Consider the following 461373-nt stretch of genomic DNA (forward strand, 5'->3'; position numbering starts at 1 on the left):
GCCACGGAGATCGCGAAGGTGTTCTGCCACTGGTCACCGCAGGCGTCCACGCACTTGTAGCAGAGGATGCACTTGTCGTAGTCGCGGACGTACAGGTCGTTGTCGATCCTCGGTTCCTCGTCCAGACGGGCGGCGTCCGGCCCGAAGCGGTCCGGCTTCGCCTCGTACTCCTTGATCCACTCGGCCGCCCGCGGTGTCGTCGACAGGTCGGCCGAGGACGCGAGCAGTTCCAGGACGACCTTGCGGCTGTGGCGGGCCCGTTCGGTGCCGGTCCGCACCTCCATGCCCGGCTCGGCCCTGCGCGAGCAGGCCGGCACGAGGGTGCGCGAGCCCTCGACCTCCACCACGCACACCCGGCAGGCGTTCTTCGGGGTGAGCGTGTCGCCCTGGCAGAGCGTCGGGACGTCCTTGCCCGCCGCCCGGCAGGCGTCGAGGATCGTCGATCCCTCGGGGACCCGGGCCTCCTCGCCGTCGATGGTGAACTCGACCGGCCGGCGGGGCACTCCGAGCGGTATGGCGGTCATTCGTACGCCCCCAGACGGTCGATGGCGGATTCCACGGCGTTCCAGGCGGTCTGCCCCAGACCGCAGATCGAGGCGTCCCGCATCGCACGGCCGACGTCCCTGAGCAGGGCGATGTCGTCGGCGGCCGCCGCGCCGGTACGCTCCGCGATGCGGCGCAGCGCCTCCTCCTGGCGCACGGTCCCGACCCGGCAGGGCACGCACTGGCCGCAGGACTCGTCGCGGAAGAACTCCGCGATCCGCAGCAGCAGCCGCGGCAGCGGGACGGTGTCGTCGAAGGCCATGACGACGCCCGAGCCGAGCGTGGTGCCCGCCTCGCGGGTGCCTTCGAAGGTGAGCGGGACGTCCAGCTCGTCGGGGCGTACGAAGCCGCCGGCCGCGCCGCCCAGCAGGACGGCGCGCAGCCGCTCGCGCACGCCGGCCAGGGCGAGCAGCTCGCCGAGCGTGGCGCCGAACGGCAGTTCGTAGACGCCCGGCCGGTCCACGCTCCCCGAGACGCAGAACAGCTTGGGCCCGGTGGACCCGCCCGTGCCGATCGCCGCGTAGGCCGGGGCGCCCATCGTCAGGATCGGCAGGACGTTGACCAGCGTCTCCACGTTGTTCGCGACGGTGGGCCTGCCGAACAGTCCCCTCTCGACGGGGAACGGGGGCTTCGAGCGAGGCTCCCCCCGGTACCCCTCGATGGAGTTGAACAGGGCCGTCTCCTCGCCGCAGATGTAGGCGCCCGCGCCGCGCCGGATCTCCAGGTCGAAGGCGTACCCCTGGCCGAGGATGTCGTCGCCGAGCAGTCCCCGGGCGCGCGCCTGGCCGATGGCGTGCCCCAGGCGCCGCAGCGCGCGCGGGTACTCACCGCGGAGGTAGAGGTACCCCTTGTGGGCGCCCGTCGCGTACGCCGCGATCGTCATCGCCTCGACGAGCGCGTACGGGTCGCCCTCCATGATCACCCGGTCCTTGAAGGTGCCCGGCTCGGACTCGTCCGCATTGCACACCAGGTAGTGCGGGTGGTCGGGCCTGGACGCCGTGGCCTGCCACTTGCGGCCCGTGGGGAAGGCGGCGCCGCCGCGCCCGAGCAGGCCGGAGTCGGTGACCTCGCGGATGACGCCGGCGGGCCCGAGCTCGAAGGCCCGGCGCAGGGCCGTGTAGCCGCCGTGGGCGCGGTAGTCGTCCAGCGAGGAGGGGTCGACCACGCCGACGCGGCGCAGCAGCGTCAGTGACGGATCGCCTGCCTGGGGCACCGCCGTCGCCGCCGGGGGTTCCTCGGGCGCCGAGTCGGGCGCGCTCGCCGCGAGGACGGCCGACGTCACGGTCGCCGGCGCCGGCACGGCCGTACGGACCGGGTCCCCGGCCCTGATCGCGAGCGCCGCCGGGGCGCGCTCGCACAGGCCGAGGCAGGGGCTGCGTTCCACCGCGACACCGCTGCCGGGGCCCAGCCGGGACTCGATCCCGGCGCACAGGTCCGGGGCTCCGGCGGCCGTGCACGCGAGGTCCGTGCAGACGTGGAGCACGGTCGAGGGCCGGGGCCCGACCGAGAACATGGCGTAGAAGGTGGCGACGCCGTACGCCTCGGCCGGCGGCACGGTCAGCCGCCGGCACAGGTAGTCGAGGGCGCCCTCGCTGATCCAGCCGACCCGGTCGTTGACGGCGTGCAGCCCCGGCAGCAGCAGGTCGCGGCGGTCCCGGGCCTCCCGCCCGCCGCGCGCCCATCTCAGATCGGCGTCGGAGCGGTCCGCGCCCTCCCACGAGGACTCCGGAGGGCCCAGCAGGGCGTCCACGGCCGCGCGTTCCTCGTCCGTGGGCTTGCTGTCGCCGAAGTGCAGATCCACCACATCACCTCCCAGAGGAAGCGGCCGGAAGCTTCTCGATCCGGATCGCCGACGCCTTGAACTCCGCGGTGCCCGCGATCGGGCAGTTGGCCTCGATGGTCAGCCGGTTGGTGTCCACCTCGTCGGGAAAGTGGAAGGTCATGAACGCGAGCCCGGGCCGCAGGCCGGTGTCGACCCACACCGGCGCCACCACGGACCCGCGCCGCGACGCCACCAGGACCTCCTCGCCCACCGCGACCCCGTAGCGTTCGGCGTCCTCCGGGCACAGCTCGACGTACTCGCCCCGCCGCAGCGGTGAGGCGAAACCGCCGCTCTGCACACCGGTGTTGTACGAGTCGAGCCGCCGCCCGGTCGTCAGCCGGATCGGGTACGCCTCGTCGGTGAGGTCCACGGGCGGGTCGTGCCGGACGATCCCGAAGGGCGCGGGCATCCCGCGCCCGGCCGGGTCCGTCTCCCACAACCGGCCGTGCAGGAAGGTCGGTTCGAGCCGGTCGGTGCTCGGGCACGGCCACTGGATGCCCTGGTGCTCCTCCAGCCGCTCGTACGTCATCCCGTAGTGGTCGGGCGACACCGACCTGAGCTCGTTCCAGACGGCCTCGGCGCCGGCGTACTTCCACTCGTGCCCGAGCCGGGCGGCCAGGTCGCAGATGATGTCGATGTCCTCGCGCGCCTCACCGGGCGGCGCCAGGGCGCGGCGCACCCGCTGAACCCGCCGCTCGCTGTTCGTCGTCGTACCCTCGGTCTCCGCCCACCCGGCGGTCGCGGGCAGGACCACGTCCGCCAGTTCGGCCGTCCTGGTGAGGAAGATGTCCTGCACGACGAGGAAGTCGAGCGCCCGGAGCCGGCGTACCGCCTGCTCGCTGTCCGCCTCCGACTGCGCCGGGTTCTCGCCGATGCAGTAGACGGCCCGCAGCGTGCCCTCCTCCATCGCCTCGAACATCTCCGTCAGGTTCAGCCCGTAGTGCGGCTGGATGACGGTGTCCCAGGCCGATTCGAACCTGTGGCGCGTCGCGGGGTCGAGGATGTCCTGGAAGCCGGGCAGGCGGTTGGGGATCGCGCCCATGTCGCCGCCGCCCTGCACGTTGTTCTGGCCGCGCAGCGGCTGCAGCCCCGAGGCGTAGCGGCCGACATGGCCGGTCAGCAGGGAGAGGTTGATCAGCGCCCGGACGTTGTCGGTGCCGTTGTGGTGCTCGGTGATGCCGAGGGTCCAGCACAACTGGGCGCGCTCGGCGCGGGCGTAGGCGTGCGCAAGTTCCCTGATGGCGCGGGCCGGCACGCCCGTCACCTTCTCGGCGAGCGACAGCGTCCACGGCTCGACCAGCGCGCGGTACTCCTCGAAGCCGGTCGTCGCCCGCTCGATGAACGCCTCGTTCGCCAGGCCCGCGTGGATGATCTCGCGGCCGATCGCGTGCGCCATCGGGATGTCGGTTCCGACGTTCAGCCCGAGCCAGCTCTCCGCCCATTCCGCGGTCGAGGTGCGGCGCGGATCCACCGCGTACATCCGGGCGCCGTTCCTGATGCCCTTGAGCACGTGCTGGAAGAAGATCGGGTGGGCGAAGCGGGCGTTGGAGCCCCACATCACGATGACGTCGGTGTGCTCGATCTCCTCGTACGACGACGTCCCGCCGCCCGATCCGAAGGCGGCCGACAGACCCGCGACGCTCGGTGCGTGGCAGGTCCGGTTGCAGGAGTCGACGTTGTTGGTGCCCATGACGACCCGGGCGAACTTCTGCGCCACGTAGTTCATCTCGTTGGTGGCGCGGGCGCAGGAGAACATGCCGAACGCGCCGCGTGCCGCCTCCAGGCCGCGGGCGGCGCGGTCCAGCGCCTCGTCCCAGCCGGCCTGCCGGAACGGCTCGTCGCGGGAGTCCCGCACGAGCGGGTGCGTGAGCCGGGTGTAGGTCCTGGGGTCTCGTTTCCTCATGCGGCGCTCCTCAGCGCGAGCAGATCCGAGATGGCGTGGACGGTGCGCAGGGTGGGCACCTCCACGCCGGTGATCTCCGCCAGCTCGACGACCGCCGCGAGCAGCACGTCGAGTTCGAGCGGCTTGCCGCGCTCCAGGTCCTGGAGCGTGGAGGTGCGGTGGTCGCCGACGCGCTCCGCGCCCGCGAGGCGCCGTTCGACGGAGACGCCGACCGTGCAGCCGAGGGCCTCGGCGACCGCGAGCGTCTCGCTCATCATGATCTCGATGACCCGGCGGGTGCCGTCGTGCAGGCACATCTGCCGCATGGTCGCGCGGGCCAGGGCGCTGATGGGGTTGAACGAGATGTTGCCGAGCAGCTTGAGCCAGATGTCGTTGCGCAGGTCGGTTTCGACCGGGCACTTCAGGCCGCCCGCCTGCATGGTCTCGCTGAACGCCAGACAGCGCGCGGAGACGCTGCGGTCGGGCTCGCCGATGGAGAACCGGGTGCCTTCCAGATGGCGTACGACCCCCGGGGCCTCCAGTTCGGTCGCCGCGTAGACCACACAGCCGATGGCCCGTTCGGGCGCGAGCACCGCACTGACCGCGCCGTCCGGGTCCACGCTCTCGACGCGGTGGCCGTCGTGAAGGCCACCGTGCCGGTGGAAGTACCACCAGGGGATGCCGTTCTGGGCGGCCACGACCGCCGTGGCGTCGTGCAGCAGCGGCTCGATCAGCGGCCCGCACGCCGCGTACGAGTTGGCCTTGAGTCCCAGGAACACATAGTCCACCGGGCCGATGTCGCCCGGGTCGTCGGTGGCGTGGGCCCGTGCGGTGAAGTCACCGCGCGGGCTGTGCACGCGCACCCCGTGCCGCCTCATGGCCGCCAGATGCGGTCCACGGGCGACGAGGTGCACATCGGCGCCCGCGCGGTGGAGTGCGGCGCCGACGTAGGCGCCGATCGCACCGGCGCCGAGAACTGCGACTTTCACGTGAACACTCCGTTCGGTCGAGGGAGTACCGCGGAGATGGGAGGACACCGAACACGTCGGCGAAATATTGTCTACAGTATGGAGATTGGGTCGGCAAGGGTTCGCGCAGGGCGGGAATCGAGGCCGGTCTCCTTCGTGTGCCGCCTACCGTGGGGGCGCGGCCCTTCCGCCCTTCGCGTCCGGGACCGCAGGAGCGGGATCCGACGCACCCACATCGGACAGGCTGTGGCGGACGGACGGGGTGACGATGTCCGTGACCGGCTTGGGGTAGACGCCGAGACCGATCAGCAGCGCGATCAGCGGGACGGCGACCACGAGTTCGCGGACCTTCAGGTCGGGCATCCCGGACACCTCCGCCTTCACCGGCCCGGTCATGGTGCGCTGGTAGAGCAGCAGCACATACAGGGCCGCCGGCACGATGGCGAAGGCGGCGACGGCACCCAGCACCGGGTGGCGGCCGAAGGTGCCCACCAGGACCAGGAACTCACTGACGAAGGTGCCGAGGCCGGGCAGGGCCAGGGTGGCCAGACCGCCGATGAGGAAGGTGCCCGCCAGCAGTGGCGCCACCTTTTGCACCCCGCCGTAGTCGGCGATGAGCCGTGAACCGCGCCGGGAGATGAGGAAGCCGGCGACCAGCATCAGAACGGCCGTCGATACGCCGTGGTTGACCATGTAGAGCGCCGCCCCGACCTGGCCTTGGCTGGTCATCGCGAAGATGCCCAGGACGATGAAGCCGAAGTGGGAGATCGAGGCGTACGCGATCAGCCGCTTGATGTCGTGCTGCCCGGCGGCCAGCAGGGCACCGTAGACGATGCCGACCACGGCGAGGACCAGGATCACCGGAGCGGCCCACTTCGACGCCTCCGGGAAGAGCTGCAGGCAGAACCGGAGCATCGCGAAGGTGCCCACCTTGTCGACCACCGCCGTGATCAGCACGGCCACCGGCGCGGCGGACTCTCCCATCACGTTCGGCAGCCAGGTGTGCACCGGCACCATCGGTGCCTTGACCGCGAAGGCGAGGAAGAACCCGAGGAACAGGACGCGTTCGGTGACCGTGTCCATGGCCAGCGCTCCGTCGGCCCGCGCCCGCACGATCTCCTGGACCGAGAAGGTCCCCGCGCCCAGCTGATCAGCCGTCACGACGAACAGACCGACCATCGCGGCCAGCATGACCAGACCACCGGCCAGGTTGTAGAGCAGGAACTTCACCGCCGCATACGAGCGTTGCGCTCCTGCCCCGGCCTCGCCCTGCTCTCCGGCCCGGTCCCCGAAGCCGCCGATCAGGAAGTACGCCGGCACCAGCATGGCCTCGAAGAAGACATAGAACAAGAAGACGTCGAGGGCCTCGAAGGACAGCACCACCATCGCCTCGACCGCCAGGATCGATGCGAAGAAGCCCTGAGTCGGCCGCCACCAGCGATGCGCGTTCCGCTCCACCGGCCCGGCATCGTGCCAGCCGGCCAGGATGACGAACGGGACCAGCAGCGCGGTCAGCACGGTCAACGCCACCGCCATGCCGTCCACACCCAGCTCGTAGCGCACCCCGAAGTCACTGATCCAGGTGTGGGACTCGGTCAGCTGGTACCGCGGGCCGGCCGGGTCGAAGCGCACCAGCACCGCCACCGCCGACACCAGCGTGCCCAAGGAGAAAGCCAGCGCCGTCCACTTGGCCGCGGCTCGCCCGGCGGCCGGCACGGCCGCGGTGGCGACGGCGCCCAGTGCCGGCACCGCAGCCGTGGCCGTCAGCAAGGGAAATGACATGGATCAGACCGCCCCATCAACAAGATCGCAGTTTCGCACTTTTCCGGTTCCGGTGGTCAGGCCGCCGAGTGGGTACCGCCGCCCGCCTCGTCGGAGAACACACTGCTGCCCAGGAAGTCCTCGGGCTCGAAGCGCATCAGATCGTCCTTCCCCCAGCCACGGCCGGTCGCGGACACCAGCCGGTGGGCCTGCCGCAGCCGGGCCCGCTCCAACGCGTTGCGGACACTGCGCGCGTTGGAGAACCGAGGCCGTTCCATCCGCAGCCTCAGATACTCGCGGAACGTCTTCTCGGCCGTTTCGGAGAAGCGGTAGTTCTCCCCTTCGAGCATGAGACGGGCGATGGCCATGAGCGCCTCGACGTCATAGTCGGGGAAGTCGAGGTGGTGGGCGATGCGCGAGCTCAAGCCGGGATTCGAGGCGAAGAACGCGTCCATCCTGTCCTGGTAGCCGGCCATGATGACAACGAGGTGTTCCCGCTCGCTCTCCATGACCTGCAGGAGGATCTCGACGGCCTCCTGGCCGTAGTCACGCTCGTTGTCCGGCCGGTGCAGGTGGTACGCCTCGTCGATGAACAGCACACCGCCCATCGCCTGCTTGAGCACCTCCTTGGTCTTTGGCGCGGTGTGCCCGACGTACTGCCCGACGAGGTCGTCGCGGGTCACGGCCACCAGGTGCCCGCGCTCGATGTAGCCGAGCCGCTGCAGCAGGCCGGCCATGCGCAGCGCCACCGTCGTCTTCCCGGTGCCGGGGTTGCCGGTGAAGGACATGTGCAGGCTGGGACGGGTCGAGGTCAACCCGAACTGCCTGCGGGCCCGGTCGACGAGCAGCAGGGCGGCGATGTCCCGCACCTTGGCCTTGATCGAGTCCAGCCCGATCAGCTCCCGGTCCAGGGCCGTGAGCACCGAGTCGACGTCGGAGCGCCGGCGCTCCGCGGCGAGGTCGACGGTGGCGTCCGCGGCGAGCGGAGGCGGATCGCCGGCCTCCGGCCCGGCCGGGCGTTGGGGCCCGGCCGGCATCCCGAAACCCGGGCGGCGCGGTTCGGGTCCGTGGCCGGTCATGATCCCTCGGCCCGGTAGCGGTCGCCCGCGGGACGGCCGAGGGCATAGGGATGGGTCGAGTAGGCGATCCGCCGGTCCGAGCCCTCCTGCCGGTCGAGCCGGAACCCGGGCTCGTCCGCGGGACGGTTGACGATGAACGACATGGCGGTGGTCTGCCGGCCGTACGAGGCGTCGAAGGCGTTCACCCGGATGTAGCGGTTCGGGTATGCCTTGCGGCACTCGTTCACCTCGTAGAGGACGCCGGCGGCCGACGTCTCGTCGAACATCGGCAGCCCCCACATCTCCCAGTAGTTGTTGCGGGGGTGCGGGTCGTCGGTGAACTCGACCGAGAGCGCCCAGCCGCGGTCCAGCGCGTACTGGGCCTGCGCGGTGATCTCCTCGTCGGTCAGCTCGGGGAGAAACGAGAACATTCCTTGGGTGATGCGCATGGGTCAGTTCCCCTTCCTCACACCGCATCCGGCGTCGCGACGACATCGGGGGTGTCGGTGGACGCGTAGTCGAAGGTGATGTCACCCCAGGTGGCCAGGGCCATGTCGAGCTCCCGGCTGTTCTTGGCGGCGGCCTTCAGCACGCTCTCGCCCTCCCTGAGGAGGTCCTTGCCCTCGTTGCGGGCCTTGACCATCGCCTCCAGCGCCACGCGGTTGGCGGTCGCGCCCGCCGCGATGCCCATCGGATGGCCGATGGTGCCGCCGCCGAACTGCAGGATGACGTCGTCGTCGAACAGGTCCAGCAGCTGGTGCATCTGGCCGGCGTGGATACCGCCGGAGGCCACCGGCATGACCGCCGGCATGGAGACCCAGTCCTGCTCGAAGTACAGGCCCTTGGCCGGGTCCGGCTCCACCTTGTCCTTGCGCAGCGTGTCGTAGTAGCCCAGGACGGTGCCCCGGTCGCCCTCCAGCTTCCCGATGACCGTACCGGCGTGGATGTGGTCGACACCGGCCAGGCGCATCCACTTGGACACGACGCGGAAGCTCACACCGTGGGACTTCTGGCGGGTGTAGGTCGAGTGACCGGCACGGTGCAGATGGAGGACGACGCCGTTCCTCCGGGCCCACTTGGCCATCGACTGGATCGCGGTGTAGCCGACCGTCAGGTCGATCATGACGATGACGCTGCCGAGTTCCCTGGCGAACTCCGCACGCTCGTACATGTCCTCCATGGTCGCCGCGGTGACGTTGAGATAGTGCCCCTTGATCTCACCCGTCTCGGCCTGCGCCCGGTTGACCGCCTCCATGCCGAACAGGAAGCGGTCCCGCCAGCGCATGAACGGCTGGGAGTTGATGTTCTCGTCGTCCTTGGTGAAGTCCAGGCCGCCGCGCAGCCCCTCGTAGACCACCCGACCGTAGTTGCGGGCGGACAGACCGAGCTTGGGCTTGATGGTGGCACCGAGCAGCGGGCGCCCGTACTTGTTGAGCATCTCGCGCTCCAGCACGACGCCGTGCGCGGGACCCTGGAAGGTCTTGACGTAGTGCGGGGGGATCCGCATGTCCTCCAGGCGGAGGGACTTGACCGCCTTGAACCCGAACACGTTGCCGATGATCGAGGAGGTGAGGTTGGCGATCGACCCCTCCTCGAACAGGTCCAGGTCGTAGGCGATGTAGGCGATGAACTCGCCCGGCCGGCCCGGGACGGCCTCCACCTTGTAGCACTTGCCCCGGTAGTGGTCGTGGGCGGTGAGCCGGTCGGTCCACACCACGGTCCACGTGGCGGTCGAGGACTCACCGGCGACGGCGGCCCCGGCCTCCTCCGGCGGGACGCCCTCCTGCGGAACCATCCGGAAGGCGGCGAGCACATCGGTGTCCTTGGGCTCGTAGTCGGGCCGCCAGTAGCCCATCTCGGTGTAGGGGATCACCCCCGCACTCCAGCGTCCGCCCGTTTCCGTACCTGCTGTCATGTCCTGCTCCCGATGAGGCATGGTGTCCCGCGACGCTCGAATGAGTGGTTGATGCTCGTGGCCGACGGGCCGGCCGGATGCCGGCCGTCCCGTACCGGCCGGCATCGGGGAAACGACAGCCGATCATGCAGACCGCGAGGGCCTGTCACCGGGCTGCGGCCTGATGCGAACTCGACCGCTCGGCATCCAGCAGGTGGTACAGGAGCAGCAGCTGGGTGATCCCCAAAGGCTCGCTGCGCTGCCCCGTGCCGAGATCGCCCAGCGTGTCGGGCAGTTCCGCGTCGACGCCGAGCCTCGACCAGATCGCCTTCTGGACGACCTGGCTCTCCTCGATGGGGCCATAGCCGTGGACGTGCAGGGCATCGCACGGGCGACCGTCCTCGTCCCTGCTCATCTTGAGGTGGATCGACCGCCGCTCGCTGCTGTCGAGGATCGTCGAGAGGCCGGGGTGCCCGATGGTCGGGCGCAGCAGAAGCTCGGCCGACAGCGGCGTGTTCGGCGGGTCGTCGCGGCCGGCGATCGGCGCGAACCGGACCACCAGGTCGGCGAAGGCACGCTGCGGCCGGATGTACGCCGCCGACTCCGGCTCCCGGAGCTCCAGCTCCGCGGCCACCTGCTCCGGCTGGTAGCCGCGCTTCTGCGTGTCCCTGGCGATCTTCCACTTCCGCCGGATCTCCTCGGGCGGGCCGAGGTAGACGGCGATGTCGAAGCAGGCCCTGCTGATCCTCGTGTGGAGCGGCAGCAGCCCCTCGACGATCACGAAGTCCCGCGGCTCGACCAGCTCGGGGCGGGCCAGCAGCCCCGTGTCGTGGTCGTAGACCGGCTTGAGGACGGGCTCACCCATCGCGAGGAGCTGCAGATGCTGCTCCATGATCTTCACGTAGTTGCAGTCCGGGTGCAGCGCCGTGAACGGCAGGTTCTTGCGCTCCTGCCGGTCGTAGCGGTGGTAGTCGTCGACGCAGATCGCCGTGACCCGCTCCGGGCCGAGCGCGTTGACCAGTCCCTTGGTCAGCGTCGTCTTGCCCGCGGCGCTGTCTCCCGCGATGGCCATCATGACCGGGCGCTTCTGCTTGTCCCGGGCGCGTTCCATTCTGATCAGCTTGGGCATGACGTGCCGTCCTCCTCGCCCCCCGGCCCGGTCAGGGAGAGCGCGGCCTGCACGACCGAGGAAACGGTGAAGCCCAGTTCCGCGTAGACGGTCGGGCCGGGAGCGCTGGCTCCGAACCGGCGCAGCCCGATGACCTTGTCGCCGGGACGGGACAGAGCCGCCCAGCCGTGCGGAACACCGGCTTCGATCCACACCGCCGGACAGTCGGGCAGGAGGTCGCAGCCCTCGGCCGACCGCTGTTCGAACCGTTCGCGCCACGGCACGGACAGGACCCGGGCCACGACACCTCGATCGGCCAGTTCGGCGGCCGCGGCCACCGCGAGCTCCACCTCGGAACCGGTGGCGGCGAGGACCACGTCCGGCGTCCGGGTGCCGTCGCGGACGATACGTGCACCGTCGCGCGCGATCGCGCCCCGGGGAACCGGATCCAGCACCGTCAGCTTCTGCCGGCTGAGCACCAGCACGGACGGGCCGTCCTGATGCTGCAGCGCCGTCTGCCAGCAGGCGGCCGTCTCGTTGGCGTCGGCCGGGCGCAGCACCATCACGTCCGGGATCAGCCGCAGGGCCTCGATGTGCTCGATCGGCTGGTGGGTCGGCCCGTCCTCCCCGACCATGATCGAATCATGGGTGAGGACGAACACCGACGGAACCTTCATCAGGGCGGCCAGCCGCACCGCGGGCCGCAGGTAGTCGGAGAAGACCAGGAAGGTGCTGCCGTAGGCGCGCAGACCTCCGTGGAGCGTCATCCCGTTGAGCATCGCCGCCATCGCGTGCTCGCGGATACCGAAGTGCACCGTGCGGCCCGCGAAGGAGCCGGGGCGGACATCCCCGGCTCCGGGGATGGTGGTGTTGGTGGACGCGGCGAGGTCGGCCGACCCGCCGACGAGTCCGGCGTAGGCGGGTCCGATCGCGGCGAGTGTGGCACCCGACGCCTCACGGGTCGCCAGCGCGGTGCCGGCCTCGAAGACCGGCAGCAGCTTCTCCAGGTCGGCGGGCGGCTGAGCGGCGGTGTCCCAGGATGCCGCCAGCTCCGGGTCGGCCTGCTGCCAGCTCTGACGGGTCTTCTCCCAGCTCAGCCGCGCGGCCTTGCCGCGCTCGCCCAGTTCCTTGCAGCGCTGTGCGACTTCCTCGGGAACGTGGAAGCTCTCGGCGGGCCAGCCGGCCGCCTCCTTCGCCGCGGCCAGCTCGCTCTCGCCCAGCGGAGATCCGTGGACCTTGCTGGTCCCGGCCATGGTGGGCGCTCCGTCGCCGATCACGGTCCGGACCGCTATCAGCGTGGGCCGTGTCTCGTCCGCCACCGCCTCCGCGTACGCGGCCGTCAGCGCCTCCATGTCGTTGCCGTCGGCCACGCGAAGGGTCTGCCAGCCGTACGCGGTGAACCGGCCGTGCACGTCGTCGGAGCAGCTCTGGACCGCCGGCCCGTCGATCGTCACGTCGTTGTCGTCGTAGATGACGATCAGACGGCCCAGGCCGAGGTGACCGGCGAGGGAGGCCGCCTCATGGCTGATGCCCTCCATCAGGTCGCCGTCACCGGCGATCACCCAGGTGCGGTGGTCGACCACGGTGTGCTCGTCGGTGTTGCCGCGCTCGGCCCGCATGCGCTCGGCCAGTGCCAGGCCCACGGCCGTGGCGATGCCCTGGCCGAGGGGCCCGGTGGTCACCTCCACGCCGGGGGTGTGGCCGTACTCCGGGTGTCCGGGTGTCTTCGAGCCCCACTGGCGGAACCGGCGCAGCTCGTCGAGGGGAAGGTCATAGCCGAACAGGTGGAGCAACGAGTACAGCAGCATGGACCCGTGGCCCGCGGAGAGCACGAAACGGTCCCTGTCCTCCCACTGCGGCTCGCCGGGGTCGTGCCGCAGGAAGCGCGACCACAGCGTCCATGCCGCGGCGGCGGCACCCATCGGCATGCCGGGGTGCCCGCTCTTGGCGGCCTGGACGCCGTCGGCGGCGAGGAACCTGATGGTCTTGACGGCCAGCGCGTCCACCTCGTCGGGTGTGCCGTGGCCGTGCTGCGCCCCGGCGACGGTCCCGGCGGGCCGCGTACCGCTTCCCGGCCCCGGCGCCATCAGGCCGCGTCCTTGCCGTGAGCGGAGTCCGCCAGCGCCGACTCCGCGAGCCCGCGCAGATGGGCGACCTCGTCGGCGAGCCTGTCCCGGTGCCGGAACAGCGCGCTGCCGGCACAGAACGTCGTCGCGCCCGCCCGTGCGGCGCCGCCGATGGTGTCCCGTCCGATCCCGCCGTCGACCTCGAGCTCGATCTCGTGCGGCTGGTCCTGGATCAGCGAGCGGACCTCGGCGATCTTCTGCTCCATCGACGCCAGGTACTCCTGGCCGCCGAAGCCCGGGTTCACGGTCATCACCAGCACCAGATCGACCAGGTCGAGCACGTGCGCCACGGCGCTGGCCGGCGTCGCCGGGTTGAGCGCCACACCGGCACGCGCGCCCAGCTCGTGCACCGCTGCCAGCGTCCGGTGCAGGTGGGTGCACGCCTCGGCGTGCACGATGACGAGCGAGCAGCCCGCCGACACCCAGTGGGGCAGCATCCGGTCCGGGTCCTGGACCATCAGGTGCGCCTCGAACTCGAGGCCGACCTGCGGGCGGACCGAGGCGATGACATCGGGACCCATGGTCATGTTGGGGACGAACGATCCGTCCATGACGTCCCACTGGATCCGGTCGACACCGGCCTGCTCCAGGGACCGGCACTCTTCCCCGAGACGGGAGAAGTCCGCGGGCAGGACTGAGGGAACGATGCGTGGTCGTACCACGGTAGGTTGCATGGAGCGACCTCCTGATCAACGGCGTGGGCCGAAGGTAGGCCACCGGAGGTCGCGCAGGTCCCCCCCGCTTGGGGGATCCACCAGGGGGATTTCCGCTGTCGGCAGGTTCAGGGCCGCCCGGCCCCTCGATTTACGTGCATCTTTTCGTAGGCTCATCGCATGAAGAAGCAGCCGCTGCGCCTTGTCCTCGTGGATGATCACGAGATGGTCCTTGAAGGTCTCAAGGCTGTCCTCGCCCGTTTCTGGGGCAGGGTCCGCGTCGTCGGGCAGGCGATCACCGCGGTCGACGCCGAGCGACTGGTCGCGGGGCTCGACCCTGACGTCGTCGTGCTGGACGTACGGCTGCGCGGCCCGCTGAGCGGCCTGGACCTGTGCCGCCGACTGGTCGAGAAAGACCCCAAGAGGCGGGTGGTGCTGCTCAGCGCCTACGACGACGAGCAGTACCTGTTCCAGGCCCTGCGCGCCGGTGCGGCCGGCTATCTGCTCAAGTGGATCGACGGCGAGGGCCTGGTCCGGCATCTGGAGATGGCCGCCGCGGGCGAGACGGTCATCGATCCCACCATGGCCGGACGCGTGGTCGCCTCCGCTGCCCGTCTGCAGGCCGGTGAGTTCTGGCCGGGCGCCCGGCTGGGCCTCACCCAGCGGGAGAGCGAGGTCCTGGGCCTGCTGGTGGCCGGGCTGTCCAACAAGGCGATCGCCGGAAGGCTCGTGCTGGGCGACGAGACGGTGAAGAGCCACGTACGGGCGATCTTCCGCAAGCTCGAAGTGAACGACCGGGCCAATGCCGTGGCGGTGGCCCTGAGGGAAGGAATCTTCCGATGACCGCGGCAGAAGGCCTCGGACTCCCCGACGCCTGCCAGGAGAACACCTTGCTGGTGGGCATCATCGAGGCGATCTCGGCAGGGCCGGAACTGGGACTCCTCGCGGCGAAGGTGGCTGACCTCATCGTCACCGCCACCGCCACCGACGTCTGCTTCGTCCACGTCCTCGACGACGGCGAAAGATCGCTCACCCTGGCGGGAGCCACGCCTCCGTTCGACGAGCACGTGGGCCGCATCCGGTTGCCCCTGGGGGACGGGGTGGCGGGCTGGGTGGCCAGCCACCAGGAGCCCGTCGTCATCACGGAGCACAAGGAGAGCGACCTGCGCTACCGCTACTTTCCCGAGCTGCGCGGCCGCGACTTCACCTCGATGGTCTCGGTACCGATGGCCACGCGCCCCGGCGGGCTGGTCGGGGTGCTGAACGTGCACACCCGGCTCCGCCGCGAATTCACGGAGCGGGACATCAGGGTGCTCACCTCGATCGGCGCCCTGGTCGCCGGCGTGATCCACCAGGCCAGGCTGCACCGCCGGCTGGCCCTGCGCGAGCGCATCCACGAGCGGTTCACCGAACAGGTCGTGGCCGCACAGGAAGCGGAGCGCCGACGCCTGGCGGCCGACATCCACGACGGGATCACCCAACGCCTGTGCAGCCTGCGCTTCCACCTCGACGCGGCGGCCGGCGCGCTCCACGAGTCCGTGGACTTCGCCGCCGCACAACTGGTGCGGGCGCAGCAACTGGCCGATCTCACGTCCGAGGAAGCCCGCGCGGCGATCAACGACCTGCGTCCGCCCGTCCTCGACGACCTCGGCCTCGCCGACAGCCTGGCCAGTCTGGCCCGCTCCGTCGCGGGCCTGGAGGTGGTCGTGGACGCCGAGGAGTGCGAGCTGCCCGACCATGTCGCGATCGCCCTGTACCGCATCGCGCAGGAGGCCCTGCAGAACGTCGTCAAGCACGCCGGGTGCACGAGGACCTATCTGAGCGTTGCGACGACGCCCGGCGAAGTGATCCTTCGGGTCAGGGACGACGGGCGCGGTTTCGACCGCGGCTCCACGGCGTTCGGGGAGGCGCCGGCCACCGACGGGTACGGCATGACGAGCATGGAGGAACGTGCCGAACTCATCGGCGGCCGGCTCGAAGTGCGGTCACGGCCCGGTGAGGGCACGACGGTCACCGCTCGGGTGCCGCTCGGCTGACCGAGGACCATGCGTCGAACAGCGCCCCCAGGCTCGGGAAATTCCGCGCCACGGCCAGCGCCCCCCTGAAGTCCTGACCGCTGGTGTAGTCGTTGGTCACCACGACGCACCGCAGGCCGGCGCCGAGTGCCGCGCGCAGCCCGTTCTCGGAGTCCTCCACGGCCAGCGCGGCCCCGGGCCCGAGCCCGAGGCGCGCCAGCACATCGTGGTAGACGGCCGGATCCGGCTTCAGCAGGGGTACGTCGGTGCCGGTCACCACGGTCTCGAAGGTGCCCGGCTCGAACAGCCCGTCCAGGAGCGGTTCGACCCACTCCCGGGAACCCGTGGTCGCCACGGCGAGCGTCACACCGGCGCCGGCGAGACGGTCGATCAGGTCGTGGACCCCGGGGCGCGCCGGGATCTGTCCCTGTTCGACGAGCACGCGAAAGCGTTCGGTCTTGTCCTTGTGCAGGCCGGCGGCGAGCACCGCGGCCTCCTCGGCGCCAAGACCGGTCTCTTCGAGCCATGCCGCGATCCGCCTGCGCCCACCGGTGATACGGAGCAGCCGACCGTACTCCTCGGCCCCCCACCGGTGGGGCAGGCCCGCGGCGGCGAAGGCGGCGTTGAACGCCACCCGGTGGCCATGCCGTTCGCTGTCCACCAGGGTGCCGTCCACATCGAAGATGACCGCCCGCCGCGGCCGCGCCGACGCGGTCACGCAGCGGCGCTTTCCAGCGCCTCGCTGTAGTTCCCGGCCAGGGCGGCCGTGTTGCAGGCCACCCGGTGCGCCAGCACCTTCTGCCCGGTCTCCCACAGCTCGGCCTTCCCGACCCAGGCCTCCAGCGCCGGGGCCACCAGGGCCCGGCCGAAGGAGAAGGTGAGCGGCCACGGCGCGGGCAGCTTCTGCATCGCGTCCAGGTTCGCGCTGGCGGCGGAGGCGCTCTGGCCACCGGACAGGAACGCGATTCCGGCGACGCTGGACGGCACCGTGTCACGCAGCACACCCACCGTGGCGGCGGCGACCTCCTCGGGCCCGGGAGTCTCACCCGAGTCCTTGCCCGGCACCACCATGTTGGGCTTGAGGACCATGCCCTCCAGGCGGACCCCGGCGATCCGCAGCTCGGCGAAGACCTCGGCCAGCGTCTGAGCGGTCACCGCGGCGCAGTCGCTCATCGAGTGTGCGCCGGTCATCATCACCTCGGGCTCGACGATCGGCACGACGCCGGCCTCCTGGCACAGCGCCGCGTAGCGGGCCAGAGCGTGGGCGTTGGCATGCCGGGCCCGCGCGCTCGGCAGGTTCTCGCCGATCGTGATCACCGCGCGCCACTTGGCGAACCGCGCCCCCAGCGCGGCGAATTCGGAGAGCCGTCCGCGCAGACCGTCCAGCCCCTCGGTCACCGTCTCACCGGGCGCTCCCGCCAGCGGCCTGGCGCCGGTGTCCACCTTGATCCCCGGGAGCAGTCCCAGCGACTGCATGGCCTCCGGGAACGGCCTGCCGTCGGCCACCGACTGCCGCAGCGTCTCCTCGCACAGGATCACGCCGCTGACACCGTTCGCGAGATCCGGCGTGGTCACCAGCATCTCCCGGTACGCCCGGCGGTTCTCCTCGGTGGGCTCCACGCCGACCTGCTGGAGCCGGTCGGACATGGTGCCGATGCTCTCGTCCGCGGCGAGGATGCCCTTGCCGCGCTCCACCATCGCGGCGGCCGTGGCTGCCAGCTGATCGGTCACGTGTTCGTCTCCTTCTCGTCGGCCGAGCTGCCGCCCGGCCCATGGACTGTCATGCCTTGGTTGTGGTGCTGGTCGCCGTCGGCGCCGTGTGCCCGGCCGGGTCGAGCCGGTGTTCGCTGCGCACCAGCAGGACGGTCCTGCTGCGCGAGCTCATGACCAGCGACTCCGTGGTGGCCCGGTCCGGGCCGTGACGGACACCGCTCATCAGGTCCCCGTCGGTGATGCCGGTCGCCACGAAGATCGCGCCGTCGCCTGTGACGAGGTCGTCGGTGCAGAACACCCGGTCGGGATCATGGCCGGCGTCCAGGACCCCGCGTCGTTCGTTCTCGTCACGCGGCGCCCACCGGGCCTGGAGCACGCCGCCGAGGCACTTGACGGCGCAGGCCGCGATGATCCCCTCCGGAGTGCCGCCGATGCCGAGCAGCATGTCGATCCCGGTGCCCTCGCGCGCTGCCATGACCGCCCCCGCGACATCGCCGTCGGGGATGAACCTGACCCGTGCGCCGGCCGCACGCACCTGGTCGGCGAGGTCCTTGTGCCGTGGCCGGTCCAGCATGCACACGGTGACATGCCTGGGGTCCACGCCCTTGCCCCTGGCGACCGCGCGCACGTTGTCGGCGACCGGCGCGGTGATGTCGACGAGCGCCGCGGCCGCCGGACCGGTGACGAGCTTGTCGATGTAGAACAGGGCCGAAGGATCGAACATGGATCCCCGCGGGCTCGCCGCGAGCACCGAGAGCGCATTGCTCATTCCCTTGGCGGTCAGCGTGGTTCCGTCGATCGGATCGACCGCGACGTCGTAGGCAGGCCCACGCCCGTCGCCGACGGCCTCGCCGTTGTAGAGCATGGGCGCTTCGTCCTTCTCGCCCTCGCCGATCACCACGACGCCGTTGAACGGGAGCGTGCTCATCTTCGCGCGCATCGCGTCCACGGCCGCCTGGTCGGCGGAGTGCTTGTCGCCCCGGCCCGCCCAGTGCGTGGCTGCGATCGCCGCAGCCTCGGTCGACCGCACGAGATCAAGCGCCAGATGGTGTTCCGGCAGCGAGTGGTCGCTGGTCCGTACCGGGTCCATGGTCTGTGCATGCAAGGCACTACCTCCTGCCTCACGCGAAGTCGATCGCGTGGTGCTCGGACCGTAGGGCAGATTCCGCTGTCCATCTCCCCCGGACAGGTGGAACTCACGGGGGATATCCGGCCGTGGCTCGCCTCCACGGGCCACCGGCAGGCCACCGGCGGCCGAAGCGCCGGGCCGGCCGAAGCGCCGGGCCGACCGAAGGGATTCACCTCGGCCCATATCCACCCGAAGATCCGCAAACACCGGCATGAAGACCGGCCGCCGCGGTCATGGCACGGGCATGCCCTGCCCGACGCGGCGACCGTTCACCGCACGCGGGATACCGTTCATCGCATACCGTCTACGTGACGGGTTCTCAACTCCCGTTGAATTTTCTACGGTTCGGGACCCATGAGCCCTCCTGTCGCACCCACGGGATGGAGCCGTTGGCTGGTCCCGCCCGCCGCTCTGTCCGTCCACCTCTCCATCGGCCAGGCGTACGCCTGGAGCGTGTTCAAACCGCCCCTCGAATCCGCCCTGCACCTCAGCGGCACGCAGAGCGCGCTGCCCTTCCAGCTCGGCATCGTCATGCTCGGCCTGTCCGCCGCGTTCGGCGGCACGCTCGTGGAGCGCAACGGGCCCCGCTGGGCGATGACCGTGGCCCTCGTCTGCTTCTCGTCCGGCTTCCTGCTCTCGGCGCTCGGCGCGGCCACCGAGCAGTACTGGCTGATCGTCCTCGGCTACGGCTTCGTCGGCGGCATCGGGCTCGGCATCGGCTACATCTCGCCCGTCTCCACGCTCATCAAGTGGTTCCCCGACCGGCCCGGCATGGCCACCGGCATCGCCATCATGGGCTTCGGCGGCGGCGCGCTGATCGCCTCGCCCTGGTCGGCGCAGATGCTCCAGTCGTTCGGCACCGACCCCTCGGGGATCGCGCTCGCCTTTCTCGTGCACGGGCTGTCGTACGCCGTCTTCATGTCGCTCGGTGTGCTGCTGGTGCGGGTGCCGCGCACCGAGAGGCCCCTCGCGTCCGGGCCCAGCGCCGTCGAGGGCGTGCAGGTCTCCGCCCGCAGCGCCGTGCGTACCCCCCAGTTCTGGTGCCTGTGGATCGTGCTCTGCATGAACGTGACCGCCGGCATCGGCATCCTCGAGAAGGCCGCCCCGATGATCACGGACTTCTTCGCGGACACGTCCACGCCCGTGTCGCTCTCGGCGGCCGCCGGCTTCGTCGCGCTGCTGTCGGCGGCCAACATGGCGGGCCGCATCGGCTGGTCGTCGACCTCCGACCTGATCGGGCGGAAGAACATCTACCGCGTCTACCTGGGCGTCGGCGCGCTGATGTACCTGCTCATCGCCTCGTTCGGTGACTCCTCCAAGCCCCTGTTCATCCTCTGCGCGCTGGTGATCCTCTCCTTCTACGGGGGCGGCTTCGCCACCGTCCCGGCCTATCTGAAGGACCTCTTCGGGACGTACGAGGTCGGGGCGATCCACGGCCGGCTGCTGACCGCCTGGTCGACCGCCGGCGTGCTCGGGCCGCTCATCGTGAACTGGATCGCCGACCACCAGAAGGAGGCGGGCAAGCACGGGGCGTCCCTCTACGGCCTGTCCCTCATGATCATGATCGGACTGCTCGTCATCGGATTCGTCGCCAACGAGCTGATCCGGCCCGTCCACCCCCGCCACCACATCCCCGCACCGAAGGAGGCCGCCGATGGACGCCGAGAGCAGCCCGCCTGAACGGCGGTTCCTGATCGCCCTCTCCTGGCTGTGGGTGGGGGCTCCCCTGTGCTACGGCCTCTACGAACTCGTACTGAAGGCCAAGCAGCTCTTCACCGGGTGAGGCCGGGGCGGCCCCACCGGCATGCGGGGGCGTCCGGGCGTCTGCGGGAAGCCGACAACGCTGACGTGCCATTCCTGTCGCTTCACGTGCCGCCGTACCCATGAGTCACTGATCAGACTGGTGGATCCCGCTACCCAGGCACCGAGGGGGAACCACCCATGCACGGCTCACGCATCGCCGCCGTCGGCCATTACCAGCCCGCCAGGGTCCTCACCAACGAGGACCTGGCGGGCATGGTCGACACCAGCGACGAGTGGATCAGGACCCGGGTCGGGATCCGGTCGCGCCACATCGCCGGGCCGGACGAGCCCGTCGACGAACTGGCCGCGCACGCCGCCGCGAAGGCGCTCGCCGCAGCGGGCCTGATGCCCGGTGACATCGACCTGGTGCTGGTCGCCACGTCCACGGCCGTCGACCGCTCGCCGAACACGGCCGCCCGCGTGGCGGCCCGGCTCGGCATCCCCTCCCCGGCGGCCATGGACGTCAACGTCGTCTGCGCCGGCTTCACCCACGCGCTCGCCACCGCCGACCACGCCGTGCGCGCGGGCGCGGCCCGGCGGGCCCTTGTCGTCGGCGCCGACAAGATGTCCGACGTGACGGACTGGACCGACCGTACGACGTGCGTGCTGGTCGGGGACGGCGCCGGGGCCGCCGTGGTCGAGGCGTGCCCGCCCGGGGACGAGCCCGGGATCGGACCCGTGCTGTGGGGCTCGGTGCCCGAGATGGCGCATGCCGTGCGCATCGAGGGCACGCCGCCCCGGTTCGCGCAGGAGGGGCAGAGTGTGTACCGGTGGGCCACCACCCGGCTGCCACCGATCGCGCGCCGGGTCTGCGAGCGGGCCGGGCTCACGCCCGAGGACCTCGCCGGAGTCGTGCTGCACCAGGCGAACCTGCGCATCATCGAGCCGCTCGCCGAGAGGCTCGGGGCCGTGAACGCGGTCGTCGCCCGCGATGTCGCCGACTCCGGGAACACCTCGGCGGCGAGCATCCCGCTCGCGCTCTCCAAACTCGTCGAGCGCGGGGAGATCCCGTCCGGCGCCCCCGTGCTGCTCTTCGGGTTCGGCGGGAACCTCTCGTACGCGGGACAGGTCGTGCGCTGTCCGTAGCCGGTGTGCGCCCCGCTCCGGGGCGGGCCGGGTGCCGTCCGCAGGACCCGTGCCGGGATGATGTGACGAGGCCGACTCCCCGCGGCCCTGGCCTCTGGACGCCGTAGACTGTAGACGAAAGACAATCCATACTGGCTTTCCGGCTGCCGCGCTGCCGTTGCCCTGGAGGGGGACCGCGATGTTGTCGACAGGACTGCCGCAGGGAGCGGTGCCCAAGCTCGAACGGCCGGGCCCGCTGCGCGACCGTGTCTACGAGGCGCTCCTCGAACTCATCACCACGCGCGCCCTCCAGCCCGGCCAGCACCTCGTGGAGAGCGAACTGGCCGGGCATCTAGGGGTCTCCCGGCAGCCGGTGCGCGAGGCGCTGCAGCGGCTGAACACCGAGGGGTGGGTCGATCTGCGGCCCGCCCAGGGCGCGTTCGTGCACGAGCCGACCGAGGAGGAGGCCGACCAGCTCCTGACGGTCCGTACGCTGCTTGAGGCGGAGGCCGCCCGGCTCGCCGCCGCCAACGCGGGCAGCGCCGGGGTCGCGGCCCTCGAGGAACTGTGCGCGCAGGGCGAGCAGGCCGTGGCGGGCGACGACGTGGACGCCGCGGTCGCCTTGAACGCTCGCTTCCACACCAAGGTGATGGAACTGGCGGGCAACGCGGTGCTCGCGGAGCTGGCCGGGCAGGTCGACCGACGGGTGCGCTGGTACTACACACCGGTCGCGCGCCAGCGCGGACAGCAGTCCTGGAACGAGCACCGTGCCCTGATCGCCGCGATCGCGGACCGCGACGAGCAGCGTGCCACACGGCTCATGCGCGAGCACACGGAGCACACGCGGCGGTCGTACCACGCCCGGACGGCCTCCTGAACCCCGCTCACGCCGGGAACGCCCCGGCGGGGCGGGCCGTCGCCGCGGCCGCCGGCACCGCCGTCCACGCGGCCGGTCCGGCGACAGCCGGTCCCGCCGAACCCGGCTTTGTCCTGTGAGTGGAGAAAGTCGTACCCAATTCCTGCGCGACTTCTTCCCAGCCCCGGCAGCCGCTGCTACGTTCCCCTCGAAAGACCGGTTCCAGGTGCCGACATGAGGCGGGGAGGGGCTCGTGAGACGCATGACCGCACGTCCCGCGAACGCCCACCAGGCCCGGCTGCTCAAGCTGTTGCGCGACCAGGGGCCCAAGTCCCGGGCGCAACTGGGTGATCAGGTCGACCTGTCCCGCTCCAAGCTGGCCGTGGAGGTGGACCGGCTTCTGGAGACCGGGCTCGTCGTGGCCGACGGGCTCGCCGCCTCCCGTGGCGGCCGCCGCTCCCACAACGTCCGGCTCGCGCCGAACCTGCGCTTCCTCGGTGTGGACATCGGCGCGACCTCGGTCGACGTCGCGGTCACCAACGCCGAACTGGAGGTACTGGGGCACCTCAACCAGCCCATGGACGTGCGCGAGGGCCCCGTCGCGGTCTTCGAGCAGGTCCTCGCCATGGCCGCGAAGCTGAAGGTCTCCGGCCTGGCGGAGGGCTTCGACGGCGCGGGCATCGGCGTCCCCGGCCCGGTCCGCTTCCCGGACGGTGTGCCCGTCGCCCCGCCGATCATGCCGGGCTGGGACGGCTTCCCCGTGCGGGAGGCGCTCAGCCAGGAACTCGGCTGCCCGGTCATGGTCGACAACGACGTGAACCTGATGGCCATGGGGGAACAGCACGCGGGCGTCGCGCGCTCCGTGGGCGACTTCCTCTGTGTGAAGATCGGCACCGGAATCGGCTGCGGCATCGTCGTGGGCGGTGAGGTCCACCGCGGCACGACCGGCAGCGCCGGCGACATCGGGCACATCCAGGCCGTGCCCGACGGACGTCCGTGCGCCTGCGGCAACCGGGGCTGCCTGGAGGCCCATTTCAGCGGCGCGGCCCTCGCCCGGGACGCGCTGGAGGCGGCCCAGCAGGGACGCTCGGCGGAACTCGCCTCCCGGCTGGAGACCAACGGCGCCCTCACCGCCGTCGACGTCGCCGCCGCGGCCGCCGCGGGCGACGCCACCTCGCTCGACCTCATCCGGGACGGCGGCACCCGCACCGGCCAGGTCATCGCCGGACTGGTCAGCTTCTTCAACCCCGGACTCGTGGTGATCGGCGGCGGGGTGACCGGCCTCGGCCACACCTTGCTCGCCGCGATCCGCACCCAGGTCTACCGCCAGTCGCTGCCGCTGGCGACCGGCAACCTGCCCATCGTGCTGGGTGAGCTGGGCCAGAACGCCGGCGTCATCGGCGCGGCCCGCCTCATCAGCGACCACCTGTTCTCACCCGCGTAAGCGATCCGCACCGCAGCGACACCCGCACGGCCCGCAGGACGACCCGCACGGCCCGCAGGACCACACAAACCTCCTGCTCTGTTCTGCCCTGACGACGCGCGCCCCGGCACGCGCCGTGCCCTGGAACCGGCCCGCATGCCCGCCGAGGGGAACCCACATGGCACCAGAACCACCGCTGCTCAGCATGTCCGGCATCACCAAGTCGTTCCCCGGCGTCCGCGCCCTCGACGGCGTCGCCCTCGACGTCCAGGCCGGTGAAGTGCACTGCCTCCTCGGCCAGAACGGGGCCGGGAAGTCCACCCTCATCAAGGTCCTCGCCGGCGCGCACCAGCCCGACACCGGCACCATCCGCTGGCGCGGCGAGCCCGTCACGCTCCGCTCGCCCATCGCCGCGATGCGCCTCGGCATCGCCACCATCTACCAGGAACTCGACCTGGTGGAGCACCTGTCGGTCGCCGAGAACGTCCACCTCGGCCATGAACCCACGGCCGCCGGCTTCGTCGTACGGGCCAAGGCGGCGCGCGCCTCGGCCGCGCGGCTGCTGCGGCGGCTCGGCCACCCCGAGATCGATCCGGCCCGCCTCGTGGGCGAGTTGTCAGCGGCCCAGCGGCAGATCGTCTCCATGGCGCGGGCACTCTCCCACGACGTACGGCTCATCGTGATGGACGAGCCCTCCGCCGCCCTCGACCCGGACGAGGTCGACAACCTCTTCCGCATCGTCGGCGGCCTCACCGCCGACGGCGTCGCCGTCGTCCACATCTCGCACCGCCTGGAGGAGATCCGCCGCATCGGCGACCGGGTGACCGTCCTCAAGGACGGGCGCGCGGTGGCGGGCGGCCTGCCGGCGAGGACGACACCGACCCGCGAGGTCGTGGCGCTGATGACGGGACGGAACGTCGAGTACGTCTTCCCCGAGCGGCCCCCGTCGCCGCCGGGCGGCCGGCCGGTGCTGGAGGTGCGCGGGCTGTCCCGGGACGGCGAGTTCGAGCCCTTCGACCTGGAGGTGCGCCCGGGTGAGATCGTCGGCCTGGCCGGGCTCGTCGGCTCCGGCCGCTCCGAGATCCTGGAGACGGTCTACGGCGCCCGCAGACCCACCGCCGGCCAAGTCCTCGTCGACGGGCGCCCGTTGCGCCCCGGCAGCGTACGGGCCGCGGTGCGCGCCGGACTCGGGCTCGCCCCCGAGGAACGCAAGGCGCAGGCCCTGCTCATGCTGGAGTCCGTCACCCGCAACGTCTCGCTGTCCTCCCTCTCCCGCTTCTCGCGCGGCGGCTGGATCGACCGGGGTGCCGAACGGACCGCGGCGCGCGCGGCCACCCGCGACCTGTCCCTGCGCCCCGACATCCCCTCCGCGCCGGTCCGCACGCTCTCCGGCGGCAACCAGCAGAAGGCGGTCCTGGCCCGCTGGCTGCTGCGCGGCTGCCGGGTACTGCTGCTCGACGAACCGACCCGCGGCGTCGACGTGGGCGCCCGCGCCGAGCTGTACGCCGTGGTGCGACGGCTCGCCGACGAGGGGCTCGCGGTCCTGCTGGTCTCCAGCGAGGTGCCCGAGGTGCTCGGCCTCGCCGACCGCGTCCTGGTGCTGCGCGAGGGCCGCGTCGTCCACACGGCGCCCGCCCGCGCGCTCGACGAGCACCGCGTCCTCGACCTCGTCATGGAAGGAAGCCCGGCCTCATGACGCAGCCCGTCTCCCCGCCGCGGGGCGGCACCGGCAAGATGCCGCCGGCCGTCCGGCTCCCCGTCTGGCGCGCCCTCGCGACCCGCGCCGACCTCCGCACCCTCTCGCTCCTCGGCGTGCTCGCCGCCCTGGTCGTGATCGGCGGGATCACCAGACCCGACGAGTTCCTCGACACGCGCAACCTCCAACTCGTCCTCACCCAGGCATCGGTGATCGGGGTCGTCACCGTCGGCATGACCTTCGTCATCACCTCCGGGGGCATCGATCTGTCGGTCGGGGCGATCGTGGCGCTGGCCTCCGTATGGGCCACCACGGTCGCGACCCAGGAGTACGGCCTCGCGGGCATCCTCTTCACCGCCGTCGTCGTCGGTGTGGGGTGCGGCCTGGTCAACGGCCTGCTCATCGCGTACGGCGGGATGGTGCCGTTCATCGCGACGCTCGCCATGCTGGCCTCGGCGCGCGGACTCGCCCTGCAGATCACCGACGGCAGGACGCAGATCGTCACCGTCGACGGGATCCTGAGACTCGGCGAACGCGACTCCTACGTGCTGGGCGTCCCGCCGCTCGTCCTGGTCTTCGCCGTCGTCACCGCCGCCGGCTGGCTGGTGCTCAACCGGACCACCTTCGGACGGCGCACGGTCGCCGTCGGGGGCAACGCGGAGGCGGCCCGGCTCGCGGGCATCGACGTGCGCCGTCAGCGGCTGTACCTCTACCTGCTGTCCGGACTGTGCTGCGGCATCGCCGCCTTCCTGCTGATCGTCCTCTCCGGCTCGGGCCAGAACACCAACGGCAACCTCTACGAACTCGACGCCATCGCGGCCGCGATCATCGGCGGCACGCTGCTCAGCGGAGGCCGCGGCACGATCACCGGCTCCGTGCTCGGCGTCCTGATCTTCACCACCATCACCGACATCTTCGCCCTGAACAACCTGCAGAGCGACGTCCAGCAGATCGCCAAGGGCGCGATCATCGTCGCCGCCGTGCTGGTCCAGCGCCGTACCGCGAGCACGACCTGAGGAAGGGGTTCACCGCCATGTCACAGCCGACGCCGTCGACGCCTCCGACGCCAACCACGTCTCCGACGCCCTTCGCGAGCCGCAGAGGACTGCTCTTCGGGACCGCAGCCGTCTCCGCCGGCGCCTTCCTCGCGGGGTGCACGAGCAACGAACCCAAGAACGAGAAGCCCGCCGCGAACGACCGGCCCGCGAACGACAAGCCCGGCAGGCACGTCACCATCGGCTTCGCCGGCCCGCAGGCCGACCACGGCTGGCTCAACGCCATCAACGACAACGCCAAGAGCCGCGCGGGCACATACTCCGACGTCACGCTGGAGATCACCGAGGGCTCCAACGACACCGCCGCGCAGATCGGTCAGATCGAGACCCTCATCAACAAGAAGGTCGACGTCCTCGTGGTGCTGCCCGCCGACGGCAAGGCACTCACCCAGGTCGGGCTGAAGGCGATGCGCGCCGGCATCCCGGTCGTCAACCTCGACCGCGTCTTCAACAGCCCGCAGGCGTACCGGTGCTGGATCGGCGGCGACAACTACGGCATGGGCCTCAGCGCCGGCCACTACATCGGCGAGCGGCTCAAGGGGAAGCCCGGCGCGAAGGTCGTCGAACTGGCGGGCCTGGACAACCTGGAGCTGACCCGGCAGCGCACCCAGGGCTTCGACGACGCCCTGAAGAACTACCCGAACATCAAGAAGGTGGCACGCCAGGCCGCCGAGTTCACGGTGGAGTCCGGACAGGCCAAGACGGCCCAGCTCCTCCAGGCCCAGCCGGCCTTCGACGCGCTGTGGAACCACGACGACGACCAGGGCGTGGGCGCGCTGCGTGCCATCGCACAGGCCGGACGGCACGACTTCCTCATGGTCGGCGGCGCGGGCGCGCTGTCCGCGTTCCAGGCCATCAAGCAGGACAACGGTGTCCTGAAGGCGACCGTCCTGTACCCGCCGACCATGGCCGCCTCCGCGATCGACCTCGCCCGCGCCCTCGGCCAGGGCAAGGGCGTCGGCGGTCTCGCCGAGTACGAGATCCCGGCGTCCATCACGCTCTACTCGGCCGTCGTCGACAAGAACAACGTCGACCGCTACATGTCCACCGGCTTCAAGTGACCCGTTCCCGCCGCACCCCCACGGCGCCACCACGACGAGCACGAGGAGGAGCAACCGCATGGCACAGCCGCAGCAGTCAGCAGGGGCACAGGCCGAGCGGCCGACGGCGGGCGGGACCGGGCACCCGGACACGGCCGGGTCCGAACAGCCGGACGACGCCGGGGCGCAGAAGCCGCCGCTGCGCATCGGCATGGTCGGCTACGCGTTCATGGGCGCCGCCCACTCCCAGGGCTGGCGCACCGTGGGCCGCGTCTTCGACCTGCCCCGCCGCCCGGTCCTGGCCGCGATCTGCGGGCGGGACGGCGCGGCCGTGCGCGCGGCGGCCGACCGGCACGGCTGGGCGGCGGCCGAAACCGACTGGCGGGACCTGATCGCGCGGGACGACATCGACCTCGTCGACATCTGCACGCCCGGCGACAGCCATGCCGAGATCGCCCTCGCCGCGCTCGCCGCCGGCAAGCACGTGCTGTGCGAGAAACCCCTCGCGAACACCGTCGCGGAGGCGGAGGCGATGGCGGAGGCCGCCGACGCGGCCTGCGTGCGGGGCCAGTTGGCGATGGTCGGCTTCAACTACCGCAGGGTGCCCGCCACCGCGCTGGCGAGGCGGATGGTCGCCGAGGGCCGGCTCGGCACCCTGCGGCACGTGCGGGTGACGTACCTTCAGGACTGGCTCGTCGACCCGGCCTTCCCGCTGACGTGGCGGCTGCGCAAGGAGCGGGCCGGATCGGGCGCGCTCGGCGACCTGGGCGCGCACATCGTGGACCTCGCGCAGCACCTGGCGGGGGAACGTCTGGCCGGCGTGTCCGCGCTCACCGAGACCTTCGTCCGCGAACGCCCGCTGCCCGGCGGCACCACCGGCGGCCTGTCCGCCACCGCCACCGCCGTCGCCGGCACCGGCCGGGTGACCGTGGACGACGCCGCCCTGTTCACCGGCCGGTTCCCCTCCGGCGCCCTCGCCTCGTTCGAGGCCACCCGGTACGCCACCGGACGCAAGAACGCCCTGCGCATAGAACTCAACGGCGAGCGCGGCTCCCTCGCCTTCGACCTGGAACGGCTCAACGAGCTGTCCTACCACGACGGCACCGAACCGGGAGCGCACGCCGGCTTCCGCCGCATCCTCGTCACCGAACCCGACCACCCCTACCTGGACGCCTGGTGGCCGCCGGGCCACGGCCTCGGCTACGAGCACACCTTCGTCCACCAGGCCCGCGACCTCGTGCGCGCGATCGCCGAGGGCCGTGGCCCGGACCCCTCCTTCGCCGACGGACTGCAGGTCCAGCGCGTGCTCGCCGCGGTGGAGGAGAGCGCCGAGAAGAACTCCGTCTACACCCCGATAGCGGTCTGAGGAGGCCCCGCCAATGCCGCGCACCTTCACGCTCTTCACCGGCCAATGGGCGGACCTGCCCCTTGAGGAGGTCTGCCGCCTGGCCCGCGACTTCGGCTACGACGGGCTCGAACTCGCCTGCTGGGGAGACCACTTCGAGGTCGACAAGGCCCTCGCCGACCCCCGCTACATCGCCTCGCGCCACGAACTCCTCGACAAGTACGGGCTGAAGTGCTGGGCCGTCTCCAACCACCTGGTCGGCCAGGCCGTCTGCGACGCCGTCATCGACGAACGCCACCAGGCCATCCTGCCGGCCCGCATCTGGGGCGACGGCGACGCCGAGGGCGTACGCCGCCGGGCCGCCGCCGAGATCGCCGACACCGCGCGCGCCGCGGCCGCGTTCGGCGTCGACACCGTCATCGGCTTCACCGGCTCCGCCATCTGGCACCTGGTCGCCATGTTCCCGCCCGCCCCCGAGGCGATGATCGAGCGCGGCTACGAGGACTTCGCCGCGCGCTGGAACCCCGTCCTCGACGTCTTCGACGCCGAGGGCGTGCGGTTCGCGCACGAGGTCCACCCCGGCGAGATCGCCTACGACTACTGGACGACCCACCGCGCCATGGAGGCCGTGGGCCACCGGCCCGCCTTCGGCCTGAACTTCGACCCCTCCCATTTCGTGTGGCAGGACCTGGACCCGGTCGGCTTCCTGTGGGACTTCCGCGACCGGATTTACCACGTCGACTGCAAGGAGGCCCGCACGCGCCTCGACGGCCGAAACGGCCGCCTGGGCTCCCACCTGCCCTGGGGCGACCCGCGCCGCGGCTGGGACTTCGTGTCCGCAGGCCACGGCGACGTCCCCTGGGAGGACGTCTTCCGGATGCTGCGCTCCATCGGCTACCAGGGCCCCGTCTCCGTCGAGTGGGAGGACGCGGGCATGGACCGGCTGCAGGGCGCGCCCGAGGCCCTGACCCGCCTCAAGGCGTACGACTTCGAGCCGCCGTCGGCATCGTTCGACGCGGCGTTCGGCAACTGACCACCACGGCTCCCCAGCTCTCCGGGATGACGGCGCATCCCGGCGCACCGCACCCGCCCCGTACAACCGGCCCCTTTCTGGAGGCATTCGTGCACGGGAACGACCGCCCCACCACCACCGGCAGACCAGCGACCCACGGCCGGCGCCCCCGGCTGCGCACCGCACTCGCCCTGTTCGGCGCGGCCCTGCTCGCGGGCGCCGGCCTCACCCTCACCGCACCCCGGGCCGGCGCAGCCGTCACCGACCCGGGGACCACGGCCACGGCCGCCGAGGACTTCCAGCAGGTCACCCTCGCCAAGGGCGAGGCGGAGGTCGGCGAGCCCATGTCGCTCGCCGTCCTCCCCGACCGCTCGGTCCTGCACACCTCGCGCGACGGCGAACTGCGCCTCACCGACGCGGCGGGCACCACCCGGCTCGTCGGCAAGCTCGACGTCTACTCCCACGACGAGGAGGGCCTCCAAGGCGTCGGCGTCGACCCGGACTTCACCCACAACCGCTTCATCTACCTCTACTACGCACCGCCCCTGAACACCCCCGCGGGAGACGCCCCGGAGACCGGCACCGCCGCCGACTTCGCGCCCTTCGACGGCGTGAACCGCCTCTCCCGCTTCGTCCTGAACACCGACGGCACCCTCGACACCGCCGGTGAGAAGAAGATCCTGGAGGTCCCCACCTCGCGCGGCATCTGCTGCCACGTCGGCGGCGACATCGACTTCGACGCCGCCGGCAACCTCTACCTGTCGACCGGCGACGACACCAACCCCTTCCAGTCGGACGGCTACACGCCCATCGACGAACGCGCCGACCGCAACCCCGCCTTCGACGCCCAGCGTTCGGCCGGAAACACCGACGACCTGCGCGGCAAGATCCTGCGCATCAAGGTGAACGCCGACGGCTCGTACGCGATACCCGACGGCAACCTCTTCCCGCCCGGCACCGACAGGACACGCCCCGAGATCTACGCGATGGGCTTCCGCAACCCGTTCCGCTTCAGCGTGGACAAGCAGACGGGCATCCTCTACGTCGGCGACTACGGCCCCGACGCCGGCGCCGCCGACCCGGCACGCGGTCCCGGCGGCCAGGTCGAGTTCGCCCGCGTCACCGGCCCCGGCAACTTCGGCTGGCCCTACTGCACGGGCAGGAACGACGCCTACGTCGACTACGACTTCGGGACGAAGACGTCGGGCGCGTCGTTCGACTGCGACGCCCCGAGGAACACCTCGCCCCACAACACGGGCCTGACCGACCTGCCCCCCGCGCAGCCCGCCTGGATCCCCTACGACGGCCCGTCCGTGCCCGAGTTCGGCGATGGCTCCGAGTCCCCGATGGGCGGCCCGGTCTACCACTACGACCCCGCGCTCGACTCGCCGGTGAAGTTCCCGCAGGCGTACGACGGCGACTTCTTCGCCGGAGAGTTCGGCCGCCGCTGGATCAAGCGGATCACGAGCGACGCGGACGGCACCGTGCGGTCCATCAACCCCGTCCCCTGGACCGGCACCCAGGTGATGGACATGGCCTTCGGGCCCGACGGCGCACTGTACGTCCTGGACTACGGCACCGCGTGGTTCGGCGGTGACGAGAACTCGGCCCTGTACCGCATCGAGAACGCGACCGACGGTCACTCGCCGGTGGCGCAGGCGGCGGCCGACCGCACCTCGGGCCGGGCTCCGATGCGGGTGCGGTTCACCTCCGAGGGAACCAGCGACCAGGACGGCGACGCGCTCACCTACAGCTGGGACTTCGGCGACGGCGCCACCTCGACGGCGGCCGATCCGGCGCACCGGTACAAGAAGAACGGCACGTACACCGCGACCCTGACCGCCAAGGACCCCTCCGGGCGTACCGGCAGCGCGAGCGTGCAGATCGTCGTCGGCAACACCGCGCCCAAGGTGGTGCTCGAACTTCCCAAGGACGGGCAGCTGTTCGCCTTCGGTGACGCCGTCCCGTTCAAGGTGAGGGTCACCGACCCCGAGGACGGCGCGGCCGTCGACTGCGCGAAGGTCAAGGTCACCTTCATCCTCGGCCACGACAGCCACGGCCACCCGCTCACCTCGGCGAACGGCTGCTCCGGCACGATTCAGACCAGTGCCGACGGCGGCCATGACGAGGACGCCGACATCTTCGGGGTGTTCGACGCCGAGTACACCGACGGCGGGGGCGGCGGACAGGCCCCCCTCACCTCGCACGACCAGAACGTCACCCAGCCCCGGCACCGCCAGGCCGAGCACTTCGGCAACGCCTCCGGCGTCTCGCTGATCACCAAGGACACCGCGCACGGCGGCAGGACGGTCGGCGACATCGACGACGGCGACTGGATCTCGTTCACCCCCTACGTCCTGAGCGGCGCCGAGAAGATCACGGCGCGCATCTCCTCCGGCGGCGCGGGCGGCACCCTGGAGGTCCGTGCGGGCTCGGCCACGGGCACCCTGCTCGGCACGGCGACCGTGCCCGTCACCGGCGGCTGGGAGACCTTCCAGGACGTCGCCGCGGAGCTGTCCCACGCGCCGAGGGGCACCACCACGCTCTACCTGGTCTTCAAGGGGAGCAGCGGCTCCGGCGCCCTGTTCGACGTGGACGACTTCACCTTCACCACCGGCTGACAGGAGGCACACCATGGTCTCAACGGGCCGACTGACCACCGCGGTCGTGGGAGCCGCCCTGCTGCTCGGCTGCGTCTCGGGTCCCGCGGCCTCGCACGCCGCGGACGGCAGACGGGTGCTGGTCTTCTCCAAGACGGCCGGGTTCCGGCACGACTCGATCCCGGACGGCGTCGCGGCGCTCAGGGAACTCGGCGAGAGCGGCGGGTTCGCCGTCGACGCGACCGAGGACGCGGGCGCGTTCACCGCGGGGAACCTGCGCCGCTATGACGCGGTCGTGTTCCTGTCGACGACAGGGGACGTCCTCGACACCGCGCAGCAGCGGGCCTTCGAGGACTACATCCGCCACGGCGGCGGCTACGTGGGCATTCACGCCGCCGCCGACACCGAGTACGACTGGGCGTTCTACGGCGGTCTCGCCGGCGCCTACTTCCAGTCGCACCCGGCGATCCAGCCGGCGGAGCTGAACGTCGAGGACCGCGCCCACCCGGCGACCTCGCACCTCGCGCAGACCTGGGACCGCACCGACGAGTGGTACAACTACCGCTCCAACCCCCGGGAACGGGCCCATGTGCTGGCCTCGCTCAACGAGGCGTCGTACACCGGCGGCACCATGAACGGCGACCATCCCATCGCCTGGTGCCAGAACTACCGGGGCGGCCGCGCCTTCTACACCGGCGGCGGCCACACCAAGGAGTCCTACGCCGAACCCGCCTTCCGCAGCCACCTGCTGGGCGGCATCCGGTGGGCGATCGGTGACGCCCGCGCGGACTGCCGCCCGGAGAACGGCTACCGCCCGCTCTTCGACGGCACCGCCGGCTCGCTGTCCGGATGGAAGCAGGCGGGCCCGGGCTCCTTCACCCTGGACGACGACGGCACCCTCACCTCGTCCGGCGGCATGGGCCTGCTCTGGTACGCCGCCTCGGGCTTCTCCTCGTACTCGCTGAAGCTCGACTGGAAGACGGCCGGCGACGACAACTCCGGTGTCTTCGTGGGCTTCCCGCCCTCGGACGACCCGTGGTCGGCCGTCGACAACGGCTACGAGATCCAGATCGACGCCACCGACGTGCCCGAGAAGACGACCGGGGCCGTCTACGGCTTCCAGTCCGCCGACCTGGACCGGCGCGACCGTGCGCTGAACCCGCCGGGCCGGTGGAACACGTACGAGATCCGCGTGGAGGGCGAACGCCTCCGCGTCTGGCTCAACGGCGTGAAGATCAACGATTTCACCAGCACCGATCCGGCCCGGAGCCTGCGCGACGGACACATCGGCATCCAGAACCACAGCGCCGACGACCAGGTGTCCTTCCGCGACATCCGGATCAAGGAACTGCCCGCGAAGGGCGACTGAGCGGCGGCGGGCGGGGGACGCCGGACTCCCGCCCGCCGTCTTCGTCCCGCCGTCTTCGTACCGCCGTCTTCGTACCGCCGTCTTCGTACCGCCGCCTTCGGGCCCCGGCCCGTCGGCGGCAGGTCCCGACAAGGAGGCTGCCCATGTCCGCGTTCCCCTCCCGAGGCCCCGCCGGGGTGTGGCTGATCGGCGCCCGCGGCTCCGTCGCCACCACCGTCGTCGCGGGGTGCGCCGCGATGACCGCGGGCCTGCACCCGCCCACGGGCATGGTCACCGAGACACCCCCGTTCGCCGACTGCGGCCTGCCCGCCCTGTCGTCCCTCGTCTTCGGCGGCCACGACACCGTGGACTGCCCCCTGCCCAAGCGGGCGGAGGCGCTCGCGGCGGGCGGAGTGCTGCCGCCCGGTCTCCCGTCCGCCGTGACGGCGGAACTCGCCGCCGCCGACCGCGAGATCAGGCCGGGCGGCCCGGTGCCCGGCGACACACGGGACGAGGCGCAGCTGATCGCCGCCTTCGCCGCGGACATCGGGGACTTCGTACGGCGGTGCGCCCCGGCGGGGGCGGTGGTCGTCAACGTGGCGTCCACCGAGCCTTCCGCCACCGGCGACGCCCTCCCGCCCAGTTCGCTGTACGCGGCGGCCGCGCTGCGGGCGGGCTGCCCGTACGTGAACTTCACCCCGTCCACCGGCCTGCACCATCCCGCGCTGGCACCGGCGGTGGCGGCGAGCGGGCTGCCGTACGCGGGGCGCGACGGCAAGACCGGCCAGACGCTGCTGCGCTCGGTCCTGGGACCCATGTTCGCGCAGCGTGCCCTGGCGGTGCGGGCCTGGTCCGGGACCAATCTGCTGGGCGGCGGCGACGGCGCCGCACTGGCCGACCCTGGCGCGGCGGCCGCCAAGAACGCGGGCAAGGAGAGGGTCCTCGCCGACACCCTCGGCACCGCGGTCGAGGGGGAGGTCCACATCGACGACGTCCCCGCCCTCGGCGACTGGAAGACCGCCTGGGACCACGTCGCCTTCGAAGGGTTCCTCGGCACGCGCATGGTGCTGCAGACCATCTGGCAGGGCTGCGACTCGGCGCTGGCCGCACCGCTGGTCCTCGATCTGGCCCGGCTGGTGCTGCGCGCACACGAGGCGGGCCTGTCCGGCCCGATGGGCGAGCTGGGCTTCTACTTCAAGGACCCGGTGGGGGAGGGGCCCTCGGCGCTGGGGGAGCAGTACGCGGCGCTGGCGGGGCTCGCCGAGCGGCTGCGGCACGCACGGGCCGAGGGGCGCCCGGGGGAGCCGCGATGAGCCGGGGCGACAGGACCGCACCCCCGCCCGCCGCCGGCGCGACGACCGTACCCCGGCCCGCCGCCGGCGCGGCCACCGCACCGCTGGCCGCGCCCGGTCCGCACGGAGGGAGCGCACGGGACCGCGACGGCTGCCTGCGCGCCTGGACCGAACTGCTCCGCCTGCCCGCCCTCTTCACCGTCCCCGGTGACGCACTGGCCGGCGCGGCCACCGCCGCTGCCCACCCCGACCGCCGCACCCTGCTGGCCATCGGCTCCTCCCTGTGTCTCTACGAGGCGGGCATGGCCCTCAACGACTGGGCCGACCGCGACGAGGACGCCGCCGAACGCCCGCACCGCCCCCTCCCCTCCGGTCGCATCCGCCCCGGCGCGGCCCTCGCGGCGGCCTGCGCCCTCACCGCGGCGGGCCTGGTCCTCGCCTCCCGCGCCGGCCGCCCCGCCCTCGCCGTCGCCACCCCCCTGGCCGCCACGGTGTGGGCGTACGACCTGGCCCTGAAACGCAGCCCGGCGGGCCCGGCCGCCATGGCCGCCGCCCGCGGCCTTGACCTGCTCCTCGGCGCCGCGGCGAGCGCGGGCCGCATCCGCCCGGCGCTCCCCTCGGCCGCCCTGCTCGGCGCCCACACCCTCGCGGTCACCACCGTGTCCCGTCACGAAACCCGCGGCGGCTCACCCCTGGCCCCGCTGACCGCGCTGGCCACGACCGGAGCCCTGGCCCGGCTGCTGACCCGGCGGCGCGCCGAGGCCGCGGCCACCGGCACCCGCGTCACCCCGGTCCGCCCCCACACCCCCGGGCAGGCCCTGTGCGCCGCCCTCGCCGCCGCGTACGCCGCCACCGCCGCCCGCCCCTACGCCCACGCCGCCCTCAACCCCTCACCCCCGCTCACCCAGCGGGCCGTCGGCGGCGGCATCCGCGCCACGATCCCCCTCCAGGCCGCGCTGTCCGCCCGCTCCGGCGCCCCCGCCGCCGCGCTGCTCACCGTGGCCCTGGCCCCCGCCGCCGCGAGGTTCGCGAGAAAGGTGAGCGTGACATGACCTCAAGGACACGCCTCCCGCGGACCACACCGGCCAGGGGGCAGGCCGCCCGGCCCGACCCCCTGCGCTTCGGCTACGGCACCAACGGCCTCACCGACCTCCGCCTCGACGACGCCCTCGGCCTGCTCGCCGACCTCGGCTACGACGGCGTGGGACTCACCCTCGACCACATGCACCTCGACCCGCTGGCCCCGGACCTCGCCGCACGCACCCGCCGGGTCGCGCACCGGCTGGCGGCGCTCGGCCTGGAGGTCACCGTGGAGACGGGCGCCCGCTATGTGCTCGACCCGCGCCGCAAACACGGCCCCACCCTGCTGGATCCCGACCCGGACGACCGCGCCCGCCGCGTCGGCCTGCTCACCCGGGCCGTCCGGGTCGCGGCCGACCTCGGCGCGCACGCGCTGCACTGCTTCAGCGGCACCGCCCCCGGCGGAACGGATGAGGACACGGCCTGGCAGCGGCTGACCGGGGCGCTCACCCCCGTCCTGGAGGCCGCCACCGACGCCGGCGTCCCCCTCGCCGTGGAACCCGAACCCGGTCACCTCCTCGCCACCCTCGACGACTTCCACCGCCTGCGACGCGCCCTCGGCGACCCCGGACACCTCGGCCTCACCCTCGACATCGGCCACTGCCACTGCCTGGAACCCCTCCCCCCGGCCGACTGCGTCCGCGCGGCCGCCCCCTGGCTGCGCCACGTCCAGATCGAGGACATGCGCCGCGGCCGCCACGAACACCTGCCGTTCGGGGACGGCGACGTCGACGTCCCGGCCGCCCTCGCGGCCCTGTCCGCCACCGCCTACCGGGGCCTGACCGTCGTCGAACTGCCCCGCCACTCCCACGCCGGACCCCACCTCGCGGCAGTCTCCCTTCCCTTCCTCCACGAGGCGGCGGCCGCCGGCGCAGCGGCCGCCGCGCGGATGCCACCGCACACGGCGGCCGACGCACCCGCGGGCGCCACCGCCCCCACCGGTGAGCCCTCCGCCACCCCAGAAGGGAGCACCGCATGACCCACCCGCACGCCGCACCGGACACCCCGGCCGGCGGCAGCACCCCGGCCCTCACCCCCCTGGGCGAACTGCAGGCCCACCTCTCCGCCCGCCTCGGCGGGCCCGCCCGCGCCTGGCTCGACAAGGCCCTGGGCGAGGCCGCCGCCCACCCCGGCGCCCACGGACCCATCTCCGTGTGGGAGCTGCGCCTGGCCGAGGCCGGACGCAGGTGCGGCCCCGCGTACGCCGACGCCGCCCGCGTCCTCATCCTGCACGCGGCCCACCCCGGCCCGGACGCCCTCACCCGCGTCTACCACCAGGGCACCGCCGACGAGCGCCGCGCCCTCCTGCACGCCCTGCCCCACCTCCTGCCGGGCGCCGACGCCGTCCCGCTCGTCGAGGACGCGCTGCGCACCAACGACACCCGGCTGCTGGCCGCCGCCGTCGGCCCCTACGCCGCCCGGCACCTCGCCCCGCACCCCTGGCGGCACGCCGTGCTGAAGTGCCTGTTCACCGGGGTCCCGGTGGACGCCGTCGCCGAACTGCCCCGGCGCGCCCGCGGCGACACCGAACTCGCCCGCATGCTCGGCGACTACGCCGACGAACGCACCGCCGCGGGCCGTCCCGTGCCCGACGACCTGTACCGCGTCCTCGCCCTGACCGGGACCGCGACCCCACCGCACGCCATGGACGACCGCCACGGCAAGGAGTCCTGATGCGCATCTTCGACCCCCACATCCACATGACGTCACGCACCACCGACGACTACGAGGCCATGTACGCCGCCGGAGTCCGCGCCGTGGTCGAGCCCTCCTTCTGGCTCGGCCAGCCCCGCACCTCTCCCGCCTCCTTCCTCGACTACTTCGACTCCCTCCTGGGCTGGGAACCCTTCCGCGCCGCCCAGTACGGCATCGCGCACCACTGCACCCTCGCGCTCAACCCCAAGGAGGCCAACGACCCCCGCTGCGTCCCCGTCCTCGACGCGCTGCCCCGGTATCTCGTCAAGGACCACGTCGTGGCCGTCGGCGAGATCGGCTACGACTCCATGACCCCCGCGGAGGACACCGCGCTGTCCGCCCAGCTCCAGCTCGCCGCCGACCACGAACTGCCCGCGCTCGTCCACACCCCGCACCGCGACAAGCTCTCCGGACTGCGCCGCACCCTCGACGTGGTCCGCGAGTCCGCGCTGCCCATGGAACGCGTCCTGGTCGACCACCTCAACGAGACCACCGTCAAGGAGGCCAAGGACAGCGGCTGCTGGCTCGGCTTCTCCGTCTACCCCGACACCAAGATGGACGAGGAGCGGATGGTGGCGATCCTGCGCGCCTACGGGCCCGAGCGGGTCCTGGTGAACTCGGCCGCCGACTGGGGCAGGAGCGACCCGCTCAAGACCCGCAGGGTCGGTGACCTGATGCTCGCCGAGGGCTTCACCGAGGACGACGTCGACCTGGTCCTGTGGCGCAACCCCGTCGCCTTCTACGGGCTCAGCGGCCGCCTGAACCTCGACGTCGCCGCCACCGGTGTCACCCACGAGGGCAACTCCGTCCTGCGCGGCGGCGCCCCCGAAGCCGGCGCCCCGGAGGGCACGACTGCCGGTGCCCCCGCCACGGAGGCGTGACCCATGCGCTTCCGCCACCCCGACGGCTCGACCGTCCACCTCTCCTACTGCACCAACGTCCACCCGGCCGAGACCCTGGACGGCGTCCTCGCCCAGCTCCGCGACCACTGCGAGCCCGTCCGCCGCCGTCTCGGCCGCGACCGCCTCGGCATCGGGCTGTGGCTCGCCGCCGACGCCGCCCACGCCCTGGTGGGCGATCCTTCCGCCCTGCGCGCGCTGCGCACCGGACTCGACCGCCGGGGCCTGGAGGTCGTCACCCTCAACGGCTTCCCCTACCGCGGCTTCGGCGCCCAGCAGGTCAAGTACCGCGTCTACACCCCGGACTGGGCCGATCCCGAACGCCTCCGCCACACCACCGCCCTCGCCCGGGTCCTGGCCGCACTGCTCCCCGACGACATCACCGAGGGCAGCATCTCCACGCTGCCGATCGCCTGGCGCACCGCCGCGGACGAGCAGCGCACGACGACGGCCCGCACGGCGCTGCGCACCCTCGGTGAACGCCTCGACGCCCTGGCGGAACTGACCGGGCGCTCCCTGCGCGTCGGACTGGAGCCGGAACCCGGGTGCACCGTCGAGACCACGGGCGACGCCATCGCCCCCCTCACCGCGATCGGCCACCACCGTGTCGGCGTCTGCGTCGACACCTGCCATCTCGCCACCTCCTTCGAAGATCCGGACACCGCGCTGGACGCGCTCACACAAGCCCACGTCCCCATCGTCAAATCCCAGCTGTCGGCGGCCCTGCACGCCGAGCACCCCCGTCGCCCGGAGGTCCGCGAGGCCCTCGCCGCCTTCGCCGAACCCCGCTTCCTGCACCAGACCCGCACGCTCACCGCCACCGGCCTGCACGGCACCGACGACCTCGGCGAGGCCCTCGAAGGCGACGCCCTTCCCGGCACCGCGCCATGGCGCACCCATGTCCACGTCCCGCTGCACGCGGCACCCGCCGCGCCCCTCACCTCCACACTCCCCGTCCTCAGGACCGCCCTGACCCGGCTCGTCGGCGGCCCGCACCCGCTCACCCCGCACCTGGAGGTGGAGACCTACACCTGGCAGGCCCTCCCACCCGAGCTGCGCCCCCGCGGGCGCACCCAGCTCACCGACGGCATCGCCGCCGAACTCGCCCTCGCCCGCGACCTGTTGACGGACCTCGGCCTCAAGGAGCTGCCATGACCCGGCCACCGGCACCGGCACCTGCACCGGCGACCGCGCCGGGCGCCCCCACCCCGCTGCTGGTTCTGGACGTCGTCGGTCTCACCCCCCGCCTCCTCGACCACATGCCCCACCTCAAGACCCTCGGCCAACGCGGCTCCCGCGCCGCGCTCGGCACCGTCCTGCCGGCCGTCACCTGCGCCGCCCAGTCCACCTTCCTCACCGGCACCCTGCCGTCCGAGCACGGCATCGTCGGCAACGGCTGGTACTTCCGCGAACTCGGCGACGTACTGCTGTGGCGGCAGCACAACGGTCTCGTCGCCGGAGACAAGCTGTGGGACGCGGCCCGGCGCGCGCACCCCGGCTACACGGTCGCCAACATCTGCTGGTGGTACGCCATGGGCGCCGACACCGACATCACCGTCACCCCCCGTCCGGTCTACTACGCCGACGGCCGCAAGGAACCCGACTGCTACACCAGGCCCCCGGCCCTGCACGACGAACTCACCGAGCGCTTCGGCACGTTCCCCCTCTTCCACTTCTGGGGCCCCGGCGCCGACCTGGTCTCCAGCCGCTGGATCACCGACGCGACCCGGTATGTGATGCGCACCCGCCATCCCGATCTGACGCTGTGCTACCTCCCTCACCTCGACTACGACCTGCAGCGCTTCGGGCCCGACGACCCGCGCTCGCTGAGGGCGGCCACCGAACTCGACGCCACCCTGGCACCGCTGCTGGACGACGCCCTCGCCGAGGGCCGTACCGTCGTCGCGCTGTCCGAGTACGGCATCACCCGCGTGACCCGCCCGGTCGACATCAACCGGGCACTGCGCCGCGCAGGGCTGCTCGAGGTGCACACGCAGGACGGCATGGAGTACCTCGACCCGATGGCATCGCGCGCGTTCGCGGTCGCAGACCACCAGATCGCCCATGTCTATGTGCGCCGCCCCGAGGACCTCGACGCCACCAGGGCCGCACTCGCCGCTCTGCCCGGCATCGGGCAACTCCTCGACGACGAGGGCAAGAAGACCCACCATCTCGACCATCCGCGCTCCGGCGACATCGTCGCCGTAGCGGAGCCGGACGCCTGGTTCACGTACTACTACTGGCTCGACGACGCCCGCGCGCCCGACTTCGCGCGGCTCGTCGAGATCCACCGCAAACCCGGCTACGACCCGGTCGAGCTGTTCATGGACCCCCTCGACCCCTACGTCAAGGTCAAGGCGGCGACCGCCCTGGCCCGCAAGAAACTGGGCCTGCGCTACCGCATGGCGGTCGTGCCCCTCGACCCGTCACCTATTCGCGGCAGCCACGGCCGCCTTCCCCTGAGCGACGACGACGGTCCGCTCCTCATCTGCTCCACCCCCCGTGCCGTCGGCGACCGCGTCGCGGCCACCGACGTGAAGTCACTCCTGCTCCACCTCGCCGGTCTCGCCTGAGGGCCGGCCCACCGGCCCGTCGGATCCGACTGGTCACCAGTGAAGCACCCACCACCGACAACGCCCTCCGACACCGAGGAGTCGCAGGCAATGAGCCGCATCTCCCAGCCCGATCCCGAACTCACCCACCGCCTCAGCAGACGAGGCATGCTCGGCGTGGCCGCGGGCGCCACCGCGGCCGCGCTGCTGGGCGCCGCCGCGGCTCCCGCTGCCGCCGCCGCGGACACGGCGTCCGCCGCCGCGGGCCGCGGCCGTCCGGTGCTGCCGCCCGGACGGCTCGGCATCCAGCTCTACAGCCTGCGCGACAAGGTCTCCACGATCGGCTTCGCTCCCGTGTTCGCCGAACTGGAGAAGTACGGCTACGACGAGGTGGAGTTCGCCGGCTACACCCAGGGCTCGGCGGGCCCGATCACCCTCGACCAGCTGAAGCGGCTGGCCGGGGACCACGGCCTGACCCCGATCGGCAGCCATGTCGGCTACTACTCCGGCGACCCCGCCGCCTACACGTTCGCGCAGAACCTCACCCGGGTCCTGGACGACGCCGAGGCCCTCGGCCTCAAGCACATCGGCACCGCCTCGGGCCCGTTCCGCTACGGCTCGACCGTCGACGCCTGGAAACGCGCCGCCGAGGACTTCAACACGTACGGGGCGGCGGCCAGGGCACGCGGCATGAAGTTCTACCAGCACAACCACTCCGACGAGTTCTCCTTCGCCGAGGACGACCCGACGGTCCGGCTCTACGACGTGCTGCTCGCCGAGACCGATCCCGGCCTCGTCTACCTGGAGATGGACATCTTCTGGGCGTACGCCGGCCAGTTCCGCTTCTCCCGGCGGCCCGACGGCACACCCGCGCCCTTCGAACCCCTCGACTACGTGCTCGGGCAGCCCCACCGCTATCCGCTGTTCCACGTGAAGGACGGGGTGAGCGACCCGTCGGACGAGTTCGGCTACCGCATGGTGGACGTCGGCGACGGCGACATCGACTACCGGCGGTTCATCTCCGCCGTGACCCGGCTGCGCGGCGAGCGTCTGGCCCACCACTGGCAGGCCGAGCACGACAACCCGACGGAGTCGTTCACCTTCGCCCGCCGCTCCAGCGCGTATCTGCACGCCCTGCGCACGAGGTGCTGAGCACGCCCCGTGCCCGTGCCCGTGCCCGTGCCCGTGCCTGTGCCTGTGCCCGTGCCCGTGCTGGTGCTCGTGCCGGGCCACGGCCCCCGCAGCCGACAGGGCCCTCCCCGCGCCGGGGAGGGCCCTGTCGCACGCCGGGCGCGCCGTCAGCCCGCGGCCTGCGGCTGCGGAGCGGTCGCGGGGGTGCCGCTCCGCCCCGGCTGACGCAGCAGCAGGGCGATCGCCGCCGCGACCAGCGAGACACCGCCTGCCAGGGCGTAGGCGCCGTCGTAGCCCCAGGCCCCCACCACCATGGACCCCAGGCCGCCGCCGAACAGACCGCTGATCAGCTTGCCGCTGTAGACCAGGCCGTAGTTGGTGGCGTTGTAGTTCTCGCCGAAGTAGTCCGGGGTGAGGGCCGCGAACATCGGGTAGAACGCGCCGCCGCCGAAGCCGGAGAGGAAGGCGAAGAACAGGAACAGCCATTCACTCTTGATGTCACCGGCCAGGATCACGCCGAACTGGGCCAGGCCCAGGACGACGATGACGAACACCAGGGTCTGCTTGCGGCCCCACCTGTCCGACATCCAGCCGACGACACCGCGTCCGATGCCGTTGATGACGGCCATGACACCCATCGAGGACGCCGCCACCAGGGGGCCGAAGCCGACCTCCTTGGCGTAGTCGACCTGGAAGGAGATACCGAAGATTGACACGCCGGCCGTCATCACGATGGACACCCACATCAGCGGCAGCATGCCGGTCCGGATGGCCTCCTTGGGCGTGTACTGCCTGGCCGCCGGGGGATTCTTGGCGAGGCTCGCCGCGTTCTTCCGGTCGCCGGAGAAGGTGAGCGGATCGATGTCCTCGGGCCACCAGTTCTTCGGCGGGTCCTTGAAGAAGAACGCGCATCCGAACACCACGATCATGATGTAGCAGCCGATGAGGTCCAGCACCCGGTGGTAGTTCGCGGTGTCGAACGCGTAGTTGAAGATGAAGATGAACGGCAGCGATCCATAGGCGAATCCGCCGTTGACGAAGCCGGTCCGGGCACCGCGCCGCTCGGGGAACCACTTGCCGACCATGTTGATGCAGGTCGCGTAGACGAGGCCGGCGCCGATGCCCCCGATGACGCCGAAGCCCAGGATCGCGAGCCGGACATCGCTCAGGTGCGACAGGGCGAGGAAGCCGACGACGCACATCCCGGCCCCGGTGTACATGGCGGCGCGGGCGGTCAGTACGCCCTTCTCCCGCAGCCAGCCGGCCGGGAAGGCGACACCGGCCTGGAAGAAGACCCAGACGCTGAGGATCCAGAAGGTGTTGCTCTGCGTCCAGCCGTGCGCGTGGGACAGGGTGTCCTCCGCGGAGCCGTACGCGTACTCGAAGACGCTGATGGCCATCATGGCGATCCACGGGAGATACACCATGAGCTTGCGCGAGTGGCCGAGGATGTCACGGTCGCTCTCGCCGATGCGGTAGACGCGGCCATGGGCGTCGGTCACTTCACGGTAGGGACGGTTCGCGGCGTCGGCACCGGCGTCGGCACCGGCACCGGCACCGGCACCGGCACCGGCCGACGAGCTGTTCGCGGCTACGGGGTCTGCCGTCATGTCACGCCATCTCCTCGCCGAGCGGATGCGGGTTGGGGACGATGCGCCGGGCGTTCGGCCTGCCCGGTGCCTTCAGGAAGAGGGCCAGTACTGCGGAGGCCAGGCCGATGGAGCCCGCCAGGACGAACGCGCCGTCGTAGTCCCACTCGCCGACGACGACCGCGCCCAGACCGGAGCCGACCAGGCCCGAGACCAGCTTCGAGCTGTAGACCATTCCGTAGTTGGCGGCGTTGTTGTTCTCACCGAAGTAGTCCGCCGTCATGGCCGCGAACAGCGGGAAGATCGCCCCGCCGCCGAAGCCGGACACCATGGAGCAGGCAAGGAAGAACGGCATGCTGCCCATCTGCCCGGACACCAGCACGCCGAACTGGGCCGTGCCGAGCACGACACAGACGATGACCAGGGTGCTGCGGCGGCCGTAGCGGTCCGATATCCAGCCGATGACACCGCGCCCGGTGCCGTTGACGATGGCCTTCAGGGACATCGCCGTGGCGACGATGCCGCCCGCGAACCCCATGTCCTTGCCGAACGGCACCTGGAAGGCGATGCCGAAGATGTTGATGCCCGCCGTGCACAGCAGGCAGAACCACATCATCCACAGGACGGGGGTGCGGGCGGCCTCCTTCGGGGTGTACTGCCTGACCGCCGGCGGGTTCTTCGCCAGCGCCCTGCGTATCCTCGGGTCGTCGGTCGCTTTCAGCGGGTCGACGTGCGCGGGCCACCAGTTCTTCGGCGGGTCCTTGAAGAACCAGCCGGCCGCGGCCACCACCAGGCACAGCCCGATGCCGACGGCGCTGAGCACGATCGTGTAGTTGCTCAGGTCGAGCACCGAGGTGAACAGGAACACGAAGGGCACGGACCCGTAGGCGAAACCGCCGTTGACGAAGCCCGTCTTGCCGCCCTTGCGCTCCGGATACCACTTGCCGACCATGTTCACGCAGGTCGCGTAGACGAGGCCGGCCCCGATGCCGCTGCACATGCCGAAGCCGAGGTAGGCGACGAGCACGTGCGGTGCGAAGGCCAGCGACAGATAGCCCAGCAGGGTGCCGAGCGCGCCGATCAGCATCGCCGTGCGGGCGGGCAGCCGGCCGCTCTCCCGCAGCCGGCCGGCGGGGAAGGCCACGGCCGCCTGGAAGAACACCCAGACGCCCATCAGCCAGAAGATGTGTCCGCTGCTCCACAGGTGGGCCTCGTGGAGCGTGTCCTCCGCCGACGTGAACGCGTACTCGGCGGAGCTGATGCCCATCATGCCCACCCAGGGCAGGATGACCATCCACTTACGTGTCCGGCCCATGATGTCGGCGTCCGACTCGCCTATCCGGTACACGCGGCCGTTGCGGTCCGTCACCTCCCTGTAGGGGACGGATGTCGAGTAGTCGGTGGTTGCCATGGCTCATTACCCCTTGCGTCGAAAGTTCTGGCCAGCGCCCCCTGTCCAATGCCTTTCGTGCGCGCACGGGTCCGGGGAGCGGCCGACGCGCACCGTCGGCCGTCCCCGCGTTCACTCATCTCATGACCCGCCCCCCAACACACCTGCCGCACGCGCCCAGCGGTACTTCGCGCCGAGCACGGCCACCGGCTTCTCGGTCGTGTACGGGTACGCGACGACCCCACGCTCGTACAGGTACCGGCATGCCTCCTCGACCTCGACATCACCGGCGAGCGACGCCACCACCGGCTTCTCGACGCCGCGCTCCCGGAATTCGGCCACCACGCGTGCGGTGAGCTCGGCGAAGACCATCGGCGGGGTCACGATGGTGTGCCAGTAGCCCAGCACCAGCGCGTGGACGCGCGGGTCCTGAAGGCCCAGCCGGATGGTCGCCTCGTACGTCGACGGCGGCTCGCCGCCGGTGATGTCCACCGGGTTGCCCGCGGCGCCGAAGGGCGGGATGAACGCGCGGAAGGACGCGTCGAGGTCCGGCGGGATCTCCATCAGGGACAGCCCGTTGTCGGTGACCGCGTCGGACAGCAGGACACCGCTGCCGCCGGCGCCGGTGATGATCACGACGTTGTCGCCCTTGGGGGCGGGCAGCACCGGCAACGCGCGCGCGTACTCCAGCATGTCGTTCAGCCCGGGCGCCCTGATGACACCGGCCTGCCGCAGGATGTCGTCGTACACGGCGTCGTCGCCCGCCAGCGCCCCGGTGTGCGAGCCGGCGGCCTTCGCGCCCGCCGCGGTACGGCCGGCCTTCAGGACCACGACCGGCTTCCTCGGCACGGTCGCGCGGGCGGCCTCCACGAAGGCGCGCCCGTCCTTGAGGTCCTCCAGGTGCATGGCGATGCACTCGGTGTGCGGATCCTCGCCGAACCAGGTCAGCAGGTCGTCCTCGTCGAGGTCCGACTTGTTGCCGAGGCCCACGATCGCCGACACTCCCGTCTTGGTGGCGCGGGCGAAGCCCAGGATGGCCATCCCGATGCCGCCCGACTGGGAGGTCAGCGCGACACCGCCCTTGACGTCGTACGGTGTGCAGAACGTGGCGCACAGGTCCTGCCACGTCGAGTAGTAGCCGTAGATGTTCGGCCCGAGCAGCCGGACGCCGTACCGCTCGGCGATCGCCACGATCTCGGCCTGCAGCTCGTGCTCTCCGGTCTCCGCGAACCCGGAGGGGATCAGCACCGCGTTGGGGATCTTCTTGCGTCCCACCTCCTCCAGGGCGGGGGCCACGAACCGGGCGGGGATGGCGAAGACCGCCACATCCACCTCTCCGGGAACGTCCGTGACACTCTTGTACGCCTTGCGGCCCAGAATGTCATCGGCCTTGGGGTTCACCGGGTGGATCTCCCCGGGGAAACCGCCGTCGATGAGGTTGCGCATGACCGAATTGCCGATCTTCCCCTGCTCGTTGGAGGCACCGATCACGGCGACGGAGGACGGCTGCATCAGGCGCCGCATGGAGGCGAGGATCTCCTCGCGCGTGTAGGTGCGCCGGGGCGTCGGCTGTTCCTGTGCGAGGATCACGCGGATGTCCGCGGCGACGGCGCCCTGCGGGGTGGCGATCACCGGGTTGAGGTCGACCTCGGCGATCTCCGGGAAGTCCGCGACGAGATGGGAGACGCGGCGGATCTGCTCGGCGAGGGCCCAGCGGTCCACGCCCGGCCGGCCGCGCACCCCGCGCAGGACCTGTGCCGCACGGATCGAGTCCAGCATCGACAGCGCCTCGTCGGCGTCCACGGGCGCGAGCCGGAACGTGATGTCCTTGAGGACCTCCACGAGCACCCCGCCGAGCCCGAAGGCCACCACCTTCCCGAACGTCGGATCGGTGACCGCCCCGACGATGACCTCCTGCCCCTGGGGGAGCAGCTCCTGGATCTGCACGCCCTCGATGCGGGCGTCGGCGTCGTAGGCGCGCGCGTTGTCGATGATCCGGTGGAAGGCGGCGCGCACGTCCGCGGCGCCCTCCACGCCGACGACGACACCGCCGGCGTCGGTCTTGTGCAGGATGTCCGGGGAGACGATCTTCATGACGACCGGGCCGCCGAAGCGCGCCGCGTACGCGACGGCCTCGTCGACGTCCGTCGCCAGCTCCTCGCCCGGTACGGCGATCCCGTACGCGTCGGCGATCACCTTGCCCTCGGGTGCCGTCAGCGCGGTCCGCCCCTCGGCCCGCACGGTGTCGAGGAGCGACCGCACCCTCAGCACCCGGTCTTCGGCCATCACGTCAGATCACTCCGTTCGACTTGAGCAGGCGCAGCTCCTCGTCCCCGAGGCCCAGCTCACCGATGTAGACCTCTTCGTTGTGCTCCCCGAGCAGGGGTGAACTCGTCACCTCGACGGGGGAGTCGGAGAGCTTGAGGGGGCTGCCGACGGTGACGAACTCGCCGCGCTCGGGGTGCGGTACGCGTACCACCATCTCGTTGGCGGCCAGCGACTCGTCCTCGATGATCTCCTTGGTCGACAGGATCGGCCCGCACGGGATGTTGTGGGCGTTGAGCCGTTCCAGCACTTCCCACTTGGGCAGCGTCGAGGACCACTCCTCGATCAGCTGGAACATCTTGTTGAGCTTGGGCAGCCGGGCCTTCGGTGTCGCCCACTCCGGGTCGTCCGCGAGCTCGGGCCGGCCGATGAGATCGGTGATCGGCTTCCAGCCGACGGGCTGCACGATCACATACACGTAGTCGTTCGGGCCGCCCGGCGCGCACTTGACCGCCCAGCCGGGCTGGCCCCCGCCGGAGGCGTTTCCCGAGCGGGGAACCTCGTCGCCGAAGTCCTCGTTGGGGTATTCGGCGAGCGGGCCATGGGCCAGGCGCTGCTGATCGCGCAGCTTCACCCGGCAGAGGTTGAGCACGGCGTGCTGCATGGCCACGTTGACCCGCTGCCCGCGCCCGGTGCGCTCCCGCTGGTACAGCGCCGCGAGGATGCCCGCCACGGCGTGGACGCCGGTGCCCGAGTCCCCGATCTGGGCCCCCGTCGCCAGCGGCGGCCCGTCCTCGAAGCCGGTGGTCGACATCGATCCGCCCATGGCCTGCGCGACCACCTCGTACGCCTTGAAGCCGGTGTACGGGCCGTCGCCGAACCCCTTGATGGAGGCATAGACGATCCGTGGATTGATCTCCTGGATGCGGTCCCAGGTGAAACCCATGCGGTCGACCGCTCCGGGCCCGAAGTTCTCGACCATGACGTCGGAGCGCCGGATCAGCTCGGTGAGGATCTCCTTGCCCCGCTCGGTCTTGGTGTTGAGGGTGATGCTCCGCTTGTTGCAGTTGAGCATGGTGAAGTAGAGGGAGTCGACGTCCGGGAGGTCGCGCAACTGCCCGCGCGTGATGTCACCGGTCGGCGCCTCCAGCTTGACGACGTCCGCGCCGAGCCAGGCCAGCAGCTGGGTGGCGGAGGGCCCGGACTGCACGTGCGTCATGTCCAGTACGCGGATGCCGTCCAGTGCCCTGGCGGGCCGTGACATCGTGGTCCGCCCGGTCGTGGCGGTTCCGGCGGTCCCGGCGGTCCCGGCGGTCGTGGTGGTCTCGGTGGTCTCGGTGGTCACCCGGGTCACCTCACTTGTACATCGTCTGGTTCATGGTTCCGGGGGCGTACGCGTCCGGGTCGACCCAGACGTTGATCAGCGAGGGCTTCCCGGACTCACGGGCCCGCTGCAGCGCGGGTGCGATGTCGGCGGGGTCGCGCACCTCCTCGCCGTAGCCGCCCAGCATCTGCGCGAACTTGTCGTAGCGGACGTCGCCGAGCGTGTTGCCCACGCGTTGGCGCTCCGGGCCGTACTTCTGGGCCTGGCCGTAACGGATCTGGTTCATGGAGGAGTTGTTGCCGACGATGCCGACGAAGGGGAGGTCGTAGCGGACGAGGGTCTCGAAGTCCCAGCCGGTGAGGGAGAAGGCGCCGTCGCCGAAGAGGGCGACCACTTCCTTGTCGGGCCGCGCCTGCTTGGCCGCCAGGACGAAGGGGATACCGACGCCGAGCGTGCCCAGCGGGCCCGGGTCCATCCAGTGGCCCGGAGACTTGGGCTGGACGACCTGCCCGGAGAAGGTGACGATGTCGCCGCCGTCACCGATGTAGAGGGAGTCCTCGGTGAGGAAGTCGTTGATCTCGCTGACCAGGCGGTACGGGTGGATCGGCGAGGCGTCCGACCTCAGCTGGGGCAGCCGCTTCTCGGTCGCCGCCTGCTCGACCGCGCGCAGCTCGTCGAGCCACTCCTTGCGCCGGGAGGCGCCGCCGTCGACGCGTCCGGAGGCCGCCTCGGTCACCGACTTCAGGACCAGTCCGGCATCGCCCACGATCCCGAGATCGATGTCCCGGTTCTTGCCGACGGTCCGGTAGTCGAGGTCGATCTGCACGACGGTCGCGTCCGGCGACAGCCGCTTGCCGTAGCCCATGCGGAAGTCGAAGGGCGTGCCGACGACGACGATGAGGTCGGCGTGGGAGAACGCGTACCGGCGCGACAGCTGGAAGTGGTGCGGGTCCCCCGGAGGCAGCGTGCCGCGCCCCGCGCCGTTCATGTACGCGGGGATGTTCAGGGTCCGCACCAGCTCGACGGCCGCCTCGGTGCCGCGGGTCGTCCACACCTGGCTGCCCAGCAGGACGGCCGGCTTCTCCGCGTGCACGAGCAGGTCGGCCAGCTTCTCGACGGCTTCGGGGTCGCCGGCCGAACGGGTCGAGGCCCGGTAGCGACCGGCCTTCGGCAGGCGTGCCTTGTCCACCGGGACCTTGGCGTCGAGGACGTCGCGCGGGATCTCCAGGAAGGAGGGGCCGGGTGCGCCGTGGTAGCACTCGCGGAACGCCATCGACACCATGTCCGCGACGCGCGCCGTGTCCGGCACGGTCGCCGCGAACTTGGTGATCGGCGCCATCATGTCGACGTGCGGCAGGTCCTGCAGGGACCCCATCTTGTGCTGGGTCAGGGCCCCCTGGCCGCCGATCAGCAGCATCGGGGACTCGGCGCGGAAGGCGTTGGCGACACCGGTGACGGCGTCGGTCGTGCCCGGGCCCGCCGTGACGACCGCGCAGCCGGGCCTGCCGGTGATGCGTGCGTAGCCGTCGGCGGCGTGGGCGGCGACCTGCTCGTGGCGTACGTCGACGACCTCGATGCCTTCGTCCACGCAGCCGTCGTAGATGTCGATGATGTGGCCGCCGCACAAGGTGTAGATGACCTCGACACCCTCCGCTCTGAGTGCCTTGGCGACCAGATGCCCACCGGAGATGAGGGCCGTGCTCTTGTCGCTGCTGTCGTCGGGCATGGCGAAGTCCTGTCCCTTCGTAGGGGGGTTGGAACGCTCTCGCGGTACATTGCATACAGTCGACGAATACTGTATGAAGCTTGTTATCCCGCATCCGGTGGGTGGTGTCCAGGGGGTGTGCGGCACTTTTCAGTCATCGCGCGGCCGCCCGTCGATGACTTCGCGGCGCTCGGCCATCGGTTCGCATCGCTTCACGGTCGCCTCCGATCGCCTCCCGATCGCGTCGCGATCGCTCCGCATCACTGCTCGACGACTTGGCAGACGGGAGCCGAGATGGACCTGTACGAACACCAGGCAAGGGAACTCTTCGAGGAATACGGCATCGTGGTGCCGAGGGCCGAGGTCACGGACTCGCCGAAGGAGGCGCGTGAGATCGCCCGCAGGCTGGGTGGCCGGGTCGTCGTCAAGGCGCAGGTGAAGGCCGGGGGCCGCGGCAAGGCGGGCGGCGTCAAGCCGGCCGCGGATCCGGCCGCCGCCGAACTGACGGCACGCCAGATCCTCGGCATGGACATCAACGGGCACACGGTCGGCAGGGTGATGCTGGCCCAGCCCGTGGACATCGAGCACGAGTTCTACGTCGGCTACGTCCTCGACCGCGCGGCCGGCCGCTTCCTCGCGATCGCCTCCGCGCAGGGCGGCATGGAGATCGAGGAGGTCGCCGCCACCAGGCCCGAAGCGGTGGCGCGCATACCCGTCGACCCCGCCGACGGCGTCACCTCCGCGAAGGCGGGCGAGATCGCCGAAGCGGCCGGACTGCCCCCGCAGACCGTCGACGTACTCGTACGCCTGTGGGAGGTGCTCGTCCGCGAGGACGCCGTACTCGTCGAGGTCAACCCCCTCGTGCGCACCACGCGAGGACGGATCCTCGCGCTCGACGGCAAGATCACCCTCGACGACAACGCCCGGTTCCGGCAGGCCCGTTGGGGCACCGACGACGCCGAACGCGACGACCTCCTGGAGGCGCGGGCCGCCGCCAAGGGCCTCAACTACGTGAAACTGGACGGTGAAGTCGGCATCATCGGCAACGGCGCCGGCCTCGTCATGTCGACACTGGACGTGGTCGCGGGCTGCGGCGCCCGCCCCGCCAACTTCCTCGACATCGGTGGCGGAGCCTCCGCCCAGACCATGGCCGACGGGCTGTCCGTCATCCTCTCCGACCCGGCGGTGAAGTCGGTCCTCGTCAACGTCTTCGGTGGCATCACCGCCTGCGACGCGGTCGCCGACGGCATCGTGCGGGCCCTGGACTCCGTCCGGCTGACCAAACCGTTGGTGGTACGGCTCGACGGCAACAACGCCGCCCGGGGACGCGCGATCCTCGACGCCCGCCGGCATCCCCTGGTCCAGCAGGTCAGCGCCATGGACGGCGCCGCCCGCCGGGCCGCCCAACTCGCCAACGCCGCCTGAAGGAGCCCGCCATGGCCATCTACCTCACCAAGGAGAGCAAGGTCCTCGTCCAGGGCATGACCGGGGGCGAGGGCATGAAGCACACCCGCCGCATGCTCGCCGCCGGCACCGACGTCGTCGGCGGCGTCAACCCGCGCAAGGCCGGCCGCACCGTCGACTTCGGTGTCCCCCGGTGGCCTGAGGGCCCTGGAGGCACCCCCGGCGCCGTCCCCGTCTTCGGCTCGGTCCGTGAGGGCATGGCGGCGACCGGGGCCGACGTCACCGTCGTCTTCGTCCCGCCCGCGTTCGCCAAGGCGGCCGTCATCGAGGCCGCCGACGCCGGTATCGGCCTCGCCGTCGTCATCACCGAGGGCATCCCCGTGCACGACTCGGTCGCCTTCCACGCGTACGCGAAGTCCAAGGGCACCAGGATCATCGGCCCCAACTGTCCCGGCCTGATCACTCCCGGGCAGTCGAACGCGGGCATCATCCCCGCCGACATCACCAAGCCGGGACGCATCGGCCTGGTCTCCAAGTCCGGCACGCTCACCTACCAGCTGATGTACGAGCTGCGGGACATCGGCTTCTCGACGTGCGTCGGCATCGGCGGCGACCCGGTCGTCGGCACGACCCACATCGACTGCCTGGCCGCCTTCGAGGCCGACGCCGACACCGAACTGATCGTGATGATCGGCGAGATCGGCGGCGACGCGGAGGAACGTGCCGCCGCCTACATCCGCGAGCACGTCACCAAGCCGGTCGTCGGCTACATCGCCGGCTTCACCGCCCCCGAGGGAAAGACCATGGGTCACGCGGGCGCGATCGTCTCGGGCTCCTCCGGCACGGCACGCGCGAAGAAGGAGGCCCTGGAGGCGGTAGGGGTCAGCGTGGGGAGCACTCCTACCGAGACAGCGCGGCTGGCACTGGCGATACTGGAAGGAACGGCGTGACGTCACTCATAGTCGCCGCGAGGTGACTGTTCCGTTTCGTGCCAGGTCACCACCATCGTTTCGTAGGACGACCGTTCGTTCCACACCAGACGACAACGCGCCGCGTACGACTCGCCGCGTACGACGGCAGCATCCGCAGTACCGGCGGCCCGGCATCCGCAGCACGGCCGGCCTCCATCGCCTCGCCCCACGGCGGCCTCCGTCGTCGCCCTGAGCCGGCCCCCGGCACCACGGCTGCTTCCCGTCACCCCCGGCGGCTGCCGCCCCACGACATCCGCGCACGACATCCGCGCACGACATGTGCGTCCCGAGCGCCGCACCGGCCGTGCACCTCCCGCCCCCGACTGTGCACCGAGAGCGGAGCAACCGAATGGCACAGACCCTCACCCTCAAATCCGGTACCTCATGGTCCGACGCCTGGCAGCGCTGCCTCACCGTCGCCCCCGAGGCGTTCCGGGACGACCGTGTCCTCAACCTCTGGGACTCCGTCTGGCAGGCGGACGGCCGGGCGCTGCCCGCCACCAGCCCGGTCGACGGCAGCCCCGTCGCGGGCCCGCCCCGCCTCGACCGGGGCACCGCCCGGCGCGCGGTACGAGCCGCCCTGGACCGGCACCGGGCCTGGCGCCATGTGCCCCTGCCCGAACGCCGGGCCCGGGTCGCCGCGACCCTCGACGCCCTCACCGAGCACCGCGAACTGCTCGCCCTCCTGCTCGTGTGGGAGATCGGCAAGCCATGGCGGCTGGCCCAGGCCGACGTGGACCGGGCCGTCGACGGCGTGCGCTGGTACGTCGACGGAATAGAACAGATGATCGGCGACCGGGGTCCGCTGGACGGCCCGGTCTCGAACATCGCGAGCTGGAACTACCCGATGAGCGTGCTCGTGCACGCCATGCTGGTGCAGGCCCTGGCGGGCAACGCGGTCATCGCCAAGGCCCCGACCGACGGCGGTGTCGCCTGCCTCACCCTGGCCTGCGCACTCGCCGCCCGTGAGGGGATACCCGCCACCCTCGTCAGCGGCAGCGGAGGAGAGCTGTCGGACGCGCTGGTACGGGCCCCCGAGATCGGCTGTGTCTCCTTCGTCGGCGGCCGCGACACGGGCGCCGCCGTTGCCACCGCCGTCGCCGACCTGGGAAAACGGCACATTCTCGAGCAGGAGGGCCTGAACACCTGGGGCATCTGGAACTACACGGACTGGGAGTCCCTCACGGCGGTCGTCCCGAAGCTCTTCGACTACGGCAAACAGCGCTGCACGGCTTATCCGCGCTTCGTCGTCCAGCGCTCCCTGTTCGACGAGTTCCTGTCGGCGTACCTGCCCGCGGTCCGCACCCTCAGGGTCGGCCACCCGCTGGCGGTGGAGAAGCGCACCGACCCCTGCCCGGACCTGGACTTCGGCCCGGTGATCAACGCGGCCAAGGCCAAGGACCTGACCGACCAGGTCGCCGAGGCCGTCAACCGCGGCGCGATCCCGCTGCACCGCGGCAGGGCGGCCGACGCCCGCTTCCTGCCCGGCCAGGACACGTCGGCGTATGTCCACCCCGTGACCCTCTTGAACCCGCCCTCGTCCTCCCCGCTGCACCACGCGGAACCGTTCGGCCCGGTCGACACGATCGTCCTGGTCGACACGGAGGCGGAGCTGCTGGCGGCGATGAACGCGTCGAACGGGGCCCTGGTCGCCACGCTCTCCACGGACGACAGGGCGACGTACGACCGGCTCGCCCCGCAGATTCGCGCGTTCAAGGTCGGCCACGGCACGCCACGCTCCCGCGGCGACCGCGACGAGCTCTTCGGCGGCTTCGGCGCGTCCTGGCGCGGCGCGTTCGTGGGCGGCGAGCTCCTGGTCCGGGCGGTGACCCAGGGCCCGGCGGGGGAGCGGCTGCCGGGGAACTTCCCCGACTACCAGCTCATGCCGTGACGGGCGAGCCGCAGCAGACGGGTGCCCCGGCCACCGCCCGGCAGCGGGGCCCCGGACCCTGCACGGGCTGGGGGCTCGCACCGGGTGCCCGTGAGCCGGTGGTACCGCCCCGCGAAGTCGAAGAGGTCCCGGCTGGCTGGGTACCCCGAGCGGCAGCCCCCCGCTCTGCGCGGGGGGCGCGGCAAGCCCGTCCGGCTCTCTTGCGCCTGCCCCTCCTTCGGCCCGGCGACGGGCAGCAGGCGGTCCCAGAGTCGGGACGCCCTCGATCTCGGGCACGGCGTCCGCCTCCAGCCACACGCGACGGAGGGGGGCCGTAGGGGCGTGCATGGCGGCGGTCGTGACGCCGACCCGCCGCGAGGCGGAGCACCGATTCCTCGCCCCGCTGGACGCGGAGGAGGCGGCATCGCTCGTTCGGACCCTGCGCCTTCTGCTGGAGCCGCACGGCCCCCGGGAGTGACGGCCACCGCCGGATACGCAGGTGAAGGCCACTCCGAAACCTTGGTATCGTTATCCCTGTCGCCCCGGGGCAGCACCCCGGCCAGGCGGCGAACACCTGGTCCGGGTGGCGGAATGGCAGACGCGCTAGCTTGAGGTGCTAGTGCCCTTTATCGGGCGTGGGGGTTCAAGTCCCCCCTCGGACACAACCACTGACGATACGGTGACGAGGGCCTCGACCTTACGGTCGCGGTCCTCGTTGCGTGTTCGTAGCTGATCGTGATGCCGAGGGCTTCGTAGAGCGGGCCTTTCTCGTCGGCCGCGGCTGTCTGGATGCGCTGTGCGATGTTTCCAAGACTGTCAGTGATCTGTCGGATCTGTTGCGCGTCGGGTGGGGCTTCCTTTTTTCGAGTGGCAGCAGGGCGCGCGTCGAGCTTCTTCTGCGCCGCTTCCTTGTCGGTCTGCGCCTGGTTGATCCACTGGGTGACGACGGCTGGGTCGGCTCCGGCTTCGAGGGCTGCTTGGTAGCGGGCGAGTCGTCGCTCGCAGTCCTTGATCGCCTGGCGTGCTTGAGCCTGCTCGGGCGTATGAGTCTCTGCCGTGCTTGCCGCGGCGCTGGCGTGGGTGAGTGCTTCGATGGTGGCGGCGAGCCGGTCGGGGGCGAAGGCCCGGGCGATCCACCGGTCCAGGGCCCGGCACACGACGTCCTCGCGCAGGTTGACGGTGCGCGGGTGGGTGAGGTCGGGGTAGAGGGCGGCTTCCTGGTCCTTGAATTCGCAGCGGTAGTAGACGTGGTTGCGGATGGTGGCGGGCTGCATCTTGCGCCCGCAGAGGCTGCACCGGACCCGCCCGCGCAGGGCGTAGGGGCGCGCGCCTTGTTTTCCGGCTCGCTCCTGCCGGCCCTGGTTGCGGGCGCGCTGTCTGCGGAGGGTCTGGACGGTGTCGAACCGGTTCGGGGTGATGATCGCTTCGTGGGCGGGTTCGTTGGAGCGGATCCATTCATCGCGGGGGTTGTGGGTCATGGTGGTGCGGTGGCCGATCCTTGCGTTGTTTGTTCCAGACCTCGTGGCCGGTGTAGCGGGGGTTGATCAGGATGGCGCGCACGGCGCCCTGCTGCCATGCGGTTTCGGGCGGTGGGGGTTGCGGCCCGGATCGTGGGCAGAGGGGCAGGGGATGCCGTCCCGGGTGAGCCGGGCGGCGATGGCCTTGTCGCTCATGCCGTCGACGTACATGGTGAAGATGCGCTGCACGATGGGCGCGGCGACGGGGTCGGGCTCCAGTTTGTGGATGCGCTGGCCGGCGGCGGCCTTTGAAGGGTTGGGGTGGGGTCCGGCGTCGGCGATCCGGTACCCGTACGGGGCCGTCCGCCGAGGTAGCGGCCCTGGAGCTGGGCCTGGGAGCCCATGGCGGTCCGCACCCGGATCTTGATGCGGTTGCGTTCTCCCTTGCTCATGCCGCCGAAGACGGACATGACCAGGTCGTGGGCCTCGTTGTCGGGGTCGATCGGGCCGCCAACCTCGGGCACCCACAGTGGGATGCGGGTCTGTCCAGCCAACGGTGTAACTCGGGTGGTGTGAGTTACTGACATTGTTGCCGTGATGTCGTCAAGGTGAGGCCGGTTTCGGCGAGACATCCGTCGATGAGGTTGCTGCGGTACTGGATCTGGCGGAGACCGTGGCGAAGCGCGCTCATGAGGTGGTCCGGGTTGGTGAATGCGGTGTTGGCCTGGCTGCTGCGTCGCAGCAGTGACCAGATGCCCTCGACGGGGTTGAGGTCGGGTGCATAGGACGGCAGGAAGTAGCAGGTGATCCAATCGTGAGTGTCAATGAACTCCCGCAGCCGATGGTCTTTGTGGACGTTCAGGTTGTCCCACACCAGCACGATCGGTGCGCCAAGCTGCTGGTGGGCGGCGATGAGCAGGTCGCGGTAGTCGGTCCAGGTGAAACTGCGTCTGCCGCCCCGCTTGTGATCGACGTGGCGTTTGGGCCGGTAGACCAGGCGTGAGCGTTCACCCTGCTTGTAGCAGGCCAGGGCGGCGATGGAGAAGCGGCGCTGGGAACGTCCCCGCACCCGGATGACGGGTGTGTGGCCGCGCCGGGCCCAGGTGCGGGCGGTGGGCGGCGTCATCGAGAAGCCGGCCTCGTCTTCGAAGCACAGCCAGGCCCCGAGCGCCGCCACGGACCTTCCACCTGCGGCCAGGTTCCCTTCACCCAGCCGGTGACGGCGTCCTCGTCCCGCTCTACCGCGCGGCGGGCGGGGACCTGATGGCTGAAACCGTGGCGGTGCAGCATCTGCGCGATGGCCGACAGCGTCATGCTCTTGTGGAACCGGCGCCCGATCAGCGTCTTGATCCGCGCGAGCGTCCACGTCTGGTCCGGCCAGCCGTGCGCTACCGGCCCCCTGGCCAGCTCCTGCTCGAGCGCCGCAAACAGTGCCTCACTCAGCTTGGGCTGGGACGCCTGCCCCTTCGACTCCAGGGCCGGTGTTCCGCCGTGCTCCCATGCCTGGTGCCACCGCTGTATCGACCGCACGCTGACACGTAACTGCCTGGCGATAGCTGCATTGTCGTGTTCCAGGGCGAACAACTCGGCCGCCTGCATCCGGATGTGCTCGCGAAACGCCCGTCGCTCCGCGGTCAGCCCGCCCCCTTGCGGATACCTCATGTGACCGGCCTACTGCGACAAGCACAGCTTGTCGACCCCCACGACATCACGCCAGCAAGGTCAGTAGCGGCGGCCGACGGAGAGTCGGCCGTCGAAGGCGATGTCGAAGGCCTGCAGGGCGGGCTTCCAGCGCATGGTCCAGCGTTTGCGTCCCTGGCCGGTGGGGTCCAGGCTCATGACGGCCATGTAGACGCATTTGAGGGCTGCGGCCTCGTTCGGGAAGTGGCCGCGGGCCCGGACGGCTTTTCGTATGCGAGCGTTGACCGACTCGATCGCATTGGTGGTGCAGACGACACGGCGGATCTCGGTGTCGAACTGGAGGAACGGTACGAACTCGGCCCAGGCGTTCTCCCAAAGCCGCACGATCGCCGGATATTTGGCGCCCCACTCCTCCTGAAACTCCAGGAACCGGTCTTCCGCCGCACTCGCGGTCGGAGCGGTGTAGACCGGCTTGAGCGCGCGGGAGATCTTGTCCCAGTCCTGGCGGCCCGCGTAGCGGAACGAGGCCCGGATCAGGTGAACGACGCAGGTCTGGGTCACCGCCTGGGGCCAGACCGCCGAGATCGAGTCGGGCAGGCCCTTGAGCCCGTCGCAGACGACCATGCACACGTCCTCGACGCCGCGGTTCTTGATCTCGGTCAGGACCTGGAGCCAGTACTTGGCGCCTTCGCCGCCATCGCCGGCCCACAGACTGTCCGCGTACTTGTCTGAGTGCACCACCGAGTACGAAGTTGTGTGCACCACCCCTCAAGCGACGTCGGTGTCCCGCTCGATGGCTTGGAGGCGGTTCTTGAGCCGGTAGCTGTTGCCGTTGATCGAGACGACCTCGCAGTGGTGCAGGAGGCGGTCAAGGATCGCGGTGGCCAGGACCTCGTCGCCGAAGACTTGGCCCCACTCACCGAAGGTCTTGTTCGAGGTCAGGATGATCGAGCCCTTCTCGTAACGCTTGGAGATGACCTGGAAGACCAGATTCGCTTCGGCCCGCTCCAGTGGCTGATAGCCCACCTCGTCGACCACGAGAACAGCGGGGCGAAGGTAGCTGGTGAGCTTGCTCATCAGCCGGCCCTGGTCCTCGGCGGCCTTGAGGTGGCGGACCATGTCGTCGAGGCTGGTGAAGTAGATCGAGTAGCCAGCCCGGCAGGCCGCGACCGCGAGGGCGACGGCGATGTGTGTCTTGCCGACCCCGGGCGGTCCGAGCAGGGCGACGTTGGCCTTGTCGTCGACGAAGGAGAGGGTGGCCAGATCCTTGACCTTGCGCGGGTCGAGGTCAGGCTGGAAGGAGAAGTCGTAGTCTTCCAGCGTCTTGTGGTGCGGCAGCTTCGACAGCCGCAGGCCGTTGCGGAAGCGGCGGTCGTCACGGACCGCGAGTTCCTCGGCCAGCACCAGGTCGAGCAGGTCGAGGTAGCCCATCTTGGCCTCGTTGGCCCGCTGGACGTACTCGTTCAGGGCCTCGGCCAGGTGCGGCAAGCCGAGCTTGACGGCGGTGGTGCGGATGCGGGTGCTGGTCAGCTCGCTCAACGGGCTTCCTTGGTCGGGGCGGGTGAGGTGAAGGGACGGGTGCCGGTCAGCTGGTCATAGACCGACAGCGGACGGCGGCCGACCTCGACGTGGGCGGCGACGGACCGGTTCAGCAGAGCCTGCAGCGGTCCGGTCTCCGGCCGGCCCGGCTGGCTGCTGCGTCGAGGTGGAGACAGAGCGTCGTCGCCGGTGGTGACCCGGCGGCCGGCGCCGGTAGGAAGGCCGTCCCAGTGCCTCTCATCCACGATGCGGGCGCCGCGGCCAACCGCCCGAGGGTGGACGGCCAGCAGCGTCTGCCCGCTGGCGTCGGGGACGGTGGAGTGCAGCGTGACCTGGGACTTCGTGGCCCGGATCTCGACCAGTTGACGGGGGCGGACCCTGCGGGCGGGCACCGAGTAGAGGTTCGCATCGAAGGCAACCAGGCAGTCCTTGCCGACGTGCCGCAGATGCCGCTGGGCGACCACATAGGGGGCCGTAGGCAGCGGGCGGAGGGCCATATGATCGCGCACGGCCCGGTGTCCGATGACTTCGCCATGAGTGCCGTGGACCTTCGCGCGCCGCAACGGAACCCAGGCCATGAACGCGGCGTCCAGTTCCTCGACGGAGGAGAAGGCCCGGCCGGCCAGCACATGGTCGCGGACGATGTTCACCTGCCGCTCGACCCGCCCCTTGCCCTGCGGGCGGTAGGCGGCCAGCACGTCGATGTCGAAGTCGTAGTGCCCGGCGAAGGCGACCGCCTCCGGGTGCAGCGGAACCGCCTCACCTGGAGCGACGTGCCGGCGCACGACCGTCTTGGTCCGGTCGTAGACGATGCTCATCGGCACCCCGCCGAAGTGCGCGAATGCCTGACGGTGGCAGTCGAAGAACGTCGCCAGGTCCTGGCTGGTGGTGAAGCAGCAGAACGGATCGCGCGAGTACGACAGCGTCATGTGGAACGAGTAGACCTTCGGGATGCCGACATGGGCGAGGATCTTGCCCTCATCGCCCCAGTCCACCTGGGCCTGAGCACCCGGAACGACCTCGAACCGCCGGTGCAGACCCGCCAGCTCACCCGGGCCGATGCCCAGTTCCTCCGCGATCCGGGGCCGGGCCTCCTGCAGATAGAGCTTCACCCGCTGGTAGTTGATGCCGATCCCGTACTCCTGGACCAGGCGCTCGTGGATAACCCTTCCCTTGAGCAGGATCTCGGACCTGAGCATCGCGTCGATCAGCGGCGCGACCTCGTCCACCACGCGCCGTGGCCGCTGGCCTGCTGCTTCTCTCTGCGGCGGCGCGAGCGAAGCGGGGTCTTTGAGGTACTTGCTGACCGTCCGCCGGTTCAGCCCGGTCTCCTTCGCGATCTCCCGCAGGCTCATCGCACCGGACTCGTACAGCGGACGAAAGCGCCTCAACTCCAGCCACCGATGTGGATCCAAGACCACCGTCAGCCGCCTCCCTGCCACCCCGAACCGACAGCAGCAGACTCACGGCCAACACCCCATCACCGCACCGAAAACGGTGCACATTCCTCTGTACGAAGTGGTGCACGTTCACGGCCCTGGCAAGATTTCCGTGAAGTTGGGGTGTGCCCCCGTGCGCTGGTGACGCTCCGTCACGGGTGATGGCGTCGGAGCAAGGCCATGAGGATGACACGGTGGCGGAGCAACCGGACCCCCGCGCGGCCGGCCATGATCCGTTTCTGGAGCTTCAGGTCGGTAATGCGGCCTTCGTTGACGCCGGAGTTGAACGGGGTGGTGATGCCCTGCACTACTGCGGGCTGGTCTTCGCGGATGGCCTTGGCCAGGCTGGCCAAGGCTGGGAGGCGGGAAGTTGCGAGTTGCTCGAGCCAGTCCGGTAGCGGTGAGGCGTCGCGGGCTTCGAGCATGGCGGCGAACCGACGCACCAGGTCGTGGGTTCGGTCCAGCTCCGGGCAGTGTTCGAGCAGCCGTCTGAGTGCCTCGGCTGCGTGCAGGCTGCGCCGCGATGGCGCGGTGGTGATCCAACGGGCGACTTCGCGGGGCGAGGGCGGCCGCTCGCGTGGGGTGTCGATCGGCAGGCCGCGGCGGAGCGGCGCAATGGCCATCTTGACCCGCTGGTAGTGGCCGCGGTAGCCCTTGGCGACGATCTCCTGGTGCAGCACGGTCGCGGTGTGCTCGCCCTCCTCCCACCGCTGCCGCAAGTACTCCAGGTAGGGATCGAGGCTGGTGGGCCGGCGGGGCCGGGTGCGGCGTACGCACTCCTGCCAGGTGGCGGCTCGCGCGTATTTGCGCACGGTGCGCCGGTTCAGGCCCAGCTGATTGGCTGCGGCGTTGAGCGAGCGGCCGGTGTCGATCACCGCGTGCACCGCCTCGAAGAGGTTCTTCGCGTGGCGGCGGGCGGGGGTGTCGGCCTGGTCGGACGGTGCCGCTGGGCTCGGTGGCAGGGCCGGTTCGGGTTCGGGCACCGCGGCGGGCAGGCAGCCGCGGTGGGCGGCTGCAATATCCCCGACACGCTTCGACAGGCCCTGCCACAGATGGAAGCGGTCACTGACCTGCACCGCTTCCGGGGCGCCGTCGGTGATGCCCTGCCGATAGATGAGCGAGCCGTCCCGGCACACCACCTCAACGCCGGGGTGTGCCCGCAACCAGGCGGCCAGCTGCTCGGCGTCGCGCCCGGCCCACAGCTCGATCGGCAGCCGGGTGTCGGCATCCACCAGCAGGGTGCCGTAGACATCTGCGTACAGCGCGAAGTCGTCCACGCCCAGCACCCGCGGGGCGGCTGCTGGCGGAAGCGGCATGCGCATCAGGTGAAACAGCACGCTGGTCCGCGACAGGGGCACCTTCAGGATGCGCAGGAGCCGGGCTCCGCCTCGGCCGGCGAGCACCACCCCGGCCGTCTCCACCAGATGCTGCAGCAGAGGACTGCGGCGCTGATAGCGAACCGTGAGCCCATCAACTTGCTCGGCGAACGTCCGCCGTCGGCAGCGCGGGCTGTCACAGAACAACCGCCGTACCGACAGTCCGATCAGCACCGGTCGACCGCCGACGGCGACATCGGCCAGCGTACGCGTATAGCGGCTGTGCACCCGCACCGAACCGCGACCGCAGTCCGGACAGGACACCTGCAACTCATGGGTACGGGCAGCCACATGCACTGTGCCGGCCTCTGCCCACACCCGTTCCACCCGCACCGCATCAAGGTGCGGAGACACAATCCGTACGAGGTCGTCACACTCGCTGACAATGCCGCGTGCTGTGACGGAGCATCACCAGCGCACGGGGGCACACCCCAACTTCACGGAAATCTTGCCAGGGCCACGTTCACTTGTACGCCGACACACAGACCGAGAATGTCGCGCGTGCCGTCCACCGTTACCGCGAGTGCGACGTAGATCGGCCAGTTCGCCACCTGCCCGTCTCGCACCTTCACGTGCACGCAGTCGATGAAGATCACCGGATAGACCGGGTCCAGCGGCCGGTTCTGCCACTCGGCCATCCCGTCCATGACCTTGTCGGTGATGGTCGAGATGGTCTGCTTGGACACGCTCGCGCCATAGACCTCGGCCAGGTGGGCGGAGATGTCACCGTGCGTCAGACCACGCGCGGACAGCGACAGGACCATCTCGTCGACACCGGTCAGCCGCCGCTGCCGCTTCTTGACGATCTGCGGCTCGAAGCTGCCGTCGCGATCACGCGGCACCGTGATCTCCACCGGACCGACGTCGGTCAGCACGGTCTTGGACCGGGCCCCATTACGGCTGTTGCCGCTACCGGCACCGGCCGGGTCGTGCTTCTCATAGCCGAGGTGGTCGGTGATCTCGCCTTCGAGAGCGGACTCCAACACGCGCTTGGTCAGCTGCTGCAACAGCCCGCCCTCGCCGGTCAGCTGCAGGCCGCTCGCGCGGGCCCGGTCGACCAACTGCCCGATCAACTGCTCGTCTAGCACGTCCGCCTGCAACTCGGCCGGCCAGACCTCTTCAACCGCCTCGGCAGAGACAGTCACGTCGCTCATCAGGTGCTACTTCCATGATCGGGAGTTACACCGAAGACCGTACAGACCCCGCGAGTTCACGTTTTCTGAAGGGTTCGAGTGGTGAACTCGCGGGCGCTCGGGGGGGTGCCCCTATGTCTTTGGTCAAGGGAAACGAGGGTGCGTCGGGGTAGGGGAGCCGGGCAGCATGGCGGGGTGGCTGATCTGCTGTGGGATGACGTGAGTTCTTTCTTCGACCCGGACTCGATGGGGTCGCTGCCGGACGTGCGTGTCCCGGATGTCTCGGTGGAGGGCTGGCAGGCGGTCCTTGATCTTGTCGCGGAGAAGGGCTGGAAGTGCCAGTACTCGGAGGGAGAGACGGTGCTCCCGGTGCCCCGGGCGGAGGTCGTGCTGTCCCGCCCGGTGGATGCCGAGTGTCCGAGCCTGCGGGTCTGGCCGACTGCTGATGTGCTGGCGATCTTCCGCTTCCTTGACGACGAGGTCGTCGACTTCGACGTCGATCTGCGGGAGTTGCAGGGGCAGGAACGACTCGATGTGTTGTGCGGCTTTCTCCGGGAGATCGGGCGGCGGTTGGGCAGACCGGTGCTGATGGACGGGGAGGGTGCCTATGGCCATCCGATCCTCGGCTTCGATGTCGAGACTGATCGAGTCGTCCTTCTCATGGAGCCGTAGGTCAGGCGGCTGAGCCCGATTGCTGAGGTTCGTAGAAGGTGCCGTCGCGGAGCATGGCGAAGAGGACGTCGGCTCGGCGTCTGGCGAGGCAGAGCAGGGCCTGGGTGTGGTGTTTGCCCTGGGCGATCTTCTTGTCGTAGTAGGCCCGCGAGACCGGGTCGCCCAGGGCGGCGAACGCAGAGAGAAAGAAAGCTCGTTTGAGCTGCTTGTTTCCCCTTCGGGAAGGCTGTTCTCCGCGGATCGAGGACCCCGATCTCCGGGTTGCCGTGGCGAGACCCGCGTAGGCGGCGAGGTGGCCGGCCGTCGGGAAGGTGCTGCCGTCGCCGACCTCGATCAGGATGCGGGCTCCGGTCCTGACACCGACTCCTGGCATCGAGGTCAGGACCTTGGAAAGAGGGTGGGCCTCCAGTAGTTCCTCGATCCGCCCGGCCAAGAGCTTGCGCTGGTCGAGGACGGCCGTCAGGGATGTGGCGAGGCTCGGGACGATCAGCGCGGCCGCTTCAGTTCCTGGGACCGTCACGGTCTGCTCGTCCAAGGCGGCGAAGATCTCCTCGACCAGCCGCTCGGCCATCCTCGGCGCCTTCGGCCGCAGCAGCGTGACCAGCCGCCGTCGGCCGGCCTTGCGTATCTGGGCCGGTGACCCGAACTGTTCCAGCAGTGTGAGAACGGCTGGGTGCTGCAACCGCGGCCCCAGCACCCGTTCCAGCGAGGGATGGATCTGGGTCAGCAGGCCGTGCAGCCGGTTCGCGACCCGGGTGGCCTCGCCGGTCAGGTCGTCGTCGAACCCAACGATCATCTCCAGCTCGGCGATCGTCTCGTCCTCGCCGTCGATCGCCCGCAGCGTGTGCGGCATCGCGCGGGCCGTGTCCGCGATGATGAACGCGTCCTTCGCGTCCGTCTTCGCCTCACCCGGATAGAGGTCGGCGATCCGCCGCATCGTCAGTCCCGGGAGATAAGCGACCGGGCAGCCCATGTCCCTCGCGACCGCCAGCGGCAGGGCCCCGATTGAGGCCGGCTGGTCGACGACGACCAGCACCGTTCCGTGCTTGGCCTGGAGTTTCGCGAACAGTTCGCGGAGCTTGGGCTCGGTGTTGGGCAGGCGCTTGTCGAACGCCTTCTTTCCGCCCGGGGTGACGGCGGTGGCGTGGTGTTCGCCCTTGCCGACGTCCAGGCCGAGGAAGACGTCGATGTCGCCGGTGTCGATCACGCGCAGGCCCCTCCATCACGCTTTCGTCCGGCCTTGCCAGGGCACCGAGCTGCCACATCCACGTTACGGAGAGCTCTTCCAGCTCGGGTGAAGCTGGCGCTCAAGCCCCTCATCAGCGGTCCGTCGATGCCTCCGGACCCGGTGACACCACCCCCCGGATCATCAACAACAGGAGGGGGAAGTCATGCCGGACCCGAAGGCCGGAGGCCCCATTGCGGAGCCACGAAGAAGGTAACGGGGGGGTAAACCGGGAGGCCGAGACTGGGGTTCGTGTCTGTCAGCGGGATGTAGTTGCCGACGGGGCGGGGGACCCGGAAGGCTCGCTTCCCACTTCCGGCAACGACAGATCGCCACCTGCCCCCAGCAGGAACGCCAACAGCGTGACCACAACGAGCGCGGTCCCGATTGCCGCCACCGGGTCGCCTTTGGCTTCCGTCCCGGGCTGGCTGTTCTTGGAATGGCGGTAGATGGCGTAGCCGACGAGGCAGCCGATCACGAAGATCAAACCATTCACCGGAGAGATGTGCAGGTTCACCGAAGCCCTCAGATGTTCCCGGGGCGTGTTGGCAGGCCCCATAACGATTGGGAAGGGGCCCCTCAGGGAGCGGTGTGCAATCAAGCGAGGGTCGCTCGGCAAGTCGCGGTCTTTGCTCTGGCTTGACTAAAGCCTCACCAAAACCGCTCATATGAGCGGCACTCTGCACGGCTGAGGGGATTTTTTTATGGGCCCCGGCCCTGAAAGGGAGTTGGCGTGCGGATCGGTGAACCTGCGGTGTGTTCTGCGACCGCAGATGACGCACCCAGAGAACGGAGTATAAGGCGGCAGCCTCCAGGAGGGCGCCGGTTCCCGGGAGTTGAGTGGTCGAGGCAGATCGGGCCGGGGAGCCAGCCGACGGAAATGCTTCCCAGGGTCAGGTGCCGGACGTCGCCCGGACCGCGTCGGCGTATCGAACTGCCGCTGCGGTGCTCATGCCGAACACCGTGACCAAGTGCAGGGGGTCGCCGGCGGTGGCGGCGGCTTCGTCGAGGATCCGATCGGTCCGGAGCTGGGTGGTGGTCACGCCCATGCTCCTGAGCCGCGTGGTCATCCAGGTGTGCGTCGTGGGGCCGAGTTCGTGGGCGGTTCGCTTGCTGACCAACAGGTGCGGGTTGGCGGTGCGGGGCCAGGTGGATCGTCGAACTTGCAGGTAGTCGCTGATCGCTTGGCGCGTGTAAGGGTCCAGTGGTCGGTGGATCCCGCGTAGGTGGATGCGCTCGGCAAGCAGGTCGACGTCGTCGAGCCGGACGAGTCTGGTCTCCTCCGCCCCAGGGCATGGATGGCGGTCAGCGCGAGGACGACGCGGAGGGTGGGGTCATCTGCGGCCATGTCGGCGGCCTGGGCCAGCCGGTGGGGTGCCAGGGGCTGGGGGATGGTGCCGGCGGTCTTGCCGCCTCGGAGATAGCGGGTGGGATCAGCGAAGATCACCTTCTGGGCCTTGAGGGTCTTGAACAGCGCCCGGAGCCCCACGATCGCGCGATGGCGGTCCTTGGTCACCGTGTCGAGCCAGGCCTTGCAGCCCTCGCGGGTGACCTGCCGCAACGTGTGATAGTCGCGGCCGACATGCTGCAGAAAGGGCAGGACGGCCCACAGCTTGTTTCTCACGGTCTGGGTCGCCCGCGGGCGGGCCCGCTGTCTGCCATGGCGCATGCGCCCAATCCAGACGAGGGTCTCCTCCTCGATGCCAGCGGGCAGCCCTGCTCAGTTCCGGCCGAAGATCCCGTACCGCTGCCAGGCCCATGTGCCCCCCAGCTCACTCGATGACCCGACCTCTCGGGATTCACCGGGAGGCAATCAGGAATCGTGAAGCAGCCTCACTCCTTCGCCTGCGCTTCACTGGACGCGCTCTGCTACCTGGTCGCCGGCGGGATCTCGTGGCGGGCGATGCCCGCGGACTTCCCTGGCTTTCTGTGGAATGCTCCTCCGTCGCAGTCCATAGAATCTGTCCAGGCCGATCTCGGCGACCAGGACCTATCATCGTCGCCACGCGCCTCTAGGGGCAGTACACGTCGCCGACGGGTCGTCGACCGGTGGCCAGGAAGCGGGAGACGGTGCGGTCGCCGCAGGCGTTGCCGTTGGCGAGGTAGGCGTTGTGCCCGGTGGAGCCGACGGTGACCATGACGGCGCGTGCGCCGAGGGCCCGGCGGAGTCTCAGGGCACCGCTGAGCGGAGTGGCCACATCACGGGCGTTCTGCACGAGCAGGATGTCGGACGGGCCTTGGCCGGTGATACGTACCGGGGACCGCCGCGGCGGGTACGGCCAGGCGGCGCAGACCGTCGCGTTGCGGGGCATGCCCGCGGTGAGCGGATGCAGGCGGCGGCTGGCGGCGACGGCCTTGCGGTAGCCGGCCGTCGACGTCGGCCAGGCCACGTCGTTGCAGATCGTGCCGATGCTGACCGCGGCGAGGTTCTGCAGCGCCTGCTCCGGCGGTTGTGTCGGCGCGGGGGGCACCGTGCCGTGCCGGGCGGCCAGCATCAGCTCGGCCAGGGCGGGGAAGCGGCTGGGTGCGTAGAGGCTGTCCAGCATGGTCTGGCGCAGCACGTTGCCGTTCAGCTCCGGGGGGTTGGCGCCCGGCCAGGGGAGCGGTGCCCGGTCGAGGCGGGCAGCGAGGCGTAGGAACAGCGGCCGTATCTCGTCGGCGGTCGCCGCCAGCCGGTCCGGATTGCCGGCGGTCGCCGCCCACCGGGCGAACTCCGGGAAGGTGTCCTCCACCCCGCGCTCGTACGCGTGCAGCCAGCCGCGCTCGACCAGGACGGGATCCGGATCGTCGTTGCTGTCCAGCACGATGCGGTCGGTGTGCTGCGGGAACAGTTGGCTGTAGACGGCGCCCACGTACGTGCCGTACGAGACGCCCCAGGCCGCGAGCCGGTGTTCGCCGAGCGCGGCGCGGACGCGGTCGATGTCGTGGACCTCGTCGAGGGTGCTGATGTGCCGGATCAGCTCGCCCCCGTTGCGCGTACAGGCCTGCGACAGCCGGCGGGCGGTGGCCAGGTTCCCGGTGATCGAACCGTCCGGGGCCGGCCAGGGACGAAACGTCGACGGGGCGAGGTCGGCGGGCTGGAGGGCACAGTTGACGGTGGTGGACGGAGCGAGCCCACGCGGCGCGAAGCCGATCAGGTCGTACCGGTCCCGCACGGCCTGCGGCAGCTTCTGCCCCTTCTTGGAGGGGTCGGCGAGGCTTGTGTTGCCCGGCCCGCCCGGGATCAGCAGCAGTGCCCCGCGCCGGGTGGCCGGTTTCTCGGCGGGAATCCGGGAAACGGCGATGTCGATCGTGCGGCCGCCGGGGTCGGCGTAGGACATCGGCACCTTCAGCGAGGCGCACTGCTGACGTGCATCGAGCCCGTCGCCCGCGCACCGGGTCCAGTGGAGGGCGGGCGACGAGGGTGCCGCCGTCGCGGGAGGGGAGACGCTCAGCGGAGTGGCGAGGCCGAGGAGCGCCGCGGAGACGGTGAGCCAGGCGGCTCGTAAGCTTCTGCTCTGCTTCATGCGGACGAGCCTCGCGGATCCGGCGGGCCGTTCACATCCGGTGAACCCCCGCGTCGATAAGGGGGCTTACCCGTTTGCCGGGAGACCGTCATGAAGTCCGTCCGCCGCTCTCGGCAACGGGTGGAATGAGGGCCGGCCTCCGCCTGCGCGCCTCGGTGACCTGGATCAAGGGTCTCCGGACCGCCGGTTGATCATGACTCGACACGCGCCGTAGCAGCGGTCCTGGGCCGCGGAAACGTGACGTTGTCAGCGTGTCGACGTCCGTATCCTTCGGCGGGTGAGTCTGATCGAGATGGGGTCAGGGCAGGTTGAGCTCGTCGTGCGGGGGCCGGGGGCGCTGGCGACCTCTGTCCGGTTGTTCGACTGGTCGCGTGCGGATGAGTACGAGACGGTCTTCGCAGTGGAGGCCGTTGCTGATGGTGTGCGTGCACGGCTCGAGAACGTGACCGTCACCGTCTGGGATGACATGGGCGAGTTCTTCGATGGCCTCGCGCGCGCCTTTCGTGGTTGGGAGGGGGAGCGGGTTTGGATCAACAACCACCTGGTCGTGACGGCGACCTTCGGCTCGGGTGGTCATGTGTATCTGTGCTGGACTCTTCGGTCCGGCTTCTTTCCCGGTGACTGGAAGTGCACGGTGACGACCGTGATCGAAGCCGGTGAAGGGATGACGGCTGTAGCTGCGGACCTGCGGGAATTCCTGAGCCAGGGGTAAGAAGCTGTTGTCTTTCCGATCTTGAGCGGTGTCCGTCGAACGGGAGTCTCGATCGGTTGATCACGATCGGCTCCGGGCATGAGAGCAGGGCCTCTTGGTAGCTCAGAGGGTGTCTATGCCAACGAGCGGTCCAGGAGGCCCTGTTGTCGCAGTTGTACTCGACCGCCAACTCGGAGTCCACCTCGGTCACCCTCGCGTGTGATCGCCTGGCTCACCGGTTCGGGAATGCCGCCGACAACGGGGTGCGCGAGCGCTGCTACCCGACGGACATGACGGACGGGGAGTGGACTGACGTCCGGCCGTTGCTTCCGGTGCCGGGCTGGATGCGCGGTCGGGGTGGCCGGCCGGAGGCGTACTGCCACCGCGCGATGCTCGATGCGATCCGCTATCTCGTGGACAACGGCATCAAGTGGCGTGCGATGCCCGCCGACTTCCCGCCGTGGGACCGGGTGTATGCGTTCTTCCGCCGCTGGCGCGAGAACGCGCTGGTCAAGGAGTTCCACGACCGGCTGCGGGCCAAGGTCCGCGAGAAGCTGGGGCGGGACGCGGAGCCGACGGCCGGCGTGATCGACTCGCAGTCGGTCAAGGCGGACGCCGTCGTCGGGTCGGACAGCCGCGGCTTCGACGGCGGCAAGCTGGTCAACGGGCGCAAGCGGCACGTCGTGGTCGACACGCTCGGCCTGCTGCTGGGGGTGATGGTCACTGCCGCGGACACCGGCGACCGCACCGCCGCGCAGGTGCTGCTGGAGCAGGTGGCAGGCGCGCACCACCGGCTGGCTCTGGTCTGGGCTGATGGCGGCTACACAGGCAGCCTCCTCGAGTACTGCCTGGCCGCACTCACCCTGGTGCTGACGATCGTCAAGCGCAGCGACGACATGCGCGGCTTCGTGGTGCTACCCAAGCGGTGGATCGTCGAGCGTCTCTTCGCCCACCTGATGCGCACCCGCCGCCTGGCGCGCGACTTCGAGCGCCGCACCACCAGCGCCGAGGCGATGGTCTACTGGTCGATGATCCTGCTCATGACTCGCCGCCTGGCCCGGCCACATCCCCCGCGAGCGTGAACCGGCCCGGCGCCGGCTCGGCCAGCCAGCCGCGCGTGAGCATGCGTTTCGCCTTCGACCGCAGTGCTTCCACCCGCGCCGGCACCACGTCCATGCCGAACGCCGCGGCCAGCTCCTGGCAGGTCAGCGGCCCCTGGCCCAGCCGGAGGCGGTCCGCGAGCGTCTTGAGGATGCGCTGGTAGTCCACCGACAGCACCGACCAGTCCAGCCCCTCACGCCATACCGGCACTTGCGACTTCGGCTTGGCGGCCTCTCGGGGCGCGGACTGCGCGTCCGTCCCGCGGATCCTCGGTGACCTCCGTGTCGGCGGTGTTGCCGCCGTCCGGAGCCAGCACCGTGTCGACCCGCCTGCGGGCGATCGCCCACTCCTGCCATTCCTGCTCGGCCGCAGCCAGTTCGGCCTGGATGCGGTCGGCTTCCTCGCGCAGCCTGTCGACTCGACGGCGAGCGGCGAGCTCGTGCTGTTCCAGCAGTCCGACGACCGACGGCATGCGCGACCTCCCGGGGAGCGACGACCCGACAGGTCACCACTCCCACGGAATCGCCGCTCCTATCCCCGACCAGCGGAAACGCATCAATCACGCCCGGAAAGACAACAGCTTCTCAGCCCGCGTTCGCTCCGTGCAGGCACGCCCGCCAGGTTCAGCCGACGGCTTGCTGCTCAGCGACGCGGGTGGTGGCGAGGCGGTAGGAGTTGGTGCCGGTTTCGATGATGTTGCCGCCAAAGGTGAGGTGGTCGACGATGGCTGCGCAGAGACGGGGGGTCGGTGAAGGTCTCGGTCAAGCACCACCTTGGGCTCGCGGGCCGCAGTGACCAAGTGATGAACCGGCGTCGTGCCGACTCGTGTCGGTACGACGCCGGTCGCACGAAATGAGAATGCTCCGTGCGCTTTGCTGCCCTCCATGCGGTTTATGGCGCACTTCAGCCGATGCCTGGCGTGAGATGGGGTCACGCTGAGATGGTCCCCGGCGGACCGCTGCGCGACGTCAGTGATGGATTTGGGCACACGGTGTGCCGTCGGCCTTGTTGAACTCGATGCACAGCCAGGTGCCGTGAGGGAACTTCCGACCTTTCAGGTTCCAGTCCACGTCGGAGAACTTCGTCAGCCCCGCGGTGACGGGAGTCGCGTCCTTCCACCTGGTGATGTCGGTCCGCCCGCCCTTGTAGACCGTGTACAGGCGGCCCCGGACCCGGTGCCGTGGCCGTCCATCCAGCCGCCCGCCCGCTTCACCGACAAGCCCTTGCCCTTGACGTCCAATCCCGCTTTGCCGTCTGTGACGGCCGCGTCCGCGTGTGCGGGGGCAGTCGCGCAGACCAGGGAGAGGAATGCCGCTGCGGTGATCATCCTGTATCTCATGGCTCGTTCAAGAGGAAGTGCTGGGTGGGCGGGTAGGGAGTCCGGCATCGTGCTCCCGGTGAGCAGAGGCGTGCTCGACGGGTATTCGGCGCAACGGGCGACATGCGCGCGAAGGTACACATATCACTCGAATTAGCGGAATACGTATTTTGATCGGGTGAAATCGGGCAATGGGTGTGAGGCTTGCAGCGTCCTCAGCCCGCGGCTGAACTCCCAGGAAATGAGTGTCCGTTGTCTCGATGTTGCGTCTTGCTGTTTGCCTCGGTCCTGCTCACCGCGCCGCCGCTGGTGCTGTCGGCTCCCGCAGTGGCGTCCGGGCCGGCCCGTGTCCCTGCCGTGCCGGGGGCTGCCAGAGGAGTTCTGCCGGATCACCGGCTCCTCGGCGACGGTGCGTGCGCAGCCGAGGACGAGCGCGGCGGCACTCGGAACCGCGTACAAGGGAGACGCCTGCACCGCGCACGGCTGGGCCGAGGGCGATGGGGCGTGGGTGAAGGTCACGATCAAGCACACCAGCACCACCGGCTATGTGCACTCGTCTCTGGTGGCCTGGGGCAAGGAGGGATTGCAGCGTACGGGACTCTGACCCGTCCCCTGAGAAGCTGTTGTCTTTCCGGGCGTGATTGATGCGTTTCCGCTGGTCGGGGATAGGAGCGGCGATTCCGTGGGAGTGGTGACCTGTCGGGTCGTCGCTCCCCGGGAGGTCGCGCATGCCGTCGGTCGTCGGACTGCTGGAACAGCACGAGCTCGCCGCTCGCCGTCGAGTCGACAGGCTGCGCGAGGAAGCCGACCGCATCCAGGCCGAACTGGCTGCGGCCGAGCAGGAATGGCAGGAGTGGGCGATCGCCCGCAGGCGGGTCGACACGGTGCTGGCTCCGGACGGCGGCAACACCGCCGACACGGAGGTCACCGAGGATCCGCGGGACGGACGCGCAGTCCGCGCCCCGAGAGGCCGCCAAGCCGAAGTCGCAAGTGCCGGTATGGCGTGAGGGGCTGGACTGGTCGGTGCTGTCGGTGGACTACCAGCGCATCCTCAAGACGCTCGCGGACCGCCTCCGGCTGGGCCAGGGGCCGCTGACCTGCCAGGAGCTGGCCGCGGCGTTCGGCATGGACGTGGTGCCGGCGCGGGTGGAAGCACTGCGGTCGAAGGCGAAACGCATGCTCACGCGCGGCTGGCTGGCCGAGCCGGCGCCGGGCCGGTTCACGCTCGCGGGGGATGTGGCCGGGCCAGGCGGCGAGTCATGAGCAGGATCATCGACCAGTAGACCATCGCCTCGGCGCTGGTGGTGCGGCGCTCGAAGTCGCGCGCCAGGCGGCGGGTGCGCATCAGGTGGGCGAAGAGACGCTCGACGATCCACCGCTTGGGTAGCACCACGAAGCCGCGCATGTCGTCGCTGCGCTTGACGATCGTCAGCACCAGGGTGAGTGCGGCCAGGCAGTACTCGAGGAGGCTGCCTGTGTAGCCGCCATCAGCCCAGACCAGAGCCAGCCGGTGGTGCGCGCCTGCCACCTGCTCCAGCAGCACCTGCGCGGCGGTGCGGTCGCCGGTGTCCGCGGCAGTGACCATCACCCCCAGCAGCAGGCCGAGCGTGTCGACCACGACGTGCCGCTTGCGCCCGTTGACCAGCTTGCCGCCGTCGAAGCCGCGGCTGTCCGACCCGACGACGGCGTCCGCCTTGACCGACTGCGAGTCGATCACGCCGGCCGTCGGCTCCGCGTCCCGCCCCAGCTTCTCGCGGACCTTGGCCCGCAGCCGGTCGTGGAACTCCTTGACCAGCGCGTTCTCGCGCCAGCGGCGGAAGAACGCATACACCCGGTCCCACGGCGGGAAGTCGGCGGGCATCGCACGCCACTTGATGCCGTTGTCCACGAGATAGCGGATCGCATCGAGCATCGCGCGGTGGCAGTACGCCTCCGGCCGGCCACCCCGACCGCGCATCCAGCCCGGCACCGGAAGCAACGGCCGGACGTCAGTCCACTCCCCGTCCGTCATGTCCGTCGGGTAGCAGCGCTCGCGCACCCCGTTGTCGGCGGCATTCCCGAACCGGTGAGCCAGGCGATCACACGCGAGGGTGACCGAGGTGGACTCCGAGTTGGCGGTCGAGTACAACTGCGACAACAGGGCCTCCTGGACCGCTCGTTGGCATAGACACCCTCTGAGCTACCAAGAGGCCCTGCTCTCATGCCCGGAGCCGATCGTGATCAACCGATCGAGACTCCCGTTCGACGGACACCGCTCAAGATCGGAAAGACAACAGCTTCTACTGACCTTGCTGGCGTGATGTCGTGGGGGTCGACAAGCTGTGCTTGTCGCAGTAGGCCGGTCACATGAGGTATCCGCAAGGGGGCGGGCTGACCGCGGAGCGACGGGCGTTTCGCGAGCACATCCGGATGCAGGCGGCCGAGTTGTTCGCCCTGGAACACGACAATGCAGCTATCGCCAGGCAGTTACGTGTCAGCGTGCGGTCGATACAGCGGTGGCACCAGGCATGGGAGCACGGCGGAACACCGGCCCTGGAGTCGAAGGGGCAGGCGTCCCAGCCCAAGCTGAGTGAGGCACTGTTTGCGGCGCTCGAGCAGGAGCTGGCCAGGGGGCCGGTAGCGCACGGCTGGCCGGACCAGACGTGGACGCTCGCGCGGATCAAGACGCTGATCGGGCGCCGGTTCCACAAGAGCATGACGCTGTCGGCCATCGCGCAGATGCTGCACCGCCACGGTTTCAGCCATCAGGTCCCCGCCCGCCGCGCGGTAGAGCGGGACGAGGACGCCGTCACCGGCTGGGTGAAGGGAACCTGGCCGCAGGTGGAAGGTCCGTGGCGGCGCTCGGGGCCTGGCTGTGCTTCGAAGACGAGGCCGGCTTCTCGATGACGCCGCCCACCGCCCGCACCTGGGCCCGGCGCGGCCACACACCCGTCATCCGGGTGCGGGGACGTTCCCAGCGCCGCTTCTCCATCGCCGCCCTGGCCTGCTACAAGCAGGGTGAACGCTCACGCCTGGTCTACCGGCCCAAACGCCACGTCGATCACAAGCGGGGCGGCAGACGCAGTTTCACCTGGACCGACTACCGCGACCTGCTCATCGCCGCCCACCAGCAGCTTGGCGCACCGATCGTGCTGGTGTGGGACAACCTGAACGTCCACAAAGACCATCGGCTGCGGGAGTTCATTGACACTCACGATTGGATCACCTGCTACTTCCTGCCGTCCTATGCACCCGACCTCAACCCCGTCGAGGGCATCTGGTCACTGCTGCGACGCAGCAGCCAGGCCAACACCGCATTCACCAACCCGGACCACCTCATGAGCGCGCTTCGCCACGGTCTCCGCCAGATCCAGTACCGCAGCAACCTCATCGACGGATGTCTCGCCGAAACCGGCCTCACCTTGACGACATCACGGCAACAATGTCAGTAACTCCTTGGCCACGGCCTTGACTTGCCTGGTCAGGCGGACGGTTCGCCGCTGATATCGGTCCAGCACTCCGGGCACCTGCTCGCGGAAGGTGTGGCGGCAGCCGCGCGTGGGACACATCAGGCGCCGCACCCGCACACGGACCACCACCCGTCGTTCATCGACCGGCACGTCGGCCACCCTCCGCCCGTGATAGCCGTGCACGCGTTCCGACGAGGCCCCGCACACCGGGCAGACCGCAGTGTCCCGCGGAGTCCGTGTCCGCAACGTGATCCGCTCGCCTTCGTCGACCACGTCCTCGATGACCAGCGGGTACAGGCCCGAGAACACCGTCTGCACGAGCTCGTTGACATCCTTCACGCGAGGGTCAACGACGCTCACGACGCTCCGTCACCACCGAAAGGATGCTGTTGGTGATCTCTAGGTGCTCAAGTCTCGGCAGAGTTGCCGGAATCTGCTGACTGGCCTGGCTCGGGCCGGTGGTTCACTGCCAGGCAAGCTGGACTGGCTGAGCCTGATGATGTTGGCTCCGGCGGCGGTGAGGACGTGCTGGACGTGAGTCTTCGCAATCCCGCGGTAGCGGCAGTGGCGCAGTCCGTGGGCGTGGACGGTTTCGGAGACGGTGGCCTCGCATCCGGCGCGGATCGCGTAGCGATGCTGCCACTGCTCGGTGTCCTGTTCGCGCCGGACCCGGGTCTGGATCTCCTGCAGACGCCGGGGCAGGAGGGTGACGTGGCGAGCACGGCCGTCGGTGTTTCCGGTGCAGGCGAGCCGGTCTTCGCAGGCCCGGCATGCGGGTTTGGGAAACAGCACGGACAGCCGCTCATGTTGGTCGCCGAGGGTGGGCTTCCACGGGTGGCTGGTGATTCCGCGGGGACAGGTCAGCGTGCGGGCCTGCCAGTCGGGGATGAAGTCGGCCTTCGTGAAGCCGGGATGGTCCTGGGCCCGGGGGTCGGCGCGGACCGGCCCGGTCAGGGCGATTCCGTGGGCGCGGGCTGCCTGGTCGATGGACTCGGGCGTGACATATCCGGCGTCGACGAAGTGTTCCAGGTCCGTGAACTGCTGTCGGGCCAGGCTCTGATGGATGGCCTCGAGCGCATCGATGTCCTGCTCGGGAGCGGGCCTGGTCGTCACCTGCACAATGACGTTCGGCCCACTCTCGGTGCAGATCTCGCTCTGGTGATCGCGATAGCCGATCCAGTTCTTCGTCCCGGCTGCGGTGAGTTTCCGGCTGTATCGGGCCTGCGGATCGTAGGGGGAAACAATCTCGACGCTGGCCCACGGGACACAGGCCGTGGCCGGATCAGGCCGCCCGTCAGTCGTCGGCGGCAGGTCCGCACGACGGGGCATGTTGCGTCTGCTCAGCCGGTCTTTGGTGGACTTCGCACCCCGCCACCGCAGCCGGCCCTCGGCGTCGTGCCAGTACTGCTGCACCCACACCTGACGCAGGGTCTCGACCTGCGTCAGTGTCCGCAGCCGTGGCGGGGCATCGTCACCGAACACCGCCCGCAGCAGCCAGATGCCGTCCTCGCCGACCTGCAGCGCGTACTCCTCCAGCGCCCCCTTGCCCTTGGGAAGCCGGTGGTAGAAGGCCGGACGGCCGTAACGGTCTGCCCAGCCCGGCAGGACCAGCCGCGCCAGCCACTCCTCATCCGCGAGGGCGAGTTGCTCCAACGCGGCTCGCAGGGTCTCGGCGACGAGCTCGGTCCGGTTCAGCGTCCGCACCGCAGCCAGCACGTGGGTTGAGTCCGTCCGTACCCGGCCGCCACGTCGTTTGACCAGCCCGGCAGCCACGAGATGATCCACCATCACCGCCAGCAACCGGTCAGCCCGATCGCCCTCGGCCATCCGGTCTCGGAACTCGCTGAGAACGGAGTAATCGAAACCCGGATCGTCAAGATCCATCCCGAGACAGTACTTCCAGTCCAAGCGGCAGCGGACCGCCTCGGCTGCCTGCCGATCGGTCAGATTCTCCGCAAACTGCAGCACTGACACCATCGCCAACCGTGCCGGGGACAGACCTCGCCGCCCATCGGCCGGGAACCAGTCGGCGAAGTCATCGTCCACAAACAGCTCATCCAACCGGTCCCGTACCCACATCGCCGCCGTGCCCTGAGGATTACTCGCCCGCGCCATCCGGACCGTCAACACCGGAATCTTCCGCCCCGAACCCACACCCATCGACATCGCGGTCACCCCTCCGACCGCCGTATCCGCCCCGCTGATACGAGAAGAGCACCTGGCCGCGACAACCAGCCGAGAAACCAGACGACTTCACCCCACCGAGCGAAGATCACCAACAGTATCCCGAAAGTGAGACAGGGCCGTTAAGTTGACACACTCCGTCCCAGCGCGAAGAAGCCGTCTGAAGATCCGCCGACGAGATCGACTCGGCGGGATCCTCCACGAGTACGAACATGCTGCCTGACCTCGGCGGATGGTTTATCGGCATCCGCAGCACCCCTCGCGGGAGGGGCGGCCCTTGGCGTGTGGTGGCGGCAGCTCAGCTATGGCAACTCAGGTGCAGTAATTGAGTGACTATCAGGCGGCTTGCGGCATATTATCCCAACGCTTGACATGCGCTGCTCAACGTCTGTTAGAACTCGCAGTCGTCCACTGTCCAACCGCTCAGCGCGGGCCCAATGCCCGTTCTACGGAAGGGACGTTCATGTACCGACCACGAGCCAGACGGCTCCTGGCGACGAGCGTGGCGGTGGCCATCATGGCCACTCTCGCGCCGACGCCGGCCTTAGAGGTCCTAACAAAGGCGTTGGACGTGTCGGTGGGTGATGAGGCAGGTGGCGAGGCCGAGGAAGGCTTCGTGGATGTCGTCTCGCCGTTCCCAGCGGATGCGCAGGCGGCGGAAGCCGTGGAGCCAGGAGATCGTTCGCTCGACGACCCAGCGGAAGATGCCCAGGCCGGAGCCGTGGGGCTGGCCGCGTTCGGCGATCGCTGGTCGGATGCCTCGCTGCCGCAGCAGTCGCCGGTACTTGTCGTGGTCGTAGCCGCGGTCGGCGAAGAGCATGGCCGGTCGGCGCCGTGGCCGCCCGACCGTGCCGGCCACGGGTGGGACCTTGTCCAGCAGCGGGATCAGCTGGGTGACGTCGTTGCGGTTGCCGCCGGTCAGCGATACCGCGAGCGGGATGCCCTGCCCGTCGACAAGGACGTGGTGCTTGCTGCCCGGCCGCGCTCGGTCGACCGGGCTGGGACCGCTTTTGGGCCCCGCCGGGCCGCCCGCACGTGGGAGGAGTCGATCACCGCCCGCGACCAGTCCAGTTGCTTCGCCGACCGCAGCTTCTTCAGCAGTACCAGGTGCAGCTTCTCCCACACGCCGGCCTCGTTCCAGGCGGCCAGGCGCCGCCAGCAGGTCATGCCCGAACCGAACCCCAGCTCCTGCGGCAGGTACTCCCACTGGATGCCGGTATGCAGCACGAACAGGATCCCGCACAAGGCCTGCCGGTCCGGAACTCGCGGCCGACCCGCCACCAGCTTCGGACCCGGCTCGGGCAGCAACGGCTCGATCAGCGACCACAGTTCGTCCGACACGATCCACGGCCGAGACTGACGCTTCCCCACGACCCGACCAACGAGCAGACAAGCCGACGGTCACTTGATCAAAAACTTCTGTTAGGACCTCTTAGCCGCCTCGCGCGATGACGGCAACTCGATAGTCGACGGCATCAAGAGCTGGTTCTCCGACGACGACCGGGAAGAGGCGAAACCGCCGAAGCTGCCCGACACCGCCGTCCCCAGCAATGAGCAGCTGGCCAGAGGGAGAGCGGCGGCGAAGCCCAAGCGGGTGCGGGAGCTGGAGAACAGGCGCACACCATACTCCAGACACTGGCAACTGTCCGACGGCAGGGTGCAGTCCGAGGTCTCCACCGTGGCGACCGATTACTCCACCGGCAAGGGCAAGGCCAAGTCCTGGCATCCGATCGACACTTCGCTCACCCCGGCCGACCGGAGCGGCTTCCGCTACGCCAACACCACCAACCTCGCCCGCACCTACTTCGGCAGCTCTCCCGAGCAGCTGGTGCGGTTCGAGCTCGACAAGGGCCACTGGGTGGCCATCGGCATCAAGGGCGCCGAAGCCTCGAAGCTGACGCCGCAGGTAGCTGGCAACGCTGTCACTTACCGTGACGCCTTCGGCAAGGGCGCGGACCTGACGTACACCGTCGGCAACGGGACCGTGAAGGAGGGCATCGTCCTGCGCGGACGGCCCGCCGGCACTCCCCGTTACGACTTCACCCTCACCACCAAGGGGTTGAGCGCGAAGAGGCAGAAGAACGGCTCCATCGCGCTCTTCAGCGAAGGCTCCGGGCCCGGCCGACCCGAACTGCTCATCCCCGCGCCGTTCATGACGGACGCCAAGAAGGACGCGAGCGCGCCGTACGGGACCAAGAGCTCCGACGCCGTACAGCAGTCGCTCACCGGCAAGGACGGCTCGTACGCCGTGAGCCTGCGGCCGGATGCCGCCTGGCTCGCGGCGAAGGGGCGCCAGTACCCGGTGGTCGTCGACCCGACGATCTCCATCGCGCCGACGCCGTCGCAGTCCCAGGACGTGATGATCTCCTCGGACGACCCAGCGGCGAACTACGACGGCAGCTGGCGCCTCTCGGTCGGCAACACCACGACCGGCGCCTCGCGCGCCCTGGTGAAGTTCGGCCTGTCCGGCGTGCCCGCGGGCACCAAGCTGGACTCCGCCGACCTCAAGCTCTACTACGACCAGACGCACACCACCGGCGACAACGAGGTCCAGTTGGAGGCGCACCGCGCCACCAACGCCTGGCTGGAGAACAACGCGACCTGGAACAGCGCGAGCGGCTTCACCGGCGAGCTGTCCGGCACGTCGGTCCTGGTCGACGACCGGGACGCGGGCACCACGTCGGCGCAGGGCGCCTGGCCCGCCTCCACCAACACCACGTACACCCAGTACGCGGTCAACCAGGACTACCTGTACAACAAGGACGCGGTCGCCGGGGACAAGTACAGCTGGCAGCCGAACCTCCCCGAGGACGGCAACTACCAGGTCGAGACGCACTACGTCCCGGCCTCGGACCGCGCCACCAACGCCCCGTACACCGTCACCTACGACGGCGGCACCAAGGCATACACGGTCAACCAGCAGGCCGGCACGGGCGGCGTGTGGAAGACGCTCGGCACCCACCCGTTCAAGGCGGGCACGCTGGGCAAGGTCGTGCTCGGTGACGGGCCCGCGTCGACGACCACCGCGGTGCTCGCGGACGCCGTCCGGTTCACCAAGGGCGGTGTGGTCACCAAGCAGCCGAACGAGTCCAACACCTGGCACTCCTTCTCGGTGACCAAGACCGTCCAGCAGTGGATCGACGGCACGTACGCGAACAACGGCTTCGTGATCAAGGCCGGCGACGAGTCCGCCAACGGTCCGAAGGGCGGCCCGCGTTACGAGGCGGCCGAGTACGCCTACAAGGGCGAGAGCGCCAACTACCCGAAGCTGGTGCTCACCTGGGGCCGCCAGGGCGTCGCGGTCGACGCCCCGCAGGTCATCCACGCCACCGGCGCGGAGCTGAACTGGCCGGCGTACACCGACCCGTCGACCGCTACCGGCGACGACATCGTCGAGTACCAGGTCCACCGCAGCGTCTACCAGTCCTTCACGCCGTCGTCGCAGACCCTGGTCTCGCCGGTGTCCAAGGACGCCACCACGTTCACGGACTCGACGGCCACCCCGACCCCGGCGGACTCCGCCGACTCGTTCGGGAACGTCTTCTACTACATGGTCGCGGTCAAGACGAAGGACGGGCAGGTCATCCCGGCCCCGACCCAGATCGTCAAGCTGCCGAAGGCCGGCCGTACGACCCTGGTCCTCCAGTCGGGACAGACCGACACCACCCTGTCGTCCGCGCAGCCGACCACCGGCCACGACACCATCTCCGACTCGGGGCTCACCCGGAACTGGCTGTCGGTGGGCAACAACTCCACCACCTACGGCAAGACCCGCGCCCTACTGAAGTTCCCCGGCGTCAACGCGATTCCCGTCAACTCCCGGGTGCTGGAAGCCCAGCTCGACATGTGGGGCTGCACCACCACCACGGGCACCGCGGGCGCGATCTACGAAGCCCACGGTCTGACCCGTGACTTCGACGAGACCGCCGCCTCCTGGAACAACGCCACCTCCACCACCGCGTGGACGACGGCCGGCGCCGATATGGACGCCGCGGTCGCCGACACGGTCGGCACGGTCACCAACGACCCGGCCCGCCAGAGCTGGTACCTCACCTCGCTCGCCCAGGGCTGGGTGACCACCCCGTCGAGCAACAAGGGCGTGGCGATCCGGCTCAAAGACGAGTCGACGGCCGGTCCGCAGGAGCGCACGATCTTCCTCTCCTCGGAGGCGGAGGAGCCGCAGCTGCGTCCGCAGCTCGTCGTGACGTACATCGACAAGTCGACGGACTCGACCTACTTCGCGCCCTACACCCCGTCGCGGATGATCCCGGGCGACACCTACACCGTCGACGTCACCCTCACCAACACCACCACCTCGGTGTGGAAGGCTGCGGACTACGCGCTCTCCTACACCTGGTCCCTCCCCGACGGCACGGACGCCACCACAGGCGGCAACCAGCTGCAGACCGCGCTGCCGAAGGACCTGTACCCGGGTGACACGGTGACGGTGAAGGCGCAGCTGAAGGCCCCGATCAACTCCGATTCGGGCAACAAGCGGCTCGACTACATCCTCAAGTGGGATCTGCGCAACAACACCGCCGGCACCTGGCTCTCGGCCACCGAGTCCGTCCCGCCGCTCGCGCAGAACGTCCGCACCGAGAACCCGACGTCGAACCAGCTCGGCCTGGAGAAGTTCTACTCGTACGCGGGCAAGAACACCGGCGCCGGCTCGACGCTGATGACCAACCTGTACGCGGGCAACACGGTCTGGCAGTACAACGCCTTCAACAACCCCGGGCGCGGTGTGTCGACGTTCGTACGTTTCGCGTACAACTCCCAGGACACCTCCGACACGGTCCTCGGCCACGGCTGGTCGGCGCAGGCCGCGATGCCGCTGCGGCTGGGCACGGCGCTGGACTTCCACCCGAACCCGAACCCGACCGAGGTGACGCTGCCGGACGGCGACGGCACCGAGCACATCTTCCGCAAGCAGGCGGACGGCACGTGGAAGGCCCCTTCGGGCGTCCACTACCTCCTCCAGCAGGGCTCAGGTGTCGACTGCACCCCGGACAAGGACGGCGACCCGAAGGCGTGGTCGCTGACGCGTCCGGACCGCTCCCAGTTCTTCTTCGACTGCGACGGCTATCTGACGTCGATCGTCGACAAGAACGGGAACACGCAGTCGTACACGTACGAAGAGCGCAAGTCCAACAACAAGCCGACCAAGTTCCTCCGTTACATCACCGACCCGACGGGCCGTCAGACCCTCACGGTCGACTACTACGCCAAGGGCCAGTCGTACTCGTACATCAATGACGCGGGCACGAAGGTCACCGGCACCAACCTCACCAGCCCGAAGATCATCGACCACGTCAAGTCGATGACGGACATCTCCGGCCGCAAGCTGGAGTTCGTCTACAGCGACAAGGGCCTGCTCGGCGAGCTGACCGACGGCGTGGGCTCCACGCAGCCGAAGGTCTTCAAGTTCGTCTACGACGCCACCCAGGGCAACAAGAACGTCAAGCTGGTCAAGGTCACCGACCCGCGCGGCAACTCGACGTCCCTGGACTACTACTACCCGCAGGTGGGTGACGATCCGAAGTTCCACTGGAACACGAAGACGATCACCGACCGTCTCAACGGCACGACCGGGTACGCGTACACGGACCCGGACGGCACGGCGGGCTCGTTCATCAACACCACGGTGACGGACGCCGAGAACCACGCCACGACCCAGTCGCTCGACGGTTTCGGCCGCCCCAACCAGATCACCAACGCCAAGTCGGAGACGACCAAGCTGGCCTGGGACGCGGACAACAACGTCACGCGCCTGGAGGAGGCCAACCAGGCGGTCACGACCTGGGTCTACGACCCGAAGACCGGCTACCCGCTGGAGCAGAAGGACGCCGAGGCCAACAAGAACGGCACGGCCGCGGCCACCTACACCTACTCCACCGGCCTCAACGGCTACATCGCGGACCTCTTCCAGAAGAAGTCCCCGGAGGGCCGCACCTGGCAGTTCGGCTACGACTCCCTTGGCAACATGACCTCGGTCACGGACCCGAAGGGTGTGGCCACCGCCACGGCCGGTGACTACACCAAGACCTACGAGTACGACACCTACGGCCAGGCCACCAAGGAGACCGACGCCAACGGGCATTCGACCGTCAACAGTGGCTTCCAGCCTGTCGGTTATCCGGCCACGATCACGGACGCCGTCGGCAATCCGTCGACGTTCGATTACGACGTCCGCGGCAACGTACTGAAGGTCACCAATGCCAGGGGCGCGCAGGTCACCCAGACCTACGACGCCTTCGGACGACCGCTCGTGAAGAAGGAGCCGAAGGATCAGGCGGCGGGTGTGCTCATCACTACCCCTGCTCCCGAGTACGACGAGAACGACAACATCATCAAGGCCACCGCCCCCAACGGGAGCGTGACGACCTCGGTGTACGACAGGGCCGACCAGCTGACCCAGTCCGACATGCCGGGCGACCTGGCGACCGACCCCGTACGGCGGACCACGTCGACCTATGACAAGGTCGGCAACGTCCTCACCATCACGGAGCCCAAGGGCAACGCGACGCCGACGGCCGGCGACTACACCACCACGAACAAGTACGACGCGATCTACCAGCAGATCGAGGCGCTGGACGCCAACGGCGGCAAGGTCACGACGGCATTCGACAACGTCGGCAACATCACCAAGGTCGTCGACGCGCGGAAGAACGCCACAGCCGATCTGAGCGACTACACCACGGCATTCGACTACGACCTCAACCACCGGCTGGTGAAGACGACGGACGCCATCGGCGCCTTCACCTCGGTCCGCTACGACCGTGACGGACTGCGCGTGGGCCAGACGGACGCCGACAGCAACGAGGCGCTCGCCACCTATGACGAGCGCGGCGCCCTGACCCAGTCCAAGGTGCCCGTCAGCAAGGACGGCTCCGGAAACATCACCTACCGCACCACGAAGTACGAGTACGACCAGGTCGGCAACAAGACGAAGACGATCACCCCGCGAGGTGTCGCCACCACCGGCGACAACACCGACTTCACCGCGGAGACCGTCTACGACGAGCTGAACCGGGTCAAGGAGGAGAAGTCCCCCTTCAGCGCGGCCGACACCCGCTACAACACATCCGACTCGACGTTCTACTTCTACGACACGGTCGGCAACCTCAGCTCCGTCTCCGCGCCGCCCTCGGACGGCCAGACGGTCCGTAATGTCACCGAGTTCACCTACTACGACAACGGCTGGACGAAGAGTTCGAAGGACCCGTGGGACATCAGCACGTCCTACGACTACAACGAGCTCGGCCAGCAGACGAAGAACACGCTCACCTCGGCGGGCGGGTCCCAGTAGCGCACCACGACCTGGGACTTCTACCAGTCGGGCAACCAGCGGGCCCGCTCCGACGACGGTATCCCCGTCGGCAAGCAGGTCGTCCTGGTCGACAGCTCGGACTTCAACAACACCGCGATCCAGGGCAACTGGTCGCGTACGCAGGCCGAGCAGCAGTACGGCTTCGACACCTACTCGCATCCCGCAGGCACGGGCGCGGACAAGTTCGCCTGGCAGCTCAACATCCCGCAGAACGGCACGTACGAGGTCTTCGTACGCCACCCCAAGATGACGGGCGCGGCCAGCGACGCCAAGTTCACGGTCGACTACAACGGCGGAACCGTCACCAAGACCGTCGACCAGACCCAGAACACCGGCACCTGGATCTCCCTCGGCAGCTACTCCTTCGTCGAGGACGGTCCGCAGAAGGTCAGCCTCACGGACCAGGCCAACGGCACGGTCCTTGCCGACGGGGTGAAGCTGGTCCGGTCCAACGCCGGTGAGACCGACAACGAGAAGAAGGACTTCACCTACACCTATGACGCCAACGGCGGCATGGTCGAGGTCAAGGACAACTCGCCCGGTGCGAAGATCGACACGTACCGGATCGCGTACGACGGTCTCGACCGGATCTCCAAGGTCGAGGAGGTCGCGGCCGGCGCGGTGAAGAACACCACGGCGCTGACCTACGACGAAAACGGTCATCCGCTCACCTCGACCCACGACCTCACCTGGTCGAAGATCGAGTACGACGCGCGGGATCTGGTCTCCAAGGTCACCAACGCCGATTCGCCGACCGCGGGCAACCAGCAGATCTCGTCGATGACCTACACCGCCCGCGGGCAGCTGCTCAAGCAGACCAAGCCCAACGGCAACACGCTCGACATGACCTACTACCTCGACGGGTCGGTCAAGCAGTCCGTCGAGAAGAAGTCGAGCGGCACGGTCGTCGCCCAGCACGACCTGGAGTACTCGGCCAACGGCCACCGCTCCAAGGACGTCCTGAAGCTGATGAACGCCGACGACAACTCGGCCTACATCAACAACACGTACACCTACGACTACGACCCCCAGGACCGGGTCACCCAGGTCACCAAGTCCGGTGACAGCCCGGCCACCGAGAAATACTCCTACGACCGCAACAGCAACATCATCGAACAGACCGTCGACAACATCACCACGACACAGCGGTACGACCGCAACCGGCTGATGTCCGCCTCCGCGGACGGAGTCGCGTCGACGTACAACTACGACCCGCTCGGCCGTCTGGACACCGTGAGCATCGGCGGACAGACCTCGCAGAAGTACTACTACGACGGGTTCGACCGCACCTACAAGACGCGCTCGGGTTCGGGCGCGGCGGCGGCGACCACGACGTACGTCTTCGACCCGTTCGACCGGACCGTCTCGCAGACGACTTCGGGCACCGAGTCCAAGACGACTGCCTTCACCTACCTCGGCATCGACAACCAGGTGCTGCGTGAGGAGCTGAACGGCAAGGCCGACAAGTCGTACCAGTATCTGCCGTCCGGCCAGCGGGCCACCCAGATCAAGCACAAGGACGACGGCACCAAGGAGTACTCGCAGTACGTCACGAGCCCGCGCGGTGACGTCGAGGCCATCACGAAGGAGGACGGCAACACCCGGTCCACGTACGGCTACACGGCCTACGGTTCAGACGACACGTCCCAGATGACCGGTGCGGACAAGCCCGACTCGGCCAATCCCGACAAGGACTCGTACAACGCCTTCCGGTTCAACTCGTCCCGCTGGGACAAGTCTTCGGGCACGTACGACATGGGATTCCGGAACTACGATCCGGGGCTGAACCGGTTCCTGACCCGTGACCTGTACGGCGGCGCGCTCGGCGACATGGCACTGGCCACGGACCCGTTCACCGGCAACCGCTACGCCTTCGCGGGCGGCAACCCGATCAGCTTCGTCGAACTCGACGGACACCTCTTCGGGATGTCGCTGTCCGACATCGGACACGCGGCGCTGGACGTGGTCGGCCTGATCCCGGTCGTGGGTGAGGTCGCGGACGTGGCCAACGGCATCTGGTACGCGGCGGAAGGGAACTACGTCGACGCCGCGCTGTCACTGACCTCGGCCATTCCGCTGGTCGGATATGGCGCGTCGGCGGTGAAGGCGGGCAAGTACGCCAAGAAGGGCATCGACGCCATCGACACGGCCAACGATGTCCGCAAGGCGGAGAACAAGGCCGAGGCCGTCACGGATGCCGCCGGCGCGGGCAAGAAGGCCGAAACGGACGCACCGGGCGCCTCAGCCACCAAGAAGGAACCGGAAGCACCGAAGTGCACCAACAGCTTCGTGCCGGGTACGAAGGTGGTCCTGGCCGACGGTTCCACCAAGGCGATCGAGGAGCTGCACGAGGGCGACCAGGTGCTGGCGACCGACGTCGAGTCGGACGACAGCCGTGGCCGGGTCGTGCTCGACACCTTCAACAGCAAGGGTAAGAAGGACCTCGTCACTCTGACCGTCGACATCGACGGCCGGAAGGGCGGCCGCACCGCGAAGATCACTTCGACCGAGGCCCACTCCTACTGGCTGCCTGACGCGGGCCGCTGGGTGGATGCCGGGGATCTCAAGCCCGGCAATGTGCTGCGCAGTTCGAGCGGCACGTGGGTCCAGGTCACCGCGGTCGAGCACCAGCGGCGTACCGAGCGGGTCTACAACCTCACGGTCGACGGCGTCCACACGTACTACGTGGTGGCCGGCGGCCAGAGCCTGCTGGTCCACAACGCCAACTGTGAGCCGGTCGAGGTCACCGTCAAGTACGTCGACGGAATGTCGAAGACCGAGTTCGCCAAGAAGGCGGCGGCACTGCAGAAGCTGAGCGATGAGGGGAAGCTCTTCAAGGCCCCGAACCCGGTCACGCGGAACAAGTCCGTCACCAAGAACTACAAGGGCGATCTCATCCGCCGGGTGTACGACCAGTACGGCTCGACCAACCCGCAGTTCGCGGACAAGCTCAAGGACCGGATCCTGAACCGTATGGACCCCGATCACATCCATGAGCTGCAGCTGGGCGGTCCGGACACCGCTGGTAACCTCAAGATGCTGGACAGATTCACCAACTGGCACATAGGTACTCAGCAGATCTGGCAGCAGATCAAGAATCTGGACGACTACACCCCCATCAAGATCAAGGTCGAATGGTAGGCCCGTCGTGAATGTCGAGCTCCGGCGTGTGGTGGAGGAATTGCGCGCCACCCTGGCAACTCGCGATGAGTGGCGCATGATGAACTCACTGCCCGCCGGCGCTCGGCCGGACGAACTCGGCGACGACATCCCGGAGGAATACCGGGAGTTCCTCGCCGCGGCGAACGGCGCCACTTGCGGAGACGTCACCGTCTTCGCGGCGTCGGACGTGCTCAAGATGCAGTTCTACGCCGACCCTGTCCCGGGAGCACCCGTGACGCTGGGCCGGGAGAACTGGTTCTGCTGCGGCGTCATCTCCGACGAGCCGTTCTTCCTGAACAGGTCGACAGGAGAGGTCTGGTACTTCCCCGACACCGGGGAGGAATGGTCGATGTCATCCACGTTCGAGAAGGTCGCGGACGACTTCGCCTCGTTCTTCCTGGAGCACATGGCGGGACCGGGTTACGCGGATCTCTCGGCCACCGGCCGGGATGACCAGTGGGCGGACCTGCTCGGCCATGTGGGGCGCATGCCCGGAAACCAGAGCCGGTAGCACTTAGCAAAATCCGGGCCCCTGGGCGCAGCGTCATCCGCCCAGGGTCCCGGCCTCGCTCGATGATCCCAGTCGTGGGCCTTGGCGCTGCTTTTCGACTGTGTTCCTTCGACCCCTGAACGCGATTGGGCCAAGCTGTGACGTTCGAGTACAGGGAGTCGGAAGCCCCGCTGGAAACGGACTTCGAGGTCCGTATGTGGGACTACGACGCCGGGCACTCCAAGCTGCTGCTGCGGGGATTCCCCGACATCGAGGCGGAGTTCTCGGAGCAGCCGCCCGTGCTGGACATCGTGTTCAGCGGAGTGCTGCACCTCTCGATGCAGCCCTTCTACCCGAGACTGAGACTCACTCGGGCGGAAGGTCTCATCGGCGTCGACGACGCCTGGGCCGAGTACGTGACCTCACGTGAGGCGACGGTCTACCGGCTCGACGGCGGTGTCACGGTCGGCAGCGTCATCGCCGACCGGGTCGACTGGGGCTTCCTGTCGATCCCGGGCGGCGAAGTCAGGTGGTGACCCGAGTGTCGAAACTCACGGCCATCGTCGCCGACTACGAGGCCCCCGCGTCATTCGTTGCGCCAGACCTGCTGCTCAGCTTCTGGCGCCCCTTCGACGGCGACGATCAACCGGACGACGAGCAGGGCTACTACTTCAACTCCGTGTTGGTGGCCCGGCCCGGCTACTACGACGGCCCCAGACAGTGCTAGGGCTCGTCCGGCGGATCATGGGCCGAGCCAGGGCCGGACCGAGGCGAGGGCCGGCCAGTGCCCTAATCGTGTTGACCGCCCCCGGCAGGCAGTGCTGGAGTCGGCACGTGGACAGCATCCCCGCCAACCGGCGGCTCTGGAACCAGATCAGCAGCGCCTACCAGCACGAGCACGACCCGCAAATCGGCGCCGCGCCCCGGCTGTGGGGCATGTACTCCATCCCCGACGCGCACCTGCACGCCCTGGGCGACGTCACCGGCAAGCGCGTCCTCGAACTCGGCTGCGGCGCCGGCCAGTGGTCCAGGGAGCTCGCCGCCGAGGGCGCCACCGTGGTCGGGCTCGACCTGTCCGAAGCCCAACTCGCCGCAGCGGTTTGCGCGATGGGAGCGGCCCGCTACCCGCTGGTGCAAGGCGCCGCCGAACAACTCCCCTTCGCCGCCGACAGCTTCGACCTGGTGTTCTGCGACTTCGGTGGGCTCAGCTGGGCGCCCCCGCACCTGGCCGTCCCGCAGGCCGCACGCGTCTTGTGCCGAGGCGGGCGCCTGGTGTTCAACGTCGCCAGCCCATGGTTCGAAGCTTGCTACGACGAAGCCGCCAGCCGCGTGACCACGACGCTGCAGCAGGACTACTTCGGGCTGAACACCATCGCCGAAGACGACGGCGCGACCAGCTATCAGCTCACCTACGGCGACTGGGTCAAGGTCCTGCGCGGCGCGGGTCTCGTCATCGACGACCTCATCGAGCCGCGGCCCGAACTCGGAATACCCAACGGCTACAACGAAACCGACCCACCCGACTGGGCACACCGCTGGCCGGCGGAACTGCTCTGGGTAACCCACAAACCGTAAGTTCCGCCGCGCCGAGAAGCGAAGGCATCCCCTCGCCGAGCAGGCCTAGGGCCAACCATGTGATCTTGCATCGCCGAAACCCTTCACGACCCGTCCACCGTCCCGGTGGACGGGTTGCCCCATAAGAGGTCCTAACAGAAGTTGTTGATCAAGTGACCCTCGGCTTGTCCGCTCGGTGGTCAGGGCGTGGGGAAGCGTCAGTCGCGGCCGTGGATCGTGTCGGACGAACTGTGGTCGCTGGTAGAGCCGTTGCTGCCCGAGCCGGGGCCGAAGCTGGTGGCGGGCCGGCCGCGAGTGCCGGATCGCCAGGCGTTGTGCGGGATCCTGTTCGTGCTGCACACCGGAATCCAGTGGGAGTACCTGCCCCAGGAACTGGGCTTCGGTTCGGGCATGACCTGCTGGCGGCGCCTGGCGGAGTGGAACGAGGCCGGTGTGTGGGACCAGTTGCATGTGGTGCTGCTGAAAGAGCTGCGGTCGGCGAAGAAACTCGACTGGTCGAGGGCGGTGATCGATTCCTCCCACGTCAGGGCGGCCCGCCGGGGCCCAAAAGCGGTCCCAGCCCGGTCGACCGAGCACGTCCGGGCAGCAAGCACCACGTCCTCACCGATGGGCAGGGCATCCGGCTCGCGGTGTCGCTGACCGGCGGCAACCGCAACGACGTCACCCAGCTGCTACCGCTACTGGACAAGGTCCCGGCTGTCGGCGGCGTCGTCGGCCGACCGCGGCGACGGCCGGACATGCTGTTCGCGGACCGTGGCTACGACCACGACAAGTACCGGCGGGTGCTCCGGAAACGCGGCATCCGTCCGGCGATCGCCGAACGCGGCCAGCCACACGGTTCTGGCCTGGGCATCTTCCGTTGGGTGGTCGAGAGGACGATCGCCTGGCTGCACGGCTTCCGTCGCCTGCGCATCCGCTGGGAACGACGCGACGACATCCACGAAGCCTTCCTCGGCCTCGCCACCTGCCTCATCACCTACCGACATGTGCGGCGGCTTTGTTAGGACCTCTAACAGCAAGACCCCGAACTCCCCGTCACAGACATGCAGTCTATGAATCGTCGCAGTTCAGAGCAGGTATCTGAGCTCCTGCGGTCGGTAAAGTGGACGGACCGCTGAATCCATATGCTGCCAAGCCACACCGGCGGCCTGAGGGCTATGAGACGCACCGGTTGCTGACGCCTCGGTGGGAGGCCGCTGAGCGGCGTCGGCTGGCTGAGTGGGGGCTGCCGAACAAGCCCGTGAAGCCGCTGCGTGTGTGGCTCAACCCGGATCACGGCTGCGGCTGCCGAAAACCTCATCCGTCGAGGTCAGGCGGCATGTTGGTACTCGTGGAGGATGCCGCCGAGTCGTTCGCGTCGTCGTATGTCGAGGTGGGTGATCTGCTCCGGATCGGTGATCGGCTTTGGCAACGGGGGGTGCGGGCGGGCGTTGGCGATGCCCTGATGCGGCCGGTGGGAGTTGTAGTCTCTTCGAACTTCCGTAGTGCATGGAGAAGGTGCCGCTGGTTCCAGATCAAGGTGCGGTCCGGCAGTTCGCGTCGGCAGGTTTGTACCCGGCGTTCCGTGATCGAGTTCATGCGCGGCATCCGCACGCCGCTGAGCATCACCTCGATCCCCCCGCATCGTTGAAGATGGTGTCGAACAGGGCGGGGAACTTCCCGTCGCGGTCCCGGATCAGGAACCTGGCCCGGCAGCCGGCGTCTTCGAGGTCCATGACGAGGTTCTTCGCGGCCTGCGTCACCCACGTGGCGGTGGGGTGCGCGGTGGCACCGAGTATCCGAATCCGGCGGCTGGCGTGCTCGATCACCGCGAACACATGCATACGTGCCCCGGACAGGGTGACCGTTTCCAGGACGTCGCATGCCGGCAGGGCGTCGGCCTGGGAGTGCAGGAAGTCCGCCCAGGTGCTGGAGGCCCGCTCGGGCGCCGGGTCGATCTCGGCCTCCTTCAGGATCTCCCAGACAGTGGAGGCCGCGACCTGGATCCTGAGAACGAGGAGTTCGCCATGGATGCGGCGATAGCCCCAGCTGGGATTCTCCCGGGCGAATCGGAGGGCCAGGGCGCGGATGGAGTGCGCGGTCCGCGGTCTTCCCGGGCGCTTGGACTGTGAGGCGGCAGCGTGGCGGCGTGCGACCAGATCGCGGTGCTGGCGCAGCACCGTGTCCGGCCGCACCAACAGCCGCACCCGGCGCAGCACCTCCGCCGGAAGCCGGTTCAGCAACGCCGTCAGGAACGCCCGATCGCTCGTTGTGAACCGCACCTTTTCCTCGCCGAGTTGGCGCCGCAGGACCGTGATCTGGTGACGCAGGGCGAGGATCTCGGCGTCCTTGTCCTGGTCGCTCATCGGCAACAGACGCAGCAGGGCGAACGCGTTCGTCACGGTGAGGTAGGCCAGTCGCAGCAGCACGACGGACCATCATGCCGGGGCAGTCACCAGCCGTACGAGACGCCCCATTCCGAGCACCCGAGTCCCCGACCCCGCGCACCCCCCGCCAGGGCTACCACCAGGCCGGATGAGATTTTCGGCAGGGGCAGGGTTGGAGCACACGACCTTCACATGGCCGGCGGCGGGGTGCTCGGCAACGTACGCCTCGATGGCCACGTCGGTGCCGCGCAGCTCCCACACGGACCAGCCCGGGCCGTGGACCCGCAGGTCGTAGCCGTCGGCACCGTACTCCACTATGTGGTCGTCGTTGTCGGAGGCGGGGACCGTCCAGGCGTACGGAGCGGTGCCGTCGCCCGGGGACGCGGTGAACGTGGCCGCGGTGCCGCCCTTGTTGCCGAGCCGGAGGCGGATGCCGGAGCGGGTGACATCGTGCGCAGCGACAAACGGTACGGGGAGGGATGCGTCGGGCGCGTGCCGGCCTCCTGCTCCGGGAGCGACCGGTTCACCGGTGGCATGGATGCCAGCGGCCGACCGCCGGCGGCACCGGCCCGGGCTGCTCCGCCTCAGGCTGCCGGTAGGCGTGGTCGAAGGCCGAGGTCAGGTCGCCGAAGACGCCGCGGCGCCAGGCACTGGTGTTGGGCTCGTGGACGCCGGTCCACTTCTCCAGGAACCGGATGACGCTGCAGGACAGTCAGCTGATGCCGCAGCGTGAGTATCTCGATGTCCTTGTCGACACCGCTCATCGGCAGCAGCCGTATGAAGGCGAACACACTCGACACGGCGAGATAGGGCAGTCGCAGCAGCACGATCGATCAGCCTGACACGCCTGTCCAGCAGCCAACGACCGTTCGCGAGAATCTGCACGTCACAGGCCATGGATGGGGTTTTCGGCACCCGCAGGTCCTGAGCCTGTATCTGTGCCGCTCGTCGTTCTCGCGCCTCGAACACGAGACGAAGCGGAACTACACCCCGTGGGCATGCCGCCGAGCTCGGCGGTGCCGCGGCAACGGCACGCAGCTCATCCCTGGTGTCCCGGACCGACCTGCCCGTCTATTGCATCGACGGCGGTACGGCATCTCCGCAGCAGGGTCTCGTCTGCATCGATGTCGTGGCCGCCGTAAGAGCCGGCAGCACTGTTGTGCCGCCGCGCCGCGGCCAGTTCGGCGCGGAGCGCGGGCAGGGCGGGTGCGGCGGCAGGGCCGGCGTCCGCAAGGCAGGTGGCGATCACGGCGCGTGTGTACGGGTACCGCGTCCAGGCGCCGAGCAGCGTCGGCAGCACCGCCTCGGCGTCGCCCGTGATGTGCCAGAGCGCGACGGCGCACTCGACCCGCAGCCACAGGTCGTCGTCTGCGAGCATCCGGCGCAGATGTCCCGCGGTCCTCGCCGCCGCCGGGCCGAGGCGGCCGATCAGACGGACGGCGGGACGCCGCTCATGGGGGCTTCTGCGGCGCAGTTGCGAGCGCAGCACCGGTAGGACACCGTCCGCGCCGGGCTCGACGGACCACAGGGCAGCGGCCGCCGCCAGGGCGATTCCGGCGTCGCCGGACTGGAGGAGGGGACGCAGGTCCGAGGCGGCGTCGGAGGCTGCCGGGCCGAACCGCTCCAGAGTGCCCAGTACCTCGGGCACCACCCGCCACTGCTGGGCCCGCACCGAGCCGCGCAGCAGGCGCAGTATCTGCGGGAGGGCCTCGGTGCCACCGACCGCGCCGAGCCCGATCAGCAGCGGGGCCGCCTCTTCATACAGCGTGGCCGACTCAGGACGCACCTCCCCAAGCCGGTCGCGCAGGTGCGGCACCAGCGACGCGGCCGGCGGGCCCAGGTGTGCAAGGAGGTAGGGCACCTCCCGCGGGATCTCCGGCTGGTCCAGGGCGGCCGTGAGGCAGGGCAGGACCCGCGGATCGCCAAGCCGCGCGAGGGTCTTCGCCATGGAGCGAAGCGCGGACTGCTCGGGTGTGTGGTCACCGCTCCACAGGTCGGGTGCGGCCGCCACCTGATCGGCAAGGGCGTCGGCGGCGGGCGCGGCGAGCTCGAAGAGGTCCTCGAGCACCGCCGACGCGGCGTGCCGCAGCCCCCGTTCACTCTCGCCGAGTTGCTGCCCGAGCAGCGCGGCCAGTTCCTCGTACGATCCCCGCCAGCCCCGGACCAGGCTGTCGGTCTGCCATACCGCGTCGACGCGCCGGCCGCGGTCGGCGGAGCGCAACTGGTCGCTCAGCAGTGAGGTCCGCTCGTGGACCCGGTCGCCGAGTGCCGTGTGCAGGGTGCGCAGCAGGCCGTCCGTCCAGGCGTCGGCGCGGCCGTCCCGGTACGGGGCCCGGAGTTCCCGCAGCCGCCCGATCAGGGTGGGTGTGGCGGGACGGCGGATAGGAGCGGCCGTGTCGGCAGCGGCCGTGGTGCCGATGTCATCGAGCAGCGCGATTACGGTCGGGACGAGGGGGTCCGGCAGTTCCGCCGGGGCGCAGCGGGCGAGTTGGGCAAGTGCGGCCAGACGCAGCTCCGGGGCGGCGGCACCGGCGAACAGGCCGGCCAGCCAGCGGACGGCGTCGGGGCTGGTCCGCGCATGGCGGACGGCCAGGGTGCCGCCGGCCGCGACGAGAGCAAGGCGGGCCTCCGGGTCCGACTCGTCCGGCAGCCGCTCTCGCACCAGCGCGAGGACGCGGGCCGGGTCACGGCCCACACCGGCCAGTGTGCCCGGCACGGCTCGCCTGACCTCGGGATCGGGATCGGCCAGCAGTTCGACGAGCTCCTCCGCGCGGTCGCGGACCATGGTGTGCGCCTGGAGGTGGTCGGCCCGCCGAACGGTGTCCGCTTCGTCCTCGCCCTCGTACCCGGGTGCGTCGTCGGAACCGTGGTCCGCGCCCCCGATGCCGGCGAGCAGCTCGACGACCGGCCCGCGATCAGGCCGCGCTCGGTCGGTGAGGAACTCGAACAGGAACGGTATACAGGCGATCGTCGAGTCGTAGACATCCCCCTGGTGGTGCACAGCGCCGTAGAGCGCGTCCAGGGCGACCTCGCGCTCGGCAGCGTCCTGCGACGCGAGCCCGGTCAGCATGTCGGGCACATCCCGGGCCGACCCGTAGGCGTGCCGCAGTGCCGCCCAGTCGATGTCGTGCAGTCCGGTGAACATGGCACCCCTCCACGGTGAGTCGCGGCCCACAGTCTGCACCACACCACCGGCACCCCGACCCGTCCAGACCTCGCCAGCCAGATATATCCCACGGTCACTCGGGATGGCGTCCCTTGTCGTGCTCCAGAGGGGATGTGTCAGCACGTTGGGCCTTCGGCAGGGCACCGGCCGGACCGGCTCCTGCTACGACAACGCCGCGGCGGAAAGCTTCTGGGCTGTCCTGAAGGAGGAGATCGGCACCCGAATCTGGCCAGACCGGGCCACCGTCCGCGCCGAGGTCTTCACCTTCATCGAGACCTTCTACAACCGGCGCCGCCTGCGCAAACTCCCCGTCTTCGGGTATCTCACACCCCACGCGCGTCAGCGGTTCCGCAACGATCAGACACTCGCAGCGTAAGACGAGAGCGTCCAAGATCACGGGGAAACCTCAAGGACGACCGGCCCCTGGTATGAGGACGATCGGCAGTGGTTGCGGACCGCAACTGAACTCATCCTGAACAGGAGCGAGAGGAGGCCGTCACATGACTGGCGCACCGTCCGAACCTGATCTGCGCGATCAGCTCGCGCGCTGGGTGGCTGAAGGACTGATCAATTCCGAGCAGGCGTCTCGGATCGAAGCCACCGAGGCTGCGCGCGCCGAATCCGCACCCACACCGACCTCGGCGCATGGCGGCCGCCAAGCGGACGGTGGACGGCCTGCGGCACCGCCCCTTGCGGCTGCCGAAGCCGGCGATGCGGGCAGTCGCGTGCCTCTGATCGTTGAGGCGCTCGGCTATCTCGGCGGCGCCATGGCGATCATCGCCGGGTTCATCGCCGTGACCCAGCTCTGGCCGGACATCCCGGCCGGCGCAGAGGCGGCCTTCGCTGCTGTGGCGAGCGTGCTGCTCGGCATCGTTGGTGCTGTCGTGCGCACCGATGGCCATCCCGCGCTCGAGCGGCTGGAGAGCGTACTGTGGTTGATGTCCACCGCGTGCCTGGGGGCTTTCGCGGGTGTGCTCGGTACCCGCATCTGGCACTTCTCCGCCAGCAGCGCGGCCCTGTCGGTGGCGGCCGTGACAACGGTCTACGCCGTGGTGCTGTGGCTGCAGACGCGGGCGCTGCTTCAGCATCTGGCCATGTTCGCCGGGGCGGCGATGACGCTCGGCGCCGGCATCGCCCGTCTCGATCAAGACATGCCAATCTGGGGGTCTGGCCTCGGTGTCTGGGTCCTGTCGGCAGTGTGGGGTGGTGCGGTGTACCGCGGCCACATCCGGCCTCGCACCGCTGGGTATCTCGCCGCCGCGGTCGGATTGTTGGTCGGTGCCCAGATGATGATGGACATTGCGGCAGGACACGTGGTTGCCCTCACCACCGTCGCCACCCTGCTGGCAGGCGGGGTGGTACTACGCAGAGTGTGGCTGCTCGCCATCGGCGCGTACAGTGTCATCCAGGTGGTGCCCCAGACAGCTGAGCGGTACCTCCCGAACTCGCTCGCCGCTCCGCTCGCCATCTTCACCGCTGGCCTCGTCTTGCTCGGAGTTGCGCTCTTGCTTGCGCAATGGGGCAAGTTTCCAAAGTCAGGCTGATCCCTTGAAGTGGACACCCTGACAATGGATCGTGATGGTCCAGGGGGGATGTCCAGGTGGGACGCCGGTCTCCGTACCCGGAGGAGTTCCGGAGGGACGCCGTCGCGCTGTATCGCGCGGGCGGCGGCAAGCGCACGTATGCGGCCGTGGCCGCCGAGCTCGGGATCACCGGGGAGACACTGCGCACATGGGTCCGCGAGGACACTGGGGCGAACGTGTCGGCCGTCCGGGGCGGGAGCCCGGAGAGTCAGGCCGATGAGCTGGCAGGTGGATCCGGACGTGCTCTTCGTGGACCACGGAGACGTGGCGACCAGCGCCGGGACCGGCGCGGGCATCGACCTGTGCCACCTGGTGCGTACCGACCACGGCGCGGCGTACGCCGCCCAGATCGCCCGGCGCATGGTCCTGCCGCCGCACCGGGAGGGCAGCCAACTCCAGTACGCCGCACAGCCCGCACCGGCCAGGGCGGACGAGTCGTTGGCGCCACTGCTGGAGTGGGCCGCCTCCCACCTCGACACCCGGCTGACCCTCGACCGCCTCGCCGAACGTGCCGGGCTGTCCGGCCGAACCCTCGCCCGGCGGTTCACCGGACAGCTCGGCACCAGCCCGGGACAGTGGCTGCTCGGCCGGCGCCGTGATGCGGCCCGGATACTGCTGGAGCAGACTGACCTTCCGGTGGAAGCCATCGCCACCCGGGTCGGACTCTCCTCGGCGGTCAACCTGCGTCGCCGTTTCCGGGTGCATCTCGGCACCACACCCGGCGCTTACCGGCGGACCTTCAGCGAAACCTGCTGATGCGGCAGGGCGTTCCTGCACGCGCGTGCGGGCGAGCGTGGCGCGGGCGCAACGGGAGCAGTGGCCGGCGGCCGGATCTCATGACGTGTCATGCCGGCCATGCTGCTGCGCGGCTTCGTGTACGACCCCGACCGCTTCGGGGCCTCTCCGGGTTGATTCTGCGGACGCAAGGTGACCCAGCCCGAACCATGGCGGCCCTTCATGACTGGTCGCTCGTGAAACACCCACCCGCCCTGCAGTCCACCTGCGACGATCATGTCTCATGAGTCGTTGCAGACGACTGGACGCCTGAAACGCCCTCAGCGCGGGGCGCCGAGGGCGGCGAGGATGTCGGCCGGTTCGGCGCGGGTGGTGTAGTCGGTGGTGACGAAGGCCCAGCGGATGGTGCCAGCGCGGTCGATGACATAGGTGGCGGGCAGTGGGAGTGTGCGCGGGTGGCCGTCGTTCACGCGCTGGAGGTCGAAGCCGAGGCGGTCGTAGACGGCGGCGAGGTCGTCGGGCAGGTCGAAGGCGAGGCCGTACTGCTTGGCCGTGTCGGAGCCGATGTCGCTGAGGACGTCGAAGGCGAGTCCGTGCTTCTCGACGAGGGAGAGGGACTCGTCGGGGATTTGCGGGGAGACGGCCACGAGGCGGGCGCCCCGCGCGGCGATGTCGGTGTGGTGGCGCTGCAGGGCTCGCAGGGCGATGTTGCAGTACGGGCACCAGGCGCCGCGGTAGAAGGTCAGTACGACCGGGCCCAGGGTGAGCAGGTCGTCCAGGGCGAGGGTCTGTCCGGTCGCGGTCGGGAGGGCGAAGCGCGGGGCCTGGTCGCCGGCGGTCAGGGCGGTGTCGGCCTGGCCGGAGTCGGTGAGTTCCCGGGCGGCCCGCTGCATGACCGCCCGTACTTCGGAGGGGATCTGCTGCTGTCGGGACGCGTAGAAGGCGCGCAGTTCGGCGTTGAGGCTCATGGGTGGGAACTCCTTCGGTGCGGCAGGTCAAGACGTGGAGCAGAACTTGGAACGCTCGTTTCAAGATAGCGGGGCAATCGAGCCTCGGGTAGGGCGGTACGCGATATCTTGGAACCCGCATTCCAAGTTGGCGGGGTGAGGCATGCCGGACATCAAGCACTTCGATACCGAAGCGACGCTGGACACCGTGATGCGCCTGTTCTGGCAGCGGGGCGTGGCCTCGACCGGCATCCAGGACGTCGTCACCGCGACCGGACTCAACCGCTCCAGCCTGTATGCCACGTTCGGCGGGAAGCAGGAGCTCTACCTCGCCGCCCTGCGGCGCTACGTCGAGCAGCGCTCCCGGCCCCTGCTGCGCCGCCTGGCGGAGGACGAACGAGGGCTGCCCGCCGTCTCGGAATTCTTCGGCGGCCTGATCGAGGCGCGCTGCCACGGGGAGTACGCCGGGTGGGGCTGCATGGTCTCCAACGCGCACGCCGGGGCGGAGAACGGTGCCGACGAGGTGCGCGCGATCCTCGACGGTCATCACCGGGAACTGCGGCAGGCGATGCGCGCGGCCCTGACGGCCGCCGAGGCGCTGCGGCAACTCGCCCCTGGCGTCGACGTCGAGGCTGCCGCCGATCTGCTGGCCCTGCTCGCCTACGGCGTGAACCTGCGTTCGCGAGCCGGAGCCGATTCCGCGAGTCTGACAAGGACCATGGCTGCTGTTCTGGACTCCCTCGCCGCGCGGAACGCCGGCCGCGCGACCGGGAGCTGAAGGCAACGGCGAAAGCCCGAAGGCGGCTCGACCGTCGCGCGGATTCGACGGCGGGCCGTCCGGCCGAGGAATGGCGGCCCGTCCGCGCGGCTCGTACCGGTACTCGATCGACCGCAGCTCAACGGACTCCAGACGCAGACGTACGACACCTTCGGGCGACCGCTGGTCAAGACGCTGCCGAAGGACCAGGCAGCGGGCGTTCTCATCACCACGCCTGCCCCGGAGTACGACGCCAACGACAACATCACCACCTGGACGGCGCCCAACGGCGCGGTGTCGACTGCGGTGTACGACTCCGGGGACCAGATGGTCTCGTCGACGGACCCGAAGGACACGACGACCGGTCCGGAGCGCAGGCACCGGACCGTTTCGATCACCGACGCCCTGGGCAAGACCAGCTGGCGTACCTATGACAAGGACTCGCTCGTCGTTGCCGGCAAGGACGCCGAGAACAACGAGACCCTGATCACCTACGACGAGCGGGGCAAGCAGACCGAGGTCAGGGTTCCGCACCAGGGCACCAGCCCCGGCATCACCTACCGGATGACCAACCTTCGACCCGCTCGACCGCACCCTGTCCAAGACTGCCGACGGCAAGAGCACGAACTTCGAATACCTGGGACTGTCCAGCGAGGTCCTGGACGAGAAGGTCGCCGGCCAGCTGTCGAAGTCGTACCAGTACAGCCCGTGGGGCGAGCGTCTGTCCCAGGTCAAGCACAACACCGACGGCACGACCGAGGACAGCTACTACAGCTACAACGGTCACACCGACGTCGACGCGCTGACTGACAAGAACGGTGACACCAAGGCCACGTACGGCTACACCGCCTACGGAAGCGACGACACCTCCGAGTTCACCGGCATCGACAAGCCCGACGCCCAGAACCCCACCAAGGAGGACTACAACCCGTACCGCTACAACGGCAAGCGCTGGGACGCCCAGTCCGGTACCTACGATATGGGCTTCCGCGACTACGACCCGGGCCTCAACCGCTTCACCACCCGGGACATGTACGCCGGCGCGCTGTCCGACATGGGTCTCGGTGCCGACCCGTTCACCGGAAACCGCTACGCCTTCGGTGGCGGCAACCCGGTGAGCAACGTCGAACTGGACGGCCACTTCTTCCTCGTCGACGATCTGGCCGAAGCCACCGCCGTGGTCCTCGTGGTCGCCACGGTCGCGGCCTACGCGTACGCGACCGACCAGGACGTGCAGACCGCCGTCAACGACGCCTTCGACTCGATCACGTCGAGTCTCCAGGGCCTCTTCAGCAACGACGACCCGGAGCCGGAGCCGGCTGCCCGGCCGCGTCCCGGACCACTGCCCGGGGGCGACTCGGACACGGACAACAAGAAGCGGTGTGAGTCCGAGCCGAAGTCGTCCCGATTCCAGTACCAGCCGCTGGACGGGGCGGGCCGCGCCCAAGGGGCCACCGCGCTGATCTGCCCGAGCGATCTCAAGGCCCCGCTCGCGGACCGGGACACCGGCTCGGTGAACGTGTACGGGTTCCCGGACCCCGCGCAGAACACTCCCAGGTCGGGGAGGGGGAACACCTTCGACCACACGCACATCGTGGGCGACAAGGTGGGCGGCGACTGGGTGAACGAAAACCTGTTCACCGGGTTCTCGCGCATGAACAAGAGCGGCATGCGGCGTTGCGAGATCAAGATGGAGAAGCAGCTCGCGGCCCAGAAGTGGGTCATGTATACCGGCAAGGTCAACTACAGCCACACCACGGGATAAGCGGACAGCATCACCATGTCCGCTTACACCGAGGACGGAGTGTTGTTCAACAACGTCGTGGTTGAGTTCAGCCCGGATTGGCAGACGACATGCTGAGGGTCGAAGAGCTGGAGGCCGTGCTTCCGTCGATGACACGGTGGCGTGTTCCTGGGGGGCGCAGCGTGGACTGGGCCTCCCTCGAGGCGGGCCTGGGGACGGCGCTGCCCTCGGACTTCCGCTCTCTGGCGGAGGCGTACCCGGTGCTGGTCATCGACGACTTCCTGAGCGTGTCCGTTCCCGTGCCCGGCACCGAGGCGTCATGGGCGTCAGAGGCCAGGGAGGACGAGATCCTTCAGGATCTGTACGAGATGGGCGACACCGAGGACTACGTTCCCTACCCGCAGCCCGGTGGCCTGATCTCCTGGGCGCAGTCCAATTCGGGGGACGTCTTCTACTGGAAGACGAGCCCCGCGGACCCGGACGCATGGCCGGTGGTCGTCCGCGGAGACAACGGCGACTGGTCGGAGTTCCCGGTCGGTGCCGTCGAGTTCCTGGCCGGTGTGTACGGGCGCACCATCCACGTGGGGGGCATGCCTGGGGACTTCCCCAGCGACTACCCGCAGGTGCTGGGCCTGAGCGACCGCATCGACTGATCGGCAACTGATCCGCAGGCACTTGTGGACAGCGATCGCCCCCAGGGTGCCTGGGGGCGATCGTCATATTGAGCGGGAACGGTTGAGTTGTCTGCTCGTCGGGGCGTGATCGAGGTTGAGGACGCGCGTCGGCTGCACCCTGCCATGCGTGTGGGGCTCGGAAAGTCGTCGCTGCAGGTCAGGCCGAGTATCGGTACTCATTGATGACACCGCCGAGGATGCGGGTGCGTAGGAGCCTGCGGCCTTCGAGTTCCTGCACGGTGATGGGCTGCTGGTCGGCGCCCGGGGGTCGTTGGTTGCGGGCCCGGTGGGCCCGGTGGGGGCGGTGGTCGGGCAGGGCCGCCTCGACCCTGCGCGCTGGACGAGCGTGCTGGTCTGGCGACGGGCGCCGCACACGGCGGGCACGCCGGCCCGGCCGGGTACCTGGCTGATGCTGCCCGACGAGGCGGGGCTCGCCGCGAGTCTGGTGCCGTTGCTTGAGGCCTGCGGCCACACGACGGTCACCGTCGCGGCCCACGAGAGCGGCGTCGGCAGGGTGCGGCCCGATGATCACATCGTGGGCGCACGCGGCGTCGGCAGCGACGATCCCGACGGCGAGGGCGCCCTGTCCGCGCTGTACGACGCGGTGGGCCTGCGGCTGCCCAAAACCTCATCCGTCGAGGTCAGGCGGCATGTTGGTACTCGTGGAGGATGCCGCCGAGTCGTTCGCGTCGTCGTATGTCGAGGTGGGTGATCTGCTCCGGATCGGTGATCGGCTTTGGCGACGGGGGGTGCGGGCGGGCGTTGGCGATGCCCTGATGCGGCCGGTGGGAGTTGTAGTGCTCTTCGAACTTCCGTAGTGCATGGAGAAGGTGCCGCTGGTTCCAGATCAAGGTGCGGTCCGGCAGTTCGCGTCGGCAGGTTTGTACCCAGCGTTCCGTGACCGAGTTCATGCGCGGCATCCGCACGCCGCTGAGCATCACCTCGATCCCCGCATCGTTGAAGATGGTGTCGAACAGGGCGGAAAACTTCCCGTCGCGGTCCCGGATCAGGAACCTGGCCCGGCAGCCGGCGTCTTCGAGGTCCATGACGAGGTTCTTCGCGGCCTGTGTCACCCACGTGGCGGTGGGGTGCGCGGTGGCACCGAGTATCCGAATCCGGCGGCTGGCGTGCTCGATCACCGCGAACACATACATACGTGCCCCGGACAGGGTGACCGTTTCCAGGACGTCGCATGCCGGCAGGGCGTCGGCCTGGGAGTGCAGGAAGTCCGCCCAGGTGCTGGAGGCCCGCTCGGGCGCCGGGTCGATCTCGGCCTCCTTCAGGATCTCCCAGACAGTGGAGGCCGCGACCTGGATCCTGAGAACGAGGAGTTCGCCATGGATGCGGCGATAGCCCCAGCTGGGATTCTCCCGGGCGAATCGGAGGGCCAGGGCGCGGATGGAGTGCGCGGTCCGCGGTCTTCCAGGGCGCTTGGGCCGTGAGGCGGCAGCGTGGCGGCGTGCGACCAGATCGCGGTGCCGGCGCAGCACCGTGTCCGGCCGCACCAACAGCCGCACCCGGCGCAGCGCCTCCGCCGGAAGCCGGTTCAGCAACGCCGTCAGGAACGCCCGATCGCTCGTTGTGAACCGCACCTTTTCCTCGCCGAGTTGGCGCCGCAGGACCGTGATCTGGTGACGCAGGGCGAACGCGTTCGTCACGGTGAGGTAGGCCAGTCGCAGCAGCACGACGGACCATCATGCCGGGGCAGTCACCAGCCGTACGAGACGCCCCATTCCGAGCACCCGAGTCCCCGACCCCGCGCACCCCCGCCAGGGCTACCACCAGGCCGGATGAGATTTTCGGCAGGGGGCACGGTCAGCCGGCACGCGGCCGTAATGCCCAGCTCGCCCTCGACACCGGTGAAGGCGTCATCCACCACCGGGTCGGCGGCAGACTTCAGTCCGCGCCCTCGGAGATCATTTCCAAGAGCGCGGAGGCTCTTCCCATAACCTCCAACGCGGCCTTGTTCCGGGCCAGTTCCTTCTCCAGCCGTTCCACCTGGCGGCGCAGTTTCTCGTTCTCCGCCTCGGCGGCCGACTTCTTCGGCCTCGCCGGGCTGGTGCGCTTGTCGACCAGCTTCTCCAGGGCCCCGGCATCCTGCGCGGCCCGCCACTCCTTCACGTGCGAGTGGTACAGCCGCTCGCGGCGCAGGATCGCGCCCTTCTCGTTCTTCGGTGCGGCGTCGTACTCGGCCACGATCCGCAGCTTGTACTCGGGGCTGAAAGTGCGGCGCTTGGGCCGGGGAACCGGGTCGGATCCGACGGGCTTGGTCTGGTCATGAGGGGGTGGTTCTCCTGTCTGCCCTCTCAGACTATCGGGGTCTTCCGCCTCAGCGGGAACGTGCACTGGGTAACGGCGCATGCCAGCCGGTGAACGATGTCGGAAAGCCGTGTGCGGGAGAACCGCATGCACGGTTTGAAGCGGCGGGGGCTGGAAACGGAGCGTCAAGCGCCACCGCGCCAGTCCCCGACCCTACCTAAATTCGGGGGTCCGCATCACGGTCCTCGCCGCGAGGCGCTGGGCCTCCCCTCCCGCGCGCCGGGCACGCGCTGTGCCCTATGGACGTGCGCCCCCTGAATCACTAGCGTCGCTATCCCACCCCCCTCCAAGTGACGTGCATCGGCAAGGGATTGAGCCGATGCTTCATCCGTACGAGGAGAGCCATGTCGCGAAGATGGCCGAGCCGACTGACCATGTCGGCGGCCGCCGGTCTGCTGGTCCTACCCCTGGCAAGTCCGGCGGGGGCCGTGTCCGCCACCGATGTGCAGGCGAACAAGCCGCAGGTGGCCGGGGATCCGACGAGCGACACGACCGCGGTGTTCCCCACCAACAAGCAGAACGAAACCACCGTTGCAGTCAACCCGCTCGACAGCCGGTACCTCATCGCCGGTGCCAACGACGAGCAGCGGCAGCCCGCGTGCGGACCCGGCGAGGTCCGCGGCCCGGACGCCGCGCCCAGTGACTGTTCCTTCTTCCCGGGCGTGGGTACCTCCGGGATCTACACCTCAAGCGACGGTGGCCAGACCTGGACCAACCGGGGGCTGCTCGACGACCAGCCGTCCTGGATGGCCTCGGACCTGGTCTCCGACGGCGACCCGGTCATCAGTTTCGGACCGAAGCCGCAGCCCGACGGAACCTTCAGCTACCAGCACGGTGCCCGCGCCTACTACTCGACCCTGGCCTCGTACAAGCCGGGCCGCAGCCCCTACCCGCCCAACAAGGCACCGGAGCTGCTCGCGGTCTCGTACTCCGACGACAACGGACGCACCTGGAGCGCCCCGACCGTCGCCACGGTCAAGGACAATCCGAACGACTTCAACGACAAGGAATGGGTGACCGTCGACGCCTCGCCGACCAGCCCGTACTTCGGCAGGGTCTATCTGACCTGGACGGAGTTCCGGGCGCTGGGCACGTCGGAGCCTGTCATGGTGTCGGTTTCGCGTGACGGCGGCAACTCCTTCTCGCTGCCCAAGCAGCTCTCGCCAGCCGGGAACAACGGGACCGGCAACGGCCGCCAGGGCTCCATGCCCACCGTCGGCCCCGACGGCACGGTGTATGTCGGTTGGGAGCAGGGGGCCGAGCAGCTTGTCTCCGTCTCCCACGACGGGGGCGCCGGCTGGAGCCGTCCGGTGTCCGCCGGTGCGGTGGCCGATATCCCGGACCCGCTCCCGGGTTCCAACTTCCGTACCAACAGTTTCCTTTCGATCGCAGCCGACCCGCGGGAGGGGTCGACGACGGTCTGGGCGGCCTGGGTGAACAGGACGGCGGGCGGCGGCCGTACGGTCGTCGTGCACTCCGACGACCGCGGCAGGACCTGGTCGGCGCCGCAGACCGTGTCCACGGCGGCCGAGGGGTACGCCTTCTACCAGGGCATCGATGTGGCGCCCAACGGCCGGGTGGACGTGGCCTACCAGGCGCAGGTCGCGAAGAACCCGGCCACCTATGGAACCGGCAACGCGGCCATCGACGCCTGGTACACCGCCAAGCCGGACGGCGGCTCCTGGAGCAAGCCGGTCAAGGTCTCCACCGCCTCGACCGACCCGGCCGTCAGCGCCCAGAACAACCTCGTCCGCCAGTTCATGGGCGACTACAACACCCTGGTGTCCACCAGCGACAAGGCGTGGTTCATCACCACGGACGCCAGAAACGGCGCCGGCTGCCCCGCCGTCGACGCCTACCAGCACGCGATCGACGGCACCACGGTGGTGCGCGGTGACATGAAGGACCGCATCGCCACCCGCCTCGGACAGGACCCGTACGCGACCGACCCGGCGACCAAGCCGGCGCCGCCGCTGGTCTGCCCGAAGCAGTTCGGAAACACCGACGCCTATGTGAGTGTGATCACTCCGTAGCGTCGGACGCGCGGCGCGGCGACGGGGTGCGGCCTGGTCCGCGCCCCGTCGTGCCCCTGCAGCGGCTGCCGCGCCCCGTCCCGGGTGAGAGGCAGGAGGTCTCCACGACCTCCGCTCCCGCCTCCCGGCCGAACCCCGGTGACCATGCGCGGCCGTCACCGCTCAGCGGACCTCCGACAGCCGGGCGAAGACAACGACGTTTCCGGCATAGCCGCCGGCCTTGGAGAAGCTGCCGCCACACGTGATGACCCGGAGTTCCGGTCGCCCGGTGGCGTCGTACACCCGGTCGGCGGGGAAGCTCCGCTTCTCGAACACCTCGATACCGTAGATGCGGAACACCGCGGTGCGTGTGGGGCTCGTAAAGTCATCGCCGCAGGTCAGGACGATAGAGGAGGATCCACTGGGAGCATGTCCGCGTGATCGTCTCGATGCTTCACAAGGTGGCCCGCCGGCTGTTGTCCGTCCCCGGGGTGCTGCTGCGCCGCGACACCGCCAAGGATGCCGAGTTGCTTGTCCTCAGGCATGAGAATGCAGTGCTGCGCCGTCAGATCGGCGGACCGGTCCGATACGAGCCCGCAGACCGGCTCTGGCTGGCCGCCCCCTCAACCCTGATACCCCGTCGTCGCTGGCGCGAGGTCTTCCCCGTCACTCCCGGGACACTGCTTGCGGCTCGGCTCAGCCCTGCTCGTTGCCCTCGATGATGCCGAACATGAGGGTCCCTATGGCCAGGGCGGTGGCAACGGCCCCCTGCCGCGTCGGGCGGCGCGGGGCGGGGTCCTTGGTGTTCGGTGCCGGTCGCGCCGGCCCGTGGCTCTCAGAGAGTGCGTGATTCGGCGAAAGCCGCACGGTAGGTCTGCGGTGGGACGCCCACCTGTCGGCGGAAGTGCGGCCTCAGTGCGACGGCGTCGGTGAACCCGACCCGGCGGGCGACGGCGTCGACAGGCAGATCGGTGGACTCCAGGAGGTGCTGGGCGAGGAGCACTCGTTGGGTGAGGAGCCACCGCAGGGGCGGACTGCCGGTGCGGGCGGTGAACCGCCGGTCGAAGGTGCGGCGGCTCATGTTCGCTCGCCGGGCCAGGGCGCCGATGTCGATGCGCTGATCGAGGCCGTCCGACAGGTGCGCGATGACATCGTCCAGTTCGTCGCCATCGGCGACCGGGGGTATCGGCGCGGGAATGAACTGTGCCTGATCGCCGGTACGGTGCGGCGCCACCACCAGCGCCCGGGCCACGGCACCGGCGACCGTCGCCCCGTGTTCGCGCCGCAACAGGTGCAGACAGGCGTCGATCCCTGCCGCGCTGCCGGCACTGGTGAGCACGGTGCCCTCGTCGACGTACAGAGCCGCGCCGTCGACCGTGGTGGCGGGGTACATGTCGGCCATGACGTCGGTGTACGCCCAGTGGGTCGTCGCGCGTCTGCCGTCGAGCAGCCCGGCGGCGGCCACGACGAAAGCGCCCAGGCACAGTCCGACGACGACCGCCCCGTCGTGATGCGCCCGGCGCAACGCGGCCAGGAGCATTTCGGGTGGTGCGACGCCGTCGGGCTGGTGCCAGGTGGGCACGATCACCAGACCGGCGAGTTCGAGGGCATCGAGCCCGTGGGGCGGTACCAGCGTGATTCCGTCGGCGGTGGTGATCGGACCGCCGTCGACGGTGGCGGCCAGCACCGTGTGACGCGGCAGTTCCGGTCTGCCGAGGTCCAGTCCGAAGATCCTTCCGGGTACGGCCATTTCCAGCATCGGCAACCCATCGGCCATGACCACGGCAACAGTGGAGGGGCTGCGTGTGCCGGAGACGTTGTCGGGCATGGCCATATGCTATCGATGAGTGTCCTTTTAGCCACTGCCCTCTCCGCGCGATCTCCATGAAACTGGTCACTGCCCCTGGCAAATCGGAATGGAGTAGGACATATGTTGGCTCGGCAGGAGATCCGGACACGGCGCGACGACCCAAACGACGTGGCCACCACACTCGTGGAGTTGGAGACCGCCGCACTGCGGCGTTGGGGTGCGGGCGACCCCGACGGCTATCTGGAGATCTGCGACGAGGACGTCACCTACTTCGACCCGATGACCAAGAAGCGGATCAACGGACTCGACGCGCTGAGGAGTTACTACGCCGCCATCAGGGGGCGGATCCACATCGACCGCTTCGAGCTCATCGACCCGCGTGTGGTGGCCGGCGAGGACATGGCCGTCCTCAGCTTCAACTTCATCTCCCAGGGAGGCAATGACCTGTACCGCTGGAACTGCACGGAGGTGTACCGGCACGGCCCGGCCGGCTGGCGCATCGTGCAGACCCACTGGTCCTGGGTGCAGGAATCTCCTTGATGGGCGCCAGCTCGCCGTCCTCACGTCGGTGGTGATCACCAGTCGGCGGGCGCACGGGGAGTCGTGTCGGCCGTGGGCCTGCCACCAGCGCGGATCGAGGTGACGGCGAACGCCGCGGTGTCGTGATCGGTGCCGATGGCGACCCACCCGGTGTTCGCTGCCGTGTCGTAGATCCCGTGAAGAATCGCCTTCTTGGCCTGGCAGGGGAAGGCGTGGCCCTACCCGCTGCCGCTGTGTCCTCACACACTCACGCTCGGCGAGTCCCGCCAGGTACTCAAGCACCGGACCGTCCGCGTCGGCTCGGTCCGCTACCCGACCCGCCCGGCCCGGTCGGCCGGGAAGCCCGTCCTTCGAGAACCCGCTCAGCTACTCAGGGGCAGGTGACGACTTGGCCCGCCCAGGACAGGCCGCCGCCGAATGCGAAGAGCAGCACTGGCGCGCCGGAGGGCAGTTCGCCGCGTTCGAGCAGCTTGGACAGCGCAAGGGGTACGGATGCGGCGGATGTGTTGCCGGAGTCGACGACGTCTCGGGCGATCACGACATCGTCGCGAAGGTCGAGCTGCCGGGCCACTGACTCCACGATCCGGAGGTTGGCCTGGTGGGTGACCACGCCTGCGAGGTCCGTGGTGGCGATCCCGGCGCGGTGGCAGGCTTCCCGGGCGATGGCGGGCAGCTCGCTGGTGGCCCAGCGGAAGACGGCCTGGCCTTCCTGTGCGAACCGCGGCTGCCAGGAGTCCACCAGCCGCACCGCATCGCCTCGTGTGGGGTCGGAGCCCCAGACGACTGAGCCGATCCCGGCCCCGGCCTCTTCCGCCTGGCTGATCACAGCGGCGCCCGCGCCGTCGCCCAGCAGGACGCAGGTACTCCGGTCGGTCCAGTCCGCGAGGTCCGACATCTTTTCAGCACCGATGACGAGGGCGTGCCGGGCGGCTCCGGCCCGTACCGAGTGGTCGGCACAGGCGAGGGCGGTGCAGAAGCCCGCGCAGGCGTTGTTGAGGTCGAAGCAGACGGGGGACGGTATGCCGAGACGGGCGGCTACCTGGGCGGCGATGGACGGGCTGCGGTCGATGGCGGAGCAGGTGGCGACCGTGACCATGCCGATCTCGGCCGGGTCCAGGCCGGAGGCGGCGAGTGCCTTGGATGCTGCCGTGGCGGCCATGTCCGTGACGGACTCGTCCTTGTCCGCGATCCGGCGGGTGGCGATCCCGGTGCGCTGCCGGATCCAGGCATCGCTCGTCTCCACGAGGCCTTCCAGATCGGCGTTGGTCAGCACACGGGACGGCTGGTGGTGTCCCAGAGCGGCGATACGGGATCCGGGCAAGAGGCCCTCCCTCAGTCAGGCAGCACGGTAGGTCCGACGGTCCGGTGGAATATAGCAACCGATCGATCGGAAGTTAAATGGGGTGTGCGGCTACCATGGACCGTCATGAGCCCCCGCAAGTCCGTCGTCGAGACCCGCCACACCCGGCAGCGCATCGTCGATCGCAGCCTGGCGATCGCCTCAGTTGAGGGGCTGGAGGGCCTGACCATCGGCCGGCTCGCGAGTGAGCTGGGCATGAGCAAGGCAGGTGTCCTCGGCCACTTCGGCACGAAGGAGAGCCTCCAGCTCGCCGTCATCGACGCCGCCGCAGAGTCATTCGCCCAGGACGTGCCCCAGCGCGTACGGGACGTGCCACCCGGGCTGCCGCATCTGCGCGCCCTGTGCGAGGTGTGGGTGTCCTACCTGGAACGGCAACCGCTGCCTGGCGGCTGCTTCTTCGCCGCGGCAACAGCAGAGTTCGACGGGCGCAGCGGACCCGTACATGACGCCGTCGCTGGAATGAACGCGCTGTGGCAGCGCGAACTGCGTATCCACATCCGGCGCGCAGTCATCGCAGAAGACCTGCCCCCGGACACCGACCCCGACCAGCTGATCTACGAACTCATCGGCATCATGCTGGCCCTCAACTACTTCCTCCAGCTCCAACACGACCCCTCCGCCCCCACCCGCGCCCGTCGCGCGCTTCACCGGCTCCTCGGCACCTGACCACGGCAGCCGGCTTTGCGGCTCCCCGTACCAAGCGCTGGTAGGACTCCGTTAGACATCTCAGGGGGATAAGAAGTCAAGTGGGACCACGACTCTTGATCGCTACTGAGGCCGCTGATTGGCTGGCCGACATGAATGATCTCGGACTCGTCGCGTGGCCGCCTGCACCGATCAAGACCGAGAGGCTCGTGTTGCGTGAGCCCGAAGCTCGGGACCGTGCGGCGTTCATCGAGCTGCACGCCTCGTCGGAGGTACACACCTACCTTGGCGGCGCCCGTCCGCGTGACGAACTTGAGCGCGAGATGCCCGATGTCCCCGGGCGGCGGCCCGGGTGTTTCGTGGTCGATCTCGACGGGACGATGATCGGCCAGATCCTGCTCAGGAGAGCAGCGGAGCACCTTTGCCCCGCTGCCGTAGGGAAGGTCGATCTCGGCTATCTGTTCCTGCCGCAGGCGTGGGGATTCGGGTATGCCGCCGAGGCGTGCGCGGCGGCACTGGACTGGCTCGAAGACGTCCTTCCGGGTGAGCCGGTGGTGCTCGCTACCCAGACGGCCAACGTCCGTTCGATGCGCCTCGCGGCAAAGCTGGGGTTCGCCGAAGTGGAGCGGTTCCGGGCCTGGGACGCCGATCAGTGGCTTGGCCTGCGAGCCCCGGTCACGTCCTCTGATTGAGTTCGCGCTCGACAGCGTGGATCTGTCGAAGTGCCGTTGTTCTCGTTGACTCAGCCGGGCGGGTTCGCGGGTCATGCAGGCGCTGGAAGGAGTGGCGCGAAGGCGCGTTGCTCGTCGAACGGCTGCCGGGTCTGGAGGCAGTGGTGGAGCTGTCCGAGAAAGCGGTTGAGCAGGTGGCGCTGGGCGGCGTTGTGCCAGTCGCCGTGTTCGCGTCGACGTCGGTAGTGGGCGTTCGCTCCGGGTGAGGCTTGGAGGGCTGAGAAGGCCCAGAGGAAACCCGCGTGCATGAGCCGGTTGTTCTTGACGAAGCGGCGGCCGACGAAGCGTTTCTTGCCGGATGCGCGGGTGATGGGGGCGGAGCCGGCGTAGGACTTGAGTGCTCTGGCGTCGGCGAAGCGGGCCCGGTCGTCGCCGATCTCGGCGAGGACGCGGGCTGCGAGCTGGGGACCGAGGCCGGGGAAGCTGAGCAGGATCTCGCTGTCGGCGTGCTGATGGAAGGCGGCCTCGGTGGCCGTGGCGAGATCGTCCGCGGCCTGGCAGGCAGCGTCCAGCTGCTTGAGCAGCGCCAGCAGCTGCTGGCCGAAGGCGCCCTCGACGGCCGGGAGGTGGTGGGCGTACTCAGCGCGGAAGACGCTTCGCAGGCGCTCGGCTTCGGTGTCGAAGGACCGGGTGCGCCCGCTGCGTTTGAGGGCGGCCCGGATCTGGGCGACGGTGAGCTGGGCCGCCTTCGCCGGAGTCGGGGCCAGGGTCAGGATCACCCGGGCGTCTGCCCTGGTCAGGCCGCCTTCCTTGCCCTGGAAGGCGTGCAGGGCGGCGGGGTAGTACTCGCGCAGCAGCGAGCGGACCTGGTTGGCGACCTGCTGGCGGCTCCAGACAGCGTCCTGCTGGGCGCGGGCCAGCACCGCGATGGCCTGGGCGAGTTCGCTGTCTGCAGGCAGCGGCCGGTGGGCGTGCAGGTCGGTGCGCAGGATGTTCGCCAGGACCAGAGCGTCGCCGGGGTCGGACTTCTTGCGGCTGACGCCGTGCCGGTCGCGGTAGCGGGAGGCGGCGAGCGGGTTGATCGCGAAGACCTTGCGGCTGCCGGTGCGCAGGGCGGCAACGAGCAGGCCGTGGCTGGTCTCGATGGCGACGGGTATCGGGTTCTCCGGGCTGTCGCCGTGTTCGGCCAGGAGGTCCAGGAGCTTGTGATAGCCGGCCGCGTCGTCGGTGATGCGGGCTTTGGCGAGCTGGGTGCCGGTGTCGTCGATGACGGCGATGTCGTGGTGGCGCTCCGCCCAGTCGATGCCGCAGAACACGGTCAAGCTGTCCTCCTAGATCTGTTCGTTTGTGCAGGTCACGAGCACATGCGGGTCACGCGGCGCCCTAATCCCAGGACTCTTCGGTCCGCCATCTCAGTAGCCGTTCGCGACACCAGCGCACCCCAGGGGCTCGGTCTTTCTGCAGAGCTCGCGGGCTCGCGGAGTGGAACGAGAGGTCGGCCCTGGGGCGGGCTCGCGCCGTGACGATCAACGTCCGGCCGGCCGCCGCGAGTTTCGCGGCGTTCACCGAGACACCGGGCTGTGCCGCTCTTGACAGAGGCCTCGAAGGGCCCGGGGAAACGGAGGCATCAGCCCGGTGCCCGCGTCATCACCGCGAAGCACGGACGGCGGTGGGGTTCCGTGGCGGTGGTGAAGGCGCCGGACCTCGCCGCTCTAACGGGAGGCCTCTCGGGCCAGGCTGACTTCAGGCGTTGCCCGACGCCCACGTCACCGTCACGGAACCCACTGGGTGGACAGCGACGCCAGTCTCAGAGCGGGTCTCAGGGACCGTGGGGGCCGGAGGCGTTCCGCTGTCCGTCGCAAGCCGCCCGCTGGCCCCTTGCGGGGACCGGGCCGAGCTGCCTACGCCCTGGATTAGGTCTGTCTTGATCTTGGTGTGGTTCTGCTGGGCAGGGGGTGGTGGCAGGTGGTGCAGATGCCGGTCCAGCAGTTCAGCAGGTCTTGGAAGGCGTCGAGGATCTGGTAGACAGAAGCGGCCTTCGAAGTGGTCCAGGCCGAGGCCGTGCTTGAGCTCGCGGTAGTCGTGCTCGATACGCCAGCGGATCTTCACCAGGCGGACCAACTCCGGGATCGGGGTGTCGTCGGGCAGGTCGGACAGCCAGAACCGGGTCGGTTCGTCCTCGCCGTCGGGCCGTTCGGCCAGCAGTCGCGGCTGGGGCAGGACGCCGTCCCACCGGCCGTGCTCGGCCACCGCGGCTGCCTGGGCCAGCCGACGCGGGCGCACCCCGGCCGGCCGGACCCGCATCGCGAGGAAGCGGGAGACCATCGGGCCGCGGGAGCCTTCCCGCCAGGTCACCTTGCTGAAGGCTTCCCGTCCGGCGGCCGCGGCCAGTTCCGCCACCGTCATTGGCGGCTGCCGGTAGCGGGGAACCGGCGAGCGGCCGTTGCCGGAACAGGCCGGGGTATCAGGGACTGCGTCATGCGGCTGGACGGTCAGATCACCACAGATGCCGACCACGTACGCGTGTCCCCGCTCGGCCGGGTCGGCCCGGACGAAGTCCTGATCGTCGCCGGCACCGCGCAGGCGCTTGCCCTGCTGCGCCCCCTCCTGCGTGGGGACGGCATCCACGCTGTCGCTGTGGAGGATCCCGGCTCGCTCGGGACCCGCCAGCACCTGCAGAACGCAGGCTTGGCCACCCCGCCGGTGCCGGTCGACGACGACGGCGTGCGCACCGACGTATTGGACGCCACCGGCGCCCGCGCGGTGCTGCTCACGCCCGCCCACCAGTTCCCCACGGGAGTGGTGACAAGCGGTGAACGCCGCCGCGAGCTGCTGGTGCTCGCCCGGCTGATGGAGTCCGGCGGCCTCGAGCGGCATCTACGGCTGCTGCGCGGCCGCCACCGGCGACGCCGCGACGCGATGATCGACGCTCTCACCGAACACCTGCCGGGCGCGGTCGTGTACGGCGCTGCGGCCGGCCTGCACCTGACCGTCACGTATGCGCCAGAGGTGCCCGACACCGAACTCGCCGCCACTGCACTCGCCCGGGGTGTGAAGTGCCAGCCACTCTCGTGGCACCGGCAGCTGACCGGCCGCCCCGGCGGCAGACCACCAGGATTCGATCGGGGACCTACCTCCGGTGCACCATGATCGAGCGTTGCTTCAACCGGCGTAAACGCTTTCGCGGCAGCCATCTGGTGCGACAGGACCGCCACCTCCTACGAAGCGGCGGTCACAGGCGCAACTTTCCTGCTTTGGTCAAAATCCGTTCCAAACAGACACCGGCATGTCGCTCACGCCGACCCCCTTCTTCCCGCCGTCCCAGGCGAATGCCCCTTGGGGGACGTCTGCCGCCTGCACCGACGGCGAGTTCGCGATCGCCCGTATGGGGATCCCCTGGACGCCCCATGGGGAAGTGACCTCGCACCCCTCGGTTGGAGCCGAGGTGATTGAAGCCAATGAATCCACGTGCGTGGCGCAGTCTTGTGCATGTTTCGTTCGCATGTATGATCTCTGGCCAATGAAACTTTTGGGATTTGGGGCGACATTGAACGGATCGCAGAGCGGGGCGCCGGAGCTTGATGACGTTGACCTGGAGATCCTGCGGCTCCTGCAGGCCGATGGCCGCGTGACGCACGCCGCCATCGGTAAGGCCGTCGATCTGACCGGCCCCTCGGTGTACTCCCGGATCAAGCGCATGGAGCGCGACGGCGTCATTCGGGGCTACACCACGCTCATCGACCCCCGGGCACTTCGACAGGACCTCGTTGCGCTCATGCGTGTCGGGACGCAGGCCGACGACAGCGAGCAGCAGCCGTTCGAGACCTTCGTGCGCAATGAGCCGCAGGTGCTCGAATGTCACGACGTCGACGGCGAGGACAGCTACGTGCTGAAGATCCGCACGGAGTCCCCGCAGTCCCTGCGCCGGCTCCTGGCCCGCATCCGGGGCATCCCCGGCGTCAGCCGGACCGTCACCTCGATCGCGCTGGAGACCGTCAAGGAACCGACTGCCAGCGCGCACCTCAGCGACCCTGAACCACTCAGAAGCAAGGAAACACCGTCATGATCCAGGTGCTCTGGCTCGGCATCCTCCTCGGTGCCGGAGCCGCCCTGTCCGTCGGACCGGTCTTCGTCACCATCCTCCAGACGTCCGCCACCCGTGGGCTTGGCGCCGGATTCCGAGTGATCCTCGGTTCGGCCGTCGCCGACCTGATCCTGCTCATACCTGCGCTGGCCTTCGCCTGGATCATCAGCGCGATCGCACAGGCATCCTTCTGGGTCGCCCTTGCTGGGGTTGTGGTCTTCCTCTATCTCGCCGCCCTGGCCATTCGTGACGCCCACCGGCTGTGGCGCGGACAGACCGCCAGTCCGGAGGGCAGCTCGTGGGCCTTCTGGAAGGGGGTCACCGCCAACCTCGCGAACCCGTTGACGTGGACTTTCTGGCTCGCCACCGGCACTCCGACCATGCTGAGGGCCAAGGCCCTCGCCGGATGGCCGGGTGTTGCCGTGTTCACCATTACCTGGTTCGTCGTCGCGTCCGGGCTGGAAACAGTGTTCGCTCTCGCTGTCGCCCGTTCCGGCCGTGCCTTCGGCTCCCGGGGGCAGAGCATGGTCACAGCAGCATCCGCGGTGCTGTTCGTCGCCCTTGCCGGCACGATGATCGCCCGCGACGTCATCCCACACCTACCGGTAGTTCGTTAATTCCGGCCATGGTGTGGGTTGACGGCGGTTTGGGTTGGTCGTAGGCCGGTGGTAGGAGTCAACTGCTCTGCTGGGGGCTGGAGATGACCGCTCGCCGTCCGTGTCCGCCTGCGCCGGGGCCGTTGGAGGACTACGCGGCCCGGTTCGACGACCTCTTCTTCAGCTTGGCCCAGCGGCGAGGGTTTCGCGAGTACCTGACCGGGTTGCTGGCGCCGCGGGAGCGGAACAAGACGATCACCTGCCTGGCAGGGGCAACCAGTGGCGGGTGCGGGGATGCCGGGGGTGCAGCGACTGCAGTTCTTCTTGTCCGAGTCGCCCTGGGAGGCCGAGCTGGTCAACGACCGGCGGCTCGAACTGCTGCGTGAGGAGTCAGCGACGGCTCCGCATGACGGCGGGGTCATCGTGATCGATGATTCCGGGGACCGCAAGGACGGCACGGCGACCGCGCATGTCGGCCGGCAGTGGCTGGGCCGGTTGGGTAAGACCGACAACGGCATCGTCACGGTGACCACGGTGTGGACCGACGGCCACGTGTACTACCCGCTGCACGCGACTCCCTACACTCCCGCCCACCACTTCGCCCGCGGCCGCTCGGATCCGGCCTTCCGTACGAAACCGCAGCTGGCCGCAGCCCTCGCGGCACGGGGGAAGGAGGCGGGCTTCGGCTGCCGGGCGGTGGTCGCCGACTGCGCTTACTCCGTCAGCGACGACTGGTACCTCGCGCTACGCGAGGCCGGCCTGGCCTACGTCGTGGCTCTCAAGCCGCACCGCGGCACCTGGGCTCCGCCCGACCAGCCGCACACCCCCATCGAAGCCGCCCACGCCCTGACCTGGAAGGATGCCAAGCGTCCCGGCGACTGGACGCCCGTTCAGCGTCACTTCCGCGACGGGCACACCGAGACCTGGTGGGCCGCCGACGCCTACCTGGCCGGCTACGGCCCGGACTCCCCGTGCCGACTGGTCGTGGCCACCACCGACCCGGCCGGCCTGCCGGAGAAGGCAACCTGGTACCTGGCCACCAACCTGCGGACGAACTCGGCTGGGCCGACTTCCAAGTCCGCTCCGACCGCGCCATCCGCCGCCACCAGACCCTGGTCAACTGCGCCTTCTCCTTCTGCTGGGACCAGTGGTTCGCCCCATCCGGACCCCTGGATGCCACCGCGCCGGACCCGTGCCCCGACGAGGGGCCAGAGAGGGGGCCCAGCCGAACCCCACCAGCCCCAACGGCCCTGCTGGCCCAGGGCATTACGCGCCATCCGCTCCTGGCTCACCCCCGCCATCACCCTCAACCGATGGTGGCGAGCCTGGACGGACACGGACCCACCCTCCGAGCTCCAGGCCCTGATCGACGCGGTCACCACCGGACACGGCATTGACCTCTACCGCCGGATCTAACGAACTACCGGTATGTGACCTGTACGGGTGTCTCGGCCCCAGAGTGTCTCAGGTGGCGCACCTTCATAGACGAGACACGTTCGTCGCCGATGGGTCGGGGAGCCGAAAGAGGAAAGAGGGCCGTGCGGCCGTCGGCGCGGCACAGATAACCTGCGCGGATGGAGCGGATTCAGCGGGCGGCCGGCGCGGTCGTCGGCTCAGCGGTGGGTGACGCCTTGGGCGGTCCCTTCGAGTTCGGCCCCCAGGGAGCGTTCTCCGCACGGTTTCCCGCGCCTGGTGCCGGTGGCGAGATGTGCGGAGGCGGCGGCTGGGACCCCGGCGAGGCCACCGACGACACACAGATGGCCGTCCTGGTCGCGGAGTCGCTGCTGGAGCGGGGCGGACTGGATCTGCCGGACATCTTCGCCCGCTTCCAGCGGTGGGCAGCATCAGAACCGAAGGACATCGGCTTGCAGACCGAAGACGTCCTGACCAACGGCATGCCCTGGGACCTCGCCGCTGCGATTCATTTCCAGGTCAACCAACGAGCAGCGGGAAACGGCTCGTTGATGCGGGCATCGACCTCTGCGGTCTACTTCGCACCCGCCGGCTGCGAAGCCACCATGGACGCGGCCCGCCGCATCGCTGCCCTCACCCACGGTGACCGTGCGGCCTGGGAAGGCACCGCAGTCTTCCACGAACTTGTCCGTGTCATGTTCGAGGACGCCGACCCCCTCGCCGCGCTCCCGGACATCCTGGCTCTTGTCCACCCCGAGCACCGCGGCCGTTACGCCGCAGTCCTCGCACCCGACTGGCACCCTGATCAGGCGACCGAGTTCAACGGTGCCGTCTGGCCCTGCCTGGGCTCCGCCATCTGGGCCTTGCGCACCACCGCCAGCTTCGAAGAGGCGATACGCGCGGCGATCGACCTCGGCGGTGACACGGACACGGTCGCCGCGGTGACCGGAGGCCTCGCGGGGGCGTACTACGGGCTGGATGCAATCCCCGCCCACTGGACCCAGCCGCTCCATGTCCCTCTCCCAGGATTCGATGGGCGGGTGCTGCACCTGGCAGATCTGCTCCACCTTGCGCACCGCCTCGGAGGCTGAACCGAGCCGCCCCCAACGCGGAATGCCGCCGTTCTGAGGGGGTGAGAAGTGGGCCGCCACGATGGACGAGGCGGCCGAGCCAAACTGTGGCGTACGGCGACAGTAGTCTCAGCGGTAGAGCTTCCCCTGCGCCACCACGACCGTATCGTCAGTGGTCAACTCACCCCTCGGACACAACCACTGACGATACGGTGAGGAGGGCCTCGACCTTACGGTCGCGGTCCTCGTTGCGTGTTCGTAGCTGATCGTGATGCCCAAGGCCTCGTAAAGTGGGCCTTTCTTATCGGCGTCGGCCGTGTGGATGCGTTGCGCAATGTTCCCAAGACTCTCAGTGATCCCCTGGATCTGTTGCGCGTCGAGCTTCTTCCGTGCCGCCTCCTTGTCTCGCTGCGCCTGGTTGATCCACTGGGTGACGACGGCTGGGTCGGCTCCGGCTTCGAGGGCTGCTTGGTAGCGGGCGAGTCGTCGCTCGCAGTCCTTGATCGCCTGGCGTGCTTGAGCTTGCTCAGGTGTGTGGGTCTCTGCGGCGCTTGCTGCGGCGCTGGCGTGGGTGAGTGCGGTGATGGTGGCGGTGAGCCGGTCGGGGGTGAAGGCCCGGGCGATCCACTGGTCCAGGGCCCGGCACACGATGTCTTCGCGCAGGTTGACGGTGCGGGGGTGAGTGAGGTCGGGGTAGAGGGCGGCTTCCTGGTCCTTGAATTCGCAGCGGTAGTAGACGTGGTTGCGGATGGTGGCGGGCTGCATCTTGCGCCCGCACAGGGTGCATCGGACCTGTGCCGTTCGGAAACCCGTCGCTGCAGTTCACGCCGCATATCTGTACTCGTTGATCACGCCACTCAGCACTCGGGTGCGCAGGATCCGCTGAGTGGTCAGAGCGGTCATGGGCGCTGGGTGCTTGTGGGCGAGCGGAGGGAGTTGCCCTCGAGCTTGGTGCGGGCGATGACCGTTGTAGTGCCGGGCATAGGCGTCGAGGACCTGCCGAGCATGGGACTCGTTCCATATCAGCAGGTAGTCGAGGATTTCGCGCCGCAGAGTGCCAATGACCGCCCGCAGTGTGCGTTCATCCGTGGGGCCCGCGGAGCGGTCTTGAGGGTTTCGATGTCCTCGGCCGCGAAGACCGCGTCGGAGGATTCGGTGTACTTGCTGTCCCGGTCGCGGACCAGGAAGCGCAGCGACTCAAGACGCGCGCCCAGGTCGGCCGCGAGGTTGCGGGCTTGCTGCACCGTCCACTGCGCGGTGGGGTGAGCGGTCACGCCGGCGATGTGCAGGCGGCGTGTGCCATGCTCCAGGAAAACCAGCGCGCAGACCCGACGGAGATCCACCAGGTCGATGTGCAGGAAGTCGCAGGTGATGATGCCGTCGGCCTGCGCTGCCAGAACTGTCGCCATGTCGGCCCGCTCCTGCGGGAGCCGGGCCTACGCCTGCAGCGTTCAGGATCTGCCAGACCGTGGACGCTCCGACCTGATGCCCCAGCCGTGCGAGCTCGCCCTGAATCCTGCGACACCCCCAACGCGGATTCTCTTCAGCCAGCCGCAGCACCAGCTCTTTGATCAACGACGCAGTCGGTGGACGGCCAGGCCGCCTCTGGCGCTTGCTGTAGTCCCACCGACGCGCCACCAGTCGTCGATGCCATGCCAGCACCGTGCCGGGCGTCACCGGAAGCACCTCTGTCCAGCGCCGCCGCGGTATCAGCGAGGACAACGCCGCAAACCACAACCGGTCCGCCGGCTCGTACCGCACCGGGGCCGCGAGCTGTCGACGCAGCACGGCGTTCTCGTGGCGCAGGACGAGAAGTTCGGCATCCTTGGTCACTTGGCGGCGCAGGAACGGCCGGGATCGAGAGCAGCTTCCTCGTCAGCTGGTAGACCAGCGAGACAATCACCCACGGCATCGTCCCAGGCGACCCCGAGCACCACCAGACCCCCTACGACTTGCAGCGACGCATTTCTGAACGACACACGACGCGGTGGTGCCGTTCCGCCCAGTCGATTCCGCAGTAGATCAAGTTGTACCCTCCCCATGGATCGGGTATTTGCGCTGGTCACGAGCGCATACGGGCCACGCAGCGAACTAATTCCAGGACTCGGCACCGGGGCCGGTCCGACACCTCACTAGCCGTGTTCGTGGCACCAGCGCACCGCGCGGGCCTCGATCTCTCTTCTGGTCGCTGATCACCCGACGAGCAACACCGGGTCCGCCACAGCTACTTCACCCACAAGACCATGCAGCGTTTGAGTACATCACGCTCCATGGCCAGCCCCTTGTTGTCCTTCTTCAACTGCGCGTTCTCCCGCCGCAGCCGCGCGAGCTCCTCGCTCTCACCCGTCGCCGTGACCCCGCCGGCCCTGCGGGCCCGCGACACCCAACTCGCCAGCGTGGTCTCGTTGATCCCGAGATCCTGCGCGACCTGCGCCACCGGCTTGCCGGTCTCGGCGACAATCCGCACAGCCCCCTCACGGAACTCCGCTTCGAACTCCCGACTCTTGCCTGCCATGACCCTCAACTTCCACTGCAGTCGGTCTCTACGCTACGGAGGGAAGGTCACGTCCCTGATGCGGCCCAGGCAGGAAGGGGGCGTCGCCACCGCGCCGACCTCCGGCCCGACTCAGGCAACGGCCTCCGGCCCGGACTCCTGCGGCGCGCTGCCCAGCTCCTCCGACACGAAGTCGACGCCGCGGGACGGTGCGAGATAACGCAGGTGGGCGAGGCGTGCCTGCTCCTGGCGCATGTGCATGAAGGACTCGAGTATGTAGCCGACCAGCAGCACGAGCACCGCGATGATCATGATGGCGGCGGCCAGTACGGCGGTCGGAAGCCGCGGCACGAGGCCGGTCCGCACGAAGTCGATGACCACCGGCAGACCCAGGGCGAGCGAGATGATCGTCAACAGACCGGCGATCGCTGCGTGGAACTGCGAGGGGCGCTGACGCCGGGCCAGGCCCAGGATGAGCTTCAGGATGCGCCAACCGTCGCGGTACGTGCGCAGCTTGCTCACGCTTCCGGCGGGCCGGTCCTTGAAGTCGATCTCCATCTCGGTGGTGGGCAGCCGCAGACTGAGGGCGTGCACCGTCATCTCTGTCTCTGTCTCGAACTCGTGTGACAGTGCCGGGAAGGACTTTATGTAACGCCGCGAAAACACGCGATAACCGCTAAGCATGTCGCTCACGTCGTTGCCGAACAGCGTCCGGACGGCGCCCGTGAGTATCTTGTTGCCGACCGCGTGCCCGGGCCGGTAGGCCGTCTCCTCGACCTCTCGACGGGCGCCGACCACCTGGTCGTAGGGGCCTTCGAAGAGCAGGTCGACCATCTCACGGGCACGGGAGGCGTCATAGGTGTCGTCGCCGTCGATGATCAGCAGTGCGTCGGCCTCGACGTCGGCGAACGCCCGTCGAATCACGTTGCCCTTGCCCTTGCGCGGCTCTTGGCGCACGATCGCGCCGGCCGCCAGAGCCTCGGCGACGGTGTTGTCCGTCGAGGCGTTGTCGTAGACGTAGATGACCGCCTCGGGCAGCGACGCACGCAGATCGCGCACGACCTTGCCTACGGCAGCCTCCTCGTTGTAGCAGGGGACGACGCACGCGATTTTGGGGTTCATTCCGTGATCCTCTAGGGGGTGTTCTGAGTTGAGATCACGGGATCGGTCTCTCCCGCTACAGGGTGGTGCTGGGTGCGGTAGACCGGTCGCGTGACTCGTGGTGATCTGACAGATGTCGAGCGGAAGTTGATCGAGCCGCACCTGTCGCTGGGGGCGTTCGGGCCGATCCCTGATGTGCGCAGCCACTTCAACGCGGTGATGTGGCGGTTCCGTACCGGCAGCCCCTGGCGGGACGTGCCGGAGAGCTGCGGCAGCCACCCGGCACGGGCACGACCGGCGCCGAGATCAGCCGGTGGTGACGTTCAGGCGAGGACCGGAGCCGACCGAGTGCGGCACGGTCGGGTCCGCCGTGAACGGACCGCTCACGAGTGCCTCGACCGCCGCGATGGACCCGGCGTCCTGGGTGGCGTGGGCCGTGCGCCGCGCCACGATCGCTCCGCTCACCGCCAGCAGTATCCCGAGGGTGCCGGCGATCGCGGGCCAGTACACGTAGCGGTAGTTGGCCTGGGGGGCGGTGGGCAGGTAGGTGGCGATATAGAGGACACCACTCACCCCGAGCAGCCGCAGCTCCCGCGACCACGGGCCGGCCCAGCGGCGGCGCAGTGCCAGCACCAGCGAGACCACCAGCCAGAACCAGCCCTGGAACAGCCAGGGCAAGTCGCGGTCGAAGCCCATCACATAGGACTTCATGGCCGCGTCCAGTGTCTTGTTGACCCGGACGTCCTTCGGCATGACGGCGGAATCACCGCCGAGGTACTGGAGGTTGCCCTGGAACAGCAGCCGGGCGAAGGTACGGGAGCGGTACTCGACGTAGCCGGTCGCGTGGTGCGGCATCTGCTGCGTCCACATCTTCAGCAGGACGTCGGCCTGGTCGGCCTCGATGTGGGGGCCGACCGCAGCCCGATCACCCGGCTTGTGCGGGTAGCAGGCGAAGTAGGCGTCCCAGACGATGTCCTCGCGTTGGCAGGTCCGCGCGGTCGCCAACAGGTCGTCGGTGAACTCCGGGGTCGCCCCGGCCTTCGTCGCGGCGGAGCGCACCTGCTGCGGGGTGAGTACGTGGACCAGGTCGTCGAGGGGTATCTGCGCGTACTGGCGCACCGCGAGCGGATGGGCGGCCGAGGACACCCCGAGGCTGCCGACGGCGGCGATCGCCAGCAGTGACCCCGCGGCGACCAGCCAGCGGCGCCGCCCGGGACGCGGCCAGAGCGCGAACATCAGCAGCAGGAAGATCGGTACGACGGCCGGGAGCCCGTTCTTGCGCACCAGCATCGCGTAGGTGAGGAAGAGCATGCCGAGGACCAGCAATCCCCAACGGGCCCGCTCCCGTCCCTCCGGCAGCTCTCGCGCGACGAGCGCGATCGCGCACACGGCCAACAGCATGTATGCCATGTGCACGTCCTTCCACACCACCCCGGTGAAGGTGAGGACATGCGGGGCGAGGCCGAAGCCGAGCATCAGCAGCGACAAGGGGCGGCTGCCGGTCCGACGCCACAGCACGACCGCGAGCACCCAGAGGGTGCCCCACAGCACGGCGGTCTGGAGCGCGGCCATCGCCGACAGTGCGCCGGTGATGTCGATGAGCGTGCGCCAGAGCAGAGCCATGAGCGGCGGGTGCCAGTCGGTCACCGGCCGCTCCCCCCGTGCCTGCGCTAGCTGCTCAAGGCTGTCCTGGCTGAGGAAGCCGGGGTGGAACGCGATGGAGACGGCCCACCCGCAGATCGCGGCCACCATGGCCAGTAAGCATGGCCAGAGCAGGTCGTCCGGCCGGGTGCCACGGGAGATCGCACGCCGACGGTCGGTCGTCGCGGGCACGTCCAGGGAGTCCTCTCGGTATGCGGTGAAGACGAGGGCGCGGTACGCGGCGAACCGCATCAGCGTCGCCGCCGCCCAGCCCACCAGGCGGGCTGCGTTGTCGCTCAACGGGGAGGACAGTCCGAACACTTCGTGCGCGACGTAGACGGGGAAGGCGGTGACCGCCAGCCCGGCCAGGTTGACGGCGATGAACCAGGCGACCTCGCGTCGGTCGACCGCTCCCTTGCGGTCCCGATAGGTCCAGTAGCGATTGCCCAGCCAGCTGACCACCATGGCCAGGAGCGTGGCGATCGCGGAGGCGAGGACCGGTGTGGAACCCAGCGGCCCGCCATGGTCCGGCGAACCGAAGATCAGGAAGTTGAAGCTCGCGGTCTCCACCACGAACGCGACGGCGCCGACGAGACCGAAGGCCACGACCTCTCGCCAGATGTTCCGTACCCATGAGGGCATACGTCGGCCCCTGGCCGTCATGTGCAGCATGGCGGGAAGGTAAGCGCATTAGTTAAGAACATCGTTCAAATCGCATATGATTCGAACGTGACTACTCGCAGTCGAGCTTGTAGAGCATCCTAAGAGCTGTCCCATAAATGATCTACGGCATGCTCGATGACCTGCGCCTTCTTCGTTATCCGGCGAGGGCCAGGTTGTGCAGGCGGGCGATGCCGAGCATGGCGTGGTGGACGCCGTCGCCTTTCAGGCGGCAGTCGCGGAGGATCTTCCAGGTCTTCATGCGGGCGAAGGCGTGCTCGACTCGGGCGCGGACTTTGCGGTGGGAGGCGTTGTGCTCCTCTTTCCACTCGGGCAGTTCGGTTTGGCCGGGTGCGCGGCGGTGCGGGATGACCAGTCCGGTTCCTCGGTAGCCGCCGTCGGCGATGACGGTGGTCCTGCCGACGGCGTCCTTGGCGCCGGACAACTCCCACGCCTTGCAGTCGTTGCGGTTGCCGGGCAGCGGCCGGCCGACGGCGACGACAAGCCGGGTATCTGCGTCGATGACAACCTGATGATTGGTCGAGTAGCGGTAATTCTTCGACTGCTCGGCCACCTTGTGATCGCGGGTGGGGACCAGGGTGCCGTCCACAATGAGCACGGTGTCCTTGCGGAACCGCCTGCGCCGTTGGAGCGCGAGAGCCGGGCCGAGGTGGTCGACGATGCGGTCGGCAGCCGACTTCGACACCCCGAACAACGGGGCGAGTTGTCGCAGAGTGAGGTTCGTACGCCAGTAGGCGGCGACCAGCAGGACCCGGTCCTCTAACGGCAGACTCCATGGCCGGCCCCTACGGACCGGGTCGGCGCCCTCGCGACGCAAGGCAGTGACCAACTTGCCGAACTGCCGCGGGCTCAGCCCGGTGAACGGGGCCGGGAAGAAGCCCTGCAGCTCGCAGTGGAGTTCCTGGCGCGTAGCCAGCGCGGTGACGAGCCGCCCCTTGCCATCGACGCAGAGCAAGTCCGAGAGAGCAACGGACTCCTGATCGTGCCCTACAACTCCGCGCACTACCTCGCCTCGCGTGACCCGTGGCAGCAGCAGCTGCTGGACTGCTGGCCCATCCTCGTCGACCTTGCTCGCGGAGAGGTACGGTTCGGGACCCTCGACGAGCGGCACCTATGGAAGAACCTGAGCACCTGACACGGCTTGGCCTGTCCACGACGGCGCTTACGGGACATCGCTTAGCCTCGATCTTGCATGAAGGTCCGTCAGCTTGCTGACGGACCTTTTCTGCTCATTCAGAGCGGGGATTTCTGCTTGTGGGCAGGCTGAGGACCCGGGTGTCGCGCCGGGTGGGCGCCGGGTTCCACGTCTCCGGGGTGTGCTGCTCGTAGGCACGGGACGCTACTGGTCAGCCGGGGTTCGGGAGGGCATCGATGGCTCCGCCCCTTCGTCCGTTTCCCAGTAATTTCTGCTCAGGGAGGTTCAGCATGTGGATCGATAGACTGATGGAAGTCACTAATTGGGAGCCGCGTCAGGCGGACATGTCCTGGGGTGAGACCGAGGAGCGTCTCGGTCTGTCACTGCCCGAGGATTACAAGCGCCTTGCCGCGGTCTTCGGTAAGGGGCTCTTCTCCGACTTCCTGCAGATCCTTTCCGTCGCTCCTGGAGAAGCCTTCGATCTCGCCACCACCTGGCAGAGCTTCAGCGCTGATGCTCCTGCTGAAGGGGACGACCCGCTGTACGCGCCGTACCGGATCTATCGTCCTGGTCAAGTTGGGCTTATCCCGTGGGGCTTCAGCCAGACCGAGTGCGAGTATCACTGGCTGGCCAACGGGAAGCCGGCTGATGAGTGGCCCATCGTGACACGGGGGAGGGGGTATCAGGAATGGCGTCAGTTGGACATCTCCACACCCGAGTTCATTTACCGGGTGGTTGCGGACCCAGATTTCGAGCCCTTCTCCATCGCGACTTTGGTGCCTGAGCCATTCTTCACGCCGGCTCCGGACATCGCGTTCTGAGCCCGGATCCACCGGGTGCCGTCTGTGGATTCCCGTGCCGCCGTCCATGTCTCCGCACTCTTCGACGAGCCGAATCTGATCGCGGATGCGGGACTGCTTCCGCTGGCCGCGCTCGCGGAACGGGTCGGCCTATGGCCGCCCAGGTCCGCATCGAGGCAGCCGCCAACAGCGGCGGCGCGCATCCGGCGGCCAAGGTGATGTCGCTGCTGGGCGCGATGTGCTCGGGGGCCGACTCCATCGATGATGCCGACCGGCTGCGGCATGGCGCGATGGACCGGGCCTTCGCCGGGATACGCGCCCCGTCCACGCCGGGCACCTTCCTGCGCTCCTTCACCCACGGCCACAACCGGCAACTCCACCGGGTCCACCGGGAGTTCCTGGCCCTGTCCTTGCCGAATACCTCATCCGCCCTGCTCAGGCCGCATGTTGGTACTCGTGGAGGAGCCCGCGGAGGCGGTCGGTTCGTTGTATGTTGAGGCGTGCGATTTGCTCCGGGTCGTCGATTGGCTGGGGAAGGGCACGGAGGGGGCGGGTGTTCGCGATGCCCTGGTGCGGCCTGTGGGAGTTGTAGAACTTCTCAAACTCCCGCAGGGCATGGAGTAGATGCCGTTCGTTCCAGATCAGGGTCCGGTCCAGCAGCTCTCGGCGGCAGGTCTGCACCCATCGCTCCATGAGGGAGTTCATGCGGGGGATCCGGACGCCGCTGAGCACGATCTGGATCCCGCGTCCTTGAGGACGGCGTCGAACAGTTCCGGGAACTTTCCGTCCCGGTCCCGGATCATGTAGCGCGCCCGAGTGCCGGCGTCCTCGAGGTCCATGACGAGGTTCTTCGCCGCCTGCGTCGCCCAGGACGCGGTCGGATGTGCGGTGGCGCCGGGGATCCGGATCCGGCGGTTGGCGTGTTCGATGACTGCGAGCACGTACAGCCGGGCTCCGGACAGGGTGATCGTTTCGAAGAAGTCACAGGCGAGGAGTGCGTCCGCTTGGGAGTGCAGGAAGTCCGCCCAGGTGCTGGATGTCCGCTCGGGTGCCGGTGGGATCCCGGCCTCCCTCACAATCTCCCAGATGGTGGACGCGGCTACCTTGACGCCGAGGACGAGCAGCTCGCCGTGAAGGCGGCGGTGCCCCCAGCCCGGATCCTCTGCGGCCAGGCGCAGTACCAGGGCGCGGATGGAGCGGACGGTGCGCGGTCGGCCTCCGTGTTTCGGACGGGACCGCGAGGCGTGACGGTGGGCGACCAGGTCCCGGTGCCAGCGCAGAACGGTGCCCGGCCGCACAGCAACCGCATCCGACGCAGCACCTGCGTCGGCAGGCCCTGGAGCAGTGCCGCCAGGAACGCCCGGTCGCTTCCTTCGAACCGTACCCGCTGACCGCTCAGCTGCCTCTCCAGCACCGCGTTCTGATGGCGCGGGGCCAGGATCTCCACGTCATTCTCCCGGTCGCTGATCGGCAGGAGTCGCAACATCGCGAACGCGTTGGTCAAGCCCATGTAGGCCAGTCGTAGCAGCACGACCGGTCATCATTCCAGGATGATCGCAGGGGCGTCACAGCGCTGATTCGGGTGAGACGGTCCGACGTCTAGCCAGGCGCTGCCCACCGGCTCCCATCAGCGCGGATGAGGTTATCGGCAGGGGCACGGTCGAACATGCCTACTCCGGGCCGGACCCTGGACACTGCCCTCATGACCCAAAGTGACCGATCGGGGCGCTCTGAGCTGGAATACGCGACACCTCAACATGCGAGCCCACCAGTCTCAACCCCCTTGTCACGCCAGGCGGTTGTACGCGACGGAGGGGTTGTTGGGGTAGTAGGAGATCCGCGTCGCGAATGGCGCCGACGCGTTGCCGGTGCCGCGGTAGAGGTATGTCATGTTCTGGCTCTTGTTGTACGCGAGCAGGTCGGGGCGGCCGTCGTGGTTGGCGTCGCCGATGCCGACGAGGTCGCTGTAGACGTTCCAGCCGCTGCCGATCCTGACGCGTGAGGCGAAGGTGCCGTTGCCGTTTCCGCGGTAGAGCCACAGCACACCGTTGCCGTCGCGGGCGAGAAGGTCGCCCGCGGCGGTGCCGCCGACGTTGCCCACGGCGGTGATCCTGTTGTAGACGCCCCAGCCGCCTCCGACCTTCACCCGGGTCGCGAATGGAGCGGCGTAATTGCCGGTGCCCTTGTAGAGCCAGAGCACCCCGGAGGTGTCGGTGGCGAGAAGGTCGGCCCGGCCGTCCCCGGTGTAGTCGGTGCCGCCGGTAATCTTGTTGTAGATCTGCCAGCCGCCGCCGATCCTGAGGCGGCTTGCGAAGCCACTGGTGCCGTTGCCGAGGTAGAGCCACAACACACCGTTGCCGTCGCGGGCGATCAGGTCGGCGTGCTGGGAGCCGCCCACGTTGCCGACGGCCTCGATCCGGTTGTAGACACCCCAGCCCGAGCCGATGAGTCTGGTCTCGTGCTCCCACAACTGCCCAGGGTTGTAGGGGTCGTAATAGGTGTCGCTGCTCCACAGGCGCCCGGCGGTGTCCCGCGCGAGCACGTTCGGCGCGCCGTTGTCGTCGAAGTCGTGCGGCTTGGCGGTGCGCACGACCGTGAACGTGCCGGACGACGTGAGGTCCGGACCAATACCGTTGAGGGGCTTGGCGACGAGCGTCCAGGTGTAGCCGCCGTTGTACGCGTTGCCCTGCTCCGGCCGCGCCAGCTCGCCGTCCCAGTCGAAGGTGACGGAAGTATCCAGGGGATTCGGGAAGTACGCGGTCACGGTCTTGCCCGTGCGGACGTGCCGCAGCGTGACCGTCATGAAGACGTTGTCCCGGGACAGCTTCCACGCCATCGCCGCATTGCCGCCGCTTGGGTCGAGGTCGATCACGGCGGGGACGTTGGAGCCGGTCAGCGTGACCCGGGTGGGCTCGCCGGTACTGGCGACCAGGGTCGCGGCCGGGAGGCCGTCCTGACCGGGCGCGATCCGGTACACGCCCTCGTTCTCGGCGACCGTGCCGCCGCGCGCGAAGAGCGTGCCGTCGGGGGCGGTGGCGGCGGAGGTGAGGTGGTCGAGGAGCTTGCTGGTGGCGCCGCTCGTGAGGTCGTAGGCGGTCAGCGCGTCCGAGGAGTACGTGCCGCCGGCGTAAAGGGTGCTGTGGTCGCCGTACGTCACCCAGTCGCCCTGCAGGCCGATCTCCACGCCCTTGTACCGCACCTTGCCCACCGGGATGTCCTGCCGCGTACCCGTGGACCGGTCGGTGACGACCACCGTCGCGTCAAGCGTCGCGTCCGGCGCGGAGCTGTACTCGACCCACGCCACGCGTGTCGCCGAGACCGCGACGTCCGTGCCCACATCGGCGGCCGGCAGCTCGTAGGTCTCGGTCACGGCGCCGGCGGCAAGGTCGAGCAGGCCGAGGAAACGCCTGGTGTCCGTGCCGGTGCCGGTGGCGTAGGTCACCTGGGCGTGGCCGGCGGTGGCGGGCACGACCCTCACCTCGGTGGCCGTGTCCGGCAGGCCGGTCACCGTGCGCAGCTCCATGTCGTTGCTGTGCATCCGGAGCGTCTCGCCGCCCGCGGAGTTGCCCAGCGTGGTGAAGAGACTGACGCCGGCGGCGCCCGCGAAGGTGACTCCGGTGGTGGACGGGCCAGGGTAGTAGGAGTAGACGACCGATCCGGTCGCCACGTCCGTGATCGTGCCGGTGGTGTTGGAGGGGGCGGCGTACGTGGCGACGAGGTCGCCGGACCCGGTGCCCAGGACCGTGAATGTCGACGACCATTTCATCGGGGAGCCGCCCGCGGCGGGAAGCCAGCTCCGCCCGGTGGCCGGGTTGTGGGTCAGGTAGCCCGAGGCGGTGACCCCGGTGATGACGTCCCCCTTCGGGAAGGCGATGACCGACTGGTCCTCGGCCCCCGTGGCCGCGATGACGGCGGCGGGAGCGGCCGTCGCGGGGGCGGTCAGGGTGGTGCCGGCTGCGGTGAGGGCGAGGACGACGGTGATGGCCGCGGCAAGGCGCCGCCGGCCGGTGCGTACGGGAAGCAAGGAGTGAGTCTTCCTTCGGTTCAGGCGAAGAGGCCGTGGGTGCGTATTCCGGTGAAGCGGACGTTGGCCAGCCGCGGCTCGCGAATGGTGTTGCCGGCCGCCCGTGTTCTTGAGAGGTAGGGATCCTCGTTGCTGTACCGCGCCCCGGTTACAGCATATCGCCGGAGCGGGCGTCGTCGGATCGTTACGTCCGGGGCCACAGAGGTCCGTAGCGCAGGATCGCGGTGGCCCCGGAGAGATTGCGGGGTGCCTACAAGCTGGTGCCTATCTGTTGGCGGGTGCTGAAGGCGGTGGCGGTGCGGGGGTAGAGCCACAGGGCGCCGCTGGTGTCGCGGGCGATGACATCGGGGTTGGAGTCGGCGTTGAGAAGTTGTTGTCTTTCCGGACTTGAGGGCGGCATTTTCGCGCGTTTTCGCGGTCAGGAGTAGGGGCGGTGATTCCGTGGGAGTCGTGACCTGTCATGTCGTCGCTCCCCGGGAGGTTGCGGATGCCGTCGGTTGTCGGACTGCTGGAACAGCACGAACTCGCGGCTGGCTTTCGGGCCGACGGGCTGCGTGAGGAGGCCGATTGTATCCAGGCCGAGCCGGCGGTGGCCGAGCTGGAATGGCAGGAGTGGCTGATCGCCCGCAGGCGGGTCGATGCGGTGCTTGCTCCGGACCGCGGCGGCACCGCCGATACGGAGGACGTCACGGATCGCGGGCTGCGGGCGGACCGACGGTGGGTGCAGTGGTCGGGCGTTCGCGATGCCCTGGTGCGGCCTGTGGGAGTTGTAGAACCGCTCGAACTCCCGCAGGGCGTGGCACAGGTGGCGCTGGTTCCAGATCAACGTGCGGTCCAGCAGCTCACGCCGACAGGTCTGCACCTACCTCGCCATGATCGAGTTCATTCGCGGCATCTGGACTCCGCTGAGCGCAACGTCGATCCCCGGGTCTTTGAGGATGGCATCGAACAGCTTGAGTAACCTGCCATCTCTGTCGCGGATTAGCCTCGATCTTGCATGAGGGTCCGTCAGCAAGCTGACGGACCCTCATGCAAGATCGAGGCTAGTGACCCGTTGCGCGGAGCCACCGCATCGTTGTGACAAGCTCCTCTCCGAAGTCCTTGCACAGCGCGAGCAACTCGCGACCGGTGGACGAGTCGAGCAGCCCTGCGGAATCGGAGAGATCGCGGAGAGCCCCGTGGCAAGCGGATTCGACGGCGAAGTTGCGTGACGCAAAATACCCCTCGCCCGCCCGGTCCGCCAGGTTCGCGAGGTACTCGCGATGGGCTTCCTCCGAGGGGTGCGAGCAGAACGAGCCCTCGACGAGGTCGTCGAGGTAGTCCGCCAGGCCGGCCGAGCCTTCGACCACTCGCTCTGCTACGCCCACGCCAGGCTTGTCCAGCAACTCGCCGAAGGCCAGCAGGCTACTGATGGTCTCCAACTGGAAGAGCTGGACCGTGTCCGGGTCGACCTCAGACGTGAAGAGCGGGGCCGTGCACAGCTCGCCGATCGCTTGCCGGAATGCGCGATCCGACTGTTCACCAGAAGGTGACGCCGCCAGTTGGAACAGCGACTCCAGCACAGCCTGGTCGACGCCCCACTCGGCATCGAGCTCGAACGCGAGCACTGGCGCACGCCACCGCCACAGGGCCAGGGCGGCAGCCTGACGCTGGTGGACGGGCTTCAGGTCTATCAACCGCTCGATCTGCACACGTCCTTGAGCCAGCCCTTCTGATCTACCGATCCTCGCCCGCCCCCTTCAATAGGGACACTGTAGAAGCCGCCGAAGGACCACGCGATTGCCTCGACAGCGCCTCATCCCCGAGTCAACACCAAGATCGGGCACTCCGGTTCAGAATGTCCTCTGAGAATTCCCCACGTACGGCGACCTCCGCCGTCACTCTCCGTCGATGTCCTGGGGTCCGAGTTGTACGGTGCGAGTCAGGCCGCAGGTGAGTCTTGGGCGCGGACGGCATCGCCGTCGGTCGTGCTCTTGGGAATACGGATCCGCGCTTGATCTTTGAACGCGGTGGCACGGTCGGCGTCGGCCCTCTGGCGCGTGGCCGTCCAAGCCTTGTCCGGACGAGAGAGTGCGGTGATCACGCGATGCAGGCGGTGCGGTTTCACGAGTACGGCGGGATCGATGTGCTGCGGGTGGAGGAGGTGGAGCGGCCGGTGGCCGGTCCTGGGCAGGTGCTGGTCGAGGTCCGCGCGGCCGGGATCCAGCCCGGCGAGGCGCACATCCGCACGGGCGCGCTGCACGAACGCTGGCCGGCGGCGTTTCCCTCCGGGCAGGGGAGCGATCTGGCTGGCGTCGTGGTGGAGGCCGGCCCGCACGTCCGGGGCTTCGCGGTGGGCGATGAGGTTTTGGGCTTCACTCACAGGCGGGCCAGCCATGCGCAGTTCGTTGTGGTCGACGACGTGAATCTGGTCTTCCGTCCGGCGGGGTTGGCCTGGGAGGTGGCCGGTGGGCTGTACGTGGCCGGCACGACCGCGTACGCCACCGTGTTCGCGGTGGACCCTGGACCGGACGACACGGTCGTCGTCGCCGGTGCGGCGGGCGGAGTCGGGTCGCTTGCCGTGCAGCTTGCGCGGCGGCGCGGCGCCACGGTGATCGGGCTGGCGAGCGAGCGAAATCACGCCTGGTTGAAGGATCGCGGTGTCCTCCCGGTCGAGTACGGGCCGGGTGTGGCCGAGCGGATCCGTCAGGCGTCCGGCGGCAGGGTCGACGCGTTCATCGACGCCTTCGGCGACGGCTACGTGGCACTGGCAGTGGAACTGGGCGTGCGGCCCGAGCGAATCAACACGATCCGCGACTGGCAGGCCGCAGCCAAGGTCGGCGCGCGGACCTACGGAGAAGGTGCGGCGGCGTGTGCGGTCGTGCTCGGCGAGCTGGCCCGGCTTGCCGCGCGTGGGCAACTGGAGGTGCCGATCGCCCGCACCTACCCGCTGGAACAGGTGCGTGACGCCTTCCGTGAGCTGGAACAGCAGCACACCCACGGCAAGATCGTGCTCCGGCCCTAGTACTCCAGCAGTACTTTGACGTTTTCCCTGTTCAGGGGCGGTTTGGGTGAGCGTGGTGGGCTGGTTGCTAGCCCGTGTTCTCTTTCCAGGACCGCCCCTCGCTCGTGTGCAGCCGCCGCTGACAGCGGCAGCGGTGTGGGCAGCCTCCCGGCGTGATCGACGAGCGTGCAGTTGAGATCTGGAACGACGAGCTCGAGGAACTGTTCCTGCGTACCGGCCACCGCTTCAGGCGCGTCGAGCCGCGTCGCAGGATGCGTGACTACGTTCCTGGAAGCCTCCGGGTCTTGCAGGTCCTCGGTGGAGCAGCGGCCGGCGAAGGCGAAACGGAGGGCGGACGGCGCCGAACGACGTGGGGGATCGCGGTGGTCCGTGATTCTGCTCGGCGGGTCGGCCACGACCATGGACGCTCGGGGGCGGGCAGGAAGTCAAGCGCCGGTCAGCCGATCGGTGCCGGTCCACGCCAAAGCGGTCCGTGGGCGGCGCGTGGTCGGTGTGGAGCAGTGTTGAGGCTTGGGCGGGAGGGGGCTCCCGCGCGGGTTCGGGCCAGGGCTCGTAACTAGGATCGGGCACCATGACCAGTGATCTCGGATTCACCTGCAGGTGTTGTGGAGGGCGCCACCCTGAGCTGCCGATGAACCACACGGCCGAGGCCCCGGCCGTGTGGGATCAGGCCTTCGCCGACGCCGAGGACTGCCTGCTTTCATCGGACCAGTGCGTGATCCGCGCGCAGCACTACTTCATCAAGGGCCTGATCGAGATACCGGTCATCGGCCGTGACGAGGTGTTCTCCTGGGGCGTCTGGGTCTCGTTCAGCCGCGAGAACTTCTCCCGCGCGGCGGACTTGTGGGATACGCCCGGTCGTGAAGCCGAGGAGCCGTACTTCGGCTGGCTTACGACCGACCTGCCGGTCTACGCGCCCACGACCCTCAATCTCAAGACTCACGTCCACACGCGCCCGGTCGGTGAGCGCCCCTGTGTTGAGCTTGAGCCCACCGACCACCCTCTCGCTGTCGAACAGCGCACGGGGATCACTCCGGACCGTGTGCGGGAGATCGCGGCAGCCGTGATCCACGGCAACGAGAGCGGTCAGCGGTGATGGCCGGCAACTCCGTATCGCCGATCCCGGTCGCGCCTGCCGGTCTCACCCGGCGGGCCAAGGTCTTCATCGAGGTGCACGGCATCCGCGTGCCTCGGCAGGGCATCCGGCGCCACCGAGATGCGTGGATCGAGCACGGGATCCCCGCTGCGGAGGTCGACCGGGCCGTGGCATTCCAGGACCGCTGGGGTGGCCTCGCACTGCCGCCGGCCCCGTTCTACGAGGGCGGCCCGCGCACCCTGGACGCGGACTGCCCCGAGGGCTCGGCCACGGAGGGCTGGTGGATCCCGGCCGGGGACTGCCGGTATTCCATGGCGTACGGATTCATGATCGGCCCCGGCGGAGAGTTCGGAATCCATGGCTCCCGCTGGGCGCCGCTCCATGCCAGTACCGGCGGATGGGTGGAATCGCTGGCGCTGGCCGCCCACGCGGGACGCTGGGCAAGAACCATTACGAAGATCACCGGTAAGGCCGTCGACTCCCTGCACCTTGACGGGTACGAGCCGGTACCTGAAGTGCAGGGAGTGACCGACTCCTGGTGGCGGGGCAAGGATTCACTCATCGCCCTCTACCGGGGCGAAGCCGTCGGCCTGGACGCCCCGCAATGCCTTGAAGCTCACATCTACGGCGGCCTCGACAAGCGGGGCCTCCAGGTTGCGTCCTGGGAAGTGGTGTAGGGGTTCCCACCTGATCCGGGCGTTTGCCCTGGCATCGGGGTGGAGTCTGCATAGATGAACGGCCACCGGCTGATCTTCGAGGTGTCGAAGCTCGAAGGAGATCAGCGCGATGACCGCACCCGACAGTCTGCCCCTGCACGCCCTCACGGAAGACAACCTCGCCGCGGCGAGTCCCGATCTGCTGCGCGCGATGATCAAGACGTTCGCCGACGCACTCATGTCCGCCGAGGCCGATGCCCTCTGCAAAGCCACACTTCTTGCCACCAACCGTGAGTTGTCGGTGCCTCCGGGGACGGCTACTGGTCGATGTCGACGTGCACCCCGCGCAGCTGCAGCCGAGCCTTGAGGAACTCCATCTCCGACAAGGTCCCCACCAGGCCATCGTGGCTCAGTTCCCCAGACAGCTCACGAGCGCGCGACAACGAGGCCGCTGAGAGCTCCCGAAGGACCTTCATAGCCGGGACAAGGCTGGGGCCCGGACCGACCAGCAGCCGGAGCCTGACGGGTCCGTGCGCTGCGAGTAGGGCCTCCCGGACATCATCAGGCGCTGGTCCCCGACCAGCGTGTTCGCACATGAAGGCGCCGCAGGACCCGCAAGAGAACTCCGAGTCCCACCACAACTCATCATGAAGGATGAACTGGTTCACCTGTCGCACCGCTGTGCTGCCGCACCTCGCACCGTGATGCGATCTTCGCTGTCTGACCAGTCACCCGGGCCCCCTGTGCTCCACTTCCGCGGCAGATCCTCACCGCAGAAGACGCAGACGAAGTTCTCCTCCCGCACGATGTTGAGCTCCCGGCAGGAGCGGCATCGGCTCTCGCCGGCGCTCAGCACCTCTCCGCCGCCAGCACACACCACGTGCTCGCTGCGACGCGGAGCCAGTCGCAGTACCCCGCCGCCATCGACGACGAACGTGAAGGGCTCGGCCAACTCATTCAAGGTCAGCGCAGAGACCCACTCGCCGAAGTCCGCTGACGAGCGGATGCTCCGACCCTCACAACCCGCCTGGACGAGCGCCATCAGCTCCGCTGGACCCACATACCGACAACTCTGCCCCCGCGTCTCCACGCACACCAATCCAATAGCTCATGCAGCCAGAACCTGGGGGATTACGGGCTCTGGCGAAGACCGCGAGCGTTGACAGGGCGGAACTGCGGCCTCGGCGTTCGCCATCAACCTCAGTGCCGACAACCAGGTCCAGGCTCCAACCACCGTGTGCCGGCTCAGCGGCTGGACTCGCCTGTCGGCGACGGCTGAAAAGTGGACCAGTAGCGACGCTTGAAAGTTGACCCCCTCCAAGGGGTCTGGCTCGTTGAGTCAGGCCGGGAGGAGTGGTGATCAGCGTGGAGGACTGGGCGGAGATCCGCCGGCTTCACCGGGCCGAGCAGATGCCGGTGCGGGCGATCGCGAGGAAGCTGGGGATCTCGAGGAACACTGTCCGCAGGGCGATCGCGGACGACGCGCCGCCGAAGTACCAGCGGGCGCCGAAGGGCTCGATCGTGGACGCGGTCGAGCCGCAGCTCCGTGAACTGCTCGAGCAGTGGCCCGAGATGCCGGCGACGGTGATCGCCGAGCGGATCGGCTGGGACCGCGGCCTGACCGTGCTCAAGGACCGCATCCGGGACCTTCGGCCGGCCTATCGGCCCGCGGATCCGGCCTCGCGGACGGTCTATGAACCGGGCGAGATCGGCCAATGCGACCTGTGGTTTCCGCCCGCCGACATCCCACTCGGCTTCGGCCAGGTCGGACGGCCACCGGTGCTGGTCATGGTCACGGGCTACTCGCGGTGGATCACCGCCCGGATGCTGCCCTCCCGGTCGGCAGCCGACCTGATCGCCGGGCACTGGCGGCTGCTGACCGAGCTGGGAGCCGTCCCCAGGGTCTTGGTCTGGGACAACGAGGGGGCCGTCGGCTCCTGGCGGTCCGGCGGCCCCCAACTCACCGACGAATGCGCCGCGTTCGCCGGACTGCTGGGCATCAAGTTCCTGCTCTGCAAGCCGCGGGACCCGGAGGCCAAGGGCCTGGTCGAACGGGCCAACGGCTATCTGGAGACGTCGTTCCTGCCCGGCCGGGTATTCACCTCACCGGCCGACTTCAACATCCAGCTCGCCGACTGGCTGACCAGAGCCAACCGGCGCGTCCACCGCACTTTGCAGGCCCGCCCGTCGGACCGGCTGGAGGCCGACCGCTCCCGCATGCTGGCCCTGCCGCCGATCGCCCCACCGGGCTGGTGGAAGGCATCCCTGCGGCTGCCCCGGGACCACTATGTCCGCCTCGACACCTGTGACTACTCGGTGCATCCGCTGGCCGTCGGCCGCCGCATCGAGGTCGCCGCTGACCTGGACCAGGTCCTGGTGACCTGCAACGGCGTCGAAGTCGCCCGGCATGCCCGCAGCTGGGCCCGCCACCAGACCATCACCGACCCCGATCACGCGGCGGCTGCCGCGGCCGCCCGCAAGACGGCCGCGGAGAAGAAGCCAGCGCCAGCGGAGGTGACCGAGGTCGAGGAGCGGTCGCTGGACTCCTACGACCGGATCTTCGGAGTGATCGACGGCGGTCTGAGCACGGGTGAGGGGGCAGCCTGATGAGCACAAAGAACAGCACGAACCAGGCCAGGACCAACCGCGATGTGTCCTCTGAACTCGTTTATCTGACCAAGGCGTTGAAGGCCCCGGCCCTGCGGGACGCGGCCGCCCGGCTGGCCGAGCGGGCCCGCGACGAGGGCTGGAGCCACGAGGAGTATCTCGCCGCCTGCCTGCAGCGAGAGGTCGCCGCCCGCGACTCTCACGGCGCCGAGGGACGCATCCGGGCCGCCCGGTTCCCCTCCCGCAAGTCGCTGGAGGACTTCGACTTCGACCACCAGCGGTCCGTGAAACGGGAGGTCATCGCCCATCTGGGGACGCTGGACTTCGTCGTCGGCAAGGAGAACGTGATCTTCCTGGGGCCGCCCGGCACCGGCAAGACCCACCTCGCCACCGGGCTCGGCATCCGGGCCTGCCAGGCCGGCCACCGGGTCGCCTTCGCGACCGCCGCCCAGTGGGTCGCCCGCCTCGCCGAAGCCCATCAAGTGGGCAGGCTCAGCGACGAGTTGACCCGGCTGGGACGGATCCCGCTGATCATCGTGGACGAGGTCGGCTACATCCCCTTCGAACCCGAGGCCGCCAACCTGTTCTTCCAGTTCATCTCGGGCCGCTACGAACGCGCGAGCGTGATCGTGACCAGCAACAAGCCCTTCGGGCGCTGGGGCGAGGTCTTCGGTGACGACACCGTCGCCGCCGCGATGATCGACCGCCTCGTCCACCACGCCGAAGTGATCTCACTCAAGGGCGACAGCTACCGCATGCGCGGCCGCGACCTCGGACGGGTTCCCGCCGCCAACACCGGGGAATGACCAACATCAACTGACGCAGTGGGGGTCACTTTTCACCCGTCGGAACTGGGTCACGATTCACGCGTCGCCGACACTCGCCGACACCCGGGCGGGGCACGCCGCGGGGCGTGTCGGAGCCCCGCGAGGCGCGGAGCGTGCCGCACCACCGACCGGCACACACCACGGCACACCCAGGCCCGACGAATACCGATACCGCACTCCATCCCTGCACGCGCTCCATCCACTGACGGAGGTCGCCACCCCGGCGGTCGTTCATCAACCCGGTGAAGGCCCGGACGTGTTCGGCGGTTCGGTCGAGGGCGGGGCAGCGGGCGAGAATCTGCTTGAGCTGCTGGGCCTGGTCGTCGTCAAGGCGGTCGGGGCGGCGGGTGATCCAGCTGGTCACGTCACGTCACGCACGGACGGCGCTTTGCGGGGCGGATCGTCGCGCGGGAAGGCTTCGCGAAGCCGTTGGACGTACCTTTTCACCACGCTCTCGCCGCCGGGACAGAGCAGTACCTCTTCGGACACGTCATGACGCCCAGATCAACCAGCTGATCGACTGGGCCCCTGGACGTCCGGGTGCCGCGGTGCATGACACCACCGTGCCGCCGCCTTTGCTGCCGTCGGAGCGCCGCAGGTCCGGGTTTTCGGTGAGCTACTTCCCCGGCTGGGTGAACGTGAGGATTCTCGGTGTCAGCAGTTTGGAGGAGTCCGGTCCGCGTTCGGTTCCCGGCTTGATGTAGTCACGCAGCGAGGCCATGAACATGCCGTGCAGGGCGGGGTCGCCTTCCGCGGAGGTGTTCACGTGTGACGGCAGCATCTGAGTGGTGATCTCGGTGCAGTTCTTCGGCCAGCCGGGCAGGCCACGGAGCACCGCGCAGTTCCGGGTGAAGTAGTGCACGAAGAATTTGCCGCTGTTCTTGACCGTGTTCGTATAGCCGTCCGCGGAACCTTTGAGGGTGGTGTCCAGAACGTTCGCCACGCCCGCCAGCAACGAGGCGTCGTTGACGGACAGGGCGGTGTAAGTCGCGTTGCCGGTTTCGGTGGCGAGGGTGTCGACCACCGCGTAGACCTGTCCGGAATCAAGCGGGAGCGGTGGTGCGAAGAAGTAGGCCGCGTCCTGCTGGTCGCCCAGGCAGTTCATGTTGATCTCGCGGCAGTACGGCCCGATCCACCCGTAGTCCCGCACCAGGTCGGGGATCAGGGAGGATGCTGACGGCGGCTGGGTGCAGTCACTGGTCTGCAGGCGCGCCGTACTGCTGACACGGTCGCACACCGCGCTGACCAGATTCCCCAGGTCACCTGCCAGGTGGGCCTCGCTGTTCGCCGTTCGCTTCTCGAAGCGCAGCGATCCGTAGCGCTGTACGGGTCCCAGGGAGTCAGGGGCACGCACGCGCAGCACCGTCAGCGGAGGATTCTTCCGCCACTTGTCCGCAGCCTGCTCCTGGCCGGGGTCGGGGACGGCGTACCGGAACGCGGTGAAGAAGTCGATGGCGTCCTTGCCCATGCCCAGCGGCCCGATCGAGCCGTGGTTGTCGCGGGCGGGGATCTGCTCGGTGAAGATGTCCTCGCCGGGAACGCCTCGGGCCTGCAGGGCCCGGCGTACGGCGCGGTCGGTGGTGGCGCTGGGGGTGATGATGAAGTACCGGTTCTTCTCGAAGGAGTAGCCGGATTGCCGTTCCATGACGACGTTGTTGACGGTGTCCCCGAGTGCGGACACGCTCTGGACCCGCCCCGACCGCCGGTCGCCGGGTGGGATCGTGTCGAACAGGTACTGCATGGGGACAGGCCGATCGGCCGTGCGCTCCCACTTGAGGTAGTCACTGGTCTTCCACTGCCCGCGCCGGCTGGATTCCCATGTCTGGAGCCCCATGTAGCGGCCCGGGGGTGGCATCTTCCCGTAGAGCACGATCGCGTCTCGCGGATCGAGCCGGTAGGCCGTCGTGTAGCCGGGCCTCGTCCGGCCGAACGCGTTCACCACGGCGGGATCCACGTACTCGTTCGGCCAGGTTTTCACGACGGGCACCACGTATGGGGCCGCGGGGTTGTTCAGGAGGCAGTTCTTCAGCAGGGGGTAGGTGGCGTCCTTGCAGTCCTGCTGGGTATACAGCCTCGCGTATCCCGGATTGACCTGAAACCCGCTCTTTTGCAGGCCGGCGACCAGCCCCGTGGTGATCGCATCACCGGCCGTGCCTTCCCCCGCGCCGGCCTGGTGCTGGCCACACCCGGATATGGCGAGCAGCATCACGCACGTCAGCGAATACCAGACTCTCGGAGCGACGTGGCCCATGGTCATCCCTCCTGGCCAATTCGATGCCCTGGGGTGCTGCGCGGCCAGGTCGTGCCGTGGTTCCGCATACCCTGACCCCATATCGAGGACTCTCGGTAGAACGAGTGTCACCATGAGTACGTGCGCGGGGCCACCGGACTGAGGCAGCCGGGCGAGCTTCCGCCATCGGCGGCTGCCGTCACAGCGCCGTGCCACAGTGCCACTCATCCGGCTCGCCGACGCCCTGGTGAGCATCCGCGGCTGCGAGAGGCCACAGGGTTCGTCCCCCGATGGCTTCGCGGGGGACAATGAAGATCTTCCACCCTGAAGTCGCAGGTCACGGGTTGTCGGCGATGGCTGAAAAGTGATCCGGAACCACGATTGAGGCGACGCTGACAGCCAGACCCGCACCTGCGGCGCACCACCTCGGTAGTGCGGCTGGCCCCGGGCTCGCCGCACGGCCGTCGGCTGGCTGATCACCCCTGACACACTGCGGTCGGCGTGGCAGGGCCGGAAGGACGAAAAGCCTTCAGGGATGTCAGAATCCGATGGCCTCGCGCAGCAGCAGGACAGTGCCGCGCCCGGGCTGCGGCTCGGCGTTGAGGACGAGCAGACGGTTGACCGCGCTCGGCTGCTTGTAGACCGCCTGGGCGCGCGCGGTCTCCAGTGGAAGGGCATGTTCCTCGACCCGGCGCAGTGCGGTGCTCAGGTCGGGTACCACCTTCTGCGCGCCGACGACCCAGATCGCCTTTGCGGCGCCGCCGGCGGAGGCGGGCAGCTGGCTGCCGCTGCCCGAGGCGATGACGAGCGAGCCGGTCTCGGTCACGGCCGCGACGCTGGCGACGAAGACGTCCGGGGCGGCCGTCAGCCGACGGATCTGGTCGGACTCGGTGACGCGGTCCATCGTCAGCACGCGCGGCCGGATGGCCTGGTAGCGGTGGCCGGTCTCGATGTCCTGTGCGATGCCGGAGAGCCGAAGCGTCTCGCTGGCCCCGGTGAACACGCCCGCGCCCTCCGGTATCAGTTCCTTGACGCGGGCGCGGGCCGCCGCGGCGTCCTCGAGCAGTTCGGCGGTGAAGCCGTTCGCCCGCAGCGCCGCGACCGCCCGGTCCAGCCGCTCGACGGACGCCGGTGCGCCGAAGCCGTTGGCCGCACCCGTGGCCGACGCGTCCGCCTTACCGGCCTCCGAGGCCAGGCCGGCGTCCCGTGCCTCACCGGAGCCGTGCGCCCGAACGCCGGGGCCGGGCGCCGAACCTCGCAGCGGGGTCGTGTCGACGTACCTGACCTCGTAGACCCGCTCGGCGAACTTCCAACCCTCCGGCGTCCGCTGGTAGCTGTCGTGGTAGACGGCGAAGTTCAGGCCCGAGCGGCCGTCGAGCACCCGCGCGATCTCCTGCATGTAGGTGCGGCCCGTGGCCGTGTCGCCGTCGAGACGGATCGTGCCCGGGTGGCTGTTCTGCACGAAGAAGTCCCACTGGGCCTGCAGGCGTTCGCCTCCGGTCCGGATCTCCTCGCGGCCGGCGAACTCGACCGGGACGTTGGGCATGCGCAGCACGCCGTCGGGGGTGAACAGCGCGGCGAGGCGGGCGCGGTCGCGCATCATCGCCGCGTCGGTGAACTCGCCGCGCAGCGCCTCGATCTCGACGCGGTCGGCGATCTCCTGGAAGTCGTTCATGTCCGGCGTCCTGTCCTGTGGCTGGTGTGTTCCTCTTCACCCAGTCCGACAACGCAGCGCTGCCGAATGTGAGGCGAGCCGCCAACCTCACATTCCGCCGCTCTGATTTGTCGTAATGGAGAGGGACCGCGAATGAGGGAGCCGGAGAGCGTATGACCACCCCGTGGGAGCAGTCACAGCGGCAGGCGTACGAGCAACACGACCCGGGCCTGGGCACGATCACGAGCGAGCGGCGACAGCTGCTCAATCTCGCCTACCGGCTGCTCGGGTCCCTGGCCGACGCGGAGGACGTCGTCCAGGAGACCTACACGCGGTGGTACGCGATGTCCCGGGCGCAGCAGGAGGCCGTCGAGTCCCCGGGCGCCTGGCTGACGACGGTGGCCAGCCGTATCTGTCTGAACCTGCTCGGCTCGGCGCGCAGCCGGCGGGAGACCTACGTCGGGGAGTGGATCCCGGAGCCGCTGCCAGACCCGGCCGAGTGGATCGCCGGGGCGGCGGGCGGCGCCGGCGGGGACCCGGCCGACCGGATCACCCTTGACGAGTCGGTGACCATGGCCTTCCTGGTCGTGTTCGAGTCGTTGACCCCGGCCGAGCGTGTCGCGTTCGTGCTGCACGACATCTTCCGCTACCCGTTCGCCGAGGTGGCCGAGATCATCGGCCGCAGCCCGGCGGCGTGCCGTCAGCTGGCGTCCTCGGCCCGCCGTCGCATCGCCGCGCGGGCGGAAGCGAGCCCGGACGCGGCCCGGCAGGCGAGCGTCGTCCGGCGGTTCAAGGCGGCCTGGGAGGCGCAGGACATCGAGGCCCTGCTCGGCCTGCTCGACCCGGGCGCCACCGCGATCTCCGACGGGGGTGGCCGCGCCGTCGCCCACCTGCTGCCGATCGAGGGCGCGGAGCAGATCGCCCACCTCTATCTCACGATCGCCCGGCTCGCGCCGGCCCGAACGATCCTCGAGCGCACCGTCAACGGGCTGCCGGGCCTGGTGATCGAGTCGAAGGGCCGGATCGAGACGGTGTTCGCCTTCGAGGTCGCCGAGGACGACCGGATCACGCGCATCTGGGCGGTGCGCAACCCGGACAAGCTCCAACCGTGGCAGCTGTCCTGACCGTCCGAAGCCGCATGGGACCACCTACGCGGACCCATGAACATCTTCCTCAACGCGGCCCACGAGAAGCTGGGCCGACCCGGCCCCGGAAGCGGTCCCGGAGGCTCAACCGTCAGAGCACGGGCTACCCGATCCCTCATCAAACCGGACACACCACAAGAATGACGGAGCCCTGCGGCTGGCGCTGGCCGATCCGGGGTTCGATCCTTCGGTGCTCACCGGGTTCAGGGAACCGGCTGATCGCAGGAGACACCGGGATCGAGCTCCTGGACCGGGTCCTTGAGGCGACTGCGGAGCACGGCTTGCTGAAGGCGGGTGGGCCGCACCCGGCGTCACGAACTCCCGCAATATGACGACCCGTCAGCCGCAGACTCAAGGAAGGCACCCCTGAACAGGGAAACGCCAAAGTGTTACTGGAGCTAGCGGGTACCGCCTCAGAGATTCCCGTCCCTAAGACGGCGAACGCGTCTCGCGCGTCTCGAGTCGATTTCGTTGCGGATCATCACCGCCCTGTCTTCGCGCCCGCAGCGTCTGAGAACCCTCTCGTACGTTTCCAGCGCCTCCTCCAGCGCGGCATCGGCGGCTGAGTCCGTCTCGGGCCACTGCACGAGGAGAGAACGGTAGAAGTCCACCAGGCTCTCCATCGTGAACAGGATCTCCGGATCAAGAGGGCCTGACCTCTGCTCCCAACTCCTCACCATCTCAAGACGGCGAGCGGCCATCGAGAGTCTGACGCTCCGTTCAGTGGCAGCCTGTTGGACGATGCGGTCGGCGGCGCCCGTCGCGGGCGCTACGTGTCCCGAACGCCCCGTGTCTCCGGAACGCGTCTCGTCCGCGGGCGGCGAGGGGAGCAGCGCCCCAGGCACGGGGCCAAAGGGTGAGGGCTCTACGAGCACCGTCACGCCCATCACGTCCTCGAGCCGGTTCAGGAGCGTCGCCGACAACGCCCCGCGCGCCCCCGGCCGGCGGTTCACGCTCGCACGGGCGTGACGGTGCTTCACCAGGTTGCGGTGCCAGCGCAGGACGGTGTCCGGGGTGGCCAGGAGCTGCAGCCGGCGCGGTGTCGCGCCGGCAACGTCGACAACAGCGCGGCGAGGAGCGTCCGGTCCTCGGCTCGGAACCGGGGACGCCGTTCCCAAGCTGCGGATGCAGGACGCCAAGCTGGTGACGCAGGGCGAGGATCCCGGTGTCCTTCTCGTGGTCGGTCATCGGCAGCGGCCGCAGCGCTGCGAGGGCGTGGGAGACAGCGAGGTAGGCGAAGCTCACCAGCACAAGTAGCGATCACGCCGGACGGCGAGGGGTCATGAGCAGGTGAGGGCTGACCTGCGCGGATCAATTTCCGGCACGCACAGCCCCCGGTCCACACCGTCCCGCAGCGAAACGTCCTGATCAGGGGCCCGAACTCGGGTCTTCACCCGGGACACCCGGCCAACTCACCCTGCGGCGCCCGCCTGTTCCGGTGTCGCCGAGGCCGGCTCCGCCTGACAGGTGGCGCGGCCGAACTTCCCGTACGCGGACGCGGTCTGGACGTGCTTGCCGCGCACGGCGAGCGAGCAGCTGGCCTGACCGCCCTTCTCGCTGAGCGTGATGGAGACCAGTGGCGGCCTGCCGAGCGGTACGTGCACGGTCTTCTTCCACGGCAGCGCGACGGCATGGTCGACGATCGCGGACCCTGCCGTGCTGCGGGCCTGGTAGGTGATGTCGGCGGTGCCCTTGCCGGTGACCTCGTACGTCACTGCGGCGGTCGGGATGCTGCGTTTGGCCGGCCTGTCCCCACCGGTGGCGAGTACGCCGTAGAGAAGGAGGCCGGTGCAGGCGGCCAGCAGGGTGCCGCCGATGAGGAGGCCGGTGCGGTCCGGGCGGAGGGTGCGCGACCGGCCATAGGCCCCGGAATTCCCGCCGTTCCCCTCGGATTCGGCGGCCTCCGGCCCGTTTTCCCGCTCTTCATCGCCCATGACGAGTCCTTCTTAGGTCAGCCACTCGGAAATCGCTTGCCTGTGCCGGAATTTCCGGAACCAGGGCTCTTATACATGACGCCGGGCTCGGGTTGCCAGTGAGTGGACAAACCGGGCGCCGACTTCCTGCGATGGGCGAACTGTCCTGATTGGGAGTCTGGTTGACATGCCGTTACCTGAATGCTTAAAACCACCGCGCCGCTACGTGCGGCCTGCTCGTCATGAGGCCGGCCACGCGTTTCCGGTTGATGTTTATGACGATCGAACCTAGGAAAGGGTTGCGGTGAAACCGAGATTGGGCAGGCTCGTCGCGTGCCTTGTGGTCTCCGCGGTGGTGGGTACCGCGTTGCCCCAAGTCGCGTATGCGGCGTCCGAATCGGACGACGGTGGCGGTGGCGGAAAGGGGATAGTCGATACCGTCAAGGGATGGTTCGGCGACGATGACGACGGTCAACGGCTCGCCGAGCCGCCGTCCCACGACGAGTCGGACGTGGCGGACCGGCAGAAGCTGCCGAAGGGCAAGAACGCTCCGAATGCCTGGCGGGTCAAGGAGCTGACGGGCCGGCGCACGGCGAGTGCGCGGTTCTGGCAGATGTCGGACGGCCGGGTGCAGGCGGAGCTGTCGGCGGTGCCGACGTCGTACCGCTCGGGCTCCGGCAGGAAGGCGACCTGGAAGCCGATCGACACCGCTCTTCACCGGGTGGATGCCAAGGGCTTCGACTACGCCAACACCACCAATGAGGGTAGTAGCTGGTTCGGTTCGGACGCGGACCACCTGGTGCGCTTCCGCTCGCCGGACGGCCGTTCGGTCACCCTCGGCCTTCAGGGTTCGGACGGCAGGCTGAAGCCGTCGGTGAAGGGGGCGACGGTCACCTACAAGGACGCGGTCGGCGGCGCGGACCTGGAGTACGGGGTCGGCCGTGGCCGGGTGAAGGAGAACATCACCCTCGCCGAGCGCCCCACCGGTCCGCTGAAGTTCACGTTTACGCTGGACACGCAGGGGCTGACGCCGAGAGCGCGCAGGGACGGCTCGGTCGCGCTGTTCGGGGAGTTGCCGCACACGCCGGTGATGGTGATTCCGGCGCCGTTCATGACGGACGCGAAGAAGGCGGACAGGTCCGTCTTCGGCAGGACCTACAGCACCAGGGTGACGCAAAAGCTGACGCGGGACGGCAAGTCCTGGAAGCTGACGGTCACGCCGGATGCGAAGTGGCTGGCATCGAAGGACCGGCAGTATCCGGTGGTGATCGACCCGACGATCACGATCGCGCCGTCGCCGACGGACTCGCAGGACACGATGGTCCTGTCGGACCAGGCGTCGACGAACTTCAACACCACCTGGAAGCTGTCGGCGGGCAAGACGAGCACGGGTACCGCCCGTTCGCTGATCAAGTTTCCGCTGAGCGAGATCCCGTCGGGCACGAACATCGACTCGGCCCGGTTGGAGATGTACTTCGACCAGGCGCACACCACCAACGCCAACGACGTGACGATCGGCGCCTACCGGGCGACGGGGGCGTGGAACGAGTCGACGGCGACCTGGTCCAACACCAGTGGCCTGGTGGGTGAGCTGTCGGGCACCAGCGTGCAGGTGGACGACGGGGATGCGGGCACGACGGCGGCGGTCGGCTCGTGGAAGCCGGGGTCGACGACCTACGGCATCGACGGCGACTACCTGTACAACAAGGACGCCGTCCTCGGGGACACCTACACCTGGCAGCCGAGGCTGCCGGAGACGGCCTCGTACCGGGTGGACGCGCATTATGTGCAGTACACCGACCGGTCGACGGCCGCCCCGTACACGGTGACGAGCAGTGATCCGACCGCGACGTACACGGTGGACCAGACGGCCGGTACGAACGGGGTGTGGGCCTCCCTCAACGGTGGCTCGCAGATCAACTTCGCGAAGGGCACGGCCGGCAAGGTCGTCCTGAAGGACACCAGCAGTACGACGGCGGTGATCGCGGACGCGGTGCGCTGGGTGAACCCGGCGTCGATCGTGAAGAACACCGGTGAGTACAACCAGTGGCACAAGTTCCCGGTGACCGACACCGTGCAGCAGTGGCTGGACGGCACCTCGGTCAACAACGGGTTCGTGCTGAAGGCCACGGACGAGTCGTCGACCGCCCCGACGGGCGGCCCGCGCTACGAGTCCGGGGATGGTGACTACGGCGGCGAGACGGCCACGATCCCGCGGCTGACGGTCACCTACGGCAGGGTCGGCACCACGCTGAACTCGCCGACCGTGGTGCACGGCACGGGTCCGGAGCTGTCCTGGAAGGCGTACTCGAACACCACTGGTGACCCGAACCTGGACATCGTCGAGTACCAGCTGCACCGCTCCACGCAGCAGGCGTTCACCCCGTCCGCGGCCACCCTGGTCGCACCGGTCGACAAGAGCGCGACAACCTACACGGACACCACTGCGACCCCGACGCCGGACTCCTCGTCGGTGGAGATCGGCCGGTCGTACTACTACCAGCTGGCGGTGAAGACGAAGGACGGCCAGCTGCTGGGCTCGCCGACCCGGATCGTGGGTGTGCCGAAGGCGGGCCGCACGATGCGGCTGATCCAGGGCACCACGGCCGGGGTCACGGACACCACGTTGTCGTCGGCACAGCCGACCACGAACGAGGACACCATCCAGTCGTTCGGGGTGGGCCAGAAGTGGCTGGAGGTGGGCAACAACTCCACCACCTACGGCAAGGCCCGCGCGGTGATGAAGTTCCCGACCACCGCGATCCCGACGACGGCGACGGTGCTGGAGTCACGGCTGTTCATGTGGGGTGCGGAGACCACCACCGACACCAACGGTGCGATCTACGAACTCCACGGCCTGAGCAAGGACTTCACCGAGACCCAGGCCACCTGGAACAACGCCAACTCGACCACGGCGTGGACCACTGCCGGCGGCGACTACTCCGGCACCGTCTCCGACACGGTCGGTTCGGTCTCGGAGGTGGGCCGGCACTGGTGGGATGCCACCAGCCTCACGCAGGGCTGGATCAAAACGCCCACGACCAACCACGGTGCGCTGGTCAAGCTGAAGGACGAGACCTCGACCGGTCCGCAGGAACGCACCCTGTTCCTGGCCTCGGAGGCCTCGGACTACCAGCTGGGTCCGCTGCTGCGGGTGATCTACGTCGACTCCACGACGGACGACACCTACTACGCGCCGACCACCCCGGCCCGCATGACCCCCAACTCCACCTACACGGTGGACTTCACGGTCACCAACACCACGAACGCCGCCTGGGCGACGGGTGAGCGGGTCCTGTCGTACACCTGGCAGCTGCCCGACGGCACCGACGTGACGACCGGCGGCAACCAGCTCTCCACCGCCATCCCGGCGCTCTCGCCCGGCCAGTCGACGACGATCCAGGCGCAGGTCAAGACGCCGATCAACTCGGACTCGGGCAGCAAGCGCACCAAGTACGCCCTCGGCTGGGACGTCAAGAAGGTCTCCGACGGCAGCTGGCTGTCCGCCGGGACTGGGGGCATACCCCCCCTGAAGCAGAACGTGGCGGTGGAAGACCCGACGTCGAATGCGCTGGGCCTGGAGAAGTTCTACTCCTACACCGGCAAGAACACGGGCGCCGGGTCGACGGTGATGAACAACCTGGCCTCCGGCAACACGGTGTGGTCGTACAACGCGTTCTCCAACCCGGGGCGTGGTCTGACGACGTTCGCCAGGTTCGCGTACAACTCGCTGGACACCGACAACACCACCGGTGGTGCGGGTGCGGGCTGGTCGGCGCAGCTGGGCGGGCCGATCCGGCTCGGTGCACAGCTGGACTTCCACCCCAACCCGGTGCAGAACGCCACCGAGATCCGTCTGCCCGACGGGGACGGCACCACGCACGTCTTCACCAAGCAGCCCGACGGCAGCTGGAAGGCCCCCGCGGGCGTCCACTACCGCATCACGATGAAGGCGGGCCTGGACTGCACCCCGACGAAGGACCCGGTCCCAGACGCGTGGACGCTGCTGCGCCCGGACGGCACCCGCTTCTTCTTCGGCTGTGACGGCTACCTGACGTCTGTCGTGGACAAGAACGGCAACACGCAGACCTACACCTATGAGCAGCACAAGACGCAGGGCAAGGCGGCGAAGTTCCTCGCCTACGTCACCGACCCGGCGGGCCGGCAGTCCCTGACGGTCGACTACTACAAGAGGGGCGACGCGTCCTACGACTACATCGACGGGACGGGCGCCAAGGTCACCGGCACGAGCCTGACCGACCCGGACATCTACGACCACGTGAAGTCCATCACGGACATCTCGGGCCGCAGGATCTCCTTCTTCTACACGGTGCAGGGCCTGCTCGGTCAGTTCACCGACGGCGACGGCTCCGCCCAGCCGAAGAACTTCACGTTCACCTACGACGCCACCCAGGGCAACAAGAACGTCAAGCTGGTCACGGCCACCGACCCGCGCGGCCACGACACCAAGCTGGCGTACTACGCGCCCCAGACGGGTGACGACCCGAAGTACCACTGGTGGACGAAGACCATCACCGACCGCCTCGGCGGTGACACCGGCTTCGCCTACGCCGCCGACACCGCGAACACCAATTTCACCGACACCACCGTCACGGACGCCGAGACCCACGCCACGAAGTACGTCACCGACGACTTCTTCCGTCCCGTCCAGACGACCAACGCCAAGTCCCAGACGTCGAAGATGTCATGGGACGCGGACAACAACGTCACGTACCTGGAGGAGGACAACGGCGCGAAGACGGCATACTGCTACGACCAGAAGACGGGCTACCCGCTCTGGCAGCGCGACGCGGAGAACAACAAGGCGGGCGTTCCGCCCTCCTCCGACTGCGCGCCGGGCACCTACCCGGCCAACGCGACGACATACGAGTACCAGACCCGCGCGGACGGCTACTCGGCGGACCTGTTCCGCAAGACGTCGCCGGAGGGCCGCGCCTGGCAGTTCGGCTACGACACCTTCGGGAACCTGAAGACGGTCACGGACCCGATGGGTGTCGCAACGACGTCGGTGCCTGACGACTACACGACCAAGTACGACTACGACAGCTACGGGCAGTTGACCAGGGCCACCGACGCCAATGGCAACGCCACCGTCAACTCCGACTTCGACGTCGTCGGCTACCCCAAGGTGATCACCGACGCGGAGAGCCAGGCCACCTCGTTCGTCTACGACGAGCGCGGTCAGGTCACCTCGGTGACCGACGCGCTGGGTACCACCACCACCCAGACCTACGACGCCTTCAAGCGTCCGCTGGTCAACAAGCTGCCCAAGGAGCAGGCGCAGGGGGTGTTCATCACCACTCCGGCCCCGGTGTACGACGCCAACGACAACGTCACCACCAGCACCGCCGCGGACGGCGTGGTGTCCACCGCGGTCTACGACTCCGCGGACCAGGTCACCGAGACGACCGGGCCGGACAACAACCTGAGCGGTCGCACGACGCGCTACACCTACGACAAGGTCGGCAACCTCAAGACCACGACCGAGCCCAAGGGTGTGGCGACGACCTCCGTCCCGGACGACTACGTCACCACCAACACCTACAACGAGATCTACCAGCTCATGTCGGTGGTGAACGCTCAGGGCGACAAGGTCTCCTACGAGTACGACAACGCCGGCAACGCGGTCACGGTCATCGACCCGAAGAAGAACGCCACCGCCGACACCACCGACTACACCAGCAAGACCGCCTACGACCTCGACCACCGCGTCACCAAGGTCACCGACGCGGCGGGCAAGTACACCACGCGCGAGTACGACAAGGACTCGCTGATGGTCAGGAGCACCGACAAGGAGGGCAACACCAGCGAGGTCGTCTACGACCAGCGCGGCAAGACGATCGAGCAGCGGGTCCCCTACTCGGGCACCACCCTTCGCACCACGAAGTTCGAGTACGACCAGATGGGCAACACCACCAAGGTGATCAGCCCGCGCGGCACCGCCACCGCGGCCGTGGACGACTTCACCAGCCGCACCGAGTACGACAGGCTCAACCGTCCGGTCAAGCAGTTCCAGCCCTACGACCCGGCGGACGCGCGCTACAACGACCCAAACGTCTACACCCAGACGACCTACGACGCGGTCGGCCGCATCTCGCGGGTCTCCGCGCCGCCGTCGGCGGGTCAGACGGTCCGCAACGACACCGACTACACCTACTTCGACAACGGTTGGACCAAGACGTCCACCGACCCGTGGGACATCGTCACCTACTACGGCTACAACCAGACCGGCCAGCAGGTCTCGCGCACCCTCACCTCCGCTGGCGGCTCGAGTTCGCGGACCCAGGGCTGGGCGTACTACCCCGACGGCAGCCTCCAGGCCCGCTCCGATGACGGCGTGCCGGTCGGCGCCCACGTGGTGGTGGCCGACAACTCCGACACCCAGACCACTTCGGCGACCGGCACCTGGGCCACGGCTTCGGCCACCGGCCAGCAGGGCTACGACCACCGCACCCACGCGGCGGGGGCGTCGACGGACACGTTCACCTGGACTCTGAACGTTCCGCAGGACGGCAGTTACACCGCCTACGCGAAGTACCCGACGACCTCGGGTGCCTCCACGGCGGCGAAGTACACCGTCACCCACGACGCCGGCACCACCGACAAGACGGTCGACCAGACCACCGGCGGCGGCACCTGGGTCTCCCTGGGCTCGTTCACCTTCAAGCAGGGGAACACGTCCAAGATCACCCTGGCGGCCGACGCCTCCGGCAAGGTCGTCGCCGACGCGGTGAAGATCGTCCGCACTGTCACCGAGACGGACAACGAGAAGAAGGACTTCACCTACTCGTACGACCTCAACGGCAACCTCACCTCGATCGCGGACGCCTCCTCGGGTGCCAAGATCGACACATACACGATGACCTACACCGGGCTGAACCAGGTCCAGAAGGTCAGCGAGTCGCTGTCCGGCACCGAGAAGAAGGCCACGTCGTTCACCTATGACGCCAACGGCCAGAAGGAGACGACGAGCCACCCGGACCAGTACGCGCAGTACATCTACGACGTGCGTGAGCTGGTCAAGACGGTGAAGGTCGGCAAGTCCCCCTCGGACGCCTCGCCGAAGACCACCGAATACACCTACACCGACCGCGGCCTGCGGCTGAAGGAGACCAAGGCCAACGGCAACACGGTCGACTACACCTACTACATGAACGCGGCGCTGAAGACCCAGACCGAGAAGAAGCCCAACGGCACCCTGGTCTCCTCGCACACCTACGCCTACGACGCCAACGGCAACCAGGCGCAGGACGTCGCGTCCAAGATGAACGCTGACGACCACGGCGCGTACCTGACCTCCACCACGGACTACACCTACGACCCGGTCAACCGGCTCGCCCAGTCCGTGAAGACGGGATCCGGCGCGGGCACCGAGACCTACGTCCACGACGCCAACGCCAACGTCGTCACCCAGACGATCAAGAACGTCACGACCGACTACACCTACGACCGCAACCGGCTCCTCAGCTCGAGCATCGGCGCCGCCAGCAACAGCTACAACTACGACCCGTACGGCCGACTGGACACGGTCGTCGCGGACGGCAAAGTGGTCGAGGACAGGGACTACGACGGCTTCGACCACGTGGTCAAGAACACCAAACTGCAGACCGACGGGGTCACGTCGAAGACCACCACCTACGTCTTCGACCCCCTGGACCGCACGGCATCCAAGACGGAGGCCGGCAAGACCACCGACTTCAACTACCTCGGTACCTCCAGCGAGGTTCTCAACGAGGCCGTTGCCGGCGAGGTCACCAAGTCCTACCAGTACAGCCCGTGGGGCGAACGCCTGACGCAGCTGAAGCACAACACCGACGGCTCCGAGGAACTCGGCGTCTACGGCTACAACGGCCACACCGATGTCGAAACCCTCACCGACACCAGCGGTGACACCAAGTCCACCTACGGCTACACGGCCTACGGCACCAACAACGACGCCGAGTTCACCGGCATCGACAAGCCCGACACCGCCCAGCCCGACAAGGAGGCGTACAACCCCTACCGCTTCAACGCCAAGCGCTGGGACGCCGCCAGTGGCACCTATGACATGGGCTTCCGTGACTACAGCCCCGGCCTGAACCGCTTCACCAGCCGGGACATGTACAACGGCGCCCTGGCCGACATGCAGCTGGGATCGGATCCCTTCACAGGGAACCGCTACGCCTTCACCGGCGGCAACCCGATCAGCAGCGTCGAGATCGACGGGCACAACTGGTGCGAAGGGGGCTCCTTCTGCCCCTGGGACGACAACTTCGCCTCTGCCTGGGTCGGCACCGTCGAGACTGTCGCCGACACGCTTGCCAGCCCCGTGATCGCCGCAGAGCCGATTCTTCGGGAGAAGTGCCCTGGATGCTTCGGAACTCCCGGTAATCCCAATGGAGTGGATCTGGGATTCGAATGGGTCTCGGGCAGCGGCCCCAAGCATCGAGACTTCGGCGGAAACGACGCCTTCACGCAGTCGCTCATGGACCACTACCACGTCCAGCGGGTGCGGGAGATCGCGGCCGACAACATCAACGGCGGAAACTACAATCTGGGCGCCAAGGTCGCCCAGTACACGGACAAGGACACGGGTGTCACATACAATAACGGCTTGAATCACTCGCTGAACTCCAAGACCGTCTTCATGGATTTCACGTCGAACATGTCCGCGGCGTTCCTGGGTTCCTACACCATGGACTACACGGTCAAGTCGGTCGACAAGAAGGCGGGGACGGCGACCATTCAATTCCATGTGGCAAATGACAGCACCATGAATTCTGGGACGCATATCGCCCCGGAGCTCGGCGGGTACAGTGAGTGGTGGAGTGAACACATCGCCAAGCCCCTCAATTCGTATTACGATACGGGGCGTTTCAGTACGAAATCGCAGGATGTGACGTGGACGGAGACGGTCGACCTCGACGATCCCAAGGCTCCGTCGGCGTCATCCGGGTCATCGGGGTCATCGGAGTCGTCGACCGGCCTGCTGGACAGCATCACAAGTTGGGTCTCCAGCCTCTTCTGACGGCCGGCTGACGCACTCGCTCCCGCCGGTCGACCGGTCGGGACGTGCCTTGAAAACGGCGGGGCTGCCACCAGGGATCCCTGGTGGCAGCCCCGCCGCCCGTAACGACTGGAACGACTGGAAGTAGATGGCGTGAAATTCGACGTATTTCGCATCAGTGCAGGCCTTGCGACTGCCACCTTGACGGTACTCGCCTCGACCGCTTGCGGGACAGGCAAGCCCGCCCACGTCGTCCCGGAGTCCCTGCGTCATTCCGAACTGGTCGGTCGATGGGACGGAGAGCGAGAATGCGGATCGCCGCTTCCGGTCATTCGACTGCGTGACGATTACACCTTTTCCGTCAAGGACCTTCCGGTCGAGTGGGACGGCCCCGTGCCGGACGCGCAGGTGACGCGTCGTTCAGTCGGCGGGAAATGGCATGCGGTCAACGAAGACCCTGGCCTGCCCCCCTATGTGATGCTCAATTTCGAGGATCAGAAGGACAGCAAGCTTTTCACCTTCACTTTGGATCATGGGAAGCTGCGAATGAATGGGAGTGTCGAAGCGAACGGGGGGGATCCCTATACCTACCCATGTCACTACAGACGTACCTCTGCCGACCCCGACTTCGGCCGATAGCGGGTCCGTCAAACGAACGGCCCTGTCTGGGTGTGTCCCGCCAACGGCTCTGGGTGAGCGTTCACGAGGGCTGCCCGGCGGGGCGGGTTGACGGTGCGACAGGTGGTCTGGTGTCTGGCATGCTGCGCGATCATGTCTGCAAGACGTGTTCGGCCTTCCCAAGGAGGGCAGGCCCCAGGCGAAGCCCGAGGCCAGGGCCCGGAGTAAGCGCGAGGGCGCGCCCGGCACGACGCTGGGCATGGTGGAGAACCCGGACAAGATCAGGAATCACCGCCCGCGGGCTTGCGGCGCCTGCGGGGCGGGGTCGCGTGGCGTTCCCTCGGTCGGCGTCGCCCGGCGCCAGGTGACCGACATCCCGGTGGTGACGGCCCAGTCACCGAGCACCGGCTGCACAAGGTCCGGTGCGGCTGCGGCCACACCACCGGCGCGGAGGCGCCCGAAGGGCTCGCGGGATCTCCGGTTTCATACGGTCCGAACCTGCGTGCCCTGCCCGTGTACCTCGTGGTGTTCCACCATGTTCCCGTTGGGCGGGCGGCACTGTTGATCGCCGATCTGACCGGTGCTGCGGTGTCCACCGGCTGGGTGAACCCCATGGTCGCCGAGGCCGCCTGCCTGACGGGGGCCTCCCTGAGGCTGATCAAGGCTCTGCTGGTGCTGATGGACACGTCGACGCCCGACGGGTGGACAAGCACACGAGCCGGGACGTCCACCCCGGCTCCGGGCCCGCCCGGCGTTCCGGACGGATCGCCGTCGTGCAACGGCCCCTGTTATGAGACCGCTCCCTCCAGGACCGTGATGTCGGCGATCGGCGGCCGACCGTACAGGGCGAGGATCTCGTTGGCGAGGGCGATGGTCTGCAACGGGTTGTCCTGCTGCCGGTGGGCCTCGATGCCTGCGGCGAGAAGCCCGGTGGGCACAGCCCCCGCATCGAGGAGGACGCGCCACTCCGCGGGTGGGAGTTCCAGATACTCAAGGTGGGTGAGCCGGGCGATCTCACAGGGATCGGCGAGAGTACCGGGATAGGCGGAGAGGGTCCGCAGACGCGGCAGGCCGAAGACGGGGGCGAGGCTGAGAGGCTCCTTGTCCCAGACCCCGAGGCTGAGGACCTCCAGGCCAGGGTGCGCGGCAGCCTCGACGCTGGGGACGGAGGCGTGATTGACATAGGCGACGAGCGGCGGCCGTTCGGTCCTTCTGACCGGCCGGCCGTCGAAGTGACGGTGGACGACCATGTCGGTGAGGGAGTCGGCGACCAGCCCGGCACCGATGTTCTCCTCGTGACCGATGATGATCACCTGCCCGACGTGCCCGTCCGGACCCGGTGTGAGGTCGATGGCGATACGGTCTCCGCCGCCGTTGTCACCGAAGACGATCCAGCCCGGAGAGCCGACAAGCCCCTGCACGGCGTCCTCCGGCCCCGTCTCGACCGCCTCCATGGCGCCGAACTCCCACAGCACATGCCGGGAAGCCGCGTCGGCGACGTACACCTCGCCGAGAGGAAGGAGCTCGCAGCCGACGGTGTCGTACGGCTCCCGGTAGTCGTCCCAGTCCTCGTACTGGCCCCGGACGACCTGGTACAGGGCCCTCAACTCGGCAGGCAGCGGCAGGCCCAGACGCGCCTCGACCGCTGCGATCTCCTCATCGGAGGCGCCCACCGCGTCCGGGAGCCGTTCGCGAAGAGTGCGCTGCAGCAGTTCCACATCCGCGGACGGAGCCGGCACCACGCCGGGCACCGGCGCGGGCAGGCGACGCACCGGCTCGGGCAGTGCCCCGTCCGCGAGAAGAAGCGTGCCCGGGTGCGCGGTCGCGACACCCGGCTCCGCTGAAGAGCCCATTCTGATCAGATGCAGCCGGATACCGCTGGGGGCAGAAGAGGCCTCCACGACGAAGGAGACTCCGTCGTTCCCGTTCTCCTTGAGTGCTTCGACGATCCGGCCCACGGCGTCGAACTGCTCCTGGTTGTCGGAGACCTGTGAGGCACGCCCCGGCTGCGGCGGCCGGAACGGCAGCGGAACACTCCATGCTCCGGGACTGATCTGCCCCGCCACATGCCCGCCGGGTGCGGTGAGCGTTTGCGTGTGGGCGGCGTACAACAGGCGCAGCAGGGGTTGCCAGGTGGTGAAGTCATGAAGCGCGGGCACGAGCAGGCCTCCTGAATACGTGTTCGGTGACGCTGAATTATGGGTGGGGGCGCCGACATCACGAGGCGCGGACCGGGACGGCAGCGGCCGCGGGCGACGCGACGCGTCCTTCGGTCGAAGGGACGAATTCGGGTCAAGATGACCCATCACCGGTCACCGACTCAACGTCTCGCACCTTCGCTGAGACGGGACACTGCGGGTTTGTCCGCAAGGGACCACCATCTGCCATGTACTACAGCCTCAGATCTTCGTGGTGTCCGGTTGTGGCCGGGTGGTGGGGTGGCCGACGAGGGCGGTGGCGGCGAGCACGCCGGCGAGTACCGTGGACGGCGCCTGACGAGGAGGTCTTTCGCTTCGCGACCGACGAGGCGCGAGAGGTCGGCGTCCACCTGTTGGGGCGACGGCTGTACGAGACGATGCTGTACTGGGAGAGCGCCGACCAGGATCCGTCGCTCGACTTCTCCACGCTCGAGTTTGCCGCGATCTGGAAGCCGCTGCCCAAGGTGGTGTTCTCCACCACGCTCTCGGCGGTGCGGGGCAATGTCCGTCTGGCCTCCGCCGGCCTGGCGGAGGAGATCGAGCGGTTGCGGGCCGAACCGGGGAGGGCGACATCGCGGTCGGCGGCGCGATTCTCGCCGCCGAGGCGGCCTCGTTGGGTCTGATCGACGAGTACCGGGCCAGGGTCTACCCGGTGCTGGTCGGCGGCGGCATTCCCTTCTTTCCCCGGCACGAGCGCCGGGTGGATCTCGAACTCGTCGAGACCCGCACCTTCAGTTCGAGAGTCGCCACCCTCCGGCTACCGCGTGGCGCGCTGGCCGGAGGGTGGCGAGTTCGCCGTGCACCCTGCGGTGGCCCCATGATGGGTTTCCGCGTCCCCGGGCGTGGCGCGGCGGGGAGTGGTCACGGGACGGTCCTTCACGTTCGGCGATTGGAGTGTTGTTGCCCCGCCCGTGTGGTACGGGCGGGATCACGCAGTGGTGGGCGTGTGTGGGTCGCTGATGAGGGTGAAGCGGGCGGGTGCGTGGTCGATCGGGAGGTCGGGACGCCAGGCGGTGAGGATCTGGGCGCTGCACTCGAACAGGTCCGGGGGCAGGGCGTCCAGAGGCCACCAGCGCCAGTCGCCGACGCTTTCGTCGGGCTGGTCGGCCGGCTCCCCGCGCCAGCGGGTGACGAGTGCGCCGAAGGTGATGCGGACGACGTCGCCGACCCGGTCGAGGAGCATGCCCAGGAGACGGACGTCGGCGGGGTCGGCGTACAGGCCGGTCTCCTCGGCGAGTTCGCGTACGACTGCCTCCTGCAGTGACTCGCCCGGCTCAACGGTCCCGCCGGGCAGCTCTCGTGTGCCCAGCCGGTGCCGGCCCAGGAGCAGGCCCTGGGGCCCGAGCAGCACGGCGCCGACGCCTACTGCGGCGCCGGCGACGGGTGGCTTCGCGGTGCGGGGGCGTGCGGTGATCCGGGCTGGTCGGTGGGCCTGGAAGAGCCGGTAGGAGGCTTGGTCGTCCTCCTGCGGTGCGTCGAGGACAGTGACGCCCTGCACTCGGAGCCCGTACTGCACGAGCAGGTCTTCCCACACCTCGGGCGTGAGCACCCACATGTGCACGGTGAGGTCGTTTCCGCCGGCCGGGCGCAGGGTCTCCGGGCGTGGGGTGACGGTCGAGGTGGGGCCGTCGCCGTCGGAGTTGGTGTGCAGCACGGTGAAGTACAGTCGGCCCCCGGGCTTGAGGGCGGTCGCCAGGGCGGCCAGGAGCCGGTGGGGGTCGAGGAAGTGGAAGGTGTTCAGGGAGTAGATCACGTCGTATGGCGCTGCCGTGCCCAGGTGCTCGACGGCGTCGGCGTTGACCAGCCGCAATCCTGGCACGTCGGGGTAGCGGGTGCGGGCCCGTTCGATCTGGCTGGGGGAGGCATCGACGGCGTCCACGTGTGCGCCGTGGGTGCGGGCGAGGTGCGCGGCGTGCCGGGCGGGGCCGCAGCCGAGGTCCAGTACGCGCAGGCCCTTGAGGTCCCCGAGGATGCCGTCCCCCGGTCCGTCCGCCGCGGGGCCCCACGTGATCTGGTCCACTTCCGTCAGGGGTGTACCGCGCCGCAGGTGGTGTGTTCCGTAGGCGTCCCAGGCGAGGCATGTGTGTCGTTCCAGGTCCAACGTGTTGTCTCCCATGTGTCGGGTTCAGGGACGGAGTGCGTAGCAGCGCAGCACGTCGAGGTCGGCGGTGCGTACGACGGACCAGCCCGCGGTGAGCGTCTCGGCTTCGGCGGCGTTGATCCCGAGGTGCTTGCAGGGGTCGCTGTCCTCGCGGCGACCGGCGAGTTCGGTGACGACCCAGAAGGTCCCGCCGGGTGCCAGGACCTTCCGGACGCGGTCGAGGAAGGCCGGCTTGTCGTCCATCCACCGATAGACCAGGCGGCAGGTGACGACCGCGTACGCGCGGTCCGGCAGGGCGTTGACGTCGTCGGCGGCGAAGTCCATCAGATGCCAGGTCGGCCCTTCGCCGTGCTGGTGGCTGCGGGTCTTCCGGGCTGCTGCGGCGATGGCGCTCGGGGAGAAGCCGATGCCGGTGGTGCGGTAACCGAGCTCGTGGAGGTGATGGGCGAGGGCGCCGTCGCCGGTGCCGATGTCGAGGGCAGGGCGTCCACGGCCGGGTCCGACATGATCCGCCAGAAGCGTGGCCTCGGCGCTGCTGACCTCCCGGTACCGGCGTCCGCCGGCCCAGAGCGGCTCCCAGTGGTCGGCGGTTGCAGGGGTGGTCGTCATTCGGCTCCTTCGCGAGCGGGCGGGACAGCCGAGGTGGCTTGCCGCATCGGCAGTTCGGCCCAGTGCTGACGCTGACGGCCGTGGCCCGGTCCTACGCCGGTTCGGTGGGGTGGTACGTGTGGACGGTGAGCCCGGTGATCCGGCCGGATTGGATGAGGGGACCGTGCTGTACGCCTCCACTGATGGTGTTGTGCACGGTGCTTGGTCGAGTGTCCGCGTTGTTCGCGATGCCCTGCAAGCATGTGAGCAAGTCGCGGAGGTCGTCGCCGGTTGCCGAACCTGGCTGCAGGAGATGTCGCAGGTAGGCGTGCCACTCGTTGGTGATGTCACGGGTCGTTTGTGCGTCACCTCTGGCTTCGGCGGCGAGTAGCCGGGTTCGGGCGGTGTCCAAGTCGGTGATCGAGGTTTCATCCGCACCGGTGCGTGAGAAGTACCGCCCGACGAGTTCGCGGGCGTGCATCCAGGAGTCGGTGACCATGAGCGAGGCCAGGGTCGTCGCTCCAGACGCGGCGAGGGCGGCCAGCTCACTGTCCATCGGTCTTCCTTTCAGAGGGCGGGGCTTCGGGCGTTCCGTCGGGCGCGGAGTGTGCTGAGGCCGATGGCTCACCGACGTTCGGTGTGAAGCTCGCAGGCGGATCGAACCTGCGCAGTAGGTCCTCGGCGGTCTCGTGCCGGTCCTGTGTCTTGATGACGTCGGCGAATTGCTTGGCCAGCATTGCTCGTCGGACGTCTCCACCTGTGAAGCCCATGCTGTTGAGGAAGGCCTCGAAGTGGTCGGCGGTCGTCAGCTCTTGCTCGAAGGGAGGTGCCGGCTCCTGCAGCGGACCGGGTCGTTCGCCGTGCGGCTGAGCCATGAGATGAAGAAGCCGTTCGGGCACGTCCGTGTCGTTGGCGGCAGACGTGAGCTGCGCGAGCAGACCGAGATCAGCCACGGTCTTCTCCACATGGTCGTCGTTCTTGGCGAGCCACCAGACGACCGCGCTGCCGGTGGGACTCCATGCGCCTGCCGCAGACGCCGCAGCACAGCAGCCCGGCCGGGAGACAGGTGCGTCCGGGTGCCGTCTCGCGGCGGATGCGCAGGTTCTGGACGGTGATGAAGTCGAAATGACAGCACCCCGGGGCTTGGCCTTTCGGTCCGGGTGGGGCGAGGCCGGAGACGGCGATGGCGAAGGTGCAGGTGTCCGCGTGGGGCGACCGTGTCCGGCGCGACGCGGGCGGCTTGGGGACATCGCCACCCGTGCCCCGCTGTCGCAGGGCCGGCGTGGGAAGGCCGTTGCGGCAGTTCTCGCCGCCCTCGCCTGATTGCCGCTGTGTCGTCAGTCGAGCAGGACGCCGGGGTTGAGGATGTGGTGGGGGTCCAGGGCGTTCTTGGCGGCGCGCAGTGCCAGCGCGAAGGGGGCCGGGCGCTGGAGGTCGTAGGCGGGGCGGTGGTCGCGGCCGACGGCGTGGTGGTGGGTGATGGTGGCGCGGTGGCGGTGCAGGGCGTCGGTCGCGGCGGCTTTGATGTCGTCCCAGACCTCGACCTCGTCGCCGGGCCGGCCGGCGAGGGCCACGGTGAAGTAGGGGGCGGCGCCGTCGGGGTAGACGTGGGTGAGGCGGCAGTTGATGGTGGCCGGGTGTCCGGTGGCCTTCGAGGCGGCGGCGCCGACCTCGGTGCGGACGGCGTCGATCAGGCCGGGAATCCTCTCCCAGGTGGCGGCGGTCTCGAAGGTTTCGACGACGGCGCCCATGCGGGCCAGACCGTCGCGCAGGTAGGGCATGCGCAGGAACGCCGAGCGCCAGGCGCTCACGGCCGCGTCGGCCGGGGCGTCGCGGTCTGCCGCATGTGTCTCGCGGCGGCCGCCGTGGGCGCGGGCCAGGTCCACGGCGGCCGTGAGGCGGTTGTCGACGGGGGTGGTGGCGGACTCGAAGCCGAGGACCAGGACGGTGGAGCCGTCGTGGGAGGCGCCGGACAGCAGCGCCTCGCCGGGGTCGAGCAGGCGGCAGTTGGCCGGGGCGAGGTCGGACTGGGCGATGGCCCGTACGGCGTCCAGCGCGAGGTGGAAGTCGGCGAAGGCCACGGACGCGGAGGCTTTGTGGCGGGGGCGTTCTTGCAGGCGCATCCATGCCTCGGTGATGACGCCGAGCGTGCCCTCGGAGCCGAGGAAGAGCCGGTCGGGTGACGGCCCGGCGCCGGATGCGGGCAGCCGCCAGGAGGTGTTGGCGCCGGCGGGTGTGATCACGCGCAGGGACTGGACGAAGTCGTCGATGTGGGTGTGGACGGTGGCGTAGTGGCCGCCGGCCCGGGTGGCGAGCCAGCCGCCGAGGGTGGAGAACTCGAAGCTCTGCGGGAAGTGGCGCAGGGTCAGGCCGTGGGGCCGCAACTGGTCCTCCAGTACGGGACCGAGGGCTCCGGCCTGGATGCGGGCCGAGCGGCTGGTGGTGTCGATCTCCAGGACGCGGTCCATCGTGGTCAGGTCGAGCGAGAGCACTGCGTGGTGGGCGTCGCCGCGGTACTCCACGCCGCCGACCACCGAGGAGCCGCCGCCGAAGGGGATGACGGCCACGCCGTGCTCGCCGGCCCAGTCCAGCAGGTCGGCCACGTCCTGGTCGCCGGCCGGGTGGGCGACCAGGTCGGGGATCCGGCCGGGCCGGCCGCGCAGGGCCCGGATGACGTCGCGGTACGCCTTGCCCATGGCGTGGGCGGCGCGCGCCTGCGGGTCGGCGGTGACCAGGTGCGCCAGGGAGGGCGGGGGCGTCGCGGTGGGGCGGCCGATGGGCAGGTCGGCGATGCGGGGTATCGGCAGCGGGCGGGCCAGGGTGCCCGGCAGCAGGGCGCCCAGCGCGGCGCATTCGGCGTCGTCGGGGTGGGCGTCGGCGTAGCCCCAGCCCCACCAGGAGCGGGTGCGGGAGGTGCGGGGGTCGGTCGCGGTGGCAGGCATGGGTGCGCTCCAGCGGGGTCCAAGGAATTTACCCGTCGGTAAATTACCCTAGGGTAATATCTAGTTCCATGACAACGCCCCCCTCCAAGGCCGGCACCAAGGGCGTACCGAGGGCCGCGCGCGAACAACAGGTCCTGGCCGCGGCCACCCGGGAGTTCGGCCGCCACGGCTACGAGGCCACCACCGTGGCCGCCATCGCCACCCGCGTCGGCGTCACCAAACCACTCCTGCACCACTACTTCGGCAGCAAGCAGGAGCTCTACCTCGCCTGCCTCAACCCCGTCGGCGACCGGCTGCTGGCCGCCATCCGCACCGCCATGGCCGACCACGCCACCGGCGCACCGCCCACACCCCTGCGCGTGCTGCACGCCCTGTTCACCGCCCTCGACGGCCAGCGCGAGGCATGGTTCGTCCTCTACGACCCCACGCTTCCGCCCGACAGCGAAGCCGCCCACCGCGCGGCCCACTACCGCAACGCCATCGACGACCTCGCCGCGACCGGCAGCGCCGACCTCCTGCACACCGCCGGAACCAGCGACCCACTCGACGCCGACGCACTCAAACACGCATGGCGCGGCCTGTGCACCGCCCTGGTCCGCTGGTGGATCAACCACCCCGACCAGTCACCCGACGCCATGACCCGGCGCTGCGCACGTCTCGCCAGAGCCAGCCGGACCATCCTCGCCGTCGGCGACGACGACCCGTGAGGCGGACGACTCACGTGCTGCCTCGGCGCCCCGCAGAGCGTGGTTCGTCGCCCCCTGGCAACCGCTGCGTCCTCGGGAGCCGGCGCACGGCGGCTGACCTCGATGCACACCTTCCGGCCCTTGGAGTCCGGGACGGAGCACCTCCGGCCCGCGTCCTTGTCCCGCATCCCCGTGATCGGACCGGGACCGGACCGTGATCGGACCGGGATCGGTGCGCCCGAACTCTCTCGGAGTCTGCGCGATCGAGTCGATGTGGACGTGGCCCGGGGCACCGGGAAGGCTGATCTCCTCCGCCAGGTCCTGCCGACGCACATCCCGCGCGGTGGGCGGGCGATCGCGTCACTTGCGGTACCACGACTCCGACACCCCACAGCCCGGCAGGCGACCCGATGCCGTATGCCCTCATCGGCCTTGCAGCCGCTGATCGGCCCGACCGCCACGGCGGGTCCGCCTCGGCTGCTTCACCCCAAGGCCACGCATCGCTTGCAGACGTCACGCTCCATCTCCAGCTCGCGGATGCGCTTGTCCTTCTCCCCGGCCCCGGCCGGCAGCCGCTCCGGCTCCGCCCGCTCACTCTCCCGCAGCCGGCCACCGGACGGCTCGGCCACCTGCCGGTCCGACGACGGCACGGAACTCAGCGTCGTAGATGCGCTTCCTGGATGCCAGGAGGGGAGGTTCAGCCGCCGTGTCAGTGAACATCCAGCCGACCCACGGACGGTGAGGAGGGGCGGCCCCCGCGCCAGGGCCGTTCGGCCCCTGTGGAGTCGGGGTACGGCAGCGCACGTTGGGAGGCATGAGGGTGGGTGAGCGGATCGCCGTGGTCGGCGTCGGGAACGACTTCCGGCGCGACGACGGTGTGGGCTGGACTGTTGTCGCCCGGCTGCGGGAACGGGCTGAGACACGGCCGCTGCCGCCGGGAACGGTACTGGCCGCCTGTGACGGCGACCCCGGGCGGCTGATCGGCCTGTGGCAGGGTGCGGCGCTCGCCGTGGTCGTGGACGCCGCGCACGCGCATCCGGGGACTCCGGGGCGTGTGCACCGCCTTGAGATCGAGGCCGAGTGCCTCGCACAGCCGTCGGCCACCAGCTCGCACGGGCTGGGCCTCGGCGAGGCCGTGGAACTCGCCCGGCTCCTCGGACTGTTGCCCGAGCGTCTGGTCGTGTACGCCGTCGAGGGCGCCGAGACGGATTTCGGTGCCGGCCTTTCCCCCGCCGTCGCGGCGGTCGTCGAGCCGCTCGTCTTGGCCGTCGAGGACGAGATCACCCGCTTCCGGAACAGGGTGGCCGGGAGGCCGGCATGACCTTACGGGGCTTCCACGTGGACGGCATCGTCCAGGGAGTCGGCTTCCGGCCGTTCGTCTACCGCACCGCGGCCAAGCTCGGTCTGGACGGCTGGGTGGCCAATGTCAACGGCCATGTGGAGGGTGAGGTCGCGGGACCGATCGGCACGATCGAGGAGTTCGCCGCCCGGCTGCGGGCCGAAGCACCGGCGCTCGCCCGGGTGCGCCGTGTCCGGCTGACCGAGAGCACACGGGATTCGCCGGCGCACGGCCGGGGTTTCCACCTACGGCACAGCCCGCCCGCGCAAGTCGGCACCGCCCCGCGCGAGGTCCCCCCCGACGCGGCGATCTGCGAATCCTGCCTGCGTGAGCTGTTCGACCCCGGGGACCGGCGCTACCGCTACCCGTTCATCAACTGCACGGACTGCGGGCCGCGCGCCACGATCATCGAGGATCTGCCCTACGACCGGGTCCGCACGACGATGCGGCGCTTCCCGCTGTGTGCGGAGTGCGCGGCCGAGTACGCCGACCCGGCCGACCGGCGTTTCCATGCCGAACCCGTCGCCTGCCCGGTCTGCGGACCGCAGTTGGCGTGGGAAGACCTGCGCGGCGAGGAGGCGCTGCGGGCGGCGGTCAAGACCGTGGAGACGGGCGGGATCGTCGCGTTGAAGGGCCTCGGCGGCTATCAGCTCATCTGCGATGCAGGCGATCCGCGGGCCGTGGCGGAGCTGCGCAGCCGCAAGCACCGCCCGGCGAAACCATTCGCCGTGATGGTCCGTGACCTGGGCGCGGCGTCCCGGCTGGCGCAGATCGGTGCCACCGAAATGCAGGCCCTGACCTCCCCGGAGCGGCCTGTGGTGCTGCTCGCCCGTTGGTGCCGCGGCATGTCGCGGCTCGCCTACGAGGTGCACCCCGGGCTCACCCGCGTCGGCCTGTTCCTGCCCACCACCGGGCTGCACCATCTGCTCCTCGACGCGCTGGCCCGGCCGCTCGTGGTCACCAGCGGCAACCTGAGCGACGAGCCCATCGCCGTTCACGACGTGGAGGCGCGCCGTGCCCTGGCCGGCGTCGCGGACGGCTTCCTCACCCACGACCGGCAGATCCTCTCCCGCTACGACGACTCGGTGGTCCAGTTCGCCGGGCGGACCCGGATCACGATCCGCCGGGCCCGCGGCCTGGCCCCCGCGCCGCTGCCGCTTGCTGTACGGGAGCCGGTCGCCGGGGTCGGCGCCCATCTGAAGCACACGTTCACACTGGCCGCCGACGGCAGCGCCCACCTCGGGCCGCACACCGGCGACCTGGCCGACCTGGCCGCCTACGAGGCGTTCCAGGCGTCGTACGAGCACCTGAAGCACCTCACCGGCATCGAGCCGCGGATCCTCGCCCACGATCTGCACCCCGGCTACCTGTCCACGCAGTGGGCCGAGGCGCAGCCGCTGCGCCGCATCGCGGTGCAGCACCACCACGCGCACGTGGCCGCCTGCGCGGCCGAGCACGGGGTGCGCGGAGCGTTCCTCGGCATCGCCTACGACGGGCTGGGGCTCGGCGACGACGGCACCCTGTGGGGCGGCGAGATCCTGGTCGCCACGCTGAGCGGCTACCGCCGCGCCGGCAGGTTCGCGACCGCGCCCCTGCCCGGCGGCGAAGCGGCGGTACGCCATCCGTCCCGCACGGCTCTCGGGCATCTGCTCGGCGGCGAGCCGCTGGGGTCCCCGCGCCCGTACCCGTGGCTCACCCGTGCCTTCACCGACCGGCTCGATGCGGCCGGGGTCGCCGCCGTGCGCGCCATGATCGCCCAGGACGTCAACTGCCCACGGGCGTCCAGCGCCGGACGGCTCTTCGACACGGTCGCCTCCCTGCTCGGGCTCGCCGACACAGCCCGCTACGAGGGTGAGGCGGCCGTCCTGCTCGAAGCGGCGGCGGGCGACGAGCACGCGGTGCCCCTCTCCCACCGTGTCGTGCGGGTGGACGGCCTGTGGGTGTACGACCCCGCGTCGACCCTGACCGACCTGCTGCAGCGACGGCTGGGCGGGGAGCCGGTGGCCCGGCTGGCCGCGGCCTTCCACCTGACGCTGGCGATCGTCACCGCGGAGCTGGCCGCTCGGGCCGTGGCGGACGGCGCGCCGCGCACGGTGTGCCTGGGCGGCGGCTGCTTCGTCAATCGGCGGTTGACGACCGAGGTGAAGCGCCGACTGCGCGCTCAGGGGCTGCGGGTGCTGGTCGGCGGCCAGGTCCCGGTCGGGGACGGCGGCATCAGCTACGGCCAGGCGGCGGTCGCGGCCGCACGCCTGGCCGGGGAGGAGTGAGTTCACATGTGCCTGGGCATCCCGGGCCGGGTGGTGGAGATCCACGACGAATCCGGACTGCGCATGGCCACCGTCGACTTCGGCGGCGTACGGCGCGAGGTCTGCCTGAGCTGCACACCGGAGGCGGACGTCGGGTCGTACGTCATCGTGCACGTCGGCTTCGCGATCAGCCAGGTCGACGAGGAGGAGGCGCGCCGCACCCTGGAGGTGCTGCGGGCCATGGCGGACGCGGTCGAGGGAGAGCTGGGCGAACCGCTGCCGTGACGCTCCGCCGAGAGGGGCGCCCCTCGAACGCCGTCCTTCATGGTGCAGGCCGTCTGTGGCCGGGCGCGCCGACGCGGTGGAGCCGCATGGTGTCAGTCCCGCGCATCTGCGGGGCGCGGCCCCTGCCCGGGTAGGCCGGTCGGCCCCCTGGAACCGGTCGGCCCGGCGGGCAGGGCCGGTCAGTCCCTGTCGCAGACCCTTGCGGGGCTGAACGCTGGAGTGGAGGAACGCGGAGCACCCCCAACGCCTCAGACCCGCAGGGCACTTCGGACAGGGAGGACCGTCATGACCGCCACCGGAACCGCCGCCGTACTCGACCGGGACGGTCTGGACGCCCTGGTGTCCGCGCTTGTGGCGCAGGGCCGGACCGTCGTCGGGCCGACGGTCCGTGACGGGGCGGTCGTACTGGCCGAGTTGTCGTCGGCGGCCCAACTGCCCTACGGCTGGGGTGCCGAGGCCGACGCCGGACGCTACCGGCTCCTCCCGCGCGAGGACGGGGCCGCCTTCGCGCACAGCGCGGGCCCGCAGTCCTGGAAGTCCTTCCTGCATCCGGCTCGCGAACGGCTGTGGAGTGCCGACCGGTCGCCGGAGGGCGACATCTCCTTCACCGCGGACGAGCCCGAGGCGCGGTCGTATGCCTTCCTGGGCGTCCGGCCCTGCGACCTGCGGGCCATCGCGGTCCAGGACCACGTGCTGACCGGCGGGCGGTATGAGGACACCCGCTACGGCGCGCGCAGGAGCCGTGCCCTGCTGATCGCCGCGGAGTGCACCGAGCCCGGCGCGAGCTGCTTCTGCGTGTCGGCGGGCGGCGGGCCCGCGGTCGGCCCCGGCTACGACCTGGCGCTGACGGAGGTGGTGGACGGGGACGGTCACCGGTTCCTGGTGCGTGTCGGCAGCGAGGAGGGTGCCCGGCTGCTGGAGGACGTGCCGCACCGCGTCGCCGACACGGCGACACAGATCGCGGCCCGCGCCTCGGTGGATGCCGCCCGCGACCGCATGGGCAGGGCGTTGCCCGCGGTCGACCTGCGGCAGCTGATGGGGGCGAGCCTGGACGCCGAACGCTGGGACGATGTCGCCGCTCGCTGCCTGACCTGCGGCAACTGCACGATGGTCTGCCCCACCTGCTTCTGCGCGACCACCGAGGAGGTCACCGACCTCACCGGTGACCACACCGAACGGTGGCAGCGTTGGGACTCCTGCTTCGACCTGGACTTCTCGTATCTGCACGAGGGACCGGTCCGCTCCTCGGGGCGGGCCCGCTACCGGCAGTGGCTCACCCACAAGCTCTCCACCTGGCACGAGCAGTTCGGCAGCTCCGGTTGCGTCGGCTGCGGGCGGTGCATCGCCTGGTGCCCTGCCGGCATCGACATCACCGAGGAAGTCGCCGCGTTGCGCACCGAACTCGAGACGGAGACGGAGCGATGACCCCCTCGATCACGCCGCGCATGACTCACGCCCTGCCACCCGGGCACCGGAACCGGCTCATGTACATCGCCGACTGTCCCGCGCCGGTGATCGAGACCCTCGGCCCGGGCGATCTCGTGGGCCGGTCCCGGCTGTTCGAACCGTATGTGTGGCAGCTGGGCGCCGAGGCCACGGCCCCGGTGCGGGCGGACGAGTTCGACGCCGTCGCCGTCGCCGCGCGTGCGATGTGCGACGACGACGCCGAGTTCGGCCGGGCGACGGGCCGCTGGGTCGGCCGGGTGCCGTCCCACCGGCCGAGCGCGGCCCGCGCCCGGCCGGTCGACCTGTACGGGGCCCACCCCAGCGGCGGTGCGCGATGACCGCAGTGCCGGTTCCCCACCTCGTCGTCGACCGCCGGCGGGAGACCGAGGAGTCGGTCACGCTGCGGCTCGAACCGGTGGCTCAGGCGCTGGCGGACTTCGCGCCGGGGCAGTTCGCGATGGTGCACTGCTTCGGCCGCGGCGAGATCCCCCTCTCGGTGAGCTCCGTCCAGGCCACGGGCGGTCTGGCCCACACGGTCCGCAGCGTGGGCGCGGTGTCCGAGGGCCTGTGCGCGGCTCGGGCCGGCGATGTCGTCGGGCTGCGCGGCCCGTACGGCACGAGCTGGGAGCTGGAGCGGGCCAGAGGCCGGGACGTCGTGGTGGTGGCCGGCGGCATCGGACTGGCCCCGCTGCGGCCGCTGATCCTGCGCGTGCTCGCCGAGCCGGAGGCGTTCGGCCGGTTCAGTGTGCTCGCCGGAGCGCGCACTCCGGGCGGCCTGATCGCCCGCGACGAGATCGGGCTGTGGCGGACGGCGTACACCGGGCTGACCGTCGACCGGCCGGACGCCGGCTGGGACGGGGATGTCGGCGTGGTGACCCAGCTCCTCGACCAGGCACCCTTCGAGCCGGGCGACGCCTGTGCCTTCGTCTGCGGCCCCGAGCCGATGATCCGCGCCGCCGGCCGCGAGCTCGCCCGCAGGGGAGTGGCCCCGGAGCGGATCCGGGTCTCGCTGGAGCGGAACATGCGCTGCGCGACCGGGCACTGCGGTCACTGCCAGCTCGGTCCCCTGCTGGTGTGCCGGGACGGGCCGGTCGTCGGCTGGGACCGCGCCGAACCCCTGTTGTCCGTAAGGGAGTTGTGATGGCGCCGACACTCGCCGTGTTCAAGCTTGCCTCCTGCGACGGCTGCCAGCTCACCCTGCTGGACTGCGAGGACGAACTCCTGGCACTGGCGGGCGAGGTGGAGATCGCGCACTTCCTCGAGGCGTCCAGTGCGGTGGCGCCCGGACCGTACGACCTGTCCCTGGTGGAGGGCTCGGTCACCACGGCCGAGGACGCCGAGCGGATCCGCACGATCCGTGCCGCCTCCCGCCACCTGGTGACGATCGGCGCGTGCGCCACCGCCGGCGGCATCCAGGCCCTGCGGAACTTCGCGGACGTCGACGAGTACCGCCGTACGGTGTACGCCCGTCCCGAGTACGTCTCCACGCTCGCCACCTCCACCCCCGTGTCGGCGCATGTGGACGTCGACTTCGAGCTGCGCGGCTGCCCCGTCGACCGGCGGCAGCTGATCGAGGTGATCAGCGCGTTCCTGGCCGGCCGCAAACCGGACGTGCCGGACCACAGCGTGTGCTTCGAGTGCAAGCGGCGCGGCGCGGTCTGCGTCACCGTCGCCCACGGCACGCCCTGCCTGGGCCCGGTCACGCACGCCGGATGCGGGGCGCTGTGCCCGGCGTACGGGCGAGGCTGCTTCGGCTGCTTCGGACCGTCCGGGTCGACGAACCTGCCCGCACTGATCCCGCTGCTGCGCCGCGACGGACTCGACGAGGACGCCGTGGACCGGTTCCTGCACACCTTCAACGCCGCCGCCTTCGAGAAGGAGTTGGGCAAGTGACGCACCGCGGATCCCGTGTGTTGCACGTCGGCTCGCTCACCCGGGTCGAGGGCGAGGGCGCCCTGCGCCTGCACGTCCACGACGGCACGGTCACCGAGGCACAGCTGAACATCTACGAACCGCCGCGCTTCTTCGAGGCGTTCCTGCGTGGTCGTTCGTACACCGAGCCACCGGACATCACGGCCCGGGTGTGCGGGATCTGCCCGGTGGCGTACCAGATGAGTGCCTGCGCGGCGATCGAGGACGCCTGCGGGGTGCAGGTCGATCCGGTGATCCGGGACCTGCGCAGACTGCTGTACTGCGGCGAGTGGATCGAGAGCCATGCCCTGCACATCTATCTGCTGCACGCGCCGGACTTCCTCGGCCGGGCGAGCGCGATCGAGCTGGCACGCACGCACCGGGCCGAGGTGGAGCGGGGTCTCAGGCTGAAGAAGGCGGGCAACTCCCTGATGGAGCTGCTCGGCGGCCGGGCCGTCCACCCGGTGAACGTGCGGCTCGGCGGCTTCCACCGGGCGCCGGCCCGCGAGGAACTCCAGCCGCTGGCCGAAGAGCTGAAGCGGGCCTTGGACGACGCATGGGCGACCGTGCGCTGGGTGTCCGGCTTCGAGTTCCCCGACGCGCACACCGACGCCGCCCTGCTGGCGCTGGCCGCCTCCGGCACGTACGCCATCGAGAGCGGCACGCCCGGCGTTCTGTGGGCCGGCGGCTCCACCGGTTCCTTCCCGGTGCACGACTTCACCGACCACGTCGCCGAGACCCACGTGGCGCACTCCACTGCGCTGCACTCCCGGCTCGACGGGCGCCTGCACCTCACCGGCTCGCTGGCCCGGTTCGCGATCAGCGGCCGGCTGCTGTCGCCGGTGGCACTGCAGGCAGCGGTCGAGGCCGGGCTGGGCGATCCGCGCGACGGGCTCGTGTGCCGCAATCCGTACAGGTCCATCCTGGTGCGGGCGGTGGAAACCGTGTACGCCGTCGACGAGGCGCTGCGCATCATCGACGCGTACGAGCCGCCCGCGCGCCCGTACACCGAGGTGCCGCCGGTTGCCGGCGTCGGGCACGGTGCCACCGAGGCGCCGCGCGGGCTGCTCTACCACCGCTACGCGATCGACGCCGACGGCATCGTCACCGGCGCCCTGCTGGTGCCGCCCACCGCGCAGAACCAGGGCGCGATCGAGGACGACCTCAGGCGCCTGGCCCAGCGCGCCATCGGCGATCACAACCCGGACGACGACGAGTTGGCGTCCCTGTGCGAGCGGGCGATCCGCAACCACGACCCGTGCATCTCCTGTTCCACTCATTTCCTCGACCTGACGGTCGTCCGCACCTCGGGAGACACCTCGGCGGGGGACACCACGGGAGGCTGCGATGCCTGAACCTCCGTACACCGTGAGCGATGTGATGACGCACACCGGCGGCGCCGCCGGCCGCGAGGCCCCGGTCGAGGAGGCCGTCCGGCTCATCGACCGGTGGAAGGTCGGCGCCCTGGCGGTCCTCGACGGTGAGGGACGGGTCATCGGGGTGGTGTCCGAGGCAGATCTGCCGCCCGGGGAGGAGTTCCGGGACGCCGACCACGCCGACGACTCCGCGGGCGAGCCCGCGGAGCGCGGCAAGGCGAGCGCGCCGACGGCGGGCGAACCGACGAGCAGCCCGGCCATGACCGCGCACGCGGACGCCTCGCTCGCCGAGGCAGCCCGCATCACGGCGCGCCGACATGTCGAACGGCTGCCCCTCGCGGACGGGACCGGCCTGCCGCAGGGCGTGGTGACCCTCGGCGACATCCTGCCGGATCGCACACGCGTGCCCGACCTCGCGCGGGCCGTGCGGGCGATGGAGGGGCTCATCGACATCAGGCTCGATCTGAGGCACCGATGAAGTACCTGGACGAGTACCGCGATCAGGCGCTGGCCCGGCACCTCCTCGACGAGCTGCGCCGCACAGCCACGCGGCCCTGGCGGATCATGGAGGTGTGCGGCGGCCAGACCCACACCCTGGTGCGGCAGGGCATCGACGAACTGCTGCCCGCCGGCATCCGTATGATCCACGGCCCGGGCTGCCCGGTATGCGTCACCCCGCTGGAGACGCTGGACCGGGCCATGGCCATCGCCGCCCGGGCCGGGGTGATCTTCACGAGTTTCGGCGACATGCTGCGCGTGCCGGGCTCAAACACCGATCTGCTGTCGCTGCGGGCGCGCGGCGCGGACGTACGCGTCGTCTACACGCCGATGGACGCCGTCCGGCTGGCCGCCCGGCAACCGGACCACGAGGTGGTGTTCCTGGCGGTCGGGTTCGAGACCACCGCGCCCGCCAACGCCATGGCGGTGCTGCATGCCGCCCGCCTGGGGCTCACGAACTTCTCGATGCTGGTCAGCCACGTCCTCGTACCACCCGCGATGACAGCGCTGCTCGACGACCCCGACTGCGAGGTGCAGGCATTCCTCGCGGCCGGGCATGTCTGCGCGGTGATGGGGTGGCGCGAGTACGAGCCGATCGCCGCCCGGTACCGCGTGCCGATCGTGGTCACCGGCTTCGAGCCGCTCGACCTGCTGGAGGGCATCCTCATGGCGGTGAGCCAGCTGGAGCAGGGCCGGTACACGGTGGAGAACCAGTATGTGCGGGCGGTGCGCCGCCTGGGGAACCAGCGAGCGCAGGAGGCGGTGGACGAGGTCTTCCACGTCACCGACCGGGCCTGGCGCGGCATGGGCGCGCTGCCCGGCAGCGGGCTCGAACTCACCGGGCGCTACGCGAGGTTCGACGCCTCGCGCCGCTTCGCCGTCGGCGATCTGCGCCCCGCCGAGGACCCGGAGTGCATCGCCGGCGCCATCCTGACCGGGGCCCGGCTGCCCACCGACTGCGCGGCCTACGGCACGCGCTGCACTCCCCGTCATCCGCTCGGCGCCCCCATGGTGTCCACCGAGGGAACCTGCGCCGCATTCCACGCCGCCGGCCGCACGAAGGAAGTGGCACCGTCATGACCCCCACATGCCCGACTCCCCACCATGAGGGCGACGTCGTCCTGATCGGTCACGGCGCAGGCGGCCGGCTGACCGCCGAACTCCTCGACACCCTGGTGCTGCCCGCCTTCGACCGCGCCCCCGGCCCGCTGGAGGACGCGGCCCTGCTGCCGGGCTACCGGGAGCTGGTCGTCAGCACCGACAGCTTCGTGGTGAGCCCCCTGTTCTTCCCCGGCGGGGACATCGGCTCCCTCGCCGTGCACGGCACGGTCAACGACCTCGCCATGCGGGGCGCCCGGCCCCTCGCCCTGTCCGTCTCCCTCATCGTGGAGGAGGGGCTGCCGCTCGCCGAACTGCGCTCCGTTCTGGACTCGCTGGGCAAGGCCGCCCAGGCCGTCCGCGTTCCTGTGATCACCGGGGACACCAAAGTCGTGGGCCGGGGCGCCGCCGACAAGCTGTTCATCAACACCACCGGCATCGGGCAGCGGCACGGCTCGCTGCACCCTTCCGCAGCGCTGGCCCGTCCCGGCGACGCGGTGCTGCTGTCCGGCCCGATCGGGCTGCACGGCACCACCGTGCTCTCCACCCGCGAGGGCCTGGGCTTCGAGGCCGACATCGCCTCCGACACCCGCCCCCTGCACCGCCTGGTCGGCGCCCTGGCGCCGCTCGGCGAGCACGTCCACACGCTGCGCGACCCCACCCGCGGCGGACTCGCCGCCGCCCTGGGCGAGATCGCCCGCGACTCGTCCGTCGCCGTCGAGATCGACGAACACGCGCTGCCCGTACCGGAGGCCGTCGCCGCCGCCTGCGACCTGCTCGGCCTCGATCCCCTGGTCGTCGCCAACGAGGGCTGCCTGGTCGCCTTCATCGCCCCGTCGGCGGCCGACGAGGCGCTCGCCGCGATGCGCTCGGTCCCCGAGGGGCGGGACGCGGTCCGGATCGGTGACGTCCTGCCGGACGGGCCGGCCGGCCGGGTGACCCTGCGCACGCTGGTCGGGGCGCGGCGCGTGGTGGACATGCCGCTGGGCGAGCAACTGCCGCGCATCTGCTGACCGCCGGGGGAACCGATACGGCCTCATCGGCGCCCCTGCATGGGTCCCCAGGCTCTCCTCATGGGCCGTTCGGCCTCTGCGGAGGGCATCCGTCCGGGCGGTAGGACGGTACTGGGAGACACCCGGGAGGAGAGCACTGTGTTCCAGGTACGCATCCATGGCCGCGGAGGCCAGGGCGCCGTCACAGCAGCGGAGTTGTTGTCGGTGGCGGCGTTTCTGGAGGGTCGCCATGCGCAGGCCTTCCCCAGCTTCGGCTCGGAGCGCACCGGGGCTCCGGTCGTGGCGTTCTGCCGCATCGACGACCGGCCCATCCGAGTGCGTGAGCCCGTCACCGTGCCGGACGCCCTGGTGGTCCAGGACGCGACGCTGCTGCACCAGGTGAACGTCTTGGAAGGCCTGCGGCCCGGTGGAGCCGTGCTGATCAACTCACCGAGGTCCATAGAGGCGTTGGGGCTCGCAGCGATCGCGCCACGCGGCCGCGCCGTCACCGTGCCCGCCACCGCCCTCGCCCTGCGCCATGTCCGGCGGCCGGTGCCGAACGCCGTCCTGCTGGGCGGCCTCGCCGCGCTCACGGGGTGCGTGGCCCTCGACTCGCTCACCGCCGCGATCCGTGAGCGCTTCCCCGGCGGACTGGGGACCGCCAACGCCGCGGCAGCCCTGGAGGCGTACGACCACGTCGGCGCCCGGATAAAGGAGTTCGCCCGTGCTCAAGCAGACTGAGGGCTCGCGCGCGGTCGCCGAGACGGTGGCGTACTGCCGGCCCGAGGTGATCGCCGCCTACCCCATCTCGCCGCAGACACACATCGTCGAGGAGCTCAGCCGCCTGGTGAAGTCCGGCGCGCTGGAACCGTGCGAGTACGTCAACGTCGAGTCGGAGTTCGCCGCGATGTCGATGTGCATAGGAGCCTCGGCGGCGGGCGCCCGCGCCTACACGGCGACCGCCAGCCAGGGCCTGCTGTACATGGTGGAGGCCCTCTACAACGCCTCCGGACTCGGCCTGCCCATCGTCATGACGGTCGCCAACCGGGCCATCGGCGCACCCATCAACATCTGGAACGACCACAGCGACACCATGTCGCAGCGCGACTCGGGCTGGATCCAGCTGTACGCCCGCGACAACCAGGAGGCCGCAGACCTGCATCCTCAGGCGTTCCGGCTGGCCGAGGAAGTGTCGCTGCCGGTGATGGTGTGCATGGACGGCTTCGTCCTCACCCACGCCTGGGAGCGCGTCGAGGTGCCGGAGCAGGCGCAGGTCGACGCGTTCCTGCCGCCGTACGAGCCCCGCCAGGTCCTCGACCCCGGCGAGCCGGTGTCGATCGGCGCGATGGTCGGCCCGGAGGCCTTCACCGAGGTGCGCTATCTGGCGCACGCCAAGCAGACGCAGGCGCTGGAGGCGATCCCGCGCATCGCCAGGGAGTTCCAGCAGGTCTTCGGGCGTGACTCGGGCGGGCTGGTGCACCCGTACGCCTGCGAGGACGCCGAGACGGTCGTCGTGGCGCTGGGCTCGGTGCTGGGCACGGTGTGCGACGTCGTCGACGAGATGCGCGAAGGCGGGGTGCGGATCGGGGCCCTGGGGATCACGTCGTTCCGGCCGTTCCCGCTCGAAGAGGTACGGGCCGCTCTCGGGGGCGCGCGCCGGATCGTCGTCCTGGAGCGCGCCCTCGCGGTCGGCATCGGCGGGATCGTCTCGGCGAACGTACGCACCGCGCTGTCCGGCATCCACCTCGACGGGCACACCGTGGTAGCCGGGCTCGGCGGCCGGGCGATCACCAAGGCGTCGCTCCACCGGCTGTTCGGCGACGCGATCGCCGGGCGGCTCGGGCAGCTGACGTTCCTGGATCTGAACACCGACCTGGTGGAACGGGAGTTGGCGAGGATGGCGCAGAACCGGCGGTCCGGGCCGTCCGCGGAGAACATGCTGCGCGACATGGGGAGCAACCGATGAGTGCCGCGCAGCAGGTCAGGTTCTACCAGGTCGGCAGCTTCGCCGCCGGAAACCGGCTGCTGGGACCGGAGCTGCAGTCCGACCAGGCCGACCCGGGGCGGGCCAACGCGCTCACCTCCGGCCACCGCGCCTGCCAGGGCTGCGGCGAGGCGCTCGGCGCCCGCTACGTCCTGGACGCGGCGCAGCGGGCCGCGGGCGGCAGGGTGATAGCGGTCAACGCCACCGGCTGCCTTGAGGTGTTCTCCACCCCGTATCCGGAGACCTCCTGGCAACTTCCCTGGCTGCACTCGCTGTTCGGGAACGCGCCCGCCGTCGCAGCGGGAGTCGCGGCCGCACTGCGTGTCAAGGGCCGCACGGACGTCCGGGTGGTCGGGCAGGGGGGCGACGGCGGCACCGTCGACATCGGGCTCGGCTGTCTGTCCGGCATGTTCGAACGCAACGACGACGTGCTGTACGTCTGTTACGACAACGAGGCGTATATGAACACCGGTGTACAGCGTTCCGGGGCCACTCCTCCGACCGCCCGAACGGCCACCACGCATGCCGTCGGCGAGGAGCCGGGCGCCCCGTTCGGGCAGGGCAAGAGCCTGCCGCTGATCGCGATGGCGCACGAGATCCCGTACGTCGCCACGGCCACCGTCGCCGGGCTGCGCGACCTGGAAGCGAAGGTGCACCGGGCGATGGGGATGCGCGGCGCCCGCTACCTGCACGTGCTGGTGCCCTGCCCACTCGGCTGGGGCACGGCGTCCTGCGACACGGTGCGCGTCGCGCGGCTGGCCGAACAGAGCGGTCTCTTCCCGGTGTTCGAGGCCGTCGACGGTGAGGTGACCGACGTCACACCGATCCGGCGGCGGGTGCCGGTCGAGGAGTACCTGCGTCCGCAGAAGCGCTACGCGCACCTCTTCGAACCCGAGCCGCGCACCGATGCCATCGCCCGCATCCAGCGCGCCGCCGACCGCAACATCGCCCGCTTCGGGCTGCTGGGGAGTCCTCCCGGCCGGAGGCCGGGGGAGTACGAGGAGGCCCCGTCGTGAAGGACAAACCGTTCGCGATCACCCTGGATGTCGGCTCCAGCCTGGCCAACCGGACCGGCGCCTGGCGCACCGAGCGTCCCGTGTACGTCGACCGGATGCCGCCGTGCAATCAGGCGTGCCCGGCCGGCGAGAACATCCAGCAGTGGCTCTACCACGCGGAGAGCGGCGACTACGAGTCGGCCTGGCGGCAGTTGATGCGGGACAACCCGCTGCCGGCGGTGATGGGCAGGGTCTGCTACCACCCGTGCGAGACGGCCTGCAACCGCGTGCAGGTCGACGACGCCGTGGGCATCAACGCCGTCGAGCGGTTCCTCGGGGACGAGGCGATCAAGCGGGGCTGGACCGTGGCGGCACCGCCGGTGTCCTCGGGCAAGCGCGTCCTGGTCGTCGGCTCCGGTCCGGCCGGCCTGTCGGCGGCGTACCATCTGCGGCTGCTCGGCCACGAGGTCACGATCCGTGAGGCCCAGGAGCGGCCCGGCGGCATGATGCGCTACGGCATTCCGCGTTACCGGCTGCCGCGCGAGGTCCTGGACGCGGAGACCGACCGCATCCTCGCCCTGGGTGTCGTGCTGGAGACGGGCGCCCGGGTGGACGACGTGCTCGCCGCACAGCGGGACGGCGGCTTCGACGCGGTCTTCCTGGCGGTGGGTGCGGGCATCGGCCGACGTACCTCCATCCCGGCGGGGGACAGCGCCCGCATCCTCGACGCGGTCGCGCTGCTCGGCAGTATGGAGGGCGGAAGCCCACCGCTGCTAGGCCGCAGGGTCGCGGTCTACGGCGGCGGCAACACCGCCATGGACGCCGCCCGCACGGCCCGCAGGCTCGGCGCCACCGATGCCGTCGTGGTCTACCGGCGCACCCGGGACCGCATGCCCGCCCACGACGTCGAGGTGACGGAGGCGCTGGAGGAGGGCGTGCGGATGAAGTGGCTGTCCACGATCAAGCATGCCGACGGCGGCCGGATCACCATCGAGCGGATGCGGCTCGACGAATCCGGATTTCCGCAGCCGACGGGCGAGTTCGAGGAACTGGACGCCGACACGGTGGTGCTCGCGCTCGGCCAGGAGTCCGACCTGTCCCTTCTGGACCAGGTGCCGGACCTGACCGTCGACCACGGCATGGTCCGGGTCGCCGACGGTCTGATGACGGGGCATCAGGGCGTTTTCGCCGGGGGCGACATGGTGGCCGGGGAGCGCACCGTCACCGTGGCCGTCGGGCACGGCAAGAAGGCCGCACGGCACATCGACGCCTACCTGCGCGGCGCGGCGTACGAGCCCGGACCCAAGCACGATCCCGCCGGTTTCGACCGCCTCAACACCTGGTACTACTCCGACGCCCCGGCCGCCGTCCGGCCACAGCTCTCGGTGGCCCGGCGCGTATCGACGTTCGACGAGGTGGTGCAGGGACTGAACGAGTCCACCGCCCTCTTCGAAGCCAGGCGCTGCATGTCCTGCGGCAACTGCTTCGAGTGCGACAACTGCTACGGCGTCTGCCCCGACAACGCCATCACCAAGCTGGGCCCCGGCAAGGGCTTCGCGATCGACCTGGACTACTGCAAGGGGTGCGGGCTGTGTGCGGCCGAGTGCCCCTGCGGCGCCATCGACATGGTGCCCGAGCAGGACTCCGGCGGCTGAGGACCGGGGTCAGGCTCCCGCGTCGGCGCCCCCGCGCCGGTGGCGCGTGGCTCGTCTCGCCGGCCACGGGAGCGGCATGGGCGTGGCGGGTGCTCTCGTCCTCTTGGCGGAGGGACGCTTGTGAGGACGTGCCGCATGTGCGGCGTGCCGCATCGGCCCGACTGCCCATGATGCTGGCACGATGCTTCCCAGTGGCCGAGCAGGTGCGGGGCCACTGGTGGATGACGTCGCGGCGCGGAGCCCGAGTTGTCGATCTTGGTCGGCAGGTCCCGTGCGTCCCAGGTCCGGCTGGTGGTGCCGAGCGGCGTGGCGCTCACGCAAGGCGCCCGGCGGGGCTCCCCGGCGGGGGCGCGAGGTGATCACGAAGGTACGCGTTCGCGTGGGGGGTGGCGCCGCGCCCGAATCGGCCAATTTTTTCCTAGAATCTGCCCGCGAACCAAACCTTGCGGCCATTTTCGCATCCTACCTAAAATAGTTTCGCTGCTTGGCGTGGTAAGCGAAAGATCTTTTGTGAACGGCTATCGAGGGTAGGTGCCCCGTGACGATTGCTGCTGTGTCGACGGTCCACCCGGACGAGGTGCACGAGAGGCTCCGCCGCCATGTGCTGACCGACGGCTTCAAACTTGTGCTCGACCCCCTCGCCAGTCGCGGCTCGTGGATCGTCGATGCGCGCACCGGTGAGAAGTTCCTCGACCTCTACTCGTTCTTCGCGTCCGCTCCGCTGGGGCTCAACGCGCCGGGCATCGTGGACGATCCCGCGTTCATGACCCTGCTCGCGCAGGTGGCGGCGAACAAGCCCGCCAACCCCGACATCTACACCACGCACTACGCCGAGTTCGTCGAGACGTTCGCCCGCGTGCTGGGCGATCCCGACCTGCCGAGACTGTTCTTCGTCGAGGGAGGGGCGCTCGCCGTCGAGAACGCGCTCAAGACGGCGTTCGACTGGAAGAGCCGCCACAACGAGGCCGCGGGCCGCTCGCCCGAGCTCGGCACCCAGGTGCTCCACCTGCGGCGGGCGTTCCACGGCCGCAGCGGCTACACCCTCTCGCTGACCAACACCGAGCCCAACAAGACGGCCCGCTTCCCGAAGTTCGACTGGCCGCGCATCGACGTACCCGCCGTGCGGTTCCCCCTCGACCACCACCTTGCCGAGGTCGAGGAGGCCGAGCGGCGGGCTCTCGAACAGGCGCGGCGAGCGTTCGAGGACAACCCGCACGACATCGCCTGCTTCATCGCCGAGCCGATCCAGGGCGAGGGGGGCGACAACCACATGCGCCCGGAGTTCCTGCAGGCGATGCAGGCGCTCTGTCACGAGTACGACGCGCTGTTCGTGCTCGACGAGGTGCAGACCGGGGTGGGAATCACCGGCACCACCTGGGCCTACCAGCAACTCGGTCTCGAGCCGGATATCGTCGCCTTCGCCAAGAAGGTCCAGCTCGGCGGCATCATGGCCGGCCGCCGCGTCGACCAGGTTCCCGACAACGTCTTCCAGGTCTCCGGGCGCATCAACTCCACCTGGGGCGGCGGGCTGGTCGACATGGTCCGGGCACGCCGCATCCTGGAGATCATCGAAAGGGACGACCTGGTGGCCCATGCCGCTGCCGTGGGATCGTGGTTCCTGGCCGAACTACGTGATCTGGAAGTCCGGCACGCACCGGTGGCGTCCAACTCGCGGGGGCGCGGACTGATGAGCGCCGTCGATCTGCCCGACAGCGGCGTCCGCGACGAGGCGGTACGCCGGTTGCGCACCGAGGAGCAGGTGATCGCGTTGCCGTGCGGTGAGCGTTCGGTGCGCTTCCGCCCTGCCCTGTCCATCACGCAGGAAGAGCTCGGGATCGCCCTACGGGCCCTCGACCGGATCCTCGCCGGTCTGCACTGACCCCCGTACCAGCAGACAAGGAGCAAAGTCATGGCCCGTTCCGTCGCCTCGATCGTTGCCGGCCGCATGGTCGCCGGCGCTCCCGGCGGGACTCTTCAGCGCCCCAATCCCGGTCGTACCGCCGAGCTGGTCTCCGAGGTCTCGCTCGGCGACGCCTCGACGTTCGTCGAGGCCGCCAAGGCCGCGAAGGCGGCGCAGCGGTCCTGGGCTGACATCCCGGCACCGGTGCGCGGATCCGCGATCGGCAAGATCGGCCGGCTCGTCGAAGCCAACAAGGACCGGCTCGCCCGCATCGTGACCGAGGAGATCGGCAAACCGTTCGCAGAGGCACTCGGCGAGGTCCAGGAGATCATCGACACCTGCGACTTCTTCCTGGGCGAGGGCCGCCGGCTGTACGGGCAGACGGTGCCCTCGGAGATGCCCGACAAGCAGCTGTTCACCTTCCGCAACCCGGTCGGCGCGGTTGCGGTGATCACCGCGGGCAACTTCCCGGTGGCCGTGCCGGCCTGGTACCTCGTGCCCGCGCTCGTGACCGGCAACACCGTCGTATGGAAGCCCGCCGAGTACGCCGCCGCGAGCGCCAAGGCCCTCTTCGAGCTGTTCGTGCGCGGAGGCGGCCTGCCCGACGGCGTGCTCAACCTCGTACTCGCCGACGGAGAGCAGACCTACGCCGGTCTGGAGGCATCCCTCGAGGCCGGGCTGGTGGACAAGGTCGGTTTCACAGGGTCCACGCTGGTCGGTCAGAAGATCGGCGCCCTGTGCGGAAGCCATCTGCAGACCCCGTGCCTGGAGCTGGGCGGCAAGAACCCTCAGGTGGTCACCCCGAGCGCAGACCTCGACCTGGCGGTGGAGGGGGCGCTGTTCTCGGGATTCGGCACCGCGGGGCAGCGCTGTACCTCCCTCGGGACGCTCATCGTGCACGAGTCGGTGAAGGAGGACTTCCTCGCCCGCTTCGACGCCGCATGCCGCGCGGCCCGGATCGGCGACGCGTTCGAGGACGTTCTCTACGGTCCGATGCTCGACGAGCGGTTCGCGCAGCGCTACGAGACCTTCCTCCGCTGGATCAAGGACCACCACCGGACGTACGGCTCCGACGGCATCGGGCGGATCACGGCCGGCAACCCGCGCAAGGGCTTCGTCGGGAACCCTGACGCGGGCATCTTCTACCACCCGGTGATCGTCGACGGAGTGCGCCGCGACGACGACCTGTTCCTCACCGAGACCTTCGGCCCCATCGTCGGAGTCACTGCCTACCGGGACTTCGACGAGGCCCTCGAGCTCGCCAATGCCCACGGCTACGGCCTGTCCGCCGCGATCTACACCACGGATCCGCACGAGGTGTGGACGTTCCGGCGCGGCATTTCCGCGGGCATGGTCAGCGTCAACAACACCACCTCCGGGGCCGAGGCGCACCTTCCGTTCGGCGGCAACGGCAAGTCGGGCAACGGCAGCCGCCAGTCGGGGCAGTGGGTGCTCGACCAGTTCACCCGCTGGCAGTCCATGAACTGGGACTACTCCGGCCGTCTGCAGAAAGCGCAGATGGACGTGGCCACGCTCGAGCCCGACATGGCCTTCCGCCTGTGAACGGCGTCGAGGACCTGGACCGGCACTTCCGCGAGGCGGTGGCCGGCCTCCGGGCTGCCGCCCGCGCTGCCGGCCCCGGGCCGGCAGGCGGTGCTGCGGATTCCGGGCCGCTCGCCGGGAGCACGGACGCGGCGATCCAGCCGCACCCCTGCGCACTGGACACCCGTACCGCACTGGACCTGTTCGACGCCCAACTGGAGAGCCGGCACGCCGACGCCGCTGCGCGCTGGATGCAGCAGCAAGGCCGTGGCTACTACACCATCGGATCGAGCGGGCACGAAGGCAACGCCGCGGTCGCCCTCGCGTTGCGCCCCACCGACCCGGCGTTGCTGCACTACCGGTCCGGCGCCTTCTACTGCGCCCGCGCCCGGCAGGCCGGCGGCGTCGATGCGGTCAGGGACATGCTGCTGGGGGTGGCCGCCGCGGCCGACGAGCCGATCGCCGGTGGACGGCACAAGGTGTACGGGCGCCGCGAACTGGCCGTCATCCCGCAGACGTCGACCATCTCCTCCCACCTGCCACGGGCAGTCGGGGTGGCGTGGAGCATCGCCCGCGCCAAGCGGCTCGGGGCCGAGTGCGCCTGGCCCGCGGACGCCGTCGTCTGCTGTTCCTTCGGTGACGCCTCGGTCAACCACTCCACGGCGGCAGGCGCCGTCAACAGCGCCTGCCACACGGCCTACCAGGGCCTCCCGATGCCGGTGTTGTTCGTCTGCGAGGACAACGGCCTGGGAATCAGCGTGCCGACACCGCGTGACTGGGTGCGGCGCGCCTACGGCAACCGGCCGGCTCTCGCCTACTTCGCCGCGGACGGGTGTGATCCGTCAGCCGCCTTCGACGCCGCGTGCGAGGCGGTGGCCCATGTACGCAAGAGCCGGCAACCCGCGTTCCTGCATCTGTCGATGGTGCGATTCCTCGGCCATGCGGGCTCGGACGCCGAAGCCGCCTACCGGATGCCGTCCGAAGTCGCCGCGGATCTGCAACGCGACCCGCTGCTGGCCACGGCCCGGCTGCTCACGACGGCCGGCGTCCTCACCCGGCAGCAGGTTCTCGAGCGGTACGACGAGGTGGCCGGCCGGGTGTTCGCCGTTGCCAAGGAGGCCCTCGAAAGCAAGCCCCTGACCACCGCCGCGGAGATCGCCGCACCCATCGCCCCCCGCCGTCCCGACCTCGTGGCGGTTGCGGCACGCCGTACGAGCGAACCACCCGCCGTGCCCGTGGGCGAGCCCGTCACCGTCGCCCAGGCCATCACCCACACACTCGCCGACCTGCTCGGCGGCCACCCGGAGATGGTCGTCTTCGGCGAGGACGTCGGCCGCAAGGGCGGGGTCTACGGTCTGACCCGGGGATTGCAGCGCCGTTTCGGCAGCGCTCGGGTCTTCGACACCCTGCTCGACGAGCAGGCCATCCTCGGCCTCGCGCTGGGGGCGGGACTGTCCGGACTGCTGCCGGTGGCAGAGATCCAATACCTTGCGTACCTGCACAACGCCGAAGACCAACTGCGCGGCGAGGCCGCCACGCTTCAGTTCTTCTCCCAGGGCCGGTACCGCAACCCCCTCGTGGTCCGCGTCGCCGGCTACGGCTACCAGCGCGGGTTCGGCGGTCACTTCCACAACGACAACGCTCTCGGCGTCCTGCGTGACATTCCCGGTCTGGTCATCGCCTCCCCGTCCCGCCCCGACGACGCCGCCGCGATGCTGCGCACCTGCGTGGCGGCCGGCAAGGTGGACGGAACGGTCAGCGTTTTCCTCGAGCCGATCGCGCTCTACCACACGCGCGATCTCCACGCGGAGAAGGACAACGGCTGGCTCGCCCCGTACCCGTCACTCGCACACCACGTACCGATCGGCCGGGCACGCACCTACGGCACAGGCGCGGACCTGACCCTGGTGACATTCGGCAACGGCCTGCCCGTCTCGCTCCGGGCCGTACGCCGGCTGGAGCAGCAGGGCATCACGTGCCGGGTCGTCGACCTGCGCTGGCTGGCACCCCTGCCGGTCGACGACCTGCTGCGCGAAGCACGTGCGACGGGACGCGTCCTCGTGGTCGACGAGACCCGCCGCACGGGAGGAGTGTCCGAGGGAGTCGTCACCGCCCTGGTCGATGCCGGATTCACCGGCGCCGTCCGGCGGGTCGCCAGCGCGGACAGCTTCGTCCCGCTGGGAAACGCGGCGCAGTTGGTGCTCGTGTCCGAGTCCGACGTCGAGCGCGCCGCCGGCGAGCTGCTCTCGGCGGGCCCGCCCGCTCACCGGTGACGGTTGCGCCGGTTTCTTCACCGTTCCGCGCGCAACGCTGGCGCAGGAGCGCCAATATGCCTGGTCAGAGGGCATCGACGCCACTCACCTTCCAGCCGTCGGAGGTGCGCGTGAGCGTCAGTCGCACCCGGTTCAGGTCCAGCCGGGGCTCCGGGACCCGGGTGCTCTGGGTGACCTGGTTGACGAAGAGCAGGACGACGGCCTTGTCCGGTGCGGCCGACACGACGGACGCAGCCCGGGTGCCGCCGTCGGAGGGCGTGGCCACGGTCGCCTTCACCACGCCGTGGTACGTCGTCGCTGTCGGCGCGACCACCGTCTTCGTCGTCCTTCCGTACTGGTCGCGGAAGTGCCCGGTCAGCAGGGCGCGGGCCCGGGCGAAGTCCCGGTCCAGGTGCCGGTAGTCGTACGACAGCACGACCGGTGCCGCCTTCCGCGCGGCCGCGAGGGCCTCGCCCCGGGCCTGCTCCGCCTGTCGCCCCTGCCGGTACTGCCACCCGAGGACGGCGGCCACGACCAGGGCCGTCACGAGGACGAGGCCCAGCACCGCGGTGAGCACGCTCCGTCCGACGCTGCGCGAGGGCGCGCTCTCCTCCAGCTCATCCTCGAAGGGCTCGGGCTCGGGCTCGGGCGCGGGCTCGGGCTCCGGCGGGTCGTCCCAGCCGTTCGCCGGGGGCTCGACGAGCAGGGTGCGCCCGGCGATGGCTTCCCCTTCCCGGCGCGCGGCGCGCTTGGCCGCCGCGCGGGCGGCCGCGGTCATGGTGCGGCGGGCCGGGGAGCCGGTGCCGCGGGTGCGGGAGGTCGGGTTCGCCACGGTGTCTCTCCTCATTGACGGCCTCACGGTCAGGTCAGCCCACGAACGTGACATCGGAGGTCAGCCAGCGGCCGGCCACGCGCACGAGGTCGAGCTGGAGCCGGTAGGTGCGCGCCTGGCCCTCGGGCGCCGCGGTGTTGGTCACCTTGCTGTCGGCCACGACCAGGACCCGGGCCGAGCGCGCGTCGGACCGCACGATGCCCGCTTCCAGGACCTGCCCCTCGGACACCGACTTGTTCTGGGCGACGAGCTTCGTCAGCTGCGCGGTCTGCGCGGCGAACTGCTTCTTGAAGTCGCCGGTGGCGCCCTGCAGCACGGTGCGGCTGTCCCGGTCGTAGTGCCGGTAGTCCAGCGAGGTGAAGTTCAGCGCCGACTGGCGGGCCGCCGCCAGGATGTCCTGACGGCGCTGCTCCGCCGCGCGCTGGTCGGCCAGCTTCAGGCCCAGCCAGACACACAGCACGGTCGTCAGCACGGTCGCGGCGACGAGGCCTGCCGACAGCAGCCTCGCCCGGCGCCCTGTCACGCCATCGGTCCCACGAGCAGCCATTGCCACGACTCCTTTCCGAACACGGTCTGTTCGCCGCCCGTCGAGCCGATCTCGACGGGCGTTCCGTCCGGGCCGGTCACGGTGCCGGTCTCCGGGTCGTACGGGGCCACGAACGCGGCCCGGCCGGCGCCGTGCCGACCGGTGGCCGGGCCGGGCGCGTTATGGGCACCGCGCACCGAGGTCTTGCTGCCGCGCGGTGCCGTGCAGCGCGCGCCGGTGTTCGCCGGGCGCGTGCCGGTGTCGGCGGGGTCGCGCCGCCGGGTGCCGTAGCCCTGGGTGCACGCGGGCGGGTCGTCGGCGTTCACGGTCAGCCCGAAGTGGGCGGTGCCGTCGCCGGGGATGACCGTGTAGCTGCCCGCGACCGTGAGCGGGAGCGTGACCAGGGCCTGTTCGACGCCCGGCAGCCGGGCCAGGGTGATCTGGCCGCCGCTGATGAGGTTGGCCAGCAGGACCGGTACGTGCGGCCGGGTGGACTTCAGCAGGGAGTCCACCTGCCGGGCGGCGGGCGCGGTGTTGCCGATCAGCCCGCGCAGATCGCCGTCGCTCGACTTCAGCTGCTCGGTGAGCGTGGCCAGGTCGCGGGAGAACGACTTGACGGCCGAACCCTGGTCGGCCTGTGTCTTGAGCACCTTCCGCGAGTCCTCGATCAGCGAGACCGTCTGGGGAAGGGACCCGGATGCCGATTCCACCAGCGCGTTGCCGGAGTCCACCAGCCGGCTCAGGTTCGGTCCGGTGCCGGCGAAGGCCTTGCCCAACTCGTCCACGGTGACCCGCAGATCGTCCTTGCCGACCGAGTTGACCAGCCGGTCGAGGCTGAGGACCAGGTCGGTGACCGGCAGCGGGGTCCGGGTGCGGCTGCGCGGGATCGGGCTGCCGTCCATGAGGTACGGCCCGCCCGACCGCCGCGGCTGGAGGTCGACGTACTGCTCGCCCACCGCCGAGCGGTCGGCGACCACCGCGAGCGTGTCGGCCGGGATCCTCGGGGCGCCGTCCTCGATCTTCAGCGCCACCGAGACCCCGGACCCGGTCAGCCGCAGATCGCCTACGCGTCCCACCGGCACGCCTCGGTAGGTGACCTCGGCGCCGGGGAAGACGCCCCCGGACTCGGCGAAGTCGGCGCGCACCGTGTACCCGCGGTGCAGGACGTCGTCCACGAGGCCCGTGTACCGGGCGCCGACGTACGACACCCCGAGGGCGGTGACGGTCGCGAAGGCGAGCAGCTGGGCCCTGACCGTACGTGTGATCACGGCATCATCCCCTTCAGCATCAGCTCGGCGAGGCCGAGATCGATCCCGGGCGGGAGGCGACGCGAGCCGCTCCCGGTGCTGTGGGCCGCGGTGCACACAGGCGGGCACAGCAGGGTGCTGCCGCCGGAGGGCGTCGAGGGCACGGCGGGTGCGGAGGGCACGGGGCGCACGGACGGGGTGCCCGGCAGGGACGGGACGGACGGGAGCGGGGCGGGAGTGGGGAGGCCGGGAAGGTGCGGGGACCCGGGGGCCGGGGACTTCCCGCCCTTGCCCGGCTGGCCGGCCACGTTGCCGTACAGGTCCGCCAGGTCGAGGTCGGCGGTGATCTTCAGGTTGACGTAGTCGCCCTTGACGGCGTCCGCCGCGTTGCGCGGGAACGGGTAAGTGGTGAGGAGCTCAAGGGAGTTGGGCAGGTCGTCGCCCGCCTTGTCCAGCTCCTGCAGGATGGGCCGGAGCTTCTTCAGGTTGGCGACGGTGTCGTCGCGGGAGGCGTTCACCACCCTGGTGCCGGTCTTGCCCAGTGCTGACAGGGCGGTGAGCATCCTCGTCAGGTCCCTGCGCTGGTCGGCGAGTGCCTTCAGAGCGGGCGGCATGGTGTCGACGGCCAGGGCGATCGTCTTCTTCTCGTTCTTCAGCCGCTTCGCCAGCCGGTCGACGCCCTTGAGCGCGCGCACGATCTCCGCCCGCTGGCCGTCGAGGCCGCCGAGGAACGTGTCGAGCTGCTTCAGCAGGGACCTGACCCGGTCCTCGCGGCCGCCGAGGGCCTTGTTCAGCTCGACGGTGATCGTCTTCAGCTGGGCCACCCCGCCGCCGTTGAGCAGCGCGGACAGGGCCGACAGCACCTCCTCGACCTCCGGGTTGCGGCCGCTGCGGGACAGCGGGACGAGGTCGCCGTCGTGGAGCCGTCCGACGGGCGCGGTGCCGGCCGGCGCGGACAGGGCGACGTACTTCTCGCCGAGCATGCTCGTCTGCCTCAGGTCGGCGACCGCGTTGCCGGGCAGCTTCACCGAGTCGGCGATGCGCAGCCGTACCCGCGCGTGCCAGCCGTCCAGTTCGACCTTCTCGACCGTGCCCACGGTGACGTCGTCGACCTTGACCGCCGACTGCGGCACCAGGTCCAGGACGTCCCGGAACTCGACGGTGACGTGGTAGGCGTGGCCGTCCGAGGCGGCGCCACCGGGGAGCGGGACGTCGTACCAGCCGTTGAACTCGCAGCCGGTCAGCAGCAGCGAGCCGGTCGCCGTCCAGGCGGCCACCCGCCCCAAGCGCTTCGTGCTCATGCCGGTGCCCCCAGGATTCCGCCGAGGGTCTTGTCGACCGTCCCCGTCGGCGCGGTGGCCGACGGCACCTCGGGCAGGGAGTCGAAGAGCTTCTTCAGCCCGGCGCAGTCGTCGTGGTCGTCTCCGGTCGTCTTCAGGACCGAGCAGAGCAGCGACGACGGATCCTGGGGGGCTTGCGCGTTGTTGCGGGTGTCGAGGGTGCCGGCAGCGGGGTTGTAGGCGTTCTGCAGGTTCGACAGGCCCGTGGGGGCGACGGTCAACAGCTCCTCCAGTGCGGCCCGTTGGGTGACGAGGACCTTGGTGACCTTGGCCAGGCCCTGCACGTCCGAGGCCAGCGCCTTCTTGTTGCCCTTCACGAAGCCGGCCACGTCGCCGAGTGCGGCGGCCAGGTACTTCAGCGCGGCGGCGAGGTCCTTGCGCTCCCCGGCCAGCTGCCCGGCCACGTCGGCGAGGTCGGTGTTGAACGACCGCACGCTGGTGTCGTCCGCCGCCAGCGCGGCCGTGAACACCTGAAGGTTCCGTACGGTCCCGAACAGGTCGCCGCGCCCGTCGGACAGCGTGGTGACCGCCGAGGACAGGTCGTCCACCGTCTGGTTGAGGTTCCGGCCCTGCCCTCGGAGGTTGTCCGCGCTCACCCCGAGCAGCCGGGACAGCGAGCCCTGCTTGTTGGCGCCGTTCGGGCCGAGCGCCCCGGCGGTGGTGTGCAGGCTGTCGAAGATCCGGTCCAGCTCGACGGGGACGGCGGTACGGGACTCGGGGATGACGTCTCCGTCCCGCATGACCGCGCCCCCGCGGTACACCGGCAGCAGCTGCACGTAGCGGTCGCTGACCACCGAGGAGTTGACGATGGCGGCCTGTGCGCCGGCGGGGACCTTGCGCCCCCGGTCGTACTCCAGCTCCACCCGAACCCGGTCGCCCTCCGGCGTGATCTTCCCGACCTCGCCGATGCGGACGCCGAGGACGCGGACGTCGGAGCCGGGGTAGATGCCGACGGTGCGCGGGAAGTACGCCGTGACGCGGACGGGACCGGGGCCCGGCCAGAGGACGAAGGCGAGGCCGGCGACGACCGCGAGCGCGGTGAACAGGGCCAGGAGTCTGCGGGTCATCGGGTGCCTCCCGTCCGTGGCGTGACCGGGGCGGCGACCAGGTTCTGGACGTAGGAGTCGAACCACCGGCCGTTTCCGAGGGCGTTGGTGAAGAGCCGCACGTAGGGGGCGAGGAGCTGGACGCTGCGGTCGAGGCTCGCCTGGTTGCGTTCGAGCATCTTCAGGAAGGTGTTGAGGTTCTTCAGTGCGGGCCCGATCTCCTTGCCGTTGTCGTCGACCAGGCCGGACAGCTCGATGCCCAGCAGTGCGGAACTCTTGAGCAGGGTGTGGATCGCCGCGCGCCGGTTGCCGATCTCCTTGAACAGCGCGTCACCGTCCTTCACCAGCGCGGAGAAGTCCTCGGTGTGACGGGCCAGCACCTTGGTGACCCCGTTGGCATGGTCGAGGAGCCCGCGCAGCGCCCGGTCACGGGAGGCGACGGCCCGGGAGATCCGTGACAGTCCCTTGATCGACGCCCGCACCTCCCCGGGGGAGTCCTGGAAGGTGAGGGAGATGGTGTCCAGCGCCTTCGCGAGCCGGTCCGTGTCGACCGCCTCGGTGGTGGTCGTCAGGTCGCTGAATGCCTGGACGACGTCGTACGCCGACACGGTCCGGCCGAGCGGGATCTCGCTGCCCGGCTTCAACCGGCCGGGCCCCTTCGGGTACAGGGCCAGGTACTTCGCGCCGAGGATCGTCTTGACGCGGATCGCCGCGCCCGTGTCGGTGCCGAACCCGGGGTGGTCCTTCACCTTGAAGGTGACCTTGACGTGGCTGCCGTCCAGGTCGACGCCCTCGACCTTGCCGACCTTGACCCCGGCGATCCGTACCTCGTCGCCCGGTTTGAGCCCGCCGGCCTCGGAGAAGGCCGCGCTGTAGGTGTCGCCGCCGCCGATCAGCGGCAGGCTGTCGGCGTTGAAGGCCGCAACGGTGAGCAGCGCGAGGACGGTGAGGCCGGCGGCGCCCACGACGACCGGGTTGCTCCCCCACTGCCCGAAAGGCGTGGGAGGTGCCCCCACGCGGAAGGGCTTCAGGCGTGGGTGCTTGAGCCGGATCCTGGGCAGCTTCGGCGGCAGGACGCGCACCTTGACCAACGGCTGGGGGCGGGGCTTGCGCTTCGGCAGCAGCCGGGGGAGTCTCGGCAGCCTCGGCGGCAGGACCCGTACCTTCACCAGCGGTTCAGGACGGCGCTGCCGTAGGACACGCGGTCTCATCGGCCGCACCTCGCCCGTGCCACGTGCAGGTCCGGGGTGATCACCTGCTTGGTCTTCGGCAGCACGATCCGGCCGTCGAAGTCGCAGAGGTAGAAGTTGAACCAGGAGCCGTACGACGCCGTCCCGGTCAGCTCGTTGAGCTTGTTCGGCAGACGTTTCAGGACGCCCTCCACGGTGTGCTCGTTCTTGTTCAGCGTTCCGGTGAGATCGCCGAGCCCGGCGATGTCGTCCTTCAGCGGTGGACGCGCGTCCTCCAGCAGCCCCGACGTGACGTCGGTGAGGTCGCCGATGCTCTCCAGCGACTCCCCGATGGGCTTGCGGTCGGCGGCCAGCCCCGAGACCACCCGGCGCAGCTGTGTGAGCAGCCCGGAGAAGCGGGCGCCGCGCTTGTCGAGCGTGTCCAGGACGGTGTTGAGGTTGTCGACCACCGAGCCGATCAGCTTGTCGCGGTCGGCGAGGGTGGTGGTGAGGGAGGCCGTGTGCGCGAGGAGGCTGTTGACCGTGCCGCCCTCGCCCTGGAGGGTCTGGACGATCTCGGTGGCGAGCTGGTTGACGTCGCTCGGGCTGAGCGCGGCGAACAGCGGCTTGAAGCCGTTCAGCAGGGCGTTGAGGTCCAGCGCCGGCTGGGTCCGGGACAGCGGGATGGTGCCGCCCGGCCGCAGCCGGGCGGCGGCGTCGCCGGGGCCCTCGGTGAGCGCGATGTACCGCTGCCCGACCAGGTTGCGGTAGCGGACGACCGCGTGGGTCCCCGCGAGCAGCGGCCGGTCCGCGCTGACGGTGAACGTGACCTCCGCCAGGGTCCGGTCCTTGACCCGGATGCCCTCGACCTCTCCGACCCGCACTCCGGCCACGCGGATGTCGTCGCCGGTCTCCAGCCCGGTGACGTCGGTGAACACGGCGTGGTAGGTGTCCTTCGGGGTGAAGGAGATGTTGACGATGGTGGCGGCGAGCAGCGCCGTCGCCGCGATCGTGACCAGTGCGAAGAGGCCGAACTTGACCAGCGGGGCGGCGGTCTGCCGGGCTGCTGACCTGCTCATGCGACACTCACCGCCGTCCCGCGCACGAGCGGACCGAACAGCAGGGTCGCGGCGGGCGGCACCTGGTCGGCGGGGACGCCCATGACGGGGGCCACGAGCGAGCCGACGGCCCGCTGCTCGGCCCGGGTGGCGGACACGTTGACACCGCCGGGGAGTGCGCCGCCGGAACCTCCGGACGACGTGCCGTCACGGAGACGGGGTTTCGGGCCGGGCACCTGAGGATGCGGCAGGCCACGGCAGTTCGGGCCGGACCGCTCGCCGTACACCGGCTCCTCACCAGGCTGGTACGCCCCCTGCGGCCGGACGACCTCGAGGGTGATCCGCATCTCGCCGCCTCGGAACGCGTCCTCCGATGCCTTCTCCTGCCGGACCAGCCCCTGCAACAGGCACGGGTACTCGGGGGAGTAGCGGGCGAACAGCTCCAGCGTGGGGCGGGAGACCCGGCCCAGGGTGATCAGCCGGTCGCCGTTCTCGGACAGGAAGCCGTTCGCCGTGTCCGCCACGGAAGCGGTCGAGCGGAGGGCGGCGGCCAGCCGGTCCTTCTTGTCGACGATCGTGCGGCTGGTGGTGACCGTGTTGCGCAGGATCCGCATCAGGTCGGGCGCGGCGTCGCCGTACACCTCGGCGACGTCCGCGAACCGCGAGATGTCCTCCTTGAGGGAGGGCATGTGCGGGTTGAGACGGCGCAGATAGCCCTCGACCCGGGTGAGGTTGTCACCGATCCGGTCGCCGCGGCCCTCCAGCGCTGTGGCGAACGCCGAGAGCGTGGCGTTGAGCTCACCCGGCTGGACCGTGCGCAGCAGCGGCAGCAGATCGTTCATCAACTGCTGCACCTCGATGCCGACCTTCGTGCGGTCCTGGGTGATGACGTCTCCGGCGCGGATGGGCCGAGCCGAGGACCGCGCAGAGCGCGGGGGCGGGACCAGGTCGACGTACTTCTCGCCGAACAGCGTCTTGGGCAGCAGGCGGGCGTGCACGTCCGAGGGGATGTACGGGATGTACCGGGGATCGAGCGCGATGTCGAGCGTGGCCTTCGTGCCGTCCGCGTGCACCTCGCGCACCTCGCCGACCAGCAGCCCGCGCAGCTTGACGTCGGCGCGTGGATCGAGCTGGTTGCCGAGGGTGTCGGCCTCCAGGGTGATGGGCACGACGGACGTGAACGCCTGCTGGTAGACGGCCACCGCGAGCGACAGCAGCAGCGCGAGCACGGCGAGGAAGGCGATGCCGTACAGCCTGAGTCTCATTCTGTGCAAGCGCACCGCTCTCACCCCGCTATCCGTACGGTCGTGGTGGCGCCCCAGATCGCAAGGCTCAGGAAGAAGTCCAGGACGTTGATGGCGACGATCGAGGTCCGCACCGCACGGCCCACCGCGACGCCGACGCCCGCCGGGCCGCCGCTCGCGTGGTAGCCGTAGTAGCAGTGCACCAGGATGATCAGCACGGCGAAGACGATCACCTTGCCGAAGGACCAGAACACGTCGACGGGCGGCAGGTACTGGTGGAAGTAGTGGTCGTACGTGCCCGTCGACTGCCCGTAGTAGCCGGTGGTGATGGTGCGGGCGGCCAGGTACGAGGACAGCAGCCCGATCACGTACAGCGGGATCACCGCGACGAAGCCGGCGATCATCCTCGTCGTCACCAGGAACGGCAGCGACGGGACGCCCATCACCTCCAGCGCGTCGGTCTCCTCGCTGATCCGCATCGCGCCGAGCTGCGCGGTGAACCCTGCGCCGACCGTCGCGGACAGGGCGAGCCCGGCCACCAGCGGGGCGATCTCCCGGGTGTTGAAGTACGCCGACAGGAACGCCACGAAGTTGGAGGTGCCGAGCTGGTTGAGGGCCGCGTAGCCCTGAAGGCCGACCTCGGTGCCGGTGAAGAAGGACAGGAACGCGATCACGCCGACCGTGCCGCCGACGACGGCGAGCGCGCCGCGCCCGAAGCTCACCTCGGCGAGCAGCCGCAGGATCTCCTTCTTGTAGCGGCGCAGGGTGCGGCCCGTCCACCTGAGCGAGCGCCCGTAGAAGGACAGTTGGGCGCCCAGCTCTTCGAGTGAGCGCACGGGGCGATCGAGGACATTCCGGGGTCTCATCGGCTAACCCCTCTGCGGGACGGCCTGGAAGTACACCGCGGTCAACACGAAGTTGGTCACGAACAGCAACATGAAGGTGATCACCACGGACTGGTTGACGGCATCGCCCACGCCCTTCGGACCGCCCTGTGCCGTCAGCCCCTTGTACGAGGCGACGATCGCCGCGATGGCCCCGAACACGAGCGCCTTGATCTCCGCCGCCCACAGGTCGGACAGCTGGGCGAGGGTGGTGAAGGACGCCAGGTAGGCGCCGGGCGTCCCGTGCTGGAGGACCACGTTGAAGAAGTAGCCGCCCGCGACACCCACGACCGAGACGAGGCCGTTGAGCAGCACGGCCACGATCATCGACGCCAGCACGCGCGGTACGACGAGCCGGTGGATCGGGTCGATGCCGAGCACCTGCATCGCGTCGATCTCGTCCCGGATCTTGCGCGCCCCGAGGTCCGCACAGATCGCCGTGCCGCCTGCGCCCGCGATCAGCAGCGCGGTGACGATCGGCGAGGCCTCGCGCAGCACCGCGAGCACGGACGCGGCACCGGAGAAGGACTGCGCGCCCAACTGCCGGGTCAGGCTGCCGATCTGCAGCGCGATGACCGCCCCGAAGGGGATCGAGACCAGCGCCGTCGGCAGAATGGTGACGCTCGCGACGAACCACGCCTGCTGGATGAACTCCCGTGCCTGGAAGGGCCGTCGGGGCAGGGTCCGGACGACGTCCAGCGCCATTGCGAAGAGGTTGCCCGAGTGCCGGAGCACACCTGTCGGGGAGAGCAGGGAGAGCCTCATGCGCTGCTCACCCCCGTCCCGTGCAGCTCTGCCTCACGTCTCGCGATCGACTCCCAGCGGGGCGGGCGGGTGATGCCGGGGCCGGGCAGCAGGCGGGGAGTCAGGTCCCGGACTCGTGGACCCTCGTCGATCTGGGCCAGCTCCTGCTCGACCTGGGCCGCGTCCTTCTCCTCCGCCATGCCGATCGGCCCCTGCACCCGGCCGTTCAGGAACTGCCGTACGACGGGCTCGTCACTGGTCAGCAGCTTCTCGCGGGGCCCGAACACCACCAGCTCGCGCCGGAACAGCAGCCCGATGTTGTCCGGGACCTGGCGGGCCGAGGCGATGTCGTGGGTGACGATCAGGAAGGTCGCGTCGATCTGTGCGTTGAGGTCGACGATGAGCTGGTTGAGGTAGGCCACACGGACCGGGTCCAGGCCCGAGTCCGGCTCGTCGAACAGGATGATCTCCGGGTCGAGGACCAGGGCGCGGGCGAGCCCGGCGCGCTTGCGCATACCGCCGGAGATCTCGCCGGGCAGCTTCCCCTCGGCGCCGATCAGCCCGACCATGTCCATCTTCTCCAGCACGATGCGCCGGATCCCGCTCTCGGACTTGCGGGTGTGCTCGCGCAGCGGGAAGGCGATGTTGTCGTACAGGTTCATCGAGCCGAACAGCGCGCCGTCCTGGAACAGCACGCCGAAGAGCTTCCGCACCTCGTACAGGTCGTGCTCACGGAGCTTGGTGATGTCCCGGCCCTGGATCGTGATGGAGCCGCGCTCCGGCTTCAGCAGCCCCACGAGCGTCTTGAGGAACACCGACTTGCCCGTCCCCGAGGGGCCGAGCATCACCGAGACCTCCCCGGCGGGCAGCGTCAGCGAGACGTCCTGCCAGACGACCTGGTGGCCGAAGGACTTGGTCAGCCCTTCCACACAGATCTCGACACCCATCCGGTTCCACCCTTCGCCCGTGGAGCAGCTCAGACATCTGCTCTACGGGGAGGCACGGGGCGTCCGTCGCGGCGACCGGGAAATTTTTTTCGGACGCGTCTGCGGCGTGCTACGGCAGCTTCGGCGACGGTGTGCTCGAAGGCGTCATCGGGGCAGGGACGGGGGAGGAGAACGGATCGGCCGGTACCGCCGGGGCCGGGGGAGGCGACGGGACCGACGAGACGGCCGGCCCCGTCGTCAGATCCGGCGCCTTCGGCACGCCGGGCACCTGCGGGACCCGCGGCGCCGACAGCCCCGGGAGCGGGGACGAGGACACCTTCGGCAGGGACGGCACGGGCACCGGCAGCGGCAGGGACCCCAGGGTCGGTGAGGGCGTCCGACTCCGGGCCCCGGGCGCCGGGGGCGAGGAGGTGCGCGTCTTGGGGGCGTGCCCGTGGCCTGTGGCGTCGCCGCGCCGGACCTGCGCGTCGCTGGCCACGGCCGGCCGCGGCGCCGGACCGTTCCCGTTTCCGCCCGCATCGAGCGCGTACGGCAGCACGAGCCCCGCCACCGCCAGGGTCGCCGCCGTCGAGGCCACCGCGACCCCCTGGGCCTTGCCGCCCCCGCGCAGCCGCCCGCGCCCGACCAGGAACAGCACCAGCCCGAGCGTCCCGGCCAGCGAGGCGCGCAGCGTCCGCCGGGCCCGGGCGAGCAGCGACTCGACGGTCCGGTAGCTGAGCCCCATTCGCACCGCGACCTGGCTCACGTCCAGGTCCTCGGACTTCAGCCGGAGCGCCTCCGCCTGCCGGGCGGGCAGCTCACCGCTGCGCACGGCGAGCCACCTCGCCTCGGCCCGGTCGCACACCGCCTCCTCGACGGGTACCGGGCTCGGCGCGACGAGCATGGGGCGGCTGCCCACCTCGGCCTCGCGGCTGACCTGCCGGTACCGGTCGACGCACAGCCGTATCGTCACCGTCGTCAGCCAGGCGCCGAGCCGCTCGTCGTCGAGGTCCGGGCGCTCCGCGGCCCGCAGCATCGCCTCGTGCACGGCGTCCTCGGCGTCCTCCTGGCTCATGGAGCGTCGCCGCGCCACCTTGAGCAGCTGCTCGCGATGGCTCCACATGCGCTGCCAACGCTCCTCGGCGGCCGCTGTGTCCGCAGGCATGTCCGTCGCCATGAGGGCCCCTTCGCACTCACCCGCCGGTCCTGTGCTTCCGGCGGGTGGCGACATTACCGCTGAGTAGTCGTGGTTGTGGAGGGGGAGACGCCCATCGTCTTCAAAGGTGAGGCGGGCGGCGCCGACAGCGTGCGCGAGGGCCCAGGGCCCGGCTTCCGGTCGTCCGCGGGCTGCGACGGCGAGGGCTGCGACGGCGAGGGCTGCGACGGCGAGGACTTCGGCCTCTTCGGGCGGGACGGCTTCGGCCGGTCCGACCGGGATCCGGCGGATGCGTCCGGCACCAAGCGGTGTCCGGTCGGGTAGTAGAAGGCACCGAGGCAGTCCTTGCCGTCAGGGCAAGTCCGGGCACTCCTCGGCAAAGCCCTGTGAGACGGGCTGCCACACGCCGTGGTCCTCACGCATGCTCAGTCGATCCGCTTCCTCGGCGGTCTCGATCAGCTGAGCGGTGGTCAGGGGGACGGCCGCCGGGAAGACCCGCCCAAGGCGGTGGCAGTGCAGCACCGGGCGGAGTTCCTCCGAGTACGGCTCATCGGCGACCGCGAAGAGATCGGGCAGGGTCCAGCCCAGCGGACCTGCCGGGGCGGATAGCTGCTGCCGGCGGTGCGGACTCGGGTCCCAGCGCCACAGCATTCCGTGCAGCGTGCTGAGGGACGCGCTCCGGGGGAAGGAGTTCCGCCGGCACCGGCCGGCCTGCGACAACGAGGAGGTCGGCGGCCGGCATGTCGAGTTCGGCGGCAAGTCCGGTGAGTCGCTGCGGGACCGCATCAGTTCCGTTCGCGGCGAGGCTGCTTGGGATGGTGGCCCGTTCCATGTGAGGAAGGTAGCGGGTGGGCGCCGGAAGAGCCGACGTACCCAGAGGACGCCCTCCGGGTCCATGCCGTTGATCGGCTCGTCGAACATGAGCACAGGCGGGTCGCCCAGCAAGGCGGTGGCGATGCCCAGCCGCTGCTTCATACCGAGGGAGAATCCGCCGATGCGGTCGTTCGCCACCTCAGCCAGCCCCACTTCCCGGAGCACCTCGCCCACTCGGCGCCGCGGGATGCCGTTGCTGAGGGCCAGAGCGGACAGGTGGGCCGCAGCGCTGCGTCCGCCGTGAACCTGTCCGGCGTCGAGGAGGGCACCGACGTGCCGCAGCCCGCGCGGGCGGCGGTGGAGCACGGTGAAGGACAGTTGGTCGACGGCCGTCTTGCCGCCGTAGCGCTTGGTGAGTTCGCTGACTTCGATCACGGCACCCACACTGCCGAGAGGAGCCCCGCCCGGACATGCGGCCGAGGGCGGCAATCGTGCGGCCGGGTTGGCCCGGGGGGCGTACGTCCCCGGGCTGATGCCGCGCTGGTGGCGGCCCGGTTAGTCTCGCGTCGTGAACCCCATGACGACCATTCCGCTGCCTGCGCGCGTTGAGCACCCCGGTCTCGTTCCCGGCAGGGCACACCGCCGATGACGAGGACAAGGGCCGTGGCCTGGGCGGGGGGTTCCTCCTACCTCCTTGTGGTGGGTCTGCTGGTGGGGGGCGCGCCGCGGGCGTCGGGCACGGTCCACGGCGTCGGGGCGCTGCTGGCTGTGAGCCTGCTCGTCGGTGTGGTGCGACGGATGCCGCTGTTGGCTCTGGCCATGGCACTCTTCGGGTCCACCGCTGTCGTGGTGGGCCCTCCGAGTCACGCCCGTGAGGGCCTGGCAGCGTCGTACCAGGGCCAGTTCCTGTCGTATCTGTCGGTGGACCTCGTCTTGGGTTTCATCGTCGCCGCCTGCCCACGGCGCGCTTCGATCGTCGCCGTGGCCGTGTCTGCCGGCGTGCAACTCCTGGTGATCGGCGGCTTCGCGCACGGAGACAGCCTGGCCGTCAACGGGGTGATCGCCCTTCTGGCACTGGCCGCGTTCTGCATGGCCGGCCTGCTGAGTCGCGAGCGCCGCGAGCACGCGGTGGCGCTGCGCGCGCAGGAGGTGGCCGAGGCGGTGACCGCCGAACGGCTGCGGATCGCCCGGGAGTTGCACGACATGGTCGCGCACAGCATCGGCATCATCGCGATCCAGGCCGGTGTGGGCAGCCGGGTCATTCAGACCCAGCCGACGGAGGCGCGCGAGGCCCTGCGCGCCATAGAGGCCACCAGCAGAGAGGCCCTGTCGGGCCTTCGGCGCACGCTGGTGTCGCTCCGTCAGGCCGACCGGGGCGCCGCGACCGCCCCGGAGCAGTCACCGCTTTCACCCTCGCCGGGGCTGGCGGACATCGAACGGCTGGCGGCAGCGACCGCGGGTGCGGGGGTACGCGTCGACGTGCGCTGCAGCGGGGAGCAGCGTCCCGTGCCGGGCGACATCGACCTGTCCGCCTACCGCATCGTGCAGGAGGCGCTGACCAACGTGGTCAGGCACGCGGGCACCGGGCGTTGCCGGGTGGTCGTCGACTACGGAGACGAGGAACTGTTCGTGGAGGTCGTCGACGAGGGGCGTGGTGCCACCCACGACGGCTCGGCCCACGGCTTCGGCCTCATCGGCATGCGGGAGCGAGTCGGTCTGCTGGGCGGCCACCTCAGCACCGGGCCGCGCCCTGAGGGCGGCTTCCGGGTGGCGGCCCGGCTGCCGCTGCCCGCACCCTTCGGAGTTCCGGTGGAGGCCCGATGACCGTCCGCGTGGTGCTCGCCGACGACCAGCCGCTGGTTCGGTCCGGTCTACGTGTGATCATGGCCGATCACCCCGACCTGGAGGTCGTCGGTGAAGCCGCCACTGGCGCTGAGGCCGTCCAACTGGTCAGGGATGCCAACCCCGATGTCGTGGTCATGGACATCCGGATGCCCGGTATGGACGGGATCGAGGCCACCCGCCTGATCACGGCCGGTCCGGCAACGACACGCGTCCTCGTCCTGACCACCTTCGACGAGGACGACCATGTCTACGGCGCGCTCCGGGCCGGCGCGAGCGGCTTCGTGGTCAAGGACATGGCGCTGGACGATATCCTCGCGGCGATCCGCGTGGTCGCCGCCGGCGACGCACTGATCGCGCCGGGTGTGACGCGCCGTCTGATCGCGGACTTCGTCGGGGGCGCCGCGGTTGTCCCCGAGCGCGCCCCACGGCCGGTCGAGGGCATCACCGAGCGGGAACGGGAAGTGCTGACCCTGGTCGGACGCGGCCGGTCGAACACCGAGATCGCCGAGGACCTCTTCATCACGGTGGCCACCGCAAAGTCGCACGTTTCACGGCTGCTCACCAAACTGGGTGCCCGGGACCGGGTCCAGCTCGTCATCACCGCCTACGAGATGGGGCTCGTCACCCTGCCTCGCTGATGGTGTGCCCGGCCCTCTGGTGAAGCTGGACGTACGGCTGTCGCTCAGGTCTCGTGTACGAGCCGCCGAAGGAGGACGGGGCCTCGACGGACGGCTGCACCACGACACGGGGCACGATCCCGAGGGCCACGAGATCAGGGACGAGGACGTCGCGCGGCGGCAGCAGTGCTGCGACCTCGGTGTAGTGGTACTCCCGATCGGGGCGGAGTTCCTTCGCCCGGGTGGTGAAGTCCCGGCGGGCTCGGCCGATCCAGGGCTTCTTCTCCGCTGCGTCCTTGCCGTACGGGGGCTCGTTGATCCAGGACACCCGACGGGCCACGCAGCCTTGATCCGAGTCCGTTTCCCGGCGCCGGGTGTCTCAGGAAAAGGCCAACCGTGTGGGAGTCTCCCCTGGTCACGGGGCGGGACGTCCCGTGACCGCGTCATCTGCCTGCGAACCGTTGCCCGCACTGACGGCGGGCCACCACATTCGGGTTGTCCGACGGGGAGAGCAGGGACCTCTACGGCCTGCTCGGGGCAGCCGTGACCAACGCGGCGACCTCTTCGCTCTTCACCGTTCTGATCGACGACATCGGAGAACATCATGCAGCTACGCAAGCGCGGGCGGCTCTTGGCAGCCACGGGGGCCGGAGTCGTTCTGTCCAGCCTGGCAGTGGCTCCGGCCACCGCACAGACGCTGTCGTCCAGCAGCACCACGGTCCAAGCAGCGCAGCAGTGCCGGAACGCGTACGTCTCAACCACCGGTGCCTGGGGCAGCGCACGCATCTGCTGGACTTCCCTGGGCCACAACTTCTACAAGGCCAGTGCCACGGGCACGGTGAAGGACACCAAGGGCGACGGCAAGCGCGCGGCCTTGTATGTCCACACCTACAACTCCGCCGGGCATTCCTATACCCCACGTCTCGCTCTGGCCACGAAGCACGGCCAGGTCAAGTACGGCTCCTGGTCGAGCTCAAAAGTGAAGTGGGGCGTCTACATCTACGTCTGCCGGGTCGACCGCTTCAACACCACCTACAACTGCAGCAACGACGGCTGACGCCGGGTGATCCGGTGAGCCGGGTTCGGCCGGGGCGGGACGACTTCCGCACCCAGGGTTCATCGGATCGTGCAGTTGACGTGTGCTACACGGTCAGTCCTCTCCGTGCGCACGGCCCGGCTCCGCTTCAGCGTGAGCCGCACGCTGGGCATACAGCTCCATGGCAGCAAAACCGGAAGGTCTTCTCTTTGTGCCGCGCTCCAAGAGCATTGATCGCGGCGCGCAAGTTGAGCCAGATTGCCGGCGCGGCCATCACAGCCGTGACAACCTGCCCGGGCGCCATGCCGACTTGAACGAAGCACTGGACCACCTCGGCACCCATGTCCTGGACGACCTCTTTGGCCGCGCGCCGCGTCATACGCTGGCGTGATGGGTGTGGGGACAGAGGTGTTGATCGTGGACTGGCCGCGGGTGGAGGCGACAGCTCCCTGCGAGCAGGAGGAGCTGCTGATCGATGCCGCGTTCGGAGAGGTGTACAGCGACGACCTCTTCGAGCATGGCTGGTCGTGGCCCACGCAGCCGGGTGAGGACTGGTACGGCCGGTATGCCTTGCGGAACACGTTGGGTTCGTACAAGCCGCATTTTTGGGCCGGTCACCGCTGGGACCACATGCGCGACTTCGTCGAGCCCACGGTGCGCCAGGTACTTGATCGGTTCAACGACGCGCTGTTCTGGCACGGTCTGGAGGACACCACCGGGGTCGGTTCGGGGCTCCCGCAGCGGCCGTGCACCTGGGGCGCGGACCTGTTGCTGTGGTGTCCACCCGATCATGTGCCGGTGATCGCCGGTTGGTGGCGGCAGGTGGCACCGCAACTGGAGGTGCTGCGCGAACCGTTCGCGCAGCATGCCGCGGAGCCGGACGGGTGGATCACGACGTTCGAGTCGTTTGCCGGCTTTCTCGCCGATTGGGGAGAGGTGGTCACGGAGGCAGAGCGCCGCGGCTGGGGCATCGTCGGCCTGCGCTGCTGAACGCGATGCCGGTTCACCGTTCGCGGAACGGGAGTGCGTCTCGGGCAGGGTCCCGAGCCTCACAAGAGTCCTCGCCTCGGCCTCGGTACGGCGCAGCTGGTCGATGGCGCAGTTGATGCGGACCTTCGCGATGTAGGCGTCGGCGTCGTTGAGGGTGCGCAGATCGCGCTTCGCCACGTACCCAGTTTTTCGGACGCACACGTTCCCGAGGCGTCCTCGACGTACCGCTCCGGGTCCTGCCCTGTGTGGCCTCGGGCGGGGTCACCCGCGCCGACGCTTACGTCGACGTAGCGGGAGCACGAAGTGTGAAACCGTCGGCACCGCGATGTCGTACGGCAAGGGCGGAGAACAGGCCGGGAACGCTGCCGGTCGACGTAGCCGCCGCACGCCCGGCCTCGGTGGACACGTTGGTGTTTGTCGGGGGTGCCGGGCTGATGATCTCGGTGTCGCGATCGTGGGCGTGCTCGTGGAAGGACGGCCGGCGCGGGCACCGAGGAGGCGCTGCGGGGGGAGCCGGTGAACGCCGGCGCGTGCCTCTGCGCCGAAGGAGGACACGGAGCGAAGGCAGCGGTGGTCTCGTGGTCGGCATCGTCGAGTGCTGCCTTGCGCCGTCACCGCAGGGCATCACAGCGTCGCGGTCGTCCCTTCCCCGGACGCGCTGCCCGCGAGCCACTGGTCCCATCCCAGGTTGAAGTCGGCGTAGCCGTTGTCGGCCGGGGCCTTGGCACGGGGCGAGCCGGTGATGGTGACGGGGTCGCCCTGCTTGACCTGGCGGTAGAACCATTTGGCGTCCGACATGGACAGGTGGACGCAGCCGTGCGAGCCGCGGGCGCTGCCGCTGCCCGGATTGGGGTCGCCGGTCGAGTAGTGCACGTACGTGCCGGACTGGGTCAGGTGGACGTCCCAAGGCAGCGTCAGGTCGTAGTAATTGGGGCTGCCCTTGTCGCAGCTGATGCCGACGCTGCAGGAGGTCATGTGGACCTTCTCCTGCTTGTCGATGACTGCCATCGTGCCGTTCCACGTCGGATACTGGGCGCTGCCCGCATTGATCGACAGGGTGCGGATCCTTGCGCCGTTCCGGGTCACCTTCATGGTGTGGCCGCTCACGGAGACATCCGCGCGCACGTCGTCGCCGATCGTGAAGGTGTGCGTGTAGCTGCGCACGCCGTAGCGTCCGTTGCCGTTGGTGACACCCTTCATGTCAGCGTCGATCTTCACCTTCGTGCCGGAGGGCCAGTACGTCTTCGGCCGCCAGTCGGCGCGCTTGTCCCCGAACCAGTGCCAGGCGCCGACCACCGGTTGCGAGGCGCTCACTTTCATGTGCTTCTCGACCGCGGCCCGTGCCTTCTCCGCCACCGGGTTCGTGAAGACCACAGAGATCGGCATGGCGACGCCGACCGTGGTTCCGGTCTGCGGGGTGATCGTCTCCAGCAGCATCGGCGGGCCCGCGGGCTTCGTCGGTGACGGAGAGGCGCTCGCACCCGGCTTGCCCGGCGCCTTGGCGCCGTCCCCGCTTGCCTTGTCACCGCTGCCCCCACCGCAAGCACTCGCGCCCACCAGCACCGCACCCATGACGAGTGCGATCCCTATGCCGCCGTTGCGCCGTCCCACGAGGTGCCCCGCTCTCTCGCTCTTCGGCCCTGACGGGCCCCGCCTCCCTGTCAGACAAGGAGGACCGGGGCCGCAGTTGCGTGCGTCGCGTAAAACGTGTCTCAAAACTCGGTGCGCACGGCTGGGGCTGGCGGACGGTGGTACCCCCGGTGCGCAGAGCAACACCTCGCGCGGACCGGCGGAGAGGGCTGGGGCGGTCGTGCCGGGGCCGGCCTCCAGCCGGATTGCCCGCCAAGTGCCCGCCACACGGGACTGCCCGTCGCAGCTACCGGCAGGCCGGCGGTCATCCCGGTCGTCGTCAGGGGCGGAAACCCGTGATGCCGGTAGTGGCTGTCAGGATGACGTACATGGAGATCAAGGATGTTGCCCACCATGCCGTGAGTGAGCAGCGGATCGCGCAGGCGCTGGAGGGCATCGAGCGGCGGGCCCGTCGCCGCTGGCACACGATGCAGTACGACTGCTACTCCGATGGAGAGCTGCAGGCGATGCGCGACGAGCTACTCGACCACGTGGCCGCCCTCACCGTGACCGACCCCCAGCTCAGTACCCCCGCGTCGCGCATCGTCCTGCGCACCGCGGCGGAGTGCGCCCTCGGATTCTTGGACCTTGGCTGCTACCCCGCCGGCGACCAGGAGATCCCCTTTCCCCTCATCGGCGAGAGCATCAGCAGCGAGGACAAGGACTTCGAGGCCGTGGTGGAGCACGCATCCACCGCAAGGGACTGGCTGGATGCCTTCGCTCTGTGCGTGATCAGCGGCATGGTCTGGGAACAGGACCGCGTCATCGGGCTGCTGCTGCGTGAACAGGCGTCCACGATCCATGAGGGGGTGCCGTACTCGCAGCTGGACTCCAAGTCGGACCCGGCGGAAATGGCGGAGATGGATACCCTTTCCTGCTACCTGACCAAGGCCAGTGGGCACCGGCCCAGGGAATGGCCCTCGGCGGCCATGTGCATGCCGGAGGTCGACGAGCGTCTCGATGCCGCCCTCCAGCTGAACGCCCTCGGCGGCTTGACGCCGGACCAGCGGCTGTTGCGGGTACTCCTGGAGGACAACCAGCCAGCTTTCGAACAGGCCCTGGTACATCGGCTTGACCAGCACCGGCAGAACGTACCTTCCGATGCGGCGCCCCGCAGCCTGCTGCCGCACAGGACCATCGCCCTGGCCGCTCTGGCAGTCCAGGTACACGGCTGGGACTTGCACGTCCAGTCCGGCTACCTGCCGCAGGCATTGCTGAGGCCCCCCGGAGGCGCACCACCGGTCAGCAGCTGAGCGGCGCCACCCGAATCGAATCATGACCCTCTGACGGCGGATCAAATCTGACCCTCCGTGGTGGTAGATCCCCTCCGTGACGCACGGTCGGCGTCACCCACCCAGCCTTCAGGAGGCACCATGCGCGTACTGCCCCAGCTGACAGCCACTGTCACCGGGATCGGGGCCGTTCTGCTGTTCACCGCCGGGGTCGCTTCGGCTTCCGGCACGCCGTTGTCCCAGGCCCAGGCGGAGGCTCGGCTGATCCCCAACGGCATCACGGCCACATCCCCCGGCGGCTGCACCGACAAGAAGAACTCGAGCTGCGTCTCGTACGAGGGGATCCTCAGTGGCACGGTGGAGGGGGTGATCGACCTCAAGAAGGCCAGCGGCGTCGCGAGCCTCACCGTCGTCGGCGGCACCGAGGTCGGCCACGGGGAGGACGGCGGGTACAGTCACGCCAACGGCTACAAGATCGACCTCCAGCCCAGTCCCGCTCTCGACAACTACATCAAGAGCACCTTCCAGTACGTCGGCCTCCGCGACGATGGCTTCCCGATGTGGAAGTCCGCATCGGGCGACCTCTACTGCGACGAAGCCACCCACTCGGGTATCCCCGCCCACTGGGACATCGTGTACTACTAGGAGCTCGGGGTGACGGTGCAGGTGCCCGGGACCGGGACCGGCTGGGCACCTTCCGTCCCGCGCTGCTGCCGAGCACGACCGCCGCACCGGCGGCCTGGAGGAGGCCGTCCTCTCCCTGACCCGCTGCCGAGCGGACGATTCCCGGGGCCCGTCAGTCGTTCGACGGGCCCCGGGAATCGGGGTCTTCGGCGGCGCCGGGAGCCTCTGGCGGACACGGCACCCCGCTCGCCGTCATCTTGACCTGTGGCAAACGCAATGACGTCACCCGGCTGCCGACTCTTCTCGACGCCGTGCCGCCCGTCCGTGGCCGGGTCGGCCGGCACGCCGAAGAGCAGTCGCCCGCCGCGCGGACCGCGGCCCCGGGCACGGCTCCGGCCTGGGTGTCCACGAGTGAGTGGTCGGGCGGACCGTTGCCTGGCTGTCCGGCCGTGCGGCCCGGGATCCTCGGCCGGTGGTTGTGGGGCCGACACGTCTTACGCCTGATCAATTGGTTTGCAGCAAACGGATTTCTGGTGGGAGGCGCCTCCGGCCGTCCTTCCGCTGGAGTCCTCGCGCTTCCCGTGTCCCCGAGGCGTGAAACGTGATGTCTACGCGGGAAGAATTTTTGACATGGACACTTCCCTGAGGTGGCTGCCTGCTGTACCAAATGAGGGCCAGCCTTGCCGCTCAGGAGGTCTCGTGAGACGCGTCAAATTGCCATCGACCCTTGCCGCACTGGGTCTTGCGATCGTGTTCAGCCTGATGCTGACCGGTCCCGCACACGCCGCTGGAGTGGCGTACGTTGCGCTGGGGGACTCGTACTCGGCCGGTAACGGCGCCGGGAACTACGACAGTTCGAGTGGCAACTGCCACCGCAGCTTCAGTGCCTATCCCTACCTGTGGAAGAACGCCCACGCCCCGTCCTCGTTCGCCGACACCTCCTGCTCCGGTGCGGTCACGACGGATGTGACGAACAATCAGCTCGGCCCCCTGAATTCCTCCACAGGGCTTGTCTCCCTCACCATCGGCGGCAATGACGCCGGCTTCGCGGACGTCATGACCACCTGTGTGACCGGTTCGGACAGTGATTGCGTCAACCGGGTGAACCAGGCCGAGAGCTACGCTCAGAACACGCTCCCCGCCCGTCTGGACGCCACCTACAACGCGATCCGGGCAAAGGCGCCCAACGCCAAGGTGGTCGTGCTCGGTTACCCGCGCATGTACACCCTCAACGTCTTCTGCGTCGGTCTCAGCGACACCAAGCACGCCAAGATAGACGAGGCCGCGGACGTCATCGACAACGTCATCGCCAACCGCGCCGCCGCTCACGGTTTCGTCTTCGGTGACGTGCGCAACACCTTCAACGGCCACGAGTTGTGCTCCGGCGACGGCTATCTGCACTCCCTGGTGGTCTCTCCGAGCTGGGAGTCGTATCACCCGACCGCCACCGGTCACTCCAGCGGCTACTACCCCGTCCTCAACGCCAACAGCTGATCCCCTCCGGCGGACGAGCCGACCCGGCCTGATCCTCGGCCTCCGTCGTCGAACGGCGGGCCGGGCCCTGTCGCTCGGTTCGGCAGCCAGCACATCTGGAAGCGGCCTTCGTGCGGACGTGTGCTCCAGCCGTGGAAGACACACGTCCAGCGCGAAGGCCGTGGGGATGGGGCCGCCGCAGGACGGAGCGGGGGCGATGCCCCCTTGCTCGCGGAGGTTCCCGGACGGTCGCGGCGGCGATCTTGATGCCGAGGGTGGCGAGACCTTCACCGATGCCCGGCGGCGAGCCGAGACCGCAGCTCACCGTCCTTGCCGGCCGTCCTGTACGGTCACTGCCGCACGCATCGCAGAGACTCCCCAGCTTGCTCGACCCCTGGTGGTAAGAGATGACACGTTTTCACGACCGGGTGGCCATCGTCACCGGTGCCGGCGCCGCCGACGGGATCGGTGCCGCGGTGGCCCGCTCACTCGTCGAGGAGGGTGCCCGTGTCGTACTGGGGGCGACGTCCGAGCGGGTGCACCAGCGTGCGGCGGAACTGGGTCCGGCCGCCGTCGGCGTGGTCGCCGACCTCACCGTCGACGGGGCCGCGGACACCCTGGTGCGGGCGGCTCTGGAGCGCTGGGGCCGGGTCGACGTGCTCGTGAACAACGCCGGCATGACATCCGTGGCGTCGGGCTGGGACGCCGACGACGACGTGGCCCGCCTGTCCCTGACCGGCTGGGACGCGGCCCTGGCCCGCAACCTGACGACCGCCTTCCTGATGTGCCGGGCCGTTACACCGACGATGACGGCGGCCGGGTACGGACGCATCGTGTCGATCGGCTCCACCACCGGCACGATCAACGCGATGCCCGGCCAGGCCACGTACACGGCCGCGAAGGCGGGATTGGTGGGGTTGTGCCGGGCTCTCGCTCTCGAGGTCGTCAGGGACGGTATCACCGTGAACGTCGTGGCCCCCGGTTATGTGGCGACCGGCTCCCAGCTGGAGTTCGAGGCGGCGGCGGCCGCGGCGGGCCCCTTCGGGCGCAGTGGCACCCCGGAGGAGATCGCGGCGTGTGTGCTGTTCCTGGCGCACGAGTCGGCGTCGTTCGTCACCGGATCGGTGCTGGTGGCCGATGGCGGGCACGGTCTTCCCGAGACCTGGCCGCGTCCCTGACGACGGCCGGGTCGGTCCGCGCGGATCCGCATCGGCCATCGATGCCCGTGCGGCAGACGCCCACCTGGTGGGGGGCTGAGCAGGGTCCGCCTGACGCACGCGGCGATCTCGTCGTCCGCGCGCGCATACGGCCCCGGTGCCACCTCGCGGGCCCACCGGGACACGAGCCGCTGGAGGGCGGCATGGGACCGAGCCGATGGGGTGCTGGAGCCGAGCGCCCGATCAGCGGCGGATGAGGCCGAGGCCGGTTGCGGTGGCGACGGCGGCGGTTCGTGACTCGACGCCGAGTTTGGTGTAGATGCGGGCGAGGTGGGACTTGACGGTGCCTTCGGCGAGGTGGAGACGGTGGCCGATGGCCTGGTTGGACAGGCCGTCGGCGACCAGGGTGAGGACTTCGGTCTCGCGCCGGGTCAGGGCGGTGCCGGGAGCGCGCAGCCGGTTCATCAGCCGGTCCGCGACGGTGGGCGCCAGGGTGGTGCGGCCCGCCGCCGCAGTGCGTACGGCGGTGGCCAGGTCCTCGGGTGGGGCGTCCTTGAGGAGATAGCCGGTGGCGCCGGCCTCGATGGCGGGCAGGGTGTCGGCGTCGGAGTCGTAGGTGGTGACGATCAGCACGCGGGGGGCGCCGGGGCGGGCGGTGATCCGGGCGGTGGCTTCGGCGCCGCCCATGCCTTTGCCGAATTGCAGGTCCATGAGGACGACGTCGATGTCACCTCCGGCGGCGCGGGTGACGGCGTCCTCGGCGGTGGCGGCTTCGGCCACGACGACGAGGCCGGGTTCGGTTTCCAGCACGGCACGCAGTCCGGCGCGTACGACGGGGTGGTCGTCGGCCAGGAGGAGCCGGATGGGGAATTCGGTCACGGGCGGGCCTCGGGCTCGGGCTCGGTGGGCGGGGTGAGGGGGAGCCGGGCGGCCAGGACGGTGCCGTGGCCCGGGGCGGATTCGATGGTCAGGACGCCGCCGAGGGCGCGGGTGCGGGCGCGCATGGCGGCCAGCCCGAACCCGCCGCTTTCGGGGTCGGGCGCCGGCAGACGGCCGGGGGCGAAGCCGCGCCCGTTGTCGACGACGTCGAGGGCGATGCGGTCGCCGAGGTAGCTGAGGGCGACCTCGGCGGTGGTGGCGTCGGCGTGGCGGACGGTGTTGGCGAGGGCGGACTGGGCGATGCGCAGCAGAGCGACCTCGTGCGCGGTCGGCAGGGGTGCGGGGTCGCCGGTGAGACGGAAGCGCGCGGTGAGGCGGTGGCGGTCGCTGGTGGTGGTGCACAGGCGTGCCAGTGCGTCGGCCAGGGTGCTGCCTTCCAGGGCGGGCGGGGTGAGGGCGGCGACGAAGCGGCGGGCCTCGGCGAGGTCGTCCGCGGCGGCCTGGCGAGCCGCCTCCACATGACGGGCGGCGGCATCGGGCTGACCGGGAAGGCAGCGTTCGGCGGCCCGCAGCAGCAGTTGGACGCTGGAGAGCCCCTGGGCGAGAGTGTCGTGGATCTCGCGGGCCAGCCGCTCGCGTTCGGCCAGCACTCCCGCGGTGTGCTGCGCGGCGGCCAGGTCCGCGCGGGTGGCGGTGAGTTCTTCGATCAGCCGCCTGCGCTGTTCGCTCTCCCGGTACAGGGCCTGGTAGCCCCACACCACCGCGACCGCGACGGCTGCGCCGAGCGCGGGACCGATCGCCATGGCGGGGCTGAAGGAGCGCTGGTGGGCGGCGAAGCCGGCGATGGCCGCCGCCGCCGTGGCGGTCACGGCAGCCGGCCCGAGGCGGCGGGACAGCACGTGGAGCTGGAGGAAGTAGAGAGGGAAGGCGACCCAGACCGCGTCGGCGGACAGGGCCAGCAGCACCAGCCAGCAGGCGCCGACGGCAGCCAGCCACCCGCCCGCGGCCCGCCGGGAGCGGCGGATGCGGGGCAGGAGCGGTCCCGCCGCGGACACCCCGGCACAGGTCGCCGCCACGGCGACGGTCAGCGCGGCGTGCGGCCGGCCGTCGGCCACGGCGCGGCCGGCGGCCAGGGCGAGCAGGGCGACGATCAGCAGGTGAAGGCACCAGGCCAGGGCCCGGGTGGTCGGGGTCAGCGTGGGGGCGGCGGTGTTCACAGTGCGTCCCAGGTTACGAAACGCAGGCGCCCGGGGCCTCCGTCGAAAGTTACAACCCGTGTGCCGTCCTTCGGCCCGCGAAGTGCCGCCCTGCGCCGGACGCGCATACGAGGGGCCGGCGGCGACGGTGGAGTACCACCGCTTCCCGCTGAAAGGACAGGCAAGGGCCGTGTTCGTCGCCTGGAGAGACCTGAAGTTCGCCAAGGGGCGCTTCGCCCTGATGGGGACCGTCATCGTACTGATCACCCTGCTGGTCGGGTTGCTGTCCGGGCTCACGGCCGGACTGGGCCGGCAGAACGTCTCCGCGATCACAGGGCTGCCCGCCGACAAGGTCGCCTTCCAGGCGCCCGGCGGCGGAGGGGACCTGTCGTACTCCGGCTCCACCGTCACCGAGCGGCAGTGGCGGCGGTGGTCCAAGGCGCCTGGCGTCGAGAGCGCCGAGCCGCTGGGGATCGCCACGGCCAGGGCCACCGCCGCCGGCAAGAGCGCCGGGGTCTCCGTCTTCGGCGTCGAGCCCGGCTCCCGCCTCGCCCCCGACAGCAGCGAGATCGACAGCCGGTCGGTGGTGCTGTCCACCGCGGCGGCCGACGACCTCGGCGTGAGAACCGGCCACTTCCTCACCCTGGCCGGGCAACGGCTGAAGGTGGCCGCCGTCAAGGGCGACGCCTACTTCAGCCACACCCCGGTCGTCTGGACCAGCCTGGCCACCTGGCAGAAGACCGCGCCGCCCGCCGGCAGCGGTGACGGCCCGACCGCCACCGTCATCGCCCTGAACACCACCCCGGGGGCCGACGTGGCGGCCACCGACGAGCAGGCCGGCACCAAGACCGTCACCACCGGCGACTCGCTGTCCGCCATCGGCTCCTACGCCTCCGAGAACGGCTCCCTGCAGCTGATGCGGGGCTTCCTGTTCGCCATCTCCGCACTCGTCATCGGCGCCTTCTTCACCGTGTGGACCATCCAGCGCAGCGGTGACGTCGCCGTCCTCAAGGCCCTCGGCGCCTCCACCGCCGGTCTCCTCAAGGACGCCCTCGGCCAGGCCGTCGTCCTGCTCATCGGCGGCACCCTGACCGGCACCGGTGTCGCCACAGTCCTGGGAGCGATCGTGGCCGGCTCGGCCGTGCCGTTCCTCCTCACCCCCGCCACCGTCCTGCTCCCGGCCGCCGTGATGATCCTCCTCGGCGCCCTGGGAGCCGCCCTGTCCATCCGCCGCATCATCTCCGTCGACCCGCTGATCGCCCTGGGGAGCGTCCGATGAGCCTGACCCTGACCGACATCACCCTCACCTACCCCGACGGCGACACCCGGCTGACCGCACTCGACAAGGTCAGCCTGGGGGTCCCCGACGGCAGCGTGACCGCCGTCATCGGCCCCTCCGGCTCCGGCAAGTCCAGCCTCCTGGCCGTGGCCGCCACCCTCATCACCCCCGACTCCGGCACCGTCACGGTCGACGGCACCTCCACCACCGGCATGAGCCATGGCGAGCTGACCGAACTGCGCCGCCACAAGATCGGCATCGTCTTCCAGCAGCCCAACCTGCTGCCCTCCCTCACCGCCGCCGAACAGCTCCAGGTCATGGCCCGGATCGACGGCCGCAGCCCCGCCAGGGCCCGCGCCCGCTCCCTCGAACTCCTCGACGCCGTCGGCCTGGCTGACGGGGCTCGCCGCCGGCCCCACCAGCTCTCCGGCGGCCAGCGCCAGCGTGTCAACATCGCCCGCGCCCTGATGAACGAACCCACCGTCCTCCTGGTCGACGAACCGACCAGCGCCCTCGACCACGAACGCGGCGCCGCCGTCATCGACCTGATCACCCGCCTGACCCACCAGCGGGCCACCGCCACCGTCCTGGTCACCCACGACCGCACCCACCTCACCGCCGCCGACCAGATCGCCGAAGTCCACGACGGAAGGCTCGCCCTCCCGGCAGCGACCCACCGGCCCGTGGAGCAGGAGGCCCCCGTGCACCGGCTTCGCTGACCCTCGCTCCGCCGAGCCATGCCCGGGCGGCGGCGACGCCGGAGGAGGCGGCGGTGGACGACCGCCGGCGGCCCCGGGGCGCCGGCGGCCTGAGCCTCCGCGGGGTGGCTGAGGCTACCGACCAGCGGGCCGTTCCCGCTGATCGGAGCGGTTCTGGTCGGTTAGTAAGGGGGCCCTGAGCAGGCAAGTTGCGACGAATTCCAATCAATCATTTGATTGACGATGCGGATCGGGCGTGGATAGCATCCGCGCCATGGCCACTCGACGTGTGTTGACCGCCTGCCTGATGGTGTCGTCTGTGTTCCTTGCCGCGTGTGGCGGGAACGGAGGCGCAGCCAGTGGCGGCGCATCTGCGAAGAACGACGACATGACGATCCTGCGCTCCGCCGACATCGACGGATGGGATCCCGACGGCGCCAAACTGGTCGCCACCTACGTGACAATCCCCAACGTGCTGGAGGGCCTTGTCAGAGTCGGCAAGGACGGCGTGACGATCGAACCGGCGCTCGCCGAGTCGTGGAAGTTCGACGCCGCGACGTCCTCCTACACCTTCACCCTCCGCCAGGGGCTGACGTTCAGCGACGGAAAGCCGCTCACCGCGGAGGACGTCGCCTTCTCGGCCACCGAGTGGGCGGCGGGGAAGAGACTGGGGGTCTTCTTCTCCGACATCAAGGCCGCGACGGCGGTGGACCGGCGCACCGTCAAGATCACTCTGAACCGGCCGAGCACCTTCCTGCTCGACTGGCTCGCCAGCGGCATCGCGCCCGTGGTGCCCGAGAACTACGGGGGCAAGACCCGGGATGCGTTCTACAAGGCGCCTGTCGGCGCCGGGCCGTACGTGGTCGAGTCCTACACGCCCGGCCAGCAGACGGTTCTGGTCCGCAACGGCAGGTACCACGGCCCGACTCCCGCCACGGTCCGCAAGGTCACGTACAAGACCGTGGCCGACGCGTCCCAGGAACTCGCCCAGTTCAAGAGCGGCCAGGCGGACATCATCGAGAACATCGATCCGCTGCTCGCCGGACAACTCGACAAGAGCCAGCGGCAGACGGTGAATCCTGCGTCGAAGAACGTCGACATCGTCTTCAACTTCAACTCCGGGCTCGGGCGGGATCTTTCCTTCCGGCAGGCGGTGAACCACGCGATCGACCGAGACCAGTTGGTGAAGATCGCCTACGGCGGCCTGGCCACCCCGGCCAAGGGCATCGTGCCGCCCGGCACGATCGGCTCGGTCGGCTGCGGCTGTGACACCTACGGGTACGACCCCGCCGCGGCCAAGGCGTCCCTGGCGGCCTCGTCGTACAAGGGGAAGAAGCTCCGGCTCATCACCCAGGCGACCAGCGGCGAATCCCCGCAGGTCGAGCTCATCCGGGCCGGCCTCGAGGCCGTCGGCATCCACGTCACCGTGGAGCAGCTCGACATCCAGGTGCTGTTCGAGAAGGTCAGGAGCGGCCAGTACGACATCGGCATCGGCAACTACAGCAACGTGTCGCCGACCGCAGGTGACGTGATCAAGTACATGGGCGCCACCGGGTTCTTCAGCACCGGCGCACCCGCCGACGAGGTGCTGAAGGACTTCGCCGACTTCTCGGTCGCGCCCGACGCCGACGCCAAGGGCGCGGCGGTGCGCGCGCTGGAGAAGTGGGCGGCGGACACGCTGCCGATCGTCCCGGTGGTCTCCACGGCGCTCGTCGTCCCGGTGAGCAGCCGCGTGCACGGACTCCAGGTCCGACCCTACGGCCGGTACTACCTCTCCGAGTTGTCGGTCGGCTGAGCCGATGCGTGTCGCTCGAATCCTTCTCCGCCGCGTCGCCGGCGCCGTGCCGCTGCTGGTGGCCCTGCTGCTGCTCACCGTGGCGCTGCAAGCGATCACCCCGGGGGACCCCGCCCAAGCCATAGCGGGCCCCCGGGCCGGCGACGAGGTGCTCGCCGCGGTCCGTGCCGAGTACCACCTCGACGACGGGATCATGCGGCAGTTCGCTTCCGCGGTCGGCCGGATGACCTCCGGCGATCTCGGTACCTCGAACATCGTCCACGTTCCGGTGACCACACTGATCGCCGAACGGGCGCCCCAGACCCTCTGGCTGGCAGGCGCGGGACTGCTCGTGTCGGCACTGGCGGCGGTGCCGATCGGGCTGTGGGCCGGCACCAGCCGACGGCGCTGGGCCCGGGACCTGGTCGACCAGATGAGCCTCGTGTGGATGAACCTGCCCACCTACTGGCTCGCCCTGGTCGCCGTGCTCGTCCTCGCCCTGGGCCTCGGCTGGTTCCCGGTGGGCGGGGCCGGCGAGGGCCCGGCCGACCGGCTCTGGCACCTGGTTCTGCCGACCCTGGTGATCGGGGCCGCCGTCGTCCCCGTCCTCGCCCGCAGCCTGTCCGAGTCGGTGGCGCGGGTGATGCACGCGGACCACGTGGTCACCGCCCGGGCCGCCGGCCTGAGGCGGCGGACCGTGGTGCGCCGCCACGTCCTGCGCAACGCGCTGCCACCGATGGTCACCCTGCTCGGTCTGCAGGCGGGCTACATCGTATTCGGCCTGGTCATGGTCGAGTCGAGCTTCGGGATCAGCGGGCTGGGGACGCTGCTGTTCGAGTCGGTCCGCGAGCGCGACTTCCCCGTCGTGCAGGGACTCACCCTGGTGCTCGGCGTGTGCGTGGTGCTGGCGAATCTGCTTGCCGACCTGGTGGTCGCCGTGCTCGATCCGAGGTGGTCGCTGTGAAAACGCTGCGCAGGGCGCTTCTCTCACCATCCGGAGCGGTGACGGTGCTGCTGGCCGTCCTCGCCCTCACGGCCCCCTTGCTGTGGCCCCGCCCCAGAGCCGTCGGCACGGACGGCATGGTCGGCCCGCGGTGGGACCACCCCTTCGGCACCACGCTGCTCGGTCAGGACGTCCTCGCCCAGGTAGCGCACTCGCTGCGGGTCGACCTCCTGCTCGGCGTGCTCGCCGTTCTGGTCTCCGCCTCCGTCGGTGTGCTGCTCGGCGGCCTGGCCGGCTACCTGGGCGGCTGGGCCGACCGGATGTTCGTCGCCGTCGCCGACCTCACCCAGGCCCTGCCGGTCGCGCTCATCCTGATCGCCCTGGCGTTCGCGCTCGGCCCGGGGGCGTCGACCATCATCGTCGGGTTCGCCCTGCTGGGCTGGCTTCCGTACGCACGCCTGGCCCGGACCGAGGTTGCCCGGGTGCGCGGTCTCGAGTACGTGCACGCGGCGGAACTCATGGGTCTGCCGAAGCGGACCGTCGCGCTGCGGCACGTCGCGCCGAACAGTTTCGACCAGGTCCTGGTGTACGCGGCCGCACACGTCGGCGTCGCCGTGCAGACCATCGCCGCCCTCGCGTTCATCGGCGTGGCGCTGCCGGACGGCACCCTGGAGATCGGCCGCATGATCGCCACCGGTGCGCCCCGGCTGGGGACCGCGTGGTGGCTGACCGTCTTCCCGGGCTTCGCCCTCGTCGTGCTGGGCGTTGCGACGGGGCGGCTGGCCCGTCGCTTCGGCGCCCCGCTGAAGGAGTACCAGTGACGTCGGAGACCATCGTGGCCCGCGGCCTGAGCATCACCTCCGCTGCGGGGGAGCTGGTGCACGGGGCGGGCCTGAGGCTGCGCCGCGGCCGCTGCACCGGCATCATCGGGGAGTCGGGCAGCGGAAAGACCATGACCATGAGATCGCTCATGGGCCTGCTGCCGGAAGGAGTCCGGCTGTCCGCCGGGCGGATCGAGGTGGACCTGGACGGCAGCGGTTCGCGGGTCGTCGACGATCCCGGTGAACTGTGCGGCCGTGGCCTGTCGATGGTGTTCCAGGACCCGCTGGCCTCGCTCGACCCGACGATGCGGGTCGGGACGTTCGTCGCGGAGGTGGCGGCGAGCGCGGCCGGGGCCGGCCGCCGGCAGGCACGGGCGGCGGTCGCCGGACTGTTCTCGGAGGTCGGGTTCCACGATCCCGAGCGGATCGCCGCGTCCTTCCCCCACCAGCTGTCCAACGGGCAGCGCCAGCGGGTCGTGCTGGCCATCGCGCTGGCGTCCAACCCGTCGGTCCTGCTGTGCGACGAGGCCACGTCCGCGCTCGACGTCACGACCCAGGCCCAGATCGTCGACCTGCTCGGTGAGCTGCGCTCGCGGCGGGGGCTGTCGGTCGTCTTCGTCACCCACGACCTGGCGGTCGCCCGGCAGACCGTCGACGACGTCGTGGTGATGTTCGCCGGCCGTGTGGTCGAGGTCGGTGACATCGACACCGTGCTGCGGCGGCCACGCCACCCCTACACCCGTTCGCTCATCGAGGCGTACTCGACGGGCCGGGCCGATCCCGCGGCAGGCACCCCGGTGCGGCACGGACCCGGGGCCGACCGCGGCTGCCGCTACCGCCGGCGTTGCGCGCAGGCGGTGGAGGAGTGCGCGGCCTCCCTGCGGCCGCTGGACCCGGTGACCATCCGGGTCGGCAGCGCCTGCATCCGTGACGACCGGGACGAAGAGCCGTGGAGTGTGGAATGACCTTGTCGACCCGTCAGGTGCTGTCCGTCCGGGAACTGTCGGTACGGTACGGGACTCGAACGTGGTTCGGGCGCCAGCGGCTCACCGCCGTGCAGGACGTGTCCTTCGACGTCGCCCCCGGCAGGGTGGTGGCGCTGGTGGGGGAGTCGGGCTGCGGTAAGTCCTCCATCGCCCGGTCGATCGTCGGGCTCACCCCGGTGGCCGCCGGCGGCGTGTATGTCGGGGACACCCCGCTCGGGCGCCGCCGCAGGCCCGCCGACCGGCTCGCGGTACAGATGATCTTCCAGAACCCCCGGGCCTCGCTGAATCCCCGGCGGACGGTGCGGGACGCGCTGCTGGAGGCGCTGAGGGTGGCCGGCCGCACCCGCCGGGTCGATACCGGGCGGGAGCTGGGGGAGCTGCTCGGGTCGGTGTCGCTGGCCGAGAACCTCCTCGACCGCCGCCCCGCAGAGCTGTCCGGAGGCCAGTGCCAGCGTGTGGCGATCGCCCGTGCGCTGGCACTGCGGCCGCGGTTCCTGCTGGCCGACGAGGCGACCACCGCGCTGGACGCCACCGTCGCGGCCGGCACGGTCGCCCTGTTCCGGCAACTGGCGGACGAGCGGGGGCTCGGCGTTCTGCTCATCACCCATGACCTGCGGACCGTCGAGTGGATCGCCGACGAGGTCGCCGTGATGTACCTCGGCCGCATGGTCGAGTACGGCCCCGCCGCGGAGGTGCTCACCCGGCCGCGCCACCCGTACACCGCGTGCCTGATGGACGCGCGTCCCGCCCTGGACGCCGGGCCGCGACGGCGCCTCGCGCTGCGTGGGGAGGCCGACGCCGACGTGCGCGAGGGATGCGCGTTCGCGCCGCGCTGCCCGCGCCCCTTTGGACCGTGCCGGTCCGTCCGCCCCGAACTGTCGCCGGGACCGCACCGGCTGGCATGCCACCACCCGTTCGACCGCGACCACGCGATCGAGCCGGAAGACGAGGAGAGCGATGCACATCGCGTTGTTGGTCCCTGACGAGCTGCCGACCGCCCAGGACTTCGTGGGGCCCTGGGAGGTGCTGTCCCGGTGGCCCGGCAGGTCGTCACTGCGACTGGTCACGAGCCGGCCCGGACTGGTGCGCTGCGACAGCGGGATGGAGGTGAACATCCCCACCGGCCTCGACGAGGTGCCCCACCCGGACGTCGTGGTCGTGCCCGGCGGCTCGGACCCGTATGCGGCCATGGCGGACGAGGACGCGATCGCCTGGCTGAGGCAGGTGGCTCCCGGGGTGAAGTGGTTCGGCGGCGTCTGCACCGGCGCGGCGGTCCTCGCGCGCGCCGGGCTGCTCGACGGGCGCCCCGCCACCACCCACTGGGTGTTCCGCGACGAACTGCGCGCCCTGGGGGCCGATGTGCGCGAGGAACGCGTCGTCGTGTCGGGGAACGTGATCACCTCCGGCGGCGTCACCTCGGGGATCGACATGGCGCTCACCATGACCCTGCTGGAGCACGGCCGGGAGATCGCGGAGGCCGTCCAGCTCTCGCTCGAGTACGACCCGGCGCCTCCCACCGACTCCGGGAGCCCGGAGAAGGCGCGGCCGCAGGTGCGGTCGCTGGTCCAGGACACGCTCACCGCGAGCGTGCTGTCGAAGAACCCGGCCCGAAAGGCGGCACAGTGATGTGGGGTCCGTTCAGCACCGCGCTCGAGTGGGCAGCCGCCATCCGGGCCAAGCAGGTCAGCCCGCTGGAGGTGCTGGACCTGTACCTCGGCCGTATGGACCGGCTCGCGCCCCCGCTCAACGCCTTCCTCTTCCGGGCCGACGACGAGGCGCGGGTCACGGCGAAGGCGATGGGGGACCGGCTGGCCCGGGACACCGACGGCCTCCCCCCGTTCTTCGGCGTTCCGCTGCCCGTCAAGGGACTGAACGACGTGCGGGGTTGGACGAACCGCTACTGCTCGTTCGGCACGCCCGACGTTCCTGCGGCCGACGACGACCCGTACGTGGCCCGGCTGCGGGCCGCCGGGTTCGTGTTCACCGGCCTGACCACGTCACCCGAGTTCGGATCGGTCTCGGTCACCGAGTCCGCGCTGTACGGGGCGACCCGCAACCCGTGGGACCCGTCCCGGTCGCCCGGTGGTTCGAGTGGCGGTGCCGCCGCGGCGCTCGCCGCCGGTCTCGCACCGATCGCCCACGGCAGCGACGGCGGCGGCTCGATCCGTGAACCCGCCTCGTTCACCGGGCTGGTCGGGCTGAAGGCGAGCCGCGGCCGGGTCACCGACGTCCACACCCCCATGCCCGGCTTCGCGACGGACGGGGTGCTCAGCCGGACGGTCGCCGACACGGCGGCGGCCCTCGACGTGCTCGCCGTGGTGGACGAACGGCGCTGGTACGTCGTGCCCGCGCCGGAGCGGCCCTTCACCGAGGCGGTCGAGCGGGATCCGCAGCCGATGCGTATCGGCGTCTTCCGGCGGCCCGGATTCCCGGTGGACGTCGAGAACGAGGCGCTCGCCGCCGTTCAGGGCGCCGCGGACCTGCTGGCCGGCCTCGGCCACGACGTGGTCGAGATCGAACTGCCCGGTTTCGACCAGGAGCTCTTCCAGGACCTGTTCACCAGGATCTGGACCGCGTCGCACGGTGACTTCCCCGGCGTCGACTTCGCGAGGACCGAGCCGCTGACCCGCGAACTGCACCGGCGCGCCCAGCAGTTCACGGCCGCGGAGGTGCTCGGGGTGATCGCACGGATGCAGCGGCTGACCGCGCAGTGCCTGGAGCCGTGGACGAGCGGCGAGGTGGACGTCGTCATCACCCCGGGTACGCCGTCGGGACCGCCGCCGATCGGCTGGCTCTTCGAGGACGCCGAGCACGACCCGATGTCCGTGCTGCTCCGGGCTTACCACCATGCGGGCTTCACCGCGCCGTTCAACATGCTCGGCACGCCGGCGATCATGCTCCCTCTGCACATGAGGGCCGACGGGCTGCCCGGCGGGGTGCAGTTCGTCGGCGGCCCGCGGGCCGACTGGCAGCTGCTCCGGCTGGCCGCCCAGGTCGAACGGGCGGCGCCGTGGCGCGACCGGGTGCCGGCGATGGCGGCCGACTGACCTGGCCGGGGCACATCTGACGGGGGCCGGTGCGGGTGCGCTCCCCCCGGACCGGTCCCCGGGAGCGCCGTGCAGCGGTGGCCGGGGACAGGGGCGCGCCGACTGCTAGCGTGCAGTCCTGCCGGGATGCCCAACGCCCCACCGCCGTGCGCACCCGACGGTACAACCGACTCTCGACCCGGAGCGAACCATGGCTACCCAGGCCACCACTGACGAACGCATCTGGCAGGCGGCGTTGACGCTGTTCGCGAGACAGGGCTTCGCCGGTACGACCACGCGCGACATCGCGGACGCGTCGGGCCTCACTCCCGGATCGCTGTACCACTACATGGGCTCGAAGGACGACCTGCTGAAACAGGTGATGTTCGGCGCCATGTCGGGTCTGCTGGCCGCCTCCCGCACGTCCGCCGACGCCACCCGCGATCCGGTGTCCACGATCGCCGGGCTCGTCCGACTCCACGTCGCGGTGCACGCCCGGCACCGGTTCGAGGCCAAGGTGGTCGACCGCGAGATCGAGCAGCTGGGCCGGGCGAACCGCAGGAAGATCACGGCGATGCGCGACGAGTACGAGACGCTGTGGCGGTCCGCGATCGCCGCGGGGATCGAGAATTCGGACTTCCAGGTGCGCGACCCCCACCTTGCGACGCTCGCACTGCTCGGCATGTGCACCGAGGTCGCGACGTGGTACCGGCCGCGTGGCCCGAGGTCCCCGGAGGCCCTGGGCCTGGAGTTCGCGGACATGAGCCTGGCGCTGCTGCGGGCCACCGACGGGGCCGGCCGTCCGGTGTCCGCCGGCGACCTCCGTCTGCCCGAACTCGGCCCGCTGCTGGCCATCTACGAGGAGCGCGGCGGGCACGGCATGGTCGGAGCCAAGGCGGCTTCGCGGAGCGGCGTCTGACCGTCTGACCGTCTCAGTCGAGTGCGGCCCGTCCATGGGCCGCATCCGGCAGGGCGGGCGATCGCCCCGGCTCAGGCCACCGGTTCGCAGGCCAGCAGCCGGGGCCGCAGTTCAGGGTCGGCGGCATGGGCGGTGGGGGCGGTGCAGCGCACCAGGTTGAAGCTCAGCCGTACGAAGATCTCCTGGATGCGTTCCAGGTCGTAGGGGCCGCCGGGCACGTACCAGTGCGCGACGCCGTTGCACATCTCGACCAGCGCCAGGCGCGCGACCGACACGTCGTCGACGTCGAAGACGCCGTCGCGCACGCCGTCCTCCAGCGCCGCGGTCCAGAAGCGCTCGTAGCCGTCACGCTTCTCCACCATCGCCCGGCGGTGCTCCTCGGGCAGCAGGCGCAGCTCGCCGTCGACCACCTGGGCCGTGCGGGGGTTGGTCGCCTGCACCGCGACGTGGGCGCGGACCAGGGCTTCCAGCCGCTGCGCCGGGCCGCGGTCACCCGAGGTCGCCGCGGCGGCGATCCGCAACAGCTCGTCGAGCGCGCAGTGCATCACCGACTCGAGGAGTTCCATCTTGCTGGACACGTGCAGATAGAGCGCACCCGAGGTGACGCCTGCCGCCGCCGCGATGTCGCGGATGCTGGTGGCCGCGTACCCGCGGTCGGCGAACACGCCGACGGCGGCCTGCTGGATGCCCGCCAAGCTGGTCAATCCGCGATCCCGTCCCACGCGGCGATCCCCCTTTCGGGGCATCACTATAGCCACCGCTGAACCCCGGCCACGGGAGGCCGACCCATTGACCCGTCCACCGCACCGGGGTATGTTCCGGCTCACTAATCAAATGATTAGTTGAGAGTCGGTGGCGTGGTCCACCAAGAGCCCCGGAGTGGCCGTGAGCACGCTGCGCACCGTCCGAGGAGACATACCGGCCGAGCGGATCGGCCACATCCAGCCCCACGAGCACGTGCTGTGCGATCTCGCCGGCTCGGGCTTCCAGCAGGGCACGGTCATCTCCTCCGACGAGGAGATCCGGCTGGACAACCACTACGAGATCCGGCGCCACCACTCGGCCTACGACCTCGTCCTGGACGACGTCGAGGTCGCCGTCGCCGAATTCGCCGCCTACGCGGCGCAGGGCGGGAGCGCGGTGGTGGACGCCACCAGCATCGGCCTAGGCCGGCGCCCGGAGGGGCTGGTCGAGGTCTCCGAGCGGACCGGCGTGCACATCGTCATGGGATGCGGCTGGTACCACCAGGACTACTACCCTCCCGTGGACGACGCGGCGTCACCCGTCGGGCGCTCCCGCCAGGACCTGGCCGAGGAGATCCACCGCGACGTCGTCGAAGGCGTCGGCGAGCGCCGCATCAGGGCCGGAGTCATCGGCGAGATCGGGCTGAGCTGGCCGGTCGCGCCGACCGAGCGCAAGGTGCTGCAGGCCGCCGCCGACGCCCAGCGTTCCACCGGTGCCGCGCTGCTGGTGCACCCCGGCCGCAACGCCGAGGCCCCCCTGGACGCGATGCGCATCGTCCGAGACGCCGGCGGCGACTGCTCACGCGTGATCATGAGTCATATCGACCGGACGCTCTTCGACCACGAGTCGATGCTGCGCCTCGCGGAGACCGGCTGCTACCTCGAGTTCGACCTGTTCGGCCAGGAGTCGAGCTACTACCCCCTGGCCGAGATCGACATGCCCAACGACGCCACCCGCGTCGACCACCTGATCCGCCTCGCCGAGGCCGGCCACGGCCGCCGTCTGCTGGTCGCTCAGGACATCTGCAGCAAGACGCACCTGCAGACGTACGGCGGGGAGGGCTACGGCCACCTCATCCGCAACGTGCTCCCGCTGATGCGCCGCAAGGGGATCGACGAGGAGACCATCGCCGACCTCACCGTACGCAACCCCCGCACGGCATTGGAGATCCCCTCATGACCACTCTCGCCCCGCCGGTCCCCAGAACCGGGGGAAGACCCCTGATCGGCGCCGGAGTCGGCACCTTCATCGAGTTCTACGACTTCACCGTCTACGCGCTCACCGTTCCGGTCATCGCGGCCAGACTGTTCCCGGCCGGCGAACCGGGCGTCGCGGTGATCTCGGCGTTCGCCGTGTACGGCGTCGCGTTCGTGGTCCGGCCGCTCGGCGGCATCGTGTTCGGTCCGATCGGCGACCGCCACGGACGGCGCCGGGTGCTCGCCCTGGTCCTCACCCTGATCGGCGTGGCGACCGCGCTGATCGGCGTCCTGCCGACCTACGCCGAGATCGGCGTGATGGCACCGGTCCTGCTCGTCGCGCTGCGGCTGCTGCAGGGGCTGTCGGCCGGCGGCGAGGTCATCAGCGCCACGTCCTTCGCCATGGAACACGCACCGGCGAACCGGCGCTCGACGTGGATCTCCAGCGTGGTGGCCACCTCAGCGGTCTCCGCCGTCGCCGGACTGCTCGTCGTGCTCGGGCTGACCGGGGTGATGTCCTCCGCGGCGTTCTCCTCCTGGGGCTGGCGACTGCCGTTCCTGATCGCGCTGCCACTGAGTCTCATCGGCCTCTACATCCGGCTGCGCACCGACGAGAGCCCGGAGTACGAGCGGGCCAGGCAGGCGGACGCGCTGAGTCCGGCGCCGGTGCGGGAGGCCGTGCTCGGCAACGCGAAGTCCATCCTCATCGCCTTCGCCCTGGCCGCGATGAGCAACCTCGGCTTCTACTACATGACGGGCTACTTCCCGACCTACCTCCAGGTCAACGCCCACCTGTCCCGGACCGCGGCACTGACGGCGAACGGGGTGGGACTGGTCGTGTTCGCGCTGTCCATCCCACTGTTCGGCCTGCTGGCCGACCGGTACGGGCGCCGGCCGGTGGTCCGCGCGGGCGCCGCACTGCTCGCGGTCACCAGCGTCCCCGCCTTCCTGCTGGCGGGCAGCGGCTCGGTGGCCGGCGCGGTCGCCGGCCCGCTGCTGCTCGCCCTGAGCGTCGCCGTCTTCGGTGGCGGCAGCTTCGCCATGGTGCTCGAACTCTTCCCCACCCGCACGCGGGTGAGCGGCGCCGCCATCGGCTACAACCTCGGCACGCTGCTCGGCGGCACGGCACCGCTGGTGGCCAGCGTCCTGGTGCAGGCGAGCGGAAGCCCCACCGCTCCGGGCTACTACATCGCCGGCGTCGCCTGCCTCGTCCTCCTCACCGCACTCTTCATTCCCGAGACCCAGAAAGCCGACATTCATGCCTGATCTGCCCATCGTCCTGGACGCACGAGTCCGCCTGCCCATCGACCGCCGGTCGCCCACGGCAGCGCCGCCCGCGGCGCTGCGCCGGCAGCGGTACGACCAGGTGCTCGGAATGTCCGCCAAGCTCGGGGCCGGCACGGTGCCCGCGCTGCTGGCGGGGATGCGTGAACAGGGCGTCGGACAGGCCGTGGTGCACGCCGAGTACGAGGGCGGCGAGGATGCCGCCGCCCTCAACGCCGCGACGGCGGAACTGGTATCGGAGCACCCGGCCACCCTGTCCGGATTCGGTACGATCACGATGCCGCCTCCGGCCGGCGGTTCCGGTGCGCGCGAGGTGCAGGACTGCGCCGATCTCGGACTGGTCGGGGTGAACATCCAGCCGGCCTTCTCCGGCATGGACATCCACGATCGGCGGCTCTACCCCGCGTACGCCAGGGCCGAGGAACTCGGCCTGATCGTCGCGCTGCACACCGGGATCAACTACTCGCGGGTGTACCCGATGGGCCACGAGCGGCCGGAGTTCCTCGACCAGGTCGCCTGCGACTTCCCCGATCTGCGGATCATCGCCTGCCACGGGGGCTGGCCGTGGGTCACCGAGTACTGCGCGGTCGCCCGCCGCCATCCCACCGTCTACCTGGAACTGGGCGGTATGGCACCGAAGTACGTGATGAAGCCGGGCACCGGATGGGACACCCTCGCCGGTTACCTCAACAACGTGCTGCGGGAGCAGGTCCTGTTCGCCACCGACTGGCCCATCTTCTCCCACGAACGCGCGGTGTCCGAGTGGCGCGAGGCCGGCCTGCGGCCGGAGACACTGGAGTCCCTGCTGTCGGCCAACGCCCGGAAGCTGTTCGGCGAGCCGGGGCTTCGCCGTCCGTGAACGAGACCCGCACCACCGAGGTCCGCACGGCTGAGACCGAGACGACTGAGACCGAGACGACCGAGACCACCGAGACCGAGACCACCGAGACCGAAACCACTGAGACCCACATGACCAACACCCAGACGACTGTCCCCGAAGCGCTGGCCAGGGCCGCGCGCAAGTGGGGAACCCGGCCCGCGCTGCTGTGCGAGCGGCGCGGGCAGTCGGCCACCTTCGGCGAACTCGACGCACTGGTCGACCGGCTGGCCGCAGGGCTGCGCGCCCGGGGCGTGGGCCCGGGCGACCGCGTGGCGGTCATGTTCCGCAACGACCTGGAGTTCCCGGTGAGTTGGCTCGCCATCCTGCGCGCGGGAGCCGCCATGGTCCCGCTCAACGTGCGTCTCGCCGCAGCCGACCTGGCATCGATCGTCCAGGTGGCGCGGCCGGCCCTGGTGCTGGCGGACGAGGAGTTCGCCGACGTGCTCGACGAGGCGCTGGACGGCGCTGCCCCGTGCCGTCTGTTCCACACCGCCGCCGCCGGACTCGCCGACCTGAGGCAGCAGATCGACATCCTGCTGCCCGGCACCGGACAGCAGGAGGGGCCGGTCGAGCCGCCGCGCCCGGAGTCACTCGCGAATGTCCAGTTCACCTCCGGCAGCACCGGGCTGTCCAAGGGCTGCCTGCTGTCACACCGGTACTGGCTGACCCTGGCCGAGACGGTGCGCCGGCACGGACCGAGGCTGGGGCACGACGACGTCCTGCTGACCGCCCAGCCCTTCTACTACATGGACCCGCAGTGGAACCTGGCCGCCTGCCTGCTCACCGGGGCACGGCTGGTCGTGCTGGAGCGCTTCCGGTCCGGGACCTTCTGGCGGTCGGTGCAGCGGCACGGGGCCACCTTCTTCTACTGCCTCGGCGTGATGCCGTCGATGCTGCTGCGCACGCCCAGGGTGCCCGGTGAGAACGTCTCCAAGGTCCGCTACATCGCCTGTTCGGCCATCCCGGACGGCCGGCACGCCGAACTGGAGGAGCGGTACGGCGCGCCGTGGCACGAACTGTACGGCAGCACGGAGACCGGCCTGGACATCCTGGTCGAGGCCGAGGACCACGACCGTGCCCGCGCCTCCGGCGCTCTCGGCCGGCCGATGCCCAACCGCGAGATCCGGGTGGTGGACGAGGCCGGCCGGCCGGTACCGCGGGGCACGGTCGGGCGCCTGGTGATCCGGGGTGTCGGGACGAGCGATGGCTACCTCGACTCCTCGACGGCCGGCACGATCGGCAACGGCTGGTACGTCACCGGCGACCTCGCCTCGATGGACGCCGACGGATTCGTCTACTTCGCCGGCCGGGAGAAGGACATCATCCGGCGCAGCGGCGAGAACGTCTCGGCCGCGCAGGTCGAGCAGGCCGTGCAGAGCCATCCGCTGGTACGGCTGTGCGCATGCGTGCCGGTGGCCGACGACGTCCGCGGTGAGGAGATCAAGGCGTACGTGGTTCCGCTGGAGGACGCCTCGGTCGAGGCCGCCGAACTTGTCGGGCATGCGCGGACCCGGCTGGCCGAGTTCAAGGTGCCCCGTTACTGGGAGTTCCGGTCCGGTCTGCCGCTCACCCCCTCGGACAAGATCGCCAAGGCCGAGTTGCGCAACGAGCCGGAGGGCGCACTCGGCCGTTGCTACGACGCGGTCGAGCAGGTGTGGCTGGAGCGGGTTCCCCCGCTGCCGGTGCCGGGCTCCTCCGGTCCGTCGCAACCCCTTCCGTCCGCCGGCTGAGCCGGCCGCGCCCAGACAAGGAACTACCTTCATGACGCTGATCGACGTCAACGACACCCGACTGTGGGTCGAGCGGTTCGGCGACCCTTCGCTTCCGCCGGTGCTGCTGCTGCACGGCCTGTTCTTCAGCGGGGACATGTATGCGGCACAACTCCCCTTGCTGACCCCGCACTTCCACTGTGTCACGATCGACTCGCGCAGCATGGGCCGCAGCCCCCGGGCGCTGGGAGGCCACGATGTGGACGGCCTGTGTGCGGACGCGCTGGCCGTGCAGGACGCGCTGGGGCTCGGACCGGCCCACTGGGTCGGTTCGTCGGTGGGAGGTGTGATCGGCATCCGGGTCGCCTCCCGGTGGCCGCAGCGGGTGCGCTCGCTGGTGACCAGCGGCGCGTCCGCCCACGCGGAGCCGTTCGAGAAGGTCTCCCGCTACGACGCCATGATGGAGGACTACGTACGCGACGCCGCTGACGCCTGGCCGCGGGTGGCGCCGGTGCTGTACGCGCCCCGTTTCCTCACGGACCCGGCACGCGGTGCGCAGGTGGAGGCCCAGCGCCGCGCCTTCGTCGACAATGACGGGTCGGCCATTCAGCGTGCGGCGTCCCCGATCTTCCGGCGGGTCGACATCCGGCACATGCTGCCCCACGTGGCCTGCCCGACGCTCGCCCTGGTCGGCGAGCAGGACGCGGCCAACCCGCCGTCGGAGTCCGAGGCCATCGTCTCCGGCATCAAGGGCGCGCGCATGCATGTGTTCCCCGGCGTAGGGCACCAGCCCAACGCCGAGACGCCGGAGGAGTTCGGCACCGTGATCCGCGACTTCCTGCTGGAGTGCGAGGCGGCGGCCGCCTCCTGACCGAGAGACCACCGGTGCCGCTGCCGCTCCACCGGATGCCGGGCCTCTCGGTCGTTCCCGAGGCCGGCAGGCTGTCAATGTCTCTCACGCGAAGATCCACGCCCTCTCGGTGAGCGGGCCATAGCCGCACTGAGGACTTGGCGGCTGGGCCAGGAGGTCCTGCCGGTCTGCCGGGAGACGCCGCCACCGTGTGCCGGGCTCACGGCGTCGAGTCCTCAGCAGGCCGGACAGGAAGTGAAGGGCCGACTGGCGAAGGCGGTCAAGACGGAAAGCCCGGCGTTGGCAGGCACTCACCAGTCGGCCCGACGCCGACCACTGTCTGGCGGGCCGGCGCCCGGTTCTCTTCCTCGGCCCGGACTTTCAGCCCGACCTCCGCCAGAACAGGTGGTGCGCAACGCCGCTCGTGCTGGGTACGACCTCGAGATGGAACCGATCAAGCAACTCATCGGGTGACTGCCAAAGCCGGATCCCAGAACCGAGTTCCACCTGCGAGACCGCCACATGCATGGTGTCGACGAGGTCGGCATCGAGGAACTGCCGGATGGTGGTGACCCCGCCGCCGAGTCGGACGTCCTTGCCCTGCGCCGCCTCCCGCGCCTGTTCGAGGACCGTGATCGGGTCGCCGTCGACGAAGTGGAACGTGGTGTCGGAGAGCGTGATCGGGGGACGCTTGTGGTGGGTCATGACGAACACCGGGGTGTGAAACGGGGGCTCGTCACCCCACCAGCCGCGCCAGTCCTGGTCCTGCCAGGGCCCACGCTGGGGGCCGAACTTGTTGCGGCCCATGATCTCGGCGCCGATGTTGCGTGCGAAGTCCCGCGTGAAGTAGTCGTCGAGGCCGCGGCTCCCTCCGGGGTCGGTGCGCATGGGCCAGCTCGCCGTGGCGCCGGCCCAGGCGAACAGCCTCTCGGGATGGGCATAGCCGAAGGGACTTTCGAGGCTCTGGTGCTCACCGGCACCGATTCCGTCACGTGAGACGTTGAAGTTCATGACTCTCAGCAGCTGATCCACGTGTCTCCTCCACCAGGTCCTGTCGCATCCCGGGTATGGCGATGCGCTCCACAACAGGACGTCGAACGGGCCCTGGCCGGATCGACAGCGGTCCGTAGCCCTTTTTCCCAAGGCGTGCCCGGCACGACGGTCCAGTGCGTCGCGCCGCGCGCCTCCGTATCCTTCAGTCGTGGAGCTGTTCCGGTCTCGCGGCCGAAATGACGACAGGCAGATGCCGAGACGCACCTTGGAGCAGGTTCTGGCCCTGTACCAAGCCGGGTGCTATGCGGAGGCGGAAGCCGAGGCCCGCGCCGTGGCTTCGGCCCGGGCCTGGCCGCGCGAGCAGGCACCGCTGGCTCTGAGCATCGCCGCGATGGCGGCGTATGACCAAGGCCGCCACGCCGAGGCCCTCGCCATGTACGACGAACTGCTGCCGGTCTTCGGAAGGATCTTCGGCGCGGCACATCCGCAGACCCTGGCGCTGCGCTCGAACCGCGCCCGGACGCTGACCGCGCTCTCCCGGCACGCCGAATGCGAGGCGGAGTGCGCGGCCATCACCCGGGCCGTGGCCCGCCGTAGAGGGTCGGTGATGCGGGACATAGCGGCGGCCGCCCGGAACGGACTGATCCAGGCTCTCAACGGGCAGGGCCGCCACCCGGAGGCCGAGGCGCATGCCCGCGAGGTCCTCGCCGCCAAGCCCGCGGCGGGCCGGCACATCATGGTCCTGCGGCTCGGACTGGCCCGCAGCCTCGACGGCCAGGCCCGCCACGAGGAGGCTCTCGCCGAGGCGGAGCGCGCCGACGAGTTGCGACGCAGCCTGCCCGAGGAGGACCACCACCCCGAGACGGGCGCCGTGGAGCTGGCCGTGGCCACCGCCCTCCTGGGCCTGGGCCGCCGCAGCGAGGCCCGTATCCGCGCCGCTGCCGCCCACGGCGCCTGCCTGGCCGCCTTCGGCCCGGACCACCGCCGCACCGTCGAGGCCCGCGAACTGCTCGACCGAATCGATGGCGCATGACCGCTACGGGGTGAACACGTCCACGGCCGGCGGCCTGACATCCACGGCCGGCGGCCTGACATCCACGGCCGGCGTCGGCATCCTGGCCGCGTGACTGAAAGCCGGTCCGCGGCCGGACAGCGGCTTCCCGCGTCTACGGGTCATCGATGACGCGGGCGGGAAGGCGGCCGGATACACCGGATCCATAGGGGAACGCCCAGCGCCATGCGGGTCCGGCTGCCGCCACCTGCATGATCCTCCATGGGCGCGCCGCCCAGGCCGGACCGTAGGCACCGGCGAGGCCCAGCGCGGCGACGCCCGTGCTCGCCGCCTTCGCCAAGGACGCGCCCGGCACCGAAGCCGCCCTGAAGTACTGCCTGATGGGCGCCCTGCTCGGGGTCACCATGCTCGCCGGCACCGCCCTTCTCCACGGCGCCGGCCACGCCACCCTCTACCGGGAACGGCAGGCCTCCCTTCAGGCCGCGCCGTACGGGCTCGTGGCCGTCGGACTGGTGGCCGTCCTGACCGGGCTGCTGTTCAAAGCCGGTGAGGTACCCGCCCACTTCTGGGCAGTCGCCACCGCCTACACCGCCGGAACCGTGTCCCTCGCCCTCGGTCTCGCCGGCGGAACGGTGCTCCCCTTCGGAACGGGAAACCTGCTGCCGTGAGGGACCACGAATCGTCCAACGGCTCTCGGGTTCTTACGAGACTCTGACCCGGCGGGTGGATCCTGCCGTCGCTGCCGCCCGACGCGCGAGGATGGTTCTGTCCGACGCCCGGCATGAAGGGCGTCACGGCGGTACGGGAAGCGGCTGCCGCGTACCGGCGCCCCGGGCCGATCCCGGGGCGCTCCGCTGCGTCCGGCAGGGCACCGCCGCCGATCACGCGGAGCGGGAGAGCTGTTCGCGCACCCACCCAGGATCGGGGTTGGTGTGCGGCCGGCCCGCCACGACGACGGTCGGCACCGTCTCATTGCCGTCGTTGGCCGCCCTCACCGCCGCCGCCCCGGCCGGGTCACGCCGGATGTCGACCCAATGCGCCTGGCGGGCACTACGACCCAGCCGGATGCGAAGCCGGAGGCAATAGGTGCAGCCCGGCCGCCAGAAGACGACCGGCCGGCCGTCGGCCGCGCTGCGGCGTTGTGCCTCCAGCGCACCGATCGACCTCGGGAAGACCAGAGGCGAGTTCACGCCCGCGAGCAGCACGAACAGCAGCAGGACTGCCGCGGCTGCGACGGGGGTTCCGAGGAAGACCAGCCCAGCCGCGAGCACCGAGCCGTAGAGCACCAGCAGCATCGGCAGGATCCAAACGCGCATCACGAGGACGAAGGCTACCGACGAGCCGACATGCTCCTCGAACCGGGCCGCGCCGCTCCCGATCGTCAAGGGTCCCCGCACCTGTCCCGTTCGCCTGCCGGCGCGCCGTCACTGCCCGCGTGCAGTCCGTGGCAGGTGGCAAGGGGTCTCCCCGGAGAAAGGCGCTGAGGCAGGGGAGCGCCTGTGGCGGGTACCTGCGAGCCGCAGATCGTCAAGAAGCGCCAGCGGCGTCTTCTCTGGGGGCAACCGTGTGGCGCGAGGCGAGTGGAGACAACTTTGTGCAGCTCAGCGCCGGTGTGAACGACAGTATCGTGTGCAACATGTGTGGCGCTACTTGTCGTGAGAGTCGCTGAGTATCAGCAGCGCTCATCTCCGCCGGGCAAGGCTGGTTGATCGCCCCTGGGATTCACACGAATTCGACTACGGTCGGGCGCATGGATCGCCTGTCCGAGATCACGTTCCTTCTGCCCGGCGCACCCGAATCGCGTAGGTTCCTCGACGAGCTGCGCTCGCTGTTCGCCGAGGTGGCATACGCCGATTTCACCGGGGATGCGAGCACGGCCGACGGGGTGGGTGACCGCCTGACCCTCACCCCGCCGCAGCCCGCCGATGCCCGTCCCGTGACGATATTCGAGCTGGCCAGCGTGCGTGCGCCTGAGATCGTCCTCGACACAGGCCACTCCATCGGTGGGTGGGGTGGCACTGACTCGCACGAGACGCGGGTCCTGCCGGCCCGGATCGAGATGGCAGAACTGACCCGCCGCATTGCCGGGCACGTCAAGCGCGTCGATCACACGGGCGTGAACGTGCCCGCCTGTGCCACTTCACCCGAGCAATGGAGCGACCTCACCACTGTGCTCGCCTCGGCGTCCACCATGTACCGCTATCCCACCGGTGAGGACTGGCCGTTCGTCCTTCCGTCGGCATCGGATGAGCTCATTGACGACATCCGTGACTTCGTCGTCGGCCGCGAGCCTAGGTTCGAGCTGGTTTACGACCAGTGGCTGACGCAGACGCAGTGGCAGTTCGCCCTCTGGACCGACCTGACCCGCGCGGACCTGGAGCAGATGTTTCCTGAGCCCGAAGGGATGACGTTCCCGGAACTTGAGGAGATCTTCCGCGTCGTACCAGTCCTCAGTCCCTGGCCAGGCCTGGATATCCGATTCGACCTGTGCTACCGGATCGAAAACGGTCCGTCCGACTGGGAAACCGGCGAATGGCTCGTCACGAAAGGCGGCCGAATCCGCTGACACCGACGCGATCCGGCCGCCATGGGGACCGGATCGCCTCGTCTGCGAACTCAGCCGCGTTGGTTCGGAGCTCTGGTCAAGTTCCGGTTCGCCTCCCTCGCGGCATCGAGATCAGATCGGGCCTCCTCCAACGCGGAGGTCAGTTCCACACTTTGCTGCTCCAGCCTCGTGATCTTCCGCTGGGGCTCCGAGCCCGGACTCCTGCCATGCCTGAGCACCCAGCGCCTGCGACAGTCGCTTCTCCAACTGCTGAATGCGGGCGGCCAAGCGGGTGTTGCGAGCCTGGGCGTTGGCGAGGTCGGCCTGGAGCGAGGCCCGGCTCACCGGTGAGCCGCCGGCCAGGTCCTGGGCTGCCGGTTCGAGTTCTGCGGCGTGGACGATTTCGAGCAGGTCGCGGTGACGGTAGAGGAAGCTGCGGTCCACTGCGGCTTACCGGGCGATGGCCGAGACGCTGATCAGGTGCCATTCTTCGCGGCGTTTTTCACCGCTGTGGCAATCTGCTGGCGGCGGCGCTCAGTGCCCGCTTGACGGCCCTCACGCATGGCGGGGATCACGGCAGCCTCCAGGGCCTGACATCAGGAAGCGGCTGCCCCACACGGGGCATGCCCAGCATCACCACACGGCCGCGGCGGACCACGGCGACGGCTTCCTCGATCTGTGCACGTTCCTCTTCCGACAGGTCGCACGTGTTCGGAGTCCAGCATCCCCTGTGCTTTGCGCCAGACCCGGTTGCCGCGACGGTCGAACTGCAGGGCAGTGACCCGGTCGACGGCCTCGCGTCGTCGTTCCTGGCTGACGCGGTAGTACGCCTGAGTTGTGGAGAGTTCACGATGATCCATCAAATCCATGAGCACATCCGGGGCGATGTCGCTGTCCGCGTGACGCTGCGCGAAGGAATGCCGGTAGGCGTAGGGGAAGAACTGGACTTGTCGAACGGCAGCATCTTCGTCACGAGCTGCCCGTCGACCAGCACCACGACCGGCATCATGATGTCGGGCAAGTCATCGACCCGCGCTCGGTGAGCCTCGCCGATCGAGCCGATCGGCTTCGTCCCCGCGGGGTTGGCCACCGGACTCGGCAGCAGTTTGAGCTTGCTGGTCGGGGTGTCGGGGAACCGCTCACGTACCCGTTCCCGCTGCGCCGTGATCACGGAGGCAGTCGCCTGCGCGATCGGCAGACGACGGCCCAGCCGGTAGTTCTTGGAGTTGTCGTAGACCATGACGAGCGTGCCGTCCGGATCCTCCACAGACAGCGCGAAGTCGGCCGGCAGCCCCTCCAGCACTTCTCCCGGGCCGGTGAGGCCCATGACACGAATCCGGTTCACGATCTTGCGGACATAGCGGATCACGTTGACACGGTGGTGAGCTCCGAAGACGCCAGTCTCGGCGAGGAACGCGCCCCGGCCCCAGAAGCTGACCATGTCCGTACGACTCAGGAGCCTCAGCTGACGTCCTTCGTCCTCACGCTGCAGCCGCAGGCTCTCCGAGAGCTGTTCCATCCCGCGGATCATGTTCTGCATGGGGCCGGCGACGTTCCGGCCGCGTCGTCGCGGGAGTTCGTCATAGGCCCAGACCTTGACCGCTTCGCGGAGGGGCAGCTGATGGATCTTGGTGAAATCCGCTTCAATTTTCGAGATTGTGACCGCAAGGTCTGAGCCGGTTCGAGTCCGGTAACCCGCGACGGTGCGGCTCTGCTCCGGAGTAGCGGTGCCCCTGCCGAAAATCTCATCCGGCCTGGTGGTAGCCCTGGCGGGGGTGCGCGGGGTCGGGGACTCGGGTGCTCGGAATGGGGCGTCTCGTACGGCTGGTGACTGCCCCGGCATGATGGTCCGTCGTGCTGCTGCGACTGGCCTACCTCACCGTGACGAACGCGTTCGCCCTGCTGCGTCTGTTGCCGATGAGCGACCAGGACAAGGACGCCGAGATCCTCGCCCTGCGTCACCAGATCACGGTCCTGCGGCGCCAACTCGGCGAGGAAAAGGTGCGGTTCACAACGAGCGATCGGGCGTTCCTGGCGGCGTTGCTGAACCGGCTTCCGGTGGAGGCGCTGCGCCGGGTGCGGCTGTTGGTGCGGCCGGACACGGTGCTGCGCCGGCACCGCGATCTGGTCGCACGCCGCCACGCTGCCGCCTCACGGCCCAAGCGCCCGGGAAGACCGCGGACCGTGCACTCCATCCGCGCCCTGGCCCTCCGATTCGCCCGGGAGAATCCCAGCTGGGGCTATCGCCGCATCCATGGCGAACTCCTCGTTCTCAGGATCCAGGTCGCGGCCTCCACTGTCTGGGAGATCCTGAAGGAGGCCGAGATCGACCCGGCGCCCGAGCGGGCCTCCAGCACCTGGGCGGACTTCCTGCACTCCCAGGCCGACGCCCTGCCGGCATGCGACGTCCTGGAAACGGTCACCCTGTCCGGGGCACGTATGTATGTGTTCGCGGTGATCGAGCACGCCAGCCGCCGGATTCGGATACTCGGTGCCACCGCGCACCCCACCGCCACGTGGGTGACGCAGGCCGCGAAGAACCTCGTCATGGACCTCGAAGACGCCGGCTGCCGGGCCAGGTTCCTGATCCGGGACCGCGACGGGAAGTTCCCCGCCCTGTTCGACACCATCTTCAACGATGCGGGGGGATCGAGGTGATGCTCAGCGGCGTGCGGATGCCGCGCATGAACTCGATCACGGAACGCCGGGTACAAACCTGCCGACGCGAACTGCCGGACCGCACCTTGATCTGGAACCAGCGGCACCTTCTCCATGCACTACGGAAGTTCGAAGAGACTACAACTCCCACCGGCCGCATCAGGGCATCGCCAACGCCCGCCCGCACCCCCCGTTGCCAAAGCCGATCACCGATCCGGAGCAGATCACCCACCTCGACATACGACGACGCGAACGACTCGGCGGCATCCTCCACGAGTACCAACATGCCGCCTGACCTCGACGGATGAGGTTTCGGCAGGCGCATGCACAGGGGCACGGCCTCGGTACAGCGACCAGTGTCCGGAGCCTGCACGTCGTCGGCCAGAGCACCCGCTACGGCAGCGGCGTCGTCGGGGTCATGTGCGCGGCCCGGATCATGGGGCGGGCGCTGATGTCCGAGGTGTACGGCGGCGCCGTTCTCGGGGATCCGTTGCTGCTGCCGGACCGGGGGCTGACTGGGACCTGCTGGCCGTCTCCCGCGGCGCCGCCCGGGCCACCGCCCGCGGTCTGCCGCAATTGGACAGGCCGCGCACGGCGGGCCGGGACGCCACCACGGAGGACGGCGTCCGCCCGGTCAGCGCTTGACGGCGAAGGTCATTCCGTCGGCGTAGGGGATCATGCTGAGGTCCACCCGGTCGTCCGCGTACAGCTTGGAGTTGAAGGCGCGCAGCGCCCGGGTGCTCTCGTCCTGCACGGATGCGTCGGCCACGTCCCCGTCCCACAGGACGTTGTCCGCTACGAGCAGACCACCCTGCCGCAGCAGTGTCAGGGCGCACTCGTAGTACTGCTCATAGCCGGGCTTGTCGGCATCGATGAAAGCGAAGTCGTACGACCCGGCGGCGCCCTCCTCGGCCACGAGGGCGGCGAGGGTGGCCCGGGCGTCACCGACCCGGAGGTCCACCTTGCCGGCGACCCCGCCTCGCTCACAGTAGTCGAGCGCGATCTTCGTCCACTCCTCGTTGATGTCACAGGCTGTGACGGTGCCGTCGGCCGGCAGCGCGAGCGCCGTGCTCAGCAGGCTGTAGCCGGTGAAGACGCCGACCTCGAGGGTCTTTCGGGCACCCGTCGCGCGCAGCAGGGTCCGCAGGAACTGGCCCTGCTCCGGCGAGATCTGCATGTTGCGCTCCGGCATGGCCGCGGTGAACTCGCGCAGGTCTTGCAGGAGTTCCGGTTCCCGCAGGGAGTGGGCCGTGACGTAGTCCCGTACGGCCTCGGTCACATCCAGATGGATCCTCATGGTTGTACACCTCGTTCTCGAGAGTTGAAGCGGCGGGCCGATGCGGGCGGCCGACGGACGGGAACCGCCGGACGGTGTCCAGGAAGCCCCGGACATCACCCGTCAACTGCGCCACGGAGTCGGCGACGAAGAGCACCGGTTGGCACTGCTTGGCGCTGTACTCCTGGTTGATCACATCGGCCATGGAGAAGCCCCGGAGCTCGACATGGCGGAAGGATTCCAGCTCAGCCACAGAGGACAGGATCGCCGCGCCGTAGGCGCGCAGCTCGCCGTCCTCCCGTACCACCCCTGTCTCGATCGTGAACCAGAAGAGACTGCACACCGCCTTCACGGCTTCGTCGGTGCTCGCCCGCAGGGTGGCCTGGCCGAAGGCCCGGTACAGGTCCCGAAGACGGTCGGCGAGCATCACCGCGTGGCCGACGAGTTCGTGGATGAGGTCCGGCTCCGGCGAGTGGAACGGCGCCCTCGGCGACCGCAGGTACTGCATCGGGGAATCCGGGTCTGCAAAGCTGAGCGGTGCAGAGGTGTCCCCGGGCTCGGCGGGTGGTGACACAGCGTGTCCGTAGCCTCTGATTGTCGGTGGTGCGGAACCTGAACGCGTTGCGGGCGACGAGCTTGATCACGCGGTTGACTCCCTCGCTCCTGGCGTTGCTGTACCCGGTGTCGATGAACGCTTCGATTTCGGGCCACCAGCGGTCCTCTGCGTCCAGGAGCGTGTCCACCGCCCCTTCTCCCGCCGTCCGGACTGCGCGTACGCGCAGGCAAGGTCGGCGAGGTGGTGGGCGCGCCGCTCGCGGGGGAGGGCGGCGCGGGCGTCGTCGGTGATCTCCAGCGCGACGGCCACGGCGTCCGCGCCCTCCGACAGCTGCACGTGCGCGGCGACCCGGTACCGCTTGGCGTTGGTGCCCGAGAACGCGGTGAACAGGGCGTTCCCGTTGCCGGCGTCGCCGAGCTCGGCCGCGTGCTCGTCCGCCTGGTCCAAGAGCTCGGGGACCACGCGGGCGTCGTGGGCGGCCCGGCGGTCGTCGCGTTCGGCTGCCACGGCCCGCGCCATCGAGGCCTTGAGGTACAGCATGCCCAGCACGCTCAAACCGTCGGCGCCCCGCGCCTTGAGGGCGGGTTCGAGGCGGGCGGCGGCCGCCACGGAGAAGTCAGCGGTGGCGCGGGCCTGCCCGTCGGCGGTCATGGCGTCGGCCAGATGTCGGCAGGCCGACGCCATGATGACCGGGCAGCCCGACCGTTCGGCCGCGGTGAGGGCGCGGTGGCCGGCGATCGTGGCGAGTCCGCCGTCGCCGAACTTGATCGAGGCAGCTTCGCGGACCGGCAGGCGCTTCCTGGCCGAAGGGCACCTCGATACGGCACCGTGCGCCTGTGACAGGCTGGTCCCGTTCATCGTGCACGCGACCGCGCTGCTCCGGCAGGGTGGCGCCAGTGCCGGGGAGCTGCTGATTGCCCGGTAGCCGACGTGGCCGTGAGGTGTGGGGGGATACAGGGATGGACACGGAGCGGATGCGGCAGGCGCTTACGGGCGAGTCCGGCTCCGAGCGGGCAGAAACGGAGTGCGATGCCGACTCGGCGGAGTCGCGGTTGCCGTGGGAGCCAGGGGCGCCGGAGACCGAGGGCGAGACCGGTGTCGGGAGAGAGTCGGCCGGGCGACCCCGCGGTAAGGGTCGGTCCCGTCGCGCCTGGCTGAGCTGGGTCCGGCGGGTCGCCCTCGGTCTGCTCCTCGCCCTCCTCGTGTCCGTCCTCGCCGCCGCGGCCGCCTTCCGGCTGAACTACGCGGGTGACCCGGCGCCGGGGACGTACACCCGGAATCGGGACGCTCTGTGGCTCGGCCACGCCTGGGTCGACGGACGTAAGCGCAACACGGACCTCGATGCGCTCGCGCGCCGCCTGCGCGGCACCGGAATCCGCGACCTGTACGTGCACGCAGGCCCGCTGGAACACGACGGCAGGCTGCCCAAGTTGGCTTACAGGAATGCGCGTTGGCTGATCAACGCCGTACACCGCGAGCTACCCGGCGTACGCGTCCATGCCTGGCTCGGCGACAAGCTCGCGAGCGAGGGACCCGTCGGCCTGCGACTGGAACGGCAGGTGACACGGGCCGCGGTGGTCGGTTCCGCCCGCCAGGTCCTGGCGGCCGGGTTCGACGGCGCCCATTTCGACCTGGAGCCCCTGCACTCAGGCGACCGCGACTACCTCACCCTCCTCGACGCCTTGCGCCGCGTCACCAGGGCCCGCCACGTCCCCCTCTCGGTGGCCGCCCCGCAGATCGACCCTCTCCCCGCACTCCACTCCTTGGCGGGTCTCACCGGACACCCCAAGTGGTGGTCTCAGCGGTATTTCGGTCAGGTCGCGCGCCGGGTCGACCAGATCGCGGTGATGTCGTACGACACGGCAATGCCGCTCCAGAGCCTGTACGGAGGCTATGTCGCCCAGCAGACCTCCCTGGCTCTCGAAGTCACCCCGCCCTCGACGGACCTGCTGATCGGCCTGCCCTTCTACCACGAGGACGACATCGGCCATCACGCGTCCGCCGAGACGGTCACTGCCGCTGTCCGTGGTGCCCGACTGGGCCTCTCCCGCACGGACGCGGACCGCACCCACTTCGGCGTCGCCCTCTATGTGGACTTCGCCGCGACGCCGGCGGACTGGGCGGCGTACCGCGAGGGCTGGGTGCGTCCACGCAACGGCTGATCGTAGAGGGAATGTGATTGTCGATTGCCGCATCCATGATCAGGTGAGGTTCGACAAGTGGAGCGGCCCCTGCGCAACGACCGTATCGTTGGTCGTCAACTCGCCCCGGGGATTCGTCCCCCACCGGGATCCACCGAACCGGCGCCCTCAACAGCCGGAACCTGCCCGGCAATATCAATGTCAGTGCCGCTCCGTAAGGTGAAGCCATCATCTGGACGGGCCAGAGCCCATGCCGGGTTTCGCGATCCCGGACGGGCCCTGGCCGGGAAGCCGCGTCTCCGCAGGGCGCTGCCGCGGTCCCACGGGGAACGATCAGAAGGGGGTTGGCGCGATGGGCGCAACGGCGAAGGACCGGCTCAAGAAGCATTTTGTGAACCATGTCGCTCTCGTCATCGACAAGTCCGGCTCGATGAGGGGGCACTCGGAGCAACTCATCCGTGTGGTGGACGAGTTCGTGAAGGGGCTGGCGGAGGAGTCCGACAGGCTCGGCCATGAGACCCGGATCAGCCTCTATGCCTTCGACCATCTGGTCGAGAACCTGGTGTGGGACATGGACGTCAAGCACCTTCCGTCCATGCGCGGCCTGTACACGGTCGAGAACCGCGCGACCGCGTTGATCCAGGCATCGCTGAAGGCGCTCGACGACCTCGGCCACATATGGGAGGAGTACGGCGAGCACAGCTTCCTCCAGGTCGTCGTCACCGACGGCGAGGAGAATGCCTCAGGAGCCGACACGACGGGCGCGCGCCACGACACCCTTCCCGGTGGCCGCGCCGTCCTGGACGAGTGGCGAGGCAGGATCACCGACAAGATGAACAGCCTGCCGGATCACTGGACCTCGGCCATCATGGTGCCGAACTCCCTGGCCAAGCGCACCGCTCAGCAGTACGGCTTCCCGACGGGCAACATCTCCATCTGGGACGCGGACTCGGCACAGGGCGTCGAAGAGGCGATCGGCACCGTCAAGACGGCCGCCACCAGGTTTCTGCGGGACCGCGAGCAGGGGGTGCGCGGAACCAGGAACCTCTTCGCGATGGGGCAGGAGCTGAGCTCGGCCGAGGTGAAGTCCAGCCTCCAGGCCCTCGACATCGGCAAGTATGTGCTGATCCCTGTGGACCAGCAGACGTCCATCCGTGATTTCGTCACCAGCGCAGGGCACCAGTACAAGACCGGCTGCGCCTTCTACGAACTGTCCAAGCGCGAGAAGATCCAGGCCAACAAGAAGATCGCCGTGGCGGAGAAGGACCCCGCCACCGGCCGGATGACCGGAAAGGTGTTCACGGGCCCCGCTGCGCGGCAGCTCCTGGGCCTGCCGGAGACGGAGGTGACGGTGACGCCGGGGAGCAACGCGGCATACACCGTGTTCGTCCAGTCGACGTCGGTCAACAGGAAGCTGGTCCCGGGAACGAAGCTGCTGGTTCTGCTGTAGCCGGGAGTTCCCGTTCAGCACCCGCCGATCACGGCCGGGGGGCGGAGGCCGGCCGCGGACGCCGCTGCCCCGGCGGACCACTTCACTGCGAGGTCATCCGCAGCTCAGCGAGGAGTCGCCCAGTCGCCGTGGTCGTTGCCGTCGCCGTTGCCGTCGCCGCCGTCCCCCCGGACAGGTCGAGGACCTGCCCGCCGGTGACGGGCACGTCGATGGTGAGGGGCGTCGCGTGCCGTTGAGGACGGGGATGGCGGTGAACCTGCTGCACCGTCCGGCGCGTTAGACCATGACGTCGCCGGGCGAGTTGGTGCCCAGGCCCTTGGCGTAGGCGGTACCGCCGAGGTCGTGCGGAGTGCCGTCGTTCGGCGCGGTGCCGCCGATGCTCTGGTCGCGCTCGACCGGGTCCCATCCGTCGCCGGCTGACAGGAACGGCAGAACGAGGCGTGGCGAAGCATTGCCCTCCGGGGGGTATTGGCAGGCGTCGCCGACACCTTAGGATCCCTGCTGCTCGAAGTACCGATCGCTGTACGGAATGTCGAACAAGGTCGGTTGGCGGCTTCGGTGAGCTGCCCTGCTCCGGCCGTACGCAACGCAACAGTCCGTCACAAAGGAATGAGCCGCATGCCTTCAGAAGCCGGAGTGCCCCGCAGAACCGTCCTCTCCGTCCTCGGCGCCGCCTCCCTCGCGGGGACCTTCGCCGCCGCTCCCGCCGCGGCCGCCGGACCCACCGGCCCAAACGCAAGCACCGTTGCCGCGGACCTCCCCGCCGCAGCCGCCCACTGGACCTTCGACGAAGGCTCCGGCACCTTGGCCGCCGACTCCTCCGGCAACGGGCGCACCGCGACGCTCCAGGGCGCGGCCGGCTGGGACACCGGCAAGACCGGCACCCACAGCCTGAGCCTCACGGCAGGCGGCAACGCCGTGGCGTCCGGGCCGGCCCTCGACACCTCCGAGGGGTTCTCGGTGGGCGCCTGGGTCAACCTCGCTCAACTCGGCGGCTATCAGACCGCCGTCAGCATCGACGGCAAGGTCGTCAGCTCCTTCTACCTGGGGCTGCGCGACGACACCGGCACCTTGGCCTTCGCCCGGCTCGACTCGGACGCCACCCAGAGTGCCGCGGTGGCGGCCGCCGCTTCGGCGCCCACCACCAACACCTGGACCCATCTGGTCGGCGTCAGCGACCCGGCCGCCGGCGTCATTCGCCTCTACGTCAACGGCGTGCTGGAGGGGGAGACCGCCTACACCGCAGGCTGGGCCGGCAGCGGCGCCACCGCCATCGGCCGTGCGCTCTACGGCGGTGGGCACGTCGACCAGTGGCACGGCCTGATCGACGACATACGGATGTTCCCGTCCGTCCTCACCCCCGACCAGGTCGCGGCGCTGGCCGGGGTCCCCGTGGAGACAACGACGCCGCTGCTGAGCGTGGACGTCGGCAACCCGGCGCATGCCGTGTCCCCCGTCCTGCCCGGTTTGATGTTCGAGGACATCAACCACTCCGGCGAGGGCGGCATCTACGCCGAGCTGGTGCAGAACCGCTCCATGATGGCCGGTGACACCACGCCCGTCCACTGGTCCGCCGTCGGTGGAACGACGCTCGCACTCGACACCACCACTCCGCTCAACGCCGCGCTCGACCGTTCCCTCAAGGTCGTGCTGCCGAGCGGCGTGGGGGCCGGAAACCGGGCCGGCGTCGCCAACGACGGCTTCTGGGGCATACCGGTGCGGCCCGCAACCGCCTACACCGCCCGGCTGTTCACCAAGGCGTCGCGACGCATCGGCCCGCTGACGGTGGCCATCGAGTCGGCGGACGGCGCGACGGTGTACGCGTCGGCCCGTGTGCCCCACATCCGTACCGCCTTCCCCGGCCGCCCGTTCGAGCTGACCCTGCGCACCGGTTCGCGCACCCCCGTGGTCGGCGACGCACGGCTGACCGTCACCACGGCCGACCCCGCCGCCGCGGGGGAGACCCTGTGGCTCCAGCATGTGTCCCTCTTCCCGCCCACCTACAACAACCGGGCCAACGGTCTGCGCATCGACCTGATGGACAGACTGGTCGCCCTGAAGCCGAAGTTCCTGCGCTTCCCCGGCGGGAACTTCGTCGAGGGCAACACCATCGCGACACGTTTCGACTGGAAGAACACCATCGGTCCGGTCTGGGAGCGCCCCGGCCACATGGACGACGCCTGGGGCTACTGGTCCACGGACGGACTCGGACTCCTCGAATACCTGGAATGGGTCGAGGACATGCACGCGCAGCCGGTCCTCGCCGTCTACGCCGGCTACTCGCTCAAGGGTGAACACGTCACCGGTGACGCGCTCAAGCCGTTCGTCCAGGACGCACTCGACGAGATCGAGTACGTCACCGGTCCCGTCACCAGCATCTGGGGCGCACGACGTGCCGCCGACGGACATCCGGAGCCCTTCCCGCTGGAGTTCGTGGAGATCGGCAACGAGGACTGGTTCGACTCCTCGGGGTCGTACGACGAGCGGTTCACGGCCTTCCACGACGCGATCAAGGCGAAGTACCCGCATCTGAAGCTGATCGCCACGACGTCCGTGACGAGCCGTACGCCGGACCTGATCGACGAGCACTACTACCTCGCGCCGTCCGCCGCCCAGGCGTCCACCCACAAGTACGACAACCGGGACCGCAGTTCGACGAAGGTGTTCGTCGGAGAGTGGGCCGCGCAGGAGGGCCGGCCCACACCCGACCTCAACGCGGCGCTCGGCGACGCCGCTTGGCTGGCCGGGCTGATCCGCAACTCGGACCAGGTCCTCATGGAGTGCTACGCGCCGCTCTTCTCACACGTCAAGAACAACGTCTGGGCCACCAACCTGATCGCCTACGACAACCTCACCAGCTATGTGTCGCCCAGCTACTGGGCACAGCACATGCTGACGAGCAGGCTCGGCGACACGGTACTGCCGGCCACCGCCCGTGCGCTGCCCGGCCTCGCCGCCGTGGCCACCCGCTCCGGGGACCGCCTCTGTCTCGCGGTCGTCAACTGCGGGACGGAGAAGACGAGCGTGCCGGTCGAACTGAAGGGGCTGGCCAAGGGGGTCGGGAAGCAGGCCACCGCGACGGTCCTGACCGGCCCCTCACGCACCACCACCAACACGCTCGCGGAACCCGACACGTTGGTGCCCAGGACGAGCACCGTCACCGGCGTGGCGGCGTCCTTCACCAGCACCGTGCCGCCGCTCTCGGTCACCGTGCTGGAGCTCGTCCTGACCTGATCGCACCCTACTGGCTTCCGAACTGCTGGCTGAGCTTGTCCTTCACCTCCCCCGGCACGCCGTCGGGGTACTGCTGGTGGAGCGCGCCGAGGATCTGGTCGGGCAGGCCGTCGGGCAGGCCCTGTTCCTTTGCCCAGCCCTGGAGGTCCTCGCCGGCTCCTGCGGAACTCGGAGGGCCGAAGGGCGTGCCACCGGCTCCACCCGGCGGCTGGGTGCCGCCGGGGAAGCCGGCGGCGAGCTTGCCGATGTTGGACTTCAACTGCTGCGTGATCACCATCGCCGCGACTCCCACGCCGGCGAAGAAGAACAACGCCGCTGCAAGGCTCGCACCGAGGACGGTCAACGATTTCCGGTGGCGCCGTACGAATCCGTTGTCGAGCGGTTGTACGCGCCCGGCGGCGGGGCGCTTTGCGCGTGCGCGGGCAGGGGATCGTGTGGTGGCCATATGCCTTTCTTTCAGGACTGGTACGCGCTCGGACGGGTTGCCCGGACGATGGCCCGCTGCAAGCGGTGACGTGGACTGTGCGGACCGGGACGAGGCGGGAGGGACCCCTCGGGGGGTGGGGCCTTCTCGTGGCTCAGTCGAGCCGCACGGTGAGCATCACCACGGCTGGGGCGTCCGCGACGAGCCGGTGGCGCTCGGGGGGGATGGGGACGAGGGTGTGCCGTTGCAGGGACCATTCCCGTTCGGTGGTGGCCAGCCGTACCCGGCCCGCCAGGCAGGTGAGCAGAGCGGCGCCGGGTGCCTGGTGTTCCGCGAGTTCCTGTCCGGCGTTGAGGGCTATCAGGGTGGTCCGCAGACCGGGCAGGGCGGCCACCGTCCGGGCTGCCCGGCCCGCGGGCGACGCCGCGGCCTCGATCAGCAGCTGCTCTGCGAGGACGTCCAGTGCCACGACGTCCGCGGCCTCGTCCGCAGGGCTGTGGGCTGAGGTGGTCATGCGAGCTCCCTCTGATGTCGCAGCACTAGGCTGCCCCGGAATCTTGGGCGGTGTGCGGTGGTATGTGCTGGTGCTGGTGCCGGTGCCGGGCGGGCGGCCATCCCTCACGGCGTCCTCTCCCGCCCACTGTGCGTCATCGGATCGGCAGGGGCGCGTCGAGCCGTCCTGTCGGCGGGGGTGCGGCGACGGCCGAGCAGAACGGCCACCGCGACGGCCGTGACTCCGGCGGTGATCGCGCCGCCGAACAGGGCGGCGTGCAGCCCGGTGACGAACGCGTCCTGAGCCTGCCGCAGGACCGGGCCGCCCGCCGCGGCGGCGCCCGCCAGTGAGGAATGGGCCGCCTCGGCGACTCGGGACGGGACTCCGGTCATGTGCAGGTTGTCGCGGTAGACAGCGGTCAGGATGCTGCCGAGGACCGCGATGCCCAGCGCTCCGCCGAGTTCCCGCGCCAGGTCGTTGACGGCGGATCCCACGTTCTGCAGCTCCTTGGGCAGGGCGTCGGTGATGGCGGTGGTGGCCGGGGGCATCGCCAGGCCCAGCCCGGCGCCGAGCGGGATCAGGCCGGCGGCGATCTGCCCGTACGGGCTGGTGCCGTCCAGATGGGCCAGGACGGCCAGGCCGGCGGCGAGCATGAGCAGCCCGGCGACCCAGGGGCCGCGGACGCCCAGGCGTGTGGTCAGCAGCGGGCTGAGCCGAGAAGCGGGGATCATGCCGATGGGCATCGCGAGAAGGCTGAGGGCGGCGGTGAGCGCGCTGTCCCCGCGGACGAGCTGCAGGTACTGCATCACCACGAACATGAAGCCGAACAGGGCGAAGAACTGCAGCGTGATGGACAGCGAGCCGGCAGCGAAACGGCGGTTGCGGAAGATCCGCGGATCGAGCAGCGGATGCCGGCGGCGCAGCTCGTAAGCGACGAACCCGGCGAGGACGAGCAGGCCGAGCGCGATGCCGCCGAGGGTGACGGGGTCGCTCCAGCCGTTCACGGGGGCCTCGATCACCGCATAGACCAGCCCGGCGATGCCGGCCGCCGCCAGCAACGCTCCGGTCACATCCAGTGGTGCCGGGTGGGCTTCGGCCGACTCCGGCACGAAGACCGCCGTGCCGACGAGCGCGACCGAGGCGAGGACCACGTTGAACCAGAACACCGACGGCCAGGACCACCACTCCAGGAGCAGCCCGGAGGCCAGCAGGCCCAGTACCCCGCTGGCACCGGCGACCGCCGCCCAGATGCTGACCGCCCGGGCCCGCTGGGCGCGCGGGAAACTGCTGGTGATCGTCGACAGGGTGGCCGGCATGATCAGGGCGGCGCCCGCACCCAGCACCGCGCGCAGCGCGATCAGCATGTTCGGGTCGCTGGTCAGGGCGGCCAGGGCGGATCCGGCCCCGTAGACGACCAGGCCGACGACGAGCGCCCGGCGCCGGCCGAACCGGTCCCCGAGCGCCCCGGCCGGCAGGAGCAGGGAGGCGAACACCAGACTGTAGGCGTCGATGATCCAGGACTGCTGGGTCTGGTCCGCATGGGTATGGCGTGCGATGTCGGGCAGCGCCACATTGAGCGATGCCATCGCGGCGACCACGGTCGCCAGGGCGAGACAGGTGATCGCCAGAACGGCACCCTGGCGCACGGCTCGGCCAGGAGACTCAGCGACGGTCGGTCGCGGGTCGGCAAGCAAGGGAGTCGGCCCTTCGTTCGGGGGCGGGTACCGGCACAGCCTCGTGTGGCCGCCCATGAAATATCAACCATGATGAATTCCTGGGTGCGGGGGACGAGGGCCCGGAAGCGCGATACGCGCGCACAGATCCTCGATGTCGCCCGCCGCCGCTTCCTCCCCGGCGGACACCAGGCCGTCACCCTGCGTGCCGGCGCCGCCGAGGCGGTGTGGACGTCGCTCGGCCAGCTCATGCTCCGGCTCCAGGAAGGACCTGTCCGGCGCGGCCCCGGCCCCGGCCGTCAACCCCGCCGAGACCCTCGCCCGTACCGCGGAAGGCGACCCGGCCACCTTCCCCCAGCGGGCCCTGCGCGACCCGCCCGCTCTGTTGCCGAAGCCACGTACGACCAGGCCGTGACCGCCCTGGTGAGGGAGACGGTGGAGCGGGGGATCCCCGACGAGACAGCCGCCCGGACGGCGGGGACGCCCGCGAACGCGACGGCGGGGACGACCGCGAACGCGCCGGCGGGTCCTGCGCACACGTCGCCGGCCCCGTCGTCACCCGCTACGTCCTCCGCCGGGAACCGTTCGCCTCTACGGCGGCTGATGAAATAGCCCGGCTCCAAGGCCCCCCGTGGCCGGGTTGCCGGCCGGCCCGGCGGCCCGGCTGAAGGAATGCCGGGCCATCGCCGTCCAACAAGACGGGACCCCGGCCGGTCTCCTCGCCCGTCAGCCGGAGAGGGCCGCACACAGCAGCACCGGGGTCTGCGCCGCCGAGAGAACGGATGCCGGGGTCCGGCCGGTGGCCGCTATGTGGCGGTCGGGGCGGACGAGTACAACAGGGGCTGCCCCGGCCGGCCAGGGCAGGCCGACGAGGTCCTCGTCGGGGAGGAAGAGCACGGGGATTCCCGCCCACTGCGGGTCGCCGGAATCCGGATGCCCCTCGCCGGCGCGTCCCCGCGCGACCCACGAGAAACCGAGCGGAGCGAGCCGCTGATGGAGCCGTCCGCCGCTGCGCAGCCGGGGGTTGGGCATGCGGCGGCCGACTGCGAAGGGGGCGCCGTCCGTGCCTGCGGCCGGTGACCCGGGGTCGTAGGCGATGTCGAGCATGCCCACACCGCGCCCGAACCGCGCCTGCACGGGGCGACGGGACAGGACCGTGGGCGCGACGATGCCGAGCAGGGCGCGGGACAGGCCCTTGCGCGTGGTGAGTGCGCTGGTGGCACGGGCTGTACCGCGCACCATCGCGTGGGCGACCGGCCGCCGTTCGGCTTCGTAGCTGTCGAGCAGCCCGTCGGCCGTGTCGCTCTCCGCCCGCCCGGCGACAGCGAGCTTCCACATCAGGTTGTGGGCGTCCTGCACCCCGGTGTTGAGTCCCTGGCCGCCGACGGGGCTGTGGATGTGGGCGGCGTCGCCGGCGAGGAAGATCCGTCCCCGGCGATAGTGGTCGGCAAGGCCCTGGCTGAGCCGGAATTCCGATGTCCAGGTCACGTTGTGACTGCCGAATGCGATCCCCGACCGTCGCCGGATCAGGTCGTCGAGGAAGGCTTCGTCGATGATCAGGGGCGCATCCTTCCCCGCCCGGGGGACGTGCGCGATGATGCGCCACCGGCGGGGCTCCGGCATCGGCACGATGAGCAGCAGGCCCTCCGGCGCGAGATGGACATGCCCCTCGTCCTCGGTGAGCGCCGACGTGGTCTTGACGTCGGCCAGGACGAATGTCGCTCCGGTGTCCGAGCGGTCGAGGCGCAGGCCGACCGCCTCCCGGACCCGGCTGCGCCCTCCGTCGCAGCCGACCAGCCACCGTGCGCGCACCACCTCATGTCTGCCGGTCGCATGTTCCAGCGTGGCGTGGACACGGCTGCCGTCGTCGCGGACTTCCTTGAGGGCCACTCCCCACTCGATCCTGCCGCCCCTTTGGGTGAGGTGCGTTTCGAGGACGCGTTCGGTGGCGTACTGGGGGATCGACAGCCAGAAGGGATAGTCGGTGTCGCCCCAGGGCAGGCCGAGCAGATCGACGCGTACCGGGCCGCGGCGCGCAGTGTGCACGTTGAGTGCCCTGAAGCGGGTGCCTTCAGCCAGGATCCGGTCGGCCACGCCCATGGTCTCGAAGATCTCCATGGTGCGGGCATGGGCGACCAGCGCCTTGGAGAAGGTGGAGCGGCACGGCTTGCGGTCGACGATACGCACGGTCAGGCCGTGGCGTACGGCCTCGCAGGCGGCGGTCAAGCCCGTGGGGCCGGCGCCGATGACCAGGACGTCGAGGTCGGTGCGGTGCTCCCCGTCCGGCTCCGCCTCCGGAACACCCGGGATGTCGTACTCATGAGCGGGTTCCATGGACACGGTCGTCTCCTCGCATGGGTTGGTCTTGCAGGTATTCGCCGTAGATCATGAGACTTCTTGATGTCTGCGGTAAGTCGCGCCGGTTCGTGGGCATGTGAACGTCAGCCCCTACCGGTCGACGGTTTCGTCCAGGCGGCATCGGCGCCGCTGTGGCCGATCCGGGCGATCTGGACGCTGCTGCCGGCCACACCCGTCAGCGCGAGGAGGACGAGCACCACGGCGAAGGGGCGGGAGACGGCGGTCCGTTCCGCGCCCCGGGGACGGGCTTCCCGCCGGGCCAGCCAGAACAGAGCGGAAGCGCCTACCGTGAGGACGATCGTCCACGGGAGCAGATCGTGCCCGAGGTCGGTGTGCCGCCGTACCAGACCGGTCTGGTGTACGCGCCGCGCGAGTGACTCGCCGGACTTGACGGTGAGGGGAACCAGGACCAGGGCCGTGAGGCTCAGCAGGAGGGGCAGCGCCCCCACCCGCGCCCGGAAGCGCGGCCACAGCGCGGCCAGCGCGACGGTCAGGGCGGCGGCGGGCACAGCGACCACGGTGGCGTGGACGATCAGGGGGTGGGCCGGCAGACCGAAGAGCGTGTCGAGCAACGCGTCCTCCGTGGGTTCGGTGAGTCGTGGGAGAGAGCGGGATCCGGCCGGTGACCGGGGTGGCGTCCGGCCGTCGACGACGGCGGTGGTGCGACGACGAGGGCCCGCCAGCGGTGGATCGGGAACGGGGCATCTGCGGCGGAGTCCGGCGGCGTCCTGTGCCCGCGTTCGGCGCCGCCCGGTGACACGGGTGGGTGTCGCTGGGCACGACTCACTCCTCGGCACGGCACCGGTCGCCGGCGGAGCCACCGTCCGTCGACCCCGCGACGGGCCGTCCTCGCGTGCCGCCCGGGAGACGTCCGGGAGACGTCCGGGAGACGTCCGGGAGACGTCCGGGAGATGTCTGGGGAGGGCCGGCCTCCCGGGCGGCGCGACAACTTCAGTTGTCACAGGTGCGGTTGAGGACCTCCGTCAGCCCTGCGGCTGCGAAGCCTGCTCGCTTCGCCCCCGGTCTGCGGCCGGCGGCGATTCGTCGTCCGCGACGCACAGAGACAGATGCGGCTGTCCGCCCGCCGTCGCCTCGCCCGGCAGATGCGGCAGGAACCGCTGCAGCAGTCGCGGCATCCACCAGGCGCTCTTGCCGAGGATCGCCATGACGGAGGGGACCAGAACGAGCCGGACCAGGGTGGCATCGATGGCAATCGCGACGGCCAGGCCGAAGCCGAAGAGGTTGACGGTCCGCTGGTCGTTCAGCTGGAAGCTGCCGAACACCACGACCATCACCGACGCGGCGGCGGTGATGATGCGGGCGGTGGCCGCGATGCCGTTGCGCACGGAGGCGCCGGTTTCCCCCGTCCGCAGATACTCCTCCCGCACCCGGCTGAGCAGGAACACCTCGTAGTCCATGGACAGCCCGAACAGGACGGCGAAGAGCATGACCGGCGCGAACGACTCCACCGGCCCGGTCTCGGCGCCCAGCAGCCCCGCACCCCAGCCCCACTGGAAGACCGCGACCACCACGCCGTACGCCGCTCCCACAGAGAGCAGGTTCATCACCGCGGCCTTGAGAGGCACGACGAGCGAGCGGAACTCCACCGTGAGCAGCAGGAAGCTCAGCCCCACGACGAAGGCGATGAACCAGGCCATCTGGCTGCCGAGCCGGTCGGCAAGGTCGATGGCGGTGGCGGTGGAACCGCCGACGTGCGCCTCGGCGCGGGGCGCGGCCGCGGGGAGCACATCCTCCCGCAGACGGTGCACCAGCTGCTCGGTGGACCTGTCATCCGGCGAACCCTTGGGCACCACGGTGTAGACGGCAGTGGTCCCGGTCCCGTCGAGCCGCGGCGGCCGTACTTCCTGCACCCCTTCGGCGTTCTCCAACTCGGTGCGCAGCGTGGCTGCCTGCCGCTTCACCCCTGCCTTCGGCTCCTGGTCCCCGAACTGCGCGGTCACCACCAAAGGGCCGGTCCAGCCCGAGCCGAAGCCCTTCGCGACCAGCTCGTACGCCCGGCGCTCCGTGCTGTCCTTGGACGCCGACCCGCCGTCGGCCGTACCCAGGCGCAGCGAGAACAGCGGGAGGGCCATGGCGATCAGTACGGCGGCGGACGCCAGGAGATAGGGCCAGGGGCGTCGCTGGACGAGGCCGGTCCAGCGGTGCCAGCCGCTGACCCGGCCCGCGCCGTGATCGAACCGCAGCCGCCGTACGCGGAAGCGGTCCAGCCTGGAGCCGAAGACGGCCAGCACGGCCGGCAGCAGGGTGATCGCCGCCAGCAGGGTGGCAGCCACGGTGATGGCGCTCGCCAGACCGAGGGCGGAGACGAAGGGAATGCCGATGAGGTACAGGCTCAGGATCGCCGCGATCACCGTGGCGCCCGCCACCAGCACCGACCGGCCCGCAGTCGACAGCGCGATCGGGATCGACTCCTCGGGGGAGTGCCCTGCGTGCATGCTCTCCCGGTGCCGTGTGACCACCAGCAGCGCGTAGTCGATCCCCACACCGAGAGCGATCATGGCCGCCACCACCGGGCCGGAGGTGCCGATCGTGGTCACCCCGGCGACCACGTTGAGGACCGACATTCCCAGGGCAAGCGCGAACAGGGCGGTCAGCAGCGGCACCACCATGGCGAAGACCGACCCGAAGGCCACCAGCAGGACCAGAACCGCGGCAGCCAGGCCGATCGCCTCGCTCCCCGACGGTCCGTGCTCGCCCTGGAGCACCGCGCCGCCGTACTCGACCTGCGCGCCCGCCTTCCGCACCGGGTCGAACGCCTTCTGCGCGGCCTCCACCGACTCCTTCGCGACGTCCTTGGCCCGCTCGGTGAACTGGACGGTCGCGATGGCGGTGCGCGTGTCGTCGGACACCATGGCCGGCCCCGGCCCGTACGGCGACTGGACCATCGCCACGTCCTTCGAGTCACGCACCGCGGTGACGGCGTCCGTGACGGCCGCCCTCACCTTCGCCGAGGTCACGCCCGAGTCACTGTGGATCACCACCTGCATCCCGTCCCCGGACAGCTCGGGATACCGCTCGCGCAAGGTGTCGTAGGCGGCCTGGGAGTCGGTGTTCTCCAGCGTGAGATCGTTGTTGAACGAACCGCCGGCCGTACGCGCGGCGAGAGCCGATCCGATCACGGCCAGCAGCCAGACGGCGATCACCCACCATCGGTGCCGCACCGAAAAGCGAGCCAGGGCAGAGAGCACGCCAGCCTCCATCGTCAGGACCAGCGGGAGCCTGCCCTGTCGCCGTGACGCATCCCCGTCAGACGGCTTGGCCAGGAGCTTCGAGGACAGGCGGTTGCGGGTCGGAAGGCGCAGGGAACGGTCCCGCTGAGGGAGCAAGTACGAGGACAGACTCGTCTTGCCGCACCTACGATCTCAACCGTGATGAATTCCTGGATGTGCACAGCAGTGGGGCCGGGGAGCCCGGGACCCGCACCCGGCCCGGAACCGTTCGCCGTCCATGGCGGCTGATGAAGTAGCTGATGAAATAGTCGGCGACTGGGGTGCTGCCGCGGCTCCTCCGCTCGTGATCGTACGCGGGATGGGCCGACCCTCGGGAACACCGCACCGCGGGCCCCTGAAGGCTCCTCACGAATCGGGTGTGAGGGCGCCGACGGGGCCCTGCGGCAGTGCGACAAACGGGGGGAGCCCCCTCCGCCACCGTTCCACGGCGAGGCCCTGCCGGGCGGTGCGGCCGTGCGGGGCGGTGCGGCCGTGCGGGGCGGTGCGGCCGTGCGGGGCGGGGGCGCTCAGCGGTTGGCGGCGGCGAGGAGTTCGCGCACTTCGGCGGCGGCGGGGACGCGGCCGGAGACGAGGACCTTCTCGTCGACCACCAGGCCGGGAGTGCTCATGATGCCGTAGCCGACGATGGTGGGGTAGTCGGTGACCTTCTCGATCGTGGCGTCCAGACCGAGGGCGTCGAGGGCCTCGCGGGTGATGCGTTCGAGCGTGTGGCAGTTGGCGCAGCCCGGGCCGAGAACCTTGATGATCACGAGAGATTTCCTTTCGGGAGGGTGGTGGCGGATCTGTGAGCCGGATGGCCGGCGGTCAGGCGAGAACGGCGTTGAACAGGTAGCCCACGCCGATGATGCCGACGGCCACCACGACCGCGAAGGCGGCCAGCAGCTGTGGCTTCAGGACGCGGCGCAGCAGGATCATCTCGGGCAGCGAGAGGGCGACCACGCTCATCATGAAGGCGAGCAGGGTTCCCATGGGCAGGCCCTTTTCGTGCAGCACCTGGACCAGGGGCATGATGCCCGCGGCGTTGGAGTACAACGGAACGCCGATGACGACGGCGACCACCACGCCGAAGGCGCTGCCGGCTCCGGCGTAGCGGGTGAAGAAGTCCGCCGGTGCCCAGCCGTGGATGACGGCTCCCAACCCGATGCCGATGAGCAGGTAGGGCCAGATCTTGCGCAGGATGCCGACGACTTCCTCGCGGCCCATCTGCAGGCGCTGGGCGAAGCTGAGACCTGCGGTGGAGTCGATGACCTGCCCGCCCAGCCGGGTTTCGAACACGAACGGTTCGACCCATTTCTGTACGCCGAGGCGTCCGAGGGCGAAGCCGGCGGTGACGGCCACGGCCAGGCCGGAAAGGATGTAGAGGGCGGCGATCTGCCAGCCGAACATGGTGAAGAGTATGCCCACGGCGATCTCGTTGATCAGCGGGCTGGCGATCAGGAAGCTCAGGGTGACGCCGATCGGTACGCCGGCGGCGACGAATCCGATGAACGCCGGCACCGCGCTGCAGGAGCAGAACGGGGTGGCGATGCCCAGCACGGCGGCCATGACATTGCCGACGCCCTCGCGCTTGCCGCCGAGCAGCGCACGGGTGCGCTCGATGCTCATGTAGGAGCGCAGCACGGTGACGACGAAGATGATGCCCACCAGCAACAGGATGATCTTGACCGAGTCATAGCCGAAGAAATGGATGGTCTCGGTCAGCCGGGCGGTGGCCTTCATGCCGACGACGTCGTAGAGCAGACGGTCCCACACCCAGCCGTTGACGGAGTAGGCGAAGATCCACGCGGCCGCGGCGCCGACCAGGGCCAGGGCGCGGCTGCGGTTGGAGGCGGGCAGACGCTCGGTGATGCTCACGGCCGCACCTGTCCCGGGGCGGGCAGGCCGGGAAGGGCCGCGTGCAGGCGGGCCAGTGCGTCACCGGCCAGCGCGTAGTCGACCCAGCGACCCCGACGGCTGGTGGTCACCAGACCGGCCTCGCGGAGCACTTTGAGGTGGTAGCTGAGCAGGTTGCCCTGGACCGGTACATGCTCCTGGAGGTTGCAGACACATGCCGGCCCCTGGGCGAGCTGCTGGAGCACCGCCCAGCGGACGGGGTCGGCCACCGTCTGCAGCAGGGCAACGGAGGCGGCCACCGCCAGGGTCGTGTCGGCCTGCGCGTCCACCGCCATCGATTCAAGCGATTTTGAATCAGTCACATTTGAAATGTAGAGCGACCGTCGATGCACGTCAAACGGGGCTGTCGAACCTGGCCGCTGACCTGCGGCGGGACGAGGAGCTGGGCGGTGCGGCTCGACCGGACGTGGACCAGGAAGGCGTGGGATGAAGCGTCATATCGAATCGGGTTGAGCAATTGCTCTTCCGCGGGGTGGCTCGGCCACCGGCCGACCGCGTTCACCGCGACAAGGTCACGGCGCCGGCGTTCAATTCAAGGCTCTCGGCCGCACCGCCTCGGGGGTCCCCGGCCGGCGCCGGGTCCGTGACCCGGTGCGTACCCGGTTCGCGGGGCCGTCCGCCCCTGGGAGCAGGCCCGGCCGCCCCTGATGGCCGTGTCAGGGCCGCGCGGTGCGGGGCCCGGGGGCGCGCAGCGGGCTGCCGCGGAACTCGGCCCGGTCACACAGGCCGTGCACACCGCCGGGCTCTCCCCGGTGCAGGCTCCCGCCGCCGCGATCCTCCGGGTGGATCTGCTCGGCACCACGCTGGTCCTGGAGGAGTTCGGCAGGGTGATCGCTCCCCGGGGTGCGGGCGCGGTGATCGCCGGCATGGCCGGATACATGCTGCCGTCCGGTGCGCTGAGCGCCGAGCAGGAACAGGCCCTGGCGCACACTCCCGCCGACGGCCTGCCCGGCCCGCCCTTCATCGACGCCGGCACGCTGGGCCCTCAGGGCGCCTGTCCGCTCGCCATCCTGGGGCCGGACGCCACCTTCGTCACCGGCAACGACCTGCTGGTCGACGGCGGAGTGGTCGCGGCGCTGCGGTCCGGCCGCCTCGGACGGGAGGCAAGACGGCGAACCAGCCGCGTCAGGCATCCCGCCCGGGCGGCCGCAACCGCCCCTGACCGACCGGGTGGCCGCCGTCCGTCCCACGACCCGCAAGGTCCGGGTGGACGGCGGCCACCGCCGGCATCTCGTCGAACCCGCCGCCCGGCTCGGCGCCGACGGGGACGTCGTCCCATGGCACCCCCGATGCCAGAGGATTCATTCAGTGGCCGGCCGCCGTCGCCTGGCGTGCCGCCGGGGCCGCTTCGCGTCGGCTGTCGGTGCTGAGCGCGTGCAGGATCTCCTCCACGCTCTGCTTGGCGTCGCCGAAGAGCATGCTGCTGTTCTCACGGAAGAAGAGCGGGTTCTGCACGCCCGCGTAGCCGGAGGCCATGGAGCGCTTGAAGACGATGACCTGCTCGGCCTCCCAGACCCGCAGCACCGGCATGCCGGCGATCGGGCTGCCCGGGTCCTCGGTCGCGGCCGGGTTGACGGTGTCGTTCGCACCGATGACCAGCACGACCGAGGTGTCGGCGAAGTCGTCGTTGATCTCGTCCATCTCCAGGACGATGTCGTAGGGCACCTTCGCCTCGGCCAGCAGCACGTTCATGTGCCCGGGCAGGCGCCCGGCGACCGGGTGGACGCCGAAGCGGACCTCGACGCCCCGCTCGCGCAGTTGCCGCGTGAGCTCCGCGACCGGGTGCTGGGCCTGGGCCACGGCCATGCCGTAACCGGGGGTGATGATCACCGAGCGGGCCTGGGCGAGCATCTCGGCGGCCTCCGCGGCACGCACCTCACGGTGCTCGCCCTGCTCCTCCTCACGGCCGGTCGGCGCCTCGATGCCGAAACCGCCCGCGATGACGGAGATGAAGGAGCGGTTCATCGCCTTGCACATGATGTAGGACAGGTAGGCGCCGGAGGAGCCGACCAGTGCGCCCGTGACGATGAGCAGGTTGTTGTCGAGCAGGAAGCCGGCCGCGGCCGCCGCCCAGCCCGAGTAGCTGTTCAGCATGGAGACGACGACGGGCATGTCGCCGCCGCCGATCGAGGCGACCAGGTGCCAGCCCAGAGCCAGTGCGAGCACGGTCACCGCGATCATCAGCGCCAGGTTCGGGGTGATCGTGAACCAGGCCGTCAGTACGGCGAAGGCGCCGAGCGCGCCGAGGTTCAGCGCGTTCTTGCCCGGAAGGACCAGCGGACGGGAGTTGATCCTCGCCGAGAGCTTCAGGAACGCGACGATCGAGCCGGTGAAGGTGACCGCGCCGATGAAGATGCCGATGAACACCTCGGCGTGGTGGATGCCCAGCAGGTCGGCGCCGATCCGGGTCTGCGCCGTGCCGTGCGACTCCACCTCCAGGTAGCTGTTCCAGCCCACCAGCACCGCGGCGAGGCCGACGAAGCTGTGCAGCACCGCGATCAGTTCGGGCATCTGCGTCATCTCGACCCGGCGGGCCCGCCACAGGCCCGTCGCCGCGCCGAGCGCCATCGCCAGCACGATCAGCGCGACCACGCCGGCGGTGACGCTCTGCGCCGCCACCACGACCGTGGCGACCAGCGCCAGGGCCATGCCCGCGATGCCGTAGACGACGCCGGCGCGGGAGGTGCGGTGCTGGGACAGGCCGGCCAGGCTGAGGATGAACAACAGGGCGGCGACCAGGTCGGCCGCGTGGGAGGCCGTCATGGAGGTCATCTCGTTCAGCCTTTCGAGAACATGGACAGCATGCGGCGGGTGACGGCGAAACCTCCGAAGATGTTGACGCTCGTCAGCAGGATCGCCGCGAAGGACAGCGCGGTGACGATCCGGTTCTCGTGGCCGATCTGCAGCAGGGCGCCGATCACGACGATTCCGGAGATCGCGTTGGTCACCGACATCAGCGGCGTGTGCAGCGCGTGGTGCACCTTGCCGATGACGTAGTAGCCGATCACCACCGCCAGCGCGAACACCGTGAAGTTCTCCGCGAGCTGCGCGGGAGCGAAGGCCACCAGCAGGAACATGGCGAGCATCCCGAGCCCGATCAGTCCGAAGCGCCACGCAGGCGTCAGCTTCGACTGCTTCGGTTCGGGTGCCGCGGGCGCGGCCGCGGGCTGCGCGGCGGGCGCGGCGGAGACCGCGACGGGCGGCGGCGGCCAGGTGACCTCCCCGTCCCGCACGACGGTCACGGCCCGCTGTACGACGTCGTCGAAGTCGATCGTCGGCTGCCCGTCCTTGTGGGGTGTGAGCAGCTTGATCAGGTTGGCCAGGTTGGTGCCGAACAGCTGCGAGGCCTGGGCGGGCAGCCGGGAGGCGAGGTCGGTGTAGCCGATGATGGTGACGCCGTTGTCGGTCACCACCGCCCGCCCCGGCACGGTGCCCGCGACGTTGCCGCCCATCGCGGCGGCCATGTCGACGATCACGCTGCCCGGCTTCATGACGGCCACGTCCTCGGCCGTCAGCAGGCGCGGCGCCGGCCGGCCCGGGATCAGCGCGGTGGTGATCACGATGTCCACGTCCTCGGCCTGCTCGTGGTAGAGCGCGGCGGCGGCGCGGTCGTAGTCGGCGGAGGTCGCCTTGGCGTAGCCGTCGGTGCTCGCCTCCTGGGCGGCGTTCACCGGCAGGTACTCGCCGCCCAGCGACTTCACCTGGTCGGCGACCTCCGGCCGCGGGTCGGTGGCGCGCACGATCGCACCGAGGCTGGAGGCGGCGCCGATCGCCGCGAGACCGGCCACACCCGCGCCGGCCACCAGCACCTTCGCCGGCGGTACCTTGCCCGCCGCGGTGACCTGGCCGGTGAAGAACCGCCCGAAGACGTGCGCTGCCTCGATGACCGCGCGGTAGCCGGCGATGTTCGCCATCGACGACAGCACGTCCATCGACTGCGCCCGCGAGATGCGCGGCACCGCGTCCAGCGCGAGGGCGGTCACCCCGGCATCGGCGAGCGACTGAAGCAGCTCGGGCTTTTGCGCCGGGGCCAGCAGGGCGACCACGGTCGCGCCCTCTCGCAGCCGGGGGATCTCCGTGTCGGAGGGGGCGTTCACCTTCAGGACGACATCCGCGTCCCACGCCTCGCCGATCCCCGCCCCGGCATCGACGTACGCCTGGTCGGTGAAGCCGGAGGCCTCGCCGGCCCCGGACTCGACGACGACCTCGTAACCGAGGCCCAGCAGCACTCGTACCGTCGCCGGGGTCGCCGCGACCCGCGTCTCCCCGGAGACGGACTCGGCCACCACGCCGAGGCGCTGGGGGGGATCGTGTGAGGGTTCTTGAGCAGACATGTTGGTATCTCTCGTCAGAGGAGGGTGCGAAAAGGAGAATCCGCGACGGGGAAGTCACGATGTCCTCGCCCTTGATCGCTGGAACCTACCCGTCAGTCGGGTGTGGGCCAACGCGAGCAGACCGTGATGTGCTTCACCTTGTGGTACCGGCCGAGGACGATCGGACGGCGTGGGACCGGACCAGGAGCCCCGGCAGCCGGGCCACTCCACCCCCGCCGCGGCCCCGATCGCGGTCGGCGACGGCCCTCGTGGGCCGGGTTGCGGCGCCGCTCCACGGTCAGCCCGCCACCCTCCGCGTCTGCTGACCGCGTACCGCGTACCGCATACCGGGTTCCGCCGGCCTGCGGCGGGGATCACCGCGCGTCACCACCCCCGACAACCATCCGAACAGCTCAGTCGTCCTCGCCGGCGGCGCGCCCGCCGCGCCACGGCGGCGGGGTGGCCGACCTGCGGTCCTCATCCCCGCGGTGCAGGGCACGGTTCAGCTGACCGCGCAGCCGGTCCTGCAGCCGGTCGGCCAGTTCGTGTGCCGTCGCCTCCCGTGCATGCACCACGACGAGGGTGTTCCCCACGACGAGCTCGGCCTGGGCCGACCACGGCTGTTCGGCGTGGTGCGCCACCGCCCTGGTGATTTTCACCTCACCGCTGACGGCAGGAACCCCTGGCCGGTCGAGGATCGCATGGACCTTCTCCCGCACGTACGCGAGTGCGCCCTCGTCCACATCGCTCTTCGCCCGTACCCGCACGGCGATGGTGGGGTTCACATGGGTGCCGGGCTGCTTGACGTTCATGTGCTCCGCTCCTTCTGGTCGTTGTGAGCGGCTTCAGCCTGCTGGGATCACCGGAGCCGGTCCAGGGCTGTCAGGCCCCGGCACCTGGGCCGTGCGGCCTCGGTGTGACGGACGGACGGACGGAGGGCCGACCGGCCCCGCCGCTCGGCGCGGACGCGGGAAGGACTCGCGGACATCGGCGTGATCGGCGCGATCGGCGTGGAACGCGGAACAAGGGGTCCGATGCAGTTGATCCGGCAGGGACCGGGATCTGGGGCGGAGTGTCAGTGGGGGGTGGCAGCATCCGCCTCATGACGAGTACAGCTGGTGACCGCGGCCTGAACGTGTTCCGAGAGGGGGACATTCCCTTCTACACACTGACCTTCGTGCGGGATCTGCCCCCTGAGGAGCTGCTGACCCGCATGGGGGCGGACCGCACGACGGTGGCGCTCCGCGACGGCACGGACCTGTCGGACGACTTCGGCGACGACGTCTTCGACGATGACGAACCAGTCGTCACCACCGGTATCGACGGCGCCTGGACGTGGGCGTGGGAGCAGGGCGGCATGCACGGACTCGACGAGCGGATCTTGAGTGCTGTCTCCGCGGGGACCGAAGCCGTCGCGCTGCACTACAACGAGAAGCCGATGCACTGGTTCAAGTACGCGGTGGACGGCGAGATCATCGTCGACTTCCACACCCTCCAGGCGATCGAGCCGGCTGGGCAGGAGCCGGGAAGGCTCGACGAGGTCATGAGGCCCCTCGGGCTCGTCCCGGGCCAGGTTGCGCCGCTCCACAGCGTCCTGGGGCTGGTGGAGAACGCTTTCGGCATCCGCTTGACGATGCCTGGGGAGGCCGACGACGAGCGGTGGAGCGGCAGGCTGCGTCCGCTGCCGGACTGAACGTCTCAAGCGGGTGCACTCGGAGCAGGGGGTCGAGGCGGTGGGCGAGTGAGCGGGTGACGGCCGCTCACAGGCTTGCGGCGTGATCGGGGACGTAGGTCTGCAGATCGCGCGGCGGGCGCTGGTAGCCGGTCGACGGCGGCCGCTGCGGCAGCTCCAGCACCGGCGGCGGCACCTCGTGGTACGGCACGGAGCCGAGCAGGTGGGCGATCATGTTCAGCCGCGCACGCCGCTTGTCGTCGCTCTCCACGACGAACCACGGGGCCTCGGAGATGTCGGTGTGCACCATCATCTCGTCCTTGGCGCGGGAGTAGGACTCCCAGCGGGTGATCGACTCCAGGTCCATCGGGGACAGCTTCCAGCGCCGCACGGGGTCCTCCAGGCGGCGCCGGAACCGCTCCTGCTGCTCGGTGTCGCTCACCGAGAACCAGTACTTGCGCAGCAGGATCCCGTCCTCCACCAGCATCCGTTCGAAGATCGGGCACTGGCGCAGGAAGAGCCGGTGCTCCTCCTTGGTGCAGAAGCCCATCACATGCTCGACACCGGCCCGGTTGTACCAGGACCGGTCGAACAGCACGATCTCCCCTGCGGCCGGCAGATGCTCGACGTACCGCTGGAAGTACCACTGGGTGCGCTGGCGCTCGGTCGGTCTGGGCAGCGCCGCGATCCGCGCCACGCGCGGATTGAGGTACTCGGTGACCCGCTTGATGGTGCTGCCCTTGCCCGCGGCGTCGCGCCCCTCGAAGACCACGACCAGCCGGGCGCCCGCCGCACGCACCCACTCCTGCAGTTTCACCAACTCGGTCTGCAGGCGCAGCAGTTCCTTCTCGTACACCTCGCGCGGCAGCTTCGCCGCCTTCTTGCCGGCCATGCCGCCTCCACCTCGCGACGACTCACCGGGGGCACCCGGCCCGGAGCCGATCTGAACACCGGGACGCCACGCCGACCGTGCCGTCCGGCGACCACGGTACGCCCCGGCCCGCGCCTTCGGCGCCGCGCTCACCCAGGTCGACCCGCACCGCGGACGAGGTCTTCGGCCGGTACGGCACACCCACGCCCCGTGGGGCCCGCGGTCAAGGCCGACCGCCCCCCGCACAGCCTCCCGTGGCCCCACCGGCTCCGGCGTGGCGTCGCGGCCGGAGGTTCGAAACGCTGGTCCCTGCGGTGTCCCAGGTGGGCCGACTACCCGTCGGCCGGGCCGGGTAGCATCGGCCTGGCCGGATCAAGGGCACCGACCAGGGCGGGGGCCCGGCCTGGGATGAATGAGCGAAGGGCGGGGCAGGGCATGACGACGCCACTGGGCGGCGGCGGGGATCCGCAGGCGAGCCTGCGGGATCTCGAGGCGATGCTGGACGCGGTCACCGACCACGCCGCCGTCAAGCTGGGGCCGGGCGGGGAGGTCGTCCGCTGGAGCCGTAGCGCCGAGGCGATGACGGGCTACACGGCGGACGAGATGGTGGGGCGGTCGGTGTCGGTGCTGCACACCGAGGAGGACCGCGAGGCCGGCCTGGTGGAGCAGGAACTCGACAGCGCCCGGCACGACGAGCGGCGGGAGTTCCAGGGCTGGCGCGTCCGCAGGGGCGGCGAGCGGTTCCTGGCCCAGGTCACGCTGACACCGGTGCGCGGCGCGGACGGGACGGTGACCGGGTTCGTCAAGGTGCTGCGGGACGTGACGGAGAGCGCGCGGACCGAGTCGATGTTCCACGGTCTGCTGGAGTCGGCCCCGGACGCGATGGTGATCGTGGGTCAGGACGCGCGGATCGTACTGGTCAACCGGCAGGCGGAGGCGCTGTTCGGCTTCGAGCGGTCCGAGCTGGTGGGCCGGGAGATCGAGGTGCTGGTGCCGCCCAGGTACCGTGACCGGCACGTCGGACACCGCAACGGGTTCCTCGCCGATCCGCGGCTGCGGCCGATGGGGGCGGGGCTGGAGCTGTCCGGGATGCGCCGGGACGGGACCGAGTTCCCGGTCGAGATCAGTCTGAGCCCGATGGAGACCGCCGACGGACGGCTGGTGGTGGCGGCGATCCGGGACGTCACCGAGCGCCGGGAGACCGAACAGCGGCTGCTGCGGCAGCGCGACGAGATCCTGGAGCTGTCCACGCCGGTGATCCAGGTGTGGGACAAGGTGCTGGCACTGCCGATCATCGGCACGCTGGACACGCTGCGGGCCACCCGGCTGACCGAGGGCCTGCTGGAGAAGATCGCGCAGACCCAGGCCGAGGTGGCCATCCTGGACATCAGCGGGGTACCCACCATCGACACCCAGGTCGCCCAGCACCTGTTGAAGACGGTGCAGGCGGCGGCGCTGATGGGGACGGTGAGCATCATGAGCGGGGTACGGCCGGAGACCGCGCAGTCCATGGTGCACCTGGGCATCGACATGGGGCGCCTGCGCTCCCGCAGCACCCTGCAGGACGCGCTGCAACTGGCCCTGGCGGTGCTGGCCGAGCGGGCCGGGACCGCGGCGACGGCCACTCGGGCGCTGATTTCCGGGGAGGAGCGGTGACCGAGGACGTGGTGCCGGTCATGAAGATCGGCGACACGCTGCTGGTGGCGTTGCAGGGCGATCTGGACGACACCACGGTGGTCCAGATCGAGGAGCAGCTCACCCGGGAGGTGGCGCGCACCGGCGCGTCGGGCATGCTCATCGACGTGAGCCGGCTGAGCCTGGTCGACTCGTTCATCGCCCGGGTGCTGGCACGGATCGTGGCGATGGTACGGCTGCTGGGGGCGCAGGCGGCCGTGGTGGGGATCCAGCCGGCCGTGGCCATCACCCTGGTGGAACTCGGTGTTCAGATGGGGCATCTGGACACCGCGCTCAACGCCGAGCAGGGCTTGGCCCTGCTGGACCGGTTGCGCCGGGCCGACGCCGGTACGGACCGGCTGTGACCGCCGGTGCCGTGGCGGACCGGGAGCCGTCCGTTTTCGACATCGCCGACGAGACCGATCTGATCTGGGTGCGCAAGGTGCTCCGCAACGAGGCGGAGACGGTGGGGCTCAACCTGGTGGACGCGACGAAGCTGATCACGGCGGGCAGTGAACTGGCCCGGAACATCCTCTACTACGCCACAGGCGGCCGCGGCCGGATGAGCGTCGAACAGGTGTACCGGCAGGGCCGGCTCGGGGTACGGGCCACGTTCGCCGACGACGGGCCGGGCATCGCCGACATCGACGCCGCGCTGACCGACGGCTACAGCACCCGGGGCAGCCTCGGACTGGGCCTGCCGGGGGCGCGGAGGCTGGTCGACGACATGACCCTCACCTCCGTGGTGGGTTCGGGCACGACCGTGGTGATCGTGAAGTGGCAGCGGTGACGGTGAGGACGAGGAGGGCCGGGCGGCGGTGAGCGAGGCCGAACACCGCTGCCATGTGATCGGCGCCGAGGAGGACATCGGCGCCCTGCGCCGGGCCGTGGCCAGAATGGCCGCCGGACAGCACGCGCTGCGCGAGGGCGTGGCCGAACTGGTCGCCACCGAGCTGGGCACCAACCTGCTCCGCCATGCCCACCCGCGTGGCTATGTCCTCGCCCGCAAGGCGGGGGACGGCATCGAGCTGATCTCCGTCGACCACGGCCCGGGGATGACCGCCGCAGCGCTCGCCCCGCGGACGCACACGACCGCGTCCCCGACCCCGTACGGCAGCACCGGGCTGGGAGCGGGGCTGAACGTCGTGCGGCGCAACGCCGCCGAGTTCGACTGGTACTCCACACGCAGCGGCACCGTCGTCTACACCCGGCTCGGCGCCCCCGTGCCGGACATGCCCATGGGGTGGCGTTCCGGTGCCGTCAACGTCCCCCTCGGCGGAGACGGCGAGTCCGGGGACGCCTGGGCGGTCGCGCCCGGGCGCCGGGCGGCTGCCCTGGTGGTCGACGGCCTCGGGCACGGCCCCGCGGCCGCCGTGGCGGCCCGTGCCTCGATCGCCGCGTTCGAGCACACCCCCGTCACCGACCTCGGCCGGCTCATGGGCGACGCCCACGCCGCGATGCGCGGCACCCGGGGCGGCGTCGCGGGCGCCTGCCTGATCGATCCCGAACGCGGCGAACTCGCCTACGCTGCCGTGGGCAACATCACCGGCCGGGTCGTCACCGGCGGCCGGCCCGTCCACCTGCTGGACCGCCCCGGCAGCCTCGGCACCCATCTCCCCCTCCCCGCCCTCCGCCTCCAGCACGCCCCGTGGCAGCCCGGTTCGACCCTCGTCCTGGTCTCCGACGGGATCCGCTCGACCTGGAGCCTGGAGGGCCACCCTCGCCTGCTGGGCCACCATCCGGCGGTCATCGCCGCCGTACTCCACCGCGAGTACGCGCGCCCGACCGACGACGCCACCGTGCTCGTGGTCCGCCAGAACGACGCCGTGGCATCATGAACGCGGTTTCCGACACCAGGTGAAGGGGGGTCAGGCATGGAGGGCGTGCGCGGTCCGCGGATCGGTGACGGCACACACGACGCCGACGCCACGAGCGGCACGGCCGAGCGGCTGGCCGCGCTGGAGCGCCGCGCGCGGCTGGTGGACGAAGTGAGCCAGGAACTGGACGACACCAACCGGGGCCTGATCGCACTGCACACCGAACTGGAGGCCGCCCGCCGGGCCGAGGCCCGGCTCGCGGCCATCGTCTCCTCCTCCGACGACGCCATGATCTCGGTCGGTCCCTCCCTCCTCGTCCAGACCTGGAACCCGGGCGCCCAGCGGCTGTTCGGACACGCCGAGCGGGACGTCGTCGCCCAGACGATCGGCACCCTCATGCCCGAGGCGGCCTTCGACGCCTTCCGGGCCGTGGTGGAGCACATCCGGTCCCAGGAGCACGCCGACCCCTACCAGAGCCGCTGGTACCGCGCCGACGGCACCGGCGTGGACGTGGCCGTCACGGTGTCACCGATGCGTGACCGGGAAGGGGCGCTGATCGGGTTCACCACCGTCGTCCGGGACATCACCCACCAGCTCACGGCCCAGGCCGAGCTGGCGGCCGCACGTGCCGACCGCGAGGTGATGGCCGATCGCGAGCGCATCGCCCGGGACCTGCACGACATGGTTATCCAGCGGGTCTTCGGCGCAGGGCTTGCGCTGCAGAGCATCACCGCCCGCCTCACCCGGCCGGACACCGCCGACCGTATCCACAAGGTCATCGACGAACTCGACGCCACCATCCGGGAGTTGCGCGGCACCATCTTCAACCTCAACCAGCCCGTCCAGAAGGCGGCCAGCCTGCGCGCACAGGTCCTCGACGAGACGGCCGCCGCCCAGGACCGGCTCGGCTTCGCGCCCGCCGTCGAGTTCGACGGCCCGGTCGATGCCGCGCTGCCCGACGAGACGGCCGCCCACCTGCTCGCCGTGGTACGCGAGGCCCTGTCCAACATCGCCCGCCACGCCCACGCCTCCGCCGCATGGGTCACCGTCCGCGCCGGAGACGAACTGCTGCTGGACATCTGCGACAACGGCCGCGGTATCGACCCGGCCGTCACCCGCAGCAGCGGCCTGACCAATCTGCTCCGCCGTGCGGAGAGGCTCGGCGGCACCTTCGAGGTGACCGGTCGCCCCGACGGCGGCACGCGCCTGTGCTGGCGCATCCCCCTCAGCGCCGAGGGCTCGTTCCGCACTCCCTGCTGAACCGCGCCGTGCGCTGTCGGCGAGTGCCGGAGCACGCGTCGGTCCCGTGGGTGCCGAACCTCCCCGTCGGTGAACTTCGCGCTCAGAAAGTCTTGTTGACGTCGTTGACACGCCGTAAGCACACGCGTTTCACTCGACACTCGTGCATGGCAACGTTGTCAGGCCGTGGAGGCGACCGGAACCGTTGCCTGTCGCCGGCGTCCCGGCGTCTTCCGGCGCGCCGACACCTGATGTGCGAAGCACGAACCGCTGCGGAGGTAACCGATGGTGAGACCCCGACGTTCAGCTGCGCCACGTGATCGTAAGAGAATCCTCCAACGCCTGGCCGCGGTCTGCGTCCTGGGCATGGCCGCCCTTCCGCTTCCGGCGGCCGGGAGCGCCCATGCCGCGGGCACCGCGACGCCGGCCTTCGTGAAGGACCCCGCGTCCCTCGTCAACCCCCTCATCGGCACCTCCGGTGCGGTGGACGCCTTTCCCGGCCCCGACATGCCGGCCGGCATGGTGCAGTGGGGTCCCGACACGACGCCCGACCGCGCTGACGGCGGCGGCTACGAGTACGACGACGACCACATCTCCGGCTTCAGCCTCACCCACCTTTCGGGACCCGGCTGCCCCGTCGCGGGCGACCTGCCCGTCCTGCCGATGACCGGGGCGCTGCCGGGGGACCTCGGTACCGCATCGGTCGGCTTCGGCCACGACGACGAGCAGGCGGGCATCGGGTACTACAAGGTCACCGACGCGAACGGGGTCAGGACCGAGCTGACCGACACCACGCGTGCCGGCCTGGGGCGCTTCACGTTCCCCGCGGGCCGGCAGGCGAACCTGCTGTTCAAACTCAGCGGGGGCGCCACGCAGGTGGACGGGACCCGCGTCCAGGTGGTGAACGGCAAGGAGATCAGCGGCGCGATCGACAGCGGTCACTTCTGCGGCGCGGGCAACAGGTACACGCTGCACTTCGACATCATGTTCGACCGGCCGTTCACCGCGAGCGGTACCTGGGTCGGCAGCACCGTCCATCCCGGCGCGACGTCGCTGAAGGCGGGCAAGGTCCGCCGGCCCCCGCAGACGCCCGAGCCGGCCCCGTTGAAGGAAAAGCACTTCACCGTCCCGGCGCTGCCGTCCCCGACGATCCATGGCAGCGGTCACCGGGCCCCCGGCACACCTTCCCCGGCCCCGAGCGCCCGCACCGCGCCCCGCCCGTCCACCGCGGGCAAGGCCGCCCAGCCCCCCACGACGGGTGCGAACGGCATGTACCTGACTTTCGACACCTCCTCCAGCCCGACGGTGAGCGCGAAGGTCGGCATCTCGTACACGAATGACGCAGGCGCGGCGGACAACCTCGCCACCGAGATCAAGAAGTGGGACTTCGACGCCGTCGTGCAGGCCAACCACCGCGCCTGGAACGCGGTGTTGAACAAGATCCGGATCGGCGGCGGCTCACCGGACCAGCAGGTGCAGTTCTACACCGCGCTCTACCACGCGCTGCTGCACCCGAACGTCTTCTCGGACGCCAGTGGCCGGTACATGGGGATGGACAACCAGATCCACAAGCTGACCAGGGGGCAGAAGGCCCAGTACGCCAACTACTCGGGCTGGGACACCTATCGCTCCCAGACCCAGCTGATGGCGATGGTCGAGCCCAAGGTCGCCGGCGATGTCGTCACCTCGATGCTCAACGGCTACGACCAGACGGGGCTGCTGCCCAAGTGGGCCTCGAACAACGGCGAGAGCTACGTGATGGTCGGTGACCCGGCCGCCGGCATCATCGGCGGCGCGTACGCCTTCGGCGCGACGGGCTTCGACACGGACAAGGCGCTCGCCGCCCTGCAGCACGAGGCCACCGCCCCGAACAACGACCGCCCCGGCGAGTCGGTGCGGGACGCGAAGGGCTATCTCCCGCTGGACGAGAACGACTACGGCTGCTGCAACTTCTACGGCCCGGTCTCCACACAGCTGGAGTACGACTCCGCCGACTATGCCCTGGCCGCCTTCGCGAAGTCGCTGGGCAGGACCGCCGTCTACGAGAAGTTCGCCGCCCGCGCCCAGGACTGGATGAACGTCTTCAACCCGCAGACGGGCTACATGCAGGGGAAGAACAAGGACGGCCGGTTCGCGGGCGGTTTCACCCCCGGTACCTCCAACGGCTTCGTGGAGGGCACGTCGGCCCAGTACACGCCGATGGTCCCGTTCAACCTGCGGCAGCTGATCCAGGCACGCGGCGGTGACCAGGCGTACACGTCCTTCCTGGACAGCCTCCTCGACAACATCACCCACCCCGGCAACACCGACGCCGATCTGAGCAACGAGCCCAGCGTGGAGATCCCCTGGGAGTACGACTACACGGGCCGGCCGTGGAAGACCCAGGCAGCCGTGCGCGAGGCCCAGCAGGACCTGTACTTCAACGCTCCGGTCGGCTCGTTCGGCAACGACGACCTCGGCGCGATGAGTTCCTGGTACGTCTGGTCCGAGCTCGGCATGTACCCGCAGACCCCGGGTACGGACACGCTGGTGCTCGGCAGTCCGGTGTTCCCGGTGGCCCAGGTGACCTTCGGCGGCGGCAGGACGGTGCGGATCAACGCGCCGCAGGCCGCGCCCGACGCGCCGTACGTGCAGTCGCTCGACGTCAAGGGCAGGGAGTGGAAGACCTCCTGGCTGACGTACCGGCAGTTCAAGGGCGCGGGCTCGATGGACTTCACGCTCGGCACCGAGCCCAACACCTCCTGGGCGTCCGGCCCGTCGGCGGTGCCGCCGTCGGACACCACGGGCGGCGACCGGGTGCTGGCCGCGACCGGTCCCACCAGCGACGGCCTGGTGCTCCAGCCCGGCGCGTCCGGTGAGGCCACACTCGATCTGGCCAACCTCGGCAGCAAGGCCGTCACGGTCGACTGGAAGGCCACGGCGCCCTCCGGCGTCACGCTGGACACGGCGTCCGGCTCGCTGACGGTGGCCGCCTCGGGCAGCGCCGAGTCGAAGGTCCATGTGACGGCGGGCGCGAGCGAGGGGGCGTTCCCGGTCACCTTCGAACTGACCGGTCACAGCACCGGTGCGGCGCTGGGCGGGGCGACGCTCCGCGTGGCCGTGGCCAAGGCCGGTGCGCTGTGGCCGTACGACACCAACGAGGGCATCTACCCCGACGGCGCCGGCTTCTCGGGCGGCTTCGACAGCGGCGGTTGGGCGTTCTCGCAGAACGCGCTGTCGGCGGCGGGCGTGACGAGCGGCTCCACCCTCACGGTCGACGGCATCTCCTACACCTGGCCGACGGTGACGTCCGGCCAGCCGGACAACCTGGAGATGGCCGGCCAGACCATCCCCATGCCGGCCGGAACGTCGGGCGCGTCACTGGGTCTGCTGGGCACGGCGACCAATGCGCCGACCGACGGCAGCGGGGTCTCGGGCACGCTGACCGTCACCTACACCGACGGCAGCGTCTCGAAGGCGACGGTCGGCTTCTCGGACTGGACGCTCAACGCCGGGTCCAGCAAGCCGCTGGCCGGTGACACCACGGCCGTCACCACGGCCTACCGGAACACCGGGAGCGGGGGCCGGGACAACGTCAAGACCTACGTCTTCGCCACGAAGGTCCCGCTGGATCCGTCCAAGCAGGTGGCGTCGGTCACGCTGCCGGTGACGGGCTCGACGGGCACCGACCACCTGTTCTCCTACGGCTTCGGCCGGTAAAGGGCACTGCGGGCACGACCGGCGGTCGCGGGCCGGTTCCGGAACCCGGGCATGAGCCGGGAACCGGAACCGGAACCGGCCGGGTCCTTCCGGAACCCACACACCGGTGAGCGTTGCCGACCGGCTTGCGGTGCACGCAGCCATGTCACTCACCTCCTGCGCGGAGTCGCCCAGCCGGGCGTCCAGGTCCCTGCGGCGTCGTGGCGAGCCGCCGTGGTGGCGAGATGGGCGCGGAGGGCGGCCAGCGCCGGGTGGGGGTTGTCGCGGTGCCAGAGGAGCGAGTGGGGGTAGACGGGCGTCGGGTCGGTCACCGGGATGCGGCGCAGGCCGTGACCGGTGGGCCAGACAAGGCGGGTGTGCTCGCCCATGAAGGTGGCCAGCGCCGGGGTGTCGGCGATGGTGTCGAGGAGTGCGTCGGAGCCGAAGTTGGGGCCGGTCGCCTCGATGGTGAGGCCGAACTCGGCGACCAGGTCGTGGTAGTAGGCGGCCCACTCGGTACCGGGGACGATGCCGGGCATCCAGATCCGGTGCCCGGCGAGCTGGGTGAGGGGCACCGACCGGGCGCCCGCCAGCGCGTGGGCGGGGCCGGTGAGGAGCTGGAGCGGCTCGTCGACCACCCGGGCGGACTCGATGTCCTCGGGAAGGGGCAGTCCGGGCGCGGCGACGGCCCGGAAGGACGCGTCGATCGCACCGGACCGGATGGCGGCGACGGCCGTCTCGATGCCGAACAGCCACACCACGTCGAGGTCGATCTCGGGGTGCGCGCGGTGGAAGCCGCGCATCAGGCCCGACCCCGCGCCGCGCGAGCTGATCACGTCGACACGCAGCGGACGGCGGCCGGGGCGCACGGACGCGACCGATCGCTCGGCGACGCGCAGCAGTTCGCGCGCGTGGGGCAGGAACGCCTGCCCGTCGATGGTGAGCTCGGCGCCGCGCGGGGTGCGGGTGAACAGCCGCGCGCCGAGGTCGCGTTCCAGCGCGGCGATGCGCTTGGAGACCGCCTGCTGGGTGACCGCCAGCTCGGCGGCGGCCTCCTGGAACCGCCCCGCGTCGGCGGCGGCGACGAAGGTCCGGACGGCGTCGAGGTCCATGTCGACACCCTATGGGCACAACCGTTGGTTGTGACCGGTCGGCCCTGGGGTTGTTTGACCCCTGCATATGGTGCTCGCTTTGATGCTTCCGGTCGCGGATCGGTTGTGCGGATGAGTGGCGAGGGGCGTCAGACATGAGGAGCGGACACCGGCTGGGACATCTGCTCGGACCTCGGCCGGGGCGGCAGTTCGGGTGGCTCTGGGGCGCGTACGGCACCAGCGCGCTCGGCACGTGGCTGGCCTTCGGCGCGTTCCCGCTGATCGCCGTCCGCGTACTGCACGCCGGACCGGCCCAGGTCGCCGCGCTCTCCTCCGTGGGGGCTGCGGTGGGCGCGGCCGCGGCGGTGCCGCTCGGTCCATGGGTGGAGTTCCGCCGCAAGCGGCCGGTGCTGATCGCGATGGACCTGGTGCGGTTCGCGGCGCTGCTGACGATTCCCACCGCGTTCGCGCTCGGCGTGCTCACCTTCCTTCAGCTCCTGTTGGTCTCCGTCGTCGTCGCGGCGGCCGACATCACCTTCCGCGCCGCCTCCGGCGCGTACCTGAAGACGCTGCTGCCGGCCGAGGAACTGCTCGTCGCAGGCGCCCGGTTCGAGTCCACGGCCTGGACGACCACGATCATCGGACCGCCGCTGGGCGGCGCGGCGACCGGGCTCCTCGGCCCGGTGGCGACGGTGGTGGCCGACGCGGTCAGCTACCTGCTCTCGGCCCTGGGCATCCGCGCGATGGGCGGGCACGAGCCGCGGCCCGAACGCCGGGAGGCCACGCGCCTACGGGCCGGGGACCTGCTCGACGGCTGGCGGTACATCCTCGCCGACGCGGCGCTGCGTCCGCTGTTCTTCAACACCGCCCTGTTCAACGGCTTGGTGATGGCCGTCCAGCCGCTGCTCGCCGTTCTGATGCTCGGCCGGCTGGGGTTCGCACCGTGGCAGTACGGCCTGGCCTTCGCCGCACCCTCGGTCGGCGGGCTGCTCGGCTCGCGGCTGGCCCGACCGCTGGTCACCCGGTTCGGACAGCACGAGGTCCTGGTCGTGGCCGGGGCGCTGCGCGCGCTGTGGCCCGTCGGCCTGGTCTTCCTGGGGCCGGGCACCGGAGGGCTGCTGCTGGTGATGGGCGTCGAGCTCGGGCTCATCTTCTGCTGCGGGGTCTTCAACCCCGTCTACGCCACCTACCGCCTCGAACGCACCGCGACCGACCGGGCCGCCCGCACGCTGTCCGCCTGGGCGGTGACGACCAAGTCCTCGATCGCGCTCCTGACGGCCGTCTGGGGTGTGCTGGGGGGCCTGCTCGGCTCCCGTACGGCCATCGGCCTGGCCGGCGTGCTCCTGCTGGCGACCCCGCTGCTGCTCCCTCGCCGCGCCGCAGCGCATCTCTCGGAGCCGGAGCCGGAGCCGGAGCCGGAGCCGGAACCGGAGCCGGAGCCGGAGCCGGAACCGAGCCGCGCCTGACAGGCAGCCACGGCCGCCACGGCCGCCACGGCCGCCACGGCCGCCACGGCGGTGACGGCGGTGACGGCCGTCACCCCTTGCCGGGACGGACGAGTCCCACGATGTCAATGTGATGTTTTCCGTCTTCAGTGAGCCACCTGCCACCCCTAACGTTGCTGCGTGGCTGCCGGCACGTATGCGGCTGACATCATGGTGCGCGTTGCCGGCAGGCTGAAGGGATCCGGGATGTTCCGCAAGGTGCTGGTCGCCAACCGTGGCGAGATCGCGATTCGGGCTTTCCGCGCCGGCTATGAGCTGGGTGCGCGCACGGTTGCCGTCTTCCCGCACGAGGACCGTAACTCGCTGCACCGACTGAAGGCCGACGAAGCCTATGAAATCGGACAGCCGGGGCATCCGGTGCGGGCCTACCTCTCCGTCGAGGAGATCGTCCGTGCGGCGCGCCGGGCGGGAGCGGACGCGGTCTACCCGGGCTACGGGTTCCTGTCCGAGAATCCCGAACTCGCACGCGCGTGCGAGGAGGCGGGCATCACGTTCGTCGGGCCGAGCGCGGACACGCTCGAACTGACCGGGAACAAGGCCCGGGCCGTGGCCGCCGCCCGCGCGGCCGGCGTACCGGTGCTCGGCTCCTCCTCCCCTTCCACCGACGTCGACGAACTGGTCCGTGCCGCCGAGGACATCGGCTTCCCGGTGTTCGTCAAGGCGGTCGCCGGCGGTGGGGGACGCGGCATGCGCCGCGTCGAGGACCCCGCCCTGCTGCGCGAGTCCATCGAGGCGGCGGCCCGCGAAGCGGCGTCCGCGTTCGGCGATCCCACGGTCTTCCTGGAGAAGGCCGTCGTCGATCCGCGCCACATCGAGGTGCAGATCCTCGCCGACGGCCAGGGCGACGTCATCCACCTGTTCGAACGTGACTGCTCGCTGCAGCGCCGCCACCAGAAGGTCATCGAGCTGGCCCCCGCACCCAACCTCGACCCGGCGCTGCGGGACCGGATCTGTGCCGACGCGGTGCGGTTCGCCCGCGAGATCGGCTACCGCAACGCGGGCACCGTGGAGTTCCTGCTCGACCCCGACGGCAACCACGTCTTCATCGAGATGAACCCCCGCATCCAGGTCGAGCACACGGTGACCGAGGAGGTCACCGACGTCGACCTGGTGCAGGCCCAGCTGCGCATCGCGGCAGGCGAGACCCTCGCGGACCTTGGGCTGTCACAGGAGACGGTCACCCTGCGCGGTGCCGCTCTGCAGTGCCGTATCACCACCGAGGACCCGGCCAACGGCTTCCGCCCGGACACCGGCAGGATCAGCGCCTATCGCTCGCCGGGCGGCTCGGGTATCCGTCTGGACGGCGGCACCACCCACGCCGGTACCGAGGTCAGTGCGCACTTCGACTCGATGCTCGTCAAGCTCACCTGCCGGGGCCGGGACCTGAAGGCCGCGATCGGCCGGGCGCGGCGCGCCGTGGCAGAGTTCCGCATCCGCGGGGTGGCCACGAACATCCCCTTCCTGCAAGCCGTGCTGGACGATCCCGACTTCCAGGCCGGACGGGTCACGACATCCTTCATCGAGCAGCGGCCGCACCTGCTCACCGCACGGCACTCCGCCGACCGCGGCACCAAGCTGCTCACCTACCTCGCCGACGTCACGGTGAACAAACCGCACGGTGAACGGCCCGAGCTGATCGATCCGGCCACCAAGCTGCCGCCGCTGCCCGCCATCGAACCGCCCGCCGGCTCCCGGCAGCGGCTCGTCGAACTCGGGCCGGAGGGCTTCGCCCGCTGGCTGCGCCAGTCGCCGACCATCGGCGTCACCGACACCACCTTCCGCGACGCCCACCAGTCACTGCTCGCCACCCGGGTCCGCACCAAGGACATGCTCGCCGTCGCCCCCGTGGTGGCACGCACCCTGCCCGGACTGCTGTCCCTGGAGTGCTGGGGCGGCGCCACCTACGACGTCGCCCTGCGCTTCCTCGCCGAGGACCCCTGGGAACGCCTCGCCGCCCTGCGCGAGGCCGTCCCCAACATCTGTCTGCAGATGCTGCTGCGCGGCCGCAACACCGTCGGCTACACGCCCTACCCGACCGAAGTGACCGACGCCTTCGTGCACGAGGCCGCCGCCACCGGCATCGACATCTTCCGTGTCTTCGACGCCCTCAACGACGTCGACCAGATGCGTCCCGCCATCGACGCCGTGCGGGAGACCGGCACGGCGATCGCCGAGGTCGCCCTGTGCTACACCGCCGACCTCTCCGACCCCTCCGAGCGCCTGTACACCCTGGACTACTACCTCCGTCTGGCCGAGCGGATCGTGGCCGCCGGAGCCCACGTCCTGGCGGTCAAGGACATGGCAGGGCTGCTGCGCGCCCCGGCCGCCGCGACACTCGTGTCGGCGCTGCGCCGGGAGTTCGGCCTCCCGGTCCATCTGCACACCCACGACACCGCGGGCGGCCAGCTCGCCACCTACCTCGCCGCGATCCAGGCCGGCGCGGACGCGGTCGACGGCGCGGTCGCGTCGATGGCGGGTACCACCTCGCAGCCGTCGCTGTCGGCGATCGTGGCCGCGACCGATCACTCCGAGCGGCCCACGGACCTGGATCTGCAGGCTGTCGGGGACCTCGAACCGTACTGGGAGAGCGTCCGCCGGATCTACGCCCCCTTCGAGGCGGGCCTCGCAGCCCCGACCGGGCGCGTCTACCACCATGAGATCCCGGGCGGACAGCTGTCCAATCTGCGCACACAGGCGGTCGCGCTGGGACTCGGCGACCGTTTCGAGGAGATCGAGGCGATGTACGCCGCCGCCGACCGGATCCTGGGCCGTCTGGTCAAGGTCACCCCGTCGTCGAAGGTGGTCGGCGACCTCGCCCTGCACCTGGTCGGCGCCGGAGTGGCGCCGCAGGATTTCGAAGCGGCGCCGGAGACGTACGACATTCCCGACTCGGTCATCGGCTTCCTGCGCGGCGAGCTGGGTACCCCGCCGGGCGGCTGGCCCGAGCCGTTCCGGACCAGGGCACTTCAGGGCCGTGCCGAGGCCAGGCCCGCGCAGGAACTGACGGCGCAGGACCGCGCCGGGCTGGAGAAGGACCGTCGTGCGACGCTCAACCACCTGCTCTTCCCGGGACCGACGCGCGACTTCGAGGCGCAGCGGCAGGCCCATGGCGACACCAGCGTGCTGGACAGCAAGGACTTCTTCTACGGACTGCGTCCGGGCAGGGAGTACGCCGTCGACCTGGAGCCCGGCGTGCGGCTCCTGATCGAGCTGCAGGCGATCGGTGAGGCCGACGAACGCGGCATGCGCACCGTGATGTCCACCCTGAACGGCCAACTGCGGCCCATCCAGGTGCGCGACCGGGCGGCGGCCTCGGACGTACCCGTGAGGGAGAAGGCCGACCGGGCCAACCCCGGCCATGTGGCGGCGCCTTTCGCCGGTGTGGTGACCCTCGCGGTCGACGAAGGCGACGAGGTGGCGTCCGGTGCCACGGTGGCCACCATCGAGGCCATGAAGATGGAAGCCGCGATCACCGCCCCGAAGGCCGGAAGGGTGACCCGGCTGGCCATCAACAGGGTCCAGCAGGTGGAAGGCGGTGACCTGCTCGTCGAGATCGTGTGAGCCCTCTCGCGCGGCTTCACCGGCCTTCACCGGTCTCCCCGGGCCGCACACCGTCAGGCCGGCGGTTTCCCGGACGGACGGCAGCACGATACCGGGCGAGTACCTCATGGCTGTCCGGGGTGAACGTCCGGCGTTGCATGAATGCAGACAGTTCGCTCTCCGCCAGCCAGCCGTGCCACATGACCTCGTCGCGATCGGGGCTCACCTCGACCGGGACGACCGCCTCGTGGACGCCGAGCCAGTGAGGGCTGAGGCCACTTCGGTTCAGGAACCTGACCACCGAGCGGACGGGCACCCGGACGCCCAGCTCCTCCGCCAGCTCTCGCGCCGCCGCGTCTTCATAGGACTCACCCACAGCCACGGCCCCGCCGACCACGACCTCGTAGCGCCCTGGGAACCGTGGCACTCGCCGGGACCGTCGGTGGACGAGGATCCGCCCGCCCCGATCACGGCACATCGTCACGGCGACCCGGTGCAGCCAGCCCTGGCGGACGGCCTCGCCACGGCGCACCACGCCCGACACCCGGTCCCGCTCGTCGACCTGCTCCACCCACTCGTCCATCCACTCGTCCATGCCCCCACCGTCCCAGCCGCCACTGACATCGGACCGCCTCACGGCCGCCTGATCCCAGGCAGCGGGGTCACAACTGCTCGCCCTCCTGCAGATACACCCCTTCCACCGTGACCCGGTCCGTCCGCTCGGAGCCTCCGACGATGCGGATCCAGCTGTCCACGGTCAGCTCACGGCCCCCCAACCCGATCTTGAACCCCCCGTACATGCCCGGCACGGGGAACCAGCACACAGGGTGCTCCAGTTCGGTCAGCACCTCCACCTCCGGTAGCCGCAGCCCCTGCTGGGTGGCCAGGTCCGTGCCGTCCTCAAGGCCCGCTCTGTGCCGGATCAGACGGTGCAGGTGGTGCCGCAGCCCGGCGACCACATCGGGCGGCAACGGGTGTCTGGATTCCGGGCGCAGGAGGGAGGACAGGTGGTGGTGGCCGCGCCGCGCGGCGATGTCCACGGCGCGGGTCCCGTCACTCGCCCTCAGCGTCCGCCAGGCGCCGTACCCCAGGAGGCGCTCGACCGTCCCGGCCGGGGCGCCGTGCCACGCGGCCTGGTGCAGCGGCGTGTAGCCGCTTCGGCCGTCCAGACGCGCGGAGTTGACCCAGGCAGGGGTCTCGTCGAGGACCTGGAAGAGCGTCCGCCAGTCCCCGTCCCGGGCGGCGTCGGCAAGCCGGTCCCGTTGCTCCGCGAACTTCGCCTTGAGTGTCGCATGACGGGTGACCCCGTCCCAGTGCGCGACGCGTTCATCGACCACGCGGCCGAGTGTAGGGGGCGCGGTCGTCATGGCTGCGCGGGGAGAACCACCAGTCATACGGGAGCCGGCTCACCGGGCCGGCGCCGCCACGCAGGACCTCGGCCCGGAGAACATCCAGCGGTCAGCGGCGGTAGCAGTACGAATCCGAGGAGGCGTCGCCGCCCTGCAGGCGCGTCTGGTGCACCCGCAGGCCCAGGAAGTCCGGGCCGTGCGGGAAGAAGCGGCTGTCGAGGGAGAGTCCGCCGTGCGAGGTGTCGGCGTCAAGTTCGACCATCCACGGGTCGATGCCCTCGGGATAGAACTGCGCGTCCCAGGCGGCGTACAAGGAGTTCGTCAGGTACACGCGCCGCCCGTCGCGGCTGAGCTCGACCATCTGCGCCCCGCCGGTCAGCGGAAGGTCCGGCTCGGCGGGATGCGGCTGCCGGCCGACGATGCCGCCGAGACGCACGGACGCGGTCCGCCTCGGATGCAGAGGGTCGCTCACCTCGTACTGGAGCAGCTCGCCGGTCCCCCAGGCGGACACGTACAGCCACCGGTCGTCCACGGACAGGTCGATATCGGTGATCAGCGGGGGCACGGCGCCGAACGGCTGCAGCGCCGGGGGCAGACCCTCCCTCCGCGCGGGCTCGGCGGGGATGGTGATCACCTTGCGGACCACGAAGTCCTCGCCCTCCCGGTTCCACAGCCACACCGACGCCGACAGGTCCTCCACGTCGATCACGGTGTTCGCGAATCCCCACGCCGCCTCGGGGTCGTGCGCGGGGCGCAGCTCCAGCACCATCTGGTTCTCGTCTCCCAGGTCGACGCGCTGCAGATGCCGGCCGGAGTCCAGCTCCCAGAAGTGCAGCGAGTGGCCGTACCGGCGGCTCAGCAGCAGCTCGGGGACAAGACCGTTCTCGATCATCGAGGGGGTGCCCCACTCGCTGGTCACGGCGATGTTCTGACGCAGATGCCACCAGACGTCGTAGGCGAACCGCTGCGGGCCGCGGTCGCTCTCCCAGGCTCGCAGCACGTCGAAGGTCTCGTGGTCCAGCAGCGCGACGCCGCCAGGCCCGTCCGCACCGTCCGCGCCGCCCAGACAGGACAGGAACACCCCGTCGGGGCCGCAGTGGAGCGTGTGCGGACGCGAATACCCGGCCTTGGCCGCCAGCTCCCCGGGCTCGACCACCTTGACCAGGTGCGGGCGGGTGGGATCGGGGCTGGTGTCGAAGACGTGCAGCCGGGAGGAGCGCAGCCCCGGGAGGATGAGGTAGCGCCGGGCAGCGTGGTGATGACCGGCATGCGCCAGCGCGCTCGAGCAGGCGTTCCAGCCGAAGTGGTGCAGTTCGTCGCCGCGGCCGGGTAGGTCGGCGTGGGAGATCACGCGACCGTATGCGGGGGACTCGGGGTCGGTGCCGACGGTGAACAACGCGTCCGGGCGCTGGGCGGTGGGGTCGAAACCGACGACATAGGCGAGTTTCTCCGGGGGCGCGGCGACGGCGTCCGCCGGAGTGCGGTACAAGGTCGGGTCGGTGTGGTCATCGAGGTCGTGAGCGTGCTCGGTCGTCGTCATGGCTGTTCCTCACTCCCGAACGGGACCCTGGACCCGGGGGCTCCCGGCAGGCGGCCGGGCTCACCCGTTCGGGATCGATGTACTCGCGGGACGGATATGCCATGAAACGAGCGTTTCACACCCCCGAAGCCCTGCCAAGGCGGCCGCTACGGGGCCTGCGGACGTCACCTGTCGGCGTCGCCTGAATCGTGGTTCCGGATCACTTTCCGCGCCCTCGGCGGAACCGGGACCGGTCCGCGAGTGCCTGGGCCGGGCCACTGCCGGTCGCCGCCGCCGGCCCGCCCGGGGTCAGGGCCGGTGCCGTACGAAGCTCACGTATGCGAACCCCTCGCCTGCGCGTGGCGCGCGGGTCCAGGACCGGGTGGTGAAGGCGCGGAGCCTGCCTGGCCCTGTGGGGTGGGCTGCTCGACGAGGTCGGGGGCCACCGTGAAGGCGACGTGCTCGTCCTCGGGGGCGGACGGGTGCGGCTGCGCACGGTCGAGGACCACGGCTGGGACTGTCTGCACGGCGGAAACGTCCCGGCGCTTGTCCCGGGCGGTGGTCCCGTGCCGCTGGTCGTGGCCTTGGCGGACATCCCTGCGGGCGCGAACTCGTCGTGATCGACCGCTGGTTCCCCTCCAGCAAGCTGTGCGGGGCCTGCGGAACGGTTCGCGAGAAGCTGCCGCTGAACGTCCGCGAGTGGACGTGCGAGTGCGGTGCCGTGCATGACCGCGACGTGAACGCGGCGCGCAACATCCTGGCGGCCGGGCCGGCGGCGTCTGCCTGTGGAGACGGTGTAAGACCTCGACGGGAGTCCTCCCGGACGGGGCGGTCGTCGGTGAAGCAGGAACCCCAGCGGGTGACCGCTGGAATCCCCCGCCTTTGGGCGGGGGAGGAAGTCAAGACATCACCGTCCTCCCAGCGGCGACCCGGCGGTGTCGGGCGAGCCGCCGAGAGGACTCGGTGTCTTCGCGGGCGATGCGGTGGCCGGGGCCGTTACTTGAGCTCGATCACCAGACCGAAGTCGTTGCCCCGGTGCCAGCCCGTGCTGATCTTCGGGCTGTGGTGGGTGTCGTCGGCCCAGCTGTAGAAGTGCGACCAGGTCACGTCGTCGCCGTACCAGTGGTTGTAGTCCGTCTCCGCGTACGCCTGGACGGCCTTGCCGTCGTGCTTGGTGTCCCAGAGGTAGAAGGCGCCGGAGGCGTACGACTTGCCGTTGACCTTCTTCGTGCACTCCATGTACTTGGCGGCGCCACCGGTGATGTGGATCTCCTTCCAGCCGGAGCACTTGTTGGCCGAGGCCGCCACGTTCCCGGCGGATGCAGCGGACAGGGCGGACGGTGCGGCGGTCGCTGCGGGGGCGGTGGCGAGGCCACCCGCCAGGGCCAGTCCGGCGGCTGCGAGGGCGATGCGCTTGCGTGACGTCATGGTGGATCCTCTCCGTCGGCCGGCGGACGGTCCCCCGGTAGGTCCCTCGTGGTCCGTCGGCACAACACGACCGTGCCCGCCCGCACCGTCCCGCCCCAACGGTCTGCAGAGAAATGAGGCCCTTCCGGGACCCCACCCCCGTGACCTGCCCGGATGTTGCCGGAAGTGGGATACGGCGGGACGGCTCCGCGGGCTGCTCCCGAGGGATCCGCGGGCCGCTGTCGCCGGGTGAACTAGGATCCCGGCCATGGCGCAGACCACGAGCGACGTGGACCGGTTCGAGGCATCCAGGTCCCGCCTGGAAGCCATCGCCTACCGCGTCCTCGGCTCCGCGAGTGAGGCCGAGGATGCCGTGCAGGAGACGTTCCTGCGCTGGCAGGCGGCCGACGTCGACCACATCGAGGTCCCCGAGGCGTGGCTGACGAAGGTTCTCACCAACCTGTGCCTCAACCAGCTCGCCTCGGCCCGCGCGCGGCGCGAGACGTATGTGGGCCAATGGCTCCCGGAGCCGCTGCTGGCCGGGGACCCGATGCTCGGGCCGGCCGACACCGCCGAACAACGCGAGTCGGTCTCGTACGCGGTCCTCGCCCTGCTGGAGCGGCTCTCCCCCAACGAGCGGGCGGTGTACGTGCTGCGGGAGGCATTCGACTACCCGCACCGGGAGATCGCCGAGATCCTCGACATCAGTGAGGCCGCCAGCCAGCAGATCTTCCACCGTGCCAAGAAGCACGTCGCGGCCGGCAAGGCCCGCGCCGAGATCGACGGGGCCGCCGCCCGGCGGATCATCGACGAGTTCCTCGCGGCCGCCACCAGCGGCCGGACCGAGCCGCTCGTGCGGCTGCTGACCCAGGACGCCATCGCGATCGGCGACGGCGGCGGGAAGGTCCCGGCCCGCGCCAAGGCGTTCGAAGGCGCCCTCGCGGTCGCGACGTTCATGCGCGGCCTGTTCAAACCCGGCAAGGCCAAGCGCGCTCTGGTCGGCGGCTCACCCGAGGTCTACGCCACGACCGCCAACGGTGACCCCGCCGTCGTGGCGGTCCTCGGCGGCCGGGTCATCGGCGTGATGTGCCTGGAGGTCACCGACGAGGGCATCGCCGCGTTCCGCAACCAGGTCAACCCCGACAAGCTCGAACGCGCGAACCGGTGGTGGGCGGTCGCCGACCACGGAGAACCCCTGCTCATCGCGTTCTGACCCCGTTGTGAGGTGCTTCCGCCCCCGATGTGAGGTGCTTCACACCGTGTTCCTGTCAGGAAACGGCGGGCTGCCCGGTTCAAGTGGCGAATCCGCTCAAGACAGGAGCAGGGAAATGCCGCACCGTATCGTCGTCCTCGGAGCCGGATACACCGGAGCCATCGCCGCGGGGCGCCTCGCCAGGCGGCTGCGCCGCGAGGATGCCGCCATCACCCTCGTCAACGCCGAGCCGGACTTCGTCGAGCGCGTCCGCCTGCACCAGCTTGCGGTCGGCCAGGACCTCGAACCCCGGCCCTTCAGTGAGATGTTCGCGGGCACCGGCGTCGAACTGAGGCTCGCGAAGGTCACCGGCGTCGACGTCGACCGCAGGACCGTCGCCCTCGCCGATGCGAACGGCGACGGGGAGCTGGCATACGACACCCTCGTGTACGCCCTCGGCAGCGGCTGGCACGACCAGGGTGTCCCCGGCACCGCCGAACACGCTCACGAGATCGCAGCTCGCCCCGGAGCGCTGCGGCTGCGGGAGCGCCTGGCCCGCCTGGACGCCGGGCAGCCCGTGGTCGTGGTCGGCGGCGGCCTCACCGGCCTGGAGGCCGCGGCCGAGATCGCCGAGGCCCGCCCGGACCTCGATGTCGCCCTCGCCGCCCGCGGCGGTCTCGGCGACTGGCTCTCGCCCAAGGGCCGCCGGCACCTGAGGAAGGTCTTCGGCGAGCTCGGCATCACCGTGCACGAGCACGCCGCCGTCGTCGGCGTCGAGGCCGACCGCGTCGCGACCGCCGACGGCGGGTCGCTCCCGGCCGCGGTCACCGTGTGGACCACCGGTTTCGCGGTCCATCCCATCGCGAAGGCCACGACCCTGGAGGTCACGGACAGGGGCCAGATCGTGGTCGACGGGACCATGCGCTCGGTCTCGCACCCGGATGTGTACGCCATCGGCGACGCCGCCATGGCGATGGGCCCCGGCGGCAAGCCGCTGCGGATGTCGTGCGCCTCGGGCACCCCGACCGCCTGGCAGGCCGCTGACGCCATCGCGGCGCGCCTGGCCGGCGGGAAGCTCCCGAAGGTGCCGCTGCGCTACTTCAACCAGTGCATCTCGCTGGGCCGCAAGGAAGGTCTGATCCAGTACGTCACCGCCGACGACCGCGCGGTCCGGGCGGCTCTGACAGGACGGCTCGCCGCCGTCTACAAGGAACTGGTGTGCAAGGGCGCGGCCTGGGCCGTCGCCAACCCGACGCTCGGTATGCCGACCCGGCGCCGCCGCCTCTTGGAGCCGGCCGGGGCGGGCTCGCCGGTCAAGGAACCGGCCTGACCCGCACAACGGACGGGCGCCCTCGAAGCGGGGGCGCCCCCGCGCCGTCGGTCGTGCCGATGACGCGGCCGCGTCGATGGGCGCCGGCCTTCCCGGCCTCGTCCGCGACGGCCTTCGGCGCCGTGGGCTCCGTCGCGTCTTCGAGCCGCGGACGGCCGATCTATAGTGGGCCTCGTGAACCGTTGGAAGGAGTTGACCGGGGAGACGTCCGGAGAGGACTACGCTGCCCGGTTCGCGGCGCTGGCCCGTAGCGGGAAGGACGTGCACGGGGAGGCGCGGTTCTGCGCGGCGCTCGTGCCTGCCGGGGCCCGGGTGCTGGACGCCGGGTGCGGCACCGGACGGATCATGATCCGGCTCGCGGAGCTCGGGTACGACTGCGTCGGGGTGGATCTCGATGCGTCGATGCTCGCCGTGGCGCGGCAGCAGGCGCCGGGACTGCCCTGGTTCCAGGCCGACCTGTCGGGGTTCGAGCCGGGTCTGCTCGGTATCGAGGCGGACTTCGATCTCGTGGTCGCCGCGGGCAATGTGTTTCCGCTGCTCGCCGCCGGCACCGAGGGCGCGGTGGTCGGGCGCCTGGCCGCGTCCCTGCGTCCTGGCGGTCTGATGGTCGCGGGCTTCGGTCTGGACGAGGCCCATCTGCCCGTGCCGCCCGGGATCACGCTGCCCGAGTACGACGACCACTGTGCCGCGGCCGGCCTCACCCTCGTCGACCGCTTCGCCACCTGGGATGCCGACTCCTACGAGGGCGGCGGCTATGCCGTCAGCGTCCACCGCCGGTGAGGTTCCGCGGGGTGAGGTTCCGCGGGACACCTGATCAACTGCTGATGTCGCCGGAGCCCTTCGCCCGCCGATGCCCGGCGGCCGCGCCGCCGCCGGCCCGGTCCGGTACGCCGTCCGCTGCCACGCCTCGCGTCCAGGAATAGCCGCGGGCCCGCCCCGTGTTGCCGCGAGCATGACGACGAACGCGCCGCGGCCCGAGGTGCTGCGATACACCGCCTTCTCCAGCGCCCCCGACGGCGGAAACCCCGCCGGTGTCGTTCTGGACGCCACCGCCCTGGACGACGACGACATGCTGGCCATCGCCGCCGACCTCGGATACTCGGAGTCCGCGTTCCTGACCGCGCCCCCGGAGGGACTCGGCGGTCAGGAGGGACGGGCGTACGGCATCCGGTACTTCAGCCCCAAGGCCGAGGTGCCGTTCTGCGGCCACGCCACCGTTGCGACCGCCGTCGCTCTCGCCGAGCGGACGGGCCCCGGGAAGCTGGTCTTCGCGACGCGTGCCGGCACCGTGCCGGTGGAGGTGACCGAGGAGGGCGGGACCGTCAGGGCCACACTCACCAGTGTCGAGCCGCACATCGAGGAGATCGCCGGCACCGACCTCGCGGAGGCGCTCGCCGCACTCGGCTGGCCGGCCGCCGATCTCGACCCGGCCTTCCCGCCCCGTATCGCGTTCGCCGGCGCCCGCCATCTCGTTCTCGCCGCGGCGACGCGCACGCGCCTCGCGGATCTCGCGTACGACTTCGCGCGTCTGGAAGCCCTGATGCACCGCTTGGACCTGACCACGGTCCAGTTGGTGTGGCGGGAGTCGGCCACCGTCTTCCACGTCCGTGACCCGTTCCCCGTCGGCGGCGTCGTCGAGGACCCGGCAACCGGCGCCGCGGCCGCCGCGTTCGGCGCGTACGCCCGTGAGCTCGGCCTGGTTGCGGAGGACGCCGTCCTCACTCTGTACCAGGGTGAGGATCTCGGCCGCCCCGGCGAGCTCACGGTGACGCTGCGCGCGGGCGACTCCCGCGTCCGTGTCAGCGGCGCGGGAACGCGCATCGACTAGAGCGGGCGACTCGGCGACCGGGCGTCGGACCTGCTGTGCCTCACCGTCCGTGCGGAGGGGGATCCTCCGCCTGCCGGGTCCGGCGTCGTCGCGTGAACGGCGAACGAGCGCGAGATCAGGGCTTCCACCGGACCGGCAGCCGGCGCGGGCCGCGGATGAGCATGCCGTGGCGCCAGGTCAGGGCGGCCGGGTGGGCGTCGAGGGCGAGGTCGGGGCAGCGCTCCAGCAGGGCACGGATCGCGATCCGCGCTTCCAGGCGGGCGAGCGGCGCACCGAGGCAGTAGTGGATGCCGTGACCGAAGGCGACATGACCGGTGGCGGGTCGCCGGATGTCGAAGCGGCCCGGATCGGGGAAGCGCGCCGGGTCGTGGTTGGCGTCCGCCAGAGCCACGAGGACCAGTTCCCCGCCGCCGGGGATGACCGTGGTCCCGATCCGGACCGGGTCGGTGGTGAACCTGAACGTCGGCGTCTCCACCGGCCCCTCGTAGCGCAGCATCTCTTCCACCGCGTTGTCGATGAGGGTCATGTCCTCGCGCAGTGCGGCGACTTGGTCGGGATGGGTGAGCAGGGCCAGCACGCCGTTGGAGATCAGGTTGACCGTCGTCTCATGCCCGGCGACCAGCAGCAGCCAGGCGGTACCGCGCAGTTCGTCCGCGGAGAGCCGGTCGCCGTCCTCGTCGGTTGTCCGGATCAGGGCGCTCATCAGGTCCTGGCCCGGGGACAGGCGCTTGCGGTCCAGTAACTCCGAGAGGTACGTGGCCACTTCGCCCGTCGCCGCCAGCCGCGCCTCCGGGTCGGGATCGGTGAGGATCGTGCTGGTCCAGGCCCGGAACGCGGCCCGGTCCAGCATCGGGACGCCGAGCAGCTCGCAGATCACCGAGATGGGCAGCGGGAACGAGAGTGCCTCGACCAGATCGGCGCGCCCTTCCGGAAGGGCCGTCATCGCGTCGAGCAACTCGTCGGTGATCTGCCGCACGCGCGGCGCGAGCTGCTCGATCCGGCGCGGGGTGAACTCGCGGACCACCAGCTTGCGCAGCCGCTCATGGTCCGGTGGGTCGGAGTTGAGCATGTGCGGCCCCGCCGAGGGACTGGGGATCGCAAAGGAGGGCGAGGCGTTCTTCCACTGCTTGGACAACCGCGGATCCACGAGTGCGGCCCGTCCGGCCTCGTACCCGACGACAAGCCAGGCCTCCGCACCCTCCGGGATCCGTACCCTGTGCACCGGGCCGCGTTCCCGCAGCGCGGCGTAGACGGGATAGGGATCGCGGACGAAGTCCTCGCCCATCGCCACCAGATCGATCACCTCGGCCGCCGCCATGGCCCACCCCCGTCTCCGGTCCGCTTCGAAGCTAGCAGTGGGCGGCGCTGCGGGCGAAGGAGGCATTCAGCCGCGCCGGGTGAGAGCGCCGGGGCGGGTACCGGGTCGGGGCGACGGGCCCTAGCAGAGCACGGCGAGGGATCCGGGCAGTACCCGGGCCGTGACGGGAAGGGCGGTGTCGACCTCGCCGTCGGCGCCGCACGGCACCTCCCGGTCTGCCTCGATGCGCACCTCTCTCCCGCTGACGACCCGCACTTCGGGCCGGTGCACGTGGTCCCCGGACCTGAGCTCGTTCATCAGGGTGAAGAAGAGCCGGCGCGGTGCCTCGCGGATCATCACCACCTCGAGCAGCCCGTCGTCGACGCGGGCGCCGGGGGCGATGATGCGACCGGAGCCGTAGTAGGCGGAGTTGGCGGCGACGACGGTGTAGCCGCGGTGTGCGAGGTGCTCGCCGTCGACGGTGACCCGGTAGGCCGCCGGGCGCCAGGTGGCGACGGCCCGTAGTCCGCCCGCGTAGTAGGAGGCGGCGCCCTTGAGGAGGGTGGAGCGGTTGGCGTGGCGGTTGGCGAGGGCGTCCACCCCCGCGTACACGCTGCCGAGGACGACGCTGCGGCCGTGGAGGGACTCCACTTCTATGGTGTCCACGGCCCGGGGACCGCTGTGCAGCAGCACTCGGGCCAGTGCCTCGGGCTCGGTGGGCAGGCCGAGCGCCCGGGCGAAGTCGTTGCCCCGGCCGGCCGGGACCAGGCCGAAGAGCGTGCCGGTGCCGCTGAGGGCCCCGCCGATGCTGCCGGTGATGCCGTCGCCGCCCACTGCCACGACGATCCGGTCGCGCTCCCCGGCCTGCCGGGCGAGGTCCCGGGCGTGGGCCAGACTGCGGCTGTACTCGGTCTCCAGCCCGGCACCCGCCTCCCTCAGCAGCCGGGCCACGCGCAGCAGCGCCGCGACCCCGGCGGATCCGCCGGCGGTGGGGTTGACGATGGCGGTGAACTGTCGCATCGGTGTGCCTCCAGGGGCCTGACGGATCGTGAACCGGACGGTGGCGGGGCGGGGGCCGGGCTGGTCAGTCGACGGGCAGCAGGACGCCCGGATTGAGCAGCCCGGCGGGGTCCAGCCGTCGCTTGACGGCCTGGAGGGCGCCGATGCCGAGCGAACCGGCCTCCCGCACATACCAGTCCCGGTGGTCCGTGCCCACGCCGTGGTGGTGGCTGATGGTGCCCCTGGCCGCCAGGATCGCCTCGCCGGCGGCACGTTTGGCACGGCCCCAGTGCGCCACGGGGTCCTCGCCCTGAGCGGAGACCACGGTGAAGTACAGAGAGGCACCGTTCTCGTACACGTGAGAGATGTGGCACATCACCAGCGGCGGTGTACCCGACGCGGTGAGCGTGCCGGTCAGCGCTTCGCGGACGGCGGCGTACAGCCCGGGCAGGCGGGACCAGAAGGCGGCGGTCTCCAGGGTCTCGGCGAACGCCCCGGCGTCCAGCAGCGCGTCCCGCAGGTAGGGAGCCGAGTAGCGGCCGGCGGCCCAGCGCTCTCCCGGCTCCCGGCCCAGACAGGTGCCGCCGGCGTCGCGCAGCACGGCCGCGGCCCGTTCCCGGCGGTGTGCGGTGTCCTCCTCGGTGCCCTCGTAGCCGGTGACGGCCAGGCATCCGGCGTTCTGCGGCAGACCCGACGAGCCGATGGCGTCGGGCTGGGCCAGACCGATGAGCGTCTCGGTCTCGTCGGACAGCCGCAGCACGGTCGGCCGCGGCCCGTCCTGGGCGAGGTGCCGAAGGGCGGCGGCGCCCGCCTCGAAGGAGTCGAAGCGCCACCCCTCGTAGACGCGGGTCGGGGGGACGGGACGGACCCGGACGGTCACCGAGGTGATGACGCCGAACGCTCCCTCGGACCCGAGGATCAGCTGCCGCAGATCCGGACCGGCCGCCGAGCGCGGGGCGCGGCCCACGTCGAGGGTGCCGGACGGGGTGGCGAGGGTGAGGCCGAGGACCATGTCGTCGAAGCGGCCGTATCCGGCGGAGGCCTGACCGCTGGAGCGGGCCGCGGCGAATCCGCCGATCGTCGCCCACTCGTACGACTGCGGGTAATGGCCCAGCGTGAAGCCGTGCTCGGCAAGGAGCGCCTCGGCGTGCGGGGCGCGCAGGCCGGGTTGCAGGGTGGCCGTGCGGGAGACCGGATCGAGGTCGAGCAGAGCGTTCATCCGGCGCAGGTCCAGCGCGACGAACGGGCGTCGCCGCTCGGGGGCGAGCCCGCCGACGACGGAGGTGCCGCCACCGAACGGGACCAGCGCCAGGCCGTGCGCGGCGCATGCCGCCAGCACCGCGAGCACCTCCTCGTGGCTCGCCGGGAGGACCACGGCCGCCGGGAGGTCGTCCACGTCCCCCTCGCGGATGCGCAGCAGATCCGGGGTGGACTTGCCCCGGGTGTGCCGGATCCGGGACTCGGCGTCGGTGCGCACATGCTCTTCACCGCCGGCGGCGGCGAGCAGAGCGCGGTGTGCCGCCGGGTCGAGGAGCGGCTCGGGCACGGGGATCTCTCCCAGGGCGACAGGCCCGGCGGTGCGCGGTGTGACCCCGAGCAGGTCGCGCAGCAGACCGATCACCGAGTCGGGCAGCGGCGTCGCCCTGGCCGGGTCGCCCCAGCCGCTCCAGAGCATGTCCATGGCGCTTGTCCTCACTGGTCGTCGCGGCGGCGGCGTCGGCGTCGGCGTCGGTGTCTACGTCGGTCGTCGTGGCGTCGGCGTCGCGCGTGTCGGTCGTCGTGGCGTCGTCGCGCGTGTCGGTCGTCGCGGCCGTGCGGTCGCGGAAGAGCCCCCGGACGGCCGAGGGCGCGTTACACTGTGACACATGACGCCTATTCGTCACAACGCCTCGGACGGTGATCCGGTGCTCGACGCGGTCCGCGACTGCGTCCTCGCCGTGGGCGTCCGGCGCACCACCCTGACCGACGTGGCCCGCCGTGCGGGCGTCTCCCGGATGACGCTGTACCGCCGCTGGCCCGACGTCCGCTCGCTGGTCGGCGACCTGATGACCCGGGAGTGGATCAAGGTGGCCGCCGGCGCGATGCCGGAACCGAGGCCCGGGACGACCACCCGCACACGGATCGTGGAGGGGCTCGTGGGCGGCGTCGCCGCCTTCCGGAGCCATCCGCTCTTCCGCAAGATCGTCGACGTCGATCCCGAACTGCTCGTCCCGTACGTGCTCGACCGGCGCGGGGCGAGCCAGGAAGCCCTCCTGGAACTGCTCGGCGACGCCCTCCGCGAGGGCCACACGGACGGGTCCGTACGCCCCGGCCACCCCGAACGGCAGGCCAGGGCCCTGCTGCTGGTCGCCCAGTCCTTCACCCTGTCGCTGCGCACCATGACCGAGGAGGACGACGCCGAGCTGAGCACGGAGGCCTTCTCGGCGGAACTGCGGACCATCCTCGAGAGGACCCTCACACCATGAGCTCCAGCAGCAGTCCCGCCTCCTTGGCGGGATCGGTCCCCGGGTCCTCGCTCACCGCCGGCCGGCGCCTGCGCGAACTGGCCGAGACCGCCGGCGGCACGCCCGTGGACGTCCTGGTGGTCGGCCTCGGCGCGACCGGCGTCGGTGCCGCCCTGGACGCCGCCGCACGCGGACTGACGGTCGCCGCCGTCGACGCCCACGACCTGGCCTTCGGCACCTCCCGCTGGAGCTCCAAGCTCATCCACGGTGGGCTTCGCTACCTCGCCTCCGCCCAGCTCGACGTCGCTCACGAAAGCGCCCTGGAACGCGGCGTTCTGATGGAGCGCACGGCTCCGCACCTGGTGCGGGCCCAGCCGTTCGTGCTGCCCCTGACCCCGCTGGTCTCCCGCAGCCAGGCCGCGTTGGCCTGGGCCGGATTCCGCGCCGGCGACACGCTGCGCCTGGCGGCACGCACGGCCCGGGCGACCCTGCCCGCACCGCGCAGGCTCTCCGCGACGGAAACCCGTCACCTGGCCCCCGCGCTGCGCGGCGCCGGACTGCGCGGCGGGCTGCTGTCCTGGGACGGCCGGGTGACCGACGACGCCCGTCTGGTCACCGCGATCGCACGGACGGCGGCGGCACGGGGGGCACGGATCCTGACCCGGGTGCGCGCGCTGGAACTGACCGCCTCCGGTGCCCGGATACGCGACGAACTCACCGGCGAAGAAGGTGAGATCCGCGCCCGCGCGGTGATCAACGCATCCGGTGTGTGGGCGGGCGGCCTGGTGGACGGGGTCCGCATACGGCCCTCCCGCGGCACCCACCTCGTCCTGCGAGCGGACCACCTGGGCTCTGTGCCGGCCGGCCTGCACATCCCGATCCCCGGCGAGACCAACCGCTTCGTCCTCGTCCTGCCGCAGGGCGACGGCCGGGTCTACGTCGGACTCACCGACGAACCCGTGGACAGCGACGTGCCGGACGTCCCCGAGGTGCCGGAGACCGACATCGGGTTCCTGCTGGACGTCCTCGGCTCCGCACTGGACGTTCCCGTCCACCGCGACGACGTGGTGGGCGCGTTCGCCGGACTGCGGCCGCTGCTGGACAGCGCACCGGGCGAGGGCCCCTCAGCGGCGCCCCGCACCGCCGACATCTCCCGCAGGCACGCCGTGCTCACCTCGCGGGAGGGTGTGGTCACCGTCGTCGGCGGCAAGCTGACCACCTATCGGCGCATGGCCGAGGACGCGGTCGACGCCGCCGTCTCCACCCACGGCCTGTCCGCGGCGACCTCTCCCACCAGCGCTCTCCCACTGGTCGGCGCCGCACCGCCCCGGGTGCTCGGCGCCCTGCGCGCGCCGCGACGCCTGATCGACCGCTACGGCACCGAGGCTCCCGCCGTGCACGCGCTGGCCGTGGCCGACCCCCGGCTCGCCCGGCCCGTCCTGGAAGGGCACCCCGTGATCCGTGCGGAACTGCTGTGGGCCGTGTGCCACGAAGGGGCGCTCGACGCGGCCGACCTGCTCGACCGCCGCACCCGCATCGGGCTGGTCCCGGACGACCGGGCCGCCGCGCTCACGGCCGCACGGGAAGTGCTCGGCGAGTCCGGGGCCGGCGACTGACGAACCGCCGGAAGCGGCGGGACGCCCCGGGACCGGCGGGCCGCGCCCCGGCCCCGTGCACGGTGGTGCCCCTCAGCCGGCATCGGGCTTGCCCTTCTCGTGGAGCCACGTCCGGAACAGCCCCGCCAGGTCCTTCCCCGACTCCTTCTCGCACAGAGCGATGAACTGTGCGGTGTCCGCGTTCCCGTGGCGGTGCTGATCGGTCCACGTGCGAAGGATCCTGAAGAACGTGCTGTCGCCCACGGCTTCGCGCACCTTGTGCAGGGTCATGGCACCGCGCCCGTACACCGGGGAGTCGGAGACCCGGTCGCCGCCGGGAGGGTCCGCCGGGGGAAAGTCCCAGATGCCGTCGCTCTCGGGGTGAGTGCCCTCATAGAAGGCGTCGAACGTCTGCCGGGCCGTGTCGCCGCCGTGGTCCTCCTGCCAGAGCCACTCCGCGTAGGTGGCGAATCCCTCGTTGAGCCACATGTCCTTCCATGTGCGCGGTGTGACGGAATCGCCGAACCACTGGTGCGCCAACTCGTGCACCAGCAGAGCCTCTTCCGGTGCCGATCCGAAGTACGGTCTGTCCTGGGTTTCCAGGGCGTATCCGAGATCGGGGAAGTGATCGACGACAGCGCCCGCCGAGTCGAAGGGATACGGCCCGAAGCGGTCGCTCGCCCAGGCCACTATGTCCGGTATCGAGTCCGATACGTTCCCGGCGCGCTGAGCCTCATCCGGATCAATGGCGACATACAGGGGCAGACCGTCTGGGGTTCGTGCCGTGCGGATGTCGAAGTAGCCGATGGTGACGGTGGCCAGGTAGCTCGCCATGGGCTCTGTGCTGCGCCAGTGCGCGGTGACCTTGCCCCCCTTGACCTCCTCCTTCACCAACTCCCCGTTGCTGACCACGTCGTAGGGGTCCCCGTCGGCATCCTCGGGAACGGTCACGACGATGTCGTAGGTGGCCTTGTCCGACGGGTGGTGATTGCCCGGGAACCAGGTGCTGGAGCCGTTCGGCTCACCGAGTGCGGTGGCACCGTCGTCCGTTTCGAGCCAGCCTTCCAGGCCCCCGTCGGGGTCCTTGAGCGTTCTGGGCGTGCCGTCGTACTCGATGGTGGCCGTGAAGGTCGCCCCGTCCTCGATCACCTTCGCGGGTGTCAGTGTCAACTCGCTGTCGTGGCGCTCGAATCGGGCATCCATGCCGTTCACCGCGGCACCTCGCACCCGTAGTCCTGTGAAGTCGAGGTCGAAGCGGCTCAGATTCTGGGTGGCGCGCGCCGTGATCACCGCCGAGCCCTTCAGATGATTGGTCTCGGGGACGTAGGTGAGCGCAAGGCCGTAGTGGGAGACGTCGTAACCACCGTTCCCTGCCCACGGGAACAGAGCATCCTCGGCGCCGGGCGCCCCCGGCCGCCCCGTCGCCGTGTGCTCCGGGCCCGAACAGGCGACGCTCGTGGTGAGCAGAAGCGCCGCGAGCAGGGCGCGTCGCGGGGGATGGGACCGAAGCGCCCTTCGACGGGAAGGGCGACGCGAAGGGCGACGCGAAGGGCGACGGGCAGGACGTCGAGGCATGAATCCCCCTTTGTGGTTGCGCGTGCTCGATCGATCCAACACCGTCGTGGTCACCTGGCTGAAGTGGGCGCGGGTTCGCCTGGCCCGTCGCCGGGCGGGCCCGCAGCATCGTCAGGGCCTGCGGCCGTGGAAGGTGCGGCGCAGGTCGCTCACCCAGGCGTCCGGGTTCTCCCAGGGGATGAAGTGGCCGCCGCGGTCGTGGGCGTTGACGTTGACGTGGTTGAACCAGGCGGACTGCGGGCCGGTCTTGAATGCCCGGACGCGCTCGTCGGCGGTGTGGATGCCGGGCGGATTCTCGTATGTGACGAAGGTGAGGCCGACCGGGGCCTGCACGACCGGGGTGAGGTCGTGGGCGGGGGCCCAGGGGTAGCGGTTGGCGTTGGCGTAGTAACGCATCGACGTGGCGATGGAGTTGTTCACCCAGTAGATCGTGGCGTGGGTGAGCAGGTCGTCCTTGGTGAAGACGGACTCGACGTCGCCGCCGTTGTCGCTCCAGGCGCTCCAGCGCTCCAGCAGCCAGGCGAGCAGTCCGGCGGGTGAGTCGCTCAGCCCGTGGGCCAGGGTGGCGCCGTCGAGCATGTGCACGGTGAGGTGGGACGCCGAGCGGTGGTCCAGCTCGATGATGCGGGCGCGGACGTCGGCGGGCTGGTCGTCGGTGAGGGGCCGGTTCCGGGCGAAGTCCCAGGCGCGGGGGCCGGTGAAGAAGTCGAGCGGCAGCCCGGAGCCGATGTGGATGCCGTACAGCTCGTCGGCGTACTTGTGGCCGAGCTGGCTGGAGACGATCCCGCCGATGTCGCAGCCCCCGGCGGCGTATTTCTCGTATCCCAGGGTCTCGGTCATCAGGGTGTGCCAGAGGTCGGAGACCTTCCAGAAGTTGACGTCCGAAAAGCCGGTGAGCGGGCCGGGGAAACCGAAGCCGGGCAGGGACGGCACGATGACGTCGAACGCGTCGGCGGGGTCACCGCCGAACGCGGCCGGGTCGGCGAGCGGGTCGATCACCTTCGACCAGTGCCAGAACGTCCACGGCCAGCCGTGGGTGAGGATCAACGGGATCGGGCGGGGGCCGCGGCCCGCCTTGCGCATGAAGTGCACCGGGACACCGGCGACGCTCACCCGGTAGTGCTCGTAGGCGTTGATGGCGGCCTCGGCCTTGCGCCAGTCGTAGCCGTCCCGCCAGTGGGCGACCAGCTCACGCAGATAGCTGTCCGGGACGCCGTAGGACCAGTCCGAGTTCCCCTCGTCCAGCGGCGGACGGGTCAGTGTGAGACGGGCCCGCAGGTCGTCGAGGACCTCGTCGGAGACGTGGACAGGGGTGGGCTCCAGGGGGAAGGCGTGCGGTGTGGTCATGGTGTGGTTCCTTGCTCGACGGCTCTGACGATAGGACGTTTCCACATCCGCCCCGGGGCGGCGTCGCACAGCTGGCGGAGAGTGAGGACAACAGAGCCCGCAGGGCAGAGCCCGCAGGGCAGAGCACGGACACCGCTAGCCTGCTCCGCATGCCCGACGACACCACGCAGACACGACGTGACGACAGGTCCGAGGAGTCCCGGCGGGTGCGGCTGGGCCGGATATTCGACGAGGACGCGGAGCTGTACGACCGGGCCAGGCCCGGCTATCCGCCGGAGCTGTTCGACGACCTCGTGGAACTCGCCGGTACCCGCCCCGGCAGCCGCGTACTGGAGGTGGGCTGCGGAACCGGACAGGCGACGGTGCCCCTGGCCGGGCGGGGTTGCCGGATCACGGCCGTCGAGGCGGGATCGCACATGGCCGCGGTCGCCCGCCGCAATCTGGCCGAGGCCGCGGCGGCCGAGGTGGTGACGGCGGAGTTCGAGAGCTGGCCGCTGCCCCGGGAGCCGTTCGACGCGGTCGTCTCCGCAACGGCGTTCCACTGGATCGACCCGGCGGTGCGGATGACCAAGACCGCCGACGCGCTGCGTCCGGGCGGGGCGCTCGTGGTGGTGCGCGGACAGCATGTGAGGGGCGGCACCGAGGAGTTCTTCGTCGACGTCCAGCGCTGCTACGAGCGCTACGACCCGGACACGACGCCGGGGCTGCGGCCTCCCGCGGCCGCCGACCTCGACGGCTCGGACCATGCCGAGGAAGTGGCGCGAAGCGGCCGGTTCGGGCCCACCGTCTTCCGCCGCTACGAGCAGGACCTCACCTACACCACGTCGCAGTATCTGGACCTGCTGCTGACCTACTCCGGCCACCGAGCCCTTCCGGAAGCCGCCAGGAACGGGCTGTTGGGGTGCATCGGGGGCCTGATCGAGGGGCGCTACGGGGGCAGGGTCACCAAGCGCTACCTCATCGAGATGGGAGTGTCGTACCGGCGGTGAGCCCGGTCGGCACACCACGGCGCTTTCCGGCGCCGCCCGGCCCGGCCCGGCCCGTTCCAGCCGCCGTTGTCAGACAGCCTCGGTACGGTCGGTACATGAGAGCTGAGGGAACATTCACCGTCAAGACGTTCGTCCCGACGGAGCTGAAGCCCGAGCCGGCCGTGTCCACAGGGCTGCCGGTGGGCGTCGCGACGATGGAGAAGCACTTCGAGGGGGAGATCTCGGGGCGCTCGGCGACCCTGTTCACCGCCGCGTTCGACCAGACGGCCGGCGTCGGCACCTATGTGGCCATGGAATCGTTCGAAGGCTCGCTGAGCGGCAGGGAAGGCTGCTTCAACTTCGTCCATTCGGCGACCACGACCGGCGAGGACCGCACCGCGGAGTTCTTCACCATCGTGCCCACGAGCGGCACCGGCGAGCTGGCCGGGATCTCCGGGACCGGAGGGCTGGCCGTGGACGCCGACGGCACGCACCGCATCTGGTTCGACTACCGGCTCGGCTGAACGGCACGCTCCTCACGTCCTCGGGCTGTCGGACGCCCGCCGGCGAGGCAACCGGCCGCGCCGCTCACGCGGACGCCCGGAGCTGCACCCGCGACGGCCGGCCCGCCAAGTCGTTCGTCCTCGACGATGACCGGCTCGCCCCGGCCGAAACCATCATCGGCCGTCATCCGGGCGATCACTGCGGAGTCCGGCGGCCGCCGGGCCGCGCGGGGTCGGGTCGGCGGCGTGGATCAACTGGCGGAGCGCGCCGTGGTAGACCTCGTGGTCGACGGTGGCGGGCAGAAGCGCGGCGAGGTGCCCGGTCAGCACCGGGAATTCCCCGGGGTCGAGCGCGGCCAGGGCCTGGCGGGTGGCCGCTTGGGCGGCCTCGGGGTCGCGGTGGTCGACGAAGCCGGCGCAGCCGAGGGTGAGCAGGTACATCCGCCGGTAGGCGGCGATGGCGTCCTCGGGGGTCATGCCGGCCGTGATCGAGTCGGCGAGCTGCGGCTCCACCAGACGCCCCAGGAGCTGCGGGCCGAGCCAGGGCCGGCTGCCGCGCAGGACCACCAGACCGGGATGGGCCGTCAGCAGTTCGTACAGCGCGGTGAACCGGGCCGCGGTGGCGGTGGCCCAGTCGGTGCCGGGCGGGATGCCGGGCAGGCGGGCGGCGAGGTGGTCGGTGACCAGGTCCAGCAGTCCGGCCAGGTCGGTGCAGCGGCGCTGGAGGGAGGCGAGGGAGATGTCCAGCGCGGCGGCGAGGGTGCGGAAGCTGAGCGCGGCGGGCCCGTCCCGGTCCAGGATCAGCAGGGCCGTGTCGGCGATGCGTTCCGGTGTCGCGCGGGTGAGGGAAGCGGATTGCCTGGGCATGCGGGTCAGTGTACGATACAGCGTATCGTTCTATTGACGGCTCGTCACCACGTCGTGAACCACCCACCTTGCGGAGCAACCCCGTGCACCAGCTCGCGTACGGCGACATCAAGGCCGCCACCGACCGCATCGCCGGGCGGGTCCGCCCCGTCACCCTCGCACCCCTCGACACGGGTGCGATCCCCACCGGCCACGGCGACCGGCCGGGGGATCGCCCCGAACGGTCCTGCGAGGTATGGCTGGCCATGGAGTTCATGCAGCACACGGGATCGTTCAAGGCCCGCGGCGCGCAGAACTTCATCCAGGCCCACCGTGATGCCGGCACGCTCCCCGGGGCCGGGGTGACGATCGCCTCCGGTGGCAACGCGGGCCTGGCCTGCGCCTGGGCCGCCCGGCAGCAGGGCATCCCCGCCACCGTCTTCCTGCCCGCCACCGCGCCCACGGTGAAGGTCGCCAAGCTCCGCTCCTACGGCGCCGAGGTGCGACTGACCGGGGCGGAGTACGCCGACGCCCTGACGGCGTGCGAGGACTTCGCCGCGGCCACCGGCGCGCTCGCCTCCCACGCCTACGACCACCCGCTGATCGCGGCCGGCGCCGGCACGCTGCTGGAGGAGATCCACCGGCAGATGCCCGGCCTGGACACCGTGGTGGTCGCGGTCGGCGGCGGCGGACTGTTCGCCGGCGTGGCCACCGCCGCCCGGCAGCACGGCATCCGCACCGTGGCCGTCGAACCGGACACGTGCCGGGCGCTGAACGCCGCCCTGCGGGCCGGCCGCCCCGTCGACGTCACGGTCGACTCCGTCGCCGCCGACTCCCTCGGCGCCCGCCGCGCCTCCGCCATGGCCCTGCACGCCGCACAGCACGACGGCGTGCGCTCCGTCCTCGTACCGGACGCCGAGATCGTCCGAGCCCGCAAGGCCCTGTGGGACCACCACAAGGTGGCCGTCGAACACGGCGCCGCCACCGCGCTGGCCGCGCTCACCCTCCCCGGCCCGCAGCTGCCCGACCGGGATCCGCCGGCCCGGTCCGACGTCCCGGACCGCGGCTACCGGCCGGGCGGCGGGGAGAAGGTCTGCGTCATCCTGTGCGGGGCCAACACCAACCCCGCCGACCTGGCGGAGCAGGGCCCTGTCCTGGGCCGGACCGTGGGGCATCCCGCGTGGTGACGGACTGGTCCGCAAACCGGGCCGGGGTGCCCGGCATGGGCGGGCGGTTCCGGGGGCCGGGCCGCCGCTGTCTGTCTGACGGTCGGCGTCGTTCCTGGTCCGGTGCCGCCGGGCGGCGCGCGGCCGGGAAGGTCCCGGGCGGGGACCGTGGGCGCTACTCGGCCGCGGGCCGCAGGTGATGTGTCAACGACGTGAGTGCGCCCAGGGCCGAGCCCAGGGCATCCCGTTCGTCCTCGGTGAGGAACTGCAGGGCGCGGGCGATGTGTTCGCCTTCGAGGCGCCGGACCTCGGCGAACTCCCGGCGGGCCCGATCGGTCGGGTACAGGTGCGCGATCCACTTGTCGACGGCGTCCTGCCGGCGTCCGATCAGTCCCTGCTCGGTGAGTTGGGAGACAAGGGCGCTGACGTGTTCGGCCGCATCAGCAGCGCGACGGCGGACTCGCGCACCGTGGCGCCTTCCTGCTGCGATACGAAGCGCAGGGTGCGAGCTGACCCTCCGGAGGCTTGGGCCGCGCGAAGTCGCGGGCCACCCGGCGATCGACAGCGCCGTTCAGCGCAGGCAGACAGTCCGCGAGCGCAAGCGCGACACGGACGGTGTCCTGAGCGGACGCGTGGGAGCCGGGCATGTACGCCATGGAACGTCTGACACCATGCGTATGCTACGAGAGGCTTTTTCCCGGGTGCCGCAGGTACCGCTCTCCCCGGCCGCCGGCTGCTCCGGCCGATCCGATGACCACAATGGTCGCCATGACTGAGGAGACGGGCGAGCCCGAGAGTCGCCTGGCGAGGATCGAGCGGCTGCTGGAGGCCGGCGAGCGCGATGTGGTGCCCGCGTGGCGCCGGGCGACGCGCGGTGAGCCGCGCTGGGCGGTGACCGCGGTGATCCTGGTGGCGGTCGCCCTCCAGCTGATGCTGCCGCACCGGCTCACGCTCCAGCCGTACTGGGCGCTGCCGGTCCTGGAGGTGGTGCTGCTGGCCGGCCTGATCGCCGCGAACCCCCGGCGGGTCGAGCCTCGGACCCGGTGGCTGCGCTGGCTGGGCCTGGCCCTGATCTGCGTGATCAGCCTGGCCAACGGCTGGGCCGCGGTCCGGCTGGTGGCGGGCCTGGTGAACGGCAGTGAGGGGGCGGACGCCGTGCCGCTGCTGCTGACCGGCGGCGGCATCTGGCTGACGAACGTCATCGTGTTCGCCCTGTGGTACTGGGAGTGGGACCGCGGCGGACCGCTGGCGCGGGCCCGCGGTCACGGGCAGTTCCCCGACTTCCTCTTCGTGCAGATGCAGAGCCCGGAGGTCGCGCCGCCCGAGTGGGAGCCGGCGTTCCTGGACTACCTGTACCTGTCGTTCACCAACTCCACCGCGTTCAGCCCGACCGACGTGATGCCGCTGTCACGGTGGGCCAAGATGCTGATGATGCTGCAGTCCTCGGTCTCCCTGGTGACCTTGGTCCTGGTGGTCGCCCGCGCCGTCAACATCCTGAGATGACCGTGCGTCCAGGCGGCCCAGGCGATCCAGGCGGCCCAGGTGGGGTCAGGCGGCCTGGGGGACACGCTCACTCCCCGTTCCGCGGCCCGCCGTCGTAGACGAGCAGCCCGTCGTCGCGCAGGCGTGCTCCCTCGCTGAGCCGATGGGGGACGAGCCGGCCGTCGTGCATCAGGTGCAGGACGGGCGTTGCGCGGGCGAGCACCACGAAGTCGGCTATCAGGCGCCGATGGCAACGCCACCAGACGGCCTCTCCGCACATGACGGCCGTCCGCCGGCGCCCGGCTTCTTCAAGGAGCAGTGCGATCGCGTCGACGAACTCCGCCGTGCGGGTGTGCGCGGCGTATCCGCGGAACGAGTCGTTGCGCCAGACGGTGTCCGGCGAGTCCGGCGGCGGTGTGCGGAACCCGCCCAGCCGCGGCTCCCATCGGTAGGCGATTCCGTGTTCGGGCAGCCACCGCCGCAGCCGCTCCCTGTTGACGGCCGGGTTGTGGCGGCTTCCGGGCGCGCTTCTGACATCCACCACGGCGGCGATCCGCGCCGTGCACAGGAGGTCCGCGAGCTGCTCGCGGTCCGCCGTACCGTGCCCGAAGGTGACGAGTGTCCGCCAGCCCATGCTTCCAGGATCGCCCGACAGGCATGCTCCGCGCGCCGCCCCCACGGCCTGCGTGAAGACCCGGCGTCAGCCCGGTGTCAGCCTCCTGTCGCGTCCGCTGTCACGTCCGCCCGCCGGCCGTGCCGTTGCCGCCCCGGCCGGCGTCGAAGGCGCGCTGCCAGGCGATCGAGGTGGCGCGGGCGAGACCGCCGATGACGGTGGCGTCCTCACCGACGGCGGAGACCGCGATCCGGGGGAGGGGGAGCGGTACGAGCTGCTCCAGGCGCCGCGTGAGCGGTTCGAGCAGGAGGCCGGCGTGGGAACCGACCCCGCCGCCGAGCACGACGAGTTCCGGGTCGGTGATGGCCACCACCATGACCAGGGCCCGCGCCAGCAGATCGACCTCCCGCTCGACGACCGCCACGGCGGCGGGTTCGCCGTCCTGTGCCGCGGCGAACACGTCGGCCACCGAGCGCGCCGTGTCCAGACCCGCCCCGCGGGCCGCGGCGACGATGGCGTCGGCTGCCGCGGCGCTCTCCAGCATCCCGCGCTCGCGTACCTCCCCGACGGGGTCACCGAGGGAGTCACCGACGAGGAGGAAGGCGACCTCACCGGCCGCGCCGTGAGCGCCGCGCTGGAGCCGGCCGCCGGCGATCATCCCCATGCCGATGCCGCTGCCCACGGTCAGGCAGACGAAGTCGGCGACGCCCTGCCCGAGTCCGGCGGCCTGCTCGCCCAGCGCGGCCAGGTCGGCGTCGTTCTCGAACGTCACGCGGTCGCCCAACTCGTCGGAGAACAGCTCGACGACGCCCGGCTGGTCCCAGCCGGGCAGGTTGGAGGCGTGGCGCACATGGCGGGACGCCGGGTCGTAGATGCCGGGGCTGCCGATCACGATGCTCAGCACCTGCTGCCGGCCGACGGAGTTGTCGGCGAGCAGGTCGTTGACCGCCTCGGCGATCTGCTGGGCCAGTTCGGTGGCGCTGCGTGTGCGGGACTCGGCGCGCCGACGGTCGAGGACCCGGCCGGCGAGGTCCGCCAGCGCGAGCCGGACCCACTGCCCTCCGACGTCCACGCTGACCACGCGGCCGGCATCGCTGTCGGGCTCCCAGAGCCGGGCCGCCCGTCCGGCGCGGCCGGTGCGCACACCGGTCTGCCGTACCAGGCCCGCGGCCTCCAGCCGGGCCAGGGCCTGGTTCACCGTCGGACGGGACAACTGCGTGTCGGAGGCGACCTGCGGGACGGAGACGGGGGCATGGGCGCGCAGCCGCTCCAGGACCACCCATTCGTTGGCCTCTCGCATGCTGCCCGGGCCTCGCATGGGGCCGGCGAAGGAGCCCGTGTCGTCGAGCTGTGACATGCACGCCATCTTCGCAGGTGATCAGCGGCCGCCGGACGGTCGGTTCCCACCTCTTGCTTTTGTAAAGAAGGACTCGTTACATTCGCCGCACCATCCCCGTTCCTCCACACGTAAGGTCACGCCCGTGTCGACTTCACCCCCCGGTGGCGGCCTGGTCCGCCGGATCGGCATGTTCCACGCGATCACCCTGAACATGAGCCAGATGGTCGGCATCGGTCCGTTCATCACCATCCCGCTCATGGTCGCCGCCTTCGGCGGACCGCAGGCCGTCATCGGCTGGATCGCCGGCGCGCTGCTCGCGCTCTGCGACGGGCTGGTCTGGGCCGAGCTGGGCGCCGCGCTCCCCGGCAGCGGCGGCACCTACGTCTACCTCCGTGAGGCGTTCCAGTACCGGACCGGCAAGCTCATGCCGTTCCTGTTCGTATGGACCGCCATCCTGTTCATCCCGCTGACGATGTCGACCGGCGTCGTCGGACTGGTGCAGTACCTCGGCTATCTGTGGCCCTCGATGGGGCAGAGCTCCGGCGACCTCGTCGGGCTCGCCCTGGTCGTCCTCGCCGTGGCACTGCTGTGGCGCAGGGTCGAGTCCATAGCCCGGCTCACCGCCGCGATGTGGGCGGTCATGCTGCTCGCCGTGGCCCTGGTCATCGCCGCCGCGTACAGCGACTTCGACCCGCACCTCGCCTTCACCTACCCCGCCGGCGCCTTCGACGTCCTCGGCGGCGGGTTCTGGAGCGGCTTCGGCGCCGGGCTCGCCGTCGGCCTGTACGACTACCTCGGTTACAACACCGCCGCCTACCTGGGCAGCGAGCTGAAGGACCCCGGCCGCACCCTGCCGCGCGCCACCGTCGGCGCCGTCATCGGCGTGATGGCCGTCTACCTGGTGCTGCAGGTCGGCGTCCTCGGCGCCGTCGACTGGCACCGCATGCTCGACCCGGACTCGGCCGTCTACCGGTCCATGGCCTCGGTCATCCTGGAACACGCATGGGGCCGCGGCCCGGCGCAGGCGGTCACCGCCCTCATCCTCGTCACCGCGTTCGCCTCCGTTCTGGCGGGCCTGCTCGCCGGCTCCCGGGTGCCCTACGACGCCGCCCGCGACGGGGTGTTCTTCCGGTCGTTCGCCGCCGTGCACCCCAGGCACCGCTTCCCCACCGCCGGCCTCGTCACCATGGGCGTCATCACCGCCGTGGGCTTCATGATCGGCCGCCACACGGACATCGGCACCCTCATCCAGCTGCTCACCACGGTCGTGGTGCTGGTGCAGGCGCTCTCCCAGATCGTCGCCCTCACCGTGCTGCGCAGACGGCAGCCCCGGCTGCGTCGCCCGTACCGCATGTGGCTCTACCCCCTCCCCGGCATCCTGGCCTTCGCCGGATGGACCTACATCTACCTCTACGCCGACCACAACGCTCCGGGGCGCCACCCCATCGAGTGGTCGCTGGCCTGGGTCGCCGCGGGCACCGCCGCCTTCGCGGTGTGGGCGCGCAGGGAACACCTGTGGCCCTTCGGCGACCGGCAGATCCGCGAGCAGTTCCTCGACGCCCAGGACGACGGGACGACCGAGTCGGTGACGGCATGACCCAGGCCGTCCGCGCCGACGTGCCCCAGCGGGACCGCGGCGGCCAGACAGCGGGGTACGTCCTCGCGATCGACTTCGGCGGTACCAAGACCGCCCTCGCCACCGCCGCCCTGGACGGCGGCGTCCTGCACCGCGACACCCTGCCCACGCGCGCCGACGAGGGAGCACACCAGGTGGTGCGCCGCGTCGTCGAACGCGGCCGGCGCCTGCAGCACCGGACCGCCGCCGACGGACACGGGCCCCTGAGGGCGGTCGCCGCCGCCTCACCCGGCGTCGTCCTGGAGGACCGCATCCTCCTTGCGCCCAACAACCCCGGCTGGGACAGGCTCGCGCTGGCCACCACCCTGCGCGAGGGCTTCCACGTGGAACCGGTCGCGGTGGAGACGGACGTCAAGGCCGCGGCCCTGGCCGAGGCGCGCTCGGGCGCCCTCGCCGACTCCGTCTGCGGCGTCTTCCTCAATCTGGGCACCGGCCTGTCGGCCGCGGTCGTCGTCCACGGGCAGGTGCTGCGCGGTGCGCACCACGCCGCCGGCGAGATCGGCTACCAACTCCTGGGCACCCGCGGGGAGCCGGCCTGGGCCGAGGGGCGGGCTCCCCTGGAGGAGCACGTCTCCGGGCGGGCCCTGGCCGAGCGCGGATCCCGGCTCCTGGGCCGCCCCGTCACCACGGCCGAGGTCTTCACCCTCGCCGTCCACGACCCGGCGCTGCGCGTGCTGGTCGACGAGGCCCTGGAGCGGCTGGCCGTCCACCTGGCCAACCTCGCCATCGCCCTGGATCCGGACACCATCGCGGTCGGCGGCGGGCTGATGGGCGCACAGCGGCTGATCCTGCCCCGCCTTCAGGAGGCGGTCGACCGGGCCGTGCCCTTCCCCCCGGCCGTCGTCGCGGCCCGCCACACCGAGAGCGCACCGCTGAGCGGGGCCGTCGTCCTGGCGCTGGACGCCGCGGCCGGTGCGCGTTTCCCCGGGCGCCCACCCGCCCTTCCCTGAACCGACCGGAGCACGTCACCCATGTCAGAGACACCCCGACCGGCCGTGCCGGAGACACCGGCCGGCCCCGGCCATCGCACAGCGGGGGCCGTGCCGGCCGGCCCCGGCCACCGGATGGCGGCGGAGATGGCCGAACAACCCGCCGTCCTGCGGCGCCTCCTGACCGAGGGCGCCTCCCGCATCCGCGAGACGGCGGCCGCCGTGGCCGCCCGGCGGCCCCGCTTCGTCCTGTTCACCGCGCGGGGCACCAGCGACAACGCCGCCCTGTACGCCAAGTACCTCACCGAGATACGGCTCGGGCGGCCCGCCGGGCTGACGTCGATGTCGGCCGTCACCGCCTACCGGGCGCGGCAGGACCTCACCGACTGCCTCGTGATAGCGGTCAGCCAGTCCGGCGGCTCGCCCGACCTGGTGGCCTCCGCCGGCGCCGCGCGGGAGGCCGGGGCCGTCACGCTCGCGGTCACCAACGCTCCCCACTCGCCGCTCGCGGAGGTCTGCGAACACCACATCGACGTCCTCGCCGGTCCGGAGCGGGCCCTCCCGGCGACCAAGACCTACACGGCCGAACTGCTGGCGCTCTACCTGTTCGTCGAGGGCATGCGCGGCGAGGACGGCGCGGCGGCCGGGGCGCTGCCGGACCTGGCCGCGGAGGTGCTCGGCCGGCAGGCCGAGGTCCGCCGGCTCGCCGAGCGGTACCGCTTCGCGCAGCGCCTGGTCGTCACCTCGCGCGGATACGGCTACCCGACCGCCCGCGAGGCCGCGTTGAAGCTCATGGAGACCACGTACATTCCGGCCGCCCCGTTCTCCGGCGCCGACCTGCTGCACGGCCCGCTGGCGATGGTGGACAACGTCTCGCCGGTGATCGCCGTCGTTCCCGACGGGGGCGGCGGGCGGGCGCTGCGGCCCGTGCTCGACCGGCTGCGCGGCCGGGGCGCCGATCTGGTCGTGGTCGGCACCCCCGGGGCGGCGGCCCTCGCGTCGGCCGGGTTCGCCCTGCCCGGCGGCGTGCCCGAGGAACTGCAGCCGGTCCTGGAGATCCTTCCCCTCCAGCGCCTGGCGTACGAGATCACCCTGGCGCGGGGCCAGGATCCGGACGCTCCCCGGGCCCTGGCCAAGGTGACCAGGACCCGCTGAGCGCCTGCGCCGGGACCACCCCACGCGTCTTCTGTCCCGTGGGATGGTCCCGGGTGTCAGGCGCGGCGGCCCGTGCGCCGGAGGGCGAGCCGGGCGGCGGCGCCGAGGGGAAGCGCGACCGCCGCGGCCGTCCACGGCAGGGAGTCCGTGCCGCGGGAGGCCGGATCCGGGCCGGTGGCCGCAGTGGCCGCAGTGGCCGAAGCGGTGTCCGCAGAGGTCCCCTGAGCGGCCGAGGGGCGGCCGAGCGGCCGGCCGGTGGCCGGGTCGAGCAGCAGGGGAGTGCTGCGCGGGTGCCTGAAGTCGAACATGCCCGCGAGTGAACCGGCTCGGGCGTCGAAGGAGGCATCGCCGATCCGGCCGGTGCGCCAGTTGTCCTCGATGAACCTCAGCACGGAGGTCTGGTCGGTGACCGTGTGGTCGACGTGGTTGGTCCTGGCGTAGGGGGAGAGGACCAGCAGCGGCAGGCGGGGGCCGTGGCCGCAGCGGTCGGCGTAGCCGCCCCACGCCGCGCCGCACCGGCCCGCGCCGTCGAGGGCGTCCTCGGCGGGGTCGTTCGAGGAGTTGACCGGCTCGGTGAACCTGTGGTCGTACCAGCCGTCGGAGTCGTCGTAGGTGATGACGACGGCTGTGTCGGACCAGGACGGGGACCGCTGGAGCTTGTTGAGGGTGGCGGCGAGGAAGTGCTGCTCGTCGATGGGGTCGGAGTAACCGGCGTGACCGTCCTGGTAGTCGGCGGCCTTCAGGAAGCTGACCGCCGGCAGTGAGCCGTGGCTGAGGGCGGCGTCGAAGTCCGCGAGGTCGTACTGGTGGTTGGCCCGCCCGTCGTGGCCGATCTCCGACACCGAGCTCGGCGCCAGATGGTGGGGGTTGGCCGTGGAGGCGTAGTACTCGAAGGGTTCGTGGTGCGGGTTGTAGTCGGCCACGGACATGCCCGCTACGTTGGTGTGGGTGGCACCGCACACCGCACGGGCGGTTCCGGTGGCGGCCGTGGTGGGCCGGAAGCCGCCCTGGAACCAGCCCCAGCTCACCCGCTTGCGGTTGAGGAGGTCGCCGATGTTCCGCCCGGTCATCACCGCGTGGTTCCCGGTGTCGGCACAGTCGTCGAAGGCGGGATCCGGGTCGGCGATCAGTGTGCCGACACCGGTGGCGGGGTCGGCGGAGGAGACGACGGCGGGGTCGGTCACCTTCTTGCCGCCGGCGTCGACCGCGTAGGCGCCGTGGGTCTGGCCGGAGACCAGGTTGATCGCGCCGACGGTCGACGGGCCGAAGGTCGTGCCGAAGAAGGCGTCGCTCATCGCGTACCGCTGGGCGTAGTTCCACATCGCGGTGACGGTGTTTCCGTCGTAGTAGTCCATGACCAGGTCGGGCGCCCCGTACTGGGGTGCCTCGCACTCCTCGATGCCGGTGTGCTCGACGAACCGGTCCATCCTGCCGCCGTGGAAGGCGAGTTGTTCGTCCTTGTACTCGTGGTCCTGGTCGCAGGTGACGGCCTGGGCGGCGCCGAGACGCCGGGGATTGAACCTGTTGGGGTTGTGCCGGAGCAGGCCGGGGGTGAGGCCGTCGACCTCGGGGGTGCCGGGCCGGGCGGTGAACGTGACGCGGTCCTCGGGGGTGTTGGCGGCGTGCGGGTAGGTGCCGAAGTAGTGATCGAAGGAGACGTTCTCCTGGAAGACCACCACGAGGTGCCGGATGGGGGTGGCGGTCGGCGGGCCGCCGGTGGCGAAGGCCGGGCCACTGCCGGCGGCGGCCAGCGCGACCGCCGTGAACGCGGCCGTGGCCGTCGCACCACGCCGGATCCACTGGTTGCGGCCGAAGCCTTTACGCATGTCGTCCTCCTCGGACACTTCTCCCGGCTGATGACCGGGCGGTGGGTTGGGCGGCCCGTGGAGCGGGTCCGGGCCGGACCCGCTCCACGGGCATGCGCGGGGCCCGGGTGGACCGGTGGGGGGAGTCCCGGTCCACCCGGGTGGGCGGGACAGGCCGCCGGGGGTGTCAGTTCCAGGTGTCGGTGATCGGGGCGGCGGAGGCGTCGTTGGCGAGGTGCGGCAGTCCGTACATGTCCTCGACGGTGCGCAGCACGTTGTAGTGGTCGACGGTCTCGCCGTAGGTGCCGGGCCGGACATGGGCACCCGAGAGGACGGTGGGGATGTGGTTGGCGGGGGTGAAGTCGTCCTCGTCCCACGTGACGATGAGCACGCTGTTGTGGGTCTTGGCCCAGGAGGCGTAGCCGCCGAAGGTGTTCTTGACCCAGGTGTCGCCCGCGCGGATGTTGCCGTCGTGCATGCTCTGCTGGTCGTTGCCGTGCACGAAGGTGACCGTGGGCAGGCCCGCGTAGCCGGTGGCGTCGGTCGGGAACCCGCAGCCCTGGCCGGCGGCCGGGGCCGGGCAGGTCAGCCACTTGTCCACCGGGTTGGGGTGGGTGGCGGTGCCGGGCAGATCGGCGAAGCGCAGCCAGGCGGCGGGCACCGTCTCGTCTCCGTAGTCGCCGAAGGTGTAGCCGTGGGCCGCCAGTTCGGCGGGCAGGTTGTCGGCGTCGACCGAACCGGGCGGCGGGGGAGTGCTGTCGGTCAGGCCCTGGGTCGAACCGGACAGCAGCGCGTAGTAGTTGGGCAGGCTGGGGTGCCAGACGCCGTGGGAGTCAGTCAGGGACGCGCCCTGTGCGGCGAGGGAGTTGATGTAGGGAGCCTGACTCGTGTTGCCGATGACGGTGCCGTAGTTCTGGTTCTCCATCATCACGATGACCACATGGTCCGGCTTGGGCAGTGCGGAGGCGGCGGCCGGCGCGGAGGCGCCGGTGAGGGCGTAGGTCGCGATCAGGGCCGCGGTCGCCGCTCCTCCGAGGAGGCGGTGTCCGACGAGACTGCTCACTGGGGGAGTCCTTCCGAGACGGGTCGGTTGCCGGCGCGCCAGGGCGGGCGGGGCCGGTGGGGGGTGGTGCAACTCGCTTGCCTGTCCGGGTTCCGGGGACCAGGATGGCGGCGTCCCGGGACTTTGTAAAGAAGGACTCGTTACATTCATCGGGCCGGTGCGGGCCGTGCCCGCTGCAGGCGGTCCGCGCCCGGGGCCGTCCGCACGGACCCGGGCACGGTGGCCGGGTCACTCAGCGGCCGCGGCCGTGGCGCGCAGCCGTTCGGGGAAGGTGACGCCGGTGAGTTCCTCGGAGGCGGTCCACAGGCGTCGTGCGGCGTCCGGGTCGCTGGCCGCCGTCGTGCGGCCGACCAGGGTCGGGGTGCCGCGCATTTCGTTGAAGCGGCTCGGGCCCACATAGGCGGCGCCGGGCAGGTCCTGGACCGCCGCGTAGAGCGTCGGCAGCGCGCCCGCCCTGCTGTCCTGCGCCAGGAGCCGGTTGCCCACTCGCATGACCGTGCGGCGCAGGAGGCTGGCGTCGTGGCCCTGCAGATTGGTGGCGGCCCAGCCGGGATGGGCGGCGAGGGCGCGTACGGGGGAGCCCGCCGCCGTGAGGCGGCGCTGGAGGTCGAGGGTGAACAGCAGGTTGGCCAGCTTGGACTGGCCGTAGGCGCGTATCGGGGTGTACTCGCCCGTCAGGGTCAGGTTCTCGAAGTGGATGCGGTTGCCCGGGAGCCTGTGCATGCCGGAGGCGACGGTCACCACGCGGTCGGTGATGTGCGGCAGCAGCAGGTTGGTCAGCGCGAAGTGGCCGAGGTGGTTGGTGCCGAACTGCATCTCGAAGCCGTCCTTGGTGCGGGCCTCGGGGAGGTTCATGACGCCGGCGTTGTTGACCAGCAGATCGAGGTCGCCCTCCCAGGAGGCGGCGAACCGGCGGATCGAGGCCAGGTCGGCCAGGTCGAGGCGGCGAACCTCCAGGGCGCCGCGCGCTTCCGTCACCGTCGCCGCGGCGGCCTCCCCGCGGCGGGTGTCCCGTACGGCGAGCACGACGTGGGCACCCGCCCGGGCGAGGGCCTCGACGGTGGCGATGCCGAGCCCGCTGTTGGCCCCGGTGACCACGGCGGTGCGGCCGGTCAGGTCGGGGAGGTGGGTCGCGTTCCAGTGCGGTGCGTGTGAAGTCTTGGGCTGTGTCATGCGGGTCAATGTAGGCATCGTAAACAATGATGTCAACGTCAACAATGTAGGCACTGGCCATTCGCGGGATAGGGTGGTGGCATGAAGACCCGCCCTTACCACCACGGAGACCTGCGCGCCGCGCTGCTCGCGCGGGCCGAGCGGACGCTGCGCGACAAGGGACCGGGTGCGCTGTCGCTGCGGGAGCTGGCCCGGGACATCGGGGTCAGCCATGCCGCGCCCAGCCGTCACTTCAAGGACAAGCAGGCGCTGCTGGACGCGCTGGCCCTGGAGGGGTTCGGCCGCCTCGCGGCGGTGATGACCGCGGCGCGGGAGGAGGCGGGCGGCTCCTTCGCCGACCGCATGGTCGCCGTCGGGCGCGCCTATGTGGGCTTCGCGACCGACAACGCGGTCCTGCTGGACCTGATGTACGCGGTCAAGCACGATCCCGCCGCGTCCCGCGAACTGACCGACGCCTCGCACTGGTTGGCGGGCTTCGCCGTGCGGATGATCGAGGACGGGCAGCGGACCGGGGAGGTGCGCGAGGGCCCGGCGGAACGCATCGGCCTGCCGGTCATGTCCGCGCTGCACGGCTTCGCCGCCCTCGTGGTCAGCGGCGCGCTCCACACCGGTGAGATCGACCAGGGCCTGGTCGACACGGTGGGATTCATCTTGCGCGGCTGCGCCCCGTAGCGGCCTGGACGGACCCGGCCCCGGGCTGTGGCGCGGTCCGCGGCCGGCCGCGTCACGCCCGGGGCCGGGACCTGCCGCGCCACGTCCCGGGGCCGGGACCTACGCGCGATGCCCGGGACTGCGGGGGTGCAGACACCGTACGGCGAGAGCCGCGATGTCGTCCTCGAGCCGTCCGCCGCTGTAGTGGAGCAGGTCCCGGTGCAGCCGGTCCAGCAGTTCGCGGGGCGGCGCCGGGCTCTGCCGCCGCATCCACTCCGGCAACGGGAAGAACTCGCCGGCGCGGTCCCGGGTCTCCGTCACGCCGTCGGTGTAGAGCAGCATGTGGTCGCCCGGGGCGAAGGCGACGGTGTCGACGAAGTAGTGGTCTCCGAGAAGTGTCGCGAGGTTCAGGGGCGGCGACGGGCGGATGGGCTCCAGGACGCGGACCTGCCCGCGGTGCACGAGCAGCGGTGGAGGATGCCCGCAGTTCAGGATTCTGATGCGTCCGCCGCCGAACGGGATCTCGGCGATGAGAGCGGTGGCGAAGTGCTCCGACAGGTTCCGCGTGGGGAACGCGGCGCTGTGGCGGACGATGCTGGTCTCGAGGCGGCGGATGACGCTCCTCAGATCGGGCTGGTCGTAGGCGTTCTCCCTGAAGCTGTTGATCAGCGCCGACGCCGCTCCGACCGCGGACAGCCCCTTGCCGCGCACGTCCCCGATGAGCAGCCGGACCCCGTACGGGGTGTCGGCCACCTCGTAGAAGTCGCCTCCGATCCGGGCCTGCTCCTGGGCCGCCAGATACAGCGACTCGATCTCGATGTCCTGGATGCGGCGCGGCAGGGGTCGCAGCAGCACCTTCTGGGCCGCGTCGGCGACCAGCCGGACCTGGAAGAGCGTCTCCTCCCTCTGGAGCCGGAGATGGCTGGCATACGCGGCCGCCAGGGTGACCGCGATGATCGAAGCGGCGGTGTACGGCGTCCCCAGGTCGGTGTAGACGAAACTGAGTCCGATCATGACCAGCAGGCAGAACGCGCCCAGCAGGATCGTCGGGAGCACGGGCCACATCGCGGCGGCGAGGGCGGGCGCCGCGGGCAGCAGCCGGCTGATGGCGATCTCCCTCGGAGTGAAGAACGCCAGAGCGGCGACGAGCACAGTGACGATCACCGGCGACAGCAGCGCGGTTTCCCGACGACCGCCGTTCGAAGGGCGACGGCGGCGGAGCCTTCCCGACTTGATCACAAACCGCACTTTATCCGGACCAAGCGGACGCCCTGTCGCGGTGAAGCGGCGTGGGTCGGGCCGGCGGCTCCTCCGTCCCCGGTCCGACGCGCATCCGAAGGGGTGGACGCCGGCCCTCACCTCGGTCCGTGGGGCCGGGTCCTCACAGCCGGGCGGCCAGACGCTCCTTCGCTGCAGGCCATTCGTGGGCGAGGAGGGAGAAGTACACGGTGTCCCGCCAGGTTCCGTCAGGGCGCCGGCGGTGGCGGCGCAGCACGCCCTCACGGTGCGCGCCGAGGCGGGCGATGGCCGCCTGCGAGCGCTGGTTGAGGTGATCGGTCTTCAGCTGAACGCGGCCCATGCCCAAGTCCTCGAAGGCGTGGGTGAGCAGAAGCAGCTTCGACTCCGTGTTGACGGCGGTACGCCAGTAGGCGCGCCCGTACCACGTCCAGCCGATCTCCAGTTGCTCGTTGGCCACGTCGATGTCCATGTACGTGGTCCAGCCGACGGCCCGGTCGCTCCCGCGGTGGATGACCGCGAAGGGTACGGAGGCGCCCCGCTCGGCGGCCGCCAGCAGCGCGCTGAGCGTGCCGCCCAGGTCCTCCGGCGTCTGCGGTGCGGGCCCGCCCTGCCACCGCCACACCTCCTCGTCCCGGCCCCCTGCCTCGAACAGGTCGCCGAGATGGTCCGGAGTCAGTGGCTCCAGGCGGACGTGGCGGCCGGTGAGCGTGGTGGGCAGGGGAGACCGGGCGGGCATGGGGCGACGGTACCGGCGCATTGTGCTAGGAGCAAACCCATTCTGCACTAGTGCAATCAGCCGCCTGAGCCGGACGATTGCGCCTCCGCTCACTTGGTGTCACTTGGTGCGCAGCACGAGCGCGTAACGGGTGTTGTCCCCGTAGACACCGGTCTCGTCCCCACGGATGCCGTACCGCACCTGGAAGCGCGCCACAGCCTGCCGGACCTGTGTGCCGAAGCGGCCGTCGACGGCACCGCCGTCGTAGACATGCGGGATCTGCCGCAGACGTACCTGCAGTTCGTACACCCCGTGGCCGCTGTCGCCCTCGCGCAGCACCCCCGTGCCGGGCACCTCGGGGAGCGGGGTGTCGCCGGGGGTGTCGCCGGGCAGGGGACGGTCCTGCCGGCCCAGGGAGGCCGGCGGCGCCGCCGGCGCAGAGTGCTCGTTGACGAGCAGCGACGAGGCGAGGACCAGCCCGCTCACGGCGCCCAGCCCGAAGGCTCCGGCGACACGGGCGTGGCTCCGGTCGGCGAGACGCCGATGGGCCCGGCCTTCCTTCGGCGCGGGCGCGCGGACCGACTCCCGGCGTGGTGGCGCCGGGTACGGCGAGGGGACGGGCCGGGCCGTCGGCGGGGCCGAGGGTTCCGGGGCGGCCGGGCCGGGCGTGTCCGCGGAGGCATGACCCTCGTGGCGGGTGTCGTCCGGCGGGGGAGCCGGGGGCGGGAAGGGCGCGGCGGCCCACGGCTCGATACGCGCCGGGCCGCTGCGGCTCACCGCGGCCGGCCCTCCTGCCAGAGGTGGCGTGAACGGCTGCGGCGGCGCCGACGGCTCCGGTGGCGCGTACGGATGCGGCGGCGTGAACGGCTGTGGCGGGGCGAACGGCTGTGGCGGGGCGAAGGGATGCGGTGGGAGGAACGCCTCCGGCGGCGTGAACGGCTCCGGTCGCCCGACCGGTCGCTGTCGCCCGCCGCGTGACCACAGCGGTTCGACCACGGCGTCCAGCGGCGCCCGGCCCGCGCTACCGGTCCGCGGCGGGTCCGCGACGGGGGGTGGAGCGCCCCACGGAGCGGCCGGAACCATCTCTTCGGGCCCCGGCACCGGGCTTCCGGCGTCCCGGAGCCCCTCCATCGCGTGGAGGTCGGCGCGTGCCGATTCCAGAGCGTCCAGAACCGCCTGGAAGGAGTCCCGGATGTCATGCGCGGGGTCATACCCCTGAGCGAGGGCCCGCCGGGGTCCGGCGTCGTGGAATCCCATCGGCAGTCCTCCTCGTCCCGTGGCCCCGGCACGCCGCGGCGGGCCCGGTTCCGTGGGGCGATCCGTCGTGCGGCGATCCGTCGTGAAGCGATACGCAGCCCGCGTGACGTTGTCTCAATCCGCTGTCCGGTCCGCCGGGCCATGGGGTCCGCCGGGCCATGGGGTCGGCCGGGTCGTGAGGGTCCGCCGGGCCATGGGGTCGGCCGGGTCGTGAGGTCGGCCGGGTCGTGAGGGTCCGCCGGGCCATGGGGTCGGCCGGGTCGTGAGGTCGGCCGGGTCGTGAGGGTCCGCCGGGTCGTGAGGTCGGCCGGGCCGAGAGGTCAGCCGGGCCGCGCCGTCAGATGGCCGAGGATGCCGCACACCTCGTCCACGATCTCCCGGGCCTCCGCCCCGTCCGCGCAGTCGCCCAGCTCACGAGCTGCCCCCCCGATGACAGTGGTCAGCACGATCACCCGGACCCGGCCCGTGCGCTGCCGCTCGTCCACCTTCAGCAGCCGGGCGTTGCGCCGCACCCAGGCGCGGTCCCACTGGCGGCGCAGCGCGTCGAAGCCCGCCGGGCCGTCGTCCTGGTCGAGGAGCCTGACGAGCGGCCGGTTGTCCCAGACCCCCTCCAGATACGCCCTGGCCCCCGCCAGGAAGACGGCCACAGGGTCCTCCACCCCACTGCCTCGCACCGACGCCAGGGCCGCCGCGGTCCGGCGCTCCTGCTCCTCCCGGAACTCCTCCCAGAGCGCGAGGTACAGCCCTCGCTTGCCGCCGTAGTGCTGGAAGAGACTGCCCACGCGGATACCTGAGCGGGCCGCGATCTCGGCGAGCCCGGCATCGGTGTAGCCGCGCTCGGTGAACACCCGCAGCGCCGCGTCGAGCAGTGCGCCCCGGGCCGGGCGGACCTGCCCGGTGGGTGCCTCCGGCGGGGCGGTGCCGCCCTGTCCGTCGGGCCGGCGGCATGCGGCCTCCGTTCCGGCGGACTCCAAGGTGCCGCTCACGGGCGATCCTCACCTTCCCCGGCCCCGTCGCGGATGGCGAGGGCGACCAGCAGTTCCAAGAGATCGGCGATCCGGCGCGGGTTGCGTCCGGTGCGCTCCTCGATGCGGCGCAACCGGTAGTGCGCCGTGTTGTGGTGCACCCGCAGGCGGTCGGCGGCCAGCCGCAGGTTGAGGTCGGCCTCCGCGAACGCCCGTACGGTGGCCGCCAGGGTGTCGCCGCGTCTGCGGTCCTCCGCCAGCAGCGCACGCACACGGGGATCGACCAGCCGGCGGGCGAGGTCGTCGGCGCGCAGCGCCAGGTAGTCGAACGGGGACAGCCGCGGCAGCGCCGCCACCCCGCCCCCGCTCGGCACCAGGTCGAGGGCGGCCCGCGCCTCCCGGTAGGCGCGCGGCAGTTCGGACGCGCCCCGGGCGACCGTGCTGATCCCCATGGACAGCGCGGTCCCTTCGCGGCCCAGCCGCCGCTGCATCGCCGTGAAGTGGGTACAGATGTCCTCTTCGTCCATGCCGGTGCGTACCACGGGCACGGCGATCACCTCGCCCTGACGGACGACGACCAGGGTTCTGCTGGCCCACACGCCGGCGACGGTGAGCGCCGCGCCGGTGGCGTAACCGGTCTCGGCCGAGGCGATGTCCCCGCCGCGGGTGTCCCCGAGGCAGACCGCCGCCACGACCACCATCATCGGCGAGTTCGGCCCGATGCCGTACGCCTGCGCCGCCGTCAGCAGCGGACCTCGCGTCGGTGCCACGCCCGCCAGGAGCTGGTCCAGGAGGTCCCGGCGCTCCCGGTCCGCGTCCGCCACGATGTGCTGCTGGTACTCCACATACGCCTGCGCGGCATGCGTGCTGGCGTAGTCCACGTACCGCATCATCGGTGTGACCAGGGACAGCGCGGCCTGCTGCGCCAGCTCCGAGGTGCCCACGGTCTCCAGCACCGCGTTCCAGAAGACCTGCCGCCCGACCCGGAAGGCGCTGATCCAGTCCTCCAGCGCGAATCCCGCGCGTGCCCTGCGCATGGCGGCCGCGCGGCTGAAGCCCAGGTCCTCCGCGGCGATCTCCCGGTCACCGGCGAGTGCCGCCACCTTGATGCGGTAGTGCGTGAGCACCTGGTCCCGGACATCGTCGAAGAACCGCTCGTCGCCGAGCGCGTACGACGGGATCTCGGCACGCATCGCCGCTACCGCGGTCTCCGCCACCTCCTCGATCCGCTCCTGGACAGCACTCAGGATCCGCCGCCGCTCCCTGAGCAGCGGCTCGGACAGACCGGGGGCGCCCAGGGCGAGACCGCGAGGCATGGCGCCGATCGTCGCCATTCCCTCGTGTCCCGTCAACAGGCCCGGTGGGGGAGATGTGCGGAGGCCTGTGCGCGGCGCACAAGTCATCGGACGTGAAATTGGGTGCCCGCACCCAATGTGCCGCCAGAAGGCCCCCACCTACTGTGACGCTCGCCCACCCCAGCACATCGGAAGGGGCGTCATTCATGCTCACGGTCGACGGTATCACCGTGCGCTTCGGCGGGATCACGGCACTCGACGGTGTGGGGTTCACCGTCGAGCCGGGCACCGCCGTAGGGCTCATCGGGCCGAACGGAGCCGGTAAGACCACCTTGTTCAACTGCCTCACCCGGCGGTGCACTCCCGATGCCGGCACGGTGCGGTTCGCCGGCGAGGATCTGCTCGCGCTGGCGCCGCACGCCGTGGCCGGACGCGGCATCGCCCGCACCTTCCAGAACCTGGGCCTGTTTCCACGGCTCACGGTCCGGGAGAACGTCATGGTCGGCGCCCACAGCCAGGGCCGCACCGGACACCTCGCCGCGGCGCTGCGGCTTCCGGGCGTCCGGCGCGAGGACGCCCGGCTCCGCCACCGGGCGGACGAGTTGCTGCAACGGCTCGACCTGGCCGACGTCGCCGACCATCCCGCCACCGGGCTGCCGTTCGGCACCCTCAAGCGTGTGGAACTGGCCCGCGCCCTCGCGGTCGGGCCCCGGCTGCTGCTGCTGGACGAACCCGTCAACGGCCTCAGCCACGGCGAGGTCGGCCAGTTCGCCGACCTGGTGCGGGCGGTGCGCCGGGACCTCGACCTCACGCTCGTGGTGGTGGAGCACCACATGGGGTTCGTGATGGGCCTGTGCGACAAGGTGGTGTGCCTCGACTTCGGACGCAAGATCGCCGAAGGCCCCCCGGAGCAGATCCAGCGCGACCCGGCCGTCATCGAGGCGTATCTGGGGGTGGCGGCATGAGCGAGCCCCCCACCGGCCGCACCGGGGCCGGGACACCCGCCGCGCCCGACTTCCTGAAGGTGTCGGACCTGCACGCCGGGTACGGCCAGGCCCGTGTGCTGCAGGGCCTCGACTTCTCCGTCGGCCGCGGCGAGGTGTGCGCGGTGCTGGGGCCCAACGGCGCGGGCAAGACGACGACCCTGCGGGCACTGTGCGGCATGATCCGCGGCCGCGGCTCGGTCACCTTGAACGGCACCGAACTGCTGGGCCGCTCTCCCGAGCAGGCCGCGCGGCTCGGCGTCGCCCATGTGCCCGAGGGCCGGGGCACCTTCAACGACCTGACCGTCGAGGAGAACCTGCGCATCGGCGCGCACCTGCGCACCGGCCTCGGGCGGCGGGGCCGGGCCGAACGCGCGGCCGTCGCGGCCGACCTCGACCGGATCTACGGCTATTTCCCCAAGCTGCGCCAGCGCTCCCGGCAGGCCGCCGGAAGCCTCAGCGGCGGCGAGCAGCAGATGCTCGCCATCGGCAGGGCCCTGATGCTGCGGCCCTCGCTGCTGCTTCTGGACGAGCCGTCCCTGGGGCTCGCCCCGCTGGTCACGCGTGAGCTGTTCGAGATCGTCCGTGCCGTGAACGAGGAGGAACGCACCACCGTGGTCGTCGTCGAGCAGAACGCCCAGCTCGCGCTGGAGATCGCGCACCGGGCCCACGTCCTGGAGGCCGGCCGCCTGGTGCTGTCCGGGCCGGCCGAGCGGATCCGTGAGGACGGGCAGGTCGCCGAGGTGTACCTCGGTGTCTCCGTCCGCTCCGGGAAGGGCGGGTGAGCGCCATGACCGAGCTGCTGCAGCAAGTGGTGGAAGGACTCGGCTCCGGCGCGGTGTACGCCAGCCTGGCGCTGGCCCTGGTGCTGATCCACCGGTTCACCGGGATCGTCAACTTCGCGCAGGGCGAGCTGGCCATGCTCTCCACGTACGTGGCCTGGCAGTTGGTGGCGTCCGGGATGCCGTTCTGGCTGGCGCTGCCGGTCACCCTCGCGGTGTCCTTCGCCGGCGGCATGCTCGTGGAGCGGGTCGTCATCCGCCCGGTGCGGGGCGCGCCGGAGCTGACCGTCGTCATCGTCACGGTGGGCCTGTTCATCTTCGTCAACGCGATGGCCGGTCTGATCTGGTCCTTCACGGTCAAGGACTTCCCGCAGCCGTTCCCCGACGGCGGGGTCGACCTGGCGGGGGTGCGTCTGGACTGGTCCACCCTCGGGATCATCGGCGTGGTCGCCGTCGTGATGGGTCTGCTCTACGTGCTCTTCCAGCACACCTCGGCCGGTCTGGTGATGCGGGCGGTCGCCTGCAACCCGGCGTCCGCCCGGCTGTCGGGCATCCGCGTGAACCGCGTGCTGATGCTCGGCTGGGGCCTGGCCGCGACGGTCGGCGCGGTGTCCGGTGTGCTCGTCGCCCCGGTGCTGTTCCTGGAGCCCAACATGATGGGCGGGGTGCTCATCTACGCGTTCGCCGCCGCGACCCTCGGCGGCTTCGACAGCCCCGTCGGCGCGGTCGTCGGCGGCCTGTTCGTCGGCGTCGCCGAGACGCTGGCCGGGGCGTACGTGGACGTCGTCGGCGCCGATCTGAAAGTCGGAGTACCTCTGGTGATCATCCTCGGGGTGCTGCTGGTACGGCCCCAGGGCCTGTTCGGACGGGCGGCGGTGGAGCGGGCATGAGCACGATGACGATGGTCCCCGGCCGCGCCCGGCAGGTGCGGGTCGCGCTCACCGCGCTGCTCGCGGCGGCGGTCGCCGTGGGCGCACCGTTCTACTTCGCTCCCTTCCAGGTCTTCCAGCTGACCATGGTCCTGTTGTACGCCGTCGCGCTGGCCGGACTGAACCTGCTGGTCGGGTTCGGCGGACAGATCTCGCTCGGCCACGGCGCCTTCTTCGCCGCCGGGGCCTACACGGCCGCGGTCATGCTCGACCGGTTCGGCCTGGGCCACCTGGCCACGCTGCCGGTCGCGGCCGCCGCCTGCTTCCTGCTGGGACTCGGCTTCGGGGTGCCGGCACTGCGGCTGCGCGGGCTGTATCTCGCGCTGGTCACCCTCTCCTTCGCCGTGTTCCTGCCGCCGCTGCTCAAGCGGCTGGAACCGGTGACGGGCGGTGCCATGGGCCTGACCGTGGACAAGCTGGAGCCGCCCGCCTGGAGCGGGCTCGCCGAGGACCAGTGGATGTACTTCGTCGTCCTCGCCGTCACGGCGGTGGCGCTGCTGCTCGCCCGCAACCTGCTGCGGTCCCGGGTCGGCCGTGCGCTGCTCGCGGTACGGGACAACGAGAGCGCCGCGGAGGTCATGGGTGTGCGGCTGTCGCTGCACAAGACCCTCGCCTTCGCCTGGAGCGCGATGTTCGCGGGTGTCGCCGGATGCATGTACACCTGGGTGATCGGCTTCGTGTCCCCGGACTCGTTCAGCTTCGTCCTCTCCATCACGCTGCTGGCCGGCCTTGTGGTCGGAGGGCTCGCCTCGCTGTACGGGCCGCTGCTGGGCGCGGCGTTCGTGATGTACGTGCCGAGCGTCTCCCAGGATCTGAGCGAGGCGGCGCCCGGTGTGGTGTTCGGCCTGCTGATCATCGCGGTGATGTTCGTGGCGCCCACGGGACTCGCCGGCCTGGTGAGCCGCGTCCGGAACGCCGTCGCCCACCACCGCGCCCGTGCCACCGCACCCGGCCGGACGCCGGGGGCGGATTCCCGGACCGCGTCCGGGCCCGAGTCCGCGTCCGAGTCCGGGCCCGAGCCGGAACCCGAACGCGAGCCGGAACCCGAACGCGAGCCGGAGTCCGAAGCTTCCGCGACCCCGACCCCCATGGATCCCACACCCGTTGACGTGGAACCCGTCGACGCCGAACCCGTGGGCGTACCGCCCCGCACGGAAAAGGAATGAGTCACATGCACAAGACGACCGCTCTGCGGGCGGCCGCGGCCGCGACCGCCGCACTGCTCACCGCGACCGCCTGCGGCACCCAGCGGGGACAGGACGACCAGGGCACCGCCGCCGACGGCGCGTGCAAGGGCCAGCAGACCACCGGCATCACCGACAAGACCGTCAAGCTGGGCGGGATCTACCCCCTGTCGGGCCCGGCCTCCGCGTACGGCGCGATCAGCAACGGCGTCGCCGTCTACTTCAAGTACGTCAACGACCACGGCGGCATCGGCGGCCGCAAGGTGGAGTTCGTGGTGCGTGACGACGGCTACCAGCCGCCCAAGGCGGTGGAGGAGGCCCGCCGGCTGGTCGAGAAGGAGAAGGTCTTCGCCGTCTTCCAGACCCTGGGCACCCCGTCCACCGCGGCCGTGTGGGACTACCTCAACAAGCAGAAGGTGCCGCAGCCGTTCGTCGCCACCGGCGCCTCCGTCTGGGGCACGGACACCCAGCACCCCTGGACCATCGGCTGGCAGCCCAACTACGTCGCCGAGGCACGCGTGTACGCCAAGTTCCTCAAGAGCGAGAAGCCGAATGCGAAGGTCGCGGTCCTCTACCAGAACGACGACTTCGGCAAGGACCTGCTCGGCGGGTTCAAGAAGGCCGTCGCCGGCAGCGGGATCAAGGTGGTCGCCGAGGAGAGCTACGAGGTCACCGACCCGTCCGTCTCCGCGCAGATGGCGAACCTCGCCCGCTCCAAGGCGGATGTGCTGCTGAACGTGAGCACACCCAAGTTCGGCAGCCAGGCCCTGGCCGCCGACGCCAGGAACACCGAGTGGAACCCGCTGCACATCGTGAACAACGTGTCCGCGTCCGCCACCGTGCTCAAGCCGGTCGGGTTCAAGAACGTCCAGGGCGTGGTCTCGGCCACGTACTTCAAGGACCCCGCCGACCCGCGCTGGGCGAACGACCCGGAGATGAAGGCGTACCAGGAGGCGATGCACAAGTACGCGCCGGACGCCGACCCCGCCAACCAGTTCAACGCCTACGGCTGGGCCGCGGCTTCGAGCCTGCACAAGGCCATGGACGCGATGAAGTGCCCCACCAGGGAAGGGCTGCGTGACGCGGTGCGCAATCTGAAGGACGTCAAGGTGGACATGCTGCTGCCCGGGGTCACCCTGTCCACGGGATCCGGCGACGCCTTCCCGATCGAGACGATGCAGCTCATGCGCTTCAAGGGCGAGCGGTGGCAGCTCTTCGGCCAGCCGGTCGACACGCGCAAGGAGTTCGGCCCGCTCGGCAAGTGAGCCGCCGGGGTGCCCGAGGGCGTATCCCAACGCCCTCGGGCATCCGGTACATACCGACCAGTTAGTATATCTGCCGGTCGTGAGCCGGTCGTGAGCCGGTTGAGGGGCGGGTTGAGGGGCCGGTCACAGGGCCAGGTCGGTGAGGAGGTCCCGTACGGTGACCGCCACCGCGCCGGCGGCCGGTCCCAGGTACCTGCGGGGATCGGTGAGCGCCGGGTCCCTTCCCAGCACGCCGCGCACCGCCTCGGTGAAGGACATGTTGAGCGCCGTTCCGATATTGATCTTCACCATGCCGGCGCGGACCGCCGCGCGCAGCTCGTCACCCGGGACACCGGACGATCCGTGCAGCACGAGCGGGACCGGTACGGTCTCGCGGAGCCGTTCGATGAGTGCGTGGTCCAAGGACGCCGACCGTTCGGTCATGGCGTGGCTGCTGCCGACCGCGACGGCGAGCGCGTCCACGCCCGTCTGCGCCACATAGGCGGCGGCCTCGGCCGGGTCCGTGCGCACCCCGGCGGCGTGGGCGCTCGCCGGTGCGTCCGGTTTGCCGCCGACGTAGCCGAGTTCGGCCTCCAGCCACAGGCCCGCGCCGTGGGCCCACTCGGCGGCGGCGGCGGTGGCGGTGACGTTGGCCGCGTACGGCAGCGCCCCGGCGTCGAACATCGCCGACGAGAATCCGGTGCCGGCGGCCTGGCGTACCAGCTCCATGTCGGTGGCGTGGTCCAGGTGGAGTGCGACGTCGACACGGCTGGTACGGGCGATCGCCGCCGCCGCCAGCGCGATGGGGGCGAGTCGTCCGCCGTGGTGGCGTACGGCGTTCTCGCTGATCTGGAGGATCACCGGACGGCCGACGGCCTCCGCGCCCTCCACGATCCCCTCGGCGTGCTCCAGGGTGATGACGTTGAAGGCGGCGACGCACCGCCGGCCGGCGGCGGCCCGGGTGACCAGCTCTCCCGTGGGGACCAGGGGCATGAGGCTCCTCGTAGGTGCGAAGGCTTGCGGTGACGGTGCTCGGGCTGCGTGTGCCCGAACGGCCCGGTGCTCCTGCCGGCCGAGGCACGGACGCGCGCCTCGGCCGGCAGGAGTGCCGTGGACCGTCGTTCTCGGAGGCGGTGGCGCGGCATCGCCACCGCTACGGCGCGACCACGCGTTCTTCGGGGACCAGGACGTCCTCGTCGCGCTTCTCGTCGGTGTAGACCATGAGCGTCGAGCCGCCGATGGCGAGCACGATGCCGATCGTCGCCCACACCGTGGGCAGGGTCTGGTAGATCGCCAGGGAGAGCACGATCGTCAGTACCGGTGCCAGCGCGTTGGTGATCGGTGCGACCACGCTGGCCTTGCCGCGGCTGAGCGCCATGACCAGGAACAGCGCGCCCACGGAGTTCAGCACCTGGGTCGCGGCGGTGAGCGCCGGGGCCTGCCAGGGCGCCGACGGCATGCCACCCATCATCAGGAAGGCGACCGGGGTCAGCAGCAGACCGGTGATCGTCATCCAGCCGAAGGTCGTCGCGTCGTTGACTCCCGCGAGGGCGGCCTTCCGCATGAAGAACGCCTGCGCTCCCCAGGCCGCGCAGATCACGACGGCCAGCACCAGCCAGGATCCGGTGTCGACGGCGCCGTCGGCTCCCGCGGGGATGCTGATCAGCACGATCGCGATCAGCGCGGCGATCACGCCCACGACGGCGAGCTTCGCGATCCGTTCCCGGAGCAGGGCGACCGCCATGAGAACGGTGACCACCGGGGACAGCGAGACGATCGGGAAGATCAGGTACGCGGGGCCGTCGGAGAGCGCCTGGAACAGCAGGAGCTGGCCACCGGCGCCGGTGAGTCCGGCCAGCAGGCCGTACAGCGCGGCGACCGGCCGGCGGTCGAACCGCTCGCGACGGAGCGCGAACCCGGCGGGGACGAGCATCGTGAAGGCCCAGATGATGTAGATCATCTCGTCCGGATAGCCGTACCGTTCGGTGGGCTGGCTGGAGGTCGCGCCCCAGACACCCCAGAACAGCACCAGTAGACCTGCGTAGAGTATCCAGCTTCGGTTGTCAGAGGATCTCATGGTGGTTCTCCGTGGAGGTCGTCCCCGCGCTGGAGCGCAGAGCGGTCAGTGCGGCGGCGTCGAGCGGGTCCCCGGCCAGCTTCGCCGCGTAGAGGGCGGCTCCGACCTCCGGGGGGAGGAGCGGCTGCCGCAGGTCGAACCGGGCGGCGCGGCCGCGCAGTTCGGTGGTGAAGGTGTCCAGTACGGCGGTCGAGCCGAAGACACCGCCGGAGTAGGAGACGGGGACGGTCTCGTCGGGGCCGAACCCGAGCCGGCGGTGTGCGCTGTCGACCAGCAGGGCCAGTTCCCTCCCCGCGTCGCGGAGGATGGCGGTGGCCTCCGCGTCGCCCTGCTCGGCGGCCTCGGAGACCCGGGGGCTCAGGCCGGCGATGTCGCTGCGCCGCCCCTGCCAGCGGTTGAGAACGACGTCGATCACTTCGAGGTCCGTCGTCAGCCCCAGGTGGCGGCGCAGCACCTCGGCGAGGGGGCCCTCGGGGAGCCGGCCGTCGCTCATCCGGGAGAAGACGTTCAGCGCCCGGACGGCGATCCAGTAAGCGGATCCCTCGTCACTGAACAGCTCGCTCCAGCCGCCGGTGCGGACGCCGCGGCCGTTGCGCTCGCCGTAGGCCATCGATCCCGTGCCGCTGATGACGTTGATGCCGTCGGCGGCGCCGAGCGAACCCGCCCAGCCGCAGATCATGTCGTTGTCGCAGGTATAGCGGTCGTGCCCGAGGACCTGGCGGGGCGCGGCGTCGAGCGCGGCGATGTCGCCGGGGGCCTCGCCGTACCCGGGCAGGCCCAGGAAGGCGTGGTCGATGTCCGCGGGCGTGATGCCGGCGTCGTCGCACAGGGCGGTGATCCCTTCCCTGAGCACCCGCACGACGTGGTCGAGACCGCCCGTGCCGTTCCCCGAGAAGTAGTAAGCGCCGTCGCCGAGGACCCGGGACCGTATGGTGCCCGCTCGGTCGACGAGGCAGAGGGCGGTCTTGGTGCCTCCGCCGTCCACACCCAGAAACATCGTCGTTCTCCTGTCCGCTTTCTCTGGACTGCTATGAGCGCTGTCGCGCGCTGTCGTTGCGGCGTTCCGGAAGCCGGTGCACGGTCACGCCCCTCACCACCCGGTTCACCTCGCCCGAGGGGAACGGGTTGTCGGGCCGGATGCCGTGGGCCAGGGAGGAACGCAGCGCGATGAGCTGCGCGCACACCACGGCGGGCAGGGCGAGGGCGGCGTCCTCGGCGTCCGCCGCGCCGGGGATCAGCCAGGTGCCGTCCTCCGGCAGCCCGTCCGGACGGGCCGCCACGGCGGTCACGCTGCCCTGCGGGAGGCCGGCGCGCAGTTCGGTGAGGATGTCCAGGTCGTACCGGCGGGTGTACGGGTCGTTCGAGACGTAGACCACCACGGCCGTACGGTCGTTGAGCACCGCCTTCGGACCGTGCCGGAAGCCGAGCGCGGAGTCGGACGACGCGACGACCAGGCCACCGGTCAGTTCGAGCAGTTTCAGCGCGGACTCCTCGGCGAGTCCCTTCAGCGCCCCGCTGCCGAGGAAGACCAGCCGCTCGGGCTTGCGGTCCAGCAAGGCGTCGATGCGCTCGTCCAGGCCACCCGTCGTCAGATGCCCGGCGGCCTCGGCCAGCCGGTCGACGCCTTCCACGCTCTCCACGGCGCCGAAGGCGAGCAGGACCGCCAGCAGCATGGACGTGAAACTCGACGTCATGGCGAAGCCCCGGTCGTTCGCCGCGGCCGGCATCAGCAGAACGTGCGACGCGGCCCTGCCGGCGTGTGCCCTGGCCAGCAGGCCCGAGCCGTTGCACGTGATCACCAGATGGCTCACCCGGGTCAGGCAGCGGTCGGCGAACTCGGTTGCCGCGGCACTCTCCGGGCTGTCGCCGGAACGGGCGAAGGAGACCAGCAACGTGGGGACGTCCTCGGCAAAGCAGCCGTACGGGTCCGCGACGATGTCGGTCGTCGGCACGGCGTCGACGCGGCGCCCTGACCTGCGGGCGAGCGCACCCCGTACGACCTGCCCGACGAAGGCCGACGTACCCGCCCCCGTCAACACGATCCGCAGCTCCTTCTCCGCGAGGAGCGGGCCGAGGAAGGCGTCCAGCGCCCTCCGGTCACCCGTGACGATCCGGCCGACCTCGCGCCAGACATCGGGTTGCCGCGCGATCTCCGCGACGGTGTGCTCGGCACCGCTGCCGTGGTGCGGGGGACTGTGGGGAGTGGTGTTCACACGCATTCCTTGTCATGAGTGCCGCAGGCATGGTCGTAGTCCCGCAGGACGTCACGGATGCGGTCGACGACCAGCGCCCGTGGTGTCGCCGCGAGTTCACCGGCCCGTACCCGCCGGTACTGGCTCGGCAGGTGGGCGCTGAGCAGGGGAAGGGGGATGTCCAGGGCCGACAGGTTCTCGAACAGCCTGGCCTGGGCCGCGGCGATGTCGGGGGCGGGCCAGTAGTAGCGGGTGCGGTCGCTGTAGCTGTAGCGCCGGGCAAGGCGCCGCTCCTCGGCGTCGCCCTCGTAGTACCCCTGCCACCAGGAGGGTTCGGCGCGCATGCACCGGTCGACCACCGCGGGGAGCTCGGAGCGCCGGTCCGGCGCCACCAGCTCGCTCTCGATGGCCGCCAGCGCGTAGAGCGCCTCCCGCAGCGCGAACGTCAGTCCGGGGCCGACCTTGAGTACGGCCCAGTGGTCCTCGACCAGCTCGGCCAGTGCCTCGGGGGTCTGGTAGTCCGTGGAGTGCGCCTCGAAGACCATGCCCGGCTCGGCATCCAGCACGGTGCGCAGCTCCGCCGTCCGCTCCCGGAGGTAGTCGACCACCCGGAGGTGGTCGAACTCCACTCCCGGCTGGACCACCAGAGCCATGATCCGGGGCCAGACCCCGTCCACACCGTGTGCCGCGAACGCCTCGTGATGGCGCTCCAGCGTGCGACGCGCCGCCTGCGCGGTGGTGGGCACGACACCGTCCAGCGTCTCGTGCGCCCCGCCGGGTACCGGGACCTCGGTGCCGATGACGTAACGGATTCCGGCGGCCGCCTCTCCGGCGGTCGCCTCGGCGACCCGGATCAGCCGGGCGGCGCGTTCGGCGACCAGGTCGTCGGTCAGGGGGGTGGGATCCCCGGCGCAGGAGAAGCTGCAGTCCAGGTGGATCTTCGTGAAACCGGCACGGACATACGCGGCGACCAGGTCCTCCGCCTCGGCCATGGCCTCTTCCGGGGACCGCGAACGCCAGCGGTTGGGGCCGAGGTGGTCGCCGCCGAGGACGACCCGGTCCAGGGGGAGGCCGTGCCGCGCGGCGACGCCGTACACCATGTCGCGGAAGTCCTCCGGCCGCATACCGGTGTAACCGCCGTACTGGTCCACCTGGTTGGAGGTCGCCTCCACCAGGACGTGCTCCCCGCGGGCCAGGGCCTGGAGTACCGCCGCTTCGATCACCAGCGGATGGGCCGAGCAGACGGAAGCGATCCCTCGTAGTTCACCGGCCTTCTGGTGTTGCACCAGGTCGTCCAAGGGGCTCCACATGATTCACTCCAGAATGGTACGAAACTATGCGCTAAAGCATGCGATGAGGTGATCACTCGAAGGCATGGCTGGAATGGTATTGGCCTAAATCTTGGCCGTCAATGGTCTGAGTTTGGTATTTAACTGGTATTGCTCAGCGCGACTGGTACTATACCGGTATGCGTACTTCCGACTCCGTTTTCCCTCAGGGGCTGCTGAGTGGCGACGCCCTGCCGCGGTACGCCCAGGTCGCCGGACGCCTCCTCGACGACATCTCCGCCGACGGCGCCAGGCCGGGGGACCGCCTCCCGTCAGAGCGGGCCCTGGCCGTCCGGTACGGCGTCTCCCGCGTCACCATGCGCTCGGCGCTCAACGAACTGGCGGAGCGGAACATCATCGAATCCTCGCCGGCCCGCGGCTGGTTCCTCGCCGAAGGCTACGCACGCGTCATCCCGGCACCGCAGAACTCCTCGGACCCCGCCGGGGACCGCGTGGTGCAGGGGTTCGCCGACTACGCCCAGCAGCACGGCTTCCGCCTCCGGGCCGAGGTCCTGGACTCCCGGGTCAGGGCAGCCACCGTCCAGGAATCCGAGGAACTGCGCATCGGTCCCGGCGCCTCGCTCTTCGAGATGCGCCGCCTCCGCTTCCTGGACGACCTCGTCGTCGTACTGGAGCACAACCGCCTGCCTCTCGGCCTCTGCCCGCAGCTCGCCGACACCGACTTCACCACGGAGACGCTCTTCGCCACCCTCCGCCGCGCGAACCCCCCGCAGCTGCCCCGGGTCGCCGACTACTCCGTGGAAGCGCGGCAGCCGACCGACGAGGAGCGCGAGCTGCTGGACATCACCGACGCCACACCCGTCCTGGTCGCGACCCAGCTCGCCTTCAACCAGGACTCGCAGCCCCTCGAACTCACCGTGGCCATCTACCGCGGCGACCGCTACCACTTCCGGGCATCCATCACCGGCTGACACGGGGACGGGACGGCCCGTGCCACGAGCCTTTCCGCCCGGCCGCCTCGCGGGGTGAGGAGACTCTGCCGGCTGCGGCCCAGGGGGCGCCGGCCGAGGACGGCATCGGCTCACGCACCATGCGCGTGGGACGCTTCGCAATCCCGGGGCGGGCGCCTTCGGGCAGCCCACCCGGGGGTCACCGGCAGTGGTAGGTGAACGAAGTCGTGGCCGTGCGCGGGCTGGGGGAGAGGATCCGCAGCGTCGCCCGCGCCTGGTACCGGCCCTCGCCGTGGAAGGTCCACAGCAGGTGCAGCCGCGCCGTGGACCGGCCGCGGGGAAGCTTCTCGGTCAGCGAACCGGAGGTGGTGCCGTCGCTGCGCTCCCAGCGGTATGTGACCGTCCCGGGGCGGCCGTTGGTGGACAGGAGCGCGACGACATCGGCGGTCCCGTCGCAGCCGGGCCCCCGTCCGTCCGTGCCGACACGCACGTCGCGGACGACCACGGAGGGACCGAACCGCTGCCAGGCCAGGAACAGCAGGACCCCCAGCAGCACGACGGCGGGCAGCGTGTACCGGCGCAGCACCGGGGAACGGGCCGGGCGGGGCCGGGTTGCCGCAGGAGGGGGGAGGACCGTGGCGCCGGAACGGTCCCGGTCGGCCATGGTGACACCCGGACCGAACCTGAGTACGCGCCCGTCGACGCGGTCGGGTGCCGTCGATGCCGCGGCGTGCGGAGCGGGTTGTCCGCCCGCAACGGTCGCGGGCAGGTCCTCCTCGGGCGCCGGCCGCTGAACCCAGTGGCTGGCCAGGAGCGTTGCGCGGTAGTCGTCATCGGCCGCGGCCGATGACGCGGACACGGACTTCGCCTCGGGGTCGGGCTTCGGTTCGCCTTCTTCCGGCAGGCGAACGGTGGAGTTCCCATCGGAGGCGAGGTCGACGGTAGGGGCGCCGTCATCGGTGGGGAGGTCGACGGTGGGGTCTTCGTCGGTGGGGAGGTCGACGGTGGGGTCTTCGTCGGTGGGGAGGTCGACGGTGGGGTCTTCGTCGGTGGCGAGGCCGACGGTGGGGTCTTCGTCGGTGGCGAGGCCGACGGTCGCGTCCTCGGTCGGGTCCTCGGTCTCCGCCGAGTCGCCGGTGGGGCCCCCGCCTTTGGACAGATCGACGGTGCCGGCCTCGCCCTGGGGCAGGCGGACCGTCGGGTTCTCGTCTTGAGGCGGATGGACGCTGGGATCCCCGTCCTCGGCTCGGCGCAGGGTGGGCTCTTGGCCGTGGGGCTGTCTGGGGCCGGTCATCGGAGGGTGCACCGCCAGGTGAGAAGTTGCTGCCAGGCGCCGCCGTCGGCGGACGCGGGGCTGGTGGTGGCCCGGACGCCCCAGTAGCAGCCCGTGCCCTGGAAGGTGTGGCTGACCGTCAGGGTGTACTGGGTGGCCCCGCTGCGCAGGAAGGTCTGCGCGGCGCCGTCGGGGTCGCCCTGCTGCCCGTAGACGTTCCCGCTGTACCAGGCGAGGGTGACGGACACGGGGCCGGGACCGTCCGTGGAGACGGTGACGGTGACGGCGGCCGTGTCCGCCCCGGTCTGCAGGAAGCTGCCGATGGCGACGTCCTTCACGGCCGCGGCGGGCGGAGCGGTCGTGACCGGTGCCGTCGGAGTCTGTGTCGCGGTGGCTGTGGCGGTGGCGGTCACGGTGGGCGCGGGGGGCTCCCCGGTCGCGGGGACGCCGGAGCTCGCGGACGGGCTCACCGTGGGGGCGCCGTCCGAGGCGGAGGGGGAAGGCGAGGCGGAGCCGGGGGAGGCGCTGGGGCCGTGCGAGGGCGAGGCCGTGCCGGCGGGCCCCGTCGGCCCGCTGCTCACCCCCGGCTGGGCGCTGGTGGTGGCCACGGCCTGCGCCGCCTGCTGCGGGTCGGCCCCCTCCCCCTGTGCGTAGGCCAGCGCGAGGGCAAGGGCCACGGCCGCGCCGGAGGCGAGCAGCCCCAGGCGGTTCGGCAACAGCGAGCGGGCCCAGCCGGACCCGTGGCCGCCGACGTTCGTGGTGGCCAGGTCGGTGGTGCCCTGGGCGGTGCCGGGCGGGGCGGAGAGCAGCAGCGGGAGCAGGGCCGCCACCAGGGCGGCCAGCCGCCCGCGGCCGCGCTCTTCCCAGCCGGGGCCGTAGGCGGCACCGGCGATCCGCTCCAGCTCCTCGACGAACTCCCGGGCGTTCACCGGCCGTTGCTCCGGCGTCTTGGCCAGCCCGCGCGCCACCAGCGGACGCACCGGCTCGGGGACCTCGTCGACGGGCACCGGGGCGTCGAGGTGCTGCAGCGCGAGTTCGGCGAGGTTCTCGCCCCCGTACGGCCGGTGTCCGGTCAGGCACTCGAAGAACGTCGCGGTCGCGGCGTACACGTCGGCCGCCGGGGACGCGGCGGCACCCTGCCACTGCTCGGGGGCCATGTAGGCAGGGGTTCCGGCCGCGCCCGCCGCGGTCCCGTCGCTCACCGTGATACCGAAGTCGATCAGCTTGGAGACGCCGTCGACGGAGACGATGACGTTCGCCGGCTTGTAGTCGCGGTGGACCACGCCGAGGCGGTGGGCGTCGGCCAGGCCGAGCAGCGAGCCCTTCAGGAGGGTCAGCGCCTCCTCGGGACCGACGGGACCCTGGCGGCGCAGCAGTTCGCGCAGGGCGACGCCGTCGACGAGCTCCATCACGATGGCGGCACCGTCCGGGCTCTCCACGTACTCGTACAGTCCGGCGACGTGCTCGCTGCGCAGCCCGCCGAGCAGCCGCGCCTCGGCGCGGAAGTCCCGGACGAACCCCGGGCGGTTCAGCAGCGACCGGCTCAGGTACTTCACCGCGACCGGGACCCCGGTCTCGTCGTGGACGGCCAGCACGACGTGGCCGCTCGCCCCGGAACCCAACTCGCGTGTCCCGGTGTACCCCGGAACCGACCACTCGTTCATCCTGCTACCCCCCGACATGGCGATCCCCGGACCGTCCGGGAGGGCGCCACGCAACTTACCTCATGCGCTGGGACATATTTTCGGCCATTGTGGTTCCCGCGTCCCGCGGTGTCACGAGTGGTCTGGCGCACAGCTGGCCGACGAAGCAGGCACCGGGCCGCCCGGTTCGGGCGGCCCGGTGCCGGGTCCGGCGGGCGATGTCACGGAGGTCGCGGAGGACCCGAGCTGACGGCGACGCCCGTCGCTCGGCGGCTCGGCTCGTCTCGACGCTGTCGGGGTCGGCTCCCGATGCCTGCGCAGCAGCGGTGCCACAGGGCATCGGGACGGGATCAGCGGCTCAGGGTCACGCGGGGGTGCCGGCCGAGTAGTCGCCGGCAAAGGTGGTCTCGATGGTGGTGGTCACGGACTGTGCCACGCCGGTGCCCGTGAGGATGAGGCCCAGCTCGCGGTTGTTGTCGAGCGAGTTGGTGCTGATGTTCATGGAGCCGGCCTCCACCTTCTGCGTGGAAAGACCGTAGTCGGCCACCATCGCCTTGGCGTGGATGTAGAAGCCGTTGGGGTCGGAGTAGCCGACGACGGTGCCGCCCGCCGCCTTGATCGCGGCCACCTGGCTGGAGTAGTTGGACGGGTTCTCCAGGACCACCCGTACGGCCACGCCCGCCTGCGCCCGTGCCACGATCGCGTTGACCACCGTGCTGTCTCCGAGTTCCAGCTCCTCGATGTCGAGCGTCTTGGTGGCGCCGTTGATCACCGTCAGCAGGCGGTTGCGGGAGTCGGTGGGGGACCAGAGCAGATGGTCGCCGTCGGTCGGGGTGATCGAGGTGCCGGCGTAGTCGGCGTTGAAGACCTTCTCGATCGAGGCGACGTCGCGGGTGTCGTCGTCGAACACGCCGTAGTCGCGGCTGGTCGTGTAGTACTGGGAGGTGAGGTTTCCGGTCATGATCAGCGACTTGACGCCGTCGACGGTGATGGTCTTCTGGTGCGTGTAGACGAAGGTGGACGGCGACCACACCACTCCCACGCCCGCGCTCGTCAGGGCGTTGTACGCCGAGCTGTTGGCGGTCTGGTGCCGGCGGTCCAGGACGACCCGCACGGTGACGCCCTTGTTCTCCAGGGCTATGAGGTCGTTGACGGCCGTGGTGTCCTCCAACTCGTAGATGGTCATGTCGAGGGAGGTGGTGGCCGAGTTGATGAAGTCGTAGATGGTGGGCTGGCTGCCGCTCTGCGAGAAGGCGAACGCGGAGTAGCTGGCGGCGTTCGCGGGGATCGCGGTGGCGACTACGGCGGCACCGGCCGCCAGGGCGACACCGGCACGGCCGAGGACCTTCCACAGCATGCGTGACTCCTAGTCGAGTTGGGCCTCACGGGAGGGAGAGGATGGCGCGTGCATGACACCACGCGCGTAGAACGCCAAGGAAGGGCCGTGGGGTGAACGTGGTGTGACACGCGGGCCGTTCGCGCGGACAAAGCGGACTACGCGCAGGTGGGAGCCGGTGCAAGCGCTCCCCGTGAATTGGCAAAAGCTTCGTATGCGACAGCCCTGCGCGCCCGCGCCGACGCAACGAACCTATTGAGCTCGGCCGGTGAACGGGCCGCACGTCGGTGCGACCGGCTGGGACCGATGAGTAGGCCCGGGGCGCGGTTCCGGGAGGGAACGGGCAAGTGGTTCACGGGCGGCCGCCGGGTGCCCTCGCGGTGCTGCTCCCGAGTCTCTGACCTCGGCTTTCGATGGCCGAAGTATCGGACGTGTGCGAGATGTTGACACCCTTCGGGGGCTTCCTATCATCAATGCTTGTCCGTCACTGCGACCATTGTTCGAAATCCCGTCAGTTCGTATCGTCGCTCCGGCGGCTCCGGACGCGCACAGCAGCAGTCTTCGGCCCATTCCGAAGGATTCGGAGTGACATGGCCATGACCTACTGGGCTCGTCTGTCCTCTCGGCGGTGGGACGCCGTCGGGTCCACTCGTTCCCAGGAGATGATCCATGCCTGTGACTTCCGCCCGCTTACGACGGTGGGGCAGGTGGCTTGCTCCGCTGGCGCTGACCGTGGCCATGTTGGGCGCGCAGACGTCCGCCGGCAGCAGCGCCGCAGCCGCCGGCTCCCTCCCCTGCGACCTGTACGCCTCCGGCGGCACGCCCTGCGTGGCCGCGCACAGTACGACCCGCGCCCTGTACTCCTCCTACAACGGCCGCCTCTACCAGGTCAAACGCGCCTCCGACGGCGCCACCCGGGACATCGGCGTGCTCGGCGCGGGCGGTTACGCCGACGCCGCCGCGCAGGACTCGTTCTGTGCGGGAACGAGCTGCCTGATCACCGTCATCTACGACCAGTCCGGCCGTGGCAACCACCTCACCCAGGCACCGCCCGGAGGGTTCTCGGGCCCCGCCGCGGGTGGGTACGACAACCTGGCGGAAGCATCCGCCGCACCGGTCACCGTGGGCGGCCACAAGGCGTACGGCGTCTTCGTCGCCCCCGGCACCGGATACCGCAACAACAGCACCAGCGGCATCGCCACCGGAGACCAGCCGGAAGGCATGTACGCGATCCTCGACGGCAGCCACTACAACGGCGGCTGCTGCTTCGACTACGGCAACGCCGAGACCAACAGCCGGGACAACGGCAACGGCACCATGGAGGCCATCTACTTCGGCAACATCAAGGTATGGGGCTACGGCACCGGCAACGGCCCCTGGGTCATGGCAGATCTGGAGAACGGGCTGTTCTCCGGGGTCAACGCGGGCTACAACGCGAACGACCCCAGCGTCAGCCACCGGTTCCTCACGGCCGTCGTCAAGGGCGAGCCGAACCACTGGGCGATCCGGGGCGGCAACGCCCAGTCCGGTGGCCTGTCCACCTTCTACAACGGCACGCGCCCCAACGTCTCGGGCTACAACCCGATGAAGAAGGAAGGCGCCATCATCCTCGGCATCGGCGGCGACAACAGCAACAGCTCCGCCGGCACCTTCTACGAGGGCGTCATGACGTCCGGTTACCCGTCGGACGCGACCGAGAACGCCGTACAGTCCAACATCAACTCGGTCGGCTACGCGGCGTCCTCGACGGCGGGCGGGCTCACGGCGGGCTCCAGGGTCTCGCTGCGGGCTACCACCTCCTGCTGCACCACCGAGTACCTCAAGCACAACAGCGCCGACGCCAACGCCGCCATCTCGGCGGTCTCCTCGTCCAGTTCGTCCGCCGACAAGGCCGCGGCCACCTGGACCGTGCGGGCGGGTCTGGGCGACGCCTCCTGCGTCTCGTTCGAGTCCGCCGACAAACCGGGCCAGTACCTGCGGCACTACGACTTCCGGCTGCGCATCGACAGCGACGACGGCAGCGCACTGTTCAAACAGGACGCCACGTTCTGCCCCCAGGCGAGCCACAACGGCCAGGGCATCTCACTCCGTTCCGCCAACTACCCCAGCGACTTCGTACGCCACTACAACAACGACGCCTACATCGCGAGCCACGGCGGCTCCCACACCTGGGACACCGCCACCCTCTGGGCCGACGACACGAGCTGGGTGGTGGCCGCCCCCTGGGCCTGACGCCCACCCGGCGACTTCCGCATCCCGGCTGTGCCACCCGACCCGGTGGCACAGCCGTGGTGACCACGCCCCACACCGTTCGGGCAGATCGGTTACCGGGACCGCCGGCTATAGCACCGTGACGATCGGCATCAGCCGGTGCTCCCGTGCCTTGCGGGCGACAGCGGGGCCGTCGCTCTCCCGGAACACAGGCAGGCCGAGTCCTTGTCGAGCAGACGGTCGGGAACCTTCCAGCGTGGACGGACATGGGGGAAGGCATCCGGGTCCTGCACAACCGCACCGGGTCGTTGAGGCGGACCCGTTTGGCCGCCGCGTCGAGGCCGGGCCGGTGGGCGCGCATGAGCGTGACTCATGACGACTCATGACCTATGACTCGCCCTGACCGATTTCGTCGAGGGCACGGGAGATCCTGTCGGTCCTTGAGTGATCGCCGAGGCCGTGCAGTACGCCGACGAGGACCTGACGGGCGATGACCAGGTTCTCACCGAACGTGGCCGGTGCCCGCTGCGCGAGTCGCTGGTAGAGCTCTGTCGCCTCCAACACGGCGTCGAGTGCCTGGGGGAGCTCCGCCCCTGCCGTGGAGCGGATGCTGGCATTCGCCACGAGAACGGCGGCCAACGCCGGAGTGGCGGCGGCGTCGGCCTGGACACACCGTCGCGTGATCTCGGTCGTTTCGGCGGAGTGCACCAGAGCCGGCTCGAAGTCTTCCAGCTTGGCTTCGGCGAGCGAGGCCAGGTGCAGTGCGTTCGCCAGCTCGTGCTCGTACGTCTCCGGGTCGCTCCTGGCAAGGTCGCGGTACCGCTCGACGGCCTCGGTGAGCAGGTCACGGCTCTCCGCGAACTCGCCGTCGGCGAGGCATCGATCCGCCCGGCGGACCAAGAGGGCGGCCGCCACGGCGTGTGCGCCATCGGGGGACAGCGAGATGTGGCGGACTCCACGCTGGAGAGCGGCCCGTCGCAACTCAGCCGGAAACGAGGTGTCGTCGAGGTTCTCCTCGATCCGCCGGCTGGACCGCAGGGCTTCGGTGAACCGGGCCCGCCGTACACCGGCCAGGTCCGTGTAGATCCCGGTCGCCTCGGCCGCGGCGGTGGCGGCGTGATCGGTGTCGGCTCGGAGCATCTCGCGGACCGCCGCGTACCTGTGCAGGCTCTCCGCGAGGCTTGGCCGGTGGGTGGCCGGATCGGCCTCGGCGAGCCGTCGATGGACCTCCACCGACTCGGCGGTGGCGGCGAGGGCTTCCTCCGGCTGTCCCGTCTGCGCGCGCATCATGCCGAGATTGCTCAACGCGGCGCCGAGGGCCGCTTCGGCGGCGTGCGGAACGGGGCCGTCACCCAGCGGCCGGCAGACCCTGACGGCCTCCTCGGTTGCGTCCACGGCCTCCTGATGCCGTCCCAGTTCCCAGAGCTGACCTCCCTGGTTGGTCAGCAGTCGCGCGAGCGTCGGCCCGTGAGTCGCCGGGTCGATCCCGGCCCACGCGCGGCAGGCCTGCACCGCCGCCGTGGTGTTCGTCAGGGCCTCCTCGTTCCGTCCCAGCGCGGCCTGGGAGTTGCCGAGAGCACCGAGGACGGTCAACAGCCCGCCCACGTCGTCGAGTGAGTAGTCGGCCGTGTCGAGCCGGCGGTAGATCGCGAGGGCTTCCTGGAATTCGATCACCGCCTGGAGATGGAGTTCCGCGGACGCCAGCCTGGCGCCGAGCTGGGCCCGCAGCCAGGCACGGGCCGCGGGGTCGTCGGTGCGGGCCAGCCGGTCCTCGGTCAGGCGCTGGGCGAACGCGGCGATGCCGACGTCGAGTTCGAGGCTGGGTCCGGCGGGGAGGTGGGCGCCGATCGCTTCCAGCAGGTCGCTGTCGAGGAAGTCGAGCTCGGCCAGTGCGGTCAGCACGCTGTTGCCGCCTCGCGGAGCGAGCCAGGGACGTTCGCGGAGCGCCCGGCACAGCCGCTCGGCGATGTGGGGCCAACGGCGTGCGGTTTCGATCAGGACGGTCAGGGCCGGTGCTACCCAGGCGGACGCCGGGTCCTCCTGTGCACCGGACAGCAGCTCCGCCATCGCCTCGTCCGCCCACGGATCGGACGGATACGTGGAAGCGTGCCCGGGAGTGGACAGCGCGAGAAAGTCCTCGCCGAGGCGGTCCGGACAGAGCGGTTCGAGGACCGTACCGGCGGCCGGAGGCGGATAGCAGAAGGCGTGGTCGGTGAGAACCTGCCCAGGATCGACGGAGCGCACGCCGATCCTCTGCAGGGCTTCCAGGCCGACCCGGTAGGGCAGGGGGCCGGTGAGCGTCGCTGTGTAGACGGCCCGGGCCATGGTGTCCGGGTCGGTGGGGAACAAGCGGCCGGGACCGATGTGCAGCTCCTGCCAGTGGTCACGTTCGCGTGTGAGGAGATAGGCGGAGACCTCCGTGGGCTCGGTGGGCGCCGTGGTCCCGTCGCGATGGGCGAGGACGGCGGTGAGCGCGGCCATGTGCACGCTGAGGACCAAGCGGTACGCCTCGTGCCGCACGAGGGCGGGCGGCGGTGCCACGGCTTCCGGATCGGACACGCCGAGCTGCTCGGCGAAGCTGTCGCGTGCCGCCGTGAACAGGTCGACCCGGTCGGCGGGGCGCTGTGCCAGCGGTCCCAGCTCGTGGGTGTCTGCGGCTACCCCCAGAGCGCGATCGATCCGGTACTGGAGGACCTGCCACCAGTGGCCGGTCGACCGGGCGAGGAGGAGAACCCGTACGAGGGTGCCGGGCGCACCGAGGTGCGTCAGCAGGGACAGCAGATCGGGGGTGTCCCACCGCTCGGCGTAGTCGACCACCACCAGCGTTCCGGGGGCACCTGCCGTCGAGCGGGCGGATTCCGTGACCGGCTCGGAGTGGTCCCGGCGGTGATGGGCGATCAGCACGGACCATCCGTCGGCCGACCACAGGCGGGCGACCTGAGCGGCCAGCCGGGACTTGCCCTGCCCACCGGGGCCGTGCACCAGCCGGACCGCCATCCCGGGCTGCGAGGCGTCGTCGCGCCAGCGGCGAAGGCCGTCCAACTCCGATGCGCGGCCGGTGAAGTGCACCACCGCGTGGCTCGCACGCAGCAGCAGACTGGGGTGCGAACGCGCTCGCTCAGGTGACACGCCGGGCAGGTCGGCGGACCATTTCGTGAGACCGTACGGCGCCGGCGCCTCGTAGACGGTCATGTCCCCGCCGGCTACCAGGACACGGCTGAAGTCCGTCGCCGACACGTTGATCGACATCTTGGGACCGTCGTCCCCCGCGGGCGGGGGTGCGGGCGTTCCCCGAGGGTCGGCTCTGCCTCTGCCGGTGCGGCGAGCCGACGGCTGTGGGTTTCTGTCGGCTGACCGGTTCTTGAACCAGCGAAGACGCGACACCTCGACTCCCCCTGGGGTGGTCGCTCCTGTGACGTACCGGAACGGTCGTCAAGCGGTTGGGAACACCTCGATCGGCGTCCGCGCCGAGGTGTCGGATCCGCCACTGGCGCGTCCCGCGAGGACAGGGCGGGAGCGACCGGGTCGCGGTGGCGGACGCCGATGGGGTCACGTGAAGTGCTGGTCGCGTCCGGCCACGTACATCCGGGAGTTCCCGAAGGCCTTCGCATTGATCACGGTCGATGTGCCGTGGGCCTGTGCGTGTGCCCTCAGCGCCGGGTTCAGGGTCTCGTCGAGCAGTCGTTGCAGTTCGTCCGCCAACGCGGGGTCCTGCCGGAGCAGTTCCTGAAGACGCACTTGCCAACTGCCCGTCAGCGCCTGCACAGTCGCGGTGTCCCCGGCATCCTGGGCGGAGAGAACCTGGGTACGGACGCCGGCGAGGTCTTCCGCGACGCCGTCCGCCTGCGCCGGGCGCACGAGCCGCCACATCGCGACCAGTCCCGCACGGGCTTGCTGCCAGCCATCCGTGGCCATGGCGCCGACCAAGGCCGTCCCCGCCGCCAGCACGATCGGGTCCATCGCGCGCTCCCCCTCCGCCGATCCAGCAACTGCTCGACGACAGTAGGCACTTCTGTGCGGCCTCGCCACCTTTCTGACTCTTTGGCGGGACCTCCTCGGTACGTCGTCCGCGGTCGCCCACCGCCACTTCGCCGACTGCCCGGACCGGTCCGGCGGCCTGGGCAACGGCGCCGCTTGAAGACCGCGGCGAGCCGGTCGGTGGTGTTGCCGAGCCGACGGCGGCGGCTCGGCGCTCGTACCCGGTGCGCAGCGGAGGTGTACTTCCAGGTCGGCAGGAGGCCGCCAGCGAGCGACTTCAGGTAGGGGCGTCGGTACGCGGTCCGGGGGAAGTCGCGCCGAGTCGGGGGACGGATACGCCAGGGACGATGCGCGGTGGGCGATCGTCTGCCTCGAGGCCCTCCAGGCCCTGGACCCGGACGGTACGCGCCTGCGCGTCGCACCGGCCCCTCATGCGGCGGCGCTGGGAGCGCACAAAGCGACGCGATGACCCATTCGTGCGACACCCTTCCGCTACGGCTCACCGTCTGCCCGGTAAGGGAGCGCAACAGCGCCCTCCTGTGCCGGGCAGACGGCACGCCGTGCAACGGCTGAGCGGGGACGGCCCGGCGCGACGGTACCGAGTGCCCGGGGTTTCCGTACGCCATGCCGCCGATCGAGCGCTGACTCCGAGGTCCCGACCGACCGGCTGCGCAGTCGCGTCCCCCGGTCCGTACGGCCGGCCCGGGCGCCGACAGGCGGCGCGCCCCGGCCGCCCCTATCCTGAGGGCAGGACCTCGGGGTACGGTCCCCGGTAGGGCCGTGGCCTGCGGCTCATCGTGTGTTCGGCGTCGCCGTGGGCGGGCACGTCTCCGCGCCGCGTCCGGTCGGAGGAGGCGGGAACGGGGTCCCGCACGGTTGGAGTCAGCCCATGACGCATGCCCGCACACGGTTGCGCAGGGGGGCCACCGCCGCCGTCGCGGTGGGGATGCTCGCGATGCCGATCGCGTTCGGGGCCGCGTTCGACGTGCCGGAGTCGCGCACCACGGCCGTCCGCATGGACGCGCCGCGCACGCCGTCCGGTGTCACGAGAGTGTTCTCGGGGGAGGCCCGGGAGCTCGCTCCCGAAGTGACGCGGCAACTCGACGCGGCCGTGCGGCAGGTCATGCGGGAGGCGCGCGTGCCCGGTGTGACCGTGGGACTGTTCACGCCGAACCGGGGCAGTTATGTGCGGTCGTTCGGAGTGGCCGACAAGAGCAGCGGCCGGAGGATGTCGCCGGGTCTGTACATGCGCATCGGCAGCGAGACCAAGACGTTCACCGTGACGGCGCTGCTGCAACTGGTCGACCGGGGCGCGGTGCGCCTGGACGATCCGATCGGCAGGTACGTCGACGGTGTGCCCGGCGGGGACAGGATCACCCTGCGCCAACTGGCCGGGATGCGAAGCGGGTTGTTCAACTACAGCGAGGACACCGCCTTCCTGAAGGCGCTGACGTCCGATCCACGGCGGTCGTTCACTCCGCGCGAGCTGCTCGGCTACTCCTTCGGGCATCCGGTGCTGTTCCCGCCGGGGGAGAGGTTCGACTACTCCAACACCAACCTGGTTCTGCTCGGGCTGGTCGTCGAGAAGGTGAGTGGACTGCGGCTGGGGGACTTCATCCGGCGGAACATCCTCGCACCGGCCGGACTGAACCGCACGCTGTTCCCCGACGGTGCTACGTTCCCGGACCCGCACGCGCAGGGGTACACGAACCAGACCGCGGACGGGCAGACCGAGGACGCGGCTGGCTGGAACCCCTCCTGGGGCTGGGCGGCCGGTGCGATGATCTCCGATCTGCGGGACCTGCGGGTGTGGGCGCGCACGCTGGCCACCGGCAGGCTGCCGGGCGGCGGCCCCCTGATCAGCCCGGCCCTTCAGCGCGAGCGGCTCAGCACGCCCCCGGCCCCGTTCCCGGGCGTCGGATACGGCCTCGGTGTCTTCACCGTACGGGGCTGGATCGGGCACAACGGGGCACTGCCGGGCTACGAGTCCCTGACCGTCCACCTCCCGTCCGCGCGGACCACCCTCGTCGTGCTGCTGAACACCGACATCGACCACGGGGGCAAGGCCTCCAGCACGCTCTTCGGCGAGGCGATCACGAAGATCGCCACACCGGGACACGTCTTCACCCTGCCCGCGCAGCCCACCACCGGGTGAGGGCCCCTGCATCCGGCAGCGCCGCCGGTTCTCCACCGGCAGGAAAAAAACACGGTGCTTCGGGCCCCGCTCGCTTCCTACACTCACCGTGCATCGCGCGCCGCACTGTTCTCGCGGCGCGTTCCGTGACGAGTGAGGGGAGCCCGGCCGTGCGTGAGCGCACCGCTGTCGTCGTTCCCCGGTCACGGTACGAGGTGATCCTGGTGTCCTCGTACGTCCGGTGCCGGCTGCGCGGCCGGAACCGGATGCCCGTGACGAACACCTGACCCCGCCCGCCCCCGGCCGGCGGTGCCGGCAGTGCCCGGCCGGCCGCCGGAACGCGCCGCCGCGCTCCGCGGCTCGTCGGAGGTCTCGACACGGCCCGGCCGCGGGCCCGTTCGTCCGGCAATCGCGCCGCCCTGTTCCGCGACTCCGCGACTCCGCGACTCCGCGACACCTCGACAACTCGAAAGGCCACGGGCCGTGCGCACCGATCTGCACCGTCAACCCACCAGTCCGCTCACCGCCGTCCGCAATCTCGGCATCCTCGCCCACGTCGACGCCGGGAAGACCACCGTCACCGAGCGGATCCTCTATCTGACCGGGACCACCCACAAGCGCGGTGAGGTCCACGACGGCACGACCGTCACCGACTTCGACCCCCAGGAACGCGACCGCGGCATCACCATCTTCGCCGCGGCCGTCAGCTGCGCCTGGGACGGTCACCGGATCAACCTCATCGACACCCCGGGCCACGTCGACTTCGCCGACGAGGTCGAGCGCTCGCTGCGCGTGCTGGACGGCGCGATCGCCGTGTTCGACGCGGTCGCGGGCGTCGAACCGCAGAGCGAGTCGGTGTGGCGGCAGGCCGACCGGTACGGAGTGCCACGCATCGCCTTCGTCAACAAGCTGGACCGCGCGGGCGCCGACCTCGACACGGCGGTCGACTCGATCCGCCGGCGGCTGCACCCGGCCCCGCTGGTCGTCCAGCTGCCGATCGGGGCGGAGGACCGGTTCACGGGCGTGGTGGACCTGCTGCGCATGCGGTCCCTGGTCTGGGCCGACGGCGGCGACACGGCCGAGGAGGGCTCGGTCCCCGACGCCCTGCTCGACGAGGCCCGGCGGCGCCGCAGGACGCTGGAGGAGGCCGTGGCCGAACTCCACCCCCTGGCCCTGGAGGAGTTCTGCGCCACGGCCACCCTCACCCCGCGGACCCTGGCCCGTGCGCTGCGCGAGCTGACCCGCAGCGGTGAAGGCGTCGTGGTGCTGTGCGGCTCGGCGTACCGCAACCGCGGCATCGAGCCGCTGCTGGACGCCGCCGTCGCCTACCTGCCGTCGCCGCTGGACGTGCCCGCGGTGCGCGGCACCGGCGAGGACGGCACGGAGCAGGAGCGGGCCGCCGACCCGGCGGCACCGTTCGCGGCCCTGGCGTTCAAGGTGAACGCCACGCCCACGGGACGGCTCACCTATCTGCGGGTCTACTCGGGCACGCTCACGAAGGGAGAGACGGTGATGGACGCGGGCACCAGGCGCACCGAGCGGATCGGCCGGATCCTGCGGGTGCGGGCCGACCGCCACGCGGAGCTGGACCGGGCCGTGGCCGGGGACATCGTCGCGGTGGCGGGACCGAAGGCGGCCCGTGCCGGATCGACGCTGTGCGCACCCGGGGCGCCCCTGCTCCTGGAGCCTGCGACGGTCGCCGAACCGGTCGTCTCCGTCGCGGTCGAGGCCCGCAGGAGCACCGACACCGGCCGGCTGGCGGCGGCGCTCGCACGCCTGGTCGAGGAGGATCCCTCGCTGACCGTCCGCACCGACCCGGAGACCGGCCAGACCGTGCTGTCCGGCATGGGTGAACTGCACCTGGAGGTGGCGGTGGAGAAGATCCGCCGCGCCCACGGCCTGGACGTGGGCGTCGGCCGGCCCCGGGTGGCCCACCGGGAGACGGTGGTCCGCGGGGTCTCCGGGCTGGTGTACCGGCACGTCAAACAGGACGGCGGCGCGGGCCAGTTCGCCCACGTGGTCCTCGACGTGGAACCGCTGGCGGCCGGGGACGGCGAGGGCGCGACGGGCTTCGCGTTCCGCTCGGCCGTCGTCGGCGGCCGGGTGCCTCAGGAGTACGTCCGGGCGGTCGAGGCCGGCTGCCGGGACGCACTGGCCGAGGGACCGCTGGGCGGCCATCCGGTGACCGGGCTGAGCGTCCTGCTGACCGACGGGGCGACCCATCCGAAGGACTCGTCGGAGACGGCGTTCCGGACGGCCGGCCGGCTCGCGCTCCGGGAGGCGCTGCGGGCGTGCCTGATGGTGCTGCTGGAGCCGGTCGCCGAGGTCACCGTCACGGTGCCCGACGATGCCGTCGGAGGGGTGCTAGGGGACCTGGCGGCGCGCCGCGGCCGGGTCTCCGGTTCGACGGCCCGGGCGGGTGCCACGGTCCTGACCGCCACCGTGCCGCTGGCCGAACTGTTCGGCTACGCGACCCGGTTGCGCAGCCGTACCCAGGGCCGGGGATCGTTCACCACCCGGCCCGCCGGATACGCCCCGGCTCCGGCCCAGGCCCAGGCCCCGGGCCAGGCGGCTTCCGGGACACCGGCCCGGTAGGACGGCGACGGCGGGTTGGTGGGTTGCGGCCCGGTCGGCCGGCGGTGCCGCCCGTGTGCGGGCGGCACCGCCGACGCCGGCGGGTACGTCCGTGCCGGCCCCGGGGCATCCGTTCGCCCCCGCGCCTCACCCGCCCATCGCGGCGGCCGTCCCACGGGACGTTCCCCCCGTCCCTGGAACAAGGGGACGGAATTCCCGGCCGTCGGGACGGAAAGCCTCGGCGACGTCCGATCACGCCTCGTGATCGCACTGTCAGTCCGGAGGTTTCCATGATTCGTCGGACACTGCAGGGCGGCCTGCTGGCCGCGGTCGCGATGTTCGCGCTCGTGCCCACGGCGGCCGTCGCCGTCGCGGCCGATCAGGCCGCACCGGCGCCGGTCGCCGCCACCGTCCCGCACCATCCGCACACACTGCTTCCCGCCGTGGCCCGGCACACGCCGGTCCGTCATCGTGCGCACCGTTCCGCGCGGTGCCGGCACCACGTCCGTCACCACCGTCGTACCGCCCGGGTCACGGGGCGGGTCGCCACGCGCTACATCCCGCTCAACGTCCGCTCCGGCCCCGGCCTCGGCTACCGCGTGATCGGCCACCGCCGCGTCAACGGACGGCTGGCGCTGGTCTGCAAGACGTACGGGTCGTACGTGTACGGGAACCCGCGCTGGTACCGGCTCGCGGGCGGCAGCGGATACGTCTCCGCCCGCTACGTCCGTGCCTGGAGCACCGTGCCCTGGTGCTGACGTCCGTCCTCCCGCTCATCGAAAGGACGGCCTGGCCGGTTCACTCACGGGTGAACCGGCCGGGCCGTCGGCGTGTCAGGATCTCCGGCGACTCACCCTTCTCATACCGGCACCATGTGTGGCGGCACCACCCACCAGGGAACAGATCACAAAAAGCAGGGCGAACAGCCCAAACTGGAGTCGGCGTCGAGGGACAGGTCATGCGACAGCCCCAAGGATCGAGACCGTGAAGGCCGGTGCGCCATGGACGGCGATTCCCTGCCGGCCGGCGGCCGCTCCGCCCGCTCAGCCGGACGACCCCGTGGCGGCAGGGCTGCGCGGGCTGAAGGAGCGCACCGGCCTCAGTCTCGCGGCCCTGGCCGCCCGCACCCCCTACAGCAAGTCCGCGTGGCACCGCTACCTCCACGGCGTCCAGCGGCCGCCCCGTTCGGCCGTGGAGGCGCTGGCCGCACTCGCCGGCGCCGACCCCGCACCCCTGCTCGCGCTGTGGGAGGCGGCCGAGCGGGCGCCGGCGGCGGACGGGCCGTCCGGCGACGGTTCCGCGGCGCGGCCCACCCGTTCGCGGCGGCTGCCGTTCCCGGCGCTCGCCCTGGTCGTCACGGTCTCCGCGGTGGTGGTCACCCTCGTGGCGACCGACCGCTCCCACGCTCCCGGCGGGCGGCTCGCGGCGGCCTCGCCCCGGTGCCGGGGAGCGTCCTGCCAGGGGCAGCTGCCCGTGGGCTCCGCCTGCCGCCGGGACGCGCAGACCAAGAGCACGGTCCACGACGCCTCGTACGCCGTACGGCTGGAGTACTCGCCCTCCTGCGGCACCGCCTGGGCCGAGGTCCAGGCGCGGGCGTCGGACGCCCGGGTCATCTCCGTCCGCTCCGGGCGGGACGTGCTGTCCGCCGGGTACCCGGGCGACGGCACCGGCGGCTGGGCGAGCCCCATGATCGCCGTCACCTCGCTCGACGGTGTGGAGGCGTGCGCCGAGATGGGCGGCAGGCTGGCCTGCACCGGCCTGGACTCCGTACCGACCGGGGAGGGCTGAGCGGATGATCGGATCGAGTACCGCGCGGGGTGTGCGCCGTATGAGGGTGTGCCGCCCTGACGGATGTCCTACATGTTGTAGGGTTTGGGGCGTCCGTCCGCCGGTCCGTACCGGGCGGTGCGTTGCTGCCGATCGGGGGAGCCGTGCAGGAGTCTGACGAGCCGTCACCACTGGGCGGTCCGATCTTCGAGCAGGTGGTGGACCGGGCCCTGGACTCTCCTGAGATCGCCGCCGCGATCGGTGCCGCCGACACGGGCCCGTGGCGTGAGCGGTTGCGGGCGCGGGCCCTGGAGGAGCGGGAGCGACTCCTCGGTGTCGCCGCCGCGGAACACGACGAGTACGTCAAGGCGCTGGCCGCCGCCGTCGGCCGCGACGGTCCGCCGCACGCCGACGACGCCACGAAGGAGCGGATCCTGCCCGTGCTCGCGATCCTCGTGCCGAGCCTCGGGGCCGTGGCCACGGGAGTGTTCCTGCTGTGCGGATTCGGCCTGCGCGCCTTCGCCGTGCGCCCCCACATCGGCGACGGGCTCGTGATGGCGGGAGTGATCGCCGCGGCCGTGACGGCGGGGGCCGCGATCGGGGATCTCGGCTGGCTTCTGGTGACGGGCGCACGCGGCCGAGCCCGGCGCGGGGCCGGCGAGGCGGCACCGGGCGACCCCGAGGTGAGCCGGGCCCGTGCGGCGTGGGAGCTCGCCGTGCTGGAACGGGGGCTGGTGCCCTTCCTGGCAGAGTGCGCGGGTGTGGGCCCCGCGGGGCCCACACCCATGGCTGCGGACTCCATGGATGCCAGTCCCATGGGTATGGGCCCCATGAGCCCCGGTTCCATGGATCTCGACCGGGGGGAGGGCGACCGCGAGGACCCCGGGAACGCGGACCCGGAGTGCCCGGATCCCGGACGACCGGATCGCCGGCAGGCCGACGAGGCCGCCCGCACCGTGGGCGTGGAGGAGCGGACCCAGTAGCGCAGTAGCGCCGATCCTTGCCTGACTCCTACTCTCTGTGTGCTCCCTGTGCCCCCTACGAAATGTAGTGTTTACAGGGCCCCGTTTCCCCTGCCGCTTCCGTCCCCGCCGGTTTCCCCGGCCTCTTGTCAAGGTGAGTCATCGCGGTGCCCGCACAGCAACAAGCAGTGATCCCCCGGCAGCACCCCCCGCGCCCGCAGAGTACGGAAGGCGACCGGCCGCCGTTGCTCGCGCGCCTCCGGCCGGGAGCGGCCGTCGCCACCGTGTGGTACCTGCGGCTGCAGGTGCTGCTGAACATCGTGGCGGTCCTCTCGCTGCCCTTCCGCGAAGAGGTCCACGAGCACAACGCCGGCGAGTACTTCACCCCGTACCTCGCCACCGCCGGACTGGTCTCGGCGGCCCTCGCCCTGTTCCTGGCCGTGGTGATGCGGCGTCGCAAGCGGGCCGCGTGGATCTTCAACATGCTGCTGGCCGGCTCCCTCTTCGGGCTCTACGCGCTCGCCCTGACCCAGGACCCCTACCGCCGGCACGTCTTCAACTGGATCTCCGCCCTGCTCACCGGCCTGTTCGTGGCGGCGCTGCTGCTCGGGCGCAAGGAGTTCCGGGCCGTGGGCGACCGCTCCAACCCGCGTCTCGCACTGATCGTCGGCGCCTGCGGCATCCTCGTCAGCGGCGGCATCGGCACCCTGCTGGTGCGCGCCACCAACACGCTGCCCGGGGCCACCCTGACGGACGAGATCGCATACACGCTGCTGCGCGGCATCAGCGTCGGCCCGCTCGCCGACCGCGTCGACGCCGTGCACGCCCCGCGCTGGGTGGACATCACCGTCAACATCCTGATCGCGGTCTCCTTCCTCCTCGTCCTGTACGCCTGCTTCCGTTCCCCCCGCGGCCGCGAACTCCTCGGCGCGGAGGACGAGCAGCGACTGCGGGTGCTGCTCGCCAAGCACGGTGAGCGGGACTCCCTCGGCTACTTCGCGCTGCGCCGCGACAAGGCCGTGATCTGGTCCCCGAGCGGTAAGGCCGCCGTCACCTACCGGGTGGTCGGCGGCGTCACCCTCGCCTCCGGCGACCCGATCGGCGACCCCGAGGCATGGCCGGGCGCCATCGAGCAGTGGCTGGAGGAGGCGCGTCGGCACGCCTGGACGCCCGCCGTCATGGGCGCCAGCGAGGAGGCCGGAACCATCTACGCCCGGCACGGACTGGACGCCCTCGAACTGGGTGACGAGGCGATCGTGGACGTCGCCGACTTCAGTCTGGAGGGACGGGCGATGCGGGTCGTGCGGCAGGCGCACAACCGCGTCCGGCGCGCCGGGTACACCGTGACCGTCCGACGCCACGGGGACATCCCGGAGCAGGACATGGCCACGCTGATCGAGAAGGCGGACCACTGGCGCGACGGCGGCAGCGAACGCGGCTTCTCCATGGCCCTGGGCCGCCTCGGCGACCCCGCCGACGGGTGCTGCATGATGCTGGAGTGCCGTGACGGCGAGGGCGAGCCCCGGGCCCTGCTCAGCTTCGTTCCCTGGGGCGAGCACGGGCTTTCCCTCGACCTGATGCGGCGCGACCGCAACTGCGAGAACGGCCTGATGGAGTTCATGGTCATCGAGCTGCTGCTGCGCGCCCGTGAGATCGGCGTCGAGCGGGTGTCGCTCAACTTCGCCATGTTCCGCTCCGTCTTCGAACGCGGCTCCCGTCTGGGCGCCGGTCCCGTCCTGCGGCTGTGGCGCTCCGTGCTGACCTTCTTCTCGCGCTGGTGGCAGATCGAGTCCCTCTACCGCGCCAACGCCAAGTACCGGCCCGTGTGGGAACCCCGCTTCCTGCTGTTCGAGAAGAGCAGCGACATCCCGCGCATCGGCCTCGCCAGCGCACGTGCCGAGGGGTTCCTGACCGTGCCGAGCCTGCCGGCGCTCTTCCGCCGTCGGCACGCCCCGGCCGCGCAGGGCCAGCCGGAGACGGCGTACCGAAAGGGTCATTGACCGGCAAATTTCCGGGACCGGATGAGACACGGGCGTCCAGGGCCGCGTAGAGGAGAAGGGGAACCCCCCGCGCCGCCCGTCCCTCCCGGAGGTATCCCGACCGTGACCATCGTCAAAGCACCCCCGCCTGCGGTCGGCCGAGGCGGCCGGGGCGACCGGGGCGACGGCGAGCAGACTCCGCAGGGATGGCAGTTCAACTCCTCCCTCGGCCTGACGCTGCTGCTGCTCCTGATGGCCGTCGGGCAGGGACCCATCCGGCGGGCGCTGGGCGCACCGGTGATGCAGAGCTGGATGACCGTCTTCCTCGCGGTGGTCGTCCAGGCCCTGCCCTTCCTGGTCCTCGGTGTCCTGCTGTCGGCGGCCCTCGCGGTGTTCGTCCCGCCGTCGTTCTTCGCCCGGGCGCTGCCGCGACGGCCCGCGCTCGCGGTGCCGGTCGCCGGCGTGGCCGGGGCGGTCCTGCCCGGCTGCGAATGCGCGTCGGTGCCCGTCGCGGGGGCGCTCGTGCGCCGGGGTGTCACGCCCGCCGCGGCACTGGCCTTCCTGTTGTCCGCCCCCGCGATCAACCCGATCGTGCTGACGGCCACCGCCGTCGCGTTCCCGCGCGACCCGGAGATGGTCCTCGCCCGGTTCGCGGCGAGCCTGCTCGTGGCGTGTGCGATGGGGTGGCTGTGGCAGCGGCTGGGGCGCACCGAATGGCTGCGGCCGCCGGACCGTGCGTCGTACGAGGGCCGGAGCAAGGGAGCCGCGTTCTGGGGCTCCGTACGGCACGACGTGATGCACGCCGGCGGCTTCCTCGTGGTCGGCGCCATGGCCGCCGCCACCCTCAAGGCCGTGGCGCCGGCGAGTTGGCTGCGCACGGCGGCGGGCGACCCGGTGGTGGCGGTCCTCGCGCTGTCGGTCCTGGCCGTGCTGCTGTCGATCTGCTCCGAGGCGGACGCGTTCGTGGCCGCCTCGCTGTCCCAGTTCTCGCTGACCGCCCGGCTGGCGTTCCTCGTGGTGGGACCGATGATCGACCTGAAGCTGTTCGCGATGCAGGCCGGCACGTTCGGCCGCTCCTTCGCCCTGCGGTTCGCCCCCGCCACCCTCGTGCTCGCGATCCTGGTATCGGTCCTGACCGGGGCGGTGCTGCTGTGAACCGTCAGGCGCAGGCCGCCGTTCTCTTCCTGCTCGGCGGAGCGATGCTGCACGCCGGCACCACCGATCTGTATCTGCGCTACGTCAAGGCCGGGCTGCGCCCGCTGCTGCTCGCTTCCGGGGCCGTGCTGATCGTGGCCGCCGCGGCCACCGTCTGGTACGAACTGCGCCGGTCGCGGGTGGCCGCGGCGCGCCCCGACGGCGGCGAGCCGCACCACGTCCACGGGGACGCCCAGGATCACCAGCACGGGCACCAGCACGGGCACACCCATCGCGAGCCCCGTGTCTCCTGGCTCCTCGTGCTGCCCCTGTTCGCCCTCATCCTGGTCGCCCCGCCCGCGCTGGGCTCCTACAGCGCCCTGCGCACCGGAACCGCCCTCCAGCCGCCCTTCGGCTACCCGGCCCTGCCGGGCGGCGACCCGGTCCGGCTCAACCTGGTGGACTACGCGGGCCGCGCCGCCTACGGCCACGGACGCTCCCTCGGCGGCCGGAAGGTCGAGATCACCGGGTTCGTCGCCCTCGATCGCGGCGGCACGCCCTACCTGGTCCGCATGGCCCTCAGCTGCTGCGCCGCCGACGCGCAGCCGGTCAAGGTGGGGCTGTCCGGGAAGCTGCCACCCGTCCTGCAGCCCGACTCCTGGCTCGATGTCACCGGCACCTACACCGGCGAGCGGACCAAGGACCCCGTGAACGGGGGGGTCATCCCGTTCATCGACGTCGTACGGGCCAGGCCGGTGCCGACCCCCCGTGACCCGTACGACGAGAGCTGGAACAACTGAGGCCGAGGGGACGTCAGTTCGCGGACGCCCGCACTCCGTCCAGCGCCACGTTGAGCACCCGGTCCCGCTGTGCGTCGTCCAGGAAGTGCGTCGCGGTGATCCCGGCGACCATGCGCAGCAGGTCGTCGAAGCGCATGTCCGTGCGGGCCGCGCCCGCCTTCTGGGCGCGCTCGAACAGCGGGCCCCCGGCCTGGTACATGGACTCCCGGCAGGCCAGGAAGACGTCCGACTCGTCGTCCATCGCCTCGCGGATGGCCCGCTTGGTCACCGTGTAGTCGACGAACCGGCGCAGCCACGAGGTCAGCGCCTCCCACGGCTCCAGGCCGGCGACCTCCTCGGCCACCCGGCACAGGGCGTTCACCTCGCCCGCGTACACGCTCTCGAAGAGGTGGCGGCGGGTCGGGAAGTTGCGGTAGAGCGTGCCGATGCCGACGCCGGCCCTCCGGGCGATGTCCTCCAGGGACGCCTCCGCGCCGTTCTCCGCGAAGGCGTCGCGCGCGGCTGCGATCAGGGCGTCGTAGTTGCGGGCGGCGTCCTTCCGGTGGGGCCGCTGGGACGCCACGATCTCGCTGACGGGGAACGGCTGGGCCGTCACTGCTGCCTCCCGGGCCGGAGCGGAGTTGAAGTGGAGGGGTGCCTCCGTTACAGTGGAGGTGTACCTCCACTTTAGCAGTCGGGGTGTGCCCGTTCCGGGCGCGTGCGGCCGCGCGCGCCGTCGGCGACCCCCTACCCCTCGACCTGGCACCGGGCCCGTGCCGATCGCACCGCCCGTTCAGTCACACATCCATCCGCTCCGCGACCGCTCCCCGCGGCCGTCGCCGTGCTCCGCGCTGCCCGGCGGCGCGACCGAGTCCATGCGACCGCGGCCGGTGATCCCGGCCGCCCCTGTTCGGAAAGGCTCTTGATGCCCCGCACGTCCACCCGCCTCACCTTCGCGGTCCTCGCGACCGGTGCGGGCGTGTTCTCCATGCTGCAGTCGCTGATCGCACCGGCCCTGCCGACCGTTCAACACGCCCTGCACGCCTCGCAGTCCACCGCGACCTGGGTGATGACGGCGTATCTGCTGTCCGCCTCGGTCTTCACGCCGATCCTCGGCCGGGTCGGCGACATGGCCGGCAGGAAACGCACGCTGGTCGCCGTACTGCTGACCGTCACGCTCGGCTGTCTGCTGGCCGCGCTCGCGCCCGACATCGGCGTGCTGATCGTCGCCCGGGTGATCCAGGGCGCCGGCGGCGCGCTGTTCCCGCTGTCCTTCGGCATCATCCGGGACGAGTTCGCCCCGGCCGAGGTGAGCGGCAGCATCAGCAACCTGTCAGCGGTGATCGCCGCCGGCGGCGGCGTCGGCATGGTGGCGGCCGGTCCCATCGTGTCCGCGCTCGACTACCGCTGGCTGTTCTGGATCCCCGTCGCCGTCGTCGCCCTCACCACCCTGATCGCCCTCCGTTTCGTACCCGAGTCGTCCCACCGGGCCGAGGGCCGCATCAACTGGCGCGGCGCCGTGCTGCTGTCGGCATGGCTGGTGGCCCTGCTGCTGCCGCTCAGCCAGGCGAGCCGATGGGGCTGGGGGTCGGCCCGCGTCATCGGCCTCTTCGCCGCCGCGGCGGTGCTCTTCGCACTGTGGCTACTGGGCGAGGCGCGCTCCCGCACCCCGCTGATCGACCTGCGCGTCATGCGGTTGCCCGCCGTGTGGACCACCAACGCCGCCGCACTGCTGTTCGGCGCGGGCATGTATGCCATCTGGACCTTCCTGCCCGGCTTCGTGCAGACGCCCCCCTCCGCCGGATACGGCTTCGGCGCGTCCGTCACCGAGTCCGGACTGCTCATGCTGCCGATGCTGGTCGCCATGTTCGTCTCGGGCATGCTGAGCGGCCGTCTGGAGCCCGTGGTGGGAGCCAAGGCCCTGCTCACCGCCGGTGCCGCGCTGGGCGCGTTCGGCTGCGGCTTCCTCACCCTCTGGCACGACCGGCAGTGGCAGGTGGCCCTTGTCGCGGGGGTGTTCGGCTTCGGTATCGGGCTGGCCTTCGCCTCGATGGCCAACCTGATCGTCGGCAGCGTCCCCGCGGAGCAGACCGGCGCCGCGACGGGCATGAACGCCAACATCCGGACGATCGGCGGCTCCATAGGCGCCGCGGTCACCGGAGTGCTGGTCACCGGACGGCTGCAGCCCTCGGGTCTGCCGTACGACGCCGGCTACACCCACGGTTTCGGACTGCTGGCCCTGCTCTGCCTTGCCGCGGCGCTCGCCGCGCTGCTCGTCCCGGTCCGTCGGGCGGGCCGGCCGACCGGTACGCCGCGTGCGCCGGAGGGGCCGGTCCATGCGGAGCCGGAGGCAGCCGCGCAGGGTGCGCGTGGCTGACGGGCGGGCCGGAGCCTGCGGCGGGTGAAGCGGTGCCGGGTCCATGGGCCCGGCACCGGACCGTTGGACCGTGCGCCCGGCTTCGGGCCGCGTGCCCGGCCTCGGGCCTTGCGCCTGGCTTCGGGTCTTGCGCCCGGCTTCGGGCCGCGTGCCCGGCTTCGGGTGCGCCGATCTGGCCTCGGGTCTCGCGGTGGGGGCCTTGAGGTCGCGTGTCTGGCTTCGGGTCCGCGCGTCTGGCTTCGGGTCTTGCGCCCGGCTTCGGGCCGCGTGCCCGGCCTCGGGCCTCGCGTCTGGCTTCGGGTCCTGCGCCCGGCTTCGGGCCGCGTGCCCGGCTTCGGGTGCGCCGATCTGGCCTCGGGTCTCGCGGTGGGGGCCTTGAGGTCGCGTGTCTGGCCTCGGTCCGCCGGCCTGGCTGGCCTCGGGTGCGCCCGTCTGGCCTGGGGGCCCGGGGCGAGTGTTGGGGCCACGTGTCCGTGGGCCGCCGAAGACCTCCTCGGGGCCGGGTGGCGGTCGTGGCCGGGGGTCGTGCTAGGAGCCGGCCAGTTCGCGTGCGTGTTCGACCGCCGTGGCGACGGCCGTGCCGATCAGCGGGCCGTGGCCGGGCAGGAGGACGTCGGCGTCGAGCCCTTCCAGGGCGGTCAGCGAATCGAGCGCCCGGGCCCGGTCCCGGTGGAACATCCGGGGCAGCAGCTGGGGGCCGCGGCGGCGCGCCGTCGGATGGCCGCTGACCAGCGCGTCGCCCGTGATCAGGATCCCGGCGTCGGCCAGATGGTAGGCGCAGTGCCCGTCGGTGTGACCGGGAGTGAGCACCGGAAGCGGACGCCCCGGAACATCGAGCCGGCCCTCCCCGGGGAACGCCTGCGGCTCGATGACGGGGATGTGCGCCGTTCCCCCCGCCCGCAGCGCGTGGACGGCCCACGGAAGGACACCGGGCCGCCAGCCGTTGGCGAGGACCTGGCCGACCGAGACCTGGTGCAGGAACTCGCGGCGGGCGTGCGCGAGCTCCGCCTCGTGCATCAGAACCGGCGTCCCGTGCGTGCGGCGCAGGTACTCCGCGGCGCCGATGTGGTCGTTGTGCGCGTGCGTGATCAGCACGGCCGCCACGGCGCCGGGGGCGACACCGACGGCGGCCAGCGACGCGAGGAGACGCTCCCGGTCCCGGGGATACCCGGTGTCGACGAGGGTGGCGGTGCCGCCGTCCTTGACGATCACCCAGTTGGTGCTGCTTCCCGCGACGAGGTACACGTCGGAGCCGACCTCGACGATGCTGTCGTTGGGCATGGATCACCGGATCTCGTTCAGGGCCCCGAAGGGGGCCGGCCTCAGGCGCTCTGCGGCGCCGGGCGGGGCCGGCGCTCACACCCGGTCACCGCCGGGGACGCTCGCGCACGACCTCGTCCGCCCGCTCGTCGTCGTCCGCCCGCTCGTCGTCGCGCGGCCGGTTGCGCAGCCGGGGAAACCGAGGATGGCGCAGCATGCCGTCCCGGGTCCACTCCGTGAACGCGATCCGCGTGACCGGCACCGGATCCGCCAGTGCGGCTCCGCACGGCTACGCACTGCTCCGCACGGCTACGCACTGCTCCGCACGGCCTCTCACGACTGATCGAGACCGCTCACCGCCCGTGGTCGTCCGCAGCGACCTGCGCGAGCGTGCGCCCGCTGCGCACCGAGCGGGCCCGGTGCGGGTCCGGGGTTCCGTGTCCCCCGCTTCCGGCCCTGCCCGTCCGTACCAGCAGCCAGGCCGCCCGCCCGCCGTCCCCCCGCCCGCCGCGGAACCGGGTGAGGGCGTACTCGCCGTGCAGCTTCGCCCCGTCGAGCCGGAACGTGGCGTGCCCGTGCTCCAGGGACTGCGCGAAGGGCACGGGCCGCCCGCGGCGGTCATGGCTCAGCGGCAGATAGGTGCCGCGGTCCCAGACGATGACGGTGCCGCCCCCGTACTCGCCCGCCGGGATGACGCCCTCGAAGTCCTCGTACTCCAGCGGATGGTCCTCGGTGGGAACGGCAAGGCGCTTGTCACCGGGATCGGTGGAGGGCCCCTTGGGGACGGACCACGACTTCAGCACATCGCCGACCTGGAGCCGGAAGTCGAAGTGCAGGGTGCTCGCATCGTGGATCTGCACGACGAAACGGGGCTGCCCGCCGGCCGGCGCCGTGTCGCCCCGGGGTTCGCCGGTCCTGCCGAAGTCACGTCTGCCGCGGTACTCCCGCAGCCCGTCGCTGCCGCCCACGTCCGGCTCCTTCCCGCCGCCCGGCCCCCCGCCGAGGTCCCCCCGAGTACCCCGTCGCGCGCCAGGACCACCCGCGGGGGCCGAGGAGTAGCCTGCGGCGCATGCGGATCTCCGTCTCCTCGGACATGGACGAACCCGTGGCCCGCGCCGTCGCCGACGAACTGCGCCGCCGCGGTCACGAGGTGCTCGCGCACGGAGCGCTGAGTCCCGGGGACGACGCGCGGTGGGCGGTGTGCTCGGAGGCAGCGGCCCGCGACGTCGCCGACGGCAGGTCGGACCAGGCGGTCGTGTGCTGCTGGACCGGCACGGGCGCCTCGATCGCCGCGAACAAGGTGCCCGGGATACGGGCGGCCCTGTGCACGGACGCGTACACGGCGGACGGCGCGCGCCGCTGGAACGACGCGAACGTGCTGGCGCTCAGCCTGCGGCTGACGTCCGAGCCGCTGCTCAAGGAGATCCTCGACGCCTGGTTCGCCGCCGAGACGAGCACGGACGCCGGCGACCGGGAGAACGTGGCCCGCGTCGGACGTCTCGACCTCGGCAGGACCGCTCCCTGACAGAGGTCAGGGCCCCGCCACCAGTTCGGCGACCGGCTGCACCACCTCGTCGAGGGGAACGGCGGCATCCACCGGGTCCTGCCCCTCGTCGCGCACGCTCCACAGCCACAGCACATCCCGGCCGAACGACCAGGTCAGGGAGGTCAGCGCGACCGCGACGAGCCCCGCCGTCGCCGCGTACGGCAGGTATCCCGAGCCGGCCACCAGCAGGGTGATGCCCTGCAGCGCCGCCACCGTCTTGCGCGCCATGCTCGGCGGCAGTTCCCCGTTCAGCCACGGCAGCACCCGCGCGGCCGCCACGAACACGTACCGCATCCCCCCGATCAGCAGGACCCACGGGCCCAGCGACATCGACACGTACACGCTCAGCACCAGGATCAGGAACGCGTCGACCTCCATGTCGAAGCGTGCGCCCAGCGCGCTCGCGGTGCCCGTGCGCCGGGCGACCTTGCCGTCCACGCCGTCCAGGACCAGCGCCACCGCCGTCAGACCGACGAACAGCGTCACCGGGGGCGAGCTTTCGAACGAGTCCGCGACCAGCGCCGTGACGCCGCCCACCAGGATCGCCCGCCCCAGCGTCACCCGGTTGGCCGGGCCGAAGGTGCGCAGCCTGGAGCGGAGCACGGCACGGGTCAGCACGGCCCAGGTGGCGAGCGCGAACGCCAGGCCCGTCAGCCAGCCGGCCGGGCCCAGCCCGACCGCCGTGCCCAACAAGACCAGCAGCAGCACCTGCACGCCCGCTCCCACGGTCGTCTCCTGCTGCAACAGCCTCGCGTCATATGTGTGGTTCAGGGCCACCGCTCACCCTCCGGCCAAGTGACAGATTCGATCTTCGCGCGTACCTTGTGCGCGACTTCTCGTAGCTGCGGTACGTGAAGAGTCGGCGGATCGTTCAGGAGGACGCACATGGACCTCACAGCTCGCGCGTTCTGGCTCGGCTCGCCCGGGCACGGAGAACTGCGGGACGTCGGGCTTCCCGAGCCCGGCGACGGCGAGGTGCTCGTGCGCGCGCTGTATTCGGGGGTCAGCCGCGGCACGGAGACCCTCGTCTTCCGCGGCGGCGTGCCGGAGAGTCAGCATGCCGCCATGCGTGCCCCGTTCCAGGAGGGCGACTTCCCGGCGCCCGTGAAGTACGGCTATCTGAGCGTCGGACGGGTGGAGCACGGGCCCGACGAACTGGTGGGACGGACCGTGTTCTGTCTGTATCCGCACCAGAGCCGGTACGTCGTGCCGGCCGGCGCCGTCACCGTCGTGCCCGACACCGTGCCCGCCGGCCGTGCCATCCTGGCCGGCACCGTCGAGACCGCCGTCAACGCGCTGTGGGACGCGGGCCCCCTCGTCGGGGACCGGATCGCCGTCGTCGGCGGCGGCATGATCGGATGCTCCGTGGCCGCGCTCCTCGCCCGGTTCCCCGGCGTCCGTGTGCAGCTCGTCGACGCCGATGCCGCGCGCGCCGCGACCGCCCGCGCCCTCGGCGTGGACTTCGCCCTGCCCGAGGACGCCCTCGGCGAGTGCGACCTCGTCGTCCACGCCAGCGCCACCGAACAGGGGCTCGTACGCTGCCTGGACCTGCTCGCTCCGGAAGGCACCGTCGTCGAACTCAGCTGGTACGGCGACCGCAGTGTCACCCTCCCGCTCGGCGAGGCGTTCCACTCGCGCCGTCTCACGCTGCGCAGCAGCCAGGTCGGCACCGTCTCGCCGCACGCCCGGGCCGGACGCGGCTACGCGGACCGGCTCGCCCTCGCCCTCGACCTGCTCTCGGACCCCGTGTTCGACGCGCTCATCACCGGCGAGTCCGCCTTCGAAGACCTCCCCGACGTGCTGCCGCGACTCGCCGGCGGCGCGTACAAGGGGTTGTGCCACCGAGTTCTGTACGACGCCGACTGAGCCCCGCCGCGCCCGAGTTGCCCGGCCTTCGGGGGAACTCCCGTGGACATCCCGGAGAACCTCGCAACAAGGCGAACGGGCAGCTGAACAACGCGCAGGGGTCAGCCGTACTACACGGCATGCCCCGGCAGGGGGATCAGACGCACCGCACCTGGAGGGTCGTCCGTTGTTCAGCATCACCGTCCGCGATCACCTGATGATCGCCCACAGCTTCCGCGGCGAGGTCTTCGGACCCGCGCAGCGCCTGCACGGTGCGACGTTCCTCGTGGACGCCACCTTCCGCCGCGCCGAGCTGGACGACGACAACATCGTCGTCGACATCGGACTGGCCACGCAGGAGCTCGGCGCCGTGGTGGGCGAGCTCAACTACCGCAACCTCGACAGCGAGCCGGACTTCGCGCACACCAACACCTCGACGGAGTTCCTGGCCAAGGTGATCGCCGACCGCCTCGCCGAGCGGATCCACAAGGGCGCGCTGGGCGAGAGCGCCCGAGGGATATCCGGTCTCACCGTCACCCTGCACGAATCGCACATCGCCTGGGCGAGTTACGAGCGTGCCCTGTGACCGACACGACCATCGGCCACGCGGCCCCGAGCGCCGACGGTCACACGACCGCACGTCACACCACGGCACGTCACACCACCGAACGGCGCACCACCGAACGGGCGCCCCTGAACTTCGTACCCGTACAGCACTCGGCCCTCAGGAACGCCGGCATCATCCCCATGTCCCTGCGCACCGTCCACTTCGTCATGCCGGGCGGAGTCGACGACCCGGCCGCCCCCAGCGGCGGCAACGCCTACGACCGCCGCATCTGCCTCGACCTGCCCGGATTCGGCTGGCAGGTCCACAAGCACACGGTCGAGGGCGCCTGGCCCCGGCCCGGCGCGGCGGCACGCGGGGAACTGGCCCGCACCCTGCGGGAACTGCCCGACGGCACCATCGTCCTGCTCGACGGCCTGGTCGCCTGCGGCGTCCCCGAGATCGTGGTGCCCGAGGCCGAACGCCTGTGCCTCGCCGTCCTCGTGCACCTGCCGCTCGGCGACGAGACCGGCCTGGACCCGCGGACCGCGGCCGAACTCGACGCCAGGGAACGCGCCACCCTGCGGGCCGTGTCCGCCGTCGTGGCCACCAGCGACTGGGCCGTGCGCCGGCTCGTCTCCCACCACGGGCTCGCCCCCGACCGCGTCCATGTCGCCGCTCCCGGCGCCGATATCGCGCCGCTCGCCCCCGGCACCGACGGCGTGTCACGGCTGCTGTGCGTCGCGGCGGTCACCCCGCGCAAGGGACAGCACCGGCTGATCGAGGCCCTCGCCACCGTCACCGACCTGCCGTGGAGCTGCGTCTGCGTCGGCGGGCTCGGCCACGACCCGGAGTACGTCGCCCGCCTGCGCGCCCTCATCGACGAGCACGGCCTCGGCGACCGGTTGCGGCTGGCCGGACCCCAGTCCGGCGCGGCCCTGGACGCCAGCTACGCCGCCGCCGACCTCATGGTCCTCACCTCGTACGCCGAGACATACGGCATGGCCGTCACCGAAGCCCTCGCCCGCGGCATCCCGGTCCTCGCCACCGACGTCGGCGGCCTGCCGGAGGCGGTCGGGCGCGCACCCGACGGCGGGGTGCCCGGCATCCTCGTACCGCCGGAGGACCCCGCCGCGCTGGCGGCGGAGCTGCGCGGCTGGTTCGGCGAGGCGGACGTGCGGCGCCGCCTCAAGGCCGCCGCCCGCGGCCGCCGGGCCGCGCTGGACGGCTGGGCGACCACGGCGCGCAGCCTGGCGGGCGTCCTGAGCCGGATGGGCCACGATCCCCGGAGGGCGGCATGAACACGAGTACGACACCGACGGGCTCCACGGCGGGTACGGAGCCGGAGGGCCCCGAGTCCCGTACGGCACCCCCGGACACCATCTCCGCGCCGGTGGTCCTGTCCGCGATCCCCGCGCCCGCCGACGGCGACCCCGCCGAGGTCCCCCGGTACGCCCCGCAGTGGCTGCGGTTGCGTGAGCCCGCCGACGCGGCCGCGCGGGCCCACGACCTGCTCGACCCGCTGCGGATCCGGCTCGCGAACCAGCCCGGGCGCGCCACCGGCCTGGTCGTGCACGACCTGGGCTGCGGCACCGGTTCGATGGGCCGCTGGCTCGCCCCGCTCCTCGACGGTGACCAGCACTGGATCCTGCACGACCGGGACCCCTATCTGCTGCACTTCGCCACGGTGGGGGCACCCCGGGCGGCCGCCGACGGCAGCCCGGTGAGCGTCACCACACAGCGCGGCGACATCGGCCGGCTCACGCCCGACGCCCTCACCGGCGCCTCGCTGGTCACCGCCTCCGCGCTCCTCGACGTCCTCACACCGGAGGAGATCGACACGCTCGCCGCGGCCTGCGTGGGCGCGGGCTGCCCGGCGCTGCTGACGCTCTCCGTCGTCGGCCGCGTGGACCTCACGCCCGCGCACCCCCTGGACCAGGAGATCGCCGAGGCGTTCAACGCCCACCAGCGCCGCGGGGACCTCCTCGGCCCCGACGCGGTGAGCGCGGCCTGCGACGCGTTCGGCCGGCTCGGAGCGACGGTACGGGTCCATCCGAGCCCGTGGCGGCTCGGCGCCCGGCAGTCCGCCCTGATCGAGGAGTGGCTGCGGGGCTGGGTCGGCGCGGCCGTGGAACAGCGGCCCGACCTGGCGGCCGGTGCCGACGCCTATCTGGAGGACCGTCTGGCCGCCTGCGCGGCCGGCGGACTCGCCGTGGTGGTCCACCACAGCGACGTCCTGGTCCTGCCGCGGTCGGCGGGGGGCGCGTCATGAGCGTACGGACCGCGCCGGTGCGGGCGGGGCGGGGGACGCCCACGGCCGGCCCGGCCGTGAGGGACGGCATGACCGTGCCGGCCCCACGGAGCGACGGCGCCCGTGCGGACCGGGGCCGTCGCCGTGCCCTCCTGCGCGGTGTGCGCAGCCACTTCGGCACCGCCGCCGGGGTCCTCATCCTGGGTGTGCTCCTGTGGCGGCTCGGCACGGGGGTCTTCCTCGACGGGCTGCGGCGGATCGACGGCCCGGCCCTGCTCGCCGGGCTCGGAATCGGCGTGCTGACCACCGTGTTCAGCGCCTGGCGCTGGTGCCGCGTGGCCGATGCCCTCGGCATCCGGCTGCCGCTGGGTGCCGCCGTCGCCGACTACTACCGCGCGCTGTTCCTCAACGCGGCGCTCCCCGGCGGTGTGCTCGGCGACGTGCACCGCGCCGTGCGGCACGGGCAGAGCGCCGGCGACGTGGGACGCGGTGTGCGCGCGGTGGTGCTGGAGCGGACCGCCGGCCAGGTGGCCCTCGTGGCCGTCGGTGTGCCGGTCCTGCTCGCCCTTCCGTCGCCGGTGCTGGGCCAGGCCCGCCATCTCGCGGGTCTGCTGCCGCTCGCCGCGCTCGGTGCGTTCGCGGTCGTGGCGGCGGTGCGGATGGGCCGGACCCCGCGTCCGTCGGGCCGGCGCCGCGCCCTCGGCGCCGCGCTCGCCGAGGCGCGCAGCGCCCTGCTGGCCCGCGGCAGTTGGCCGGCGGTGGTGTCCTCGTCCGTGGCCGTGCTCGCCGGTCATCTGCTGATGTTCCTGGTCGCGGCGAGGGCGGCCGGATCGCAGGCGTCCCCGGTCACGCTCCTTCCCCTGGCCCTGCTCGCGCTCATCGCCATGGGGCTCCCGCTGAACGTCGGCGGCTGGGGTCCCCGGGAGGGCGTCACCGCCTGGGCGTTCGGCGCGGCCGGCCTCGGCGCGGAGACCGGGCTGAGCGTCGCCGTCGTCTACGGCGTCCTCAGCTTCGTCGCAAGTCTGCCCGGGATCCTCGTGCTTCTGGCCCGGTGGGGCGCGGGGCTGCGGCGGCCGGGGACCGGGACGGAGGGAGAGGGCGCGGGTATCGACCCTCACGCCCCCTCGGGGGACACTGACCGGGCCGCGGCGGCCACGGACGAAGCCGCGGCCGACGGCGAGCACGCGATCGGCGGGGAGCGCACCGCGATCGACGGGCACACCGCGATCGACGGGCACACCGCGATCGACGGGCACGAGGCCGCGGCCGGCGGGGACGAGGCCGCCGCGCCTGCGTCTTCGGGGCCGGGCGCGCCGGGACCGGAGCGCCCGCCCCGCGCGCTCCGTGCCCCCGTGCCGTACGCCGCCTACCTCCGCTCACCCCCCGTGCCGCGCGCCCCGTTCCTGAGGCGCCGTCAGCGTCACGACCGGCGCAGGCCCTCGGGACCCGCGACGCCGGGCGCGCGCCCGACCGCCTCGTCCTCGTCCGAGGCGACCAGGGAGAAACACGCCTCGAAGGAGTCGGCGAGCGCGGCCAGCAACTGCTTGCCCTTCTCCGCGGAAGCGAGCGAAGGACGCCCGATGACACCGGACTCCGTGTAGGCCGCCATACCGAGGGTGAGCAGATGCCTGCGGTCGTCGGCGAGGAAATCCGTGGTCTCGTAACCGGGCCTGACCAATTCCGGATGACAGTGCAGAAGAATGGAGGTCTCGATTTCCCCGGCATGCATGTCACTGAGCAGCGTGGTGCGCACACCGGCCCGCTCCCGGGCCGCCTCCCAGTCCTCGGGGGCCGGGAAAAGCGCCATCCGCACACCGCCGCCCGCCGATTCCTGGACGACATTGCCGAGGACGTAATTCCCGCCGTGGCCGTTGACCACCACCAGGGCCTCGATGCCCGAGCGGCGGAGCGATTCGGCGATGTCCCGTACCACCGCATGGAGAGTGACGGAGGAGATGCTCACCGTTCCCGGCCACGCCGCGTGCTCGTGCGAGCAGGAGATCGTCACCGGAGGAAGGAGATGAACGGGATACGCGGCGGCGACCTCGCGGGCGATCGCGCAGGCGACCAGCGTGTCGGTCGCCAGCGGAAGGCACGGACCGTGCTGTTCGAAGCTGCCCACGGGGAGGACGGCGACCTGACGGTGGGGACCGGCCCCCCGGGCCCGCACGTCCTGCGAGGTGTCGGACGGCAGCACGCCGGCGGTGTGCGCGGGCGGCAGTCCGGTGGCAACCACGTCACCCCTCGGCGGCGTCCCAGCAGTATCCGCAGTTCCCGAACCGCTCATGTTTTCACGGCCTTTCGTCTCGTACCGCCTGCGCTTACCAGATAGGAACAGATCATGACAGACATTGACGGCGTGCTCGGCGGGAATGCCCACTCCTCGGGAGTCACCCGAGTCGTGAATGGCCCCTCCTCCGGGGTCACCCGAGTCGTGAATGCCCCCTTGCCCACCAAGTACGGTGATTTCCAGGCCATCGGCTACCTCGACCACGACCGCGGTGACGAACAAGTCGCCCTCGTCCACGGCGACATCGAGGAAGAGGGGATGCTCACCCGTCTCCATTCGGAGTGCCTGACCGGTGACGCCTTCGGGTCCACGCACTGCGAGTGCGGGCCCCAACTCTCCACCGCGCTGCGGGAGATCGTGGCCGCGGGGCGCGGCATCCTCATCTACCTCCGCGGGCACGAGGGCCGCGGCATCGGCCTGCTCGGCAAGCTGCGCGCGATGAAGCTCCAGGCGGAGGGCCTGGACACCGTCGAGGCGAACCTGGCCCTCGGACTGCCCGTGGACGCGCGCGACTACGGGGTCGCGGCGGAGATCCTGCACGACCTCGGCGTACGGTCCGTGCGCCTGCTCTCGAACAACCCGCGCAAGCTGGAGGCGCTCCTGCGCCACGGCATCAAGATCGACGAGCAGGTGCCGCTGCTGATACCGCCGTGCGAGAACAACATCACCTATCTGCGCACCAAGCGGGAGCGGCTCGACCACTACCTGCCGCACCTGGACGCCGTGGTGCGCTCCTCGTGACCGCGGTGGTGCCCCGGCCCTGAACGGGACGCGCGGCGGCCGGGCGACGCCGGAACGGCGCCGCCCGGCCGCCGCGCCACGGCGGCGCCACCGGCGTACCCTTCGTCGACGTCAGCCCCCTGAGCGCCGGCGGTCCAGCCGCCGGCGCCCCGCGCCCGGAGGACAGCCGCGCATGACCGAGCTCCACCTGTGGCTCCGCCACGAGTCCCGTACGACCGAACGCCGCACGCCGATCGTGCCGTCCGACGCCCGGCGGCTCATCGAGAGCGGAGTGACCCTGACGGTCGAGGACTCGCCGCAGCGGGTCTTCCCGGCCGACGCGTACGAGGCGGTGGGCTGCCGGGTCACCGGGCCCGGCTCCTGGGTGACCGCGCCACCGGACGCGGTGATCGTCGGCCTCAAGGAACTGCCCGGGGCCCCCGCGACGCTGACGCACCGCCATGTCTTCTTCGGCCACGCCTACAAGGGGCAGCCCGGCGCCGCCACGCTGCTGCGCCGGTTCGCGGCGGGCGGCGGGACGCTGCTCGACCTGGAGTACCTGGTGGACGACGACGGGCGCCGGCTCGCCGCGTTCGGCTACTGGGCCGGATACCTGGGTGCCGCCCTCGCCGTGCTCCACCACCGCGGCCGGCTGGCCGCGCCGCTGCGGCCGACGTCGAAGGAGGAACTGGACGAGCGGCTGCGCGCCGTGGCCGGCGAGATGCGGGCGCTCGTGATCGGTGCGCTGGGCCGCAGCGGACGCGGTGCGCGCGTCGCGCTGGGCGTGGCCGGGGCCGAGCCCACGTGCTGGGATCTGGCCGAGACCCGGGATCTGGACCGGAGCGCACTGCTGGACCACGAGCTGATGGTCAACACCGTGCTCACCACCCACCCGGTCCCGCCGTTCCTGACGGAGAAGGACCTCGACACCCCCGGCCGCAGGCTGCGCACCGTGTGCGATGTGACGGCGGACGTGGGCTCTCCCCTGAACCTCCTGCCCGTCTACGACACGGCGACCGACTGGGAGCACCCGGTCCGCCGGCTGCGCGAGAGTCCCGTCCTCGACCTGATCGCCATCGACAACCTGCCCTCCCTGCTGCCGCTGGAGGCGAGCCGGGACTTCTCGGCGTCGCTGACGCCGCTGCTGCCGGACCTCGAGGTGAGCGGCGCCTGGGGACGCTGCCGGGAACGCTTCGACGCGGCCGTCCGGGAACTCGGGGCGGGGGAAGGGGATCCGGGCCGTACCTGAGCCCGCCACGGGTGCGCCGCCGCCGTCAGCCCGACACGGCCTCGTGCACCAGCCGCTTCAGTTCCGGGTAGACCGCATGGGAGCCGGACGGGCGCAACTGGGTCAGGAACTGGACCGTCAGGTCGTGGTGCGGGTCCACCCAGAACGTGGTGGTGGCCACGCCGCTCCACCCGTAGGCGCCCAGCACGGCGGGGGACTGGGTGATGCCGGGATCCGTGACGACGGAGACGCCCAGACCGAAGCCGAGGCCCGCCTTGCCCGGCCCGCGGTGGACCCGGCTGCCGCAGGAGCGCACGTCGGCGCCGCCCGGAAGGTGGTTCGAGGCCATCGTGGCGACGGTGCCCGCGGCCAGCAGACGGGTGCCGTCCAGTTCGCCGCCCCGGCGCAGGAACTCCATGAAGCGGTGGTAGTCGTACGCCGTCGCCACCATGCCTCCGCTGCCGGAGAGCAGCCGGGGCCGGCCGTGCAGGGGCAGGCCGGGGACGGGGGCTATGCCGCCGTCCCCCGTCTCGCCGTACAGCTCCGCGAGCCGGGGCGCCTGCTCCGGGGTCACCTGCAGGCCCGCGTCCGTCATGCCCAGCGGGGAGAACACCCGCTGGGCGAGGAACGCGTCGAGGTCCTGGCCGGACACCACCTCGACGACCCGGCCCAGCACATTGGTCGCCACCGAGTAGTTCCACTGTGTGCCCGGCTCGAACTGCAGCGGCAGCCGCGCGTACGCCTCGCAGGTCTGCGCCAGGTCCGTGCCGGGCACCACGGACGACTCGATGCCCGCCTCCCGGTACAGGGCGTCGACGGGATGCGCGTGGTAGAAGCCGAAGGTGAGACCGGCCGTGTGCGTGAGCAGATGGCGGACCAGGATCGGCTGCCGGGCCGGCCGGGTCCGGGTGGCCGGGCCGGAGCCGTCGACGTAGACCCGCGGGTCGGCGAAGGCCGGAAGCACGTCGGCGACGGGCGTGTCGAGCCCGAAGCGGCCCTCCTCCATCAGGATCAGCGCCGCGACCGAGGTGACCGGCTTGGTCATCGAGTACATCCGCCACAGCGTGTCCGTCTCGACCGGGAGCCGGTTCGCGATGTCGCGGTGTCCGTACGTGGTGAGGTGGGCCGTGCGGCCGTGCCGGGAGACAGCCACCAGGTAGCCGGGCAGCCGGCCGTCGTCGACCTGGTGCGCGAAGTGCTGGTCCATGCGGGCCAGCGCCTTGGGGTCGAGGCCGACCTCGTCCGGCTCCACCTCTTGCCGCAGGTGTCCCATCGTTCTCCTCCGGTGTCTCCCGGTGCCGTCCCGGGGGCTTGCGGGTCCAACATGTCATGGTCTCCGCAAAACGGGGGGTGATCCCCCGGCCGTGTCGGCCGTCCTGCCGGGGAATGTGCCGGTCGGGCCGGTGAGTTGACCGGGGTATGACTCAGGACGCCACGCAGAACGCGCTGCTCGCACTGCTTTCCGACGGTCACGGCGGAGTGCTGGTCACCCTCAGACGCGACGGCCGGCCCCAGCTGTCGAACGTCAGCCACGCCTACGACCCGGACGAGCGGATCATCCGGGTCTCGGTCACGGACGACCGCGCCAAGACCCGCAATCTGCGCCGGGACCCGCGGGCCTCCTACCACGTGACCAGCCCCGACCGGCGGGCGTACACGGTGGCCGAGGGCACGGCAGACCTCTCTCCCGTCGCCCGGGACCCGTACGACGACACGGTCGAGGAGCTCATCCGGCTCTACCGCCGGATCCTGGGCGAGCACCCCGACTGGGAGGACTACCGGGCCGCCATGGTCCGCGACCGGCGGCTGGTGCTGCGGCTGCGCGTGGAGCGGGCCTACGGCATTCCCAGGGACGCGGGCGGCGGCTGACGCGCGGACGGGCCCGCCCCTAAGAGCGCAGGTCGACGGACAGGTACGGGGACAGCGCGCGGAGGAAGCCGGGCGCGTCGAAGATCTCGCCGGCGGAGGCGGCACCGACCGTCCTGGTCCGTCCCGTGAGGATGCGGTGCACCGCCTCCACCGCGAGCGGGGCGGTGACGGCGTAGATGTCCCGGCCCCGCGCCACGGCGCGCCGTTCCGTGCCGCCGGAGCGCACGACGACATCGACGAGGAAGGTCTGCGCGGACCGCCCGCGCTCGTCCACCGCGGCCGGCGCCGGCGTGTCCGGGGCCGACACGTCCCTGGCCGCCTCGACCGTCATGTAGGTGCGCACCTCGGGGATCGACAGATGGCGGGGAACGGTGACGACGTCGGCCATCGTGAACTCCCCGATGACGGCCCGGGGGCCCATCGGCCCGGGAAAGGGCCACTCCAGGGTCGGCGGGGCGTCGTCGTGGTACTCCAGCCGCCCGTTGGTGTAGCGGACGCGCCGGCCGCCCCGCCGCTGCCCGGAGACCTTGCCCGCGGCGCGCGTCCCGGCAGTGGGGTGCCAGCTGTCCAGCCCGTACGCGATGTGCGCCTCGTCGGCGGCCGTCCGCTCGCCCATCGCCGCGGTGGCCAGCAGGTCGCCGAGGCCGCCGTAGAAGGCCATCGCGGGTACGACCACCGCCCCGGCGGCGCGGGCGCGGTCCCCGAAGTGTGCGAACGTGTCGGCGATGGCCTCGATCTCCGCCGCCACGTCCACATACGGGATGCCGGCGCGCAGCGCCGCCTCGATCACGGGGGCCGCCGTCGTGGCGAAGGGACCGGCACAGTTGATCACGGCCGCCGCGCCCGCCAGCGCGCGGTCGAGGGAGGCCGGGTCGTCGACCGACGCCGGGCGCGCGTCGAGTCCGGGGGCGGACGCCGCCAGCGCCCGCAGCCTGCCGGCGTCGCGGCCGGACAGGACGGGGACGAAGCCGCGCTCCCGCAGGTGCGCCACCACGAAGCGCCCGGTGTGTCCGTACGCGCCGAACACCGCCACCCTGAAGCCCGCTGCCGCTGCCGCTGCCGCTGCCGCTGTCGCTGTCGATGCCGATGCCGATGCCGATGCCGATCCCATGGGATGTCCCCCGTGCTCGATCCGATCCGTCGCGCCCATCCTGACGACGGCGGATGTCCCACACGAGTGTCCGGAACGACATGACGCATACAATTCCGGACATGAGCACTGTCGCGCTGGCCGTCACCGAGGGGATGCTGCACTTCGAGCTCTCCGTGGCATGCGAGGTCTTCGGCGCCGAACCGACCGGGTCGGCCGACCCCTGGTACGACCTCGTGGTCTGCGGGCCGGGCGCCGTGCGGTTCGGCCGGTTCCGGCTGGAGCCCGACCACGGGCTCGACCGGCTCGCGCAGGCCGACACCGTGATCGTCCCCGGCTGGGCCGACATCGACGAGGCCCCACCCGCCTGCCTGGTCGACGCGGTGCGCGCGGCCCACGAGGGGGGCGCGCGCGTGGCCTCCCTGTGCACGGGCGCGTTCGTGCTGGCCGCCGCCGGCCTGCTGGACGACCGGCGTGCGACCACCCACTGGGCGCACACCGGGGCCCTGGCCGCCCGCCACCCCCGGGTGGAGGTGGACCCGGACGTGCTCTACGTGGACAACGGCAGTGTGCTCACCTCCGCAGGCAAGGCCGCCGCGATGGACCTGTGCCTGCACCTCGTCCGCCTCGACCACGGCTCGGCGGTCGCCAACGCGGTCGCCCGCCGCCTGGTGGTGCCGCCGCACCGGGCCGGCGGCCAGGCCCAGTTCGTCACCACCCCGGTGCCCGCCCCGGCCCACCACCCGCTCGCCGCACTGCTCCCCTGGGTGATCGAGCGGCTGGACCATCCGCTGACCGTGGAGGACCTGGCCCGCCAGGCGAGGATGAGCTCGCGCAACCTGGGCCGGCACTTCAGGTCGGTGACCGGCACCACCCCGTTGCAGTGGCTGCTGACCCAGCGGATCCGCCACGCCCAGGAGCTGCTGGAGACCACCGACGACAGCGTCGACGCCATCGCGGCGGCCACCGGCATGGGCACCGCCACGACGCTGCGCCGGCACTTCAACCGCACGGTCGGCGTGCCCCCGGACACCTACCGCCGCACGTTCCGCTTGCGGTCCCGCCCGGCCCCGGCCGGCTGATACGCGGAACGGGGGCCGGACAGCCGGGCTCAGGGGGCCCGGACGGCCCAACGGGCGGCGCCCGGCCGCACGGAACACTGGAAAGGTCAGGCGAGGAGCGGGGGGTCCTTGCACCGGACGGTCTCGGGGAGCGCCATCGCCATGCAGCACACCACACACAGCGGCCCGGCCGCCGGCGGGCGGCGGATCGGTGATCTGCCATGGTGACGACGACGGCGCCGGTCCGGCCGGCTGCCGGGGCCCGGATCGGCGTGGTGGCGGCGCAGCCCGTCGAGGACGTCCTGCGCGGCCTGGAGGCCACGGCATCGGGGCTGACGACGGAGGAGGCCGGGCGCCGGCTCGGGCGCTGGGGGCCCAACGCGGTCCGCTCGCACCGGGCACGGGGCTGGCTGGTGCTCTGGCACCAGCTGCGTTCTCCGCTGCTGGCCCTGCTGCTGGCCGCGGCGGTCGTCTCGTACTTCGTCGGCGAGCGCAACGACGCACTGATCATCGGCGCGATCGTCGCTCTCTCCGTGGGGCTGGGCTTCGCCAACGAGTACCGGGCGGAGAAGACCGCCGCGTCGCTGCACGCCCGCATCAGCCACCAGGCGCTCGTGCTGCGCGACGGCCGCCCGCAGGAGGTGGCGGTGACGAGCCTGGTCCCGGGTGACGTGGTCGAGCTGCGGCTCGGCGACGTGGTCCCGGCGGACATGCGGCTGATGTCGGTCAACGGGCTGGAGTGCAGCGAGTCCGTGCTGACCGGCGAATCCCTGCCGGTCCCCAAGGACACGGCGCCCGTCGCGGCAGGCACACCGCTGGCGGAGCTGACGGGGTGCGCGCTGATGGGGACGGTGGTCCACTCCGGCAGCGGCCGCGGGACGGTGGTCGCGACCGGCGCGCGGACGGAGTTCGGCGCGATCGCCGCGGGACTCGGCGGGCACCAGCTGGAGACGGAGTTCCAGGTGGGGCTGCGGCGCTTCTCCATGCTGCTGGTGTACGTCGCCGGCGTGCTGACCACGGCGATCTTCATCATGAACGTGGCCCTCCACAAACCGCTCATCGACGCGCTGCTGTTCTCCCTCGCGATCGCGGTCGGCATCACCCCGCAACTGCTCCCGGCGGTGGTGTCCACCAGTCTCGCGGCCGGCTCGCGGCGGCTGAGCCGCCGCAAGGTGCTGGTCAAGCGGCTGGTGTGCATCGAGGATCTGGGAGACGTGGATGTGCTGTTCACCGACAAGACCGGCACGCTGACCCTGGGGCGGATCGACTTCATGCGCTCCGTGCCGTCCGGCGCCGCCACGCCCGAGGAGGTGCTGCGGTGGGGCCTGCTGTGCACGGAGAACGAGGTCGATCAGGGGCTGGCGGTCGGGGGCAACCCGCTGGACGCCGCGCTGTGGAACTCGCCCGCGGCGGCCTCGCAGCACGCGGCCCTGGCCGGCTGGGCCAGGGCGGGGGTGCTGCCGTTCGACCACGAGCGGCGGATGGTCTCGGTGACGGTCACCGATCCCTCGGGCGCCGTGGTCATGGTGACCAAGGGTGCTCCCGAGGCCGTGCTGGAGCGCTGCACCCAGGTGCCCGAGGACATCGGCCGGGCCCTGGAGGCGGAGTTCGCCGCGGGCAACCGGGTGGTGGCGGTGGCCACCCGCCCCGCGAGGACCACGGCACCTCCCACCGCCGCGGACGAGTACGGACTGCGCCTCGCGGGCCTGCTGGTCTTCCTGGACCCGCCCAAGCCGGACGCCGCCCAGGCCCTGCAGCGGCTGGGCGTCCTCGGGATCACCGTGAAGATCGTCACCGGGGACAACCCGGCGGTGGCCACCAAGGTCTGTCACGACCTTGGCCTCGGCGACGTCACCGCGCTCACCGGAAGCGATCTCGACGCCCTGGACGACGAACGGCTCACCGCCGCGATCGCCCGCACCACCGTCTTCGCCCGGGTCAGTCCGGAGCAGAAGGCCCGCATCGTCCGCCTCCAGCGGCAGACCGGCGGCGACGTCGCCTTCATGGGTGACGGCGTCAACGACGCCCTCGCCCTGCACGCCGCCGACGTGGGGATCTCGGTGGACTCGGCCACCGACGTGGCCAAGGACGCCGCCGACGTCATCCTGCTGGAGAAGGACCTCGGCGTCCTCGCGGACGGGGTCGCCGAGGGGCGGCGCATCTTCGCCAACACCATCAAGTACGTGCTCATGGGCACGTCCAGCAATTTCGGCAACATGTTCAGCGCCGCCGGAGCCTCCCTGTTCCTGAGCTTCCTGCCGATGCTGCCCTCGCAGATCCTGCTCAACAACCTGCTGTACGACACCAGCCAACTGGCCATCCCCACCGACGAGGTGGACGAGGAGCAGGTGCGGCGCCCGGCGCACTGGGACATCGCCTTCCTGCGCCGCTTCATGATCTGCTTCGGGCCCATCAGCTCGCTGTTCGACTTCGCCACGTTCGCGGTCATGCTGTGGGTCTTCCACTCGGGCGCGGCGCAGTTCCGCACCGGCTGGTTCGTGGAATCGCTCGCCACCCAGACCCTGGTCGTCTTCGCGATCCGCACACGGCGCAGCCCCTTCTGGCGCAGCCGGCCGAGCCTGCCGCTCGCCGTGACCGCCCTCACGGTCGTCGTCCTGGGCGCGGTGCTGCCGGCCACCCCGTTCGCCGACCGCCTGGGCTTCCGGCTCCTTCCGTCCGGCTTCTTCGCCGCGCTGGTCGGCATGGTCGTCTGTTACCTCCTCCTGGTGGAGGTGGGCAAGCGGCTGTTCTACCGGGCCGCCCGCCCTCCGGTTGCCCCGCGCGCCGCCGTCGGCCGCCGGCTCCTGCGCCGCCGCGCCGCCCGCTTCAGCTCCCCGCACCGGCTCCCCGGCGCGCGGAGGCTGCGACGAGGCTCCGGAGGCCCCCGGCGGGTCCCGGGTCCTCCCCACCGGGAGGCGGCCCCGGCGCGGTCGGCGGGGGGCCCGCGGCGGCCGGCCGACCACTGAGGCGGCGACCGGTGCGGGCGACCTCGGCCCGGGCGGCCTCGGTTCGCCGGCCCGCGTTCGTCGGCCTGGGCCGGGCGGCGCGGGGGCGTGCCTCACCTCCCTGAAACCGCTTGGCGTGGACGGCCGGCCGCGGTGCGGGCCTCGATCGCTCTCAGGACGGCCACCATGTCCTCGCCGCCGTGCCCCAGGGACACGGTCTCCTCGAAGAGGGCGTGGCAGGCGTCGAGGAGCGGGGAGGCGAGGCCCGTCGCGCGGGCGGCCTCGGCGATCAGCCGGTTGTTCTTCAGGACGTCGTGCGCCGCCGCCTGCACCTCGAAGTCCCGCGCGCGCAGCTTCGGCGCCTTCATGCGGGAGACCCCGCTGGCCATGGGGCCCGCGTCCAGGACGTCCAGGAAGAGCCCCCGGTCCAGACCGTGCCGTTCCGCGAAGTGGTACGCCTCCGAGAGGCCGGTCACCAGCGTGATCAGGAACAGGTTGACCGACAGCTTCATCAGCAGGGCGTTCGGCGCGGGACCGCAGACGAACGTCTCGCGGCACATCGGGGCGAGCAGCGGCCGCACCAGGTCCACCGCCGTCGCGTCCCCGGCCAGCATCGCCACCAACTCCCCGTTCTCCGCCGGGAGACGGGATCCGGAGACGGGCGCCTCGACGTACCGCCCGCCCGCCGCACGGACGTCGGCCTCCAGGGCGCGCGAGTAACCGGGCGAGGTGGTGCCCATGTGGACGACGACGCGCCCGGCGACGCGTGCGGCGAAGCCGGGTGTGCCGCGGCCCAGGACGGAGTCGATCGCGAGGTCGTCCGCCAGCATGAGCAGCACGACCTCCGCCCGCGCGAACACCTCGGCGGGGTCCGCCGCCACGCCCGCGCCGGCCGCGCGCAGCGGCTCCGCACGGGAGGCCGTGCGGTTCCAGACCACCAGTGGGGTGCCGGACCGGGCAAGCCGGAGGGCCATGGGCCGGCCCATGACGCCGAGACCGATGAAGCCGGCCTTCACCATGGACATGGATCGCCCTCCGTTCACGGCATCGACTATGACGACCGTCATAGTAGCGGCCGCTATGACACCGGTCATAGGCTGGACGGGCAACTCGGCACGGTGAGCGGGGAGGTCGGCGATGGCGGTGTCCGAGCGCGGACCGCGCGAGCGGATGGTCTTCAGCGCGGCCCAGCTGATCCGGCGCGACGGCGTCACCGCGACCGGGATGCGCGACGTCGCCGCGCACGCGCACGCGCCGCGTGGCTCTCTCCAGCACTACTTCCCCGGAGGCAAGGAGCAGCTCGTCAACGAGGCGGTGGACTGGGCCGGCCGGTACGCGGCGAAGCGGGTCGCCCGCTTCGTGGCGGGGCTGGCGGAGCGGACACCGAGTGGGCTGTTCGCCGCGATGGTGGGTCAGTGGACGCAGGAGTATGCGTCGGGCGGCTTCGCCGGGGGCTGTCCGGTCGCCGCGGCGGCGGTGGACTGCGCGCGGGCCACCGACTCCACGCGCTCGGCGGCCGCGGCGGCGTTCGCGTGCTGGACACGCCCGGTGGCCGAGGCGCTGACGGGCATGGGGGTTCCGGCGGCCCGGGCCGAGTCGCTCGCCACGCTCATGATCAGCGCGCTGGAGGGCGCCCTCCTGATCGCCCGCACCGAACGGGACGTACGCGCCCTGACGACGGTGGCACGCGAACTGGCGCCGCTGCTCGACGGGAGCGTGGCACCGGCGGGGGAGGGGCGGCTGTAGGCGCCGTCCGGCGGATCACCGGAAAACCCGGGCCGCGGTCGGCGGAGAAAGCCCCCAGCGCGGCCCTCGGCGGGGTTGCGGACAGCGCCTGGACCCGACGGCCGACTGTGCCTCCCGGCCCTCCTCAACGCCCCTCACACGGCCCGTCAGGGCATCCCGGTATACGGCCTGACCTGGGCATTCGTGCCGCACGGCCATAGGATCGCCGGACAGGGAAGGGGGACCGGATGGACCGTCACATCCGCACCGTGGACGACGTGCTCGAACTCCTCGACGGCTTCTTCGCGCGGGACGCCGACCGCTGGACTCCAGAGGGGGCCTCCTGGTGGGACGCCTTCTACGCCGACCGCTCCAGGCCGGTGCCGTTCTTCGCGGCGAAGCCGGACGAGAATCTGGTCTCCTGGCTGGAACGGGGGCTGATCACCCCGGGGCGCGCCCTCGACCTCGGGTGCGGCCCGGGGCGCAACGCACTGCACCTCGCCTCGTCGGGCTTCGAGGTGGACGCCGTCGACCTCTCTCCGGCGGCCCTCGACTGGGCCGGGGAGCGTGCCCGGCGCGAAGGGGCCGAGATCAGGTTCCTCCTGGGCGACGCGTTCGCCCTCGCCGGTACGGACCTGCGCGCCCCGTACGACCTGGTCTACGATTCCGGCTGCTTCCACCATCTGCCGCCGCACCGCCGCATCAGCTACCTCGCCCTCCTCGACCGGGTCCTCGCGCCCGGCGGTCATCTCGCCCTCACCTGTTTCGCGGCCGGCGCCATGGGCTGCGAACTCGATGACGCCGACCTCTACCGCCACTCCCGCCTTCACGGCGGCCTCGCCTACACCCCGGAGTCCCTGCGCCGGATCTTCTCCGGCCTGGCGGAGGTGGAATTGCGCCGCATGCGCGAGGAGCCGTCCCACTCCCCGTGCTTCGGCGAACCCTTCCTGTGGACGGCCCTCTTCCGTCGCGGGTCCCCGTAGAAGAACGACCGTTCTTGACCGATCGTTCTTCAATCGCCTACTGTCACCGGCATGGGACGACCGCGCGCCTTCGACACCGATCAGGCCGTCATCGCGGCGGCCGCCCTGTTCGCCACCCACGGCTACGAGGGCACCTCGGTCGACGACCTGGTGACCGCCACCGGTGTCCACCGCGGCAGTCTCTACAAGTTCTTCGGCTCCAAACGGAGCCTGCATCTCACCGCCCTGCGCCACCACCTCGACCACGAGATCCATCCGGGCCTCGCCGCCGTCGCCACCCTCACCGACCCCGCCCAGGCACGGGCCGCGGCCATCGCCTCGTACGACAACGGCCCGGCGGCCGGACTCCTCCTGCTCGCCGCCGTCGAACGCGCCCCCCACGACCCGGAGGTCGCCGCGCTCGTCGCCGAAGGCATCACCGCCCTGGAGGACGCCCTGCGCCCCACCCACGGCGACGACGCCCCCCACCTCGCCTCCACCGTCCTGGGCGCCCGCCTGCGTCTGCGCGCCCAGTCCACCGCCCCCAAGGAGCACTGACATGGCCCTGATTTCCGTCGACCGTGAACGCGGCCTGCTGATCGCCGAGATGCAGGGCCTCGACAAGCTGTGGACCCTCAAGAGCCGCCTGGAGATCCCCCTCGCCCACGTGCGCGGCGCCACCCACGACCCCGGCATCGCCCGTGAACCCAAGGGGATGCGGGTCGTCGGCACCTACCTCCCCCGTGTGATCACGGCCGGTCGCTTCCGCCACGACGGCGAACGCATCTTCTGGGACGTGAAGAACCCGGACAAGGCGGTGGTCATCGAACTCGCCGACGGTGAGACGTACGACCGCCTCGTCATCGAGGTCGACGATCCCCGCGCCACCGTCGCCCTCATCGAACGGTCCATCGTGCGCAGCTGAAGGCCGCAGCCGAGCCGGACCCATACTTCGCAGGTCGCTGATTCGGACGGTCTGGCCGTCACCCCACAGGGGAGAGTCCGCAGGGCATCTCCTGCGGGCTCCTGGCAGAGGGTCAGACGGCCAGCGCCACCCCCATCACCGCGAACGCGACACCGGCCAGCAGCACAGAGCCCGCCAGCAGGATGAGCACCGCACCGAACACGAGCCATCCCGTGGTACGGCGACCGACCATGGCGGTATCCGGGTTCGCGGGGTCGTACGTGATCTCGGCCCGCTCGGCACCTCCGTCCGAGCTCTTGCACTCACGCCGTACGCCGTGATGGTCGACGTACGCGTAGTAGTACTGTTTGCCACCCTCGTGCCAGTGGGTCCCCTGTAGCTCTCCCTCGACGGTGATCCCCCGGGTCCGCAGCACCCAGGGCTCCCGGAACACCTGCCACCCGGCTTGCACGCCCCCCACCCCGCCGGCGATCACGAGGGGGGCCACCGTCCAGAGGAGCCCCGGGACCACCTCGGAAAATGCGCCCTTCACCAGCAGCAGGACGAGCACCAGCACATAGCCGCTCCCGAGGCCCCACTTCAGCAGACGGGCCCGGTTCGGTGCCGCCGGCTCCAGCGGTTTCTCGGTCACCAACTTCGCCCCGTCCGGCCGCGGCTCGTCGGCGTCCCGTGGGGGCAGTGCACGGCGGATGGCCTGCGCGAACTCGTGCACGGCGGGGGCACTGCGGCACGTGAGGTGGTACACCACGGGCTCGTCGCCCGTCAGTACGACGGTCAGCTGTCGGTCCTTGGCGCCGTGGACGTCGACTCGTTCTATCGCCGTCACCGGTATCCGGCGCTGCACGCCGTCCGTCTCCAGTAGCACCGCCCCGTCCCGCAGCCGGACGGAGGCACGGCGTCTGCCGTGCAGCACCAGCGAGGACGTCTCCGCCGAGGTCATGCGGGCAGATTACGGGAGGTCGGGACCGGAGGGGACGGTTCGGCCGTGTGCCGAGGCGGGGTATCTGGCCCGGTGCCTTGGCGTCGGTGATGTGCCAGGGCAGGCAGGAGACCACGCGGCGCCCGGCGACGACGGGCGGTGCCGTAGCGGCGGGTGGCCGTGGTGGTCACCGCCTGCTCGGCGTCCCAGGTGGCGGGGTCGCCGACGACGAACTCGCCGCAGTGCTTGGGCGGCCGGCCCACGGCCGGGTCGGCCAGGGCAGACTCCGCGGGGGTCGGCGCCGGGCGGCGCATCACCCGGTCCGAGCGGAGCCGGCCGAGGACCTGCACGGGCAGGTCGGCCAGCAGGTGGACGATGCGCGGGGCGTCGTAGCCGGCGTCCATCACCACCAGAGGCACCCCCCCGATCAGGATCGCGGGGCCCACGGGTCGTCGTGCTCCGCTGGATCAGGCTGTTCGGGGTGGAGCATCTCCCGGACGCAGCGCTGCAGTCCCGTCTCGCTGGATCCGCCCGCGGCGGCCATCCAGGGCAGGTCGTCCATGGCGTGGGCACGCTCGTCGGTGGCGAGGCCATCAACGGTCGGTCGCAGGTCGTCAGGGGCGGGTTCGTCGGTGAGGCAGAGCCAGCCGATCGCGGCGGCCAGCCGGGCCTCGGACGCTTGCGTGCGGTCCCGCCAGCGTTCTCGCATCCACACGGTGGTCGGCTGGTGGGGGTGGGTGCGGGTGACTTCGGCTGTGGCGAAGACCAGGGCGGCGCGGACGATCGGGTCCTGCTCGGCGCCGAGCCGGGTGCGGAAGGCTGCACGGACCGCGTGATCGAGGTCGGTGGCGGTGGCCAGGGCGTAGGAGGCGCGGATCCGGATCGCAGCGTTGGGGTCGTGCAGAAGAGGCTTTAGGAGGGTGGCGTCGGCGGTGATCGCGGCCCGGGCGGCGGCAACCGACCAGCCCGCCGGGTAGCCGGTCACCTCGACGCCGTAGTCGTCGTAGAGGTCGTCGTACCGGGGGTCGGCTCGGTGGAGCAGCAGTTCGCCGCGGGAGGCGACGCCGAAGTAGCGGGCGCGCGCCGGGGAGGAGACTTCAGCGAGCGCTTCGGCACGGTAAGGGTGGTGGGTGTCGGCGGCGATCCGGATCAGGAACGGCACGGCAAGCACGGCGGCCGCTCGCATGTCGTTGGCGCACATGCCGCTCACAACACCCGTTCCGGCGCGAACGGGCGAGCCGCCGGTGTGGAGCAGGTGAATGGCCTCCCTGACGTGATCCCCCTGCGGGAAGTTCTCCCAGGGGACTTCGTCGAGCAGGAATCCGTCCTTGACCTCGGGCCGTATGGCGGCCACCAACGCACGCACATCGAACGGCCCACCCACGAACGAGGACAGGTCTGCCCCGTCCGTCAACGCCCGGCACATCGCGAACGTTGGATCGGTTCGCCACTCGCCCACGTCACATCACCCCACCGCTCGGTCCGATCGGAATAGATCATGCCCGAGCGAACGACATCGATGATGAGGCACTTCCTGGCACTGCAGGGGCGACCGCGAGGCCGGCGTTTCTGCAGGCAGCCCGAGCGGACGCGTGATCTCAGGCCCGCCTGGTCGAAGCTGGGCGCTAAACGACCTCTGAGCAAACGTCGTCTGCCGGGGCACTAGGCCGGGTTGTCGCGCAGCCAGTCGAGGCGCTCGGCGGCCTTGCGGACCAGAGGGTGGCCGGGGCCGAACACCCGGCGGTAGCCGTCGAGGCAGCTGCTCAGCAGCTGGGCCGCCTCCCGATGTTGCCCGGCGTCGATCAGGACGTTCGCCAGGTTGTCCCGGGCATGGAGGGCGTCGGGATGGGTGTCGCCGCGCAGCCGGACGGTGCCGGCCTCCACCTCGCGCAGCACGACCACGGCGTCCGCGTAACGGCCCATGGCGTGCAGTACGGCGGCGAGGTTGTTGCGGATCGAGAGGGTGTCCCGGTGGTCCCGGCCCCTGGCACGCTCGTACTCGTCCAGGACGGTGCGCAGCACCTCGTGCGCCTCCTCCAGGCGGCCGAGCCGGCACAGGGCGGCGCCGAGGTTGCCCCGCGCGCCGAGCAGGGCGTCGTCGTCGCGTTCGCTCCGCCGCCGAAGCCGGCCGATCAGGTCCCGGAGTTCCCGTTCGGCCTCCTCCCAGCGGCCCGCCTTGATCAGGGAGATCGCGTGGCCGTTGGCGGCGGCCAGCGTATCGGGGTGGTCCGGGCCGAGCGCGCGCCTGTGGCGTTCCAGGACGTCCCTGCGCAGCGCGGTGGCCTCCGGCACGCGCGCCAGGCCCTCCAGCACCTCGGCGAGGCGGACGGCCGAGGCGAGCGTGTCGGGATGGTCACGGCCCAGCAGTTCGCCACGACTGGCCCAGACGCTCCGCCACACCTGCTCCGCGGTGCGCAGTTCGCCCATCGTCTGGAGCAGCCCCGCCAGGTCGGCGGCGGTCGTGAGGGTGTCCGCGTGCACATAGCCGAGCACCTCGGCCTGCGTCCGCACCAGATCCGTCAGCCGCTCACGAGCCTCCTCACGGCGCCCCTCCACCTGCCCCAGCACCCGGGCGTAGTCGCGGAAGGCGGCCAGCGTCTCGGGGTGGTCCGGGCCGAGACGCCGGAGGGTGGCGTTGGCCTTCATGGCGAAGTGTTCGTCGGCGGGGATGGGGACCCGGGCGATCTCCTGCTCGGTCCCGTCCGGGCCCGTGAGCGTGGCGACCCACTCGGCAGCCGGCGGGAACTCGGGCTCTCGCCCGGGTGGGTCCTCGGGTGTCTTCGAACGGCTGCGCCACCATCGGGCCATGCCGAATCAGCTCCCTCTCCATCGGTTCCTCAGGGGCCGGAGTGCACATGGGCGGCCCACAGGCTGGGCGTGCGGGGGAAGGCGGCGCGGCACTCCCGTACGGCGTGGTGCAGTGCGACGGCGCTCCGCGCGGTGTCGAGGCCCGCGGAGCCGGCGGACCCGCCGTCGTGCAGCCGGCGGTAGAGACTCCTCGTCACCCGCACCGCCACCGCGTCGTGCACCGGCCAGAGGGTGCCGATCACATGGGGGTAGCCGGCGACCTGGAACGCCGAGGTGATGTGGATGGACTCGTCCGCCAGCCGTTCGGCGCCCCGCGCGGTCTCACAGGCCGACAGGACCGCGAGGCGCGCCCGCAGCAGCTCCAGCCGGGAGATCCGGTGGGCCGTCAACGGCTCTCGCTGGTGGTCGTGCACGAGCAGGCGCGCGTTCGACGGATCGTCCGGATCGCTCACCGCGTGGCAGGCGAAGTGTGCGTAAGGGTGCTCGGGCAGCGCCCGCACCACCCGCGCGAGCGTCGCCTCGGAGCCGGTGATCAGGTCGCACGGCAGGATCTTCGCCAGTTCGGCGACTTCCCGCCGGGCACCGTGCAACGGCCGGACGCCGGGCGTGTCGGGCTGTGCCACCGCCAGCAGACGGCCGGGTGGCACAGGCCCCGCCGCCCGGGCCCGGGCGTACGCCAGGGTGCGCACGGTCGGTGTGTAGGAGGAGATCACCCGGTCCAGGACGGCCCGGTCCCCGTCGTGGTAGCCGGCCGCGTGCAACGGCAGCGCGGCAAGCGCGCCGCCGGGCGACCACCACAGCCGCGGCCAGTCGTCGCCGGACGGCGCGTCGAGCAGACCGAGGCGGGCGAGAACGGGTTCGGCGACCCGGTCCCACGTCCAGCGCAGCACCTCGCCGACGGTCCGCTGGGCCTGCCGTTCCACGGCGGGGTCGGTTGCCGCCGCAAGGGCGCCGTCCAGCCGGGCCACCTGCTGTTCCAGCACTGCCGGAGTCACCCCGGGCAGCGGCACCACCAGCAGCCCGTCCGGCCGCAGGACCAGCGCGTCGCTGCGGTATGCGCTGCAGTACGCGAGCACCACCGGCCCGCGAGCGGCGCACGCCAGCAGGCGAGTGAGCGTCGGTGCCGCGAGGAAGTCGGCGAAGCCGGGCAGTGCGCGGATCCGTGTGACGAGCCGTTCCCACTCCGCGGCCAGTCTGTGCCGTTCGTCGGAGGACGGCTGCTCCCGCTCCTGCCCGTTCAGAGCGTCCAGCGCGTTGATGCGGTCCCGCAAGCGGAGGAACGTCCCGGCCAGTTCCGGGTGCGCGCCGCGCAGCCGCTCCCACTCGCCACGCGCCGAGACGGCTTGCCAGAGCAGCACCCCCCGGGCCTGCTCCAGCAGCAGAACGGCCAGTTCCGGCTCCCCGGCGTTGACGGCGCACGCCGCCGCTTCGGCGGCCAGCCCGTGCACCCCCGCGAGCCGGTGCTCCTGGTCGCTGCGCGCCAGCCGCCGCGTGACGCTGAACGGCAGCAGCTCCACCGCCAGCCGGTATCCTCGCAGCGCCTCCTCCCAGCGGCCCCCGTCCGCCGCGGCCGCGCCCCAGTCCCAGGCCGCCCCGATCCGGCGGTCGGCCGGGAGGGCACCGATCGCGGCCACCTGCCGGTAGGCGTCTTCGGCCGCCAGCAGTACGCCCGGATCGCCGTCGGCTTGGTGCAGGGAGCGCAGGGCGCTCGCGTACGTCTGCAGATGGTTCGCGTGTTCGGCCTCGTTGCCGGAAGGCGCCCACGCCGCCCGGCCGAGCGTGGTGACCGCCTCGGCCAGCACGGCCGGGTCCTCGTCGGCCCGCGCCTTGGTGAGCAGCGCGCCGCCGAGGTTGTGCAGCAGCACGGGCAGTTCCCGGTCGCCGTACGCCGTGGCGTCGGCGGCCCGCCTCAACAGCGAGATCCCCTCCTCGAGGTCGGGCGGATCACCGGCCGCGGCGTGCCGCTTGGACAGAGCGTTGGCGAGGTGATTGGCCCGGACGGTCCACTGCGGGCTGTCCTCCGGGGTGCCGGCCAGCACCTTGCGGGCCACCGCGACGGCCTCGGCCGCCACCGAGGCGTCCCCGGTCCGGTCGTACCAGGTCTGGAGGATCACCCCCAGGTTGGCCAGATGACCCGTGGAATCCAGTGGCGCGGCAAAGGCCCTGACAGCCTGCCGGGCCAGGTCGGCGGCCTCGCGCAGGGCGTCCAGGTCGCCGGTCTGGTGGTAGCGCTCGCGCAGGGCGACCGCGAGGTTCGCCACAGGTCCGTCGATCCGCCCGGGCCCGCTGCCGGCCACGGCCTCCCGCAGCGCCTCGACGGCCTCGTCCAGCAGCGCCGCGTCTCCGGTCTGCTCGCCGAGCCGGTGCAGGGCGTTGCCCAGGCTGTTCAGCCTCAGCACCCGGTGCCGGCCGGGCGGCGTGTGCCGGACCGCCGCCCGCAGCAGGTCCACCGACTCACGCAGCACCGCCGTGCCGCCGCCGTGCTCGGCGGCCAGCCGCAGCGCCACGCCCAGTCCGGTCAGCGCCTGCAGCCGCTGCGGGTGGTCCGCCTGCCCCGGGGCCTCCGCCAGGGCCGTCCTGGCGACGCGGAGCATCTCGTCGACGGCGGACTCGTCGGACGAGACCTCCACCCACGTCCGCAGCGCCGAGCCGAGGCCGTCCAGCACGGAGGCGCGATCGCGCGCCCCGGGCGGGCTCTCCGCCAGTGCCGCGCGCCGCAGGCCGAGTCCCTCGCGCAGCGCCCGCAGGTCCCCCGTCAGGCCGAAGCGGTGCTCCCTGGCCAGCGCGAGACCGTCCATGGTCGTCGGGCGCTCCGTGTCACCGGGCGGCAGTTGGCCCAGCGAACGCTGGAACGCGCTCTCCGCCTCCGCCAGGTCGCGCGGGTCGCCCATCTCCTCGTACCGGACGTTGAGCAGCCGGCCGAGTGAGTACAGCGCCATCGCACGGTTCTTGCTTCGCTCCTGCGGTATGGCCACCGCCCGCCGCAGCGCACCGGCCGCCCGGTCCAGGTCCTCCCGGCGCCGCCCGTGGTCGAACCGGTAGCCCAGCGCGACTCCGAGGAAGACCAGGTCCTGCTCCGCCGCGTCCTTCCCGGTCACCGCCGCGCCGGTCAGCGCGATCAGCTCGTCCCGGTCGCGGTCGTCGTCGAACGCCCGCCACCGAAGCCACAGGCACGCACGCAGGTTCGCCTCGCAGCTCCTGCGGCCGACTTCGTCCAACGGCCCGCGCAACGCGGCCCGGTACCCCTCGACCGCCTGGTCCAGATCCCTCCGGTCGCGCGTGCGGTGGAACCGCCGGACCCGCGCGTTTGCCGACTCCACCGGATCCGGCGGAGTGGCTTTGTCCCCGTACGACATGACCGGCCCCCGTGTGCCGAGATGACACTCCACGATATCCAACGGCCCGGAGAAGCACGGTCGTTATGCTGACCGTACGGCGGAGGGAGACAGCGGTGAGGGAACCCGGACCGGGCCACGAGCGGCTCGGGGAACTGTGCCGCAGGCTGATGGCGACCCCGGCCGAGCTGACCGCGGACGCGACGATGCGGCAGCTCGTCGACCACATCCTCGCCGAGCTGCGCGGCGGCCGCAGCCCCGAGGAACTGGAGGACTCCTTCGACGAGGTGGAGGAACTGCTCCTCACCGCCGGGCACAGCGCCGGCCTCGGCTCCTACCGCACCGCCTCCGGCCTGTACGACCGCCTCCCGGGCGCGGGCCACGGCCACCCGCCGCTGTATGTGCTCGCCTGCCCCCTCGGCCACTGCGCACGGGTCGAGGCGCCCGACCCCGACGCCGGTGGGCCGCCGCGCTGCCAGGTCTTCGGCCAGCCGCTGCGCGAGATCACCCTGCGGCCGTGACCGCCTTCCTCAGCACGCTCGGCGGCCGGCTCGCCGAACGCTGGATGTCGCTGCTGACGATCCCCGGTCTGGTCTACCTGGCCGCGCTCGCCACCGCCGTCACCCTCGGCCAACGCCACTGGAACGACACCGGACGCCTGCGCGCCCGACTCGACTCCCTGGCCACCGCCCCCGGCGCCCACAGCCCAGGCGCCATCGCGGTGGCCGTGCTCGCCGTCCTCGCCGCCGCGGCGGCCGTCGGAGCCGCCGTCCAGGTGGGGGGAACGTGGTGCGAGAAGGTCTGGCTGATCGACACCCGCGGGCCCGTCACCCGCCGGCTGACGGCTCGTCGCCTGCGACGCTGGCAGGACGCCGACAGCGCCTACCGCGCCGCGCTGGTGGACGCCGGGCGCGCCACGATCGCCGGTGCCGACGACGCCGGCCCGCTCACCGAGTCCACCGAACGCCACTACGCCGCCCGTGCCCGCATCGCCCTCACCACGCCCCGCCACGCGTTCTGGACCGGCGACCGGATCACCGCGCCCGAACACCGGGTCTGGCGCGCCTACCGGCTCGACCTCACCGTTGCCTGGCCCCATCTCTGGCTCCTCGCCCCCGATGGCACCCGCGCCGAACTCACCGCCGCCCGCACCGCCTTCACCTCGGCCGCTCGCCTGCACGCCTGGGCCGCGGCCTATCTCCTGCTCGGCGCCTGCTGGTGGCCCGCCGCGGTCATCGGCCCGCTGGCCGCCGCGACCGCGGCCACCCGCGGCCGCGCCGCCGCCTCCACCTTCGCCGACCTCGTCGAAGCCCTGACCGACCTCCACGGCAAGGAACTGGCCCTGGCTCTGGGCATCCCGTGCGACGGCGGCCTCACCCGCGAGGTGGGCGCGATGATGACGCGCGCCCTGACCAAGCCCGGCTAGGGCCCGCCGGGAAAGCCCCGCCTGCCCTCCGGGCGGACGGCGGGGATGTGACGACGGCCCTAGGTCCTGCGACGCAGGGCGGACGGCCGATGGTCCGGGCGATCACGGCTCTCCTAGGCTCTCGACGGGGCCCCGTCCGTCCTTCGTCTCGTCCGTCCTTCGTCCCGCCCGCTCTTCGTCCCGCCCGTCCTTCGTCCCGTCCGTGAGGAGAGCCGCCCATGCCCGTCGGCGGTCACAGCCACATCCGTATCGCCCGCCCCTCCCGGAACCTGGCCGCGGCCGAGCGGTTCTGGACCGGAGGGCTCGGACTGTCGGTGGTGTACCGGGCGGAGGGCGGTGTGCGGCCCGGCGAGCACGATCTGCTGATGCTCGGGTGGCCGGAGGCCCCCTGGCACCTGGAACTCGTCCATGAGGCCGCCCGTCCCGTCGAGCCGTGCCCCACCGAGGAGGACCTGCTCGTCCTCTACCTCGACGAGCCGGTGCCGGAGGACCTGGTGGCCCGTCTGGAGGAGCACGGCGGCCGGAGGGTGCCCTCGCCCAACCCGTACTGGAACGAGTGGGGCGTCACGATCGAGGACCCCGACGGCTACCGGCTGGTGCTGTGCCGTCGGGCCTGGTCCAACACATAGGAGGCGGCCTGGTCCCGGGTCCCGGTGACCTGTGGACGCCCGGTGCGCCCGGCGGTACCGCACACCGGGCGCAGGGCCCCGCACTCCTGGCCGGACCTCGTCACCTTCCCGTCTGCCGTGCGACGCCGTGCACGCTCCCCGAAGCTCTTCGAGCAGGGGCACGGCACCCCCACTCGCCGCACCGGGCCCGGACCCACGTACATCCAGTACGTGGGTCAGGCCCGGCACGCCGAGAGCACGCTCCCCCACGCTCGGCTGCGCTCGCGCGGGCGGTGCCCCCACGACGCCGCGCGGACCGCCCTTCGGGCGGACGACGGGAATGTGACGACAGGGCCTAGCCGCGCCCGGGGAAGGTCCCCGGCTCGTTCCAGGACGCGATCACATGGTTGCCGTGCTCCGTCGACAGCCGGCTGATGGTGCCCGTCGCAAGCTGGAAGTACCGCCCCGCGTCCGGCGGGAGGCCGAGACGACGGGCCGTGAGCACGCGCAGGAAGTGCCCGTGGGCCACCAGCACCACATCGCCGGGGTGATTGCACAGGGCGGCGTCCACCCGGGACAGGACGCGGTCGGCCCGCACGCCGACCTCCGCCGGCGACTCGCCGGGGTGACCGTCGGGACCGGGCGGTACCCCGTCGTACCACAGCACCCAGTCGGGCCGGGTGCGATGGATCTCACGGGTGGTCAGCCCCTCGTAGGCCCCGTAGTCCCACTCGTGCAGGTCGAGGTCGGTCTGCGCGCCGGCCAGGCCCGCCAGCTCCGCGGTCCGCACCGCCCGGTGCAGCGGACTGGTGAGCACGAGGCCGAACGACTGCGCGGCGAAGAACGGCGTCATGGTCTTGGCCTGCTCCTCACCGCGTCGGGTGAGCGGGAGATCCGTCCAGCTGGTGTGCTGCCCGGTCACGGTCCACTCGGTCTCCCCATGACGGACCAGGATGACGTCGCCCATGGTCCGGGCCTACTTCGCGGACTCGACGGCGTGGCCGCCGAACTGGTTGCGCAGCGCCGCGATCATCTTCATCTGCGGCGAGTCGTCCTGCCGGGACGCGAACCGCGCGAACAGCGACGCGGTGATCGCCGGCAGCGGCACCGCGTTGTCGATGGCGGCCTCCACGGTCCAGCGTCCCTCGCCGGAGTCCTCCGCGTAGCCGCGCAGCCGGTCCAGGTGCTCGTCCTCGTCGAGGGCACCGACCGCGAGGTCGAGCAGCCAGGAGCGGATGACCGTGCCCTCCTGCCAGGAGCGGAAGACCTCGCGGACGTTGTCCACGGAGTCGATCTTCTCCAGCAGCTCCCAGCCCTCGGCGTAGGCCTGCATCATCGCGTACTCGATGCCGTTGTGGACCATCTTCGAGAAGTGGCCCGCCCCCACCTTGCCCGCGTGGACGAAGCCGTACGGCCCCTCGGGCTTGAGCGCCTCGAAGACGGGCTTCAGCCGCTCGATGTGCTCCCCGTCGCCTCCGACCATGAGGGCGTAGCCGTTCTGCAGGCCCCACACGCCGCCCGAGACGCCGGCGTCGACGAAGCCGATGCCCCTGGCGCCCAGCTCCTCGGCGTGCTTCTGGTCGTCCGTCCAGCGGGAGTTGCCGCCGTCGACCACGGTGTCGCCGGGGGAGAGCAGGCCGGCGAGCTCGTCGACGACGGACTGGGTGGCGGCGCCGGCCGGGACCATCACCCAGACCACGCGCGGGGCTTCGAGCTTCTCCACGAGTTCGGTCAGACTGCTGGCATCGGAGATGTCCGGGTTGCGGTCGTATCCGATGACGGTGTGGCCCGCGCGGCGGATCCGCTCGCGCATGTTGCCGCCCATCCTGCCGAGACCGACCAGACCCAGTTGCATCGTTGTCATGTCAGTTCACTTCCTGAGTGTGCGGTACGCGGCCACGAGGGCGGCGGTGGAGGGATCGAGGCCAGGGACGTCCGTGCCGCCGGTCAGCGCGGGCTCGACCCGCTTGGCGAGGACCTTGCCCAGCTCGACACCCCACTGGTCGAAGGAGTCGATGTGCCAGATCGCGCCCTGGACGAACACCTTGTGCTCGTAGAGGGCGATCAGCTGGCCGAGGACCGACGGGGTCAGCTCGGTGGCCAGGATCGTGGTGGTGGGGTGGTTGCCGCGGAAGGTGCGGTGCGGCACCTGCTCCTCCGGCACCCCCTCGGCACGGACCTCGGCGGCGGTCTTGCCGAACGCGAGCGCCTGGCCCTGCGCGAACAGGTTGGCCATCAACAGGTCGTGCTGCGCCCTGAGTCCACCGCTCAGCTCGTCGACCGGGTTGGCGAAACCGATCAGGTCGGCCGGGATCATCCTGGTGCCCTGGTGGAGCAACTGGTAGTAGGCGTGCTGGCCGTTGGTGCCGGGCGTGCCCCACACCACCGGCCCCGTCTGCCACTCCACGGGGTGCCCGTCGCGGTCCACCGACTTGCCGTTGGACTCCATGTCCAGCTGCTGCAGGTAGGCGGTGAACTTGGACAGGTAGTGCGAGTACGGCAGCACCGCGTGCGACTGGGCGCCGAAGAACGAGCCGTACCAGATGCCCAGCAGGCCCAGCAGCAGCGGGGCGTTGGACTCGGCGGGCGCGGTGCGGAAGTGCTCGTCGACGGTGCGGAAGCCGTCGAGCATCTCCCGGAAGCGGTCGGGGCCGATGGCGATCATCAGGGACAGGCCGATCGCCGAGTCGTACGAGTAGCGGCCGCCCACCCAGTCCCAGAACTCGAACATGTTGTCCGGGTCGATGCCGAACCCGGCGACCTTCCCGGCGTTCGTCGACAGGGCGACGAAGTGCCGGGCGACCGCCTTCTCCTCGCCCAGCCCCTCGACGAGCCAGGAACGGGCCGAGGTCGCGTTCGTGATCGTCTCGATGGTGGTGAAGGTCTTCGACGCGACGATGAACAGCGTCTCCGCCGGTTCCAGGTCGCGGGTGGCCTCGTGCAGGTCGGCGCCGTCCACGTTGGAGACGAAGCGGACCGTCAGGTCGCGGTCGGTGCAGGAGCGCAGCGCCTCGTAGGCCATCGCCGGGCCCAGGTCGGAGCCGCCGATGCCGATGTTGACGACGTTCTTGATGCGCCTGCCGGTGTGCCCGGTCCACTCGCCCGAGCGGACCTTGTCCGCGAAGGCGGCCATCTTGTCGAGCACGGCGTGCACCCGGGGCACCACGTTCTCCCCGTCCACCTCGATCACCGCGTCCCGCGGGGCGCGCAGCGCGGTGTGCAGGACCGCGCGGTTCTCCGTGGTGTTGATCCTGTCACCGCGGAACATGGCGTCGCGCAGCCCGAACACGCCGGTGGCGGTGGCCAGTTCCTGGAGCAGGGCGAGCGTCTCGTCGGTGATCAGGTGCTTGGAGTAGTCGATCAGCAGGTCGCCGACGCGCACCGTGTAGCGCCGGGCCCGCCCGGGGTCCCGGTCGAACAGCTCGCGCAGATCCGGGTGGAGCAGTGCCCCCGCGCGGTGGTCCTCCAGGGCCGTCCATTCCGGCCGGTGGGTGAGCCTGGGGCTGTCAGACATGAGTGCGGTTCTCCTTCGCGCCCGTGGGGGCGTTCTTGTGTGAGCCCTTGCCGCGCAGGGCGATGGCGTACATCTCGTCCGCGTCGAGGCGGCGCAGCTCCTCCGCGATCAGTTCGGAGGTGGTGCGCACCTTCAGCGCCATGGTCCGCGAGGGCTGGCCCGGAAGGCTGAGCGTGGCCAGCGGGCCCTCCGGGCGGTCGATGACGACCTCGCCCTTCTCGGTGCCCAGCCGGACCGCCGTGACGACGGGTCCCGCGGTGACGATCCGCTCGACGGGTACCCGCAGCCGGGCCTCCAGCCAGCGGGCCAGCAACTCGGCGCTCGGGTTCTCGGCCTCGCTCTCGACGGCCGCGGAGATCACCTCCGCACGGGCCTGGTCGAGCGCCGCGGCCAGCATCGACCGCCAGGGCGTCAGCCGGGTCCAGGCCAGGTCGGTGTCGCCCGGCGCGTAGGAGGCGACCCGGGTCTCCAGCGTGGTCAGCGGGGCCTCGACGGCATACAGGTCGGTGATCCGGCGCTGCGCGAGGGCGCCCAGCGGGTCCCTGGCAGGGGTGTCGGGCGCGTCCACCGGCCACCACACGACGACGGGCGCGTCCGGCAGCAGCAGCGGCAGGACCACCGAGTCGGCGTGGTCGGACACCTCGCCGTACAGCCTCAGTACGACGGTCTCGCCGGTGCCGGCGTCCGCGCCCACCCGGACCTCGGCGTCCAGGCGCGAGGACGTGCGGTCACGCAGGGTGCGGGAGTGCCGCTTGATGACGACCAGGGTGCGCGAGGGGTGCTCGTGCGAGGCCTCCTCGGCCGCCTTGATCGAGTCGTACGCGTTCTCCTCGTCGGTCACGATGACCATCGTCAGGACCATGCCCACGGCGGGGGTGCCGAGGGCGCGGCGGCCCTGCACCAGCGCCTTGTTGATCTTGCTTGACGTGGTGTCGGTCAGGTCGATCTTCATGGCCTGCGCCAGCTCCGTCCGTCTCGTGCGAGCATCTTGTCGGCCTCCTCGGGGCCCCAACTGCCCGAGGGGTACTGCGCGGGCCTGCCGTGCGCGGCCCAGTACTCCTCGACAGGGTCGAGGATCTTCCAGGATTCCTCCACTTCCTCGGTGCGCGGGAAGAGGTTGGCGTCGCCGAGCAGTACATCCAGAATCAGCCGTTCGTACGCCTCCGGGCTCGACTCGGTGAACGACTCGCCGTAGGCGAAGTCCATCGTGACGTCCCTGATCTCCATCGAGGTACCCGGTACCTTCGAACCGAAGCGGACCGTCATGCCCTCGTCGGGCTGCACCCGGATGACGATCGCGTTCTCCCCGAGCTCCTCGGTGGCGGTGGTGCCGAACGGCGAGTGGGGCGCCCGCTGGAAGACCACTGCGATCTCGGTCACCCGGCGGCCGAGACGCTTGCCGGTGCGCAGGTAGAACGGGACGCCTGCCCAGCGGCGGTTGTCGACCTCCAGCCTGAGCGCCGCGTATGTGTCGGTGGTGGACGCCGGGGCGATGCCCTCCTCCTGGAGGTAGCCGCGCACCTTCTCTCCGCCCTGCCAGCCGGGGGCGTACTGGGCGCGCACGGTGTGCCGGCCGAGATCCTCCGGCAGCCTCACCGATGTGAGGACCTTCAGCTTCTCCATGAGGAGCGATCCGGCGTCGAAGGACGCGGGCTCCTCCATGACGGTGAGGGCGAGCAGTTGCAGGAGGTGGTTCTGGATGACGTCTCGGGCGGCGCCGATGCCGTCGTAGTAGCCGGCGCGGCCGCCGATGCCGATGTCCTCCGCCATGGTGATCTGCACATGGTCGACGAACGACCGGTTCCAGACCGGCTCGTACATCTGGTTGGCGAAGCGCAGCGCCAGGATGTTCTGGACGGTCTCCTTGCCGAGGTAGTGGTCGATGCGGAAGACCTGGTCCGGCCCGAACACGTCGTGCACGATCGTGTTCAGCTCGCGTGCGCTGGCCAGATCGTGGCCGAACGGCTTCTCGATGACCGCACGCCGCCAGGATCCTTCCGGAGCGTCCGCGAGGCCGTGCCTCTTGAGCTGCCGGACGACGTCCGGGAAGAACTTCGGTGGCACGGAGAGGTAGAACGCGTAGTTGCCGCTGGTGCCGCGGGAGGCGTCCAGTTCCTCGACGGCGGACCGCAACTGCTTGAAGGCGGAGTCGTCGTCGAAGTCCCCCGGAACGAACCGCATGCCCTCGGCGAGCTGCTGCCACACCTCCTCGCGGAACTCGGTGCGGGCGTGCTCGCGCACGGCGTCGTGCACCACCTGGGCGAAGTCCTGGTCGGCCCAGTCGCGCCGGGCGAACCCGACCAGTGAGAAACCCGGCGGCAGCAGACCGCGGTTGGCGAGGTCGTAGACGGCCGGCATCAGTTTCTTGCGGGACAGGTCGCCGGTGACGCCGAAGATGACCAGGCCGGAGGGGCCGGCGATGCGCGGCAGGCGGCGGTCGCGGGGGTCGCGCAGGGGGTTGCTCCAGGCGGAGACGACGGCGGGGGTGGAGGCGGAGGCGGACGCGGGGACCGGTGCCCCGGTCTCCCGGGCCTTCTCGGCCTCCCGGGCCTTCTCGGTCTCCCGGGCCGCCTCGGTCTCCCGGGCCTTCTCGGTCCCCCGGGTCTCCTCGGCCGCCGGGGTGTCCCGGTCCCGCGCGGACCGTACGACTGTCGTCGTGGGACGCTGCGTCCTCATTCCCCGTCAACTCCCTTGCTCCTCAACGAGCCCGCCACGGCGTCCAGCAGGTCCCGCCAGGCCGCCTCGAACTTCGCGACACCCTCCTCCTCGAGTCGCCTCACGACCTCGTCGTACGGGATTCCGAGCCGCTCCACGGCCGCGAGGTCCGCACGGGCCTGCGCGAAACCGCCGGTCACGGTGTCGCCCCGGATGTCACCGTGGTCGGCGGTGGCGTCGAGGGTGGCCTCGGGCATGGTGTTGACGGTGCCCGGCGCGACCAGCTCGTCGACGTACAGCGTGTCCTTGTAGGCCGGGTCCTTCACACCGGTCGACGCCCACAGCGGGCGCTGCCTGGTGGCCCCCGCTCCGGCGAGGGCGAGCCACCGCTCGCCGGCGACGACCTCCCCGTACGCCTCATAGGCGAGCCGCGCGTTCGCCAGCGCCGCCCGGCCCCTGAGCGCCAGCGCCTCGTCCGTGCCGGCCCTCGCCAGGCGCCTGTCGATCTCGGTGTCGACACGGGAGACGAAGAAGGAGGCGACGGAGTGGATGGCGGACAGGTCGAGACCGGCCTCGCGGGCCTTCTCCAGCCCCGCCTGATAGGCGTCCATGACCTCCCGGTACCGCTCCAGCGAGAAGATCAGCGTGACATTGACGCTGATGCCCTGGCCGATGACCTCGGTGACAGCCGGAAGGCCGGCCCTCGTCGCCGGGATCTTGATCATGACGTTGGGCCGGTCGACGAGCCATGCCAGCTGCCTGGCCTCGGCGACCGTGGCCGTGGTGTCGTGGGCGAGCCGCGGGTCGACCTCGATGGAGACCCGGCCGTCCCTGCCGTTCGTCGCCTCGTACACGGGCCGCAGGATGTCGGCGGCGGCGCGGACGTCGGCGGTCGTCATCATGCGGACCGCCTCCTCGACGCTCACGCCGCGCACGGCCAGGGCGGCCAGCTGCTCCTCGTAGCCCTCCCCGGAGCCGATGGCCGCCTGGAAGATGGAGGGGTTGGTGGTGACGCCCACCACGTGCTTCGTCGCGACGAGTTCGGCGAGGCTGCCCGACGCGATCCGCTTGCGGGACAGGTCGTCCAGCCAGATCGACACGCCCGCGTCGGACAGGCGCTCCAGGGGTCCCGCGGCTGTGGTTGCTTCGGTCACAGTGATCATCTTCTTTCCGGGTACCGGATCAACCGCGGACGGCGGCGAGGTCGGTGGGGGAGCCGAGCACGGCCCGGGCGGCGGCGGCCACGTTCTCGGGGGTGAAGCCGTACTCGGCGAACAGGGTCTCGGCGTCGGCGGAGGCGCCGAAGTGCTCCAGGGAGACGATGCGTCCCCTGTCGCCGACGTAGCGGTACCAGGTGAGCGCGATGCCGGCCTCGACCGCCACACGCGCCGTCACCGACGGCGGCAGGACACGCTCGCGGTAGTCGGCGGGCTGCTCCTCGAACCACTCCACGGACGGCATCGACACCACCCGGGTGCCCACGCCCCCGGCCTCCAGCAGTTCGCGCGCGGCGACGGCGAGCCGCACCTCGGAGCCGGTGGCGATGAGGATGACGTCCGGGATCCCGGTGGAGGACTCCTGGAGGATGTAACCGCCCTTCGCCGCCTCGGGGTTGGGCGCGTACACGGGCACGCCCTGGCGGGTCAGCGCCAGACCGTGCGGAGCCGGGTTCGTGGAGTGCCGCTTGAGGATCTCGGCCCAGGCGATGGCGGTCTCGTTGGCGTCGGCGGGGCGGACGATGTTCAGGCCGGGGACGGCGCGCAGCGAGGCGAGGTGCTCGACGGGCTGGTGGGTGGGGCCGTCCTCGCCCAGGCCGATGGAGTCGTGGGTCCACACGTACGTCACCGGCAGCTGCATCAGTGCGGACAGGCGGACGGCGTTGCGCATGTAGTCGGAGAACACGAGGAAGGTGCCGCCGTAGACGCGGGTGTTGCCATGCAGGGCGATGCCGTTCATCTCCGCGGCCATGGCGTGCTCGCGGATGCCGAAGTGGATGGTGCGGCCGTAGGGGTCGGCCTCCGGCAGCGGGTTGCCCCCGGGCAGGAAGGAGCTGGTCTTGTCGATGGTGGTGTTGTTCGAGCCGGCCAGGTCCGCCGAGCCGCCCCACAGCTCGGGGATGACCGCGCCCAGCGCCTGCAGCACCTTGCCCGACGCGGCCCGCGTGGCGACGCCCTTGCCCGCCTCGAAGACCGGAAGCGCCCGCTCCCAGCCCTCGGGCAGCCTGCCGGCCACGATCCGGTCGAACAGCTTCGCGCGCTCCGGCCGGGCCCCGCGCCACTGTGCGATCCGCTTGTCCCAGGCGGCGTGTGCCTCGGCGCCGCGGTCCAGGGCCCGGCGGGTGTGGGCGAGGACCTCGTCGGCGACCTCGAAGGTCCCGTCCGGGTCGAAGCCGAGGAGGCGCTTGGTGGCCGCGACCTCCTCCTCGCCCAGGGCCGAGCCGTGCGCGGCCTCGGTGTTCCGCGCGTTCGGGGCGGGCCAGGCGATGATCGTGCGCATCGCGATGATCGAGGGCCGCCCGGTCTCCGCCTGCGCCGCCCTGAGCGCCGTGTACAGCGCACGCACGTCGATGTCCTGGTTCTCCGCGGGCTCGACGCGCTGGACGTGCCAGCCGTAGGCCTCGTACCGCTTCAGCACGTCCTCGGAGAAGGCCGTCGCCGTGTCGCCCTCGATGGAGATGTGGTTGTCGTCGTAGAGGAAGACCAGATTGCCGAGCTTCTGGTGGCCGGCGAGGGAGGACGCCTCGGCGGAGATGCCCTCCTCCAGGTCGCCGTCGGAGACGATCGCCCAGATCGTGTGGTCGAAGGGGGAGGTGCCCTCCGGGGCGCCGGGATCGAACAGGCCGCGCTCGTAGCGGGCGGCCATGGCCATGCCCACCGCGTTGGCGACGCCCTGGCCCAGCGGACCCGTGGTGGTCTCGACCCCGGCGGTATGGCCGTACTCGGGGTGGCCGGGCGTCTTCGACCCGTGGGTGCGGAACGCCTTGAGGTCGTCCAGCTCCAGTTCGTAGCCTGCGAGGAAGAGCTGGGTGTACAGGGTCAGCGAGGTGTGGCCGGGGGAGAGGACGAAACGGTCACGCCCGATCCATTCAGGGTCGGCGGGATCATGTCGCATCACCTTTTGAAAGATCGTGTACGCGGCTGGAGCCAGGCTCATGGCGGTGCCCGGGTGGCCGTTGCCCACCTTCTGCACCGCGTCGGCCGCGAGAATACGGGCCGTGTCCACGGCGCGGCGGTCGAGATCGGTCCATTCGAGCCCGTCTGTGCTCTGCGCACTCATCTTCAAGAAGTCCTCACTGGATGGGGATCGCTGGCAGAACGGCTTCAAAACTAAAAGTCTGACTTTTGCCGGGGAAGGTGCCCCTGTGTCAGCCTTCGGTGAAAGTGGGACAGGGGTGGCGGCACCGAGGGCGGCGCGAGAAGGACATGGCGGACGAAACCAGGCAAGACGGCGACGGGATCAGGACGTACCCCTTCCCCGTCGATCTGAGCGTCTGCGGCGTCGGTATGCAGGTGGGCCCCATGGAGCCCGGGAGCGCCTGGCAGCCGGCCGCACCGCCCGGCCGCGTCCACCGCATCGACTTCCACGTGGTGATGCTCTTCACCGGCGGCCCCGTGACACACATGGTGGACTTCGCCGAGTACGAGGCGGCCGACGGCGACCTGCTGTGGATCCGCCCCGGACAGGTCCACCGCTTCTCCCGGGGGAGTGAGTACCGCGGAACCCTCCTGACCATGCAGCCCGGTTTCCTGCCGCGCTCCACGGTCGAGGCCACCGGTCTGTACCGCTACGACCTGCCGCCCCTGCTGCGTCCCGGACCGGACCAGCTCGCGGGACTGCGGGCATCGCTCGCCCAGCTCCAACGCGAGTACGAGGACACCGCCACCCTGCCGCTGGGCCCGCACACGGCGGTGCTGCGCCACTCCCTCACCGCGTTCCTGTTGCGCCTCGCGCATCTCGCGGCGAGTTCCGCCGAGGCGGCCCGCCTGCGGTCCGACACCGCCTTCACCCGCTTCCGGGACGCGGTCGAGCAGGACTTCGCCACCAACCACAGCGTCAGCGCGTACGCCGACGCGCTCGGCTACTCCCGCCGCACCCTGGTCCGCGCCGTCCGCGCCGCCACCGGTGAGACGCCCAAGGGCTTCATCGACAAGCGCGTGATCCTGGAGGCCAAGCGGCTGCTCGCCCACACGGACCTGCCGATCGGCCGGGTCGGCGCCGCCGTCGGCTTCCCCGACCCGGCGAACTTCTCCAAGTTCTTTCATCAGCACACGGACACGACACCGGCGGCCTTCCGGGCGGAACTGAGGTGAGGAAGTCCGGGCGGAGGCAAGGGAAAAGGGGGTGGGCCCCGGTACCGGGACCCACCCCCTCGGCGCTGACCGTCAGTGGCCGAAGCCGAACCAGTTCACGTTCACGAAGTCGGCCGGCTGGCCGCTGGTGAAGGTGAGGTACACGTCATGGGTGCCGGTGACGGAGGTGATGTTCGTCGGGACCGTCCGCCAGCTCTGCCAGCCGCCCGTATTGGCCAGCGCGAAACTGCCGACGGGTGCGTTCGAGCGGCTGTCCAGACGTACCTCGACCAGTCCGCTCACGCCGTTCGCCGCACCGCTCGCGACCCGCGCGTTGAACTGGGTGGCCGCGGTGGAGCCGAAGTCGACCCCCTTGTAGAGGGCCCAGTCGCCGTTCGCCAGGAAGCCGATGTCCTGGCCGCCGCCGGTGTCCGTGGTCGTCTCGGCCACCACGCCGGACTGGGCGTCGTACGACTCGGCCTGGATCGCGCTGTACGCGTCGCGGTTGCCCGACGGCGGCGGCGTGGTACCGCTCCCACCGCCCGAGGACTGGAGCACCTGCACATAGTCGACCACCATCGGGTGGCCGGGCTCCGTGCCGCTGTCCGGTCCGCCGCCGAAGGCCCCGGGGAAGCCGCCGCCCATCGCCACGTTCAGGATGATGAAGAAGCCGTGGCTGGTGGCGTTGGCCCAGGTCGTCGCGTCGACCTGGTTGGCCCTCACCGTGTGGAAGTTGACGCCGTCGAGGTAGAACCGGATCTCCTCGGGGCTCGTCGAGCGGTCCCACTCCATCGCGTAGGTGTGGAAGCCGGCCTGGCAGGTCGTCCCGCTGCAGGACGTCGAACCGCCGATGCCCGACGTCTCGTTGCAGGGGCCGCCCGGGTTGGTGCCGCAGTGCATCGTGGCCCAGTCGGTGTTCAGGCCCTGGACGTTCTCCATGATGTCCAGTTCGCCGACGCTCGGCCAGTTCTGGTAGTTGCCCCGGAACGGCGCGCCCAGCATCCAGAACGCCGGCCAGTAGCCCTTGGCGGCGGCACCGGTGACGTTCGGCATCTGGATCCGGGCCTGGACGCGCAGCGTGCCGCCGGCCGGGGGCTGGAAGTCGGTCCGGTTGGTCTCGATGCGGCCCGAGGTCCAGTTGCCCGACGCGTCCCGGCGCGGGGTGATGAGGAGGTTGCCGTTGCCGTCCAGCGACACGTTGCCGGTGCTGGAGGTCATCGTCTCGACCTCGCCGGTACCCCAGTTGGCGGCGCCGCCCGGATAGCTGGTCCCGGTGTCGTACTGCCAGTCGGCCGTGTTGACGCCGGAGCCCGCCGCCCCGTCGAAGTCGTCGAGGAAGACCTGGGTCCAGCCGGCCGGGGGAGTGGGGGCGGAGGCGTTCGCGGGCGGGGTGAGGGCCGTGGCGGCGGCAACGGCCAGCCCCATCGTGCCGAGCACGGCGACGAGTACGCGCCTGAGGGGGCGGCGTCTCACGGGTGTGCCGGAAGTGTCCTTCATGGGCTGCCTCTTCGGGTACGGAGTGGGGGTGTGCGGGCGCACATGAGAGCCACAACGGTGCGCGAGGTGTCGTGAGAGCGCTCTCAGGCCGCGCGGCCAATGTGCTCTCCGATACTTCAACCGTCAAGAGGTAAAGCCGAGAAAGTCCCTGCGCGGTACGGGAGTTCAGGCGCTGAAGGCGGAGACGTGGCGTGTGCCGCCGGAGAGCGCTTCCGCCGCGGGGTCCGCCCCGATGGGCTCCGGCCGTGGCCGACGCGGTCCCTCCCCGCCCCTCGGCGGCGACGGACCGCGTCGGCCGGTGGTCAGGAGCCGGCGACCCGGGCCGTCACGGGAGTCACCGGACGCGTCTCCTCCTCCCGCGGCCCGAACCGTTCGTGCGCCCGGCTCAGGACCCGCGGCGCCCACCAGGCCCGCCGCCCCAGCAGCGCCATCGTCGCCGGGACGAGCAGCATCCGTACGACGGTGGCGTCGATCAGCACCGCGAGGGTCAGACCGAGGCCGATCTGCAGGATGGGGGAGAAGCCGCCGGTCATGAAGGCGCCGAAGACGACGGCGAGCAGCAGGGCGGCGCAGGTCACCACGCGGCCCGACCGGCGCAGGCCGCTGACCACGGCCTCCTGGTCGTCACCGGTCAGCCGCCGGGCCTCCCGCATCCGGCCGAGGATGAACAGCTCGTAGTCCATGGCGAGTCCGAAGGCGATCGCGATGATCAGCGGCGGCGCCGTCAGGCTCAACGCGCCCAGACCCTCGGCGCCCAGCACACCCGCCAGATGGCCGTCCTGGAAGACCCACACCACCACGCCGAGCGCCGCGCCCAGACTGAGCAGCGTCGTCGCGATGGTCCGCAGCGGTATCAGCACCGAGCCGGTGAACGCGAACAGCAGCACGACGATGCCCGCCAGTACGGTCACAGCCGCCCAGGGTGCCCGGTCGGCGAGCATGGCGCGGAAGTCGACCAGGCGGGCCGCCACTCCGGTGACCCGCACCGGCTCGGTGCCGCGTACCTCCCGTACCTTCCGCACCAGGCCGGTCGCCGCCACGCCGTCCACGCTCCCGGCCGGGGGCAACTCCAGCACGGTGGTGCCGCCCGGGAGCAGGCGGGTGCGGGCGCCCGGGGCCAGGGCCCGGATCCGGTCGCCCGTCGCCGGGTCCGTGCCCGGTTCGAGGACCACGGTCACCGGCGAGACCCCCGTACCCGCCGGGAAGTGCGCGTCCACCGTGTCGTACAGCTGCCGCGCCTCGGTGCTCCGGGGCAGTTGCGTGGCGTCGCCGATGCCGATCCTCATGCCGGTGACGGGCAGCGCGAGGACGAGCAGCACGGGAACGACCGCCGCCGCCACGGCGATGCGGCGCCGGGCCGCGAAGCGGGCCACCCGGGCGAAGAACCGGCCCTCCTCGCGCTGTCGTCCGGGCCGCGCCGGAGCGATCCTGGCACCGAACCGGGTGAGCAGCGCCGGCAGCAGGGTGATCGCGGCCAGCATGTCGACCACCACCACCGCGGCCACCGCCAGGCCCATGCTGCGCAGGAACGTGCTGGGGAAGACCAGCAGACCGGTCAGGCTCACCGCCACGGTCAGCCCGGAGAACAGCACGGTCCGTCCGGCCTGCGCGACCGTCCGGTGCACGGCCTCCACGACGTCCTCGGTGCGGCGGCGCTCCTCGCGGAAGCGGACCAGCATCAACAGGGCGTAGTCCACGGCGAGTCCGAGTCCCAGCATGGTGGTCACCTGGATGGCGTAGACGGAGATGCCGGTGACCTGACTGAAGGCGAACAGCGCCAGGAACGCCCCCGCGATCCCGCTGACCGCGATCAGCAGCGGAAGCCCGGCCGCGCGCAGCCCGCCGAACACCACCAGCAGCAGGGCGAGAACGAGCGGCAGCGAGATCAACTCGGCGTTCCGCACGTCCTCCTGGGCGCGCTCGCCCAACTGCCTGCCCAGCAGCGGACCGCCGCTGACATGCACGTCCGGCGCGTCGACCTGCTTGATGCGGGCGGCGGCGGCGTCCACCGCCCTTTCCTCGGCGTCGTCGTCGAGGCCGCCCTTCAGGGTGACGGGGATGATCAGCGCCCGTCCGTCGCGTGCGGTCAGACCGCGGGTGGTGTAGGGGTCCGGTACCGCGGCGACCCCGGCGATGGTCCGGACGTCGGCGACGGCCCGCTCGACCTGGGCGCGCAGCCCGGCCCCGGTGACCGGGACACCCGCGACGACGCCGGTGAACGACTCGCCGGCCGGGTCGATCCGGTCGAGGTACTGCGCGGCCCGTTCCGACTCGGTGCCCGGCACGTCGGGCACGTCGTCGGAGAGCCGCCCGAAGACGCCCGTCCCGAGCCCGAAACCGAGCAGCAGGAAGAGCACCCAGGCGAGGATGACGGTCAGCGGACGGCGGGTCGCCGCCCGGGCGAGTGTGGCGAGCACGGTCCCTCCCGGCGAGTCGTTGCGTGGACATCGCCCTCAGACTCGTGCGGGAAGGGGTGCCGGCGGATCGCCGGAGGGAGCGGTATCCACGACTCGCTCCCGTGAGGGAGACCGTGGGCCCGCCTCCCTCCTCAGGGGGAGCCCGGCGTCACCAGACCCGTCTCGTAGGCGCAGATCACCGCCTGCACCCGGTCCCTGAGACCGAGCTTGCCCAGCACGTTGCTGACATGGGTTTTGACGGTGTGTTCGCTCACGAACAGGGTCGTGGCGATCTCGGCGTTGGTCAGGCCGCGGGCGAGCAGCCGCAGGGTCTCGACCTCGCGAGCGGTCAGCACGTCCAGCCGCTCGGGGGTGACCTCCGCGGCCGCCTCCTCCCGGCGGCGCCGCACGACGTCCGCGACCAGCCGGCGCGTCACCGCCGGGGCGAGCAGCGAGTCGCCGGCGGCCACCACACGCACCGCGTGCACGAGGTCGTCACGGCGTACGTCCTTCAGCAGGAAGCCGCTGGCGCCCGCGTACAGGGCCTCGTACACATACTCGTCGAGGTCGAACGTGGTCAGCATGACCACCTTGCAGCCGGACTGCGCGCACACCTGCCGGGCCGCCTGCAGGCCGTCCATCACCGGCATGCGGATGTCCAGCAGCAGCACGTCGGGCGCGTGCCGCCGCACGGCGGCGACCGCCTCGGCGCCGTCCCCGGCCTCCGCGACCACCTCGATGTCCTGCTGCGCCTCCAGGATCATGCTGAAGCCGCTGCGGACCAGTTCCTGATCGTCGGCGACGATCACCCGGATGCTCACCCCGGAGCCGCCTCGTGGTGGACGGCGGCCGGGAGGCGCACGACGACCCGGAAGCCGCCGTCCGGCCCGGGTCCCGTCCGCGCGCTGCCCCCGCACGCGGCGGCCCGCTCCCGGATGCCGATCAGCCCGTGCCCGCCGCCCTGACCGGCCGGGCCCCTCCCGTCGTCGGTGACCATCAGTGTCAACTCGTTCTCCCCCCAGTCGAGTTCCACGGTCGCACAGGAGGCCCGGGCGTGCTTCACCGTGTTGGTGAGCGCCTCCTGGACGACACGATAGGCGGCGACCTCGGCGTCCGGTGGCAGGGAGCGCGGACGACCCGTCGCGGTCAACTCGACGTGCAGGCCGCCGGATTCGGTGACCTGCCGGACCAGCACGGGCAGTGAGGCCATGCCGGGCTGCGGGGCGGGCCGCGAAGCACCCCTGCCCTGGTCCTCCTTGAGGACGCCGAGGATCCGGCGCAACTGTGCCATCGCGTCCCGTCCGGCCGTCGCGATCGCGTCGAACGCGGCCTCGGCGCGGGCCGGATCACTGCGTACCACGACCGGGCCGGCCTCGGCCTGCACCACCATCAGGCTCACCGCGTGCGCGAGGATGTCGTGCATGTCCCGCGCGATGCGGGCCCGCTCCTGGGCGATGGCCCGCGCGGTGTCGGCCTCCCGCTCCCGCTCCAGCCGGCCGGCCCGGTCCTCCAGGGCGGCGGTGTAGTCGCGCTGCACCCGGGCGAGCGTGCCGAAGCCGTAGGCACACACCACCGTCAGCAGGTGGAAGGCGTACTCGAAGGGGCGGGCGTGCTCCTTGTGATGGGTGGTCACCGTCACCCCGATCAGCCAGCCGGCCAGCATCAGGCGCCGCTGCCAGGCGGGGCTCAGGGCGGCCACCGTGTAGAGGACGACCAGACCGCCGTAGACGACGTCCGGCGGCGGAGCGTGGTACATCGCCATCGCGGGGGTGGCCGTCGACACCGTGCACGCGGTCGCGAACGGCGCCCGCCGCCGCCATACCAGCGGCACCGCCGTGGCGGCCCCGAGGAGCCATCCCTGCCAGGTCAGACGGTCGTCGCCGTCGTCGGGGAACAGCCACTGCAGTGACACCGCGAAGAGGACCAGCGTGGTGAGCGCCGTGTCGACGGCATAGGGACTGGCCGAGCGGAGGCGGTCGGTGACCGGCGTGATCCAGCGGTGGGCGGACATCGGCGGCTCCTCGGGGCACGGGCCGTTCCAGTATCACGAGCGCCCCGCGGCGGGTCCTCACCGGTGAGAGGGATATGGAAGGGCGGGGCGTCGTCGGTGAGCCGGCGGGGTGCCGGCGGGGTGACCGCCGACGCGCGATCGAGACCGACGGCGGCGGGAAGCCCGCCGCCGTCCCGTGGAGGCTGCCGTGGTTCTCCGTCTGATCCGCTACTGCTGGCGGTAGGTGTAGACGGTGGTCGCGATCTGGCACACGCCCGGCTGGACCACCTCGGCGCGGAGCGTCCCGCGCGCCGCGTCGTAGTCGACGCCCTCCGTCTCGAACGTCCCGGTGCACACACTGCGCTGGGGCAGCGCGAACAGGCTCGTCACCCGCCCGGTGACCGGCCCGCCGTCCAACGCGTGCGGCAGGTCCACCTGGAGCAGCGGCCGGTCCTCCGGGAAGAGCGTGCGGGAGCCGTCGTCGGAGGCGCACAGCAGCCGGGTGTCGTTGACGAAGTCGCAGCCCTGGATGTCCCGCACGGTCTTGTCGAGCGTGATCTGCCCGGCCTGAGGCAGGGCGCCGCCCGTGCGCGGGGTGGACGGGTTCAGCAGGGGAGCGGGGAAGACCTGGAGGCGGTTCTGGTCCCCCCACTCGCCCCCCACCAGCCACTGCCCGTCCGGTGAGACGGCGGCGAAGGAGTTGTTGAGCTTCTCCCCGGGGTCGAGTGGGTGCTCGTACGTGTAGCGCTTGCCGGCCGGAGTGGTCACCGCGAACATCTTCGACGTCGCCGTGTCCGGGCCCTGGTAGGCGTCGAAGACGTGGCCTTGGGCGATGTCGGGGTCACCGACGTGGTTCCACCCCTTGAGGCGCAGCTCCAGCGGGATGGAGGCCAGCCCTCGGTACAGCAGCGAGCCGTCCGCGCGGCTGGCGAGCCCCTGCCCGCTGCTCAGCGAGTCGACGTATGCCGTGCCGGTCTCCTGCCAGGCCGGTTCGGCGGCCGCGGACGAGGCCGCCGCACCGAGGGTGCAGGCCGCCGACACGGCGGCGAGAGCGAAGAGTTGCCGTTTCATCATGCACCTGCCACGTCGATGAAGATGGAGTTGGAATGGAACCACGCATCGGCGCCCCGGGTCACCGTTTCCCCTTCCGTTCCGGGTCTGTTCCGGACCCGTTCAGCGGCAGCCGCCGACGCCCCGGCCGGACACGGGGCCGCGTGCCCTGCCGTGCATCACGTCCGTGTGCGCCGACGGGGCAGGATGGGGGCGGGCGCCGAGGGGCGCCGAGGCGGGCGTGGCGGGAAGGACGCGGACGTGAAACTGGCGATTCTGGGTGGCGGCGGGTTCCGGGTGCCGCTCGTGTACGGGGCGCTCCTCGGGGACCGCGCGGAGGGCCGGGTCACCCGCGTCGTGCTGCACGACCTGGACGCCGAGCGGCTGTCCGCGGTGACCCGCGTCCTGGCCGAACAGGCGGCGTCCGTCCCGGACGCGCCCGTGGTGAGTGCCACCACCGATCTCGACGAGGCCCTGCGCGGCGCCGACTTCGTGTTCTCCGCGATCCGCGTCGGGGGGCTGGAAGGGCGTGCGAACGACGAGCGGGTGGCGCTCGCCGAAGGCGTCCTCGGCCAGGAGACGGTCGGCGCGGGCGGTATCGCGTACGGCCTGCGGACCGTGCCCGTCGCCGTCGACATCGCCCGCCGCGTGGCGAGGCTGGCCCCCGACGCCTGGGTCATCAACTTCACCAACCCGGCCGGTCTCGTCACCGAGGCCATGTCCCGCCACCTGGGCGACCGCGTCATCGGCATCTGCGACTCACCGGTCGGCCTCGGCCGCCGCATCGCCCGCGCGCTCGGCGCGGACCCGCGGGAGGCGTGGATCGACTACGCCGGCCTCAACCACCTCGGCTGGGTGCGCGGGCTGCGTGTGGCGGGCCGTGACGAACTCCCGCGTCTGCTCGGCGATCCGGAGCTGCTGGGCTCCTTCGAGGAGGGCAGGCTCTTCGGACCCGAGTGGCTGCGGTCCCTGGGCGCGATCCCGAACGAGTACCTGCACTACTACTACTTCACCCGCGAGACGGTGCGCGCCTACCGCGAGGCCGGGAAGACCCGCGGCGCCTTCCTGCGCGACCAGCAGGCCCGGTTCTACGAGGAGGTGAAGCGCCCCGGGGCCTTCGCCCTGGAGACCTGGGAGCGCACCCGGGCCGAACGCGAGGCGACGTACATGGCCGAGAACCGCCGTACGGCGGGCGCCGGTGAGCGCGACGCCGACGACCTCTCCGGCGGCTACGAGAAGGTGGCCCTCGCCCTCATGCGCGCCATCGCCCGCGACGAGCGCACGACCCTCATCCTCAATGTGCGCAACCGCGGCAGCCTCCGGGTCCTGGACGCGGAGGCCGTCGTCGAAGTCCCGTGCCTGGTGGACGCCAACGGCGCGCACCCGGTGGCGGTCGATCCGCTCCCCGGCCACGCCGCCGGCCTGGTGTGCGCGGTGAAGGCGGTCGAGCGCGAGGTGCTCTCCGCGGCGGAGTCCGGCTCGCGGGCGACGGCGGTGAAGGCGTTCGCGCTGCATCCGCTCGTCGACTCCGTGCACGTGGCCCGTCGCCTCGTGGACGGTTACACCGCGGTGCACCCCGGCCTGGCATACCTCGGGTAGGCGCCCCCGTCCGGGGTGCTCCCCTGCCCTCCCGGCCGTGCTCCCCTGCCCTCCCGGCCGCGAGGTCGGGGCGCCCGGCCGCGTTCGGCCGGGCGCCCTGAGCTGTGCGCTCGCTCAGCCGGTGAACCCGGCGGTGATGGACGTGAACTGCCAGTTGCTCTGGTCGATGCCCGAGCAGTTGCTCACCACGCCGCCGCCCGCGCACGGCCGGTCGCGGTTGACCGACCAGAAGGCCAGCCGGGCGATGTGGTGGGAGTTCGCCCAGTCGCGGATCTGGGTCCAGGTCGCCGGGGTCGTGGTCTCCTGCTGGTCGCTGAGGCCGTTCATCCCGGAGATGCCGATGTGCGAGTAGGCCGTCGCGTCGTCCCAGCCGAACGTGGACTTCAGCTTGGTCTTCAGGCCCTCGGCGGCGTTGACCGTGTTGCCGTACATGTCGGAGCCGCCCCCGAAGTCGAACGGCATGATGGTGAAGACGTCGATGCCGGCGTTCAGGGACTGGGCCTGCTCGATCAGCCGGTTGCCGTAGTAGGTCGGGCCGGTCGTCGAGGTGCCGAAGGTGACGATGGTCTTCAGACCCGGGTTGTTCGCCTTGACGGTCTTCAGCGCGGTCAGGATCTTGGCCTGCACGGCCTCGTTCTCGAATTCGTCCGAGTTCTCGATGTCCATGTCGATCGCCTTGAGGCCGTAGGCGTCGATCACCTTCTGCAGGGCTCCGGCGAGCGCGCTCGCGGAGGAGCAGTTGGCGCCGAGCTTGCTGCCCTGCCAGCCGCCGAACGACGGGACGACGTCACCGCCCGCGGAGCGGATCTGGTTGATGACGGACTGGTCGGTGCCGCCGGTGAGCGGACGGCTGCCGTCCCAGGCGGGGTTGCAGCCACCGGAGTCCAGCATGAACGCCATCGTGTACCACTTGATGCCGGTGGCGCTCATCACGGAGGTCGCGCTCGGCGGGTCGCCCCAGCCGAGGTAGAGGTAGGGCGCGGCCTGCTTGAAGCCGGTGCCCCCGCCGGTGCCCGCGTCCGTCGTGACGCTCACCGCGTTGGAGGCCGCCGAGACGTTCCCGGCCGCGTCGCGCGCCTTCACCGTGAAGGTGTACGAGGTGCTGGGGGACAGGCCGCCGACCGTGGCGCTGGTCGACGACACGCTGAGCACCTGGTTGGAGCCGCTGTAGACGTCGTACGCCGTCACCCCGACGTTGTCCGTGGAGGCCGACCACGACAGCGACACGCTCGAGGAGGTCTTGCCGGTGGAGGTCAGGGCGGCCGGCGTGGTCGGCGCCTGGGTGTCCGAGCCGCCGCCGCCACCGGGTCCGTCCAGGCTGATGTCGTCGGCGTAGTACGTGCCCTGCGCGTACCAGCCGTGGACGTAGATCGTGGCGCTGGTCTGGGAGGCGCCGGTGGTGAAGGGGACGGAGAGCCTGCTGTACGCCGACGGGGAGGTCGTCCAGGTCGAGGCGCCGCCGTCCACACCGAGGTAGACGTACGAGCCGCGGACCCAGCCGCTGAGGGTGTACGCGGTGTTCGGCTGGACCGGGACGGTCTGGCTGCACTGCGCGTCGTCGCTCGAAGTCACCGCGCCCGCAAGCGCCTTGGAGCCGCTCTGCACCGGGCTGGAGACGACCGAGCCCAGATTGCCGGTGCAGGACCAGGGCGACAGGCTGCCCGACTCGAAGCCGGGGTTGGACAGGATGTTGGCCGCGTGGGCGGTGCCGGGAAGGGCCACGGCCCCGGACAGGGCCAGGGCGGCGGAGCCGACCAGGGCGAAGAGGGCACGTCTGGAACGTCTGAGAAGTGTGCGCACGCGATCTCCCTGAAGGGAATGGGGGGTTCGGGAGTGAGGGGAGTACAGAAGGGTGCGCAACCAAGTTGGTATGGACCAATCGCGCTGTCAAGGCTTCCGTACGGATTGGTCCATACCGGTGGGCGGGCGCGATCCCTGACGGGACGCGCCCGAGGGGGCGTCGAGAACGGGAGGGCGGACTACAGAGGCAGGGCCTGCACTGTGGTGACCTCCACCGGGGCGACCGGGACCGCGGGCATCACCGGAGCCTGCGCCGGCTCCACACGCGGCTGCGGCAGCGACACGGGCCGCACCGGGCGCGGCCCCGACACCACCGTGTAGTCCGTGCCCAGGAAGGGCGGCACGATCTCGCCCGGGTCCTCGCCGAGCGCCAACTGCACCGCCGCCCACGGGGCGTTGATGCCGCACAGCGACAGCTGGTGCAGTCCGCCCGCCGGGCGCGTGTTGACGTCCAGGAGCACCGGCTCGTCGCCGTACATCCGGAACTGGATGTTGGAGAGGTGGTGCAGCCCGAAACCCTCCGCCAGCCGCCGGGCCGGCTCCAGCCACCGCTCGTGCAGCGTGAAACCGCGGCGCCGGCCGCTCTTGGTGCGTCCCACCGCCATACGGATCCGGTTGTCCGGCCCGGTCAGGCAGTCGACCGACACCTCGGGCTGTTCCAGGCGCGGCATCACCAGCCAGTCGACGGGCTCGGCGGCCTCGCGCACGGCCCGGACGACCAGGTCCAGCGGAACGTACGGACCCGGGAACCCGTTGAGGTGCACCAGAGAGAAGGGGGTGCGCGTGACGACGCGGAAGCCCACCCCGCCCGCGCCCGCCGCCGGTTTGAAGCAGGCCCTGTGCCCGCCGGCCTCCAACTCCTCGACGGCCGCGATGAGTTCGTCCTCATTGGTGACCCGCCACCACGGCGGCACCGGGATCCCCGCCGACTGCACCGCCTGGTACGCCGTCGCCTTGTCCTGGAAGACCGACACCGCCTCAGCGGACGGCGCCAGCAGCGCCGTACCGGCCGCCTCGAACTCGGCGCGGTGCGCGACGATCGCCTCCTGCTGCAGGCGGGGCACGAACACATCGATGCCGCGGCGCTTGCACTGGTCGAGTGCGTATTCGACGTACGCGGCCGGGGACAGGCCCTCCGGCTCCAGGTCGGCGCTGTCGGCGGCGGCCAGGACCGGGGAGTCGGCGTCGCCGTGCGTGGCATGGATCTCCACGGCCCGGTCACTGGGATTTCTCCGCAGCTGATCCATGAAGAACACGTTCTCCGCGTACGTGCGGTTGAGCCAGACGCGTACGCGAGAGACCATGCAGGCCGCCTTTCACGGTATGCGGGCACGGCAGAGCAGGCCGAGCCCGGCCAGGGGAGAGGGAGGTGCACCGAACCGCATACGCGGGCGAACGCCCGTGGCGGATGTGCTGGGGCGATCATAGGCCCTCCCGGACGCTTCCACTGCTACGCGCGTGTTACGGATTCGGCCGGGTCCGCGGTGGCACGGCGAGGGCCGCCCTGCGGGGCGTGTGCACCGCGGTACCGGGCGTTTCCGCGGCCGCTCCGGCCCAGGACGCGGGTCGGCCTTGTCCGTCCGCGGTCCGATGTGCTCTTGTGTTCTCCATTCGGTTCGTGAAAGGGGCGAGAGTGGAGTCGACGGAAGGCCGTGGACAGGTGCTCGCCGTCAGCGACCTGCACGTCGGGTACGCCGAGAACCGGGCCCTCGTCGAACGGATGCGCCCCACCTCGGACGCGGACTGGCTCCTGGTGGCGGGTGACGTGGCCGAGACCGTCGCCGACATCCGCTGGGCCCTGGGCCTGCTCGCCGGCCGCTTCCGCAAGGTGATCTGGGCGCCCGGCAACCACGAGCTGTGGACCCACCGGAAGGACACCGTCACCCTGCGCGGGGTGGAACGGTACGAGCACCTGGTCGCCGTCTGCCGCAGCCTCGGCGTGACGACGCCCGAGGACCCCTACCCGGTCTGGGAGGGCCCGGGCGGTCCCGTGGCGGTCGCGCCGCTCTTCCTGCTCTACGACTACTCGTTCCTGCCCCGGGGCTGCACGACCAAGGAGCAGGGGCTGGAGTACGCGCACGGCACCGGGATCGTGTGCACCGACGAGTACCTGCTGCACCCCGACCCCTACCCCAGCCGCGAGGCGTGGTGCCGGGCCCGCGTCGCCGAGACCGAGCGCAGACTTGGGGAGATCCCCGGCGAACTGCCCACGGTGCTGGTGAACCACTATCCGCTGGACCGCCACCCCACCGACATCCTGCGCTACCCCGAGTTCGCCATGTGGTGCGGCACCCGGCTGACCTCGGACTGGCACCACCGCTTCCGGGTCGCGTGCATGGTCTACGGCCATCTGCACATCCCGCGGACCACCCACCACGAGGGCGTCCGCTTCGAAGAGGTGTCGGTGGGCTACCCCCGCGAATGGCGCCCGCGCCCGGAGCCGCCCGGAAGGCTCCGCCGCATTCTTCCGATGGAGGTCCAAGCAGGTGATCGAGGAGCTGCTCCCGGGGTCGGTCGCGGTCGTGGAGGCGCACGGCCGTGACGCGCTCGGCACCGGCGTCCCCCTCTACCCCGAGGAGGAGGCGGTCATAGCGAGGGCCGTCGAGAAGCGGCGCCGGGAGTTCACCGCCGTGCGGGCCTGCGCGCGGCAGGCCATGGAGAAGCTCGGGGTGCCGCCGCAGCCCGTCCTGCCCGGTGAGCGTGGCGCGCCGCGCTGGCCGGAGGGGCTGGTCGGCAGCATGACGCACTGCGAGGGCTACTGCGCCGCCGCGCTGGTCCGCGCCGGCGACCTGGCCTCGCTCGGCATCGACGCGGAACCGCACGACCGGCTGCCGGACGGCGTCCTGGACACGGTGGCCCTGCCCACCGAACAGACCCGGCTGCGCGACCTGGCCCGCAGCCACCCGGACGTCCACTGGGACCGGCTGCTGTTCAGCGCCAAGGAGTCCGTCTACAAGGCGTGGTTCCCCCTGACCGGGAAGTGGCTCGACTTCCTGGAGGCGGACATAGAGATCGCCCCGGGCACCGGCACGGACCTCTCCGGCGGCTTCCGGGCGCGGCTCCTGGTCCCCGGCCCGCTCGTCGACGGCCTCCGCGTCGAGGTGTTCGACGGCCGCTGGACCGTGCGGAAGGGCCTGGCCGCGACGGCCGTCGTCGTCCCCCGTCCCTGAGCCGTCAGGGACACCAGCCGCCGAGCAGACGGAAGAACTCCTCCTCGGTGCCCGCGAGCCCCGCCTCCGCCAGGGCCCGGTCCGCCTCCGCCAGGGCTGCGGTGGGGACCACGGGCGGCCGGTGCGGGTCCGACGGGCCGTCGAACGCGGCCCGCACGGTGTACAGAAGGCGCAGATACGCCTGCACGGCGACACGTTGACGGTCGGTCAGTACGGCGGTGGACATCGTCGGCTCTCCCCGGGTCGGCCGTGCGACAGGGTGTCGCGCGGCGGTACGTGCGCTGTACGCCCCCTGGACGCGGACGCTCTCCGCGCACGGGTGACGCACCCCCAGCTTGCCGTCCACCACTGACAATCGGGTTGCCGCACCGACCGCTTCGCCCGCTCGGCGCAGAGGTGGGCGCGGCACGCGGCCGTCCTCAGCCGCCCGTTCCCCGCGCCCCCGCGTCCTCCAGGCCCTCCGCTGTGCCCGTGACGGCCTCCCGCTCGGCCCCGGTCAGAGGAGGGGCCGTCAGGAGGGGACGGCGTGGGCCGCGCAGCACCGCGATCACCACGGCGGGTCTCAGCAGTTCGCTCACCGGCTTCGAGAGGGTGACCACGTCGAAGAACGCCCGGGCCACCAGGGGGCGCCCGGTCGCCGCCAGCATCAGCCGGTTGACGTACGCGCCGAGGAGCCTGTTCGCGAGGCCCGGCGGCTTGCCGATCGCATCCGGGTAGTGGATGTCCGTGCTCACGGCGAACTCCCAGGCGGTGGCCACCGGACGGGCCACCGCCCGCTGTGCCCGCCGTGCCAGCCCGGGCGCCCGCAGCCCCTCCTTCGCCACCAGGGCGCCCAGCGCCAGGGCGCCCAGCGCGGCCACGGACAGCCCGTGCCCGTAGACCGGGTTGTAGGTGGCCACCGAATCGCCGACCGCCACGAACCCCTCGGGCCAGCCCCTGACCCTCTCGTAGAACCGCCGGCGGTTGACAGTGCTGCGCGTGACGACCGGATCCGACAGCGGCTCCGCGTGCGCGATCAGTTCCCCCACGACCGGATGGCGCACGCTCTCGCGAGCGAACGTCTCGAACCCCTCCGCGGAGGCGGGTGGTTCACCGCCGCGCGTGCCAGAGAGCGTCACCAGCCACCGCCCGCCCTCGATCGGCTCGATGGTCGTCGTCCGCCCCGGGACCGGCACCGTCGCGTCCGACTGCACGTTGACCAGCGGGAACTCCTCCGTGCCTGACGGTGCCCGGAAGATCCGGCTGGAGTAGGTGAGCCCGGAGTCGACCTCCTCGAGCGGTGCCTCCGGCACGCCCAGGGCCTCCAGCCAGACCGAGGCCCTCGAACCACGCCCCGCCGCGTCGACGACCAGGTCGGCCGGCAGAACCCGCTCCCCGCCGTCGGCGGTCCGCATGCGCACGCCCGTCACCCGCGACGCGTCGCCTTCCAGGGACAGCAGTTCGGTGCGCTGGAGCACGGTGACGCGCTCGCTCTTGACGACGCGTTCACGCACCACCCAGTCGAGCAGATCACGGCTGCAGGCGATCATGAACTGCATCTCCGGCCAGCGCCGGAACCAGCCCCGCGGCTGCATGGACACGAGCCCCGTCGGCAGGGGGATCCGCCGGGCGCCCGCGGCCAGCCACGCGTCGGTCACCCCCGGCAGCAGCTCCTCCATGGCGCGGGCGCCCCCGGACCAGATCACATGCACGTGCCGGGCCTGTGGAAGGCCCTTGCGCGGCTCGGGGCCGTCGGGGAGCACGTCCCGCTCGACGACGGTGACGTCGGCGTACGCGCTCAGCGCCGCGGCGGCCAGCATGCCGGCCATGCCGCCGCCGATGACGACGGCCCGACGGGGTGCCGCACCCGAGGGGGTGCTAGCGGGTTCTGTCATGGAAGTCGCTTCCTGGCCTGGTCCCGGCCGGCTCCCGGGCGGCCGCGACGACGGGTGAGTGACGCAGGGCGATCGACATCCGCACGAGGTCCCGGGGACCCTCCGGGGGTGTGGCCGCGGCGGTCTCCGCCCCCGCGGCACTGATCACCCTGCCCTCCGGATCGGCGGCTCTCGCCCGCACCGCCACCGCCACCATCGCCGCGTCGGCCTCGGCCTGCGCCTGGGCGGGGTCGGAGCCCGCCGCGAGCGCGGCGGCGTAGGCGCGGGAGCGCACCTCGGAGTCGAAGTAGGGGTACAGGCCGAGCATCCCGTCGTGGATGTCGGACTCCCGCTGCGTCACCTGCAGTTCGGCCGGCGACCACCAGGAGATCCGCACGCCCCGGTCCGCGTGGGCGGACACCGGCCGCAGCTCCCGCCACAGCGGCCCCAGCCGACGGTACGTCGACCAGGTGTTCCAACTGTCCCCGACGCGCTGGCAGGCCAGCGGGAGAAAGAAGCCCACCGCGCTGATCTGCGCCCCGGCGGAGGCCAGTACGGGGGCCGTGTCGCTGCTCAGATAGTCCAGGTCGTGGCCGTTCCAGCGGGCGATGACCGCGGTGAACTTAGTCGTCAGATAGGCCAGGTTGAACAGATACCCGGTCACGATGATCAGCAGCCCGGCGCGCAGCCAGCCGCGCACCTGGAGGGCCCAGCGCCCGCACATGAAGTCCATCGCGACGCCCGCCACGGTGAGTGCCGCCAGATAGAGCACGATCATCTCGCGCATGTACGGCGTGCGGGCGTAGTACGTGTCGAAGTCGATCAGTCGCTCCACCGGCGCGCTGCCGAGCGTGAACAGGGTGATCAGGGCGACGATCACGATCCCGTACCCGGCGATGATCCGCCGGGTGGTGCGGCGGGTCTCGTCGGGAGGGCCGCCACGCCAGTTGACGACGAGCACCAGACAGGACGCGCTGAACGCGCTCAGCAGGCAGTACACCAGTGGTGCCGACACGTTGGTGATGCCCGTGAGGGCGTTGACCCTGCCGATGGTCGGCGGCGCGGCGAAGAAGAACACCAGGCCGGCCAGCGCGAGCAGAGCGCACACCGCCCGCAGCAGCGGGTCCCGCCACGAACGGCTCAGCGCGGGCGCCTTCACGGCCAGCGCCACGCCCATCGCGGCGGCCGGGATGTAGTAGCTGGAACCGTCCATGCGCAGGCGTTCGTCCTCAGCCCTGCGGCCCGCGGTAGCCCAGCGACGCCTCGATCCGGCCGGCCAGATCGTCCCGCTTGACGGGCCCGCGCAGCGACGAACCGGCCAGCCAGGTACGGCACTTGCTGGCCAGCAGCAGACCGAAGCTCTCGGCCTCCTTCTCGTCGGTGAGGTCGAAGTGAGTACGGGCGGCGACCCGGTGCACCGTCGCCTGCAGATCGGCGGTGTCGCTGAGCAGCCGCGCCGCGACCGCCGCGCCCTCCACATGGTGGCCGCGGTGCCCGGCGTTCATGTGCCACAGTTCGTGGCCGAGGATCACCAACTGGTGGTCGGGGGCGGTGCGTTCCTCGACGACGACGAGGTCCTGGTCGGCCATGTCGAGCCAGAGGCCGCTCGCCGTGCCGGGCGGGAAGGGGGCCGTTCGGAACCGGACGGGACGGCCTCGGCGCCTGCTCATGCCGTCGCACAGCGCGGCATAGAGGTCGGCCGGCTCCGCCGGCGCCGACAGCGAGAGCTCCGCGACCAGCTCGCCGCACAGGCGGCGCATGTCCCTTCCGATGCCCACGGTCCTCCCCCGGATCACGACTCGGGCCGCTTGACGCTCTCCAGGAGCATGTCCAGCCATTCCGCGACCTTGTCGCGGTGCTGGTCGGTGGGCAGCTGGGCTGCCCGCCAGGCGATACCGCGGACGCCGTGGTCCTGCAGCAGCCGCTCCAGCGGGTCGTCGGCGGTGGCCGCCGCCTCGCGCTCGCGGTCGGCGAGCCGCTGGAGGAGCTCCTGCTCGGAGCGCTGAAGGGCGTTCGCGAGCGCCTCCGGGTCCTCGGCCGTGAGGAACCCGGCGTGCACTCTGAAGAAGCGCTGGATGGCGTCGCAGTGCTCCATGGTGGGGCGCCGGTCACCATTGATGAGGGCACCCGCCTGCTGGCGCGACATGCCCGCGCCGTCGGCCATCTCCTGCTGGGTGTACTTGCGTCCGTTCGGCTTGAGCCGGGTGCGGCGCAGCAGATCGAGCCGCTGCAGGAAACGCGCCTGCAGATCCGGCTCCCCGGCGGGCACCCCGCTCAGCAGGGCCTTCACCACCGGCTCCGGGACGCCGGACTCGACCGAGAGGCGTGCGACGTCGAAGACCTCCGCGTGCGGTACGCCCAGCCGGTCGGCGAGGGCGGTGACACGGGCCACGACGGCCGGCAGCAGACCCGTCGCCGTGGCGCCCGGAACCTCGAAGCCATCCGTCACCGACAGATCTCCCACATCTCGCTCAGATCGTTTCTCAGGGCCGTCCGGAACCATCCGGAGAGTATCCGTTCTCTCGAACTCGCATCCAGGTCTCGCCACAACTGTGGCGAGATTCAGCCGTCAACCGGCGCCAAATGCCACGATAGTTGACATGCCTCGACCCGGGGCAGCAGGATCAAGGCGCCGCGTGAAGGCCGCAAGGGCAAGAGGGGTGACCTCCCGATGGCGTTTCAGGCAGGAGGGCAGCGGTCGCAGCCGCGGCCCGTCCCCGACAGTCCGGAAGCACGGGCGTATCTACAGGACTACGCCATGCTCCTCGAAGCCGTGCCCTTCCCGTCCGTCGTCTTCGACCACCGCTGGGACGTCGTCCTCGCCAATGCCGCGTTCGAGACGCTCTTCCGCGGGGTCGCACCGCATCCGACGGCCATGCCGGGCGACAACTTCCTGCGGTTCGTGCTGTTCCACCCGGACGCCGGCACGATCCTCGGCGAGCACGAGTCCAGCTGGTGCCTGCCGATGCTGGCGCACTTCGCCGCGGCGCTGGAGCGGCACGGCCACGACCACGGGCTGCAGTCCATCCGCCGCGACATCGCCCAGGACCCGATCATGGAGGCCGCCTACCGGCAGGGGCTGCCCCACTGGATCCGCGCGGTCGGCCCGCACGCCGTGGAGCACGACGGCGCGGTGCGTCCGCTGCTGCACCCCGACCCGCGCTGGGACACCGACTGCCGGGTGGTGGGGGAGACCCCCAAGACCCTTCAGGACATGGGCTACTCGCGGCTGACACTGGTGCTGCGCCAGGCGCGCCGTCCGGCGCATACGGCAGCGGGGGCGCGTCGCGGCCGGCGCAGCGCCGGCCACCTCAGCGTGGTTCCCGTACCGCACAACTGAGCCGCTCCCGGAGCCCCGGCTCCGTCGGCGTTCAGGTCGCCGACGGCGCCGGGGCTCACCCTCGTCCACAAGCTCCCGGCGGCTCCTGGAGGCGCGGCGTCGCGTGGGTGCGGCGGCCGCCGCCCACGAGGGTCTCGGCGGTCTCGGCGGTCTCAGCGGTCGAGCACGAGGACGAGCGGGACACCGTCGCAGGGAGTCAGGCGCAGCCCCCGCCAGATGCCGGGCCGGCCCCGCTCCAGCACGGCCGCGAAGTCGGGTCCCTTGGTGAGCGAGCCCGCCAGGTGCGCGGGGTCGGCCGAGGCGGCCACGCGTCCGCGGGCGTTGACCAGGTGGGCGGCACCGGGCAGGTTGCGCAGCAGCGGCAGCACGACCGCCTCGAAGTGCCGCAGGTAGACGTCGGCCGCGGCCACGCCCGCGAACCGGCCCTCGACGTGCACGGGCGCCGACAGCGTGAGGCTGTACTCGTCCGAGCAGAGGTAGTCCACGTAGGGACCGGCCACCGCCCGCCGCCCGGTGTCGCGGGGCAGCGCGAACCAGTCCCAGTGCGTGTAGTCGGAGTACGCCGAGTGCTCCGGGTCCAGGTCGGGCAGCAAGGGGCGTACGTCGCCGTCCGTGCCGCTCTGCCACCACTCCAGCCACGCCGGTACGTCGCTCAGCAACCCGGGGGCGGCCACGAAGCCCACACCGGACACCAGGTCCTGGCGCGTCAGCCGGGTGTGCAGCCCGGGGCGCAGCCCCGCCAGGTCTGCGGTCGCGGGCCGCCGGCCCTGGGCGGCCACGCGGGTCAGCAGTGCCGTCGTGTCGGCGCGGGTCTCCGTGACGGCGCCGAAGACCGTCTCCAGCGCGGAGCGGACCCGGGCGGCGACGTCCGCCTCGGGCTCCGCGACCAGACCGGGGCTCGTGCTCATGGCGCCCTCCAGCGCACGTGGACCGGATGTCGACGCGTCACAGGGCGAGGCGCAGCGCGATGAGCCGTGCCGTCGATTCCTGGACGCACCGTTCGGCCAGCTCCCTGGCCGATTGGTGGGCCCCATCCTGCACTGCGGAGATTACGGCGCGGTGACGGTCCGCCGCCTGTTCGCGATAGGCGTCGTCCTTCAGGACGAGACACAGCAGCGCCCCGACCTCCGTCTGCAGTGCGATCTGCTCGCGGGTGAGCCGGGCGGACTGCGCGGCGGCGGCCAGCTCGACGTGGAAGCGGCCGTACACCCGGCTGCGGGCCGCCGCGTCCTCGGCGGCGGTGAACTCCTCCAGGGTGCGGCGCAGCGGCAGCAGGTCGTCCGGCTCGGTGCGCTGGGCCGCGAGCCGGGCCGCGGTCCCTGAGACGGCCGCCCAGTGGTCGCCCAGGTCGCGCAGCTCCTCCGTGCTCCAGTCGGCCAGCCGCGCCGTGATCCGCTCCTCGGCCGGCTCGGCCGGCAGCGAGACGAAGCTGCCGCCGCCGCGGCCCCGCCGGGTGGTGACCAGGCCCTGCTGCCGCAGCGCCATGAGCGCTTCCCGCAGGGTCACCGTGGACACGCCGAGCTGCCCGGCCAGCTCGCTCTCGCCGGGCAGCTGCTCCCCGTCGGCGAGCAGTCCGAGCTCGATGGCGTCGCGGAGCCGGCGGACGACCGTTTCCACGCGCGCGCGGGTGTCCACCGGGGTGAACACGGCTCTGCGGGCACCGCTCCTGTCGTGCTTCACGGCCACCACCTTGTGCGTTGGCTCAATCTTTACCCTGAAGGGGACTTGAGATTTGAACTATGCTTTCATATCTTTTCGAGCCAACGTAAGAGTGCACCAGAAAGGTTCCCGTCCATGGAGGGAAGCGCCGTCCGGCTGCAGGGCCTGCGGAAGGAGTTCGGCGACGCGACCGCCGTGGCCGGGGTCGACCTGGAGATATCCGACGGCGAGTTCTTCTCGATGCTCGGCCCGTCCGGCTCCGGCAAGACGACCGTCCTGCGCATGATCGCGGGCTTCGAGAGCCCCACCGGGGGAACCATCGAGCTGGCCGGCCAGGAGGTCACGGGGCTCGCGCCCTTCGAGCGGGACGTGCACACCGTCTTCCAGGACTACGCCCTCTTCCCGCACATGACCGTCGAGCAGAACGTCGCCTACGGCCTCAAGATCCGCAAGGTGCCCAAGGCCGAGCGGCTCGCCCAGGCCCGCAAGGCCCTCGCCGACGTACGCCTGGAAGGGTTCGGCAAGCGCCGCCCCAACCAGCTCTCGGGCGGTCAGCGGCAGCGGGTGGCGCTCGCCCGCGCCCTCGTCGGCCGTCCCAAGCTGCTGCTGCTCGACGAGCCGCTCGGCGCCCTCGACCTCAAGCTGCGCGAGCAGATGCAGGTCGAGCTCAAGGCGCTCCAGCGCGAGGTCGGGATCACCTTCGTGTTCGTCACCCACGACCAGGAGGAGGCCCTGACCATGAGCGACCGCATCGCCGTCTTCAGCCAGGGCCGCATCGAGCAGGTCGGCACCCCCGCCGAGATCTACGAGCGCCCCGCCACCGCGTTCGTCGCCTCCTTCGTGGGCACCTCGAACCTGCTGGACGGCGAGGCGGCGCGACGGGTCGTCGGGACCGCGGGCACGTACAGCATCAGGCCCGAGAAGATCCGGGTGCTGAAGGAGTCCGCCACGTCCGACGAGCCGCAGCACTCCACCGCCACCGGCACCGTCGCCGAAGTGGTCTACCTGGGAGACGCCACCCGCTTCCTCGTGGACCTCGACGCGGGCGGTCGCCTCACCGCGCTCCAGCAGAATCTGGAGACCTCGTCCGAGGACGTCGCCGCCTACCGCGGCGCCCGGGTGCGCCTCCAGTGGCACCGCCGTCACACCGTCCAGGTCCCGGACGCCCGCTGACCCCCCACGCCAGCCCCCGTCACCCATGGAGAACGTCGTGCGTCTCACCCGAACCCTTCAGGCCACCGCCGCCGTCGCGGCGCTGCTCACAGCCGCAGCCTGCGGCTCGTCCGACTCGGGCGGCTCATCCCCGTCGACCGGCCTCAACCCGCCGAAGCTGAAGGCGCAGGCGAAGCTGGGCAAGACCGAGGGACAGGTCAACCTCATCGCCTGGGCCGGCTACGTCGAGGACGGGTCCAACGACCCCAAGGTCAACTGGGTCGGCGACTTCGAGAAGCAGACGGGCTGCCAGGTCAACTCCAAGGTCGCGGCCAGCTCCGACGAGATGGTCAAGCTGATGAAGACCGGCGAGTACGACGCCGTCTCCGCCTCCGGCGACGCCTCCCTGCGCCTGATCGCCTCCGGCGACGCGGCACCGGTCAACACCGACCTCGTGCCGAACTACAAGGACGTCTTCGGCGACCTGAAGCTGCAGGCGTGGAACTCCGTCAAGGGCACGGCGTACGGCATCCCGCACGGCCGCGGCGCCAACCTGCTGATGTACAACACGGAGAAGGTCAAGCCCGCGCCGACGTCCTGGTCCGCCGTCTTCGACGACGCGGCGAAGTACAAGGGCCATGTCACCGCGTACGACTCCCCGATCTACATCGCCGACGCGGCGCTGTACCTGAAGGCCACCAAGCCCGAGCTGAAGATCAAGGACCCGTACGCGCTCGACCAGAAGCAGTTCGACGCGGCCGTGGACCTGCTGAAGAAGCAGAACGCGAACGTCGGCGAGTACTGGAGCGACTACCTCAAGGAGATCTCCGCCTTCAAGAGCGGTGACTCCGTGGTCGGCACCACCTGGCAGGTCATCGCCAACCTCGCGCAGGCCGAGAAGGCCAAGGTGGCGGCGTTCGTGCCGAAGGAGGGTGCGACCGGCTGGTCGGACACGTGGATGCTCTCGGCCAAGGCCAAGCACCCCAACTGCGCCTACAAGTGGATGGACTGGATCATCTCGCCGAAGGTGAACGCCCAGGTCGCCGAGTACTTCGGTGAGGCCCCGGCCAACGCCAAGGCGTGCGAGCAGACCAGCGACAAGAACTTCTGCACCACCTTCCACGCCGGGGACACGGCCTACTGGAAGAACGTCGCGTTCTGGAACACGCCCATCGAGCAGTGCCTCGACGGCCGCACCGACGTCAAGTGCGTGCCGTACGCCAAGTGGGTCCAGGCGTGGACCGAGATCAAGGGCTGAGGACTCGAGGATGAAGGCCACCCTGCCTGCCGCCGGACGGACCCCCGTCCGGCGGCTCGCCGGGCTGCTGCACCGCCGCCCGCGGCTGCGGCTGTCCCTCCTGCTGACCGCACCGCTGCTGTGGCTGGCCGTGCTCTACCTCGGCTCGCTGGCGGTGCTGTTCGTCTCGGCGTTCTGGTCGACGGACTCCTTCACCTCCGAGGTGGTGAAGGTCTGGTCGACGGACAACTTCCACGCGCTGCTGACGACACCCGTCTTCCGCGAGGTGATCCTGCGCAGCGTCGGCGTGGCCCTCGCGGTCACCGTCCTGTGCGCGCTGATCGCCTTCCCGCTGGCGTTCTACACCGCGCGCGTCGCCCGGCCCCGGTGGCGCCCCCTGCTGGTGGTCGCGATCCTCACCCCGCTGTGGGCGAGCTACCTGGTCAAGGTGTACGCGTGGCGGCTGATCCTGTCGCAGGGCGGCCTGGCCGACTGGATGCTGGAGCCGTTCGGGCTGAGCGGACCCGGATTCGGGCTGCCCGCGGCGGTCATCACGCTGACGTACCTGTGGCTGCCGTACATGATCCTGCCGATCCACACGGCGCTCGGGCAGCTGCCCGCCAACCTCCTGGACGCGTCCGCCGACCTGGGGGCGCGCCCCGGCCGCACCTTCCGCTCGGTGGTGCTGCCGATGGTGCTGCCGTCGGTCGCCGCCGGCTCGGTTTTCACCTTCTCCCTCAGCCTCGGCGACTACATCACCGTGCAGATCGTCGGCGGCAAGACCCAGCTGATCGGCAACCTCGTCTACTCCAACATCGAGCTCAACCTGCCCATGGCCGCCGCGCTGGGCACGGTTCCGGTGGTGGTCATCGTGCTCTACCTGCTGGCGATGCGCCGCACGGGCGCCCTCAGCAGCCTCTAGAAGAGGTCCCTCGTCATGCAACTGTCCCGCTCCGCGCGCATCGCCCTGCGCATCGCCGCCGGGCTCGGCTTCGCGGTCATCTACGTCCCGCTCGCGCTCGTCCTGGTCAACTCCTTCAACCCCGACCGCAGCGCGAGCTGGCCGCCGCCCGGCTGGACCCTGCACTGGTGGTCGGTGGCCTGGGAGAACGACGGCGCCCGCAACGCCGTGTGGGTCTCGGTGAAGGCGGGCCTCGGCGCCACGGCCATCGCGCTGGTGCTCGGCACGCTGATCGCGTTCGCGGTCGCCCGGCACCGCTTCTTCGGCCGCGACGCCATCTCCTTCGTGGTCGTCCTGCCGATCGCGCTGCCCGGCATCGTCACGGGCATCGCGCTCAACTCGGCGTTCGGCACGGTCCTGGAACCGCTCGGCGTGGGCCTCGGCCTGTTCACGGTGATCGTCGGCCACGCCACCTTCTGCATCGTCGTGGTCTTCAACAACGTGGTCGCGCGGCTGCGCCGCACCTCGGGCTCGTACGAGGAGGCGGCGATGGACCTGGGGGCCGACACCTTCCGCGCCTTCGCCGACGTGACCTTCCCGCTGGTGCGCTCGGCGCTGTTCGCGGGCGGACTGCTCGCGTTCGCGCTGTCCTTCGACGAGATCGTGGTGACGACGTTCACGGCCGGGCCCGGTGTCGAGACCCTGCCGATCTGGATCTTCAACAACATGACCCGCCCCCAGCAGGCCCCCGTCGTCAACGTGGTGGCCGCGCTGCTGGTCCTGCTGTCCGTCGTCCCGATCTACATCGCCCAGCGGCTGTCGGCGGACACGGCCACGGAGAGCAGGATCTAGCGCCCGGCTCTCGCCCATGACGCAAACGGCGCCTTCTGACACCGCCGCGGGCCCCGGGGCGCTCAGATGCCGACGTGGTGATGGGCCGCCCACGCCGCCGGGGCGTCGCCGTAGTGGACGCGGACCAGCCGCGCCGTACGGGCCAGGGCGACGGCCGGTTCGTCGCGGACGGTGTCCAGGGCGTCGTAGAACACGCGGGCCGTCGTCTCGGCGACGGCGTCCGGTACCCGCCACAGTGTGCCGATCACCCCGGAGAACCCGGCGAGCAGGAACGCGGAGGTGAGGTGGATCGCCTCGTCCGCGAGGTTGCGGGGGGTGTACGTCGTCTCGCACGCCGAGAGGTACGCGAGACGGCCCCAGCGGCCCCGGCGTGCGGCGATCTCGGCGAAGGTCAGATCGAGGTCCGGCAGCAGGAAGCGGCTGGTGCCCGGGTCGTCCTGGTCAGCCACCGCGTGCAGCGCCAGATGCAGATGGGTGCAGGTGACCAGCGCGTCGATGAGGACCTCCCGCTCGCACTCGGCGAGGTCCAGCGGTTCGACGCCGAGTCGGTCCGCCGCCGCCCGGGCCTCGCGGCGCGCGGCGGGCAGCTCCGGCAGTCCCGGGCGGCGCACGTCGGCGTGCACGACGGCCGCCACCGTGCGGTCCGGCGCCGCGCCGCGGGCCCGCGCGTGGTGCAGCGCGGTGACCGTGGGCGTGTACGAGGACACGGTGCGGTCCACCAGCGACTCCGGGGACACCGTGCCGTCCGCAGGCGACTCCGAGGCGTCCTGGGCCGCCGTCGCGGCGTGCAGCGGCAGCCGGCACAGCGCCTGGGTCGGCACCCACCAGACCCGGGTGTCCGGGTCCGTCACCCGCAGCTCGGTGAGGACGGGGGCGGCCACCTCCCGCCACAGCAGGTCGAGTGTCGCCGTGACGCGCTCGTTGGCCGCGTCGACGTCGTCCTGGGCGGCCCGGGGATCCAGCGCGGTGACGACGTCCGCGTGGAACACGCCCGCCGCCCGCTCCAGCCCGTCCGCGTCCAGGCCGTCCAGCGGCACCTGCCGCAGCCCGTCGGCGGTGAGCAGCAGCGCGTCGCAGCGGTACCCGCTGACGTTCACCACGACGACCGGACCGTGCGCGGCCTCGGCGAGCAGCGAGGCGACCGACGGCGGCCGCTGGAACCCGGCCTGCCCGGGCAGCGTCCTGATCCTGCGTACGACCACGTCGAGCTCGGCCTCCAGGTCCCGGCGGCGTTCGCGCTCCCGGCCGGTCACCTCCGTCTCCGGCGGCGGGGCGGGCAGCGGCAGCGGCAGCGGGGGATGGTCCAGCCGGTCGAGCGCGTCGCGCAGTTCCTCGAAGCGCCGGGCGAGACCGGCGTCGGCGTCGTGGAGGTCCGCGAGGTCGGCGTGGATCCCCGACCGGCGGTTGAGGAGCACCCCGCGGCCGAGCTCCAGCAGGCTCAGCGCCCGCTCGGGATCCCCGCAGGCCAGGCACATCGCGGCCGCGTCACTCGCCAGCCCCGCGGCCTCCGCGAGCCTTCGCTGGGCGTCGGGCCGCTCCAGCCGGCGGGGCGTGGCGGCCGGCAGCAGCTCCACCGCGAGCGCGAACGCCTCCGCCGCGGCCCGCGCGTCGCCCGTCAGCGCCGCCAGCCGGCCCCAGTCACGGGCAGCGTGCAGCCGGACGTCCGCCGGGCCGGTCCCGGTGCGGGCGGCGGCCCGCAGGGCGTCGAGTGCCTCCGCCAGGTCGTCCGCCTCGCCGGTGGACTCGTGCCGCAGGTTCAGCACATAGGCGAGGTTGGCCAGCGAGCGGCCCAGGTCGGGATCGTCCGGCGGGGTGTCCGCGACCACCCGGCGGGCCAGCGTCACCGCCTCGTCGAGGTCCCCGTCGCCGGACCGGGCGGCCAGGGCGAGGAGCAGACTGCCGCGGACCGCGGTGGCCGACCGCCCCTCGCCGAGCGAGGACAGGGCACCGCGCGCCGCGTCGACGGCCTCAGTGGCGGCCGCCGCGCGATGTGCCGACGCCGCCCGCAGCGAGGCCGCCAGATTGGCGAGCTGGAGCGGCAGATGCGGATCGGTGGGCGCGGTGGCCTCCACGGCCGTGCGCAGGCTGCCGAGGGCCCGCTCCAGCGAGTCCTGGTCGCCCGTGACGCGGTGGTGCGCGTGCAGCGCGAGACCGTGGGCGCCCGCGACCGTCGCCAGCCGCCGGGACGCCGGCCCGGCCGCCATCGCCTCCTCCAGGAGCGCGAGCGCCTCGGACAGGTCGTCCCGGACGCCGAGCGTCTCGTGGCGTTCGGTGAGGGCGGTGGCCAGATTGCTGAGCAGACCGGGGCGCTCGGGATGGCCTGGCGGGGCCAGGCGCAGTGCTTCGCGCTGGAGGTCGATGTCCTCGTCCAGGTCGGCGAGGTCACCGTCGCGGGTGTAGCGCGCGTACAGCGCCCCGCCCAGGTTGCTCAGCCGCAGCACCCGCTGGTGGGCGGGACCGTCGCCGCGTACGGCGGCCCGGCCGGCGGCGATCGCCTCGTCGAGCCCGTCGTCGACGCCGTGCAGCCGGGTGCGGGCGGTGAGGGCGGAGCCCAGGTTGTTGAAGTGGATCCCGGCGTCGGGGTGGTCGTCGCCGAGCAGGGCGAGGGCCTCGCCGTAACGGCCGATCGCCGCGTCCAGATCGGCGGGCGCCCCGGTCTCCTCGTGCCGCAGGCGCAGCAGGACTCCGAGGTTGCCGATGCGCCCAGCCCGGTCGCCGGGCGGGCCGGGCTCGAGCGGGGCGGCCGACTCGCCGTACGCGATCGCCTCGTCCAGCAGCTTGGGGTCGTCACTCAGCAGATAGCCGCAGCGCAGGACGTCGGCGAGGGTGTCGAGCGCGTCGGCCCGCCGTTGCCCGTCGTCCCCGGCCAGGCCCAGCGCGGTCCGCGCCGCCCGCTCGGCCTCCTCCGCCACGCCGACGTCCTCGTGCTGATCGGCCCATGCGCACAGCACTGCGGCGGCGATCTGCCAGACGTCGGAACGGCCGGCTGCCGGAGTGGGGCAGGCCGGGGGTGCGGCCGAGTGACCCGCCGGCCCTGGGGCGGCGGCCCGGCGGTCGCCCGCCGCCGCCCCAGGTCTCGCTGTTTCGGAGGCCGTGGCCGCGCGTACGACCGCGACCGCCTCCGCCAGGGCCTCCGGGTCCCCGGCGTAGTGGCACTCGGTCAGGGCGCCCGCCAGCAGGCAGGCCCGCTTGGAGTGTTCCTCGTCGCCGTCGGCCGTGCGGTCCAGCGCCTCGCGTGCCGCAGCCGCGGCCTCCCGTGCGAGGCGCGGATCGTCGGTGCGGCCGGACCGGTAGCGCAGGACCTGGGCGAGTTCGGCGTATTCGTCGGCCGCGTCGAGCCCGTGCTCCTCGCACTGCGTCACGGCGTCCCGGGCCGCCGCCTCGGCGCGCGCGAGCGTCTCGGCGTCGCCGTCGTACTCGTACCGCAGCCGATGGGCCTGGGCCAGCTGCAGCAGCGAACCGCCGCCCGCGGCGAGCGAGTCCCCGACCGCCACGACGACCTCCTCGAACAGCTCGGGATCGGCGAGGTCCGACCCCGCCCGCAGCAGCAGCCCGGCCACCGACGACAGGACCATGATCCGGGCCGGCGGATCGTCGGGGACCCGGTCCGCTGCCCGGCGAGCGGTGGCGACGGCCTCCCGCAGCAGCCCGGTGTCGCCCGTCATCGCATGCAACGCGGCTTGTGCTTCCGCGAGTTGTGCGAGGACCACCGCCTCGTCCGGTCCCGCGTCGGCCAGGGCCCGGCGCAGTGCCTCCACCGACCGCACCCCCGCGGCCGGACCCCCGCCGCGCCGGGCCGACTCGGCGTGCAGGGCGGCGATCCCCTCCAGCAGGGCCACCCGCTTCTCCGGCCCGGCCAGTGCCAGGGCGGCCTCCAGAAAGCCGACGGCGCGGTCCGTACGGCGCGGGAAGCGGCCGTCCACGGTCGCCCGGCGGGCGCGCCGCAGCGCCAGGGCGAGATGCACACGGCGGTGCGGCGGCTTCACAGGAGTGGGCGCCCCCGCCTCAGCGCCGGTCGTCACCGTCGGCTTCTCCCGGCGTGCCCTCGTCAGGGTCGGCGATGGTGTGCACCAGGGCGGTCACCCGCTCCCGCAAGGGCTCCGGCGGCGCGACGTCGGCCGGGTCGGCGATGCGCTCCACCCGGTTCGGGCTGAGGACTTCGAGCCGGGCGACGGCGCCCCCGAGAGCAACCGTGTCCCCGGCCTCGTACGCCGCCGCGAGTGCCTCGACCGCGGCGGCGGGACGCGACCATGCGGCCGGCGGAAGCCGCCAGGTGGGGACGTCGTCGAGCAACTCGCGGGCCCGGGCGAGCAACGTCGCGTCCATGCCCGTACCGGGTGAATCCGCCCTAGACTGCATGGGCTCAACTGTAGCGAGAGAAGCGCCGGGGGCGGCGACGCGAGGCGGGGGTGTACCGGCACGTGCCCGATGGACAAGTAAGCGAGCATGGATTGACGGAGCGTCAGATCACAGAGCAGGAGGTCGCGGTCCACGTCTTCGTCCCGCTGGATGGCACACGCGCCGAGGAAGGGGTGGCCTCCCTGCGGGCGATGTGGGGGCGCTTCCGTGAACTGCAGCACGCCGACAGGGAGTTGTACCCCACGCTGCCGGTCCGGGTGCCGGACGCTCTGCCCGGCCCGCCCCCGCACGGCTCGGTCGTGGTGGCGGGCGTGCAGTCCGCCGACCGGCTCGATCAGGCGATCCTGCGCCGGCACCGGGAGATCCTCAATCTGTCGCTCCTGCTCGGCGCCGGCCCGGACCGGGAGTGGTCCGGACTGCGCGAGCGGCTGGAGACGGTCACAGGCCCGCTCGGGGCGTGCCATCTGGGCGCGGTAACACTGGAGTTGGGCAAGGCGCCGACGGAAACACCGGGTGACGTGGACGTTGTGGAACCGGAGCGGGGTGACGACGCGGACCCGCGGCGGCTGTTGCGGTTGCTCGGGCGGGCCGGTGCGGACGCGCGGCTGGGCGCATGGGCATGGTCCGACGGCGGCCACCCGGAGATGCCGCACTTCGTCCGGTATCTGATGCACATGACGGCGATCCGCCACCAGCGGAGAACGTATCACTGGCTGGCGGAAGCCAGGGCCGCGGGGACGATGGGGCCGCTGGCCGTGGTGCGGCCGCCCGACGGCGGCTTGGACCGGGAACTGCCCTCGACAGCCGAAGTCCACTTCATCCGGGACTCGGTGGACGGCATCTGGGAGAACGCCCGACGGGCCCTGGAGGCGTCGGGCCTCGACGGCGGGGCCGTGGCGGAGGACGACCGGCGGTTCGCCTCGTCGTTCCTCTGGTGGCTGGACGACATTCTCGCCCTGCTGAAGCGGGCCGGGGTCGGCGATCCTCTGCCGAGCCCCCGGCGGGAGCCGGGCCGGCCGGTGCGGGTGCTGGTCGTCGCCGACGAGTGGTTTCCGGCGCGCGGTGGCCTGAGCGCGTTCAACAGCAAGCTGAGCGTCGCCCTCGCCCGGCAGAAGGCGGACGTCCGGGTCATGGTCGAGACCTCCACCCCGGAGGAGCGCGCGGACGCGGCCGGGGACGGGGTGCGGTTGATCGACGTCGCTCAGCCGGGGCTCACCCGGGAGGCGGCACTGTCGGTGCCGCCGGTGTTCGCCGACGGGTTCGTGCCCGACCTCGTCCTCGGGCACGGCAGGGTCACAGGACCGGCGGCCAAGGTGCTGGTCGAGCGCTATTTCAAGAATGCCGGGCGACTGCACTTCCTGCACGTCGAACCGGACCAGGCGGAAGCCCACAAACCCCATGCCGAAGGGGACTTGGCAGCTCGCGCCGAGGACCGCACGGATCTGGAACTGCGACTCTGCCGGGGCGCGCTGCACCCCGTGCCCGTCGGCCCCCGGCTGGAACGGGCCCTGTGGCCCCATCTGCGCACGCCCGAGTATGAGGACCTGGCCGCGCCCGTACGCATCGACCCGGGCTTCGACGGCGAGGCACAGGCGACCCCGCCGCGGCCGGGTGAGATCCCGCAGATCCTGCTGCTGGGCCGGCTGGAGGACGCCGATCTGAAGGGGCTGGACATCGCCGCCCGGGCAGTGGGGAAAGCGGCCTCGAAAGCGGCTGGGCCCGGTTCGTGGCACCTGCTCGTACGGGGGGTGCCCGATGACGAGTCCGCGGCATTGGCGGCGCAGGTCGAGAAGTGGGTCGGCAACTCCGCCGTGGACGTCATTCCCCGCCGCTACTCCGCTGATCCCCGGCGGATCAAGAACGACCTCGCGCGGGCCAGCCTGGTCCTGATGCCCTCCCGGGCGGAGGCGTTCGGCCTGGCCGGCGCGGAGGCGATCGCCTCCGGGGTGCCGGTGCTGGTCAGCGGCCGCAGCGGGCTGGGCATGCTGCTGCGCGCCCAGCAGTCGCCGGTCGCGGCTCGGGCCGTGGTGGACGTGGAGGCCACGCGGGGCAGCCGCAAGGCCGACATCCAGACCTGGGCGCGGTCCATCCACGCCGTCGTACGCAGCCCGGAGGCCGCGTTCCGTGACGCCGCGGAGCTCCGCAACACCATGGCCGCCCGCTACACCTGGGCCGCGGCCGCCAGCACCGTCCTCGACTGCGTCCGCCGCCACGAGACCACCTGATCCGCGTCCGCCCACCGGAACCGCCCTCCCGCCCCGGCCTGCCGGGAACCCCGCCCGCAACCGGCCCCCACGTCCCGCCGGTGGACGTCGAGGGCCGGGATCGGGTGCGGCGCGGTGTTCAGTGGGTCTGCACGGCTGTCGCCCTCCTGCGGCCGTTCGAGGGCCGTTATCCCCTCGGTGTGGAATCCGCAGGCAAACATGTGGATACGTCCGGCCGCCCGCGATCCTGGAACACACTGGAAACGTCTGGATCCGCGCGGTGCGGACCCGTGAACGTCCCCGCGGAGGAACGGTGGCGAACGAAGCCCCCTGGCCGTCCGGCCAGGACGGAACGGCACTCGGACAGCGGCTCGCGGCCGAACTGGCCCGCGCCGTCGTCCAGGCCGAGAAACGGTTCGGCAGAACACTGGACCGCCGAGAACTCGCCAGACGCCTCAACGTCTCCACCAGCAGCGTGTACGCCTACCTCAACGGCACCACCCTGCCCGGCACCGGGGTCTTCGACGCGCTCCTCGCCGCGCTGGGCGTCGCCGGACCCGAGGCCGGCCGGCTCGCCACCCTGCGGGACGAGGCCGACGCCGCCCGGCGACTGCGCCCCACCGCCGCCCGCCCCCATGCCCGCCACTCCTCCCCCGCGCTCACCGTTCCCCGGCAACTTCCCCTGACCCACCCCGTGTTCGTCGGCCGGGACGCCGAACTCGCCCGGCTGGACGCGTTACGGAGCCGGTCCGAAGACCCCGCCACGGGCCGGGCTGCCGTCGCCGTCGTCGAGGGCACCGCGGGTGTCGGCAAGACCGCGCTCGCCCTGCACTGGGCGTACCGGGCACAGGCCCGCTTCCCGGACGGCCAGCTCTACGTCAATCTGCGGGGCTTCGGTGACAAGGAGGTCATGGACCCCGGAGAGGCCCTGCACGGCTTCCTCCAGGCCCTCGGCGTCACCCCCGCCGCCGTCCCGGCCGACACCGCCGTGGCCTCCGGACTGCTGCGCACCCTGCTGGCCGGCCGCCGGGTGCTGCTGGTCCTGGACAACGCCCGCTCCACCGACCAGGTACGGCCGCTGCTGCCCACCGACCCCGGTTCCGTCGCCGTCGTCACCAGTCGCAACCGCCTCGACGGCCTGGTCGTACGCGAAGGCGCCCGGCGCATCGCCCTCGACGTGCTGCCCCGCTACGCCGCCCGCACCCTCCTGGAGCGGCAGATGGGCGCCGAGCGGTTCGCCCTGGAGCCGCGCGAGGCCGACGAACTGGTCGACCTGTGCGCCCGGTTGCCGCTCGCGCTGAGCGTCGCCGCCGCCCGCACGGCCGCCGTCCCCGCCGGATCGGTCGGCGCCCTGGTCCGCGAACTGCGGTGTGCCCGGGCGCCCTTGGACCTGTTCGGGGTGCAGGACGCGGATGTCGACCTACGGACCGTCTTCCACGGTTCGTACGCGCTGCTGCCGGCGCCCGCGGCCCGCCTCTTCCGGCTCCTCGGCTGCCACCCCGGACCCGAGTTCGACGCCACGGCCTGCGCGGGCCTCATCGGGGCCACGGACCCGCCCACCGCGCTCCTCGACACCCTCACGGCCGCCCACCTGGTCCGCCAGCACACCCCCGGCCGTTACGCCCTGCACGACCTGCTCCGGCTCTACGCCGCAGAACTCCTCGACGGCGGCCCGCCGCAGGAGCGACGGGAGGGCACCGAGCGGCTGCTGCGGCACTATCTGGACACCGCACGCCTGGCCGACCATCACCTCGAACCCTGGCGTCCGACACCCGGCGGTGCGCCGAGGCCCACCGCCGCGCAGCCGCCGATCGGCGACCACGCCGCGGCGACCGGCTGGTTCGAGGCGGAACTGTCCTCGCTGCAGGCCGTCATCGCCCAGGCCGCCGCCACCGTGGGCCTGGAACCGTACGCCTGGCGACTCGCCGATGCCTGCGCCGTCCATCTGCGCCGCTCCGGCCGTCGCGCCCAGCGGGCCGCCGTGCACGCACTGGCCCGCGACGCCGCAGGCCGGGCGGGAGACCGTGCCGCCCACGCCACCGCCACCCGCCGGCTCGCCGACGCCCTCTCCCGTCTGAACCGCACGAGGGAGGCGCTGGACCTGCTGTACGAGACCCTGCGCGCCTGCCGGGGCCTGGGCGACGAGGAGGGCGTACGGGAGGTACGGCTCTCCCTGGTCCGGGTGTACGACTCCTGTGGCGACCCCCGCAGGGCGCTGCCGCACGCCCGGCTCGCCCTCGCCATGGCCGAGCGCACCGGAGACCCGCTCGCGCTCGCCGACGGCCTCACCTCCGTGGCCCAGCAGTGGGAACGGCTGGGAGAGCACACCGTCGCCCTCGACCACGCACGCCGGGCCCTCGACCTCTACACCCGGCTCGGCCACCTCGACGGACAGGCGGGCATCCTGATCGGCATGGGCCGCGCCGAACAGGGGCTCGGCCGGCCCGCCGCCGCGATCGGCCACTACGAGGTCTCCCTGGACCTCGACCGGGCCCTGGGCGACCGCTACCGCGAGGCCCACGCTCTGGAGCACCTGGGGGACGCCCACGCGGCACTCGGCCGGGGCGAGGACGCGCGTGCCCTGTGGGAGGAGGCCCTCGCGCTCTTTCAGGACCTGCACCACCCCGACACCGAGCCGGTCCGCGCCAAACTGGGCACGAAGGAAGCGGACTATCCCCCGGTGCCCGCCTCCAGCCAGCACAGCCCGTAGCCGTAGCCCACCTTCATCGCCCCGAACTCGACGTCCACCAGCCCCTGTTCGTCCGGGCGCAGCGCCGGCGTGCCCGGGTTCTGCTGGTAGATCACGGCGGGGGGCACCCCGGCCAGCCGCCACACCGTGCGCGGCGGCCTCGCCCGGTCGAAGCGGACCCGCAGCCGGAAGTGCTCGCTGCGGGTCAGCGGCACATGCACGAAGTGCGGTGCCATCGGCTGGGCCGGCGGGATCCGCAGCCGCAGTTCGTACACGTGTCGCGTCCCGGCCGTGAGCGGCGCGGGCAGCACCAGGAAACGCTCGAAGTAGCTCTCGTACTGCGGCCCGCCGTCCTCCAGCCGTCCCCCCTGGACGACGGAGATCTCCAGGCCGTGCCCGGGCGTCGTGTCACCGGCGCGCCGGGGCACGCTGACCCCGACGGGTATCCGGGCCAGACCGTCGCAGGTCGCGACCACGATCCGGCGCTCCAGCGCCTCGGGAGCCGGGGTGTCCAGCCTGAGCCGGGTGGACACGGACTCGGTGTACCAGCCGTGCGGCTCGGTGCGCTCGCAATCCGCCGGGCACCGCTCGGCGTGCAACCCGGTCGTGCCGTCCGCCGGGCCGTCCCAGGGCGGCGGGGTGATCCCGGCCGGGCCGTCCGGACAATCGGGGTCCAGGGCCCGGCGCACCTGCGCCCAGTACCCGCCCCACCGCCGCACATCGCCCCCGCAGGCGCCGACGATCGCCAGAGTGACCGGACGGGTGGGATGGTTCTCGCCCCGCATGGCGTCGCTGACGGTCGTCCTGCCGTACCCGGTGCGGCGGGCCAGCTGATCCAGTGTGAGCCCGGCCGATCCGCGCAGGTCCCGGAGCCAGTACGCGAAGAGCCGGACCGGTGACCCGTCCAGGACGATCTCCTTCTGCGGACGCCCCATCGTGCGCGACTCCCCTTCTGCACAGCGGCGTTGCCTGGTCCCGCCGAGTCTCGCACACGGCCGGGCGAGTCGTCCCGTTCTCGTGGGCCTGCCCACCGGCCATCCCGGTTTTCCGGAGATCGTCCGGTTCGCCGGAGAACCGTTGAGTGCGAACTCCCGCCCTTGTTACACAGGTTGCGCCCGGCTCCGGTGCGCCCGCATCGGCCGGTTCCTGCTCTTGTGCCAGGAGAAGACCATGGCTTTGTTCCCCAGGACTCCCCGCGCCACACGGCTGCCGGACGACGTGGTGTCGCGGATGGAGCGGTTCGGCCGCTTCGAGTTCGACCCCGCCGGCACCGACATCGACGCCTCGGACGTATGGGGCGAACTCCAGGCGCCGTTCCTGCCGTTCGCGCAGTCGGACCCGGAGGGCTTCGCCCGAGCGCTGGCGGACGCCGTGCTGCCGGCCGGTGGCTTCGCCCTGTTCGGCGCCGCGCGCACGGTGTGGAACCTGGCCGGCTCCGACTTCAGCAGCCCGGCCTACGACGCCGTGCGGATGGCCGCGCTGGAGTTCTTCCGGGCGAACGGGGTGCCGAGCAACCGGCTGTCGGCCGACGACTGGAGGTTCTGGCGGGAGAACCGCTCCGAGCCCTGGCTCGTGGGCCGGCCCCGGCCGACGCCCGAGGAGGCGCGGATCACGCCCCTCGCGCCGGGGGAGCTGCGCCGGATCGCGCGGATCACCGAGGCGCCGGACTCCAACGTCGTCTACGTCGCCGCCGCGCACGACAGCCGTTTCAAGGCCGTCATCGATGCGCCGACCAGCGACACCGACCCCACCCGGAGCCGCTTCGACTGGATGTCGGCGGACACCCTCCACGACCTCTACACCCGGATCGGCGAGGCGTTCCAGACACCCGTCCACTGGGTCGCCGACGAACTGCGCCCGTTCGTACCCCTGCCTCCGTCCCGTTTCTGAAGCAACCGAGCTCCGAGGAGAGAAGACATGGCCAAGGGCCGTAGCTGCCAGGTCTGCCGGCAGCGCATGAGCGTCAAGAGCGAACAACGGCAGCCGATGGGCTCGTGGGTCGTCTACGAGTGCCGCAACCCCGCCTGCAAGAACTGGATCGACAGCGGTCAGCGCTACCGGTTCAGCGAAAAGGTCTTCGAGGACAAGTAGAGCAAGCAGAACGAGTAGGGAGAACAGCGCATGGCCAAGCCACCGGTGGAGATAACGACCCGGCTGTCGATGGCGGAGGCGGCCGACGCCTTCCGCAGGGCGATGAGAGTGAGCTGGTGGAACGAGAACATCACCGGCGCGGGCACCACCTTCGAGGAGCCCAGCGGCTCGGTCTTCGACACAGTGGCCGAGGACCGCCCCGACTTCGCCGTGATGGCGCTGCTCGGCGGCCGGGGAGCGGAGATCCAGAAGTCCGCGGTGCACATGTACATGTGGGACCGGGGCGCGCACCGGGAGATCATGCTCGGCGTGGGCCGCAACCTCGGTTCCTTCGGCATCAAGGCGAACCGCAAGATCCGCCGGTACGTCGACGGGCTGGCGGAACTCGATCCGTCCATGGAGCATTCGGGGATCTGAGGGCCCCACCGACCGGCCCTCGGCCCCGAGGGCCCGACGAGCACCCGGCGCGGGGGACCGGGTGCTCGTCGCCGTATGCGGACCCGACCCGTCGGTGTGCTCAGCCGACCGCCGCGAACGCCTCCGCCGACACGTCCCGTTCGAGCACCGACCGGTGGAACGAGTAGACGTCGATGTGGGAGACCTTCACCAGCACGCAGTACCGGTCCACCGACGCCACCGACCGGGCCACCCGCGCGTACTCCCGCCGCAGGAAGTGGACCGCCGCCTGGTTCGCCACCGAGCTCTGCCCGCACACCAGCATGACCGGCCGGCTCGACTCCGGTGGCGTGAACTTGGCGACCACCGCGTACTCCTGGTGCCCCCGGTCGAAGTAGTAGTGCTCCCCGCCGACCACGATCGCCACGGAGTCCGGGCGGTCGCCGAACGGAGTGATCGTCACCCCGGGCAGATGGGCCGTGAGATGCCCGCCGGTCCGTGGATTGGAGCCGCCGATCGGCCCGCCGACACAGAACTCGGCACGGTCGCCGTTGCTGCCGCGCAGGTCGCCGGACTCCACGCTCACCCGGCAGCCCAGTTCGCTCAGCAGGACGGTCAGTTCGACGACCGCCCGCAGATCCCGCTGCTGGGTCGTGCCCGGCTGCCCGTGCTTGGTGCCGACGACGATCACACAGTGCTCGCCCGGCCGGGTGCCGAAGAAGGCGGCCTTGCGGTAGAGCGCCCTGGTCCGCCGTCCCCGCTCCCACAACGACCCCAGACCGAGACCGATGAGGCTGGTCAGCAGACCGATCGCGACATTGGCGAGTACCGACAGCATCGGCTCGCCGTCAGGTCCGCTCGGAGGGCGCGGGCCGCGGGCCGCCGGTCGCGGTGTCCGGGTCGAGTGCGTGCACGAGGGCGACGACACGCTCACGGTACGGCTCGGGCAGCGGTACCTTCCCGTCGCCCTCCGGCGGCGTCCCGTCCTGAGCGCCCTCGATCCGGGTGACCCGGCTGCCCGACAGCTCCTCCAGCTCGCCGGTCAGCGCGTCCACCGCCGCCATGTCCCCCGCGGCGACGGCCGCCGAGAACTCGTCGAGCAGCTCGGTGATCTCCTCCCACCCCTGGGGCGGCAGCCGCCACTCCTCCAGCATCAGCCGCAGCGCCAGACATGCCGCGCCGGCCGTCTCCCGGTCGATCGTGGCTGCCCTGTCCGATGTGCTCACGCCGTCGTCCTTTCGCTCACTCGTCGTCATCCGTCAGCGCCCCGTGTGGACGTACGGCGCCCATACGCGCGGCGACCCGGCATGCCGCGCCCGCAGTTCCCGTACGATCCCGTGCACGGCCCGCGCGGTGTCGGTGACGTCGAGGCCGCCGCCGTACGTCCGCAGGGCGCGGTACAGACGTTCCGTCAGCCGCACCGACACCAGATCCGTCGCCTCCCACAGCGCCCCCACCACCTGCGGATACCCGGCCGTCTGGAACGCCGACGTCAGATGGACGGCCTCGTCGGGGAGGCGGTCGGTGCGGGTGGTGTGGCAGGCCAGCAGGACGGCGAGCTGGGCGTGCGGCAGATGTCGGCGGGCCACGTCCAGCACCCCGAGCCGTCCGTCGGCGAGTTCGAGATGGCTCCTGGACGGGTCCTCGGCGTCGCTGAGCCCATGACACGCGAAGTGCACGGTGGCCGCCGAGGACAGCTCGGTGAGCACCCGTCCGACCGTCGCGTCGGCGCCTTGCACGCTCCGCAGTCCGCCCAGGGTACGGGCCATCGCCGCCACCTCCGCCACGGACGCGCCCTCCCGGCCGTCGGCACCGGTGGGCCGGCGCACTGCCAGGAAGGGCCCGGCGCTCCGGCCCGCCGTCGGGGCCTGCCGGGCATGCCGCAGCGCCCTGATGCTCGGCGTGTACGAGGAGGCGACCCGGTCCAGCACCGAGCGCCCGTCGCCCCGCGCGGCCACCCGGTGATGACCGGCGGCGTGCAGCGGCAGATGGGCCAGCGGCCCGGACGCCGACCACCACAGCCTGGGCACCGCACCGCGCGGGCTGCCTTCGGGGATCGGCCGGGTCAGGCCCGCCGCCTCCAGCACCGGTTCCGCGATGGAGTCCCAGAGCCATTCGAGAGTGTCGAACACGGTCTCGGAGGCTTCTCTGCGGCGGGCGCGCGACTCGCCGACAGCCACAGAGACCGCCGTGAGGAACTGCCGCGCGGTGTGCGCGAGCCGTCCCTCGGTGGCATCGAGTTGCACAAGCCTGATGTCCTCGGCCGTGACGACGAGGGCATCGGAGCGCAGCCGGTCGATGTTGATCAGGACGATCGGCCCCTCCTCGGCCTCGCGCCGCATCTGCTCGGCGCTCGGCGGCAGCAGGAAGTGCTCGAACCCGTCGAGCCCCCGGATCCGGGCCAGCAGCCGCTGCCACTCCTCGGCCACCGCGTGCTGCTCCCGGATCCGCGCGGCTTCGCCGGGCCCGTCCGCCGCACCCGCCGCGTGCCGCTGCCGGCTGCCCGGTCCCCCGTCCGGTGCGCCCCCCGTCTCCGTCTCCCGCAGCCGGCGGGCGAGGGCGGTGAACTCGCGGGCCGCCCGCGGATGGACCGCGGCCAGGTCGGAGACGTCGCTGCGGGCCTGGAGGTCCTGCCCCATCAGCACCGCCCGCCCCTGCTCCAGCAGTGCCGCCGCCTGCTCCGTGCGGCCCGCGGCGAGCGCCACCGCGCACGCGGTGCGGGCCAGGCTCGTTCCGGCGAGCCGGTCCGGGAGGTCGGCCGTGCGGCGGGTGCCGGCCGGGGCCGGATAGCGGCGGCCGAGCAGTGCGGTGCGCAGAACGGCCTGGCGGTCGTCGCGGTGCAGCGCCTGCGACACCATCAGCGGCAGCGCTTCCAGCGCGGCCTCCGCGGCCTCCGTCGCCAGGGCCCAGTCCCGGCGCTCCACCGCCTCGCCGAGCGCGGTCCGCGCGTTCTCGAACCGGGCCCGGGGCGGCAGCACCCGGTTGGCGGCCGGTTCCCAGGAGACGGGCTCCTCCCTGCCGTAGCGGTGCCAGGTGACGTCGTCGTGGGCGCGGCGGACCAGTTCGGCGACGGTGGCCAGGGCGGGGCGGAGCTGCTCGCGCAGTTCGGCCAGCCCGGGCGAGTACTCCGGCCGGCCGGGCAGGGCTTCGAGGCTCCGCGCCGCCAGTTCGACGAGCCGTACCGCCTCCTGGGTGCCGGTCGCGTCCCGGCGCAGCAAGGAGACGGCGGCCAGGGCATGCGCGTAGGGGATGGCACAGCCGAGCCAGCTCGCCGACATCTCCGGCATCCGGCCGACCGCCCAGGCCAGCGCGTCGCAGGCCCGGGCGATCGTCGCCTCGTCCTGGTGCAGTGTCCCGTGGGCGTGCCGGTGCATCTCCACCGCGCACAACAGCTCGACGTACCGCGAACTCGTGGGCGGCAGCAGGGCCAGCTGCTCGTCCCCGCACCGCACCACCCGCTCCAGGTCCTCCAGGTCCTCGCTGAAGGTGTACTGCGCGGCCAGCAGCTGCACGAGGACAGCGGCGACGAAGCCCCGCCGCCCGTCGGGCAGCGGCCCCGCCAGCACGGCCTTCAACTGGTCCACGGCCAGGGCCAGTCGGCGCGGATCGCTGACCCCCGCGCCCAGCAGGGCGCCCCGCACGGCCGTGGCGTCCGGCGGCAGCCCGTCCAGGTCGGCCGCGGAGGCCGGATCCGCGGGCCCGGCGTCCGCGGGCGGCCCGGGCGGCCATTCGACGGTCGCGGCCCCGGTGCGGCCGGGTCCGGCGTCTGCCGAGGCGGGCCGGGGGACGCCGGTGAAGGGGGCGAAGTCCTCCGGACCGGGGCCGGGGGAGCGCACGCCGGGGCGGCCCGGCGGCACGTACATCCGGATGGGCGGCAGCTGCACCCCGCTCAGCAGCGGTCCCAGCATCGGACCCACGAGCTTGAGCAGCCGGGCGCCGTTCAACGGCAGCCGCTGGAGCGTCTTCGCCATCTCGGCGCACGCGGCGCGCTTGTCCGCGATGTGCGGCAGCAGGGGGTGGTCCGGTGGCAGGTCCCGCTGGAGCGCGGCCCACAGTTCGTCCGAGCGCCGGAGGTCGGCGTGCGACCCGGTGAGAACGGCCCGCGCGCCCAGCAGCGCCGGCATGTTCCCGGCGTAGATCCCGTTGTCGTCGGGCGGCGCGCAGGCCCGGAACGCCTCCAGCTGGGCGATGGCCTCGTCGACCACCTCCTCGTCCGGATGGAGCGGCAGGGAGGCGGTGAGGGCGAGGGAGAACATCAGATGGGCCGAGGCGGCCTCGTCGTCGACCGGGCGGGTGCCGTGGCGCCGGGAGTGCTCGACCGCCCGCAGCGCCGACCGGCCGGCCCTCAGCGCCAGCCGAACACCCCGTGTGTCACCCGGCCGGTCACGGAAACGCGCCAGCGCCGCGTGGACGGCGGTGCAGCCGACGAGGCCCGCCTCCGGGTGGTCGGCGGTGATGCCCGCGAACGCGGCGTCGGCCCACCGTCCGGCGTCCTGCAGCGCGGACATGTCGCCCGACTCCAGGCGGAACAGCGCGGACTGCGCCAGCCGGGCCAGCAGACAGGGCCGGACCAGGTCCTCCGCCGGGAGCCCTTCGGCCAGCCGTACGGCGTGCGGATGCGACGGCCGGGGCGGCTCGAAGTGGCGGGGGGAGGGCTCCTCCGGGTAGGTCGCCGCGACCGCGACCGGATCGTCCGCCGGCCGGCCCTGGGTCTGGGCGGCGAGACAGTGGTGGACGTCGTCCGACAGCCGGTGGTCCTCGAACCGCAGCGCCAGCGTGCGCTCGGCCAGCCACAGGTGCAGTACCCAGCGGGGCCGCCGCGGATCCGGCCTTTCCCCTACGTCGAGCGCGTACTCCAGAACGGACGCCGCGGCCACCGCGCAGTCCCGGCTGCCCTCGCTCCAGGAGGCGCGCAGCAGCCCGGCCGCCGACGGCAGCCAGCTCTCGGGGTTCTCACCGACGCCGGCGACCCGCCGCTCGACGGCCGGTGTCCACGCCGCCTCGGAGCGCACCAGCATGCGGTCCACGGCCGTTCGTATCCCTGACACGCCGCCAGTCTTCCCCGCCACGGCCCGCTCTGGTCGTCATCCGGAAATCTCCGGCAAACGACTCCCGGTGCGCCCCGGTTCTCCTGTACCGGTGACCTTCACGTGAGCGTCATCGCATCCTTTCCTGACGTTTGATGCCCCTGGAACACTCCCTTCGCGCAGGTTCCCTCATTACCGGGCGTTCCGCCCCGTCAGGAAGACAAGAGGTCACCCCTCATGCCCCATGTGAATCGGCGCCGCTTCCTCCACCTCGCGGGCGGTACCGCCGCGTTCACCGCGCTCTCGGGCAGCATCGAGCGCGCCGCCGCCCTTCCCGCGCACCACCGTTCCGGCACCATCGAGGACGTCGAGCACATCGTCGTCCTGATGCAGGAGAATCGTTCCTTCGATCACTACTTCGGCACGCTCCGAGGCGTTCGCGGCTTCGGCGATCCGCGCCCGGTGACCCTGCGCAACGGCAAGCCGGTCTGGCACCAGTCGGACGGCGCCAGGGACATCCTCCCGTTCCGCCCCGACGCCGACGACCTGGGCCTGCAGTTCATCCAGGACCTCCCGCACGGCTGGAACGACGGACACGCCGCCTTCAACGGCGGCGGGTACGACGGGTGGGTGCCCGCGAAGTCCTCGACCACCATGGCCTATCTCACGCGCGAGGACATACCGTTCCACTACGCGCTCGCCGACGCCTTCACCGTCTGCGACGCCTACCACTGCTCGTTCATCGGCTCCACCGACCCCAACCGCTACTACATGTGGACGGGCTGCACGGGCAACGACGGCACGGGCGGCGGCCCGGTCCTCGGCAACGACGAGGCCGGCTACAGCTGGACCACCTATCCCGAGCGCCTGGAGAAGGCCGGGGTCTCCTGGAAGATCTACCAGGACGTCGGCGACGGCCTCGACGCGAACGGCTCCTGGGGCTGGATCCAGGACGCCTACCGCGGCAACTACGGCGACAACTCGCTGCTGTACTTCACCCAGTACCAGAACGCCGCGCCCGGGGACCCCCTCTACGACAAGGCCCGCACGGGTACCGATGCCCGCAGGGGCGAAGGCTTCTTCGACCGGCTCAAAGCCGACGTGCGGGCCGGGACGCTGCCGCAGATCTCCTGGATCGTCGCCCCCGAGGCGTTCACCGAGCACCCCAACTGGCCGGCGAACTACGGCGCCTGGTACATCTCCCAGGTCCTGGACGCGCTCACCTCCGACCCCGCGGTGTGGGCGAAGACGGCGCTGTTCGTCACCTACGACGAGAACGACGGCTTCTTCGACCATCTGGTACCGCCGTTCCCGCCGGCCTCCGCCGCGCAGGGCAAGTCCACGGCCGACGCCGGCCAGGACGTCTTCAAGGGCGACGGAAGCCATGTCCCCGGTCCCTACGGGCTCGGGCAGCGCGTGCCCATGCTGGTCGTCTCGCCCTGGAGCAAGGGCGGCTACGTCTGCTCCGAGACCCTCGACCACACCTCGATCATCCGGTTCATGGAGCGACGCTTCGGCGTCCATGAGCCGAACATCTCGCCGTGGCGGCGTACGGTCTGCGGCGATCTGACCGCGGCGTTCGATTTCTCCCGCAAGGACGCCGCGCCGGTGTCGCTCCCGGCCACCGACGGCTACCGGCCCAAGGACCACGAACGCCACCCGGACTACGTGCCGGTCCCGCCCGCCGACCCCGCCCTCCCCCGGCAGGAGCGGGGCTCGCGGCCCACCCGCCCGCTGAAGTACGCGCCCCTCGTGGACGGGTCGGTGAACGCCTCGGCCGGGACCCTCACGCTCACCTTCGCCTCCGGACGGCACGCCGGCGCGTCCTTCCTCGTCACGTCCGGCAACCGCGCCGACGGCCCGTGGACCTACACCACCGAGGCCGGCAAGAGCGTGTCGGACACCTGGAACGCGGCGTACTCCAACGGCTCGTACGACCTGACCGTGCACGGCCCGAACGGCTTCCTGCGCGTCTTCAAGGGCCCCGGCACCGGCGCCGGCCCCGAGGTCACCGCACGGCACGGCGGTGAGGACGTGCGGCTGACCTTCACCAACAAGGGACCGGGTACGGTGCGGTTCACGGTCACCGACGGGTACGGAGGGCACCCGAGGACCGTCGCGGTCCGGCCCGGGGCCACCGTCGGGCACACGGCCGGCCTGGAGAGGAGCAAGCGCTGGTACGACCTGACCGTCAGGTGCGACGCCGATCCGTCCTTCCTGCGCCGTTTCGCCGGGCACGTCGAGAACGGGCGGCCGGGCGTGAGCGACCCCGCGATCGCCACGCAGTAGGGACGCGACGAAGGTGTACGCGGGGATGAAGGATCCCGTATCGAGGGGGCTGGCCAGATACCGATGTGCTCGCGGTAGTGTGCCCCGGTGACCACGCAATCGAACACTCCTGCAGGCTGGTACCCGGATCCGCACGGCGCGCCCCGTACGCTCCGCTATTGGGACGGCGTGCAGTGGACCCAGCACACCAGCCCGGACCAGCAGGGAGCGGCTCAGGCCCCGCAGGCCCACGGCCATGCGGCGGTTCCGCAGCAGCCGGCCGGTCCCGACCCGCGCGTGCAGCGTCAGGTGCAGCAGGAGGCCGGGATCGCCCCGGGCGGTCCCGGTGGCGGCACCCTGTTCACGGAGCCGGTCCTGGTGGTGAACCAGAAGGCCAAGCTGATCGAGGTGACCAACGAGTACAAGGTCATGGACCAGAACGGCAACCAGCTCGGCTCGGTCGTCGAGGTCGGACAGAACGCACTGAAGAAGGTGCTGCGCTTCGTCTCCAGCCTCGACCAGTTCATGACCCACAAGCTGGAGATCCGTGACGTCTACGGACAGCCCCAGTTGGTGCTGACCCGGCCCGCGAAGTTCCTCAAGTCGCGGGTCGTCGTGGAGCGCCCGGACGGGCAGCCCGTGGGCGAGATCGTCCAGCAGAACATGATCGGCAAGATCAACTTCGCCATGAACGCGAACGGCCGGCAGATCGGCGCGATCAAGGCGGAGAACTGGCGTGCCTGGAACTTCGCGATCGTCGACCACGCGGACAACGAGGTCGCCCGGATCACCAAGACCTGGGAAGGTCTGGCGAAGACGATGTTCACGACCGCGGACAACTACGTCCTGCAGATCCACTACCAGTTGCCCGAGCCGCTGCTGAGTCTCGTCGTGGCGACGGCGCTCACCGTCGACACGGCGCTCAAGCAGGACTCCCGGGGCCTCGGCTGAGCCTCGGGGACGCATCAGGCCGGCGGCCGGCGCGTGCGCGAGCGCGTGCCGGCCGCCGTGCGTTCACCGCGCGGTGAGGCGCTCCGGTGCCGGCGGCGTCGTCTGCGGGGGGAGCAGCGGCAGTTCGTGGGGAGCGGGCCCCGCCTCCGGGCCGGTCACCGCCGCGGCCGGACGGCCGCCGTCCGCGGCCGACGGCTCCGGTGCCGACCGCGACAGCGTCACCACGCCCGACGACGCCAGCAACGCCCCAGCCACGGTCAGCAACAGCCCTGCCGCGCCGCCCTGGAGACGTTCACCCAGGAGGGACAGGCCGATCACCGCCGCCGCGACCGGGTTGGCGAGGGTCACCACCGCGAGCGGGGCACCGAGACCGCCCCGGTAGGCCGTCTGCGCCAGCAGCAGGCCGCCCGTCGCGAACGCCGCGACCAGCAGGGCCACGACGAGGACTTCAGCGCCGAGCACCGGTTCCGAGCGGTCGGTCGCCGCCACCGTCACGGTCTGTGTGAGCGCCGAGGCGACACCGGAGGCGAATCCGGAGGCGGTCGCGTGCCGCAGTCCGGGCCGGGCGCCGGGCCGGCACAGCACGCCGATCAGCGCGGTGGTCGCCCCCGCCACGGCCAGCGCCTCCGGCAGGCTGAGCAGATCGTCGGGCTCCGGCCCGGACGCCGTCACCAGCAAGGCGCCCAGACCGGTCAACGTGAGCGCGGTGCCCCGCCACTCCACCGCGCCGACGCGGCGTCCCGCCGCCCGCGCCCCGAGCGGCACGGCGGCCACCAGGGTGAGCGCGCCCAGCGGCTGCACGAGGGTCAGCGGACCGAACTTCAGGGCGGCGACGTGCAGCGCCGCGGCGGAGGCGTTCAGGACGACCGACCACCACCAGGCGCCGCGCGTGAGCAGCCGCAGCACACCGGTGCCGGAGGTACGGAAGGCCAGCCGCTCCTGGGCCACCGCGGCGGCCGCGTACGCGACGGCGGAGAACAGGGACAGGACGACGGCGAGGAGCGTGCCGTTCACCGGCCGGCTCCGACCAGGCCGGGGCCGCCGTCCGCGGTCATGGGCCCGGCGGGGGCGGACGACGGCACCGGATCCCGTACCGCGTCCGGCTCCGCTCCCCGGGGTGCGGCGGCAGGGCGGTGCGGTACCGGCGACGGTACGCGGACCACCGCCAGCGCGATGCCGAGCAGGACGGCCGCCATGACCGCGTCCAGCCAGTAGTGGTTCGCGGTGCCGACGATCACGACCAGGGTCAGCAGCGGATGCAGCAGCCACAGCGGGCGCCAGCGGGACCGGCTCGTCGCGATCAGGCCGACGGCGATCATCAGCGCCCAGCCGAAGTGCAGTGACGGCATGGCGGCGAACTGGTTCGCCAGCGAGTCGGTGTCCGGCTCGGCGCCGTACACCGTGGGCCCGTACGTCCGCCCGGTGTCCACCAGGTGGGCCACGTCGAGCATGCGCGGCGGGGCGAGCGGAAACGTGAGGTGCAGCGCCAGCGCGGCGCCGGTGACCAGGGCCAGGACCCGGCGGGCCCACAGGTAGTGTCCCGGCCGCCGTATGTACAGCCAGACCAGGAAGGCCCCGGTGGCGGCGAAGTGGACGGCCACGTAGTAGACGTTCGCGGGGCGGACCAGCGCGTCGCCGTGCAGCAGTGCGGACTGCACGGCGCCCTCGCCCGGCAGGTGGAGGGAGCGCTCCCAGCCCCAGACCCGGCGCGCGTTGCGGAACGCCTCGGCGGTGTGGCCGCCGGCGAGCACCCGGCCGGTCTTGTAGACCAGGAAGAGCCCTGCCACCAGCAGGGCCTCGCGGACCAGGGGCGGCCGGCGTGCCGTGGCCGTCCCTGTCTCAGGCTCGGTGCGGGAATCCATTCCCCGGCCCCTTTGCTGACGTGCGTGCATGGGGTGGTGCGTGGTGAGCCCAGGAGGGGATCCACTGGACAGACGAGTGGGTCCTGTCCAAGGCTCATCGATACGCCAGTGTACCGATACGCTCGCGTACCGGTACCCTGGCGTATCGTTACACTGCTGTGAAGCGGCCCACCCGGCCGGTGCCACGACCGAGGAGCAGCGCCATGACGTCGCAGGCGGCGGACGGACCGGAGACGGTCACCGGCTCGCGCCGCTCCAAGCTCACGCCCGAGCGGGAGCGGGAGTTCTTCGACACCGTGCTCGAACGGATCCGCGAATGCGGCTATGAGGCGGTCACCATGGAGGGGATCGCCGCCAGCACCCGGTGCAGCAAGTCGACGCTGTACCGCCAGTGGAAGACGAAGCCCCAGTTCGTGGCGGCCGCCCTCAGGAGCAGCCGCTGTTCATGGTTCGAGGGCGTCGACACCGGCTCGCTCGCCGGGGACCTGCGCGCGGCGGCGTGCGCCGCCGCCGAGTGGTCCGGGCGCGACACCAAGCTGGTCCAGGCCCTCGGTCATGCCGCGATGCAGGACGAGGAACTCGCCCGGGCGCTGCGCGAAGCCGTCGTGGAGCCCGAGGTGAAGGCCCTGCAGGAGATCGTCCACCGCGGGGTGGAGCGCGGTGAGGTGCGCGCCGACCACCCGGCCCTGGAGTACGTCCCCGCGCAGCTGCTGGGGGTTCTGCGGGTCCGCCCGCTCCTGGAGGGGCGCTACGCGGACGAGGACTACCTCCAGCGCTTCGTCGAGGCGGTGCTGCTCCCGGAGCTCGGACTGGCATGAGACCGGGGCCGCCGTTCGCGGGATGACCGGACGGCGGCCCCCTCGCGCCGCACCGTGGGGACGGGGGCGGCGCACCCCGGCCGGGCGGGGTTCCCCAGGAGCGGAGGGGAGCCCCGCCCGGCCGCATCATGTCCGGTCCCCGCCGCCGAGGGCCGCACCATGCCCGTCCGCGGCCGCCTCGGCGGCTCACACGTCCTGGCCGTTGCCGCCCGCCGACGCCTTGATGCCCTTGGTGATCTCGTCCAGCACGGACTGCCGGGGCGCGCCGGGCCCGATGTCGATGGCGAAGCGGACGACGACGAGCCGCTGGGAGCCGGCGGGCGAGGGGAAGACCAGCGACTCGACACAGCCGTCCGCGCCCTTGCTGGTGACCGCCTTCCAGCGGACCAGGTAGCCCTGCTGCCCGGCCACGGTCACGGCCCGGGAGGCCAGCACCTCGTGGGACGTGATCCTTCCGTAGGAGGTTCCGCCGTACGACTCCTCGGCGTTCTTTGCGATGTCCTCCTCGGCCGCCGCCTTCGGCGTGGAGGCCGTCAACCCCTGTGCCCGGGCGGGCGCCGAGTACGCCCCGCCGGTGCTGCAGACCTTCGAGGCGTCTCCGGGGCACTTGTACGTGTCCTTCGACGTGATCTGCGCCCCCACCCGGACGGTCGTGCCGCTCCAGCCGTCCGGCACGGGGATGCTGATGCCGTCGACCGGGTCGGCGACGTACCCGTCCTCGGTCTGCGGCTGCCCGGAGCCGCCCGGCCAGGGAGCCTGGCCGCCGCCGGAGTCCCCGTCCCCGTCGCGGTCCGGGCCGCCGGGCCCGCCCCGGTCGCCGAAGGGTCCGCCCCGGTCCCCCCGGCCGCCCTGCCCCTCGGGACCGCCGAACCCGCCCGGGCCGCCCGGCCCTTGGGAGTCGGCGGAGCCCCGGCCGTCGTGCGCGGTCAGCGCGTAGACACCGCCGCCGATGCCGGCGAGGACCACGACCGCCGCCGCCACGGCGAGCCCGGTCCGCGCCCCGCGCCGCGCGGAGGCGGGCCGGGCACCCGGATACGGGGCGACGGCGAGCGGCCCGCCCGCCTGGCCACCGGCGCCCGGCGGTTGCGCCGGCGGACCCCAGGAGGCGGCCGGATCCACGGGGCGGGTCCGGTCCGTCCATGCCTTGCCGTCCCACCAGCGCTCGGTGGCGGGACCGTCACTTGTCTGCCCGGGGTCGGGATACCACCCGGGCGGAGTCACCTGCGTCATGGACTCACCGTATGAGGCATGTGTGAAAGAGCGATGAGAGGGCCGGAGCGGGAAGAAGACGCGCTGTGGGGTGCCGCCCGGCTCCCGGGCCGGCCGCCGGTGGCGTGCGGCGTCGCCTCGGGAGGCGCCGCATCACCCATCACGGCAACAGGTGCACCGAGCGGGCTCCACCGCGGCCCCCGGACGGCTAGGCTCAATGTCCGTACGTCGTTTGGGCGACCTGGGGAGGTACCGGGATGACGGAGGCACGGCCCGGCGGGGCCGCCTCGGCTTCCCTGTGGGAACGCGACGCGGAACTCGCCGCCATCACCGAGGCGGTCGACGCCCTGCGCGACGACGCCTCGCCGTCGGAGCCGGGAAGCCTGCTCGTGTTCAGTGGAGAGGCCGGCATCGGCAAGACCGCGCTCCTCGCCGAGGCACGCCGCATCGCCGAGAAGCGCGGCTGCACGGTCTGGTCCGCCCGGGGTGGTGAGACCGTCACATCCGTCCCCTTCAATGTCGTACGGCAACTGCTGCAGCCCGCGCTCGTCTCGCTGATGCCCGCGGAGGCGCGGGAGTACCTGGGCGACTGGTACGACATCGCCGGCCCGGCCCTCGGCATAACGGCCCCCGGCGACCGGCAGGCCGACCCGCAGGGCGTGTACGACGGCCTGGTCGTCGCCGTGTCCCGGCTGGCCAAGCGGGAGTGGCCGCTGGTGCTGCTCGTCGACGACGCCCACTGGGCCGACCAGGAGACCCTCCGCTGGCTGGCCGCGTTCTGCGAACGCCTCGGCGAACTGCGCGTGCTCGTCGTGGTGGCCCACCGGCCCGGTGAGGCCACCGGCGAGAGCGGCCGCCACCTGGACACGATCACCGCGGCCGCCCGCCGCCCGGTCAGCACGCTGAGCGTGCTCACCCCCGAGGCGACCGCCGGACTCACCCGGGCCACCGTCGGCGCGCACGCCGACGCCCCGTTCTGCCGCGAGGTGTGGGCCGTGACCGGCGGCAATCCGTACGAGACCGTCGAACTCCTCGCCAAGGTGCAGGACAGCCAGCTCGCGCCGGTCGAGGAGTCGGCCGCCGAACTGCGCGCCCTGAACCGCTCGGCCCGCGGCAACGGTCTCGTCGCCCGCCTGGAGAGCCTCGGCATAGAGGCCACCCGGTTCGCCTGGGCCGCGGCCATCCTCGGCTCCGGCATCACCGTGGACCTGGTGGCCCGGCTCGCCACGCTGCGCCCCGATGAGGCGCGGCGCTGCGCCGAACTCCTCAGCGCGGCCCGCATCCTCACCGAGACCGACCCGGCGCGCCGTCAGACGGACGACGGCGAGCTGGAGTTCGTGCACCCGCTGATCGCCAGCGCCGTCTACCGCTCCATCCCCGACGGACTGCGCACCGCGATGCACGGCATCGCCGCTCAGGTCGTCACCGACTCAGGACTCGGCGCGGCGGCCGCCTCCCGCCATCTCCTCGAAGTCCACCCGGACGACGACGAGGAACTCGTCGAGCAGATGCGCCAGGCCGCGCGCGAGCACCTCGCCGTCGGCGCCCCCGAGGCGGCCCGCCGCTGTCTGGAGCGCGCCCTCGTGGAGCCGCCGCTGCCCGAGATCCACCCGCACGTGCTCTACGAACTGGGCTGCGCCACGCTGCTGACCTCGCCCGCCACCACCATCGACTACCTCCAGGCGGCCCTCGCCATGCCCGGCCTGGAGGGCGACGAACGCGTGGACGCCGTCCACCGCCTCTCCCAGGCCCTGCTGCACAACGACCAGGTGGACGAGGCCGTCCGCACGATCGACGCGGAGGCGGCCCGGCTGCCGGAGGGTCCGGCCCGGATGCGGTTGCGTGCCGTGCACCACATGTGGGAGGGCATCCACGCGGCCGAGGAGGAATCCCCGGCCCGTTCCCGGGAGCTGGCCGAGCTCGCCCGCACCTGCACCGGCAAGGACAACTCCGAGCGTGCACTGCTCATCCTGCGCGGCTTCGACGCCATGACCCACGGTGAGAACGCCGAGGAGGTCGTGGAACTGTGCGACCGCGCCCTCGTCAACGGCCGCCTCGCGCCCGGCCTCGGCTGGACCGACAGCGAATGGGGCATCGAGCTGCTGCTGATGCTCGGCAACGCGTACGCCTACACCGACCGGTTCGACCGGGCCGAGAGCCTGTTCACGGAGGGCCTGCGCGCCTACGAGTCCGCCGGCTGGAGCGGCGGCCACCTCGCCCTGGCCCACGCCTATGTCGGACTCGGGCACCGCAGGCGCGGCCGCCTCGTGGAGGCGGAGACATCCCTGCGCTCGTCACTGCGCCTCGCGGAGCGCGTCGGCCGCGGACTGCCCCTGCACTGGTCCGCGACCTGCGGGCTCGTCGACACCCTGCTCGCCCGCGGGCACATCGAGGAGGCGTGGTCGATCGCCGAGCAGTACGGCTTCGCACCGCCGTACCCCTCCACCATCACCCTGCCCGACAACCACTCCGTGCGCGGCCGGCTGCTCCTGGCCGCAGGCCGGACCGAGGAGGGCGTCAACGAACTCGAGGCCGCCGAGAAGGCGTCCGCCGGACGCGGCCACAACACCGTGGTGGCACCCTGGGCCGGCGATCTCGCCCGCGCCCTGGCCGCCGACGATCCGCGCCGTGCCGCCGAACTGGTGGCCCTCACCCGCCGGCAGGCCGAACTCTTCGGCACCGACACCGCGATCGGGGAGGCCCTCCGTCTCGCCGCCGACCTGGAGACCGGGCAGCGTGCCGTCACCCTGTACGCCCGGGCGGTGACGTATCTGGAGGCGTCGCCGTGCGCCTACGAACACGCCGTGGCACGTGTCGAGTACGGAATCGCCGCCCGGTCGACCGAGGACCTCGAGCGCGGTCTGACGCTCGCGCGGTCCTGCGGCGCGGACGGCCTGACGGCCCGGGCGGAGGCCGCGCTCGCGCACGGGTAGCGGCGTCACCGGCGGCAGGGCGCGGGTGAGCACCACGGGCGCCAGCCAGTGGTAGTCGCCGCGAGGCGCAGCCCGTGCCCGTCGGCGCCGGCCTCGCGCCCGGACCCGGGCGTGCCGCCGCCCACTCCCGCGGTGCCGACCAGGACGTCCAGCCGGAGGTGCGCGGCGGCCACCCCCGTGCCGAGCCGGCGCGCCCCGGCCGAGGAGGCCAGGTCGGCGACGAAGCCGTGGCCTCGCCCTCGGCGCGCGGTTCCCCGTACGAGGGCGGTCCTCGGCCGTGCGATCGCACGCACCGGACGCCGCAGGGTCCGCCCTCCGGGTGGACGGCGGGACGTTCGGCACGGGCCCCGGGCCAGGGCCAGGCCCCGGGCCAGGCCCCAGGCGCGGGTGGCGGCGTGTGAGGGATACCGGTGGGGCAACGACCGGCGGGGTCAGCCTCGGGCGGTGTCCTGCCCCGCGTCCTCGTCCGTGTCCCACTCCGTGTCCGGCTCGGTGTCCGGCTCGGCGTCCATCTCCGTGAGGACCCGCTGCGCCACCGCGAACGCCGAATTCGCCGCCGGCACACCGCAGTAGACCGCCGTCTGGAGCAGGACCGCGCCGATCTCCTCCGCCGTCAGACCGTTGCGGCGGGCCGCCCGGACGTGCAGGGCCAGCTCGTCGTGGTGACCGTGCGCGACCAGCGCCGTCAGCGTGATCATGCTGCGTTCGCGGCGGGACAGGGTCGGGTCCGTCCAGATCTCGCCCCACGCGTAGCGGGAGATGAAGTCCTGGAACCGGGAGGTGAAGGGGGTCGCGCCCGCCTGCGCCCGGTTCACGTGCGCATCGCCGAGGACCTGACGGCGCACCTGCATGCCACGCCCCACGGTCCCCGAGAAATGCGCCCGCAGCGCCGTCAGGACGGCCTCCGGGCACTGGGCGGGCGCCAGGTGCGAGGCGCCGGGGATCTCGACCAGGGCCGAGCCGGGCACCGCGTCCGCGATCTCCCGCAGATGCGCCGGCGGTGTCGCCGGATCCTCGCGGCCCGCGATCAGCAGCGTCGGCGTGCCGATCGACGGCAGCCGGTCGCGGATGTCGAACGCGGCGAGCGCGTCGCAGCAGGCGGCGTACGCCGCCGGGTCCGCCTCACGGTGGTCCCGCACGAGCCGGGGCACGGTGAACCCGGGCGTGAACCAGCGCGAGCCGGCGGTCGCCGCGACCGGCCCCAGCCCTTCTCGGCGGACCAGTGCGGCGCGTTCCTCCCAGGGACTGGACCCGTTGAAGTGCGCGGACGAGCAGATGACGGCCAGCGACGAGACCCGCTCGGGATGGTGCACGGCGAGATGCAGACCGACCGCGCCGCCCAGCGACACCCCGGCGTACGCGAACCGTTCGACGCCGAGGGCGTCCGCCAGCGCCAGCACCAGCCCGGCCAGCTCCGCGACCGTCGCACCCGGCCCGATGAGGTCCGGGGCCGAACCGCCGTGCCCGGGCAGGTCCCAGCGGATCACGCGGTGGGTGGCGGACAACTCGGGCGCGACCTCGTCCCACAGGGCGTACGAGGTGCCCAGTGAGGATCCCAGGAACAGCGGGGGAGCGGTGACAGGGCCCTCGGTGCGGTGATGCGGCAGCTTGTCGGTCACGAACGCTCCAGGGCACGGTCGGTGAGGGCTCCGGCGGAGCCGGTGTAATGGGTCGGATCGGTGAGGTCCGCGAGGTCCAGGTCGGTCAACTCGGGCTCCTGCGAAAGGAGTTCGGTCAGGGAGCGGCCCTCGGCGTGGGCGCGCCGGGCGATCTCCGTGAGCAGTTCCCCGGCGCGGGCGCGGCCGAGCACCGGGGTCAAGGCGGCCGCCAGCCGCTCGGAGACGATCAACCCGTGGGTGAGACCGAGGTGTTCGCGCATGGTGTCCGGGTGCACCCGCAGTCCCTCGGCCAGTTCGGCGGCATCGCGTGCCGCGCCGCCGGCCAGGCGCAGCAGATCACGCAGCGGCTCCCACTCGGCGTGCCAGGCCCCGGCGGGCCGTTCGTCGCCCGCGGCCAGCGATCCGTACAGTGTGGCGGCGAGCTGCGGTGCCCGGTGGGCGGCCGCCGCGATCAAGGTCGCCCGTACCGGGTTCGCCTTGTGCGGCATCGCGGAGGAACCGCCGCCGGTGCCCTCGGCGACCTCGGCGATCTCGGTGCGGCACAGGGTCAGCACGTCCGCGGCGACCTTGCCCAGCGCCCCTGCGGTGAAGGCGAGGCAGCCCGCGAGATCGGCGATCGGAGTGCGCAGCGTATGCCAGGGCAACTCGGGTGCGGCCAGCCCGAGTTCCCTCGCGTAGGCGGCCACGAGCGGGCCCGGGTCGGCCGCGCCGTAGGCGGTGAACGCGGCCAGCGTGCCGGCCGCGCCGCCCAGTTGGGCGGGCAGCGCGTCCCGTACGGCCGTCAGCCGGTCCCGTGCGTCCAGCACCAGCGAGCGCCAGCCGGCCGCCTTCAGCCCGAACGTGGTCGGTACCGCGTGCTGCGTCAGCGTCCGGCCGGGCATGACCGTGTCCCGGTGGCGCGCGGCGAGGCGGCCCAGCGCCCGTCGGGCGCGCTCCAGGTCGGCCAGGACCAGGTCAAGGGTGCGCGCGGCGACCAGCATCGTCGCCGTGTCCAGGATGTCCTGGCTGGTCGCGCCGCGGTGTACGTACGGCCCGTACTCCGCGCCGACCGCCTCCGTCAGATCGGCGACGAGCGGGATCACCGGATTGCCGCCGGCGCGGGCCCGTACGGCGAGGTCCACCGGATCGAAGCGCCCGGAACCGGCGGCCGAGGTCACCGCCGTCGCCGCCGCCGCCGGAGCCAGACCCAGCGATGCCTGGGCGCGGGTCAGCGCGGCCTCCGCGTCGAGCAGCGCCCCCAGATACGCGGTGTCGCTGGTCGCGGACGCGGCGGGGGAGCCGGCCCACCCGGGGGCGAGCAGGCCGGCGCCGGACTCGGACGGGGGCACCTCGAAGGGTGGGTGAGTCACCGGAACTCCAGGAAGACCGTCTCGCCCTCGCCCTGAAGGCGGATGTCGAAACGGTACGTGCCGTTGTCCTCGGGCACCGCGATCAGCGTGTCGCGGCGGTCGCCGTCCAGCCGGGCGAGCAGCGGGTCGGCGGCGAGCGCCGCCTCGTCGCCCGGCAGATAGACCCGGGTGAACAGATGCATGAGCAGCCCCCGCGCGAAGACGCACACGCTCAGGTACGGGGCACTGCGCCCGCGCGCGCCGGGCCGCAGCGTACGGGCGCACCAGTGGCCGTCCGCGTCCGTGGGGACGCGGCCCCAGCCGGTGAACTCCACGCCGTTGCGGCCCAGGTAGCCGCCGCTCGCCGGGTCCCGCCGGATCGAACCGTCCACCTGCGGCAGGGTGCCGTCCGGGTCCGGGCCCCACAGCTCCACGAAGGCGTCCGGGAGCGGCTGTCCCTCGCCGTCGAGGACGTACCCCCGCAGCGTGATGGTGTCCGGGTGGCCGGACGGCGCGATGTCACCGCCGCCGGGGAACGGCAGCGCGTACCCGTAGAAGGGACCCACCGTGTGTGACGGGGTGGGCAGGACGCCCTCCGGGCTGCTCGTGTCGATCCTTGTCATGGCGGATCAGCGTCCTTCCTCGATCCAGGTGGCCTTCGGGCCGTCGAGCACGATGTCCCAGTGGTAGCCGAGCGAGAACTCCGGCACCGACAGGCTGTGGTCGTACGTCGCGACCAGCCGCTGCCGGGCGGCGTCGTCCGTCACGGACTGCAGGATCGGGTCGTACGGGAAGAGCGGGTCGTTCGGGAAGTACATCTGCGTCACGAGGCGCTGGGTGAACGCCGTGCCGAACAGCGAGAAGTGGATGTGGGCCGGGCGCCAGGCGTTGAGGTGGTTGCGCCATGGATACGGGCCCGGCTGGATGGTGGTGAAGCGGTAGCGGCCGTCGTCGTCCGTGAGTGCGCGGCCGACGCCCGTGAAGTTCGGGTCGAGCGGGGCGTCGTGCTGCTCGCGCTGGTGCGCGTACCGGCCGGCCGCGTTCGCCTGCCAGATCTCGATGAGCTGACCGCGCACCGGGCGCCCGTCGCGGTCGAGCAGACGGCCGGAGACGGTGATCCGCTCCCCGATGGGCTCGCCCCGGTGGTGCCTGGTGAGGTCGTTGTCGATCTCGGTGATGTCGCGTGCGCCGAACGCCGGGGAGGACAGCTCCACCAGCTCGGGGTCCTTGGTGACGTCTATCGTGATCGGCGGCTGCTCGGGGTGGCGCAGCGCGGAGGAGCGGTAGGGGGCGTAGCCGCGGCGCGGGTGGTGCTCGACGGGTGCGCCGTCGGCGATCCGCTTCTCGTAGGCGGCGTGCAGGGCCGCGATCTCCCGGTCGATGTCGTGCTGAGTGACAGCCATGAGGCTTCCTAGTGTTCGAGAGCGGGGGTGGGACGAGCGGCCGATCGGTGTGCGGACCCCGCGTCGGCGACGTGCACGCTCTTCATGTCAGGCCCTCCGCCACGGTCAGCTCGGCGCCGGTCAGCGCGACGACCTCGTCGGCCCGGACCCCCGGGGCGGTCTCGACGAGGACCAGCCCGTGATCGGTGACGTCGAGCACGCCGAGGTCGGTGATGATCCGGTCGACGCATGCCCTGCCGGTCAGCGGCAGCGAGCACTCCCGAACGATCTTCGGCGAGCCGTCCTTGGCGACATGGGTCATGACGACGATGACGGTGCGGGCGCCGTGCACCAGGTCCATGGCCCCGCCGATCCCTGTGACCATCTTTCCGGGCACCGCCCAGTTCGCCAGATCGCCCTTGCGCGAGACCTGCATCGCGCCCAGCACGGCGACGTCGATGTGCCCGCCGCGGATCATCGAGAACGACAGCGCCGAGTCGAAGAAGGAGGCGCCGGGCAGGACGGTGACGGTCTCCTTGCCGGCGTTGATCAGGTCCGGGTCGACCTCGTCCTCGGCGGGATAGGGACCGGTGCCCAGGATTCCGTTCTCCGACTCCAGTACCACCTCCACGTCGTCCGGGAGGTGGTTGGGGATCAGCGTCGGAAGGCCGATGCCGAGATTGACGTACTGGCCGTCCCTCATCTCGCGTGCGGCCCGGGCCGCCATCTCCTCACGCGTCCACGCCATGGTCAGCGAACCGTCCTCTTCTCGATCTTCTTGTCCGCCGCCTGCTCGGGCGTGAGCGCCACCACCCGCTGCACGAAGATCCCCGGCAGGTGCACCGCGTCGGGGTCGATCCCGCCGGGCTCGACCAGTTCCTCGACCTCGGCGACGGTCACCGTGCCCGCCATCGCCGCCAGCGGGTTGAAGTTGCGGGCCGACCTGTGGAACACGAGGTTCCCGTGACGGTCCCCCCTGGCCGCCCGGACCAGGGCGAAGTCGGTGCGGATACCGCGCTCCAGCACGTACTGCGCGCCGTCGAACTCCCGTACCTCCTTCGGGGGCGAGGCGAGTGCGACGCCTCCCTGCCCGTCGTAGCGCCACGGCAGTCCGCCCTCGGCGACCTGTGTTCCGACGCCCGCCGGGGTATAGAAGGCCGGGATCCCCGCCCCGCCGGCGCGCAGCCGCTCGGCCAGCGTGCCCTGCGGGATCAGTTCCACCTCGAGTTCCCCGGCCAGGTACTGGCGCGCGAACTCCTTGTTCGCCCCGATGTACGAGCCGGTCACCCGGGCGATCCGCCCGGCCGCGAGCAGCACGGCAAGGCCCGACTCCATCGCCCCGCAGTTGTTCGACACCACCGACAGCCGGGAGACACCCCGCTCGTGGAGCGCCTGGATCAGCAGGTTCGGCACACCGCTCAGGCCGAAGCCGCCCACCGCCAGCGACGCGCCGTCCGGCACATCGGCCACCGCCTCCAGGGCCGTGGCGACCACCTTGTCCATCCGTGAAGCCCCCTCTTCCCAAGCACCCTGTGCGGCGCTCGAACGGTGCAGTTGGTCAGGGCACTGATTATCTACGCGAGGTGTCCTCACGCTGCCATCGTCGGTACGGAAGCGTCAATACATCGGAGAACACCGGATCCGACCACCGTTTTCCTCGGTGGATGGGCCCGCCTCCGGGGGTATCGTTCAGTGCACAAACCAAAACGACCAGGGGAGTGCACATGGTCGCGGTGGACCTCTCCACCCACCCCGGGCACCTGGCCCGGCGGCTGCAGCAGGCCCACTACCTGCTGTGGAACACGATGGTCTCCGAGGAGATCACCTCGCCGCAGTTCGCGGTCCTGAACGCCCTCGTCGCCGAGCCGGGCCTCGACCAGCGCACGGTGGGGGAGCGGGTGGGACTCGACCGGTCCACCATCGCCGAGGTGATCAGCCGGCTCGGCCGCCGCGGCCTCCTCGACAAGGTGCGCGACCCCCAGGACGGCCGCCGCTTCCTGCTGCGCCTCACCCGGGAGGGCACCCGGACGCACCGCAGGCTGACGGTGCGCACCGCCCGGATGAACCAGGTCTTCCTGGCCCCGCTGTCCGCCGACGAGCAGAGCCTGTTCCTCGAACTCATCCGGCGCGTCTCGGACGCGGCCGAGGAACTGCGCCGTCCGGTGGGCCCGGCAGGCCCACCGGATCCCCTTGCGGCGGCCGGGGTGTGACCGCACGCCACCAGGGCGGCTCGTCCGTTCAGCGGACTCGGCACACCGTGATGCGGACGGGCAACTAGACTGGCAGCCCTCGCAGGGCCCGACATGCGTCTCAGCGAAGGAAGGCGGCACCACCGTGGACCGGACCGTGGCCACTCGTTCCCCGCACACCTCCGCCGACTGGTGGGTCACGGCCGACCAGGCGCGGCATGCGGCGCAGGGCGGTCTCACGAGCGCCGCCACGGCCCCCGACCTGCTGCGCGCCCTCGCCGAACTCGACCGCGCCCGGCGCCAGTCCGTGGTCGCCGTCGGCGCCGCCGTGGAAGCGCTGCTCGCGGGAGGCGTCGCCTGGGAGGCGATCGCGGCCGCCCTGGGATTCGGCTCGGCCGAGGAGGCACGCCGGGCGCTCGTCGCCGCCCGGACGGACGCGGCCGAGGCGGCCGACCGCCGACGGGGCCGCCGGGCGTAGCGAGGCCGCCCACGGGTCGCGGCGCGGGAACGGGCGCCCCGGCCGCTCACGGGTCATGCCCGGGCCAGCACCACCCACACCTGTCCGCGCGCGAAGGTCATCGGCCTGCCGTCCGCCGTGGTGAACCGCGTGCCGTCCTCGGCCGAGGCGCGCCGCCAGTCGACGTGGAACACCCGCCCGTCGCGCAGCACGTCGGCCTTCCCCGAGCCCACGGTCTCCGAGTACGGGGAGTTGTTGCCGAGGACGTCGTGGAAGCGTGAGGCGCGTACCCGCACGTACTGCACCACCACCGTCGCCGGGGCCACCCGCGCGCCGTCCGTCGTCACCGTCGGGGTGCCGTCCATCGCCACCCGCCAGCGGTGCTGCCCCGCGGACCAGGTGAAGGTGAAGCGGGCCGACGGGAAGCGGACCGTGCGCGTGGTCTGGGGCGTGCCGCCCGCCGGTGCGGCGCCGAAACGGAAGCCCGTCGTCAGTGCGGCGGCCCCGGGCGCGGACTCCATCAGCCGCCGGGGCCGCAGAAAGAGGTTGTGCGGCGCGGCTTTGCCGGAGCCGCGGAAGTAGGCGTCCGTGTTCTTCTCGGGCGGCTCGGGGGTCAGCGGCGCCTTGTCGATGAGCGGCAGGAGTTTGTGCTGCGCCCCGGAGAAGGCCAGCGTTGGCTCGTCGAACTGGCGCAGCAGTTCCAGATCCGACTCGCGTGCGCTGCGCACCGGCCCGACCACCTTCGGCAGCTTCGTCGCGAACACCGCCATCAGCCGGCTCAGACCGCCCTCGACCTGCTCGGCGTAGATGACGTCCGCCTGCTCCAGCCCCGTCTGCGGGCGCGCCGCGGCCACATTGTCGATCTTCACCGCGAGTACCGGGCCTGTGGGCGGGGCGGAGGTCCGGCCCCCGTCGTCCGGGTGCCGCGACTGCTGCTCGCCCCTTCCGTCCGGGGACCCGCCGCCCGTGCTGCACCCGGCCACCAGGGATCCCCCCACCGCGGCGGCGGTGAGCAGCACCGCCGCCGTCACGCCGCGCCGTATCCGCGCGTTCCGTCGCATGCCCACCGCTTCCACCGAGTCCCCCGTGGCTTGAATTGTGCGCTTGTCCGTTCATCGGAGGCTATACCCGATCCGTCCGGACTCGGGCGTGCCGCCGACGGGGCCCGAACGGCTCGGCGGGACGGGCTGCCAGACGGGACGGGCTGCCAGACGGGACGGGCTGCCAGGCGGGACGGGCTGCCGACCGGACGGGAGGCTCAGCCGGAGGGCGGCTCGCGGGAGGCTGCCGGTGGGACGTTCAGTCCGGGGAGCCGAGGATCTCCCCGAGGTCGTAGCGCACCGGTTCCTCCAGCTGGTCGTAGGTGCAGCTCTCCGGCGTGCGGTCCGGGCGCCAGCGGCGGAAGCGCGCCGTGTGCCGGAACCGCACCCCGTTCTCCATGTGGTCGTACGCCACCTCCGCCACCCGCTCGGGCCGCAGCGGCACCCAGGACAGGTCCTTCTTCCCCGACCAGCGGCTCGGAGCCCCCGGCAGCCGGGCCGTCTCGTGCGCCACCTCGTCCGACCAGGCCGCCCACGGATGGCCCGCGGCGTCCTCCATCCGCAGCGGTTCCAGCTCCTCCACCAGCTCCGCGCGCCGCTTCATGGGGAACGCGGCGGACACGCCCACGTGCTGGAGGGCACCCCGGTCGTCGTACAGCCCGAGCAGCAGCGACCCCACGACCGGGCCGCTCTTGTGGAAGCGGTAGCCCGCCACCACGACGTCCGCCGTGCGCTCGTGCTTGATCTTGAACATCACGCGCTGGTCCGGACGGTACGGAAGGGAGAGCGGCTTGGCGATCACCCCGTCCAGGCCCGCGCCCTCGTACCGCTGGAACCACTGCTCGGCCACCGCGCGGTCGGTCGTCGCCGGCGCCAGGTGGACGGGCGGCGTCACGCCCGACAGCTCCCGTTCCAGCAGGGCGCGCCGGTCGCTCAGCGGGACGTCGAGCAGCGATGCGTCGGCCAGCGCCAGCAGATCGAACACCACGAAGGACGCCGGGGTCTTCTGCGCGAGCATCCGCACCCGCGAGTCGGCCGGGTGGATCCGCTCGGTCAGCGCGTCGAAGTCGAGGTGGCCCTCCCGTGCGACGACGATCTCGCCGTCCACCACGCACCGGTGCGGCAGCCGCTCCCGCAGCGCCTCCACCAGCTCAGGAAAATACCTGGTCAGCGGCCTTCCCGTGCGGCTTCCCAGCTCGACCTCCGCACCGTCACGGAACACGATGGCCCGGAATCCGTCCCACTTCGCCTCGTACTGCATGTCCGGCGGGATGCTCGCCACGGGCTTGGCGAGCATCGGCTTCACGGGCGGCATCACCGGCAGGTCCATGCCTTTGATTCTGCGGCCGAGCGGGGGGATCCGCCCGGTGTGCGAGGGAGGTACCACACGCCTACCGTGGCTGGCATGGGTGATGCGATGGAGTTGGAGGCGGCGGGCAGGACGGTGCGGCTGTCCAGCCCCGGCAAGGTCTTCTTCCCGGAGCGCGGCTTCACCAAGCTGGACCTCGCCCGGTACTACCTGGCCGTCGGCCCCGGGATCCTGCGTGCCCTGCGCAACCGTCCCACCACCCTGGAGCGCTACCCGGACGGTGTGACCGGCGAGTCCTTCTTCCAGAAGCGGGCGCCCAGGAACATGCCCGACTGGATCCCCACCGCCCACATCACTTTCCCGAGCGGCCGCAGCGCCGACGAGATGTGTCCCACGGAGGTCGCCGCCGTGGTGTGGGCCGCGCAGTACGGCACGCTCACCTTCCATCCGTGGCCGGTGCGCCGTGACGACGTCGACCGCCCCGACGAACTCCGCATCGACCTCGATCCGCAGCCCGGCACCCGCTTCGCCGACGCGGTGCGTGCCGCCCACGAACTGCGGGCGGTACTCGACGAGTTCGGGGGGCTGCGGGGCTGGCCCAAGACCTCCGGCGGCCGGGGGCTGCACGTCTTCGTGCCCATCGAACCGCGCTGGACCTTCACCGAGGTGCGCCGCGCCGCCATCGCCGTCGGACGGGAACTGGAGCGCCGCATGCCGGAGCAGGTGACCATCGCCTGGTGGAAGGAGGAGCGGGGCGCGAAGATCTTCGTCGACTACAACCAGACCGCCCGCGACCGCACCGTCGCCTCCGCCTACTCCGTGCGCCCCCAGCCGCACGCCCCCGTGTCCGCGCCGCTGCGCTGGGAGGAGGTGGGCGAGGCGGACCCCCGTGACTTCGACCTGGCGAGCATGCCCGGCCGCTTCGCCGAACTCGGCGACGTGCACGCCGACATGGACGACCACGCCTTCTCCCTTGAGGCGCTGCTCGACCTGGCGCGACGCGACGAACACGACCACGGCCTCGGCGATCTGCCGTATCCGCCGGAGCACCCGAAGATGCCGGGCGAGCCGAAGCGGGTGCAGCCGAGCCGCGCCCGGCGGGAGGGCGCGCAGGGAGACCGGGGGAAGCCGGGCGGGCCCTCGGCTCCGTGACCACCGCGGACTGCCCGGTGCCCGGTGGCGTGCGGCCGCCGCGATCACGGCCTGCCGCACGCCACCGGGGCGCCGGTCACCCGGACGGCGACCTCACAGGTCCTTGATCCGGATGTCCCGGTAGGAGATCACATCCGTCGTGCTGTGCACCTGCAGCCCGATGTACCCGGAGGCGAACCGCCGCCCGTCCGTGCCCGGGTCGTCCGAGCGGGGCGGGTAGAACTCCTGGCCGCCGGCGTTGTCGAACTCATTGATCAGCACGCCGTTGCGGTAGACCGAGTAGTGCTGGTCGACCACACGGATCTCGTAGTCGTTCCAGGTGCCCTTCGGCGTGACACCCGCCCCGGCCAGACCCACCCGGTCGAAGCCGTAGACCGAGCCGGTCTTGTACATGTCTCCGTCGGGCCGGTCCAGCACCTGCACCTCGTGCCCGTACTTGATGGCGACCCACTCCGGCCTGGGCTCCTCGGGGTGGTCGTGGACCCAGGGGAACCGTACGAACACACCGGAGTTGGCGTTCCCGTCACCGGGTGCGTCGTCCCGCCACTGCAGCTTCAGCGAGAAGTCCCCGTACTTGCGCCGCGGGAACCACAGCATGCCCAGGCCCGAGACGGTGGTGCCGCTCGTCATCGACCCGTCGGGGTTCAGCGCGAAGGATCCGCCGCCCACATGCTCCCACGCCGCGAAGGACGCGGCCGTACCGTCGAAGACCGTGCGGTAGCCCGTCGTGTGCCCCGGCGTGCCGATCCCCGAGTCGCGGGCCGCCGTGCGGATCGCCCGGTACTCGCGCTGGTCGATCACCCCCTCCGTGCGGAGCCTGTCCAGGACCGTCTTCACATGCTTCAGGAACAGCGCCTGGGAGGTCCACTCCTTCTCGTCCTCGATCAGTTCGCCGATCCGGCACCGGTTGTCGGTGACGCGGTTGCGCACACCGGAGTCGACCGTGCCCACGAACACCGTCGACCGCTCGTCGTACTCGGGGCAGTCGGGCGCGGGGACGCCGCCGCTCGGCACGACGGTGAAGCTCACCGTCCGCGGCTCGGAGACGTTGCCGGCCGTGTCGCCCGCCCGGTACGCCACCGTGTGGGCTCCCGCACGGTCGACGACGACGGGCCCGCCGTACTCCAGGTACGGGCCGCCGTCGAGCGAGTACTCCACCGACGCGACGCCGGAGCCGCCGTCGTCCGTCGCACTCACGGTCACCCGGGCGTTGCCCACGTACGCGCCGTCGGAGTTCCTGGTGCCGTCCACGGTCGCCCCGGTCACGGGCGGCGTCGTGTCCTGCGCGGGCGGTGCGACGACCGTGAACGCGACGCTCCGGTCCGCGGACACGTTGCCCGCCTTGTCGGTCGCGCGGTACCGCACGGTGTGCGCGCCGAGTTGGTGCACCATCGCGGGTGCGGTGTACGGCTGCCAGGAGCCGGAGTCGACCGCGTACTCGATGGTGTTCACCCCGGAGCCCGTGTCGGACGCGGACACGGTGACCGTCGCCATGCCGACATACGCCCCGTCGGCGTTCCGCTCGCCGGTCACGGTCGCCGAGGTCTCCGGCGGGGTCGTGTCGTCCGTCGGCGGGGCGACCACGGTGAACTCGACGCGCTTCTCCGCCGCCGTGTTGCCCGCCCTGTCGACGGCCCGGTAGCGCAGCGCGTGGCCGCCCACCTGGTCGATCACCACCGGGGCGGTGTACGGCTGCCAGGCGCCCGCGTCGCCGACCGCGTACTCGACCCGGTCGACCCCGGACCCACCGTCGGTCGCGGTGACGGTCACGGTGGCCGAACCGACGTACGCGCCGTCGGCGTTGCGTGCTCCGTCCACGGACGCGGAGGTGACGGGGGCGTCCGTGTCCGCGCCGCCCCCGTCGGTGACGACCAGGACGCCCTGCATCCGCTCGTGGCCCGGCATCGTGCAGTAGTAGCGGTAGCGGCCCGGGGTGAGCGTTACCTCGGCGGTGTGCCGGCCGTGCCGGTCGTCGTTCGGGTTGGCCAGGATGTTGAGCTGGACGTCGTTGTTGTACTCCGGATCGGAGACGTCGAACGTCAGCGTGTGCGGCATGCCGGTGGTGTTGCCGGTCGCCGCGCTGTTCTCGAAGACGATCGTCGCCGGGCCCGCGACCGCGGTCTGCGGCGCGGAGGCGTACGCCGTGATGCCGTCGCCGGCGGTCCAGGTGAGCACCTGAGGAGCGGCGGCGTCCGGGGTCCGCTCGCTCCGCCCGAAGGCGGACGGGGCCAGCCCGGTCACCAGCAGCAGGGCCGCCAGCAGGGCCGTCCAGACTCTTCGTCCGTTTCCCCGCGCGCGCGTCATGCGCCCCTCCTGACCAGCTGGCCGGCGGCGGGGGTGGGACCGCCACCGGTGTAGGTGACCCGCCACAGCGCCGACTTGGCGTCCGAGGTGAAGAAGCCGCGCCCGTAGTCGAGGACGTACAGCGCGCCGTCCGGGCCGAACTTCCAGTCCATGAGGTTCTTGATGCCGTCGTTGCCGGTCGGGACGATCTTCTTCAGCGACTCCGCGTGCACCGGCAGCCCGCCCTCGCCCTGGTTCCCCGGGTCCATGAGCACGGCGTCACGCGGCTGGTCGGCGTCGTAGAAGTCGCCGACGAACCATTTGCCGTCCCAGTAGGCGGGCCACTTGACGTCGCTGGCGCTGTCCGGGTCGTAGCGGTAGACCGGACCGTTCATCGCGGCCTGCCCGCCGCCCTTGAGCCATGGCAGCAGATACGTGGCCTCCTCCTTCTTGTACGAGGGGACCCCGTTGGCGTCGCGCGGATACTCCGGGCCGCCCCCCTGGGGCGAGTACCAGATGTTGTTGCCGGTGACCGGCGGCAGACGGACCAGACCGTCGTTGTTCGGGGACTCGTTCCTCGGGTGGTCGCAGTCGTACCAGCCGAGCGGCTGCGACGGATCCGGCAGATTGCGGTCACGGTAGGGCTGCTTGTCGCCCATGCAGTACGGCCAGCCGCGGTTGCCCGCCTTGGTGATGACGGCGAACGTGTCGTACTTCGCCGGGCCCCAGACCGGGGACGGCTCGCTCGCGTCGGGGCCGACCCAGCCCGCGTAGAGGATGTCGGTCTTCTTGTCGACGAAGATGCGCGCCGGGTTCCTGACGCCCATCACATAGATCTCGCCGCGTGTCTTGCCGCCGCCCTCGTCGGTCTCCTTGCCGGTGAAGAGGTTCCCTTCGGGAATCGTGTACGTCCCGTCGGGCTCCGGGTGGATGCGCAGGATCTTGCCGTTGAGGTTGTCGGTGTTGCCGGCGGTACGGCGCGCGTCCGCGAACGAGACGCCCCTGAAGCTGGGCTGCGGGTTGTTGCCGGAGTAACCGTCGCTGAACCGGCTGGAGTTGTTGTCGCCGGTGGCTATGTAAAGGTTGCCCTTGGAGTCCCAGGTCATCCCGCCGCCCGCGTGGCAGCAGCTGTGGATCTGCACCGGCCATGCGAGCAGCACCTTCTCGCTGCCCAGGTCCAGCTTGTCGGTGGTGAGGTCGAGCGTGAAGCGGGAGACGCGCCGCTCGGCCATGTGTGTCCCGCGGTTGATCCGGGAGTGCGGCGTGTAGTGCAGATACACCCAGCCGTTCTGTTCGAAGCGCGGGTCGAGTTCGATGCCGAGCAGCCCTTCCTCGGCCTTGGTCAGCTCGTCGCCGCCGCCCTTGTTGCCGAACACGGTCAACTCGCCCGCCAGCGTGACCTTTCCGGTCTTCGGTTCGTAGACGTGGATCTGGCCCTTGCCCTTGCCGATGTCCGGATCGTTCCAGTCGGTGACCACCGGCTGGGAGGCGTCCCCGCCGCCGCGGCCGATGTACAGCACGCGTCCGTCGGGGGCGGTCACCAGGCCGTGCGGCTCGCCGATCTGGTCGCTCTGCCCGGGCTGGTTGGGCTTGGTGAGCCGCTCCGCCTTGTAGCCGGCGGTGATCGTCGCCTTGCAGTCGGCCTGCACCAGCCGCGTCGTCCACAGCAGGGCGCCGCGCAGATGCGCGCGGAAGTCCGTCTCGTCGTAGGACGACACGGTGCCTCCCATACCGGTGTAGAAGGAACGGCCGCCGTCGTAGTCCCGGCACCAGCTGACCGGATGGTCCCAGCCGTTCGCGCTCGCGCCGGGCCGGTACGTGGACTCGCGCACCCGCGCCACCGTGTGCACGTCGCCGGACGGGTTCTTCACCCAGTTCGGCCACACGTCCGGGCGCTTCCACTGCAGCGGCAGGTCCTTGGTGGCCGGGTGCCGGCGGTCGCCCACCTCGACGACGGCGCGCTGGACGTCCGTCGGGCCGCCGGCGGCCGGGCGGGCGCCGACCAGTCCGGTGAACCAGTCGGAGTACGGTTCCGCCCGGGCCGCGTCATGGATGCCGACGAAACCGCCGCCCGCCTCCATGTACGCCTCGAGGCCCGCCTCCTGCTCGGGGTCGAGGACGTCCCCGCCGCCGGTGAGGAACACGATCGTGTTGAAGCGCCCCAGCTTCTTCGTGTCGGTGAAGACCGACGCGTCGTCGGTGGCCTGGACCTTGAAGCGCTGGTTCGCGGGCCCGGACAGGCCGATCCCCTCGATCGCCTCGATCCCGGCGTTCACGACCGGCGACTCGTCCCCGGCCGCCGCGGAGCCGTAGAAGACTAGGACGCGGACGTCGTCACCGCCCGGCGGCGCCTTGACGGACATCGTTGTCGAGGCGGGTTCCGGCGCCGGGCGCGCGCTCGCGGACGGGCCCGAGAGGACCCCGGCGCTGACGACCCCGGCGGCGAGGGCCGCGGCCCATCCCCGTCCTCTCGTGGCGAACCCTCGTGAGCCCCGTAAGCCTGGTAAGCCTCGTACGTCCAAGGGTCTTTGATGCGATATGAGCCGCATGTGGTCACCCACCCCTCGTCGGTCACGGCAACAGCGCCAAGGAAGCTAGACGCCTTTGCGCGACTCGCCAATAGGTATGACCGCAATACAACAAACTTTGTCCTTGGTGTGGATAAACTGCGGGCATGCCGCTACCGTCCCTCTCGTTCGTCTCAGCGGCTCGTCTCCGTGAATTCCGTCGTGGCATGGGGAGTTCGGCATGGACAGACGCAGTTTCAACCGAGGGATGCTGCTTGGTGGCGCAGCCGTCGCGACATCGTTGTCCATCGGCACGGAGGCCGCGGCCGCCGGCGGCCCGCTGCGGACCGCACCCGCCGGCGGCGAGGTCAGACACATCAAGCTGTACGCCGAGGAGCTCGACGGCGGGCAGATGGGGTACGGCCTGGCCAAGGGGAGGGCGACCGTTCCCGGCCCGCTGATCGAACTCGTTGAGGGCGACACGCTCCACATCGAGTTCGAGAACACCCTGGACGTGGCGGCCAGCCTGCATGTGCACGGGCTGGACTACGAGATCTCCAGCGACGGCACCAAGTGGACCAGGAGCGATGTGCAGCCGGGCGACACCCGCACCTACACCTGGCGCACCCACACCCCCGGCCGCCGCGCGGACGGGACCTGGCGGGCGGGCAGCGCGGGGTACTGGAACTACCACGACCACGTCGTCGGCACGGAGCACGGCACCGGCGGGGTGCACAAAGGCCTGTACGGGCCGGTGATCGTACGCCGCAAGGGTGATGTCCTTCCCGACGGGACGCACGCCATCGTGTTCAACGACACGATGATCAACAACCAGGTGCACTTCGGACCCGACTTCGAGGCGACGGCCGGCGACCGCGTCGAGTTCGTGGTGATCACCCACGGGGACCTCTACCACACGTTCCACCTGCACGGGCACCGCTGGGCGGACAACCGCACCGGAATGCTCACCGGCCCGGACGACGGGAGCCGCGTCGTCGACAACAAGATCGTGGGACCAGGGGACTCCTTCGGCTTCCAGGTGATCGCGGGGGAGGGGGTCGGAGCGGGCGCATGGATGTACCACTGCCATGTCCAGAGCCACGCCGACATGGGGATGACCGGGATGTTCCTGGTGAAGAAGCCGGACGGGACGATTCCCGGGTACGACCCGCACACCGGCCACGACGCGCACGGTCATCAGGCGCCGCACAGGCGTCCGTGACATGCGGGCTCCTCCTCGTCGGAAGCGCTCTCAGCGCCACCGGTCTCCCGGGCTATCCTGATCGGGAACCGCCGGGGAGGAGTCCGAAGTGACCGACACCGTGCCGCGCCCCACGCTGGAGGCCGTGGCTGCCCGGGCCGGGGTGTCGCGGGCCACCGTCTCCCGGGTCGTCAACGGCGGCGACGGTGTGCGCCAGCCCCTGGCCGAGCGGGTGCGCCGGGCCGTCGAGGAACTCGGCTACGTACCGAACCAGGCGGCACGCAGCCTGGTGACCAAGCGGCACGACGCGGTCGCCGTCGTGATCGCCGAACCGGAGACCCGTGTCTTCGCCGACCCCTTCTTCGGTCTGCAACTGCGCGGGATCAGCAAGGAGTTGACCGCACACGACGCCCAGCTCGTGCTGCTGCTCACGGAGGGGCGCGCCGACCACGCACGGGTCGGCCGGTATCTCGCGGGCGGTCATGTCGACGGTGCGCTCGTCTTCTCGCTGCACCTCGAAGACCCGTTGCCGGAGCTGGTCCAGCGCGCCGGGGTGCCCACGGTGTTCGGCGGACGGCCGGGCTGGGGCGGCGGCGCGCGCAGCGCCGTGTACGTGGACAGCGACAACCGTGGCGGCGCCCGCGAGGCCGTACGGCATCTCGTCGGACTCGGCCGCCGGCGCATCGCGCACATCACCGGCGCCCTCGACCAGACGTCCGCCGTGGACCGGCTCGACGGGTTCCGGGACGTCATGGTCGACGCCGATCCGCGGCTGATCGCCGAAGGCGACTTCACCCCGGCCGGGGGCGAGCGTGCGATGCGGGAACTGCTGGAGCGCTGCCCGGACCTGGACGCCGTGTTCGCCGCCAACGACCTGACCGCGTCCGGCGCCCTGCGCGTGCTGCGCGCGCAGGGGCGCCGGGTGCCCGACGACGTCGCCCTGATCGGCTTCGACGACATGCTGCCGGTCGCCGAGCAGACCGACCCACCGCTGACCACGATCCGTCAGGACATAGAGGAGATGGGCCGGCTGATGGCCAGGCTGCTGCTGCGCGGCCTCGACCGGCGAGGCGGCGGGCCGGGCGGGGGCGGGGCCCCCGGCGGTGCTCCGGGCGGTGCTCCGGGTGGTGCTCCCGGCGTGGGCGACGGGCCGTCCAGCGTGGTGCTGCCGACGACCCTGGTGCGACGCGCGTCCGCGTGAGCGCGCCCGGGCGGGCATGCGGTCAGGAGCCGACCGTCACCGTGAAGCGCCTCGGGTTCCCGTCGTACGCCGCCCCCGACACATCGGGCTGGCCGTCCGGGCGTACGTCGTCGTACGGGAACGCGTACCCGATGGGGGAGTTGGCGTGCACCACGCGCGCCCAGTGGTTGGTCACGTCGCCCTGGTAGTAGTCGGCGCTGGTCGCGCCGCCCGGCTGGTCCGGGTGGGTGAGCATGAGCGAGCGGTTGAAGCCGGCGGCCAGGCGGGCGAGAAGGGCCTTCTTGTCGTCGGGGTCACCGGGGTTGTTGGCGAACGGCCCGTGGTTGCAGGTGAAGACGTCCTTCGAGGTGGGTTTGGCGAAGGTGTGGCCGCCGGTGAAGGTGAGCGTGTCACCGCTGACCCGGCCGGTGAACACCCCCCGGCCGCCCTGGAGGTCGATCCTCAGGTCGGTGCCGCGGTACTTGTCCCAG

The 461373-nt window shown here is 71.1% G+C and carries 384 protein-coding genes, 1 tRNA gene and 26 pseudogenes (2 of these 411 only partly in view); 208 read left to right on the forward strand and 203 right to left on the reverse strand.

Annotated elements, in window-relative coordinates; genetic code table 11:
- From ACZ79I_RS33755 to rpe, 11 genes are all read right to left on the reverse strand, one after another.
- A protein-coding gene (locus ACZ79I_RS33755; RefSeq protein WP_471502613.1) for a 2Fe-2S iron-sulfur cluster-binding protein crosses the window boundary here: on the reverse strand, positions 1–524 show its 5' portion. It extends 337 nt beyond the left edge of the window; the window shows 524 of its 861 coding nt (coding positions 1–524); its start codon is at positions 522–524; its stop codon lies beyond the left edge, outside the window.
- A complete protein-coding gene (locus ACZ79I_RS33760; protein ID WP_471502615.1) occupies positions 521–2344 on the reverse strand; it encodes an NADH-ubiquinone oxidoreductase-F iron-sulfur binding region domain-containing protein in 1824 nt (607 codons plus the stop codon). Before ACZ79I_RS33760 ends, ACZ79I_RS33755 begins: the two co-directional genes overlap by 4 nt.
- A gap of 4 nt (positions 2345–2348) precedes the next feature.
- Positions 2349–4268: a molybdopterin oxidoreductase family protein gene (locus ACZ79I_RS33765; protein WP_471502617.1), complete on the reverse strand. Its 1920-nt coding sequence runs from the start codon at positions 4266–4268 to the stop codon at positions 2349–2351.
- Complete coding sequence (locus ACZ79I_RS33770; protein WP_471502619.1) at positions 4265–5236, reverse strand: 2-dehydropantoate 2-reductase; 972 nt, start codon at positions 5234–5236, stop codon at positions 4265–4267. The genes ACZ79I_RS33765 and ACZ79I_RS33770 overlap by 4 nt, the downstream gene beginning before the upstream one ends.
- A 144-nt stretch (positions 5237–5380) precedes the next feature.
- A complete protein-coding gene (locus ACZ79I_RS33775; protein WP_471502621.1) occupies positions 5381–6997 on the reverse strand; it encodes an NADH-quinone oxidoreductase subunit M in 1617 nt (538 codons plus the stop codon).
- A gap of 56 nt (positions 6998–7053) precedes the next feature.
- The gene (cbbX, locus tag ACZ79I_RS33780; RefSeq protein WP_471502623.1) at positions 7054–8055 is read right to left on the reverse strand and encodes a CbbX protein; all 1002 of its coding nucleotides are present in this window, start codon (positions 8053–8055) and stop codon (positions 7054–7056) included.
- On the reverse strand, positions 8052–8483 hold the full coding sequence (locus ACZ79I_RS33785) for a ribulose bisphosphate carboxylase small subunit (protein ID WP_471502625.1): 432 nt from the start codon (positions 8481–8483) through the stop codon (positions 8052–8054). The genes cbbX and ACZ79I_RS33785 overlap by 4 nt, the downstream gene beginning before the upstream one ends.
- A gap of 17 nt (positions 8484–8500) precedes the next feature.
- Positions 8501–9949, reverse strand: coding sequence for a form I ribulose bisphosphate carboxylase large subunit (locus ACZ79I_RS33790; RefSeq protein WP_471502627.1), 1449 nt, complete (start codon positions 9947–9949; stop codon positions 8501–8503).
- A 145-nt stretch (positions 9950–10094) separates the two neighbouring features.
- On the reverse strand, positions 10095–11057 hold the full coding sequence (locus tag ACZ79I_RS33795; RefSeq protein WP_471502629.1) for a phosphoribulokinase: 963 nt from the start codon (positions 11055–11057) through the stop codon (positions 10095–10097).
- A complete protein-coding gene (tkt, locus tag ACZ79I_RS33800) occupies positions 11045–13123 on the reverse strand; it encodes a transketolase (RefSeq protein WP_471502631.1) in 2079 nt (692 codons plus the stop codon). Before tkt (ACZ79I_RS33800) ends, ACZ79I_RS33795 begins: the two co-directional genes overlap by 13 nt.
- Positions 13123–13836 carry a ribulose-phosphate 3-epimerase gene (rpe, locus tag ACZ79I_RS33805; RefSeq protein ID WP_471502633.1) on the reverse strand — a complete coding sequence of 238 codons (714 nt, stop codon included), beginning with the start codon at positions 13834–13836 and terminating at the stop codon, positions 13123–13125. The genes tkt (ACZ79I_RS33800) and rpe overlap by 1 nt, the downstream gene beginning before the upstream one ends.
- A gap of 159 nt (positions 13837–13995) precedes the next feature.
- Here rpe and ACZ79I_RS33810 point away from each other — a divergent pair, with 159 nt between their 5' ends.
- Together ACZ79I_RS33810 and ACZ79I_RS33815 are read left to right on the forward strand one after the other, a co-directional pair.
- Entirely contained in the window at positions 13996–14658 is a 663-nt protein-coding gene (locus ACZ79I_RS33810; protein WP_471502635.1) for a response regulator, read from the forward strand.
- The gene (locus tag ACZ79I_RS33815) at positions 14655–15851 is read left to right on the forward strand and encodes a GAF domain-containing sensor histidine kinase (RefSeq protein ID WP_471502637.1); all 1197 of its coding nucleotides are present in this window, start codon (positions 14655–14657) and stop codon (positions 15849–15851) included. Before ACZ79I_RS33810 ends, ACZ79I_RS33815 begins: the two co-directional genes overlap by 4 nt.
- Here ACZ79I_RS33815 and ACZ79I_RS33820 read toward each other — a convergent pair.
- From ACZ79I_RS33820 to glpX, 3 genes are read right to left on the reverse strand one after another with little or no spacing between them, the layout of a single operon-like run.
- Positions 15826–16548, reverse strand: coding sequence for an HAD-IA family hydrolase (locus ACZ79I_RS33820; protein ID WP_471502639.1), 723 nt, complete (start codon positions 16546–16548; stop codon positions 15826–15828). The two genes, ACZ79I_RS33815 and ACZ79I_RS33820, sit on opposite strands and share 26 nt — an antisense overlap.
- The gene (locus ACZ79I_RS33825) at positions 16545–17561 is read right to left on the reverse strand and encodes a class I fructose-bisphosphate aldolase (RefSeq protein ID WP_471502641.1); all 1017 of its coding nucleotides are present in this window, start codon (positions 17559–17561) and stop codon (positions 16545–16547) included. The genes ACZ79I_RS33820 and ACZ79I_RS33825 overlap by 4 nt, the downstream gene beginning before the upstream one ends.
- A 49-nt stretch (positions 17562–17610) precedes the next feature.
- Entirely contained in the window at positions 17611–18633 is a 1023-nt protein-coding gene (gene glpX / locus ACZ79I_RS33830) for a class II fructose-bisphosphatase (protein WP_471505365.1), read from the reverse strand.
- Positions 18634–19026: 393 nt separating this feature from the next.
- On the opposite strand from glpX, the gene ACZ79I_RS33835 reads away from it, so the two are divergent.
- The 20 genes from ACZ79I_RS33835 (at position 19027) to ACZ79I_RS33930 (ending at position 42585) form a co-directional block, all read left to right on the forward strand.
- Positions 19027–20352: an OFA family MFS transporter gene (locus ACZ79I_RS33835; protein WP_471502643.1), complete on the forward strand. Its 1326-nt coding sequence runs from the start codon at positions 19027–19029 to the stop codon at positions 20350–20352.
- Positions 20327–20455, forward strand: coding sequence for an MFS transporter small subunit (locus tag ACZ79I_RS33840; protein WP_471502645.1), 129 nt, complete (start codon positions 20327–20329; stop codon positions 20453–20455). The genes ACZ79I_RS33835 and ACZ79I_RS33840 overlap by 26 nt, the downstream gene beginning before the upstream one ends.
- 158 nt (positions 20456–20613) lie before the next feature.
- Positions 20614–21561: a beta-ketoacyl-ACP synthase III gene (locus ACZ79I_RS33845; protein ID WP_471502647.1), complete on the forward strand. Its 948-nt coding sequence runs from the start codon at positions 20614–20616 to the stop codon at positions 21559–21561.
- A gap of 178 nt (positions 21562–21739) precedes the next feature.
- Entirely contained in the window at positions 21740–22417 is a 678-nt protein-coding gene (locus ACZ79I_RS33850; RefSeq protein ID WP_471502649.1) for a GntR family transcriptional regulator, read from the forward strand.
- Between the two features lie 241 nt (positions 22418–22658).
- Positions 22659–23840, forward strand: coding sequence for an ROK family protein (locus tag ACZ79I_RS33855; RefSeq protein ID WP_471502651.1), 1182 nt, complete (start codon positions 22659–22661; stop codon positions 23838–23840).
- A gap of 157 nt (positions 23841–23997) precedes the next feature.
- Positions 23998–25515, forward strand: coding sequence for a sugar ABC transporter ATP-binding protein (locus ACZ79I_RS33860; RefSeq protein WP_471502653.1), 1518 nt, complete (start codon positions 23998–24000; stop codon positions 25513–25515).
- Positions 25512–26531, forward strand: coding sequence for an ABC transporter permease (locus ACZ79I_RS33865; RefSeq protein WP_471502657.1), 1020 nt, complete (start codon positions 25512–25514; stop codon positions 26529–26531). The genes ACZ79I_RS33860 and ACZ79I_RS33865 overlap by 4 nt, the downstream gene beginning before the upstream one ends.
- Positions 26532–26548: 17 nt before the next feature.
- Positions 26549–27631, forward strand: a complete 1083-nt coding sequence (locus ACZ79I_RS33870) for a substrate-binding domain-containing protein (RefSeq protein ID WP_471502659.1) — start codon at positions 26549–26551, stop codon at positions 27629–27631.
- 58 nt (positions 27632–27689) lie between these two features.
- On the forward strand, positions 27690–28976 hold the full coding sequence (locus ACZ79I_RS33875; RefSeq protein WP_471502661.1) for a Gfo/Idh/MocA family protein: 1287 nt from the start codon (positions 27690–27692) through the stop codon (positions 28974–28976).
- A gap of 13 nt (positions 28977–28989) precedes the next feature.
- Positions 28990–29988 carry a sugar phosphate isomerase/epimerase family protein gene (locus ACZ79I_RS33880; protein ID WP_471502663.1) on the forward strand — a complete coding sequence of 333 codons (999 nt, stop codon included), beginning with the start codon at positions 28990–28992 and terminating at the stop codon, positions 29986–29988.
- An 89-nt stretch (positions 29989–30077) separates the two neighbouring features.
- Complete coding sequence (locus tag ACZ79I_RS33885; RefSeq protein ID WP_471502665.1) at positions 30078–32588, forward strand: PQQ-dependent sugar dehydrogenase; 2511 nt, start codon at positions 30078–30080, stop codon at positions 32586–32588.
- 13 nt (positions 32589–32601) lie between these two features.
- The gene (locus ACZ79I_RS33890) at positions 32602–33936 is read left to right on the forward strand and encodes a ThuA domain-containing protein (protein WP_471502667.1); all 1335 of its coding nucleotides are present in this window, start codon (positions 32602–32604) and stop codon (positions 33934–33936) included.
- A gap of 143 nt (positions 33937–34079) precedes the next feature.
- Positions 34080–35228, forward strand: coding sequence for an inositol-3-phosphate synthase (locus ACZ79I_RS33895; protein WP_471502669.1), 1149 nt, complete (start codon positions 34080–34082; stop codon positions 35226–35228).
- Positions 35225–36259: an SCO3242 family prenyltransferase gene (locus ACZ79I_RS33900; protein WP_471502671.1), complete on the forward strand. Its 1035-nt coding sequence runs from the start codon at positions 35225–35227 to the stop codon at positions 36257–36259. Before ACZ79I_RS33895 ends, ACZ79I_RS33900 begins: the two co-directional genes overlap by 4 nt.
- Complete coding sequence (locus ACZ79I_RS33905; protein WP_471502672.1) at positions 36256–37266, forward strand: sugar phosphate isomerase/epimerase family protein; 1011 nt, start codon at positions 36256–36258, stop codon at positions 37264–37266. The genes ACZ79I_RS33900 and ACZ79I_RS33905 overlap by 4 nt, the downstream gene beginning before the upstream one ends.
- A complete protein-coding gene (locus tag ACZ79I_RS33910; protein WP_471502674.1) occupies positions 37263–37961 on the forward strand; it encodes an EboA domain-containing protein in 699 nt (232 codons plus the stop codon). The genes ACZ79I_RS33905 and ACZ79I_RS33910 overlap by 4 nt, the downstream gene beginning before the upstream one ends.
- On the forward strand, positions 37961–38863 hold the full coding sequence (locus ACZ79I_RS33915; protein ID WP_471502676.1) for a TatD family hydrolase: 903 nt from the start codon (positions 37961–37963) through the stop codon (positions 38861–38863). Before ACZ79I_RS33910 ends, ACZ79I_RS33915 begins: the two co-directional genes overlap by 1 nt.
- Positions 38864–38866: 3 nt before the next feature.
- On the forward strand, positions 38867–40036 hold the full coding sequence (eboE, locus tag ACZ79I_RS33920) for a metabolite traffic protein EboE (RefSeq protein WP_471502678.1): 1170 nt from the start codon (positions 38867–38869) through the stop codon (positions 40034–40036).
- Entirely contained in the window at positions 40033–41454 is a 1422-nt protein-coding gene (locus tag ACZ79I_RS33925; RefSeq protein ID WP_471502680.1) for a nucleotide pyrophosphatase/phosphodiesterase family protein, read from the forward strand. The genes eboE and ACZ79I_RS33925 overlap by 4 nt, the downstream gene beginning before the upstream one ends.
- A 90-nt stretch (positions 41455–41544) precedes the next feature.
- The gene (locus tag ACZ79I_RS33930; protein ID WP_471502682.1) at positions 41545–42585 is read left to right on the forward strand and encodes a sugar phosphate isomerase/epimerase family protein; all 1041 of its coding nucleotides are present in this window, start codon (positions 41545–41547) and stop codon (positions 42583–42585) included.
- 146 nt (positions 42586–42731) lie between these two features.
- Here the strand turns inward: ACZ79I_RS33930 and ACZ79I_RS33935 are convergent, their stop codons facing one another.
- The 5 genes from ACZ79I_RS33935 to ACZ79I_RS33955 form a co-directional block, all read right to left on the reverse strand.
- The gene (locus tag ACZ79I_RS33935; protein WP_471502684.1) at positions 42732–44174 is read right to left on the reverse strand and encodes an OFA family MFS transporter; all 1443 of its coding nucleotides are present in this window, start codon (positions 44172–44174) and stop codon (positions 42732–42734) included.
- Between the two features lies 1 nt (position 44175).
- Positions 44176–45564 (reverse strand): OFA family MFS transporter, encoded by a 1389-nt coding sequence (locus ACZ79I_RS33940; protein ID WP_471502686.1) that lies wholly within the window; start codon positions 45562–45564, stop codon positions 44176–44178.
- A gap of 120 nt (positions 45565–45684) precedes the next feature.
- A complete protein-coding gene (locus ACZ79I_RS33945; RefSeq protein ID WP_471505367.1) occupies positions 45685–47829 on the reverse strand; it encodes an acetate--CoA ligase family protein in 2145 nt (714 codons plus the stop codon).
- Between the two features lie 4 nt (positions 47830–47833).
- On the reverse strand, positions 47834–49072 hold the full coding sequence (frc, locus tag ACZ79I_RS33950) for a formyl-CoA transferase (RefSeq protein WP_471505369.1): 1239 nt from the start codon (positions 49070–49072) through the stop codon (positions 47834–47836).
- A 91-nt stretch (positions 49073–49163) separates the two neighbouring features.
- Entirely contained in the window at positions 49164–50858 is a 1695-nt protein-coding gene (locus ACZ79I_RS33955; protein ID WP_471502688.1) for a thiamine pyrophosphate-binding protein, read from the reverse strand.
- Between the two features lie 273 nt (positions 50859–51131).
- Here ACZ79I_RS33955 and sucC point away from each other — a divergent pair, with 273 nt between their 5' ends.
- From sucC to ACZ79I_RS33980, 5 genes are all read left to right on the forward strand, one after another.
- Entirely contained in the window at positions 51132–52262 is a 1131-nt protein-coding gene (gene sucC, locus ACZ79I_RS33960) for an ADP-forming succinate--CoA ligase subunit beta (RefSeq protein ID WP_471502690.1), read from the forward strand.
- A gap of 11 nt (positions 52263–52273) precedes the next feature.
- On the forward strand, positions 52274–53191 hold the full coding sequence (gene sucD, locus ACZ79I_RS33965) for a succinate--CoA ligase subunit alpha (RefSeq protein ID WP_471502692.1): 918 nt from the start codon (positions 52274–52276) through the stop codon (positions 53189–53191).
- Positions 53192–53561: 370 nt separating this feature from the next.
- A complete protein-coding gene (locus tag ACZ79I_RS33970; RefSeq protein ID WP_471502694.1) occupies positions 53562–55103 on the forward strand; it encodes an aldehyde dehydrogenase family protein in 1542 nt (513 codons plus the stop codon).
- A gap of 325 nt (positions 55104–55428) precedes the next feature.
- Complete coding sequence (locus ACZ79I_RS33975) at positions 55429–55560, forward strand: hypothetical protein (protein WP_471502696.1); 132 nt, start codon at positions 55429–55431, stop codon at positions 55558–55560.
- 99 nt (positions 55561–55659) lie between these two features.
- Positions 55660–55744: transfer RNA gene (locus ACZ79I_RS33980), tRNA-Leu, on the forward strand.
- Here the strand turns inward: ACZ79I_RS33980 and ACZ79I_RS33985 are convergent.
- The 9 genes and pseudogenes from ACZ79I_RS33985 to ACZ79I_RS34025 form a co-directional block, all read right to left on the reverse strand.
- Positions 55709–56560 carry a recombinase zinc ribbon domain-containing protein gene (locus tag ACZ79I_RS33985; protein ID WP_471502698.1) on the reverse strand — a complete coding sequence of 284 codons (852 nt, stop codon included), beginning with the start codon at positions 56558–56560 and terminating at the stop codon, positions 55709–55711. The genes ACZ79I_RS33980 and ACZ79I_RS33985 overlap by 36 nt on opposite strands.
- Positions 56538–56642, reverse strand: coding sequence for a hypothetical protein (locus ACZ79I_RS33990; protein WP_471502700.1), 105 nt, complete (start codon positions 56640–56642; stop codon positions 56538–56540). The genes ACZ79I_RS33985 and ACZ79I_RS33990 overlap by 23 nt, the downstream gene beginning before the upstream one ends.
- Positions 56627–56770 (reverse strand): hypothetical protein, encoded by a 144-nt coding sequence (locus ACZ79I_RS33995; RefSeq protein WP_471505371.1) that lies wholly within the window; start codon positions 56768–56770, stop codon positions 56627–56629. Before ACZ79I_RS33995 ends, ACZ79I_RS33990 begins: the two co-directional genes overlap by 16 nt.
- A gap of 346 nt (positions 56771–57116) precedes the next feature.
- A protein-coding gene (locus ACZ79I_RS34000; RefSeq protein ID WP_471493049.1) for an IS630 family transposase occupies positions 57117–58201 on the reverse strand; the annotation gives its coding sequence in 2 pieces (ribosomal slippage) (positions 57117–57676 and positions 57676–58201; 1086 coding nt in all).
- A 60-nt stretch (positions 58202–58261) separates the two neighbouring features.
- A pseudogene (locus ACZ79I_RS34005) lies at positions 58262–58891 on the reverse strand (IS256 family transposase); the annotation flags it as partial.
- A 57-nt stretch (positions 58892–58948) separates the two neighbouring features.
- On the reverse strand, positions 58949–59719 hold the full coding sequence (gene istB / locus ACZ79I_RS34010) for an IS21-like element helper ATPase IstB (RefSeq protein WP_471502702.1): 771 nt from the start codon (positions 59717–59719) through the stop codon (positions 58949–58951).
- Positions 59716–61140, reverse strand: coding sequence for an IS21 family transposase (gene istA, locus ACZ79I_RS34015; protein WP_471502704.1), 1425 nt, complete (start codon positions 61138–61140; stop codon positions 59716–59718). The genes istB (ACZ79I_RS34010) and istA (ACZ79I_RS34015) overlap by 4 nt, the downstream gene beginning before the upstream one ends.
- A 170-nt stretch (positions 61141–61310) precedes the next feature.
- The gene (locus ACZ79I_RS34020; RefSeq protein WP_471498703.1) at positions 61311–62825 is read right to left on the reverse strand and encodes an ISL3 family transposase; all 1515 of its coding nucleotides are present in this window, start codon (positions 62823–62825) and stop codon (positions 61311–61313) included.
- Positions 62826–63007: 182 nt separating this feature from the next.
- Positions 63008–63679: pseudogene (locus tag ACZ79I_RS34025) on the reverse strand (IS256 family transposase); the annotation flags it as partial.
- Between the two features lie 183 nt (positions 63680–63862).
- Here ACZ79I_RS34025 and ACZ79I_RS34030 point away from each other — a divergent pair.
- Positions 63863–64339 (forward strand): hypothetical protein, encoded by a 477-nt coding sequence (locus ACZ79I_RS34030; RefSeq protein WP_189598622.1) that lies wholly within the window; start codon positions 63863–63865, stop codon positions 64337–64339.
- 1 nt (position 64340) lies between these two features.
- Here the strand turns inward: ACZ79I_RS34030 and ACZ79I_RS34035 are convergent, their stop codons facing one another.
- The 5 genes from ACZ79I_RS34035 to ACZ79I_RS34055 form a co-directional block, all read right to left on the reverse strand.
- Complete coding sequence (locus ACZ79I_RS34035) at positions 64341–65546, reverse strand: IS110 family RNA-guided transposase (RefSeq protein ID WP_471502706.1); 1206 nt, start codon at positions 65544–65546, stop codon at positions 64341–64343.
- Positions 65547–65823: 277 nt separating this feature from the next.
- Positions 65824–66081 (reverse strand): hypothetical protein, encoded by a 258-nt coding sequence (locus ACZ79I_RS34040; RefSeq protein WP_471502708.1) that lies wholly within the window; start codon positions 66079–66081, stop codon positions 65824–65826.
- A gap of 376 nt (positions 66082–66457) precedes the next feature.
- Positions 66458–66607 carry a hypothetical protein gene (locus tag ACZ79I_RS34045; protein ID WP_471502710.1) on the reverse strand — a complete coding sequence of 50 codons (150 nt, stop codon included), beginning with the start codon at positions 66605–66607 and terminating at the stop codon, positions 66458–66460.
- Positions 66608–66630: 23 nt separating this feature from the next.
- The gene (locus ACZ79I_RS34050; protein ID WP_471502712.1) at positions 66631–67188 is read right to left on the reverse strand and encodes a hypothetical protein; all 558 of its coding nucleotides are present in this window, start codon (positions 67186–67188) and stop codon (positions 66631–66633) included.
- A 388-nt stretch (positions 67189–67576) separates the two neighbouring features.
- Positions 67577–69070 carry an alpha/beta hydrolase gene (locus ACZ79I_RS34055; RefSeq protein WP_471502714.1) on the reverse strand — a complete coding sequence of 498 codons (1494 nt, stop codon included), beginning with the start codon at positions 69068–69070 and terminating at the stop codon, positions 67577–67579.
- A gap of 277 nt (positions 69071–69347) precedes the next feature.
- Between ACZ79I_RS34055 and ACZ79I_RS34060 the strand changes: the two genes are divergently transcribed.
- Entirely contained in the window at positions 69348–69782 is a 435-nt protein-coding gene (locus ACZ79I_RS34060) for a DUF6228 family protein (RefSeq protein WP_471502715.1), read from the forward strand.
- 143 nt (positions 69783–69925) lie between these two features.
- Positions 69926–70843 (forward strand): IS5 family transposase, encoded by a 918-nt coding sequence (locus ACZ79I_RS34065; RefSeq protein WP_471502717.1) that lies wholly within the window; start codon positions 69926–69928, stop codon positions 70841–70843.
- Here the strand turns inward: ACZ79I_RS34065 and ACZ79I_RS34070 are convergent.
- A pseudogene (locus ACZ79I_RS34070) lies at positions 70800–71334 on the reverse strand (hypothetical protein). The gene ACZ79I_RS34065 and the pseudogene ACZ79I_RS34070 overlap by 44 nt on opposite strands.
- Before the next feature lie 151 nt (positions 71335–71485).
- Positions 71486–71624: pseudogene (locus ACZ79I_RS34075) on the reverse strand (IS21-like element helper ATPase IstB); the annotation flags it as partial.
- Between the two features lie 902 nt (positions 71625–72526).
- Here ACZ79I_RS34075 and ACZ79I_RS34080 point away from each other — a divergent pair.
- Positions 72527–72784 carry an SH3 domain-containing protein gene (locus ACZ79I_RS34080; RefSeq protein ID WP_471502718.1) on the forward strand — a complete coding sequence of 86 codons (258 nt, stop codon included), beginning with the start codon at positions 72527–72529 and terminating at the stop codon, positions 72782–72784.
- Positions 72785–72908: 124 nt separating this feature from the next.
- Positions 72909–73443, forward strand: a pseudogene (locus ACZ79I_RS34085) (hypothetical protein).
- On the opposite strand, the gene ACZ79I_RS34090 reads toward ACZ79I_RS34085, so the two are convergent.
- Positions 73400–74317, reverse strand: coding sequence for an IS5 family transposase (locus tag ACZ79I_RS34090; protein WP_471502717.1), 918 nt, complete (start codon positions 74315–74317; stop codon positions 73400–73402). The pseudogene ACZ79I_RS34085 and the gene ACZ79I_RS34090 sit on opposite strands and share 44 nt — an antisense overlap.
- Before the next feature lie 209 nt (positions 74318–74526).
- Between ACZ79I_RS34090 and ACZ79I_RS34095 the strand changes: the two genes are divergently transcribed.
- Positions 74527–75611, forward strand: a protein-coding gene (locus tag ACZ79I_RS34095; RefSeq protein ID WP_471493049.1) for an IS630 family transposase whose coding sequence is annotated in 2 segments (ribosomal slippage) — positions 74527–75052 and positions 75052–75611 — 1086 coding nt in all. Because the reading frame shifts where the segments join, the coding sequence is not laid out codon by codon here.
- On the opposite strand, the pseudogene ACZ79I_RS34100 reads toward ACZ79I_RS34095, so the two are convergent.
- From ACZ79I_RS34100 to ACZ79I_RS34115, 4 genes and pseudogenes are all read right to left on the reverse strand, one after another.
- Positions 75609–75968, reverse strand: a pseudogene (locus ACZ79I_RS34100) (transposase family protein); the annotation flags it as partial. The gene ACZ79I_RS34095 and the pseudogene ACZ79I_RS34100 sit on opposite strands and share 3 nt — an antisense overlap.
- A gap of 60 nt (positions 75969–76028) precedes the next feature.
- Entirely contained in the window at positions 76029–77795 is a 1767-nt protein-coding gene (locus ACZ79I_RS34105) for an IS1182 family transposase (RefSeq protein WP_471505374.1), read from the reverse strand.
- A gap of 571 nt (positions 77796–78366) precedes the next feature.
- Positions 78367–78753 (reverse strand): transposase, encoded by a 387-nt coding sequence (locus ACZ79I_RS34110; protein ID WP_471505377.1) that lies wholly within the window; start codon positions 78751–78753, stop codon positions 78367–78369.
- The gene (locus ACZ79I_RS34115) at positions 78732–79154 is read right to left on the reverse strand and encodes an IS5 family transposase (protein ID WP_471502720.1); all 423 of its coding nucleotides are present in this window, start codon (positions 79152–79154) and stop codon (positions 78732–78734) included. The genes ACZ79I_RS34110 and ACZ79I_RS34115 overlap by 22 nt, the downstream gene beginning before the upstream one ends.
- 337 nt (positions 79155–79491) lie before the next feature.
- On the opposite strand from ACZ79I_RS34115, the gene ACZ79I_RS34120 reads away from it, so the two are divergent.
- From ACZ79I_RS34120 to ACZ79I_RS34150, 7 genes are all read left to right on the forward strand, one after another.
- Complete coding sequence (locus ACZ79I_RS34120) at positions 79492–85122, forward strand: DNRLRE domain-containing protein (RefSeq protein ID WP_471502722.1); 5631 nt, start codon at positions 79492–79494, stop codon at positions 85120–85122.
- A 117-nt stretch (positions 85123–85239) separates the two neighbouring features.
- Complete coding sequence (locus ACZ79I_RS34125) at positions 85240–88284, forward strand: golvesin C-terminal-like domain-containing protein (protein WP_471505380.1); 3045 nt, start codon at positions 85240–85242, stop codon at positions 88282–88284.
- A 76-nt stretch (positions 88285–88360) separates the two neighbouring features.
- Positions 88361–88816 (forward strand): SMI1/KNR4 family protein, encoded by a 456-nt coding sequence (locus tag ACZ79I_RS34130; protein ID WP_471502724.1) that lies wholly within the window; start codon positions 88361–88363, stop codon positions 88814–88816.
- Between the two features lie 137 nt (positions 88817–88953).
- Positions 88954–89331 (forward strand): hypothetical protein, encoded by a 378-nt coding sequence (locus tag ACZ79I_RS34135; protein ID WP_471502726.1) that lies wholly within the window; start codon positions 88954–88956, stop codon positions 89329–89331.
- A 5-nt stretch (positions 89332–89336) separates the two neighbouring features.
- A complete protein-coding gene (locus ACZ79I_RS34140) occupies positions 89337–89522 on the forward strand; it encodes a hypothetical protein (protein ID WP_471502728.1) in 186 nt (61 codons plus the stop codon).
- Between the two features lie 107 nt (positions 89523–89629).
- Complete coding sequence (locus ACZ79I_RS34145; RefSeq protein ID WP_471502730.1) at positions 89630–90370, forward strand: class I SAM-dependent methyltransferase; 741 nt, start codon at positions 89630–89632, stop codon at positions 90368–90370.
- 186 nt (positions 90371–90556) lie between these two features.
- A protein-coding gene (locus ACZ79I_RS34150) for an IS5 family transposase (RefSeq protein WP_471502732.1) occupies positions 90557–91374 on the forward strand; the annotation gives its coding sequence in 2 pieces (ribosomal slippage) (positions 90557–90908 and positions 90908–91374; 819 coding nt in all).
- Between the two features lie 305 nt (positions 91375–91679).
- On the opposite strand, the pseudogene ACZ79I_RS34155 reads toward ACZ79I_RS34150, so the two are convergent.
- Both ACZ79I_RS34155 and ACZ79I_RS34160 read right to left on the reverse strand, forming a co-directional pair.
- Positions 91680–92778: pseudogene (locus tag ACZ79I_RS34155) on the reverse strand (integrase core domain-containing protein).
- A 9-nt stretch (positions 92779–92787) separates the two neighbouring features.
- Positions 92788–93324: a phospholipase domain-containing protein gene (locus ACZ79I_RS34160; protein ID WP_471505383.1), complete on the reverse strand. Its 537-nt coding sequence runs from the start codon at positions 93322–93324 to the stop codon at positions 92788–92790.
- Between the two features lie 107 nt (positions 93325–93431).
- Between ACZ79I_RS34160 and ACZ79I_RS34165 the strand changes: the two genes are divergently transcribed.
- Complete coding sequence (locus tag ACZ79I_RS34165) at positions 93432–93578, forward strand: hypothetical protein (RefSeq protein ID WP_471502734.1); 147 nt, start codon at positions 93432–93434, stop codon at positions 93576–93578.
- A 197-nt stretch (positions 93579–93775) separates the two neighbouring features.
- Here ACZ79I_RS34165 and ACZ79I_RS34170 read toward each other — a convergent pair whose 3' ends face one another.
- Positions 93776–95881 carry a PBS lyase gene (locus ACZ79I_RS34170; protein WP_471502736.1) on the reverse strand — a complete coding sequence of 702 codons (2106 nt, stop codon included), beginning with the start codon at positions 95879–95881 and terminating at the stop codon, positions 93776–93778.
- Between the two features lie 145 nt (positions 95882–96026).
- Between ACZ79I_RS34170 and ACZ79I_RS34175 the strand changes: the two genes are divergently transcribed.
- The 4 genes and pseudogenes from ACZ79I_RS34175 to ACZ79I_RS34190 form a co-directional block, all read left to right on the forward strand.
- On the forward strand, positions 96027–96278 hold the full coding sequence (locus tag ACZ79I_RS34175; protein WP_471502738.1) for a hypothetical protein: 252 nt from the start codon (positions 96027–96029) through the stop codon (positions 96276–96278).
- A gap of 124 nt (positions 96279–96402) precedes the next feature.
- Entirely contained in the window at positions 96403–97446 is a 1044-nt protein-coding gene (locus ACZ79I_RS34180; RefSeq protein WP_471502740.1) for a hypothetical protein, read from the forward strand.
- Between the two features lie 56 nt (positions 97447–97502).
- Positions 97503–97604: pseudogene (locus tag ACZ79I_RS34185) on the forward strand (hypothetical protein); the annotation flags it as partial.
- A 109-nt stretch (positions 97605–97713) separates the two neighbouring features.
- Positions 97714–98241: pseudogene (locus ACZ79I_RS34190) on the forward strand (GlxA family transcriptional regulator); the annotation flags it as partial.
- A 299-nt stretch (positions 98242–98540) separates the two neighbouring features.
- On the opposite strand, the gene ACZ79I_RS34195 reads toward ACZ79I_RS34190, so the two are convergent.
- Positions 98541–99188, reverse strand: a complete 648-nt coding sequence (locus tag ACZ79I_RS34195) for a peroxiredoxin-like family protein (RefSeq protein ID WP_471502742.1) — start codon at positions 99186–99188, stop codon at positions 98541–98543.
- A 142-nt stretch (positions 99189–99330) separates the two neighbouring features.
- Between ACZ79I_RS34195 and ACZ79I_RS34200 the strand changes: the two genes are divergently transcribed.
- From ACZ79I_RS34200 to ACZ79I_RS34220, 5 genes and pseudogenes are all read left to right on the forward strand, one after another.
- Positions 99331–99945 (forward strand): TetR/AcrR family transcriptional regulator, encoded by a 615-nt coding sequence (locus ACZ79I_RS34200; protein ID WP_471502744.1) that lies wholly within the window; start codon positions 99331–99333, stop codon positions 99943–99945.
- A 550-nt stretch (positions 99946–100495) separates the two neighbouring features.
- Positions 100496–101065: pseudogene (locus ACZ79I_RS34205) on the forward strand (RHS repeat-associated core domain-containing protein); the annotation flags it as partial.
- Between the two features lie 45 nt (positions 101066–101110).
- Positions 101111–101689: a DNA/RNA non-specific endonuclease gene (locus tag ACZ79I_RS34210; protein WP_471505385.1), complete on the forward strand. Its 579-nt coding sequence runs from the start codon at positions 101111–101113 to the stop codon at positions 101687–101689.
- A gap of 89 nt (positions 101690–101778) precedes the next feature.
- Complete coding sequence (locus tag ACZ79I_RS34215) at positions 101779–102321, forward strand: SMI1/KNR4 family protein (protein WP_471502746.1); 543 nt, start codon at positions 101779–101781, stop codon at positions 102319–102321.
- 316 nt (positions 102322–102637) lie between these two features.
- Positions 102638–103054, forward strand: a complete 417-nt coding sequence (locus tag ACZ79I_RS34220) for a KR prefix domain-containing protein (protein WP_471502748.1) — start codon at positions 102638–102640, stop codon at positions 103052–103054.
- Here ACZ79I_RS34220 and ACZ79I_RS34225 read toward each other — a convergent pair.
- Positions 102984–104027, reverse strand: coding sequence for an integrase core domain-containing protein (locus tag ACZ79I_RS34225; RefSeq protein WP_471502750.1), 1044 nt, complete (start codon positions 104025–104027; stop codon positions 102984–102986). The genes ACZ79I_RS34220 and ACZ79I_RS34225 overlap by 71 nt on opposite strands.
- 211 nt (positions 104028–104238) lie before the next feature.
- Positions 104239–104538: a hypothetical protein gene (locus tag ACZ79I_RS34230; RefSeq protein ID WP_471502752.1), complete on the reverse strand. Its 300-nt coding sequence runs from the start codon at positions 104536–104538 to the stop codon at positions 104239–104241.
- 467 nt (positions 104539–105005) lie between these two features.
- Between ACZ79I_RS34230 and ACZ79I_RS34235 the strand changes: the two genes are divergently transcribed.
- Positions 105006–106694 carry a sialidase family protein gene (locus ACZ79I_RS34235; protein WP_471502754.1) on the forward strand — a complete coding sequence of 563 codons (1689 nt, stop codon included), beginning with the start codon at positions 105006–105008 and terminating at the stop codon, positions 106692–106694.
- A gap of 162 nt (positions 106695–106856) precedes the next feature.
- On the opposite strand, the pseudogene ACZ79I_RS34240 reads toward ACZ79I_RS34235, so the two are convergent.
- Positions 106857–107042 (reverse strand): annotated as a pseudogene (locus ACZ79I_RS34240) (sortase domain-containing protein); the annotation flags it as partial.
- A 68-nt stretch (positions 107043–107110) separates the two neighbouring features.
- On the opposite strand from ACZ79I_RS34240, the gene ACZ79I_RS34245 reads away from it, so the two are divergent.
- Positions 107111–107395, forward strand: a complete 285-nt coding sequence (locus ACZ79I_RS34245) for an integrase (RefSeq protein ID WP_471502756.1) — start codon at positions 107111–107113, stop codon at positions 107393–107395.
- Between the two features lie 113 nt (positions 107396–107508).
- On the opposite strand, the gene ACZ79I_RS34250 is transcribed toward ACZ79I_RS34245, so the two are convergent.
- The gene (locus tag ACZ79I_RS34250; RefSeq protein ID WP_471502758.1) at positions 107509–108501 is read right to left on the reverse strand and encodes a helix-turn-helix domain-containing protein; all 993 of its coding nucleotides are present in this window, start codon (positions 108499–108501) and stop codon (positions 107509–107511) included.
- A 150-nt stretch (positions 108502–108651) separates the two neighbouring features.
- On the opposite strand from ACZ79I_RS34250, the gene ACZ79I_RS34255 reads away from it, so the two are divergent.
- A complete protein-coding gene (locus ACZ79I_RS34255) occupies positions 108652–109023 on the forward strand; it encodes a YybH family protein (protein ID WP_471502760.1) in 372 nt (123 codons plus the stop codon).
- A gap of 3 nt (positions 109024–109026) precedes the next feature.
- Here ACZ79I_RS34255 and ACZ79I_RS34260 read toward each other — a convergent pair.
- Both ACZ79I_RS34260 and ACZ79I_RS34265 read right to left on the reverse strand, forming a co-directional pair.
- Positions 109027–109238, reverse strand: a pseudogene (locus ACZ79I_RS34260) (ISAzo13-like element transposase-related protein); the annotation flags it as partial.
- Between the two features lie 155 nt (positions 109239–109393).
- Positions 109394–110344: a beta-ketoacyl-ACP synthase III gene (locus tag ACZ79I_RS34265; RefSeq protein ID WP_471502762.1), complete on the reverse strand. Its 951-nt coding sequence runs from the start codon at positions 110342–110344 to the stop codon at positions 109394–109396.
- Positions 110345–110449: 105 nt separating this feature from the next.
- Between ACZ79I_RS34265 and ACZ79I_RS34270 the strand changes: the two genes are divergently transcribed.
- Together ACZ79I_RS34270 and ACZ79I_RS34275 are read left to right on the forward strand one after the other, a co-directional pair.
- On the forward strand, positions 110450–111049 hold the full coding sequence (locus ACZ79I_RS34270) for a TetR/AcrR family transcriptional regulator (RefSeq protein WP_471502764.1): 600 nt from the start codon (positions 110450–110452) through the stop codon (positions 111047–111049).
- A 131-nt stretch (positions 111050–111180) separates the two neighbouring features.
- Positions 111181–111720 carry a GNAT family N-acetyltransferase gene (locus ACZ79I_RS34275; RefSeq protein ID WP_471505122.1) on the forward strand — a complete coding sequence of 180 codons (540 nt, stop codon included), beginning with the start codon at positions 111181–111183 and terminating at the stop codon, positions 111718–111720.
- Positions 111721–111791: 71 nt separating this feature from the next.
- On the opposite strand, the gene ACZ79I_RS34280 is transcribed toward ACZ79I_RS34275, so the two are convergent.
- Together ACZ79I_RS34280 and ACZ79I_RS34285 are read right to left on the reverse strand one after the other, a co-directional pair.
- Positions 111792–113021, reverse strand: coding sequence for an IS110 family RNA-guided transposase (locus tag ACZ79I_RS34280; RefSeq protein ID WP_471499059.1), 1230 nt, complete (start codon positions 113019–113021; stop codon positions 111792–111794).
- A gap of 709 nt (positions 113022–113730) precedes the next feature.
- Positions 113731–114276: pseudogene (locus ACZ79I_RS34285) on the reverse strand (transposase); the annotation flags it as partial.
- Between ACZ79I_RS34285 and ACZ79I_RS34290 the strand changes: the two are divergent.
- From ACZ79I_RS34290 to ACZ79I_RS34310, 5 genes and pseudogenes are all read left to right on the forward strand, one after another.
- A pseudogene (locus tag ACZ79I_RS34290) lies at positions 114238–114849 on the forward strand (aminotransferase-like domain-containing protein); the annotation flags it as partial. The pseudogenes ACZ79I_RS34285 and ACZ79I_RS34290 overlap by 39 nt on opposite strands.
- 136 nt (positions 114850–114985) lie before the next feature.
- A complete protein-coding gene (locus ACZ79I_RS34295) occupies positions 114986–115765 on the forward strand; it encodes an Lrp/AsnC family transcriptional regulator (RefSeq protein WP_471502766.1) in 780 nt (259 codons plus the stop codon).
- Positions 115762–116400: a LysE family translocator gene (locus tag ACZ79I_RS34300; RefSeq protein WP_471502768.1), complete on the forward strand. Its 639-nt coding sequence runs from the start codon at positions 115762–115764 to the stop codon at positions 116398–116400. Before ACZ79I_RS34295 ends, ACZ79I_RS34300 begins: the two co-directional genes overlap by 4 nt.
- An 83-nt stretch (positions 116401–116483) precedes the next feature.
- Positions 116484–117776, forward strand: a pseudogene (locus ACZ79I_RS34305) (IS701 family transposase).
- 177 nt (positions 117777–117953) lie between these two features.
- Positions 117954–118883, forward strand: a complete 930-nt coding sequence (locus ACZ79I_RS34310) for an ADP-ribosylglycohydrolase family protein (protein WP_471502770.1) — start codon at positions 117954–117956, stop codon at positions 118881–118883.
- 108 nt (positions 118884–118991) lie between these two features.
- Here the strand turns inward: ACZ79I_RS34310 and ACZ79I_RS34315 are convergent, their stop codons facing one another.
- The 8 genes and pseudogenes from ACZ79I_RS34315 to ACZ79I_RS34350 all read right to left on the reverse strand — a co-directional run bounded on the left by ACZ79I_RS34315 (position 118992) and on the right by ACZ79I_RS34350 (position 125665).
- Positions 118992–119627, reverse strand: coding sequence for a hypothetical protein (locus tag ACZ79I_RS34315; protein WP_471502772.1), 636 nt, complete (start codon positions 119625–119627; stop codon positions 118992–118994).
- Between the two features lie 57 nt (positions 119628–119684).
- Positions 119685–119936, reverse strand: a complete 252-nt coding sequence (locus tag ACZ79I_RS34320) for an integrase core domain-containing protein (protein WP_471505388.1) — start codon at positions 119934–119936, stop codon at positions 119685–119687.
- Positions 119885–120271 (reverse strand): hypothetical protein, encoded by a 387-nt coding sequence (locus ACZ79I_RS34325; RefSeq protein ID WP_471505547.1) that lies wholly within the window; start codon positions 120269–120271, stop codon positions 119885–119887. Before ACZ79I_RS34325 ends, ACZ79I_RS34320 begins: the two co-directional genes overlap by 52 nt.
- 103 nt (positions 120272–120374) lie before the next feature.
- Positions 120375–120695: pseudogene (locus ACZ79I_RS34330) on the reverse strand (integrase core domain-containing protein); the annotation flags it as partial.
- Positions 120696–121086: 391 nt separating this feature from the next.
- Positions 121087–121377, reverse strand: a complete 291-nt coding sequence (locus ACZ79I_RS34335; protein ID WP_471502774.1) for a transposase — start codon at positions 121375–121377, stop codon at positions 121087–121089.
- A 111-nt stretch (positions 121378–121488) separates the two neighbouring features.
- Positions 121489–122478, reverse strand: coding sequence for a glycosyltransferase family 2 protein (locus tag ACZ79I_RS34340; protein WP_471502776.1), 990 nt, complete (start codon positions 122476–122478; stop codon positions 121489–121491).
- 285 nt (positions 122479–122763) lie between these two features.
- Complete coding sequence (locus ACZ79I_RS34345; protein WP_471502778.1) at positions 122764–124770, reverse strand: GtrA family protein; 2007 nt, start codon at positions 124768–124770, stop codon at positions 122764–122766.
- 145 nt (positions 124771–124915) lie between these two features.
- The gene (locus ACZ79I_RS34350; RefSeq protein WP_471505390.1) at positions 124916–125665 is read right to left on the reverse strand and encodes a transposase; all 750 of its coding nucleotides are present in this window, start codon (positions 125663–125665) and stop codon (positions 124916–124918) included.
- Between the two features lie 6 nt (positions 125666–125671).
- Between ACZ79I_RS34350 and ACZ79I_RS34355 the strand changes: the two genes are divergently transcribed.
- The 3 genes from ACZ79I_RS34355 to ACZ79I_RS34365 all read left to right on the forward strand — a co-directional run bounded on the left by ACZ79I_RS34355 (position 125672) and on the right by ACZ79I_RS34365 (position 127211).
- Positions 125672–125914 (forward strand): YrhB domain-containing protein, encoded by a 243-nt coding sequence (locus ACZ79I_RS34355; RefSeq protein WP_471502780.1) that lies wholly within the window; start codon positions 125672–125674, stop codon positions 125912–125914.
- Positions 125915–126204: 290 nt separating this feature from the next.
- Positions 126205–126735, forward strand: coding sequence for a hypothetical protein (locus ACZ79I_RS34360; protein ID WP_471502782.1), 531 nt, complete (start codon positions 126205–126207; stop codon positions 126733–126735).
- Between the two features lie 131 nt (positions 126736–126866).
- Positions 126867–127211, forward strand: coding sequence for a hypothetical protein (locus tag ACZ79I_RS34365; RefSeq protein ID WP_471502784.1), 345 nt, complete (start codon positions 126867–126869; stop codon positions 127209–127211).
- On the opposite strand, the pseudogene ACZ79I_RS34370 reads toward ACZ79I_RS34365, so the two are convergent.
- A pseudogene (locus ACZ79I_RS34370) lies at positions 127150–128245 on the reverse strand (integrase core domain-containing protein). The gene ACZ79I_RS34365 and the pseudogene ACZ79I_RS34370 overlap by 62 nt on opposite strands.
- Before the next feature lie 255 nt (positions 128246–128500).
- Positions 128501–130738, reverse strand: coding sequence for an FG-GAP repeat domain-containing protein (locus tag ACZ79I_RS34375; RefSeq protein ID WP_471502786.1), 2238 nt, complete (start codon positions 130736–130738; stop codon positions 128501–128503).
- Positions 130739–131225: 487 nt separating this feature from the next.
- On the opposite strand from ACZ79I_RS34375, the gene ACZ79I_RS34380 reads away from it, so the two are divergent.
- Entirely contained in the window at positions 131226–131699 is a 474-nt protein-coding gene (locus tag ACZ79I_RS34380; RefSeq protein ID WP_471502788.1) for a hypothetical protein, read from the forward strand.
- A gap of 82 nt (positions 131700–131781) precedes the next feature.
- Here the strand turns inward: ACZ79I_RS34380 and ACZ79I_RS34385 are convergent, their stop codons facing one another.
- Positions 131782–132429: a hypothetical protein gene (locus tag ACZ79I_RS34385; RefSeq protein ID WP_471502790.1), complete on the reverse strand. Its 648-nt coding sequence runs from the start codon at positions 132427–132429 to the stop codon at positions 131782–131784.
- Between the two features lie 395 nt (positions 132430–132824).
- Here ACZ79I_RS34385 and ACZ79I_RS34390 point away from each other — a divergent pair, with 395 nt between their 5' ends.
- The 4 genes and pseudogenes from ACZ79I_RS34390 to ACZ79I_RS34405 form a co-directional block, all read left to right on the forward strand.
- Positions 132825–133742, forward strand: a complete 918-nt coding sequence (locus ACZ79I_RS34390; RefSeq protein ID WP_471502792.1) for an NADP-dependent oxidoreductase — start codon at positions 132825–132827, stop codon at positions 133740–133742.
- Between the two features lie 631 nt (positions 133743–134373).
- Positions 134374–134838: a DUF2199 domain-containing protein gene (locus ACZ79I_RS34395; protein ID WP_471502794.1), complete on the forward strand. Its 465-nt coding sequence runs from the start codon at positions 134374–134376 to the stop codon at positions 134836–134838.
- Positions 134838–135515, forward strand: coding sequence for a hypothetical protein (locus ACZ79I_RS34400; protein WP_471502796.1), 678 nt, complete (start codon positions 134838–134840; stop codon positions 135513–135515). The genes ACZ79I_RS34395 and ACZ79I_RS34400 overlap by 1 nt, the downstream gene beginning before the upstream one ends.
- Before the next feature lie 109 nt (positions 135516–135624).
- Positions 135625–135765 (forward strand): annotated as a pseudogene (locus ACZ79I_RS34405) (IS256 family transposase); the annotation flags it as partial.
- Between the two features lie 393 nt (positions 135766–136158).
- Here the strand turns inward: ACZ79I_RS34405 and ACZ79I_RS34410 are convergent.
- The gene (locus ACZ79I_RS34410) at positions 136159–136536 is read right to left on the reverse strand and encodes a hypothetical protein (RefSeq protein ID WP_471502797.1); all 378 of its coding nucleotides are present in this window, start codon (positions 136534–136536) and stop codon (positions 136159–136161) included.
- Positions 136537–136850: 314 nt separating this feature from the next.
- Here ACZ79I_RS34410 and istA (ACZ79I_RS34415) point away from each other — a divergent pair, with 314 nt between their 5' ends.
- A complete protein-coding gene (gene istA, locus ACZ79I_RS34415; RefSeq protein ID WP_471502799.1) occupies positions 136851–138101 on the forward strand; it encodes an IS21 family transposase in 1251 nt (416 codons plus the stop codon).
- On the forward strand, positions 138101–138907 hold the full coding sequence (gene istB / locus ACZ79I_RS34420; protein WP_471502801.1) for an IS21-like element helper ATPase IstB: 807 nt from the start codon (positions 138101–138103) through the stop codon (positions 138905–138907). The genes istA (ACZ79I_RS34415) and istB (ACZ79I_RS34420) overlap by 1 nt, the downstream gene beginning before the upstream one ends.
- 637 nt (positions 138908–139544) lie before the next feature.
- On the opposite strand, the gene ACZ79I_RS34425 is transcribed toward istB (ACZ79I_RS34420), so the two are convergent.
- Both ACZ79I_RS34425 and ACZ79I_RS34430 read right to left on the reverse strand, forming a co-directional pair.
- Entirely contained in the window at positions 139545–141179 is a 1635-nt protein-coding gene (locus tag ACZ79I_RS34425; protein ID WP_471502803.1) for a hypothetical protein, read from the reverse strand.
- 517 nt (positions 141180–141696) lie between these two features.
- The gene (locus ACZ79I_RS34430) at positions 141697–142833 is read right to left on the reverse strand and encodes an LUD domain-containing protein (protein ID WP_471502805.1); all 1137 of its coding nucleotides are present in this window, start codon (positions 142831–142833) and stop codon (positions 141697–141699) included.
- 152 nt (positions 142834–142985) lie between these two features.
- On the opposite strand from ACZ79I_RS34430, the gene sigJ (ACZ79I_RS34435) reads away from it, so the two are divergent.
- The gene (sigJ, locus tag ACZ79I_RS34435) at positions 142986–143936 is read left to right on the forward strand and encodes an RNA polymerase sigma factor SigJ (protein ID WP_471502807.1); all 951 of its coding nucleotides are present in this window, start codon (positions 142986–142988) and stop codon (positions 143934–143936) included.
- Between the two features lie 434 nt (positions 143937–144370).
- Here the strand turns inward: sigJ (ACZ79I_RS34435) and ACZ79I_RS34440 are convergent, their stop codons facing one another.
- Both ACZ79I_RS34440 and ACZ79I_RS34445 read right to left on the reverse strand, forming a co-directional pair.
- Entirely contained in the window at positions 144371–144937 is a 567-nt protein-coding gene (locus ACZ79I_RS34440; protein ID WP_471502809.1) for a hypothetical protein, read from the reverse strand.
- Between the two features lie 432 nt (positions 144938–145369).
- Positions 145370–145891 (reverse strand): hypothetical protein, encoded by a 522-nt coding sequence (locus ACZ79I_RS34445; protein ID WP_471502811.1) that lies wholly within the window; start codon positions 145889–145891, stop codon positions 145370–145372.
- 1297 nt (positions 145892–147188) lie between these two features.
- Here ACZ79I_RS34445 and ACZ79I_RS34450 point away from each other — a divergent pair.
- Both ACZ79I_RS34450 and ACZ79I_RS34455 read left to right on the forward strand, forming a co-directional pair.
- Positions 147189–154898, forward strand: a complete 7710-nt coding sequence (locus ACZ79I_RS34450; protein WP_471505394.1) for a golvesin C-terminal-like domain-containing protein — start codon at positions 147189–147191, stop codon at positions 154896–154898.
- A 132-nt stretch (positions 154899–155030) separates the two neighbouring features.
- Positions 155031–155516, forward strand: a complete 486-nt coding sequence (locus ACZ79I_RS34455; protein WP_471502813.1) for a hypothetical protein — start codon at positions 155031–155033, stop codon at positions 155514–155516.
- Between the two features lie 767 nt (positions 155517–156283).
- On the opposite strand, the gene ACZ79I_RS34460 is transcribed toward ACZ79I_RS34455, so the two are convergent.
- Positions 156284–157654 (reverse strand): SMI1/KNR4 family protein, encoded by a 1371-nt coding sequence (locus ACZ79I_RS34460; RefSeq protein ID WP_471502815.1) that lies wholly within the window; start codon positions 157652–157654, stop codon positions 156284–156286.
- A gap of 323 nt (positions 157655–157977) precedes the next feature.
- Between ACZ79I_RS34460 and ACZ79I_RS34465 the strand changes: the two are divergent.
- Positions 157978–158514, forward strand: a pseudogene (locus tag ACZ79I_RS34465) (dihydrofolate reductase family protein); the annotation flags it as partial.
- A 107-nt stretch (positions 158515–158621) separates the two neighbouring features.
- Here the strand turns inward: ACZ79I_RS34465 and ACZ79I_RS34470 are convergent.
- The 5 genes from ACZ79I_RS34470 to ACZ79I_RS34490 all read right to left on the reverse strand — a co-directional run bounded on the left by ACZ79I_RS34470 (position 158622) and on the right by ACZ79I_RS34490 (position 163324).
- Complete coding sequence (locus tag ACZ79I_RS34470; protein ID WP_471502817.1) at positions 158622–159809, reverse strand: bifunctional class I SAM-dependent methyltransferase/NUDIX hydrolase; 1188 nt, start codon at positions 159807–159809, stop codon at positions 158622–158624.
- A gap of 9 nt (positions 159810–159818) precedes the next feature.
- Positions 159819–160403, reverse strand: coding sequence for a class I SAM-dependent methyltransferase (locus ACZ79I_RS34475; protein WP_471502819.1), 585 nt, complete (start codon positions 160401–160403; stop codon positions 159819–159821).
- Positions 160404–160494: 91 nt separating this feature from the next.
- Positions 160495–160938, reverse strand: coding sequence for a hypothetical protein (locus ACZ79I_RS34480; RefSeq protein ID WP_471502821.1), 444 nt, complete (start codon positions 160936–160938; stop codon positions 160495–160497).
- The gene (locus ACZ79I_RS34485) at positions 160928–161347 is read right to left on the reverse strand and encodes a hypothetical protein (RefSeq protein ID WP_471502823.1); all 420 of its coding nucleotides are present in this window, start codon (positions 161345–161347) and stop codon (positions 160928–160930) included. The genes ACZ79I_RS34480 and ACZ79I_RS34485 overlap by 11 nt, the downstream gene beginning before the upstream one ends.
- A 372-nt stretch (positions 161348–161719) precedes the next feature.
- On the reverse strand, positions 161720–163324 hold the full coding sequence (locus tag ACZ79I_RS34490) for an FAD-binding oxidoreductase (protein ID WP_471502825.1): 1605 nt from the start codon (positions 163322–163324) through the stop codon (positions 161720–161722).
- A 68-nt stretch (positions 163325–163392) separates the two neighbouring features.
- Between ACZ79I_RS34490 and ACZ79I_RS34495 the strand changes: the two genes are divergently transcribed.
- Positions 163393–164031 (forward strand): TetR/AcrR family transcriptional regulator, encoded by a 639-nt coding sequence (locus ACZ79I_RS34495; protein WP_471502827.1) that lies wholly within the window; start codon positions 163393–163395, stop codon positions 164029–164031.
- Positions 164032–164492: 461 nt separating this feature from the next.
- On the opposite strand, the gene ACZ79I_RS34500 is transcribed toward ACZ79I_RS34495, so the two are convergent.
- Positions 164493–164660: a hypothetical protein gene (locus tag ACZ79I_RS34500; protein WP_471502828.1), complete on the reverse strand. Its 168-nt coding sequence runs from the start codon at positions 164658–164660 to the stop codon at positions 164493–164495.
- 164 nt (positions 164661–164824) lie between these two features.
- On the opposite strand from ACZ79I_RS34500, the gene ACZ79I_RS34505 reads away from it, so the two are divergent.
- The 18 genes from ACZ79I_RS34505 (at position 164825) to ACZ79I_RS34590 (ending at position 185550) form a co-directional block, all read left to right on the forward strand.
- Complete coding sequence (locus ACZ79I_RS34505) at positions 164825–165331, forward strand: hydrogenase maturation protease (protein ID WP_471502830.1); 507 nt, start codon at positions 164825–164827, stop codon at positions 165329–165331.
- Positions 165328–167616: a carbamoyltransferase HypF gene (gene hypF, locus ACZ79I_RS34510; protein ID WP_471502832.1), complete on the forward strand. Its 2289-nt coding sequence runs from the start codon at positions 165328–165330 to the stop codon at positions 167614–167616. The genes ACZ79I_RS34505 and hypF overlap by 4 nt, the downstream gene beginning before the upstream one ends.
- 6 nt (positions 167617–167622) lie before the next feature.
- Entirely contained in the window at positions 167623–167880 is a 258-nt protein-coding gene (locus ACZ79I_RS34515; RefSeq protein ID WP_471502834.1) for a HypC/HybG/HupF family hydrogenase formation chaperone, read from the forward strand.
- Between the two features lie 285 nt (positions 167881–168165).
- Complete coding sequence (locus tag ACZ79I_RS34520; RefSeq protein ID WP_471502836.1) at positions 168166–169305, forward strand: 4Fe-4S dicluster domain-containing protein; 1140 nt, start codon at positions 168166–168168, stop codon at positions 169303–169305.
- On the forward strand, positions 169302–169664 hold the full coding sequence (locus ACZ79I_RS34525; RefSeq protein WP_471502838.1) for a regulator: 363 nt from the start codon (positions 169302–169304) through the stop codon (positions 169662–169664). The genes ACZ79I_RS34520 and ACZ79I_RS34525 overlap by 4 nt, the downstream gene beginning before the upstream one ends.
- Positions 169661–170467: an FAD/NAD(P)-binding protein gene (locus tag ACZ79I_RS34530; RefSeq protein ID WP_471502840.1), complete on the forward strand. Its 807-nt coding sequence runs from the start codon at positions 169661–169663 to the stop codon at positions 170465–170467. The genes ACZ79I_RS34525 and ACZ79I_RS34530 overlap by 4 nt, the downstream gene beginning before the upstream one ends.
- Complete coding sequence (locus ACZ79I_RS34535) at positions 170467–171219, forward strand: NADH-quinone oxidoreductase subunit B family protein (protein ID WP_471502842.1); 753 nt, start codon at positions 170467–170469, stop codon at positions 171217–171219. The genes ACZ79I_RS34530 and ACZ79I_RS34535 overlap by 1 nt, the downstream gene beginning before the upstream one ends.
- Positions 171216–172592, forward strand: coding sequence for a Ni/Fe hydrogenase subunit alpha (locus ACZ79I_RS34540; protein WP_471502844.1), 1377 nt, complete (start codon positions 171216–171218; stop codon positions 172590–172592). The genes ACZ79I_RS34535 and ACZ79I_RS34540 overlap by 4 nt, the downstream gene beginning before the upstream one ends.
- Positions 172585–173091: a CBS domain-containing protein gene (locus tag ACZ79I_RS34545; protein WP_471502846.1), complete on the forward strand. Its 507-nt coding sequence runs from the start codon at positions 172585–172587 to the stop codon at positions 173089–173091. The genes ACZ79I_RS34540 and ACZ79I_RS34545 overlap by 8 nt, the downstream gene beginning before the upstream one ends.
- On the forward strand, positions 173088–174191 hold the full coding sequence (hypD, locus tag ACZ79I_RS34550; protein ID WP_471502848.1) for a hydrogenase formation protein HypD: 1104 nt from the start codon (positions 173088–173090) through the stop codon (positions 174189–174191). The genes ACZ79I_RS34545 and hypD overlap by 4 nt, the downstream gene beginning before the upstream one ends.
- Entirely contained in the window at positions 174188–175222 is a 1035-nt protein-coding gene (gene hypE, locus ACZ79I_RS34555; protein ID WP_471502850.1) for a hydrogenase expression/formation protein HypE, read from the forward strand. The genes hypD and hypE overlap by 4 nt, the downstream gene beginning before the upstream one ends.
- A 138-nt stretch (positions 175223–175360) precedes the next feature.
- Entirely contained in the window at positions 175361–175942 is a 582-nt protein-coding gene (locus ACZ79I_RS34560; protein ID WP_471502852.1) for a 2-oxoacid:acceptor oxidoreductase family protein, read from the forward strand.
- The gene (gene porA, locus ACZ79I_RS34565; protein WP_471502854.1) at positions 175926–177167 is read left to right on the forward strand and encodes a pyruvate ferredoxin oxidoreductase; all 1242 of its coding nucleotides are present in this window, start codon (positions 175926–175928) and stop codon (positions 177165–177167) included. Before ACZ79I_RS34560 ends, porA begins: the two co-directional genes overlap by 17 nt.
- Positions 177164–178201: a thiamine pyrophosphate-dependent enzyme gene (locus ACZ79I_RS34570; RefSeq protein WP_471502856.1), complete on the forward strand. Its 1038-nt coding sequence runs from the start codon at positions 177164–177166 to the stop codon at positions 178199–178201. Before porA ends, ACZ79I_RS34570 begins: the two co-directional genes overlap by 4 nt.
- Positions 178198–179835, forward strand: coding sequence for an NAD(P)-binding protein (locus ACZ79I_RS34575; protein WP_471502858.1), 1638 nt, complete (start codon positions 178198–178200; stop codon positions 179833–179835). The genes ACZ79I_RS34570 and ACZ79I_RS34575 overlap by 4 nt, the downstream gene beginning before the upstream one ends.
- Before the next feature lie 538 nt (positions 179836–180373).
- On the forward strand, positions 180374–181714 hold the full coding sequence (gene lat / locus ACZ79I_RS34580; protein ID WP_471502860.1) for an L-lysine 6-transaminase: 1341 nt from the start codon (positions 180374–180376) through the stop codon (positions 181712–181714).
- A 30-nt stretch (positions 181715–181744) separates the two neighbouring features.
- Positions 181745–183298 carry an aldehyde dehydrogenase family protein gene (locus ACZ79I_RS34585; protein WP_471502861.1) on the forward strand — a complete coding sequence of 518 codons (1554 nt, stop codon included), beginning with the start codon at positions 181745–181747 and terminating at the stop codon, positions 183296–183298.
- A complete protein-coding gene (locus ACZ79I_RS34590; protein WP_471502863.1) occupies positions 183295–185550 on the forward strand; it encodes a thiamine pyrophosphate-dependent enzyme in 2256 nt (751 codons plus the stop codon). The genes ACZ79I_RS34585 and ACZ79I_RS34590 overlap by 4 nt, the downstream gene beginning before the upstream one ends.
- Before the next feature lie 64 nt (positions 185551–185614).
- Here ACZ79I_RS34590 and ACZ79I_RS34595 read toward each other — a convergent pair whose 3' ends face one another.
- From ACZ79I_RS34595 to ACZ79I_RS34650, 12 genes are all read right to left on the reverse strand, one after another.
- A complete protein-coding gene (locus ACZ79I_RS34595) occupies positions 185615–186361 on the reverse strand; it encodes a hypothetical protein (RefSeq protein ID WP_471502865.1) in 747 nt (248 codons plus the stop codon).
- Between the two features lie 34 nt (positions 186362–186395).
- Positions 186396–186908, reverse strand: a complete 513-nt coding sequence (locus ACZ79I_RS34600; protein ID WP_471502867.1) for a hypothetical protein — start codon at positions 186906–186908, stop codon at positions 186396–186398.
- Complete coding sequence (locus ACZ79I_RS34605) at positions 186881–188155, reverse strand: MCE family protein (protein WP_471502869.1); 1275 nt, start codon at positions 188153–188155, stop codon at positions 186881–186883. Before ACZ79I_RS34605 ends, ACZ79I_RS34600 begins: the two co-directional genes overlap by 28 nt.
- The gene (locus ACZ79I_RS34610; protein ID WP_471502871.1) at positions 188152–189435 is read right to left on the reverse strand and encodes an MCE family protein; all 1284 of its coding nucleotides are present in this window, start codon (positions 189433–189435) and stop codon (positions 188152–188154) included. The genes ACZ79I_RS34605 and ACZ79I_RS34610 overlap by 4 nt, the downstream gene beginning before the upstream one ends.
- Positions 189432–190541 (reverse strand): MCE family protein, encoded by a 1110-nt coding sequence (locus tag ACZ79I_RS34615; protein WP_471502873.1) that lies wholly within the window; start codon positions 190539–190541, stop codon positions 189432–189434. The genes ACZ79I_RS34610 and ACZ79I_RS34615 overlap by 4 nt, the downstream gene beginning before the upstream one ends.
- Positions 190538–191731, reverse strand: coding sequence for an MCE family protein (locus tag ACZ79I_RS34620; protein ID WP_471502874.1), 1194 nt, complete (start codon positions 191729–191731; stop codon positions 190538–190540). The genes ACZ79I_RS34615 and ACZ79I_RS34620 overlap by 4 nt, the downstream gene beginning before the upstream one ends.
- Positions 191728–192768 carry an MCE family protein gene (locus ACZ79I_RS34625; protein WP_471502876.1) on the reverse strand — a complete coding sequence of 347 codons (1041 nt, stop codon included), beginning with the start codon at positions 192766–192768 and terminating at the stop codon, positions 191728–191730. Before ACZ79I_RS34625 ends, ACZ79I_RS34620 begins: the two co-directional genes overlap by 4 nt.
- Entirely contained in the window at positions 192765–194012 is a 1248-nt protein-coding gene (locus ACZ79I_RS34630; RefSeq protein WP_471502878.1) for an MCE family protein, read from the reverse strand. Before ACZ79I_RS34630 ends, ACZ79I_RS34625 begins: the two co-directional genes overlap by 4 nt.
- 20 nt (positions 194013–194032) lie before the next feature.
- Positions 194033–194857: an MlaE family ABC transporter permease gene (locus tag ACZ79I_RS34635; protein WP_471502880.1), complete on the reverse strand. Its 825-nt coding sequence runs from the start codon at positions 194855–194857 to the stop codon at positions 194033–194035.
- Positions 194858–194860: 3 nt separating this feature from the next.
- On the reverse strand, positions 194861–195640 hold the full coding sequence (locus tag ACZ79I_RS34640) for an MlaE family ABC transporter permease (protein ID WP_471502882.1): 780 nt from the start codon (positions 195638–195640) through the stop codon (positions 194861–194863).
- The gene (locus tag ACZ79I_RS34645) at positions 195637–196566 is read right to left on the reverse strand and encodes an ABC transporter ATP-binding protein (protein WP_471502884.1); all 930 of its coding nucleotides are present in this window, start codon (positions 196564–196566) and stop codon (positions 195637–195639) included. The genes ACZ79I_RS34640 and ACZ79I_RS34645 overlap by 4 nt, the downstream gene beginning before the upstream one ends.
- Positions 196567–196675: 109 nt before the next feature.
- A complete protein-coding gene (locus tag ACZ79I_RS34650; protein ID WP_471502886.1) occupies positions 196676–197722 on the reverse strand; it encodes an RNA polymerase sigma factor in 1047 nt (348 codons plus the stop codon).
- 69 nt (positions 197723–197791) lie between these two features.
- On the opposite strand from ACZ79I_RS34650, the gene ACZ79I_RS34655 reads away from it, so the two are divergent.
- Positions 197792–198025, forward strand: a complete 234-nt coding sequence (locus ACZ79I_RS34655; RefSeq protein ID WP_471502888.1) for a hypothetical protein — start codon at positions 197792–197794, stop codon at positions 198023–198025.
- A gap of 27 nt (positions 198026–198052) precedes the next feature.
- Here ACZ79I_RS34655 and ACZ79I_RS34660 read toward each other — a convergent pair whose 3' ends face one another.
- On the reverse strand, positions 198053–198949 hold the full coding sequence (locus tag ACZ79I_RS34660) for an ATP-binding cassette domain-containing protein (protein WP_471502890.1): 897 nt from the start codon (positions 198947–198949) through the stop codon (positions 198053–198055).
- A gap of 228 nt (positions 198950–199177) precedes the next feature.
- Between ACZ79I_RS34660 and ACZ79I_RS34665 the strand changes: the two genes are divergently transcribed.
- Entirely contained in the window at positions 199178–200338 is a 1161-nt protein-coding gene (locus tag ACZ79I_RS34665; RefSeq protein ID WP_471502892.1) for a sensor histidine kinase, read from the forward strand.
- The gene (locus tag ACZ79I_RS34670) at positions 200335–200997 is read left to right on the forward strand and encodes a response regulator (protein WP_471502894.1); all 663 of its coding nucleotides are present in this window, start codon (positions 200335–200337) and stop codon (positions 200995–200997) included. The genes ACZ79I_RS34665 and ACZ79I_RS34670 overlap by 4 nt, the downstream gene beginning before the upstream one ends.
- Here ACZ79I_RS34670 and ACZ79I_RS34675 read toward each other — a convergent pair.
- Positions 200981–201316 (reverse strand): hypothetical protein, encoded by a 336-nt coding sequence (locus ACZ79I_RS34675; protein WP_471502896.1) that lies wholly within the window; start codon positions 201314–201316, stop codon positions 200981–200983. The two genes, ACZ79I_RS34670 and ACZ79I_RS34675, sit on opposite strands and share 17 nt — an antisense overlap.
- 264 nt (positions 201317–201580) lie before the next feature.
- Here ACZ79I_RS34675 and ACZ79I_RS34680 point away from each other — a divergent pair, with 264 nt between their 5' ends.
- The 3 genes from ACZ79I_RS34680 to ACZ79I_RS34690 all read left to right on the forward strand — a co-directional run bounded on the left by ACZ79I_RS34680 (position 201581) and on the right by ACZ79I_RS34690 (position 203002).
- On the forward strand, positions 201581–202033 hold the full coding sequence (locus ACZ79I_RS34680; RefSeq protein ID WP_471502898.1) for a hypothetical protein: 453 nt from the start codon (positions 201581–201583) through the stop codon (positions 202031–202033).
- A 160-nt stretch (positions 202034–202193) separates the two neighbouring features.
- Entirely contained in the window at positions 202194–202403 is a 210-nt protein-coding gene (locus ACZ79I_RS34685) for a hypothetical protein (RefSeq protein ID WP_471502900.1), read from the forward strand.
- The gene (locus ACZ79I_RS34690) at positions 202403–203002 is read left to right on the forward strand and encodes a hypothetical protein (protein WP_471502902.1); all 600 of its coding nucleotides are present in this window, start codon (positions 202403–202405) and stop codon (positions 203000–203002) included. The genes ACZ79I_RS34685 and ACZ79I_RS34690 overlap by 1 nt, the downstream gene beginning before the upstream one ends.
- 624 nt (positions 203003–203626) lie before the next feature.
- Here the strand turns inward: ACZ79I_RS34690 and ACZ79I_RS34695 are convergent.
- Positions 203627–204613 (reverse strand): L,D-transpeptidase, encoded by a 987-nt coding sequence (locus ACZ79I_RS34695; protein ID WP_471502904.1) that lies wholly within the window; start codon positions 204611–204613, stop codon positions 203627–203629.
- Between the two features lie 347 nt (positions 204614–204960).
- On the opposite strand from ACZ79I_RS34695, the gene ACZ79I_RS34700 reads away from it, so the two are divergent.
- The 4 genes from ACZ79I_RS34700 to ACZ79I_RS34715 all read left to right on the forward strand — a co-directional run bounded on the left by ACZ79I_RS34700 (position 204961) and on the right by ACZ79I_RS34715 (position 209138).
- Positions 204961–205884 (forward strand): immunity 49 family protein, encoded by a 924-nt coding sequence (locus ACZ79I_RS34700; protein WP_471502906.1) that lies wholly within the window; start codon positions 204961–204963, stop codon positions 205882–205884.
- A gap of 120 nt (positions 205885–206004) precedes the next feature.
- Positions 206005–206508, forward strand: a complete 504-nt coding sequence (locus tag ACZ79I_RS34705) for a hypothetical protein (RefSeq protein ID WP_471502908.1) — start codon at positions 206005–206007, stop codon at positions 206506–206508.
- A gap of 678 nt (positions 206509–207186) precedes the next feature.
- Positions 207187–207981 (forward strand): SGNH/GDSL hydrolase family protein, encoded by a 795-nt coding sequence (locus ACZ79I_RS34710; RefSeq protein ID WP_471502910.1) that lies wholly within the window; start codon positions 207187–207189, stop codon positions 207979–207981.
- Between the two features lie 386 nt (positions 207982–208367).
- Positions 208368–209138 (forward strand): SDR family NAD(P)-dependent oxidoreductase, encoded by a 771-nt coding sequence (locus tag ACZ79I_RS34715; RefSeq protein ID WP_471502912.1) that lies wholly within the window; start codon positions 208368–208370, stop codon positions 209136–209138.
- Positions 209139–209360: 222 nt separating this feature from the next.
- Here ACZ79I_RS34715 and ACZ79I_RS34720 read toward each other — a convergent pair whose 3' ends face one another.
- Positions 209361–209996, reverse strand: a complete 636-nt coding sequence (locus ACZ79I_RS34720; protein WP_471502914.1) for a response regulator — start codon at positions 209994–209996, stop codon at positions 209361–209363.
- The gene (locus ACZ79I_RS34725; RefSeq protein ID WP_471502916.1) at positions 209993–211213 is read right to left on the reverse strand and encodes a sensor histidine kinase; all 1221 of its coding nucleotides are present in this window, start codon (positions 211211–211213) and stop codon (positions 209993–209995) included. Before ACZ79I_RS34725 ends, ACZ79I_RS34720 begins: the two co-directional genes overlap by 4 nt.
- 169 nt (positions 211214–211382) lie before the next feature.
- Here ACZ79I_RS34725 and ACZ79I_RS34730 point away from each other — a divergent pair, with 169 nt between their 5' ends.
- The 10 genes from ACZ79I_RS34730 to ACZ79I_RS34775 all read left to right on the forward strand — a co-directional run bounded on the left by ACZ79I_RS34730 (position 211383) and on the right by ACZ79I_RS34775 (position 221638).
- A complete protein-coding gene (locus ACZ79I_RS34730; protein WP_471502918.1) occupies positions 211383–212471 on the forward strand; it encodes an ABC transporter permease in 1089 nt (362 codons plus the stop codon).
- A complete protein-coding gene (locus tag ACZ79I_RS34735) occupies positions 212468–213190 on the forward strand; it encodes an ABC transporter ATP-binding protein (protein ID WP_471502920.1) in 723 nt (240 codons plus the stop codon). Before ACZ79I_RS34730 ends, ACZ79I_RS34735 begins: the two co-directional genes overlap by 4 nt.
- Before the next feature lie 367 nt (positions 213191–213557).
- Positions 213558–214964: an ABC transporter substrate-binding protein gene (locus ACZ79I_RS34740; protein ID WP_471502922.1), complete on the forward strand. Its 1407-nt coding sequence runs from the start codon at positions 213558–213560 to the stop codon at positions 214962–214964.
- Positions 214965–214968: 4 nt separating this feature from the next.
- A complete protein-coding gene (locus ACZ79I_RS34745) occupies positions 214969–215907 on the forward strand; it encodes an ABC transporter permease (RefSeq protein ID WP_471502924.1) in 939 nt (312 codons plus the stop codon).
- A gap of 38 nt (positions 215908–215945) precedes the next feature.
- Positions 215946–216707: an ABC transporter permease gene (locus tag ACZ79I_RS34750; protein WP_471502926.1), complete on the forward strand. Its 762-nt coding sequence runs from the start codon at positions 215946–215948 to the stop codon at positions 216705–216707.
- A complete protein-coding gene (locus tag ACZ79I_RS34755) occupies positions 216704–217672 on the forward strand; it encodes an ABC transporter ATP-binding protein (RefSeq protein ID WP_471502928.1) in 969 nt (322 codons plus the stop codon). The genes ACZ79I_RS34750 and ACZ79I_RS34755 overlap by 4 nt, the downstream gene beginning before the upstream one ends.
- Entirely contained in the window at positions 217669–218676 is a 1008-nt protein-coding gene (locus tag ACZ79I_RS34760) for an ABC transporter ATP-binding protein (RefSeq protein ID WP_471502930.1), read from the forward strand. The genes ACZ79I_RS34755 and ACZ79I_RS34760 overlap by 4 nt, the downstream gene beginning before the upstream one ends.
- Complete coding sequence (locus tag ACZ79I_RS34765) at positions 218651–219319, forward strand: DJ-1/PfpI family protein (RefSeq protein WP_471502932.1); 669 nt, start codon at positions 218651–218653, stop codon at positions 219317–219319. Before ACZ79I_RS34760 ends, ACZ79I_RS34765 begins: the two co-directional genes overlap by 26 nt.
- The gene (locus ACZ79I_RS34770; protein WP_471502934.1) at positions 219319–220740 is read left to right on the forward strand and encodes an amidase; all 1422 of its coding nucleotides are present in this window, start codon (positions 219319–219321) and stop codon (positions 220738–220740) included. The genes ACZ79I_RS34765 and ACZ79I_RS34770 overlap by 1 nt, the downstream gene beginning before the upstream one ends.
- A gap of 190 nt (positions 220741–220930) precedes the next feature.
- Entirely contained in the window at positions 220931–221638 is a 708-nt protein-coding gene (locus tag ACZ79I_RS34775; RefSeq protein ID WP_471502936.1) for a TetR/AcrR family transcriptional regulator, read from the forward strand.
- A gap of 71 nt (positions 221639–221709) precedes the next feature.
- Here ACZ79I_RS34775 and ACZ79I_RS34780 read toward each other — a convergent pair whose 3' ends face one another.
- Positions 221710–222342, reverse strand: coding sequence for a TetR/AcrR family transcriptional regulator (locus ACZ79I_RS34780; RefSeq protein WP_471502938.1), 633 nt, complete (start codon positions 222340–222342; stop codon positions 221710–221712).
- Positions 222343–222523: 181 nt separating this feature from the next.
- Here ACZ79I_RS34780 and ACZ79I_RS34785 point away from each other — a divergent pair, with 181 nt between their 5' ends.
- From ACZ79I_RS34785 to ACZ79I_RS34805, 5 genes are read left to right on the forward strand one after another with little or no spacing between them, the layout of a single operon-like run.
- The gene (locus ACZ79I_RS34785) at positions 222524–223561 is read left to right on the forward strand and encodes a phosphotriesterase family protein (RefSeq protein WP_471502940.1); all 1038 of its coding nucleotides are present in this window, start codon (positions 222524–222526) and stop codon (positions 223559–223561) included.
- Positions 223558–224844: an MFS transporter gene (locus ACZ79I_RS34790; protein WP_471502942.1), complete on the forward strand. Its 1287-nt coding sequence runs from the start codon at positions 223558–223560 to the stop codon at positions 224842–224844. Before ACZ79I_RS34785 ends, ACZ79I_RS34790 begins: the two co-directional genes overlap by 4 nt.
- On the forward strand, positions 224837–225721 hold the full coding sequence (locus ACZ79I_RS34795; protein ID WP_471502944.1) for an amidohydrolase family protein: 885 nt from the start codon (positions 224837–224839) through the stop codon (positions 225719–225721). Before ACZ79I_RS34790 ends, ACZ79I_RS34795 begins: the two co-directional genes overlap by 8 nt.
- Positions 225718–227472 (forward strand): AMP-binding protein, encoded by a 1755-nt coding sequence (locus ACZ79I_RS34800; protein WP_471502946.1) that lies wholly within the window; start codon positions 225718–225720, stop codon positions 227470–227472. Before ACZ79I_RS34795 ends, ACZ79I_RS34800 begins: the two co-directional genes overlap by 4 nt.
- Positions 227473–227503: 31 nt before the next feature.
- Positions 227504–228322, forward strand: coding sequence for an alpha/beta fold hydrolase (locus ACZ79I_RS34805; RefSeq protein WP_471502948.1), 819 nt, complete (start codon positions 227504–227506; stop codon positions 228320–228322).
- A 360-nt stretch (positions 228323–228682) separates the two neighbouring features.
- Here the strand turns inward: ACZ79I_RS34805 and ACZ79I_RS34810 are convergent, their stop codons facing one another.
- Positions 228683–229333: a dihydrofolate reductase family protein gene (locus tag ACZ79I_RS34810; RefSeq protein ID WP_471502950.1), complete on the reverse strand. Its 651-nt coding sequence runs from the start codon at positions 229331–229333 to the stop codon at positions 228683–228685.
- Between the two features lie 211 nt (positions 229334–229544).
- On the opposite strand from ACZ79I_RS34810, the gene ACZ79I_RS34815 reads away from it, so the two are divergent.
- Together ACZ79I_RS34815 and ACZ79I_RS34820 are read left to right on the forward strand one after the other, a co-directional pair.
- Positions 229545–230327, forward strand: coding sequence for a tetratricopeptide repeat protein (locus ACZ79I_RS34815; RefSeq protein WP_471502952.1), 783 nt, complete (start codon positions 229545–229547; stop codon positions 230325–230327).
- Between the two features lie 299 nt (positions 230328–230626).
- A complete protein-coding gene (locus tag ACZ79I_RS34820) occupies positions 230627–230974 on the forward strand; it encodes a proton-conducting transporter transmembrane domain-containing protein (RefSeq protein ID WP_471502954.1) in 348 nt (115 codons plus the stop codon).
- A 213-nt stretch (positions 230975–231187) separates the two neighbouring features.
- Here the strand turns inward: ACZ79I_RS34820 and ACZ79I_RS34825 are convergent, their stop codons facing one another.
- Positions 231188–231625, reverse strand: a complete 438-nt coding sequence (locus ACZ79I_RS34825) for a glutaredoxin domain-containing protein (RefSeq protein ID WP_471505397.1) — start codon at positions 231623–231625, stop codon at positions 231188–231190.
- 431 nt (positions 231626–232056) lie between these two features.
- On the opposite strand from ACZ79I_RS34825, the gene ACZ79I_RS34830 reads away from it, so the two are divergent.
- Positions 232057–232872 carry a hypothetical protein gene (locus tag ACZ79I_RS34830; protein ID WP_471502956.1) on the forward strand — a complete coding sequence of 272 codons (816 nt, stop codon included), beginning with the start codon at positions 232057–232059 and terminating at the stop codon, positions 232870–232872.
- A gap of 111 nt (positions 232873–232983) precedes the next feature.
- Here ACZ79I_RS34830 and ACZ79I_RS34835 read toward each other — a convergent pair whose 3' ends face one another.
- Complete coding sequence (locus ACZ79I_RS34835) at positions 232984–233295, reverse strand: hypothetical protein (RefSeq protein ID WP_471502958.1); 312 nt, start codon at positions 233293–233295, stop codon at positions 232984–232986.
- Between the two features lie 415 nt (positions 233296–233710).
- Positions 233711–234391 (reverse strand): hypothetical protein, encoded by a 681-nt coding sequence (locus tag ACZ79I_RS34840; protein ID WP_471502960.1) that lies wholly within the window; start codon positions 234389–234391, stop codon positions 233711–233713.
- 314 nt (positions 234392–234705) lie between these two features.
- Between ACZ79I_RS34840 and ACZ79I_RS34845 the strand changes: the two are divergent.
- Positions 234706–235804, forward strand: a pseudogene (locus tag ACZ79I_RS34845) (integrase core domain-containing protein).
- 339 nt (positions 235805–236143) lie between these two features.
- Here ACZ79I_RS34845 and ACZ79I_RS34850 read toward each other — a convergent pair.
- The 3 genes and pseudogenes from ACZ79I_RS34850 to ACZ79I_RS34860 form a co-directional block, all read right to left on the reverse strand.
- Positions 236144–236806, reverse strand: a complete 663-nt coding sequence (locus ACZ79I_RS34850) for a class I SAM-dependent methyltransferase (protein WP_471502962.1) — start codon at positions 236804–236806, stop codon at positions 236144–236146.
- A gap of 73 nt (positions 236807–236879) precedes the next feature.
- Positions 236880–237293 (reverse strand): annotated as a pseudogene (locus tag ACZ79I_RS34855) (phenylalanine 4-monooxygenase); the annotation flags it as partial.
- Between the two features lie 133 nt (positions 237294–237426).
- Positions 237427–237528, reverse strand: a pseudogene (locus ACZ79I_RS34860) (hypothetical protein); the annotation flags it as partial.
- Positions 237529–238300: 772 nt separating this feature from the next.
- Between ACZ79I_RS34860 and ACZ79I_RS34865 the strand changes: the two are divergent.
- Positions 238301–239503: a glycoside hydrolase family 18 protein gene (locus ACZ79I_RS34865; RefSeq protein ID WP_471502964.1), complete on the forward strand. Its 1203-nt coding sequence runs from the start codon at positions 238301–238303 to the stop codon at positions 239501–239503.
- A 331-nt stretch (positions 239504–239834) separates the two neighbouring features.
- Positions 239835–240932 (forward strand): vWA domain-containing protein, encoded by a 1098-nt coding sequence (locus ACZ79I_RS34870; RefSeq protein ID WP_471502966.1) that lies wholly within the window; start codon positions 239835–239837, stop codon positions 240930–240932.
- Positions 240933–241208: 276 nt separating this feature from the next.
- Here ACZ79I_RS34870 and ACZ79I_RS34875 read toward each other — a convergent pair whose 3' ends face one another.
- A complete protein-coding gene (locus tag ACZ79I_RS34875) occupies positions 241209–241364 on the reverse strand; it encodes an NPCBM/NEW2 domain-containing protein (protein WP_471505398.1) in 156 nt (51 codons plus the stop codon).
- Positions 241365–241550: 186 nt separating this feature from the next.
- Here ACZ79I_RS34875 and ACZ79I_RS34880 point away from each other — a divergent pair, with 186 nt between their 5' ends.
- Entirely contained in the window at positions 241551–244166 is a 2616-nt protein-coding gene (locus ACZ79I_RS34880; RefSeq protein ID WP_471502968.1) for a LamG-like jellyroll fold domain-containing protein, read from the forward strand.
- Between the two features lie 7 nt (positions 244167–244173).
- Here ACZ79I_RS34880 and ACZ79I_RS34885 read toward each other — a convergent pair whose 3' ends face one another.
- The 3 genes from ACZ79I_RS34885 to ACZ79I_RS34895 all read right to left on the reverse strand — a co-directional run bounded on the left by ACZ79I_RS34885 (position 244174) and on the right by ACZ79I_RS34895 (position 246729).
- Positions 244174–244611 (reverse strand): hypothetical protein, encoded by a 438-nt coding sequence (locus tag ACZ79I_RS34885; RefSeq protein ID WP_471502970.1) that lies wholly within the window; start codon positions 244609–244611, stop codon positions 244174–244176.
- A 133-nt stretch (positions 244612–244744) separates the two neighbouring features.
- Positions 244745–245104: a cupin domain-containing protein gene (locus ACZ79I_RS34890; RefSeq protein ID WP_471502972.1), complete on the reverse strand. Its 360-nt coding sequence runs from the start codon at positions 245102–245104 to the stop codon at positions 244745–244747.
- A 104-nt stretch (positions 245105–245208) separates the two neighbouring features.
- Positions 245209–246729 (reverse strand): MFS transporter, encoded by a 1521-nt coding sequence (locus ACZ79I_RS34895; protein ID WP_471502974.1) that lies wholly within the window; start codon positions 246727–246729, stop codon positions 245209–245211.
- A 254-nt stretch (positions 246730–246983) separates the two neighbouring features.
- Here ACZ79I_RS34895 and ACZ79I_RS34900 point away from each other — a divergent pair, with 254 nt between their 5' ends.
- Positions 246984–247424: a TetR/AcrR family transcriptional regulator gene (locus ACZ79I_RS34900; protein WP_471502976.1), complete on the forward strand. Its 441-nt coding sequence runs from the start codon at positions 246984–246986 to the stop codon at positions 247422–247424.
- A 58-nt stretch (positions 247425–247482) separates the two neighbouring features.
- Here the strand turns inward: ACZ79I_RS34900 and ACZ79I_RS34905 are convergent, their stop codons facing one another.
- The 10 genes from ACZ79I_RS34905 to ACZ79I_RS34950 form a co-directional block, all read right to left on the reverse strand.
- On the reverse strand, positions 247483–249090 hold the full coding sequence (locus ACZ79I_RS34905; RefSeq protein WP_471505401.1) for an FAD-dependent monooxygenase: 1608 nt from the start codon (positions 249088–249090) through the stop codon (positions 247483–247485).
- 107 nt (positions 249091–249197) lie between these two features.
- Complete coding sequence (locus tag ACZ79I_RS34910; RefSeq protein WP_471502978.1) at positions 249198–249686, reverse strand: DUF2231 domain-containing protein; 489 nt, start codon at positions 249684–249686, stop codon at positions 249198–249200.
- Positions 249687–250097: 411 nt separating this feature from the next.
- The gene (locus ACZ79I_RS34915; protein WP_471502980.1) at positions 250098–252323 is read right to left on the reverse strand and encodes an MMPL family transporter; all 2226 of its coding nucleotides are present in this window, start codon (positions 252321–252323) and stop codon (positions 250098–250100) included.
- 548 nt (positions 252324–252871) lie between these two features.
- Positions 252872–253114 (reverse strand): thioredoxin family protein, encoded by a 243-nt coding sequence (locus tag ACZ79I_RS34920; protein ID WP_471502982.1) that lies wholly within the window; start codon positions 253112–253114, stop codon positions 252872–252874.
- A 55-nt stretch (positions 253115–253169) separates the two neighbouring features.
- Positions 253170–254219: a permease gene (locus tag ACZ79I_RS34925; protein ID WP_471502984.1), complete on the reverse strand. Its 1050-nt coding sequence runs from the start codon at positions 254217–254219 to the stop codon at positions 253170–253172.
- Positions 254216–254560 carry an ArsR/SmtB family transcription factor gene (locus ACZ79I_RS34930; RefSeq protein ID WP_471502986.1) on the reverse strand — a complete coding sequence of 115 codons (345 nt, stop codon included), beginning with the start codon at positions 254558–254560 and terminating at the stop codon, positions 254216–254218. The genes ACZ79I_RS34925 and ACZ79I_RS34930 overlap by 4 nt, the downstream gene beginning before the upstream one ends.
- A gap of 354 nt (positions 254561–254914) precedes the next feature.
- Entirely contained in the window at positions 254915–255391 is a 477-nt protein-coding gene (locus ACZ79I_RS34935) for a hypothetical protein (protein WP_471502988.1), read from the reverse strand.
- A gap of 172 nt (positions 255392–255563) precedes the next feature.
- Entirely contained in the window at positions 255564–257030 is a 1467-nt protein-coding gene (gene pntB, locus ACZ79I_RS34940; RefSeq protein ID WP_471502990.1) for a Re/Si-specific NAD(P)(+) transhydrogenase subunit beta, read from the reverse strand.
- A gap of 5 nt (positions 257031–257035) precedes the next feature.
- Positions 257036–258592 carry a Re/Si-specific NAD(P)(+) transhydrogenase subunit alpha gene (locus ACZ79I_RS34945; RefSeq protein WP_471502992.1) on the reverse strand — a complete coding sequence of 519 codons (1557 nt, stop codon included), beginning with the start codon at positions 258590–258592 and terminating at the stop codon, positions 257036–257038.
- A gap of 392 nt (positions 258593–258984) precedes the next feature.
- Positions 258985–259383, reverse strand: a complete 399-nt coding sequence (locus ACZ79I_RS34950) for a hypothetical protein (protein WP_471502994.1) — start codon at positions 259381–259383, stop codon at positions 258985–258987.
- A gap of 290 nt (positions 259384–259673) precedes the next feature.
- Here ACZ79I_RS34950 and ACZ79I_RS34955 point away from each other — a divergent pair, with 290 nt between their 5' ends.
- Positions 259674–260264 carry a DUF6461 domain-containing protein gene (locus ACZ79I_RS34955; RefSeq protein ID WP_471502996.1) on the forward strand — a complete coding sequence of 197 codons (591 nt, stop codon included), beginning with the start codon at positions 259674–259676 and terminating at the stop codon, positions 260262–260264.
- A gap of 67 nt (positions 260265–260331) precedes the next feature.
- Here ACZ79I_RS34955 and ppk2 read toward each other — a convergent pair whose 3' ends face one another.
- On the reverse strand, positions 260332–261135 hold the full coding sequence (gene ppk2 / locus ACZ79I_RS34960) for a polyphosphate kinase 2 (RefSeq protein ID WP_471502998.1): 804 nt from the start codon (positions 261133–261135) through the stop codon (positions 260332–260334).
- A 414-nt stretch (positions 261136–261549) separates the two neighbouring features.
- Between ppk2 and ACZ79I_RS34965 the strand changes: the two genes are divergently transcribed.
- From ACZ79I_RS34965 to ACZ79I_RS34990, 6 genes are all read left to right on the forward strand, one after another.
- Positions 261550–262770: a PAS domain S-box protein gene (locus ACZ79I_RS34965; protein WP_471503000.1), complete on the forward strand. Its 1221-nt coding sequence runs from the start codon at positions 261550–261552 to the stop codon at positions 262768–262770.
- Positions 262767–263153: an STAS domain-containing protein gene (locus ACZ79I_RS34970; RefSeq protein WP_471503003.1), complete on the forward strand. Its 387-nt coding sequence runs from the start codon at positions 262767–262769 to the stop codon at positions 263151–263153. The genes ACZ79I_RS34965 and ACZ79I_RS34970 overlap by 4 nt, the downstream gene beginning before the upstream one ends.
- Positions 263150–263578 (forward strand): anti-sigma regulatory factor, encoded by a 429-nt coding sequence (locus tag ACZ79I_RS34975; protein ID WP_471503005.1) that lies wholly within the window; start codon positions 263150–263152, stop codon positions 263576–263578. Before ACZ79I_RS34970 ends, ACZ79I_RS34975 begins: the two co-directional genes overlap by 4 nt.
- Positions 263579–263606: 28 nt before the next feature.
- Entirely contained in the window at positions 263607–264626 is a 1020-nt protein-coding gene (locus tag ACZ79I_RS34980; protein WP_471503007.1) for a SpoIIE family protein phosphatase, read from the forward strand.
- 36 nt (positions 264627–264662) lie between these two features.
- On the forward strand, positions 264663–265865 hold the full coding sequence (locus tag ACZ79I_RS34985) for a PAS domain-containing sensor histidine kinase (RefSeq protein WP_471503009.1): 1203 nt from the start codon (positions 264663–264665) through the stop codon (positions 265863–265865).
- Between the two features lie 345 nt (positions 265866–266210).
- Positions 266211–269543 carry a lectin gene (locus ACZ79I_RS34990; protein ID WP_471503011.1) on the forward strand — a complete coding sequence of 1111 codons (3333 nt, stop codon included), beginning with the start codon at positions 266211–266213 and terminating at the stop codon, positions 269541–269543.
- Positions 269544–269692: 149 nt separating this feature from the next.
- On the opposite strand, the gene ACZ79I_RS34995 is transcribed toward ACZ79I_RS34990, so the two are convergent.
- Entirely contained in the window at positions 269693–270634 is a 942-nt protein-coding gene (locus ACZ79I_RS34995; RefSeq protein WP_471503013.1) for a LysR family transcriptional regulator, read from the reverse strand.
- 134 nt (positions 270635–270768) lie between these two features.
- Here ACZ79I_RS34995 and ACZ79I_RS35000 point away from each other — a divergent pair, with 134 nt between their 5' ends.
- Positions 270769–272079: an MFS transporter gene (locus tag ACZ79I_RS35000; RefSeq protein ID WP_471503015.1), complete on the forward strand. Its 1311-nt coding sequence runs from the start codon at positions 270769–270771 to the stop codon at positions 272077–272079.
- Between the two features lie 225 nt (positions 272080–272304).
- The gene (locus ACZ79I_RS35005) at positions 272305–275679 is read left to right on the forward strand and encodes a pyruvate carboxylase (RefSeq protein WP_471505404.1); all 3375 of its coding nucleotides are present in this window, start codon (positions 272305–272307) and stop codon (positions 275677–275679) included.
- Between the two features lie 16 nt (positions 275680–275695).
- On the opposite strand, the gene ACZ79I_RS35010 is transcribed toward ACZ79I_RS35005, so the two are convergent.
- The 3 genes from ACZ79I_RS35010 to ACZ79I_RS35020 all read right to left on the reverse strand — a co-directional run bounded on the left by ACZ79I_RS35010 (position 275696) and on the right by ACZ79I_RS35020 (position 278547).
- Complete coding sequence (locus ACZ79I_RS35010; RefSeq protein ID WP_471503017.1) at positions 275696–276253, reverse strand: NUDIX domain-containing protein; 558 nt, start codon at positions 276251–276253, stop codon at positions 275696–275698.
- 67 nt (positions 276254–276320) lie between these two features.
- The gene (locus ACZ79I_RS35015; protein ID WP_471503019.1) at positions 276321–276995 is read right to left on the reverse strand and encodes an ankyrin repeat domain-containing protein; all 675 of its coding nucleotides are present in this window, start codon (positions 276993–276995) and stop codon (positions 276321–276323) included.
- Positions 276996–277116: 121 nt separating this feature from the next.
- Positions 277117–278547 carry a selenium-binding protein SBP56-related protein gene (locus ACZ79I_RS35020; RefSeq protein ID WP_471503021.1) on the reverse strand — a complete coding sequence of 477 codons (1431 nt, stop codon included), beginning with the start codon at positions 278545–278547 and terminating at the stop codon, positions 277117–277119.
- Positions 278548–278984: 437 nt separating this feature from the next.
- Between ACZ79I_RS35020 and ACZ79I_RS35025 the strand changes: the two genes are divergently transcribed.
- Positions 278985–279146: a hypothetical protein gene (locus ACZ79I_RS35025; protein WP_471503023.1), complete on the forward strand. Its 162-nt coding sequence runs from the start codon at positions 278985–278987 to the stop codon at positions 279144–279146.
- Positions 279128–279409 (forward strand): annotated as a pseudogene (locus ACZ79I_RS35030) (zinc ribbon domain-containing protein); the annotation flags it as partial. The gene ACZ79I_RS35025 and the pseudogene ACZ79I_RS35030, both read left to right, overlap by 19 nt.
- A gap of 113 nt (positions 279410–279522) precedes the next feature.
- Here ACZ79I_RS35030 and ACZ79I_RS35035 read toward each other — a convergent pair.
- Complete coding sequence (locus tag ACZ79I_RS35035) at positions 279523–279954, reverse strand: hypothetical protein (RefSeq protein WP_471503025.1); 432 nt, start codon at positions 279952–279954, stop codon at positions 279523–279525.
- A 247-nt stretch (positions 279955–280201) separates the two neighbouring features.
- On the opposite strand from ACZ79I_RS35035, the gene sigJ (ACZ79I_RS35040) reads away from it, so the two are divergent.
- The 4 genes from sigJ (ACZ79I_RS35040) to ACZ79I_RS35055 all read left to right on the forward strand — a co-directional run bounded on the left by sigJ (ACZ79I_RS35040) (position 280202) and on the right by ACZ79I_RS35055 (position 284283).
- Positions 280202–281146, forward strand: a complete 945-nt coding sequence (gene sigJ / locus ACZ79I_RS35040) for an RNA polymerase sigma factor SigJ (RefSeq protein ID WP_471503027.1) — start codon at positions 280202–280204, stop codon at positions 281144–281146.
- A 115-nt stretch (positions 281147–281261) separates the two neighbouring features.
- Entirely contained in the window at positions 281262–282455 is a 1194-nt protein-coding gene (locus ACZ79I_RS35045) for an NAD(P)/FAD-dependent oxidoreductase (protein ID WP_471503029.1), read from the forward strand.
- A 174-nt stretch (positions 282456–282629) separates the two neighbouring features.
- Entirely contained in the window at positions 282630–283235 is a 606-nt protein-coding gene (locus ACZ79I_RS35050) for a class I SAM-dependent methyltransferase (protein ID WP_471503031.1), read from the forward strand.
- 172 nt (positions 283236–283407) lie between these two features.
- A complete protein-coding gene (locus ACZ79I_RS35055; RefSeq protein WP_471503033.1) occupies positions 283408–284283 on the forward strand; it encodes a PhzF family phenazine biosynthesis protein in 876 nt (291 codons plus the stop codon).
- 115 nt (positions 284284–284398) lie between these two features.
- On the opposite strand, the gene ACZ79I_RS35060 is transcribed toward ACZ79I_RS35055, so the two are convergent.
- The 3 genes from ACZ79I_RS35060 to ACZ79I_RS35070 all read right to left on the reverse strand — a co-directional run bounded on the left by ACZ79I_RS35060 (position 284399) and on the right by ACZ79I_RS35070 (position 288260).
- Positions 284399–285601 carry a cytochrome P450 family protein gene (locus ACZ79I_RS35060; RefSeq protein ID WP_471503035.1) on the reverse strand — a complete coding sequence of 401 codons (1203 nt, stop codon included), beginning with the start codon at positions 285599–285601 and terminating at the stop codon, positions 284399–284401.
- Positions 285602–285721: 120 nt separating this feature from the next.
- A complete protein-coding gene (locus ACZ79I_RS35065) occupies positions 285722–286600 on the reverse strand; it encodes a diacylglycerol/lipid kinase family protein (protein WP_471503037.1) in 879 nt (292 codons plus the stop codon).
- Positions 286601–286664: 64 nt separating this feature from the next.
- Positions 286665–288260 carry an FAD-binding oxidoreductase gene (locus tag ACZ79I_RS35070; RefSeq protein ID WP_471503039.1) on the reverse strand — a complete coding sequence of 532 codons (1596 nt, stop codon included), beginning with the start codon at positions 288258–288260 and terminating at the stop codon, positions 286665–286667.
- Positions 288261–288444: 184 nt separating this feature from the next.
- Here ACZ79I_RS35070 and ACZ79I_RS35075 point away from each other — a divergent pair, with 184 nt between their 5' ends.
- Both ACZ79I_RS35075 and ACZ79I_RS35080 read left to right on the forward strand, forming a co-directional pair.
- Positions 288445–289044: a TetR/AcrR family transcriptional regulator gene (locus ACZ79I_RS35075; protein ID WP_471503041.1), complete on the forward strand. Its 600-nt coding sequence runs from the start codon at positions 288445–288447 to the stop codon at positions 289042–289044.
- Positions 289041–290639 carry a glycerol-3-phosphate dehydrogenase/oxidase gene (locus tag ACZ79I_RS35080; protein ID WP_471503043.1) on the forward strand — a complete coding sequence of 533 codons (1599 nt, stop codon included), beginning with the start codon at positions 289041–289043 and terminating at the stop codon, positions 290637–290639. The genes ACZ79I_RS35075 and ACZ79I_RS35080 overlap by 4 nt, the downstream gene beginning before the upstream one ends.
- A 72-nt stretch (positions 290640–290711) precedes the next feature.
- Here ACZ79I_RS35080 and ACZ79I_RS35085 read toward each other — a convergent pair whose 3' ends face one another.
- Both ACZ79I_RS35085 and ACZ79I_RS35090 read right to left on the reverse strand, forming a co-directional pair.
- Positions 290712–292193: a M1 family metallopeptidase gene (locus ACZ79I_RS35085; RefSeq protein ID WP_471503045.1), complete on the reverse strand. Its 1482-nt coding sequence runs from the start codon at positions 292191–292193 to the stop codon at positions 290712–290714.
- 111 nt (positions 292194–292304) lie between these two features.
- Positions 292305–293540 carry an epoxide hydrolase family protein gene (locus tag ACZ79I_RS35090; protein ID WP_471503047.1) on the reverse strand — a complete coding sequence of 412 codons (1236 nt, stop codon included), beginning with the start codon at positions 293538–293540 and terminating at the stop codon, positions 292305–292307.
- A 149-nt stretch (positions 293541–293689) separates the two neighbouring features.
- On the opposite strand from ACZ79I_RS35090, the gene ACZ79I_RS35095 reads away from it, so the two are divergent.
- Positions 293690–294529, forward strand: coding sequence for a class I SAM-dependent methyltransferase (locus ACZ79I_RS35095; RefSeq protein WP_471503049.1), 840 nt, complete (start codon positions 293690–293692; stop codon positions 294527–294529).
- A gap of 95 nt (positions 294530–294624) precedes the next feature.
- On the forward strand, positions 294625–295032 hold the full coding sequence (locus ACZ79I_RS35100; RefSeq protein WP_471503051.1) for a DUF3224 domain-containing protein: 408 nt from the start codon (positions 294625–294627) through the stop codon (positions 295030–295032).
- Between the two features lie 153 nt (positions 295033–295185).
- Here the strand turns inward: ACZ79I_RS35100 and ACZ79I_RS35105 are convergent, their stop codons facing one another.
- Positions 295186–295878 (reverse strand): TetR/AcrR family transcriptional regulator C-terminal domain-containing protein, encoded by a 693-nt coding sequence (locus ACZ79I_RS35105; protein WP_471503053.1) that lies wholly within the window; start codon positions 295876–295878, stop codon positions 295186–295188.
- Between the two features lie 83 nt (positions 295879–295961).
- Here ACZ79I_RS35105 and ACZ79I_RS35110 point away from each other — a divergent pair, with 83 nt between their 5' ends.
- Complete coding sequence (locus ACZ79I_RS35110; RefSeq protein ID WP_471503056.1) at positions 295962–297044, forward strand: threonine/serine dehydratase; 1083 nt, start codon at positions 295962–295964, stop codon at positions 297042–297044.
- 154 nt (positions 297045–297198) lie between these two features.
- On the opposite strand, the pseudogene ACZ79I_RS35115 reads toward ACZ79I_RS35110, so the two are convergent.
- Positions 297199–297670: pseudogene (locus ACZ79I_RS35115) on the reverse strand (MarR family winged helix-turn-helix transcriptional regulator).
- Between the two features lie 121 nt (positions 297671–297791).
- Here ACZ79I_RS35115 and ACZ79I_RS35120 point away from each other — a divergent pair.
- Complete coding sequence (locus ACZ79I_RS35120; RefSeq protein ID WP_471503058.1) at positions 297792–298526, forward strand: hypothetical protein; 735 nt, start codon at positions 297792–297794, stop codon at positions 298524–298526.
- A 67-nt stretch (positions 298527–298593) separates the two neighbouring features.
- Here the strand turns inward: ACZ79I_RS35120 and ACZ79I_RS35125 are convergent, their stop codons facing one another.
- Both ACZ79I_RS35125 and ACZ79I_RS35130 read right to left on the reverse strand, forming a co-directional pair.
- Positions 298594–299139 (reverse strand): DUF488 domain-containing protein, encoded by a 546-nt coding sequence (locus ACZ79I_RS35125; protein ID WP_471503060.1) that lies wholly within the window; start codon positions 299137–299139, stop codon positions 298594–298596.
- Between the two features lie 100 nt (positions 299140–299239).
- A complete protein-coding gene (locus ACZ79I_RS35130; RefSeq protein WP_471503062.1) occupies positions 299240–300475 on the reverse strand; it encodes an ROK family transcriptional regulator in 1236 nt (411 codons plus the stop codon).
- 169 nt (positions 300476–300644) lie between these two features.
- On the opposite strand from ACZ79I_RS35130, the gene ACZ79I_RS35135 reads away from it, so the two are divergent.
- From ACZ79I_RS35135 to ACZ79I_RS35145, 3 genes are read left to right on the forward strand one after another with little or no spacing between them, the layout of a single operon-like run.
- Positions 300645–302054 carry an APC family permease gene (locus tag ACZ79I_RS35135; RefSeq protein WP_471505407.1) on the forward strand — a complete coding sequence of 470 codons (1410 nt, stop codon included), beginning with the start codon at positions 300645–300647 and terminating at the stop codon, positions 302052–302054.
- Entirely contained in the window at positions 302051–303043 is a 993-nt protein-coding gene (locus ACZ79I_RS35140; RefSeq protein ID WP_471503064.1) for an ROK family protein, read from the forward strand. Before ACZ79I_RS35135 ends, ACZ79I_RS35140 begins: the two co-directional genes overlap by 4 nt.
- Before the next feature lie 21 nt (positions 303044–303064).
- On the forward strand, positions 303065–304177 hold the full coding sequence (locus ACZ79I_RS35145; RefSeq protein ID WP_471503066.1) for an SIS domain-containing protein: 1113 nt from the start codon (positions 303065–303067) through the stop codon (positions 304175–304177).
- Positions 304178–304233: 56 nt separating this feature from the next.
- On the opposite strand, the gene ACZ79I_RS35150 is transcribed toward ACZ79I_RS35145, so the two are convergent.
- From ACZ79I_RS35150 to ACZ79I_RS35160, 3 genes are all read right to left on the reverse strand, one after another.
- A complete protein-coding gene (locus ACZ79I_RS35150) occupies positions 304234–306003 on the reverse strand; it encodes a phospholipase C (protein WP_471503068.1) in 1770 nt (589 codons plus the stop codon).
- A 166-nt stretch (positions 306004–306169) separates the two neighbouring features.
- Positions 306170–307045, reverse strand: coding sequence for an alkaline phosphatase family protein (locus tag ACZ79I_RS35155; protein ID WP_471503070.1), 876 nt, complete (start codon positions 307043–307045; stop codon positions 306170–306172).
- A 228-nt stretch (positions 307046–307273) separates the two neighbouring features.
- Positions 307274–308218, reverse strand: a complete 945-nt coding sequence (locus tag ACZ79I_RS35160) for an oxidoreductase (protein ID WP_471503072.1) — start codon at positions 308216–308218, stop codon at positions 307274–307276.
- Between the two features lie 81 nt (positions 308219–308299).
- On the opposite strand from ACZ79I_RS35160, the gene ACZ79I_RS35165 reads away from it, so the two are divergent.
- Positions 308300–308890, forward strand: a complete 591-nt coding sequence (locus tag ACZ79I_RS35165) for a TetR/AcrR family transcriptional regulator (protein ID WP_471503074.1) — start codon at positions 308300–308302, stop codon at positions 308888–308890.
- A 99-nt stretch (positions 308891–308989) separates the two neighbouring features.
- Here ACZ79I_RS35165 and ACZ79I_RS35170 read toward each other — a convergent pair whose 3' ends face one another.
- The 5 genes from ACZ79I_RS35170 to ACZ79I_RS35190 form a co-directional block, all read right to left on the reverse strand.
- A complete protein-coding gene (locus ACZ79I_RS35170; protein WP_471503076.1) occupies positions 308990–310108 on the reverse strand; it encodes a PP2C family protein-serine/threonine phosphatase in 1119 nt (372 codons plus the stop codon).
- A 142-nt stretch (positions 310109–310250) separates the two neighbouring features.
- Positions 310251–310844 (reverse strand): GNAT family N-acetyltransferase, encoded by a 594-nt coding sequence (locus tag ACZ79I_RS35175; protein WP_471503078.1) that lies wholly within the window; start codon positions 310842–310844, stop codon positions 310251–310253.
- Between the two features lie 99 nt (positions 310845–310943).
- Positions 310944–311600 carry a peptidoglycan-binding domain-containing protein gene (locus tag ACZ79I_RS35180; protein WP_471503080.1) on the reverse strand — a complete coding sequence of 219 codons (657 nt, stop codon included), beginning with the start codon at positions 311598–311600 and terminating at the stop codon, positions 310944–310946.
- A gap of 800 nt (positions 311601–312400) precedes the next feature.
- Positions 312401–313066 carry a TetR/AcrR family transcriptional regulator gene (locus tag ACZ79I_RS35185; protein WP_471503082.1) on the reverse strand — a complete coding sequence of 222 codons (666 nt, stop codon included), beginning with the start codon at positions 313064–313066 and terminating at the stop codon, positions 312401–312403.
- Positions 313063–314361 (reverse strand): PucR family transcriptional regulator, encoded by a 1299-nt coding sequence (locus tag ACZ79I_RS35190; protein WP_471503084.1) that lies wholly within the window; start codon positions 314359–314361, stop codon positions 313063–313065. Before ACZ79I_RS35190 ends, ACZ79I_RS35185 begins: the two co-directional genes overlap by 4 nt.
- 185 nt (positions 314362–314546) lie before the next feature.
- Here ACZ79I_RS35190 and ACZ79I_RS35195 point away from each other — a divergent pair, with 185 nt between their 5' ends.
- Genes ACZ79I_RS35195 through ACZ79I_RS35215 form a run of 5 tightly spaced genes read left to right on the forward strand, consistent with a single transcriptional unit; the run spans position 314547 to position 319483 of the window.
- Positions 314547–315305 (forward strand): ABC transporter ATP-binding protein, encoded by a 759-nt coding sequence (locus tag ACZ79I_RS35195; RefSeq protein WP_471503086.1) that lies wholly within the window; start codon positions 314547–314549, stop codon positions 315303–315305.
- Positions 315302–316108: an ABC transporter ATP-binding protein gene (locus ACZ79I_RS35200; protein ID WP_471503088.1), complete on the forward strand. Its 807-nt coding sequence runs from the start codon at positions 315302–315304 to the stop codon at positions 316106–316108. Before ACZ79I_RS35195 ends, ACZ79I_RS35200 begins: the two co-directional genes overlap by 4 nt.
- Positions 316109–316113: 5 nt before the next feature.
- Positions 316114–316995 (forward strand): branched-chain amino acid ABC transporter permease, encoded by an 882-nt coding sequence (locus tag ACZ79I_RS35205; RefSeq protein ID WP_471503090.1) that lies wholly within the window; start codon positions 316114–316116, stop codon positions 316993–316995.
- The gene (locus tag ACZ79I_RS35210; protein ID WP_471503092.1) at positions 316992–318200 is read left to right on the forward strand and encodes a branched-chain amino acid ABC transporter permease; all 1209 of its coding nucleotides are present in this window, start codon (positions 316992–316994) and stop codon (positions 318198–318200) included. Before ACZ79I_RS35205 ends, ACZ79I_RS35210 begins: the two co-directional genes overlap by 4 nt.
- A gap of 5 nt (positions 318201–318205) precedes the next feature.
- On the forward strand, positions 318206–319483 hold the full coding sequence (locus ACZ79I_RS35215; protein WP_471503094.1) for an ABC transporter substrate-binding protein: 1278 nt from the start codon (positions 318206–318208) through the stop codon (positions 319481–319483).
- A gap of 123 nt (positions 319484–319606) precedes the next feature.
- Here ACZ79I_RS35215 and ACZ79I_RS35220 read toward each other — a convergent pair whose 3' ends face one another.
- From ACZ79I_RS35220 to ACZ79I_RS35240, 5 genes are all read right to left on the reverse strand, one after another.
- Entirely contained in the window at positions 319607–320455 is an 849-nt protein-coding gene (locus ACZ79I_RS35220; protein WP_471503096.1) for a class II fructose-bisphosphate aldolase, read from the reverse strand.
- Positions 320456–320615: 160 nt separating this feature from the next.
- On the reverse strand, positions 320616–321539 hold the full coding sequence (locus tag ACZ79I_RS35225) for a DMT family transporter (RefSeq protein WP_471503098.1): 924 nt from the start codon (positions 321537–321539) through the stop codon (positions 320616–320618).
- The gene (locus ACZ79I_RS35230; protein ID WP_471503100.1) at positions 321526–322536 is read right to left on the reverse strand and encodes an N-acetylglucosamine kinase; all 1011 of its coding nucleotides are present in this window, start codon (positions 322534–322536) and stop codon (positions 321526–321528) included. The genes ACZ79I_RS35225 and ACZ79I_RS35230 overlap by 14 nt, the downstream gene beginning before the upstream one ends.
- Positions 322537–322567: 31 nt before the next feature.
- Entirely contained in the window at positions 322568–323752 is a 1185-nt protein-coding gene (locus tag ACZ79I_RS35235; RefSeq protein ID WP_471503102.1) for an SIS domain-containing protein, read from the reverse strand.
- Entirely contained in the window at positions 323749–325041 is a 1293-nt protein-coding gene (locus ACZ79I_RS35240; protein ID WP_471503104.1) for a D-tagatose-bisphosphate aldolase, class II, non-catalytic subunit, read from the reverse strand. The genes ACZ79I_RS35235 and ACZ79I_RS35240 overlap by 4 nt, the downstream gene beginning before the upstream one ends.
- 158 nt (positions 325042–325199) lie before the next feature.
- On the opposite strand from ACZ79I_RS35240, the gene ACZ79I_RS35245 reads away from it, so the two are divergent.
- Positions 325200–325991: a GntR family transcriptional regulator gene (locus tag ACZ79I_RS35245; RefSeq protein WP_471503106.1), complete on the forward strand. Its 792-nt coding sequence runs from the start codon at positions 325200–325202 to the stop codon at positions 325989–325991.
- Between the two features lie 178 nt (positions 325992–326169).
- On the opposite strand, the gene ACZ79I_RS35250 is transcribed toward ACZ79I_RS35245, so the two are convergent.
- From ACZ79I_RS35250 to ACZ79I_RS35260, 3 genes are all read right to left on the reverse strand, one after another.
- Positions 326170–327264 carry a hypothetical protein gene (locus tag ACZ79I_RS35250; RefSeq protein ID WP_471503108.1) on the reverse strand — a complete coding sequence of 365 codons (1095 nt, stop codon included), beginning with the start codon at positions 327262–327264 and terminating at the stop codon, positions 326170–326172.
- Complete coding sequence (locus ACZ79I_RS35255; RefSeq protein WP_471503110.1) at positions 327261–328907, reverse strand: protein kinase domain-containing protein; 1647 nt, start codon at positions 328905–328907, stop codon at positions 327261–327263. The genes ACZ79I_RS35250 and ACZ79I_RS35255 overlap by 4 nt, the downstream gene beginning before the upstream one ends.
- 343 nt (positions 328908–329250) lie before the next feature.
- A complete protein-coding gene (locus tag ACZ79I_RS35260; RefSeq protein WP_471503112.1) occupies positions 329251–330243 on the reverse strand; it encodes a phospholipase D-like domain-containing protein in 993 nt (330 codons plus the stop codon).
- 648 nt (positions 330244–330891) lie between these two features.
- Here ACZ79I_RS35260 and ACZ79I_RS35265 point away from each other — a divergent pair.
- The gene (locus tag ACZ79I_RS35265) at positions 330892–332454 is read left to right on the forward strand and encodes an alpha-L-arabinofuranosidase B (RefSeq protein WP_471503114.1); all 1563 of its coding nucleotides are present in this window, start codon (positions 330892–330894) and stop codon (positions 332452–332454) included.
- 366 nt (positions 332455–332820) lie between these two features.
- Here the strand turns inward: ACZ79I_RS35265 and ACZ79I_RS35270 are convergent, their stop codons facing one another.
- Positions 332821–335682 (reverse strand): ATP-binding protein, encoded by a 2862-nt coding sequence (locus ACZ79I_RS35270; RefSeq protein ID WP_471503116.1) that lies wholly within the window; start codon positions 335680–335682, stop codon positions 332821–332823.
- A gap of 300 nt (positions 335683–335982) precedes the next feature.
- The gene (locus ACZ79I_RS35275; RefSeq protein ID WP_471503118.1) at positions 335983–336393 is read right to left on the reverse strand and encodes a hypothetical protein; all 411 of its coding nucleotides are present in this window, start codon (positions 336391–336393) and stop codon (positions 335983–335985) included.
- Between the two features lie 907 nt (positions 336394–337300).
- On the opposite strand from ACZ79I_RS35275, the gene ACZ79I_RS35280 reads away from it, so the two are divergent.
- From ACZ79I_RS35280 to ACZ79I_RS35315, 8 genes are all read left to right on the forward strand, one after another.
- Positions 337301–338566 carry a serine hydrolase domain-containing protein gene (locus ACZ79I_RS35280; protein WP_471503120.1) on the forward strand — a complete coding sequence of 422 codons (1266 nt, stop codon included), beginning with the start codon at positions 337301–337303 and terminating at the stop codon, positions 338564–338566.
- Positions 338567–339028: 462 nt separating this feature from the next.
- Positions 339029–341140: an elongation factor G gene (gene fusA, locus ACZ79I_RS35285; RefSeq protein ID WP_471503122.1), complete on the forward strand. Its 2112-nt coding sequence runs from the start codon at positions 339029–339031 to the stop codon at positions 341138–341140.
- Between the two features lie 269 nt (positions 341141–341409).
- Positions 341410–341877 carry an SH3 domain-containing protein gene (locus ACZ79I_RS35290; protein ID WP_471503124.1) on the forward strand — a complete coding sequence of 156 codons (468 nt, stop codon included), beginning with the start codon at positions 341410–341412 and terminating at the stop codon, positions 341875–341877.
- Between the two features lie 301 nt (positions 341878–342178).
- The gene (locus ACZ79I_RS35295) at positions 342179–342907 is read left to right on the forward strand and encodes a helix-turn-helix domain-containing protein (protein ID WP_471503126.1); all 729 of its coding nucleotides are present in this window, start codon (positions 342179–342181) and stop codon (positions 342905–342907) included.
- 143 nt (positions 342908–343050) lie between these two features.
- The gene (locus ACZ79I_RS35300) at positions 343051–343869 is read left to right on the forward strand and encodes a hypothetical protein (protein WP_471503128.1); all 819 of its coding nucleotides are present in this window, start codon (positions 343051–343053) and stop codon (positions 343867–343869) included.
- 224 nt (positions 343870–344093) lie between these two features.
- Positions 344094–345848, forward strand: a complete 1755-nt coding sequence (locus ACZ79I_RS35305) for a phosphatidylglycerol lysyltransferase domain-containing protein (protein WP_471503130.1) — start codon at positions 344094–344096, stop codon at positions 345846–345848.
- A 102-nt stretch (positions 345849–345950) separates the two neighbouring features.
- A complete protein-coding gene (locus ACZ79I_RS35310; RefSeq protein WP_471503132.1) occupies positions 345951–346982 on the forward strand; it encodes a permease in 1032 nt (343 codons plus the stop codon).
- A complete protein-coding gene (locus ACZ79I_RS35315; RefSeq protein WP_471503134.1) occupies positions 346979–347761 on the forward strand; it encodes a TIGR03943 family putative permease subunit in 783 nt (260 codons plus the stop codon). The genes ACZ79I_RS35310 and ACZ79I_RS35315 overlap by 4 nt, the downstream gene beginning before the upstream one ends.
- 13 nt (positions 347762–347774) lie before the next feature.
- Here the strand turns inward: ACZ79I_RS35315 and ACZ79I_RS35320 are convergent, their stop codons facing one another.
- The gene (locus tag ACZ79I_RS35320; RefSeq protein WP_471503136.1) at positions 347775–348356 is read right to left on the reverse strand and encodes a TetR/AcrR family transcriptional regulator; all 582 of its coding nucleotides are present in this window, start codon (positions 348354–348356) and stop codon (positions 347775–347777) included.
- A gap of 309 nt (positions 348357–348665) precedes the next feature.
- On the opposite strand from ACZ79I_RS35320, the gene ACZ79I_RS35325 reads away from it, so the two are divergent.
- Complete coding sequence (locus ACZ79I_RS35325) at positions 348666–350117, forward strand: MFS transporter (RefSeq protein ID WP_471503138.1); 1452 nt, start codon at positions 348666–348668, stop codon at positions 350115–350117.
- A gap of 528 nt (positions 350118–350645) precedes the next feature.
- Here the strand turns inward: ACZ79I_RS35325 and ACZ79I_RS35330 are convergent.
- From ACZ79I_RS35330 to ACZ79I_RS35340, 3 genes are all read right to left on the reverse strand, one after another.
- Positions 350646–351398 carry an MBL fold metallo-hydrolase gene (locus tag ACZ79I_RS35330; protein ID WP_471503140.1) on the reverse strand — a complete coding sequence of 251 codons (753 nt, stop codon included), beginning with the start codon at positions 351396–351398 and terminating at the stop codon, positions 350646–350648.
- Between the two features lie 85 nt (positions 351399–351483).
- Positions 351484–351639, reverse strand: a complete 156-nt coding sequence (locus ACZ79I_RS35335; protein ID WP_471503142.1) for a hypothetical protein — start codon at positions 351637–351639, stop codon at positions 351484–351486.
- A 91-nt stretch (positions 351640–351730) separates the two neighbouring features.
- Positions 351731–352345: a DNA polymerase ligase N-terminal domain-containing protein gene (locus tag ACZ79I_RS35340; protein ID WP_471503144.1), complete on the reverse strand. Its 615-nt coding sequence runs from the start codon at positions 352343–352345 to the stop codon at positions 351731–351733.
- A 101-nt stretch (positions 352346–352446) separates the two neighbouring features.
- Here ACZ79I_RS35340 and ACZ79I_RS35345 point away from each other — a divergent pair, with 101 nt between their 5' ends.
- On the forward strand, positions 352447–352902 hold the full coding sequence (locus tag ACZ79I_RS35345; RefSeq protein ID WP_471503146.1) for an RpiB/LacA/LacB family sugar-phosphate isomerase: 456 nt from the start codon (positions 352447–352449) through the stop codon (positions 352900–352902).
- A gap of 6 nt (positions 352903–352908) precedes the next feature.
- On the opposite strand, the gene ACZ79I_RS35350 is transcribed toward ACZ79I_RS35345, so the two are convergent.
- Entirely contained in the window at positions 352909–353700 is a 792-nt protein-coding gene (locus ACZ79I_RS35350; RefSeq protein ID WP_471503148.1) for a CDP-alcohol phosphatidyltransferase family protein, read from the reverse strand.
- Between the two features lie 108 nt (positions 353701–353808).
- Here ACZ79I_RS35350 and ACZ79I_RS35355 point away from each other — a divergent pair, with 108 nt between their 5' ends.
- From ACZ79I_RS35355 to ACZ79I_RS35375, 5 genes and pseudogenes are all read left to right on the forward strand, one after another.
- Positions 353809–354789 (forward strand): zinc-dependent alcohol dehydrogenase, encoded by a 981-nt coding sequence (locus tag ACZ79I_RS35355; RefSeq protein ID WP_471503150.1) that lies wholly within the window; start codon positions 353809–353811, stop codon positions 354787–354789.
- A 166-nt stretch (positions 354790–354955) separates the two neighbouring features.
- Positions 354956–355354, forward strand: coding sequence for a 6-pyruvoyl trahydropterin synthase family protein (locus tag ACZ79I_RS35360; protein WP_381078887.1), 399 nt, complete (start codon positions 354956–354958; stop codon positions 355352–355354).
- Positions 355355–355461: 107 nt separating this feature from the next.
- Entirely contained in the window at positions 355462–356613 is a 1152-nt protein-coding gene (locus tag ACZ79I_RS35365) for a glycosyltransferase family 4 protein (RefSeq protein ID WP_471505410.1), read from the forward strand.
- Positions 356610–357584: an SAM-dependent methyltransferase gene (locus tag ACZ79I_RS35370; protein WP_471503152.1), complete on the forward strand. Its 975-nt coding sequence runs from the start codon at positions 356610–356612 to the stop codon at positions 357582–357584. Before ACZ79I_RS35365 ends, ACZ79I_RS35370 begins: the two co-directional genes overlap by 4 nt.
- A gap of 68 nt (positions 357585–357652) precedes the next feature.
- Positions 357653–358639, forward strand: a pseudogene (locus ACZ79I_RS35375) (lysylphosphatidylglycerol synthase transmembrane domain-containing protein); the annotation flags it as partial.
- Between the two features lie 344 nt (positions 358640–358983).
- On the opposite strand, the gene ACZ79I_RS35380 reads toward ACZ79I_RS35375, so the two are convergent.
- Positions 358984–359757, reverse strand: coding sequence for a creatininase family protein (locus ACZ79I_RS35380; RefSeq protein ID WP_471505413.1), 774 nt, complete (start codon positions 359755–359757; stop codon positions 358984–358986).
- A gap of 147 nt (positions 359758–359904) precedes the next feature.
- Here ACZ79I_RS35380 and ribA point away from each other — a divergent pair, with 147 nt between their 5' ends.
- Together ribA and ACZ79I_RS35390 are read left to right on the forward strand one after the other, a co-directional pair.
- Entirely contained in the window at positions 359905–360594 is a 690-nt protein-coding gene (gene ribA / locus ACZ79I_RS35385; RefSeq protein WP_471503154.1) for a GTP cyclohydrolase II, read from the forward strand.
- A gap of 172 nt (positions 360595–360766) precedes the next feature.
- Positions 360767–361822: a saccharopine dehydrogenase gene (locus ACZ79I_RS35390; RefSeq protein ID WP_471503156.1), complete on the forward strand. Its 1056-nt coding sequence runs from the start codon at positions 360767–360769 to the stop codon at positions 361820–361822.
- Positions 361823–361847: 25 nt separating this feature from the next.
- Here the strand turns inward: ACZ79I_RS35390 and ACZ79I_RS35395 are convergent, their stop codons facing one another.
- Entirely contained in the window at positions 361848–363074 is a 1227-nt protein-coding gene (locus ACZ79I_RS35395) for a serine hydrolase domain-containing protein (RefSeq protein ID WP_471503158.1), read from the reverse strand.
- Positions 363075–363220: 146 nt separating this feature from the next.
- On the opposite strand from ACZ79I_RS35395, the gene ACZ79I_RS35400 reads away from it, so the two are divergent.
- A complete protein-coding gene (locus ACZ79I_RS35400; protein ID WP_471503160.1) occupies positions 363221–363670 on the forward strand; it encodes a PPOX class F420-dependent oxidoreductase in 450 nt (149 codons plus the stop codon).
- Positions 363671–363689: 19 nt separating this feature from the next.
- On the opposite strand, the gene ACZ79I_RS35405 is transcribed toward ACZ79I_RS35400, so the two are convergent.
- Positions 363690–364697: a saccharopine dehydrogenase family protein gene (locus ACZ79I_RS35405; RefSeq protein WP_471503162.1), complete on the reverse strand. Its 1008-nt coding sequence runs from the start codon at positions 364695–364697 to the stop codon at positions 363690–363692.
- Between the two features lie 185 nt (positions 364698–364882).
- Here ACZ79I_RS35405 and ACZ79I_RS35410 point away from each other — a divergent pair, with 185 nt between their 5' ends.
- On the forward strand, positions 364883–365842 hold the full coding sequence (locus tag ACZ79I_RS35410; RefSeq protein WP_471503164.1) for a helix-turn-helix domain-containing protein: 960 nt from the start codon (positions 364883–364885) through the stop codon (positions 365840–365842).
- Positions 365843–366042: 200 nt separating this feature from the next.
- Positions 366043–368787 (forward strand): magnesium-translocating P-type ATPase, encoded by a 2745-nt coding sequence (gene mgtA, locus ACZ79I_RS35415; RefSeq protein ID WP_471503166.1) that lies wholly within the window; start codon positions 366043–366045, stop codon positions 368785–368787.
- 92 nt (positions 368788–368879) lie between these two features.
- Here the strand turns inward: mgtA and ACZ79I_RS35420 are convergent, their stop codons facing one another.
- Positions 368880–369782 (reverse strand): NAD(P)-dependent oxidoreductase, encoded by a 903-nt coding sequence (locus ACZ79I_RS35420; RefSeq protein WP_471505415.1) that lies wholly within the window; start codon positions 369780–369782, stop codon positions 368880–368882.
- A gap of 121 nt (positions 369783–369903) precedes the next feature.
- On the opposite strand from ACZ79I_RS35420, the gene ACZ79I_RS35425 reads away from it, so the two are divergent.
- The 4 genes from ACZ79I_RS35425 to ACZ79I_RS35440 all read left to right on the forward strand — a co-directional run bounded on the left by ACZ79I_RS35425 (position 369904) and on the right by ACZ79I_RS35440 (position 372378).
- On the forward strand, positions 369904–370512 hold the full coding sequence (locus tag ACZ79I_RS35425; RefSeq protein WP_471503168.1) for a TetR/AcrR family transcriptional regulator: 609 nt from the start codon (positions 369904–369906) through the stop codon (positions 370510–370512).
- A 227-nt stretch (positions 370513–370739) separates the two neighbouring features.
- Entirely contained in the window at positions 370740–371474 is a 735-nt protein-coding gene (locus ACZ79I_RS35430) for a class I SAM-dependent methyltransferase (protein ID WP_471503170.1), read from the forward strand.
- 51 nt (positions 371475–371525) lie between these two features.
- Positions 371526–372011 (forward strand): TetR/AcrR family transcriptional regulator, encoded by a 486-nt coding sequence (locus ACZ79I_RS35435; RefSeq protein ID WP_471503172.1) that lies wholly within the window; start codon positions 371526–371528, stop codon positions 372009–372011.
- Between the two features lies 1 nt (position 372012).
- On the forward strand, positions 372013–372378 hold the full coding sequence (locus ACZ79I_RS35440) for a hypothetical protein (protein ID WP_471503173.1): 366 nt from the start codon (positions 372013–372015) through the stop codon (positions 372376–372378).
- Between the two features lie 112 nt (positions 372379–372490).
- On the opposite strand, the gene ACZ79I_RS35445 is transcribed toward ACZ79I_RS35440, so the two are convergent.
- The 5 genes and pseudogenes from ACZ79I_RS35445 to ACZ79I_RS35465 all read right to left on the reverse strand — a co-directional run bounded on the left by ACZ79I_RS35445 (position 372491) and on the right by ACZ79I_RS35465 (position 379461).
- Complete coding sequence (locus tag ACZ79I_RS35445; protein ID WP_471503175.1) at positions 372491–373318, reverse strand: hypothetical protein; 828 nt, start codon at positions 373316–373318, stop codon at positions 372491–372493.
- A gap of 131 nt (positions 373319–373449) precedes the next feature.
- Positions 373450–373710: pseudogene (locus tag ACZ79I_RS35450) on the reverse strand (transposase); the annotation flags it as partial.
- Between the two features lie 14 nt (positions 373711–373724).
- Positions 373725–374711: a hypothetical protein gene (locus ACZ79I_RS35455; protein ID WP_471503177.1), complete on the reverse strand. Its 987-nt coding sequence runs from the start codon at positions 374709–374711 to the stop codon at positions 373725–373727.
- A gap of 248 nt (positions 374712–374959) precedes the next feature.
- On the reverse strand, positions 374960–376105 hold the full coding sequence (locus tag ACZ79I_RS35460; protein ID WP_471503179.1) for a tetratricopeptide repeat protein: 1146 nt from the start codon (positions 376103–376105) through the stop codon (positions 374960–374962).
- 29 nt (positions 376106–376134) lie between these two features.
- Positions 376135–379461 (reverse strand): CHAT domain-containing protein, encoded by a 3327-nt coding sequence (locus ACZ79I_RS35465; protein WP_471503180.1) that lies wholly within the window; start codon positions 379459–379461, stop codon positions 376135–376137.
- Between the two features lie 95 nt (positions 379462–379556).
- Between ACZ79I_RS35465 and ACZ79I_RS35470 the strand changes: the two genes are divergently transcribed.
- The 3 genes from ACZ79I_RS35470 (at position 379557) to ACZ79I_RS35480 (ending at position 381495) form a co-directional block, all read left to right on the forward strand.
- Positions 379557–379961 (forward strand): hypothetical protein, encoded by a 405-nt coding sequence (locus ACZ79I_RS35470; protein ID WP_471503182.1) that lies wholly within the window; start codon positions 379557–379559, stop codon positions 379959–379961.
- Positions 379958–380866 carry a hypothetical protein gene (locus tag ACZ79I_RS35475; RefSeq protein ID WP_471503184.1) on the forward strand — a complete coding sequence of 303 codons (909 nt, stop codon included), beginning with the start codon at positions 379958–379960 and terminating at the stop codon, positions 380864–380866. The genes ACZ79I_RS35470 and ACZ79I_RS35475 overlap by 4 nt, the downstream gene beginning before the upstream one ends.
- 218 nt (positions 380867–381084) lie before the next feature.
- Positions 381085–381495, forward strand: coding sequence for a VOC family protein (locus tag ACZ79I_RS35480; protein ID WP_471503186.1), 411 nt, complete (start codon positions 381085–381087; stop codon positions 381493–381495).
- Positions 381496–381829: 334 nt separating this feature from the next.
- On the opposite strand, the gene ACZ79I_RS35485 is transcribed toward ACZ79I_RS35480, so the two are convergent.
- From ACZ79I_RS35485 to tkt (ACZ79I_RS35515), 7 genes are read right to left on the reverse strand one after another with little or no spacing between them, the layout of a single operon-like run.
- Positions 381830–382441: a histidine phosphatase family protein gene (locus ACZ79I_RS35485; protein WP_471503188.1), complete on the reverse strand. Its 612-nt coding sequence runs from the start codon at positions 382439–382441 to the stop codon at positions 381830–381832.
- 9 nt (positions 382442–382450) lie between these two features.
- Entirely contained in the window at positions 382451–383329 is an 879-nt protein-coding gene (gene gnd, locus ACZ79I_RS35490) for a phosphogluconate dehydrogenase (NAD(+)-dependent, decarboxylating) (RefSeq protein WP_471505418.1), read from the reverse strand.
- A gap of 15 nt (positions 383330–383344) precedes the next feature.
- Positions 383345–384988 carry a glucose-6-phosphate isomerase gene (gene pgi / locus ACZ79I_RS35495; protein WP_471503190.1) on the reverse strand — a complete coding sequence of 548 codons (1644 nt, stop codon included), beginning with the start codon at positions 384986–384988 and terminating at the stop codon, positions 383345–383347.
- Positions 384981–385940, reverse strand: coding sequence for a glucose-6-phosphate dehydrogenase assembly protein OpcA (gene opcA, locus ACZ79I_RS35500; RefSeq protein ID WP_471503192.1), 960 nt, complete (start codon positions 385938–385940; stop codon positions 384981–384983). The genes pgi and opcA overlap by 8 nt, the downstream gene beginning before the upstream one ends.
- The gene (zwf, locus tag ACZ79I_RS35505; RefSeq protein ID WP_471503194.1) at positions 385937–387664 is read right to left on the reverse strand and encodes a glucose-6-phosphate dehydrogenase; all 1728 of its coding nucleotides are present in this window, start codon (positions 387662–387664) and stop codon (positions 385937–385939) included. The genes opcA and zwf overlap by 4 nt, the downstream gene beginning before the upstream one ends.
- A complete protein-coding gene (tal, locus tag ACZ79I_RS35510; RefSeq protein WP_471503196.1) occupies positions 387661–388806 on the reverse strand; it encodes a transaldolase in 1146 nt (381 codons plus the stop codon). The genes zwf and tal overlap by 4 nt, the downstream gene beginning before the upstream one ends.
- A 19-nt stretch (positions 388807–388825) precedes the next feature.
- Positions 388826–390919, reverse strand: coding sequence for a transketolase (gene tkt / locus ACZ79I_RS35515; RefSeq protein WP_471503198.1), 2094 nt, complete (start codon positions 390917–390919; stop codon positions 388826–388828).
- Positions 390920–391065: 146 nt separating this feature from the next.
- Here tkt (ACZ79I_RS35515) and ACZ79I_RS35520 point away from each other — a divergent pair, with 146 nt between their 5' ends.
- The gene (locus ACZ79I_RS35520) at positions 391066–391953 is read left to right on the forward strand and encodes a helix-turn-helix domain-containing protein (RefSeq protein ID WP_471503200.1); all 888 of its coding nucleotides are present in this window, start codon (positions 391066–391068) and stop codon (positions 391951–391953) included.
- A 72-nt stretch (positions 391954–392025) separates the two neighbouring features.
- Here the strand turns inward: ACZ79I_RS35520 and ACZ79I_RS35525 are convergent, their stop codons facing one another.
- The 5 genes from ACZ79I_RS35525 to ACZ79I_RS35545 form a co-directional block, all read right to left on the reverse strand.
- The gene (locus tag ACZ79I_RS35525; protein WP_471503202.1) at positions 392026–393429 is read right to left on the reverse strand and encodes a glycoside hydrolase family 16 protein; all 1404 of its coding nucleotides are present in this window, start codon (positions 393427–393429) and stop codon (positions 392026–392028) included.
- A 302-nt stretch (positions 393430–393731) separates the two neighbouring features.
- Positions 393732–395846, reverse strand: a complete 2115-nt coding sequence (locus ACZ79I_RS35530) for an MMPL family transporter (protein WP_471503204.1) — start codon at positions 395844–395846, stop codon at positions 393732–393734.
- 131 nt (positions 395847–395977) lie between these two features.
- Positions 395978–396646 carry a response regulator transcription factor gene (locus ACZ79I_RS35535; RefSeq protein ID WP_471503206.1) on the reverse strand — a complete coding sequence of 223 codons (669 nt, stop codon included), beginning with the start codon at positions 396644–396646 and terminating at the stop codon, positions 395978–395980.
- Positions 396643–397836: a sensor histidine kinase gene (locus ACZ79I_RS35540; RefSeq protein ID WP_471503208.1), complete on the reverse strand. Its 1194-nt coding sequence runs from the start codon at positions 397834–397836 to the stop codon at positions 396643–396645. Before ACZ79I_RS35540 ends, ACZ79I_RS35535 begins: the two co-directional genes overlap by 4 nt.
- Before the next feature lie 207 nt (positions 397837–398043).
- Positions 398044–398886 (reverse strand): hypothetical protein, encoded by an 843-nt coding sequence (locus ACZ79I_RS35545; protein WP_471505420.1) that lies wholly within the window; start codon positions 398884–398886, stop codon positions 398044–398046.
- Between the two features lie 240 nt (positions 398887–399126).
- Here ACZ79I_RS35545 and ACZ79I_RS35550 point away from each other — a divergent pair, with 240 nt between their 5' ends.
- Positions 399127–400464 (forward strand): 6-phospho-beta-glucosidase, encoded by a 1338-nt coding sequence (locus ACZ79I_RS35550; protein ID WP_471503210.1) that lies wholly within the window; start codon positions 399127–399129, stop codon positions 400462–400464.
- 114 nt (positions 400465–400578) lie between these two features.
- Here ACZ79I_RS35550 and ACZ79I_RS35555 read toward each other — a convergent pair whose 3' ends face one another.
- Complete coding sequence (locus ACZ79I_RS35555; protein WP_471503212.1) at positions 400579–402264, reverse strand: carbohydrate binding domain-containing protein; 1686 nt, start codon at positions 402262–402264, stop codon at positions 400579–400581.
- 179 nt (positions 402265–402443) lie between these two features.
- Positions 402444–403568 carry an ATP-grasp domain-containing protein gene (locus ACZ79I_RS35560; RefSeq protein ID WP_471503214.1) on the reverse strand — a complete coding sequence of 375 codons (1125 nt, stop codon included), beginning with the start codon at positions 403566–403568 and terminating at the stop codon, positions 402444–402446.
- Between the two features lie 329 nt (positions 403569–403897).
- Between ACZ79I_RS35560 and ACZ79I_RS35565 the strand changes: the two genes are divergently transcribed.
- Together ACZ79I_RS35565 and ACZ79I_RS35570 are read left to right on the forward strand one after the other, a co-directional pair.
- Positions 403898–404806 (forward strand): metallophosphoesterase family protein, encoded by a 909-nt coding sequence (locus ACZ79I_RS35565; protein ID WP_471503216.1) that lies wholly within the window; start codon positions 403898–403900, stop codon positions 404804–404806.
- Positions 404751–405434 (forward strand): 4'-phosphopantetheinyl transferase family protein, encoded by a 684-nt coding sequence (locus ACZ79I_RS35570; protein ID WP_471503218.1) that lies wholly within the window; start codon positions 404751–404753, stop codon positions 405432–405434. Before ACZ79I_RS35565 ends, ACZ79I_RS35570 begins: the two co-directional genes overlap by 56 nt.
- 4 nt (positions 405435–405438) lie before the next feature.
- Here the strand turns inward: ACZ79I_RS35570 and ACZ79I_RS35575 are convergent, their stop codons facing one another.
- The 5 genes from ACZ79I_RS35575 to ACZ79I_RS35595 all read right to left on the reverse strand — a co-directional run bounded on the left by ACZ79I_RS35575 (position 405439) and on the right by ACZ79I_RS35595 (position 409736).
- Positions 405439–405660, reverse strand: coding sequence for a hypothetical protein (locus tag ACZ79I_RS35575; RefSeq protein ID WP_381084884.1), 222 nt, complete (start codon positions 405658–405660; stop codon positions 405439–405441).
- A 193-nt stretch (positions 405661–405853) separates the two neighbouring features.
- The gene (locus ACZ79I_RS35580; RefSeq protein ID WP_471503220.1) at positions 405854–407308 is read right to left on the reverse strand and encodes an NAD(P)/FAD-dependent oxidoreductase; all 1455 of its coding nucleotides are present in this window, start codon (positions 407306–407308) and stop codon (positions 405854–405856) included.
- Positions 407292–408500 (reverse strand): MAB_1171c family putative transporter, encoded by a 1209-nt coding sequence (locus ACZ79I_RS35585; RefSeq protein ID WP_471503222.1) that lies wholly within the window; start codon positions 408498–408500, stop codon positions 407292–407294. Before ACZ79I_RS35585 ends, ACZ79I_RS35580 begins: the two co-directional genes overlap by 17 nt.
- A gap of 16 nt (positions 408501–408516) precedes the next feature.
- Entirely contained in the window at positions 408517–409047 is a 531-nt protein-coding gene (locus tag ACZ79I_RS35590; RefSeq protein WP_471505423.1) for a toxin-antitoxin system, toxin component, read from the reverse strand.
- 32 nt (positions 409048–409079) lie between these two features.
- Positions 409080–409736 carry a helix-turn-helix domain-containing protein gene (locus ACZ79I_RS35595; protein ID WP_381084893.1) on the reverse strand — a complete coding sequence of 219 codons (657 nt, stop codon included), beginning with the start codon at positions 409734–409736 and terminating at the stop codon, positions 409080–409082.
- 222 nt (positions 409737–409958) lie between these two features.
- Between ACZ79I_RS35595 and ACZ79I_RS35600 the strand changes: the two genes are divergently transcribed.
- Positions 409959–410627, forward strand: a complete 669-nt coding sequence (locus ACZ79I_RS35600; RefSeq protein WP_471503224.1) for an MmyB family transcriptional regulator — start codon at positions 409959–409961, stop codon at positions 410625–410627.
- A gap of 152 nt (positions 410628–410779) precedes the next feature.
- On the opposite strand, the gene ACZ79I_RS35605 is transcribed toward ACZ79I_RS35600, so the two are convergent.
- Together ACZ79I_RS35605 and ACZ79I_RS35610 are read right to left on the reverse strand one after the other, a co-directional pair.
- Positions 410780–411535, reverse strand: a complete 756-nt coding sequence (locus ACZ79I_RS35605) for a cache domain-containing protein (RefSeq protein WP_471503226.1) — start codon at positions 411533–411535, stop codon at positions 410780–410782.
- 37 nt (positions 411536–411572) lie between these two features.
- Positions 411573–412316: a FadR/GntR family transcriptional regulator gene (locus ACZ79I_RS35610; RefSeq protein ID WP_471503228.1), complete on the reverse strand. Its 744-nt coding sequence runs from the start codon at positions 412314–412316 to the stop codon at positions 411573–411575.
- A gap of 105 nt (positions 412317–412421) precedes the next feature.
- On the opposite strand from ACZ79I_RS35610, the gene ACZ79I_RS35615 reads away from it, so the two are divergent.
- Genes ACZ79I_RS35615 through ACZ79I_RS35630 form a run of 4 tightly spaced genes read left to right on the forward strand, consistent with a single transcriptional unit; the run spans position 412422 to position 416428 of the window.
- Complete coding sequence (locus ACZ79I_RS35615; protein WP_471503230.1) at positions 412422–413459, forward strand: ABC transporter ATP-binding protein; 1038 nt, start codon at positions 412422–412424, stop codon at positions 413457–413459.
- Between the two features lie 37 nt (positions 413460–413496).
- Positions 413497–414696 carry an ABC transporter substrate-binding protein gene (locus tag ACZ79I_RS35620; RefSeq protein WP_471503232.1) on the forward strand — a complete coding sequence of 400 codons (1200 nt, stop codon included), beginning with the start codon at positions 413497–413499 and terminating at the stop codon, positions 414694–414696.
- Positions 414697–414706: 10 nt separating this feature from the next.
- Positions 414707–415597 (forward strand): ABC transporter permease, encoded by an 891-nt coding sequence (locus ACZ79I_RS35625; protein WP_471503234.1) that lies wholly within the window; start codon positions 414707–414709, stop codon positions 415595–415597.
- Positions 415598–415612: 15 nt separating this feature from the next.
- On the forward strand, positions 415613–416428 hold the full coding sequence (locus ACZ79I_RS35630) for an ABC transporter permease (protein WP_471503236.1): 816 nt from the start codon (positions 415613–415615) through the stop codon (positions 416426–416428).
- A 62-nt stretch (positions 416429–416490) separates the two neighbouring features.
- Here the strand turns inward: ACZ79I_RS35630 and ACZ79I_RS35635 are convergent, their stop codons facing one another.
- Positions 416491–420450: a CHAT domain-containing protein gene (locus ACZ79I_RS35635; protein WP_471503238.1), complete on the reverse strand. Its 3960-nt coding sequence runs from the start codon at positions 420448–420450 to the stop codon at positions 416491–416493.
- On the reverse strand, positions 420434–420787 hold the full coding sequence (locus ACZ79I_RS35640) for a CATRA system-associated protein (protein ID WP_471503240.1): 354 nt from the start codon (positions 420785–420787) through the stop codon (positions 420434–420436). Before ACZ79I_RS35640 ends, ACZ79I_RS35635 begins: the two co-directional genes overlap by 17 nt.
- A 92-nt stretch (positions 420788–420879) precedes the next feature.
- Between ACZ79I_RS35640 and ACZ79I_RS35645 the strand changes: the two genes are divergently transcribed.
- Together ACZ79I_RS35645 and ACZ79I_RS35650 are read left to right on the forward strand one after the other, a co-directional pair.
- Entirely contained in the window at positions 420880–423012 is a 2133-nt protein-coding gene (locus tag ACZ79I_RS35645) for a CATRA conflict system CASPASE/TPR repeat-associated protein (RefSeq protein WP_471503242.1), read from the forward strand.
- Positions 423013–423304: 292 nt separating this feature from the next.
- Positions 423305–425701, forward strand: a complete 2397-nt coding sequence (locus ACZ79I_RS35650) for an ATP-binding protein (protein ID WP_471503244.1) — start codon at positions 423305–423307, stop codon at positions 425699–425701.
- Here the strand turns inward: ACZ79I_RS35650 and ACZ79I_RS35655 are convergent.
- On the reverse strand, positions 425662–426615 hold the full coding sequence (locus ACZ79I_RS35655) for a helix-turn-helix domain-containing protein (RefSeq protein WP_471503246.1): 954 nt from the start codon (positions 426613–426615) through the stop codon (positions 425662–425664). The genes ACZ79I_RS35650 and ACZ79I_RS35655 overlap by 40 nt on opposite strands.
- Positions 426616–426850: 235 nt before the next feature.
- Between ACZ79I_RS35655 and ACZ79I_RS35660 the strand changes: the two genes are divergently transcribed.
- The 3 genes from ACZ79I_RS35660 to ACZ79I_RS35670 are packed head-to-tail and all read left to right on the forward strand — an operon-like array spanning position 426851 to position 428188.
- Positions 426851–427570, forward strand: coding sequence for a hypothetical protein (locus tag ACZ79I_RS35660; RefSeq protein WP_471503248.1), 720 nt, complete (start codon positions 426851–426853; stop codon positions 427568–427570).
- Positions 427571–427597: 27 nt separating this feature from the next.
- The gene (locus tag ACZ79I_RS35665) at positions 427598–427771 is read left to right on the forward strand and encodes a hypothetical protein (protein ID WP_381084933.1); all 174 of its coding nucleotides are present in this window, start codon (positions 427598–427600) and stop codon (positions 427769–427771) included.
- A gap of 30 nt (positions 427772–427801) precedes the next feature.
- A complete protein-coding gene (locus ACZ79I_RS35670; RefSeq protein WP_471503250.1) occupies positions 427802–428188 on the forward strand; it encodes a hypothetical protein in 387 nt (128 codons plus the stop codon).
- A gap of 100 nt (positions 428189–428288) precedes the next feature.
- Here the strand turns inward: ACZ79I_RS35670 and ACZ79I_RS35675 are convergent, their stop codons facing one another.
- The 3 genes from ACZ79I_RS35675 to ACZ79I_RS35685 are packed head-to-tail and all read right to left on the reverse strand — an operon-like array spanning position 428289 to position 433215.
- Positions 428289–429005, reverse strand: coding sequence for a hypothetical protein (locus ACZ79I_RS35675; protein ID WP_471503252.1), 717 nt, complete (start codon positions 429003–429005; stop codon positions 428289–428291).
- Positions 429006–429015: 10 nt separating this feature from the next.
- Positions 429016–429393: a CATRA system-associated protein gene (locus ACZ79I_RS35680; protein WP_471503254.1), complete on the reverse strand. Its 378-nt coding sequence runs from the start codon at positions 429391–429393 to the stop codon at positions 429016–429018.
- A gap of 33 nt (positions 429394–429426) precedes the next feature.
- Positions 429427–433215 (reverse strand): CHAT domain-containing protein, encoded by a 3789-nt coding sequence (locus tag ACZ79I_RS35685; protein WP_471503256.1) that lies wholly within the window; start codon positions 433213–433215, stop codon positions 429427–429429.
- 216 nt (positions 433216–433431) lie between these two features.
- Between ACZ79I_RS35685 and ACZ79I_RS35690 the strand changes: the two genes are divergently transcribed.
- Positions 433432–435483, forward strand: a complete 2052-nt coding sequence (locus tag ACZ79I_RS35690; RefSeq protein WP_471503258.1) for a phosphocholine-specific phospholipase C — start codon at positions 433432–433434, stop codon at positions 435481–435483.
- Positions 435484–435570: 87 nt separating this feature from the next.
- Positions 435571–436413, forward strand: coding sequence for an LURP-one-related family protein (locus ACZ79I_RS35695; protein ID WP_471503260.1), 843 nt, complete (start codon positions 435571–435573; stop codon positions 436411–436413).
- 63 nt (positions 436414–436476) lie between these two features.
- Here ACZ79I_RS35695 and ACZ79I_RS35700 read toward each other — a convergent pair whose 3' ends face one another.
- Together ACZ79I_RS35700 and ACZ79I_RS35705 are read right to left on the reverse strand one after the other, a co-directional pair.
- Positions 436477–437427: a DMT family transporter gene (locus ACZ79I_RS35700; protein WP_471503262.1), complete on the reverse strand. Its 951-nt coding sequence runs from the start codon at positions 437425–437427 to the stop codon at positions 436477–436479.
- Positions 437424–438275: a phosphatase PAP2 family protein gene (locus ACZ79I_RS35705; RefSeq protein ID WP_471503264.1), complete on the reverse strand. Its 852-nt coding sequence runs from the start codon at positions 438273–438275 to the stop codon at positions 437424–437426. The genes ACZ79I_RS35700 and ACZ79I_RS35705 overlap by 4 nt, the downstream gene beginning before the upstream one ends.
- Before the next feature lie 203 nt (positions 438276–438478).
- On the opposite strand from ACZ79I_RS35705, the gene ACZ79I_RS35710 reads away from it, so the two are divergent.
- Positions 438479–439093 carry a TetR/AcrR family transcriptional regulator gene (locus ACZ79I_RS35710; RefSeq protein ID WP_471503266.1) on the forward strand — a complete coding sequence of 205 codons (615 nt, stop codon included), beginning with the start codon at positions 438479–438481 and terminating at the stop codon, positions 439091–439093.
- A 186-nt stretch (positions 439094–439279) separates the two neighbouring features.
- Here ACZ79I_RS35710 and ACZ79I_RS35715 read toward each other — a convergent pair whose 3' ends face one another.
- Complete coding sequence (locus ACZ79I_RS35715; protein WP_471503268.1) at positions 439280–440323, reverse strand: DUF2510 domain-containing protein; 1044 nt, start codon at positions 440321–440323, stop codon at positions 439280–439282.
- A 236-nt stretch (positions 440324–440559) separates the two neighbouring features.
- Here ACZ79I_RS35715 and ACZ79I_RS35720 point away from each other — a divergent pair, with 236 nt between their 5' ends.
- A complete protein-coding gene (locus tag ACZ79I_RS35720; protein ID WP_471503270.1) occupies positions 440560–443235 on the forward strand; it encodes an ATP-binding protein in 2676 nt (891 codons plus the stop codon).
- A 5-nt stretch (positions 443236–443240) separates the two neighbouring features.
- Here the strand turns inward: ACZ79I_RS35720 and ACZ79I_RS35725 are convergent, their stop codons facing one another.
- From ACZ79I_RS35725 to ACZ79I_RS35755, 7 genes are all read right to left on the reverse strand, one after another.
- Positions 443241–443528 (reverse strand): hypothetical protein, encoded by a 288-nt coding sequence (locus tag ACZ79I_RS35725; RefSeq protein ID WP_471503272.1) that lies wholly within the window; start codon positions 443526–443528, stop codon positions 443241–443243.
- Between the two features lie 138 nt (positions 443529–443666).
- Positions 443667–444854 (reverse strand): bifunctional 3-oxoadipate enol-lactonase/4-carboxymuconolactone decarboxylase PcaDC, encoded by a 1188-nt coding sequence (pcaDC, locus tag ACZ79I_RS35730; protein WP_471503274.1) that lies wholly within the window; start codon positions 444852–444854, stop codon positions 443667–443669.
- Positions 444851–446203 (reverse strand): 3-carboxy-cis,cis-muconate cycloisomerase, encoded by a 1353-nt coding sequence (gene pcaB, locus ACZ79I_RS35735; protein ID WP_471503276.1) that lies wholly within the window; start codon positions 446201–446203, stop codon positions 444851–444853. Before pcaB ends, pcaDC begins: the two co-directional genes overlap by 4 nt.
- Positions 446200–446805 (reverse strand): protocatechuate 3,4-dioxygenase subunit alpha, encoded by a 606-nt coding sequence (pcaG, locus tag ACZ79I_RS35740; RefSeq protein ID WP_471503278.1) that lies wholly within the window; start codon positions 446803–446805, stop codon positions 446200–446202. The genes pcaB and pcaG overlap by 4 nt, the downstream gene beginning before the upstream one ends.
- Positions 446806–446811: 6 nt before the next feature.
- Entirely contained in the window at positions 446812–447585 is a 774-nt protein-coding gene (pcaH, locus tag ACZ79I_RS35745; protein ID WP_471503280.1) for a protocatechuate 3,4-dioxygenase subunit beta, read from the reverse strand.
- A gap of 82 nt (positions 447586–447667) precedes the next feature.
- The gene (locus tag ACZ79I_RS35750; RefSeq protein ID WP_471503282.1) at positions 447668–448312 is read right to left on the reverse strand and encodes a CoA transferase subunit B; all 645 of its coding nucleotides are present in this window, start codon (positions 448310–448312) and stop codon (positions 447668–447670) included.
- Between the two features lie 2 nt (positions 448313–448314).
- Complete coding sequence (locus tag ACZ79I_RS35755; RefSeq protein WP_471503284.1) at positions 448315–449067, reverse strand: CoA transferase subunit A; 753 nt, start codon at positions 449065–449067, stop codon at positions 448315–448317.
- 221 nt (positions 449068–449288) lie between these two features.
- Between ACZ79I_RS35755 and ACZ79I_RS35760 the strand changes: the two genes are divergently transcribed.
- Positions 449289–449774, forward strand: coding sequence for a MarR family winged helix-turn-helix transcriptional regulator (locus tag ACZ79I_RS35760; RefSeq protein WP_471503286.1), 486 nt, complete (start codon positions 449289–449291; stop codon positions 449772–449774).
- A 136-nt stretch (positions 449775–449910) separates the two neighbouring features.
- The gene (locus ACZ79I_RS35765; RefSeq protein WP_471503288.1) at positions 449911–450231 is read left to right on the forward strand and encodes a hypothetical protein; all 321 of its coding nucleotides are present in this window, start codon (positions 449911–449913) and stop codon (positions 450229–450231) included.
- A 53-nt stretch (positions 450232–450284) separates the two neighbouring features.
- Here the strand turns inward: ACZ79I_RS35765 and ACZ79I_RS35770 are convergent, their stop codons facing one another.
- Together ACZ79I_RS35770 and ACZ79I_RS35775 are read right to left on the reverse strand one after the other, a co-directional pair.
- A complete protein-coding gene (locus tag ACZ79I_RS35770) occupies positions 450285–451271 on the reverse strand; it encodes a DUF3048 domain-containing protein (RefSeq protein WP_471503290.1) in 987 nt (328 codons plus the stop codon).
- 238 nt (positions 451272–451509) lie between these two features.
- Positions 451510–452580 (reverse strand): ATP-dependent DNA ligase, encoded by a 1071-nt coding sequence (locus ACZ79I_RS35775; protein ID WP_471503292.1) that lies wholly within the window; start codon positions 452578–452580, stop codon positions 451510–451512.
- Positions 452581–452655: 75 nt separating this feature from the next.
- Here ACZ79I_RS35775 and ligD point away from each other — a divergent pair, with 75 nt between their 5' ends.
- Entirely contained in the window at positions 452656–453711 is a 1056-nt protein-coding gene (gene ligD, locus ACZ79I_RS35780) for a non-homologous end-joining DNA ligase (protein WP_471503294.1), read from the forward strand.
- A 93-nt stretch (positions 453712–453804) separates the two neighbouring features.
- Here ligD and ACZ79I_RS35785 read toward each other — a convergent pair whose 3' ends face one another.
- Both ACZ79I_RS35785 and ACZ79I_RS35790 read right to left on the reverse strand, forming a co-directional pair.
- Complete coding sequence (locus ACZ79I_RS35785; protein ID WP_471503296.1) at positions 453805–456015, reverse strand: OmpL47-type beta-barrel domain-containing protein; 2211 nt, start codon at positions 456013–456015, stop codon at positions 453805–453807.
- Positions 456012–458543, reverse strand: a complete 2532-nt coding sequence (locus tag ACZ79I_RS35790) for a ThuA domain-containing protein (protein ID WP_471503298.1) — start codon at positions 458541–458543, stop codon at positions 456012–456014. The genes ACZ79I_RS35785 and ACZ79I_RS35790 overlap by 4 nt, the downstream gene beginning before the upstream one ends.
- A 199-nt stretch (positions 458544–458742) precedes the next feature.
- On the opposite strand from ACZ79I_RS35790, the gene ACZ79I_RS35795 reads away from it, so the two are divergent.
- On the forward strand, positions 458743–459723 hold the full coding sequence (locus ACZ79I_RS35795; RefSeq protein WP_471503300.1) for a multicopper oxidase domain-containing protein: 981 nt from the start codon (positions 458743–458745) through the stop codon (positions 459721–459723).
- An 88-nt stretch (positions 459724–459811) separates the two neighbouring features.
- Complete coding sequence (locus ACZ79I_RS35800; RefSeq protein ID WP_471503302.1) at positions 459812–460903, forward strand: LacI family DNA-binding transcriptional regulator; 1092 nt, start codon at positions 459812–459814, stop codon at positions 460901–460903.
- Positions 460904–460925: 22 nt separating this feature from the next.
- On the opposite strand, the gene ACZ79I_RS35805 is transcribed toward ACZ79I_RS35800, so the two are convergent.
- Positions 460926–461373, reverse strand: partial view of a glycoside hydrolase family 64 protein gene (locus ACZ79I_RS35805; protein ID WP_471503304.1) — the final stretch only. Its footprint extends 770 nt past the window's final position; only the last 448 of its 1218 coding nucleotides appear in the window; its start codon lies off the right edge, out of view — the gene reads right to left on this strand; the stop codon is at positions 460926–460928.

This window comes from Streptomyces sp. PSU-S4-23, assembly GCF_055632315.1.

Excerpts from the sequence above, each read along its gene's own strand:
- ACZ79I_RS33765 (WP_471502617.1), bottom strand. The coding sequence starts at position 4,268 with ATGAGGAAACGAGACCCCAGGACCTACACCCGGCTCACGCACCCGCTC.
- ACZ79I_RS33775 (WP_471502621.1), bottom strand. The coding sequence starts at position 6,997 with ATGTCATTTCCCTTGCTGACGGCCACGGCTGCGGTGCCGGCACTGGGC.
- cbbX (WP_471502623.1), bottom strand. The coding sequence starts at position 8,055 with ATGACCGGCCACGGACCCGAACCGCGCCGCCCGGGTTTCGGGATGCCG.
- ACZ79I_RS33785 (WP_471502625.1), bottom strand. The coding sequence starts at position 8,483 with ATGCGCATCACCCAAGGAATGTTCTCGTTTCTCCCCGAGCTGACCGAC.
- ACZ79I_RS33790 (WP_471502627.1), bottom strand. The coding sequence starts at position 9,949 with ATGACAGCAGGTACGGAAACGGGCGGACGCTGGAGTGCGGGGGTGATC.
- ACZ79I_RS33795 (WP_471502629.1), bottom strand. The coding sequence starts at position 11,057 with ATGCCCAAGCTGATCAGAATGGAACGCGCCCGGGACAAGCAGAAGCGC.
- tkt (WP_471502631.1), bottom strand. The coding sequence starts at position 13,123 with ATGGCGCCGGGGCCGGGAAGCGGTACGCGGCCCGCCGGGACCGTCGCC.
- rpe (WP_471502633.1), bottom strand. The coding sequence starts at position 13,836 with ATGCAACCTACCGTGGTACGACCACGCATCGTTCCCTCAGTCCTGCCC.
- ACZ79I_RS33810 (WP_471502635.1), top strand. The coding sequence starts at position 13,996 with ATGAAGAAGCAGCCGCTGCGCCTTGTCCTCGTGGATGATCACGAGATG.
- ACZ79I_RS33815 (WP_471502637.1), top strand. The coding sequence starts at position 14,655 with ATGACCGCGGCAGAAGGCCTCGGACTCCCCGACGCCTGCCAGGAGAAC.
- glpX (WP_471505365.1), bottom strand. The coding sequence starts at position 18,633 with ATGGACCCGGTACGGACCAGCGACCACTCGCTGCCGGAACACCATCTG.
- ACZ79I_RS33835 (WP_471502643.1), top strand. The coding sequence starts at position 19,027 with ATGAGCCCTCCTGTCGCACCCACGGGATGGAGCCGTTGGCTGGTCCCG.
- ACZ79I_RS33840 (WP_471502645.1), top strand. The coding sequence starts at position 20,327 with ATGGACGCCGAGAGCAGCCCGCCTGAACGGCGGTTCCTGATCGCCCTC.
- ACZ79I_RS33845 (WP_471502647.1), top strand. The coding sequence starts at position 20,614 with ATGCACGGCTCACGCATCGCCGCCGTCGGCCATTACCAGCCCGCCAGG.
- ACZ79I_RS33850 (WP_471502649.1), top strand. The coding sequence starts at position 21,740 with ATGTTGTCGACAGGACTGCCGCAGGGAGCGGTGCCCAAGCTCGAACGG.
- ACZ79I_RS33855 (WP_471502651.1), top strand. The coding sequence starts at position 22,659 with ATGACCGCACGTCCCGCGAACGCCCACCAGGCCCGGCTGCTCAAGCTG.
- ACZ79I_RS33860 (WP_471502653.1), top strand. The coding sequence starts at position 23,998 with ATGGCACCAGAACCACCGCTGCTCAGCATGTCCGGCATCACCAAGTCG.
- ACZ79I_RS33865 (WP_471502657.1), top strand. The coding sequence starts at position 25,512 with ATGACGCAGCCCGTCTCCCCGCCGCGGGGCGGCACCGGCAAGATGCCG.
- ACZ79I_RS33870 (WP_471502659.1), top strand. The coding sequence starts at position 26,549 with ATGTCACAGCCGACGCCGTCGACGCCTCCGACGCCAACCACGTCTCCG.
- ACZ79I_RS33875 (WP_471502661.1), top strand. The coding sequence starts at position 27,690 with ATGGCACAGCCGCAGCAGTCAGCAGGGGCACAGGCCGAGCGGCCGACG.
- ACZ79I_RS33880 (WP_471502663.1), top strand. The coding sequence starts at position 28,990 with ATGCCGCGCACCTTCACGCTCTTCACCGGCCAATGGGCGGACCTGCCC.
- ACZ79I_RS33890 (WP_471502667.1), top strand. The coding sequence starts at position 32,602 with ATGGTCTCAACGGGCCGACTGACCACCGCGGTCGTGGGAGCCGCCCTG.
- ACZ79I_RS33895 (WP_471502669.1), top strand. The coding sequence starts at position 34,080 with ATGTCCGCGTTCCCCTCCCGAGGCCCCGCCGGGGTGTGGCTGATCGGC.
- ACZ79I_RS33900 (WP_471502671.1), top strand. The coding sequence starts at position 35,225 with ATGAGCCGGGGCGACAGGACCGCACCCCCGCCCGCCGCCGGCGCGACG.
- ACZ79I_RS33905 (WP_471502672.1), top strand. The coding sequence starts at position 36,256 with ATGACCTCAAGGACACGCCTCCCGCGGACCACACCGGCCAGGGGGCAG.
- ACZ79I_RS33910 (WP_471502674.1), top strand. The coding sequence starts at position 37,263 with ATGACCCACCCGCACGCCGCACCGGACACCCCGGCCGGCGGCAGCACC.
- ACZ79I_RS33915 (WP_471502676.1), top strand. The coding sequence starts at position 37,961 with ATGCGCATCTTCGACCCCCACATCCACATGACGTCACGCACCACCGAC.
- eboE (WP_471502678.1), top strand. The coding sequence starts at position 38,867 with ATGCGCTTCCGCCACCCCGACGGCTCGACCGTCCACCTCTCCTACTGC.
- ACZ79I_RS33925 (WP_471502680.1), top strand. The coding sequence starts at position 40,033 with ATGACCCGGCCACCGGCACCGGCACCTGCACCGGCGACCGCGCCGGGC.
- ACZ79I_RS33930 (WP_471502682.1), top strand. The coding sequence starts at position 41,545 with ATGAGCCGCATCTCCCAGCCCGATCCCGAACTCACCCACCGCCTCAGC.
- ACZ79I_RS33935 (WP_471502684.1), bottom strand. The coding sequence starts at position 44,174 with ATGACGGCAGACCCCGTAGCCGCGAACAGCTCGTCGGCCGGTGCCGGT.
- ACZ79I_RS33940 (WP_471502686.1), bottom strand. The coding sequence starts at position 45,564 with ATGGCAACCACCGACTACTCGACATCCGTCCCCTACAGGGAGGTGACG.
- ACZ79I_RS33945 (WP_471505367.1), bottom strand. The coding sequence starts at position 47,829 with ATGGCCGAAGACCGGGTGCTGAGGGTGCGGTCGCTCCTCGACACCGTG.
- frc (WP_471505369.1), bottom strand. The coding sequence starts at position 49,072 with ATGTCACGGCCCGCCAGGGCACTGGACGGCATCCGCGTACTGGACATG.
- ACZ79I_RS33955 (WP_471502688.1), bottom strand. The coding sequence starts at position 50,858 with ATGCCCGACGACAGCAGCGACAAGAGCACGGCCCTCATCTCCGGTGGG.
- sucC (WP_471502690.1), top strand. The coding sequence starts at position 51,132 with ATGGACCTGTACGAACACCAGGCAAGGGAACTCTTCGAGGAATACGGC.
- sucD (WP_471502692.1), top strand. The coding sequence starts at position 52,274 with ATGGCCATCTACCTCACCAAGGAGAGCAAGGTCCTCGTCCAGGGCATG.
- ACZ79I_RS33970 (WP_471502694.1), top strand. The coding sequence starts at position 53,562 with ATGGCACAGACCCTCACCCTCAAATCCGGTACCTCATGGTCCGACGCC.
- ACZ79I_RS33975 (WP_471502696.1), top strand. The coding sequence starts at position 55,429 with ATGGCGGCGGTCGTGACGCCGACCCGCCGCGAGGCGGAGCACCGATTC.
- ACZ79I_RS33985 (WP_471502698.1), bottom strand. The coding sequence starts at position 56,560 with ATGACCCACAACCCCCGCGATGAATGGATCCGCTCCAACGAACCCGCC.
- ACZ79I_RS33995 (WP_471505371.1), bottom strand. The coding sequence starts at position 56,770 with ATGTACGTCGACGGCATGAGCGACAAGGCCATCGCCGCCCGGCTCACC.
- ACZ79I_RS34055 (WP_471502714.1), bottom strand. The coding sequence starts at position 69,070 with ATGAAGCAGAGCAGAAGCTTACGAGCCGCCTGGCTCACCGTCTCCGCG.
- ACZ79I_RS34105 (WP_471505374.1), bottom strand. The coding sequence starts at position 77,795 with ATGTCGATGGGTGTGGGTTCGGGGCGGAAGATTCCGGTGTTGACGGTC.
- ACZ79I_RS34130 (WP_471502724.1), top strand. The coding sequence starts at position 88,361 with ATGATGAACTCACTGCCCGCCGGCGCTCGGCCGGACGAACTCGGCGAC.
- ACZ79I_RS34165 (WP_471502734.1), top strand. The coding sequence starts at position 93,432 with ATGACGCTGCAGGACAGTCAGCTGATGCCGCAGCGTGAGTATCTCGAT.
- ACZ79I_RS34170 (WP_471502736.1), bottom strand. The coding sequence starts at position 95,881 with ATGTTCACCGGACTGCACGACATCGACTGGGCGGCACTGCGGCACGCC.
- ACZ79I_RS34180 (WP_471502740.1), top strand. The coding sequence starts at position 96,403 with ATGACTGGCGCACCGTCCGAACCTGATCTGCGCGATCAGCTCGCGCGC.
- ACZ79I_RS34195 (WP_471502742.1), bottom strand. The coding sequence starts at position 99,188 with ATGAGCCTCAACGCCGAACTGCGCGCCTTCTACGCGTCCCGACAGCAG.
- ACZ79I_RS34200 (WP_471502744.1), top strand. The coding sequence starts at position 99,331 with ATGCCGGACATCAAGCACTTCGATACCGAAGCGACGCTGGACACCGTG.
- ACZ79I_RS34215 (WP_471502746.1), top strand. The coding sequence starts at position 101,779 with ATGCTGAGGGTCGAAGAGCTGGAGGCCGTGCTTCCGTCGATGACACGG.
- ACZ79I_RS34235 (WP_471502754.1), top strand. The coding sequence starts at position 105,006 with ATGTCGCGAAGATGGCCGAGCCGACTGACCATGTCGGCGGCCGCCGGT.
- ACZ79I_RS34250 (WP_471502758.1), bottom strand. The coding sequence starts at position 108,501 with ATGCCCGACAACGTCTCCGGCACACGCAGCCCCTCCACTGTTGCCGTG.
- ACZ79I_RS34270 (WP_471502764.1), top strand. The coding sequence starts at position 110,450 with ATGAGCCCCCGCAAGTCCGTCGTCGAGACCCGCCACACCCGGCAGCGC.
- ACZ79I_RS34275 (WP_471505122.1), top strand. The coding sequence starts at position 111,181 with ATGAATGATCTCGGACTCGTCGCGTGGCCGCCTGCACCGATCAAGACC.
- ACZ79I_RS34295 (WP_471502766.1), top strand. The coding sequence starts at position 114,986 with ATGTCGCTCACGCCGACCCCCTTCTTCCCGCCGTCCCAGGCGAATGCC.
- ACZ79I_RS34300 (WP_471502768.1), top strand. The coding sequence starts at position 115,762 with ATGATCCAGGTGCTCTGGCTCGGCATCCTCCTCGGTGCCGGAGCCGCC.
- ACZ79I_RS34310 (WP_471502770.1), top strand. The coding sequence starts at position 117,954 with ATGGAGCGGATTCAGCGGGCGGCCGGCGCGGTCGTCGGCTCAGCGGTG.
- ACZ79I_RS34315 (WP_471502772.1), bottom strand. The coding sequence starts at position 119,627 with ATGCAGCCCGCCACCATCCGCAACCACGTCTACTACCGCTGCGAATTC.
- ACZ79I_RS34325 (WP_471505547.1), bottom strand. The coding sequence starts at position 120,271 with ATGGCGACAGTTCTGGCAGCGCAGGCCGACGGCATCATCACCTGCGAC.
- ACZ79I_RS34335 (WP_471502774.1), bottom strand. The coding sequence starts at position 121,377 with ATGGCAGGCAAGAGTCGGGAGTTCGAAGCGGAGTTCCGTGAGGGGGCT.
- ACZ79I_RS34340 (WP_471502776.1), bottom strand. The coding sequence starts at position 122,478 with ATGAACCCCAAAATCGCGTGCGTCGTCCCCTGCTACAACGAGGAGGCT.
- ACZ79I_RS34345 (WP_471502778.1), bottom strand. The coding sequence starts at position 124,770 with ATGCTGCACATGACGGCCAGGGGCCGACGTATGCCCTCATGGGTACGG.
- ACZ79I_RS34360 (WP_471502782.1), top strand. The coding sequence starts at position 126,205 with ATGTGGATCGATAGACTGATGGAAGTCACTAATTGGGAGCCGCGTCAG.
- ACZ79I_RS34365 (WP_471502784.1), top strand. The coding sequence starts at position 126,867 with ATGGCCGCCCAGGTCCGCATCGAGGCAGCCGCCAACAGCGGCGGCGCG.
- ACZ79I_RS34380 (WP_471502788.1), top strand. The coding sequence starts at position 131,226 with ATGCCGTCGGTTGTCGGACTGCTGGAACAGCACGAACTCGCGGCTGGC.
- ACZ79I_RS34390 (WP_471502792.1), top strand. The coding sequence starts at position 132,825 with ATGCAGGCGGTGCGGTTTCACGAGTACGGCGGGATCGATGTGCTGCGG.
- ACZ79I_RS34395 (WP_471502794.1), top strand. The coding sequence starts at position 134,374 with ATGAACCACACGGCCGAGGCCCCGGCCGTGTGGGATCAGGCCTTCGCC.
- ACZ79I_RS34400 (WP_471502796.1), top strand. The coding sequence starts at position 134,838 with ATGGCCGGCAACTCCGTATCGCCGATCCCGGTCGCGCCTGCCGGTCTC.
- ACZ79I_RS34410 (WP_471502797.1), bottom strand. The coding sequence starts at position 136,536 with ATGGCGCTCGTCCAGGCGGGTTGTGAGGGTCGGAGCATCCGCTCGTCA.
- istB (WP_471502801.1), top strand. The coding sequence starts at position 138,101 with ATGAGCACAAAGAACAGCACGAACCAGGCCAGGACCAACCGCGATGTG.
- ACZ79I_RS34425 (WP_471502803.1), bottom strand. The coding sequence starts at position 141,179 with ATGGGCCACGTCGCTCCGAGAGTCTGGTATTCGCTGACGTGCGTGATG.
- ACZ79I_RS34430 (WP_471502805.1), bottom strand. The coding sequence starts at position 142,833 with ATGAACGACTTCCAGGAGATCGCCGACCGCGTCGAGATCGAGGCGCTG.
- sigJ (WP_471502807.1), top strand. The coding sequence starts at position 142,986 with ATGACCACCCCGTGGGAGCAGTCACAGCGGCAGGCGTACGAGCAACAC.
- ACZ79I_RS34445 (WP_471502811.1), bottom strand. The coding sequence starts at position 145,891 with ATGGGCGATGAAGAGCGGGAAAACGGGCCGGAGGCCGCCGAATCCGAG.
- ACZ79I_RS34450 (WP_471505394.1), top strand. The coding sequence starts at position 147,189 with ATGGTCCTGTCGGACCAGGCGTCGACGAACTTCAACACCACCTGGAAG.
- ACZ79I_RS34470 (WP_471502817.1), bottom strand. The coding sequence starts at position 159,809 with ATGGGAGACAACACGTTGGACCTGGAACGACACACATGCCTCGCCTGG.
- ACZ79I_RS34475 (WP_471502819.1), bottom strand. The coding sequence starts at position 160,403 with ATGACGACCACCCCTGCAACCGCCGACCACTGGGAGCCGCTCTGGGCC.
- ACZ79I_RS34480 (WP_471502821.1), bottom strand. The coding sequence starts at position 160,938 with ATGGACAGTGAGCTGGCCGCCCTCGCCGCGTCTGGAGCGACGACCCTG.
- ACZ79I_RS34490 (WP_471502825.1), bottom strand. The coding sequence starts at position 163,324 with ATGCCTGCCACCGCGACCGACCCCCGCACCTCCCGCACCCGCTCCTGG.
- ACZ79I_RS34495 (WP_471502827.1), top strand. The coding sequence starts at position 163,393 with ATGACAACGCCCCCCTCCAAGGCCGGCACCAAGGGCGTACCGAGGGCC.
- ACZ79I_RS34505 (WP_471502830.1), top strand. The coding sequence starts at position 164,825 with ATGAGGGTGGGTGAGCGGATCGCCGTGGTCGGCGTCGGGAACGACTTC.
- hypF (WP_471502832.1), top strand. The coding sequence starts at position 165,328 with ATGACCTTACGGGGCTTCCACGTGGACGGCATCGTCCAGGGAGTCGGC.
- ACZ79I_RS34515 (WP_471502834.1), top strand. The coding sequence starts at position 167,623 with ATGTGCCTGGGCATCCCGGGCCGGGTGGTGGAGATCCACGACGAATCC.
- ACZ79I_RS34520 (WP_471502836.1), top strand. The coding sequence starts at position 168,166 with ATGACCGCCACCGGAACCGCCGCCGTACTCGACCGGGACGGTCTGGAC.
- ACZ79I_RS34525 (WP_471502838.1), top strand. The coding sequence starts at position 169,302 with ATGACCCCCTCGATCACGCCGCGCATGACTCACGCCCTGCCACCCGGG.
- ACZ79I_RS34530 (WP_471502840.1), top strand. The coding sequence starts at position 169,661 with ATGACCGCAGTGCCGGTTCCCCACCTCGTCGTCGACCGCCGGCGGGAG.
- ACZ79I_RS34535 (WP_471502842.1), top strand. The coding sequence starts at position 170,467 with ATGGCGCCGACACTCGCCGTGTTCAAGCTTGCCTCCTGCGACGGCTGC.
- ACZ79I_RS34545 (WP_471502846.1), top strand. The coding sequence starts at position 172,585 with ATGCCTGAACCTCCGTACACCGTGAGCGATGTGATGACGCACACCGGC.
- hypD (WP_471502848.1), top strand. The coding sequence starts at position 173,088 with ATGAAGTACCTGGACGAGTACCGCGATCAGGCGCTGGCCCGGCACCTC.
- hypE (WP_471502850.1), top strand. The coding sequence starts at position 174,188 with ATGACCCCCACATGCCCGACTCCCCACCATGAGGGCGACGTCGTCCTG.
- ACZ79I_RS34570 (WP_471502856.1), top strand. The coding sequence starts at position 177,164 with ATGAGTGCCGCGCAGCAGGTCAGGTTCTACCAGGTCGGCAGCTTCGCC.
- ACZ79I_RS34585 (WP_471502861.1), top strand. The coding sequence starts at position 181,745 with ATGGCCCGTTCCGTCGCCTCGATCGTTGCCGGCCGCATGGTCGCCGGC.
- ACZ79I_RS34600 (WP_471502867.1), bottom strand. The coding sequence starts at position 186,908 with ATGGCTGCTCGTGGGACCGATGGCGTGACAGGGCGCCGGGCGAGGCTG.
- ACZ79I_RS34610 (WP_471502871.1), bottom strand. The coding sequence starts at position 189,435 with ATGAGCACGAAGCGCTTGGGGCGGGTGGCCGCCTGGACGGCGACCGGC.
- ACZ79I_RS34615 (WP_471502873.1), bottom strand. The coding sequence starts at position 190,541 with ATGACCCGCAGACTCCTGGCCCTGTTCACCGCGCTCGCGGTCGTCGCC.
- ACZ79I_RS34620 (WP_471502874.1), bottom strand. The coding sequence starts at position 191,731 with ATGAGACCGCGTGTCCTACGGCAGCGCCGTCCTGAACCGCTGGTGAAG.
- ACZ79I_RS34625 (WP_471502876.1), bottom strand. The coding sequence starts at position 192,768 with ATGAGCAGGTCAGCAGCCCGGCAGACCGCCGCCCCGCTGGTCAAGTTC.
- ACZ79I_RS34630 (WP_471502878.1), bottom strand. The coding sequence starts at position 194,012 with ATGAGACTCAGGCTGTACGGCATCGCCTTCCTCGCCGTGCTCGCGCTG.
- ACZ79I_RS34635 (WP_471502880.1), bottom strand. The coding sequence starts at position 194,857 with ATGAGACCCCGGAATGTCCTCGATCGCCCCGTGCGCTCACTCGAAGAG.
- ACZ79I_RS34640 (WP_471502882.1), bottom strand. The coding sequence starts at position 195,640 with ATGAGGCTCTCCCTGCTCTCCCCGACAGGTGTGCTCCGGCACTCGGGC.
- ACZ79I_RS34645 (WP_471502884.1), bottom strand. The coding sequence starts at position 196,566 with ATGGGTGTCGAGATCTGTGTGGAAGGGCTGACCAAGTCCTTCGGCCAC.
- ACZ79I_RS34650 (WP_471502886.1), bottom strand. The coding sequence starts at position 197,722 with ATGGCGACGGACATGCCTGCGGACACAGCGGCCGCCGAGGAGCGTTGG.
- ACZ79I_RS34670 (WP_471502894.1), top strand. The coding sequence starts at position 200,335 with ATGACCGTCCGCGTGGTGCTCGCCGACGACCAGCCGCTGGTTCGGTCC.
- ACZ79I_RS34680 (WP_471502898.1), top strand. The coding sequence starts at position 201,581 with ATGCAGCTACGCAAGCGCGGGCGGCTCTTGGCAGCCACGGGGGCCGGA.
- ACZ79I_RS34685 (WP_471502900.1), top strand. The coding sequence starts at position 202,194 with ATGGCAGCAAAACCGGAAGGTCTTCTCTTTGTGCCGCGCTCCAAGAGC.
- ACZ79I_RS34690 (WP_471502902.1), top strand. The coding sequence starts at position 202,403 with ATGGGTGTGGGGACAGAGGTGTTGATCGTGGACTGGCCGCGGGTGGAG.
- ACZ79I_RS34700 (WP_471502906.1), top strand. The coding sequence starts at position 204,961 with ATGGAGATCAAGGATGTTGCCCACCATGCCGTGAGTGAGCAGCGGATC.
- ACZ79I_RS34705 (WP_471502908.1), top strand. The coding sequence starts at position 206,005 with ATGCGCGTACTGCCCCAGCTGACAGCCACTGTCACCGGGATCGGGGCC.
- ACZ79I_RS34715 (WP_471502912.1), top strand. The coding sequence starts at position 208,368 with ATGACACGTTTTCACGACCGGGTGGCCATCGTCACCGGTGCCGGCGCC.
- ACZ79I_RS34735 (WP_471502920.1), top strand. The coding sequence starts at position 212,468 with ATGAGCCTGACCCTGACCGACATCACCCTCACCTACCCCGACGGCGAC.
- ACZ79I_RS34740 (WP_471502922.1), top strand. The coding sequence starts at position 213,558 with ATGACGATCCTGCGCTCCGCCGACATCGACGGATGGGATCCCGACGGC.
- ACZ79I_RS34745 (WP_471502924.1), top strand. The coding sequence starts at position 214,969 with ATGCGTGTCGCTCGAATCCTTCTCCGCCGCGTCGCCGGCGCCGTGCCG.
- ACZ79I_RS34760 (WP_471502930.1), top strand. The coding sequence starts at position 217,669 with ATGACCTTGTCGACCCGTCAGGTGCTGTCCGTCCGGGAACTGTCGGTA.
- ACZ79I_RS34765 (WP_471502932.1), top strand. The coding sequence starts at position 218,651 with ATGCACATCGCGTTGTTGGTCCCTGACGAGCTGCCGACCGCCCAGGAC.
- ACZ79I_RS34770 (WP_471502934.1), top strand. The coding sequence starts at position 219,319 with ATGTGGGGTCCGTTCAGCACCGCGCTCGAGTGGGCAGCCGCCATCCGG.
- ACZ79I_RS34775 (WP_471502936.1), top strand. The coding sequence starts at position 220,931 with ATGGCTACCCAGGCCACCACTGACGAACGCATCTGGCAGGCGGCGTTG.
- ACZ79I_RS34790 (WP_471502942.1), top strand. The coding sequence starts at position 223,558 with ATGACCACTCTCGCCCCGCCGGTCCCCAGAACCGGGGGAAGACCCCTG.
- ACZ79I_RS34795 (WP_471502944.1), top strand. The coding sequence starts at position 224,837 with ATGCCTGATCTGCCCATCGTCCTGGACGCACGAGTCCGCCTGCCCATC.
- ACZ79I_RS34805 (WP_471502948.1), top strand. The coding sequence starts at position 227,504 with ATGACGCTGATCGACGTCAACGACACCCGACTGTGGGTCGAGCGGTTC.
- ACZ79I_RS34815 (WP_471502952.1), top strand. The coding sequence starts at position 229,545 with ATGCCGAGACGCACCTTGGAGCAGGTTCTGGCCCTGTACCAAGCCGGG.
- ACZ79I_RS34830 (WP_471502956.1), top strand. The coding sequence starts at position 232,057 with ATGGATCGCCTGTCCGAGATCACGTTCCTTCTGCCCGGCGCACCCGAA.
- ACZ79I_RS34840 (WP_471502960.1), bottom strand. The coding sequence starts at position 234,391 with ATGCAGAACATGATCCGCGGGATGGAACAGCTCTCGGAGAGCCTGCGG.
- ACZ79I_RS34850 (WP_471502962.1), bottom strand. The coding sequence starts at position 236,806 with ATGAGGATCCATCTGGATGTGACCGAGGCCGTACGGGACTACGTCACG.
- ACZ79I_RS34865 (WP_471502964.1), top strand. The coding sequence starts at position 238,301 with ATGGACACGGAGCGGATGCGGCAGGCGCTTACGGGCGAGTCCGGCTCC.
- ACZ79I_RS34870 (WP_471502966.1), top strand. The coding sequence starts at position 239,835 with ATGGGCGCAACGGCGAAGGACCGGCTCAAGAAGCATTTTGTGAACCAT.
- ACZ79I_RS34880 (WP_471502968.1), top strand. The coding sequence starts at position 241,551 with ATGCCTTCAGAAGCCGGAGTGCCCCGCAGAACCGTCCTCTCCGTCCTC.
- ACZ79I_RS34885 (WP_471502970.1), bottom strand. The coding sequence starts at position 244,611 with ATGGCCACCACACGATCCCCTGCCCGCGCACGCGCAAAGCGCCCCGCC.
- ACZ79I_RS34890 (WP_471502972.1), bottom strand. The coding sequence starts at position 245,104 with ATGACCACCTCAGCCCACAGCCCTGCGGACGAGGCCGCGGACGTCGTG.
- ACZ79I_RS34905 (WP_471505401.1), bottom strand. The coding sequence starts at position 249,090 with ATGGAACCCGCTCATGAGTACGACATCCCGGGTGTTCCGGAGGCGGAG.
- ACZ79I_RS34935 (WP_471502988.1), bottom strand. The coding sequence starts at position 255,391 with ATGCCTGACGCGGCTGGTTCGCCGTCTTGCCTCCCGTCCGAGGCGGCC.
- pntB (WP_471502990.1), bottom strand. The coding sequence starts at position 257,030 with ATGACCTCCATGACGGCCTCCCACGCGGCCGACCTGGTCGCCGCCCTG.
- ACZ79I_RS34945 (WP_471502992.1), bottom strand. The coding sequence starts at position 258,592 with ATGTCTGCTCAAGAACCCTCACACGATCCCCCCCAGCGCCTCGGCGTG.
- ACZ79I_RS34950 (WP_471502994.1), bottom strand. The coding sequence starts at position 259,383 with ATGAACGTCAAGCAGCCCGGCACCCATGTGAACCCCACCATCGCCGTG.
- ACZ79I_RS34955 (WP_471502996.1), top strand. The coding sequence starts at position 259,674 with ATGACGAGTACAGCTGGTGACCGCGGCCTGAACGTGTTCCGAGAGGGG.
- ppk2 (WP_471502998.1), bottom strand. The coding sequence starts at position 261,135 with ATGGCCGGCAAGAAGGCGGCGAAGCTGCCGCGCGAGGTGTACGAGAAG.
- ACZ79I_RS34965 (WP_471503000.1), top strand. The coding sequence starts at position 261,550 with ATGACGACGCCACTGGGCGGCGGCGGGGATCCGCAGGCGAGCCTGCGG.
- ACZ79I_RS34985 (WP_471503009.1), top strand. The coding sequence starts at position 264,663 with ATGGAGGGCGTGCGCGGTCCGCGGATCGGTGACGGCACACACGACGCC.
- ACZ79I_RS34990 (WP_471503011.1), top strand. The coding sequence starts at position 266,211 with ATGGCCGCCCTTCCGCTTCCGGCGGCCGGGAGCGCCCATGCCGCGGGC.
- ACZ79I_RS34995 (WP_471503013.1), bottom strand. The coding sequence starts at position 270,634 with ATGGACCTCGACGCCGTCCGGACCTTCGTCGCCGCCGCCGACGCGGGG.
- ACZ79I_RS35000 (WP_471503015.1), top strand. The coding sequence starts at position 270,769 with ATGAGGAGCGGACACCGGCTGGGACATCTGCTCGGACCTCGGCCGGGG.
- ACZ79I_RS35005 (WP_471505404.1), top strand. The coding sequence starts at position 272,305 with ATGTTCCGCAAGGTGCTGGTCGCCAACCGTGGCGAGATCGCGATTCGG.
- ACZ79I_RS35010 (WP_471503017.1), bottom strand. The coding sequence starts at position 276,253 with ATGGACGAGTGGATGGACGAGTGGGTGGAGCAGGTCGACGAGCGGGAC.
- ACZ79I_RS35020 (WP_471503021.1), bottom strand. The coding sequence starts at position 278,547 with ATGACGACGACCGAGCACGCTCACGACCTCGATGACCACACCGACCCG.
- ACZ79I_RS35035 (WP_471503025.1), bottom strand. The coding sequence starts at position 279,954 with ATGACGTCACGCAAGCGCATCGCCCTCGCAGCCGCCGGACTGGCCCTG.
- sigJ (WP_471503027.1), top strand. The coding sequence starts at position 280,202 with ATGGCGCAGACCACGAGCGACGTGGACCGGTTCGAGGCATCCAGGTCC.
- ACZ79I_RS35045 (WP_471503029.1), top strand. The coding sequence starts at position 281,262 with ATGCCGCACCGTATCGTCGTCCTCGGAGCCGGATACACCGGAGCCATC.
- ACZ79I_RS35055 (WP_471503033.1), top strand. The coding sequence starts at position 283,408 with ATGACGACGAACGCGCCGCGGCCCGAGGTGCTGCGATACACCGCCTTC.
- ACZ79I_RS35060 (WP_471503035.1), bottom strand. The coding sequence starts at position 285,601 with ATGGCGGCGGCCGAGGTGATCGATCTGGTGGCGATGGGCGAGGACTTC.
- ACZ79I_RS35065 (WP_471503037.1), bottom strand. The coding sequence starts at position 286,600 with ATGCGACAGTTCACCGCCATCGTCAACCCCACCGCCGGCGGATCCGCC.
- ACZ79I_RS35070 (WP_471503039.1), bottom strand. The coding sequence starts at position 288,260 with ATGGACATGCTCTGGAGCGGCTGGGGCGACCCGGCCAGGGCGACGCCG.
- ACZ79I_RS35075 (WP_471503041.1), top strand. The coding sequence starts at position 288,445 with ATGACGCCTATTCGTCACAACGCCTCGGACGGTGATCCGGTGCTCGAC.
- ACZ79I_RS35080 (WP_471503043.1), top strand. The coding sequence starts at position 289,041 with ATGAGCTCCAGCAGCAGTCCCGCCTCCTTGGCGGGATCGGTCCCCGGG.
- ACZ79I_RS35085 (WP_471503045.1), bottom strand. The coding sequence starts at position 292,193 with ATGCCTCGACGTCCTGCCCGTCGCCCTTCGCGTCGCCCTTCGCGTCGC.
- ACZ79I_RS35090 (WP_471503047.1), bottom strand. The coding sequence starts at position 293,540 with ATGACCACACCGCACGCCTTCCCCCTGGAGCCCACCCCTGTCCACGTC.
- ACZ79I_RS35095 (WP_471503049.1), top strand. The coding sequence starts at position 293,690 with ATGCCCGACGACACCACGCAGACACGACGTGACGACAGGTCCGAGGAG.
- ACZ79I_RS35100 (WP_471503051.1), top strand. The coding sequence starts at position 294,625 with ATGAGAGCTGAGGGAACATTCACCGTCAAGACGTTCGTCCCGACGGAG.
- ACZ79I_RS35105 (WP_471503053.1), bottom strand. The coding sequence starts at position 295,878 with ATGCCCAGGCAATCCGCTTCCCTCACCCGCGCGACACCGGAACGCATC.
- ACZ79I_RS35120 (WP_471503058.1), top strand. The coding sequence starts at position 297,792 with ATGACTGAGGAGACGGGCGAGCCCGAGAGTCGCCTGGCGAGGATCGAG.
- ACZ79I_RS35125 (WP_471503060.1), bottom strand. The coding sequence starts at position 299,139 with ATGGGCTGGCGGACACTCGTCACCTTCGGGCACGGTACGGCGGACCGC.
- ACZ79I_RS35130 (WP_471503062.1), bottom strand. The coding sequence starts at position 300,475 with ATGTCACAGCTCGACGACACGGGCTCCTTCGCCGGCCCCATGCGAGGC.
- ACZ79I_RS35135 (WP_471505407.1), top strand. The coding sequence starts at position 300,645 with ATGTTCCACGCGATCACCCTGAACATGAGCCAGATGGTCGGCATCGGT.
- ACZ79I_RS35140 (WP_471503064.1), top strand. The coding sequence starts at position 302,051 with ATGACCCAGGCCGTCCGCGCCGACGTGCCCCAGCGGGACCGCGGCGGC.
- ACZ79I_RS35145 (WP_471503066.1), top strand. The coding sequence starts at position 303,065 with ATGTCAGAGACACCCCGACCGGCCGTGCCGGAGACACCGGCCGGCCCC.
- ACZ79I_RS35150 (WP_471503068.1), bottom strand. The coding sequence starts at position 306,003 with ATGCGTAAAGGCTTCGGCCGCAACCAGTGGATCCGGCGTGGTGCGACG.
- ACZ79I_RS35160 (WP_471503072.1), bottom strand. The coding sequence starts at position 308,218 with ATGACACAGCCCAAGACTTCACACGCACCGCACTGGAACGCGACCCAC.
- ACZ79I_RS35165 (WP_471503074.1), top strand. The coding sequence starts at position 308,300 with ATGAAGACCCGCCCTTACCACCACGGAGACCTGCGCGCCGCGCTGCTC.
- ACZ79I_RS35175 (WP_471503078.1), bottom strand. The coding sequence starts at position 310,844 with ATGCCCGCCCGGTCTCCCCTGCCCACCACGCTCACCGGCCGCCACGTC.
- ACZ79I_RS35190 (WP_471503084.1), bottom strand. The coding sequence starts at position 314,361 with ATGCCTCGCGGTCTCGCCCTGGGCGCCCCCGGTCTGTCCGAGCCGCTG.
- ACZ79I_RS35195 (WP_471503086.1), top strand. The coding sequence starts at position 314,547 with ATGCTCACGGTCGACGGTATCACCGTGCGCTTCGGCGGGATCACGGCA.
- ACZ79I_RS35200 (WP_471503088.1), top strand. The coding sequence starts at position 315,302 with ATGAGCGAGCCCCCCACCGGCCGCACCGGGGCCGGGACACCCGCCGCG.
- ACZ79I_RS35205 (WP_471503090.1), top strand. The coding sequence starts at position 316,114 with ATGACCGAGCTGCTGCAGCAAGTGGTGGAAGGACTCGGCTCCGGCGCG.
- ACZ79I_RS35210 (WP_471503092.1), top strand. The coding sequence starts at position 316,992 with ATGAGCACGATGACGATGGTCCCCGGCCGCGCCCGGCAGGTGCGGGTC.
- ACZ79I_RS35215 (WP_471503094.1), top strand. The coding sequence starts at position 318,206 with ATGCACAAGACGACCGCTCTGCGGGCGGCCGCGGCCGCGACCGCCGCA.
- ACZ79I_RS35220 (WP_471503096.1), bottom strand. The coding sequence starts at position 320,455 with ATGCCCCTGGTCCCCACGGGAGAGCTGGTCACCCGGGCCGCCGCCGGC.
- ACZ79I_RS35225 (WP_471503098.1), bottom strand. The coding sequence starts at position 321,539 with ATGAGATCCTCTGACAACCGAAGCTGGATACTCTACGCAGGTCTACTG.
- ACZ79I_RS35230 (WP_471503100.1), bottom strand. The coding sequence starts at position 322,536 with ATGTTTCTGGGTGTGGACGGCGGAGGCACCAAGACCGCCCTCTGCCTC.
- ACZ79I_RS35240 (WP_471503104.1), bottom strand. The coding sequence starts at position 325,041 with ATGTGGAGCCCCTTGGACGACCTGGTGCAACACCAGAAGGCCGGTGAA.
- ACZ79I_RS35245 (WP_471503106.1), top strand. The coding sequence starts at position 325,200 with ATGCGTACTTCCGACTCCGTTTTCCCTCAGGGGCTGCTGAGTGGCGAC.
- ACZ79I_RS35250 (WP_471503108.1), bottom strand. The coding sequence starts at position 327,264 with ATGACCGGCCCCAGACAGCCCCACGGCCAAGAGCCCACCCTGCGCCGA.
- ACZ79I_RS35255 (WP_471503110.1), bottom strand. The coding sequence starts at position 328,907 with ATGAACGAGTGGTCGGTTCCGGGGTACACCGGGACACGCGAGTTGGGT.
- ACZ79I_RS35260 (WP_471503112.1), bottom strand. The coding sequence starts at position 330,243 with ATGCTGTGGAAGGTCCTCGGCCGTGCCGGTGTCGCCCTGGCGGCCGGT.
- ACZ79I_RS35265 (WP_471503114.1), top strand. The coding sequence starts at position 330,892 with ATGCCTGTGACTTCCGCCCGCTTACGACGGTGGGGCAGGTGGCTTGCT.
- ACZ79I_RS35270 (WP_471503116.1), bottom strand. The coding sequence starts at position 335,682 with ATGTCGATCAACGTGTCGGCGACGGACTTCAGCCGTGTCCTGGTAGCC.
- ACZ79I_RS35275 (WP_471503118.1), bottom strand. The coding sequence starts at position 336,393 with ATGGACCCGATCGTGCTGGCGGCGGGGACGGCCTTGGTCGGCGCCATG.
- ACZ79I_RS35280 (WP_471503120.1), top strand. The coding sequence starts at position 337,301 with ATGACGCATGCCCGCACACGGTTGCGCAGGGGGGCCACCGCCGCCGTC.
- ACZ79I_RS35290 (WP_471503124.1), top strand. The coding sequence starts at position 341,410 with ATGATTCGTCGGACACTGCAGGGCGGCCTGCTGGCCGCGGTCGCGATG.
- ACZ79I_RS35325 (WP_471503138.1), top strand. The coding sequence starts at position 348,666 with ATGCCCCGCACGTCCACCCGCCTCACCTTCGCGGTCCTCGCGACCGGT.
- ACZ79I_RS35330 (WP_471503140.1), bottom strand. The coding sequence starts at position 351,398 with ATGCCCAACGACAGCATCGTCGAGGTCGGCTCCGACGTGTACCTCGTC.
- ACZ79I_RS35345 (WP_471503146.1), top strand. The coding sequence starts at position 352,447 with ATGCGGATCTCCGTCTCCTCGGACATGGACGAACCCGTGGCCCGCGCC.
- ACZ79I_RS35355 (WP_471503150.1), top strand. The coding sequence starts at position 353,809 with ATGGACCTCACAGCTCGCGCGTTCTGGCTCGGCTCGCCCGGGCACGGA.
- ACZ79I_RS35370 (WP_471503152.1), top strand. The coding sequence starts at position 356,610 with ATGAACACGAGTACGACACCGACGGGCTCCACGGCGGGTACGGAGCCG.
- ribA (WP_471503154.1), top strand. The coding sequence starts at position 359,905 with ATGACAGACATTGACGGCGTGCTCGGCGGGAATGCCCACTCCTCGGGA.
- ACZ79I_RS35390 (WP_471503156.1), top strand. The coding sequence starts at position 360,767 with ATGACCGAGCTCCACCTGTGGCTCCGCCACGAGTCCCGTACGACCGAA.
- ACZ79I_RS35395 (WP_471503158.1), bottom strand. The coding sequence starts at position 363,074 with ATGGGACACCTGCGGCAAGAGGTGGAGCCGGACGAGGTCGGCCTCGAC.
- ACZ79I_RS35400 (WP_471503160.1), top strand. The coding sequence starts at position 363,221 with ATGACTCAGGACGCCACGCAGAACGCGCTGCTCGCACTGCTTTCCGAC.
- ACZ79I_RS35410 (WP_471503164.1), top strand. The coding sequence starts at position 364,883 with ATGAGCACTGTCGCGCTGGCCGTCACCGAGGGGATGCTGCACTTCGAG.
- mgtA (WP_471503166.1), top strand. The coding sequence starts at position 366,043 with ATGGTGACGACGACGGCGCCGGTCCGGCCGGCTGCCGGGGCCCGGATC.
- ACZ79I_RS35425 (WP_471503168.1), top strand. The coding sequence starts at position 369,904 with ATGGCGGTGTCCGAGCGCGGACCGCGCGAGCGGATGGTCTTCAGCGCG.
- ACZ79I_RS35430 (WP_471503170.1), top strand. The coding sequence starts at position 370,740 with ATGGACCGTCACATCCGCACCGTGGACGACGTGCTCGAACTCCTCGAC.
- ACZ79I_RS35435 (WP_471503172.1), top strand. The coding sequence starts at position 371,526 with ATGGGACGACCGCGCGCCTTCGACACCGATCAGGCCGTCATCGCGGCG.
- ACZ79I_RS35440 (WP_471503173.1), top strand. The coding sequence starts at position 372,013 with ATGGCCCTGATTTCCGTCGACCGTGAACGCGGCCTGCTGATCGCCGAG.
- ACZ79I_RS35445 (WP_471503175.1), bottom strand. The coding sequence starts at position 373,318 with ATGACCTCGGCGGAGACGTCCTCGCTGGTGCTGCACGGCAGACGCCGT.
- ACZ79I_RS35460 (WP_471503179.1), bottom strand. The coding sequence starts at position 376,105 with ATGGCCCGATGGTGGCGCAGCCGTTCGAAGACACCCGAGGACCCACCC.
- ACZ79I_RS35465 (WP_471503180.1), bottom strand. The coding sequence starts at position 379,461 with ATGTCGTACGGGGACAAAGCCACTCCGCCGGATCCGGTGGAGTCGGCA.
- ACZ79I_RS35480 (WP_471503186.1), top strand. The coding sequence starts at position 381,085 with ATGCCCGTCGGCGGTCACAGCCACATCCGTATCGCCCGCCCCTCCCGG.
- ACZ79I_RS35485 (WP_471503188.1), bottom strand. The coding sequence starts at position 382,441 with ATGGGCGACGTCATCCTGGTCCGTCATGGGGAGACCGAGTGGACCGTG.
- gnd (WP_471505418.1), bottom strand. The coding sequence starts at position 383,329 with ATGCAACTGGGTCTGGTCGGTCTCGGCAGGATGGGCGGCAACATGCGC.
- pgi (WP_471503190.1), bottom strand. The coding sequence starts at position 384,988 with ATGTCTGACAGCCCCAGGCTCACCCACCGGCCGGAATGGACGGCCCTG.
- opcA (WP_471503192.1), bottom strand. The coding sequence starts at position 385,940 with ATGAAGATCGACCTGACCGACACCACGTCAAGCAAGATCAACAAGGCG.
- zwf (WP_471503194.1), bottom strand. The coding sequence starts at position 387,664 with ATGAGGACGCAGCGTCCCACGACGACAGTCGTACGGTCCGCGCGGGAC.
- tal (WP_471503196.1), bottom strand. The coding sequence starts at position 388,806 with ATGATCACTGTGACCGAAGCAACCACAGCCGCGGGACCCCTGGAGCGC.
- tkt (WP_471503198.1), bottom strand. The coding sequence starts at position 390,919 with ATGAGTGCGCAGAGCACAGACGGGCTCGAATGGACCGATCTCGACCGC.
- ACZ79I_RS35520 (WP_471503200.1), top strand. The coding sequence starts at position 391,066 with ATGGCGGACGAAACCAGGCAAGACGGCGACGGGATCAGGACGTACCCC.
- ACZ79I_RS35525 (WP_471503202.1), bottom strand. The coding sequence starts at position 393,429 with ATGAAGGACACTTCCGGCACACCCGTGAGACGCCGCCCCCTCAGGCGC.
- ACZ79I_RS35540 (WP_471503208.1), bottom strand. The coding sequence starts at position 397,836 with ATGTCCGCCCACCGCTGGATCACGCCGGTCACCGACCGCCTCCGCTCG.
- ACZ79I_RS35545 (WP_471505420.1), bottom strand. The coding sequence starts at position 398,886 with ATGAAACGGCAACTCTTCGCTCTCGCCGCCGTGTCGGCGGCCTGCACC.
- ACZ79I_RS35560 (WP_471503214.1), bottom strand. The coding sequence starts at position 403,568 with ATGGTCTCTCGCGTACGCGTCTGGCTCAACCGCACGTACGCGGAGAAC.
- ACZ79I_RS35575 (WP_381084884.1), bottom strand. The coding sequence starts at position 405,660 with ATGTCCACCGCCGTACTGACCGACCGTCAACGTGTCGCCGTGCAGGCG.
- ACZ79I_RS35580 (WP_471503220.1), bottom strand. The coding sequence starts at position 407,308 with ATGACAGAACCCGCTAGCACCCCCTCGGGTGCGGCACCCCGTCGGGCC.
- ACZ79I_RS35585 (WP_471503222.1), bottom strand. The coding sequence starts at position 408,500 with ATGGACGGTTCCAGCTACTACATCCCGGCCGCCGCGATGGGCGTGGCG.
- ACZ79I_RS35590 (WP_471505423.1), bottom strand. The coding sequence starts at position 409,047 with ATGCGCCGCCTGTGCGGCGAGCTGGTCGCGGAGCTCTCGCTGTCGGCG.
- ACZ79I_RS35600 (WP_471503224.1), top strand. The coding sequence starts at position 409,959 with ATGGCGTTTCAGGCAGGAGGGCAGCGGTCGCAGCCGCGGCCCGTCCCC.
- ACZ79I_RS35605 (WP_471503226.1), bottom strand. The coding sequence starts at position 411,535 with ATGAGCACGAGCCCCGGTCTGGTCGCGGAGCCCGAGGCGGACGTCGCC.
- ACZ79I_RS35615 (WP_471503230.1), top strand. The coding sequence starts at position 412,422 with ATGGAGGGAAGCGCCGTCCGGCTGCAGGGCCTGCGGAAGGAGTTCGGC.
- ACZ79I_RS35625 (WP_471503234.1), top strand. The coding sequence starts at position 414,707 with ATGAAGGCCACCCTGCCTGCCGCCGGACGGACCCCCGTCCGGCGGCTC.
- ACZ79I_RS35630 (WP_471503236.1), top strand. The coding sequence starts at position 415,613 with ATGCAACTGTCCCGCTCCGCGCGCATCGCCCTGCGCATCGCCGCCGGG.
- ACZ79I_RS35640 (WP_471503240.1), bottom strand. The coding sequence starts at position 420,787 with ATGCAGTCTAGGGCGGATTCACCCGGTACGGGCATGGACGCGACGTTG.
- ACZ79I_RS35655 (WP_471503246.1), bottom strand. The coding sequence starts at position 426,615 with ATGGGGCGTCCGCAGAAGGAGATCGTCCTGGACGGGTCACCGGTCCGG.
- ACZ79I_RS35660 (WP_471503248.1), top strand. The coding sequence starts at position 426,851 with ATGGCTTTGTTCCCCAGGACTCCCCGCGCCACACGGCTGCCGGACGAC.
- ACZ79I_RS35665 (WP_381084933.1), top strand. The coding sequence starts at position 427,598 with ATGGCCAAGGGCCGTAGCTGCCAGGTCTGCCGGCAGCGCATGAGCGTC.
- ACZ79I_RS35670 (WP_471503250.1), top strand. The coding sequence starts at position 427,802 with ATGGCCAAGCCACCGGTGGAGATAACGACCCGGCTGTCGATGGCGGAG.
- ACZ79I_RS35675 (WP_471503252.1), bottom strand. The coding sequence starts at position 429,005 with ATGCTGTCGGTACTCGCCAATGTCGCGATCGGTCTGCTGACCAGCCTC.
- ACZ79I_RS35690 (WP_471503258.1), top strand. The coding sequence starts at position 433,432 with ATGCCCCATGTGAATCGGCGCCGCTTCCTCCACCTCGCGGGCGGTACC.
- ACZ79I_RS35705 (WP_471503264.1), bottom strand. The coding sequence starts at position 438,275 with ATGGATTCCCGCACCGAGCCTGAGACAGGGACGGCCACGGCACGCCGG.
- ACZ79I_RS35710 (WP_471503266.1), top strand. The coding sequence starts at position 438,479 with ATGACGTCGCAGGCGGCGGACGGACCGGAGACGGTCACCGGCTCGCGC.
- ACZ79I_RS35715 (WP_471503268.1), bottom strand. The coding sequence starts at position 440,323 with ATGACGCAGGTGACTCCGCCCGGGTGGTATCCCGACCCCGGGCAGACA.
- ACZ79I_RS35720 (WP_471503270.1), top strand. The coding sequence starts at position 440,560 with ATGACGGAGGCACGGCCCGGCGGGGCCGCCTCGGCTTCCCTGTGGGAA.
- pcaG (WP_471503278.1), bottom strand. The coding sequence starts at position 446,805 with ATGACAAGGATCGACACGAGCAGCCCGGAGGGCGTCCTGCCCACCCCG.
- pcaH (WP_471503280.1), bottom strand. The coding sequence starts at position 447,585 with ATGGCTGTCACTCAGCACGACATCGACCGGGAGATCGCGGCCCTGCAC.
- ACZ79I_RS35750 (WP_471503282.1), bottom strand. The coding sequence starts at position 448,312 with ATGGCGTGGACGCGTGAGGAGATGGCGGCCCGGGCCGCACGCGAGATG.
- ACZ79I_RS35755 (WP_471503284.1), bottom strand. The coding sequence starts at position 449,067 with ATGGACAAGGTGGTCGCCACGGCCCTGGAGGCGGTGGCCGATGTGCCG.
- ACZ79I_RS35760 (WP_471503286.1), top strand. The coding sequence starts at position 449,289 with ATGGTCGCGGTGGACCTCTCCACCCACCCCGGGCACCTGGCCCGGCGG.
- ACZ79I_RS35770 (WP_471503290.1), bottom strand. The coding sequence starts at position 451,271 with ATGCGACGGAACGCGCGGATACGGCGCGGCGTGACGGCGGCGGTGCTG.
- ACZ79I_RS35775 (WP_471503292.1), bottom strand. The coding sequence starts at position 452,580 with ATGGACCTGCCGGTGATGCCGCCCGTGAAGCCGATGCTCGCCAAGCCC.
- ligD (WP_471503294.1), top strand. The coding sequence starts at position 452,656 with ATGGGTGATGCGATGGAGTTGGAGGCGGCGGGCAGGACGGTGCGGCTG.
- ACZ79I_RS35785 (WP_471503296.1), bottom strand. The coding sequence starts at position 456,015 with ATGACGCGCGCGCGGGGAAACGGACGAAGAGTCTGGACGGCCCTGCTG.
- ACZ79I_RS35790 (WP_471503298.1), bottom strand. The coding sequence starts at position 458,543 with ATGCGGCTCATATCGCATCAAAGACCCTTGGACGTACGAGGCTTACCA.
- ACZ79I_RS35795 (WP_471503300.1), top strand. The coding sequence starts at position 458,743 with ATGGACAGACGCAGTTTCAACCGAGGGATGCTGCTTGGTGGCGCAGCC.